General features: G+C 70.5%; 339 protein-coding genes, 3 tRNA genes and 4 pseudogenes (2 of these 346 only partly in view). 143 read left to right on the top strand and 203 right to left on the bottom strand.

The annotated features are described in order from the left end of the window. Nucleotides 1–782, top strand: partial view of a sulfatase-like hydrolase/transferase gene (locus LXT23_RS24675; protein WP_253982737.1) — the 3' portion only. Its footprint begins 850 nt before the window's first position; 782 of the gene's 1,632 nt are visible here — the last part of the coding sequence; its start codon lies beyond the left edge, outside the window; it ends in the stop codon at nt 780–782. A gap of 133 nt (nt 783–915) precedes the next feature. On the opposite strand, the gene LXT23_RS24670 is transcribed toward LXT23_RS24675, so the two are convergent. Then, nucleotides 916–1,704 carry an SMI1/KNR4 family protein gene (locus tag LXT23_RS24670; protein WP_253982736.1) on the bottom strand — a complete coding sequence of 263 codons (789 nt, stop codon included), beginning with the start codon at nt 1,702–1,704 and terminating at the stop codon, nt 916–918. Nucleotides 1,705–1,911: 207 nt separating this feature from the next. On the opposite strand from LXT23_RS24670, the gene LXT23_RS24665 reads away from it, so the two are divergent. Then, the gene (locus LXT23_RS24665) at nt 1,912–3,126 is read left to right on the top strand and encodes a methyltransferase (protein WP_253982735.1); all 1,215 of its coding nucleotides are present in this window, start codon (nt 1,912–1,914) and stop codon (nt 3,124–3,126) included. A 118-nt stretch (nt 3,127–3,244) separates the two neighbouring features. Here the strand turns inward: LXT23_RS24665 and LXT23_RS24660 are convergent, their stop codons facing one another. Further along, nucleotides 3,245–5,095: a bifunctional metallophosphatase/5'-nucleotidase gene (locus LXT23_RS24660; protein ID WP_253982734.1), complete on the bottom strand. Its 1,851-nt coding sequence runs from the start codon at nt 5,093–5,095 to the stop codon at nt 3,245–3,247. A gap of 218 nt (nt 5,096–5,313) precedes the next feature. Beyond that, nucleotides 5,314–6,144: a helix-turn-helix domain-containing protein gene (locus tag LXT23_RS24655; protein ID WP_253982733.1), complete on the bottom strand. Its 831-nt coding sequence runs from the start codon at nt 6,142–6,144 to the stop codon at nt 5,314–5,316. A gap of 175 nt (nt 6,145–6,319) precedes the next feature. Here LXT23_RS24655 and LXT23_RS24650 point away from each other — a divergent pair, with 175 nt between their 5' ends. Next, entirely contained in the window at nt 6,320–6,721 is a 402-nt protein-coding gene (locus LXT23_RS24650; protein WP_253982732.1) for a hypothetical protein, read from the top strand. A 68-nt stretch (nt 6,722–6,789) separates the two neighbouring features. Here LXT23_RS24650 and LXT23_RS24645 read toward each other — a convergent pair whose 3' ends face one another. The 11 genes and pseudogenes from LXT23_RS24645 to LXT23_RS24595 form a co-directional block, all read right to left on the bottom strand. Beyond that, nucleotides 6,790–7,251 carry a VOC family protein gene (locus LXT23_RS24645; protein WP_253982731.1) on the bottom strand — a complete coding sequence of 154 codons (462 nt, stop codon included), beginning with the start codon at nt 7,249–7,251 and terminating at the stop codon, nt 6,790–6,792. A 689-nt stretch (nt 7,252–7,940) separates the two neighbouring features. Then, nucleotides 7,941–8,453: pseudogene (locus tag LXT23_RS50700) on the bottom strand (metallophosphoesterase); the annotation flags it as partial. Between the two features lie 191 nt (nt 8,454–8,644). After that, nucleotides 8,645–10,531, bottom strand: coding sequence for a hypothetical protein (locus tag LXT23_RS24635; RefSeq protein ID WP_253982729.1), 1,887 nt, complete (start codon nt 10,529–10,531; stop codon nt 8,645–8,647). A gap of 582 nt (nt 10,532–11,113) precedes the next feature. Then, the gene (locus tag LXT23_RS24630) at nt 11,114–12,034 is read right to left on the bottom strand and encodes a hypothetical protein (RefSeq protein WP_253982728.1); all 921 of its coding nucleotides are present in this window, start codon (nt 12,032–12,034) and stop codon (nt 11,114–11,116) included. Between the two features lie 406 nt (nt 12,035–12,440). Next, a complete protein-coding gene (locus LXT23_RS24625) occupies nt 12,441–13,715 on the bottom strand; it encodes a right-handed parallel beta-helix repeat-containing protein (protein WP_253982727.1) in 1,275 nt (424 codons plus the stop codon). Continuing rightward, nucleotides 13,705–15,204, bottom strand: coding sequence for a caspase family protein (locus LXT23_RS24620; RefSeq protein WP_253982726.1), 1,500 nt, complete (start codon nt 15,202–15,204; stop codon nt 13,705–13,707). The genes LXT23_RS24625 and LXT23_RS24620 overlap by 11 nt, the downstream gene beginning before the upstream one ends. After that, complete coding sequence (locus LXT23_RS24615) at nt 15,201–15,944, bottom strand: DUF4384 domain-containing protein (RefSeq protein WP_253982725.1); 744 nt, start codon at nt 15,942–15,944, stop codon at nt 15,201–15,203. Before LXT23_RS24615 ends, LXT23_RS24620 begins: the two co-directional genes overlap by 4 nt. Next, the gene (locus LXT23_RS24610; protein WP_253982724.1) at nt 15,941–16,504 is read right to left on the bottom strand and encodes an RNA polymerase sigma factor; all 564 of its coding nucleotides are present in this window, start codon (nt 16,502–16,504) and stop codon (nt 15,941–15,943) included. The genes LXT23_RS24615 and LXT23_RS24610 overlap by 4 nt, the downstream gene beginning before the upstream one ends. A gap of 32 nt (nt 16,505–16,536) precedes the next feature. Continuing rightward, nucleotides 16,537–18,135 carry a discoidin domain-containing protein gene (locus LXT23_RS24605; protein ID WP_253982723.1) on the bottom strand — a complete coding sequence of 533 codons (1,599 nt, stop codon included), beginning with the start codon at nt 18,133–18,135 and terminating at the stop codon, nt 16,537–16,539. Nucleotides 18,136–18,334: 199 nt separating this feature from the next. Then, a complete protein-coding gene (locus LXT23_RS24600) occupies nt 18,335–19,168 on the bottom strand; it encodes a DNA alkylation repair protein (protein WP_253982722.1) in 834 nt (277 codons plus the stop codon). 72 nt (nt 19,169–19,240) lie between these two features. Further along, complete coding sequence (locus LXT23_RS24595) at nt 19,241–19,816, bottom strand: GAD-like domain-containing protein (protein WP_253982721.1); 576 nt, start codon at nt 19,814–19,816, stop codon at nt 19,241–19,243. 236 nt (nt 19,817–20,052) lie between these two features. Here LXT23_RS24595 and LXT23_RS24590 point away from each other — a divergent pair, with 236 nt between their 5' ends. Then, nucleotides 20,053–22,512, top strand: a complete 2,460-nt coding sequence (locus tag LXT23_RS24590; RefSeq protein WP_253982720.1) for an ABC transporter permease — start codon at nt 20,053–20,055, stop codon at nt 22,510–22,512. Nucleotides 22,513–22,653: 141 nt separating this feature from the next. On the opposite strand, the gene LXT23_RS24585 is transcribed toward LXT23_RS24590, so the two are convergent. Together LXT23_RS24585 and LXT23_RS24580 are read right to left on the bottom strand one after the other, a co-directional pair. After that, nucleotides 22,654–23,892, bottom strand: coding sequence for a hypothetical protein (locus LXT23_RS24585; protein ID WP_253982719.1), 1,239 nt, complete (start codon nt 23,890–23,892; stop codon nt 22,654–22,656). Nucleotides 23,893–23,926: 34 nt separating this feature from the next. After that, nucleotides 23,927–24,769: a hypothetical protein gene (locus tag LXT23_RS24580; protein ID WP_253982718.1), complete on the bottom strand. Its 843-nt coding sequence runs from the start codon at nt 24,767–24,769 to the stop codon at nt 23,927–23,929. A 778-nt stretch (nt 24,770–25,547) separates the two neighbouring features. Here LXT23_RS24580 and LXT23_RS24575 point away from each other — a divergent pair. Together LXT23_RS24575 and LXT23_RS24570 are read left to right on the top strand one after the other, a co-directional pair. Beyond that, nucleotides 25,548–26,537, top strand: coding sequence for a rhomboid family intramembrane serine protease (locus LXT23_RS24575; RefSeq protein ID WP_253982717.1), 990 nt, complete (start codon nt 25,548–25,550; stop codon nt 26,535–26,537). Between the two features lie 187 nt (nt 26,538–26,724). Next, nucleotides 26,725–27,900: an EB domain-containing protein gene (locus tag LXT23_RS24570; RefSeq protein WP_253982716.1), complete on the top strand. Its 1,176-nt coding sequence runs from the start codon at nt 26,725–26,727 to the stop codon at nt 27,898–27,900. A gap of 131 nt (nt 27,901–28,031) precedes the next feature. Here the strand turns inward: LXT23_RS24570 and LXT23_RS24565 are convergent, their stop codons facing one another. The 5 genes from LXT23_RS24565 to LXT23_RS24545 all read right to left on the bottom strand — a co-directional run bounded on the left by LXT23_RS24565 (nt 28,032) and on the right by LXT23_RS24545 (nt 30,988). Beyond that, nucleotides 28,032–28,661 (bottom strand): hypothetical protein, encoded by a 630-nt coding sequence (locus LXT23_RS24565; RefSeq protein ID WP_253982715.1) that lies wholly within the window; start codon nt 28,659–28,661, stop codon nt 28,032–28,034. A 133-nt stretch (nt 28,662–28,794) separates the two neighbouring features. Next, a complete protein-coding gene (locus LXT23_RS24560; RefSeq protein ID WP_253982714.1) occupies nt 28,795–29,499 on the bottom strand; it encodes a glutathione S-transferase N-terminal domain-containing protein in 705 nt (234 codons plus the stop codon). Nucleotides 29,500–29,587: 88 nt separating this feature from the next. Then, nucleotides 29,588–29,893, bottom strand: a complete 306-nt coding sequence (locus tag LXT23_RS24555) for a hypothetical protein (protein WP_253982713.1) — start codon at nt 29,891–29,893, stop codon at nt 29,588–29,590. Continuing rightward, nucleotides 29,880–30,125: a hypothetical protein gene (locus LXT23_RS24550; RefSeq protein WP_253982712.1), complete on the bottom strand. Its 246-nt coding sequence runs from the start codon at nt 30,123–30,125 to the stop codon at nt 29,880–29,882. Before LXT23_RS24550 ends, LXT23_RS24555 begins: the two co-directional genes overlap by 14 nt. 206 nt (nt 30,126–30,331) lie before the next feature. Next, nucleotides 30,332–30,988: a hypothetical protein gene (locus LXT23_RS24545; protein ID WP_253982711.1), complete on the bottom strand. Its 657-nt coding sequence runs from the start codon at nt 30,986–30,988 to the stop codon at nt 30,332–30,334. A gap of 457 nt (nt 30,989–31,445) precedes the next feature. Here LXT23_RS24545 and LXT23_RS24540 point away from each other — a divergent pair, with 457 nt between their 5' ends. Then, the gene (locus LXT23_RS24540; protein ID WP_253982710.1) at nt 31,446–34,277 is read left to right on the top strand and encodes a hypothetical protein; all 2,832 of its coding nucleotides are present in this window, start codon (nt 31,446–31,448) and stop codon (nt 34,275–34,277) included. A 44-nt stretch (nt 34,278–34,321) separates the two neighbouring features. Here the strand turns inward: LXT23_RS24540 and LXT23_RS24535 are convergent, their stop codons facing one another. From LXT23_RS24535 to LXT23_RS24525, 3 genes are all read right to left on the bottom strand, one after another. Next, nucleotides 34,322–37,087 (bottom strand): Ig-like domain-containing protein, encoded by a 2,766-nt coding sequence (locus LXT23_RS24535; RefSeq protein WP_253982709.1) that lies wholly within the window; start codon nt 37,085–37,087, stop codon nt 34,322–34,324. A 144-nt stretch (nt 37,088–37,231) separates the two neighbouring features. Continuing rightward, nucleotides 37,232–40,360 carry an efflux RND transporter permease subunit gene (locus LXT23_RS24530; protein WP_253982708.1) on the bottom strand — a complete coding sequence of 1,043 codons (3,129 nt, stop codon included), beginning with the start codon at nt 40,358–40,360 and terminating at the stop codon, nt 37,232–37,234. Between the two features lie 19 nt (nt 40,361–40,379). Then, on the bottom strand, nt 40,380–41,570 hold the full coding sequence (locus LXT23_RS24525; protein ID WP_253982707.1) for an efflux RND transporter periplasmic adaptor subunit: 1,191 nt from the start codon (nt 41,568–41,570) through the stop codon (nt 40,380–40,382). A gap of 494 nt (nt 41,571–42,064) precedes the next feature. Between LXT23_RS24525 and LXT23_RS24520 the strand changes: the two genes are divergently transcribed. The 3 genes from LXT23_RS24520 (at nt 42,065) to LXT23_RS24510 (ending at nt 45,804) form a co-directional block, all read left to right on the top strand. Continuing rightward, nucleotides 42,065–42,724, top strand: coding sequence for a VOC family protein (locus tag LXT23_RS24520; RefSeq protein ID WP_253982706.1), 660 nt, complete (start codon nt 42,065–42,067; stop codon nt 42,722–42,724). Between the two features lie 185 nt (nt 42,725–42,909). Continuing rightward, complete coding sequence (locus LXT23_RS24515) at nt 42,910–44,346, top strand: serine/threonine protein kinase (protein ID WP_253982705.1); 1,437 nt, start codon at nt 42,910–42,912, stop codon at nt 44,344–44,346. A gap of 333 nt (nt 44,347–44,679) precedes the next feature. Then, nucleotides 44,680–45,804: an alpha/beta hydrolase gene (locus tag LXT23_RS24510; RefSeq protein ID WP_253982704.1), complete on the top strand. Its 1,125-nt coding sequence runs from the start codon at nt 44,680–44,682 to the stop codon at nt 45,802–45,804. 32 nt (nt 45,805–45,836) lie between these two features. Here LXT23_RS24510 and LXT23_RS24505 read toward each other — a convergent pair whose 3' ends face one another. Further along, nucleotides 45,837–48,311, bottom strand: coding sequence for a WD40 repeat domain-containing protein (locus LXT23_RS24505; protein ID WP_253982703.1), 2,475 nt, complete (start codon nt 48,309–48,311; stop codon nt 45,837–45,839). Nucleotides 48,312–48,421: 110 nt separating this feature from the next. Here LXT23_RS24505 and LXT23_RS24500 point away from each other — a divergent pair, with 110 nt between their 5' ends. The 6 genes from LXT23_RS24500 to LXT23_RS24475 all read left to right on the top strand — a co-directional run bounded on the left by LXT23_RS24500 (nt 48,422) and on the right by LXT23_RS24475 (nt 54,257). Then, nucleotides 48,422–48,763: a hypothetical protein gene (locus LXT23_RS24500; RefSeq protein ID WP_253982702.1), complete on the top strand. Its 342-nt coding sequence runs from the start codon at nt 48,422–48,424 to the stop codon at nt 48,761–48,763. A 123-nt stretch (nt 48,764–48,886) separates the two neighbouring features. Further along, nucleotides 48,887–50,143, top strand: coding sequence for a PQQ-dependent sugar dehydrogenase (locus LXT23_RS24495; RefSeq protein ID WP_253982701.1), 1,257 nt, complete (start codon nt 48,887–48,889; stop codon nt 50,141–50,143). A gap of 92 nt (nt 50,144–50,235) precedes the next feature. Continuing rightward, entirely contained in the window at nt 50,236–50,511 is a 276-nt protein-coding gene (locus tag LXT23_RS24490; RefSeq protein ID WP_253982700.1) for a helix-turn-helix transcriptional regulator, read from the top strand. Between the two features lie 159 nt (nt 50,512–50,670). Then, nucleotides 50,671–50,856: a hypothetical protein gene (locus LXT23_RS24485; protein ID WP_253982699.1), complete on the top strand. Its 186-nt coding sequence runs from the start codon at nt 50,671–50,673 to the stop codon at nt 50,854–50,856. A 158-nt stretch (nt 50,857–51,014) separates the two neighbouring features. Beyond that, nucleotides 51,015–51,878, top strand: a complete 864-nt coding sequence (locus tag LXT23_RS24480; protein ID WP_253982698.1) for an alpha/beta fold hydrolase — start codon at nt 51,015–51,017, stop codon at nt 51,876–51,878. A 144-nt stretch (nt 51,879–52,022) separates the two neighbouring features. After that, complete coding sequence (locus tag LXT23_RS24475; RefSeq protein WP_253982697.1) at nt 52,023–54,257, top strand: RCC1 domain-containing protein; 2,235 nt, start codon at nt 52,023–52,025, stop codon at nt 54,255–54,257. 57 nt (nt 54,258–54,314) lie between these two features. Here LXT23_RS24475 and LXT23_RS24470 read toward each other — a convergent pair whose 3' ends face one another. The 5 genes from LXT23_RS24470 to LXT23_RS24450 all read right to left on the bottom strand — a co-directional run bounded on the left by LXT23_RS24470 (nt 54,315) and on the right by LXT23_RS24450 (nt 60,826). After that, nucleotides 54,315–54,962, bottom strand: a complete 648-nt coding sequence (locus LXT23_RS24470) for a glutathione S-transferase family protein (RefSeq protein WP_253982696.1) — start codon at nt 54,960–54,962, stop codon at nt 54,315–54,317. Nucleotides 54,963–55,058: 96 nt separating this feature from the next. Beyond that, the gene (locus LXT23_RS24465; RefSeq protein WP_253982695.1) at nt 55,059–55,280 is read right to left on the bottom strand and encodes a hypothetical protein; all 222 of its coding nucleotides are present in this window, start codon (nt 55,278–55,280) and stop codon (nt 55,059–55,061) included. Nucleotides 55,281–55,290: 10 nt separating this feature from the next. Continuing rightward, the gene (locus LXT23_RS24460; RefSeq protein WP_253982694.1) at nt 55,291–55,842 is read right to left on the bottom strand and encodes a hypothetical protein; all 552 of its coding nucleotides are present in this window, start codon (nt 55,840–55,842) and stop codon (nt 55,291–55,293) included. Between the two features lie 214 nt (nt 55,843–56,056). Beyond that, nucleotides 56,057–59,533, bottom strand: a complete 3,477-nt coding sequence (locus LXT23_RS24455; RefSeq protein WP_253982693.1) for a DUF924 family protein — start codon at nt 59,531–59,533, stop codon at nt 56,057–56,059. Between the two features lie 180 nt (nt 59,534–59,713). Next, nucleotides 59,714–60,826 (bottom strand): hypothetical protein, encoded by a 1,113-nt coding sequence (locus LXT23_RS24450; protein WP_253982692.1) that lies wholly within the window; start codon nt 60,824–60,826, stop codon nt 59,714–59,716. 194 nt (nt 60,827–61,020) lie between these two features. On the opposite strand from LXT23_RS24450, the gene LXT23_RS24445 reads away from it, so the two are divergent. Continuing rightward, the gene (locus tag LXT23_RS24445; RefSeq protein ID WP_323379075.1) at nt 61,021–63,201 is read left to right on the top strand and encodes a sensor histidine kinase; all 2,181 of its coding nucleotides are present in this window, start codon (nt 61,021–61,023) and stop codon (nt 63,199–63,201) included. 18 nt (nt 63,202–63,219) lie between these two features. Here the strand turns inward: LXT23_RS24445 and LXT23_RS24440 are convergent, their stop codons facing one another. Both LXT23_RS24440 and LXT23_RS24435 read right to left on the bottom strand, forming a co-directional pair. Then, complete coding sequence (locus LXT23_RS24440; protein WP_253982690.1) at nt 63,220–63,588, bottom strand: cupin domain-containing protein; 369 nt, start codon at nt 63,586–63,588, stop codon at nt 63,220–63,222. Between the two features lie 204 nt (nt 63,589–63,792). Beyond that, on the bottom strand, nt 63,793–63,999 hold the full coding sequence (locus LXT23_RS24435; RefSeq protein WP_253982689.1) for a cold-shock protein: 207 nt from the start codon (nt 63,997–63,999) through the stop codon (nt 63,793–63,795). A 344-nt stretch (nt 64,000–64,343) separates the two neighbouring features. On the opposite strand from LXT23_RS24435, the gene LXT23_RS24430 reads away from it, so the two are divergent. The 4 genes from LXT23_RS24430 to LXT23_RS24415 are packed head-to-tail and all read left to right on the top strand — an operon-like array spanning nt 64,344 to nt 67,321. Further along, a complete protein-coding gene (locus tag LXT23_RS24430; protein WP_253982688.1) occupies nt 64,344–64,841 on the top strand; it encodes a periplasmic heavy metal sensor in 498 nt (165 codons plus the stop codon). A gap of 51 nt (nt 64,842–64,892) precedes the next feature. Further along, the gene (locus LXT23_RS24425) at nt 64,893–65,159 is read left to right on the top strand and encodes a hypothetical protein (RefSeq protein WP_253982687.1); all 267 of its coding nucleotides are present in this window, start codon (nt 64,893–64,895) and stop codon (nt 65,157–65,159) included. A gap of 15 nt (nt 65,160–65,174) precedes the next feature. Further along, nucleotides 65,175–65,855, top strand: coding sequence for a response regulator transcription factor (locus LXT23_RS24420; protein WP_253982686.1), 681 nt, complete (start codon nt 65,175–65,177; stop codon nt 65,853–65,855). Continuing rightward, the gene (locus LXT23_RS24415; protein ID WP_253982685.1) at nt 65,852–67,321 is read left to right on the top strand and encodes a HAMP domain-containing sensor histidine kinase; all 1,470 of its coding nucleotides are present in this window, start codon (nt 65,852–65,854) and stop codon (nt 67,319–67,321) included. Before LXT23_RS24420 ends, LXT23_RS24415 begins: the two co-directional genes overlap by 4 nt. On the opposite strand, the gene LXT23_RS24410 is transcribed toward LXT23_RS24415, so the two are convergent. The 6 genes from LXT23_RS24410 to LXT23_RS24385 form a co-directional block, all read right to left on the bottom strand. Further along, nucleotides 67,269–67,856 carry a lipase maturation factor family protein gene (locus tag LXT23_RS24410; RefSeq protein ID WP_253982684.1) on the bottom strand — a complete coding sequence of 196 codons (588 nt, stop codon included), beginning with the start codon at nt 67,854–67,856 and terminating at the stop codon, nt 67,269–67,271. The two genes, LXT23_RS24415 and LXT23_RS24410, sit on opposite strands and share 53 nt — an antisense overlap. Nucleotides 67,857–67,890: 34 nt before the next feature. Further along, nucleotides 67,891–68,748, bottom strand: a complete 858-nt coding sequence (locus LXT23_RS24405; protein WP_253982683.1) for a carboxypeptidase regulatory-like domain-containing protein — start codon at nt 68,746–68,748, stop codon at nt 67,891–67,893. A 112-nt stretch (nt 68,749–68,860) separates the two neighbouring features. After that, nucleotides 68,861–69,742 carry an ABC transporter permease gene (locus tag LXT23_RS24400; protein WP_253982682.1) on the bottom strand — a complete coding sequence of 294 codons (882 nt, stop codon included), beginning with the start codon at nt 69,740–69,742 and terminating at the stop codon, nt 68,861–68,863. Continuing rightward, nucleotides 69,739–70,725, bottom strand: a complete 987-nt coding sequence (locus LXT23_RS24395; RefSeq protein WP_253982681.1) for an ABC transporter ATP-binding protein — start codon at nt 70,723–70,725, stop codon at nt 69,739–69,741. Before LXT23_RS24395 ends, LXT23_RS24400 begins: the two co-directional genes overlap by 4 nt. A 24-nt stretch (nt 70,726–70,749) precedes the next feature. Next, entirely contained in the window at nt 70,750–71,634 is an 885-nt protein-coding gene (gene cyoE, locus LXT23_RS24390) for a heme o synthase (RefSeq protein ID WP_253982680.1), read from the bottom strand. Nucleotides 71,635–71,968: 334 nt separating this feature from the next. Continuing rightward, a complete protein-coding gene (locus tag LXT23_RS24385; protein ID WP_253982679.1) occupies nt 71,969–74,362 on the bottom strand; it encodes a tetratricopeptide repeat protein in 2,394 nt (797 codons plus the stop codon). 198 nt (nt 74,363–74,560) lie between these two features. Between LXT23_RS24385 and LXT23_RS24380 the strand changes: the two genes are divergently transcribed. From LXT23_RS24380 to LXT23_RS24365, 4 genes are all read left to right on the top strand, one after another. Further along, nucleotides 74,561–74,636: transfer RNA gene (locus LXT23_RS24380), tRNA-Ala, on the top strand. 105 nt (nt 74,637–74,741) lie between these two features. Continuing rightward, nucleotides 74,742–75,362, top strand: a complete 621-nt coding sequence (locus LXT23_RS24375) for a DUF2760 domain-containing protein (RefSeq protein WP_253982678.1) — start codon at nt 74,742–74,744, stop codon at nt 75,360–75,362. A 61-nt stretch (nt 75,363–75,423) separates the two neighbouring features. Beyond that, nucleotides 75,424–77,286 carry an Hsp70 family protein gene (locus LXT23_RS24370; protein ID WP_253982677.1) on the top strand — a complete coding sequence of 621 codons (1,863 nt, stop codon included), beginning with the start codon at nt 75,424–75,426 and terminating at the stop codon, nt 77,284–77,286. A 25-nt stretch (nt 77,287–77,311) separates the two neighbouring features. Beyond that, complete coding sequence (locus LXT23_RS24365; RefSeq protein ID WP_253982676.1) at nt 77,312–80,089, top strand: Hsp70 family protein; 2,778 nt, start codon at nt 77,312–77,314, stop codon at nt 80,087–80,089. A gap of 122 nt (nt 80,090–80,211) precedes the next feature. Here the strand turns inward: LXT23_RS24365 and LXT23_RS24360 are convergent, their stop codons facing one another. The 3 genes from LXT23_RS24360 to LXT23_RS24350 all read right to left on the bottom strand — a co-directional run bounded on the left by LXT23_RS24360 (nt 80,212) and on the right by LXT23_RS24350 (nt 83,950). Beyond that, nucleotides 80,212–80,604, bottom strand: coding sequence for a hypothetical protein (locus LXT23_RS24360; protein ID WP_253982675.1), 393 nt, complete (start codon nt 80,602–80,604; stop codon nt 80,212–80,214). A 229-nt stretch (nt 80,605–80,833) separates the two neighbouring features. After that, nucleotides 80,834–82,630: a bifunctional metallophosphatase/5'-nucleotidase gene (locus LXT23_RS24355; RefSeq protein ID WP_253982674.1), complete on the bottom strand. Its 1,797-nt coding sequence runs from the start codon at nt 82,628–82,630 to the stop codon at nt 80,834–80,836. Between the two features lie 45 nt (nt 82,631–82,675). Then, nucleotides 82,676–83,950 (bottom strand): myxosortase-dependent phytase-like phosphatase, encoded by a 1,275-nt coding sequence (locus LXT23_RS24350; protein ID WP_253982673.1) that lies wholly within the window; start codon nt 83,948–83,950, stop codon nt 82,676–82,678. 147 nt (nt 83,951–84,097) lie between these two features. Between LXT23_RS24350 and gmd the strand changes: the two genes are divergently transcribed. The 3 genes from gmd (at nt 84,098) to LXT23_RS24335 (ending at nt 86,333) form a co-directional block, all read left to right on the top strand. Beyond that, nucleotides 84,098–85,072 carry a GDP-mannose 4,6-dehydratase gene (gene gmd, locus LXT23_RS24345; RefSeq protein WP_253982672.1) on the top strand — a complete coding sequence of 325 codons (975 nt, stop codon included), beginning with the start codon at nt 84,098–84,100 and terminating at the stop codon, nt 85,070–85,072. Further along, entirely contained in the window at nt 85,073–86,014 is a 942-nt protein-coding gene (locus LXT23_RS24340; protein WP_253982671.1) for a GDP-mannose 4,6-dehydratase, read from the top strand. It abuts the gene before it with no gap. A gap of 148 nt (nt 86,015–86,162) precedes the next feature. Next, nucleotides 86,163–86,333 carry a hypothetical protein gene (locus LXT23_RS24335; protein WP_253982670.1) on the top strand — a complete coding sequence of 57 codons (171 nt, stop codon included), beginning with the start codon at nt 86,163–86,165 and terminating at the stop codon, nt 86,331–86,333. A gap of 69 nt (nt 86,334–86,402) precedes the next feature. On the opposite strand, the gene LXT23_RS24330 is transcribed toward LXT23_RS24335, so the two are convergent. The 4 genes from LXT23_RS24330 to LXT23_RS24315 form a co-directional block, all read right to left on the bottom strand. Then, on the bottom strand, nt 86,403–87,182 hold the full coding sequence (locus LXT23_RS24330; protein WP_253982669.1) for an alpha/beta fold hydrolase: 780 nt from the start codon (nt 87,180–87,182) through the stop codon (nt 86,403–86,405). Nucleotides 87,183–87,301: 119 nt separating this feature from the next. After that, a complete protein-coding gene (locus tag LXT23_RS24325; protein ID WP_253982668.1) occupies nt 87,302–88,045 on the bottom strand; it encodes a hypothetical protein in 744 nt (247 codons plus the stop codon). Nucleotides 88,046–88,172: 127 nt separating this feature from the next. After that, on the bottom strand, nt 88,173–88,688 hold the full coding sequence (locus LXT23_RS24320; protein ID WP_253982667.1) for a hypothetical protein: 516 nt from the start codon (nt 88,686–88,688) through the stop codon (nt 88,173–88,175). 14 nt (nt 88,689–88,702) lie between these two features. After that, nucleotides 88,703–89,854: a zinc-dependent alcohol dehydrogenase gene (locus LXT23_RS24315; protein WP_253982666.1), complete on the bottom strand. Its 1,152-nt coding sequence runs from the start codon at nt 89,852–89,854 to the stop codon at nt 88,703–88,705. Between the two features lie 190 nt (nt 89,855–90,044). Between LXT23_RS24315 and LXT23_RS24310 the strand changes: the two genes are divergently transcribed. Beyond that, nucleotides 90,045–90,551 carry an NADAR family protein gene (locus tag LXT23_RS24310; RefSeq protein WP_253982665.1) on the top strand — a complete coding sequence of 169 codons (507 nt, stop codon included), beginning with the start codon at nt 90,045–90,047 and terminating at the stop codon, nt 90,549–90,551. On the opposite strand, the gene LXT23_RS24305 is transcribed toward LXT23_RS24310, so the two are convergent. After that, the gene (locus LXT23_RS24305) at nt 90,548–91,060 is read right to left on the bottom strand and encodes a hypothetical protein (protein WP_253982664.1); all 513 of its coding nucleotides are present in this window, start codon (nt 91,058–91,060) and stop codon (nt 90,548–90,550) included. The genes LXT23_RS24310 and LXT23_RS24305 overlap by 4 nt on opposite strands. A 15-nt stretch (nt 91,061–91,075) precedes the next feature. Then, nucleotides 91,076–92,167, bottom strand: a complete 1,092-nt coding sequence (locus tag LXT23_RS24300) for a glycosyltransferase family 4 protein (protein WP_253982663.1) — start codon at nt 92,165–92,167, stop codon at nt 91,076–91,078. Between the two features lie 41 nt (nt 92,168–92,208). On the opposite strand from LXT23_RS24300, the gene LXT23_RS24295 reads away from it, so the two are divergent. The 4 genes from LXT23_RS24295 (at nt 92,209) to LXT23_RS24280 (ending at nt 96,914) form a co-directional block, all read left to right on the top strand. Next, on the top strand, nt 92,209–94,446 hold the full coding sequence (locus LXT23_RS24295; RefSeq protein ID WP_253982662.1) for a glycosyltransferase family 4 protein: 2,238 nt from the start codon (nt 92,209–92,211) through the stop codon (nt 94,444–94,446). Further along, nucleotides 94,443–95,237: a hypothetical protein gene (locus LXT23_RS24290; protein ID WP_253982661.1), complete on the top strand. Its 795-nt coding sequence runs from the start codon at nt 94,443–94,445 to the stop codon at nt 95,235–95,237. Before LXT23_RS24295 ends, LXT23_RS24290 begins: the two co-directional genes overlap by 4 nt. Nucleotides 95,238–95,417: 180 nt before the next feature. After that, nucleotides 95,418–95,888: a hypothetical protein gene (locus LXT23_RS24285; protein WP_253982660.1), complete on the top strand. Its 471-nt coding sequence runs from the start codon at nt 95,418–95,420 to the stop codon at nt 95,886–95,888. 186 nt (nt 95,889–96,074) lie between these two features. Next, nucleotides 96,075–96,914: a glycosyltransferase gene (locus tag LXT23_RS24280; protein WP_253982659.1), complete on the top strand. Its 840-nt coding sequence runs from the start codon at nt 96,075–96,077 to the stop codon at nt 96,912–96,914. On the opposite strand, the gene LXT23_RS24275 is transcribed toward LXT23_RS24280, so the two are convergent. Continuing rightward, a complete protein-coding gene (locus LXT23_RS24275) occupies nt 96,892–98,787 on the bottom strand; it encodes a hypothetical protein (RefSeq protein WP_253982658.1) in 1,896 nt (631 codons plus the stop codon). The genes LXT23_RS24280 and LXT23_RS24275 overlap by 23 nt on opposite strands. Before the next feature lie 10 nt (nt 98,788–98,797). After that, nucleotides 98,798–99,733: a class I SAM-dependent methyltransferase gene (locus LXT23_RS24270; RefSeq protein WP_253982657.1), complete on the bottom strand. Its 936-nt coding sequence runs from the start codon at nt 99,731–99,733 to the stop codon at nt 98,798–98,800. A gap of 237 nt (nt 99,734–99,970) precedes the next feature. On the opposite strand from LXT23_RS24270, the gene LXT23_RS24265 reads away from it, so the two are divergent. Continuing rightward, nucleotides 99,971–103,750 carry an FAD-dependent oxidoreductase gene (locus LXT23_RS24265; RefSeq protein ID WP_253982656.1) on the top strand — a complete coding sequence of 1,260 codons (3,780 nt, stop codon included), beginning with the start codon at nt 99,971–99,973 and terminating at the stop codon, nt 103,748–103,750. Nucleotides 103,751–103,775: 25 nt separating this feature from the next. Here LXT23_RS24265 and LXT23_RS24260 read toward each other — a convergent pair whose 3' ends face one another. After that, nucleotides 103,776–104,444, bottom strand: a complete 669-nt coding sequence (locus LXT23_RS24260) for a hypothetical protein (RefSeq protein ID WP_253982655.1) — start codon at nt 104,442–104,444, stop codon at nt 103,776–103,778. A gap of 183 nt (nt 104,445–104,627) precedes the next feature. On the opposite strand from LXT23_RS24260, the gene LXT23_RS24255 reads away from it, so the two are divergent. Both LXT23_RS24255 and cyaY read left to right on the top strand, forming a co-directional pair. After that, complete coding sequence (locus tag LXT23_RS24255) at nt 104,628–105,122, top strand: SixA phosphatase family protein (RefSeq protein ID WP_253982654.1); 495 nt, start codon at nt 104,628–104,630, stop codon at nt 105,120–105,122. Nucleotides 105,123–105,135: 13 nt separating this feature from the next. Then, nucleotides 105,136–105,468, top strand: coding sequence for an iron donor protein CyaY (cyaY, locus tag LXT23_RS24250; protein WP_253982653.1), 333 nt, complete (start codon nt 105,136–105,138; stop codon nt 105,466–105,468). On the opposite strand, the gene LXT23_RS24245 is transcribed toward cyaY, so the two are convergent. The 6 genes from LXT23_RS24245 to secA all read right to left on the bottom strand — a co-directional run bounded on the left by LXT23_RS24245 (nt 105,456) and on the right by secA (nt 113,224). Then, nucleotides 105,456–106,637, bottom strand: coding sequence for a diguanylate cyclase (locus tag LXT23_RS24245; RefSeq protein WP_253982652.1), 1,182 nt, complete (start codon nt 106,635–106,637; stop codon nt 105,456–105,458). The genes cyaY and LXT23_RS24245 overlap by 13 nt on opposite strands. After that, entirely contained in the window at nt 106,637–107,194 is a 558-nt protein-coding gene (gene frr / locus LXT23_RS24240; RefSeq protein WP_253982651.1) for a ribosome recycling factor, read from the bottom strand. Before frr ends, LXT23_RS24245 begins: the two co-directional genes overlap by 1 nt. Before the next feature lie 43 nt (nt 107,195–107,237). Continuing rightward, entirely contained in the window at nt 107,238–107,990 is a 753-nt protein-coding gene (pyrH, locus tag LXT23_RS24235; protein WP_253982650.1) for a UMP kinase, read from the bottom strand. A 208-nt stretch (nt 107,991–108,198) separates the two neighbouring features. After that, on the bottom strand, nt 108,199–108,852 hold the full coding sequence (gene tsf, locus LXT23_RS24230) for a translation elongation factor Ts (protein WP_253982649.1): 654 nt from the start codon (nt 108,850–108,852) through the stop codon (nt 108,199–108,201). A 157-nt stretch (nt 108,853–109,009) separates the two neighbouring features. Further along, nucleotides 109,010–109,996, bottom strand: a complete 987-nt coding sequence (rpsB, locus tag LXT23_RS24225) for a 30S ribosomal protein S2 (protein WP_253982648.1) — start codon at nt 109,994–109,996, stop codon at nt 109,010–109,012. 393 nt (nt 109,997–110,389) lie between these two features. Then, complete coding sequence (gene secA / locus LXT23_RS24220; protein ID WP_253982647.1) at nt 110,390–113,224, bottom strand: preprotein translocase subunit SecA; 2,835 nt, start codon at nt 113,222–113,224, stop codon at nt 110,390–110,392. A 358-nt stretch (nt 113,225–113,582) separates the two neighbouring features. Between secA and rlmM the strand changes: the two genes are divergently transcribed. Both rlmM and LXT23_RS24210 read left to right on the top strand, forming a co-directional pair. Continuing rightward, on the top strand, nt 113,583–114,605 hold the full coding sequence (gene rlmM, locus LXT23_RS24215; protein ID WP_253982646.1) for a 23S rRNA (cytidine(2498)-2'-O)-methyltransferase RlmM: 1,023 nt from the start codon (nt 113,583–113,585) through the stop codon (nt 114,603–114,605). 43 nt (nt 114,606–114,648) lie between these two features. Further along, on the top strand, nt 114,649–115,353 hold the full coding sequence (locus LXT23_RS24210; RefSeq protein WP_253982645.1) for a nucleotidyl cyclase domain-containing protein: 705 nt from the start codon (nt 114,649–114,651) through the stop codon (nt 115,351–115,353). 45 nt (nt 115,354–115,398) lie between these two features. On the opposite strand, the gene LXT23_RS24205 is transcribed toward LXT23_RS24210, so the two are convergent. The 4 genes from LXT23_RS24205 to LXT23_RS24190 form a co-directional block, all read right to left on the bottom strand. Beyond that, on the bottom strand, nt 115,399–116,316 hold the full coding sequence (locus tag LXT23_RS24205; protein WP_253982644.1) for a M23 family metallopeptidase: 918 nt from the start codon (nt 116,314–116,316) through the stop codon (nt 115,399–115,401). 219 nt (nt 116,317–116,535) lie between these two features. Beyond that, nucleotides 116,536–117,333, bottom strand: coding sequence for a Stp1/IreP family PP2C-type Ser/Thr phosphatase (locus LXT23_RS24200; RefSeq protein ID WP_253982643.1), 798 nt, complete (start codon nt 117,331–117,333; stop codon nt 116,536–116,538). Nucleotides 117,334–117,400: 67 nt separating this feature from the next. After that, a complete protein-coding gene (gene recN / locus LXT23_RS24195; protein WP_253982642.1) occupies nt 117,401–119,152 on the bottom strand; it encodes a DNA repair protein RecN in 1,752 nt (583 codons plus the stop codon). A gap of 147 nt (nt 119,153–119,299) precedes the next feature. Beyond that, nucleotides 119,300–122,557, bottom strand: coding sequence for a DEAD/DEAH box helicase (locus LXT23_RS24190; protein ID WP_256561117.1), 3,258 nt, complete (start codon nt 122,555–122,557; stop codon nt 119,300–119,302). A gap of 140 nt (nt 122,558–122,697) precedes the next feature. Between LXT23_RS24190 and LXT23_RS24185 the strand changes: the two genes are divergently transcribed. The 3 genes from LXT23_RS24185 to LXT23_RS24175 all read left to right on the top strand — a co-directional run bounded on the left by LXT23_RS24185 (nt 122,698) and on the right by LXT23_RS24175 (nt 125,155). Continuing rightward, nucleotides 122,698–123,684: a 2-hydroxyacid dehydrogenase gene (locus LXT23_RS24185; protein ID WP_253982640.1), complete on the top strand. Its 987-nt coding sequence runs from the start codon at nt 122,698–122,700 to the stop codon at nt 123,682–123,684. Beyond that, nucleotides 123,681–124,235, top strand: a complete 555-nt coding sequence (locus LXT23_RS24180) for an adenine phosphoribosyltransferase (RefSeq protein ID WP_253982639.1) — start codon at nt 123,681–123,683, stop codon at nt 124,233–124,235. Before LXT23_RS24185 ends, LXT23_RS24180 begins: the two co-directional genes overlap by 4 nt. A gap of 98 nt (nt 124,236–124,333) precedes the next feature. Continuing rightward, nucleotides 124,334–125,155, top strand: coding sequence for an alpha/beta fold hydrolase (locus tag LXT23_RS24175; protein WP_253982638.1), 822 nt, complete (start codon nt 124,334–124,336; stop codon nt 125,153–125,155). Nucleotides 125,156–125,160: 5 nt separating this feature from the next. Here LXT23_RS24175 and LXT23_RS24170 read toward each other — a convergent pair whose 3' ends face one another. Further along, nucleotides 125,161–125,973, bottom strand: a complete 813-nt coding sequence (locus LXT23_RS24170; RefSeq protein ID WP_253982637.1) for a siderophore-interacting protein — start codon at nt 125,971–125,973, stop codon at nt 125,161–125,163. 197 nt (nt 125,974–126,170) lie between these two features. Between LXT23_RS24170 and LXT23_RS24165 the strand changes: the two genes are divergently transcribed. Genes LXT23_RS24165 through LXT23_RS24150 form a run of 4 tightly spaced genes read left to right on the top strand, consistent with a single transcriptional unit; the run spans nt 126,171 to nt 129,227 of the window. Further along, nucleotides 126,171–126,779: a TetR/AcrR family transcriptional regulator gene (locus LXT23_RS24165; RefSeq protein WP_253982636.1), complete on the top strand. Its 609-nt coding sequence runs from the start codon at nt 126,171–126,173 to the stop codon at nt 126,777–126,779. Beyond that, entirely contained in the window at nt 126,776–127,990 is a 1,215-nt protein-coding gene (locus tag LXT23_RS24160) for an MFS transporter (protein WP_253982635.1), read from the top strand. Before LXT23_RS24165 ends, LXT23_RS24160 begins: the two co-directional genes overlap by 4 nt. Continuing rightward, nucleotides 127,987–128,484, top strand: a complete 498-nt coding sequence (gene coaD / locus LXT23_RS24155; protein ID WP_253982634.1) for a pantetheine-phosphate adenylyltransferase — start codon at nt 127,987–127,989, stop codon at nt 128,482–128,484. The genes LXT23_RS24160 and coaD overlap by 4 nt, the downstream gene beginning before the upstream one ends. After that, the gene (locus LXT23_RS24150; RefSeq protein WP_253982633.1) at nt 128,481–129,227 is read left to right on the top strand and encodes an MBL fold metallo-hydrolase; all 747 of its coding nucleotides are present in this window, start codon (nt 128,481–128,483) and stop codon (nt 129,225–129,227) included. Before coaD ends, LXT23_RS24150 begins: the two co-directional genes overlap by 4 nt. A 50-nt stretch (nt 129,228–129,277) precedes the next feature. Here the strand turns inward: LXT23_RS24150 and LXT23_RS24145 are convergent, their stop codons facing one another. Next, the gene (locus LXT23_RS24145; RefSeq protein WP_253982632.1) at nt 129,278–131,185 is read right to left on the bottom strand and encodes an alpha-amylase family glycosyl hydrolase; all 1,908 of its coding nucleotides are present in this window, start codon (nt 131,183–131,185) and stop codon (nt 129,278–129,280) included. Nucleotides 131,186–131,429: 244 nt separating this feature from the next. Here LXT23_RS24145 and LXT23_RS24140 point away from each other — a divergent pair, with 244 nt between their 5' ends. Continuing rightward, nucleotides 131,430–133,049: a bifunctional metallophosphatase/5'-nucleotidase gene (locus LXT23_RS24140; RefSeq protein ID WP_253982631.1), complete on the top strand. Its 1,620-nt coding sequence runs from the start codon at nt 131,430–131,432 to the stop codon at nt 133,047–133,049. Between the two features lie 75 nt (nt 133,050–133,124). On the opposite strand, the gene LXT23_RS24135 is transcribed toward LXT23_RS24140, so the two are convergent. Continuing rightward, entirely contained in the window at nt 133,125–133,895 is a 771-nt protein-coding gene (locus LXT23_RS24135; RefSeq protein ID WP_253982630.1) for a YdcF family protein, read from the bottom strand. Nucleotides 133,896–133,902: 7 nt separating this feature from the next. Then, nucleotides 133,903–134,748: an NAD(+)/NADH kinase gene (locus LXT23_RS24130; protein WP_253982629.1), complete on the bottom strand. Its 846-nt coding sequence runs from the start codon at nt 134,746–134,748 to the stop codon at nt 133,903–133,905. A gap of 114 nt (nt 134,749–134,862) precedes the next feature. On the opposite strand from LXT23_RS24130, the gene LXT23_RS24125 reads away from it, so the two are divergent. Next, nucleotides 134,863–136,194, top strand: coding sequence for a replication-associated recombination protein A (locus tag LXT23_RS24125; RefSeq protein WP_253982628.1), 1,332 nt, complete (start codon nt 134,863–134,865; stop codon nt 136,192–136,194). A gap of 4 nt (nt 136,195–136,198) precedes the next feature. Here the strand turns inward: LXT23_RS24125 and LXT23_RS24120 are convergent, their stop codons facing one another. From LXT23_RS24120 to LXT23_RS24110, 3 genes are all read right to left on the bottom strand, one after another. Continuing rightward, nucleotides 136,199–137,656, bottom strand: coding sequence for a sigma-54-dependent transcriptional regulator (locus LXT23_RS24120; RefSeq protein WP_253982627.1), 1,458 nt, complete (start codon nt 137,654–137,656; stop codon nt 136,199–136,201). Continuing rightward, nucleotides 137,653–139,236 carry an ATP-binding protein gene (locus LXT23_RS24115; protein ID WP_253982626.1) on the bottom strand — a complete coding sequence of 528 codons (1,584 nt, stop codon included), beginning with the start codon at nt 139,234–139,236 and terminating at the stop codon, nt 137,653–137,655. The genes LXT23_RS24120 and LXT23_RS24115 overlap by 4 nt, the downstream gene beginning before the upstream one ends. Before the next feature lie 170 nt (nt 139,237–139,406). After that, nucleotides 139,407–140,354: a GGDEF domain-containing response regulator gene (locus tag LXT23_RS24110; RefSeq protein WP_253982625.1), complete on the bottom strand. Its 948-nt coding sequence runs from the start codon at nt 140,352–140,354 to the stop codon at nt 139,407–139,409. Between the two features lie 135 nt (nt 140,355–140,489). Between LXT23_RS24110 and LXT23_RS24105 the strand changes: the two genes are divergently transcribed. Both LXT23_RS24105 and LXT23_RS24100 read left to right on the top strand, forming a co-directional pair. Further along, nucleotides 140,490–141,284: a glycosyltransferase family 2 protein gene (locus LXT23_RS24105; RefSeq protein ID WP_253982624.1), complete on the top strand. Its 795-nt coding sequence runs from the start codon at nt 140,490–140,492 to the stop codon at nt 141,282–141,284. After that, nucleotides 141,281–142,120, top strand: a complete 840-nt coding sequence (locus LXT23_RS24100) for a ChbG/HpnK family deacetylase (protein ID WP_253982623.1) — start codon at nt 141,281–141,283, stop codon at nt 142,118–142,120. Before LXT23_RS24105 ends, LXT23_RS24100 begins: the two co-directional genes overlap by 4 nt. 109 nt (nt 142,121–142,229) lie before the next feature. Here the strand turns inward: LXT23_RS24100 and LXT23_RS24095 are convergent, their stop codons facing one another. The 7 genes from LXT23_RS24095 to LXT23_RS24065 form a co-directional block, all read right to left on the bottom strand. After that, nucleotides 142,230–142,904 carry a class I SAM-dependent methyltransferase gene (locus tag LXT23_RS24095; protein WP_253982622.1) on the bottom strand — a complete coding sequence of 225 codons (675 nt, stop codon included), beginning with the start codon at nt 142,902–142,904 and terminating at the stop codon, nt 142,230–142,232. Then, the gene (locus tag LXT23_RS24090) at nt 142,901–144,034 is read right to left on the bottom strand and encodes a mannosyltransferase family protein (protein WP_253982621.1); all 1,134 of its coding nucleotides are present in this window, start codon (nt 144,032–144,034) and stop codon (nt 142,901–142,903) included. Before LXT23_RS24090 ends, LXT23_RS24095 begins: the two co-directional genes overlap by 4 nt. Nucleotides 144,035–144,127: 93 nt before the next feature. Beyond that, nucleotides 144,128–146,368: a fatty acid oxidation complex subunit alpha FadJ gene (gene fadJ, locus LXT23_RS24085; protein WP_253982620.1), complete on the bottom strand. Its 2,241-nt coding sequence runs from the start codon at nt 146,366–146,368 to the stop codon at nt 144,128–144,130. Continuing rightward, nucleotides 146,368–147,669 carry an acetyl-CoA C-acyltransferase FadI gene (gene fadI, locus LXT23_RS24080; RefSeq protein ID WP_253982619.1) on the bottom strand — a complete coding sequence of 434 codons (1,302 nt, stop codon included), beginning with the start codon at nt 147,667–147,669 and terminating at the stop codon, nt 146,368–146,370. The genes fadJ and fadI overlap by 1 nt, the downstream gene beginning before the upstream one ends. Before the next feature lie 127 nt (nt 147,670–147,796). Next, nucleotides 147,797–148,270 (bottom strand): hypothetical protein, encoded by a 474-nt coding sequence (locus LXT23_RS24075; protein ID WP_253982618.1) that lies wholly within the window; start codon nt 148,268–148,270, stop codon nt 147,797–147,799. Nucleotides 148,271–148,362: 92 nt separating this feature from the next. After that, complete coding sequence (locus LXT23_RS24070; RefSeq protein WP_253982617.1) at nt 148,363–148,926, bottom strand: hypothetical protein; 564 nt, start codon at nt 148,924–148,926, stop codon at nt 148,363–148,365. A gap of 94 nt (nt 148,927–149,020) precedes the next feature. Further along, nucleotides 149,021–150,259 carry a radical SAM/SPASM domain-containing protein gene (locus LXT23_RS24065; protein WP_253982616.1) on the bottom strand — a complete coding sequence of 413 codons (1,239 nt, stop codon included), beginning with the start codon at nt 150,257–150,259 and terminating at the stop codon, nt 149,021–149,023. A 178-nt stretch (nt 150,260–150,437) separates the two neighbouring features. On the opposite strand from LXT23_RS24065, the gene LXT23_RS24060 reads away from it, so the two are divergent. Next, entirely contained in the window at nt 150,438–150,806 is a 369-nt protein-coding gene (locus LXT23_RS24060) for a hypothetical protein (protein WP_253982615.1), read from the top strand. A 4-nt stretch (nt 150,807–150,810) separates the two neighbouring features. Here the strand turns inward: LXT23_RS24060 and hemE are convergent, their stop codons facing one another. Genes hemE through LXT23_RS24040 form a run of 4 tightly spaced genes read right to left on the bottom strand, consistent with a single transcriptional unit; the run spans nt 150,811 to nt 158,190 of the window. Next, a complete protein-coding gene (hemE, locus tag LXT23_RS24055; RefSeq protein WP_253982614.1) occupies nt 150,811–151,857 on the bottom strand; it encodes a uroporphyrinogen decarboxylase in 1,047 nt (348 codons plus the stop codon). A 56-nt stretch (nt 151,858–151,913) separates the two neighbouring features. After that, nucleotides 151,914–154,235: an alpha-amylase family glycosyl hydrolase gene (locus LXT23_RS24050; RefSeq protein WP_253982613.1), complete on the bottom strand. Its 2,322-nt coding sequence runs from the start codon at nt 154,233–154,235 to the stop codon at nt 151,914–151,916. Then, a complete protein-coding gene (locus LXT23_RS24045; protein WP_253982612.1) occupies nt 154,226–155,725 on the bottom strand; it encodes a hypothetical protein in 1,500 nt (499 codons plus the stop codon). The genes LXT23_RS24050 and LXT23_RS24045 overlap by 10 nt, the downstream gene beginning before the upstream one ends. Before the next feature lie 38 nt (nt 155,726–155,763). Beyond that, nucleotides 155,764–158,190 carry a glycogen debranching protein gene (locus LXT23_RS24040; RefSeq protein WP_253982611.1) on the bottom strand — a complete coding sequence of 809 codons (2,427 nt, stop codon included), beginning with the start codon at nt 158,188–158,190 and terminating at the stop codon, nt 155,764–155,766. A gap of 265 nt (nt 158,191–158,455) precedes the next feature. Here LXT23_RS24040 and LXT23_RS24035 point away from each other — a divergent pair, with 265 nt between their 5' ends. From LXT23_RS24035 to LXT23_RS24020, 4 genes are read left to right on the top strand one after another with little or no spacing between them, the layout of a single operon-like run. Beyond that, nucleotides 158,456–159,544 (top strand): ABC transporter ATP-binding protein, encoded by a 1,089-nt coding sequence (locus tag LXT23_RS24035; RefSeq protein ID WP_253982610.1) that lies wholly within the window; start codon nt 158,456–158,458, stop codon nt 159,542–159,544. Further along, complete coding sequence (locus tag LXT23_RS24030; RefSeq protein WP_253982609.1) at nt 159,541–161,724, top strand: extracellular solute-binding protein; 2,184 nt, start codon at nt 159,541–159,543, stop codon at nt 161,722–161,724. The genes LXT23_RS24035 and LXT23_RS24030 overlap by 4 nt, the downstream gene beginning before the upstream one ends. Next, on the top strand, nt 161,721–162,569 hold the full coding sequence (locus tag LXT23_RS24025; RefSeq protein WP_253982608.1) for a sugar ABC transporter permease: 849 nt from the start codon (nt 161,721–161,723) through the stop codon (nt 162,567–162,569). The genes LXT23_RS24030 and LXT23_RS24025 overlap by 4 nt, the downstream gene beginning before the upstream one ends. Nucleotides 162,570–162,575: 6 nt before the next feature. Next, complete coding sequence (locus LXT23_RS24020; protein WP_253982607.1) at nt 162,576–165,452, top strand: IPT/TIG domain-containing protein; 2,877 nt, start codon at nt 162,576–162,578, stop codon at nt 165,450–165,452. Between the two features lie 59 nt (nt 165,453–165,511). Here LXT23_RS24020 and LXT23_RS24015 read toward each other — a convergent pair whose 3' ends face one another. From LXT23_RS24015 to LXT23_RS23990, 6 genes are all read right to left on the bottom strand, one after another. Beyond that, the gene (locus tag LXT23_RS24015) at nt 165,512–166,390 is read right to left on the bottom strand and encodes an NAD(P)-dependent oxidoreductase (RefSeq protein WP_253982606.1); all 879 of its coding nucleotides are present in this window, start codon (nt 166,388–166,390) and stop codon (nt 165,512–165,514) included. A 30-nt stretch (nt 166,391–166,420) separates the two neighbouring features. Continuing rightward, a complete protein-coding gene (locus LXT23_RS24010; protein WP_253982605.1) occupies nt 166,421–167,167 on the bottom strand; it encodes an SDR family oxidoreductase in 747 nt (248 codons plus the stop codon). A gap of 158 nt (nt 167,168–167,325) precedes the next feature. After that, nucleotides 167,326–167,730 (bottom strand): DoxX family protein, encoded by a 405-nt coding sequence (locus tag LXT23_RS24005; protein ID WP_253982604.1) that lies wholly within the window; start codon nt 167,728–167,730, stop codon nt 167,326–167,328. A gap of 106 nt (nt 167,731–167,836) precedes the next feature. Beyond that, entirely contained in the window at nt 167,837–168,214 is a 378-nt protein-coding gene (locus tag LXT23_RS24000; RefSeq protein ID WP_253982603.1) for a VOC family protein, read from the bottom strand. Nucleotides 168,215–168,345: 131 nt separating this feature from the next. Beyond that, a complete protein-coding gene (locus tag LXT23_RS23995; RefSeq protein ID WP_253982602.1) occupies nt 168,346–170,694 on the bottom strand; it encodes a PQQ-dependent sugar dehydrogenase in 2,349 nt (782 codons plus the stop codon). A 267-nt stretch (nt 170,695–170,961) separates the two neighbouring features. Further along, nucleotides 170,962–172,446, bottom strand: coding sequence for a TIGR02996 domain-containing protein (locus LXT23_RS23990; protein WP_253982601.1), 1,485 nt, complete (start codon nt 172,444–172,446; stop codon nt 170,962–170,964). A gap of 118 nt (nt 172,447–172,564) precedes the next feature. Between LXT23_RS23990 and LXT23_RS23985 the strand changes: the two genes are divergently transcribed. After that, the gene (locus LXT23_RS23985) at nt 172,565–173,023 is read left to right on the top strand and encodes an MmcQ/YjbR family DNA-binding protein (RefSeq protein WP_253982600.1); all 459 of its coding nucleotides are present in this window, start codon (nt 172,565–172,567) and stop codon (nt 173,021–173,023) included. Between the two features lie 3 nt (nt 173,024–173,026). Here LXT23_RS23985 and LXT23_RS23980 read toward each other — a convergent pair whose 3' ends face one another. The 11 genes from LXT23_RS23980 to LXT23_RS23930 form a co-directional block, all read right to left on the bottom strand. Further along, complete coding sequence (locus LXT23_RS23980; RefSeq protein ID WP_253982599.1) at nt 173,027–175,258, bottom strand: xanthine dehydrogenase family protein molybdopterin-binding subunit; 2,232 nt, start codon at nt 175,256–175,258, stop codon at nt 173,027–173,029. Next, on the bottom strand, nt 175,255–176,250 hold the full coding sequence (locus tag LXT23_RS23975; RefSeq protein ID WP_253982598.1) for an FAD binding domain-containing protein: 996 nt from the start codon (nt 176,248–176,250) through the stop codon (nt 175,255–175,257). Before LXT23_RS23975 ends, LXT23_RS23980 begins: the two co-directional genes overlap by 4 nt. Continuing rightward, nucleotides 176,247–176,777, bottom strand: a complete 531-nt coding sequence (locus LXT23_RS23970) for a (2Fe-2S)-binding protein (protein WP_253982597.1) — start codon at nt 176,775–176,777, stop codon at nt 176,247–176,249. Before LXT23_RS23970 ends, LXT23_RS23975 begins: the two co-directional genes overlap by 4 nt. A 146-nt stretch (nt 176,778–176,923) precedes the next feature. Beyond that, nucleotides 176,924–178,660, bottom strand: a complete 1,737-nt coding sequence (locus LXT23_RS23965; RefSeq protein WP_253982596.1) for a WD40/YVTN/BNR-like repeat-containing protein — start codon at nt 178,658–178,660, stop codon at nt 176,924–176,926. 306 nt (nt 178,661–178,966) lie between these two features. After that, nucleotides 178,967–180,727 carry a BamA/TamA family outer membrane protein gene (locus LXT23_RS23960; RefSeq protein ID WP_253982595.1) on the bottom strand — a complete coding sequence of 587 codons (1,761 nt, stop codon included), beginning with the start codon at nt 180,725–180,727 and terminating at the stop codon, nt 178,967–178,969. Nucleotides 180,728–180,797: 70 nt separating this feature from the next. Next, nucleotides 180,798–181,580 (bottom strand): hypothetical protein, encoded by a 783-nt coding sequence (locus tag LXT23_RS23955; RefSeq protein WP_253982594.1) that lies wholly within the window; start codon nt 181,578–181,580, stop codon nt 180,798–180,800. A gap of 69 nt (nt 181,581–181,649) precedes the next feature. Further along, nucleotides 181,650–193,256 carry an Ig-like domain-containing protein gene (locus LXT23_RS23950; RefSeq protein ID WP_253982593.1) on the bottom strand — a complete coding sequence of 3,869 codons (11,607 nt, stop codon included), beginning with the start codon at nt 193,254–193,256 and terminating at the stop codon, nt 181,650–181,652. Nucleotides 193,257–193,273: 17 nt separating this feature from the next. Beyond that, on the bottom strand, nt 193,274–196,813 hold the full coding sequence (locus LXT23_RS23945) for a hypothetical protein (RefSeq protein WP_253982592.1): 3,540 nt from the start codon (nt 196,811–196,813) through the stop codon (nt 193,274–193,276). A 70-nt stretch (nt 196,814–196,883) separates the two neighbouring features. Further along, nucleotides 196,884–197,576: a hypothetical protein gene (locus LXT23_RS23940; protein WP_253982591.1), complete on the bottom strand. Its 693-nt coding sequence runs from the start codon at nt 197,574–197,576 to the stop codon at nt 196,884–196,886. Nucleotides 197,577–197,812: 236 nt separating this feature from the next. Next, nucleotides 197,813–198,700, bottom strand: coding sequence for a CPBP family intramembrane glutamic endopeptidase (locus tag LXT23_RS23935; RefSeq protein WP_253982590.1), 888 nt, complete (start codon nt 198,698–198,700; stop codon nt 197,813–197,815). Nucleotides 198,701–198,809: 109 nt separating this feature from the next. Then, a complete protein-coding gene (locus LXT23_RS23930) occupies nt 198,810–199,442 on the bottom strand; it encodes a MarR family winged helix-turn-helix transcriptional regulator (RefSeq protein WP_253982589.1) in 633 nt (210 codons plus the stop codon). Nucleotides 199,443–199,609: 167 nt separating this feature from the next. Between LXT23_RS23930 and LXT23_RS23925 the strand changes: the two genes are divergently transcribed. Further along, nucleotides 199,610–200,398, top strand: a complete 789-nt coding sequence (locus LXT23_RS23925; protein ID WP_253982588.1) for a nucleotidyltransferase domain-containing protein — start codon at nt 199,610–199,612, stop codon at nt 200,396–200,398. Between the two features lie 64 nt (nt 200,399–200,462). After that, complete coding sequence (locus LXT23_RS23920; protein ID WP_253982587.1) at nt 200,463–201,047, top strand: DUF2911 domain-containing protein; 585 nt, start codon at nt 200,463–200,465, stop codon at nt 201,045–201,047. 384 nt (nt 201,048–201,431) lie between these two features. On the opposite strand, the gene LXT23_RS23915 is transcribed toward LXT23_RS23920, so the two are convergent. Further along, on the bottom strand, nt 201,432–201,635 hold the full coding sequence (locus tag LXT23_RS23915; protein ID WP_253982586.1) for a hypothetical protein: 204 nt from the start codon (nt 201,633–201,635) through the stop codon (nt 201,432–201,434). A gap of 139 nt (nt 201,636–201,774) precedes the next feature. Here LXT23_RS23915 and LXT23_RS23910 point away from each other — a divergent pair, with 139 nt between their 5' ends. After that, a complete protein-coding gene (locus LXT23_RS23910; protein ID WP_253982585.1) occupies nt 201,775–202,722 on the top strand; it encodes a LysR substrate-binding domain-containing protein in 948 nt (315 codons plus the stop codon). Nucleotides 202,723–202,732: 10 nt separating this feature from the next. On the opposite strand, the gene LXT23_RS23905 is transcribed toward LXT23_RS23910, so the two are convergent. Continuing rightward, nucleotides 202,733–203,308 (bottom strand): DUF4136 domain-containing protein, encoded by a 576-nt coding sequence (locus LXT23_RS23905; protein WP_253982584.1) that lies wholly within the window; start codon nt 203,306–203,308, stop codon nt 202,733–202,735. Nucleotides 203,309–203,529: 221 nt separating this feature from the next. On the opposite strand from LXT23_RS23905, the gene LXT23_RS23900 reads away from it, so the two are divergent. After that, nucleotides 203,530–204,987 carry a M16 family metallopeptidase gene (locus tag LXT23_RS23900; protein ID WP_253982583.1) on the top strand — a complete coding sequence of 486 codons (1,458 nt, stop codon included), beginning with the start codon at nt 203,530–203,532 and terminating at the stop codon, nt 204,985–204,987. Between the two features lie 13 nt (nt 204,988–205,000). Then, the gene (locus LXT23_RS23895) at nt 205,001–206,443 is read left to right on the top strand and encodes a M16 family metallopeptidase (protein ID WP_253982582.1); all 1,443 of its coding nucleotides are present in this window, start codon (nt 205,001–205,003) and stop codon (nt 206,441–206,443) included. A gap of 104 nt (nt 206,444–206,547) precedes the next feature. Here LXT23_RS23895 and LXT23_RS23890 read toward each other — a convergent pair whose 3' ends face one another. Further along, nucleotides 206,548–207,516 carry an acetyl-CoA carboxylase carboxyltransferase subunit alpha gene (locus LXT23_RS23890; RefSeq protein WP_253982581.1) on the bottom strand — a complete coding sequence of 323 codons (969 nt, stop codon included), beginning with the start codon at nt 207,514–207,516 and terminating at the stop codon, nt 206,548–206,550. 269 nt (nt 207,517–207,785) lie between these two features. Here LXT23_RS23890 and LXT23_RS23885 point away from each other — a divergent pair, with 269 nt between their 5' ends. After that, nucleotides 207,786–209,366: a sensor histidine kinase gene (locus tag LXT23_RS23885; RefSeq protein WP_253982580.1), complete on the top strand. Its 1,581-nt coding sequence runs from the start codon at nt 207,786–207,788 to the stop codon at nt 209,364–209,366. Further along, nucleotides 209,363–209,728: a response regulator gene (locus tag LXT23_RS23880; protein WP_253982579.1), complete on the top strand. Its 366-nt coding sequence runs from the start codon at nt 209,363–209,365 to the stop codon at nt 209,726–209,728. The genes LXT23_RS23885 and LXT23_RS23880 overlap by 4 nt, the downstream gene beginning before the upstream one ends. On the opposite strand, the gene LXT23_RS23875 is transcribed toward LXT23_RS23880, so the two are convergent. The 4 genes from LXT23_RS23875 to LXT23_RS23860 form a co-directional block, all read right to left on the bottom strand. Continuing rightward, complete coding sequence (locus LXT23_RS23875; protein WP_253982578.1) at nt 209,725–210,864, bottom strand: ATPase, T2SS/T4P/T4SS family; 1,140 nt, start codon at nt 210,862–210,864, stop codon at nt 209,725–209,727. The two genes, LXT23_RS23880 and LXT23_RS23875, sit on opposite strands and share 4 nt — an antisense overlap. Nucleotides 210,865–210,908: 44 nt before the next feature. Continuing rightward, the gene (locus LXT23_RS23870; RefSeq protein WP_253982577.1) at nt 210,909–214,046 is read right to left on the bottom strand and encodes an efflux RND transporter permease subunit; all 3,138 of its coding nucleotides are present in this window, start codon (nt 214,044–214,046) and stop codon (nt 210,909–210,911) included. Nucleotides 214,047–214,059: 13 nt separating this feature from the next. After that, nucleotides 214,060–215,235 carry an efflux RND transporter periplasmic adaptor subunit gene (locus LXT23_RS23865; protein WP_253983147.1) on the bottom strand — a complete coding sequence of 392 codons (1,176 nt, stop codon included), beginning with the start codon at nt 215,233–215,235 and terminating at the stop codon, nt 214,060–214,062. A gap of 188 nt (nt 215,236–215,423) precedes the next feature. Then, the gene (locus LXT23_RS23860) at nt 215,424–216,788 is read right to left on the bottom strand and encodes a TolC family protein (RefSeq protein WP_253982576.1); all 1,365 of its coding nucleotides are present in this window, start codon (nt 216,786–216,788) and stop codon (nt 215,424–215,426) included. A gap of 737 nt (nt 216,789–217,525) precedes the next feature. Here LXT23_RS23860 and LXT23_RS50695 point away from each other — a divergent pair. Further along, nucleotides 217,526–217,942 (top strand): annotated as a pseudogene (locus LXT23_RS50695) (helix-turn-helix domain-containing protein); the annotation flags it as partial. A gap of 1,143 nt (nt 217,943–219,085) precedes the next feature. Here LXT23_RS50695 and LXT23_RS23855 read toward each other — a convergent pair. Then, a complete protein-coding gene (locus LXT23_RS23855) occupies nt 219,086–219,898 on the bottom strand; it encodes a hypothetical protein (RefSeq protein ID WP_253982575.1) in 813 nt (270 codons plus the stop codon). A 153-nt stretch (nt 219,899–220,051) separates the two neighbouring features. Between LXT23_RS23855 and LXT23_RS23850 the strand changes: the two genes are divergently transcribed. Continuing rightward, nucleotides 220,052–220,414, top strand: coding sequence for a hypothetical protein (locus LXT23_RS23850; protein ID WP_253982574.1), 363 nt, complete (start codon nt 220,052–220,054; stop codon nt 220,412–220,414). A gap of 34 nt (nt 220,415–220,448) precedes the next feature. Here the strand turns inward: LXT23_RS23850 and LXT23_RS23845 are convergent, their stop codons facing one another. Together LXT23_RS23845 and LXT23_RS23840 are read right to left on the bottom strand one after the other, a co-directional pair. Beyond that, entirely contained in the window at nt 220,449–223,397 is a 2,949-nt protein-coding gene (locus LXT23_RS23845; RefSeq protein ID WP_256561113.1) for an exo-rhamnogalacturonan lyase family protein, read from the bottom strand. 184 nt (nt 223,398–223,581) lie between these two features. Then, entirely contained in the window at nt 223,582–226,749 is a 3,168-nt protein-coding gene (locus LXT23_RS23840; protein ID WP_253982572.1) for an amino acid adenylation domain-containing protein, read from the bottom strand. 247 nt (nt 226,750–226,996) lie between these two features. Here LXT23_RS23840 and LXT23_RS23835 point away from each other — a divergent pair, with 247 nt between their 5' ends. The 4 genes from LXT23_RS23835 to LXT23_RS23820 are packed head-to-tail and all read left to right on the top strand — an operon-like array spanning nt 226,997 to nt 230,316. Further along, a complete protein-coding gene (locus tag LXT23_RS23835) occupies nt 226,997–227,275 on the top strand; it encodes a hypothetical protein (protein WP_253982571.1) in 279 nt (92 codons plus the stop codon). Next, entirely contained in the window at nt 227,275–227,532 is a 258-nt protein-coding gene (locus LXT23_RS23830; protein ID WP_253982570.1) for a hypothetical protein, read from the top strand. Before LXT23_RS23835 ends, LXT23_RS23830 begins: the two co-directional genes overlap by 1 nt. Continuing rightward, on the top strand, nt 227,529–229,079 hold the full coding sequence (locus LXT23_RS23825; protein ID WP_253982569.1) for a PepSY-associated TM helix domain-containing protein: 1,551 nt from the start codon (nt 227,529–227,531) through the stop codon (nt 229,077–229,079). The genes LXT23_RS23830 and LXT23_RS23825 overlap by 4 nt, the downstream gene beginning before the upstream one ends. Nucleotides 229,080–229,116: 37 nt before the next feature. Continuing rightward, nucleotides 229,117–230,316, top strand: a complete 1,200-nt coding sequence (locus LXT23_RS23820) for an MxcI (RefSeq protein ID WP_253982568.1) — start codon at nt 229,117–229,119, stop codon at nt 230,314–230,316. A 30-nt stretch (nt 230,317–230,346) separates the two neighbouring features. Here the strand turns inward: LXT23_RS23820 and mxcH are convergent, their stop codons facing one another. After that, nucleotides 230,347–232,863, bottom strand: coding sequence for a TonB-dependent siderophore myxochelin receptor MxcH (mxcH, locus tag LXT23_RS23815; protein WP_253982567.1), 2,517 nt, complete (start codon nt 232,861–232,863; stop codon nt 230,347–230,349). Nucleotides 232,864–233,057: 194 nt separating this feature from the next. On the opposite strand from mxcH, the gene LXT23_RS23810 reads away from it, so the two are divergent. The 3 genes from LXT23_RS23810 (at nt 233,058) to LXT23_RS23800 (ending at nt 239,725) form a co-directional block, all read left to right on the top strand. Continuing rightward, nucleotides 233,058–234,875 carry a BTAD domain-containing putative transcriptional regulator gene (locus LXT23_RS23810; RefSeq protein ID WP_253982566.1) on the top strand — a complete coding sequence of 606 codons (1,818 nt, stop codon included), beginning with the start codon at nt 233,058–233,060 and terminating at the stop codon, nt 234,873–234,875. A gap of 131 nt (nt 234,876–235,006) precedes the next feature. Further along, on the top strand, nt 235,007–237,250 hold the full coding sequence (locus tag LXT23_RS23805) for a hypothetical protein (protein WP_253982565.1): 2,244 nt from the start codon (nt 235,007–235,009) through the stop codon (nt 237,248–237,250). Nucleotides 237,251–237,487: 237 nt separating this feature from the next. Next, nucleotides 237,488–239,725 (top strand): hypothetical protein, encoded by a 2,238-nt coding sequence (locus LXT23_RS23800; RefSeq protein ID WP_253982564.1) that lies wholly within the window; start codon nt 237,488–237,490, stop codon nt 239,723–239,725. A 119-nt stretch (nt 239,726–239,844) separates the two neighbouring features. Here LXT23_RS23800 and LXT23_RS23795 read toward each other — a convergent pair whose 3' ends face one another. The 3 genes from LXT23_RS23795 to LXT23_RS23785 form a co-directional block, all read right to left on the bottom strand. Further along, nucleotides 239,845–241,803 (bottom strand): DNRLRE domain-containing protein, encoded by a 1,959-nt coding sequence (locus tag LXT23_RS23795; protein ID WP_253982563.1) that lies wholly within the window; start codon nt 241,801–241,803, stop codon nt 239,845–239,847. A 136-nt stretch (nt 241,804–241,939) separates the two neighbouring features. Continuing rightward, nucleotides 241,940–242,317, bottom strand: coding sequence for a type II toxin-antitoxin system PemK/MazF family toxin (locus LXT23_RS23790; RefSeq protein WP_253982562.1), 378 nt, complete (start codon nt 242,315–242,317; stop codon nt 241,940–241,942). A gap of 59 nt (nt 242,318–242,376) precedes the next feature. After that, complete coding sequence (locus LXT23_RS23785; RefSeq protein WP_253982561.1) at nt 242,377–242,838, bottom strand: hypothetical protein; 462 nt, start codon at nt 242,836–242,838, stop codon at nt 242,377–242,379. Between the two features lie 360 nt (nt 242,839–243,198). On the opposite strand from LXT23_RS23785, the gene LXT23_RS23780 reads away from it, so the two are divergent. After that, complete coding sequence (locus LXT23_RS23780; protein ID WP_253982560.1) at nt 243,199–244,521, top strand: carboxypeptidase-like regulatory domain-containing protein; 1,323 nt, start codon at nt 243,199–243,201, stop codon at nt 244,519–244,521. A gap of 69 nt (nt 244,522–244,590) precedes the next feature. Here the strand turns inward: LXT23_RS23780 and LXT23_RS23775 are convergent, their stop codons facing one another. The 7 genes from LXT23_RS23775 to LXT23_RS23745 all read right to left on the bottom strand — a co-directional run bounded on the left by LXT23_RS23775 (nt 244,591) and on the right by LXT23_RS23745 (nt 255,876). Beyond that, nucleotides 244,591–246,957 (bottom strand): hypothetical protein, encoded by a 2,367-nt coding sequence (locus LXT23_RS23775; protein ID WP_253982559.1) that lies wholly within the window; start codon nt 246,955–246,957, stop codon nt 244,591–244,593. A gap of 337 nt (nt 246,958–247,294) precedes the next feature. Beyond that, on the bottom strand, nt 247,295–248,956 hold the full coding sequence (locus LXT23_RS23770; protein WP_256561110.1) for a bifunctional metallophosphatase/5'-nucleotidase: 1,662 nt from the start codon (nt 248,954–248,956) through the stop codon (nt 247,295–247,297). A gap of 135 nt (nt 248,957–249,091) precedes the next feature. Continuing rightward, nucleotides 249,092–249,403 carry a hypothetical protein gene (locus LXT23_RS23765; protein ID WP_253982558.1) on the bottom strand — a complete coding sequence of 104 codons (312 nt, stop codon included), beginning with the start codon at nt 249,401–249,403 and terminating at the stop codon, nt 249,092–249,094. 34 nt (nt 249,404–249,437) lie between these two features. Next, on the bottom strand, nt 249,438–250,247 hold the full coding sequence (locus LXT23_RS23760; RefSeq protein WP_253982557.1) for an ankyrin repeat domain-containing protein: 810 nt from the start codon (nt 250,245–250,247) through the stop codon (nt 249,438–249,440). Nucleotides 250,248–250,249: 2 nt separating this feature from the next. Continuing rightward, nucleotides 250,250–251,254, bottom strand: coding sequence for an SRPBCC domain-containing protein (locus tag LXT23_RS23755; RefSeq protein ID WP_253982556.1), 1,005 nt, complete (start codon nt 251,252–251,254; stop codon nt 250,250–250,252). A 132-nt stretch (nt 251,255–251,386) separates the two neighbouring features. Next, nucleotides 251,387–254,401: a serine/threonine-protein kinase gene (locus LXT23_RS23750; protein WP_253982555.1), complete on the bottom strand. Its 3,015-nt coding sequence runs from the start codon at nt 254,399–254,401 to the stop codon at nt 251,387–251,389. Next, a complete protein-coding gene (locus LXT23_RS23745; RefSeq protein WP_253982554.1) occupies nt 254,398–255,876 on the bottom strand; it encodes an aminotransferase-like domain-containing protein in 1,479 nt (492 codons plus the stop codon). Before LXT23_RS23745 ends, LXT23_RS23750 begins: the two co-directional genes overlap by 4 nt. 460 nt (nt 255,877–256,336) lie before the next feature. Between LXT23_RS23745 and LXT23_RS23740 the strand changes: the two genes are divergently transcribed. Next, complete coding sequence (locus LXT23_RS23740) at nt 256,337–258,127, top strand: fibronectin type III domain-containing protein (RefSeq protein WP_253982553.1); 1,791 nt, start codon at nt 256,337–256,339, stop codon at nt 258,125–258,127. A 36-nt stretch (nt 258,128–258,163) separates the two neighbouring features. Here LXT23_RS23740 and LXT23_RS23735 read toward each other — a convergent pair whose 3' ends face one another. The 6 genes from LXT23_RS23735 to LXT23_RS23710 form a co-directional block, all read right to left on the bottom strand. Next, nucleotides 258,164–258,568, bottom strand: coding sequence for a hypothetical protein (locus tag LXT23_RS23735; protein ID WP_253982552.1), 405 nt, complete (start codon nt 258,566–258,568; stop codon nt 258,164–258,166). A gap of 91 nt (nt 258,569–258,659) precedes the next feature. Continuing rightward, a complete protein-coding gene (sitI6, locus tag LXT23_RS23730; protein WP_253982551.1) occupies nt 258,660–259,382 on the bottom strand; it encodes a SitI6 family double-CXXCG motif immunity protein in 723 nt (240 codons plus the stop codon). Between the two features lie 201 nt (nt 259,383–259,583). After that, nucleotides 259,584–259,660 (bottom strand) — tRNA-Asp (locus LXT23_RS23725). A gap of 9 nt (nt 259,661–259,669) precedes the next feature. Continuing rightward, nucleotides 259,670–259,741 (bottom strand) — tRNA-Val (locus LXT23_RS23720). Nucleotides 259,742–260,206: 465 nt separating this feature from the next. Beyond that, on the bottom strand, nt 260,207–260,476 hold the full coding sequence (locus LXT23_RS23715) for a hypothetical protein (RefSeq protein ID WP_253982550.1): 270 nt from the start codon (nt 260,474–260,476) through the stop codon (nt 260,207–260,209). A 57-nt stretch (nt 260,477–260,533) separates the two neighbouring features. Beyond that, nucleotides 260,534–263,491 carry a CBM96 family carbohydrate-binding protein gene (locus tag LXT23_RS23710; protein WP_253982549.1) on the bottom strand — a complete coding sequence of 986 codons (2,958 nt, stop codon included), beginning with the start codon at nt 263,489–263,491 and terminating at the stop codon, nt 260,534–260,536. A gap of 115 nt (nt 263,492–263,606) precedes the next feature. Here LXT23_RS23710 and LXT23_RS23705 point away from each other — a divergent pair, with 115 nt between their 5' ends. Both LXT23_RS23705 and LXT23_RS23700 read left to right on the top strand, forming a co-directional pair. Next, nucleotides 263,607–263,888 (top strand): hypothetical protein, encoded by a 282-nt coding sequence (locus LXT23_RS23705; protein ID WP_253982548.1) that lies wholly within the window; start codon nt 263,607–263,609, stop codon nt 263,886–263,888. 124 nt (nt 263,889–264,012) lie between these two features. Next, nucleotides 264,013–265,353, top strand: a complete 1,341-nt coding sequence (locus LXT23_RS23700; RefSeq protein WP_253982547.1) for an MFS transporter — start codon at nt 264,013–264,015, stop codon at nt 265,351–265,353. A gap of 22 nt (nt 265,354–265,375) precedes the next feature. Here LXT23_RS23700 and LXT23_RS23695 read toward each other — a convergent pair whose 3' ends face one another. Further along, nucleotides 265,376–266,992 carry a hypothetical protein gene (locus tag LXT23_RS23695; RefSeq protein WP_253982546.1) on the bottom strand — a complete coding sequence of 539 codons (1,617 nt, stop codon included), beginning with the start codon at nt 266,990–266,992 and terminating at the stop codon, nt 265,376–265,378. Nucleotides 266,993–267,135: 143 nt separating this feature from the next. Then, nucleotides 267,136–267,324 carry a hypothetical protein gene (locus LXT23_RS23690; RefSeq protein ID WP_253982545.1) on the bottom strand — a complete coding sequence of 63 codons (189 nt, stop codon included), beginning with the start codon at nt 267,322–267,324 and terminating at the stop codon, nt 267,136–267,138. Nucleotides 267,325–267,356: 32 nt separating this feature from the next. Between LXT23_RS23690 and LXT23_RS23685 the strand changes: the two genes are divergently transcribed. The 7 genes from LXT23_RS23685 (at nt 267,357) to LXT23_RS23655 (ending at nt 282,070) form a co-directional block, all read left to right on the top strand. Beyond that, a complete protein-coding gene (locus LXT23_RS23685) occupies nt 267,357–267,749 on the top strand; it encodes a hypothetical protein (protein WP_253982544.1) in 393 nt (130 codons plus the stop codon). An 87-nt stretch (nt 267,750–267,836) separates the two neighbouring features. Continuing rightward, entirely contained in the window at nt 267,837–269,921 is a 2,085-nt protein-coding gene (locus LXT23_RS23680; protein WP_253982543.1) for a S9 family peptidase, read from the top strand. Nucleotides 269,922–270,182: 261 nt separating this feature from the next. Next, nucleotides 270,183–273,869, top strand: a complete 3,687-nt coding sequence (locus LXT23_RS23675) for a translocation/assembly module TamB domain-containing protein (protein WP_253982542.1) — start codon at nt 270,183–270,185, stop codon at nt 273,867–273,869. Continuing rightward, nucleotides 273,866–274,408, top strand: a complete 543-nt coding sequence (locus tag LXT23_RS23670; RefSeq protein ID WP_253982541.1) for a DUF1318 domain-containing protein — start codon at nt 273,866–273,868, stop codon at nt 274,406–274,408. The genes LXT23_RS23675 and LXT23_RS23670 overlap by 4 nt, the downstream gene beginning before the upstream one ends. Next, entirely contained in the window at nt 274,402–277,872 is a 3,471-nt protein-coding gene (locus LXT23_RS23665; RefSeq protein ID WP_253982540.1) for a hypothetical protein, read from the top strand. Before LXT23_RS23670 ends, LXT23_RS23665 begins: the two co-directional genes overlap by 7 nt. Nucleotides 277,873–279,196: 1,324 nt before the next feature. Then, nucleotides 279,197–279,970 carry a hypothetical protein gene (locus LXT23_RS23660; RefSeq protein WP_253982539.1) on the top strand — a complete coding sequence of 258 codons (774 nt, stop codon included), beginning with the start codon at nt 279,197–279,199 and terminating at the stop codon, nt 279,968–279,970. Between the two features lie 654 nt (nt 279,971–280,624). Then, nucleotides 280,625–282,070, top strand: a complete 1,446-nt coding sequence (locus LXT23_RS23655) for an ice-binding family protein (RefSeq protein ID WP_253982538.1) — start codon at nt 280,625–280,627, stop codon at nt 282,068–282,070. A gap of 57 nt (nt 282,071–282,127) precedes the next feature. Here LXT23_RS23655 and LXT23_RS23650 read toward each other — a convergent pair whose 3' ends face one another. From LXT23_RS23650 to LXT23_RS23640, 3 genes are all read right to left on the bottom strand, one after another. Next, nucleotides 282,128–283,201: a sensor histidine kinase gene (locus LXT23_RS23650; RefSeq protein ID WP_253982537.1), complete on the bottom strand. Its 1,074-nt coding sequence runs from the start codon at nt 283,199–283,201 to the stop codon at nt 282,128–282,130. A 186-nt stretch (nt 283,202–283,387) separates the two neighbouring features. Then, on the bottom strand, nt 283,388–285,673 hold the full coding sequence (recD2, locus tag LXT23_RS23645) for an SF1B family DNA helicase RecD2 (RefSeq protein ID WP_253982536.1): 2,286 nt from the start codon (nt 285,671–285,673) through the stop codon (nt 283,388–283,390). Nucleotides 285,674–285,805: 132 nt separating this feature from the next. Beyond that, nucleotides 285,806–286,750, bottom strand: coding sequence for an NAD(P)-dependent alcohol dehydrogenase (locus LXT23_RS23640; RefSeq protein ID WP_253982535.1), 945 nt, complete (start codon nt 286,748–286,750; stop codon nt 285,806–285,808). A gap of 67 nt (nt 286,751–286,817) precedes the next feature. Here LXT23_RS23640 and LXT23_RS23635 point away from each other — a divergent pair, with 67 nt between their 5' ends. Further along, on the top strand, nt 286,818–287,744 hold the full coding sequence (locus LXT23_RS23635) for a LysR family transcriptional regulator (RefSeq protein WP_253982534.1): 927 nt from the start codon (nt 286,818–286,820) through the stop codon (nt 287,742–287,744). Between the two features lie 75 nt (nt 287,745–287,819). Here the strand turns inward: LXT23_RS23635 and LXT23_RS23630 are convergent, their stop codons facing one another. After that, a complete protein-coding gene (locus LXT23_RS23630) occupies nt 287,820–289,964 on the bottom strand; it encodes a YncE family protein (protein ID WP_253982533.1) in 2,145 nt (714 codons plus the stop codon). A gap of 744 nt (nt 289,965–290,708) precedes the next feature. Here LXT23_RS23630 and LXT23_RS50690 point away from each other — a divergent pair. From LXT23_RS50690 to LXT23_RS23620, 3 genes are all read left to right on the top strand, one after another. Then, nucleotides 290,709–292,007, top strand: coding sequence for a TetR/AcrR family transcriptional regulator (locus tag LXT23_RS50690; protein ID WP_407692909.1), 1,299 nt, complete (start codon nt 290,709–290,711; stop codon nt 292,005–292,007). A 289-nt stretch (nt 292,008–292,296) separates the two neighbouring features. Further along, complete coding sequence (locus LXT23_RS23625) at nt 292,297–293,265, top strand: NAD(P)-dependent alcohol dehydrogenase (protein WP_253982532.1); 969 nt, start codon at nt 292,297–292,299, stop codon at nt 293,263–293,265. Between the two features lie 238 nt (nt 293,266–293,503). Further along, complete coding sequence (locus LXT23_RS23620; RefSeq protein WP_253982531.1) at nt 293,504–295,690, top strand: RCC1 domain-containing protein; 2,187 nt, start codon at nt 293,504–293,506, stop codon at nt 295,688–295,690. 75 nt (nt 295,691–295,765) lie between these two features. On the opposite strand, the gene LXT23_RS23615 is transcribed toward LXT23_RS23620, so the two are convergent. After that, nucleotides 295,766–297,070 (bottom strand): hypothetical protein, encoded by a 1,305-nt coding sequence (locus LXT23_RS23615; protein ID WP_253982530.1) that lies wholly within the window; start codon nt 297,068–297,070, stop codon nt 295,766–295,768. Nucleotides 297,071–297,375: 305 nt separating this feature from the next. On the opposite strand from LXT23_RS23615, the gene LXT23_RS23610 reads away from it, so the two are divergent. Beyond that, nucleotides 297,376–298,995 carry an alkaline phosphatase family protein gene (locus LXT23_RS23610; RefSeq protein WP_253982529.1) on the top strand — a complete coding sequence of 540 codons (1,620 nt, stop codon included), beginning with the start codon at nt 297,376–297,378 and terminating at the stop codon, nt 298,993–298,995. A gap of 14 nt (nt 298,996–299,009) precedes the next feature. Here the strand turns inward: LXT23_RS23610 and LXT23_RS23605 are convergent, their stop codons facing one another. The 4 genes from LXT23_RS23605 to LXT23_RS23590 all read right to left on the bottom strand — a co-directional run bounded on the left by LXT23_RS23605 (nt 299,010) and on the right by LXT23_RS23590 (nt 303,194). Beyond that, a complete protein-coding gene (locus LXT23_RS23605; RefSeq protein WP_253982528.1) occupies nt 299,010–300,245 on the bottom strand; it encodes a cytochrome-c peroxidase in 1,236 nt (411 codons plus the stop codon). A gap of 362 nt (nt 300,246–300,607) precedes the next feature. Next, nucleotides 300,608–300,889, bottom strand: coding sequence for a hypothetical protein (locus LXT23_RS23600; protein WP_253982527.1), 282 nt, complete (start codon nt 300,887–300,889; stop codon nt 300,608–300,610). 135 nt (nt 300,890–301,024) lie between these two features. Beyond that, nucleotides 301,025–302,311 (bottom strand): DnaA N-terminal domain-containing protein, encoded by a 1,287-nt coding sequence (locus tag LXT23_RS23595; protein WP_253982526.1) that lies wholly within the window; start codon nt 302,309–302,311, stop codon nt 301,025–301,027. Between the two features lie 463 nt (nt 302,312–302,774). Continuing rightward, on the bottom strand, nt 302,775–303,194 hold the full coding sequence (locus LXT23_RS23590) for a hypothetical protein (RefSeq protein ID WP_253982525.1): 420 nt from the start codon (nt 303,192–303,194) through the stop codon (nt 302,775–302,777). Between the two features lie 504 nt (nt 303,195–303,698). Between LXT23_RS23590 and LXT23_RS23585 the strand changes: the two genes are divergently transcribed. Then, nucleotides 303,699–305,237 (top strand): hypothetical protein, encoded by a 1,539-nt coding sequence (locus tag LXT23_RS23585; protein ID WP_253982524.1) that lies wholly within the window; start codon nt 303,699–303,701, stop codon nt 305,235–305,237. A 62-nt stretch (nt 305,238–305,299) separates the two neighbouring features. Beyond that, a complete protein-coding gene (locus LXT23_RS23580; RefSeq protein ID WP_253982523.1) occupies nt 305,300–305,839 on the top strand; it encodes a hypothetical protein in 540 nt (179 codons plus the stop codon). A gap of 24 nt (nt 305,840–305,863) precedes the next feature. On the opposite strand, the gene clpP is transcribed toward LXT23_RS23580, so the two are convergent. From clpP to LXT23_RS23540, 8 genes and pseudogenes are all read right to left on the bottom strand, one after another. Continuing rightward, a complete protein-coding gene (gene clpP, locus LXT23_RS23575) occupies nt 305,864–306,472 on the bottom strand; it encodes an ATP-dependent Clp endopeptidase proteolytic subunit ClpP (protein WP_253982522.1) in 609 nt (202 codons plus the stop codon). Between the two features lie 36 nt (nt 306,473–306,508). After that, nucleotides 306,509–306,955 (bottom strand): SRPBCC domain-containing protein, encoded by a 447-nt coding sequence (locus LXT23_RS23570; RefSeq protein ID WP_253982521.1) that lies wholly within the window; start codon nt 306,953–306,955, stop codon nt 306,509–306,511. Further along, nucleotides 306,952–307,278 carry a metalloregulator ArsR/SmtB family transcription factor gene (locus LXT23_RS23565; RefSeq protein WP_253982520.1) on the bottom strand — a complete coding sequence of 109 codons (327 nt, stop codon included), beginning with the start codon at nt 307,276–307,278 and terminating at the stop codon, nt 306,952–306,954. The genes LXT23_RS23570 and LXT23_RS23565 overlap by 4 nt, the downstream gene beginning before the upstream one ends. 63 nt (nt 307,279–307,341) lie before the next feature. Further along, complete coding sequence (locus LXT23_RS23560; protein ID WP_253982519.1) at nt 307,342–308,130, bottom strand: DUF4336 domain-containing protein; 789 nt, start codon at nt 308,128–308,130, stop codon at nt 307,342–307,344. 87 nt (nt 308,131–308,217) lie between these two features. Next, nucleotides 308,218–310,866 carry a CHAT domain-containing tetratricopeptide repeat protein gene (locus LXT23_RS23555; protein ID WP_253982518.1) on the bottom strand — a complete coding sequence of 883 codons (2,649 nt, stop codon included), beginning with the start codon at nt 310,864–310,866 and terminating at the stop codon, nt 308,218–308,220. A gap of 20 nt (nt 310,867–310,886) precedes the next feature. After that, nucleotides 310,887–311,567 (bottom strand): hypothetical protein, encoded by a 681-nt coding sequence (locus tag LXT23_RS23550; RefSeq protein ID WP_253982517.1) that lies wholly within the window; start codon nt 311,565–311,567, stop codon nt 310,887–310,889. 88 nt (nt 311,568–311,655) lie between these two features. Next, nucleotides 311,656–312,411 (bottom strand): DUF5953 family protein, encoded by a 756-nt coding sequence (locus tag LXT23_RS23545; protein WP_253982516.1) that lies wholly within the window; start codon nt 312,409–312,411, stop codon nt 311,656–311,658. A 56-nt stretch (nt 312,412–312,467) separates the two neighbouring features. Beyond that, nucleotides 312,468–312,856 (bottom strand): annotated as a pseudogene (locus tag LXT23_RS23540) (DUF6310 domain-containing protein); the annotation flags it as partial. Nucleotides 312,857–313,199: 343 nt separating this feature from the next. Here LXT23_RS23540 and LXT23_RS23535 point away from each other — a divergent pair. Continuing rightward, nucleotides 313,200–314,636 (top strand): serine/threonine protein kinase, encoded by a 1,437-nt coding sequence (locus LXT23_RS23535; protein ID WP_253982515.1) that lies wholly within the window; start codon nt 313,200–313,202, stop codon nt 314,634–314,636. A 225-nt stretch (nt 314,637–314,861) separates the two neighbouring features. Here LXT23_RS23535 and LXT23_RS23530 read toward each other — a convergent pair whose 3' ends face one another. Then, nucleotides 314,862–315,527 (bottom strand): hypothetical protein, encoded by a 666-nt coding sequence (locus LXT23_RS23530; protein WP_253982514.1) that lies wholly within the window; start codon nt 315,525–315,527, stop codon nt 314,862–314,864. A gap of 15 nt (nt 315,528–315,542) precedes the next feature. After that, a complete protein-coding gene (locus LXT23_RS23525; RefSeq protein WP_253982513.1) occupies nt 315,543–316,025 on the bottom strand; it encodes a hypothetical protein in 483 nt (160 codons plus the stop codon). A 130-nt stretch (nt 316,026–316,155) separates the two neighbouring features. On the opposite strand from LXT23_RS23525, the gene LXT23_RS23520 reads away from it, so the two are divergent. Next, complete coding sequence (locus LXT23_RS23520; protein WP_253983145.1) at nt 316,156–316,710, top strand: dihydrofolate reductase family protein; 555 nt, start codon at nt 316,156–316,158, stop codon at nt 316,708–316,710. A gap of 693 nt (nt 316,711–317,403) precedes the next feature. Next, on the top strand, nt 317,404–317,805 hold the full coding sequence (locus tag LXT23_RS23515) for a hypothetical protein (protein ID WP_253982512.1): 402 nt from the start codon (nt 317,404–317,406) through the stop codon (nt 317,803–317,805). A gap of 919 nt (nt 317,806–318,724) precedes the next feature. On the opposite strand, the pseudogene LXT23_RS23510 reads toward LXT23_RS23515, so the two are convergent. The 4 genes and pseudogenes from LXT23_RS23510 to LXT23_RS23495 form a co-directional block, all read right to left on the bottom strand. After that, nucleotides 318,725–318,997: pseudogene (locus LXT23_RS23510) on the bottom strand (head morphogenesis protein); the annotation flags it as partial. A 60-nt stretch (nt 318,998–319,057) separates the two neighbouring features. Beyond that, nucleotides 319,058–320,317 carry an RNA polymerase sigma factor gene (locus LXT23_RS23505; protein ID WP_253982510.1) on the bottom strand — a complete coding sequence of 420 codons (1,260 nt, stop codon included), beginning with the start codon at nt 320,315–320,317 and terminating at the stop codon, nt 319,058–319,060. Between the two features lie 4 nt (nt 320,318–320,321). After that, on the bottom strand, nt 320,322–320,711 hold the full coding sequence (locus tag LXT23_RS23500) for a YciI family protein (protein ID WP_253982509.1): 390 nt from the start codon (nt 320,709–320,711) through the stop codon (nt 320,322–320,324). A gap of 136 nt (nt 320,712–320,847) precedes the next feature. Continuing rightward, nucleotides 320,848–321,378: a DUF1801 domain-containing protein gene (locus tag LXT23_RS23495; protein WP_253982508.1), complete on the bottom strand. Its 531-nt coding sequence runs from the start codon at nt 321,376–321,378 to the stop codon at nt 320,848–320,850. 275 nt (nt 321,379–321,653) lie between these two features. On the opposite strand from LXT23_RS23495, the gene LXT23_RS23490 reads away from it, so the two are divergent. Continuing rightward, a complete protein-coding gene (locus tag LXT23_RS23490) occupies nt 321,654–322,832 on the top strand; it encodes a fatty acid desaturase family protein (RefSeq protein ID WP_253983144.1) in 1,179 nt (392 codons plus the stop codon). 7 nt (nt 322,833–322,839) lie between these two features. Here LXT23_RS23490 and LXT23_RS23485 read toward each other — a convergent pair whose 3' ends face one another. Continuing rightward, nucleotides 322,840–324,696, bottom strand: a complete 1,857-nt coding sequence (locus tag LXT23_RS23485) for a glycoside hydrolase family 15 protein (RefSeq protein ID WP_253982507.1) — start codon at nt 324,694–324,696, stop codon at nt 322,840–322,842. A gap of 100 nt (nt 324,697–324,796) precedes the next feature. Further along, nucleotides 324,797–326,011: a cysteine desulfurase family protein gene (locus tag LXT23_RS23480; protein WP_253982506.1), complete on the bottom strand. Its 1,215-nt coding sequence runs from the start codon at nt 326,009–326,011 to the stop codon at nt 324,797–324,799. Between the two features lie 299 nt (nt 326,012–326,310). Here LXT23_RS23480 and LXT23_RS23475 point away from each other — a divergent pair, with 299 nt between their 5' ends. Together LXT23_RS23475 and LXT23_RS23470 are read left to right on the top strand one after the other, a co-directional pair. Beyond that, on the top strand, nt 326,311–330,126 hold the full coding sequence (locus LXT23_RS23475) for a VIT domain-containing protein (protein WP_253982505.1): 3,816 nt from the start codon (nt 326,311–326,313) through the stop codon (nt 330,124–330,126). A gap of 374 nt (nt 330,127–330,500) precedes the next feature. Continuing rightward, a complete protein-coding gene (locus tag LXT23_RS23470; RefSeq protein ID WP_253982504.1) occupies nt 330,501–330,944 on the top strand; it encodes a hypothetical protein in 444 nt (147 codons plus the stop codon). A gap of 12 nt (nt 330,945–330,956) precedes the next feature. On the opposite strand, the gene LXT23_RS23465 is transcribed toward LXT23_RS23470, so the two are convergent. The 5 genes from LXT23_RS23465 to LXT23_RS50160 form a co-directional block, all read right to left on the bottom strand. After that, nucleotides 330,957–331,694, bottom strand: a complete 738-nt coding sequence (locus LXT23_RS23465; protein ID WP_253982503.1) for a helix-turn-helix domain-containing protein — start codon at nt 331,692–331,694, stop codon at nt 330,957–330,959. Further along, nucleotides 331,691–331,822 carry a hypothetical protein gene (locus tag LXT23_RS49735; protein WP_256561106.1) on the bottom strand — a complete coding sequence of 44 codons (132 nt, stop codon included), beginning with the start codon at nt 331,820–331,822 and terminating at the stop codon, nt 331,691–331,693. The genes LXT23_RS23465 and LXT23_RS49735 overlap by 4 nt, the downstream gene beginning before the upstream one ends. A 103-nt stretch (nt 331,823–331,925) precedes the next feature. Then, on the bottom strand, nt 331,926–332,594 hold the full coding sequence (locus LXT23_RS23460) for a hypothetical protein (protein WP_253982502.1): 669 nt from the start codon (nt 332,592–332,594) through the stop codon (nt 331,926–331,928). Between the two features lie 101 nt (nt 332,595–332,695). Beyond that, entirely contained in the window at nt 332,696–333,568 is an 873-nt protein-coding gene (gene ypfJ, locus LXT23_RS23455; protein WP_253982501.1) for a KPN_02809 family neutral zinc metallopeptidase, read from the bottom strand. Between the two features lie 121 nt (nt 333,569–333,689). Then, nucleotides 333,690–336,455 carry a M16 family metallopeptidase gene (locus tag LXT23_RS50160; RefSeq protein ID WP_267146709.1) on the bottom strand — a complete coding sequence of 922 codons (2,766 nt, stop codon included), beginning with the start codon at nt 336,453–336,455 and terminating at the stop codon, nt 333,690–333,692. Between the two features lie 361 nt (nt 336,456–336,816). Between LXT23_RS50160 and LXT23_RS23440 the strand changes: the two genes are divergently transcribed. Continuing rightward, nucleotides 336,817–339,021: a methyl-accepting chemotaxis protein gene (locus LXT23_RS23440; protein ID WP_253982500.1), complete on the top strand. Its 2,205-nt coding sequence runs from the start codon at nt 336,817–336,819 to the stop codon at nt 339,019–339,021. Here LXT23_RS23440 and LXT23_RS23435 read toward each other — a convergent pair. Together LXT23_RS23435 and LXT23_RS50155 are read right to left on the bottom strand one after the other, a co-directional pair. Beyond that, on the bottom strand, nt 338,984–339,331 hold the full coding sequence (locus tag LXT23_RS23435) for a DUF3703 domain-containing protein (protein WP_253982499.1): 348 nt from the start codon (nt 339,329–339,331) through the stop codon (nt 338,984–338,986). The genes LXT23_RS23440 and LXT23_RS23435 overlap by 38 nt on opposite strands. 74 nt (nt 339,332–339,405) lie before the next feature. Beyond that, a complete protein-coding gene (locus tag LXT23_RS50155) occupies nt 339,406–340,182 on the bottom strand; it encodes a helix-turn-helix domain-containing protein (protein WP_323379074.1) in 777 nt (258 codons plus the stop codon). A gap of 243 nt (nt 340,183–340,425) precedes the next feature. Here LXT23_RS50155 and LXT23_RS23420 point away from each other — a divergent pair, with 243 nt between their 5' ends. After that, nucleotides 340,426–343,803 (top strand): AAA family ATPase, encoded by a 3,378-nt coding sequence (locus tag LXT23_RS23420; protein ID WP_253982498.1) that lies wholly within the window; start codon nt 340,426–340,428, stop codon nt 343,801–343,803. A 6-nt stretch (nt 343,804–343,809) separates the two neighbouring features. On the opposite strand, the gene LXT23_RS23415 is transcribed toward LXT23_RS23420, so the two are convergent. Continuing rightward, nucleotides 343,810–344,718: a spermidine synthase gene (locus LXT23_RS23415; RefSeq protein WP_253982497.1), complete on the bottom strand. Its 909-nt coding sequence runs from the start codon at nt 344,716–344,718 to the stop codon at nt 343,810–343,812. A 92-nt stretch (nt 344,719–344,810) separates the two neighbouring features. Between LXT23_RS23415 and LXT23_RS23410 the strand changes: the two genes are divergently transcribed. Next, nucleotides 344,811–346,934, top strand: a complete 2,124-nt coding sequence (locus LXT23_RS23410; protein WP_253982496.1) for an ATP-binding domain-containing protein — start codon at nt 344,811–344,813, stop codon at nt 346,932–346,934. Here the strand turns inward: LXT23_RS23410 and LXT23_RS23405 are convergent. From LXT23_RS23405 to LXT23_RS23395, 3 genes are all read right to left on the bottom strand, one after another. Continuing rightward, nucleotides 346,900–348,618, bottom strand: coding sequence for an ATP-binding protein (locus tag LXT23_RS23405; RefSeq protein WP_253982495.1), 1,719 nt, complete (start codon nt 348,616–348,618; stop codon nt 346,900–346,902). The genes LXT23_RS23410 and LXT23_RS23405 overlap by 35 nt on opposite strands. A gap of 109 nt (nt 348,619–348,727) precedes the next feature. After that, nucleotides 348,728–350,041 carry an MEDS domain-containing protein gene (locus tag LXT23_RS23400; RefSeq protein WP_253982494.1) on the bottom strand — a complete coding sequence of 438 codons (1,314 nt, stop codon included), beginning with the start codon at nt 350,039–350,041 and terminating at the stop codon, nt 348,728–348,730. Between the two features lie 53 nt (nt 350,042–350,094). Further along, complete coding sequence (locus LXT23_RS23395) at nt 350,095–350,781, bottom strand: hypothetical protein (RefSeq protein WP_253982493.1); 687 nt, start codon at nt 350,779–350,781, stop codon at nt 350,095–350,097. Between the two features lie 204 nt (nt 350,782–350,985). Here LXT23_RS23395 and LXT23_RS23390 point away from each other — a divergent pair, with 204 nt between their 5' ends. Both LXT23_RS23390 and LXT23_RS23385 read left to right on the top strand, forming a co-directional pair. After that, the gene (locus LXT23_RS23390) at nt 350,986–352,296 is read left to right on the top strand and encodes a pectinacetylesterase family protein (protein WP_253982492.1); all 1,311 of its coding nucleotides are present in this window, start codon (nt 350,986–350,988) and stop codon (nt 352,294–352,296) included. A 157-nt stretch (nt 352,297–352,453) separates the two neighbouring features. Next, entirely contained in the window at nt 352,454–353,512 is a 1,059-nt protein-coding gene (locus tag LXT23_RS23385) for a metal-dependent hydrolase (RefSeq protein ID WP_253982491.1), read from the top strand. A 92-nt stretch (nt 353,513–353,604) separates the two neighbouring features. Here the strand turns inward: LXT23_RS23385 and LXT23_RS23380 are convergent, their stop codons facing one another. The 5 genes from LXT23_RS23380 to LXT23_RS23360 all read right to left on the bottom strand — a co-directional run bounded on the left by LXT23_RS23380 (nt 353,605) and on the right by LXT23_RS23360 (nt 359,866). Next, nucleotides 353,605–355,047 (bottom strand): DUF1552 domain-containing protein, encoded by a 1,443-nt coding sequence (locus LXT23_RS23380; RefSeq protein WP_253982490.1) that lies wholly within the window; start codon nt 355,045–355,047, stop codon nt 353,605–353,607. A 5-nt stretch (nt 355,048–355,052) separates the two neighbouring features. Further along, complete coding sequence (locus tag LXT23_RS23375; protein WP_253982489.1) at nt 355,053–356,651, bottom strand: DUF1588 domain-containing protein; 1,599 nt, start codon at nt 356,649–356,651, stop codon at nt 355,053–355,055. Nucleotides 356,652–357,056: 405 nt separating this feature from the next. After that, nucleotides 357,057–357,767 (bottom strand): ribose-5-phosphate isomerase RpiA, encoded by a 711-nt coding sequence (gene rpiA / locus LXT23_RS23370; RefSeq protein WP_253982488.1) that lies wholly within the window; start codon nt 357,765–357,767, stop codon nt 357,057–357,059. An 84-nt stretch (nt 357,768–357,851) separates the two neighbouring features. Continuing rightward, on the bottom strand, nt 357,852–358,757 hold the full coding sequence (locus LXT23_RS23365) for a phosphatase PAP2 family protein (RefSeq protein ID WP_253982487.1): 906 nt from the start codon (nt 358,755–358,757) through the stop codon (nt 357,852–357,854). A 380-nt stretch (nt 358,758–359,137) separates the two neighbouring features. Then, the gene (locus LXT23_RS23360; RefSeq protein WP_253982486.1) at nt 359,138–359,866 is read right to left on the bottom strand and encodes an outer membrane beta-barrel protein; all 729 of its coding nucleotides are present in this window, start codon (nt 359,864–359,866) and stop codon (nt 359,138–359,140) included. 212 nt (nt 359,867–360,078) lie between these two features. Here LXT23_RS23360 and LXT23_RS23355 point away from each other — a divergent pair, with 212 nt between their 5' ends. The 3 genes from LXT23_RS23355 (at nt 360,079) to LXT23_RS23345 (ending at nt 362,345) form a co-directional block, all read left to right on the top strand. Then, nucleotides 360,079–360,966, top strand: coding sequence for a LysR family transcriptional regulator (locus LXT23_RS23355; RefSeq protein ID WP_253982485.1), 888 nt, complete (start codon nt 360,079–360,081; stop codon nt 360,964–360,966). 43 nt (nt 360,967–361,009) lie between these two features. Continuing rightward, nucleotides 361,010–361,378 carry a Spx/MgsR family RNA polymerase-binding regulatory protein gene (locus LXT23_RS23350; RefSeq protein WP_253982484.1) on the top strand — a complete coding sequence of 123 codons (369 nt, stop codon included), beginning with the start codon at nt 361,010–361,012 and terminating at the stop codon, nt 361,376–361,378. Nucleotides 361,379–361,517: 139 nt separating this feature from the next. Next, nucleotides 361,518–362,345 carry a GspE/PulE/PilB domain-containing protein gene (locus tag LXT23_RS23345; RefSeq protein ID WP_456106103.1) on the top strand — a complete coding sequence of 276 codons (828 nt, stop codon included), beginning with the start codon at nt 361,518–361,520 and terminating at the stop codon, nt 362,343–362,345. A 36-nt stretch (nt 362,346–362,381) separates the two neighbouring features. Here LXT23_RS23345 and LXT23_RS23340 read toward each other — a convergent pair whose 3' ends face one another. The 5 genes from LXT23_RS23340 to LXT23_RS23320 all read right to left on the bottom strand — a co-directional run bounded on the left by LXT23_RS23340 (nt 362,382) and on the right by LXT23_RS23320 (nt 367,633). Continuing rightward, nucleotides 362,382–363,197, bottom strand: coding sequence for an SGNH/GDSL hydrolase family protein (locus LXT23_RS23340; protein ID WP_253982482.1), 816 nt, complete (start codon nt 363,195–363,197; stop codon nt 362,382–362,384). A gap of 117 nt (nt 363,198–363,314) precedes the next feature. Then, the gene (locus LXT23_RS23335) at nt 363,315–364,109 is read right to left on the bottom strand and encodes an alpha/beta fold hydrolase (protein ID WP_253982481.1); all 795 of its coding nucleotides are present in this window, start codon (nt 364,107–364,109) and stop codon (nt 363,315–363,317) included. Between the two features lie 104 nt (nt 364,110–364,213). Next, on the bottom strand, nt 364,214–364,978 hold the full coding sequence (locus tag LXT23_RS23330; RefSeq protein WP_253982480.1) for an amino acid ABC transporter ATP-binding protein: 765 nt from the start codon (nt 364,976–364,978) through the stop codon (nt 364,214–364,216). Continuing rightward, on the bottom strand, nt 364,975–366,474 hold the full coding sequence (locus LXT23_RS23325; protein ID WP_253982479.1) for an ABC transporter substrate-binding protein/permease: 1,500 nt from the start codon (nt 366,472–366,474) through the stop codon (nt 364,975–364,977). Before LXT23_RS23325 ends, LXT23_RS23330 begins: the two co-directional genes overlap by 4 nt. Nucleotides 366,475–366,640: 166 nt before the next feature. Then, nucleotides 366,641–367,633, bottom strand: a complete 993-nt coding sequence (locus LXT23_RS23320; protein ID WP_253982478.1) for a hypothetical protein — start codon at nt 367,631–367,633, stop codon at nt 366,641–366,643. A 616-nt stretch (nt 367,634–368,249) separates the two neighbouring features. Here LXT23_RS23320 and LXT23_RS23315 point away from each other — a divergent pair. Genes LXT23_RS23315 through LXT23_RS23305 form a run of 3 tightly spaced genes read left to right on the top strand, consistent with a single transcriptional unit; the run spans nt 368,250 to nt 371,540 of the window. Beyond that, nucleotides 368,250–368,945 (top strand): response regulator, encoded by a 696-nt coding sequence (locus tag LXT23_RS23315; protein ID WP_253982477.1) that lies wholly within the window; start codon nt 368,250–368,252, stop codon nt 368,943–368,945. Further along, on the top strand, nt 368,942–370,285 hold the full coding sequence (locus tag LXT23_RS23310) for a sensor histidine kinase (RefSeq protein WP_253982476.1): 1,344 nt from the start codon (nt 368,942–368,944) through the stop codon (nt 370,283–370,285). The genes LXT23_RS23315 and LXT23_RS23310 overlap by 4 nt, the downstream gene beginning before the upstream one ends. 22 nt (nt 370,286–370,307) lie before the next feature. Continuing rightward, entirely contained in the window at nt 370,308–371,540 is a 1,233-nt protein-coding gene (locus tag LXT23_RS23305; protein ID WP_253982475.1) for a cytochrome P450, read from the top strand. Between the two features lie 28 nt (nt 371,541–371,568). On the opposite strand, the gene LXT23_RS23300 is transcribed toward LXT23_RS23305, so the two are convergent. Continuing rightward, entirely contained in the window at nt 371,569–372,222 is a 654-nt protein-coding gene (locus LXT23_RS23300; RefSeq protein WP_253982474.1) for a DsbA family protein, read from the bottom strand. Nucleotides 372,223–372,370: 148 nt separating this feature from the next. Between LXT23_RS23300 and LXT23_RS23295 the strand changes: the two genes are divergently transcribed. The 4 genes from LXT23_RS23295 to LXT23_RS23280 all read left to right on the top strand — a co-directional run bounded on the left by LXT23_RS23295 (nt 372,371) and on the right by LXT23_RS23280 (nt 377,808). Next, a complete protein-coding gene (locus LXT23_RS23295; RefSeq protein ID WP_253982473.1) occupies nt 372,371–373,573 on the top strand; it encodes an alanyl-tRNA editing protein in 1,203 nt (400 codons plus the stop codon). Between the two features lie 177 nt (nt 373,574–373,750). Then, complete coding sequence (locus LXT23_RS23290; RefSeq protein ID WP_253982472.1) at nt 373,751–374,323, top strand: RNA polymerase sigma factor; 573 nt, start codon at nt 373,751–373,753, stop codon at nt 374,321–374,323. Continuing rightward, nucleotides 374,320–377,253, top strand: a complete 2,934-nt coding sequence (locus tag LXT23_RS23285; protein ID WP_253982471.1) for a CHAT domain-containing protein — start codon at nt 374,320–374,322, stop codon at nt 377,251–377,253. Before LXT23_RS23290 ends, LXT23_RS23285 begins: the two co-directional genes overlap by 4 nt. 30 nt (nt 377,254–377,283) lie before the next feature. Beyond that, nucleotides 377,284–377,808 (top strand): hypothetical protein, encoded by a 525-nt coding sequence (locus LXT23_RS23280; RefSeq protein ID WP_253982470.1) that lies wholly within the window; start codon nt 377,284–377,286, stop codon nt 377,806–377,808. A gap of 54 nt (nt 377,809–377,862) precedes the next feature. Here the strand turns inward: LXT23_RS23280 and LXT23_RS23275 are convergent, their stop codons facing one another. Next, a complete protein-coding gene (locus LXT23_RS23275) occupies nt 377,863–378,663 on the bottom strand; it encodes a hypothetical protein (RefSeq protein WP_253982469.1) in 801 nt (266 codons plus the stop codon). Nucleotides 378,664–378,728: 65 nt separating this feature from the next. After that, nucleotides 378,729–382,070, bottom strand: a complete 3,342-nt coding sequence (locus tag LXT23_RS23270) for an AAA domain-containing protein (protein WP_407692913.1) — start codon at nt 382,068–382,070, stop codon at nt 378,729–378,731. A 752-nt stretch (nt 382,071–382,822) separates the two neighbouring features. On the opposite strand from LXT23_RS23270, the gene LXT23_RS23265 reads away from it, so the two are divergent. The 6 genes from LXT23_RS23265 to LXT23_RS23240 all read left to right on the top strand — a co-directional run bounded on the left by LXT23_RS23265 (nt 382,823) and on the right by LXT23_RS23240 (nt 389,957). Continuing rightward, complete coding sequence (locus LXT23_RS23265) at nt 382,823–382,996, top strand: hypothetical protein (RefSeq protein WP_253982468.1); 174 nt, start codon at nt 382,823–382,825, stop codon at nt 382,994–382,996. Between the two features lie 115 nt (nt 382,997–383,111). After that, nucleotides 383,112–385,145 (top strand): YgiQ family radical SAM protein, encoded by a 2,034-nt coding sequence (locus tag LXT23_RS23260; RefSeq protein WP_253982467.1) that lies wholly within the window; start codon nt 383,112–383,114, stop codon nt 385,143–385,145. Between the two features lie 165 nt (nt 385,146–385,310). Next, the gene (locus LXT23_RS23255) at nt 385,311–385,928 is read left to right on the top strand and encodes a hypothetical protein (protein WP_253982466.1); all 618 of its coding nucleotides are present in this window, start codon (nt 385,311–385,313) and stop codon (nt 385,926–385,928) included. A 219-nt stretch (nt 385,929–386,147) separates the two neighbouring features. Beyond that, a complete protein-coding gene (locus LXT23_RS23250; protein WP_253982465.1) occupies nt 386,148–387,281 on the top strand; it encodes a DUF3142 domain-containing protein in 1,134 nt (377 codons plus the stop codon). Next, nucleotides 387,268–389,286 carry a hypothetical protein gene (locus LXT23_RS23245; RefSeq protein ID WP_253982464.1) on the top strand — a complete coding sequence of 673 codons (2,019 nt, stop codon included), beginning with the start codon at nt 387,268–387,270 and terminating at the stop codon, nt 389,284–389,286. The genes LXT23_RS23250 and LXT23_RS23245 overlap by 14 nt, the downstream gene beginning before the upstream one ends. A gap of 182 nt (nt 389,287–389,468) precedes the next feature. After that, nucleotides 389,469–389,957 (top strand): hypothetical protein, encoded by a 489-nt coding sequence (locus LXT23_RS23240; RefSeq protein ID WP_253982463.1) that lies wholly within the window; start codon nt 389,469–389,471, stop codon nt 389,955–389,957. Between the two features lie 91 nt (nt 389,958–390,048). Here the strand turns inward: LXT23_RS23240 and LXT23_RS23235 are convergent, their stop codons facing one another. From LXT23_RS23235 to LXT23_RS23225, 3 genes are all read right to left on the bottom strand, one after another. After that, nucleotides 390,049–392,589, bottom strand: coding sequence for a hypothetical protein (locus LXT23_RS23235; RefSeq protein ID WP_253982462.1), 2,541 nt, complete (start codon nt 392,587–392,589; stop codon nt 390,049–390,051). 126 nt (nt 392,590–392,715) lie between these two features. Further along, on the bottom strand, nt 392,716–396,540 hold the full coding sequence (locus tag LXT23_RS23230; RefSeq protein ID WP_253982461.1) for an ATP-binding protein: 3,825 nt from the start codon (nt 396,538–396,540) through the stop codon (nt 392,716–392,718). Nucleotides 396,541–396,737: 197 nt separating this feature from the next. Then, nucleotides 396,738–397,655 (bottom strand): RluA family pseudouridine synthase, encoded by a 918-nt coding sequence (locus LXT23_RS23225; protein ID WP_253982460.1) that lies wholly within the window; start codon nt 397,653–397,655, stop codon nt 396,738–396,740. Between the two features lie 79 nt (nt 397,656–397,734). On the opposite strand from LXT23_RS23225, the gene LXT23_RS23220 reads away from it, so the two are divergent. Then, on the top strand, nt 397,735–398,415 hold the full coding sequence (locus LXT23_RS23220; RefSeq protein WP_253982459.1) for a phosphatase domain-containing protein: 681 nt from the start codon (nt 397,735–397,737) through the stop codon (nt 398,413–398,415). 10 nt (nt 398,416–398,425) lie between these two features. Here the strand turns inward: LXT23_RS23220 and LXT23_RS23215 are convergent, their stop codons facing one another. After that, nucleotides 398,426–400,891, bottom strand: coding sequence for an ABC transporter permease (locus LXT23_RS23215; protein WP_253982458.1), 2,466 nt, complete (start codon nt 400,889–400,891; stop codon nt 398,426–398,428). Between the two features lie 196 nt (nt 400,892–401,087). On the opposite strand from LXT23_RS23215, the gene LXT23_RS23210 reads away from it, so the two are divergent. The 4 genes from LXT23_RS23210 (at nt 401,088) to LXT23_RS23195 (ending at nt 406,229) form a co-directional block, all read left to right on the top strand. Next, complete coding sequence (locus LXT23_RS23210) at nt 401,088–401,903, top strand: phosphodiester glycosidase family protein (RefSeq protein ID WP_253982457.1); 816 nt, start codon at nt 401,088–401,090, stop codon at nt 401,901–401,903. 125 nt (nt 401,904–402,028) lie between these two features. Beyond that, the gene (locus LXT23_RS23205; protein WP_253982456.1) at nt 402,029–403,024 is read left to right on the top strand and encodes an ARPP-1 family domain-containing protein; all 996 of its coding nucleotides are present in this window, start codon (nt 402,029–402,031) and stop codon (nt 403,022–403,024) included. 128 nt (nt 403,025–403,152) lie between these two features. Beyond that, nucleotides 403,153–405,006, top strand: a complete 1,854-nt coding sequence (locus LXT23_RS23200; protein ID WP_253982455.1) for a sigma 54-interacting transcriptional regulator — start codon at nt 403,153–403,155, stop codon at nt 405,004–405,006. After that, nucleotides 405,003–406,229: a serine/threonine-protein kinase gene (locus tag LXT23_RS23195; RefSeq protein ID WP_253982454.1), complete on the top strand. Its 1,227-nt coding sequence runs from the start codon at nt 405,003–405,005 to the stop codon at nt 406,227–406,229. Before LXT23_RS23200 ends, LXT23_RS23195 begins: the two co-directional genes overlap by 4 nt. A gap of 16 nt (nt 406,230–406,245) precedes the next feature. On the opposite strand, the gene LXT23_RS23190 is transcribed toward LXT23_RS23195, so the two are convergent. Then, nucleotides 406,246–406,578: a hypothetical protein gene (locus LXT23_RS23190; protein ID WP_253982453.1), complete on the bottom strand. Its 333-nt coding sequence runs from the start codon at nt 406,576–406,578 to the stop codon at nt 406,246–406,248. Between the two features lie 363 nt (nt 406,579–406,941). Between LXT23_RS23190 and LXT23_RS23185 the strand changes: the two genes are divergently transcribed. Both LXT23_RS23185 and LXT23_RS23180 read left to right on the top strand, forming a co-directional pair. Continuing rightward, nucleotides 406,942–407,997: a serine hydrolase domain-containing protein gene (locus tag LXT23_RS23185; RefSeq protein ID WP_253982452.1), complete on the top strand. Its 1,056-nt coding sequence runs from the start codon at nt 406,942–406,944 to the stop codon at nt 407,995–407,997. Nucleotides 407,998–408,968: 971 nt separating this feature from the next. Further along, nucleotides 408,969–409,469: a hypothetical protein gene (locus LXT23_RS23180; RefSeq protein ID WP_253982451.1), complete on the top strand. Its 501-nt coding sequence runs from the start codon at nt 408,969–408,971 to the stop codon at nt 409,467–409,469. Nucleotides 409,470–409,572: 103 nt separating this feature from the next. On the opposite strand, the gene LXT23_RS23175 is transcribed toward LXT23_RS23180, so the two are convergent. From LXT23_RS23175 to LXT23_RS23150, 6 genes are all read right to left on the bottom strand, one after another. Further along, nucleotides 409,573–410,097, bottom strand: coding sequence for a hypothetical protein (locus LXT23_RS23175; protein WP_253982450.1), 525 nt, complete (start codon nt 410,095–410,097; stop codon nt 409,573–409,575). 14 nt (nt 410,098–410,111) lie between these two features. After that, on the bottom strand, nt 410,112–411,800 hold the full coding sequence (locus LXT23_RS23170) for a hypothetical protein (RefSeq protein WP_253982449.1): 1,689 nt from the start codon (nt 411,798–411,800) through the stop codon (nt 410,112–410,114). A 332-nt stretch (nt 411,801–412,132) separates the two neighbouring features. Beyond that, complete coding sequence (locus LXT23_RS23165) at nt 412,133–413,545, bottom strand: hypothetical protein (protein WP_253982448.1); 1,413 nt, start codon at nt 413,543–413,545, stop codon at nt 412,133–412,135. Between the two features lie 61 nt (nt 413,546–413,606). After that, nucleotides 413,607–414,488: an NAD(P)-dependent oxidoreductase gene (locus tag LXT23_RS23160; protein ID WP_256561102.1), complete on the bottom strand. Its 882-nt coding sequence runs from the start codon at nt 414,486–414,488 to the stop codon at nt 413,607–413,609. Nucleotides 414,489–414,587: 99 nt separating this feature from the next. Beyond that, the gene (locus LXT23_RS23155) at nt 414,588–416,390 is read right to left on the bottom strand and encodes a CocE/NonD family hydrolase (RefSeq protein WP_253982446.1); all 1,803 of its coding nucleotides are present in this window, start codon (nt 416,388–416,390) and stop codon (nt 414,588–414,590) included. A 119-nt stretch (nt 416,391–416,509) separates the two neighbouring features. Then, nucleotides 416,510–417,232, bottom strand: coding sequence for a calcium-binding protein (locus LXT23_RS23150; RefSeq protein WP_253982445.1), 723 nt, complete (start codon nt 417,230–417,232; stop codon nt 416,510–416,512). Between the two features lie 278 nt (nt 417,233–417,510). Here LXT23_RS23150 and LXT23_RS23145 point away from each other — a divergent pair, with 278 nt between their 5' ends. After that, a complete protein-coding gene (locus LXT23_RS23145) occupies nt 417,511–418,509 on the top strand; it encodes a hypothetical protein (protein WP_253983140.1) in 999 nt (332 codons plus the stop codon). 121 nt (nt 418,510–418,630) lie between these two features. Here LXT23_RS23145 and LXT23_RS23140 read toward each other — a convergent pair whose 3' ends face one another. Beyond that, entirely contained in the window at nt 418,631–419,023 is a 393-nt protein-coding gene (locus tag LXT23_RS23140) for a hypothetical protein (RefSeq protein ID WP_253982444.1), read from the bottom strand. A 203-nt stretch (nt 419,024–419,226) separates the two neighbouring features. On the opposite strand from LXT23_RS23140, the gene LXT23_RS23135 reads away from it, so the two are divergent. The 3 genes from LXT23_RS23135 to LXT23_RS23125 all read left to right on the top strand — a co-directional run bounded on the left by LXT23_RS23135 (nt 419,227) and on the right by LXT23_RS23125 (nt 426,170). Continuing rightward, nucleotides 419,227–422,886, top strand: coding sequence for a kelch repeat-containing protein (locus LXT23_RS23135; protein WP_253982443.1), 3,660 nt, complete (start codon nt 419,227–419,229; stop codon nt 422,884–422,886). Then, nucleotides 422,883–424,787, top strand: a complete 1,905-nt coding sequence (locus LXT23_RS23130) for an OmpA family protein (RefSeq protein WP_253982442.1) — start codon at nt 422,883–422,885, stop codon at nt 424,785–424,787. The genes LXT23_RS23135 and LXT23_RS23130 overlap by 4 nt, the downstream gene beginning before the upstream one ends. Before the next feature lie 198 nt (nt 424,788–424,985). Beyond that, the gene (locus LXT23_RS23125) at nt 424,986–426,170 is read left to right on the top strand and encodes an esterase/lipase family protein (protein WP_253982441.1); all 1,185 of its coding nucleotides are present in this window, start codon (nt 424,986–424,988) and stop codon (nt 426,168–426,170) included. Nucleotides 426,171–426,194: 24 nt separating this feature from the next. On the opposite strand, the gene LXT23_RS23120 is transcribed toward LXT23_RS23125, so the two are convergent. Continuing rightward, a complete protein-coding gene (locus LXT23_RS23120; protein WP_253982440.1) occupies nt 426,195–427,922 on the bottom strand; it encodes a sensor histidine kinase in 1,728 nt (575 codons plus the stop codon). Between the two features lie 532 nt (nt 427,923–428,454). On the opposite strand from LXT23_RS23120, the gene LXT23_RS23115 reads away from it, so the two are divergent. Both LXT23_RS23115 and LXT23_RS23110 read left to right on the top strand, forming a co-directional pair. Then, complete coding sequence (locus LXT23_RS23115) at nt 428,455–429,933, top strand: M20/M25/M40 family metallo-hydrolase (protein ID WP_253982439.1); 1,479 nt, start codon at nt 428,455–428,457, stop codon at nt 429,931–429,933. A 24-nt stretch (nt 429,934–429,957) separates the two neighbouring features. Then, the gene (locus LXT23_RS23110) at nt 429,958–430,131 is read left to right on the top strand and encodes an SDR family oxidoreductase (RefSeq protein ID WP_407692912.1); all 174 of its coding nucleotides are present in this window, start codon (nt 429,958–429,960) and stop codon (nt 430,129–430,131) included. A 31-nt stretch (nt 430,132–430,162) separates the two neighbouring features. Here the strand turns inward: LXT23_RS23110 and LXT23_RS23105 are convergent, their stop codons facing one another. Next, entirely contained in the window at nt 430,163–430,633 is a 471-nt protein-coding gene (locus LXT23_RS23105) for an SRPBCC domain-containing protein (protein WP_253982437.1), read from the bottom strand. 3 nt (nt 430,634–430,636) lie between these two features. After that, nucleotides 430,637–431,092, bottom strand: coding sequence for an SRPBCC family protein (locus LXT23_RS23100; protein WP_323379080.1), 456 nt, complete (start codon nt 431,090–431,092; stop codon nt 430,637–430,639). A gap of 634 nt (nt 431,093–431,726) precedes the next feature. Between LXT23_RS23100 and LXT23_RS23095 the strand changes: the two genes are divergently transcribed. From LXT23_RS23095 to LXT23_RS23075, 5 genes are all read left to right on the top strand, one after another. Then, entirely contained in the window at nt 431,727–432,644 is a 918-nt protein-coding gene (locus LXT23_RS23095) for a DUF2381 family protein (RefSeq protein WP_253982436.1), read from the top strand. After that, on the top strand, nt 432,641–434,425 hold the full coding sequence (locus LXT23_RS23090) for a serine/threonine protein kinase (protein ID WP_253982435.1): 1,785 nt from the start codon (nt 432,641–432,643) through the stop codon (nt 434,423–434,425). The genes LXT23_RS23095 and LXT23_RS23090 overlap by 4 nt, the downstream gene beginning before the upstream one ends. 175 nt (nt 434,426–434,600) lie before the next feature. After that, nucleotides 434,601–435,755 carry a serine/threonine protein kinase gene (locus LXT23_RS23085; RefSeq protein ID WP_253982434.1) on the top strand — a complete coding sequence of 385 codons (1,155 nt, stop codon included), beginning with the start codon at nt 434,601–434,603 and terminating at the stop codon, nt 435,753–435,755. Between the two features lie 895 nt (nt 435,756–436,650). Next, nucleotides 436,651–437,997, top strand: a complete 1,347-nt coding sequence (locus LXT23_RS23080; RefSeq protein WP_253983138.1) for an AHH domain-containing protein — start codon at nt 436,651–436,653, stop codon at nt 437,995–437,997. 19 nt (nt 437,998–438,016) lie between these two features. After that, nucleotides 438,017–438,586, top strand: a complete 570-nt coding sequence (locus tag LXT23_RS23075) for an imm11 family protein (RefSeq protein ID WP_253982433.1) — start codon at nt 438,017–438,019, stop codon at nt 438,584–438,586. 414 nt (nt 438,587–439,000) lie between these two features. On the opposite strand, the gene LXT23_RS23070 is transcribed toward LXT23_RS23075, so the two are convergent. The 4 genes from LXT23_RS23070 to LXT23_RS23055 all read right to left on the bottom strand — a co-directional run bounded on the left by LXT23_RS23070 (nt 439,001) and on the right by LXT23_RS23055 (nt 442,784). After that, nucleotides 439,001–439,393, bottom strand: coding sequence for a hypothetical protein (locus tag LXT23_RS23070; protein ID WP_253982432.1), 393 nt, complete (start codon nt 439,391–439,393; stop codon nt 439,001–439,003). A gap of 505 nt (nt 439,394–439,898) precedes the next feature. Then, entirely contained in the window at nt 439,899–440,195 is a 297-nt protein-coding gene (locus tag LXT23_RS23065) for a hypothetical protein (RefSeq protein ID WP_253982431.1), read from the bottom strand. A 778-nt stretch (nt 440,196–440,973) separates the two neighbouring features. Next, on the bottom strand, nt 440,974–441,867 hold the full coding sequence (locus LXT23_RS23060) for a hypothetical protein (protein ID WP_253982430.1): 894 nt from the start codon (nt 441,865–441,867) through the stop codon (nt 440,974–440,976). A gap of 41 nt (nt 441,868–441,908) precedes the next feature. Further along, a complete protein-coding gene (locus LXT23_RS23055) occupies nt 441,909–442,784 on the bottom strand; it encodes a hypothetical protein (protein ID WP_253982429.1) in 876 nt (291 codons plus the stop codon). A 345-nt stretch (nt 442,785–443,129) separates the two neighbouring features. On the opposite strand from LXT23_RS23055, the gene LXT23_RS23050 reads away from it, so the two are divergent. From LXT23_RS23050 to LXT23_RS23040, 3 genes are all read left to right on the top strand, one after another. Then, entirely contained in the window at nt 443,130–444,536 is a 1,407-nt protein-coding gene (locus LXT23_RS23050; RefSeq protein ID WP_253982428.1) for a pectate lyase, read from the top strand. A gap of 159 nt (nt 444,537–444,695) precedes the next feature. Beyond that, entirely contained in the window at nt 444,696–445,187 is a 492-nt protein-coding gene (locus LXT23_RS23045) for a hypothetical protein (RefSeq protein ID WP_253982427.1), read from the top strand. A gap of 82 nt (nt 445,188–445,269) precedes the next feature. Next, nucleotides 445,270–445,587, top strand: a complete 318-nt coding sequence (locus LXT23_RS23040) for a DUF5953 family protein (protein WP_253982426.1) — start codon at nt 445,270–445,272, stop codon at nt 445,585–445,587. Here LXT23_RS23040 and LXT23_RS23035 read toward each other — a convergent pair. Then, on the bottom strand, nt 445,556–446,221 hold the full coding sequence (locus LXT23_RS23035; RefSeq protein WP_253982425.1) for a hypothetical protein: 666 nt from the start codon (nt 446,219–446,221) through the stop codon (nt 445,556–445,558). The two genes, LXT23_RS23040 and LXT23_RS23035, sit on opposite strands and share 32 nt — an antisense overlap. A 903-nt stretch (nt 446,222–447,124) precedes the next feature. Between LXT23_RS23035 and LXT23_RS23030 the strand changes: the two genes are divergently transcribed. Beyond that, nucleotides 447,125–447,958, top strand: coding sequence for a hypothetical protein (locus tag LXT23_RS23030; RefSeq protein ID WP_253982424.1), 834 nt, complete (start codon nt 447,125–447,127; stop codon nt 447,956–447,958). Nucleotides 447,959–448,031: 73 nt separating this feature from the next. Here LXT23_RS23030 and LXT23_RS23025 read toward each other — a convergent pair whose 3' ends face one another. The 3 genes from LXT23_RS23025 to LXT23_RS23015 form a co-directional block, all read right to left on the bottom strand. Then, the gene (locus LXT23_RS23025; protein ID WP_253982423.1) at nt 448,032–448,790 is read right to left on the bottom strand and encodes a DUF5953 family protein; all 759 of its coding nucleotides are present in this window, start codon (nt 448,788–448,790) and stop codon (nt 448,032–448,034) included. After that, nucleotides 448,787–449,170 carry a DUF6310 domain-containing protein gene (locus LXT23_RS50395; protein WP_323379073.1) on the bottom strand — a complete coding sequence of 128 codons (384 nt, stop codon included), beginning with the start codon at nt 449,168–449,170 and terminating at the stop codon, nt 448,787–448,789. Before LXT23_RS50395 ends, LXT23_RS23025 begins: the two co-directional genes overlap by 4 nt. A 668-nt stretch (nt 449,171–449,838) precedes the next feature. Further along, nucleotides 449,839–451,728: a DUF6055 domain-containing protein gene (locus LXT23_RS23015; RefSeq protein ID WP_253982421.1), complete on the bottom strand. Its 1,890-nt coding sequence runs from the start codon at nt 451,726–451,728 to the stop codon at nt 449,839–449,841. Between the two features lie 181 nt (nt 451,729–451,909). On the opposite strand from LXT23_RS23015, the gene LXT23_RS23010 reads away from it, so the two are divergent. Then, nucleotides 451,910–452,677, top strand: a complete 768-nt coding sequence (locus LXT23_RS23010; RefSeq protein ID WP_253982420.1) for a zinc-dependent metalloprotease — start codon at nt 451,910–451,912, stop codon at nt 452,675–452,677. 119 nt (nt 452,678–452,796) lie between these two features. On the opposite strand, the gene LXT23_RS23005 is transcribed toward LXT23_RS23010, so the two are convergent. Next, complete coding sequence (locus tag LXT23_RS23005) at nt 452,797–453,348, bottom strand: glutathione peroxidase (RefSeq protein ID WP_253982419.1); 552 nt, start codon at nt 453,346–453,348, stop codon at nt 452,797–452,799. A gap of 93 nt (nt 453,349–453,441) precedes the next feature. On the opposite strand from LXT23_RS23005, the gene LXT23_RS23000 reads away from it, so the two are divergent. From LXT23_RS23000 to LXT23_RS22985, 4 genes are all read left to right on the top strand, one after another. After that, complete coding sequence (locus tag LXT23_RS23000; RefSeq protein WP_253982418.1) at nt 453,442–453,900, top strand: YaiI/YqxD family protein; 459 nt, start codon at nt 453,442–453,444, stop codon at nt 453,898–453,900. Between the two features lie 176 nt (nt 453,901–454,076). Then, on the top strand, nt 454,077–454,685 hold the full coding sequence (locus LXT23_RS22995) for a 2,3-bisphosphoglycerate-dependent phosphoglycerate mutase (RefSeq protein WP_253982417.1): 609 nt from the start codon (nt 454,077–454,079) through the stop codon (nt 454,683–454,685). An 86-nt stretch (nt 454,686–454,771) separates the two neighbouring features. Next, nucleotides 454,772–455,773, top strand: coding sequence for a M28 family peptidase (locus LXT23_RS22990; RefSeq protein ID WP_323379072.1), 1,002 nt, complete (start codon nt 454,772–454,774; stop codon nt 455,771–455,773). Nucleotides 455,774–455,829: 56 nt separating this feature from the next. Further along, nucleotides 455,830–456,567, top strand: a complete 738-nt coding sequence (locus tag LXT23_RS22985; protein WP_253982415.1) for a DUF4476 domain-containing protein — start codon at nt 455,830–455,832, stop codon at nt 456,565–456,567. Between the two features lie 93 nt (nt 456,568–456,660). On the opposite strand, the gene LXT23_RS22980 is transcribed toward LXT23_RS22985, so the two are convergent. The 6 genes from LXT23_RS22980 to LXT23_RS22955 all read right to left on the bottom strand — a co-directional run. Further along, nucleotides 456,661–457,206 carry a hypothetical protein gene (locus LXT23_RS22980; RefSeq protein ID WP_253982414.1) on the bottom strand — a complete coding sequence of 182 codons (546 nt, stop codon included), beginning with the start codon at nt 457,204–457,206 and terminating at the stop codon, nt 456,661–456,663. Between the two features lie 97 nt (nt 457,207–457,303). Then, complete coding sequence (locus tag LXT23_RS22975) at nt 457,304–457,879, bottom strand: hemerythrin domain-containing protein (RefSeq protein WP_253982413.1); 576 nt, start codon at nt 457,877–457,879, stop codon at nt 457,304–457,306. A gap of 8 nt (nt 457,880–457,887) precedes the next feature. Beyond that, entirely contained in the window at nt 457,888–459,234 is a 1,347-nt protein-coding gene (gene hemN / locus LXT23_RS22970; protein ID WP_253982412.1) for an oxygen-independent coproporphyrinogen III oxidase, read from the bottom strand. Nucleotides 459,235–459,330: 96 nt separating this feature from the next. After that, the gene (ccoG, locus tag LXT23_RS22965) at nt 459,331–460,749 is read right to left on the bottom strand and encodes a cytochrome c oxidase accessory protein CcoG (protein ID WP_253982411.1); all 1,419 of its coding nucleotides are present in this window, start codon (nt 460,747–460,749) and stop codon (nt 459,331–459,333) included. A gap of 19 nt (nt 460,750–460,768) precedes the next feature. Next, complete coding sequence (locus tag LXT23_RS22960; protein WP_253982410.1) at nt 460,769–461,314, bottom strand: c-type cytochrome; 546 nt, start codon at nt 461,312–461,314, stop codon at nt 460,769–460,771. After that, a protein-coding gene (locus LXT23_RS22955) for a cbb3-type cytochrome oxidase subunit 3 (RefSeq protein WP_253982409.1) crosses the window boundary here: on the bottom strand, nt 461,307–461,373 show its 3' portion. The gene runs 113 nt beyond the window's last position; 67 of the gene's 180 nt are visible here — the last part of the coding sequence; the start codon falls outside the window, past its right edge; the stop codon is at nt 461,307–461,309. Before LXT23_RS22955 ends, LXT23_RS22960 begins: the two co-directional genes overlap by 8 nt.

Here is a 461,373-nt window from a genome sequence, read left to right as displayed (position 1 = left end):
TGAACGCGGGGCAGCCAATCATCGGCCAGGAGACGCTGACCGGCGGCGCGCCCCCGCTACCGGGGGACCCCCGCGGAGGCATCCAGCTGGACCCGGCCAACGACATCCATAACTACATCAAGTTCTACGCCTACATGACGCGGTACGCGAACGACCGGGTCAACGAGTTCCTGGATGCGGTCGATGAGCACGGCTTCACCGATGACGCGCTGATCATCCGCACCTCGGACCACGGCGAAATGGGGCTGTCCCACGGCTTGCGGGAGAAGGTCTACAACGTCTACGAGGAGACCATCCACATTCCGCTGGTCATCTCGAATCCGAGGCTGTTCGCGGAGCCGCAGAAGACCCAGGCGCTCTACGCCCACGTGGATTTCCTGCCCACCTTGCTGGACCTGGCGGGCGGCCCCGGCGTGTACCCGCTGATGAAGGGCAAGAGCCTGGCACCGGTCATTCTCCTCCCCAGCCCCGGGGTGCAGGACACGGTGCTGTTCTGCTACGACGACGAGTCGGCGATGATCAGCGATCTCCAGTTCCTCTGTCATATCCGCGCGATCCGTCACGGCCACTTCACCTACGCCGTGTACTTCTCGCCGAACCTGCCGGGCCAGTACCAGTACGAGCTGTACAATCTGGAAGCGGACAGCCTGCAGATGGCCAACCTGCTGTATCAGCCGAACCAGGTCACCGAGCCGGTGAAGTCGCTCTGGGCCGAGCTGCAGGACAAGCTGAACCTCAAGCTGATCGAGGCCGGCCAGCCGCCGTTCCCGCCGGTCCGCTGACAGCGCTGGTCTCTCCTGTCCCGCGTCTTCGCCGTGGCGGGTCTCTTGACGCGGGACAGGTGCTGCGTTGCCACCAGTACCGTTGGGCCGGACAATTCAGCTACTGGACTTGGCCCCCGCTCAGAGACAGTCCCTAGCGCCAGAGCGCCAGGTCGAGCTTGTCGCGCAGCACTTCCCCTAGCAATCCCAGCTCGCGCTCATCGGCGCTACTGACGTAGACGACGTTTGCGCCGGGCTGCGCGTAGAGCATGAGCGACGCATCGACCCTGTCGTAGAGGACCTGATTTCCATCTGCGTAGGGCACTGCCGTGAACCCGAACCGCGCGGCTGTCTCCTCGAGTCCGTTTCGGAGTCTGAGTTGAGCCGCGACCGACTCCTCGGCATGTCGGCGGTCCCTCAGTTGCAGGCTATGCGGCAGCAACGGGTTGCGCAGCTTGAGAAAGGCCTCCGTGTAGAGGAAGCGCAGCAACGAGCCGTCGAGCGGCATCAAGGTCGGCTCTTCCTCGAGCAAGGCGCCCGTGTCCTCGTCAACGGACCAGCCCGCCTGCAACAGGCCGCGGACGTCACGCTCGCCGCCCTGTGTCTCGAGGAAGATGTCGTAGGGTGCGTCAAACTCATAGGTCCAGAGAAACACGGCATGGCGGGGCGGGCGCAGGCCGGGTTGGCTGTAGAACTCCTCGAGCGCGTCCATGCCGAACTTCATGTGCTCCAAGAATGGGCCGAGCCCGCCTTGGCGTGTCTCTCCCAGGGTCTGCAAGAAGGCGCGGTACTCGGGCGGGAAGAGCGTGCCGGCCAGGCGTTGTGCGTGTTCAATGCGAGCCGCCGACGCACCGGCAATCGCCTGCGGCAGCCAAGGGGTATGCCGCTCGAAGTAGCGAACGAAGCCCTCCAGCTGGTCGCTCCAATACGCACTCGTGTTCATGGGGTCGGCCTTCGTGCTCTTTCGGGTCGTGGGTGCACAGGAGTGCGCGAAGGGCCGCGCACCGGGCCGGAGAAGCGGCGGCGCGGCCCCATACACCCACCTACTTCCGCCGCCCTGCGAAATACCTGGGACGCAGGCCGGAGCATAGAGGAGATGCAGCGGCCGGCCAGCCACGAGGCGGAGCGGCGGCGCATAGGATGCACCGACATGGACTTCCAGGCGCGACTCGAGGCGCTCACGCACCAGCTCCGGCCCTGGTCCCCGCTCTGGTCCCGCTCCATCCTCCAGGGCTGGCCCGAGTCCCGCGCCGCCTATCCCGAGGACTGGCTGGCCTATGCCCGGTCGCTCGATGAAGCGGGCGAGCGGCAGTTGGACCAGGGCGCACTCGTGGGCGTCCCGCCTCCGTCCCTGGGCGCGCTCCTGGGCGCGCTCCAGGAACTGACGTCGCTGCCCTGGCACGAGGGCCTTCACGCGCTGACAGTCGCGCAGACGCAGGGACTCAGCGCCAAGAAGACCCACGAGCTCGAGCGGGTGCTCGCCCTGCTCGCGCCCAGAACGCGCTTCATCCACCAGGCGGTCGATATCGGCGGCGGCATGGGACATCTCGCCCGCCTCTGTGCGCGGACGTTCGGGTGGACCTTCCACAGCATCGATCGGGACGCCGCGCTGCAGGACAAGGGCCGGCGGTGGCTGGCGAGAACCCAGCCTCCGGGCGGGGACACCCTGCATTTCATCCAGGCCTCCGTCGAGGATGGGCCCCAACCGCGGCTCGATCCGCTCTTCTCCGGCCGGGACCGGGCCTCCATCGGGCTGCACACCTGCGGGCCGCTCGCCCTCACGCAGCTCCGCAAGAGCCAGGGGGCGGGCTTCGTCCTGAACATCGGCTGCTGCTACGACAAGCTGCAGGCCCCGCGGGACTACCCCGTCTCCCGCTTCGGGGGCGTGCATCCCCTGCCCTTCACCCCACATGCCCTGGCGCTGACGACGCGGGGACGGCATCACAAGACCGAGGTGGAGTTCGCGCGGATGAAGCGGGTGTACGCGTGGCGCTTCGCGTTCGACCTCCTGTCGAGGCAGCGCTTTCCGGAGCGCGGCTTCGTGAGGGCTGGGGACGCGCCCCGGACGCTCTATGCTGGAAGCTTCGCCGGCTACGCGCGCGACCGCCTGGAGCGCCTGGGCCTCGAGCCCGGCATGACGGACGCCGAGCTGGAGTCCTTCGAGGAGTCCGTTCGCGCCGACACGCGGGATATTTTGCTCTGCCATCTGCTGAGGGACCGCTTCGCAAGGGCGTTGGAGGTCGTGCTCCTGCTGGATCGCGCGCTCCTCCTCGAGGAGCTGGGCTTCCAGGTCGAGCTCCTCCAGCTCTTCGAGCCGCGCCTGTCTCCGCGCAACCTCGCGCTCATCGCGTCGCGGGTGCGATGAGGGAGCGTCTCTTCCACGCGTGGGTCGGCCATCCGCGGGAAGCCAGGAACACGGGAGGCCTGGTGGGACGCGCCCTCCGGCGAGGAGGGCTGTCCACCGGGCCTCCCTGGTGGCTACGTCACCTCACGGTGAGGCACTTCGCGGGGCCGAGCGTGGCCTGGAAGTACGGCGTGTAGAGGTCGGGCGCGAGCGTGAAGTTGCAGGTGTTCACCGAGTCCGGCGACAGGCCCTGGTGCTCCTGCATGTAGCGCGCGACGTAATCCCGCACGCCGTCCGCGGAAGACCACAGCAGGCGGCCTTCCTTGAACATGCTGTACCCGCCGCCGCCACCGCCGCGGTAGTTGTTCACGGCGATGCGGAAGACCTGGTCGTCCCGGACGTCGAGGCCCTGGAAGCGCAGGTGCGTGAGCCGGGAGCCCGCAGGCTTCGTCAGGTCATAGCCGTACTCGATGCGCGAGTAGAGGTCCCAGTTGTAGTCCGCGACCACGGGCATGGTGGCCTTTGCGTCCTCGGGCCTCGCGGGCAGGTTGGCCGCGTCGAGCTGCTTGAAGTACAGCGTGTTCATCTCCAGCGCGCGCCGGAGGATGGAGCCGTTGATCTCCATCACGTATAGCGTGTTGTCGTAGATGTAGACGCTGTAGGCATCGCGCAGGGTGACGTCCCCCGCCGGCAGCGCGACGTTGTTGCTGAACAGGGCGGTCGCGGACAGGTCCACGGGGAAGCCGGCCTCTTCCGCGGCCTCCTCCTGCACGACGTTGAGCAGGTCCGCCAGCGGGCCGTCCACGTAGCGTCCCGCGAAGCCGCCCGTGAAGGCCGCGGTGGTGCTGCCGATCTTCTGGTTCACGTAGGCCACCGTGGTGTCGTGGTAGGCCTGGGTGAGCTGCTTGACGGTGGCATCCTCCGCCACCTTGTCGTCCACCGCGTGGAGCTGCGAGTCGTGCGTGTCCACGCCCCAGCGCTCGCCGTTCCAGGTGACGTTGAGCTGCACGTGGGCTAGGTGGCTGCCCCAGCGGTTGGGCTGCGTGAGGAGGACCTCGCTGCCGTCCTGGTTCTTCAGCAGCATCTTCGGGATGGGCTGGTGGGTGTGGCCGGTGAGGAGCACGTCCACGTCCGCCACCTGCTGGGCAATCTGCACGGCCTCGTTCTCACCGGGGAGGTTGCCCCGGTCGGTCCACTTCGTGGGGTCCGCGTAGTCCGCGAGCCACGACTCGGGGCTGGTCGCGCTGCCGACGGGCTGCTTGTCCGGACCGCCGTGGATGGCCACCACCACCACGTCCGCGCCGGCCTGCTTCATCGCCGGTACGTAGGCCTTCGCGGTCTCCAGCGGGTCATCGAAGCGCAGCCCGGTGATGTTGTCCTTGCGCTCCCACGTCGCCACGCCCGGCGTCACCAGGCCGAGGATGCCGACCTTCACGCCGCACACCGTGGTCATCACATACGGGGTGAAGGCCTCGGAGCCGTCCGCGAGCTTGCGCACGTTGGCGCCGAGGAGCGGGAAGTTCGCCTCGCTCTTGAACTTGTTGAGGACGTCCTGGCCGTAGTTGAACTCGTGGTTGCCCAGGGCCATGGCGGCGTAGCCCAGCTCGTTCATGGCGGTGGCCATGGGGTGCTTGGGCGCGTTGTCCACCACGGCGTAGTAGGTGCCGAGCGGCGAGCCCTGGATGGTGTCACCGGTGTCGACGAGCAGCGTGCAGTCCGGGTTCTTCTCCCGCTCCTGCCTGACGAGCGTGGCCACCCTGGCGAGGCCGCGCTTCGCGTCCGGTTTCCCGGTGAAGTAGTCCCACGGGAAGATGTTGGTGTGCAGGTCGCTCGTCTGGAGCAGCGTCAGCGTGCGCGGCGAGGTGTCCACCGGGGGCGGATTGAGAGGCGGGTCATCGTTGGAGTCACAGGCGGTCAGCAGCGAGCTGGCACCCACGAGACAGAACATGCCGGTGCGCAGCGCGCGCATCATGAAGGGAAAGCGGTTCAAGAGGCCTCGACCATGAGTCGTGCCGGAAGGGAATCCTCCGGAGGGGGACGCACCCTACCGGCTCGATTCCAGACTGCCTCCCTGAATCCACCCGGTCCGCGCCGTTCTCAGCGGGCGATGCAGCGCCCCTCGTGCTCCAAGGAAGTGATTGCTCAATCCCTGGCATCGGCAGGGTGCTCCAGAATCGCGCGCCCTCCCCGTAGCGTGCGAGCATGCACTCAACCTCTCCGCCGCACCGGCCGCTTTCGAGTACTCGGCGCACGCGCGAAGCGTTCGCATACCTTCCGCGTCTGGTCATCGAGCGGAAAGCAACTCTCGATGCGCAACTCGTCGAGCGTCACCTGTTGGGGCGCGGAGAATACCGTCACCGTCACGAGAAACCCGACACGCAGCGCGCCGCGCGCGAGTTGCACCCGAAGCGTGGGGTGCGTCTCCGTCGAGAAGTCAGGCTGCCTCCAGGCTCGCGGCACGCCAGGAAAGGAGAGCACCCGCTCGAGTACCGCAGCCAACTTCGAGTCCCCCCGCTGCAGTCGCTCACGATGCAGCCGTGTCACCATGCTTCGGGCCAGCAATTCCCATTCGATGACAAAGGGCTTCATCAGCCGCTCGTCGAGCAGCAGGGAGAACATGTCGAGTGGCTGCCGCAACGCCGCTGGCTCCGAGACGAACGCACCGAAGAGTGTCCGGGCGGCGCGGTTGCTGCGCACGACGGTGCCGTCCAATGAGAGCACCACGAGGGGGAACGGCTCGTGCTGCGCCATCATCTGCTCGAGGGCCTGTTCGACCTCTGGCGCCATCGCATCCAGGGCCGGGGCCGGGAAGCGAGGCGCGAAGCCCGCCGCAAGGAGAGCCTGGTTCTGCTCCCGCAGCGGAGCCGCGAGCACCGAGAAGAGGCGCAAGACCATCTCCTCTCCAGGCCGCGCGCGGCCCGACTCGAGGAAGCTGAGATGCCGGGCCGAGACGCCCGCCTCCAGCGCGAGATCGAGCTGGGAGAGCCCACGTCGGCCACGCCAGTAGCGCAACAGCGCGGGGAAGAGCTCATCGCCCATCGAGGCCTTCTTCCGAGCCGAGGAGGGCTCCGCTCGCGGCCCACGCGCCACAGGGTTCTTTCTACGCCGAAGCTGCGCTGCATCCATCGCACGGAGCGTACCCGCCATGCCCCTGCCGGCAATTACCTGGTGAGGTAATTGAGGCCCTGGCGCCGGAGCAGGCAGGGTGTGGCCCATGACTCGAAAGACCTTCCTCCTCATCACCAGTGGCATCGCCTTCGCCGTTGGCACCGTCGCCCTGCTCCTCCCAGGGACGCTGCTCGCCGGAAAGGGCGTCACCCCGGAGCCAGCACCCGCCATTTGGGTCCGCGAGGTGGGTGTGCTCCTCCTCGCGCTCTCGGCGATGGCCTTCATGGTGCGCAATCATCCCGACTCGCCGACGATGCGCACTCTTCTGTTCGGGAACGCACTCGTTCACATCGGGCTCTTTCCCATCGAGATTGCGGCCTGGCAGGCGGGCGTCATCACGCGACTTGGGGGGATCGCCCCCAACTCGGTGCTGCACGTGATTCTCGCGGCCGGCTTCCTCTTCTTCGCGCGACAAGTCCGCACCGCCGGGCTCGAGCACGCCGCCTGAGCCCGCGTGCGATAGCGCTCCACCCGGGGACCGGAAAGGCGGGCTCCGCGCCAGGGGCGCTCCCCGGGTCAGCTCTCGCGCGCCGCGGCTTCCAGCGCAGCGATGTCCATCTTGATCATGCCCATCATGGCCTGCATGGCCTTGGGATGGCTCACCAGGTCCTCGACATTGCGTGGCACCACCTGCCAGCACAGGCCGAAGCGGTCGGTCAGCCAGCCACAGGCCATGGGCTTGCCCCCTCCCGCCATCAGCTTCTCCCAGTACGTGTCGAGCTCTCTTTGCGAATCGCAACGCACGAAGAACGAGAACGCAGGCGTGAGCTGGTGCGCGGGCCCGCCGTTCATGAACGTCATCTCCTGGCCCTCGAGCTCGATGACGATGGTTGCGATCTTCCCTACCGGCCAGGGCCCGACGCCCTTCGAGCGCAGCTCCTTCACCTTGCGCGCATGCGGAAAGACGCCGAGGTAGAACTCAGCGGCTTCTTCCGCGTTGTCGTTGAACCAGAGAAACGGTGCGAGCTTGCTGGACATGATTGCTACTCCGTGCGCGTGAGGTTGAGGAGGCCGCCGTTCTCTTCCATACCGCGATGGATGGACTGGCTGGCGGTGGTTCTTCCCTCACCGTTCGATGGCACGCACACCCCGAGGCGAGGTCAACAATTGGATCGCCTCCAAGCCCTGGGAGATCGGCCCCGTCATCCCCCACCGACCGAGCGGCGGCGCATAGGATGCGCCGACATGGACTTCCAGGCGCGACTCGAGGCGCTCACGCACCAGCTCCGGCCCTGGTCCCCGCTCTGGTCCCGCTCCATCCTCCAGGGCGCTGGGTTTCGAACCAGAAAACCGTAGGGCGTCGCCCGCGCGAGCCCCGTATCGCTGGAGTCGATGAGCAGCGCGGTGGCCCCTCCCGGGAGCCGTAGTCGCTGCGCGATGAACGCCCCGACGTTGCCACTGTACCCGTCCTCCGCGTCGCCCACGCGCGCGCAGTGGCGGTGCACAGCCTGGAACTCCATGCGGCCGAGCGGGCTCGCGGCGTCCGCTGCTCGCCCCACCGACAGGGTGCAGTTCTCCGCGTCGTCCTTCAGCGTGTCCGGGGGCGCCGCAGTGAAGGTGATGCCCTGCGCCTCCAGCGCCTGTCGGTACGCCTGCACCAGCAACTCCTTGGTCAGCGCCTCCGACTTGCCATCCGGCGTCGAGCAGGCGCCTGACCACGAGAAGCTCTCGTTGCCGTACGCGTCGGAGAAGGCCTTCTCCGGGGGCTTCGAGATGTAGCTGTTGATGTTGCCGGCGAGCGCCGAGTCATGGTTGCCGGGCGCCATCAGCCACGGGATGGAGTTGCCAGTGGCGCGCTGCATTGAGCGCACGAAAACGTCGAACTCGCCGGAGCAGGCGATGTCGGTCGCATCCCCCAGATGGAGGACCAGCTTCAGCCCGTCCTTCTGCGCGTCCTCGACGAAGCGCTCGAGCACATGGTGGCTCCAGAGGTTCACCGCAGGTGACCGCACCGCCACGCTGGTGACGAAGCGCTCCGTCCACCAACTCATCGACCGCAGCTTCTCTCCGAGGACGTTGTGCTGCTGGTTGTCCGCGACCACCAGTACGTGGGGGGGAGCGGCGCCGGCACCGCGCCGAGCTGAATGCTGGTTCGGACCGAACCCGTGCTGACGATGCGGGTACTGGTACAACCACTCAGGACTCCTGCCACGCAGACCGCGACCACGTCGCAGAACCATTTCCGTGTCATCGATTCCCCCAGGCTCGACGGCCCCCAATCGCCAGTGTTTTTACCGGCGCGGCTTGCGACTCGACAACGGGTGAAGAGCTACCCGCCCAGGGCGCGGACGGGTCCTGCATGACTTGGACATGACGCCACTGGCGCAGAGGGGCGGGCAGGAGTCACGGCCCTACCCTTCCGCTGATTGCCTCAGCCGAGCTGGAAGCGATGGCGGAGCAGTCCATCAAGCTGTTCGAGCCTGTCCTCGGCTTCCGTTCCCTCGTCCATGGCGGTGTTGATGAGCATGGCCTCTTCGGGACGGAGCAACGCCTGGGCCAGGACTGAGACAGGGGGGCCCATGGCCAGCAGGAACATCGCTCCGCCCGCGGGACTGAAGTTCGCGAAGGCGTACCCATTCCCAAGCTTGTGGAGCCAAGCCGGCGTTTGTCTGGCGATGCGTGCGAGGTAGTCCAGGCGCAGGGACACCAGCCGCGTCACCTTCCGGTTCCGCGAGGCCGCAGTGTGTCCACGCCCGGCCCTGTAGCTGAGCAGGGACTGGCTCTGAAGGCCCTTGAGTTCCGCGAGCGTCCAGCGTGGTACGGCCCGCTGCGCCATGCAGGCGGCGACATGGTCCGCAGACAGGTCGAGGTGCATCAGCGTCAACTCGCTGCCTGTCTCCCGCTGCTGCTCCACCGTCAGCTTCTGCCCGATGCCCTGGTGCACGTGGAACCACTCGTGCAGGAAGTAGAGCGTGGCCGTGGCGAAGAACTCCTCTTCATCTTCGATGCTCCCGGCCATGTGCCGGAAGGGCTCTTCGTGGAGGGAGAGCCACCCTCCGCCGATGTGGACGAGCTCCTCATTCTGAAGCTCGGTGAATTGGACATCCCGCACCTGGTCTTCCATCAGGATGCGGCCCACATCGGCGCCGAAGACAGGCTCGCTCCAGGGCAGGTTGATGATGCGGCGGAACTCCTCGAGCAGCGTCAGGTGCCGCCCAGGCTTCTGCTGGGGGGTGAAGCGGGGCTCCGCCAGGGGCAGTGCAGTCACCGCGCGGAGCGTCTCCGGTGTGTTGGGGGACTCATCCAGGATGCGCAGTGCCAGCTCGGTGTCCGGGGTCGGGCGGAGGGCAGCGATGGCCTCCCGGATGGACGCCTTGAATGCACCGGCCAGGACGGGGGACTCCGCCCCCAGCGTGAGGTATCCGAGAAGCTCCGCGTTCAGGCCCACCATGCGGATCCATTCTCGGGAGAGAAAGCGGGCCCACTGCTCGAGGGCTGGGGACAGCTCCACCGGTGAGGGCTTCCCGGTGAACGGCCCGAGCAGTTCGGCCACCATGGGGGGCAGCTTGGGCGGCGAGGCCTTCGCGTACAGGTGCTCGAGCGCGTCTGCCAGCGTTTCGCCCTGGGCTACCCCGAGGCGCGTCAGTTCCTCGTCAGGGGGGCTCGAGAACGCGGTGTTCCATGCGACCTGGGCGAACCTGCCTGAAACCGGGTTGAAGCGGCCATCCAGGAGCCCCCGCAGCAGGGCCCGCCGCGCGTGGGGAAACTGCTCGGGATGGGAGAGGGGGTGGACGCAGTCCTCGGCCATCCAGTTGCCACGGAACATCGCCGCCACCAGCTCGCACACGAGCGTCCCCGGGGCTCCCCGGGTGAGCACCTGCTCGGCGACGTGCCAGAACAGGTCCCGATGCAGCCTCCAGAAACCCTGCTCGGGATTGGGGTTCAAGGAGATGTAGCGGAGCGCGTGCTGTTGCTCGATAGGATCGCCATCCACGAGGCACTCGAGCACGGTGGGAAGGAACGGGGCGCTCTTGGGCATGCGCAGCTCCGCAGCCCCCTTGACCAGCATCCAGCGGGCGACCGGGGCGAAGCAACGCAGCAGTCCGGCACGCCGCGGCAGCTCGGCCCGGAGCTGGAGCAGCTCGGCCTTCTGCTCCTCGGAAGGTGGGCGGCCCAGCGCCACATCGGCAAACCGGAGGACACGGAAGACCTCCACGAACTCCTTGGACATGTCCGTGGCCCCCAGCTTGTGTTGCTCCTCCAGCATGACGGACCCGAGGGACAGTTCCTGCCGCGCCACGTCGAGGAGCAAGGCCATGAGTCCTGCGTCCCCCGCCTTGGCGCTCTCCGTGAGCTGGCCCAACAGTTTTTGCAGCACGGGCCCTACTGACTCCCTCGTGGCGGGAGCGCGTACGAGGCTCCGGACCAGTTGGGGGAGGAAGTCATGATGGCTCTGAGCAATGGGGCCCGTGACGAGATGCGCCGAGAGCACCGTGAGCAGGGACTCGCCCGTTCCATGGCGTCCCAGCTGCTCGTCGACGCGAGTCGCGATGGTGACCCAGAGCAAAGGAGCGGCCTTCCAGGAATCAGCGGGCTCCTTCGCCGTGAGCTGTGCCCGGAGGACGGCGTCCGCCTCTTCGGGGGGCAGTCCGGAGGCGTAGTGGAGGTGGGCCTGGGCCCGGCCACGAAAAGACTCCGCTGGAATCACAGCTCCCCCCGTCTGGCGCGTACCTGCGGTGTGCTTCCGGAAGTAGAGGCGGGACAGGAATGCTTTTCAGCACGAGAACGATTCTCACATTGCGTCCCTGTCTCGTGCTTGACACCCCGGGCCCCGGCGGGAAAGCCGGGCCACTGGAAGGCAGCCCCGCCGTCTCACCCACGTCGGGGAGTCGCCCCTGAATCAGAACAGGTTGGCGATGTCCTTCACCGGCTGCGGAGCAGCGTCGGTGCTCCCCAGCGCGCCCATGGCGCCTCCAAGAATCATGGAGGCCGGGTTGGCGCGGCCCGTCGTGATGGAGCCGAGGACGCCCTCCGCGGCGCCCTTCAAGGTCTTGAAGTAACCGCTCGCGGCGCCCTCTACGACGCCCTTGAAGCCCCCTTCCGAGTTGCCAATCCCTGTCAGGACGTTGCTCACCCCCGGCACGAACCACAGGTGCTTGCCCGCCTCGCCCGCGAACCACTGGAAGTTGTCCTTGTTGCTCCCGTCCGCCTTCACGTGGGTGTCCTTCGTGGTCGGCAGCTGGTGCTCGCCCAGGAAGGAGTACCCCTGCTCGGCGAAGTCCTTGACCATGCCGGCCTCGGTTCCGTGCCGCGCATCGCCGGACTTGGTGATGCCCTCGATGTTGCCGTCCCCCTGGCCGTCCTGGACCTTGTTCGACCGGTCCCCGCCATTGGCGGCCTTGGCGCTGTCGATGAACTCCAGCACCTTGGCCAGCCGGTAGACGGCGTCGGGGTTCTGCTTCGCGTCCTTCAGGTCGAGCTTGGGGTCGATGCCCGTCTGCTTGCACAGCTGCTCGAACTTGATGTCCTTCTGGCGGCCCAGCTTCTTCAGCACGGGGGTGTCATCGACAATCTGCGCCGCCGACCGCTTGTCCCCGGCCGGCCGCTTGTCATTGGCGCTCGGCACGCCAGAACCGGAGGACTGCGGCTCCGGAGCAAGAGTCTCGAGCTGCTCGGGGAGCCCCCGGGGGGCGAAGGTGACCGGCTCGTGGATCGGCCCCAACTTCCCCTCCCGCAGGGACGGAATGGTGAGCTGCCGCCTGTCGATGACACCGGACTCGAACGCATCCACCGTGCCCACACGCAGTGCGGGCGCGCGCATCGGGGAGAACGAATCCACCGGGCCCAGGCTCCGGACAGGCGCGCTCCCAGGGCTCTGGGCGCATCGCGCCCCCAGGTCCTGAACGGGTCCCGCCGAGAGCAACTGCCTCGGGTTGTCGAGAGAGGACGGAGCTGCACCCGAACGCATCATCGAAGGGGAGAGGGTCGGAGCCTTGACGCCAATCATGGGTATCACCTGGTCTTGACAGCGAAGGAGGACTGCCGCGGCGAGTCTGTCCCGCCCGTGCGCTGTCCCACTGCAGCGCACATGCCACCAGGGAGGGCTCCCGCAACCCGTGGACTTCACAGGAAGGGGATGTCTCCGGGGCACTCGTCTCAGGCCTCCAGGTGGTGACAGCAGTCACCAGGAGGATGGCGCCAATCACCAGGGACGGGAGGCGTCCGGCTCAGCGGCCCTCGAAGGCCCCCAGGTCGCCGTGCGGCGGAGCCCCCGCGCCCGTATCCGGAACCGCCGGGTCGTCCCGTCGCGGACGTCCATCGGCATCCACCGAGGGGGCCCCGTCGGCGAGCGCGGCGTCGATGCCCGGGCTGCCCGGGGCCAGGTGGAAGTCGAGGCTCGCCGCATCCATGAACATGGGCGGACGGGCCACGTCGTGCGCTCCCGAGAAGTTGCCGCCGCCTACCAGGTTGTAGTCCTCGAACGCGAACGCGGCCGGCCCGTTGCGGAGGCCGTCGAGCGTCTGGAGGATGTTGTTCTGCAGCACCACGCCCACGGTGGCCGGCCCCGACACGTCGTTGAGGTCGATGCCGCCCTCACCGTTGCCCCAGACGGTGTTGTTCAGGATGCGCGCCCCCGGCACGTTGGCGAGGTCCACCGCCCAGTAGAGGAAGCCGGTGAACACGTTGTTCTCCAGCCGCAGGCCCTCGATGCCGTGCAGCCAGACCGGGCCGTCGGAGCCGTGGACGCGGTTGGCTCGCAGCGTCACGTCACGGGAATCCGTGATGAAGAAAGGCTGGGCGCTGTCCGGCAGCTGATTGCCCTCCACCGTGAGGTCCTGAGCGGTGGAGACGCGAACCCCGACTTCCCCCAGGCGGAGGAAGCGGTTCTCCAGGAGGCGGATCCGGACGCCCCCCTCATCGGCCAGGAAGCCACGCCCCGAGACGCCGTCTCCCGAATCGCGAAGGTCATGGACGATGCAGCGAACGAGCGAGAAGTCTTCGACCGGCGCCTCCACGTGCACCCCCGCCGCCGGCGTCTCCGAGGTGATGTCGCAATCGGAGAAGGAGACCTGGGAGACGCCCGCTTGGATTGAGATCGGGCCCGTGAAGTGGAGTCCCTGGAACCGGAGGTACTGCTGGCTCTTCAGCACGACCCCTGCAATCTCCGCTCGCTCCAGGGGATAGGGCTGAAGGACCAGCTCCGCGCTTCGGGCGCTCGGCGTCCGCGCCGTCAGGAGGGGGTAGGAGCCGCCACGGATACTGACCGACCAGCCGCGCGGCGCGGCCTCGAGCGCGCGGGTGATGCTGCACCAGGGCGTCCGAGGTGAGAGGGCCTGCTCCGCGGAGTAGGCGTCGTCGCACCGGCCACCGAGCGAGCTCCCGTCCACAATGAGCGCATGGTCCGGAAGCTGACTCGAGCGCAAGCCCTCCTCGTCGATGAAGGTCATCTGGCAGCCGGCGAGTGCCAGCGCCCACGTGGCGAGGAGCGCCCTAGAAGCCATAACCGAAGGCCAGGGCGGTGGTCAGCCCGGGGCGGAGCTTCCACTGATGGTTGATGGGTACGGCCATCGCAGCGCCAGCCACTTCCAGGGCGAGCCGCGCCTCGTCGCCAAGCCGGAGGGAGACGCCTGCCACGGCGCCGGCACTCCAGATGGGTGCCGACCAGCGCGCCTCCGAGGTCTTCTGCGAGGCCCAGGTGCCCCCCAGCTCCGGCCCCACCTCGAGGCGAATGCGCCCGACGTCCACGCCGTAGAGGCCCGCGGCCGCCCCGCTGAGCCCCCGGAGCCGGTACTGGAGCACGCCCTGCCTGCCCTCATGGTCGAAGGCGTCAATCTTCAAGCGGAGCCGGGCCCTGCCCACGAAGCGGCTCATCCCCACCCGAGCGGCAAAGCTGGCCCCGGAGCCGGGCAGGAGCCCGGTGATGACCGCGCCACCAGCCAGCACCTCCACGCCCTCCCCTCCCTTGGCGGCCGCCTCCTCGAGCCCGAGCGCCACCATGCCCTCCAGCTGTCGCGTCTCCCCGGCCACCAACACCACCTGGCCCCCCGTCCGGCGCTTCCCCTCCCGCCGCTGCACCTCGTAGCGCCCCGCGGGAAGTCCCAGCGTGAGCCCCTGGGGGCTTCCTGCAATCTCCGCCAGGACGCCGGGCCCCCCACGCACCAGGTACAGCCCGGAGCCATCCTTCGGCAGCACCAGCCGCGCCTCCGCCCGCCGCAGCTCGCTCAGCACCACCTCTCCCCTGCCCGACATCTTCACGTCGTACGTCGGGTGTTGCGCCCCGCGCACGGTGGCGGTGGTGCCGACGACCGTCTGGTGGGAGGTGTACCTGAAGGCCTCGGTGAGGGTGACCGTGCCGTCTCCATTGCTGTCTCCAGCGCCCCGGAGCGCCACCTCGAGGTGATGGCTGAAGAAGCTTCCTCCCAGGGCCGCGGACTCCTGCGCCGCCTCGCCCATGGCCGTGGAGGCGACAAAGGCCACGCCCCTGACCGCGTGCTCCGGAGCCAGCAGTGGAAAGTCGAGAGCAGGAAGGGCGCGGGTCCCCTTCACCTGCGTCAGCGCACCCGACTGGCACGCGTCCACCAGCACCACCTTCGCTGCCGCGGAGGAGCGGGTCGTCAGCTCCCGCAGCTCGTCGAAGCTCAGCCGATGGCGCCCCAGCTCGAGCGCCGCCGCGTCGGCGTGGCCGGAGTAGTAGAAGACGAACAGCGAGCGCTCCCGCGCGGGCGACCGGGCAATGCGCTGCTCGAGCTGGGCCAGCGCCTGCCGGACTCCCTGTGCCCCCTGGCCGTGCAGCACCACCACCTGCTCCGCGGGAAAGCCTCCCAGCTCCACGAGGGCGCGCGCGACCCGGTCCGCGTCGCGCTCCGCGAACCAGAGCTTGGACCGTTGGGGTGCCCCCTCGTTGTTCCCCACCACCAGGGCGTACCGCGGCGCGGGCCCCGCCGGGGCGGCGCTCATGAGCGCCGCCGAGAGGAGCGCCAGGAGCGTCATCCCCGCTTCTCCACGAGGATGCTCGCCTGTCCTACGCCGGTGGGAAGGCCTCGAACGTCACGCGTCTGCCGGACGCTGTCCGCGCCCGCTGGGGAGAACGTCCGCCGCAGGGCCTCTTCCACCACGGACCAGGAGAGCGGCTCCGGGCTGCAGATGGCAACGAAGCGCTCCGGCCCCGTCACACCGTCCAGCTGACCGCCACCGGGTACCGGGCCCGAGGTCTGGGTCGAAGCTCCGCCGTCTCCGCTCGCGGGAAAGATGCGGGAGACCTGACCGGTGGCATCGACGGAGACGACCCAGAGGTGGCACGGCCTGTCGGTGGCCACCGAGAACCGGATGCGGGCGTCACCCGGGAGCTCGGCGCCGTCGGCCGCCTGGCGGGAGCCTCCCTGGGGCTCGGTGAAGACCTCCAGCGAGAAGCCCGCGCCCTTGGAGCCTACGTAATCGGAAGGGGGTTCCACGGGCCGCAAAAGCACCGCGAGCAGTGCTACCGCCAACCCCATGGCCGGAAGTGCCATGACGGGCCACCTCGGCCACTGCCATCGGGAAGCGGAGGCGGCCTCCACCGCCGCGTCGATGGTGCCGGGCATGATGTGGCGGCGGAACGACGCATCCTCTTCCCGCATGCGCGCCACCTGGCTGCCGCACTGCGGGCAGGATTCGATGTGCGCACGCGCGGCGGCCGTGGCAGGCGCCAACACGTACTGCTCGAGGGCGACTCGCGAAGGACACGCCGTCATGTGTTCCCCCCATTCAACAACGCTCGTGCCTGGGCGACAAACTGCTCCAGCTTGCGGGCCACCGTCCGGCGAGAGAGGCCCAGCGTGCTGGCGAGCTCGGTCTGCTCGATGCCATCCACGAGGACGCCAACGGCCACCACGCACGTGGTCTCATCGAAGTGACTCAGGAGCTGTTGCGTCAGCTTTCGCGCCGAGAAGGTCTCGGGCGCTACGGTGGAGGCGACGTCGAGTGACAGCTGGCTCAGCTTGCCCTGGTGAAGATGGGCGTTGCGGACCCGGTTCAGACAATGGTGCGTCGCCACGCGGTAGATCCACGCCGCGGCGTGCTCGCGGTCCTGGAGCCGCCGGGCGGAGAACAGCTTGACGAAGACCTCCTGCGTGGCATCCCGCGCCTCCTCCGGGTCGCGGAGCACGGCCAGGCACTGGCGGTGGATCGCCGGAGCGAAGTCCCGGTAGAGCGAGGCAATCTCCTCGCGATTTCCTTTCCACGACGTACCGATGGGGGGGTCCTCACGAAAGAGTATAGGGGAGGCGCGGGGCTCGAGTCCCCACGCCTCCACTCAGCCAGCCAGCCGGCTGGCGTCCTTCACCGTCAGCGGATACCGATGTCCGTACCGTCCGAGGCCGCGCCCTTTCCGGGTGACCCGGTTGCAAGACGGAAGCCGGCACGGTCCGTCGGCTGGGCTCCCCCCACGAACACCGGGGCTCCGGTCAGCTCGCCGCTCTGGGCGCCCCGCCGGAGGAGGTTGTGATGGCGCTCCGCCACGGTGGAGCCGTTGGACACCGAGATTTCGGTCGCCACGTTGTCGACGATGACCGTGCCCTGCCCGGGCGCATCCGCCGTCTTGCGCGTGATATCGATGATTCCGCAGGGGAGGTTCCAGGCACACGTCCCATGCATCAGCGTGTTGTGGCGGATGATGGAACCGTTATCCGAGTAGAGCTCGATGGCCCAGGGGCGGCCGCGAAGGTCCAGCACGTTGTCTTCGATGAGCGCGCGCTCGACGCCGTCGTAGGCGACGATGCCCGTCACGCAGTTGAGGAAGTAGTTCCCTCGAACCACCGAGCCCGGAGCGCCGAGCAACTGGACCGAGTCGGTGTGGTTGGGGCCGCTCTCCTGGATGTCCTTGAACAGGTTGTTGAGGATGTTGACCCCCACCCCCGTCTGGATGCCGTCCGCGTCGCCCCCCTCGAAACGCGAGTTCTGGATGGTGACGCCGGAGTGTGTCGCGCTGCTGTAGGGCAGGTGGATGCGTGCCGGTGTGGAGCCAGGGGGGGCATAGAGGTTGAGGTGCGTGTTGCCGTCGAACAGGATGTTGGCGTTGACCACCCCGTCAATCGTCGCAGCGCCCGTGAAGCGGCTGCCGGTGATGGTCACGTTGCGAGTCGACCCCAGCAGCGCGGCCGAGGTGATGGTGAGCCCCTCGATGCGGACGTTGTTCGCGCCGTTGAAGCGGAGCGCCAGGGTGGCGGTGGCCCCGCTCTGGGGCTTGACGGTGACCACTCCTGACTTGGAGCCCGCAGCGAAGGTGCCGTAGCTCCCGGTGGCCAGGCAGATGGTCTGCCCGGCGGTGGCCGCGCTCCACTGGCTCGCCAGCGTCGCCGCGGTGGTGGCAGTCCGGTCGCAGGTGCCGGTAGGAGGAGGCGGCGGCGGAGTCGTGCTGGAGCCCTGGACGCCGAGCTCGCTCACCGAGGCCCACAGGTTGTCGGTGTTGCCGTTGACAGTCACCCGGACGTAGCGGGCGCTGCCATCCGGGATGTCATAGGTCTCGAGCGCGGCGGAGGTTCCGCTCGACTGGCCCGAGAAGACCTCGGTGAAGGTCGAGCCGTCCTCGGAGACGGAGAGGGTGAAGGTGTTGCGGCGCACGTCGCCGCGGTACCAGGCCACGGACACGGAGCAGACGGTCTTCACCGAGCCGAGGTCGGCGGTGATGAACTGCCCGGCACCCAGGGACGACCAGCGCGTGGACAGGAGCCCGTCGAGGACATTCTGGGGCACGTTTCCATCGTCGCCGCTGGCCGTCACGCCGGTGGGCGCCACCGTGGCACAGCTCTCGAGGCCCACGTGCTGTGTGCCCTCAGGGCCCTCGCGGACGGAGCCTTCGCCTCCACAGCCCCAGGCCAGCCACGAGAGGGCGAGCATGAGGGCCGCGCGGGTGCTGCGTCCTGTACAATTGAACTCGGGTTGCATGTGCGTACTCCCTTTCCGGTTGTAGGGAGAAACACACGCGAGCGCGGCCAGATGTGACATTCGACGTGAAAGCCGAGGAAAAACAGTGTGATGGCCGGCGCAGCGATTTTCAGCGGGCGCGGACGGCGGAGAGGAAGGGGGCGTAGCCGGCCCAGCCTGGGCAACCGGGAAGGATGGAGCTGCTCCGGCCCTGCCGACGTCAGCGCGCCCGCGTTCCGGCGGAGGGCTTCTTCGCGGCGCTCTTCTTCCTGGCCGGAGCGGCCTTCGCCTTCGAGGCTGCAGGCTTGCCTTCTCCGCGCGGTGCCTTCGCCTTTGCTCCCGCTTCCATCGCCTTTCGGGCTTCGGTCTTCTCGCCTTTGCGCAGCGCGAGCGCCGCGGCGATCCACTCCGGTGCGTAGCTCGACGTGCAGCCCTTCGGGATGGGGCGCGGGTCCCAGCGACCGAGGCGCTCGCCGATGGCGATGGCCTCTGCGGTGTGCTCGGGCCGGTGGAGGCCGATCCACACCAGGCAGAAGTTGATGCCCTCCTTCACCCGGTACGGTGCGTCCGGAAGCTCCCGCTCGACGCGCACGAGCGTCGCGCCCACGTCGAGCTCCTTCTCGAGTCCTCGCGCGATGCGCCCTGCAAGCAGCTTCCATCCAGCGCGGCGCGGGAGCTCCGTGCTGCCGTCCATCCACCTTTCCTGGAGCTTCGGGGCGACGGGCGCCTGCACGAGCACGCGACCGACGAGCTCGTCGACCAGGGTCGGGTTCGAGAGCGGCTCGAGGAGCCCGCGCGCCTCTTTCTCGGTGAGCGCCGCGGGCTCGAGCAGCATGCACGCGAGGATGCGCGCCTCGTGATTGCCGGTCTCCCACAGCTCCAGTCCGAGCCCGTGGTTCGTCCCCAGCGTCGCTGCCAGGCCACGGATCTTGCCGAGCATCACGCCGAAGACATTGTCGCCCGCACCGTCGCGCACGTAGCGCTGGCGCACCCGCTCGTCGCCCTGGCTCTCGAGCTGTTTCATCACCTGGGAAAGCGTCATTGTCTTCGGCATGGAGAACACCTCGGCGGGTGGTTGATGGAGGGCGACGATACCGCACCGCTGCCCAGCCAGGAGATGGACGGTTCAGTCTTTCGATTGAAGCTGAGACAGATAGTTCAGGTACACGCGCAGGTTCGCCTTTTCCAGATTCTCCGCTGCGATTTCGCCCCCCATTGCCCGGGCTGGCACCAACGCATACACCTCGTCTTCCGCCGGCGCCCCGAGCCGCTTCAGCGCCTTCTTGAACATGCTGAAGAAGAAGATCGCATCGAGAAATCTTTTCTGGCCAAAGTACAGATCCATGATCCTCCCCAGAGGGCCGGGCAGGTCGTCGCTACGCATTGTGACGGCGGAAAAATGATACAGCTTCCCCTTGTACGAGGTGACCAGGTCGCCGAATGCCGTGCGGAAGATCACGTCAGCCGACTCCGCCTGGGATTGAGGCACGAAGTCCTCGACGACATCGCGGAATTCGTCTGGATTGACGGTCCACAGGAAGCCGTTTGAAAACTCCTGGAAACCACTTGCAGCCCAGGTATCGAGCAGCACATCCGGCAGCCGTCCCCGGTACTTTTCTACAAGCTCAGGAGGACAGTCCTTGTACGTGCGCTGTCGCTTGTGCGCCTTGGCGAAATCCTGTGAATCTGCAATCGTTTTCATTTTCCGCCGGCAGCAAAGTTGCGTTCATGTTCTCAGAAGGGAGCGCGGTGGGCTCTACCACTGCCTCAGTCTTCACGCTGAGTCCTTTCGCACGCGTCCCCTGCCAACCGGCCCCACTTCACCTGGGGCCCCTGGGGCCGGGGGTCCCGAGTCGACCTGGCACCGGGCAATGCAATCATCCGACGGCGCGCTCGTAGCCCCCCGGACGCCAATTTCGGCGCCAGGAGGCTTCTTGCGTGGACATCCACCTGGGTGGATTGCGTCAGACGCTGCGCGCACTGCGGCGCAGCCCGGGTTTCACGCTGGGCTGCATCCTGTTGCTCGCCCTGGGCATCGGGGCGAGCACCGCGCTCTTCAGTGTGGTCGAGGGTGTGCTGCTGCGCCCCCTGCCCTATCCGCGGCCCGAGCGCCTCGTGCAGTTCTCCCAGGTGTCGGCTGACAGCCGACAGATGCGGTTCTCGGACCCCAACTTCGAGGATGTACAGGCCCGGAGCCGCACCGTCGCGGCGCTGGCCCAGGTCTCGGGCGCGGCGAGCGTCGCCGTCACGGGCGCGGACGAGCCTGCCCTCGCCACGCTGGCGCTCGCCTCTCGCGACTTCTTCCCCGCCTTCGCCGTGCAGCCGGTCCAGGGGCGCCTGTTCGCCGAGGATGAACAGCAGGCCGGCGGCGCCCCCGTGGTGGTGGTGAGCCAGGCCTTCTGGAAGCGGTACCTGGGCTCGCGGCCACTGCCCCTGGCCCAGACCCTCACCTTCGAGGGGCGCGCCTACACCGTGGTGGGCGTGATGCCCGAGTCCTTCGACTACCCGGTAGGCACCCAGCTGTGGATTCCACGCGAGCTGGAGGCGCGCCTTCCCAGCCGTACCGCGCACAACTGGCGGGTGGTCGGACGGCTGGCGGATGGCGTCAACCTGGAGGCCGCGCGCGCGGAGCTCACGGGCATCGCGCGGGAGCTCGCGGGACTCCATGGCCAGGACACCCGGATGCATGACATCGCCGTGGTGCCCCTCCGGGAGAGCCTGGTGGGACAGGTCCGGCCCATGCTCTACATGCTGATGGGCGCCGCGGCCTTCCTGCTGCTGGTGGCGGGCGCCAACGTCGCCAACCTGCTGCTCGCCCGCGCGGCCTCTCGCGGGCGCGAGCTCGCCGTCCACGTGGCGCTGGGCGCGGGGCCCGGTGCGTTGGTCCGGCGGTTCCTCGCGGAGTCGCTGCTGTTGTCCCTGGTGGGGGGCGCATTGGGAGCTGTGCTCGCCCACTGGAGTCTGCGCGCGGTGCTCGCGCTCGAGCCGGGCCACCTGCCGCGCGTGGGGGAGGTGGAGGTGAACGCCACGGCGCTCCTCTTCGCGCTGGGGCTCTCGCTGCTGCTCGCGGTGGGACTGGGGCTGGTGACGGCGCTGCGCTCGGCGCGCCAGAGCCCCTGGGCCACGTTGGTGCAGGCGGGGCGTACGCAGGCGGGGGGCGGGGGGGCGGAGCGCGTGCGCCGTGCCCTGGTCGTCGGGCAGCTCGCGCTCGCGCTGGTCCTGTTGGTGGGGGCGGCGCTGCTCGGACGCAGCATGCTGAGCCTGCTCTCACTGGACCCGGGCTATCGCACCGAGGACGTCGCGGTGCTCGGCCTCGTGCTTCCTCCGGCCGAGGACACGGCGCAGGGGCTGCGCAACGTCCAGTTGCAGGAGGAGCTGCTCTCGAGGCTGGGCGCGCTGCCCGGCGTGCGCGCGGTGGGAGCGGTGAGCGTCTTCCCGCTCGAGGGAAGCGCGGGGGGCGATGGCACCTTCCTCGTGCTCAACCGCCCCGACGAGGTGGGCAGCTTCGAGGACTTCGGGCGGCTCGCGCGGGAGCCCGAGCGCACGGGCTCCGCCGAGTACCGCGTGGCGAGCGAGGGCTACTTCCACGCGCTCGACATCCCGCTCGTGCGGGGGCGACTGTTCGACGAGCGCGACACCCTCGAGGCGCCGCACGTGGCGGTCATCAGCGAGTCGCTGGCGAAGGCCCGCTGGCCCCACGAGGATGCGCTGGGCAAGCTCATCCAGTTCGGCAACATGGACGGCAACCTGCGTCCCTTCACCATCGTGGGCGTGGTGGCGGACGTGCGCGAGCGGGGCCTGGATGAGGAGCCCAGGCCCATGTTCTATGGCAGCTCCCGGCAGCGGCCGCGGGCCGCCTCCCGCCTCCACTTCGCCGTGTACGGCCCGGTGGGCTCCTCGGCCCTGGTAGCAGCGGCGCGGCCAGTGCTGCGCGAGCTCGCCCCCGAGCTGCCGACGCGCCTGGCCACGGTGGAGAGCCTGCTCACGGGCTCGCTCGCCTCGAGACGCTTCAGCCTCCTGTTGTTGGGGGCCTTCGGCGCGGTGGCACTGCTGCTCTCGGTGGCGGGGCTCGCGGCCGTGGTGTCCTACGCGGTGGCGCAGCGCACGCGGGAGTTCGGCATCCGCTTCGCCCTGGGGGCGACGTCGGGGGATGTCCTGGGACTGGTGCTCCGCCAGGCGGCGCTGCTCGCGGGGCTTGGCGTGGGGCTCGGCATGGTGGGGGCGGTGGGGCTCGGCCGTGTGCTCGCGGGCTTCGTGTACGGCGTGAGCACCACGGACCCGCTCGTCCTCGCCGCGGTGGCGCTCCTCCTGCTCGGCGTGGCGCTGCTCGCCAGCTGGCTGCCGGCCCGGCGTGCCTCGCGTGTGGACCCGATGACGGTGCTGCGCTCGGAGGCCTGAACCCGGGTCTGCGGCACCTGCTCCGTGGGCGCGCCCTGCCCGTTGGCGATGGCTTGTCCTGCTGGAGCAGCCCCGCGAAAGTCCCCTCGCCGCGTCCTCTCCTTTGGCTCATCGGCCGACGGCGAGCGCGGGCCTCGGCGCTCACTCCGGTAGCTGAGGAAACCGCTCGAGGGCGAACACGCCCCCGCCCCGCCCCGTCTCGCAGTGCTCCCGGAGCGCATGCTCCCACCGCGCCTCCAGGGGCAGCCCGCGCAGCCATTCCTGCGTCCAGCCCTTCAGGGCATCGGCGCCCATGCAGAGGCGGGGCACCCCGGAGAGGACGCCTTTGAGGCGGCCCCAATGATTGCGAGCCGCAACCGCATCTGGAATGTGCACCTCCTCAGTTGAGGCCTCCTCCTCCAGCTCCTCGGTGGGGAGGTCGGCGACGCGATGGGCGGTGTTGACGTCAAGGCCCGTCAGCTTCCGGAACGAGCTGGCGGCGGCCGCCGCTACCGCCGGCCCGCCGGATTCCATGGCGCGAAGCACCTCCTCCATGAGGCCGGGATGGCCGAAGGTGCCAGCCAGGAGGAACCGCTCGGGGCCCAGCTCCCGCCGCCCCAAGGCCTCCTCGAAGAGGGGGAGGTCGGCCTGGGCCCCCAGCACCGCCAGCAGCTTCAAGCCCGGAACGTGGTCGGGAGACGCCGGGGCCTTCGCCAGCGTCCTCAAGCTGGAGAGCAGCCACGGTTGCCGTGTCCAGGCGGCGGCCCACCGGGCAGCGTCCCGGACCTCGGAGGACGCGTCCGCGAGTGCCGTCGGGAAGCACTGGGCAAGCCGCTGCCGGAAGAGTGCCTGGCCCGGGGCTTCGAGCCACCGGAGTGGCAGCAGCGAGACGGTCCCCCACGCGGCGCGGCGGACGTCGGGCTGGGCGGCACCCAGCAGTTCCAAGAGGCGGCCTCCCGGGTCGGGCTGCCCATGGAAGGCCAGCGCCTCCAGGGCTGCCGCGGAGTGACGCTCCGACGCGCCCGCCACGAGGCCCCTCAGGGCGTCCACATACCGCTCGGGGGGAGCGTAGCGAAGGGCGAGCCGGAAACCCTCCCAGGCGGCGCCTTCCAGACCGGCGGACAGCTCCAGCGTCTGGCGCGCCACGGCCGCGTCCTCCTGCAGGAGGAGGGCGTGCGCGGCGCCAAATGCGGCGTACGCGTCCTCGGCCTCCACCAGGCGCGTGCGAATGAGCGCCCAGGCCTCTTCACCGGCCAGGACCAGGGCGTCGACATGGGCGGCGATGCGCTCATCCAGCTGGACGAGCGCGCGGAAGTCGTACTCCTTGGAGCGCAGGGCGGCATGACGCTGCCGCCACAGCCACTCCAGCTCGTCGACATGCACCTCCAGCAGGTCGACCATCCACTCTCCACCGCGAGCGAGCATGGACCGAATCTCAGGGCTGGGGGTTCGGTGCGGACTGGCTCACCTCGAAGCGGCCCAGGTCCAGGGTGAGCTGGCCGTCCATCGTCTCCAGGCCCCGCTCGCCGCGCGTGGTGAAGTAGGTCAGCGCGGCCCGGTAGGCACCAGGGACGCTCAGCATCTTCTTGCGGACCACGAAGCGGAGCTCCGCGCCCGGCTGCAGCGTGAGGCGCCGGCCCTCGGGAGGCTTCTGGCCTTCTGGCGGATGCACGTTCTCCATCCCCAGCTCCATCCACAGGGAGTCCCCCTCCCGGAGCTGCCCGGGCGGCTTGTCCTTCGACACGAGCAGGCGGAGGTTGGTGCGGTCCGGGGCATGGGGGACGAAGGGGTTCTCCGTCTCGATGGACTGGGTTCCCACGTTGCGCAGCGTGACCTCGAAGGAGAAGGGCTTCTCCAGCGGGAAGCGCGGCGAGGTCGGCGAGCCTTCTCCTCGCAGCACCCGGAGCGGTCGCGTCAGCATGTGTTCGGCGGCCTTGCGCATCTCGTCCAGCAACGGCTCCAGGGCGTCCGGGACGGCGTGGAGGGGGAACGTCCGCGTGTCCATGTCCTCTCCGTCGGAGCTCTCCCCCACCGACACCGTCTTCGTGTCGGGCGGCAGCTCCGTAGTCACCGGCAGGGCGCTGAAGTCAATGTCGCCATGCAGTTGCTTCAGCCGCGCGTACGTCCCGGGGGGCAGCTCGGCTTCGTAGTAGCCAATCTCCTGCCGTCCCAGGAAGTTGTTCGACAGGTCCACGGAGCCCTTGCCCACCGGAGGAAAGGCGGCGCCCAGGGAGCCATTCGGCAAGTCCATGAACAGCACCAGGTAACCCTTGCTCATCACGTCTCCTTCGCGCTGGGAATGACTGCCAGCGTCAGGGCGCCCCTGGGACGACACGGGGCGCGCCTCCCTCCGCGTGGCAGTGGGCGCGGCGCCCAGGAGTCCCAGCCCCAGTGCCAACCAGCCCAGGCCGCGGACTCCCCATCGGTAGCCTGTCATGCCCATCCGCCTAGAACGATTCGCGTCCCGATCCATCCAGAAAGACGAACCGTCCTGCTGTGAAGGGCGTCAGATTGTAGAGGTCCATGAGACGAGCCCAGCGAGAAGGCCGGTCACCGTGAACTCTACCCAGCGGTATGACATCCATCATGTGCCCAGGCGTGGGTCTCTTTCGTCCTGAGGGCTTGCACAGAGTACCACAAAGGACCACACCTGGACGTCGAGCGTGCGAGCAGCATACGGACGGCGCTGACGCACCGGGCCCCGGGGCTACGTACCCACTGCCAGAGAGAGGCGAGTCCATAGACAGGCAAAGACAATCGCTCGCCCCTCTCCCGCTTCCTTCACGGACGACACCACTCACAAGCAGCTTCCACTCCTGACGCAGGCGAACACGTCCACCGCGATTATCCTGCTTGAGCAGCCCCGCGATGGTCCTCTCGCCGCGTCCTCTCCTTCCTCCGCTCCTGCCTCGCCGCAGGCTGGGGCGCCATGCTTTCCTCCTCCGCTCCCGCTTGGGGAGCGCTCGGGGGCGGGTATGCGTTGAATCCATGTCGCGCTCATGACCGAATCATGGGTCGAGGCAAAGCCCCGCTGTCGCTTGCACTAGGATGCGGCGATGTCCCCGAACGCCCCCCTCCCCGATGCCGCGCCCCCTGCCCCCGCGGGACCTGACGCCCTTCCCCCCGCGGAATGGGCACAGGCCGCAGCGCTGCGCACGCGGCCCTGGGTCACGCTGGCCTGCTGCTCGGTGGTGGTTGCGCTGTTCCTGCTGACCCTCGGCGGCACGGCCGACAGCATCGGTGGCCGCGCGGGGTGGGCGTGGGCATCCAACGACGCAATCTGGGCGGGACGCTGGTGGACGCTCCTGAGCAGCGCCTTCCTGCACCTGGAGCCGTGGCACGCGGCCTTCAACCTGTACTGGCTATGGACCTTCGGCGCGAAGCTCGAGCCCGTGCTCGGCCGGCCGAGGCTGGCGGGACTCGTGCTGGTGAGCGCCTGGGTGAGCTCGGCCGCGCAGCTCGCGGCGAGCGACCAGCTGGGCGTGGGGATGTCCGGGGTGGTCTATGCCCTCTTCGGCTTCCTGTGGCTCGCAGGGAAGCAGGACGCGCGCATGAGGGACCTCGTGTCTTCGCAGACGGTATCCCTGTTCCTGCTGTGGCTCGTGGGCTGCTTCGTCGCGACCTACAGCGGGATGGTCAACATCGGCAACGCGGCGCACGCGTCAGGATTGGCGATGGGAGCGTTGCTGGGCATCGCCTTCGGCTGGGAGTACGACCGCCACCGGGCCCTGGGGTTCGCCCTGCTGTCGCTGCTCCTCGCGACGGGGTCGCTCGCCTTTGCCCCCTGGTCTCCGGGATGGACCGCGTTCCGGGCGGTCAGCGCCGCGCAGCGCAAGGACCATGCGGCGGCGGTGAAGTGGCTGCGCCGCAGCCTCGCACGCGGACAACAGCCGGCGTGGGTCTGGCAGACCCTGGCGGCGGTCCACCACGCCCAGGGAGACACCTCCCGGATGCGCGACGCCGTCGAGCAGCTGCGCCGTCACGACGAGGGGGCGGCGAGTCGCTTCGAGCAGTGGGTGCAGCAAGGCGCCCCCGTAGGACCCTGAAAGCAGCCAGTTCCCGGCTCAGTTGCCGTCTCACAGAAGAACGCGAAGGTGCTCCGGTGGGGTGACACTCCGGAGCGTCACCCGCCTGGCTCCGTGGCACGCGAGCCAGGAATCGGGGCCCCGTCCGTATAATGTCTTCAGGGATGGCGGGACGGTCCGTCTCCCGGGAAGCCGGAGCGGACGAGCGATGCGCGGATGGCGACTGGCATTGGCGTTGATGTGGGTGGGACTGGTGGCGTGTGACGGAGGGGACAGCGAGAGCCCGCGAGTCGAGCGGGAGGACTTCAACGCGGAGGTCGCCCGGGCCATCTGCGAGCAGCTCGACCGCTGTGTGGGCATCGCCGACATGGAGCGCTGTCGGGAGAACCAGCTCACCTGGGGCTTCGCGAAGGAGCACGGCCTGGGGACTCGGTACGACACGGCACTCGAGGACGGCCGCGTGCGCTACGACGCGGAGGCGGCCGCACAGTGCGTGGAGTTCCTGAGGGACGGCGCCTGTGACGAGGCCCCCGCCTCTCCCCCTGTAGTGATGCGGGGCCTCGAGTACGACACCCGGTGCCGCTTCCTCTTGGGACAGGTCGAGGTGGGCGGGGCCTGCCAGTGGACCACCGAGTGCAAGGACGGCACGTACTGCGACGCGCTGCCGGCGAGCTGTGGGGGCGTGTGCCAGCGGGGCAGCGCGCCGGAGCCCGTCGTCGCGTCCGACGCGTGCGCGCCCGGCACCATCTTCCTCAGCGGCAGGTGCCTCAAGCCCGGGGGAGCGGGAACGAACTGCGGCGCGGAGGATGGGAAGCTGCAGGGGGTCTGCGACGCGGGCACCTACTGCGAGCAGTCCCAGGACTCGAAGCGCACGTGCCAGCGCGTCAAAGCCGAAGGGGCGGCCTGCGACGACTCCGCCGGTCCCCAGTGCGGCTGGCCCTTGTTCTGCGGGGACGGACGCTGCCAGAAGCCCCGGAACGAGGGAGAGGCGTGCAAGGCGCTCGGAACCGCCAGCTTCGGGCGCATGGAGTGCCGCAGCGGGCTCTTCTGCGATGCCGACAGCGGTCAGCCCGGCATCTGCCGTCCCCGCCGGGACGAGGCGGGCGTGGCCTGCCGCAACCCCTTCGAGTGCGGGCAAGACATGAACTGCGTCGGCGCGGGCACCCAGCAGGGCGTGTTGGGCACATGCCACCCCTCCCCGCGGAAGGGTGAGCCCTGCGGGGACTTGTCCTGCGCCATGGGCCTGGTCTGCGCCTCCGTGTCGAGAACGTGCGTACCCATCGCCCGCCTGGGGGAGTCGTGCGTGGACACCAACCAGTGCTCCCGCTTCGGCACCTGCCTGGACGGCGTGTGCCGCCCTCCCGGCGCGGAGTCCTGCGGCTGAGCCCGGGGGAAGCACGGCTCGCGTCAGGTGGCGCGGAACCGAACCGCAGCAGGCCATCCCGGTCGGCTGACAAGCGCGTCGTAGACCGTCTGCACGCAGGCCTTGTCAGCGCATCAGGCCGCCGGGCCGGCTCAAGGGTCCAGGCGGGCCGGGAAGTCGATGCGATTGCCCCAGATGGGGATTGAGTTGCAGCTCGCCGGAACAGCGACCCACGACAGGATGGCGCGCATGCGGATGGCATGCCCGCTACCCCAGGGGCAGACAGCGGGGGGCGCGTTCGAGACCGCGTTGGCGGAGTGGTACCAGGGCGGTGCCTGCATCCCGGGGAAGGCGTTGTCGGTGACGTGCACGGAGCCCACGACGGAGGCATCCCAGACGCCATTGCTGTCGCAGTCGAAGCAGAAGCGCACGTGCTCGAAGCTGCCCGCCGCGCCGCCGTAGCCGGAGTTCCGGCGAATCTCCACGTCACACGCGGCCCTCCGCTGCTGGGGGTGCAGGCCGCAACTGTTCATCCGCTCGTAGGAGACGTTGAAGTTGGTGATGACGGCCTCCAGCCCCGCCGTCTGCGCCGTGCGACAATGGCCGAACTGCGCCTCCAAGGCCGCCTCGGAAGCCCCGGCCTTCACCGCGCGCTGGTACGCCGCGCGGACGCTGTCATCACAAGGCTGCGGCTGCGCGTCGGCGGAAAGCGGGAATGCGGTGCACACCACTGACAGCAACCCCACCGAACGGACGACGGACGTGACAAGACGATGCCTCATGAGTGCCCCCTTTGGCTCGGACTCCAAGCCGCCTTGAACCGATAGGAAGAGCGGCTTGGAAATGTGAGCCTGGAGGACCGCGAGAGCCTCCGGTTGCAGAGCCTGCGTGACAGTCCATCGTTCGAAGCCGTTGTCAGCCCCGCCCTGGAATGTTCAACCCAGCCGCCACGGCCGGACGCGCAACGAACTTCGCGACCACGCGTTGCACGTTGGCGAAATCTCCGTAACCGACCAACTCGCCTGCTTTGTAGAACTCCACGAGGTTGCGCACCCATCCCCAGGTCGCGATGTCGGCGATGGTGTATTCATCGCCCATGAGCCAATCCCGGCCTTCCAGGCGACGGTCCAGCACCCCCAGCAGGCGCCTGGACTCGTTCACGTAGCGGTCACGCGGACGCTTGTCCTCGTAATCCTTGCCAGCGAACTTGTGGAAGAAGCCCACCTGCCCGAACATCGGCCCTATCCCGCCCATCTGGAACATGACCCACTGAATTGTTTCATACCGGCGGGCGGCATCTTTCGGCAGGAACTGACCGGACTTCTCCGCCAGGTAGAGCAGGATCGCGCCGGATTCGAACAGCGGCAGCGGTTTCCCGCCCGGACCGTTCGGGTCGATGATGGCGGGAATCTTGTTGTTCGGATTGAGCGACAGGAATTCAGGGCTCAGCTGGTCATTCGTCTCGAAGCTGACCAGGTGGGGTTCGTAGGGCAGCCCCGTCTCCTCCAGCATGATCGATACCTTGACGCCGTTTGGCGTCGGCAGCGAGTACAGCTGGATACGGTCGGGATGGTTGGCAGGCCACTTCTTGGTAATGGGAAAAGCGGAGAGGTCGGACATGGTCGGCATTATGCAGGTGGATGTCGAGCTGTGAAGCGTGGTGAGGCCCTTCCCGCTCCTGCCAGGTGGCCTGCGCCAGCGGCCTCGGTCAACGGACGTTGGGCACACGCACCATGGTGATGCTGTACGCGGGCAGGTCGACAGCGAAGCAAACGGGGCAACCCGTTGGATAGTACGTGACTGCCCCCGCCACCCCCGCGACGTCGGACTGGGTCCAGCTCCGGTAGGTGACTGTGTGACCGAAAGTCCTTCCCTTGATCTCCACCCACTTCCCGTTCCGCGCTGTTCCTGTGTCGTTGATGACGATCAAAGTCACGTCGTCGCCCTGCTTGAACGCGCGCGAGTTGAACGTGCCCTGTTCGATGGCGACGCCATCTTCGTCATCCGTGGGCAAGGTGTAGGCGTAGTTGGTGTGCTGAACGAAGCGCGTCTGGAGATGCGCCCTCGCGGTTCAGCCGGTCGAACTTCCCTTGATTGTAGAGGTCGTTCAGGACCGCGGTGCCACCGACGGTGGCGCCATTGGGACCGATGGCGCAGTTGCCGACCACATCGGGGAACGCCATGTTGTTGTTCTGGTAACGGGCCTTCAGGTTGTCGACGATGGAAGCAAACCTGATAGCCGCCACTCTGACAATTTCCCTGCTTCACCCAGCCTGGGAACGAGGGGGGCGATGAGCTCTACCCCTACCGCGCCCGGCTGCCGACGCGCTCGGGCTGCTGGTCGTCCACGGCGGCCGAGCCCGCGCGAAGGCAACCTTCCGCGCGGGCCCGGACCGCCCAACCCCTCTCATGGCCTGGGCCCAGCCATCACCGCGAGGGAATCAGCGTCGCATCACGAGAAGCAGATGAACCCGAGGCTCAGCACGGGGTAGGTGCCGGAGTTGGCGAAGGTCCACATCACGCCCGTCTCGTAGCCGTAGTACTGGCACACCTGGTTGCTGACGGAGCGCAGGGACCACCAGGGCGCATAGCGCGGGTTGTAGTTGGGAGAGAGGCCCGTGAAACGGGTGTCGTCGGTCCTGGCGCCGGCGTACTGCACCCCGTCCCTCGGGATGCAGTTCAGGCCCATGAAGTCGGCGCTGCCATTCTGGAAGCCCGTGAGGAAGCCCGTTCCATAGCCCCGGTTGCCGCACTCCGCACTCGCCGCGGCCTGCGCGTAGAAGGCTCCCTGCTGATCCAGGTTGGTGACGCCATCTTGCCACCAGGCCCACCTGCGAATGTCGCCGCCAGGGACGTCCATCCACACCACGGAGTCGTGGGTGAGGCAATGAACCCCCATCAGCTCACCCGCCTGCTCGCCCGTGTACATGCCGCGTGCATAGCCGTACATCGCGCACACGGCCTCGGCGCTCCGGTTGGCATAGGCCCACGTGACACTGGTTCGATTCGAGATCGGATACCCGGCGGCGCTGCGCATGGCCGCGGTCGTATCGAAGAACACCACACCCGCGAGCGCGGGGAGCGACGTCAGGGCGACAAGGGCAGTCATGAACGAAAACACGAAGCGAGAGATTCTCACTGCACCAGACATGAACACTCCTGGAGGTCGTAGTTTGGCTGCAACAGCCATCTGCGATACGTCTCCAGGAATTAACCTGGTCATTTCCCAGGTCTCGATACGCACCTGTTGTAACTTTCGAGGTCAGGCGCTTTCCTGCCCTCCCCGCCACTGACAGTGCTTCATACGAGAGCACCTGCCCTCCCTGCGCGACGTGCATGACGTCTGCGCCGTCTCTTGCGACGACGAGAGCGACCACCGGGGCCCTGCATCATGCTCTCGTCTGGCGAAGGGAGTGGCCAGTCGGCCCGCTCAGCACGTTGAGCAGGCATTCTTGGAAGACTTCAGGGGCACTGTCCGCCGCCCTGTTGAAAATCGCGTGTTGCCTGCGGCGCGTTGATGCTCATTGTCTTCACCTGGAGTGTTGGTGTGCCCACGGGGGAGGGGTATGCAAGCGACACGAGGGTGGGTGGCGGCGGTGTTGTTGGCGGCGGCGTGCGAGGGGAACGAAGCGAGCGAGGAGCCAGCCGGACTGAAGACACAGGAGCAGCGTTACACCTCGGGTCAGAACCTCCTCGCCGACCCGGGCTTCGAGAGTGGAACCTCCGGCTTCACCGGGAGCTCGACGGCGGTAACCCTCACCCGCAGCACCGCGTCACCCATCAGCGGAACGGCGAGCCTCGACATCGGACTGCCGAGCTGGGGCAACACGGCCTTTGCCCTGGTGGACCCCGCGTGGGGCAGCGGGACGTTTGCCCAGACGTTGACGATGTCCGCGAAGCTCCGGGTGCTGTCGGGGAGTGCGGGCGCCCCCCTCTCCTTCTGCGCGTACGCCTACTATCAGGACAGCTCGACGGCGGTGTTCAAGTGCCAGGATGTCGACGCGGGCACGCGCGACAACCGCGTTGCCTCCGTCTCCCTGGACCTCGACAAGACGCGGGAGCTGGACCGCGTCTACTTCTGGGTGCGCCTCAACGGGCAGGGGCCGGCGACCGTCAAGCTTGACGATGCGAACCTGACCCTCTGGGCCACGACTCCGTCCGGGCCCCCTCCGACCAGCGATGGGCAGGAGCTGCTGTCGGGCGGCAGCTTCGAGAGCACGACCGCCGGCTTCGAAGTCACGGGGACGTCGAGCACCGTCTCCCGGAGCACCACGTCCCCCATTGCGGGCGCCGCGAGCCTGCGGGCACGCATCGGCACCTGGGGGAACACGCTGTTCGCGCTCCGCGACTTCGCCTGGAACAGCGGCACCACCGGAACGGCCCTCCGGCTGCGGGGGAAGCTGCGGGTCGACGCCGGTCCAACCGGCGCGCCGCTCGTCATCTGCCCCCTGGTGTACTACCAGGACAGCTCCACCGCGGTGCGAACCTGCCAGAACGTCGACGCGGGCACCCGCACCCTCCAGTCGCTGGACCTCACCACCCCGCTTGACGGGACGCGGCAGCTGGACCGCGTCTACTTCTGGGTGAAGCTCGAAGGAAACGGCCCCGTCGACCTGACGCTGGATGACGCCTCGCTCGTCCTGGTGAATGGCAACGCTCCGGGAGGCAACCCGCCCCCGCCGCCTCCGCCGCCTCCTGACCCGAACCCCATCCCGAATCCGACCCCCGGCCCCGCGCCCACGGGAACGAAGCTCATCGAGGTCACCCTGCGCCCGCACGCCAGCGTCGCCGGCACGGGGAGCACACGCGTGTCCTTCGGCCTGCCGCTGCCGCCCGGGCTCCTGACGGATGCGACGAAGGTCGTCGTGCAGACCGCCACGGGCGTCGAGATTCCAGCCTTCACCCGCGCCCTGGCCGTCTGGCGGGCGCTGCCGCCGGCCTCGGTCCGCTGCACCGGGGTGAGCACCACCGCGGGGCCGGGCATTCGCAGCCTGCTGGTGCAGCTCGACCGGGCCTTCGCCGGCACGGCGGAGGAGCGCATCCGCATCATCGTCAACGCCACACCGGCGAGCCGGCTGTCCGCCGAAGTGCCGGTCCGCAACACGCTCCGGCTGGTGAACGAGGGGACCTTCAGCGCTTCGCACGGCGTCTACGAGCCGAAGGTCTACGCCGCCATCCCGAAGGAAATCCTGGCCTGTGCCGGCATCGGCACCGCGTCCGCCCCGGCCGGCCGGGACACGGTGCTGGCAAAGACGGACACGGCGCAGGGGGACTTCTTCTACACCGCCATCAACGAGTCCTTCGGCTGGCCGGTCGACCCGGCGAACCGGGTCCCCTACCAGACGGACTACGAGCCGTGGCTCTATGACCGGGCGCAGGTGTTCTTCAACGGGTATGTCCGCACGGGGAACTTCGACATGCTCCGCGAGGGCGTGCGCGCCAGTCACTTCTACTTCAACCAGCTCTACAGGCCGGGGGACTGCGGCAGCCTCGCCACCGAGCGGTGCGCCGGCTTCTTCAAGCTGAAGAACCCCGACGCGGCCGACTTCTACAAAGACGAGAAGTACTCCTACAACGAGTCCCTGTGGACCTGGTACCTGCTCACGGGTGACACGCTGCCCTCCGGGCTCATCGACGACGTCGCCGTGGCGACCCGCTATGGCGACAGCAGCTTCGACGTGGCGACGCTGACGGGCCAGTTCACCGAGCGCAACGCCGGCAACGGGCTGCTCGCGGACGTCATCCGCTACGAGGCGACCGGCGAGACGGCGGTGAGGGACAGGGTGCTCCAGGCGATTGGCAGCCTGCAGGCCATGCAGCAGACACCGGCGGGCGGCATCCCCGCGAACGGCTGCTTCAACCATAAGGGGCCCGACTGGGAGACCGAGTATGGCTTCTCCCCCTGGATGAGCGCGCTCATGGGACACGCCCTGGTGCGCGCCTACCAGGTGACGGGCGACAGCCGCATCCCGCCGATGTTGAGCGACCTCGCCAGTTGCGTGCTCTCACGCGGGACGTACTTCACCACGCGACTCGATGGCGTCTCCCGGCGGGTGCCGCTCTATGGCGGTGCGTCCACCGGACCGGTTCGCGAGCTCGACGCGCCCGCCGGCTCCACGCAGGCCCAGTGGGACCCCTGGGCCCAGATGGAGCACGCGAGCGACGTGGCCTACCTGCTCGCCACGGGCGCGCTCTTCTCCACGGACACCAGCCGCCGCGACACGCTGCTGGCCGGAACGCGGGAGCTGGTGACGACCCACGAGTATGTGATTGCCTACTGGACCCGCAGCACGTCCGGGCTCGCGAAGTACCGGCTGACGCCGCCGCGCAAGTACAACTGGTGGTACCACAACGCGGGCGGCATCGGCTGGACGCTCGGGGGGGCTCCGTCGTTCTGACTGCCCCTCCAGGATGCGAGGGGCAGTCGGCGTCCCAGGGTGACTCAGGGCTGGAAGCGGCCCGTGAACGTCGGCGCGGTGGTGCTCCACGGCGCGTCGAAGTCGGGGCTGCTCATGTCCCCCCCGACCTGCCGGTTGGCCTGCACCAGGAGGTGGTAGTTCCGCCCGGCGACGAGCAACCCTGGCGGGAGCCGGAGCTGGCTCTCGGTGGTGAAGAAGCTCCTCATCAGCGTGCGGGTGGTCCCGTTGGCGCTCGTCGCGGAGAGCCGGTACAGGCGCACGGTGTACGAGGTGGGCTCGCCCAGGAGCGGGGCCTCCCAGGTCACCAGGGGCATCTCCCCCACGCCCTGCAGCCCGTCCTCCGTGGCGGGCTGGCCGTTGAGTCGCACGTTGCGCGGCGGGCCCACCTGCGGGCTGAGCTGCAGGGCCGCGCCGGCGGCGAAGGGCGCATGGATGTAGACGGTGAACCGGAAGGACGCGGGCTGGGTGCTGCCGCCGCCCGCCAGCGGCACCGAGTAGGTCATGGAGCCCACCGCGAAGTTGGACGCGAACCGCTCCCACGACGCGGGGAAGGGGTCGGCGAACTCCAGCGTCTGGGTGACGAGCGGCTGGCCGGGATTGAAGTTGTTGCCGCGAGCCAGGTCATGCCAGCCGGCGTAGGTGCCGAAGCGCATGAAGCCCGGCAGCGCGCCAATACTCAGGTCCTGGATGTTGCGCAGCGTGGCGCGGGGATGGGCGGCGAGCACCAGGGCCTCGAGCTCGGCGGCCTGAATCTGCACCGTGCGCGAGGTGGTGGGCTGGGGCGCGAGCGTCGCTGTCAGGGTGACGGCGCCGCCCCCGGAGACCACACTGCCGCCCGCGCTTCCGCTGGAGACCTCGAAGCCCTGGCGTGCCTCCCGGACGACGTCCAGCCCGCCGACGCCCCCGGGGCGCGCCACCAGCTGGGTGACGTGTACCGTGTCCCCGCGGGCCAGGTCGATACGCCCGACGCGGTTGCCACAGTTGAGGAGGGACGCGTCGTACCCGGTGCTGCCCGTGAAGAGCGTCGAGCCCACCCCGAGGAACAGGGGCGGCGTGGCACACTCCCGCGCGAAGTAGGTGAGGCCTGCGCCGAAGGCGCTCACCTCCAGGTCATCGTCGGCGCTCCATGGGCTGAGGCCGCCCAGGTCGAAGTTGAAGAGCGTGCCGTCCGGCTCCGGCTCCAGGTCGGCGCGGCCCGGGAGCGCCGAGCTGAGGTCCGGAGTGCGGCTGTGCGTCCAGTAGTAGCTCGAGCCGACCTGCAGGAGGTAGGGCGTGCTCTCCACGTCGTGGATGACGAAGGTGCCATCCATCAGGCCACGGCCGCCATGCCCGCTATAGGCGCCGTCCTCCGTGGGCACCCAGGCCATGACGAACGTCGACCGCAGGTCGGTGGGGCGCGTGATGATGGAGCCGTCGGCCTGGACGTAGTGGGTGGAGCTGTGGCCCAGGACGGTCTGCGCGCCGCAGGTGGGGCCGGGCCACGGCCGGATGGTGAACGTCACATCCGTGGTGGCGCCGCTCGCGTCCGTGATGATGGCGGTCACCTCGGCGGGGCCGTCGAAGCAGACCGGGGCCAACCACTCCGCGGAGGCCGCGGCACCGGTGCCGCGAGTGGCCACGAAGGTGCCCTGCGAGGCCACCCAGGAGACGCTCAGCGCCGTTCCTTCCGGGTCATGCGCGGTGAACCCGAGCATCACGAGCTCACCCCCGTCCGCGTCCTGGGCGGACTGGGAGACGCTGTCCACGACGGGGACCCGCTGCATGTTCACCTGGGGACCGTCACCCACCTGGAGGGTGAGATGGCCCTCTTGATATCCGCCCGTCGAGTCCGAGGCATAGAGCGTGAAGATGCACCGGGCACCGGGTGGCACGGCGCTCAGGGTGAACGTCGGGGTGGCGGTGGTGACGGCGCCGAAGGTGCCCTCGCAGGTGGAGGTCCAGAAGAGGTACAGGGCGTCTCCGTCCGGGTCGGCGACCGAGGCGGCCAGCTGCGTCGTCCGGCCCACGGCGAGCACGGAGGGCGCACCCATCATCGCGCGCACCTCCGGCCAGGTGTTGAGGCGCACCGTCACCGCGGCGCGTCCCGACGGGCCCCCGTTCCGCACGGTGAGGTCGACGGTGACGGTGGCCGTTGCGTTCCGGGAGTCGCGCACCTCCAGCTGGATGCGCTGCACGCCCGCGGTGGCGGGCGCGGTCCACGTGGTGGACGCGGCGGCCGGGGCGCTGAACGTGCCGCCGGGCGCGCTCCAGGCGTAGGTCAGCGTGTCACCCGCGTTGTTGTCGTGCGCGGCCGCCGAGAGGGTGACGGAAGCGCCCGGCTCCGCCTCATTGGTGGACACCGTGAGCGAGTTGATGATGGGCGCTTCGTTCTCGAAGGGCGGGACGGGTTGGGCCTGCTGCATCAGCATGAAGACCGCGGCCACGCGGCCCGGCTGGATGGCCATCGGGCCCGCATAGCCCCGATAGATGACGGTGGACGCCGCGTCGTACGCAGCCGCCGTGAAGACGCGGTCGGCGCCCGCGGGGATGTCGCGGAGCGTGCCGTTCCACGTGTTCCCGTCGCGGACGAGGTCCACTCCCAGCGGGGTGGGGATGCCCGGGCCCTGGACCTCCACGTGGATGCGCGCCACGTCATCGGCCGACAGGGCCTGGCCGAGCATGACCTTGACGTCGGCGCTCGCCGGCGAACGCGAGTCGCCCTCGCCTCCACCACAGGCCGCGAACACTCCCAGGGCAAGCACCGCCGTCACCACCGACGCGGCGCGCCCGACAAAACGCAATACAGACATGAATCCCCCTCTGGATTGAGGGGGTGGCTATAGCCCGGACGGTGGATTCACCGCAAACACCCTGCGTGGGAGGATTTCCTACCCAGGAGCCCAGGATGAGGTGTGATTGCCAATGGGCGCCTGGGCCCCTACATGGCGGTCCGCTCAGTGCCCCTGCTGCGCCGCTGGCACCGGCACGAGCGGCGACGCCTCTTCACCCCGCCCCTCACCGGCGGGCACCGTGCGCGTCCGGGCGATGAGGAGGTAGATGGCCGGCACGAAGAAGAGCGTGAAGAACGTGCCGATGGCCATGCCCGTCACCAGCACGAGCCCGATGCTGTTGCGCGCCGCCGCGCCCGGCCCCTCCACGAGGACGAGCGGGAAGTGGCCGGCGACGGTCGCCACGGTGGTCATCAGGATCGGCCGGAGCCGCCCTGATGCAGCCTCCTTCACCGCCTCGAGCTTCGTGCGGCCCTCTTCCTGGAGCCGGTTGGCGAAGTCGACGATGAGAATCCCGTTCTTCGCAATCAGCCCCACCAGCGTCACCAGCCCCACCTGCGAGTAGATGTTGAGCGTGGTGGTGAAGGCGTCGGTGAAGTACGGCATGGTCGGGTTCGGCATCTTCAGGAAGGTGGTCAGCAGCGCGCCGAAGAGCGCCAGCGGCACCGACCCGGCGAGGATGATGAGCGGGTCCCTGAAGCTGTTGAACTGGGCCGCCAGCACCAGGAAGATGAGCACCACCGCGAGCAGGAACGCCGCGAGGAACTTGTTGCCCTCCACCCGCAGCTGCCGCGACTCGCCCGTGTAGTCGATGCTGTAGCCCTTGGGCAGTATCTTCGCCGCCTCCGCCTCCAGGTACCCGAGCGCCTCGTCCAGCGGCCGGATGGCGACGCCGCTCAGCTTCACCGCGTTGAGCTGCTGGAAGCGGTTGAGCGACCGGGGCGCCACCGTGTCCTTGATGGACGCGATGGACGAGAGCGCCACGAGCTGGCCGTTGGGGCCGGTGACGTAGACGTCCTTCAGCTGCTCGGGATTGAGCCGGGAGACGCGGAGCAGCTGGGGGATGACCTTGTAGCTGCGCCCGGCGATGTTGAAGCGGTTGACGAAGTTGCCGCCCACCGCCGCGCTCAGGTCCTGCCCCACCGTCCCCAGGTTCAGCCCCAGCTGCGCCACCTTCTCGCGGTCGATCTCCACCTCCGATTGGGGCTGGTCAATCTTCACGTCGATGAGCGGAGGGAAGGCGAACATCCCGCTCTGCGCCGCCTTCTCCTGGAGCTGCTGCGCGAACCCCAGCAGCTCACTCGCCTCCGCCGTGGAGGCGATGACGAACTCCACCGGGAAGTTGCCACCGCCCGGCAGCGCCGGAGGCAGGATGGGGAACGTCTGGACGCCAGGGATGACGCCCACCCGCATCTGCGTGTCGACCAGCACCTCCGCCGCGGAGCGCTGGCGCTGCTCCCACGGCTTCAAGCCCAGGCCCCAGAACCCGCCGCCCGGGTTCGTTATCTGGAAGGTGTAGGCCGACTCCGGCATCTCCATCAGCGTCCGGTTCACCTCGCGGACGGACGGGTCCAGCTGCTCCAGCGTGGAGTTGGACGGGGTGTTGACGATGCCGAAGACGATGCCCTGGTCCTCCGTCGGGGCGAGCTCCTGCGGCGACTGGGCGAACATCAGGAGCGCGAGCAGGCTCAGCACCGCCCAGGCGGCGTAGACCACGCCCCGTGCGCCCAGCGCGCGCTCCAGCGAGCGCGCATACGCGGCCCGCAGGCGCTCGAAGCCGCGGTTGATGGCCCCCGGCAGCCCCTGGTCTTCGTGGCCCGCCTTCAGGAGCGCGGCGGACATCATCGGCGAGAGTGTCAGCGCCACCACTCCCGAGAGCGTCACCGCCCCGGCGAGCGTGAGCGCGAACTCGCGGAACAGCGAGCCGGTGAGCCCGCCCTGGAAGGCGATGGGCGCATAGACGGCGGCGAGGGTAATCGTCATCGCGATGATGGGCCCGACGAGCTCCCGCGCCCCCTTGAGGGCGGCGTCCACGGGGCGCAGGCCCTCGCGCAGGTGGCGCTCCACGTTCTCCACCACGACGATGGCGTCGTCCACCACCAGCCCCACCGACAGCACCACCGCGAGCAGGGTGAGCAGGTTCACCGTGAAGCCGAAGAGCTGCATCAGGAACACCGTGCCGATGAGCGACACCGGGATGGCCACCACCGGTATCAGGATGGAGCGCACGGAGCCCAGGAAGAGGAAGATGACCACCACGACGATGAGGAGCGTCTCGCCCAGCGTCGTCACCACCTCGTCGATGGCGTTCTGGATGTACTCCGTGCCGTCGAAGGCGATGGTGGCGTTGATCTGCTCCGGGATGTCCTTGCGCAGCGACTCCATCTCCGCGCGGACGCGCTGGAGCACGTCCAGCGAGTTGGCATTGGGGAGCGCCCAGAGGCCGATGAACACCGCCGTCTGCCCGGCGAACCGGACATCGGTGTCGTAGTCCTCGGCCCCCAGCACCACGTCGGCGATGTCCGACAGCCGCACCACCGCTCCGCCGTCCCTCCGGACGATGAGCTGGCGGAACTCCTCCACCGAGCGGAGGTCCGTGTTCGCCGTGAGGTTCACCTGCACGAGCGAGCCCTTCGTCTGCCCCACGGCGGCGAGGTAGTTGTTGCTGGCGAGCGCCTGCCGGACCTGCGCCGGGCTGATGTTGAGCGCGGCCATCCGGTCCGGCTTCAGCCACACCCGCATCGCGAACGTCCTCGCCCCCAGCAGGTCCGCGCGCTGCACGCCCTCCAGGGCGGACAGCCGCGGCTGCACCACCCGCACCAGGTAGTCCGTAATCTCGTTCTGCTTCAGGAACTCGGAGGAGAAGCTGAGGTAGGCCGCGGCGAACTGGCTGTCCGCGGTCTCGATGGCGAGCACGGGGACCTGGGCCTCGGGCGGCAGGTCGCCGCGCACCTGGTCGACCTTGGCGCTGATTTCGCTGAGCGCGCGGTTGGAGTCGTAGTTGAGCTTGAGCCGGGCGCGGATGATGGAGACGCCCTGCAGGCTCTGGGACTCGACGTAGTCGATGCCGTCCGCCGAGGCGATGACCCGCTCCAGGGGCGTGGTGATGAACCCGCGGACCAGCTCCGCGTTGGCGCCGATATAGGCGGTGGTCACCGTGATGTCGGCGTTCTCGCTGCGCGGGTACTGCCGCACGTTGAGCGACTGGATGGCCTGCAGGCCGGCGATGATGATGAGGAGGTTGACCACCAGCGCCACCACGGGGCGCCGGATGAAAAGGGCGGTGAAGTTCATACGCGCGTCTCCCGGGGCTCTACCGGTCCACGGGCTGGGGCGCGGACTCGACCTGCGGCGCCAGCGAGTTGTTGACGATGACGGCCGCGCCGTTGCGCAGCTTGAAGGCGCCGTTGCTGACCACGCTCTCCCCTGGTTTCAGGCCCGAGGCCACCGCGACGAAGTCGCCCCGTCGCTCGCCCAGCCGGACGAAGCGCTGCTGGGTCACGAGGCCCGGCTTGCCGGCGGCGTCCTTGCCCTCCTCGATGACGTACACCGAGTCGCCGTACGGGGCGAAGAGCACGGCGGTGGCGGGGATGGCCACCACCTCGGTGGTGCCCTCGGCGAGCACGTCGACGTTGGCGAACATGCCCGGCATCAGGCGCCCGTCCGCGTTGGGCACGGTGGCGCGCATGCGCACGTTGCGCGAGGAGAGCTCCACCTCGGGGTTGATGGTCGTCAGCGCGCCCTCCCACGTGTCCTTTGGAAAGACGTCGACGCGGACGCGCACCTTCTGCCCCGGCTTCACTTCCGCCAGCGCCTGCTGTGGGAGGAGGAACTCCACGTAGACGGGGTCCATGGCCTGGAGTGAGGCGATGGGGCCGCCGGGGGAGACGACCTGGCCCAGCTCCACCTGCCGGATGCCGATGCGGCCGTCGAAGGGCGCGCGGATGACCTTCTTCGCGATGATGGCGCGCAGGTTGGCCACCGCGGCCTCGGCCTGGATGGCCCGCGCCTGGGCGGACTCGAGCTCCGACTGGGTATTGGCGCCCTGGGCGTGGAGCGACTGGGCACGGCCCCGGGTGAGCTTCGCGAGCTCCGCGTCCGCCAGGGCTCCCGTCAACTGGGCCTCCTCACTGGAGGTGTCGAGCCGGACGAGCACCTGCCCCTTCTTCACCCGCGCGCCGTCCTCGAAGCCGATTTCGCGGACGATGCCGGACAGCTCGGCGCCCAGCGTCACGCCGCGGACCGCGAGCACCGTGCCCACCGCGCCCCGGGTCGCCTGCCACTGCGCGACTTCCGCCTTGGCCGAGGTGACGGCCTCGGGGGGCGGGACGAAGGCGGCGCCTGCCTCGATCATCGCGCCAATCTGCGCTGCCTTGATGCCGCCCAGCAGCACGATGACGCCGAGCAACAACAGGACGCCGATGACCCAGCGCTTGCGTCTACCCGCGGGGCGCGTGGAAGGAGGTTGCGCTTCGTCGGGACGGGCTGTGACGGTTGCAGGCATCGGGGGCGCTCGTTAAGGGTAATTTCGGACCCCTCTATACGAACTGCCGGTTGCGCATGCCCGAGAAAGTGGCGCCTGCTTCATTCGCCACATGATGGGCGCCCAGTGCCAGGGCGTCATGGCGACCCTGTCCGGCCACGTGCTGCCCCCACCCCCGCGTTTCTCCAGCGCCGAGAGGCGCTCCTGCGCGATGGGGGGCGTACCTCGCCGCTTCCGTCTTCTCCACGCTCCGGACGAGCGTGGCGGCTGCCGCCCGACTCCTATGGCTGGCTGGCCGTGCTCGAAGCCTCGCTCGCCAACAACGCCGCGAGCGCCATCGCACGAAGTACGCCCAGGATTGCGACCGACGTGCCTCGCGCATGCTTTCGAGCGTTGAGCACTGGTCGTTTCCTCCTGCAGTCCTCACGTTGTGCCTGAAGGAGCCGAGCAGGTCTCGGCGGACAGCCCCTCCTCCCCGGTGGGCCTGCGCCCGCCGTCACCCCAAGGAGGCAGCAATGAGCGTCACCACCGTCGGTAGTCCCAGCGAGACGCGCACCACGAGCGTCGGGAGTATCGACCTGAAGCTCGAGGCGGTCGTCATCCCGGTCTCGAGTCTCGACCGCGCGAAGCAGTTCTATCTGGGGCTCGGATGGCGGCTCGACGCGGACTTCAGCAAGGGCAATGCCCGCGTGCTCCAGTTCACCCCTCCGGGCTCCCCGTGCTCGTTCCAGTTCGGCACGAACCTCACGCCGGCCGCGCCCGGCTCGGCCCACAACCTCCTGGTCGTCTCCGACATCGAGGCTGCGCGCAACGAGCTGGTGGGGCGCGGCGTCCAGGTGGGCGAGGTGTTCCACTTCTCCGAAGGCCCGGCCCCCTTCGGCGACAAGGTCCGTGGCCCCGCGCCCGACCACCAGAGCTACGGCTCGTACGCGTCGTTCAGCGACCCGGACGGCAACACCTGGCTCTTGCAGGAGGTCACGGCCCGGTTCCCCGGGCGGGTGGACCGCTCCCAGCTGTCGTTCAGCTCCGCGAGGGACCTGGCGAGCGCGCTCCGGCGTGCATCGGCCGCCCACGGCGAGCACGAGAGGCGCAGCGGCAAGGCCGACGAGAACTGGCCCGACTGGTACGCGCGGTACATGACGGCAGAGGAGTCCGGAGAGGGACTGCCGTCATGAGCGATGAGGGCCGCTGACGGGAGCAGCCCGAGCGGCTTCGAGACGCCCGGGCTGGAGTCCCTCCACGCCAACCCACGTCAGCGCGGTGAGGAGGGCGGTCGTCCACCTGCCAGATGGCGTTGGAGTCCGACTACCTCGCGAGTAGTCTCCCCGTGCGCGGTGCGGACCGCCTCACGAGGGACCTCATGGAGCCTGACCACCTCAATCCGGCCAACCTGCCCCCGGGGACGCGCATCGGCCCGTGGTGTCTGTTGGAGCAGTGCGGCCGGGGCGCCTACGGCGTCGTCTACCAGGCCGAGCGCGTGGACGGGACTCCAGGCGTCGTGGCCCTCAAGCTGGCGCTGCACCCGGGGGATGCGCGCTTCCTCCGTGAGGCCGAGCTGCTCCGCCGCCTGCGCCACCCCGCCGTCCCCCGCCTGCTGGACCATGGCGACTGGCAGCCCCGCGAGGGCGTCTCCTACGCCTGGCTCGTCATGGAGTGGGTGGAAGGCCCGTCGCTCCATGCGTGGGCCCAGGCCTGGCGCCCGTCTTCACGGCAGGTGCTTCGGCTTCTGGCTCAGCTGGCCCGAGCGCTGGAAGCCACCCACGCGGCCGGAGGCCTCCACCGCGACGTGAAGGGTGACAACGTCCGCGTCCGGAGCGCGGACGCGCAGCCCTTCCTGCTGGACTTCGGCTCCGGACACCACCTGGGGGCCGCCACGCTCACCTCGCACCCCTTTCCTCCCGGCACCCCGCCCTACCGCTCACCCGAGGCGTGGCGCTTCTTCCTCCACGTCCGCAAGCCCCCGGCGGTCGCGTATGCCCCGGGGCACGCGGATGACCTCTTCGCCCTGGGGGTCACCGCCTATCGCCTGGTCACCGAGAAGTACCCCCCATCGGCGCACCCGATGGATGACGATGCCTGGCTCTGGCGCCCCGAGGAGCTGGCGCACTGGACGGCGCGAGTCTGCAACCCCCGCTGCATTCTGGAATTGAGCGCGCTGGTGGCCCGGATGCTCTCGCCCCTCCCTGAAGCGCGAGGGAGCGCGCGAGAGGTGGCCGAAGCGCTGGAGCAGGCGGCGCGCAACGCCGGACACGAGGCGGACGTGCCGCTCCTCACGGGAGAAGAGCCGCGACCCGCGGGCCTCTTTCCCCTTCCCCAGCGCGTCACGGTGCGGCCCCCTCCTCGCGTGGCGAGGTGGCCCCGGCTCGCGGCCGCCGGCCTCGCAGGCGCACTGGCGCTGAGCGCCGGAGGGCTGCTGAGGGGGAGTCCCTCCGAGGCGCCCGCGGTGGCTCACCTCGCGGAGGAGGATGAGTCCAAGGATGGCGGCGCCGTGGCCCTCGGGGACTCCGCGCTGACGGCGCCGGTGGAGCCCGAGCGAGCCCCCTCCGTGTGGGCATCCATCGCGGTGGACCTTCCACCGAAGCCCCTCCCCGGGCAGCGTCGTCCGGACGCCAGGGGCCGCTGTCCCGGCAAGGTGCAGGTCGCCATCAACGGCGGTTGTTGGAGGAAGCTGTCCGTGGACCTGAAGGACTGTGATGTTGAGGACGGCTTTGAATACAGGGGCGCGTGCTACATCCCCGCCCTGACTCGGCAACGCCCTGCCACCTCGGGCCCCGCGGCTTGCGACGACAGTCCGTAGCCACCTCGAGGTACACGCCTGACCAGGCCGCGCTCACGGCAGGCGCGTGGCAGGGGCCTGGCCCCTTGCTTGTTCCGCGCCTCCCCTGCTGCGACATGACGTGGCCATCGCACAGAGGCGTGCCTGGAAGACAGGGGCTCCAGGTGAACCCGCCGCTGCCTGGCCGGCCTGTCACCGACATTGCTCAACGGCCACCAGGTATCGGCAGCCGCATCTTGCAAGCCAGCGCATGGCAATCCACCATGGCCGCGGTGGGCGGCGAGCAGCGGGCGACGGGTGCACGACGACGGCATGCGCTTCGCAGACGCTGCTTCCCCAGTTGAGGAGGCACAGATGTCGCGCCGCATCGCACTTGCGCTCACCGCCCTGGGAATGACACTCGCCATGCTGCCCTTCGCCCTGGTCCGTGTCTCGAACGCGCTGGCCGATGCGGAGCAGGGCTCGGGGCGGGGCGTGCCGCCCCTGGCCTTCATCCGGGGCGATGCAGCGCTGCCACGGCACCTGGAATACGTGCGGCTCGACAGCCGCGCCCTCGACGGAAATCTGTTGGGGGACTCACGGACACGGGAGCTGGGCGTGCTGCTTCCGCCCTCGTACTTCCATGCCCCCGAGCGCAGGTTTCCGGTGGTGTACCTGCTGCATGGCCTGGGGCCGCGGGAGCACGGGCACCTGGGCTACGTGGGCGTGCAGCGCGCCGCGTTCCACCAGATGGAAGCAGGCGAGCTTCCGGAGCACATCGTCGTCGCGGTGGACGGGACGACCTCGCTGGGTGGGAGCTACTACACACGCTCGCCAACAACAGGCGACTTCGAGACATACGTGGCCCGTGAAATCGTGGGCGCCGTGGACGCACGGTACCGGACGCGTGCCGAGGCAAAGTGGCGCGCGATTGCCGGCTTCTCCATGGGCGGGCACGGCGCCATCAAGCTGGCCATGAAATACCCGGGCCTGTTCTCGAGCGTCGGCACCTTGAGCGCGAGCCCGCTGTCGCTCGAGCAGCGCAGGAGGCTGTACCGTGACGCGCTGGCGAACAAGCCCGTGGCACGCGACGCCCGGGAGCTCATGGCGCTGTACCCGTTCGAGGAGGACTGGACGGTGGCGTCCATCTACGCCAAGGCCGCCGTGTTCTCGCCCGCACAGACCCGCTCCCCGCTCTTCCTCGAGCTGCCGTTCCAGAGTGGACTCGACGACGACCCGGTGTGGCGGCGGTGGCTGGAGGAGGACCCGCTCACGCTGCTGCCCCGGCACCATGCCGCGCTGCGCACGCTGGACCTGCTCTACATGGACCGGGGCAGCCAGGAGACCTTCCTCGGCGCGGAGGCGTTCGACCGCGCACTCGAGTCCTTCGGGATTCCCTTCCGGCACCAGGTCTTCGAGGGCGGGCACTCGGACGACTTCCACGAGCGGCACCTGCGCATGCTGCACAACCTGGCGATGCGCTGGACCCCCGGCGCGTAGTGCTCGGCAAGAGAGCGCCAGTCCTGTTGCGCTCACCGCTTGAATGCCCCACCCGGGGCGTCGTGAAGCCGCAACACGTACAGGAAGTCCCGCAGGGTACGGCCCCGGGCCACGACGAGCCCGTCGCGCAGGATGACGTCCTCCTCCAGCACGTCCGGGAAGTGCGCCATGGGCACGGGGTCCATCCGGCGATGGAAGGCGACGGGGCCCTCCCCCAGCACCTCCCAGTACTCGCGACGCGCCACCTCCTCGGGATCCGCGCTGCCCTGAATCACGGCGCCAGGCGCCCCCGTGGCGAGGTCGAAGAAGCGCGTGGTCTGGTCATTGGAGCGGGTGAGCAGCCAATCCCCCTCCATGGCCACCGAGAACGGCAGCGTCGGGTGCGGCACCTCGTACAGGAGCCGCCCCGTCCCCGCGTCGAAGAGGCGCACGCGCGCGTCCAGGCTGCACGCGGCCACCCGGCTGCCATCGTCGGACAGCCGCACCGCGATGACGGGCTTCTCGGAGACCTGGAGGACGCGCCGGGCGCCCGCGGGCAGGTCGAAGAGTTCCAGCTCCCCCGAGGCCCGGCCCACGGCGAGGCGGGGCGCGCGGGCCGCCGCCCCGTACGCCCGCGCGGGCTTCAGCAGCGCCTGGGTGTCGAGCACCAGCGCCCCCGTGCCCAGGTCGTGCAGCATGAGCCGGGAGTCCTCCGCGTAGCCCGAGACGACGTACGCCCCGTCGGGCGTGAACTCCACCAGCGAGACGGGCGTCGCCGGCCCTCGCAGGGTGTGCCGCAACGTCCCGTCCGCGACGCGCCACACCCGCACCACGCCGATTTCGATGACCGCGGCCAGCCACTGCCCGTCCGGTGAGAAGGCCATGGGCAGCTCCAGCGTCGGCTTCTTCGACGCATCGCGCCCCTCCAGCGGAGGCACGGACAGCTCCCGCACCGGCGCGAGGCGCTCCACGTCGACCACCTGGACACCCCGCCTGCGAGAATCCTCGTGGAAGTGCTGGACGGGGTATGCGGCCAGGGCGCCGTCCGGACTGAAGCGCCACGGCTGCAGGCCGGAGTCGTTGGTGTCGGCGGGCAGCTCCCGCACCTGGCCCCGGGCATCGATGGCGAAGGCCCCGTAGAACCGCCTGGCGATGGCGAGGCTCCCCTCCGCGCGCCCCGAGAGGCTGCGCACACGGTGATGCTCGGCCAGCAGGGAGGGCGGCACGGGCGCGTGGAGCTCGCCCAGGAGCACGCCGCCGTCGGCGGCCGTCAGGGCAAAGTGCTTCAGGTCCGGAGAGAAGGCCGCGCCGCGCTCATGGCCATCCGAGGCATAGGGACGCGTCCACAGCGTGACGCCGTCGCCTGGCACCAGCACCTCCAGCCGGTCATACCGGAGCAGGCCCAGGCGCGAGTTCCCCAGCCAGCTCACCTGGGAGTAGCGCCCCTCCCCCTTCAAGCCCTCCATCCGCTTCCAGCCTTGCGTCTGCGCCAGGGCGACGCCGTCCAGGTCCGCCCAGGCCAGCCACTCGCCATCCGGGCTGAAGGCCACCGTGCCGACGGACGTACCGGAGTCCAGCCGCGCCACCTGCGCCCCCGTCTCCACGTCCCAGATGCGCACCGTGCTGTCCGAGGCACCCGAGGCCAGCCAGCGTCCCGAGGGATGGAAGGCCACGCTCAGCACCGACTGCTCGTGCCCCTGGAGCGTGTGGACCTTCTTGCCCGAGGCCACGTCGTACAGGTGGACTTGCCAGCCGAGGTTGCCCACCGCGAGCAGCGTCCCCTCCGGGTTGAAGGCCACCGACGTCACCCGGCCCTCCTGGCCGGTGAACTCATGCAGCTGCGCCCCCGTCTCCGCGTCCCAGATGCGCGCGTCGTGGGACCTCGAGCCCGACGCCAGGCGCTTGCCGTCCGCGCTCCAGGCAATCCCTCGCACCTCGCCCTCGTGGCCCGCCATCACCACGAGGCTCCGGGCGGTGGCCACGTCCCAGACGCGCACGTTGTGGCCATCCGACCACGAGCCGGTGGCCAGCCGCGTCCCTGACGGGTCGAACGCCGCGCACAGCACCTGGGAGTCGTGCCAGAGGACCTCGTCCGCGCCTTCGAGGGCGCCGCGCAGCGGCAGCAGGGACTCCACCCAGGGCGCGCCACCCGCCGCTTCACGCTGCCGTCGCCACTGCGCCGCCAGCGCGTACAGGTGCGCCTCCGGGTCGCTCCAGGGCTTCGCGCCTTCCCCGGAGTAGTGCGCGGCGGCGTCGGGCGCGTCGTACCAGCGCAGCCGGTTGTAGAGACACTGGAAGAGGGCCTCGGGGTGCGCGCGCAGGAAGGCGGCGTCGAGCGCGACGGCCTTGCGCAGGACGCGCAGCGTCTTCGGACCCACCGTGGGCCCGTCCTCCCGCGGCACGCGGGCGTCGTCGGGCGTCTGGGCGAGCGCAGAGTCCAGGGCGGCGAGCAGCGCCTCCACGCCCTGGGTGCTCACGAGGTGTTCGAGGGTCGAGAGCTCGGTGAGGGATGCGAGGTCGTGGGACATGGTGGCTCCTTCGCCGCGAGGCGCGAGGGGGCGCATTCTCGCGGTGACCCTCTCCCGCGTTCAATGGGCGGGGCGCCCCCTGAACCCGATTCAGGCCTCCGTGGGGCCTGATGGCGGTCGCTTCCGCGCCGGAGGCCGCCGCGGTCGACTGTCCCTCCAACTACACGTCCCTCCAGGTGCGTGTGCAGCCCAATACGTCCATTGCCTGGACGAGGGGCCTCACCGTGTCGAACGGCACGAACGTGCACATCGGCGTCTTCTACAACGGCTGGGGCACCCCCGTTGCCAACGGGAGCGTGGACCTGTACGCCATCGAAGGCTCGCTCGCGATTCCCATCTCCACCGGCTGGGACACGTGGTGGAGGCCGAGCCGTGCATCGCGCTGGAGCTTCCAGGCCTTCTGCCACGGCCGCGTGGTGTCGACCGACACCGCGACCGTGACCTGGAACTGACGCACGAGCCCGTGGCCCCGGAGTGAGCTGCCTTCGGGGCTTCGGGGTCCGGGCACTCGTCGTTCACGCCTCGCTGGGAGTATGACCGCTTCCCAGCGGTCCATCCCCCGTGGAGAGAGCCTCATGCGCACCTCGTCGATGCCCCTCATCGTCGCCGCCCTCCTGTCGGCCTGCAGCCAGTCCTCTGGCCCCACGCAAACCCCCGAAGACGCGGGCGTCACGCCGGAAGAGCCCCTTCCCAGCGGCCCTCCGGTGCCGACGGGCCCTCCCAACGTGCCCGAGTTCCAGCCGGCCTTCCCCGGGCAGACGCGCGTCCCGGCCATCCAGACGAAGACGGCCTTCCAGGTCACCGAGCTTGCCTCGGGCTTCAGGAACCCCTGGGCCATCGCCTTCCTGCCGGACCAGCGCATGCTGGTGACGGAGAAGCCCACCGGCTCGCTCTACATCGTCACGCCCCAGGGCGCGAAGTCTCCCGCCGTCGCGGGCCTGCCTCGCGTGGATGGCCGGGGCCAGGGCGGCCTGCTCGACGTGGAGGTCGGTCCCGACTACGCCCAGAGCCAGCTCATCTACTGGACCTATTACGAGCCGCGCCAGGGCGGCAACGGCCTGGCCGTGGCGCGCGCGAAGCTCGTCGAGGGCGCACAGCCGCGCGTGGAGAACGTGCAGGTCATCTTCCGCATGATGCCCACCCTGGAGTCGACGCTGCACGCGGGAGGCCGGCTGGTGTTCGCCCCCGACGGCAAGCTGTTCGTCACGCTCGGCGAGCGGTCCGTTCTCGAGGGCCGGGTGCAGGCCCGGGACGTGAAGAGCCACTTCGGCAAGGTGGTCCGCATCCATCCCGACGGCTCGGTGCCCCAGGACAACCCGTTCGTGAACACCGCCGGAGCCAGGCCGGAGATCTGGTCGGTGGGCCACCGCAACATCCTGTCGGCGGCGCTCGACGGCCAGCAGCGCCTGTGGACGGTGGAGATGGGGCCACGCGGGGGTGACGAGCTCAACCGTCCCGAGGCGGGCAAGGACTATGGCTGGCCCACCATCGGGTATGGCGAGGAGTATTCGGGCGCGCCTCTGCACGACAGTCCCCAGGGCCCGGGCATGGAGCAGCCCGTGTACTACTGGGACCCTGTGATTTCCCCCTCGGGGATGACCATCTACACCGGGGAGCTGTTCCCCGAGTGGCGCAACGACATCTTCATCGGAGGGCTGTCCAGCCAGGCGCTGGTGCGGCTGATGATGAGGAATGACCGCGTGGTGGGCGAGGAACGGCTCCTGGCGGAGCTGGGCGCGCGCATCCGCGAGGTGGTGCAGGGACCCGACGGAGCGCTCTACCTGCTGACCGACGCCACCAACGGCAAGCTGCTCAAGCTCACGCCGCGCTGAGTCCCGGCGCACCAGGCGGGCCGCCCACAGCCAGCGGGAACCTCTCCGCTTCTATTTCCTCGCTCGTGCCCCGAGAGCCTCAAGGCCCCTCGGTGCTCCGCCCCATCCAGGAGTCGTTCTTCGAGCAACGCGCGCTGGAGCGGACCTACCGCGCGCACGACGTGAGCACGGTGCGCGTCGTGGAGCCGCACTACCTCCTGCTCAGCTGGCCCGCCTGGTTCCTGCTCGGCTGGGACCACCTGCGAGGGGCCGTGCGCATGCTCCGCGTCGACCGCATCGAGTCGGCGCGCCTCACCGAGTCGACGTTCCGCGTGCGGAGCTCGAAGTCGATGCGCGCCACGATTGACGACATCTTCGCCGCGCTCTGAGCAGACCGGGCCGCGGACGGCGCCAGGACAGCCTCTCGATGCGGGGACGCGTGAGTTCATGGGAATGGGAGCGGGACGCCCGGCGCGCTGCTGCACAGCTGCACCATCGCGACAGTCACCCCTGGTGCCTGGAATGTCTGCACCCTCACGTCACAGGCGGTGACGGCGGGCACGACGTACTGGCTGGCCGTGCTCAGCCCCACCGGCGGGGGTGACGTCTACTGGCGACACACCAGCGGCACCGGTTCCTACAAGGTGCAGCCGGGCCTCGTGACGCTGCCCTCCACCTGGTCCGGCACCGGCGGCTACCCGGGCAGCAATATGTCTGCCTACGCGGGCAACTGAGCCACCGCTCACGAAGGGCAGCACGGGTCGGCCCGGTCGAAGCGCGGACCACCGACTCCAGCCGAGTCACCGCGTCCAGGACGGTCTGGACGCGGTGGTGGCGAAGCGGGTGTGAAGGAAATGAGCCCCTCCGCGTGCGGGCCTGCGAAGCTGGGACCATGGAACGCTTCATCGAGGTCGCCGAGGGAGTCTCGCTCTGGGTCGAGTCACGGGGTCCGGAGGATGCTCCCGCCATTCTGCTCATCATGGGCTCCACCGCCTCGGGGCTGGTCTGGCCCGACGCGCTCGTGGACGCGCTGGCCCGGAAGCACCGGGTCATCCGCTATGACCACCGGGACACAGGCGCATCCACCTGGGCTTTCGACAGGGTCCCCTACTCCGCCACCCGGATGGCCGAGGACGCACTGGCCATCCTCGATGCGCTCGGCATCGAGCGTGCGCACGTCGTAGGCCTGTCGCTGGGAGGGTTTCTGGTGCAGTGGCTCCTGGTCGCCCATCCCGAGCGGCTGCTCAGCGCGACGGTCCTCGGGGCGCCCGCCCTCGAAGGCGCGCCCGCCCGCGCCAACGTGACGGCGCGCGCCCCCATCGCCCCTGAGCTGTACGCGTTCTGGGGCCAGATGTTCGAGCCGCGGGAGCGCGAGGCGCAGATTGAATGGCGGGTCGAGAACTGGCGCAGGCTCAACGGCAAGGTGATTCCCTTCGACGCCGAGGAGTTCCGCGCACTCGAGCGGCGCATCATCGCCCACGCCGGCCGTCACGACACGTCGACTGCCCATGCGCGGGCCGACCCCTCCGGGCTGGCGCGTGGGGCGGAGCTCGCGCACGTCACCGTGCCCACGCTCGTCATCGCCACCCCAGAGGACCCCACCAACCCCGAGTCCAACTCGCGGTTCCTCGCGGCGACCCTGCCGCGCTCGACCCTGGTGCGAATCGACGGGATGGGACACGCCATTCCACGTGCCGTCGTGCCCCCGCTCGCGGCGGCGCTCCTGGGCCACATCGAGACCGTGGGCATTCGTTGAGCACATTCCCTACCAAATGGAGATTCATCAGACACAGCGCGTTGCCCGAGTGAGTGTCCCCGGGCTGCTGCCTGAGCAGGCTCCCGCCATGCTATTACTGATGCCGTCTGGTTTCCCCTTCTCGTGGAAACCCGAAAGGACATCATGCGAGGGATGCTTGGGAGGCTGACCGGCCGCGCGCCGGTGGGCTTGCTGCTGTGTCTGTGGTTCCTGGCCGGCTGCTCGGGCCCTGTGCAGGAGGCGGAAGCGGCGAGCGCCCCGGAGGTGGCCCCCGCGGCCCTGGCCTCGCCGGTCTGGAAGATGGCGCGGGCCGGTCGCCTCCATTCGGTGGGCCTCCAGCTGGATGGAACGGTGTGGGCCTGGGGGTACAACGCCAACGGTCAGCTCGGGGACGGCACCACCTTCAACCGGCTCGCGCCCGTGAGGGTCTCCGGGCTCACCTCCATGGTGTCCGTGGCGGCGGGACGCTCCCACTCGCTGGCGGTCAAGTCGGACGGCACGGTGTGGGCCTGGGGGCTCAACTCCCAGGGGCAGCTCGGCGACGGCACCACCACCCAGCGGCTGAGGCCCGTGCAGGTATCGGGCCTCACGGGCGTCACGTCCGTGGTGGCGGGCGCCGAGCACTCCCTGGCGCTCAAGTCAGACGGGACGGTGTGGGCCTGGGGCTACAGCTACGACGGCATCGGCGATGGCACGCGGCTGCGGCGCCTGAGGCCCGTCCAGGTGGTGGGGCTCACGGGCGTGGTGGACCTGTCCGCGGCCAGCGGCTCCTCCATGGCGGTCAAGGCGGATGGCACGGCGTGGGGGTGGGGCTCCAACGGCACGGGCATGCTCTGTAACGGCACCACCTCCCAGCAGCTGGCGCCCGCGCAGGTCTCGGGCCTCACCTCCGTGGTTGCCGTGGCCTTGCGAGGCGCCAGCGGCTTCCTGCTCAAGGGCGATGGCACCGTCTGGGGCTGCGGCATGAACTTCTCCGGGGAGCTGGGCGATGGGACCACCACCCGGCGGCCGACGCCCGCGCAGGTGCTGGGGCTCTCGGATGTCGTGCGCCTGGGGGCGGGGGACGGTCACACGCTGGCGGCCACGAGCGATGGCCGCCACTGGGCATGGGGCTATAACAACTATGGGCAGCTCGGCGACGGGACGACGACCACCCGCACACTCCCGGTTCAAGTCCAGGGCCTCTCCGGCGCGAGCATCCTGTCGGGAGGGGAGTCCCATTCCCTGGCCGTCCAACCCGACGGGACCCTGTGGGTCTGGGGGAACAACTATGCGGGCCAGCTGGGCGATGGGGTCCCCACCAACTTCCTGAGCCCGGCCCCCTCGCTCTTCACGGGGGCGTCCATGGCGGGCGGGGGAAACCATTCCGTGGGCCTGAAGTCGGACGGGACCGTCTGGACGTGGGGCTTCAATACCTCTGGCCAGCTGGGCGATGGAACCCCCACCCCCAACCCGCGGACGGTGCCCGCACAGGTGGCGGGGCTCGCGAACGTCACCTTCATCGCGGCGGGGACGGAGCGGTCCATGGCGGTCCTCGCCGACGGCACCCTGTGGTCCTGGGGGAGCAACGCGAATGGCGAGCTGGGGACTGGAACCACCACGGCGCACGCCTCCCCCGTCCAGGCCGTGGGCCTCACGGACGTCATCGCGGTGGCGGGCAAGGGCAGTCACACGCTGGCGCTCCGGGCCGGTGGCACCGTGTGGGCGTGGGGCGCGAACGGCTACGGCCAGCTGGGTGACGGAACGACGACCTGGCGCTCGACTCCGGCGGAGGTCCCCGGGCTCACCGGCGTCATCGCCGTGGGGGCGGGCAGCCACTTCTCCGTGGCGCTCAAGGCCGATGGCACCGTCTGGACCTGGGGCGGCAACAACCTGGGCCAGCTCGGCGACGGCAACACCAGCTCGCGCTTCACGCCCGGCCAGGTGCCAGGCCTCACCTCCGTCGTCTCCGTGTCGGTGGGACGCGGCTACACGGTGGCGCTCAAGTCCAATGGCACGGTGTGGGGCTGGGGCGAGAACTATTATGGCCAGCTCGGTGACGGCTCCTTCGCCTGGTCGTCGTCACCCGTGCAGGCGCTGAACTTCACGGACTGCGTGGCGGTGGCTGCCGGGGGTTCCCACACCCTCGCGCTCCAGAATGACGGCACGGTGTGGTCGTGGGGATACAACGCCAGCGGGCAGCTCGGCGATGGCTTCACCTCCAGCCAGAGCGCTCCCGCGCAGGTCCCGAACATCATCGATGCGACGGGCCTGGCCGCGGGCGAATACCACTCGATGGCGCTTCGTGCGAACGACGTCCTGTGGGGCTGGGGCTCCAACTCCTCCGGACAGCTCGGGACGGGAACCGAGGACATCCGGATGGTCCCCTACCCCCTCTGATAATCGACGCCCGCCCCCCCCGACGTCCGGAGGGGGGGCGGAAGCTCGCGTGAGCGGTCACCGCTTGATCATGCCGCCCGGGTTGAGGGGCCCGCCTCGCTGAAGCGCGCGCTGATAGGCGGGGCGGGCGTGCAACCGCTCGAGATAGGCGCCGAGGTTGGGAAGGGATTGAAAGGACTCCAGGGCTCCCGTGGGCCGCGCCGCTTCCAGCACGAAGCTCATCTGGATGTCAGCGGCGCTGAAGCTGCTGCCTACCAGGTAGTCCCGCTCCCCGAGCGCGCCCGAGATGTAGCCGAGATGGTTCTTCACCTCGCTGGAGATGCGAGGCATGAGCGGCGCGCCCGCCTCGCCCAGACGCCCCACATACAGGCTGAGCATGAGGGGCAGCATGGCCGAGCCCTCGGCATAGTGCATCCAATGCACGTAGGTGTCGTACTCGGCCGAGTCCGGCGCGGGCGCGAGCCGCCCGCGACCATGGCGGCGCACGACGGAGTCGATGATGGCTCCGGACTCGGTGAGCACCCGTCCATCGTCCTCGAGGACCGGGGACTTGCCGAGCGGATGGATGGCCTTGAGCTCGGGAGGCGCGAGGTTCGTCTTAGGGTCGCGAGGGTAGATGACGAGCTCGTAGTCGAGCCCCAGCTCCTCCAGGAGCCAGAGGACGCGATGGGAGCGGGAGTTCACGAGGTGGTGCAGTTTGAGCACGGAGCCACGCTACTGCCTGGCGCGGAGACGTTCGAGCGCCTTCTCGAAGTGAGGGGTGCGTCTCGGAGCCTTGACGCTCCCTGCCGCAGGCCCCGGTCAAGTCCGTCTACGCCTGAAGGCGACGGTGAATCCCACAAAGGCAGAGACGGCCGCAAAGCCAATCAGCAACCCCTCGGCCGGACCCGAGTGACCGGCAAGCTCGAGACCCAGCGGGCCTTCGAGCCTCCAGAATATCGGTGTCAGCAGCGCGCAGACGACGAGTCCGGTGATGGCTCCGAAGAATGCAAACAGGGCGCTCAGGAAAGTTCGTTTCAGCATGTGACTGCCACTAGCGTCGGGCGCTCTTCGCCTTCGGTGCCTTCTTCTTCGCCGCGGGCTTGGCTCGCTTCGCGGCTGCCGGGGCCTTGCGCGACGGGCGCTTCGCGGCGCGGGCCGGGCCCGCCCACACCTCGAGCGCGGCGCGCGCCTCGGCCGCGCGCGTCTTGTTGTTCAGCGCCTCCTGGAGCAGCGCGAGCCCTTCCATGGCGTGGCGCACCTGCGCGTCCGTGAGCTCCTCGTGCTGGAAGAGGTTGCGGTAGGCCTTGGCCAGCCGGGCGAGCGCGACGACAGACTCGGTGACCACGCCGCTGCCGGTGGCCTGCGGAGAGCGGAAGTGCCCCAGGCGGTAGCTGATGCTTCCCCAGTCCCAGCGCTCGCTCGCGGGGCGGCCCTGCGCCAGCCGGTCACGCTCCAGCGTCGCCTGCCAGTCGGCGCCGAACTGGGCGCGCAGGGCCTTCTCGAGGAAGGACTGGAGCGCGTCACGCGCGCTGCTCAGGGCCGGGTCGAGCATGGCGCTGACGGTGGCGTTGCGGGTGCTGGAGGTCGTTCTACGGGTGGACACCGGGTGCGCTCCTTCGCGACAGAGGGGTGCGCAGGGTACCGGGCCTGTCCGGGGTCGGCCAGGAATGCGCCGGCCCGGAGCGCCGCACGGAAGTCCGACGCCAGGGCCGGCCGCGCGCGCTCACGCTCACCGTCCAGGTGCCTGATGCCCGCTGTCTCAGGGAAGGTGTCGTCCCGGCTGAAGCGCGGAGCGGATACCCCCTTGGGGGGGGCGCTCACCCGTGCGTGCGGTACACGCTGTAGATCTCCGTGATGTGGTCCGGCAGGTCGATCCTGGCGACGTGCTCCCGCCGGTCGAGCGGGATGCGCGCACGGTTGCGCTCGAGCGCGGCGCGAATCTCCTCCTTGCCCGGCTCGTTGTGCACGCGGCCGAACTGCGTCAACTGAAGCGTGACGAGCGTGTCGTTGACGGTGAGCGCATCGCGCAGATGGTTGACCCCCACCTGCGAGATGAAGTTGTGGAGCAGGTCGAGTGAGCGCAGCGCCGTGTTGTGCTTGAGCATCCGCGCGAGCGCCCGCGCCCCGTCATCGCCGATGAAGTTGCCCAGCTCGCCGACGGCCACCGTCGCCTTGGTGAACCCGAGGTCGAGCAGCGCAATCGACGGATGCCCGGTCAGCGCCTCCGCCAGCGCCGCGGCCCCCTGGGGGCCCACGCGGTTGGACGCCAGCGACACGCGGGTGAGGGACCGGTTGGCCGCGAGGCCCTCGGCGATTTGCGCGACGCCCTCGTCGCCGAGGCGGTTGCAGGACAGGTAGAGCGATTCGAGCGCGCAGTCCTCACGCAGGAACCGTGCAATCCGCGGCGCCGACGCCGCCGTGATTCCATTGGTCCCGAGGTACAGGTGCTTGAGCGTCTTGTTGGCGCCCTGCCCCATCAACGCGCCCAGCAGCACCTCGAGCCCCTCGTCGAGCAGGCCGCAGTTGACCAGGTCGAGCACGGCGAGGGTGCGGTTGTGGCGCAGCAACCCGGCCAGCGGCCGCATCCCGGCGGCCTTCAGCGGGTTGCGCTTGAGCCACAGCGAGGTGACCTTCGAGTCCTGCATGAGGGCGTCGCAGACGTGCGAAATCCCCTCGGGGCCAATCTGGTTTCCGGCGATGTACCAGCACTCCAGTGGCGAGTCCTTGCGCTCACGCAGGAACTCGGCGATGGCCGCCGCCCCGCCATCCCCTACGATGTTGTTGCCGAGCAGGAGGCGCTTGACGCGCTGGGTGGAGCGCATCGCGTCCAGCAGGGGCCGGATGCCGCCGGGACCGACGACCTGCTTGCACAGGTCGAGCCGCCCGTCAGTCGTCAGCGTTCCCTTGCTGAACGCGGTCTGCTGGCTGACGCCGAGGTTCTCCCGAAGGTGCGTCAGCAGGGGGCCGAGCTCGACGAGCGAGCAGGGCACGACGGGCTCGGGCTCGGGCTCGGTGACTGCCGGGGAGAGGGGCTGGGTGCTCCCGGCGATGATGTGCTGGGGCGTGTATTCGCGGCTCGACCGCAGCTGGTGCAGCTGCTCCCGGGTGCGGCCCGGGTCCATGGCGGCGAGCACCTCGGAAAGCAACGCTAGCACCTGCCGGTAGCGCTGATACGAGAGGCGCCGGGCGAACGTCTCCCGGTCATACGGCTGCAGCCGGCGCCGGCGCGCGGGGTTGTCCACCGCTGGCGCCGGGAGGTCGCCAGCGTCGCCCCGGGCGAGCCGCTCGCGCTCGACCTCGTCGATGAAGGCGACCATGGCCTCCTGCCGGAACAGCTCCACGGCGATGTCCTTGCCCAGCCGGCACTGCTTGTCGGCGTGGTTGTTGACCCGTGGCGCCTCGCGCGCACACAGCGACGGCCAGCGCTCGGCGTCCGTGGGGCCATTTGCCGGGAGCACCCCATGGCGCTCGAACAGCCGGAGGTACTCCGCCTCACGCTCCGACGGGCCTGCCCCGGGCCGCTTGCGGATGACGCTCGCCGCCGCCGCGAGGTCCTGGGTGAGCTGACGCGCGAACAGCTCGACAATCTCCTCGTGCACGACGACGAGGTCGGACGACTCCGGGTGGGCCTCATCCTCGTCACGCCGCAGCGAGTGCGCGTGCACCGCCAGCTGCCGCAGCTCGCGCCAGCGGCCCTGGGTCGCCATCTCGTGCAGGAGGTTCTGCACGAGCGGCACGTCGATGGGCGAGCGCGGAACACGTGACGCGACGGCCAGGGCTTCGCGCGCGAGCCCGAGCAGCGAGCCGCCGTCCTCCGGCTCCGGTTGGGCAGGCGCTGGCGGCTCGGCCACGGACGGCGCCTCGCCGCTGGGAGCGTCGGAGCGGACGAAGCGCTCCACGAACGCGCGCATGTCCGCAAAGGGCCACGCGCCCGGCACGAAGTGGCCCCCGGGGTGCTGCACCAGGGTGGCGGCCGACGGGTCGAAGGCCTCGAACAGCTGGAGGGAGCGGTCCGGGGTGACCAGGATGTCGCGGAGGCCGAGCACGTGCAGCGCGGGCACCTGGATGCTCCGCGGCTGCACGTACCGCTCGTGCGCCCGGGCTCGCGACGGAAACGCAGAGATGCAGATGGCGAACCGGAAGGAGAGCGTCGGATGCGGCTGCATGGCCGCGAGCACGGCGGCGAGCGTGCCGCCCTGGGCAAACCCCACGACACCGTCAAAGGGCCCCTGCTCGCGGAACACGTTCTCGAGGAAGGCCACCGAGGCGTCGAACCCCTCGTACTCGCTGTTGTCCTCGGAGGACATCCACCACACCCGCTGGGTGGGGTACTCGGGAACCGCTCCGAAGGCGGCGAGCGTGGCGGCGCGCGTCTCGCCCTGGGGCGAGTAGACGTGCGGTGAGGTGACGAAGGTGAAGTCGGCCAGGTCCTCCAGCGCGTGCCGCAGCTTCCGCACGCGGGCCCGGAAGACTTCGCCATTCTGACGAAACCCGTGGAGCGCGAGGAGCTTCAGCTTCGCCCGGGGCGGGCGGTGCGCCACGGGCGCCTGCTCGGAGCCAGGCCGCGAGGGGGCCACCCCCGTCGTGGGCCGTGGCTGCTGGGAGCGCATGAAGAGCGCGGTGAACTCGGGCCTGGCGAGGAAGGCCTCCTCTTCGGGCGTGCTGGCGCGACCGAGCGCCAGGTTGCGGTGAGGGTAGCGGCCGAAGCGCTCGAGCACGTCGAGGTGCTTCTGGGTTCCGACGCACCAGCCCCGGGCTGCCCGCTGGTGGGAGCGCGCGCAGCGGGTGCCGAGCTCGGTGATGCCCTCGAGCGCCGTGCGGACATCCGAGAGGCGCTCGGAGTGCGTCAGCGCGAGGAAGAAGAAGAGCGACTCCGCGGGCGAGAGGTGGCGATGGAACCCGCGCGCCAGCGCCTCATGCGCCAGCGCGAGCGCGCGCGCATCGTGAGCGAAGGCAGCGGCCGTCCCCCGGTACATGTTGCGGGGGAGCTGGTCGAGCAGCACCACCAGCGCCAGGCATTCGCGGGGCGTGTCCCGCCAGTCGTCGAGCTCACCCCGGGCAGCCCGCTCGACGAGCGGCTCGAACAGGGTCCGGAGCTCAGCGTCGAGCTCCGGGGGGGCATGGAACCAGAGCTGCGGGTCCAGCGCGTAGTCGTCCGCGAAGGGGTTGTGCACCGCGAGCGGGGACTGGGAAAGGTCGCGATGGGAAAACCAATAATTCCACACACGCGCCGCATCGCCATTGCGGAAGGGAAGCGACAAATCAGGGATATCGTTGGCAATGGTTGCGGTCATGGCACCTCGGCATCAGGCCCCGACGAAGCAGGGCCCGATGTTCTGACTCCGACCGCGTGAGGCTGACACGGCTGTGTCATCACGTGACAGCCCCGAGGCCTCCGGCGCCTGCCTGCCTCGCCCCCAAACAGCCGGAACTCCTGGGCGTCCGCTTCCCCCAGGCACACCTCTGCATCGCGCCTACGGCTCGCCGCCACGGTTCATGTAGAGAATGACCTCGTGGTGATGTGAGACCGCCACCGCGAGCGCGAGCGCGACGGCCTGCATCGACGGCCAGCGCCGCAGCGCATCGGCCACCATCAGCGTGAGGGGGAAGAGGACCGAGGTGTAGCGGCTGAAGGGGAATGGCCGGTAGAGGTAGACGGCGTGGGAGAGGAGGAAGAAGACGATGTAGAGGGCCTCCACCCGCAGCCGCCGCACCCAGCAGTAGCCGGCCGCAGCCACCGAGGCCCAGAAGAAGAGGGCCTCCTTCTTGCCGGGCAGCATGAGGTAGCGCAGCACCCACAGCTTCGGGTTCGCGCCCGGCGGCACGTGCACGGTCAGCAGCTCCTCCTGCCAGCCGGCCGTGGCCGCCACGGGGTCCGTGCCGGCCACGAACCGCAGCCACAGGTTCCACCCGATGAAGAAGGGCACCCAGGCGAGCGAGGCCAGGAGCCTTCGCGGCTCGAGCTTCCGCTGGGAGACGGCGCGCAGCACCTCTGCCGCGACGAGCCCCGCGCCGAGGTAGACGCCCATGTTGCGCGCGAGCAGGGCCAGGCCCACCAGCACCGCGGCGAGCAGCAGCCGCTCGCGCTGCCACGCGACGCACGCGCCAAGCGAGAGCGCGAGGAAGAGCGACTCCGTGTAGGCGGCGAAGAAGACGTTGTGGCCGGGGAAGAAGAGCATCAACGCCGCGAAGAGCCAGGGCGGCACCTCGCGAAGCCGGGGGCTGCCACGCACGAAGGCGTAGGCGAGCAGGACGATGGCCGCGTGCGACGCGAGGTTCACCAGCAGCGCCGCGCCCGGCAGCCCCCCGCGCGGCAGCAGCGCTTCCACGCCGCGCAGGGCGAACGGATAGAGCGGAGGCCAGGCGTAGGAGCTGAAGGTCCTGGCGAGATTCAGGTAGTGCTCCCCGTCCCAGCCCAGGAGGACGTAGCCGGGAAAGTTGCGGAAGGGGCGCGCCGCGGGCAGCTCCAGCCCTGCGTGGAGGCTCGTGCGCAGCAGCAGGTAGTGCACGAAGTAGATGCCGGCGAGCACGAGCAGGGGCTCGAGTCGGGAGCGGGCGGTGCTGGCGGTGGCGGTGGGAGTTTCCAAGGCGGCGCGCAGGCTATCCCAGCCGGGCGCTCGGCGGGGGTGCTGCCGACACCCTCCTTAAACAGCAGGGGCCTCCTTCCGCGGGGCTACCCGGGAGAGGCGGGGCTGACTGCCTGGACGGTCCCTGACGCGAAGGCCGAAGGCCCGAGTCTGCTGACTGCTCGTGGGCCCTGCACCCCATTTGTTGAACACCCATGGCGGCCGCTCCCAGGGTCTCGGCGCTGTTTCCAAAGAGAGGAGGCGAGCGTGTGCGGCGACCCGGGGCCGACCGCTCGGGCAAGATGGACGTGCCTGAACCGCTTGAGCCTGAGCCGCTCCGTGAAGCGGAGTGCCCTGATGACTGGAGCCGGCTGTTCCACCATGCAGGCCTGGGCATGGCGAGCATGGACCCCGAGACCTGGTGCATCAAGGCGGTCAACCCTGCCTTCGCTCGCATGCATGGGTATGACTCGCCGGAGGAACTCGTCGGGAGGCACGTCCGGGAGCTGCTCACCCCCGAGGGCTTCGTCATCCTCTACGCCGAGCTGAAGGTGAAGGTGAGCGCCGACGAGGGCCACCACACCTTCGAAACCGTCCACCTGCGCAAGGACGGGAGCTGCTTCCCGGTGCTCGTGGACGGGGTGACGCTGAAGGACGAGCGGGGCAAGGTCATCTACCGCGCCGCCAGCTTCCAGGACCTCACCGCGCGCAAGGAGGCGGAGGACCGCTTCAGCTTCATCGCGCGGGCGGGCGAGGTGCTCGCCTCCTCACTGGACGAAGACACCCTGCTCCAGCGGCTTGCCGAGCTCAGCGTGCCCCAGCTGGCGGATGCGTGCGCGGTGGACGTCCTCACCGAGGACGGCCACGTGGAGCGGCGGGCGGTGATGCACCACGACCCCAACACGAGCGCCCCTGGCGCCACGGACCAGGTGCTGCGAACGGGCGAGCCCGTCATCGTGACGGAGCTGACGGACATGGCGCACGGCGAGGAGCACCAGACCTGGCTCCGGCAGCTCGGCGTCAAGTCCTTCATCTGCGTCCCCCTCCAGGCGCGAGGCCAGATGCTCGGGGCGCTCACCCTGGGCCTCCAGTCCGGTCCCCGGTGCCATGGGCCACCGGATGTGGAGCTGGCGCAGGAGCTCGCCCGCCGCGCCAGCCTCAGCCTGGACAACGCCCTCCTCTTCCAGAAGGCGAAGGAGACCCAGGCCCGCACCGAGCGGCTCCAGGACCTCACCGCCGCGCTGTCGCGCGCGGCCTCCGTGGAGGAGGTGGCCGGGGTCGTCATCCACATGGGGCTGAAGGCCACGCGGGCCCAGCGGGGGGCGCTGCTCCAGCTGCGCGAGGGGAAGCTGCACCTCATGTGTCACTCCGGCTATCCCGAGGCGCTGATGCGCGCCTACCAGCCGCTGCCGCTCGAGGTGTTCAGCGGGTCGCAGCAGCTGCTGCACGAGCGCCGGCCGCTCATCTTCGGCTCCCGCGCCGAGTGCCTCGCCCAGGTGCCCGAGATGACCCCCGTCTCCTCCGTCGTCGGAGAGGGGGCGCGCGCGCTCCTGCCGCTGGTGACGGAGCAGCGGATGATTGGCTTCATCATCGTGGGCTGGGAAGAGGTGAAGTCCTTCAGCCAGCCGGAGAAGGACTTCCTCGACGCGCTCAGCCTCCAGTGCGCGCAGGCGTTGGAGCGCGCGGAGCTCTACCGGGATTCGCAGGCAGCGGTCCGCCTGCGCGACGAGTTCCTCTCGGTGGCGAGCCATGAGCTGAAGACACCCCTCACCTCGCTCGGGCTGCAGCACGTGCTCATCGAGCGCGCCGTGAGCGAGGGCGTGCTGGACAAGGCCCACGCCCGGCTGGCCGCGTCCGTGCGGCAGGTCAACCGGCTGGGGTCGTTGGTGGGCAGCCTCCTGGACGTGAGCCGCATCTCCCTGGGGAAGCTGGCGCTGGAGCCGTCCGAGGTGGACCTGGCCCAGGTGGTGAAGGACGGCCTCGAGCGGATGGAGGCCGTCTTCCTGCAGGCCGGCAGCATCCCGCGGCCGTCCCTGGAGCCCGGGGTGCGAGGCTGGTGGGATGGCTCCCGGCTGGAGCAGGTGGTGGTGAACCTGCTGTCCAACGCGGTGAAGTATGGCGCCGGCAAGCCTGTCGTCATCCAGGTGGACTCGGAGCCCGGATGGGGCCGGCTGTGCGTGCGCGACGAGGGCATCGGCATCTCCGCCGAAGCGCTCTCACGCCTCTTCGGCCGCTTCGAGCGCGGCGTCTCCGACCGCCACTACGGCGGCCTCGGCCTGGGCCTCTACATCTCCCGGCAGATTGTCGAGGCGATGGGAGGGACCATCACCGTGCAGAGCGAGCTGGGCCATGGGGCGCGCTTCACGGTGCGGCTGCCACTGCTCGCCCCTGGATAGCGCGCCTCCGCGCCGGGCTCAGGCCTTGGCGGGCTGCTTCGGCTCCTTGCCCTCGTCGCGGCCATGCGCGGACGCCGGCGGGCTGGTGGCCTCCACGGCGGAGAACGTCTCCAGGACCTTGTACGTGTGGCTGGAGCCGCGCGGCACGAGCCACGAGTCACCGGCGTTGAGCAGGATGACCTGCCCTTCGAGGTGCAGCTCGGCGCGGCCCTTCAGCACGAAGCCGACCGTCTCGTAGTCGCGGGCGGTGGCGGGCGCGGGCTCGCCGGGTGGCTCGTCCTCCCACAGCCGCATGGACAGGCGGACGCCGGACACGAGGTACTTCTGGCCCATCTCTCCCTTGGGAGAGTGCCGGCTCTCCACCTTCTTCACGCTGGTGTCGCCCATGCCTTCGTCTCCTTCGCCCATTGGCGGATGAATGGCGGCGGGGTGCGCCGCGCGCTCCTGCCGTGAAGGTAAGGAAGGAGGCCGGGCAGCGGCGGGTGGACAGGGGAAGGTCGCCTGCCCGCCGGGCCGGTGGCCGGAAAGACGAAGGCCCAGCCTCCGCGTGGGAGACCGGGCCTGATGACCACTCAAGGGTGGCCGTGCGTGTCAGCCGCCAGCCGCGCGGACGTTCTGTGCCTGCAGGCCCTTGGGGCCTTTGGTCACCTCGAACTCCACCTTCTGCCCCTCCTGGAGGGTGCGGAAGCCATCCATGTTGATGGCGGTGTGGTGGCAGAAAACGTCCTCACCGTTGTCCTGCGCGATGAAGCCGAACCCCTTGGCGTCGTTGAACCACTTCACAGTACCGATTGCCATGTGACCTTCTTCTTTCTGCTTTGCAGCGGCCCGGACTTCCCGGACCGCCCGTGCGAAGCGGACATCGCCCCAGCACCAGAACGACAATCCACCCGGCCGGTGGCTGTCCACCGCCCCCCACCCCGCCGGGCAGGCGGGCGTCGGACGGAAGACACTCCGGAGGTGGGAGCATCGCTCGCTTCGAAAACCAGCCTGGCGCTTTCTTCCATTCCGACATTCGAGCGTCGCGGCCCCCCTTCACACTTCTTCACGGGGCTCGGGCGCGCCCTTCACACCGGAAATCTACCTTCCTCCCCGTCAACAGCGCCGGCCCTCGACGGCACGGCCATTCCGGGAGCAGGACCATGTTCGGATTCATCTTCGGGACCGCGTGCCTCGCGGGCCTCATCTACACCGTGCGCGGCGGGCGCCACGGGCACCGCCACGGCCGCGGCGGCCGCTGGGGCTGGCGTCCCCGGCTGCGCTGGCTGTTCGAGCGCCTGGACACGTCGCCCGGCCAGGAGAAGGTCATCGTCAAGACGGCCGAGGAGCTGATGGAGGCCTTCGACAAGGTGCGTGACGAGGTGGGCCCGAGCCGCGCCGCGCTGGGCACCGCGCTGCGGGGTGAGCACTTCGACGGAGCGGCGCTGCGCGAGCTGTTCGCGCGCCATGACGTGGCCGTGGACAACCTGCGGCGCACGCTGCAGGGAGGGCTGTCCCAGGTGCACGAGGCGCTGGACCCTCGGCAGAGGCGCGAGCTGGCGGACCTGCTCGAGCACGGCTTCGGCTACGGCTGGCGCGGCGGCCACGGCCGTTGCGGCGGGCGCAGGGGCTGGCGCGGTGAAGACCAGCAGATGGTGTGAGCCCCGAACGCAAGACGTCCCGAATCCCGTCCACGTGAAGGAGAGAGCACCATGCGCCGCCGCCTGCTGATTGTCCTGCTCGCCCTGGGCACGTTCGGAGGCTATGCCTCCGGCTTCGCCAGCCTTGCCCGCCACCACCGCCACCGCTGCCACTCCTCCGGCGGCTGGGGGGAGCGCTGGGACTCCCACTCGCGCTGGGACTCGCGGGGACCCCGCGAGTCGTGGGAGCCTCGGGAGTCCCGGGGGTATATGACTCCGGCCGTCGAAGTCCCCGCTCCCCCCGCCGCGTCCCCCTCGCCCGCCGAGGGGCCGCGCTAGCTTCAAGGGCCGTTCATGTCCACGCGAGTGCTGCTCATCGACGACGACACCCGGATGTACGAGCTGCTCGCGCAGTACCTCGGACAGAACGGCCTCAGCGTCACTCATGCGCCCGACGGCGGGCGGGGCCTGGCGGCGCTGGAGGCCGGGGCCTACGACGCGGTGCTGCTGGACGTGATGATGCCGGGCATGGACGGCCTGGAGGTGTGCAAGCGCATCCGGGCGAAGAGCCGCATCCCGGTGCTGATGCTCACGGCGAAGGGCGACGAGACGGACCGGGTGGTGGGGCTGGAGCTGGGCGCGGACGACTATCTGCCCAAGCCCTTCAGCCCGCGGGAGCTGCTGGCGCGCCTGCGGGCGGTGCTGCGGCGGGCGCAGCCGTCGTCGGTGGCGGACCGGCTGGAGGTGGGCGGCGTGTCCATCGACGTGGCCGGCCGCGAGGTGCGCGTGGAGGACCGGCTGGTGGACCTGACGGGCCTGGAGTTCGACCTGCTGGTGGCGCTGATGCGCCGGGCGGGCCGCGTGATTCCCCGTGACGCGCTGCTGGGCGAGGCGGGCCGCAGCGACACCGTGGTGGGCGAGCGCACGGTGGACGTGCACATCTCCCATCTGCGCCAGAAGCTGGGCGACGTCGGCACGCGCGTCATCAAGACGGTGCGCGGCGTGGGCTACGTCTTCGCCAAAGAGGGGCCATGAAGCGCCAGCGGCACGTCCGGGGACGCGGGCCCTGGGGGCACGGCCCCTGGGGACATTGGCCCCACGTCGAGCCCTGCGGGAAGGAGCACGCGCACGGGCCCGAGTGCTACCCCTGGGAGCACGTGCGCGAGCATGTGCGCGAGCACGCGCGAAGACGCCGCCGGTACTGGCACATGGGCCGGCTGGGGCACTTCGTCCGCGCGCGGCTGCACCGGCGCCTGTTCCTGTGGTTCGGCCTGTCCATCCTCGCGACCGGCGTAGTCGTCGCCACGGTGATGAGCCTGGTGGGCGGCAACTCGTGGAAGCAGGAGAACGAGCGGCTCCGGACCTTCGTGGGCCACCGCTTCGAGGAGGTGTGGGACGCCCCCGCGCGGCGAGACGCGCTGGTGCGCTCCATCGCCACGGACCTCGAGGTGGGGGTGGAGCTGACCGACACCTCGGGGGCCATGCTCGTGCGGCGCGGCGAGCCCTGCGGGAGGGCGGAGTACATCGTCCCGGTGGTGCGTGACGGAGTCAGCCTGGGCACGGTGCGGGCGTGTTACTCCCCCTTCCGGGCGAAGCACCCCATGCGAATCGTGCTGCCGCTGGTGCTCGCGGGGATGGTGCTGTGGCTTGCGGCGGGCAAGCTGGCCCGGCGGCTGGCGCGACCGGTGGATGCGCTGGTGAAGGCCACGGAGGCGCTGGGCGCGGGGAAGCTGGACACGCGGGCGGAGGTGCTTCCGCACGTCACGGGCGAGTTCGCGGTGCTCGCGGAGTCCTTCAACGACATGGCGGTCCGCATCGAGAAGCAGGTGGCGGACCAGCGCGAGCTGCTCGCGGCGGTGTCCCACGAGCTGCGCACGCCGCTGGCGCGCCTGCGGGTGCTGACGGAGCTGCTGCGGGACGGGGGTGGCGCCCCGAAGACGCTGGACCAGGTGGACCGCGAGGTGGTGGAGCTGGACGCGCTGGTGGGCGAGCTGTTGGCCAGCTCGCGGCTGGACTTCGGGCAGCTCACGTCGCGGGTGCTGGACGGGCGCACGCTCGCGACGCAGGCGCTGGAGCGCGCGGGGCTGCCGCTGGACATGTTGGACGTGGAGCCCTCCGAGCCAGGACTGATGGGCGACGCGACGCTCCTGGGACGCGCCCTGGCCAACCTGCTGGAGAACGCGCGCCGCCATGGAGCCGGCACGGAGGCGCTGCGCGTGCAGGACCGGGGAGAGCACCTGGCCTTCTGCGTGGACGACCGGGGCCAGGGGCTGCAGCCGGGCGAGGAGGTGCGCATCTTCCAGCCCTTCTACCGGAAGGACCGGGGCGGCGAGGCGCGCGAGGCAGGCTCGCTGGGCCTGGGGCTGGCGCTGGTGCAGCGGATTGCGCGGGCCCACGGCGGCGAGGCGTTCGCGGAGAACCGCCCCGGCGGCGGCGCGCGGGTGGGCTTCACGGTGAGGAAGGCGGGTCCGCCCGCTGCAGTCGCCCATCCCGCAGCGTGAGGGGCGGGCAGTACGGCCCCACCTGCTGACGCGTCCACCACGCCCCCGTCGCGCGCAGGGTGGCGAGGTCCGTGAAGCGGTAGTCGAGGCGCCGCGTGCGCACGTAGCGAGGAGGCGTCCGCGGCAGCGAGACGAGCGCGGCCTCCAGGAGCAGCACGTCCCACTGGAAGCCGAGGAACACGCCGCCCACGGTGGTGAGCGACAGGGACAGCCCCCACGCGCCCACCAGCGCGTAGCGCGGCGCCACGTCCAGCAGCAGCAACACGCCACAGCCCAGGCCCAGCAGGGCCACGCCCCGCAGGGCCCCGGTGCTGGCGCCCGTGAGCCACAGCAGCGTGGGGAGCCGGAGCAAGCGCTCCGCCCCACCCAGCGACTCACGGCCCCAGTCCAGCAGCTCCGTGGCGGGGCTCAGCCCCTGCGGACCGACGAGCGCGGGCAGCTGTGGCAGCAGCGAGGCGAACGCGAGACAGAACACGAACCCGAGCCCGCGCAGGTACCACCACCGCACCCGCGCGAGCCCAGGCGTCACCGTCACGGCGTGGCCGGCGTCCCCGGTCACCCCACCCGCCTCACTTCGTCGCGGAGGCGTCCGCCATGGAGAACGCGAACGACGCCTCGGCCGGCGCGTCGTCCTTCACGATGACCTCGGCCGTCTTGGTGCCGAGCGTCTCGTGCCAGGCCTCCACCGTGTACGTCCCGGCGGGCAGTCCCTGGAGGGTGAAGGCGCCGTCCTCGCCCGTGGTGACGAAGAAGGGGTTCGGGTTGCTCACCACGTACGCCGTCATCCACGGGTGGATGTCGCACTTGAGCTTGAGCACGTCGGAGTCCGTGGGCAGGGGCTTCTGCACGGGCGTGCCCGCGGGCGGCTGGGCGATGTTGAACGCGGCCTTCTTCCCCGCCATGCCGCGCGTGTTGTGCAGCGTGCCGTCGCTGTTCTTGAAGAGCACCGGCTGGCCCACCAGCGCCCCCTGGACGCGCGGCACGTAGGTGCACTTCGACTGGTCCACCATCACCGGAGCGGTGGGCGTGGCCACCGAGCCCGGCACGGTGCCGCGCACGCGCACCAGCACGTTCGCCAGCTTCCCGCCCTTCGCCTGCACCGGCGCGTCCGGCGCCCGGCCCTCGCAGGCCGCGTCGCTGCTCGGCGGCAGCTCGGCCGGGGCGGGCACGGCGCCGGTGAACGTCACGGTGCCCCGCACCACGCCCCTGCCCGGGGGCGCGGCGACCGCCTCGGGCGCGGCGGCCGGGGCATTGGGGTCCTGGATGGGGGTGGCCGCGTGCTCCCGCGCCTCGGGCGCGCGCACGGAGGGCTGCTCCGCGGCGGTGGGAGCGGCGGGAGGCGGCGGCGCCGACTCCTTCTGGCAGGCGGGAAGGGCCAGCAGGCCCGCGGCCCCCAGCAGGGTCAGGCCGAGCGTGCGCAGCGTCATCGTGCAGTCTCCTCGGTGAGCAGAAACGTCAATCGCCCCGTCGTAACGAATGGGGCGCTCCATGTCCAACCCGCCAACGCACGCGCCAGCGCCCTCTTACAGGGCCGTCCGGCTACTCGCGGCGGCTGACGCTGACGGCGGCCAGCCCCAGGAACACGGCCGCGAAGGCGAGCAGGGCCGGCACCTCCAGCCCCGTCACGGACGCGGGAGAGCCCACCGCCACCGACGCCTCCGCGCCGTACAGCGCCCGCCGCACGCCCTCCACGGAGAAGCGCATGGGGTTGAGCCGCATCACCCACGCCAGCCAGGAGTCCGCGCCCTTGAGCGGGAACATCGCCCCGGACAGCACCCACATGGGCAGCAGCACGATGCTCATCACCGCGTGGTAGCCCGCGCTGGAGCGCACCCACCACGCCAGCGACATGCCCATGCCCGTGAGCGCCAGCGCCGACAGCACCATGACGGCCAGCAGCAGCGGCAGGTCGACGGTGGCCGCGCTCACCCCGGCCAGCGGGGCCAGCAAGAGGAAGAGCGAGGCCTGCATCAGCGCAATCACCGACGAGCCCGCCGCCTTGCCCAGCACCACCGCCAGCCGCGAGCCCGGCCCCGCGAGCACCGACTGGAGGAAGCCCTCGCGCCGGTCCTCGATGACGGTAATCGTGGCGAAGATGGCGCTGAACAGCAGCACCATGGTGACGACGCCGGGGAAGAAGAACTGCTGGTAGCCCAGCCCCTGCGCGCCCTCCACGCGGAACGAGCCCGCGAAGCCGGAGCCGATGACGAACCAGAAGAGGATGGGCTGCGCCAGCGCGCCGATGACCCGGCTGGGCTGACGGAAAAAGCGCACCACGTCGCGCACCAGCAGCACGCGCACCGTGGCCCACTGCAGCGCCAAAGTCCCCGGCGCGGTGGGCGACGGTGCCCCGACGGCCACGGGCGCGGAAGGCGGGGTCATCTCCACGGGCGGGGGCACGGCGGGCACGTTGGCGTTCATCGGCGTTTCCTCGGCGCGGGCTCGGCGGTGGGCTGGTCCGCCCCCAGCGTGCGCCCGGTGAGCTGGAGGAACACGTCCGCCAGCGTGGGCCGGCGCAGCGACACCGAGGTCAGCCGCCCGGCCGGGAAGGCCTCCACCAGCCGAGGCACCAGCGCATGGCCCTGCGCGGCCTCCACCTGCACCCGCCCCTCCACCACCTTCGCGTCCAGCCCCAGCCGCTCGCGCACCTCGCGCGCCAGCGCCTCGGGCTCCAGCGCCTCCACGGAGAGGATGTCGCCGCCCATGCGCGAGGCGAGCGCCGCCGGCGTGTCGCACGCCACCAGCCGGCCCGCGTCCAGCACCGCCAGCCGGTCGCAGCCCTCGGCCTCGTCCGCGCGGTGCGTGGTGAGCAGCACGGTGATGCCCTCGCTGTCGCGCAGCTTCTTCAAATGCGCCCAGAAGGTGCGGAAGGCCGCCTCGTCGAGGCCCTGCGTGGGCTCGTCCATCAGCACCACGCGCGGCTGGTGCACCAGCGCCCGCGCCAGCTCCAGCCGCCGGCGCATGCCGCCGGACCACGTGCCCACCTTCTCGTCGCCCCGGTCCGCCAGGCCGATGAGGGCCAGCATCGCCTCCACCCGCTCGCGCGCCCGCTGGCCGCCCAGGCCGTACAGCCGGGCCCCGAGCAGCAGGTTCTCCCGCGCGGTGAGCAGGTCGTCCAGGCTGCCGCGCTGGAAGATGATGCCCATCTGCCGCCGCAGGGCCGGGTCGCTCAAGGACAGCACCCGCCCGGCGAAGCGCACCTGCCCCGCGTCCGGCGCGAGCAGCCCGGCCAGCACCTGGAACGTGGTGGACTTGCCCGCGCCGTTGGGCCCGAGCAGCCCAAGGATTTCGCCCTGCCGCACGGACAGGGTGAGGCCGTCCACGGCGGTGCGGCCCTTGAAGCGCCGCGTGAGGCCCTCGAGCTGGAGCAGCGGAGGCGAGGTGGAGACCGAGGTGTCAGGCATGGGCGGCATCCCCGGCCTCCCGCGTCAGCCGCGCGGGACGCGGTCCAGCGTCATCGCGACGAACAGGCCGGTGAGGTAGATGAGCGAATAGAAGAACGTCTGGCGCGCCCAGGGCTTTCCCAGCCGCCGGAAGAAGCCCCACGCTCCCAGGCCCAGGAAGCTCAGCCCCAGCACCACCGCCGCGGCCAGATACCACGAGCCGGCGATGTGGAGCTGGAAGGGCAGCAGCGTCATGGGAATCAGCGCCACCAGGTAGAGGACAATCTGGGCGCGGCTGGACTCGTCCCCGCGCTCCAGCGGCACCGACTTGAGGCCCGCCGCCGCGTACTCCTCCTTGCGGAACAGGGCGATGGCGATGAAGTGCGGCATCTGCCAGAGGAACAGGATGGCGAAGAGGGCGAAGCCGCCCGCGTCCACCTGGTTCGTCACCGCCGTCCACCCCATCAGCGGCGGCAGCGCGCCGGGCACCGCACCCACAATCATGGCCGCCGAGGTCCGCGCCTTGAGCGGCGTGTAGGCGAGCACGTAGCTGAGCAGCGCCAGCAGGCCCAGGCCCGCGGTGAGGACGTTGGCGCCCAGCGCCAGCGCCGGCAGGGACACCAGCGCCAGGGAGATGCCGAACCACAGCGCCACCGACGGCTCCATGCGCCCGGACGGCAGCGGCCGGCCGCGGGTGCGCGCCATGAACTGGTCGCTGTGGCGCTCCCAGTAGCAGTTGAGCGCGTTGGCCGCGCCCACGGTGCCGGCGGTGGCCAGCAGCGTCACCAGGGCGCGCACCGTGTCCAAGGACCCCGGGGCCATCCACATGCCGCCCGCCGTGGTGATGAGCACCAGGCTGGACAGCCGCGGCTTGGTCAGGGAGATCAGGTCGGACGCGGTCGTCGACAGGGACTCGGCACGCGCGCTCACACAGACTCCAGGGCAAGGCGCGACAGGCTCGCTGCCGGCGCGGTAACGGCCCTCCCATACAGGCACCACCGGGGGGTGGGCAAGGACACGGCGCCTCGCGGTGCCGCCAGCGAACGGCCGCCCGCCTGGCGTCCCCGCCCGGACACCGGGGCTCCGGCCCCCGACTTCATGTCCTGGCGCGATGGGAAGGGCAAACACCCCGGGGCATACCGCCCGCGGGACGCACCTTCAAGAAAGCCCGCGGGGCTGACCGCGCGTCCTACTGCCCGCGCGCATCAGCCCCGCTTGTCCTGCCAGCCCCGGCGTCGGTGCGCCGGGGCGGCTGAAAAGAGGCTCAGCCCCCGGACAGCGCGCGGGCGGCGTTGACGTGCTCGCCGGCCGGCTCGCGCTTCAGGTACTCCTGGGCCAGCATCTTCGCCTTGGGGCCCTGCTTCGGGTCCTTCGACAGCAGGGTGGCGTAGAAGTAGTAGGCCGGGCCGTAGCCCTCGTCCGCGTTGAGGGCGCGCTGGTAGGTCTCGTCCGCCTTCGCCGCGTCACCCTTGCCCTGGTAGACGCGGGCCAGCTCGGTGAGGGCCATGGCCGCGCGGTCCGCCTGGCCGATGAACTCCACGCTCGCCTTCTCCAGCTGCTCCTGGGCCTTCGCCCAGTCGGAGCGCTCGCGGTAGATGGCGCCCATGGCGAGCCGGGCCTCCGGGTTCTTCGCCTTGGGGTCCTTCACCGCGCGCTGGTACTGCGTCAGCGCCTCGTCCAGCTTGCCCTGGCGGCGGTAGGCGTTGCCCAGCATGACCACCAGCTTCGGGCTGTCGCCCATGGTCTTCAGGGCCGTCACCAGCGCGTCGGCGGCTTCCTTCTCGCCGCCCTGCTTGCCCATGAGGGCCCGGGCCAGCTCGACGTGGAACTGGGCGCGCGAGGCATCCATGCGGATGGCCTTGCGAATCTCCTCGGCGGCCTGGTCGAAGTTGTTCTCCGCCAGCAGCCGGCGGCCCTTGATGAGGTGCAGCTCCGGGTTCTGCTTGTCGAGCGCGAAGCCGGTCTCCTCGCTCTTCTGCATCTCCTGGCGGGCCTTGTCCTTCTCCAGCGGCACCGCGGTGGCCTCGGCCAGCTTCTGCTGCACGTCGGGCTTGAGCGCCGGCATCTCCGCGGACACGCGGCTGATGAGCAGCGAGCGGGCCAGGTGCGCCGCCGCGAGCTGGCGCGGCGAGGGCGGCGGGTCGGACTCCAGCAGCTTCTTCAGCATGGAGTGGGCCAGCCCGTAGTTGGGCGAGTCCTGCTCCAGCATCAGCAGCGCGCGGCCCAGCAGCGACTCCGGGTGGTCCTTCTCGTACCGGAGGGCGAAGTCGTAGTTCTTCCAGGCGGTGTTGTCCTGGCCCAGCCGGCGGTACACCGCGCCCAGGCTCGCGTAGATGCGCGGGTCGTCCGGCGACAGCACCTGCGCGCGCTCCAGGCTGTCGCGGGCACGCTCCATGTCGCCCGCGTTCATCTGGATGAGGCCCAGCGTCAGGTAGAGCAGCGAGCTGGAGCGGCCCTGGGCGTCCAGCGCCTTCACCTTCTCCTCCAGCTGGCCGAGCGCATCCTTGCCCTTGCCACCGTAGGTCTGGATGAGCGCGTCCGCCGCGATGAGGTGCGAGCTGAGCTCCTGGCCCTGCTTGCCGGCGGCCAGGTGCTCCTCGGCCTTGCGGCGCGCGTCGTCACCCCCGCCGTGCTCACCCCAGCGGATGGCGTAGGCGTAGGCCAGGTAGCCGTGCGCGACGGTGGAGTCGGCGTCCACCTCCAGCACCTTGTCTGCCGCCTCGCTCGCCTTCTTGTAGCTGTCGAAGGAGTCGTGCTTGAGCAGCTCGCTGGCCGTGTCCAGGCCCTTCTTCAGCTCGCGGGCCTTCTGCTTCGCGTTGGCGGAGTACCAGCCGTAGCCGATGATGAACAGCGGGATGGCCACCAGCAGCGCCAGCGTCACCATCTTCCCGCCACGTCCCCCCGGGGGAGGGCGGCGGCGCGAGGAAGGCGCGTCGTCGTCATCGTCGTCCTCGACCTCTTCCACCACCACGCGCGGGCGGGGCTGGGGCGAGGGACGGGGCGACGGAGCCTCCGCCCGGGCGGCATTGCCACCACCGGACGTGGCGCGGTGCTCGCGCGGAGCCTGCGCGGTGGCCGCGGCGGACCTCGACGCCTGCTGCTGCGACGAGGCCCCCGTCGCCGCGACGCTCGCGAGGGCGGCGGCGGACTGCTGGGTGGCGGACCCGGACGCGGGCGGCGCCGCGGGCTGCAGCACCGGCGGCGCGGGCGTGGCCGGCGCGGCGGGCCGCGGCAGGTCGATCTTGTACTGCTGGAGCAGCGTGACGGTGTCCGGGTCACCCGGATCCGCGCCATACGCCTTCAGGAGGTTCGCCTTGCCGGGCTCGGCTTCGCCCGTCTTCAGCTGGAGGGCGCCGGCCATGCGCAGCGCGGCCTTGTCCTCGGGCTGGACCTGGAGGGCACCCAGGGCCTCTTCCAGCGCCTTCTTGTCCTTGCCCTGCTCGGCATAGACACGGGCAAGCAGCAGGCGGGGGTCAGCGGCATTCGGGTGGGCCTTCACCCCCTTCTTGCAGACGACCATCGCCTCCATGAAGCGCCCCATGGACAGGTACGCTTCGGCAAGAGGCTTGTAGGCGGCGGACGAGGGGTCGGAAGCGAATGCGTGCTCCAACTTCGCGAGCTCGGCCGGGCTCAACGTCTTCGAGGGGGAGATAGACATTACCGGGGGAGGTGAAGCGGGCGGGAAGGATACGCCTGAGACGAGGGGTTTTTATGGCACCCGGTGCGCGGCACGTCAATCGCAGGAATTCTTGTTGCCTCCTTGCGCTTGACAGCAAGAAAGGGCTCCGGTACTAGCCCCTTCCACTTCGGCGGACCCAACCCGCCGGGGCGAAGCAGGCAGGCAGCAGTCCGTTGTGGGGGTGTAGCTCAGTTGGGAGAGCGTCGCGTTCGCAATGCGAAGGTCGTCGGTTCGATCCCGTCCACCTCCACCATGCAGTGACGAAGGGCCTCACGGGAAACCGTGAGGCCCTTTGCATTTGGCGCACATCGCGTAACTGCTGAATTGCAAAGCAGGCGGGCTTTGTTATCCGGAGTCGATGACCGACCCGACCGCCTCCCTGTCGTTCTTCGCCCGGTTCTGGCTCGCGTGGCTGTGCTTCTGGCGCTGCCTCGTGTCCCGCGAGTTCGCCCAGGCGGTGCTCCCGGCCAGCAAGGCCTATGACGCCGGGCAGCTTGCCCAGCTTCCCGCCGGGGGCACGCCCGCCCCCCGGCAGGAGCCTGCCAGGCAGGTGGTGGTGAAGCCGCCCGAGCCTCCCCCTGCCCCGCCGCCCGAGCGCGAGCACGCCAGCGCCCTGTCCTGCCTGGCGATGCTGCAGCGCGAGGGCCGCTTCGTGGACTTCCTCCAGGAGAACGTGGCCGCCTTCTCGGACGCCGAGGTGGGAGCCGCCGCGCGCATCGTCCACGAGGGCTGCCGCAAGGTGGTGAACCAATACCTCGCCCTCCAGCCGGTGCTGCCGCAGGGCGAGGGCGAGCGCGTCACGGTGCCGGCGGGCTTCGACGCCCAGCGCATCCGGCTCACCGGCAACGTGGCCGGCCAGCCTCCTTATACCGGCACGCTGCGCCACCACGGGTGGGTGACGTCGGAGGTGAAGTTCCCCTCGGTGAGCCCGGCCCTGGACCCGCGCGTCGTCGCGCCGGCCGAGGTGGAGCTGGCCTGAGCCTCCCGCCGCCGACCCGCAGCGCGAACAAACAGGTCCCCTGAAGGAGTTCACGTCCGATATGGCCCGCTATTCCATCGGCATCGACCTCGGCACCACCCACTCCGCGGTGTCCTACTTCAACCTCGAAGAGGGCAAGCCCCGGGGCCGGGCGCAGTCCATGCTGCCCATCCCCCAGCTCACCGCGCCGGGCACGGTGGAGCCGCGCCCGCTGCTGCCCTCCTTCCTCTACCTGCCCTCCCCGCAGGAGTTCCCCGCCGGCAGCCTCGGGCTGCCGTGGAACCCGGACACCCACGCCATCATCGGCGAGCTGGCCCGCACGCACGGGGCCAAGGTGCCCACGCGGCTGGTGTCGTCCGCCAAGAGCTGGCTGTCCCACCCCGGCGTGGACCGGCGCTCGGCGCTGCTGCCCTGGCAGGCCCCAGAAGAGGTGCAGCGCGTGTCCCCGCTGGACGCCTCCGCGCGCTACCTGCGCCACCTGAAGGAGACGTGGGACCACACCTTCGCCCGGGCCCGGGAGGAAGCCGGCAACGCGCTGGCCGAGCAGGACGTCATCGTCACCGTCCCCGCCTCCTTCGACGCGGCGGCCCGTGACTTGACGCTCGAGGCCGCCAAGGCCGCGGGCCTTCAGCACATCACCCTGCTGGAGGAGCCCCAGGCCGCGCTCTACGCGTGGCTGGAGGCCATGGGGGAGAACTTCCGCAAGCAGGTGCAGCCCGGCGAGGTCATCCTCGTGGTGGACGTGGGCGGCGGCACCTCCGACTTCTCCGTCATCACCGTGAGGGACCGCGAGGGGGACCTGGAGCTGCTCCGGGTGGCGGTGGGCGACCACATCCTCCTGGGCGGCGACAACATGGACCTGGCGCTGGCGCACACGCTCAACCAGCGGATGACGGCGGAGGGCAAGAAGCTGGACGCCTGGCAGTTCAACGCCCTCACCTACGGCTGCCGGCAGGCGAAGGAGACGCTTTACGGCGACCCCTCCATGGAGCGGGTGCCCATCTCCATCCCCGGCCGGGGCTCGTCGCTCATCGGTGGCACGCTGCGCACGGAGCTGACGCGCGAGGAGCTGGACCGGGTCCTCACCAACGGCTTCTTCCCGGTGACGCCCGCCTCCGAGCTGCCGCGCACCGCGCGCCGCACGGGCCTGGCGCAGATGGCGCTCCCCTACGCGCAGGACCCGGGCGTGTCCCGGCACCTGGCCGCCTTCCTCACCCGGCAGGCGCAGGCGCTGGCGGCCAGCCCGGACGCGCCGGTGGACGTCAGCGGCAAGTCCTTCCTCCACCCCACGGCCGTCCTCTTCAACGGTGGCGTCTTCAAGGCGGGCCCGCTGAAGGCGCGCGTCATGGAGGTGCTCAACGCGTGGCTGGAGGCCGATGGCGGCAAGCCCGCGAAGGAGCTGGAGGGGGCGGACCTGGACCTGGCGGTGGCGCGCGGCGCCGCGTACTACGGCTGGGTGCGCCAGGGCCACGGCCTGCGCATCCGCGGCGGCACCGCCCGCGCCTACTACGTGGGCGTGGAGACGGCGATGCCCGCGGTGCCCGGCATGGAGCCGCCCGTGAAGGCGCTGTGCGTGGCCCCCTTCGGCATGGAGGAAGGGACGCAGGCGGACGTGCCGCCGCAGGAGTTCGGCCTCGTCACCGGCGAGCCCACCAGCTTCCGCTTCTTCTCCTCGTCCGTGCGCCGCGACGACAAGGTGGGCGTCATGCTGGAGGACGTGAATGACGAGCTGGGCAGCGGCGCGCTGGAGGAGCTGGCCCCCATCGAGACCACCATGTCCGGCCAGCCGACGGCGTTTGGCGACCTGACGCCCGTGAATCTGCAGGCGGCGGTGACGGAGGTGGGCACGCTGGAGCTGCGCTGCCTGGAGAAGGGCGGCGCGGGGAAGTGGAAGCTGGAGCTCAACGTCCGCATGAAGGAGTAGAAAGCCGTCCGTCAACCGGAGGCGTATGCGAATCGTCGGAATCGACCTGGGAACCACCCACTGCGCGGTGGCATCCGTGGACCCCTCGAAGGGCGCGGGTGCCCCCGTGGAGGACTTCCCGATTCCCCAGCTCGTCCGGCAGGGAGAGGTGGCGCCCCGCGCGCTGCTGCCCTCCACCGTGTACGTGCCCGCCGGCCACGAGCTGGCCTCCGAGTCCCTGAAGCTGCCCTGGGGCGATGACGGCGGCCCGTGGGTGGTGGGCGAGCTGGCCCGCTGGCAGGGCGCCCGCGTGCCGGGGCGGCTGGTGGCCAGCGCCAAGAGCTGGCTGTGCCACCCGGGCGTGGACCGCTCCGCGCCCATCCTCCCCTGGGGCTCCCCGCCGGACGTCCAGAAGCTGTCCCCGGTGGACGCCAGCGCCCTCTTGCTGACGCACATGGCGCGCGCCTGGGACTTCGCGCACCCGGACGCGCCGCTGTCCAGGCAGGAGGTGGTCATCACCGTCCCCGCCTCCTTCGACGAGGCCGCGCGCGCCCTCACCGTCAGCGCCGCGCGCAAGGCGGGCCTGGAGAAGTTCACCCTGCTGGAGGAGCCCCAGGCCGCCTTCTACGACTACACCGCGCGCCACCGGACGGGCCTGGAGCAGACGCTCGCCAACACCCGGCTGGTGCTGGTGGTGGACGTGGGCGGCGGCACCACGGACTTCACCCTGGTGCACGCGGGCGTGTCTCCCGAAGGCCCCATGCTGCGGCGCCTGGCGGTGGGAGACCACCTGCTTTTGGGCGGCGACAACATGGACGCGGCCCTGGCGCGCCGGGTGGAGGAGAAGCTCTTCACGGACGGCCGGCGCCTGTCCGCCACCCAGTGGACGCAGGCCATCCAGGCCGCGCGCACCGCCAAGGAGTCGCTGCTGGGCCAGGCGCCGCCGGAGAAGTACGGCGTGTCGCTGGTGGGCGAGGGCAGCCGGCTCTTGGGCGGCACGCTGTCCTCGGAGCTGCTGCGCGACGAGGCGCACGCGCTGGTGCTGGACGGCTTCTTCCCGCTCGGCGCCCCCACCGAGCGCCCGCGCCGCGCCGCGCGCATGGCGCTCCAGGAGCTGGGCCTGCCGTACGTGCAGGACCCGGCGGTGACGCGCCACCTGGCGGCCTTCCTCGCGCAGCACGCGGCGGCGGGCTTCGCGGCGCTGGGGGAGACGGCCCCCGCCGAGGGCGCCCTGCCCCGCCCCGACGCCATCCTCCTCAACGGCGGTGTCTTCAACTCCCCCCAGATTTCCGAGCGGCTGGTGGACGCGCTCTCCGCGTGGTGGCCCGGGGCGCCGCGGATTCCGCTGCTGCGTCACGAGTCGCTGGAGCTGGCCGTGGCGCGCGGCGCCGCGTACTACGGGCTGGTGCGGCGCGGGCATGGCCTGCGCATCGGCGGTGGCGCGGCGCGCGCGTACTACGTGGGCCTGCAGCGGCCGGCCGACAGCGCGGAGCAGCCCGCGCTCTGCCTCATCCCCCGCGGCTTCGAGGAGGGGCAGAAGGTGGACCTGGGCGAGCGCCCCTTCACGCTCACCCTGGGGCGGCCGGTGCAGTTCCAGGTGTTCTCCACGACGAGTGACCGCATCGACAAGCCGGGAGACCTGGTGCCCCTGGCGGAGGACCTCAAGCCCCTGCCGCCCATCCACACGCTGCTCAAGGGCGCCTCCGGCAAGGCGACGGAAGTGCCGGTGCACCTGCAGGCGGCGCTGACGGAGATTGGCACCCTGGAGCTGTACGCCGTCTCCAACGTGGCGGACGAGCGGTGGCGGCTGGAGTTCGAGCTGCGGGGCACGGGCGGCTCGCACGAGCTGACCGTCACCGAGTCCATGCCCGCGCGCTTCGTGGAGGCGAAGGACAACATCGAGCGCGTGTACGGCAACAAGCCGCTGCCCATCGGCCCCAAGGACGTGAAGCAGCTGGGCCGCACGCTGGAGAAGGCCCTGGGCCCGCGCGAGTCGTGGCGGGTGCCGGTGCTGCGCGAGATGTGGAGCACCCTCTTCGCGGGCGCCAGCAAGCGGCGGCGCACCGCCGACCACGAGCGCGTCTTCTACAGCCTCACCGGCTTCTGCCTGCGCCCGGGCTTCGGCTACCCGCTGGACGGCTGGCGCGCGGAGCAGACCTTCAGCCTCTTCGACGCGCTGGTGCAGCACCACACGGACAAGGCGACGTGGACGGAGTTCTGGGTGATGTGGCGCCGCATCGCCGGCGGCCTCTCGGAGGCCCAGCAGCAGAAGCTGTACGGCTACCTCCAGCCGCACCTGGCGCGGAAGGTGCCTCCGGACGCGCCCCCCGCGGGGAAGCTCAAGGGCATCCAGCCGGAGGGGCTGGAGGAGATGGTCCGCACCGCCGCCTCGCTGGAGCACCTGTCCCCCGGGGACAAGGCCGAGGTGGGCCGGTGGATTGCCGCGCGGCTGAAGGCCGAGGCGAAGTCCGGGGGCCCCTGGGCCTGGGCGCTGGGCCGGCTGGGCGCGCGCGTGCCGCTCTACGGCAGCAGCCACAAGGTGGTGGACGTGGAGACGGCCGAGGCGTGGCTGTCCCTGCTGCTGGAGCTGGACCTGCGCAGGATTGACGGCGCCCCCTTCGCGGCCGCGCAGCTCGCGCGGCTCACCGGGGACCGCACGAGAGATTTGGACCCGGCCCTGCGCGAGCGCGCGGCGCGGGAGCTCGTGGCGGCGAAGGCGGCCGACACCTGGGTGAGCATGGTGCGCGAAGTCGTCGCGCTGGAGGCAGCGGACGAAGCCCGGGCCCTGGGCGACACGCTGCCCGCGGGCCTGCGGCTGTCCTGAGTGGCTTTCGGGAAGCGGCCCCGGGGCACCTGAGCCCGGGGCATCGCGGCCAGAGCTCTCCCAGCGGGTCGGCGGTTGAAGGCTCGACCCGGCGGGAGCGCGATGCGGCGCGCGATCTGCTTTCAGCCCCGCGCGACGGCGGGAGCCGCGACGGCCTCGTCCGACTCGACGGGTTCCGCGGCCCTGGCAACCACCTGGAGGGCCGGCGGAGCCTCGGAGGGCGCCGCGGCGACCTCCTTGCCGGCCTTGGCCTTCTTGCTGCCCGCGCCCGAGCGGCACGTGCGGCACCACGGCTGGTTGCGGATGGCGCCGTCCGCCATCTTCCGCAGGCCGAACTGCGCCAGCGGCTTCAGGGTCCGGCATTTGATGCACATCAGGGAGATGAGCACCTCCTGGCCGTCCGCGTCGTAGACGGCGGACTTGCGCCGCTTGCGCGGCTGACCCTGCCCCGGTTCACGCTGCTTGGCCTTGTCGGGCGCAGGCGGCGCCATCATCGGGGTCACTTTGTAGAGCATGTCGGTCCCTCCCGCTCACGCACACCCGCGCTCGCAGGCCCTGGCAATGGGCCACCTCGGCTCAGGCGCTCGCGATCGACAGACTAAGGACTCTTCCTCCCGTTGAAAACTGATCGCAGGCCGAAAAATCGGGCCCCGGCGCGATTCCGTTGCGTTTTCGCCGGGTTGCCCCATTCCGTTCAGTCACAGCGGATCAGACCGGGGTCGAATTTTCAGCCCCGGCTCCCCGCTAGCGCGGCGCGGCGGGACACTCCGCTACACCGGTGTAGCGCACGCGGCCCGGCGGGGGCGCCGTCAGGGTGTTGCTCCGGGCCTTCCCATAGGCGACGAGCGCCAGGCGCAGGTCCATGCCCCGGGCGGGCGTCAGGTCCGCCCGCTCCGGAGGCAGCGCGCCCGTGACGGGGCCCAGGCCGTCGCCGCCGCGCGCGAGGAAGTCCGGCACGGCCACCCGGTACATCCTCCCCGGCTCCAGCGGCCGGCCCCCCTCCAGCGTCACGTCCTGGAGGCGCCGGGGCCCCGGGCAGCGGGCCAGCGTCACCTCCACCCCGGAGACGGCGAAGACGGTGCCCCGGTCCGAGTCATGGGCCAGCTCCAGCAGGCGCCGCAGCTCGGCGCCAGTGAGCTGGAGCACGGCCACGGTGTTGTCGAAGGGCAGCACCTCGTACACCTGGCCGAAGGAGAGCGGGCCGGCCGGCAGGTCCGCGCGCACGCCGCCGGGGTTCATCACCCCCACGTCCGCACCGGCCGCCTCGCGCAGCGCGTCCGCGACGAGGTTGCCCAGCGCGCCCTCCGCCGTGAAGCCGCGCGTCAGGGCCGTGGCCGCGGAGATGCCCAGCGGGCGGCCCTGCGCCTCCGCCGCCACTTGCAGCGCCGGGGACAGCAGCCGCGCCACCTCCGCGTCCGGCACCACCGGCGCGCCCAGGAAGGTGGCCGGCACCAGCTTCACGTCGGGCTGCTCGCGCAGGCGGCGCCCGTCGCACCCGCCGCGGGCCGCGTCCACCTTCTCGCAGAGGGGAATGGCGGCCTGGATGCGGGTGCGCTCGGGCACCACGCGGCGACTCGCCGGGTCCACGAACAGCTCCACCACGCCCAGGGAGCGGGACTGGCCCGACGTCTCGATGACGGGCACGCCGGCGATGAAGTGGCCCATGGGCTGGTGCGTGTGCCCCGCCACCACCGCGTCCACCGTGCCCGGCGGGAGCGCCTCCAGCATGGCGATGATTTCCGCGTCACCCCGCTCGCAGCTGGACGTGTCGCGCGGGTTCTTCAGGTCGGGGCACCTGCCCCCCGCGTGCGCGACCACGACGACCACCTCCGCGCCCCGCGCTCGCAGGGAGCGGGCGGACTCCACCGCGGTGGGCGCCAGCGGCAGGAAGCGCAGCGAGGCCACGTTGGCGGGGTTGGTGACGTTCGGCGTGTCCTCGGTGGTGAGCCCCAGCAGCCCCACCTTCACGCCCTTCACGGTGACCAGGTGCGTGCCGTCATTGCCCGTCCAGGCCGGGCGCTCACCGGTGGCCGCCTCCCGGAGGTTGGCGGACAGCAGGGGGAAGCGCGCCTGGCGGATGCGGGCCTTGAGCGCGCCCAGCGGGTCCTCGCCAGGCCGGCTGGCCATGGCGCCTGGGCCCACCGGGCCATAGTCGAACTCGTGGTTGCCGATGGCGGCCGCCGTGAAGCCCAGGTGGTTGTAGACGTCGATGACGACGGCGCCCTCGGTGAGGTTGGAGGGCAGCGTCCCCTGGAAGAGGTCGCCTCCGTCCAGCAGCAGCACCCCACCCGGGTTGTCCGCGCGCAGCAGCGCCACGTAGGCCGCGAGCGTGGCAGCTCCACCCTCCTCCACCACCTGCCCGTCACTCAGACGGGTCCGGTGGGGCTCCACCTGGCCGTGGAAGTCGTTGAGGCCCACCAGCGTGAGGCGCACCGGCTCCGCGGGGACGGAGGCGGCAGCGACGGTGGGTGGCTGGGAGGTGCTGGCGCAGGAGGCGGCGAGGGCCGCCAGCGCGAGGAGGACGGGGCGCGAAAGACGCATGGGGGCGCGCACTTCAGCGCGGCGCGCGCTCCCTGGCAACGCGCTTCAGCTCCGGCGGCGGCGCTTGCCCGCGAATGCCAGGGCGAGCAGCCCGAGCAGCGCCGTGGCGGGGACGGACGCGGAAGCGCACGAGCACCCGTCGCCGTCGTCAATCGGGGGGCCCGGGTTGGGCGGCAGCGGAGGCGGGAGGCCGCCAGGGCCACCGTCCCGGCCTCCATCCGTTCCTCCGTCCGTCCCGCCATCCGTCTCCGGCCGCGTGTCGATGCGCAGCGGCGGGTCGAAGGCCTCGGCCACCGTGCTCCAGGAGATGAGCTTGAGGTTCTCCGGACGCTCCTGGCCGTCATGTCCGACGAAGAGGCCATCCGGGAAGGTGGCCGACATCGGCCGCGCCGACACGGCGACGGCGACGGGGGCGCCCAGGTCCGCGTTGATGCCGGCGTCGTTGTTCTCCGTCACCTGGAACGTGCCGACGTGGGCGAGGGAGCGGCGGTCGAACACCTCGAATTCGTTCGCGGCCCGGTCCGCGACGAGCAGGTAGCCCTCGCGGTTGGTGGCGTCATAGAGCGCCACCCGCCCCTGCGTGGACGACAGCGGCCCGCCGTCCGCCGGCGACACCACCGCCAGCCGGGTGGTGCCTCCATCGACGTCGGCGGAGTAGCGCCCCAGCCCCACGCCCTCCTCCATGACGAACAGCTGGCCGGTGTCCTCGTCCACCACCATGCCGGTGATGAGGCCCCCTTCCGTGTCCAGGGTGCGCACCGAGCGCGCCGACACCCCGCCGTCGTTGCCCGACAGCTCGAACTGCTCGAGGTCCGCGCCCGGCCTGCCCGCGAAGAGGTAGAAGCGGTCCGAGCCCGGGACGCGGGAGAGCGCCACGGCGGAGATGGCGGAGCCGGTGAGGAAGCTGCCGTTGCCGACGCGGGCCACGCGCGGCGTCCCCGCGGGGTCCACCACGAAGGCCACCAGCCCGTTCAGGTTGGTGGAGGACACCACCGCCAGCGTGCGGCGGTTGCCGGCCAGCAGGAAGTCGTCGCGCAGGGCCAGGGCCCGCACGGGGCCAATCGTCTGGTCCACCTCCAGCTGCGTCCCGTCCACCCCGAAGGTGGCCAGCCCCGCCCCCGCGGTGGTGTCGAAGCCGGCGATGAGCAGGCTCGCCCCGCCGTCGGCCGGGTTCACCCAGAGCGCGACGTCCCGCAGGTTGTTTCCCGTGGCGGGCGCTGCGGGCCGCGTCTCCAGGGTAGGTGTGACGGCGACGGGCTGCGCCGACGCCGCCGCGCCCAGCAGCAGCGCCGCCAGGGCCAGGGGGGTGGGGGTGCGCATGACCTGCTCCTTCTCGGGATTTGTTCGGGGGACGTACCTTGTCACGGCAGGTATGTCTTACAAGTACGAAGCGGCCCGGAACGGTTGGCGATTGGCAACCACGTCGAGTAGAACCCGCGCGTCCTCCAGCAAGCATAGAAAAAGACCATGGCGACCAAGCGCGCACTGATTACGGGAATCACAGGGCAGGACGGCAGCTATCTGGCGGAGCTGCTGCTCTCGAAGGGGTACGAGGTGCACGGCATGGTGCGCCGCTCCTCGGAGGAGAAGTTCGAGCGCATCCAGCACCTGCACGGGAAGATTCAGCTCCACCAGGGCGACCTGCTGGACCAGTTCTCCCTGGCGGCGCTGCTGAACCTGGTCAAGCCAGACGAGGTCTACAACCTCGCGGCGCAGTCCTTCGTGCCGACGAGCTGGAACCAGCCCGTGCTCACGGGCGAGTTCACCGCCCTGGGCGTGACGAAGATGCTGGAGGCCATCCGCCACACCCGCCCGCAGGTGCGCTTCTACCAGGCGTCCTCCAGCGAGATGTTCGGCAAGGTGCTGGAGGTGCCGCAGACGGAGGAGACGCCCTTCTACCCGCGCAGCCCGTACGGCGTGGCCAAGGCGTACGGCCACCACATCACGGTGAACTACCGCGAGTCCTTCAACCTGTTCGCGGTGAGCGGCATCCTCTTCAACCACGAGTCCCCGCGCCGTGGCCTGGAGTTCGTCACGCGCAAGGTGACGTACAACGTGGCGCGCATCAAGCTGGGCCTCCAGGACAAGCTGCCCATGGGCAACCTGGACGCCAAGCGCGACTGGGGCTTCGCGGGCGACTACGTGGACGCCATGTGGCGGATGCTCCAGCAGCCGGAGCCGGACGACTACGTGGTGGCCACCAACGAGACGCACACCGTGCGCGAGCTGGTGGAGATTGCCTTCGGCCGCGTGGGCCTGGACTACCAGAAGTACGTGCACATCGACCCGGCCTTCGTGCGCCCCGCCGAGGTGGACCTGCTCATCGGTGACTACGCCAAGGCGAAGACGAAGCTGGGCTGGGAGCCCACCGTGCGCTTCAAGCAGCTGGTGGAGATGATGGTGGACGCGGACCTGGAGCGGCTCAAGGCGGGGCAGAAGTAGATGCGCATCCTCGTCACGGGAGCGGACGGCTTCGTCGGCCGGCACCTGTGCGCCCTGTTGCGCGCCGCGGGTGACGAGGTGGTGGAGGCGCACGGGCCGCGCGGAGAGGGCATCAGCAGCAGCGCCCTCCACTTCGACGTGGCCAACGAGGCGGCGATGAAGGCCGCCATCGCCGAGGCGAAGCCCGAGGGCGTCATCCACCTGGCCGGGTTCAGCTCGGTGGCCAAGAGCCACAACAACCCCTCGCGCGTGTTCGCGGTGAACACGATGGGGGTGGTGCACCTGCTCACGGCGCTGCGCGACACTGCGCCGAAGACGCGGGTGGTGCTGGTGGGCTCGGGCGAGGTGTACGGCCCGGTGCCCGAGGGCACGCGCGCCACCGAGGACACGCGGGCGGTGCCCCTGAGCCCCTACGCGGCCTCCAAGTCCGCGGCGGAGCTGGCGGGTGTGCAGTTCCACCGCAGCTACGGGCTGGAGGTGGTGATGGCCCGGCCCTTCAACCACCTGGGCGCGGGGCAGGACCCCACCTTCGTGGTGCCCTCCTTCGCCTCGCAGATTCGCGCGATTGGCCTGGGCACCGTCGACCCGGTGCTGCGCACGGGCAACCTGGAGGCGGTGCGCGACTTCTCCCACGTGCGCGACGTGGTGGAGGCGTACCGGCTGCTGCTGGTGAAGGGCGAGCCTGGGCAGGCGTACAACATCTGCAGCGGCGAGGGACGCACCATCCGCAGCCTGCTGGAGGAGATGCTGACGCTGGCGGGCGTGAATGCGCGCATCGAGCTGGACCCCGCGCGGCTGCGGCCCTCCGACATCCCGAGCCTCGTCGGCGCGCCAGACAAGCTGCGGGCGCTCGGCTGGACGCCGAAGCTGACGGTGACGGACGCGCTGCGCGACGTGCTCGGCCCCAAGGTGCCGGCGCTCGCGGGCAAGACGGTGGGCTGAGGTCTCTTCGCCAGCACGGCATCACTCCTGCCGTGCTGGCGTCCCGAGGAACATTTCCTGAGACGGGCGCGAGGACGCCCCCTCATTACTGCCGAGGTCCGTGGTCGGACCTCTCGCGCTGTAACAACTTGTCTCCAGGAGGACACACATGTCCAAGAAGACCCTTCGCCTCGTTGCCCTGCTCTCCGCTGTTGCCGGCCTTGGACTGGCGGGACTCACCCTGGTGCCGGGCACGGCCCAGGCCGCGGAGCTGCCCCCCGGCTGCTACCGGCACCCCATCACCGGCGCGCTGATCTGCCCGTACCCGCCGCCGTACTGACACACGCCCGCTTCGACATTGGAAGCCCCGCGCGGGAAGCCTGGCGCGGGCTTCTGCGTTTGGAGACGACTACACAGCCGGCGCGCCGGGCTCCGTCAGGAAGGCGAGCGCCGTGCGCTCGAAGGGCTCACGGTGCTCGCCGAAGACGGGGACATGCCCGCCGCCCGGCACCACCCACAGCGACGCGCGCGGGATGGCGCGGTACAGCTCGAGCGGGAGCTCCACCGGATAGAGCGGGTCCCGGTCTCCCGCGACGAGCAGCGTGCGTGCCGACACGCACGACAGCAGGGGCGGCGTGAAGTTCATGTCGCGGTAGCTGTCCTTGAGCCCGCGGACGCTGCGCCAGAGCGCGCGAATCTGCACGTCCCCCTGCGTGTGGCTGGCGCGCATCCGGGCCCACTCCTCGGGGGACTGGTTCTCCTCGGTGACCTGCGCCATGAGCGCACGGGCCTGCGCCGGGAAGTACGGCGTGGCGCTCACGAGCACCATCGCCTCCACACGCGCGGGCGAGTCCACGGCCATGTGCAGCAGCGTGTTGGCGCCCAGGCTCAGCCCCACGGCGCGGAAGCGCTCGATGCCCAGCGCGTCCAGCCACGCGTACGTGTCCAGCGCGCACTGCCGCATCGTCAGCTCGCCGCCGGGATTCGTCGACCCGCCGTGGCCGCGCAGGTCCGGCACGAGCACCCGGAAGCGCGTGGCGAGCGCACCCAGGTCGAACACATGCTTCCAGTCCGCGCCGCAGCCGGTGGTCCCATGCAGCAGCACCAGCGGCTCACCGCTTCCAGAGTCCGTGTAGTGCAGCTCGATGTCGTGGACCTTGCAGCGCCGTCCCTGTCCTGGGTGACCCATTCGTGCAGCCCCTTTCGGGTGCGCATCGCGCCCGAGTGCGCGTGCGGGTCTGCTTCAATAGGCGGGAGATTCTGGCTTTTGTAGCTCCGGTTTTTCGTTCTAACCTGCGGCGCTGGAGCTCAGGCCCCGGGCGGCGCTTCGCGAGTCACCGAAGCCCACGCCTCCAGCCGGCGGTCCAGCGCGGTGAGCGCCCACAGGTCCGCGGGGTTGTCTGGACGCACCAGGGCCAGGTCGCGCTGCAGCGGCCCCCTCGCTTCGACCACGCCCCACTCCGACAGCACCCGCAGCGCCATCAGCGACGGCTTGCGTGCCAGCAGCGCGAGCAGGGCCTCCACCACACGCGGGCTGTGCTCCACGGCGAGCCGCTGCACGGCCTCGTGACGCTCCTCGTTCGTGGAGTCCGGGTCATCCAGCGTGCCGGTGAGCGCCTGGAAGCGCGCCTCGTCCAGCAGCGGGCTGGGGCCGGGCGGCTCCCAGTGCTCCACGGTGACGCTCGTCCTGCCGAAGGAGACGCACTCGCGCCGCACGCCATCCCCGCCGAAGAGGTCCAGGATGCGCTCCTGGGACGGCGTCCCGCCTTCGAGCACCCGCTGCGCCCGCACGGCGAGCTCCGGCGACGCGCCGAGCAGGTGGAGGCGCAGCACCGTCACCTCCGCGTCGGCGCACTGCGCCCGGGGGACGCGGCCCCACTTGAGGAACACCTCCGCCAGCCCCCTCACGTGGACGTACCAGCGGTACTCCAGCCACACGGCGCTCGGGCGGAGCGCGAAGCGCGAGTCGTCGGGCTCGACGAGCCGGGGCGCGCCCTCGGACACACCGGTGAAGCATCGTTCCAGCAGGGCCTGTGCTTCGGAGAGCTTCATGGTGGCGGGAGCCCCGGGCCGTGCGTGGCCGGAAGCCCTGCCGCAGTGTAGCCCCGTCCCCGGAGCCCACCGCCAGGACGGACGAGCGGCGCGGCGCCAGGAAGAGGCCGCCGCGCCGCGCAGTGGGTCAGTGGGTCGAGTACGCGTACCCGCGGACAGACTCGGGGATGCGGCGCGTGCTCCTGCGCGGCTCGGACTCGGACGCGCGCGCGGCGACGATGTACGCGATGCCCGCGAGCGGCAGCGCGAAGGGCAGGTACTTCTTCGCGTGGTAGGTCCACGAGTCGACCCTGTCGCCCAGCATCTTCAGCAGCCAGTGGCTGGGGTAGTGGTCGGGATACCGGTAGGCGAACTTGCGCACCGCCCCCGACAGTCCCCGCAGGGGCGTGGAGGTGCCGAAGACCGCCGGCATCTCCTTGTTGGAGCGGCCATGCATCGGCGAGGCCGGCACGCCCCGCTGGCGCTCCGGCGGATAGCGCGTGTTCGGGAAGGGCTGCGGCTCGCGCTCCATGGGGACTCCCGGCCGGCGCGCGGGGTCCAGGTCGACGCCCCAGTACTCGGGCCGCCTCACGGGCTGGAGGGACTGGTACCCGGAGCGTTTCAGCACCTGCTCGGGAGTGGTCAGCTTCGGCGTGTCATTCATCACGCGGCTCCGTCCTAGTGAAGGTTTCCGTTGGGGAAGAGCGCCACCTTGATGCAGCCGTCATGCTTCTTCGCGAACATGTGGTACGCGTGCGGCGCCTCCTCCAGGGGCATGCGGTGGGTGAACACGGTGGACGGACGGATGCGGCCGGCCCGGACGTGCTCCAGCAGGTGCGGCATGTAGCGCTTCACGCTCGCCTGGCCGGTGCGCATCGTCTGCGCCTTGTTCATGAAGGTGCCGATGTCCACGCCGTTGAACGGAGGGCCATAGGCGCCGATGAGGGAGATGATGCCGCCCTTGCGCGTGGCGTGGATGGCGAAGTTGATGGCCTGCGGAGAGCCGGCCTCCAGCTTCGCGTAGACGCCGAGCGCGCGGTGCACCGGTGAGCCCGCCGCCTCGCAGCCCACCGCCTCGATGGTGGCGTCCGCGCCGCGGCCTTCCGTCATCCCCTTCACGGTGGTGACGAGGTCCAGGTCGGTGAAGTTGAGCGTCTCCACGCCCAGCCAGCTGCGCGCGAACTCCAGGCGGTAGTCCTCCTTGTCCACCGCGATGACGCGGCCGGCGCCCATGGCCCAGGCGGACCACATCGCGAACAGGCCCACCGGACCGCAGCCCAGGACGAGGACCGTCTCCCCACCCCGCAGGCCGCACATCTCGGCCGCCTGGTAGCCGGTGGTGAAGGCATCGGTGATGGGCAGCGCGTCGAGGTCGTCGACGTCCTCGGGAATCTTCTCGGCATCCACGCCGATGAAGGGCACGCGGACGTACTCGGCCTGGCCGCCGTCATAGCCGCCCATGGTGTGCGAATAGCCGTAGATGCCCGTGCCCGCATCCGTCGCCGGGTTCGTGTTGTCGCAACACGAGGTGAGGCCCCGGCTACAGAAGTAACAGCCACCACAGAAGATCTGGAATGGCAGCATCACGCGGTCGCCCCGCTTGACGCCCTGGGCATTGGGGCCGACCTCCTCGACGATGCCGGTGAACTCGTGGCCGAAGGTGAACCCGATTCGGGTATCCGGGACGAGGCCGTGCAGCAAGTGGAGGTCTGAACCGCAAATGGCGGCGCTCGTCACGCGGACGATGCCGTCCTGGGGGTGTTCAATCTTCGGCTCGGGCTTGTTGCGTACCGCGACGCGGTACGGTCCTTCGTAGGTCAGGGCTCGCATGCCGTTAGGCTGTGGACCCTTGTGTTGCTTGCCAATCCGATCAGGCCGTCACTGGATACGGCTGCCAGCACGCTCGCGTTCCGAAAGGGCACGGCAGGCGCATGCCTGGGAATGAAACCCCAGAAATCTCATGTCAGGCTCGCTCGCCCCAGCCGTTAGTGTATCCTCCACACCAAGCAGGAGGTCCGACATGGCTGGGTTTACGTTCTTCTGGCGTGAGGGGTCGCCGTTCTCGCAGTGGCACCGTTCCGAGTTCGTGGTGGACGGTGTGCGCTACATGTGCGCGGAGCAGTACATGATGGCGGGCAAGGCGCGGCTGTTCGGGGATGCGGAGGTGCTGGCGAGCATCCTGAAGAGTGCCTCGCCCAAGACGCACAAGGCGCTGGGCCGCAAGGTGCGCAACTTCGACGCCGCCGTGTGGGAGCGCGAGCGGGAGCGCATCGTCTACGAGGGCAACCGGGCGAAGTTCACCCAGCGCCCGGAGCTGCTGAAGGCGCTGCTCGCCACCGCTGGCACGGAGCTGGTGGAGGCCAGTCCGATGGACCGCATCTGGGGCGTGGGCCTGGGCGCGGAGGATCCGCGCATCCAGGACCCTTCGAAGTGGCGGGGGCTGAACCTGCTGGGCAAGGTCCTCACGCGGCTTCGCGAGGACCTGCTCTCCGAGGGCATCACCGAGACCCGCCCCGTCGCGAGCTAGAACTCGTAGCGCACGGTGGCCTGTCCCTCCAGGGCCAGGTCCACCGCGCCGGACGTCTTGCCGTACTTCTCGTTGAAGCGCTGGGCGATGGGGGCCAGGTCGAAGCGCGGCGTCGCGAACTTGATGGCCTTGCACCGGTCGCCATTCGCGTCGTGCACCAGCACCAGGTTCGCCACGGGGGTGCCGTCCTTGCCCTCCTGCAGCTCCCCGTCCCACGCGAGCGTGTACGTGTGCTCGGCGCAGCCGCCCCCGTGCGACACGCTCACGTCGAGCACGCCCCGGAACGCGCGGAAGCCCTCGATGTTGAGGGCATCCTTCGGCTGGGGGTTCGGCGTCACCGCGAGCTGCTGGACGGGCGCCTTGCCCTCCTGCGACGTCGTGTTCTTGGGGGACTCGCCGGGCTTGAACTCCGGCTGCGCCACCTCGGGCTCCGGGGCCTTCTCGGGCGTGCTCGCGCACCCCGAGACGAGTCCGAACAGCACCGCGCCACTCCAGATGAGCCTTCGCATTCGCATCCTCCTCCGTCAGCGCCGGAGCGCGGCTTCGTACACCGCCAGGGTGCCTTCCGCGGTCCGCTTCCAGGTGAACTCCGCGGCGCGGGCCTTCCCGCGTTCCGACAAGGCCCGCCGCTCGGCAGGCGAGCCCAGCAGCCGCTCGATGGTCCGTGCGAGCCCCTCCGCGTCGTCCGGCCCCACCGCGACGGCCGCGTCGCCACAGACCTCCGGGAGCGAGCCCGCGGTGGAGACGATGGTGGGCGTGCCCAGGCGCATCGCCTCCAGCGGTGGCAGGCCGAAGCCCTCGTAGCGCGAGGGGAAGGCGAACAGCGTCGCGCGCTTCATCAGCTCGTAGAACACCGCGTCGGACTGGTAGCCGAGCGAGCGCACGTCGTGCCCCTCGGAGCGCAGCCGGGACACGCGCCTCTCCACGCGGCCGGAGCCGAACCAGCTCTGCCCCGCCAGCACCAGCGACGTGGGCCGCCCGCGCGCCCGCAGTCGCTCCAGCGCGTCCAGCACCAGGTCCACGTTCTTCCGCACGTCCAGCGAGCCCGCGTAGAGCACGTACTCCTTCGGCAGCGACAGCGCGCGCAGGAAGTCCACGCTGATGCTGTCGAGCTCCGGCGCATGGACATGGTCCACGCCGTTGGGCACCACCACGGTGCGCGGCGCCGCCTCGGGGAAGCGGGCCAGCAGGTCCATCCGGGTGCGCTCGCTGACGCAGATGATGCGGTCCGCCAGGAGCACGCTGCGCGCCAGCCACAGGCGGAACTGCCAGCGGAACGCGGTGGACACCGTGTCCCGCATCAGCAGCGGAATCAGGTCATGCACCGTGAGGACGTAGGCCGTGCCGGGCACGCGGGTGAGCGGCAGGTTGAAGTTGCCGTGCGCGTGGTAGAGCGGCGCCCCCGACTGCTGGAGCACCCGGGACAGCCGGCCGAGCGTCCAGGTGGTGCGGCCCAGGTTGCCCCGGGGGTGCTCGCCGGAGCCCTGCGCGCCCAGCTTCTCCAGGCTGACGCCGAGGCCCTCCAGTCCGGAGGCGAGGCAACGGGTGTACAGGCCGATGCCGGTGGTCGGCTCGTCCCAGAGGGTCGCATCGAAGGCGATGGGGCCAGTGGACACGGTGCGCCTCATAGCACGGTCGTGTGATAGGCAGGGCCCGCATGGCGATCCACCAGCTGATACCGAGCTTTGTCCCCGGCGACGCCACCGGGCAGGCCGCGCTGCACCTCCAGCTCCTGCTGCGCCGCATGGGCCACGCGGGCGCGCTGTACGCGGACGAGGTGGGCGCGGGCCTGGAGGGACTGGCCAGCCCGGCCTCCGCGCTGCGGCCGGAGCCCGGGGACCTGGTCCTCTACCACCATGGCATCGCGTCGCCCCTGAGCAGCCGGCTGATGCACCTGCCCTGCCGTCGTGGGGTCGTCTTCCACAACATCAGCCCCGCGCGCTTCTACACGGGCCTGCCGCTGGCGGACGCGCTGGTGGCGGGCCGGGCGCAGCTGGCCGCCATGGCGCCCTTCGCGGACGTGGCCATCGGCGTGTCGGACTTCAACGCGGCGGAGCTGCGCGCCGCGGGCTACGGCAACGTCCACACGGTGCCCCTCTTCATCGAGCCGGAGCGCTTCAGCCACGCCAGCGCGGACGCGAAGCTGCTGGAGCGCCTGTCCGGCCCGGGCCCGGTGCTGCTGGGCGTCAGCCGGGTGATGCCGCACAAGCGCTTCGAGGACCTCCTCACCCTGCACCGTGAGGTGCTGAGGCTGCGGCCCCAGGCGCGCCTGCTGATGGTGGGCGGCTACGAGCCGGGGAGCCGCTACTTCCGCGCGCTGAAGCGCGAGGCGAAGGGCCTGCGCGGCGTGCACTTCCTGGGGCGGCTGAGCCACGCGGAGCTGGTGGCCGCGTACCGCTCCGCGTCCGTCTTCGTTTCCATGAGCGAGCACGAGGGCTTCGGCGTCCCGCTCATCGAGGCCATGGCCGCCGAGGTGCCGGTGCTGGCCTACGGCGCGGCGGCGGTGCCGGAGACGCTCGGGGGCGCGGGGGTGGCCTTCGACCAGAAGCGCTTCGCCTTCCTCGCCGAGCTGGCGGTGGACCTGAGCGAGGACCTGTCGCTGCGCGAGCCCGTCCTCGCGGGCCAGCGGCGCCGGCTGGAGCACTTCTCGGCGGCGTCCGCGCAGCTCGCCCTCTCCCGCGCGCTGGAGGGGCTGCTGCCCCGCCCTGCCCCGCGCCCGCGCAAGGCGCCGAAGCGCCCGCGCGTGGGGCTGGTGGTGCAGCGCTACGGCGAGGTGACGGGCGGCGCGGAGAAGCTGGCCGCGCAGGTGGCCGAGCACCTGACGCCGCACTGGGACATCACGGTGCTGACGACGTGCGCGAAGAACCACCTGTCGTGGGAGAACGTCTTCCCGCCGGGGCCGGACGAGGTGGACGGCGTCAAGGTGCTGCGCTTCCCGTCGACGCGGGTGCGCAACATCCGGGGCTTCAACCGGCTGTCGCGGCAGGTGTTCGACCGGAACAACGAGAGGCTGCGCGAGGAGCAGTGGGTGGCGGAGCAGGGCCCGATGAGCCCGGGGCTGCTGCACCACCTGGCCACCGCGCGCGACGCGTACGACGGCTACCTGTTCTTCACGTACCTGTACGCGCCCACGGTGTGGGGCCTGCCGCTGGTGGCGGACCGGGCCCTGCTGGTGCCCACCACGCACGACGAGGCGCCCATCAAGTTCGGCGTGTACACGGACGTCTTCGAGCGGCCGCGCGCGCTGCTCTGCCTCACGCCGGAGGAGCTGACCATCATCGAGAAGTACTTCCCGCGCCATGCGCGCACGCGGGTGGTGGGCGTGGGGGTGGACCGGCCGAAGGCGGAGGGCGCCCGCTTCCGGGAGAAGCACGGCATCCGCGGGCACTACCTGCTCTACGTGGGGCGGCAGGAGCCGGGCAAGGGCGTGGGCGAGCTGCTCGAGTACCACCAGGCGCTGAAGGCACGGTACGCGGATGCGCCGGACCTGGTGCTGGCGGGCGACACGAACATGGAGCTGTCCGGCGAGGGCGTGCGCTACCTGGGCCGCATCGACGAGCAGGACAAGCACGACGCCCTGGCCGGAGCGCTGGCGGTGGTGGTGCCCTCCCGCTACGAGAGCCTGTCGCTGCTGACGCTGGAGTCCTTCGCGCAGGGCACGCCGGTGCTGGTGAACGGGCGCTCGGACGTGCTGGTGGGCCAGGTGGAGCGCAGCGGGGCGGGCCGGACGTACACGGACCTGGACTCGTTCATCCAGGGCCTGCGCGAGGTGGGTGACGAGCGCGGGCCCCTGGGGAAGCGGGGCCTGGAGTACGTGAAGAAGCAGGGCTGGCCGCAGGTGGTGGCGGCCTATCGCGAAGAGATGGAACGCATCCTCCAGGAGAATCGCCAATGAAGCTGCTGGGACGGGACATCCCCGCGCGGGAGCTCATCTCGCGCATCGAGGAGCGCCTGCGGACGCGAGGCCTCCCCGCGTCGGAGGCAGTGGAGGTCCCCGCCGAGGGCGTGGAGCCCCGGGTGGAGCCGCTGACGTTCAACCTGCACGCGCTGGAGGAGAACGCGGACGCCACGCGCGCGCTGCCGCTGCACACGCACCGGGGCGGCATGGGCCAGCTGGTGCTGGTGGCCAAGTGGGCCTTCCGCAAGTCGTGCCAGGTGTTCATCAACGAGACGCTCGGGCGGCAGCGGGTGTTCAACGGGCACGTGCGGGACTCGTACGCGCAGCTGTCCGCCGAGGTGCTCCGGCTGCGCCGCGAGGTGGCGGAGCTGCGCGCGCGCGATGGTGGCGCGGCGCCCGCGGATGACCGCGAGCCCGTGCCCGCGGTGGCACCGCCCGCGGTGAAGGCTCCGACGCTGGAGCGGGCACCGGCCGCGAAGGAGCCCCCTGCCGCGAAGACCGCCCCCAGGCCCGCGCCCATCGAGCAGCCCTCGCAGCGCGCGGCGCCGGCCCCCACGGCAAAGCCCGCTCCGGCCGGTGGCGCGACTGCGAACGCCGAGCCCTCCACGCGGGCGAGCACCGCGTCCGTGCTGCCCAGCCCCCGCCCCTCGAAGAGGACAGGCGCCTCGAAGTCGCAACCCACGCCGGGGCCCCAGAAGCGTGGCAACACGGGCGCCGCACCGGCCCAGGCGGGCGCGCCCTCACGTGAGCGAGACTCGAAGCGCCCACGCCGTCCGAAGAAGCGGTAGCACGCCGCACGCCTGCTGCAGCGAGGGCGAGCAGGCCTCAGAATTTCGAGGTGCTCGACGCGGACGGCGCCCCATGCGCCCGAGTGCGCCGGCCCGGCCGGACACGGCCTCCAGAGGAGCGCCGACCCACCAGGCCCCGCGCGCTGCAGTGGCGCGCGGATTGCTACCGTGAAGCCCACCATGACCATTCGACGAAGTGTCCTGGTTGCACTCTGGGCCCTGGGCGGCCTCCTGGGCGGCGGGTGTGCCGATGAGACCGAGGCCCCATGCACCGACGGCACCCAGGCCGCATGTGCCGGGGAAGTCCCTGCCCCGGGTGACGCCCCCCTTGCCTCATGTACCGAGGAGCAGGAGGCGCTCGCGCGGCTCAGCGCGGAAGTGAACGCGCTCATCGTGGCGGAGGGGTGCCAGCGGGTGGAGGACTGTCAGGTGGCGGCGCTGGGTGCCAAGCCCTGCGGAGGCCCTTCCAGCTTCGCGCCGTACTGCGGCCCCGCGACCGACGTCACCGCCCTGAATGCCCGGCGCGCCGACCTCGAGCGACAGGCCCGGCGCGTCAACAAGGCCTGTAAGCTGCTCGGGACCTGCGACGTCGACGCCCCACCCACCGTGGTGCTGGACGGCAACCGCTGTGTCGTAGAGGAGGAGCCTTGAGGCGGCGGGGCGTCCGAGGGCCCGTCAGCCCCTGACTCCATCTTCGTGCGGACCCGTCGACAGAAGCCCCGCGCGAGCGCCGCTGGAGGCGCGCCCCTCCAGCGCCCGGGGCCACCTCCGCCAGGCGCCCGCGGCCCCGGTGTCGTTGCATTGACGACCCGGCGGCCCCGTGGTCAAACCGGCCGCGTGGAAGCCCCCTTCATCAGCGTGGCCATCCCCGCCTACAACGAGGGGCAGCGCCTGCCCCGCTTCGTCGCGGAGCTGACGCGCGTGTTCCTCGAGCGCCCGTCGCCCCCGGTGGAGTTCGTCGTGGTGGACGACGGCAGCGCCCCCGAGCACGCCGAGCTCCAGCGCGCGTGTGTCGACGAGGCCCAGGCCCGCCTCACCGCGGCCGGCGCATCCCACCGCTTCACCTACGTGGCCGCGCCGCGCAACCAGGGCAAGGGCTCCGCCATCCGGCTGGGCTGGCGCATCGCCTCCCCGGCGGCCACCTGGCTGGCCTTCCTGGACGCGGACGGCGCCATCAGCGCGGAGGAGCTCCACCGGCTCGTCGCGCTGACCACCAGCGACACCGGGAAGGACGTGGACGTGGTGGCCGGCTCGCGCATCCTCATGGCCGGCCGCCGCGTGGTGCGCAACCTCCACCGCCACCTGCAGGGCCGCGTCTTCGCCACGCTGACGGACTCGAACTTCCACCTGCACTTCTACGACACGCAGTGCGGCGTGAAGCTCATCCGCGCCTCCCTGCTGCGCCCGCTGCTGGACGTGCTGCAGGAGGAGCGCTGGCTGCTCGACATCGAGCTGCTGGTGCTGCTCAAGCGCCAGGGCGCCCGCGCGCTCGAGGTCCCTATCGACTGGGAGGACTTCGGCGGCTCCAAGGTCGTCCCCGGCCTGGATGGGCTGCGCATGTTCTGGGGCCTGGTGAAGCTGCGCAAGCGGCTGGAGCAGGTATCCCTCCCCGCCCCCGAGCCGCGCGCGGGCCTGGAGTCCGGCCCCACCGGCGTCACGGAAAGCGGTACACGGTGACGTAGCTGTCGCTGTGCGCCAGCACGCCGCCCAGCTCCTCCACCACGAAGCGGTGCCGCACGGGGTGGTGATAGTGCGTGACGAACCACTTGTAGTGGTTGTCCTTGAGGAAGCGCCGCATCTGCTCGCGCTCCCCGGGAGTCACCGGCCCCGCGGAGCCATGGAGCGCCTCCAGCGCGCGGAAGATGCGGGACTGCACCAGCTCCGCCTCGCGCACCGGCAGCCGGGACAGGCGCGCGAAGGAGATGGGCTTGCGGTGGTAGAGCTGCTCCCACTGCCCCAGCACGTGGTCGGTGAAGACGGCCGCGGGCATGGGCGCGTCGCGAATCTCGTCGAACACGGGTGGCAGCTCCGGCAGCGCCGGCATGGCCAGGGGCTTGCCCAGGTACTCCACGTTGGGCACCAGCGTCACCGCCAGCGCCGCGGCCAGGCCCGCCCACGCACCATGCCGCGACGACGCCAGCCGCCCCAGGTGCGCGGCCGCGAAGGCCACCAGGACGCCCAGCGCCAGCGTGGTGAGCAGCGCGAAGCGCACCGGCATGCCCCCGCGGGAGAAGAGCGGCACCACGTGCTTGAACACCACGTAGGGCATCGGCACCTGCACCAGCAGTGGCTCCTCGAAGGACGTCAGCGGGGAGAATGACGCCACCAGCGTGCACAGCCCCAGCAGCACCACCACGTCCCGGTGCCACGCGCGGGCGCGCAGCGCGGGGTGCCAGCCCACCACCAACGTCAGCACCAGCAGCAGCAGCGACGGGGAGAGCGCGTCCGAGAGGTGGATGTTGAGCACCGTGCCCATGGACAGCAGCGCGAAGCCCAGCCCCAGCCACGCCCACCGCCGGCCGTCCGGCACGCCGCGCCACAGCGCGAACACGGCCAGCAGCGGCGTCAGCCACCCCAGGAAGGAGCCCGCCTCCTCCGCGTTGGTCGACATCTTCCCGTTCACCACGCCCGTGGCGAACTGCTGGGCCCAGTCCGGCATGGACTCCACCCACCCGGACAGCACGTCCGGCAGGAAGAAGGCGTACAGGTCGGTGAAGTAGTCGGAGTCCCCGTGGTGGATGCCCAGCGGCGCGGGGAACAGGTGCAGCAGCAGCGGCAGCACCGCCGGCACGCAGGCCAGCCCCGCCGCCAGCGCGGCCAGCCCCGCCCGCCGCACGCCCGCGTCCTTCAGCGTCCCCACCGACAGCAGCGGCCCGTGGCGCCAGCGCTCCGCCACCACCCAGACGAAGGAGAAGAGCGCGATGTAGAGCAGGTAGTAGTAGTCACTCAGTATCGTGTAGAGCGCGGCCAGCCCCAGCGCCACCAGCCACCGGCGCCTGCCCTCGTCCAGCCAGCGGAAGAAGAAGTACAGGTAGAGGGGGATGCCCTCCAGCGCGGACAGGTTGAGGTGGGCCGTCGCGTGGCTCTGGTGGTAGCGCGAGAAGGCGAACACGCTCGCGCCCGCCAGCGCCGCCACCACGGCCAGCCCGGGCGCGAAGCCCGCGCGCTCCAGCAGGTAGCGCAAGAGCAGCCAGGCCGTGTACCCCGCCAGCACGAAGGTGCCGAAGAGCACGAGGTTGTAGGCCATCTCCACGGGCATCCACGGCAGCAGCACCACGCCCCACAGCGTCTTTGCCGGTGACAGCGTGTGCCAGTACAGCTCCGCCCCCAGCGGCCAGTGCAGCATCGGCGCGAAGAAGGGGTTCTGCGGCTCCACCCACACCGCCTGGCGCATCCACCAGAGGTGCCACAAGTTCATCAGCACGTCTTCGCGCCCGCCCGCGACGTGCCCCTCCAGCCGCTTCAGCAGCGGCCAGGTGTGGAACGCCGAGAGCAGCGAGAACACCAGCAGCACCAGGGGGTGGAGCAGCCGCCGCAGAAATGGAGACATAGGGAAGGGCTCAGGAGGGCCGCGCCGCGGCCATGAGCATGTTGTCGCCCAGGTTGAACGGGATGGCCCACGCGCTCGGGACTGCGCGCCGCACCCACTCCAGCACCGGCGCCGCCGGCGTGAAGCTCGCGCCCACCTTCCTCAGCAGGTAGTCCGCGGAGATGATGTGCGTGTACGTCCGCGCGTCCGTGACGCGAAAGCCGACGTCCTCCAGCAGCGTCGCCAGGGTGGCGCGGCCGAAGTAGAACAGGTGCATGTCCATCAGCCACGGCCACCGGCCGCCCAGCAGCCTCGCCACGAGACTGCTGGCATCGATGGTGGACAGGTAGACGTGGCCCCCGGGGCGCACCAGCCGGAACACCGCTTCCAGCTCGGCGCGGGGGTCCGCGAAGTGCTCCACCACGTCCCACAGCGTCACCACGTCGTACTGCGCGCCCCGCGCCGCCAGCTCCGCCAGCGGCACCCCGTGCACCGTGAAGCCCAGCGAGCGCGCGTGCCCCGCCGCCCAGCGCGACAGCTCCAGCCCCTCCGGCCGGAAGCCGGCCTCGCGCGCCACGTCCAGGAAGTAGCCGCAGTAGGCGCCCACATCCAGCAGCGTCCGCCCGCGCGCCGGCCCCAGCGCCTCCACCACCTTGCGGAAGGTGTGGTAGCGGTTCTCCTTCTCCGCCACGTAGAGGGGGTCCTCCACGTCCTGGTAGGCCGACAGCAGCTCCTGCGCCGAGCGCATGGGCCACTGGAAGAGCATCCCGCAGTCCCGGCACTCCCAGATGGGGGGGTGGCTGCGGTGCCCGAAAGAGGTGCAGTTGTAGGCGGCCGCGCCCTCCGGCGTCCCCTCCCCGCGCGCCGGGAACCGCAGCCGCAGCCTCCCTCCCCTGCAGAGGTAGCAGGCGGCGGGACTCGAGGCCAGGCGCGGCTCCGGGTGGCGGCGGGTGGCGCGTTCCGTCATGGCCGGGGCACCGTAGCCCCGTGGGGGGCGTACCCACAACACGCCAGGTGGGAGCGGGCCTGACTCCCGGCCCCCTGCCCCTGTCGGCCCGGCGCGTTAGAAGCGAAGCGGGGGCAATCGCTCCCATCGCCGTCCTTCACGGACGGTGACGAGCCCGCTTGCATTCCGGGCGGCTCACCGCGAAATAGGCCTCGCCTGGGAGCCGTTCCTCCAGGCTCCTCCTACACCTTCAGTGACATGCGCGCCTTGACCGACCTGCCCTCCGACTCCGCTTCCTCACTGAACCTGGGCCTGCCGGGCTTCACCTTCGAGGACCTCTACCGCCCGCGCGGCCTGCACCGGCTGACGGAGCGCTTCGACGCGCAGCTCGCTGAAGCCGAGCCCGAGCTCTTCCAGGCCTTCGACGCGTACCGCAAGTCCGGGGGCAAGAGCGTCACCGGCCCCGCCGAGTCGGACCTGCTCATCCGCGTGGCCCGCCACGTGTCGCGCTTCGTCGGCAGGCTCTTCCGCCTGGAGTCCGAGCTGGAGCGGCTCTCCGGCCAGCTGAAGGGCGAGCTGCCCCTCTTCGACTTCAAGCGCGAGTTCATCACCCGCCGCGTCTTCAAGAAGGGCGCCCCGGAGCGGCCGTCGCTCGCCGAGTTCCCCGCGCTGGACGCGCGCATGCGGCTGCTCATGCAGTTGGGCTTCCCGGAGGCGCTGGCCACCGGCGACCTGGAGCGCGGCCTCGCCGAGTCCGTCCTCACGCTGATGGACCTGGAGCGCCTGTTCTCCGGCAGCCTGCCCGCGCAGCTGCAGTCCCAGGCGGAGCCGCTGCGCGCCCGCTGGGCCGCGCTGCGCGCCGTGCTGGTGTCCACGCCCGAGGGCAAGGACGCCTTCGGCTCCAGCCTCGTCACCCACGGCGACGACGCCGCGGAGCTCCAGGCCGTGCGCGCGCTGCTGGCGCTGGCGGACCGCTGGACGTACGCGCGCGCCCTGCACCCGGAGACGAAGGACATCTTCCACGCCTGGCCCACGCACCGGATTCCCAAGCCGCTCGTGTTCGACCAGCTCGTCCAGCTCCACCGCCCGGACCCGGAGCTGCCCGAGGTCGCCGAGGGGCACGAGCACCACCTGCGCCACCGCGACGGCTTCAAGCTCACCGACCGCCGGGGCACCCCGCGCGACGTGATGAACGAGGTGGACTACTGCGTCCTCTGTCACGAGCGCTCGAAGGACTCGTGCTCCAAGGGCTTCCCCGCGAAGGACCCCGTCGCCGAAGGCCACAGCTTCAAGAAGAACCCGCTGGGCATCCCCCTCAACGGGTGCCCGCTCGACGAGCGCATCTCCGAGGCGCACCTGCTCAAGCGCGAGGGCAACTCCGTGGCCGCGCTGGCCATGGTGACGCTCGACAACCCGATGTGCCCGGGCACCGGCCACCGCATCTGCAACGACTGCATGAAGGCGTGCATCTTCCAGAAGCAGGAGCCGGTGAACATCCCCCTGGCGGAGACGGCCACCCTCACCGACGTGCTGGCGCTGCCCTGGGGCTTCGAAATCTACGGCCTGCTCACCCGGTGGAACCCGCTCAACATCCGCCGCCCGTGCGCGCTGCCGTACATCGGCCGCAACGTCATGGTGGTGGGCCTGGGCCCCGCCGGCTACACGCTGTCGCACTACCTGCTCAACGAGGGCTTCGGCGTCACCGGCGTGGACGGCCTCAAGATAGAGCCCTTCCCGGATGACCTGGTGGGCCGCAACGGCCGCGCCCTGCGCCCCATCCGCGACTGGTCCGCGCTCACCAACGAGCTGGACGAGCGCGTGCTGGAGGGCTTCGGCGGCGTGTCCGAGTACGGCATCACCGTGCGCTGGGACAAGAACTTCCTCACCCTCATCCACCTCACGCTGGCGCGCCGCGAGGGCTTCCGCATCTACGGCGGCGTGCGCTTCGGTGGCACGCTGACGATTGAAGACGCGTGGCAGCTGGGCTTCGACCACATCGCCATCGCCGCCGGCGCCGGGCGCCCCACCATCATCGGGATGAAGAACAACCTCATCCGGGGCATCCGCAAGGCGAGCGACTTCCTGATGGCGCTGCAGCTCAGCGGCGCCTTCAAGAAGGACTCGCTGGCCAACCTCCAGGTGCAGCTGCCCGCCATCGTCATCGGCGGCGGCCTCACCGGCATCGACACCGCCACCGAGCTGATGGCGTACTACCCGGTGCAGGTGGAGAAGACGCTGTCACGCCACGAGAAGCTGGTGGCGGACCTGGGCGAGGAGGCCGTGCTGGCCCGCCTGGACGCCGAGGAGCGCGCCACCTACCAGACGTTCCTCGAGCACGGCCGCGCTGTGCGCGCCGAGCGCGAGCAGGCCCACGCGGAAGGCCGCAACCCGGACTTCATCAAGCTGGTGCGCGGCTGGGGCGGCGTGAGCCTCGTCTACCGCCGCGGCCTCACCGAGTCCCCCGCCTACCGCCTCAACCACGAGGAGGTGACGAAGGCGCTGGAAGAGGGCATCCGCTTCATCGAGCGGATGAGCCCGGTGGAGGCCCTGCCGGATGCGACCGGCGCGGTGCGCGCCCTGCGCTTCGAGCGCATGGTGACGGTGGACGGCAAGCTGAAGGGCAGCGGCCAGTTCTTCGAGCTGCCCGCGCGCACGGTGTGCGTCGCCGCCGGCACGTCCCCCAACGTCACCTACGAGAAGGAGTACCCGGGCACGTTCAAGCTGGACGCGCGCGGCGAGTACTTCCAGGGCCACGAGCTGGTGGAGGACGGGGAAGGCTTCAAGCTGCGCTCCGTCGACGCGAAGGAGGACCCGGCCGCGCGCGTGGGCTTCTTCACCTCGTACGAGAAGGACGGCCACCTCATCTCCTTCTACGGCGACAACCACCCCACCTACGCGGGCAACGTGGTGAAGGCCATGGCCAGCGCGAAGGACGGCCACCCCGAGGTGGCGCGCCTGTACGCGAAGGAAGTGGCCTCGCTCGACTTCGGTGACGAGCTGGCCCAGGCCCGGCGCGAGGAGAAGCGGGCCGCGCACTTCGCGAAGCTGGATGACGCCTTCAACGCCACCGTGGTGGCCGTCAACCGCCTGACGCCCACGATTGTGGAGGTGGTGGTGCGGGCGCCGTTCGCGGCCAGCCACTTCGCCCCCGGCCAGTTCTACCGGCTGCAGAACTTCGAGCGGAACGCGCCCGTGGTGGACGGCATGCGCCTCACCATGGAGGGCCTGGCCCTCACCGGCGCGTGGGTGGACAAGGAGAAGGGGCTGATGGGCACCATCGTGCTGGAGATGGGCTCGTCCTCGCGCCTGTGCGCCGCGCTCACCCCCGGCGAGTCCGTCGTCCTGATGGGCCCCACCGGCGCGCCCACCGAAATCGGCCACAACGAGACGGTGGCCCTGGTGGGCGGCGGCCTGGGCAACGCGGTGCTCTTCTCCATCGCCCGCTCGCTCAAGGCGGCCGGCTGCCGCGTCGTCTACTTCGCCGGCTACCGGCAGAAGTCGGACTCGTTCAAGCAGGACGAAATCGAGGCCGGCACGGACCAGATTGTGTGGTCGGTGGACAGCGGGGACACGATTGAGCCGCGGCGTCCGCAGGACTCGGCGTTCCGGGGCAACGTGGTGCAGGCCATGCTGGCCTACGCGGAGAACCGGCTGGGCCCGGCGCCCGTCATCTCCCTGGCCGACGTGGACCGCATCATCGCCATCGGCTCGGACCGGATGATGCGCGCGGTGGCCGAGGCGCGGCACGGCGTGCTCCAGCCGCACCTCAAGCCCGGGCACGAGGCCATCGGCTCCATCAACTCGCCGATGCAGTGCATGATGAAGGAGATCTGCGCCCAGTGCCTCCAGCGGCACGTGGACCCGCTCACCGGCAAGGAGACGTGGGTGTTCTCCTGCTACAACCAGGACCAGCGGCTGGACCAGGTGGACTTCGTCAACCTCAACCAGCGCCTGCGCGGCAACACCGTCATGGAGAAGGTGGCGGACGTCTTCCTGGCGCAGCTGCTCAAGAAGGCGCCGCACCTCAAGCGCGTCTAGCGGCGCCCTGCCCGCTCCCGGGTCTTCAGCGGCGCGTGCCGGTGAAGACCCGGAGCATCTCCTGGTAGTTCTTCATCAGGTCGTCCTCGCGGGTGAGGACCACGTCCACGTTGGCGTCGCCGTACTCGCGGCGGGCGTCGGCCAGCTTCTCGAAGGCCTCCACCTGCCTGCGCATGGAGGCCACCTGGGCCGTCATGCCCTCCTGCTGCTCTGGAGGGAGCTTCGCCTGGAGCGCCTCCAGCTTCTTCAGCTCCTCCTCGTACTGGAGCGTGCGTCCGAGCTGCCGCTGGCTGATGACCGCCGTCACCACCTCGGCGATGCCGTTGACGTCCGCCTCGGTGAGGCCCGCCCGGGCGCGCGCCTCCGCCTCCGCCCTGGCCTTGGCCTCCACCACCTTGAGGCCGTCGCGCGCCGCCGCCAGCGCCTCCGGCGTGCCCGCGTCCACCAGCGCGCCCACGCCCTGCAGGCCCTTGAGCAGCGAGCCGTAGACGTCCAGCATGTGCCGCTGGTAGCCCACGTAGGCGTCCAGCTTGGGCTTCGTCACCGTGTAGGGGCCTTCCGCCACCTCCCCCGTCGCCGGGCCGCCGGTGGCCGCCTCGCCTGCCTCCCCAGCGACCGGGCCCGAGGCCGCCTCCTCCTTCTTACAAGCCGAGAAGGCCAGCGATACCAACAGTCCCCACAGCACCATGCGCATGCGTTCTCCTCCAGACGGGCCGGGGCCGCCGAGTGCTCCCGCCCCTTGCAAGGCTGGAGATGAAGCCCATCTGTCTGTCACGAGAGGCTTGTTCCGGCCACTGAACAATCGCCGCATTACCTTTGACCAACCGGGCCGCGCTCGTGTACGAACCGCGGTCCTGTCGAAAGCGGTGGAGGGACTTTGAGGATTTTCCTGGTTAGGCACGGCGATGCGGACGCGGAGGTCCCCGAGGGTCTCGGCGACGAGGCGCGCGCGCTCACCGCGAAGTCCCGCGCCAGTACCTTCCAACACTTCTCGTCGTTGGCCGAGCGCATGGGGCCGGTGGGGCTCATCCTCACCAGCCCGTTGGTGCGAACGGTCCAGACGGCGCAGTTGCTGTCGTTCGCGACCAGGCACGAGGGGCTGCTGAAGGCGCACCGCTGCCTGCTGCCGGACATGCCGGTGGGCGCGGTGGAGCCGGTCCTCACCGAGCACTCGGATGAGAATCTGGTGCTCGTGGGGCATCAGCCGTCCATGGGCGCGCTGGCGGCGCACCTGCTGGGCATGCAGTCCTTCCCCAAGCCGGTCAACCCGGGCACCGTCATCGCCCTGGAGCGCTCGGAAGGGGAGACGCCGCAGCTCAAGTTCGTGTTCTACGCGGCCCCCGGTCAGCAGGTGCTCGACGTCATCCAGTGAGGCCCGTGCGGCCATGATGGACGAAGCCCGCTACAACCAGCTCGCCTCCGCCGCCTTCAAGCGCATCCTCGCGGCGGCGGATGCCATCGACCCGGACCTCCTGGAAGCCGAGAGCACGGGCGACATGGTGACGCTCACCGCCCGCTCGCGGGAGAAGTGCATCGTCAACACCCAGCGCGCCGTGCGGCAGATCTGGGTGGCCGGGCGGGGCCAGGGCATCCACTTCACGTACGACCTGGCCACCAGCGCCTGGAAGGACGACAAGGGCCGGGGCCTGGAGCTGCTCGCCTTCGTCGCCGACGTGGTGCACGACATCAGCGGCGTGGACTTCGTCTACCCCGGCTGAGGCCGCCCGCCCGCCGCCGGCTCCACCCGGTTGCCGCCGGCCGCCTGCGCCCGGCGCAGGGCCTCGCCCGCCTCCTTGAGCAGGCCCCCGAAGCTGACCTGGGGCTGGGAGGCCGAGGGAGGCGCCTTGCCGCTCGGAGGCTCCGACACGGCCACCCCCACGGAGACGCTCACGTCCGGCAGCGTCCGCGCGGCCTTCATCCGCTCCCGCAGGCGCTCGGCCACCACCAGCGCGCCGGACTTCGGCGTGTGCGGCAGGAACACCACGAAGCGGCTCTCCGCGAAGGGCACCGCCACGTCGATGTCGCGCACGCCCGCCACCAGCACCCCCAGCGCCTCGGCCAGCAGCGCCGTGCGCCCGGCGGGAGACAGGGAGGCGCTGCGCTCCGCGAAGCCGTCCAGCTCCACCAGCAGCACGGCGATGGGGTAGCGGTAGCGCCGGCTGCGCTTCACCTCCATCAGCATCAATCGCTTGAGGAACTCGAAGTCCGGCGACGTCCCCACGGCCACGGCCGGCAGCTCCGGGCGCGTGACGCGGCGCCCCTCGGGCTCCAGCACGGACAGCGTGCCCGGCACCGGGGTGATGGCGAAGCCCATGGAGCGCGACGGGCCGACCGCGGCAGCGGGCCCGGGAGGCGGCGCGACGGGGGCAGGCGCGGGCATGGCGGCCGGCGTCGGGTTGAGGCCGAAGAAGTCCTCGGCGGGAGCGACCAGGCTTGTGGCGACGACCTCGGGCGCCGCCATGGCGCGAGGCATGCCCTCCGGGGGATGTCCGGTGTCGCCCACCCGCGAGCCCGCCTGTTGCCGGGCCGCCTCGCGTTGCACCAGCAGCGCCACGCACGTCAGCACGGTGCCGCGCTTGAGGGGCCCTACGAGGCAGCCGTCCGCGCCCGCCTCGGCGGCGCGCTCATCCGCGTGGTCCTCGTCGGGTGGGTACACCAGCAGGAGCGGGAGGGCGGAGCCACGCGCACGCAGGCCGCGGCACAGCGCCTCGCCGTCCAGCGCGCCCGTCCCAGAGGCCAGCAGCACGTCGGGCGGGCGCTCCCGGGTGAGGCGCAGCGCCTCATCGGCGCCGCCCACCCAGGACACCTCGTGGCCGGCGCCCTCCAGGTACCGGCGCAGCGTGCCGGCCACCGCGGCGGAGGGCTCGGCCAGGAGCACGGAGGACATCAGACCTCCATGACCTCCTTCTCCTTCTTCTTCACGATGTCGTCCACCTGGGAGATGCCGGCATCGGTCTGCTTCTGGACGACCTCGGTGATGCGCTTGTGGTCGTCCTCGGTGATCTTCTTGTCCTTCAGCTGGACCTTGAGCGCCTCGTTGGCATCGCGGCGGACGTTGCGGATGGCGACCTTGTGGTCCTCACCCTTCGTCTTCACCTGCTTGGCGATGTCCTTGCGGCGCTCCTCGGTGAGCGGCGGGAAGGGCAGGCGAATCATCTCCCCGTCGTTCATCGGGTTGATGCCGAGGTTGGCCTCGCGCAGCGCCTTCTCGATTTCCTTCAGGACGCTCTTCTCCCACGGCTTGATGGTGATGAGCCGGGGCTCGGGGGAGTTGACGCTGGCCACGCCCGACAGCGGGGTCGGCGTGCCGTAGTAGTCCACCCGGATGCCGTCCAGGATGGCGGTGCTGGCGCGCCCGGTGCGCACCTTCTGCAGCTCGCGGCGCAGGTCCTCGAGCGTCTTGTCGATGCGGCCCTTCAGTTCGGCGACGACGTCTCCACTCATTGCGGTCTCTCCTTGAGTGCTTGCCGGCGGCGTGCGTCCGGGCTCAGGCCCAGACAGTCTCGGTACCGCCCACCAGCGTACCAATCTCCCCGTTGCCCAGCACCGCGCGGCCGATGTTCCCACGCACGGTCATGTCGAAGACGATGAGGGGAAGCTTGTTGTCCATGCACAGCGAGATGGCCGTGGAGTCCATCACATTGAGGTTCTGCCGCAGCACATCCATGTACGTCAGCGCGCGGTAGCGGCGCGCGGTGGGGTCCTTCTTCGGGTCGGCGCTGTAGATGCCGTCCACCTTCGTCGCCTTGAGGATGACGTTGGCGTTGATTTCCATGGCGCGCAGCGAGGCGGCGGTGTCCGTCGTGAAGTACGGGTTGCCGGTGCCCGCGGCGAAGATGACGACGCGGCCCTTCTCCAGGTGGCGCACCGCGCGCCGGCGGATGTAGGGCTCGGCAATCTGCTCCATCTTGATGGCCGACAGCACCCGCGTGTGCATGCCCTTCTTCTCCAGGGCGTCCTGCATGGCCATGGAGTTGATGCAGGTGGCCAGCATCCCCATGTAGTCCGCGCTGGCGCGGTCCATGCCCTCGGTGGCGCCCGCGACGCCGCGGAAGATGTTGCCGCCGCCGATGACGAGGGCCACCTCCACGCCGGCCTGCACCACCTCGATGACCTCCTCCGCGATGGCGGTGAGCGTGGGCGGATGGATGCCGTACTTCCCTTCGCCCATCAGGGCCTCGCCCGAGAGCTTGAGGAGGATGCGCTTGTAACGGAGGGGGCTCTTGGTGTCGGAGGACATGCGCCACCGCTTGTATCCCCCGTCCCGCGCTCGATCAACGGCCGAGTCGGCTTCCCCACCCCGCATCGTCCGCTGTCGGTCGCACGGGCGGGGTCCGCCCGCAAAGGCGAGGGCCGCGTCGCCCGGCTCCCCCTGGGGGTACCCGTGCGCGCGGCCCTCACTCCTGCCGTCGTCCTGCCTCATGGCCCCCGAACAGGGGCCGCCGGCACTACGCCTGGCCCAGCGTCTTGGCGACCTCGGCGGCGAGGTCGTCCTTCTGCTTGGCGATGCCCTCGCCGACCTCGTACCGGACGAAGCGGCGCACGGTGACCTTCTCGCCAATCTTCGCGGCGCGCTCGGTGATCATCTCACCGACCTTCTTCTTGTCGTCCTTCACCCAGAGCTGGTCCACGAGGCAGACGCCCTCGTAGTACTTCTCCATCTTCCCGACGAGAATCTTGTCCAGCATCGCCTCGGGCTTGCCCTGCTGCTTGAGCAGCTCGCGCTGGATTTCCTTCTCCTTGTCCAGGTTGTCCGTCGGCACTTCCTCGCGGCGGACGTACTTGGGGCTGGCCGCGGCAACCTGCATGGCCACGTCCTTCACCAGGTCCTGGAAGTCCGGGTTGCGGGCGACGAAGTCCGTCTCGCAGTTGACCTCGACGATGACGCCGATGCGGCCACCGTGGAGGTAGGTGCCGATGAGGCCCTCCGAGGCCACGCGGCCTTCCTTGCCGGCCTGACGGGAGATGCCCTTCTTGCGCAGCCACTCCTCGGCCTTCGCGAAGTCACCGGCGCTCTCGGCGAGCGCCTTCTTGCAGTCCATCAAGCCCGCGCCGGTCCGCTCGCGGAGCTCCTTCACCATCTGGGCGCTGACCTCGGCCATTGTCGTCTCCAGGCTCCGCCGCTACGTGGGCGCCAGGCGCCGGGCGGAGCATTGGGGTTGAAAAAGGGGTACGTCGCTACACGGGAAACACAGACGGCCGGGTAGCAGGCGTTTCTGACGCCACCCGGCCGCCTCGAAGCAGGTGAGGAAGGGACGACTACTCGGCCGCGGGGGCCTCGCCGCCACCCTCGGCACCACCCTCGGCGGCCGGCTGCTCGGCGGCGACGGGGGCGCCCTTCATCTCCACGAGAGGACCGCGGCGCTCGCCGCCACGGTCACCACCGCGGTCACCGCCACGGCGGTCGTCGCGGCGGTCGCCACGGCGCGGGCCCCGGCGGTCATCGCGGCGGTCGCCACGGTCGTCACGGCCCTCGCGCTCCTCCTGCTCGTCGCGGTCGGCGGCGCCCGAGGCGCGGTAGCGGGCCGCACCCTCGAGGCAGGCCTCGGCGATCTTCGAGGTGAAGAGCTTGATGGAGCGGATGGCGTCGTCGTTGCCCGGAATCACGAAGTCGATGCCGTCCGGATCGCAGTTCGTGTCGACCAGGCCGATGACCGGGATGCCGAGGCGGCTCGCCTCGTGGATGGCGATGTGCTCCTTCTTCGGGTCGATGACGAAGACGCAGCGGGGCAGCTTCGACATCTCCTTCACGCCGCCCAGGTTCTTCTCCAGCTTCTCGCGCTCACGCTCGAGCTGGGCGACCTCCTTCTTGGGAAGGCGGTCGAACGTCCCGTCCTCGGACATCTTCTCCAGCGTCTTCAGCCGGTCGATGCCCTGCTTGATGGTCTTGAAGTTGGTCAGCGTGCCGCCCAGCCATCGGCTGGTGACGAAGAACTGACCGGCGCGCGCGGCCTCCTCGCGGATGACGTCCTGCGCCTGCTTCTTGGTGCCCACGAAGAGCACCGAGCCACCACGCGCGGTGATGTCCGCCACGAAGCGGAACGCCGAGCGGGCCATGTTGACCGTCTTCTGCAGGTCGATGATGTAGATGCCGTTGCGGGCACCGAAGATGTAGGGCTTCATCTTCGGGTTCCAGCGCTTGGTCTGGTGGCCGAAGTGAACACCGGCCTCCAGCAGCTGCCGCATCGTGATGCCGCTCGTGGCGGCCATCGCCTGTCCCTGCGTCTGCGTGTCCTGCGTTTCCATGTGAGTCTCTCTCCGGTTGTCGTCCGCCACGCTCGTCATGCTCCAGTCGTGACGACCGGGGGGAGTCCCTCTCCGAGGAGAGGCCCTCCACCCACGGAGGCACCGGCGACCGGCACGAGCGTGTGTGTAGTGGTTGCTACGAGGGTGAAATACTCCCTCACCCCATACCCAGGGGCCGGGGGTCCTTAACAGAACCCTTCCGCACGGCGCAAGCTTCACGGCACGGGGAGTGCCAGTGCGGACGGACAGCGCCTGCCTGCCCTCCGGGCCGCAGGGCACACCCCACTTGGCAGGGTGGACGCCAGAAACACCACCGGCGCGGTAGCCGCCCCCTGGCGAGGGGACGACGCCGCGCCGGCGTCCTGCCACCTGGGCGTCCAGGGGGGCCTTCGCCTAGGCGTTGGCCTCCGCGGCACCGTGGCACTTCTTGTACTTGCGACCGCTGCCGCAGGGGCACGGGTCGTTGCGGCCCACGCGGGGGCCGTCCGACTTGGCGGCCGCCGGCCGGGCCGCCGCGGCGACGGAGGCCTCGTCCAGCTTGCCATCCGCGGTGCCGCGCCCCTCCACCGCGCGCTTCTGCTGCTGCGCGAGCTGGCGCTGGATACGGGCGGCCTCCTCCGCGGCGTTGCTCGCGGAGCGGGGCTGGACCTGCATGAGCTGGGTGACGAACTGGGCCTTGATGGCGGAGAGCATCTGGATGAAGCCCTGGTAGCCCTCCTTCTTGTACTCCTGCTTCGGGTCCTTCTGGCCATAGCCGCGCAGGCCGATGCCCTGGCGCAGGTGGTCCATGGCCAGCAGGTGGTCCTTCCAGAGCCGGTCGATGGTCGCCAGGTAGTTGTACTGGAGGAAGCGCATGAAGTTCTCGCCGAACTCCTCCTCGCGCGCCTTGAAGACCTTCTCCGCCGCCTTGTAGATGTGCTCCTGGAGCTCCTCGCGGCTGCCCACGCCCTCGAAGCCCATCTCCAGGTTGAAGGTGTCCTTCACGCCCTGCTGCAGCGCGGACATGTCCCAGCCGTCCACGCCGCGGGTGGGCGCGTACGTGTCCGTGAGGGACACGATGGCGTCCTCCATGGAGTCCAGCACCAGCTCGCGGAAGTCGTCCCAGCTCACCGTCCGCTCGGAGCGGCTCTTCACGCGAGTCTTGGGGTCCTCCGTGTACTCCACCAGCGGCACGCCTGCGCCGGCGGCCAGCACCTGGCGGCGCAGCTTGTAGATGGTGCGCCGCTGCTGGTTCATCACATCGTCGTACTCGAGCAGATTCTTGCGGATGTCGAAGTTGTGGCCCTCGACGCGCTTCTGGGCGCCCTCAATCGCACGCGACAGCCACACGTGCTCGATGACCTCGCCCTCCTCCATGCCCAGCCGCTCCATCAGGCCCTGGATGCGCTCGGACCCGAAGATGCGCATCAGGTCGTCCTCGAGCGACAGGAAGAAGCGGCTGGCGCCCGGGTCGCCCTGGCGGCCGGCGCGGCCACGCAGTTGGTTGTCCACGCGGCGCGACTCGTGGCGCTCGGTGCCGATGATGAACAGGCCTCCGGCCGCCATCACCTCCTCGCGCTCCTTCTTCGTCTGCTCCTCGAGCTTCACCTTGGTGTCGGCGAGCTTCTTCTCCCAGTCCGCCACGGCCTGCTGGTACGCCGTCAGGTCCGGCTGCCCCTCCGGGGTCAGCGGGGGCTGCTCGGGCGGCTCCGGCGGCGGGCCCACCTGCGCCTTGGCCATCACCTCCGCGTTGCCGCCCAGGAGGATGTCCGTGCCGCGGCCGGCCATGTTGGTGGAGATGGTGACGGCGCCCTTGCTGCCCGCCTGCGCGACGATGTCTGCCTCGCGCTGGTGCTGCTTGGCGTTCAGCACGTTGTGGGGGATGCCGCGCTTCTTGAGGAAGTTGGCCACCACCTCGCTCTTGGCGATGGACACCGTGCCCACCAGCACCGGCTGCCCCGCCTTGTGCAGCTCCTCAATCTGCGCCGCCACCGCCTCGAACTTCTCGCGCTCCGTCTTGTAGACCACGTCCTGCAGGTCCTTGCGGATGTTGGCGCGGTTGGTGGGGATGACGCGCACGTCGAGGTTGTAGATCTTCGCGAACTCCTCCGCCTCCGTGTCCGCGGTGCCCGTCATGCCGGACAGCTTGGAGTACATGCGGAAGTAGTTCTGGAACGAGATGGTCGCCAGCGTCTGGTTCTCGTTCTCGATCTTCACGCCCTCCTTGGCCTCGATGGCCTGGTGGAGGCCGTCCGACCAGCGGCGTCCCGGCATCTGCCGGCCGGTGAACTCGTCGACGATGACGACCTCGCCGTCCTTCACGACGTAGTCCTTGTCGCGCTTGTAGAGCGTGTGCGCGCGCAGGGCCTGGTCCACGTGGTGGAGCGTCTCGATTTCGCCCGGCTCGTACAGGTTTCCCACGCCCAGCCGCTTCTGGAGCTTCTCGATGCCCTCGTCCGTGAGGGACACGGCGCGGTGCTTCTCGTCCAGGGTGTAATCCTGGTCCGGCACCAGCCCGGGGATGACCTGGTCCACCCGGTAGTACTTGTCCGTGCTGTCCTCGGTGGGGCCGGAGATGATGAGCGGCGTGCGGGCCTCGTCGATGAGGATGGAGTCCACCTCGTCGACGATGGCGTAGTTCAGCTCGCGCTGGACGTAGTCCTGCAGGCGGAACTTCATGTTGTCGCGCAGGTAGTCGAAGCCGAACTCGTTGTTCTGCCCGTAGGTGATGTCCGAGCGGTACGCCTCCTGCCGCTGCTTGTCCGTCAGCTCGTGCAGGACGCAGCCCGTCGTCATGCCCAGGAAGCGGTAGACGCGCCCCATCCACTCCGCGTCGCGGCGGGCGAGGTAGTCGTTCACCGTCACCACGTGCACGCCACGCCCGGACAGCGCGTTGAGGTAGCAGGGCAGCGTCGCCGTCAGCGTCTTGCCTTCACCGGTGCGCATCTCCGCGATGCAGCCCTCGTGGAGGAACATGCCGCCGATGAGCTGCACGTCGTAGTGGCGCTGGCCGATGACGCGGCGCGCCGCCTCGCGGGTGATGGCGAAGGCCTCGAACAGCATGTCGTCCAGCGACCTGCCGTTCTGCACCTCCTGCTTCAGGCGCGCGGTCTCCTTCGCGAAGTCCTCGTCCTTGAGGGCCCGCATCCGGGTCTCCAGCTCGTTGACACGAGCCACCTTCCCGTGGGCCTTCTTGAGCTCGCGCTCATTCTTGGTCCCAATGAGCTTCTTCAGCGTCCATTCGATCATTCGGTCGGCTCTCTCGCGCCGGAGAATCCTCGAAGGACGGCGGCGAGTGAAGGGAAATCCCAGGAGATGTAAGGGAGAAACGGTTGGAAACCACGCGCGGCCTCCGAAACTTCCACTCGGACGGTCGCTCACCACGCAGCGGCTCAGAGTAAAGCGGAACCGAGCACACGCAATGTCCCCTACGCGAAATCAACGCCGCAGGCCGGGCGCCCCTTCTCCCCGAAACGCGCCCCGCCGCCCTGCCCGCCCCCAGGCCCCCGGCGGTCGCCCGGGCCCTGCCCCGGCGGGCAAGCAGCCTTCCCGGGCCGCGCCTCCCGCCCCCAGTCCCCGGGCTCCCGCCCGGGCGAAGGTGCCGCCCATGCCCTCGCAGACGCTGGCCGCGCGTCCAGGGCACTGGCTGTGGACCTGCCGTGCGGGCTTCGAGTCGCACCTCTACGAGGAGCTGGAGTGGGCGGGCGCGCACCCCCGCCTGCTCGGCGAGGCCCTGGTGGAGAGCGAGGCCGTCACCGGCCTCACCCCCGCCTTCGCGCGCGCCGGCTACCGCGTGGCCGTGACGCTGGCGGGACGCACGCCGGACGAGGTGGCGGAGGCCGCGGCGAAGGCCGTGCTCGCCCTGCCCGGCCGCTCGCCCTGGGTGGTGCAGGCCTTCACGCCGGACACGCCGCGCGGCAACGCGCTGACGGCGCCCGCGGAGGCGCTGGAGGCGGCGGTGCACGCCCGGCTCCCCTCGGAGCGGCTGGTGGAGGACGCGCAGCGGGCGCGCGAGTCGGGCGCCCTGGTGGTGGGCCTGTGCGTGGCGCCGGACGGGGTGACGGTGGTGGGCGCGGTGCACGCGCGCGAGGCGCTGTCCCTGGCGGCGGGCGGACGGCGGCGCATGAAGCGCGCCGGAGAGTCCCCCTCGCGCGCGGCCATGAAGCTGGAGGAGGCGCTCGACGGGCTGGCCTTCGAGCCCGGGCGCGGGGACGTCTGCGTGGACCTGGGCGCGGCGCCCGGCGGGTGGACGCAGCGACTGGTGGCGCGCGGCGCGCGGGTGGTGGCGGTGGACCCGGCGAAGCTGATGCCGGAGCTGGCCGCCAACCGGCGCGTCCAGCACGTGCAGCAGAGCGCCTTCGCCTACGCGCCCGACGAGCCGGTGGACTGGCTCTTCTGCGACATGGCCTGGCGGCCCCTGGAGGTGGCGCAGCTGCTGGCGAAGTGGGGCCGCAAGAACTGGGCGCGCCACCTGGTGGCCAACATCAAGCTGCCGATGAAGGACAAGAACCCCGTCCTGCTGCGCGTGCGCCACACCCTGACGGCGGAGGGAGGCTGGGAGGGCCTCACCGTCCGCCAGCTCTACCATGACCGGGACGAGGTGACGGTGACGGCCCACCGCATGAAGTGAAGCGCCTGCGCGGGGGCCCGGGACGCGCTACACAAGGGGCGCGATGCCCTACCCCCTCGACGACGCCACCGCCACCGCCCTCATCGCCCTGAACCCGTGGGTGCTCCAGCGCCACCGGGACGCGCCCGTGCAGGCCGCGGTGGAGCTGCTCCTCCAGGCGGAGCAGGCCCGCCGGGGCCACCCGGACGCGAAGACGGGCGCCCTCCAGGTGCCCGCCCTCACCCAGGGCAGCCTCCTGAAGGAGGAGTACGACTTGTCCACGCACGCGCACCACGACGGGTGGCGCGTGGGGGCCGTCATCGCCGACGTGCAGGGCATGATTCACGTCAACGCGCGCTTCGGCTTCGCCACCGGGGACGCGGTGCTGCGCGCGACCGCGGAGTCCCTCGCCGCGCAGTACCCCGGCGCGAAGGTGCTGCGCGTGCACCCGGACGCCTTCGCCGCGCTGCTGGTGCCCACCTCGCAGCTCACCGTGCGCGAGGACCTGGACGTCCCCACGCAGGAGCGCCTGGCCCGCGACGTGCGCCGCGTGCTGCCCGAGGGCACGCCCGACGCGGACGTGCCGGCGTGGACGGTGAGCCTGCTGGAGCTGACGGTGGATGCGCCCTCGCACTGGCAGGTGCTGGGGCCGCTGGTGTGGGCGGAGCTGGAGCGCACCCACGTCATGGTGCGAACCGGGCGCTCCAGCGGGCTGCAGCGCCGCCGCCTGCGCCTGGATGGCTTCGTCCCCGCGCCCGCCACGCCCTGAAGAGGACTCCGGGGGCAGGCGCGGAAAGAAGGCCGCGAGAGGAGGCTACTCCTCGAGGATGAACTTGCGCGGGTTCTGGGGAATCCCGTTGACGCGGACCTCATAGTGGAGGTGCGGGCCGGTGGAGCGGCCGGTGTTGCCGACGGCGGCGATGAGCGCGCCGCGCTTCACCTTGTCGCCGGCCTTCACCAGCATCTTCGCCAGGTGGCCGTAGCGCGTCTTGATGCCGTAGCCGTGGTCGATGACGAGCACGTTGCCGTAGCCGCCCTCGAGCCCCGCGAACACCACCGTGCCGTCCGACGGGGAGTAGATTTCCTTCCCGTGCGGCGCCGCGATGTCGATGCCGGCGTGCATGACGCGGTCGGCGGTGTACGGATCCAACCGCGAGCCGAAGTCGCTCGTCACCCAGCCGCGCGCGGGCCAGACGGACGGCGTGGAGGCCAAGAGCGACTTCTGGTCCTGGAAGTACGCCTGCAGCTCCTGGAGGCTCTGCTCCTGACGGGTGGCCTCCGCGCTCAGCCTGTCCAGCCGGCCCAGCAGCGCCTTGGGCGTCTCCGTGGTGGTGAGCTGGGTGAACTGGGTGGCCGTCGTCGGCGCCGTGGTGCCCGCCTCGGGCTCCGTGGGGCCCATGGCCAGGTTGCGCTGCGGGTCCGACAGCAGCGTCACCGCGCGCAGCTTCTGGTCGAACCGCTCCACCCTGTCCAGCGTGGAGCCGATGTGCTCGATGCGCTCGCGCACCGACTTGAGCTGCGAGCGCAGCGTGAGGTTCTCCTCACGGAGGATGCGGTTCTCCGAGGCGTCCGCCGCCACCTGGAAGTAGTGGATGCTCGCACCCGCCGACAGTCCCACCACCAACATCAGCCCCATCCCCACCTGCATGAGGAAGGACCGCTGGATGGTGTACCGCTTCACCGGAGCGTCATGATCCGGGATCACCATCAGTGTGAAGGACTTTTTCGCCACGGGACCGCTCCCCTGCTTTGCGTGGGACTTCTGGCGCGACAAGCTAAGTCGCTTGCTCTCGCGCAACACCTCCCCCCGCCACTCCACCCCCCCACTCCGTCTCCCAGAGGCGTTTCGCCGTTACTGGAAACGTTGGGGCAGCTACCATTCGCATTCCAAGAGTGTCAAGGTCAACAGACCCGATGGGCGAGTCTGTGGCCACTTGGAGTCAGCCCGGACTCAGGCTTCGACGCCCACCACGATGACGGTGATGTTGTCGTCCCCTCCCCGCTCGTTGGCGAAGTCGACGAGGCGCTTGGGCACCTCGTCCAGACTGCGCGCCTTGGACACCACGTCGTGGATTTCCCGGTCCTCGAGCATGTTGGCGAGGCCGTCCGAGCAGAGGAGGAAGACGTCACCGGGCTCGGACACCAGCCCCATCACGTCCACCTGCACCTCCTCCTCGAAGCCGACGGAGCGGGTGATGATGTTCTTGTAGCGGGAGTGCTTGGCCTCCTCGGGGGTAATCATCCCGGCCTTGATCTGCTCGTTGACCAGGGAGTGGTCCTCGGAGATCTGCTGGATGAGGTCGCCGCGGATGAGGTACGCCCGGCTGTCGCCCACGTGGGCGAAGAAGGCGTGCTCGTCGCGGACCACCAGGGAGATGACGGTGGTCCCCATGCCCGACAGCCGCGCGTCCTCCTGCGCGGCGGTGAAGATGGCCAGACAGGCCTTCTCCACGGCGGTGCGCAGGGACTCGGGGAGGGGCGAATCCTGGAGGTTGGGCACGGAGAGGAAGGGGTTGTCCTTCCCCTCCCGCGCTCTGCGCATCTCCTTGTCGATGGTCTCCACGGCGATGCGCGACGCGGTGCCACCGCCCGCGTGGCCGCCCATTCCGTCCGCGACGACATAGAGCTGCAGCTCGTCATCAATGAGGAAGCTGTCCTCATTGTGATTGCGCTTGCGCCCGACGTCCGTCAGGCCGGCGGAGACAATTTTGAGGCGGGAGGCCGCGGTCTGCCCTGCGGTGCTGGACACAGAGGGGATGCTATGTGAGGCCCAGGGATGGGGCAAGGACGCGAATGCGCTTGCCCCACATCAGTCCCTACGCAGTGCGTCGGAGACGCCCCCGGGAGCCCCCCTCCGGGCCGGTTTCCCGGCGGGCCCTCGGCGGCGGCGGGGGCGTGGTCAGCGAGCGGTTTGCCGAGCGCACCAGGGCTTCGGCAGCGCCCAGGGCCTCCCGGGTGACTTCGACGCCCGACATCATCCGCGCCAGCTCGCGGGTGCGCTCCGTCCCGGCCTCCAGCACCACCACCTCGGACACGGTGCGCTCGGCCTTGAGGCCCTTGCGGATGAGCAGGTGGGCGTCCGCGTAGGCCGCCACCTGGGGCAGGTGGGTGATGCAGAGCACCTGACGGTGGCTGCTCACCTCCTTGATCATCCGCCCCACCACGTCGGCGATGGCGCCGCTGACGCCCGCGTCGGCCTCGTCCAGGATGTACGAGCCGCAGCCGTCACTGTCCGCCAGGGCACGCTTGAGGGCCAGCAGCAGCCGGCTCGCCTCGCCACCGGAGGCCACCTTGGCCAGCGGACGCGCCGGCTCGCCGGGGTTGGCGCTGAAGAAGAACTCCACCTCGTCCGCGCCGTCCGGCCGCAGCGTCTCGCCCGGAGTCACCCGCACGTCGAAGGCCGCCTTGCCCATGGCCAGGTGCGCCAGGCCGTCGCGCACCTGGGCGGAGAACTCCACCGCGCTCGCCGTGCGCTTGCGCGACAGCGCCGCGGCCGCCTTGCGCGCCCGCTCCTCCACCCGGCGCCGCTCCTGGGCCAGCTCCTCCAGAATCTCCTGGCGGTTCTCCAGCGTGCCCAGCTCGGTCTCGAGCTCGCCGCGCTTCTTCAGCACCCCGTCCAGGGTGACGCCGTGCTTGCGGCACAGGCGCTTGAGCGCGTCCAGCCGCTCCTCCACGTCCGCCAGCCGCGACGGGTCGGACTCCAGCCCCTCCACGTAGCGGTTGAGCCGGCGCTGCGCCTCCTCCAGCTCGGACAGGGCGGTGCTCAGCGACTGGGCCACCGGCGCCAGCGACGCGTCGAACTTCACCGCGTCATGCACCAGCCCCAGCGCGCGGCCCACCGTCTCCACGGCGGACTGCTCCTCACCGGCCACCAGCAGCTCGGCCTCGGACGCGCCGCGCTTGAGCTTCTCCGCGCTGCCCAGCCGCTTGCGCTCCGCGTCCAGCCGCACGTCCTCGCCGGCCTCGGGCTCCAGCCGCGTGATTTCGTCCAACTGGAAGCGCAGGAACTCGGCGCGCTCGCGCACCTTCGCCTCGTCGCCCCCGAGCGCGTGCATGCGCGCGTCCACCTCGCGCAGCGCCGTGTACTCACCGAAGTACGCGGCCAGCGCCTCGTCCAGGGCGCCGTACCTGTCGAGCAGGACGCGGTGCAGCCCCGAGTCGAACAGGCTGACGTGCTCGTGCTGCCCGGCGATGTCCACCGCGCCGCGCGTGAGCTTCGACAGCACGCCCACCGTCACCAGGGCGCCGTTGACGTACACCTTTCCCCGGCCCGTCCTGCCGAGCACCCGGCGCACCAGCACCTCCTCTCCGAGGTCCGGCAGCCCCAGCTCCTCCAGGCGGCCGCCCAGGGCAGGGGTGCGTGCGAAGACGCCCTCGACGGACGCCTCCTCACAGCCGGCGCGGATGACGTCCGCGTCGGCCCGCCCGCCGAGCAAAAGGCCCAGTGCATCCACGAGGATGGACTTGCCCGCACCTGTCTCACCCGTGAGGACGGTGAGGCCGGCTCCGAACGCCACCTCCACCTCCTCGATCACCGCCACGTTCGAAATCCGCAGACCCAGCAGCACGCGCGCCCTCCGTAGTCCGTACGACGGCACTGGTACCTGAACACCCTAACAGGTCTCTCTGACACTGCACAGGCGTTCCGGTCGTGCGCACGGATGGCGGGCGGGTGGGAGAGGGGCTCTGTCGGAGCCCCAACCACTCGCCTCTTCTCAGACCTCGGTGAAGAGCTCCTGGATGTCCTGCTCCGTGAGGTTGCGGCCGATGTCGTCACCGTCCGTACCCAGCACGCCGGCGGCGAGGTCTCTCTTGCGGCGCTGGAGGGCGAGGATCTTCTCCTCCACGGTGCCGCGGGTGATCAGCTTGTAGCTGATGACGGCGCGCGTCTGGCCGATGCGGTGCGTACGGTCCGTGGCCTGGTCCTCCACGGCGGGGTTCCACCACGGGTCGAAGTGGATGACGTAGTCGGCCGCGGTGAGGTTGAGGCCGGTGCCGCCCGCCTTGAGAGAGATGAAGAACAGCGGTGGCCCTTCCGGGTTGTTGTACTCGTCCACCTTGCCCATGCGGTCCTTGGTGCGGCCGTCCAGGTAGAGGTAGCGCAGGCCCTTCTTGTCCGCCTCCTGCTTCAGCAGCTCCAGCATCTCCGTGAACTGGCTGAAGACGAGGGCGCGGTGGCCCTCCGCCACCAGGTCGTCCACCAGCTGCATGAAGCGCTCGAGCTTGGCGCTCGAGGGCAGCAGCGTGCCGGGCGGCATCTTGAGCAGGCGCGGGTCGCAGCACACCTGACGCAGGCGCATCAGCGCGGCGAGGATGGACACGCGGCTGCGCTTGAAGCCGACCTTCTCGATGGACTCGGACACCTTGCGGCGGCTCTCGTCCAGCACCTCGCGGTAGAGGGCGGCCTGGCCGGGCTCCATCTCGCACCAGGCGACGCTCTCCGTCTTGGGCGGCAGGTCCTTGGCCACCTCCGTCTTGAGGCGGCGGAGGATGAAGGGCTGGATACGGCGGCGCAGCCGGTCCTTCGCGGTGGCGTCGTTGGCCACCTGGATGGGCTGCTCGTACCTGTCGCTGAAGCCGTCCGCGCTGCCGAGGAAGCCCGGCATCAGGAAGTCGAAGATGCTCCACAGCTCCGACAGGCGGTTCTCCAGCGGCGTACCGGTGAGCGCCAGGCGCGTCTCGCTGGGCAGCGACTTGCACGCCTGCGCGGTGGCGCTGTCCGCGTTCTTGATGTTCTGCGCCTCGTCGAGGATGACGTAGCGGAAGCCCACCTCGGAGAGCTGGTCCAAGTCCCGGCGGACGAGCGCATAGGAGGTGAGGACCAGGTCCATGCCCTTGAGGTCCTCGGCGCGCTCCTTGCGGTCCTGGCCGTGCCACACCATGACCTTGAGGCCCGGGGTGAAGCGCTCGGCCTCGCGCTCCCAGTTGGCGAGCACGCTGGTGGGGGCCACCACGAGCGACGGCTTGCGCCCCTCGTCGTTGGCCACCTTCTGCATGAGGCTGAGCGACTGGATGGTCTTTCCCAGACCCATGTCGTCCGCGAGGATGCCGGACAGCCCGTGGCGGCGCAGGAACCAGAGCCAGGACAGGCCCGCTTCCTGGTAGTGGCGCAGCGTGGCCTGCAGCCCCTCGGGCACGGCGACCTTCGGCACGCCGGCCGTCTCGCGCAGCTCCAGCATGGCCTGGCGCGCCTTGGCCTCCACCTCGGTGAACTCGCCCAGGTCCGCCAGCAGGTCCAACGCGACGGCCTGGTGCAGCGGCAGCCGCGTGCGGGAGCGGCCCGGCATGGCGCCCGCTTCCTCCAGCAGGTCCGCCACGCGCTTGATTTCGGCGGGGTCGGCCTCCGCGAAGCTGCCGTCCTTCAGGGGGACGAACTTGCGGCCGGAGTCCAGCCACATGCGCACCGCGCCCAGGTCCACCGCCTGGTCGTCGGTGACGAACTCGGCGTCCAGGTCGAACCACTGCACGCCGCTCATGCCCACGCGGATGCGCGGCTTGAGCTTGGGACGCAGGCGCACCTTGGGGGCCTGCACGCCGAAGCGGTCCCACTCGGCCGGCAGCGAGGCCAGGCCGCGGGCCCAGAACTCCAGCGCGACGTCGCTCGCCGCGTCGAAGACGGCGCTCTGCGGCTCGAAGCGCAGCCCCAGGTCCAGCAGCAGCTTGCCGGCGGCGCGCTCCAGGTCCTCGCGGCGGCGGTACAGCTTGCGGCTGTCCGCGCCCACGCCGCTGGCGTAGCCCAGGTGCGTGGCCGTGGGGGACACCGGCACGGTGGTCTGCCCGTAGCGCGCGGCGAGCTGCACCTTCACCTTCTCCGGGTTGCCCTCCAGCGTCAGCATGAAGCGCGGCTCCACCGACTCGTCCACGTCGATGTCGTCCGCCTTCAGCGCCATGCGGAAGCGCGGCAGGTGCGCGGCGAAGAAGGTCAGCACCCGGTCCAGTTGCCCGGACGGGAAGGACATGCTCGGCTCCAGCAGCCACTTGCGCAGCAGCCGGGGCGGGAAGTCCGGCTCCACTGCGTGGAGGTTCTGCGCCTGGATGACCCAGGTCTTCTTCCCCGACAGGATGATGACGTCCTTGAGGGAGTAGCTCACGCCGTCCGGGAAGAGCAGCTCGATGCGCGCGGTGGCGCCATCCGGCCGCGACTCCAGGCGGATCTGCGGGCGCACGGGGGCTTCGGTGTTGATGAGCGCCGTGCCCCGGTAGATGACGCGGCGGAAGCGCATCTGCTCCAGCGCCTCGCTCAGGTCCTCGTCGGACAGGACGATGCGCGAGTCGTAGCGGTGCTCATGACGCGACAGCATCATGAAGACGCGCTCGTCCGCGGGGGCGATGCGGCCCCCCGTCTGCAAGAGGCGCTTGACGTGGATGGGCCCCTTCGTCTGGGCGTCCTGCCGGCGCACGTCCACCACCCAGTGCCGGCCTCCATTGCCGGTGCTGGAGGGCGTCAGGCGGTAGAAGAATTCGTAGTCGGGCTGAGAAGAAAGACCGAGCCAGCTCTCCACCTTGGCGAGGGCCGGCAGGTTCACCGGGTCGACGCCGGGGGGGCCCATGGGCTCCACCGGCACCTCGTCGTCGGTCGCCTCCATGGGGGGCTCGGCGGCGGCGGGCACCGGCTCCGGGCGTGGCGGGGGTGGGGCGGGTGGGCGGAAGCGCGCGGCGTAGATGAGCGCTGCGGCCACCACGTGCTTGCAGTGGGGGCCGTAGACGTTCCACGACTGGCAGGTGCAGGTGGACGTGGCCTTCCCGTCCCCCAGCTCCAGGGCCACCTGGTAACGCTCGCCGGTAGAGCCGGCGACCTGGGCGCTGATGCGGTTGCCTTCGCGTTGGAGGCCGAAGACGCGGCGCGACTCGGCCACCTCCCGCCCCTTCTTGAAGGTCGTGGGTTGGACTTCAGCCTTCAGGGCCCGGAGCCACACGGTGTCCTGAGGAGGGAGAGCGTCTCGGATGTCGGCGGTAGATTGCACGGCTGGCAAAGGCCCCAGGCTCCTGAGCAGCGCCGCGGGGAACGCGCTGGATTACCACAGCCACGGCGCTCCCGCTCGCGGGAAAAAACGATGAGTCCGCCAGCGACCGCAGCCGCCGGCTCCAGGCTATGAGAGCATCAACCCGCGCCATGGCCCGGACCGTCCGCCCCCGCGTCTTCGTCACCCGCCAGCTCCCTGGAGAGGCCCTCGGCCGACTGGGCAGGCACGTGGACCTGCGCGTGTGGGGGGAGGAACTCCCTCCCTCCAGGGACGCCCTGTTGACGGAGGCGGCGGCCGCCGAGGGCCTTGTCACCCTGCTGACAGACCGGGTGGATGCCGGGCTGCTCGCCTGCTCGCCGGACCTGCGGGCGGTCAGCAACGTGGCCGTCGGGTACGACAACATCGACGTGCCGGCCTGTACCACCCGCCGGATTCCGGTGGGGAACACCCCGGGCGTGCTGACGGAGACCACCGCGGACTTCGCCTTCGCCCTGCTGATGGGGCTGGCCCGGCGGGTGGCGGAGGCGGACGCCTTCGTCCGGGCGGGGAAGTGGCGGACGTGGAGCCCCACCCTGCTGCTGGGCACGGACCTCCATGGGGCCACGCTGGGCATCGTCGGCCTGGGCGCCATCGGCGCGGCGGTGGCGCGGCGGGCGCGCGGCTTCGGCATGCGCGTGCTGTACGTGAGCCGCCACCCGAAGCCGGAGCTGGAGGCCCGGCTGGGCATCGTGCGCGTGGACAAGGCGGCGCTGCTGGCGGAGTCGGACCTGGTGAGCCTCCACGTCCCGCTGTCCCCCGCGACGCGGCACTGGCTGGGGCGCGCGGAGCTGGCGGCGATGAAGCCGGGCGCGCTGCTCGTCAATACCGCGCGCGGCGGCGTGGTGGACCAGGACGCGCTGATGGAAGCCCTGCGCGACGGGCGGCTGGGCGGGGCCGCGCTGGACGTCATGGAGCCGGAGCCGCTGCCGGCGGACAGCCCGCTGATGACGCTGCCCAACGTGCTGCTGGCGCCCCACATCGCCAGCGCCACGCACGCGACGCGGGGCCGCATGGCCTCCATGGCGGTGGACAACCTGCTGGCCGCGCTGGACGGGCGGCGGCCTCCTCACTGTGTCAATCCGGAGCTCTTCCCATGAACGCGCCCGTGGTGACCCCGACCGACTTCACGCTCGTCGCCGACCTCAACGCCCGGCTGCGCGACGTGCCGGACTTCCCCAAGCCGGGCATCGTCTTCAAGGACATCACCCCCGTGCTGGCCGACCCGCGCCTGTTCGGCCGGGTCATCAACGCCATGTCCGCGCCCTTCCGGGGGCAGCACATCACCAAGGTGGTGGGCGTGGAGGCGCGAGGCTTCCTGCTGGGCGCCCCCATCGCCCTGGCGCTCCAGGCGGGCTTCGTCCCCGCGCGCAAGCCGGGGAAGCTGCCGCACCGCTCGGTGGTGGAGCGCTACTCGCTGGAGTACGGCGCGGACGGGGTGGAGATGCACGAGGACGCCATCCTGAAGGGCGAGCGCGTGCTCGTCGTGGACGACGTGCTGGCCACGGGCGGCACGGCGGAGGCCACCGCGAAGCTCGTGAAGCGGCTGGGTGGTGAGCTGGTGGGCTTCAGCTTCCTCATCAGCCTGGACTTCCTCGAGGGCCCCAACCGGCTGGGCCGCGACAAGGTGACGGCGCTGCTGACGTACTGACGTCTCCAGGCAGCCACCCCCTCCCCTGCCTGCCTGCTGCCGCGAGGACCGGGCCTGCGCACCTCTCGTGGAGCAACCGTTCCACGAAGGGGAAGAACATGCCCGAGGTGCGCTCCAGCGGCGGTGCTCGCATCCGCTATGACGACGTGGGTCGCGGCGGGCCCGCGCTGCTCTTCATCCCCGGCTGGTGCACCACCCGGGCCGGCTTCCGGGACGTCGTGGCCCGCTGCGCCTCGCGCCACCGGGTGCTGTCGGTGGACCTGCGGGGCCATGGCACGTCCGAGGGTGGCGACACGGACTTCGACAGCGGCACCGTGCTCGAGGACCTGCTCGCCGTGGTGGAGGCCAGCGGCGCCGAGCAGGTGGTGCCCGTGGCGCTGTCCCACGCGGGCTGGTGGGCGGTGGAGCTGCGACGGCAGCTGGGCGCGGCGCGCGTCCCCCACCTGGTGCTGATGGACTGGCTCGTCTCCGAGCCCCCTGCCCCCTTCCAGGACGCCCTGCGCGGACTGCAGTCAGCCCGGTGGCAGGAGACACGCGACGCGCTGCTCGGCATGTGGCTGGCGGACGTGGACGATGAGAATGTCATCCGCTTCGCCCGCGAGGTCATGGGCGGGTTCGGCGAGGCGATGTGGGCCCGGGCCGCGCGGGAGATCTCCGCCGCCTACGCGCGGGAAGGCTCGCCGCTGCGCGCGCTCGCCACGCTGGAGCCGGCCTCCCCCACCCTGCACCTGTACTCGCAGCCGGAGTCACACGACTACCTGGCGGCGCAGGTGGCCTTCGGCATGGAGCATCCGTGGTTCCACGTCTTGAAGCTGCCCGCCATCAGCCACTTCCCCATGCTGGAGGTCCCCGACCTCGTGGGCGTGGGAATCGAGGCGCTCGTCTCCGGACGGGAGACGGCCGTGAATGCGAGCGTGTGAGCCCCTCAGTCGTGGGGCTCCTCGTGGTCGACGGCGCCCCGCTTCCAGTAGCCGAACACGCGGACCCAGTTCTTGTTGGCCTGGCGCTCCTCGAGGAGGTAGTCGCGGATGCGCCGCATCGACGTGGACTCGCCGGCGGCCCAGGCGAAGTAGTCGCCCGGGGGAAACGTCAGCCCTCGAATGGCCAGCTCCAGCAGGTCGGTGGTCCCCGGCTCCGCGCCGTTGCGGTGCAGCCAGGTCAGCTCCACGTTCGCGCGCGTGTCGAAGCGCTGCTCCTCACTGGCGTCGGCCACCTCGATGAAGACGATGGCACGGGCCCCCTCGGGCAGCTCCTCCAGCCGGCGGCCGATGGCCGGCAGCCCGCTTCCGTCACCCGCCAGCAGGTACCAGTCGAAGTCGTTGGAGACGACGAACGTGCCCCGGGGCCCCGCCACGCCGATGAAGTCCCCGACCTTCGCGTTGGCGGCCCAGGACGACCCCACCCCCGTGCCATGCAGCACGAAGTCCAGGTCCAGCTCGCCGGCCACGGGGTCGAAGCGCCGGGGCGTGTAGTCGCGCGTCGCCGGCTTCTTCACGCCCTCCGGGAAGACGACACCCTGCGGGCCCACCGTTGGCAGCACGGGCTTGAGCTGCCCCGGCGCCGGGAAGAGCAGCTTCACGTGGTCGTCCGCGCCTTCGCTCTGGAACCCCACGAGGTCCTCCCCGCCGAGCGTGATGCGCATCATGTGGGGCGACAGCCGGCTGACCCGACGCACTTCGAGGAGCCGGACCTTTATCGGGAAGGGACCTCGACGGAACACCCTGGCTGCCACGTTCATCACCCGCACTCCCGAGAGCTCGCGCGGCCTCCAGGCTCCCCCACCGAGCATCCTGGAATCGCGCCATTGTGAATTTGCGTCTCATTATCACTGCCAGACCATGGGGGCAATCGCCAGTGAGGGCTGCTCCCAGGCCGCCTTGACGCGGACCCGGACCCTGTTTATAAGTTGGTCGCACAACCAATAAACGAGGCCACATGCCCCGCCCGTCCAACACCGAGGAGCGCCGCCAGCAGATCGTCGACGGTCTGCTGAAGGTCATGGCCGAGCGCGGCTACGAGCGCGCCTCCGTGGGCGAAATCGCGAAGGCGGCGGGGCTGGGCCCCGGCCTCGTGCACTACCACTTCAGCGACAAGCAGGAGATCCTCCTGTCCCTCGTGGACCGGCTCGCGGCCCGCGTCCGCGCGCGGGTGGCGACGCGGCTGGCGAAGGTGAAGGCCGACGACGCCCGGGCGAAGGTGGATGCCTTCATCGACGCCTTCCTGGCCACGGGCGCGGACGCGGACCCGGCGTCCGTCGCGAGCTGGGTCACCATCAGCGCGGAGGCCATCCGCCAGCCGGAGGTGCGCGCCGCCTACGAGAAGGTGGTGCGCGCGGACCTGGAGCAACTGGAGTCGCTGGTCTCCGCGGTGACGGGCCGGCGCAAGGCGCGGGCCCTGGCGGCGGGGCTCTTCGCCGCGGTGCAGGGCTACTTCGTGCTCTCCGCGAGCAGCCCGGACCTGGTGCCCGCCGGCTCCGCCGCGGGCACGGTGAAGCGCATGGCCGCGGGCCTCCTCGACACGGCGGAAGCCCGGGAGGACGCATGAAGACGCCGGCGAAGCTCGCGCTGCTCTCCAGCCTCTACCTGTCGCAGGGCCTGCCGTTCGGCTTCTTCACCCAGGCGCTGCCCGTGCTCCTGCGCAAGCAGGGCCTGTCCCTGCCCGCCATCGGCCTCGCCCACCTGCTGGCCCTGCCCTGGGCGCTCAAGTTCCTCTGGGCCCCGCCCATGGACCGGTACGGCTCGGCGCGGTGGGGACGGCGGCGCGGCTACATCCTCCCCCTGCAGTGCCTGTCCGCGGGGCTGCTGCTGTCGCTCGCGCTGCCGGCGCAGGGCCTGGACACCACCGTGCTGCTGGCCGCGGTGCTGGGCATCAACCTGCTGGCCGCCACGCAGGACGTGGCCACGGACGGGCTCGCGGTGGACCTGCTCGCGCCCGCCGAGCGCGGCTGGGGCAACGGCGTGCAGGTGGCCGCCTACCGCGTGGGCATGATTCTGGGCGGGGGGCTGATGCTCGCCGTCTTCGACGCCGTGGGCTGGCGCCCCACCTTCCTCGCGCTGGGGGGCATGCTGCTCGCCGCCACGGTGCCCATCGCCCTCTACCGCGAGCCTCCTTCCGCGCCGCCGCCCGCGCAGAGCCTGGGCCTGGGCTGGTGGGCGAAGCGCCCGGGCGCCGCCGCGTGGCTCATACTGCTCGTCGTCTACAAGTTCGGCGAGGCCCTGGCCACGGGCATGCTGCGCACCTTCCTGGTGGACTCGGGCCTGACGCTCACGGACATCGGCTGGATGCTCGGGGGCGTGGGCTTCACCGCGGGCCTGGTGGGCGCGCTGCTCGGCGGCGGCCTCGTGGTGCGGCTCGGCAGGCGGAGGGCGCTGCTCGTCTTCGGCGCCATCCAGGCCGGCGCGGTGCTGCTGTACGCGGTGGTGGCGCGGGGCTCCGCGTCCCTGCCCCTGCTGACGCTCGTCTGCGCCGTGGAGCACGTGGCCAGCGGCATGGCCACCGCCGCCGTCTTCACCGCGATGATGGACGCGTGCCGCGCCGAGCACGCCGCCACGGACTACACCGTGCAGGCCTCGCTGGTGGTGCTGGCCACCGGCGTCGCGGCGGCCGTCAGCGGCTTCAGCGCGCAGGCGCTCGGCTACTCCACGCACTTCGCCCTGTCCGCCGCCCTGTGCGTCGCCGGCACGCTGTACGTCGCCCTCACCTTCCATCCACCCCGGACGCTCGCGTCCGGCGCCGCCTCCGAGGTGTCGCCATGACCATCGCCGTCTACGCCGGCAGCTTCGACCCCGTCACGGCCGGGCATCTGTCCGTCGTCCGCCAGGCCGCGCGCCTCTTCGGCCACGTCGTCGTCGTCGTGGCCGTCAACCCCAGCAAGCGCTCCCTGCTGTCCGCCGACGAGCGCATGGCCCTGGTCCGCGAGGCCGTGCAGCTGCTCCCCAACGTCACCGTGGCCCAGACCCAGGGGCTCATCGTCGACTTCGCGCGGGAGATTGGGGCCAGCGTGCTGCTACGCGGGGTGCGCGGCGCCACCGACGCCCAGTTCGAGACGGAGCTGGCGCAGAACAACCGCGCCCTGGCCCCGGAGCTGTCCACCCTCTTCCTTCCCGCCGAGGCCCACCTGGCCGAGGTGAGCAGCAGCGGACTCAAGGAGCGCGTCTCGCGCGGCGAGGACGTTTCTGCCTTCTGCCCGCCCGCCGTCGCGGCGAAGCTGCGGGAACGACTCGCACCCTCCGCTCGGAGCCAGCCATGAGCATGTCCTTCGTCACCCTCGGCGTCGGTGACGCCTTCTCCGCCCTGCGCTACTCCTCGAGCATCGCCGTGGAGGCGGAAGGCCAGGTGCTCCTGGTGGACTGCCCCCACCCCATCCGGAAGATGATGCGCGAGGCCTCCGAGTCCTCCGGCGTCACCCTGGACGCGGACCGCGTCAGCGCCGTGGCCCTCACCCACCTGCACGCGGACCACGCGTCGGGCCTGGAGGGCCTGGGCTACTTCTCCTTCTTCGTCCTCAAGCGGAAGCTGGAGGTGCTCGCCCACCCCGCCGTCGCCGAGCGGCTCTGGGACGGGCACCTGGCCGCGGGCATGGAGTGCCTCATCGAGCGCCACGGCGCGGACCCCAGCCCCAAGCACTTCGACGACTACTTCGACCACACGCCGCTCTCCACCCAGTCCACCGTGCGGCACGGGCCCTTCCTGATTGAGAGCCGCCTCACCTATCACCACCTGCCCACCACCGCGCTGCGCATCCACGCGGGGGGCCGGTGCCTGGGCTACAGCGCGGACACCGCCTTCGACGAGGGCCTCATCGACTGGCTCTCGGAGGCGGACCTGATGATTCACGAGACGAACTACGGCGTGCACACGCCCTACGAGAAGCTCGCGGCGCTGCCCGCGGAGCTGCGCGCCCGGATGCGGCTCATCCACTACCCGGACGACTTCGACACCCGCGCGAGCGTCATCGAGCCGCTCGTGCAGGGCCGGCGCTACTCGGTGTGAGCCACGGGCGCCCCGCTCCAACCTGGGCAGGGCGCCCGGCCCGTCACGCGCTACTGCGAGAAGATGACGATGGAGTACGGACCGAGGGCGATGTTGGCGTTGTAGCCCATGCCGTCCTTGGCGCCGCCGTTGGCCGTCTTGTCCACGGTCGCCGTGTTCCCGAAGTCGCCGGAGTAACCGTTCCAGTCGCTGTTGAAGCGCGCGTACCAGAGGCCCCCGCGCGGGAAGCCCACGTTGTAGTTGGGGAAGTACGTGCCGCTGAAGTTCGCGACGACGATGACGTCATCGCCCGGGCCACCATTCTCCCAGCGGTGGTAGGCAATCACCTTGTTGGTGTTGTTGATGTGGTGGACGTTCACGTTGCCGCCGCGCAGGCCGCGCGTGTTGTTGAACCAGTTGCGGCGCAGGCGGATGAGGTCGCGGTACAGCGTCCGGATGCCGGCGTACTTGTTGGGCTCGTTCTTGCTCCAGTCGAGCGGGTCCGTGTCCTGGAAGTAGCCGTCCTCGAGGAACTCCTGGCCCTGGAAGATCATCGGGATGCCGGGAGACGTCATGACGATGCCCGCCGCCAGCGTGGAGCGCTTCTTGGCCGCCCAGGAGCCGGCGTTGCCCGGCCAGATCTCCTCCGGGACGCGGGCGTGGCCGTTGGCCACCTCGTCGTGGCTCTCCGAGTAGATGATGCGCGCGGTGTGGCGCCCGCTGAAGCGCTGGTAGATGGCGTTGGCCACCGCGGTCATGTTCCGGTTGCCGTCGTTCTGCTCGATGACCGCCTGGCGGATGGGGTGCACGAACTCCCCCGCCCACTGGGCATCGAAGCCGCCGCCGCCCGCGGAAACGTCGTTGGTGATGGAGTTCCCCGCGCCGAAGTCCTCGGCGATGGAGATCTTCCACGGCTGCGTGTTGTTGATCTCCTGGTTGATGGAGCGGAACACCTGCCACGCATCGCCGATGGAGTTGGCCTCGTTGCCATCGGACGTGCGCATGTACTTGGTGGCGTCCCAGCGCAGGCCGTCGCCGCGGAACGCATGGTTCAGGCTCATCATCGAGTCGCGGATGTACGCGCGGACCTCGGCGCGGCCGTAGTCCGGACGCGTGGCGCCCCACGGCGTGTTCTTCCGCCAGTCGTTGTAGAAGTACTCGCCGCCGGAGCCCAGGCAGTCGCCGCTGAAGCACCACATGGGCAAGTCACTGGGGCCGTAGTGGTTGTGCACCACGTCGAAGACGACGCCGATGCCGCGCATGTGCGCCTCGTCCACGAAGCGCTTCATGTCGTTGGGGTGGCCGTAGGCGCTCTCGGGAGCGAACGGGAAGGCCGCGTTGTAGCCCCACGAGAAGTCCCCGGCGAACTCGTACGCCGGCATGACCTGCACGACGTTGATGCCCAGGTCGCGGATGTGGTTGAGCTTCGCAATCGCGCTGGTCCAGTTGCCAGGGCCGCCGCCGGGCGAGTCGTAGAGCGTGCCCACGTGCATCTCGTAGATGACCATCTCGTTCATGCCGGGGCTGCCGTACTGCTGGGAGTTCCACCAGTACTCGCCATGGTCATAGATGATGCTGGCGCCGGACGAGTTCTCCTGCCACGCCGCGCGCGGGTCCGCGTGCCACGTGTCGCCGTCCCACTGGTTGCGCGTGACGAACTTGTACTTCTGCCCCTTCACCGCGCCGGCCACGTCACCGGAGAAGTTGCCGTTGAACTCGTTGCCGAGCTCAATCCAGGTGCCCCAGCCATTGAAGTCACCGGAGACGAACACCCGCTTCGCGTACGGCGCCCACGTGCGGAACGTGGTGCCTCCCGCATAGACGGTCGCTCCCATGCCCGGCCGCGTTGACGCGCTGAGTTGCTGAATCACCGTCCCCGTCGCTTCACCGTCGGGGCCCTGCTGTGAGTCGAGCGCGGACTCGCCACAGCCCAGCAAGCTGGCCAGTAGCAGTGCACTCCACCTGATGCCGTGCCGCATGATGACAACCTCCCTTGGTTAGAGAGGGTCCTAGCAACCGGCGTGAAGTCCGCGCAAACGGCGCAGCGCGTTCTTCTGTAACTTTCCATCATGTCACATTGCGTCAGGCGCTCAATGTCCTGGGTCCGCCGTGACTGACGCGCACCGGGAGTGGATGTGCGGGTGCTCGCGTTCGCCCCCTGAGTGCGCTACTCCCGACGGAAGTTCGCGGCGCCACGAGGCGCCCTCCGGAGAGCGAATCGAGATGATGAAGACGACAGCGCCGGCCCGTCGTGGGGCCCTGCTCCTGCCGCTCGTGTTGGCCGTGGTCCTGGCCTCGGGCCGGGCGTCCGGAGCACCGCCCTCGCGCGCCGCCGCCCCGCCCCCGGTCCGGGTGACGCTGCTGCACCTGGCGGACGTGTATCAGGTGCAGCCGGTGGAGGAAGGGCGCCGGGGTGGGCTCGCGCGGGTGGCCACGCTGCGGAAGCAGGCGCTGAAGGAGTCGCCGCACGTGCTGACGGTGCTGGGCGGCGACACGCTGTCCCCGTCGGTGGAGTCGCTCATCGACGTGGACGGCAAGGGGCTCAAGGGCCGGCACATGGTGGATGCGTGGAACGCGCTCGGCCTGGACTACGCGGTGCTGGGCAACCACGAGTTCGACTTCGGTGACGAGGCGCTGCGCGAGCGCATCCGCGAGTCGCGCTTCCCCTGGCTGGGCGCCAACGTGGAGGACACCCAGGCGGGCGGCCTGTTCGCGGGCGTGAAGGCCTACGAGGTGCGCGAGCTGGGCGGCGTGAAGCTGGGCCTCTTCGGCGTGGTGCTGCCGGAGACGCAGGGCTCGTCCAAGGCCGGTCCGGACACGCACTTCGGCGACTTCTGCGAGGCGTCTCGCAACGCCGTGGCGAAGCTGCGCGAGGCGGGGGCGACGGTGGTGGTGGGGCTCACGCACCTGACGCTGGAGCAGGACCGGGCGCTGGCGAAGTGCGTGAAGGTGGAGGCGATTCTCGGCGGGCATGACCACGTGGGCGTGGCGGACCGCTCCACGGGGACGCCCATCTACAAGGTGGCCGCGGACGCGGTGGAGCTGGGCCGGCTCACGCTGGACGTGGACCCGGCGACGGGCGCGCTGAAGAAGGCGACGTGGAAGCTGATTCCCGTCACCCGCAAGGTGGCGGAGGACGCGGAGTTCAACGCGACGATGAAGCCCTACGAGGCGCTGTTCGCCCGGCTGTCCGAGCGGGTGGGCCGCACGCCGGTGGCGCTGGACGCGCGCTCTTCCGAGGTCCGCACGCGGGAGACGAACCTGGGCTCCTTCGTCGCGGACGCCTTCCGCACGGCGGCCAGGGCGGACGTGGCCCTGGTGAATGGGGGCGCCCTGCGCGCGGACGCGGTGCTGCCGGCGGGGATGATGACCCGCAGGGACTTGCACTCCATCCTCCCCTACGCGGACCAGCTGGTGGTGGTGGAGGTGAAGGGGGCCGTGCTGAAGGCGGCGCTGGAGAATGGCGTCAGCCTCAGCCGCGAGGACTCGAAGCCGGGCCGCTTCCCGCAGGTGTCCGGGCTGCGCTTCACCTTCAACCCCACGCGGCCCGCGGGGGACCGCGTCGTCGACGTGAAGGTGGCCGGCAAGGCGCTGGACGCGGAGGCCACGTACAAGCTGGCCACGCTGAGCTTCCTCGCCAGCGGCAAGGACGGCTACGAGATGCTGAAGGGCCTGCCCTCGGTGCCCGCGCTCGCGGACGGGAAGACGCCGCTGGACGTGCTGGCGGAGGCCTTCCACTCGGGCAAGCCCGTGCCACGCGCGAAGCCCGAGGGCCGGATTGTCCGCCTGGGCACGAGCACCCTGGCCAAGGACGCGCGGCGCCCGACGGCGCCGCTGAAGTAGGCACCAGGGCACCCAGCCGCGCCGCCGGTGGACGGAAGCGCCCCGCCGGCTTGTGCGGGGCGTCCGTGCCGTGACTCAGGGCACCCAGCCGCGCCGCCGGTAGACGGCCCTGCCCGCCAGCTCGCGCAGGGCGTCCGTGCCCTGGCTCAGGTGCCCCGCGCGCGGCAGCCAGCTCATCCGCTTGAAGGACGTGGCGGAGGCGCGCACGTCCACCGGCAGGGTGTCCGGCCGCAGGCCCACCGCCGTGAAGCAGCCCTCGGCCCGTGGCATGTGCGCCGCGCTCGTCACCAGCAGCAGCGTCTTCCAGCCCTGCTCGCGGATGATGCGCTCGGACTCCACCGCGTTCTCCCGCGTGTTGCGGCTCTTCCCCTCGGTGACGATGCGCTCGGCGGGAATCCCCCACGCCTGGAGCTGCCGGGACAGCACGTCTGCCTCCACCACCGCCTGGGGCCTCGGGTCCAGTGAGCCGCCGGAGATGAGCATCCGCTGCGCCCGGCCCTCCCGCAGCAGCTCGAAGCCGCGCAGCAGCCGCTCGGGCGCGGCGTTGTACTCGGGCTGGCCGGAGCGCTCCGTGGCGGCCGGGTCCAGCCCTCCGCCCAGCACGATGACGGCGTCGTACGTCACGTCCGGCCGGTACGTCGTCACCGCCCCCGCCTCCGCCGCGCGCATCAGCGCCGAGGACACCGCCTCCGTGGAGAAGGCGTAGAGCACGACGAGCCCCAGGACGGTCAGCAGCCGCGACAGCCCCACCCGGCGGCGCAGCAGCGCCCCGGCCACCAGGAGCAGCAGCGCCCACGACAGCGGCGCCAGGAAGACGTCGAGCACCTTCGAGAGGAAGAGGAACACGTCGCCGTCAGCGCTCGCCCCAGTGGAGCTTCTGCCGGAGGATGGAGAAGTAGGCCACCTTCGGGTTGCGCACCAGGTTGACGCGGTTGGGTGAGCGCACCACCTCGATGCAGTCCCCGCCCTGCAGCCCGTGGCCCGTCTGGCCGTCCAGCGTCAGGTACGTGTCCGCCGTCTCGCTGCGCAGCGTAATCCGGATGACCCGGTCCGCCGGCACGACGATGGAGCGCTGGGTGAGCGCGTGCGAGCAGATGGGCGACAGCACCGTGCAGTCCACCGACGGGTGGACGATGGGCCCGCCCGCGGACAGCGAGTACGCCGTGGAGCCCGTGGGCGTGGCGAGGATGACGCCGTCGGCCTTGTAGGTCGTAATCGGCACCCCGTCGATGGACGTCTCGTGGTCGGCGATGCGCGCGAGCGCGCCCTTGTTGATGACCACGTCGTTGAGGATTTCGTCCTCGATGAGCACGCTGCCCGCGCGTATCAGCCGGACGTTGAGCTTCATCCGCGAGTCCACCTGGAAGCGCCCCCCCAGCACCCCGTCCAGGGTGGTGAAGAGCTCCTCCACGGGAATCTCGGTCATGAAGCCCAGGCTGCCCAGGTTGGCGCCGAGGATGGGCACCCCGCGCCCTCCCAGCATCCGCGCCGCGTAGATGAGGGTGCCGTCACCGCCCAGCACCACCACCAGGTCCGCGCGGTCCGCCAGCTCCCGGTCCTCCACCCGCTCCCAGCCGAGCGTATGCGCCAGCGAGCGGTCTCCCAGCACCGTCAGGTGCGGGTAGCGCTCACGAAGCTGTGCCGCCAGTGCCGCGGCCTCGGGCTTGTCCTTCTTCGCGACGATTGCCAGGGTCTGCACGCGGCAACGTTCTAGTCCAGGCGGCCATCCGGGCGCTCCCCCGAAATGCCGGGGTGCCGTCCCGCCGACACAGGACCCGGCACGTAGGCACCCCGGTCGCTATCCTTGGCGGGCATGGACCTCTTCGAACATGCCGGCCAGAAGGAGCAGGCCAGCCAGGCGCCCATGGCCGAGCGCATGCGCCCCCGCTCGCTCTCCGAGTTCGTCGGCCAGGAGCACGTCACCGGCGAGGGCCGCTTCCTGCGCCGCGCGATTGAGAGCGACCAGGTGCCCAGCCTCATCCTCTGGGGCCCGCCCGGCACCGGCAAGACGACGCTGGCGCAAATCATCGCCCGCTCCACCGGGGCCTCCTTCGAGTCCGTGTCCGCCGTCCTCTCCGGCGTGAAGGACATCCGCGAGACGGTGGCCCGCGCCCAGGACCGCTGGAAGTTGCACCGCAAGCGCACCTTCCTCTTCGTCGACGAAATCCACCGCTTCAACAAGGCCCAGCAGGACGCGCTGCTTCCCCACGTGGAGAAGGGCACGGTGACGCTCATCGGCGCCACCACGGAGAACCCCTCCTTCGAGGTCAACGCCGCGCTCCTGTCCCGCTGCCGCGTCGTCACCCTGCGCGGGCTGGAGGAGGACGAGCTGGTGCCCCTGCTGCGCCGCGCGGTGGCGGACGAGCGCGGCCTGGGCGGGCGCGTGGAGGTGGACGACGACGCGCTGACGTTCCTCGCCGGCACGGCCGGAGGCGACGCGCGCAAGGCCCTCACCGCGCTGGAGGTGGCCGCGGCCCACGGCGGCACCCGGGTGGACCGCAAGTCCGCCGAGGAAGCGCTCCAGCAGAAGATGCTCCTGTACGACAAGGGCGGCGAGGAGCACTACAACGTCATCAGCGCCTTCATCAAATCCATGCGCGGCAGCGACGTGGACGGGGCGCTCTACTGGATGGTGCGCATGCTGGAGGCGGGCGAGGACCCGCTCTTCATCATCCGGCGCATGGTCATCTTCGCCTCGGAGGACATCGGCAACGCGGACCCGCGCGCGCTGGGCGTGGCGGTGGACGCGCTGCAGGCCTTCCAGCTGATGGGCCTGCCCGAGGGCACCCTGCCCCTCACCCAGGCCGTCACCTACCTGGCCCTGGCGCCCAAGTCGAACGCGGTGATTACCGCGTACATGGCCGCGCGGGAGGCCGTGACGAACGAAGGCGCGCTGCCGGTGCCCCTGCACCTGCGCAACGCGCCCACGAAGCTGATGAAGTCACTGGGGTACGGGGGCGGCTACAAGTACCCCCACAATTTCGAGGGGAACTACGTCCCCGAGGACTACCTGCCGGAAGCCCTGCAGGCCCGGCACTTCTACACCCCCTCCCGGAACGGGGAGGAGGCGGAGCTGGCGGACCGCTACGAAGCCATCCAGCGCCAGCTCGCGGAGCGCTCCCGCGAGCCGGGCGAGGAGGGCTGAGGCACTAGGACGCGGCTTCCAGCGCCCCACCCTCGTCGGCCTTGGGCTGACGGGGCTTCATGGAGCGGCCGGCCACCTCGTACTGCTTCAGCAGGCGGCGGAAGTTGGAGCGGTCCACGCCCGCGGCGCGCGCCGCGCTGGAGACGTTCTGGTTGTTCTTCTCCAGCAGCGCGGACAGGTAGCGGCGCTCGAAGGCACGCATGGCCAGGCGCTTGGCCTGGGCGTACGGCAGGTGCGCCAGGCTGAACACCTCCACCGTCGAGTCGGCCTGCGGCGCGGCCTGGAAGCCGGGCGGCAGGTCCTCCACGTCGATGATGTCGTTGCTCGTCAGCACCACCGCGCGCTCGATGACGTTCTCCAGCTCGCGCACGTTGCCCGTCCAGCGGTTGCAGGTCAGGGCCTCCATGGCGCGCGGGGAGATGCCCGACACCTTCTTGTCCGCCTTGGTCGCGTACAGCTTCAGGAAGTGGTGCGCCAGCAGGGGCACGTCTTCCGGACGGTCGCGCAGGGGCGGCAGGTCGATGGTGATGACGTTGAGGCGGTAGAAGAGGTCCTCGCGGAACTTGCCCTGCTCCTTCGCGCGGGACAGGTCCACGTGGGTGGCGGCGATGACGCGCACGTCGACCTTCACGGGCTCGTTGGCGCCCACGCGCTTGACCTCACCCTCCTGCAGCACGCGCAGCAGGCGCACCTGGGTGGCGGGAGGCACGTCGCCAATCTCGTCCAGGAAGATGGTGCCGCCGTCGGCCGCCTCGAACAGGCCCTTCTTGTTGCCGGTGGCGCCGGTGAAGCTGCCCTTCACGTGGCCGAACAGCTCGCTCTCCAGCAGCGTCTCCGTGAGCGCCGAGCAGTTGACGGCGACGAAGGGCTTGTCCTTGCGCGAGCTGCGGTAGTGGATGGCGCGCGCGACGAGCTCCTTGCCCGTGCCGCTCTCACCCTGGATGAGCACCGTGGCCGTGGAGTGGCTCACCGTCTCCACCAGCTTGAACACCGAGCGCATCTGGTTCGACTGACCGATGAGGTCCTCGAACTGGCTGCGCGCGGTGAGCGCCTCCTCCAGCGCGCGGGTGCGGTCCTTGAGCGCCTTGCGCTCGGCCGCCTTGGCCACCGTGAGGCTCACCTCGTCGATGTTCTCGAAGGGCTTGGTGAGGTAGTCGTACGCGCCCGCCTTCACCGCCTCCACCGCCGTCTCCACGGTGGCGAAGGCCGTCATCATGATGACCTCCACGTCCGGGCGGTCCGCCTTGATGCCGCGCAGCAGGTCCATGCCGGAGAGGTTGGGCATCTTGATGTCCAGCACCACGACGTCGATGCTGGGGTCCTTCGCCGCCGTCAGACCCTCCACCGCGTCGTCAATGGCCACGACGGGGTGGCCCTCGCGCTGGAGAATCTGCGTCACGGCCTTGAGGACGACGGAGTCATCATCCACGACGAGGACTTTGGCGCGCTTGACTTGGTTCACGGCAACCTCTCGAGCTGCAGGGGAATGGGCAGGAAGACGGTGAAGCGGGAGCCAGAACCCACCTGGGTATCCACGTGGAAGCTGCCCCCGTGGTCCTGGACGATGCGATAAGCGATGGACAGCCCCAGGCCCGTGCCTTCGCCGGGGGCCTTGGTGGTGAACGACGGCTCGAAGATGCGCGGCAGGTGCTTCTCTTCGATGCCGCTGCCGGTGTCGGTGACGGCGAAGTAGCAGCGGTCACCCTCGCGGCCCGTCACCAGCGCCAGCCGGCCCTGCTTGCCAGGCAGCGCCTGGAGGCCGTTCTGCAGCAGGTTGAGCACCACCTGCGCGAGCTGGCCCGGGTCCCCGTACACCTGGGGCAGGCCGTCCGTCAGTCCCAGCGACAGCTCCACGCGGGGCGTCGCCTTGAGCTGCGCGCGGAAGAGCACCGCCGCGTCCTCCACGCACTTGGACACGTCGAACAGCCGCCGGTCCTCCACGCGGCTGTGGCGGCTGAACTTCAGCAGGCTCTCGACGATGCGCTTGCAGCGCAGCGCGCTCTCTTCAATCAGCCCCAGCGACTCGAGGTCCGAGCCGGTGCGGCCCGCGTCGCGCGACATCAACTGCGCGAAGGCGAGGATGCCGCCCAGCGGGTTGTTGATTTCGTGCGCCACGCCGCCGGCGAGCTGGCCCACCGCCGCCATCTTCTCCGTCTCGATGAGGCGGCGCGTAATCGACTGCTCCTCGGTGACGTCCCGGTAGGTGCACACCACGCGGTCGTCGCCCGCCATGGGATAGGCGGACACCACGTAGGTGCGGCCGGCCTGCTGCACCTCGCCGCGAGCGCCCTTGCCGCTCTCCACGGCGGCCGGCAGCGGGCAGCCCGTGCACGGCTCGTTGCGGCCGAAGAGGTAGCGGTAGCAGGCCGTCTCCGACGGAATCTCCTCAATCGTCCGGCCCGCCACCCGCGCATACGCGAGGTTGGCCCGGCGCACCGCGAAGTCGCGCGCGCGCACCACGCACAGCGGCGTCTCCATGCAGTCGAAGGACAGCTCCCACTCGCGCTTGGCCTGGCTGAGCATCCGCGTGCGCTGGGCGACGCGCTCCTCCAGGTCCGCGTTGAGCAGCTTGAGCTCCGCGTTCTGCGCCTGCGTCACCCGGTACAGCCGCTCGTTCTCCGTCTGGAGCGCGTACTGCTCGAAGGCGCTCTTCACCGTCAGGACGAGGTGGCTGTCGTTCCAGGGCTTGGAGATGAAGCGGAAGATTTCGGAGCGGTTGATGGCCTCCTCAATCGCCTGCTGGTCCGCCTGGCCCGTCAGCATGATGCGCTGGGCCCGCGGCTCCTGCTGCTTCACCTGCGTGAGGAACTCCACCCCGTTCATCCCCGGCATCCGGAAGTCGGAGATGACGACCTCGGGGTGGAACTGCTCCAGCGTCCGCAGCCCCTGCTCGGCGTCCGTCGCCGTTTCGATGTCCCAGTCCCCGCGCCGCAGCACCCGGCGGATGGACTTGAGGATGTTCTCCTCGTCATCCACCAACAGCAGCCGCCCCCGCGGGGCGGCTTCCTGCTGCGAGTGGACATGTGCGGCTTGGGGACCCATGGATTCTTTCCGCCTCACGACAATTGCAATGACCCTGCCAGGGGCCACTGAATTTGAAGTCCTTGAAATCACGAGGTTTAACTCTCTCGTGACACAAGAATGCATGAGTCGGAGTAGACCCTCCCCCACCAAACGGGTCAATACCTACCCAGGGTCTTTGACCCGGCGGGTCAGCTGCCCTGCGAGGAAGGGGGCGGGAAGGGGGGCATCTGGGGGTGCAGGCAGATGCGGTCTCTCCCCTCGTGCTTGGCCTGGTAGAGGGCCTCGTCCGCGGTGAGCAGCAGCTGCTCGGGGCTGAGGACGGTGCGGTGGGGGAAGCTGGAGACGCCCAGGGAGGCCGTCACGTGCAGGGTGCCGTCCCCACCCAAGCGCAGGGCGCGCAGCTCCCGGCGCACGCGCTCCGCCACGGTGAGGGCGCCGGTGAGGTGGGTGCGCGGCAGCAGCACCGCGAACTCCTCTCCGCCATAGCGGGCGACGAGGTCCGTCTCCCGCACGCCCCTCTGGAGGGCGCCGGCCACCTCTCGCAGCACGCCGTCCCCGGCCGCGTGGCCGTACCTGTCGTTCACGTCCTTGAAGTGGTCCAAGTCCAGGAGGATGAGCGACAGCGCATCGTCATAGCGCTGGGCGCGGCGGAACTCCTCCCGCAGCCGCTCCTGGAAGTGCCGGTGGTTGTGGACGCCCGTGAGGCCGTCCGTCGCGGACAGCCGCTGCAGCTCCCCCACCTGGGTCGAAAGTGACTGCAATCGGTGATGCTGGGCGAGGCTCCGGCGCACCCTGCCGACCAGCTCGTCCCCCTCCCATGGGTCGATTATGACCTCGGCGCCAAGGCGGAGGGCCTCCAGCCAGGTGTTCCGGGGCTCGGCGGGGGCGAGCACCACCACGGGCGGGCCCACCGTGCCGTCGTTCGGCATCAGCCGCTCCAGCAGCGCCAGCATCCCGGCGGGGTCCTGCCCCGGGCAGAGCACCACCAGGGCCACCTCCCGGGCCAGGCGGGGTACCTCCGGGCCATAGCCGGTGAGTCGGAGGGCGAAGTCCTCCGGACCCAGGGCGCGGGCCAGCCGAGGGAGCGTTGACTGCGAGTCGTCCACGAGCAGCAGGGTGTAAGGCCTGGTTGTCACAGTGTCCCCGCAAAATGGCGCTTTCACGGTATCATACCAGTACGATGGAGTGCGACCCCCCATTCGTTGATTTGAGGGCAGAAGCTCTGGTAGCGAGCCCGTTCACTCCCGTCTGCAACACCGCCGAGGTCGCCCGTGGGTAAGTACCCCAGCATCAGCCTCTTCTTTCCCGCTTGGAACGAGGAGGACTACGTCGAGCGCGCGGTGGGCCGCGCCCTGGAGGTCCTGCCGAAGCTGACGGACGACTTCGAAATCATCGTCGTCAATGACGCCTCCACGGACCGCACGCGCGAAATCTGCGAGGCGCTGGTGCAGAAGGTGCCGCAGCTCCGGGTCATCCATCACCCGGTGAATCTGAAGCTGGGCGGGGCCATGCGCACGGGCCTGGCGGCATCGACGAAGGACATCGTCGTGTATTCGGATGTGGACCTGCCCTGGGACATGCGGGAGCTGGAGCGGGCGCTGCACCTGATGGAGTACCTGGAGGCGGACATGATTTGCGCCTTCCGGTTCGACCGCACGAGCGAGGGGCCCAAGCGCATCGTCTACTCCTTCGTCTACAACCTGCTCATCCGGGCGCTGTTCGACATCCAGATAAAGGACGTCAACTTCAGCTTCAAGGTGATGCACCGCCGGGTGCTGGAGTCGATGGAGCTGCACAGCCAGGGCTCGTTCATCGACGCGGAGCTGGTGGTGAAGGCCATCCGCAAGGGCTTCCGGGTGTTCCAGATGGGGGTGGACTACTTCCCGCGCACGCGCGGCATCTCCACGCTGGCCTCGCCGTCGGTCATCCTGAAGATGGTGAAGGAGCTGGTGCGGCTGTACCCGCAGACGCGCACGCCGGCGCCGCCGGTGCAGCCGGTGCGGCTGCCGCCGTCGGTGCAGCAGCTCCACGCGGTGCCGCCGTCGGGGCGCGCGGCGCGGGGATGAGCACGCGCCTGGTGGTGAACGCGGACGACCTGGGACTGCACCCCTCCCTGGACGCGGGCATCCTCCGGGCGCACCGCGAGGGCATCGTCACCAGCGCCACCCTGCTGGCCATGGGGCCCACGGCCGCGGAAGCCGCGGCGCGCGCCCGGGCGCAGGGGCTGGCGGTGGGCCTGCACCTGGCGCTGTCCACGCGGCTGGCTCCGGCGGCGCCCGCGGACCGCGTCCCCACGGTGGCGCCGGGCGGGCGGCTGCGGGGCAGCTGGGCGGACTTCGCGAAGGCGTGGCTCACGGGCGCGGTGCGCCGGGATGAGGTGGAGCGGGAGCTGACCGCCCAGTTGGGACGGGCGCGCGAGCTGGGCGTGGAGGTGGACCACCTGGACGGGCACCAGCACCTGCACCTGCTGCCGGGCGTGCGTCCCGTGGTGGAGGCGCTGGCGGCGCGTGAGGGGCTGCCCTTGCGGTGGCCGGACGCCCTGCCCCGGATGAGCTGGTTGAGGACGCCGGGGCCCGCGCTGAAGGCCACGGTGCTGGCGGCGCTGGCGCGGCTGCCTCCGTGGACGTCCCGGGGCGTACGGCGCGTCAGTGCGGGCGGCGTGTTCGAGGCGGGCCGGTTGGATGAGGCCGCGCTGCTGGCCGCGGTGGATGCGCTGCCGGCGGGGGACTTCGAGCTGGGCTGTCACCCGGGAGAGGGCACTCCCCACGTGCCGGAGGACCCGGCGTGGACCTACGGCTGGCAGGCGGAGCTGGACGCGCTCACCAGCCCCCGGGTGAAGGCACGGCTGAAGGAGCGCGGCATCGAGCTGCACACCTACGGCAGCCTCGCCTCCGCCACGTAGACCCCGCGTCAGCGTGGCCTCGCGGCAGTGAGCCGCACACCTACGGCAGCAGCGACTCCGCCTCGTAGGAGCAGGCGCAAGCGTGGCCTCGCGGCAGTGAGCCGCACACCTACGGCAGCAGCGCCTCCGCCACATAGAGCACGTGGGGCGTCGTGTAGCCCTTCCCCAGGTCCACCACCTCGCGCACGGCGAAGCCGGCGTCCTTCAGCAGCCGCGTCATCTCCCCGCGCGGCTTGAGCGCCAGCCCTCCGCTCGCCTTCGTGCGCCCGAGCAGCGACACCATCACCCACTCCTGGGCCAGCGCCTTGCGGTGCTTCCAGGAGTCGTCCCCCTGCACCTCCTTCAGCAGCAGGCGCCCGCCCGGCCGGAGCAGGCCCTGCACCGTGCGCAGGAAGCCGGGCCACCTGTCCTCGGGAAGGAGGTACAGCACGTCACACACCACGGCGCCGTCGAAGGGCTCCACGTCCGCCGAGTCCGAGGCGAGCGTCTCCTCCACGGTGCCCTCCGTCAGCGTCACGTTGGGCAGCCCCGCGAGGGCCCGCCGCGCCCACTCCACCTTGCGCGGGTCCGGGTCCACGCCGTGCACGGTGCGACGCGGGTCGGCCACGGCGAGCAGCGCGGACAGCAGCCCATGTCCACAGCCGATGTCCACCACCCGGCCCCCTGGCACGCGGGAGGCCACGGCGAGCAGCGGCGCGGAGAAGGCGCGCGCGTGGACGTGGAAGCGCTCCGCGGCGGGCAGCGCCGAGTACAGCGACAGGGCCTGCTGCAGGAGCGCGCTCATGAGATGTAGTAGTCCGCGCCGAAGGCCCAGGAGAGGACGATGACGGAGATGGCCCCCACGGCCACCGCCCCCTGGAGCACCCGGGGCCGCTCTCGCAGGAGCAGCGCGGCGGTGAGGAAGACGGGGAAGGACGACAGGAGGTAGCGCCCCATGCCCATGAAGTCCTTCGTCGACCACGCGGGCAGGCCGACAATCGCCAGGACGTAGACGGCGTACCCCCAGCCCAGCAGCTTCCGGGTGGGCCACACCAGGGCCAGCGCCAGCAGCGTGAAGAAGGCATGCGCGGCCAGGCGGATGGCCTCGCGCTTGTCCGTGGGCGAGAAGATGACGCGCTCGAACCAGCTCACCTTCAGCCACGTGCTCCAGCCCGGGTTCTGCTCCCACCCCGCGGCCCCCTGCACCTTCACGAAGGCGAACGGGTCACCGAACTGGTGCCACAGAAAGAGCATGTAGCAGCCGAAGCCCAACCCCGACAGCACGGGCAGGAAGTCCACGGCGGTCCACTTCTCCCCCCGCTGCCGCTTCCACTCCAGCCGGCGCACCAGCAGGCCCAGCACCACCGCGGGCGCCACCGGCCGCGCCGCCGTGGCCACCGCCGCCACCAGCACCGCGGGCAGCAGGAGGCCGCGCTCCAGCAGCAGGAAGGCGGACACCACCAGCAGGACGAACAGCGCGTCCGAGTACATGGCGCCGTAGAAGTAGAACGTGAACGGATAGCAGGCCATCAGCAGCCCGGCCTTGAAGGCGGTGTCCTCGTCCACGAACAGCCGCGCCCACTTCGTGAACAGCACCAGCGCCAGCGGCCCGCACAGGAAGGTGATGAGCACGCCGGACTGGTAGACGTCGGGCCCGAGCGACTCCACCGCGCGGATGAGCAGCGGGTAGAGCGGGAAGAACGCCACCGAGCTCTGCTGCCCGGGGATGAAGCTGTACCCCTCCTGGGCAATCCGCATGTACCAGCTCGAGTCCCAGGCCACCCAGCCCATGGTGACGTACTCGTCGACCCGGACGACGGGGTTCTGCGGGTTCTTGTGGAAGTAGCGCCAGGCCCCGGCCGCGGCGGCGGCACTGCACGCCACGACGGCGGCCAGGGTGACGAGGGCGATGCTGCGGGACGCGGAGCGGGCCATGCGGCCGGCAGGCTTTGTCCAGAACGCCGCCCCGGTCAAGCCCGGGAGCCCCGCGTCTGGCGCGGACTCCCGGGCGGGTGCTCATGACGCGGCTCAGCGCGGGTAGAACGTCTTGCCCGCCTTCACCAGCTCCACCAGGTGTGGCGCCGGGACGAACCGCTCGCCCAGCTTGTCGTGGAAGTGCTCCAGCTTGCGCAGCACCTCGGCGGGGCCCCGGCTGTCCACGTAGCGGAACGGGCCGCCGGTGAAGGGGGGGAAGCCCAGGCCGAAGATGGCGCCCACATCGCCGTCACGCGGGCTGCGGAGGATGCCCTCGCCCAGGCAGCGCACGGCCTCGTTCACCATCTGCAGCACCAGCCGCTCCGCCATCTCCGCGTGGTCGAAGCTCTTGCGGTCCTTGCCGTGCGGCAGCAGGGCGTAGACGGTCGGGTCCACGTCCTTCTTCTTCCCGTCCTCGTACAGGTAGAAGCCCTTCTGCGTCTTGCGGCCCAGCCGGCCGTCCGTGATGACGTTGTCCAGCGCCTTGGGCGCCGCCATGCGCTTGCCGAACGCGGCCTCCATGATGGGGCCCACCTTCTGCGCCACGTCGATGCCCACCTCGTCCAGGAGGGTCATCGGCCCCACCGGGAAGCCGAACTCGACCAGCGCCTTGTCCAGCTCCGCGATGTCCGCGCCCTCGGCCAGCAGGTACGCCGCCTCGTTCATGTACGGCGCGAGGATGCGCGAGGTGTAGAAGCCCGGCCCGTCGTTGACGACGATGACCGTCTTGCCCTGCTTCTTGCCCACCTCCACGCAGGTGGCCGTCACCCACTCGGACGTGCCCGGGTGGGTGATGATCTCCAAGAGCGGCATCTTGTTCACCGGGCTGAAGTAGTGCATCCCGATGACCTGCGACGGCCGCCTGCTGCCCTTGGCCAGCTCCGTAATCGGGATGCTGGAGGTGTTGGACGCGAAGATGCAGTGCTCGCCGGTGACGGCCTCCACCTCCGCGATGATGCGGTGCTTGAGCTTCAGGTCCTCGAACACCGCCTCGATGACCAGGTCCGCCGACTTGAAGCCGCTGTAGTCGGTGCCCGCCGTGATGAGCGCCATCTTCGCCGCCGCCTCGCGCGACGTCAGCGAGCGCTTCTTCGTGCGCTCATCCAGGATGGACTGCACCTGCTTGAGCGCGCGGCCCACGCCCGCGTCGTCCTTGTCCTTCACGCGCACCGGCACGCCCTGCAGCGTGCTGGCCACGTAGGCGATGCCGCCGCCCATCAGCCCGCCGCCCAGCACCGCCACCTTCTTCACCTCGCGCGGCTTCACGCTGGGGTTGGAGGTGCCGTTCTCCTTCTTCAGCGCCGTGGTGGCGAAGAAGATCTCCACCAGTCGCTTTGACACGTCCGACACCACCAGCTCGCCAAACGCCTTCGCCTCGGCCTCCTGGCCCGCCTTGTGCCCGGACTCCAGGCCCACGCGAATCACCTGGAGCGCCTTCTCCTGGGCCGGATACTTGCCGCGCGTCTTCTTCAGCAGCTGCTTGCGCGCCTCGTCGAAGACGAGCTTGCGGCCCAGCGGGTTGTCCTCCAGCGCCACCTCGGCCCACAGCTCCTTGTTGGCCAGCCCCTGGAAGAAGCCCGACAGCCCCTTCGCCTTGCCGCTGGAGACCACGCCCTTGAAGCCCTGGCCGCGCGTGCGCTCGACCTTGAGCGTGCCCGCCGCCAGCTCCCGCGCGCGCCGCAGCGCCAGCGTGCGCAGCAGCGGCACCGGCACCACCTCGTCCACCACGCCCAGCTTCTTCGCCTTGGACGGCTTGAGCGACTTGCCCGTGAGGATGAGGTCCAGCGCCGCCTGCACGCCGATGAGCGCGGGCAGCCGCTGGGTGCCGCCAGCGCCGGGAATCAGGCCCAGCTGCGTCTCCGGCAGGCCCAGCGACGTCTTGGGGCTGTCGGTGGCGATGCGGTAGTCACACGCCAGCGCCCACTCCAGGCCCCCGCCCAGACACGAGCCGTGGATGGCCGCGATGACGGGCTTGGGGAACGCGTCCAGCCGGTCGAACGACTCCTGGCCGTTGCGGCTGATGGCGGTGGCCTCCTCCGCCGTCTTGAGGGTCTGCAGGAAGTCGATTTTCGCCCCGGCGACGAAGTTGTCCTTCTTGCCGGAGATGAAGACCACGGCCTTCACCTCGGGCTCCCGCTCCGCGCGCGACATGATGCGGGTGAAGGCCTCGCCCGTCTCCGGCGACAGCGTGTTCACCGGCGAGTCCGGCAGGTCATAGGTGATGACGGCGACGCCGTCCTCCACCGCGTAGGACAAGCCCTGCTTCACCTCGAGCTCTTCAAGCTTGCTGGCCATCACTCACGCTCCAGGATGACGGCGGCGCCCAGGCCGCCGGCGGCGCAGACGGTGCACATCGCCGTGTTCTTGTTCCGACGCTTCAGCTCGTTGAGGGCCTGGGTGACGATGCGCGCCCCCGTGGCCCCGAAGGGATGACCGATGGCAATGGAGCCGCCCGTCACGTTCAGCCGCTCGCGGTCCACCTCGCCCACCGGCGCGCTCCAGCCGGCCTTCTTCGCGAACTCCTTGGACGCCAGCCCCTGGAGGTTGCTCGCCACCTGCGCGGCGAAGGCCTCGTGCATCTCCACCAGGTCGATGTCCGCCAGCTTCAGCCCCGCCCGCTTGAGCGCGGTGGGCACCGCGTACACCGGGCCCTGGAGGAGCTGGTCCGCCGGGTCCGTGGCCGCGTAGGCGTGCGCGCGCAGGTAGCCCAGCGGCTCATAGCCCAGGGCCTTGGCGCGCTCCTCGCTCATCAGGAGCAGCGCCGCGGCGCCGTCGGTGAGGGGGGACGCGTTGCCGGCGGTAATCGTCCCGTACTTGCGGTCGAACACCGGCTTGAGCTGGCCCAGGGCCTCCACGCTGGTGTCGTCGCGGACGATGTTGTCCTTCGCGGCAATCTGCTCGTACTTCGGCGGCACCACGACGTGCATGACCTCGTTCTCGAACAGGCCGTCCTTCCACGCGCGCGCGGCGTTGCGGTGCGAGTTGTAGGCGATGAGGTCCTGCTCCTCGCGGGTGATGCCGTTCTCCTTGGCCATCTTCTCCGCGCTCTCGCCCATCGTCATGCCGGTGGAGTACTCGGCGATGGCGGGCGGCACCGGCAGCAGGTCCTTGCCCTTGAGCTTCTGGAAGGGCTTGAGCTTCTCCGGCAGCGAGCGCCCCTTGGAGGCCGCCACCAGCGCCTGCGCCAGCGGCCGGCTGGTGAAGATGGGCGCGTCCGACATGCACTCGGTGCCGCCGGCGATGATGATCTCCGCCTCGCCCACGGCGATGGCGTTGGCCGCCGTCGTCATGGCCTGGATGGACGTGGCACAGGCCCGCGCCACCGTGAAGGCCTCTATCTTGCGCGGCAGCCCCGCGGCGATGACCACCTCGCGGGCGATGGACGGCGCCGTCAGCGTGGGGATGACCTGGCCGAACACCACCTGGTCGATGAGGTTCGGGTCCAGCTCCGCCCGCTGCACCAGCTCCTGGACCACCATGCGGCCCAGGTCCAGCGCCGTCAGCCCCGAGAAGACGGAGCCCGCCTTCACGAACGGGGTCCGCAAGCCGCGGACGATGGCCACCCTGGGACGGCCGTTACGCTTCTCGCTTGCCATATGTGCCTGTGCCTCCTGTGCGTCGAGCGGGAGGCATCTAACGAGCGACAATGCGGCGCGTCAATGTCGGATTGACTCAAAAGTCAACCGCAAGGCGGAAGGGCACGCTCGCCTGCTCGCCCCGGGCTCAAGGCGCGGACGGGCTGGGCGGGGACTGCCCGCGGCAGACCTCCAAGAGGAAGGCCTCCAGGGGCTTGAGCAGCTCCAGCTTCCAGAGTGCCGACAGGTCCGCTTGAGCGAGGCGCTGAATCAGGACGTCTGGGAGGGGCCCTTCTCCCACCCGCGCGAAGAGCTCTTCCAGCACCTTGAGCGCCTCGTAGCGTCCTCGGACTCGGTCCTCGAGGGACACCGGTCCCGGCAGCACGGCGTTCACGATGCCCTCGTCCAGGAACAGCAGCGACTCGACCTCCGGGGGCACCATGAAGACCAGGTACTTCGCCCAGGGGACGTGCTCTTTCAGATACAGCTCGCGCAGGGCCACCTGGTCCGCGACGCGGTAGGGATTCACGGACTCGGCGCTCGCAACCAGGGCAACCGGATTGAACGAGCGGCGGAAATGGGCCATGGCCCTGCCGGTGATATTGCCACCGTAGCTTCGCACGCGGATGTCCTGGTCTCTCAGAGAGGGATGCCCTTTCATGAGCCGTGCAAGGATGGCTGCGTGCAGAGGCTCCTCCGTCAGGATGAAGGCCGTCATGCCAGGTCATCCTCCACAGGAGCATCCCGGTTCACGAAGCCATTCTCGATGGCGTAGCGGAGCTTGCGCTTCATGCCCTCTCGCAGCGCGCCCTGCTCGAGCGCCTGGGAGATGACCGGGTCTTCCCACAGCAACACATCCGGCGGCGGGAGGAACTCGGCCATTCGCTGGGCGGCTTCGGTGAATCGCCCATTGTTGAAGACAGCGCCCAGCGTCATCCTCGGGCGGCGGAGAAGCCGCATCTTCATCTGCGCGATGCTCATGAAGTCGAGCGGCACGCGCCAGTCTCGGGCTTCAATCAGACACGCGAGTCCGTCGAAGTAGACCGCGCCGTCTATCTGCTCCAGCAGGGTTCCGTTCTTGCGGACCTCATAGGGCCATGTCACCTCGGCACCCTCCAACTGGAAGGCTCTCAGGATGAGGTACTCCAGGGCCTTGCCTGGCGGCCACCCTACCAGATTCCCTCTCCCACGGACAACCTGCCACATCCTCAATACGTCGGCCCTGTCGAGTGAGAGCACCCGCTCCAGATACACCGCCTGCCGCCCCGCCTCATCCATCCCGCCCCTCCGTGGCGGGCAGCTCACCCGCGCACGTCCTACCTACCCGGCGGGTCTGACATGGATTGAACACGAGGTGACGCGGCCCACGCCGTCAGGCGGGCTTCGGCCAGCGCCGCGTCTTCACGTACTCGCGCTGCATCTCGGGCCGGGGGTCCGGCGCGTCGACGGGCTCCTCGACGATTTCATACAGGCCGTGGTCGAACGGCCGCCCCGGGGCCGGAGCCTTGGGCACCAGCCGCTCCCGCACCCCTTCCTCGGCGCGCGTCCTCGCCCGGAAGTGACAGTAGGGGTTGTTCCCCGGCCGGCCGAACAGCGCATGCGCGGTGAAGCTGCATCCGCCCAGGCACGTCTCCGCGAACGGGCACGTGCGGCAGAAGCCCCACAGGTCCTCCACCGTCCGCGTCCGCGTGAAGGCCAGCTGGGGCGAGTCCTTCCAGATGCGCTCCAGCGACTGCTCCCGCAGGTTGCCCCCCACGTAGTGCGCCGTCTGGAGGGAGGGGCACCCCTTCACCGCGCCATTCGACTCGATGCCCATCACGTACCGCCCGGCCTGGCAGCCCCGCCAGTGGTCCCTCCCGCCCGCGTGCACCGAGCGCAGCAGCGCCTCCTCCGGCCCGAAGTAGCCCAGGTTGTTCCCCGGCATCACGCTGATGCGGTCCTGCCGCGCCTGCTCCTTCAGCCGGGCGATGCGCGGCATCAGGTCCACCAGGTCCCACGGCTGCAACAGCAGGTCCGGGCGGTCCGCCGCGCGCCCGAGCGGCGCCGTTATCTGCACCTGCCACGCGCCGATGCCCTGCCCCTTCAGGTGCGCGTACAGCCCCTCCAGGTCACCCATGTTGAGCCGGTTGAGGTTGGTGTTCGCGGCGGTGCGCATACCGGCGGCCTTCAGGTGCCCCAGGGCCGCGGTGGCGGAGGCGAAGCTGCCCCGGGCCGCGCGCATGAGGTCGTGGGTGGGCTCCAGCCCGTCGATGCTCACCGAGGCCGCGTACAACCCCGCGCGCGCCATCTCCCCCGCCAGCTCCGCGGTGATGCCACGCCCGCCCGTCGTCAGGCCCGGCCGGATTCCCGCGGCCTTCAGCGCCTGGATGATGGAGAGGAACCCCGGGTGCAGGTACGCCTCCCCGCCGATGAGCACCACCTCCCGCGCGCGCATCGCCGCGAGCTGCGCCACCACCCCGAGCGCCTCCTCCGTCCCCAGCTCCCCCGGGCGCGCCGTGCCCGCCCGCGAGCCGCAGTGCGTGCAGGGCTGGTCACACGCGAGCGTCAGCTCCCACACCACGTAGGCGGGGTGGTAGTCCGTGGGGCTCACGTCGACGCGCCGGTTCACCATGGACCCGGAGCCTAGCGGACGTGCCCCGGCACCAGCACCCGCGACACCCGTGTCAGTCCCGTCGGGGAAGCGCGCTGCGCTACCTTGGCCCGCGCTCGGAACTTCCAGCGATTGAGGCAGGCATGCGCCCTGCACTCCCGCGGCCCGAGTCGCGCCCACTCCGACAAGGATGCCCACCGTGCCCGAGCTGTCTGGCTGTCCGTCCTGCCAGGGATTCAACCCGCCATCCGCCACCGCGTGCCTGCACTGCCGGCAGCCGCTCGACGGCGGGCCGACACGGGCCGCGCTGTCCTGGGTGGCCTCGCTGTGGACGCTCGCGGGGGCCAGCGCGGTCGGCCTCACGTTGATGGCCTGCTACGGCATGCCCCCGTGCGAGGACGGCACGTGGGACTGCTACGAGCCCCTGCCGGACTGCGAGCTGACGGATGGCGGAATGGATGCGGGGAGCTCGGACGGGGGCATGAGCTGCATCCCCGTGGATGCGGGGCAACCGGGTGATGCCGGCACCATGGGTGATGCCGGCCCCCTGGGTGATGCGGGAGGCTGAAACCCTACTTCCCCAGCGTCCCCTGGCGGAGCGCGGCGCCGTGCCGGTGCACGGCGTCCACGAGGAACTTCGCCGAGTCCGGGTCCGTGGGCGGGAGGATGCCGTGGCCCAGGTTGAAGATGTGCCCCACGGGCCCGGCGCGCTGGAGGATGTCCTGCACGCGCCCGTCCAGCTCCTCGCGCGGGAGGAACAGGTGCAGCGGGTCCAGGTTGCCCTGCACCGCCACGTCCGGGCCCAGCACGCGCCGGCCCTCGTCCATGGGCATCGTCCAGTCCAGCCCCACCACGTCCGCGCCCGTGCGCTTCAAGAGCGGCAGGTGCGTGGACATGCCCACGCCGAACACGATGACCGGGACGCCCGTGGCCTTCAGCTCGGACACCATCCGCGTCAGGTACGGCATGCAGAAGCGCTCGTAGTCCCACGGCGACAGCTCGCCACCCCACGAGTCGAAAATCTGGACGATGCTCGCGCCGGCCTCCACCTGCATCTTGAGGTACGGAATCAGCGTGTCCGTCAGCTTGCCGAAGAGGCGGTGCGCCAGCTCCGGCTGCTCGAACATCAGCCGCTTGATGAGGATGTAGCTCTTCGAGCCCCCACCCTCCACCATGTACGCGGCCAGCGTGAAGGGCGCGCCCGCGAAGCCGATGACGGGCACCGAGTCGTTCAGCGCCTTGCGCGTGCGGCGGATGGCCTCCGCCACGAAGCCCGTGCCCTCCACCGGGTCCGGCACGCCCAGCTTGTCGATGTCCGCCGCGGTGCGCACCGGGTTGGGGAAGTGCGGCCCCTTGTCACCCAGCTCCAGCGTAATCCCCATCGCCTCCACCGGGATGAGGATGTCCGAGAAGATGATGGCCGCGTCCACGCCCAGCCGTGTCACCGGCTGCACCGTCACCTCGGCCGCCAGGTCCGGGTGCTTGCACAGGTCCAGGAAGGCGATGTTGCCGCGGATGGCGCGGTACTCGGGCAGGTAGCGGCCGGCCTGGCGCATCAGCCACACGGGCGTCGTATCGGTGGGCTGGCGGCGCGCCGCGCGGAGGAGTCGGTCGTTCACTTCAGGCCCTCAGGGTCTTCCCCGCTCGCACGCGGGGGGCAGGTGGAGGATGTGCGTCAGCGCTTTCCCCATGCCAGCTTCAGGCGCAGGGGCTCGCGGCCTTCCGGCACGAACAACAGGCGGTTGTCGCCGCCCTCCCAGTCGAACTTCCCCGGGGTGCCATCGCGCACGAGCTTGTACTCGAAGACGGCGCCCACGGGCAGCGACAGCTTGAATCCGCCCATTTCCGGACGCAGCGAGCGCTCGGGCTTCCAGCCCCCCAGCTCCGGCCCGCTGCCCACCAGCCGCACCGAGGCGTCGTCCACCGAGAGCTCCACCGTGCGCCGCTCGCCCTGCCCCCGCCAGCGTGCCCCGGCCTGACGCGCCAGCGCGCCGAAGCCACCGGGCGCGCTCGGCGCGAGGCGCAGCAGCGAGACCGGACCGGGCTTCACGGTGAGCGAGGAGAGGACACCGGGCCCCTGGGGGAACTCGGAGCCCGTGAGCAGCTCGGAGAGCCGCGCTCCCAGGAGCCCTTCCGGAAGTGCCACGTCCACCGGAGCCTTCCCGGGGTTGACGGCGATGACCACGGCCTCGTCGGGCGTCACGCGCGCGTAGGCAAAGAGGTCCTCCCGGGCGGCGAGCACGAGCGTCTCGCCACCCTGGAGGGCCCCACTGCCCCGCCGCAGCTCCAGCAGCCGGGAAATCCACGCGCGCAGCGGGTGGTCCGGCGTGAAGCGCATGTCGCCCCGGTTCTCCGGCTCCTTCTTGCCGGTGAGCCCCTCCTCCGTCCCGTACGTCAGCGCCGGCACCCCGCGCGCGGTGAGCTGCACCGCCAGCGCGCGCTTCACCTTCTCCACGTCCTCGCCGCACTCGCTCATCACCCGGGGCAGGTCGTGGTTGTCCACCAGCGTCACCAGCGAGCCCGGCGCCGGGTAGAGCCGGTCGTTGAAGAGCACCGCGCCCAGGTGCGCGGGCGAGCGATTCCGGCAGAAGACATCCACCAGCGCGAAGGCCAGCGGGAAGTCGAACATCGTCCCGAAGCGCCCCTCCGCCATGGTGCGCGCCAGCAGCACCGGGTCCCCGTCCAGCATCTCCCCCAGCAGCAGGAAGTCGTTGCCGGCGTGGGCCCGCAGGTCGTCGTTGTAGCGGGCCCAGAACTTCAGCGGCATGTGCTTCACCGCGTCCAGCCGGTAGCCCGCCGGCTTCACCGCGTCCACCCACCGGCGCGAGTGCTCGAGCAGGTGCTGGTAGACCTCGTCCTTCTCCACCGCCAGGTCCGGCAGCCCGTGCACGTCCCGCATCACCAGCTCGCGGGGGTTGTCCCAGTTGTCGATGGGCCCCAGGCCGTGGAACCAGTCCGGCTTCTCGCGCACCAGCCGCGTGTCCGGCCCCACGTGGTTGAGCACCACGTCCAGCACCAGCCGCATGTCCCGGCGGCGCAGCTCCTCCGCCAGCCGCACCAGCAGCGCCTCGTCACCGAAGCGCGGCTCCACCTTGCCGAAGTCCTCTACCCAGTAGCCGTGAAAGGCCCCGTACCCGTAGAACTTCTCCGTCCGCATCTGGAAGACGGGTGAAAGCCACACCGTGCGGACACCGAGCTGCTTCAGCCCGTCCAACCGCGAGATGACGCCCTGCAGGTCTCCCCCATGGAAGGCCTGCGCATCCTTCAGGTCCACCGTCCCGTCGTTGCGCGGGTCGCCGTTGGCGAAGCGGTCCACCATCACGAAGTAGATGGCATCCCCCGCGGGCGGCACCCAGGACGAGGGGCCGGTGTCCGGCGCCGCGGAGCTCTCCACCGGGGTGCCCGTCCCACCGTCCGCCGCCGGCACCGCCATGGGCGACGCGAGGAACGAGTCGAACAGCCCTCCGGCCTGACTCGAAATCTGCGGTGCCACCTCGCCCTGCGCGTCGTCCGCGCCCTGGTGGCTGAACTGGAGCGCGATGCCGTAGTCCTGGTCGACGCTGCTGGGCTCCAGCGTGGACTTCGCGCGGCCCGCCGTCGTCCGGACGTAGACCTCCCAGGAGAAGCGGCCGCCCACCTCACCGAAGGGGGAGACCCGCGTCTCCACCAACAGATACAGCGGCGCCTCCGGCGCCTGGGCCATCAGCATCGCGAAGCGGCGCTGCGAGTCCGTCACCTTCGCGAACTCGGCCGCGTACTGCTGATAGGGCACCTCCTGCACCTGGAGGTTGCGCTTCGCCAGCGCCTCCACCACGCGCTGCTTCACCGCCTCCGGCACGTCCGCCACCGTGCCGCGCCGCTGCACGTCGTCGCGCACGTAGGCCACCGCCACCACCGTGCCGTTGGGCGCCTGCACGGGCGGCGCCGAGCGCTGCAGGCACGCCGCCGCGCTCACCGCGAGGAAGAGGACCACGCCCCACCGCTGTGTCAGAACCATCCTTCGGCCTCGATGGCGACCACCGAGTGCCAGTGGCGCTCGGGGCCGGTGTACACGTTGTACTGGTCCAGGCTCTCCACGAACGAGTTGCCGAACGCCGCGTGCTGCGACGAGTACTGGATGCCGTAGAGCAGGCGCAGGCTGGGCCGCGTGTAGATGCCCCGGCCCGTCGGGTTGAGCACCACGCCCACCTTGCCCTGCCACGTGTCGCGCGTGTCGCTGTCACCGAACTCCAGCCCGCGCGCGTCCGGAATGCCGTTCGTGTTGGTGAACACCGAGTCCACGTGGTTGCGGTACACGTTGCCGTTGTGGCTCTTCTCCCGGGCGATGCTCGTCTCCGCCAGCAGGTGGACCCGCTCCGTGAGGAAGTACTGCAGGCGCAGCACCGTGGAGGCGATGAGCCGGTCGTCGTCCCCCGGCTTGATGGCGTTGTCGTCGTTGAAGGCGTAGCCCACCCAGACGCCCCAGAGCGCCTCCAGCTTGTCCGGGATGATCTTCACGTACGCCTCGTTGCCCAGGCTCGCCTCGTGGCGCTCGTCCGTCTGGTCCGTGATGTAGACAGTCCAGTCGCGGCCCCGGAAGTTCTCCGTGTACGCCTGCTCCGGGTGCTTGCGCTCGAAGGTGGCGTAGAAGTTGTTCCACACCAGCGGGCCCACGTTGCCGAAGCCCAGGTAGCCCACGGCGCGGTAGGACAGCGCGCTGCGCGGGGTGAGGTTGGGCACCAGGTCCTCCAGGCCGGGGTTGGCCTCGAAGTAGCGCCGCACCACCTCGCGCCGCACGTAGTCCTCGTAGTTGATGCCGGGAGACTCGTAGAGCGCGTTGCGGTTGCCGCGCACCGCGGGCTCGTAGCCCACCTGCGCGCGCACGCCCACCTCCAGGTGCCCCGGGATGAGGTGGTAGCGGAACGACGCCGCGCCGGTGAGCACCGTGTTGTACTTCTGGGGACGCAGCGTGTAGCCGCTGTCACCGAAGGCCAGCAGCGCGTCGAAGCGGTCCGCCTTGTACGTGCCGGACAGGCCCACCGTCTCGTAGAGGATGGTGCCGGGCCGCTGGTCGTAGATGTGCAGGTCGTTCCAGCGGTCCTCGAGCGTGCCCAACTGCCACGTCACGCGGTCCAGCAGGATGTTGCCGGCCCGCACGAAGAGGTAGTCGGCGCGGAAGTTGGCGAACGAGCCGTTGCCCGGGTCCGCCCCCCGGAAGGACGTCCCGGAGAAGCGCGTGTGCACCTCCGCCCAGACCTCGTTGGTGCCGGGCGTGGACTGGAGCACGTCCAGCCGGAGGTTCAGCTCTCCGTAGGGGCTCTCGTTGAGGAGCCGGCCATAGAGCCAGTAGTAGCCCAGCTGGCCGGAGCCGCCCGAGAAGTCCGGGCGGGTCATGATGCGGAAGTAACCCGCGGCCCCGAAGCGATCTCGGGGAGCGTCGGCCAGGGCCAGGAGCGGGCTGAGGAGCAGCAGCAGGGAGGCGCCGAGGCGCGCGGGCGTGACTCGCATGGGCGGGCCCCGCTTATAGCGCACCTCGGCTGGCTGCCCTACTCCGCACGCAGGACGGTCATCGTCCGGTCTGGCACGGCGTATTCAGCGCCGTTGTGGGGCTTGGGCGTGTCCAGCCAGGCATTGCCCGTGACGCGGCTGCCCAGGCCCTCGGCGGCGAGGTGCTCCGGGGTGTCGTAGACCGCGTTGGTGTCGATGAGCACCTTCCACTGGCGGCCCGTGGGCAGGGTGAACGTCTGGGGCGTGTTGCCCATGTTGATGAGCACCACCAGCTCCGGCCCGTAGGACTTGTCGTGGTAGTGGATCATCAGCTGCTTGCTGTCCCACGCCACCTCGTCGGTGTTCTGGGGGCTCTTCCAGGCCAGCGGCGCGCCCTTGGCGTAGTCCGGCGGGGAGAAGGCGTACCCGTGCTCCTTGCGCAGCCGGATGGCGGCCTTCACGAATGCGTACATGCGGTGGCGCTCGTCCCGCGAGAGGTACGCGCCCCACTGGTACCAGTTGAACGGGTTGTCCGCGCGCGTGGAGTACGCGTTGTTGTTGCCCAGCTGCGTGCGCATCCACTCGTCGCCGCCAAGAATCATGGGCGTGCCGTGGCTGATCATCATCGCCATGAAGGCGTTGCGCATCATCTGCCGGCGCGTGTTCTCCGCGCGCACGTCACCAATCGGGCCCCAGTTGCGCGAGCGGTTGTGGTCCTCGCCGCTCACCTTGTCGCAGAAGGGGCTGTTCGGCGTGTCGCAGCACACCGGGTTGAGCGGGCCGCACCGGTTCTGCTTCTCGTCGTACGCGAACAGGTCGTACATCGTGAAGCCGTCGTGCACGGTGATGAAGTTCATCGAGTGGTAGGGACGGCGGCCGTTGCGCTCGTACCACTCCTTGCTGCCGTACATCAGGAAGGCGCCGTCGGCCGAGCCGGGGCGGCCGCACAGCGAGCCGTCGTTGGAGTTGAGCTTCCAGTCGTCCCGGTTGATGAAGTTGCGCCACCAGTCGCGGAAGCGGCCGTTCCACTCGTACCAGCCGGTGCCCGGCTGGGTGACGGAGTTGGGGAACTCGCCCATGGGCATGCAGTACCAGCCGCCCGCGCTCCAGGGCTCGGCGATGATGCGCGTGTTGTACTTCTGGAGGACGGGGTCGTCGACAATCTCCTGGAGCACCGTGTTGCGCGGGTCGTCCCAGCGGTTGTAGTCGCCGTCGCGCTCTCCCAGGATGGGCGCCAGGTCGAAGCGGAAGCCGTCCACGTGCAGCTCCTCCACGTAGAAGCGGAGGCTGTCCATGGTCAGCCGGCGCATGGGCCGGTGGTTGGGCCGCGTCTGGTTGCCCACGCCCGTGTTGTTCCAGTACGTGCGGCGGTCCGGGTTGAGCGCGTAGTACGCCTGGTTGTCGATGCCGCGGAACGAGTACAGGCCCGCCGTCTCCGTGGGGTCCAGCGACTCCAGCGGCTCCCCGGGGAGCACGTCGTCCGTCTCCAGCTTCTCGCGCCACAGGCCGCCCTCGCCGGTGTGGTTGTAGACCACGTCGACGATGACCTCGATGTCGCGCTTGTGCAGCTCCTCCACCATCCACTTGAACTCGTCGATGACCTGGTGCGGCAGCTTGTGCGCCGCGTAGGACAGCTCGGGGGCGAAGAAGTTGATGGTCTGGTAGCCCCAGTAGCCACCGTCCAGCGGCTTCTCGTGGATGGGCAGCAGCTCCACGGCGGTGATGCCCAGGTCCTTGAAGTAGTCCGCCTTCTCGCCCAGGCCCCGGTACGTCCCCGGGAAGCGCACGCCGCTGGCGGGGTCCGCGGTGAAGCCCTTGGCGTGGACCTCGTAGACGATGAGGTCGTTCCAGCCGTGGCCCTCCCACTTCTCGTTCTGCCGGTTGGCCCGCCACTGCGACTCCGCCTCGGACCACTGGTAGTCGCTCTGGACGAGCACGCTCTTGGCGGAGGCCGCGTACGTCACCTCCGTGCGGGCCGGTCCACTGGCAGTGCTGCCCTTGCCCCAGTCATGGTCCCTGTGGAGCGCCCTCGAGTACGGGTCCGTCAGCAGCTTGTTCGGATTGAAACGGTTGCCATAGACGTCCACGTCCGTCTTGAAGCCGAGGATGGAGCCGGGGAACCAGCTGGGGTCGTACTCCCAGTTGGGGCCCCAGGCGCGGAAGCCGTAGTGCTGGCCCAGCCCCACGCCCTCCACGTAGACGTTCCACACGTCCCCGTATCGCGTCATCTCGTAGGTGCGCGTGGGCCGGGTGATTTCCGGGTCGTCGAAGAGCAGCAGCTCCAGCCGGGTGGCGTTCTCCGAGTAGAGGGCGAAGTTCACCCCGCGGTCCACGAAGGTGGGGCCCATGTGCCGCAGGGACTCCACGTCATCCACCGTGTAGCTCGGGGCCCGGGCTTCACTGTGGTACAGCCGGACATAATCGCTCTCACTGCACCCAAGGGCGAAGAGGGCGCTGGCCAGGGCCGCGCCCAGCAGGCGGGTCATACGGAGAGTGCTCATAACGATTGGGCTGACCTCTGGGGTCCGGACGCACTGCGGCCCGGGACGAACCACGCTTCCATAACAAGCGGCTTCCGGGGCTGACAAGGCAGGCCCCCACCACCGCTCTCTACGGCCCGCATCCTCGCCTGGATGGGTGGCTCGCGCATGACGCACCGCGCCCAAAGTGCCCAACCAGGGAGGTTTGGGGAATCCATGCGGCAGAGGGTAAGGTTCGCCGCCGTTCCCCCTATAAATTTCCGAGCGCGTCTTGTCCGAAGTCATCCTGAGCGGGATCAAGAAGTCGTTTGGCCAGAACCTCATCGTGAAGGGCGTGGACCTTCAGGTGCGGGAAGGCGAATTCCTCGTCATGGTGGGTCCTTCCGGCTGCGGGAAGACCACCCTGCTGCGCCTCATCGCGGGGCTGGAGCAGGTGGACTCGGGTGAAGTGCGCATCGGCGGGACGCGGGTGAACGAGGTCGCGCCGCGTGATCGCGACGTGGCCATGGTGTTCCAGTCGTACGCGCTCTACCCGCACATGACGGTGCGGGAGAACCTGGCCTTCGGCCTGACGCTGCGGAAGTTCCCTCCGGCGGAGATTGCCGCCCGGGTGCAGGAAGTCGCGGGGATGCTGGAGCTGGCGCACCTGCTGGACCGCAAGCCCAAGGCCCTGTCGGGCGGCCAGCGCCAGCGCGTGGCCATGGGGCGCGCCATCGTCCGGCGGCCCAAGGTGTTCCTCTTCGACGAGCCCCTGTCCAACCTGGACACCGCCCTGCGCGTGCAGATGCGCGGCGAGCTGGCCCGGCTGCACCGCCGGCTGGGCGCGACGATGATCTACGTCACCCACGACCAGGTGGAGGCGATGACGCTGGCCACCCGCGTGGCCGTCTTCAACGCCGGCATCCTCCAGCAGGTGGGGCCGCCCCTGGAGCTCTACAACCGCCCGGCGAACCGCTTCGTGGCGGGGTTCCTCGGCTCCCCGGCGATGAACTTCCTGGAGGCCCGGCGCCAGGGCGGAAGCTTCGCCGGCCGGGGCTTCACCCTGCCCTGCCCCGGGGACGTGCCAGCGGACGCCTCCAACGTGCTGGTGGGCCTGCGGCCCCAGGACCTGCGGGTGACGTCGCAGGGGCCGCTGGCGGGCACGGTGGACGCGGTGGAGCGGCTGGGCTTCGACGGGTACGCCTTCCTCACGACGGAGGCGGGCCCGGTGGCGGCGCGCTTCGAGAAGGGCGTCAACGTGGCCGTGGGGGACAAGGTGTCCCTGGCGCCGGTGTCGGACTCGCTGCACGTCTTCTCCGAGGACGGCGCGCGCGCGCTGCGTCACCCGGTGGACCGCGAGTCGCTGGAGGTGGCGTCTTGAAGTGGCTGCTGGCACTGGCGCTCCTCGTCACGGCGGGGAGCGCGCGGGCGGCCGGCGACGAGGCCGCGCCGCTGAAGCTGTGGCACGCGTACCGCGGAGGCGAGGAGGCGGCGCTGGTCCAGGCCACCGCGCTCTTCACTTCGAAGACGGGCGTGAAGGTGGACCTGCTGGCCCTGCCCTATGACGCCTACGCGTCCAAGCTGACCAATGCGATTCCGCATGGCGCCGGGCCGGACGTCTTCATCTTCAACCACGAGCGGCTGCGCAACTTCCACGCGCTGCACCTGCTGGCGCCCACCACGGGCTCGCTGGTGCGCGGCGACTACTTCGCCAACGCGGTGGAGGCGCTGGAGCTGGAGGGCCAGGTCTACGGCTATCCCCTGTCGCTCAAGTCGCTGGCGCTCTACGTCAACCGGAAGCTGGTGCCCCGGCCGCCCACGACGACGGCGGAGCTGCTGGCCCTGCTGCCGGCCCTGTCGGACGCGGACGCGGGCCGCTTCGGCCTGGTGTACGAGAGCGGCGACTTCTACTTCCACGCGCCCTTCCTCTTCGGCTTCGGCGGAGCGCTGTTCGACGCCTCCGGCCGCGCCAGCTTCGAGACGCAGGGCATGGCGCGCTCGCTGGCCTTCGTGAAGGGGCTGCAGGACGCGCGGTACATGCCCACGGAGGTGTCCGGCGCGCTGGTGAAGAGCCTCTTCAACGACGGCCGGGCGGCGATGACCATCAGCGGCCCCTGGTTCGCCGGGGAGATTGCGCCCTCGGTGGACTACCAGGTGGTGGGCCTGCCGGTGGTGACCGAGACGGGCATCCCCATGCGGCCCTTCCTGGGCGTGGAGGCGGCCTTCGTCTCCGCGCGCTCCGCCCGGGCCGAGCAGGCGCAGGCGCTGGCGCGCTTCCTGTCGCTGGGCGAGGCGTCGCGGGTGCGCACCACGGTGGGCCGGCAGATTCCGGCGGACGTGGCGGCGTACGAAATCCAGGCGGTGAAGGACGACACGCTCATCTCCTCCTTCCAGGCGGCGGCGAAGCACGCCACGCCCATGCCCAACACGCTGGAGATGGCGCGCGTGTGGGAGCCCATGAAGCTGACGCTGCGCGCGGTGCTGCAGGGTGGCACGGAGCCGGCGGACGCGGGCGCGCTGGCGGACCGGCGCTACCGCGCGCTGCACCGCGAGCGCCCGCCCGACGCCAGCCCCCTGCCCTGGCTGGGCCTCGTGGGGGCCATGGCGCTGGGCGGCACGGTGTGGGTGCTGCGCCGGCCCGCGCCGACGCAGACCTTCCGGCAGCGCTACCCGGACGTGCTCAGCGCGGTGGCGTACCTCGCCCCCGCGGCGGCCGGCATCGCGGTGCTGGTGTTCATCCCCTTCGGGGTGGGCCTCAGCCTGTCGCTGTTCCACCACGACGCGGGCCAGTACTCGTTCGTGGGCCTGGCCAACTTCGTGGACATCCTGGCCAGCCGCGGCTACCGCATCAGCGAGCCGCTGTCGTTCTACTTCACGCTGGCCGTCACGCTGCTGTGGACGCTGGTCAACGTGGTGCTCCACGTGGGCATCGGCCTGTTCCTGGCGCTGCTCTTGAAGGACCCGCTCCTGAAGCTGCGGGGCGTGTACCGGGTGCTGCTCATCATCCCCTGGGCGGTGCCCAACTACATCACCGCGCTGATGTGGAAGGGCATGTTCCACCGGCAGTTCGGCGCCATCAACGGCCTGCTGACGGCGCTGGGGCTGGAGCCGGTGAGCTGGTTCACCCGCTTCTCCACCGCCTTCGCGGCCAACGTGGCCACCAACACGTGGCTGGGCTTCCCCTTCATGATGGTGGTGGCGCTGGGCGCGCTCCAGTCCATCCCCCAGGACCTCTACGAGGCCGCGGAGGTGGATGGGGCGAGCAAGTGGACGCAGTTCCGCCACATCACCCTGCCGCTGCTGAGGCCCGCCATGCTGCCGGCCGTCATCCTGGGCAGCGTGTGGACGTTCAACATGTTCAACGTCATCTACCTGGTGTCCGGCGGTGAGCCGGGCGGCGGCACGGACATCCTGGTGTCCGAGGCCTTCCGCTGGGCCTTCCAGCGCAACGAGCAGTACGGCTTCGCCGCGGCGTACTCGGTCCTCATCTTCGTGGTGCTGCTGGGCTGGTCCACCTTCACCAAGCGGCTGACGCGCGCGTCGTCGGAGGCGATGGGATGAACCGCCCCTCTCGCCTGAAGATGGCGGTCATCCACGCCGGGCTGACGCTCCTGTGCATGGCCACGCTCTACCCGGTGCTGTGGGTGGTGAAGATGGCCCTGTCCCCCACGGACGGGCTGGCGCTCACCATCAACCCGTTCCCGGAAGAGGTGACGCTGGAGCACTTCCGCGCGGTGCTGATGAGCACGGACACGGCCGGGCGGTGGGTGTTCGGCCGGCAGCTGCTGGCCAGCATCGTGGTCTCCGGCGCCACCACCCTGGTGGGCCTGGCGCTGGCGGTGTCCGCCGCGTACGCGCTGTCCCGCTTCCGCTTCCCCGGCAAGGAAGGCGGAATGCAGGCGCTGCTCATCACCCAGATGTTCCCGGCCACGCTGATGCTGGTGCCCATCTACAGCATCCTCCAGAAGCTGCGGCTGCTGGACAGCCTCACCGGGCTCGTCCTCGTCTATGCCACCACCGCCCTGCCCTTCTGCATCTGGATGCTGAAGGGCTACTTCGACACGCTCCCCCGCGAGCTGGAGGAGGCGGCGGTGATGGACGGGGCCTCCACCCTGCAGATCTTCCTGCGGGTGGTGCTGCCGCTGGCCCGTCCCGCCCTGGCGGTGACGGCGCTGTTTTCCTTCATGACGGCTTGGAATGAGTTCATCCTCGCCGCCACGCTGCTCAATGACCCGACCCGCTTCACCCTGCCCGTCGCCCTCCAGCGGTACGTGGGCGAATACAAGGTGGAGTGGGGCAAGTTCGCCGCCGGTGCGCTCGTGGTTTCCGCGCCGGTCATGGCGTTGTTCTTCGCTCTCCAGAAGCACATCGTCGGCGGATTGACCGCTGGCGGTGTCAAGGGGTGATGGCCGATGTCGTCCCGTTGTTCGCGGTTGCTGCTGCTCGTCCTGCCGTTGCTCGCCGTCGCCTGTAGCGACGACCCTGATGGGGGCACTCCGCCCTCGGGCACCCCGCCCACCGTGAGGGAGGTCCAGCCCACGGGCGGACCCATCGCGGGCAACACCCTCATCAACGTCTATGGCTCCGGCTTCCAGGACGGCGCGAAGGTCTTCCTGGGGGAGCACGAGGTCCAGCGGACGGTGGTGGTCAACGCCTTCCGCCTCTACGGCTACACCCCCACCGCCACGTCCGGCAGGGTGGACGTGCGGGTGGTGAACCCGGGCGGCGAGTACGGCGTGCTGGTGCGGGGCTTCGCCTTCGATGGCCCGCCCGCGCCCCGCATCGACCAGGCCGGGGTGAGCGGCGGCAACCGCGAGCTGATCAGCGGCGGGCAGCCGGTGGACGCGCTCGTCACGGGTGAGGTCAACGTGGCCGGAGTCACCCGCGGCGTGGGTCAGGGCGGCGGCGTGCTCGCGCAGGTCGGCTTCGCGCCGGGCGAGGCGAACCTGCTCGACATGGCCAGCTACACCTGGGAGGCGGCCACGTACCTCGAGGACTCCAACACCCGCGAGGCGGACGTCTACCAGGGCAACGTGCAGCTCCAGGCGCCCATCGAGCAGGAGCGGCGCGAGTGGGCGGTCACCCTGCGCTTCTCCATCGACGGTGGCCAGACGTGGGTGCTCACGGACGGCGACGGCATGGCCAACGGCCTGTCGGCCCAGATGATGCGGCGGGTGTTCATCGCCCGGCCGAAGGTGGACTACTGCAAGCTGGGACCGGACTCGAACCGCTCCTCGCTGGACCTCTTCTACAAGCCGGCGGAGACGGTGCTCCTCAAGGTGGTGGGCCAGGTGTACGCGGCGGGCCTCACACCGGGCTCCGGCGCGGGCTCGGGCGTGCAGGCGCAGCTGGGCTTCGGGCCGCCGGACTCCGACCCGAACGACGCCGCCGTCACCGGGTGGACGTGGGTGAGCGCGACGTACAAGACGGACATCGGCAACAACGACGAGTTCGAGGCCGAGCTTCCCAACCCGGCCACCCTGGGCCAGTACCGCGTCGCCATGCGCTTCAGCATCAGCAAGGACGTGTGGCGCATGTGTGACGTGGACGGCGTCAACGACAGCCTCACGGGCGAGCTGACCTACAGCCCCAACAAGCTGGGCATCCTCACCGTGGCCAATGAGCCGCCGAAGCCCGCGGTGACGTGGTGCAAGATTGGCGAGGACCAGAAGAACGACCCCGAGGTCGTCAACTACCTGACCACGCAGACCACCGGGTTCAAGACGGTGTACGCCAACGTCAACCTGCCGGGCGTGACGGACAAGCCCGGCGCGGGCCCGGGGCTGACGGGCCAGCTCGGCTGGGGGCCCAAGAACGAGGACCCTCGCACCTCGACGGTGTGGAACTGGTCCACGCAGCTGACGTGGAACAAGGACAACTTCTCGGTCAACGACGAGTTCAAGGCCGTGCTGCCCAACCCGGCCGTCAATGGCGAGTACCGCTACGCGGTGCGCTTCAGCGCCAACGGTGGCCCCGTCCGGGTGTGTGACCACAACGGGACCGACAGCGGCAACCAGGCCTTCGAGCTGGACAAGCTGGGCGTGCTCAACGTCACGGGCGAGGTCGTCCTCCCCCGCGTCGTCGGCTACTGCAAGCTGGGGCCCGACCAGAACAACACGCCGGAGTCGGTGACGTACTTCACCACCACGGTGCCCAGCCGGAAGATTGTCGGCCAGGTCTACGTGCTGGGCGCCACTCCGGGCGCGGGCGCTGGCCCGGGCGTCGTGGGCCAGCTCGGCTGGGGGCTGGCGGGAACGGACCCCGCCACCTGGAACTGGCAGACGGCCGGGACGTACAAGGGCGAGATTGGCAGCAACGACGAGTTCGAGGCCACGCTGCCCAACCCCGGCACGGTGGGCAGCTTCCGCTTCGCCTACCGCTTCCAGGCCAATGGCGGCGCGTTCCTGTACTGCGACGCGGACGGCAACAGCGGCGGGGAGACCGGCTTCGAGGCGTCGAAGACGGGCACGCTGACCGTCGAGGAGCCCGCGCCCGTCGTCGGCGTCTGCCGGCTGCAGAGCGTGAGTGGGACGACGGTGGGCAGTGGTGACGCCGTCACGGCCGTGGGCCGCGTGCGCATCCCCGGTGTCACGAATGGCAACGGCGCGGGTGCCAACCTCCAGGTGCAGATGGGCGTGGGCGCCGCCGACGTGGACGCCTCCACCAGCGCGACGAGCTTCACCTGGGCTCCCGCGACGTACTCGCGTGAAGCGGAGGGCGAGGCGGACACGGACGAGTTCACCCTGGACCTCCGCCCGGGGTACACGGGCAGCCGCGCGGTCAGCATGCGCTACAGCACCAACGGCACCACGTGGTTCTACTGCGACAAGGACGGCAGCGACGTGGGTGGCTACACGCTCGGCCAGCAGCACGCCCTCACCGTCGGCAACCACGCGGGCATCGACTACTGCCGGCTGCAGTGGCCGCTGAAGATCAGCGACCTCACGGGCAACCGCACCGTCTACGGCTTCATCTTCGAGGACGGCGTCACCAACGCCCCGCCGCCGGCCACGACCCTCACCGCCGAGCTGGGCTATGGGCCCAAGGAGCAGGACCCGGGCGTGAGCACCGCCTGGACGTGGCTTGCCGGCACCGTGCAGAGCGACACCGGCAACGATGACGAGTACCGGGCCGACATGCCCGTCACCGCCCCCGTGGGCAGCTCCTACGTGTGGCGCTACCGCGTCGGCACCGGGCCCTACTGCTTCGGCGACTGGCAGCCGGAAGGACAGCCGGGTGGCTCGGCCAACGGCCTGTCTCCCGACACGCTGGGCACCGTCGACCAGTAGGCGCGGCTCAGGCAGTCCTCGAAGGGCCCGGGACCTCGCGGTTCCGGGCCCTTCTCATTTCAGGCGCGCCGCATGAACGTGCTGAGGACGGCGAAGTCCTCCCGGCCCTGCCCCGCCCGGATGGCCGCCTGGAAGAGCTGCTCGAAGGCGTCCGGCACCGCGCTGTGGATGCCGTGCTCCCGGGTCAGTTCCAGCAGGTGCTCGAACGCGACATGGTGCGCCTCCAGCGTCGCCAGCGAGGTCTCCCCGCTGAACTGCCGCTGCTGGATGCGCGTCACCGTGTCGTCCACGGCCCCGTCCACGACGGGCATCACCGGCTTCAGGTACTCCCTGAAGGCCCCGAGCGGGATGCCCTCCGCCTCGCAGATGGCGGTGGCCTGGAGCGCGCCGAACATCGCGCCCCACATGACCACGAGGAGCGAGCTGTCGAGCGCCGAGGCATGCCCCACGTCACGCCCCACGTACTGCGCATTCCCCCCGAGCGCGAGGAACACGGGCTTGTACTTCTCGAAGGGCTCGCTCGGCCCCGCGTACAGGATGGTGGCCCCGGGCTGGCCGATGAAGTCCGGCGTCCCCATGATGGCGCCGTCCAGGTAGTGGATGTCATGCGCCCGCGCCCACTCGGCCGCCTCGCGCGCCTGCTTCGGTGAGCCCGACGTCAGCTGGACGAGCACCTTGCCCCGCAGCGCCTGTGTCACCTCCTCCGTGCGCAGCAGCGCGTCGCTGGCGGCGTAGTCAATCACGTTGACCACGACGACCTCCGCGTCCGCGACGGCATCCTTCACCGACGGCGCGATGCAGGCCCCCAGCGCGGCGAGCGGCTCGCTCCGCGCACGGGTGCGATTCCAGATGGCCGTCCTGTACCCCTGCTTCAGAAACGCCTTGATGAGCGCGGAGCCCATACGTCCCGCGCCCAGGACCGCGATGCCTGGCTTCATGATGAATCTCCTGTGGGATGTGCTTGGTGGCTACAGCTGGCCGAGGCCGCCATCGACGGGCAGCTCGGCGCCGGTGGTGAACGTGGCTTCGAACGCGAGGAACAGCGCCGCCCGAGCGACCTCGTCGGGCGCGCCGATGCGCTTCATCGGCGTGAGGTGCTCCCCTTCCTTCTCGAAGGCCGCCACCTCCTCCTTCGACGCGCCGTCCACGCCCAGCGTCGGCGTGCGGATGAAGCCGGGGCTCACCGCGTTCACCCGGATGCGCCGGGGCACCAGCTCGGCCGCCAGCACGCGAACGAACGAGCGGACCGCGGCCTTGGACCCGGAGTAGAGGCTCATGCCGGGGGCGCCCGTCTCGTCGGCGACGGACGTGGTGAAGACGATGGAGCCGCCCTCCCGGACGAGGGGCGCCAGCCGGTGCGCCGTGAAGAAGGCGCCCTTGGTGTTGACCCCGAAGGTCTGGTCGTAGAGCGCCTCGGTCGACTGCTCGAACGGCACCAGCTTCGCGTAGCCGGCGTTGATGAACACGAAGTCCACCTGCCCCAGCTTCTCCACGATGAGCGTGCCCAGCGCGTTGATGTCGGCCAGGCTCGCCATGTCCGAGCGCACCACGTGCGCCCGGGGGCCCAGCTCACGCCGCGCCGCCTCCAGGTGCTGCTCGGTGCGGCCCGTGAGCAGCACCTCGGCGCCCTCGGCGAGGAGCGCCTTGACGGTGGCGAGCCCGATGCCCGCCGTCCCTCCCGTCACCACTGCCTTCTTCCCTGCGTACCTGCCCATGAAGTCCTCCTGACTTGCAGGGCATGAAGTACGGGACGCGAGGACGGCGGGCGCGCACGAACGGCTCCGCGGTGAGCACGTTCGGACGGGAAAGTGCAGGTCGGCCGCCGGCTACCCGGCTGGGGCGGCGGCTCGACCTGGGCCTCCTGCGCCGGGCGTCAGGCGCGCCGGGTGCCTCCCCGCGCGGCGTCGACGCTCCAGATGCCCGAGCCGCGCGCGGCGATGTAGAGGAACACGAAGCAGTAGAGCGCCGCGAGCTCACCCTTGTTCACGATGGGCAGGATGTTCCACCCGGCGGGAGCCACGTGCCCGATGAAGTACGCCACCGCCATGGTGCCGCTCGCGAGGAACGCCGCGGGGCCGGCGAACAGCCCGATGAGCACGAGGACGCCGCAGACGAGCTCGATGCCTCCCGCGACATAGACGACGAAGGCGGGCGCTCCCGGGGGCGTGCCGCCGAACATGCCGAAGAGCTTCTGCAGTCCGTGAAACAGGAACATGAATCCGGTCATGATCCGGAGCAGCGCGTAGATGCGGTCGGCGTGAGGCCTCAGGAATCCCATGTCGTCCTCCGGGAAAGAGCTGCGGCCAATGTATGCCCGACCGGGCCTCCACACGGTTCCCTCCGGGAGGCCCCTTCCGTCAGCACGTGAACAGATGCAGGCGCCGCTAGCCCTCCTGGATGACGGACAGCACGTTGCCGGCCGGATCCTTGAACCAGGCAATCAGCGGTCCGCCGCCCCGGAAGATGCCCCTGGCGTCGGTGTCCGCCTCGAAGCGCGGGTAGCGCTCGAAGCGCACGCCGCGCGCGGCCAGCTGATCCACGGCCTTCTCCACGTCCGGCACCGGGAAGTTGAGGATGGTGAACGTCGCGGGGACGTGGTCGTCCTTGGGATAGGCCAGGACGTCCCGTCCTCCGGCGAGGTGCAGGAACAAAATGCCGTCCTCCACCGACACCTCCAGGCCCAGCGTCTCCGCGTAGAACTTCCGGGCGGCCTCCACATCGTTGACCGAGAAGCCGCTGAACGCCTTCGTGTTCCTGAACATGACGGCTCCCATCCTCTGGTGGCGCTCTTCGAGGCCATGGTGAGGGCCCCCGGAGTGCACCGCAGCGAGGGGCGCGCGGTCCGGTCGTCGCGCCGCCCGGTCAGCAGGCCCTCGGCCAGGCCTGGCGCCAGCTACCGCCACCACTGAAGCCGGGCCACGGCGCCCCCCTGGTTCTCGTAGTACTCCATGACGACGCGGTGCATGCCGGAGCGCAGGTAGCGCCAGGTGACATACGAGGTTGGCGGCTGGTCCTTCCACGCATTGATGATGCGGGCACCGTCCACGTACACCCGGACTCCGTCATCCGCCTCGGCGACGAAGAAGTAGCCGCCCGAGGGCATGTAGAACCGGCCGGACCAGCGCACGGAGAACCCGTCCGGCCCCAGCCACCTCGGTGACGGGCTGCCCAGGCCCCAGTCGTGGGAGAGCGGCGCGGACTCGCAGCGAACCACCGCCGGTACCCCTAGCAGCGCGGGATTGCCGAAGTACTCCGCCCGGTACATCCCGTCGGGACACTCCCACTGCGCCTCGGGGACGAAGAAGGCGGTGTACGTGGCATCGGTCGTCCCGGCGACGACCTCGCGCTCCTGCGCCCCTCCGTCTGCCCAGGCGTGGAAGGAGGCATCACCCTGCGGGGAGGGGGCATGGAGGGTGTGCGTGGAGCCGACGATGACCGTCCGCACGCGCGGAGCCGGGCCCGACGTCCCGTCGAACACCAGGTCCAGCCCGGGCGGAGAGGTCTCCAGCGTCAGCCGCACCGTGCGGGGGTGGACCCTCACGGTGCTCGAGCCCGTCAGGCCCGATGAGTCCGTCGCGGTGAGCGTCAGCTCGAAGAAGACCTCGTCCCCATGGTCCGCGACGGTGAACGTCCCGCTCGGCCCGGTGGTGGTGGCATAGGGATGGGCGTGGCAGCTGCCGCCCGAGCAGTGCTGGAGGGTGATGCTCCAGGACAGCCGCCCATCGGGAATGGGGCCATCCTCCGCGTCGCTCGCGGAGCCCGCGTAGGCCACGACGTCCCCCACACTGAACAGATACGCCGGCGACGGCGCGGTGATGGAGACGACCGGGGCATGGTGGCCCACGGCGATTCGCACGGTGGCCGAGTGGCTGCCGCCGCGCCCGTCATCCACGCGCAGGGTGGCCGTATAGAGGCCTCGGACGGCGTAGGTGTGCTCCGGGTGGGCGAGGTTCGAGGTAGGGGTGCCATCCCCGAAGTCCCACGTGTACTGGAGCGCGTCTCCATCCGGGTCGCTGGAGCCCGCGCTGGAGAACCGCACGTGCAGCGGCACCGCCCCCTCGCGCGGAGTGGCCGAGGCCCGCGCGACGGGGGGCGTGTTGCCCGCCGTGTAGCGGAAGCGGCGCAGCTCTCCCGCGAGGATGTCGACGTAGAACAGGTGGGTGTCCGGCCCGACGTCGAGGGCGACCATCGCGCCCACGTCGGTCGCGAACGTCGTCACGCTGTCGGGGATGAGGTTGTCATCCGCGTCGACGCGCAGGGCTCGAATCCAGCCCTTGCTGTAGTCGCCGAAGAAGTAGGCGCCGCGCCACTCCGCCGGATAGGCCGTCCCCCCGTAGAAGGCCCCACCCGTGGAGGTCCGACCGTCGTCTCGGCCCCAGGCATACAGCGGTCCCTTCACGGGGGGCGGGACCCGGCCGTAGAGCGCCTGGCAGACCGCCCTGGGCTCATAACCTGGCTGGGGGTAGTGCCCCTCGTAGCAGGGCCAGCCCAGGTTGGCGCCGGCGCTCGCGACGTTGATCTCCTCGTAGGTGGACCAGCCCACGTCGCCCAGGTACGGGACGCCCGTGCCGGGACGCAGGTTGAACCGATAGGGATTGCGCAGCCCGTAGGCCCAGACCTTCGAGCGATTGGCCCCGGCGTCGCCAGTCCAGAACGGGTTCGAGGGCAGGCCCTCGCCCAGCCGGGTGATGCGCACCAGCTTGCCCGCGAGCGAGTCGAGGTCCTGGGCTCGCAAGGCATCGTCATCGACCGCGTCGAAGCGGGCCCCGTCGCCCAGGCTCACGAAGAGCGTGCCATCCGGTGCGAAGCGGAGGTTGCCCACGGAGTGGGAAGCACTGTCGGAGGGAATGCAGTCCGTTCCGGGAGGGAAGTCGTTGCAGGAGCGGCCCACCACGCGGCCCAGCAGGACGTACTCGCTGGAGGGCGACGCCGTGTCCCCCACGGCCGTGTACCGCGCGATGCGCGCGGTCTTCGGCTCCAGGTCCTCGATGGCGTCGTCGTCGTAGGTGTAGGCCAGATAGACAAAGCCGTTCGTCGCGAAGGCGGGGTCCACCGTGAGCCCGAGGAGGCCGCGGTCATGGATGTCATTCACCCTGTCCCGGAGGTCGATGAACGGCGTGGGCTGGAGCACCCCGTCCTTGAAGAGCCGGACCACGCCGGACTTCTCCGCGATGAGGATGCGCCCGTCAGGGAGTGTCGCGAACGCGGTCGGAAGCTGGAGCCCCGAGACCACCACCTCCACCACGAATCCGGGTGGAAGCAGGGCACGCTGAGGTCCTGGCCCTTCTCTCCCAGGCGCCTGGGGCCCTGGCGAAGCCCGGGCCCCCGCGAGCAGGCCGCCTGCGAGACAGAGGAACAGACAGGTAGCGATTCCGCGCGACCGGCGACCCGGGACTCTCATGAGGACTCCGCGAAGGGAGTCGCCAAGGTGGCGTGTCCCCGGCACCAGACCACCGGTACGCCAGCCCCGGGTCACTGTCACCACAGGCTCGACGGAGGGGCGTACGCCTCATCCCCAGGAGAAGCTGGGGAAGTCCGCCCCCGCGCGTTCGATTCGGCGCATCTCCGACGTCTGTAGCCGGCACCGGGCATGAAAGCGCAGCAGCCGGGCTTCAAAGCCTGCCGAGGCGCGAACAGCCTCCAGGAGCACGTCGAGGCGCTCCGTGTCCACCAGCGTCGCCTCGACAGTCACCCCCACCGGGCCCGTCACCACGAGCGACCAGGCCCCGGCCACCGACGACTCGAAGCGCTCCAGGCGGCGGGCCAGGGCGGACACCGCGCACAAGCCCACGTCGCGCGGCTCCCCGTCGTGAAGCTCCACCCACGTCAGGTGCGGCAGGCCGGACAGCGCGGTGAACACGTCCGGCGCCTGGAGGGCGAGGCCGCCCCGCAGCTCCAGCCGCCACAGGCGCAGTGCGTGCGCCCCCAGCCGCCGGGCGATGACCGCCCGGGTCCTGCGCAGCCGTGTCACGCTGCGCAGGTGCGGGTGCGCGAGCCAGTCACCGCCCTCCGGAGGGCCCGACCAGCCCCAGTCGAGGTCCTGGACGGTGCTCCAGGCCGGTCCCGGAGGTGGCAGGGAGCGACGGTTGCGGAGCGACAGCCGGACCTCCACGGGAAAGCCTCGCTCGAAGCGGGTGTGCGCGGGGTCCACGAGGGGCCCCAGCGGGGCCTGCCACGGCACCCTGTGCGCGCGCAGCAACGCGGCGAGGCGGAGCTCATCGGGCTGCGGCGAGTATTGCAGCATGATGAACTCGCCCAGCGGGTCGCCCTGCTCCAGCAGGTGGTCGGCCAGCACGAGCCGCGCGCTGTCATCTTCCGGCGAGGCGTAGACGCGCGCCAGCAGCTCGCCACGGACCGCCGAGCTGCGCGACCTGGCGGCATCCCGCGCGTCGAGGTCGGCCTCCAGAACGTCACAGAGGGCCCTTTCCTTCGCGTCCAGCAGGACCTCCAGCGAGGGAGCCTCGGGCGACTCGGCCCACACGACGATGGCGCCGAGCCGCTCGGCCCGGTCGCGCATCCGCGGAGGAAGCCCGGCGAGCAGCTCACGGAGCACGGGAAGGGCGCGTGGGTCCCGCAGGGAGAGGAACAGGTCGCACAGCGCATCCAGGACCTGGAGGTCGTGGGCGATGCGACTGCGCGCGAGGGCCCGCAGCGGGGTGAAGAGCCGTGGGTCCGCGGGCCACTTGCGGAGGGCTCCGAGCTGCTCGCCCAGCTCCCGCGCGAGCCCGCGGTCCGCCGTCTCCTGGAGCGCGCCGAACATCCGGGGCAAATCGAGCGGCCGCTGCAGCTCCATGGCCACGGAGGACGGCTCACACGGGAGAGGCACGAGCCCGTCGGTGAGCCGGGTCGACAGCTTCTCCACGAGCACGGCGACGCGCTCGGAGCGGGACTCACGCCAGGCGTCCAGCAGGTGCAGCAGGGCTTCCTGCTCCCTGTCCTCCTCGAAGGCCGCGAGCGCGAGCGCGAGGAGGTCCGTCACGATGCCACCCGCCATCTCGCGCCTCCCGCGCAGCCTCGACGCGCACCATCATTCCGCCCGCCCGCCCCCGCGGCAACCCGGCCGTCCTGTCCGTCGTGTTCTCCTTTGCCCCGGGTGTTGCTAGACAGCGGCCATGACGTGGGAACAACTCTGCAAGCTGGGGCTGGAGCTGCCGGAAGTCGTCGAGGACGTGTGGTTCCGCACCCCCGCGCTGAAGGTGCGTGGCAAGGCCTTCGTCCGTCTCAAGGAGGACGGCGCCTCCGTCGTGTTCATGCTGGAGAGCGTCGACGAGCAGGAGTTCCTCATCACCGCCCGGTCCGACGTCTACTTCATCACCGACCACTACCGCGGCTACCCCGCGGTGCTGGCGCGGCTGAGCGCGCTGCGGCTCCCCGAGTGCCGCGCGCGGCTGAAGTCGTCCTGGCGGCTCAAGGCGCCCCGGAAGCTGGTGGCACAGCTCGAAGGCGGGGACTCCGCGCCGGAGCCCCGCGGCAAGCCACAGAAGACTCCGCGCGCGAAGCAGGTCTCGTCACGCGCGAAGTCATCCCCGCGCCCCGCCCCGGCGAAGCGGGCTCGCCGGGCAAAGCCGTAGGACCTAGAGCAGCTTGTCCAGCGTGATGGGCAGGCCGCGGACGCGCCGGCCCGTCGCGTGGAACACCGCGTTGGCGATGGCCGCCGCCACGCCGACGATGCCAATCTCTCCCAGCCCCTTGGCGCCGAGCGGGTTGACGACGGTGTCGTCCTCGTCAACGAAGAGGACGTCGATGTCGTGCACATCCGCGTTCACCGGGACGTGGTACTCGGCGAGGTTGTGGTTGATGAAGCGGCCGAGCGTGTGGTCGATGGCCGTCTCCTCCTCCAGCGCCATGCCGATGCCCCAGACGACTCCGCCCAGCACCTGACTCCGCGCCGTCTTCGGATTGAGGATGCGCCCGGCCGCGACGGCGCTGACGACGCGGGTCACCCGCACCGTGCCCAGCGCCTCGTCCACCTTCACCTCGACGAACACCGCGGAGTGCGTGCTCCGTGTGTACGCCTGCTGCTTGGGGCTCGGAACGGCCAGCGACTTCTCCTCGAGGCTGGTGACGCCGCCGAGCCGCATCGCCTCGACAATCGAGATGGCCCTGGACGCATCCGAGGCGTGCCGGAGCTGCCCCTCCGCGAAGGTCACCTCTTCCGCGCCCGCTCCGGCCAGTGGAGAGCCCTTCGCCTTCCGGGCGAACGTGGCCAGCTGCTCGCGGAGCTTCTCGCAGACCTCCTTCACCGCCGAGCCCACGGACGCCGCCGTCCACGAGCCGCCCTGCAGGGGCGCCATGGGCAGCGAGGAGTCTCCGAGCTTGAACGTCACGTCCTCCACGCGCAGGCCGAGCGTCTCCGCCGCAATCTGCGTCATCACCGTGTACGTGCCCGTGCCGATGTCCGCCGTGGCGCTGCTCACGGTGAGCCGGCCGTCCAGCCCCAGCACCGCCTTCGCGCTCGCGGGCTGCTGCATGGCGTCCCAGATGCCGGTGGCCATGCCCCAGCCGACGAGCTCGCGCCCCTCCCGCATCGAGCGCGGGGCCGGGTTGCGCCGGGCCCAGCCGAACCGCTCCGAGCCCTGCTGGTAGCAGGCGCGCAGCTCCTTGCTCGAATAGGGCTTGTCCTTGTTCTGGTCGCGCTCGGCGTAGTTCTTGAGGCGCAGCGCGATGGGGTCCATGCGCAGCGCATGGGCCAGCTCGTCCATCGCGCACTCCAGCGCGTAGACGCCGAGGGCCGCGCCGGGCGCGCGCATGTCCAGGGGCGTGTAGCAGTCCAGCGGGACAATCTTGTAGTCCTGCCGGACGTTGTCGCAGCGGTAGAGCATGCTGCCCCAGTTCACGACGACCTCGATGTAGTCCTCGAAGGACGACGTCTCCCCCACGGCCTCGTGGATGAGGGCTTCCAGCGTGCCGTCGGCCGAGGCCCCCAGGGCGACCCGCTGCAGCGTCGCGGGACGGTGGCCGAAGGTGAACATCTGCTCGCGTGACAGCGTCACCCGGACCGAGCGCTTCAGCTCCCGCGCCGCGAGGACGGCCATGAACAGCTGGTACTGCGGCCGCAGCCCCGAGCCGAACGCCCCACCCACGAAGCGCGAGAGGACGCGCACCTGCTCCTTCGGCAGGTCGAACACGTTGCAGACGTACGTCTGGCTGTTCAGCACGCCCTGCGTCTTGTCGTGGATGGTGAGCGAGCCATCGTCCTCGTAGATGACGGTGGAGGCATGGGGCTCCATCGGGTTGTGGTGCTCGACGGGAGACTCGTACTCCGCGTCGACCCGCACCGCGGCTTTGTCGAGCGCCTTGTCCGCATGGCCCCAGGGCTTCGGCGGCGGCTCGAAGCCGTCCTTGCCCTTGCCGGGCGAACGCGCCTTCTTCCGCCGGGCGCGCAGGTCCGTCTCGTGCGCTTCGGGCGCGTAGTCGATGCGCACGAGCGAGGCCGCGTGGCGGGCGAGCTCGAACGTCTCCGCCACCACCAGCGCGACGGGCTGCCCGCTGTAGAGGACCTTGTCGTCGTAGAGCGGCCGGAACGGTGAGCCCGAGGGAGCATCGTCGTCCCGGTACTTGCGGTCGAACCACGGCAGGCTGGGGCGGTTCTCGTGGGTGAACACGCGCAGCACGCCCGGGAGCCGGAGGGCCTCGCCCGCGTCGATGCGCTTGATGCGCCCCCGGGCGATGGTGCTCGACACCACCTGCCCGTAGACGAGCCCGGGCACGTTGAACTCCCCGGCATACCGTGCCTCGCCCGTCACCTTTGCGCGACCATCGACGCGGCTGATGGGCCGGCCGAGCTGCGTGGAGGGCGGGGTCATCGCTGTCCCTCCTGCCCGGCGGCCTGCTCCAGGGCCCGCACCACGCTGCGCTTCGCCAGCTCTATCTTGAAGGTGTTGTGGCCGAAGCCCTTCGCGTCCCGGACCAGGGCCTCGGCGGCGGCCTGGAAGTGCTCCCGCGTGGCGGGCCTGCCCGCCAGCAGCGCCTCGGCTTCCGGGTCCCTCCAGGGCTTGTGCGCCACTCCGCCGAGCGCGAGCCGCGCGGCCTGGATGCGGTCACCGTCCAGCGTGAGCGCCGCCGCCACCGACACGAGCGCGAAGGCATAGGAGGCCCGGTCCCGGACCTTGAGGTAGGTGGAGTGCGCGGCGAAGCCCTCTGGGGGAAGCTCCACGGCGGTGATGAGCTCGTCGGGTCGCAGGTTCGTGTCCAGGTGCGGCGTGTCCCCCGGAAGCCGATGGAAGTCGGCGAAGGGAATGGTGCGCTCGCCGTCGCGGCCCGTCACCCGGACGACGGCGTCCAGCGCCGCCAGCGCCACGCACATGTCCGACGGGTGGGTGGCGATGCACTGCTCACTCGTCCCGAGGATGGCGTGGATGCGGTTGAAGCCGGCCTTCGCCCCGCAGCCTGAGCCCGGCTCGCGTTTGTTGCAGGGCGTGCCCACGTCATAGAAGTAGTAGCAGCGCGTGCGCTGGAGCAGGTTCCCGCCCGTCGTCGCCATGTTGCGAAGCTGCGGCGAGGCACCGGCCAGGATGGCCTTCGACAGCAGCGGGTAGCGCCGCTCCACCTGCGCGTTCCACGCCACCTCGGAGTTGGTGACGAGCGCGCCGATGCGCAGGCCGCCGTCCGGCGTGTCCTCGATTCCATTCAAGGGCAGCCGGGTGATGTCCACCAGGTGGCTGGGGCTGGTGACGTGCTCCTTCATCAGGTCCAGGAGGTTGGTGCCGCCCCCGATGAACCGGGCTGAGGGATTCGCCGAGACGACCTCCACGGCGCCCTGGACGTCCCGGGCACGCACGTAGGAGAAGCGGTTCATTGCCCATCCCCCCTTCCCCGCACCTGCTGGATGGCCGCCAGGATGTTGGGGTAGGCGCCACAGCGGCAGAGGTTGCCACTCATCAGCTCGCGGACGTCGTCCTCCGTCCGGGCCCGGCCCTCGGCCAGCAGCCCCACCGCGGAGCAGATCTGCCCGGGAGTGCAGTAGCCACACTGGAAGGCGTCCTGCTCGATGAATGCCTCCTGCAGCGGGTGCAGGGCGTCCCCCCGGGCGAGCCCCTCAATCGTCGTCACCTCGCAGCCATCCTTCATGACGGCCAGGGTGAGGCACGAGTTGATGCGCTTGCCTTCGACCAGGACGGTGCAGGCGCCACACTGCCCGTGGTCACACCCCTTCTTCGTACCGGTCAGGTCGAGCGACTCGCGCAGCAGGTCGAGCAGCGTGGTCCACGGCGCCACGTCCAGCTGCTTCTCCACGCCGTTGACACGCAGGGAGAGCCGCTGCCTGGCGGGCTCTCCCGAAGGTGCCGCCCCTCCTCCCACCGGACTCTCCGCTGACGTCTTCATGTGTGCACCGTCCCGGACCACTCCAGCATCGATCCTGGTGGATAAGCCGTGGGGCCGTGCGGGAGTACCCGGGAAGCAGCGCACCGTTCCCTGACGGACCGAAACGGCAACCGAGTGACGGGAAGCCAACGAGGCGCGGGCAGGCGCTACTCGCGGCAGTACCTGAGGAGCGCGTCGCCGTACGCCATGTACCCACGCTTCGCCTTTCCCGCGAATGCGCCAGGCCTGCCGTGGAATGGGAGCGCCGTCCATCCGCGCCCGTCCCAGCGGTAGAAGCCCTTCTCGCACGTCGCGAACGTCGCGGCGGGCCCCGCGCTCCAGAGCTCCCAGCACCGCTCATTGCCTCGAGGGGGCGCCACGTCCCGCCAGGCCTTGCCGTCCCAGCGGTGGAGCCGTGTCCCCAGCGCCCAGGCCTCACCGGGGCCCGAGCCACTGAGCTGGGTGATGCGCAGGTCCTCCGTCGCGTCAATGCCCGGCGCCGGCGACCAGGCTTCACCATTCCAATGGATGAGCGTGGCCCCCCCGGCCCACACGTCCTTCGGTCCGCTGGCCCAGAGTGCCTGGAGGTCGCCCGTCGTCCCGGTGGGGGCCTCGGTCCAGGCGTCGCCCTGCAGGTGGACCGCGCGGCCTCCGTCCCCCACCGCCCAGACCTCGTCCCGCGTCACCGAATAGACATCCCTCAGCACGCCGACGTCGTCGTACCCGTGCCAGGTGCTCCCGTCCCAGCGGCTGAGTCGCCCGATGAGCACCCAGATATCCTCTGGGCCCGTGCCGGTGAGACGGCCCGAGGTGAAGCCTCCCACCTGCTCGAGCGGCCGCCAGGCCGACGTCCCATCCCACTGCAGTCCGGAGATCCAGGGCCCCCGGGTCCAGTGCAGCGCCCAGTAGCCACCGGTATCGAAGGGGAGCAGCACGTCGATGTCGCCTGGGGCCCGGGGAGGCTCGAACCAGGAGGAGCCATCCCAGCGGAGCGTCCGTCCCCGCTCGCCCATGAGGAACGCCCCCCCACCGTCCAGGAGGGCCAGGGCCCTGGGCATGCCGCTGCTCCACTGGGAGGAGGCAGGGAAGGACTCACTCCAGACCTCGTGCGCGGTCGTCCCATCCCACCGCACGACCAGGCGCCCATCGTCCCATCCGCTGCCGCCGCCGCCGCGATTGGCGAAGACCCAGAGGTCACCGTCATGCTGCGCCAGGGCTTCGACGGTGAAGGTGGAGTTGGGGATGGCGAAGCGCTGCTCGAAGGCTTCGCCGGTCCACTGATAGACCTCGTGCTCGGAGGCCACGAAGGGCCTGCCGCGCTCCGTGCCGCCGAACCTGCCGCGGAAGAAGGGCGTCTCCATCTCATGGAGGCCGGAGCCATCCCAGCGGTAGGCCTTCCGCTCACCGAGAATCCACACGTCGTCGGGGCCCGAGGACCAGAGGTCGTAGTCGCCCGCGGCGCGCAGCACCCACGACCAGGCACCCTGGTGGTAGCGGGCCACGCCTCCGGCGACGGCAATCCACGCATCCCCTGGAGCGGCGACCTCGACCCGATGCACGTCGACGGGGCTCGGGCTCGACTCCGCGTGCCACTGGCCCCTCGTGCGGCGGAGAATCGTCCCCTCGGCGCCCACCGCCCAGACCTCGTCCCCCGAATGGTCCACGTCGACCAGCGTCACGGAGGTGCCGGACGGCTCTCGCGACCAGCGCTTCCCGTCCCAGCGCAGGAGGGTTCCCGCCGCCCCGACCGCCCAGACCTCCTTGCCCGTGGAGGTCGCGGCGAGCAGGTCGTTGCCCTGCTGGCCCTGCAGCTCCCAGCACCAGCTGTCATGGCAGAGCAGGCCCTGTTCGGAGAGCTCGGCGCAGCGCGGCGCCTGGGCTTCGACCTGAGGAGGAGGCTGCACCGGGCCCGGCTCTTCGCCAGGTCCCTGACCCTCACCGGGGTCCACCGGCTCCCCGGGACCGGGCGAGTCACCGGGGCCAGGAGGAGGATTCTCGTCCACCACAGACGTTGGCGGGGCGACATCTCCTGCCCCGACGCCGCCACACCCCGCCACCGCTACCGCCGCCACCCAAGCAATCGCCCGCCGCACGCGCGCAAGATGTGCAGTCCCCCTTGCGCTGACCAGTGGCGTGCCAATGGCTCGCGTGGGCGCTCGGGGGGCAAGAGGCACGGGACGTCAGCGCCCACTGCGCCATGCCGGGCGGAGCTACCTCAGCGGGGTGTCGAGGAAGGTGGGCCGGTTGTCTGTAATCTGTCCACCGCCCGCCAGGAAGCGGCTTCCCACCGGGGGCCTGTCCCCGTCGAGGACGTACCCGAAGTCGAACCGGAACGGGATGATGTTGAACTGTGGCAGCAGCAGCCGCAGGCCCACTCCCACCGACTGCACCAGCTCCGGACTCCGGTCGAACGCGCTCCCGGCGTCATAGAACAGCACGCCGCCCACGTGCAGCGTGCGGATGATGAGCGGCGGGGTGCGGTACTCCACGTTGAACAGCAGCACCCGGCGGCCCGCGTACGCGTCCACGCCGGCACCGCGCAGCCCGTTGCCGCCGCCGAGCAGCGCCACGCGCTCGTTCACGGCGTCGACGTTCACGTCCAGCAGCCCGCGCGCGACGAAGCGCCCGCCCAGCACACGTGGGGACACCTGGTGGACCTCCATGGCCCAGCGGCGGTTCGTCCACCCCGCGCCGCCCCCGAGCTGCCGGCGCAGCGTGCCGGCGGCGGACACGGTGGTGAGCGCATCTCCCAGACGCACACGGTAGCGCGCGGCGAGACCGGACTCCGCGAAGTGCGAGGCGGAGGCGAAGAGGGGTGGCGCATAGCGCAGGGTGGCCGTCAGCGAGGGCCCCACCTGGAAGTCCTCGGACAGCGAGTAGGTGTCCACGTCGCGCAGCACCTCGAAGCGGGGCTGGTAGAGGCGCAGGGAGCCGGTGGCGTAGAGCGCATCCTCGGTGCGGGGAAGGTAGCGGGCCTGGAACCACTCGCTCTGCCCCGTGTCCAGGCGGGACTCCACGGGGGGCGAGTACGCCTTGTGGTAGGCCCCCGCCCCGCCGCCCGCCTCCCACTTGAGGTCGCCGCTCCAGGAGCGCAGGTAGAGCACGCTGCCCGTCAGCTCGCGCACGTTGTAGACGTAGGGCACGGGGGCGCCGTCCGGGTATGGGAGCTGCCAGACGTCCGCACCCCGGAAGGTGCGCGAGGTCTCCATGTTCCACGCGAGCTGAGTGCTGAGGCTCCAGCGCGTGGCCAGCGAGTACAGGGGCCGGGCGAGGACGAGGTTGCCGCGACTGCCTTCGGCCCGGCCGCTCTCCCGGCCGAGGATGACGGCCACGGACTCGTCGAGCGTCCAGCGGCTGCCGAGCAGCTGCTTGTCGATGTAGCTCTGCCCCAGCGAGTACGTGTCGAGCAGCAGGACGAAGTCGAGCGCCACCTTCTTGCCGCGTCCGAGGAAGTTGTCCTCGGTGGCCTGCAGGCGCAGGTACTGCAACAGCGAGCCCACGGCGGAGAAGTCGTTGTTGAGCCGCAGCGACCAGACATCCTTGGCGACGATGAGCAGCGCCACCGAGCCGGGTGTCTCGCCGCGCACCGCCACGGCGCGCACCACGGCGAAGATGCCCAGCTCGCGCAGGTTGCGCGCCGTCTCCTCGGCGAGCGCCGCCGAGTAGGCCTGCCCCTCCGTGAGCAGCACCTCCCGGCGCACGACCTCCTCGCGCGTGCGAGCGTGGACGAGGTTGAGGAAGCCGGGGTACGGGTCGCTCTCGGCGACCACGTCCTCCAGCGCCACCAGCACCGCCTCCAGCGGCTTGCCCTCTGGCTCCGGGTCCACCTCGCGGCAATGTTGAGCCAAGCCCCACTGGACGAGGACATCCTCGTAGTTCACCTGGGCACTCGGGGTGTCCGGCGCCTCGGAGGGGGTCGCCGCGAGCGGGGAGAGGAGCAGTGCAAGCAGCGGAAGTGACACGCGCGGCATCCTGGCACGGGGCCCGGGGCGCGGCCGCTACGGCACTGTCACAAGACAGACAACACCGCGGAGCCCGCGGTCACCGAGCGACTGGCGTGAACTGGAGCACCACCGCCGCGGACTTCAGGTCCTTGTCCATGAAGTAGATGAGCGTGTGCGGAAAGTCCGGCTCCAACTTGACGCCGTTGATGTCCACGTCCCCGTCCGTGACGTCCTGCGGGATGGGCACCCGGGCCAGCGCCTCCGCCGGCGCATGGTAGGGGCTCACCCTCCCCCGCCACAGGCCCAGCCAGTTCCCGGCCGTCGCGGGCAGGTAGCCGTCGAGCGTGTGGTAGCGGACCGTCAGGGAGTCGGCGCCCAGGGAGACAATCTTCGCCGTCACCGCGTCCACCGGCCCCGCCGACCCATCCGCTTCCAGCAGGGCCGAGGCGCAGATGTCATCGACCTCCGGCCCCACCGCATAGGCCGTGGTGTACTCGGCCCGGGTAATCGAGACGTCCATCAGCACCAGCGAGCCCGTCTCCCCATCCGTCGGCACCGTCAGCCTCGCCTCGGGCACCACGCCCCACGGCACCACGCTGGCCCGCCAGAGCGCCACGAAGTTCTGGAAGGTGTGCGGCTGGTTCCCCGGAGGCCCCACGTAGCTCACGTCCACCGTCGTGCCCGACGAGCCTGTGATGGTGAGGGCGCACGTCCATACCTGGGCATCAGCGCCCACCTCCAGCGATGGCGAGGCCACCTCCACGTGCAGCTGTACGTCGCGAGCGCCCTTGCCACCCAGGACGCCGCACGCCAGCGCGCTGGCCGTGGCCATCAACCCCACGAGCCCCACCCCGAAGGTGGGAAGCTTCAGGCGTGGCATGGGTGGAGGGCCTCCGGGTCATCACGGGTTCCCTTCCACCATGCCACGCCTGGCTGCCTCCTCGTGCGCCTACCGCGTCGCCAGCGGCGGCTGCACCGCGGACACGGGCAGGCAGAGCCGGCGCAGGCGCAGCAGCGGCATCGGCTGCTCCGTCAGGTCGGACATCACCGTCAGGTCGAGCCAGAGCGTGCCACCGCCCTTCGGCACGTACGTGCTGAACCACAGCTCGATGGCCGCGCTCCAGTCGGACACCATCGTCTCCAGCAAGCCCGGCCCGCTCCCCTTCAGCTCCACCGTGAGGGGCGCCTGCATCAGCACCGGCAGCGTGACGTCCGACAGCCCCGGGTTCAGCGGGTACGCGTACGTCACCTCCACCTGGAAGGTCAGCCGCGCCTGCGTGTTGTTCGCCAGCAGCGCGTCGAACAGCGTCTGGAGCTGCTCCGGCAGCGTGCGGGTGATGGGCTTCGGCGGATTCCCGGAGCCCAGCTCCGCCACGTTCACCACCGCCAGCGCATCGTTGGTGGGGTACAGCGGGCTGGAGAAGCGGACCTCGGGCGTGGTGTAGACGAAGGGCTCCGCCGACGGCCGGCCCTCCACCAGCTCGCGGTTGCGGTCCAGGTACACCGTCGCCCACGCGTCCTGCCGCTCCAGCAGGTCCAGCTCCGGCAGCACCACCTGACGGTCCGCAATCGTCTGCCCCTCCTTCGCGGTGAGGTACGAGCCGTCCGGCCCCGCGCCCTGCTTGCGGCGGTACACGAAGCAGAGGCGGTCCGTCCCCGCGCAGGGCCCTTCCGAGGGCTGGTAGCGGACGCACTCGTAGTCGTCCGGCGCCACGAGCACCTCGGGTATCCCCATGCCCCCCGGACGCTCGCCCACCAGTGACACCACCAGCGCGCCCACGGTGTCCTCGTAGTCGACGCTCCCCTCCTGCACGTAGAAGGAGTACGTGAGCTGCGCCGAGCCCTGGAGCGAGCGGGGCCGCTTGTCGACGACGAGCCCGGGGCCCACCGGCCCGTCCCCGCTCAGCAGCTGCCGCGGGTCTCCTCCCGCGGCGCGCACCAGGTCCTCGACGAGCCGCAGGAAGGACACCACCGCCACCGCCGCCCGGTCGACCTTCTCCTTGTCCACCACCGGGTCCGTCGTGGCGTCGATGCTGCCCAGCAGCGTCACCAGGTCCTCGTTCACCGCCGGGAAGACGGCCACGAACTCGGCGAGCTGCGCGAAGGCATCCTCCAGGGCGGCCAGCAGCGCGGGCGTCTGGCGCAGGTTGAACTCCACCGTCCCGTACACGCGGTCCTGAGGGTAGTGGAACGGCAGCGCGTAGGTGAAGGCGTAGTCCCAGCGCGTCAGCCGGGCCAGCTCCGCCGTGTCCAGCGGGTACGTCGCCTGGCCCGACTGCGTGGCCATGCTCGGGCTGGCGGGGAAGGCCCGCAGCACCATGGGCACCTCGAAGCGGCCCAGCCCGGCCTTCAGCGGTCCGTCCTCCTCCGGCAGCACGAAGCCCAGCCAGGTGGAGGCCTGGTAGCCCTCGATGCCCGCGACGGAGCCAATCTGGTGCTCGATGCGCGCCCCGTCGTACTGGAGGGACAGCTCCACCGCGGGCACCACCTCGCCGCCCGCGCCCCGCACCGTGTCCGGCGCGCTCAGCAGGAACGTGAGCGGCTGGGCCGCCGCCGTCTGGAGCTGGAGCTTGGGCGAGCTGAACGTCAGCGTGCTGGACGAGTCCCCGGGCCCGCCTGGAGCAGGGGGCGTGAGGTCCGGGACGCGTGTCACGTCGCCGAACAGCCTCGGCGGGGCGTCGCCCTGCGGCGTGCCGGTGCCGGCATTCACGCTCGCGTGGAACTCCACCGCCGCGCGCGTGGTGTAGGCCGCGCCGAGCCGCACCAGCAGCTGCTGGAAGAAGGCCTCCCGCGCCTGGGCCGGGTCCGCGCTCTCACCCTCGAAGACGGGCACCATCCACAGGCTGGCGAGCCGGGCCAGCGCCTTCTTCCCGTCCAGCACGCGCTGCAGGTAGTCCGTGGCCTTGAAGCGGCCCACCAGCTGGAGGGGCGCCGTGAACCGGGGCGTGAGGACGCCGTCGATGGCCTCGAACGTCTGCTGGCACCACCCGTCCAGGTCCACGTCCGTGTAGTCGGCGAAGCGCGACGGCGTGGGGCTGATGCCCGTCCCCGTCACGTAGTCGTACAGGGGGACGTGCTGGCGGCTCTGCAGCGTGTTGGACACGGGCCTCGGCGCGAAGAGGGCCGGCGCTCCCGCGTCCTGGATGCGATACGAGAGGGCCTCCTGGGGCGTGAGTCCCACGCGCACCGCCCACACCGCGCCCGCGGCAGCCGACGCGGAAGGCGTGAAGCGGTCCACGCCCGTGGCCACCTTGCGCTTGAAGGCGCCGGGCACGGAGAGCGCGGCCTCGAAGTTCCGGGCGAAGCCCACCAGCCCCAGCGTGCCGCTGCCCGAGCCTGGCGTGTCCTGACGAAGGGCGACGCGCGTGGCCGCGCTCCGGATGCCGGGCGTCGTCTCCAGCTCGCCGAGCACCGCGCCGCCCGTGCGCGTCAGGGTGAACGACAGCCACAGCTCGAAGATGCGCTCCTGCGTCACCCGCGCCGGGTCCAGCTCCAGCTTGAGTGACAGCGCTCCGGCCGGCGGCGCCACCGACGTGCCGAAGCCGGCCCGGTCCTGGACGAAGGCGAAGATGGACGTCCCGCCCCCGATTCCGAACAGCCAGCCCTTCAGCGCGTCCACCTGGGCCTGGCCGAGCGGGAGGCCGCCGGTGCCCGGCAGCAGGCTGGACTCCACGGAGAGGCCGAGCCCGTTCGGGTCGGTGAGCTGGTAGTACAGCTGCGTGTACGTCCGCAGGTCCTGCTGCGCGTTGCGCTGCACGCTGGACGAGCGCGCCGCCGGGTTGCCGGGGACGAAGCCCGCCTGGCCGCTGAAGCGCAGGTCGCCGTCGCGGACCTTCACGTCGCTGACCCCCAGCGTGTACGCCTCACCCTGGGTGAGCGGAGAGACGGTCAGCGTCACCGTGCGCCCGTCCGCGCTCGGCACCGCGCGGCTCACCTGGATGCCGGGCTCCACGCTGTAGCGGGACACGTCCGCCGCCGAGGCGGCATCCACCGGCTGGGTGAAGGTGGCCACCAGGGTGGTGGCATCCGTTGGGGCCGCCGAGAGCAGGCCCTGGTAGCGGCTGGGGTCGAAGCCCAGCTCCAGCTCCAGCGACGGCTTCTGGCCCCCCGTCCCCGGCAGCACCTGCCACGAGGACGCCACCGACGGCCACTGGCCGAGCGCCACCAGCGGGTCCGTGTAGCCCGTCAGCACCGGCGGCTGGTTGAGCGGCCCGGTGTCGCCCGGCGCCGGGTCCGACAGCGTCGTCACCAGCCGGTTGCCGTAGTAGTCCTGCCAGCCGAAGGAGACCTGGAGCAGCTTGCCCACGCCCAGGTACGGGCTCTGGCTCGCGGGAGGCAGGCCCGCGGCCGACGCCAGGGCCGTCTTCGCGAAGCGCGAGTACGGCACGGCCTGGTCGAACGCCCAGGTGGAGACGTCCATCAGCGCACGGGGCCTGCGCAGCTTGTCCGTCCCCGCGTCGGCGTCCGGGTCCGTGGGCCCGGCGGGCAGGCCCGGCTTGCTCTCCTTGAAGTCGACGTTGTCCGCCACCTGCTGGCTGAGCAGGCTGAAGGCGTTGAGCAGGAACGTCCGGGCGAAGTCCGGCGCGTTGGGGTCGTCCGGCACCGGCACTGGCGCCGGCCGCAGCGTGTTGAGGGACTGCACGCCCGGGGGGACCAGCGACGCGCGCACCCTTGGGCCACCGGGGATGCTCAGCGCCTGGCCCGTCGCGAAGAGGCCCTGCACGAGGCGGTTGTGCGCCGCCAGCGCCGTGAGCGACTGGCCGTAGAACCCGCTGACGTCCGCCAGCGTGGCGGTGTGGGCGCTGGTGCCCACCTTCAGGGACAGCAGCGGGAGCCGGATGGCCGCGGGGAAGCTCAGCGGGTCGGGCAGCCCGCCCGGCCACTTCGGGTTGGCCTGATTCAGCGCCGCCACCGTGGTGCCGAAGCGCGCCGCCACGGCCGCCAGGGTGATGCCGCCCGGAGGCGCCTGGTAGACGCCCTCGTCGACCTCCAGCGTCGCCCCGGCACGCAGCGGGACGCTCGCGTTCGCCTCCGCCACGTCGGCCGGGTCCGAGTAGAAAGCGTAGGCCAGCGCGTCGAGGGTGTCCTGCGCGCCCGCCGTCACCGTGGTCACCGGGGGGTTGGCCTGGGCGAAGACCACCGCGTTCGAGGTGTCGAGCGGGTCTCCCGTGACGACCGCGTTCATGAAGCCCGTGAGGCGGTCCCGCGCGGCCTCCCCCGCCGGCCTCGAGTAGACGGCGATGAGGGTGAGCGTGGCCTCGCCCCGGTCGTTGAAGATGGCGTCTGGCAGGCCGCGCTTCTCCGCCCCGTCGAAGTAGTACAGGAAGAAGCCGCCCGAGCGGGTGATGCTCGCCTCCCACAGCAGGCGCACGAAGCCCGAAGGCGTGTTGAGCAGCCGGGGCTTCGCCGCCGCCTCGACCTGCGTGGCGAAGAGGGCGCGCGCGGAGTCCGGCGGCCGCGTCTCGGTGGAGAGGTTCACCTGCGCCAGCCCGAAGGTGACGCCGTCCACCGCGTCCGTCCGCACCCCCGAGCCCGGCGCCGCCCCCGCGGGGTAGCCCAGCACCAGCAGGTCGTAGAAGGCGTCGTCGTCCCGCACCTGGTCCAGCAGCCGCTCCAGCAGGACGATGTCGTTGCCGCCCGCGCCCACCACCTCGTACGTAGTGGCCGAGGCCGGGCTGCCGTCCACGGCGGGGATGCGCTTGACGGTGAAGCCGATGGAAGAGGCCCAGCCGTACGAGCCCACCGCACCCTTCACCGTGTCGCCGGTGGCCTCGTCGAAGCGCGCCAGTTGGACGGAGAAGCGTGGGTCCACCGCCCGCGTCGTCAGGTCCGGCAGTGAGGTCATCGCGTCGGGCAGGCGCCACAGCTTCAGCGCCTGCACGCCGGCCGGCGGCGCTCCGTACGGGAGCGTCAGCGCCGGCCCCGTGGCCTGCCACGCCGTCGCCGAGGTGAAGGGGTAGTTCGAGGGCTCGCCGTGGACCAGGTCACCCACGCCGAGTCCGCCCAGCAGCGGGACGTCGAGCCGGAGGCTGCGCGCATAGGCCGTCACCTTGTCCAGGCGAGTCGCGTCCCGGGTGCCCGGCTTCAGCGACAGCACCAGGGTGGAGGTGGGCTTGCCCGCTCCGTCCACGAAGTCCAGCCACGCCGGGCCGCTCGTGTCGTCGAACGTCGCGTTGAAGGGCTTGTCGGCCTCCAGCACCGGCAGGGGGAACTGCTGGCCCGTGAGCGCGTAGAGGCCCGCCTGGGGCGGCAGCTCCGGCCCGTTCTTCCCCTGCCGCACCCACATGCCCATCGCCTTGGGCTGGATGCCCGCGGTGGGCAGGCGCAGGCCGTGCAGGTTGTAGCGCGAGGCCATGCCAGAGAGGTTCTGGAGCGCGCCCACGCGCTGCGCCTCGGCCAGCAGCGCTCCCACGGGGAAGCGCTCCAGGTGCGGCACGTCCAGGTACGGCGCCGCGGTGCCATCCGGCGCCTGCGCGGCGAAGAGGTCCTTCACCTGCCCGTTGGCGGACTGCTCGGCCAGCACCTCCAGCGCCACGCCGAAGCGCGACGCCACCGACTGGAGCGTGTCGCCGCTGGCCGTCGGGTACGTCGTGTCTCCGCCCACCGCCAGCGTCTTGCCGGCCGTCAGGGGATGCGAGGCATTGGCCGCGAAGAGGTCGCCAAGCGTGAAGGCGCCGCCGAGCTGGCCCTGGGTGTCCACCCACGACACCACCTGGTCCGGCGTCTGGCCGGCCTGGAGGGGGTACTTGAAGTCGCGCAGCGAGTCCCGCAGGGCCCGCACCATCTGCCGGGCCAGCAACAGGAAGTAGTCGGAGAACATCCACCCCGCCATGGACAGCGACTGCTCGGCGAGCGCGGCGGACAGCGGCGGCGCGGCGCCCTGCTCGCGCTGCACCTGCACGGCCAGGTCGTCGAACCAGGCCCGCAGCTGGCGCAGGGTGGCGGTGTCCAGCGCGTTGTAGCCACCGAAGGTGTAGCTGGCACCCGGGTAGCTCTGGCCGTAGGCCGGCAGCACGAGCTTCAGGTCCGGCGGCGCGGGGAAGCAGGTGACATCCGCGGAGAGGGCCGCGTCGGGCGGCAGCCGCAGCGTCAGCTTGAACTGGCGGGTGAGGAACTGCTGGATGGCGTCCAGCGGGATGGGCGTCGGGGTGTCGGACGTGCTGACCAGCACCTCGTTCGTCAGCCGCTCCAGGTCCGCCTCGTGGAGGAGCAGCGCGTCCACCTGGGCGGCGGTGAGGGGCGCGGGCTGGAGCGCGGCCACCACCCAGCGCAGCACCATCTTGCTCAGCGTCTCGAAGGACGTGTCCGGCGCGTCACCCGCCGCCTTGCGCGCGCTCGCGTCGCCGTCCCTGCCCGCCGCCGGGACGGAGTCGATGAGCAGCAGCGCCACGTAGCAGGGGACCTGGTCCGCGGGCGTCGCCGCCGTCTTCCACTCGTCCCGAGCCACCGTGAGCCCGGGGGCCACGTACCCCGTCAGGGGCGCGGGCGCCGGGGCCGCCACCAGGTTCGTCCAGGCGGGCGGTGCGGACTGGGCCAGGGCGAGCAGCCCCGGCGCGTCGGCGCGCAGGTCGCGCAGCCGGCGCTCCACGGGGGCCCGCAGCCGCCCCCGGGCCTGGGCGCCGGACGCCACCTGCCACGGCGCGGTGCCGCTGTTGTCGATGGCGAAGGTCTCCTTCAGCCGCATGGAGAAGCTGAAGTCGATGGACACCTTGAACAGGCCCAGGTTGATCTTCACGCTCACCGACACGTCGACCGAGGCGATGACGGTGATGGCCAGCGACACGAACGACTCGTACGTCAGCTGCATGAGCAGCTTCACCACCACGTTGACGTCGGCCTTCACGATGGAGAAGTCGACGCTGCCGTACACCTTGCCGATGAGCCCCACGGTGCCGCGCATCCAGAAGTAGTAGTCGCCCTGGAGCTGCGAGCCCGGCTGGCTGCCCGAGTCGGCGAGCGCATACGGGTTCCACTTCGCGATGACGCCCTCGAGGATGCCCACCGCCGTCACGCTGAAGCCGGCCTTGAGGATGCCGTACTCGATGGACTTGCCGAAGCCCACCTGCAGCCCGAGGCCGAAGACGATGACCGGGTTGAAGGTGCCGTTGGTGGCCTGGGGCACCTTGTTGGTGGTGGCGCTGGACAGCTTGCCGAAGTAGAGGCCCGCCGAGCCCAGCACGGGGATGCCGGGGTAGATGATGGCCTCGATGGTGAACGAGCGGGAGAAGTCCTCGTTCCACGGGAAGCCGATGTCCACCAGGAAGTCGCCGTTGGTGTACACGGCGATGCCGAACACCGGCAGCGTGAGCGAGTACGCCCCCACGCTCAGGTGGCGCATGACGTCCGGCAGCGTGATTTCGGACTGGTACACGCCCACCGTGTCGCTGACCTGCCGGTACATCACCTGGAAGTCGAGCCCCTTGAAGACCTTGGCCGCGGGGCCGTCGAGCGCCAGCCGCAGCGCGTACAGGTGCGGGTCGTTGAACACCGTCTGCACGGTGAGCAGGTACTTCGGCGGGGCCTCCGCCTCCTCCGGGCCCGTCTCCACCTTGAGGACGCCGAAGTCGGCGCCGATGAGCCAGCCGCTCTGCGGGTCGAAGCGCACGGGAGGAATCTCTCCCGGCGTGGGCTCCGGCAGGTTCGCCATGCAGGCGATGGCCTTCTGCACCGAGTCCGCGTCGCGGAAGCAGTCCAGGGTGACGTGCTGCCCCATGGCCAGCAGTCGCAGGTCGAAGTACTTGTTGCCGTTGCCCGGGGGCGCCGGGGTCGTCTCCGGCTTCGTGGCGTCCCACTCCAGCGGCGCGCTCGGGTCGGACTGCCAGAAGAAGGAGCCCTTCAGCGAGACGATGACGCCGTTGTCCGCCGGGTCCGGCGCGTCGGAGCGGTACGTCACCGTGATGGCGGTGATGCGCGCGAAGCCCAGCTCGATGGGGCCGATGTCCAGCTCGAAGCCCACCTTCCCCGCGGTGAAGTCGTACGTCAGCGCCAGGTTGTTCAGCGTGATGTCATTGAGGAGGTTCCAGGGCGCGCCCAGGCCGAACTGGGTACCGGTGGCCCAGGAGACCATCGTCTCCACCATGCTCCCCAGCGTGGTGCCCTCGGTGAACCGGAGCGTGGCGACCTTGTGCACCTTCCCGTCGACGAGCTTGTCTTCAATCTTCCCGGTCAGCACGCCCCAGGTGACGCCGTAGCTGCTGACCTCCGGGTCGAAGTTGTAGAAGACGGTGAGGTCGATGCCCCGCCACTTGATGTTGGCGTTCAGCTCCCCGAACCAGCCGGGCTTGCGCGCTTCCACTCCGGCGAGCGCCAGCAGTCGCTGGCCGTTGGGCGCGCGCATGGGCACCGTCGCCACACCGGTGCGCACCAGGTCCGGCCCCAGCGTCGGCGTCCCGCCGTTGTAGCCGACCTTCATGTCGCCGAATATCTGGATGCCGGTGTCGATGGGGATGACCCACGGCGCGGCCGTCTTCGCGGTGAACTCGAAGGACGAGGTGGCGGTCTCCACGGAGAGCCCCAGCCCGTCGACGGAGATGTCCAGCGTCGTGTTCCAGCCGAGGTACTCCTTCAGCAGGTCGGAGATGGACAGCACCCCCGACGTCTGCCGGGCCTCGAAGCGCCAGCCGGCGTTGCCGCCCAGCCACGCCGCGCCCAGGTACAGCCCCAGCTTCGCGGAGTCGGGGAGCACCACCACCGAGCCGCCCAGGCTGCCCTGCCCTGCCCCGGGTGAGCCGTCCAGCGTCAGGCTCAGGTCGCTCACGGTGAGCACGGTGGTGCCGGCGATGGTGATGGGCCAGTCGAGCACCAGCCGCGCACCCACGTTGTAGGCCCGCGTGTCCGTCTGGTAGCTCAGCGACAGCTGGGTGAACGTGGGCACGTTGCCGCCGGGCCACGCGGGCGTGACACCCGGCCAGAAGACCTGGAGCACGTCATCCAGCGGCAGCGAGGGGTCCGCGAGCTGTCCCCGGAGGACGAGCCCCGGCACCTCGGCGCCCACCTCGATGCGCGGGGACTCCGGCTTCGTGCCGATGCGCACCATGCCCCGGAACGACGCCTTCGTCTGGCGGCCCTGGAGGTTCGCCGGCTGGAGGACCGTCACCGTGGCGGAGAGGTCCTCCAACTGGAGCCGGTCGAAGAGGTTCCACGGCGAGGCCGTCTCCAGGCGGACCGCCACGTAGTCGAGCGCCGACGCGGAGGTGTCGTAGGCCAGCTCCGTGTACCGCACGCCGATGCCCCCCAGCGCCATCAGCGGCGCGGGCAGCGCGGCGGCCAGGTCCACGCCCCCCGCGAGCGCGAAGAAGTCGGAGACCGTCTTCAGCGTGTCGAACTCACCCCGGACGACGACGCGGCCGTCCTGCACGGGCAGCGCCATGCCCAGCTCGAAGTCCGAGCCCTTCACCCGCCCGCCGACGAAGGTGGAGGGCGACGTCCCCGACTCCGAGGCGAGCACCTGGAGGAAGGGCCGGTCGAAGACAATCCACGGCACCCCGTCCAGGTTCCACGGCAGGCTCGCGGTGAAGCGGGCCGCGCTGTCTATCTGGCCAAACAGCTCCGTGAAGGTGAAGGTGACGCCGGTCTTCACCCCGAAGGCCTGCGTCTGCCCCGTCAGCGTGACGCTCGACACGGGCGTCCCGTCCGCCGTCGCCTTCGCGCCGGTGATGAGCAGCTGGCCGCCCGTCTGCTCGAGCAGCGCCGCGTACGTGTCATGGATGGCGCCGCTGTCGAAGACGTCCGCCAGCAGGTCCACCTGGCCGCCCTGGTCAATCAGGTCCTGCAGCGTCTGGTACAGCTCCTGGAGCGTGGAGGGCACGGCCTCCGCCAGCTCCATCAGCACGCTGTCGCCCTGGACACGCCCGCCGCCCACCGCCTCGGCTCCGGCCTCCTCCAGGAGCACGCCCTGGGTGACCACCTGGCTGGCCAGCTCCGCCGCCAGGCCGAGCGCGATGTTCAGCTTCTCATTCTGCGGCTGCTGGTAGTACGCCTGCAGCGACTGGAAGTACTGGTTGTATTTGTTCTCCGGGAACTGCACCTGCGCCATGAACGCGGCCATGACGAGCGTGGGCGCCTGCTCCCTCCGCGCCGGCCACGTGTCGAGCTGCGCTTGAATCTGGTTGGCGATGCCCTGGAGGCTCCGCACCGGCTCGCTGGCGTTCTCCTGGCCCAGGTAGCCCGTGGGGTAGCGGATGTTGGCCTCACCGGGACGGGCGGTGTTGAGGTACGGCTTGCCCGTGTTGAGGGCCACCACGGTGGTGTTGGCGCCCTCGAACATGGGGGGCAGCCCTGCCTTGAGCATGACGTGGTTGAAGATGGGCGGCGGGACGAAGCCGAGCTGGACGAACAGGACCCGCTTCGGTGCGCTGGTCACCCACTTCACCAGCTCCTGCACCGGGACGTTGTCGGTGAGGAAGTCGACCAGCAGGTACTGAGTGTCCGAGCCCGGGAGCTGGAAGCTGGCCTGCCGGCGGGCCCGAGCCTGAACGGCCGCGAGCCACAGCTGCCTGGACAGCGGCGTGCCCAGGGGCGTGCTGGCCAGCAGCCCCAGGTTGGTCTCATAGGTGGTGGGCCCTCCGGCGAGCAGGCCCTGGAGGTACTTGAAGGTGGCGTCCTGTCTCGCGCCTGGCTGGTAGTTGCCGAAGTTGAGGATGATGGGCGGCTTGATGACCTTCTCGGAGACCTCCAGCAGCGTGCGCACCGCCACCATCTCCAGGACGATGCGCTCCGGCACCGGGTCCTCGTACACGCTGGTGGAGGGGAAGTTGACCCCGGCCAGCGGCTTGAGGGAGACCTGATTCAGCGTGTCGGCCCGGGTCAGATACTGGAGCGCCGCGGCGATTCGCTGGACGCCCGCCGGGAAGCCGGCGCCCTGGTAGTAGTTCCAGTCCGCGTTCGTCAGCTCCTGGACCTGGAGCATGTAGGCGCGCTCGGCGACCTGGAAGCCGCGCCAGTCCGGCCCGTTGGGGAACTGCTTGTCGTAGTTGACGAAGGCCTTCGCGGGCCGGACGCCGCTCGACGGGGGCAGGTCCCACATGAGCAGGTTGCCGGGCTTGTAGGGGTCCGGAGGAAGCTTCACCGCCCACCGATACGGCTGGGTGAGGACGAAGAACCGGGCCTTGATTGAGGTGCCGGGGGTGGTGTTCGGCGTGTCGTAGCCGCCGCTGAAGCCCCAGCGGACCCACGCCGCGGGGGCCGCAGTGTCCAGGTCCTTGAGGCGAACCGTCGCATTGCCGATGATGCCGTTGGCCGCGCCCTGAAGCTCGGGCAGGAGCGCGTGGAGCTTGGGCAGGACCGGGTCCTGGGGGTCCATCTCCTGGTAGTAGACCTCCACCGTCCCGGCGTAACCGAAGCCCCGCCACGGCCCGTTGACGGCCCCCACGAGCCGGCGCAGGACGAACATGCTGGAGGCCTGGTGGCCGTACCCGGGGGTGCTGTCCACGATGATGCGGACCACGGGCTGCGTGTTCACGTCCTGGCGGAACCGCTCCAGCGACTCCGCGGAGTGCTGGTCGCGCAGGGCCTGCGTGGTGTCATTCAGGAACTTGAAGGGAGGAAACGTGGGCATGGGCAGGTTCTCCGCGCTCAAGGAGTGGTGGAGCTGGCTGGAGGGGTGCGCCGGTACATCGCGTACCAGCCCAGCCCGGACGGCCTGCCCGCGGCTTGCGGGTTGCCGAACAGGTAGAACAGCGTGGAGCCGCTCGGGGGCAGCTTGAGCAGCCCCAGGAGCTTCAGGGCCATCTCGGTGAGCATCAGCAGGAAGGAGCGCTGGTCGGCGTCGTAGGTGAGGCGGATGGGGCCCACCGACAGCTTGAGCACGTTCTGCAGGCTGATGAGGTTGGCGCCGCCGCCCGTCCCCGGCAGCTGCAGTCCCAGCCACGCCTGGTAGCGCGGCGGCCCGTCACCGCCGGAGGCCGTGGCCGCTTCCGGAGACCAGGCCGTGAGCAGGTACGAGGCGAGGCCCACGCTCCCCGCCAGCGCGCCCGGCGTCCCCAGGTCCAGCCGGTAGCGCAGGCCGTACCAGGGCCCTCCCGCGACGCCGGTGAGGGCGGCGTCGGTGAGCACGTCGGTGTAGCCCGTGGGCGGCGAGTCCTCCGTGCCCAGCTGGAGCCCCTCCAGGCTGAGCGCGAAGTTGGTGAAGAGGCTGCCCGGGCGCGGCGTGCTGGTGGCCGGGTCGAAGCGCAGCGCGTCGGTGACGAAGGTCATCGTGCGCTGGGACGGGTCTCCCAGCGGGAAGGCCATCCGCAGGCCCAGGTCCGAGAAGCTCAGCCCCCGGCGCAGCTGGTCCTGTCCCGCGTCGCTGCCGAACGAGAAGACGTCGAACTCGCCGAACCGGCCGGTGACGACCTTGAAGTCCAGGAAGCCGGAGAGGCCGAACCAGGAGACGACGTCCTCCGCGCCGCGCGCGCTGCGCGTCGTCAGCTGCGCGCTGTCCACCTCCACCTTGGAGAGGACGTCGTTGTCGAAGAGGAAGGTGCTCTCCGCGGTGGTGCGCAGGCTGTAGACGGGGCGGCCGCCGTTGTCCTGGTACGCGCCGCGCAGGACGAGCGAGTTGAAGCCGTTGCCCCCCTCCCCCATCCCCACCACCGGCATCCCGAGGAGCCGGTTGAGGGTGAGCTGCGCATAGCTCTGGAAGGCGCGGACGGAGGTGTTCTCGAAGAGCGCCTTGAGCGACAGCAGCCGGAAGTCGTAGTCGAGGCCCGGCGTGGGCGGCACCGGCTGGGCCTGCGCCCCGGCCGCGGGCGAGGTGAACTCCGGGTCCACGTAGTAGACGAGGCCGAACAGGGAGCTGGAGTCCTTCACCTGGATGTCCGGCGCGCTCGGGTCGTTGGCCACCTGGCTGATTTCGATGCCCAGGTGGTGCGCGTTGAAGCGCTCCGGCGCGGCCACGCCCGCGAGCACGCCAATCAGGTCCTGGGGCGGCGTCACCTTCGTGCGCAGCAACAGGATGCCCGTCCAGTTGGGGTCCTTCGCGATGGCGTTGAACTTCGCGAAGTACTCCGTCTCCGGCTGGTCGGCCGCGTCCTGGAAGTACTGCTGGAGCCAGAACGACAGCGACGTCAGCTCCGCCGGGTTGGGGGCGCCGGGGACCTCGGCGGGTGGCGGGCTGGGGTTGTCGCGCAGGTCGCTCGGCGCGGCGAACACGTCCTTCGCGGTCCACTTGTCGGGGCTGGCGACCAGCGAGGTGCTCGGGCTGGAGGGGTCGAAGAGCGCGCCCCGGCGGCCCTTCACAATCATCACGCTGGCGTAGTCGCCGTACCGGTTGCGCTGGCCCACGTCCGCGTCGAAGAGCCAGTCGCCCACGTTCATCCGGTTGCAGAACGTGGGCGACGTGCCTCCGCCCGGGCAGCCGTCCGCGCCGGAGAGCGTGCCCAGGTGCTGGGCGTTGGCGACGACCAGGAGCAGGTCACTGGTCTGGAACGCCTGCTGGAGCACCTCGTCCGGCGCGTTGAAGCAGAGCTGGCGCGGCGTGGGTGACAGGTTCTGCGCCAGCAGCAGCCGGCTCCAGCGGCCATCCGGCCCCACCGTGGCCAGCAGCCCCGACGGCGTCGTCGTGTTGAAGGGCGCCGCCTGCGCGGCCACGAGCCCCAGCAGCGCGGCCTTGGACGGCGCCGTGGCGGGAGCCGCCTTCGAAATTTCCCGGCTGCGCGTGGGGCCCACCACCAGGCGCTCGAACTCCTCGAGCTGCGCCGGGGTGAAGCTGTTGAGGCCGTCACCGGGGGACACGCCCGCGTAGGGCACCATGGGGAAGGGCGTCCCCTCGGGGAGCGTCAGGCTGGGGTCCAGGGGGCCGAAGAGCGTCTTCTGTCCCTGGGGGAAGATGAGTCCGTCCCGGCCGTACAGGGACGCGCCCTTGGGCTGCGCCACGTACGCGATGCCGCCTTGCGCCGAGGGCGCGCGCGCCACGGTGGCCCAGGCGGTGGTGAAGGTGCCGTCCAGCAGCGGCGCCTGGAGGTCCACCGGCGGCCCCACGGGGGACGCCTCCGTGAAGGGATAGCGGGGCGCGTACGCGGGCTGGCGCGAGGTGAAGCGCAGCCTGTCGCCCGCGTAGCCTCCGGCGATGCGGGGCTGGAAGGCCAGGTACTCGGTGCCCTGGAGCCCGCAGAGCAGGTCGTAGACGCGGCCCGGCTCCGCGCCGTCGAGCGCCAGCACGAAGTCGCCCTCGGGCGCGAGCTGGAAGTCGTGGTTGCCCTCACCATCCAGCGGGCCGGAGTTGAAGAGCAGCCGCGCCGCGCGGGGCTCGGCGTCCAGCGGCCCGGCGACGGGGACGAGCGTGACGGGTGCGCCGAAGGCCGTGGCGTAGAACGAGGAGAGCACCGTGGGGGAGCCGTCCTGGTTCTGCCCGGTGAAGGTGAGCACGCTGCGGTTGGCGACGGGCACGCGGCGGTTGAAGACGTCGCTGGGGTCGAAGGACACCGTGAAGCCCAGCAGGTCATTGGCCGCCGGCAGGTACCCCGCCGCCAGCGGCAGCCAGGCACCCACGGCCGTGCGCACCGGGTCCGTGGTGGGGATGAGGAGCTGGAAGCCCCAGTCGAAGCCGTCGTGCAGGAACTGCCGCTGCAGCCAGAAGGCGAACTGGAGCGCCCCCCGCCCCGGCCCTGAGAGCGGCAGCAACGCCGAGGACACCTGGGTGACCTGCCCTCCTCCCGGACTGGAGGCGCCGTCGAAGAAGATGCCGCCCTGGCCGGAGAGCAGCAGCGCCTCCCCCTGCAGGGTCAGCGTCATGCCTCCCTGCACGTTGAGCGAGAGCGTCTCCTCGATGGGTGCCACCAGCGCGGTCGTCACCCGCGAGCCCCAGGAGTCCAGCCCCATCAGCGGCGTGGTGGCGGGGGTGATGCCGGACAGGTCCGCCAGCCACATGAAGCCGCGCGAGGCCGGTGAGGCCGCGAGCACCGCATCGACGGCCTGCAGGAACGTCGTCAGCGCGCCCGGCGGCAGCAGGTCCGGCGCGGTGGCGGAGAAGAGGAAGGAGCCCGACTGCTCGGAGAGCGCCGCCTCCAGCTCCAGTCCGTCCTTCTGCGGCGGAGCCCCGATGGGAAGGACATAGGCGAGCCACCCCGCATCGCTCGCGCTGGTGGATGCCACGTAGAGTCTCGAGTCCTGGAACCGCTCGAAGAAGCTCATCGTCATGACTCCTCGACGCCGGCGGAGGTCCGCCAGCGCGCGCGAAGGGAAAGAGGCTGCGTGGGAGGTTTCAGCCGGTGAAGCTGGCGGAGCAGGCGAGCGTCGACAGCTTGGGGTTGGGCGAGGCGTACCCGCCCTTGAAGTAGCCGAGCGTGTAGAGGGTGCCGCGCTGGATGACGCCCTTGCTCAGGTTGAGGCCCCAGTTGCCGCTGTTGGCGTTGGTGCCCAGCTGCGTGAACCAGGTGGGCTGCACGCTGTAGAGCGCCGACTCACCCTGGCCCTGCCACAGGCCCACCCAGTCACCGTTGGACAGGGGCTGCATTCCCAGCGGCATGGCGTAGGAGAAGGACACCGAGGTGGAGCCCACGTTCGTCACCTGGAGCGAGGGCTGCGACGAGTTCGGGTCCGCGGGCCCACCGCCCGTGGCGGGGATGAAGACAGAGGCGACGATGTTGGAGACGTCCGGGCCCGTGGCGTAGGCCACCAGGTAGGACTCGGAGCTGACGTCGAGCCCCATGAAGACGCTGGAACCGTTGGGCTGGTTCTGCGGAATCGTCAGGGAGTTGTACGGCTTGGTGTTGATAGGGATTGCCTGCTGGGACGTCTGCCAGATGAACGCCGAGTTGCCGTAGGCATTCGGCTGATTCCCGGGCATGGAATCGTAGTGAAAGGTGATCTGCGTCCCCGTCACGTCCTCGGGCTTGATGATGAAGCTGGTAGCCAGGGTGGTCTGGGGAATGATTGCGAGTCTCGCGGGGGCCATGTGCGCTCCTGTTGGGGAATTCCCTGTAAGGGAAATCCCTCGGGTTCACGGACCGGGCTCTGAGGTCCGTGTGGAGGGCCAACGCAAGTGATGTGCCACGGCGCCCGTCCAGGCGCGCTTGAGAGGGAAAGGCAGGGTCCGAAACCCTGACGCCTCCCGGATAAAGACATGCAGTGCGTTCCACCGGAACGGCGCCGCGTCCTGGCCAGACGCCGCCGGTGGAGGGCGCGACCTTCTTACAACCCCGTGGCAATAATCGGCGGCGTGAGGGGGACGGGCGCGATGACAGTCTTGTGTCCCTTCCAGCGTGTCAGCCCAACCAGGATGAGCACGAGGACCCCGGCGGTGACGACGGAGGCCTCGAGGCCATAGTCGCCGCCGGTCAGCCACGTGGGCTTGCCGTGGAAGACGGGAGTCCACCAGCCCTTCGAGTCGTTGCCGCTCACCCCGAAGCCCAGGCTCCCCAGCACCCAGTTCCATCCCCAGTGCGCACCCACGGGGAGCGCCAGGTGGCCCGTGCGCAGGTAGCAGAGGCCGAACACCCAGCCGGCCATGAAGGTATTGAGCATCGCCAGCGCCATGACGCTTCCCTCCATCTCCGGCGGGAAGGGGTGAGCCAGGGTGAAGAGGACGGCGAACAGGACCTGCGCCCAGCGCGCGCCCATTCCCTGCACGGCCCGCTGGAAGGCGTAGCCACGAAACACCGTCTCCTCGAAGAGCGAGGCGACCAGCATCGTCCACGCGCCCCTCAGCAGGCCGGAGACCGTCCCCTCCGGTGCCCGCACCAGGTGGAGCCCGTCGAGCAGCCACACGCCCACGGCCACCAGGAGCACGGCGGCGGCGCCGCCCAGCAGACCCAGGCCCAGGTCGCGCCAGATGGGCCCGGTGGGCGAGAAGCCTGCCGCCGCGAGCGACGTGCGCTCCAGCCGGGTGCAGACCCTGGTCGCGAGCAGCGCGCCCAGGAAGGCCAGCAGCGGCTCCGAGACGAACGGCCGCACCCCGTCCGGCAGCATCCGGCGCAGGAAGATGCTCCCCCCGACGAAGAGGGCGGTCAGGAGGAAGTAGCCGAGGAGCTTCCAGCCACTGCGCACGCTGTTTCCGACATTGAAGAAGACGGCTCTCATGGTGACTCCGGTGCGTGTTCCTGGGTGCAAGGCAAAGGGGTGGCGACCGCGACGGCGCGCTGGCCGTGCGGCTCACCGGCGCGAAGGCCCGCGCGCGGGCCGGGGCGCGTCAGGCGCGACGCGTCTTGGGACGGCCTCCCCGCGCGGGGGTGGAGGGCACTGCCTCCGGCGTCTTCAGACGGGCGCGCGCCTCGGCGATGCGCGTTGAGAAGGGCCTTGCCTCGAGCGCGCGGATGGCCTGCTCCAGCGTCTGAGACAGAGGCGTGGGCAGCTCGGCGTCCAGGTCGGCCGCCGCGCCCGCCGTGGCCTTCCAGCACGCCTGCAGGCGCGGGAGCAGCTCGCGCCCGGCCGGCGAGAGTCGAACCAGCCGCTGGCGCCGGTCTCCCGGCTCCGACTCCGCGGAGACCAGCCCCTCCTTGAGCATGAGCGCCACCGTCTGGGTGACGGCGGGCTGGGTGATGCCCGCGAGCTCGGCCAGCTGGCCAATCGTCGCGGGCTCATGTGCCATCAATGCGCGCATGACCGGCGTGTAGCGGGGCCGGTACGACAGCCCCTCGGCCTCATAGGCGTCCGCCACCGCCCCATCGAGCAGCTCAATCAGGTGCCTCAGCTGCGTTCCGAGCCCCGCTTTCATGAGGCAGATATATAAGCGCTTATACATGATGGCAAGGCCTTCGGACGTGCCGCCCACCGTGGAGCGGTCCGGGAACGGGACCTCCGTGCCGGTGAGCTCGGCAAGCATGCCTCCGGGCCGGGACCTCGAACGCGCTGTCCGCCGGGAATGGCACCACATGGTTGCGTCACCTGCGCGGCGTCGGTCATCCGACGCCCGGGTGAAACCACGCGTTGAGCCAGCACACCGCGCGTGCGATGTGTCAGTCCGCCGACCCGACCGGAGTCATCCTCCCGATGCTTCCCGAGCCCCACCGCCGCTTCCTCGACGTCTCCCAGGCCGCATGGACCTCGGACTCCCGCCTGCTGGGTGTGGCCGCCGGGGGGAGCCTCATGACGGGCCGGATGGATGCCTTCTCTGACCTGGACCTCGTCCTCGTCTGCCGGGACGACGCGCGTGCCGCCGTCATGCAGGACCGGCTCGCGATTGCACGCAGGGCCGGAGCGCTCCTGCAGGGCTTCACCGGCGAGCACGTGGGCGAGCCCCGCCTGCTCATCTGTCTCTACGGCCCTCCCCTGCTCCACGTGGACCTGAAGTTCGTGTCGCTCGCGGAGCTGGGCTCGCGCATCGAGGACCCGGTCGTGCTCTGGGAGCGCGCGGGAGCGCTGACGGAGCGACTGGCCCAGGACGCCGCCACGCCCCTGCCGCCGCCCGACCCCCAGTGGCTCGAGGACCGCTTCTGGGTGTGGATTCACTACGGTGCGGACAAGGTCCGTCGCGGAGAGCTGTTCGAGTGCCTGGACATGCTGGGCTACCTGCGGGCCCAGGTGCTGGCGCCGCTGGCCGGCCTGGCGGCGGGCCGGGACACGCGCGGCGTGCGCCGGGTGGAGCGGGACCTGGCCCACGTGTTGCCCGCGCTCGCGCAAACAGTGGCACGGCCGGAGGCAGGAGACTGCGGGCGCGCCCTCCACGCCGCCGTGGCGCTCTATGCCCAGGTGCGCGACACGACGGGGGCCGTCCGTCGCTCGCCAGCGGAGCCCGCCGTCCGTGCCTATCTGGACACCTGCTTCCAAAGGACGGGATGAAAAGACGGGGATGATAGGTTCCGTCGCCGCTTCGCCCACTCCTCCAGACAGAGGGATTCAACCCATGACGAACTTTCGACTGACGTCGCGCCTGAGCCTGCCCACCCTGGCCGCGCTCGCGTTCCTCGCGGCCACGCCGGCCCTGGCGCAGAAGTCCATTCCGCCCGAGAAGGCCCCCGCCAGCCCGCTCCAGATGGCGGCCAAGAAGCTGGATGACGCCACGTACGTGAAGGTGACCTACGGCTCGCCCCGCCTCCAGGACCCGAAGACCGGCCAGAAGCGCGTCATCTTCGGCAAGCTGGTGCCGCAGGGCGAGGTGTGGCGCCTGGGTGCGAACGCCGCCACGGAGCTCACCGCGACCGCGGACATCGAGTTCGCTGGCAAGAAGCTCCCGGCCGGCACCTACTCGCTCTTCGCCATTCCCCAGGCCGACAAGTGGACGCTCATCGTCAACAAGGACGTGGGCCAGTGGGGCGCCTACAAGTACAACAAGGACAACGACGTCCTGCGCGTGGACGTGCCGGCGAAGAAGTCCGCGGACACCTACGAGGCGCTCACCATCGCCTTCGATGACAAGGGCACCGCGCTGAACATCTCCTGGGAGAACACCCAGGTCTCCGTGCCCGTGCGCCCGGCGAAGAAGGGCTAGGCGCCCGCCGCCACCGCCCGAGCGGCTCCGCCGCGTTCCTGCTGGACCCGGATGGCAACAACGTCGAAGCCGTCTGCCTCCGGTGACGCCGTGCGCCAACGTGTCGTGCCGTTGTCCATCTGACGCAGAAAACACACGAGCCCGTTGACGGCCTCGCGTGTTCTTCCTCTACTGGTGGCCCTCCACGCGTGAAGGGAGCTGCTCCCGACACGCGCTGGAGTCAACGAAGCAACCCACCAGGAGAAGATCATGAAGATCCAGACCAAGGTCCGTGGCGGTCCCCGTGCGTGCGGCGGCGTCCTCGCCCTGTAGTTCTGCTAGCTGGGCTGTCGACGGGCGGTCTTCCGCCCGTCGACGGCGTCCAGGTGCTGCATTCCCTCAGCTTCATCCGCAAGCCAGGCCGCCAGCCTCCCCGCTGAGCACGGCCGGCGCGGAGCGGGAGCCACCCCGAAGGGCCGCCCGGCCACCACCGCCAGGAGGCGGGCAGGAATCCGGTGCCGCGGTGAGCTGCCCCCGCCCTTCGTCATCCGTGGCGTCCACGCGGGTCAGGTAGCCCCCCGCCATCAACAGTCCCTTGTAGATGTTCATATGCTGCTCCTCGCGGTCGTCGCGACGGGCGGGATGTGCTCGTCTTGTTGAACGCAGCTCAAGGTAGGGACATCCTCTCCGGCGAAAAAGCGATGATTTTGCAAGCCTGAGTTGAACTTCCCTCAAGGGTCCCACCGGTATGTCCCGCCCTTCGCTGTATGCCCTGCAGGGCTTCGTGGCCGCCGCGCGCCACGGCAACCTTTCACACGCGGCGCAGTCGCTTCACCTGACAGTCAGCGCGTTGAGCCACCAGATTCGCGGCCTGGAGGAGCAGCTCGGCCAGCGGCTCTTCGTGCGCAAGGCGCGCGGCGTCGAGCTGACCGCCGACGGACAGCGACTGTTCGAGCGCGTCGCCGAGCACCTGGAGGCGATAGAGCAGGCGATGCGGCCGTACCGCGCCCGCCGCGATGACGTGCTGACAATCACGGTGCTGCCCTCGTTCGCGACGAGCTGGCTGGTGCCGCGCCTGCCAGGCTTCGTCGACCTGCATCCGCGGCTGGAGATCAACCTGCAGTCGACCGCGGACCTGGTGGACTTCGAGAGAGACCTCGGCATCGACGCGGGCCTGCGCTTCGGACACGGGGAGTGGCCGGGGCTGCGGACGGTGCACCTGTTCGACGACTGGGTGATGCCCTCGGCGAGCCCGGCGCTCCTCGAGCGGCTCGGGCGCCCCACCCTGCGGACGCTGGAGCGCTTCCCCCTGCTGAGCGCGGCGGGCAACTGGAGCCGCTGGTTCGAGACCTACGGCGGCACGCCGCCCCGGCGCTTCGTCGCCACTTTCGACGACTCGGAGACGATGCTCCGTGCCGCGGTGGAGGGGCTCGGCGTGGCCCTGGGCCGCTCGACGCTGATGCGCCCGCTGGTGAAGGCGGGCCTGCTCGTGCCGCTCTTCAGCGAGCGCCTCAAGTCCGACAAGGCGTACCACCTCGTGTACCCACCGCGCTCGGACGACCACGCGGGGCTCGTCGCGTTCCGGGAGTGGCTGCTCGCGGAGGCGCGCAGCTATGCGGCGCTGGACTCGACGCCGCCCCCCGTCGAGGTCCGCGCCCCGGCGGGACAGCGTGGCACCGCACGCAAGGCCCGGTGATTCGGCGGCGTCACCGCTTCCCGGCCCTGGCCCGGAAGTCTCCGAGGAGCTTGGAGACTGCCTCATTCAACCAGTCCTGGACCTCCTCGGCACGCGGCTCCGGGGGCAGGTCTCCCCTGGCGGTGCCGCGCCACACGAGCTTCTGCGTCCTCGCCTCCATGATGTCGAGGTCCAGCACGCCCTTCGAATACTCGCGACCGGACGGAGGGGGCGTCGCGTTGGGATAGGGGTTCATCCCCTGCCGTGGAGTCATCTCGGGGCCCCGGCCGATGCTCGGCACCAACCGCGTCCTCGAGGAGACGGCGCCTCCCCAGTCGATGAGGAAGCTCGGAGAGGCACTGGCCTCCACCTGCTGGTAGCCCCGGGCCTGGAGATACGCGTCCACCGACTTCTCGACGCTGATGTCCATGTCGCCGCTGAACACGCGCGGGGCCTGGCCCGGTGGAGGAGGCACCCAGGCGTAGGTGCGGAAGCCGCCCGACTCACGCGCCGCGCTGGAGTCGTACTGGGTGCTCACGTCGATGCCCGCGCAGGCGGCGAGCAGCAGGGTCAGCAACGGACAGGCAAGTCGGGGCAGCATTCGCATCGGCACCCTCCATCAACGGGAGCAGCCGCAGCCGGGAGGGGCCTTCTCCAGCAGCACCTCGACGTCACGCAGCACGGGGCTCCTCCAGTCGGATTCCCAGACACGCTACGCTAGTCCGGAGAGAGAAGTTGCCGGGGTCCCCGCACTCTGGCAATCGAGTGACTTCAACCGCCGTACTGGCTCCGTCCATCGACGGGCAGCCATGCCCCAGGGGAGGTCCGATGAGAAGCTTGTTGGGAGCGGTAGCACTGGCCGCGTTCACCGGGTGCGCGACCACACAGGAAGCCCCGAAGCCCGAGACGACGGAGCCGCCCGCGACGACGGCGGCCCAGGCCCCGGCCGACAAGCCCGCCGAGCCGGCTCCGGCGCAGAAGCTCCAGGTCCCGGTGGACTACTTCAAGCTCGACAACGGCTTGAAGGTGGTGCTCTCGCGGGACACCACGGCGCCCACGGCGGTCATCGCCGTCTATTACAACATCGGGTTCCGCATCGAACCCAAGGACCGCACGGGCTTCGCGCACCTGTTCGAGCACATGATGTTCCAGGGCTCACAGAACCTGGGGAAGATGGAGTTCATCCGCCTCATCCAGAAGAACGGCGGCGTGCTCAACGGCTCCACCCGGTTCGACTTCACCAACTACTTCGAAATCGTCCCGGCCAACGCGCTGGAGCCGATGCTCTGGGCGGAAGCCGACCGCATGCGCGGCCTCGCGGTGACGCAGGAGAACCTGAAGAACCAGCAGGGCGTGGTGATGAACGAGGTGAAGGTCAACGTCCTCAACCGGCCCTATGGCGGCTTCCCGTGGCTGGACATGCCGCAGGTGGCGAACACCAACTGGTACAACGCGCACAACTTCTACGGCGACCTGAAGGACCTGGAGGCGGCCACGCTCGAGGACGTGAGCGCGTTCTTCAAGACGTACTACGCCCCCAACAACGCCGTGCTGGTGTTGGTGGGTGACTTCGAGCCCGAGCAGGCCAAGGGCTGGGTGCAGAAGTACTTCTCCTCGATTCCCTCGGTACCGCAGCCGCCGCAGCCGGACATCTCCGAGCCGCGTCAGGAGAAGGAGAAGCGCCACGACAAGCACGACTCGCTCGCCCAGCGGCCGGCGCTCGCCATCGGCTACCACATGCCTCCGGTGGGCACGCCCGAGCACTACGCGATGGCGCTGGTCGACGAGGTGCTGCTGCAGGGCAACGACAGCATGCTCTACCAGCAGCTGGTGCAGCAGAAGGGGCTGACGGGTGGGGTGGAGGGCGGCGTCAACCTGCTCGGCAACCACTGGAACTACAACGGCCCGATGCAGTGGACGGCGTACCTCTACCACGATGCGGACACCTCCCTGGAGACCCTCCTGAAGGAGTTCGACGCAGCGGTGGAGCAGCTGCGCAGCCGGCCCATCGACGCGGAGACGCTGGCGCGCGCGCGGGTGAAGGCGCGCTCCCGCCTGTATGGGCAGATGGAGGGGTTCCTCGGCTTCGGCCGCGCGGACCTGCTCGCCTCGTTCGCCCTCTTCTTCGACGACCCGGCGCGCATCAACCGGCTGGAGGACGAGCTGATGAAGGTGACGCCGGAGCTCATCCAGAAGACGGCGCGCGAGTACCTGCGCCGCGACAACCGCACGATTCTCACGGTGACGCCCGCCGCGAAGAGTGCCGCCACGTCCAAGACGCCCTGAGGAGCCGCCCACCATGAACACGCACGCATTCCGCACCCGCCTCGCCGCGCCCGCGCTGATGGTGCTCGGGCTGCTCACCACGCCCGTCCTCGCGGCCGCTCCCGCCAAGGCCGCTCCCGCCAAGGCCGCCCCTGCCAGGGAGGCTCCGCCCGCGGCGGCGGCGCCGAAGCCGTTCAAGCTGCCGGAGCGCACCGAGTTCAAGCTCGACAACGGGCTCGAGGTCTCCCTGGTGCCCTACGGCGACGTGCCGAAGGTCGCCCTCCAGCTGGTGCTCGACACCGGCAACATCCACGAGAAGCAGAACGAGGTCTGGCTGGCGGACCTCACCTCGAAGCTGCTGCTGGAGGGCACCACCACCCGCTCCGCGCAGCAGCTGGCCCAGGAGGCCGCGAAGCTGGGAGGCCCCCTCTCCGAGACGACGAGCACGGACCAGACGTTCCTCGCCATCGAGGTCCTCTCCGAGTCGGGACCGAAGGCGGTGTCGCTGCTCGCGGACGTCATCCAGAACCCGCGCTTCCCCAAGGAGGACCTGGAGCGCGTGAAGGGAGACCTGCTGCGCGACCTGGCCATCTTCAAGAGCCAGCCGCAGGTGCTCGCGGACGAGCAGCTGTTCCGCGCCATCTATGGCGACCAGCATCCCTATGGCCGCTACTTCCCGACCGAGGAGATGCTGAAGGGGTACACGCAGGAGACGGTGCGCGCGCACTTCGACGCGAACTACGGCGCGGCGCGGGCGCGGCTGTACGTGGTCGGCCGGTACGACGCGGCCCAGCTGGAGAAGGCCGTGCGAGACGCCTTCTCCGGCTGGAAGGCCGGCCCGGCGCGAGTGGAGAACGTGCCCACGCAGCAGGTGGCCAAGTCGGTGCAGCTCATCGACCGGCCCGGCGCGGTGCAGTCCACCCTGCGGGTCGCCGTGAAGGCGCTGCCTCCGTCGCACCCGGACTACGTCAAGCAGGAGGTCCTGAACACGATGCTGGGCGGCTACTTCAGCTCGCGCATCACCGCGAACATCCGCGAGAAGAGGGGCTATTCCTACTCGCCCAACAGCGCCATCACCACGCACGTGAAGGACGCGTACTGGGTGCAGCGGGCGGACGTGACGACCGCCGTCACGGGCGAGTCCCTGAAGGAGATCCTCAAGGAGGTGGACTCGCTGCGCAAGACGGCGCCTTCGGCGCAGGAGCTGAAGGACGTCCAGAACTACCTGGCGGGCTTCTTCCTGCTCCAGAACTCCTCGCGCAGCGGCATCATCAACCAGCTGCGCTTCGTGGACCTGCACGGCCTGCCGGACACCTACCTGCGGGACTATGTGCAGAACGTGATGGCCGTGACGCCGGAGCAGGTGCGGCAGCTGGCCAGCACCGCGCTGAAGCAGGACGCCATGACGGTGGTCATCGCCGGTGACCAGAAGGTCGTGAAGCCGCAGCTGAAGGTGCTGCCGCCTCCGCTGCGCTGAGCGTCGTGAAGTGACGGCGCCGCGGCCATTCCGGGCCGCGGCGCCGTGCTCCAGCTGGACGCCGGGCAGGGGCAATGCGTGGCGTGCCGCGCCCGCGGTGCCGCTCAGCGCCCGGAGAAGACGCCGAACGCGCGGAACTTCTCGTAGCGGTCCTTCACCAGCGCCTCGGGAGACAGGTCGGCCAGCTGGGTCAGGTGCTTGCGCAGCGCCTTGCCCAGTGCCTCGGCCGTCTTCGCCGGGTCGCGGTGCGCGCCTCCGAGCGGCTCCGGCACCACCTCGTCCAGCACCTTCAGCGCCGACAGGTCCTTCGCGGTGAGCTTCAGGGCATCCGCCGCCCGGGGTGCCTGGGCCGCGTCGCGGAAGAGGATGGAGGCACACCCTTCGGGGGTGATGACCGAGTAGATGCTGTTCTCCAGCATCAGCACGCGGTTGCCCACGCCGATGGCCAGCGCGCCCCCCGAGCCACCCTCCCCTATCACGGTGGAGATGATGGGCACGCGCAGCCGGCTCATCACCTCCAGGTTGACGGCGATGGCCTCCGCCTGCCCGCGCTCCTCGGCATCCATTCCGGGGTAGGCGCCCATGGTGTCCACGAAGGTGAGGATGGGCTTGCCGAAGCGCTCGGCCAGCTCCATGAGCCGGCGGGCCTTGCGGTAGCCCTCCGGGCGCGGCATGCCGAAGTTGCGCTCCATGCTCTCCTTCGTGTTGCGCCCCTTCTGGTGCCCCAGCACCAGCACGGGCCTGCCGTCGAAGCGCGCGAAGCCCCCGACGATGGAGCGGTCATCCGCGAAGTGCCGGTCGCCGCACAGCTCGACGAAGTCGGTGAAGAGGTGCTGGACGTAGTCCAGGAAGAACGGGCGCGACGGATGGCGGGACAGCTGCACCACCTGCCAGCGGGTGAGCGAACCGAAAATCTCCACCGCCAGCTTCTTCGCCTTCTTCTCGAGGCTCGCCAGCTCCGAGGACACCTCCACCGCGCCGCTCGCCGACAGGGCCCTGAGCGCCGCGAGCTTCTTCTCGAGCTCGACGAGGGGGCGCTCGAAGTCGAGGACGTAGCCGGAAGCATTCGCCATGGTGCGCGAGGTAGCACCCGCCTTCCGGCCATTCAACGGACAAGCCATTACGCACCGTGCACAGCGCGCTACGCACCCGCTGGCCGGGGCACAGGGAGCAAGCCTGCTCAGTGGGCCGTGGCCCGTGCCACCGCCCGCTTCACCCGCTGAACGGTTGGCGGTGCACGACTGAACAGTCGTCCGGTCGACTCCCGCTCCAAGAAAGTTGGCACTCAACCTTTTCGTACGATAGGTGCCTGTCCTTTGGTTCAAATTCGCTGGAGCCCATCTTGAGCCGCACCGTTCAGCCCATCCAGCCCGCTGAGGAACCAGGTCCTACCCAAGAGACGCCGCGCCAGAGCGACGAGCGCATCCGGCTCATGGTGGGCAGCGTGAAGGACTACGCCATCTTCATGCTGGATGACCAGGGGCGCGTCGAGACGTGGAACGCGGGTGCGCAGGCCATCAAGGGCTACCAGGGCACGGAGATCATCGGGAAGTTCATCTCCGTCTTCTACGCGCCGGAAGACGTCGCCGCGGGCAGGCCCCAGCACCTGCTCCAGCTCGCGCGCCAGCAGGGGCGCATCGAGGACGAGGGCTGGCGCGTCCGGAAGGACGGGAGCCGGTTCTGGGCGGACGTGGTGATTACCGCGCTCTACGACACGGCGGGCGTGCTGCAGGGGTACACGAAGGTCACCCGCGACCTGACGGAGCGGCGCATGGCGGAGGACGCGCTCCGCCAGAGCGAGGAGCGCTTCCGGCTCCTCGTCAACAGCGTGAAGGACCATGCCATCTTCATGCTCGACCCCCAGGGCCGCGTGGCCACGTGGAATACGGGGGCCGCGCGCATCAAGGGCTACGCGCCCCAGGAAATCATCGGCCAGCACTTCTCGCGCTTCTACCCGCCCGATGAGGCCACCAGCGGCAAGTGCGAGCGGGAGCTCGAGGTCGCCATCGCCGAGGGCAAGTTCGAGGAGGAGGGCTGGCGGCTGCGCAAGGACGGCTCACGGTTCTGGGCCAATGTCGTCATCGAGCCCGTGAGGAACCGCGACGGCCAGCTCGTCGGGTTCGCGAAGGTCACCCGCGACCTGACGGAGCGGCGCCGTGCGGAAGAAGAGCGGCTCCGGCTTGCCCAGGCGCAGGAAGCCATCCGCCTGCGAGACGAGTTCCTCTCCATTGCCTCCCACGAGCTGAGGACGCCGCTGAGCGCCCTCCACCTCCAGCTCCAGAGCCTGCTCCAGGGGGTCCAGTCCCTGGACACGAAGGTCCGCACCAAGGCCGAGCGTGCCTACAAGGGCGCGGAGCGGCTGCTGGACCTGGTGGAGACGCTGCTGGACGTGTCCCGCATCGCCACGGGCCGCTTCAGCCTGTCGCGCAGCGGGTTCGACCTGGCCCGGTGCGTGGAGGAGGTCACCGAGCGCTTCCGTGAGCAGGCCGCCCGGGCCGGCTGCGAGCTGCTCCTCCGCCTGGAGGAGCCCGTCTCCGGCGAATGGGACCGGCTCCGCCTGGAGCAGGTGGTCACCAACCTGCTGGCCAACGCCCTCAAGTATGCCGCCGGGACTCCGGTGGAGCTCTCGGTGAGGGCGGAGGGCGCCAACGCGGTGCTCACGGTCTCCGACCAGGGACCGGGCATCCCCGAGTCCGAGTGGGCGCGCATCTTCGGCCGGTTCGAGCGCGCGGCCTCCCTGCGCCACTACGGAGGCATGGGCCTGGGGCTGTATGTCGCGCGGGAAATCGTGGAGGGCCACGGCGGCACCATCTCCGTGGAGGCCGTGAAGCCTCACGGTGCGCGCTTCGTCGTCATCCTGCCCCGCGGCGCAGGGGCGGCGACGGGCACGCCCCCAGCGACGGGGACGGGGGTGGCGCCATGAGGCGGCACAAGGTGATGGTCGTCGAGGATGACGACGAGATTCGCGAGGTCCTCATCGAAATCCTGGAGGAGCACGGCTGTGAAGTCGTCGGCGCGGCCAATGGCGCGCTGGCCCTGGCCTACCTCAAGAGCGCGACCGTGCTGCCCTGCCTCATCCTGCTGGACCTGATGATGCCCGTCATGGACGGGCAGACCTTCCGGGAGGCCCAGGTCCAGGACCCGGTGCTCGCCAACATCCCCATCATCGTCGTGTCCGCGTACCGGGACGTGCAGGCCAACGCGGAGAAGCTCCGGGCGGCGTCGTACATCAAGAAGCCGCCCAGGATCGAGGAGCTGGTCTCGGCCGTCGAGCAGCACTGCTAGGTACGCACGGGGGGGGCTGGCGTCCATGGCACGACGCGCAGCGCGCCGCCGTCTTCCGTGGGCTGCGTCTCGTGGAGCGACATCGTGAGGGCGCCCGTCGTGGCGTCGCGCGTGTGGTGCACGAGGAGGGATTGCATGGGCATGCCCGGCATCGCCTCGGTCATCCAGGCGTAGCCGTCCTCGGGCGTAGCGGCCTCCAGGACGCAGACCATGGCATGCCCCGTGAGCGCGCCATTGCAGAGCAGCTGCAGCTCCTCCAGCGTACGCACCTCGTCCGCGAAGATGAAGTCGGGGTCCTGCCGCAAGAACGAACGCACCACCTGCACCAGGGCCATCCCCTGCCCGACCCTCACCCTGCCGATGGCGCCGCCCGTGACGCCCTTCGGCTCCTCCACCGCCGCCAGCGCGCGCACGCTGTCGGGCAGCGCATCCATGAGGGCGCGCAGGGTCGTGCTGCGCCCCGTCCTGGAGGCGCCCGTGAGCAGCACCGGCTGGCCCTGGAAGAGCGCCCCGCTCGGCCCGCGGAAGTACGCCTCGAGGAATGCCCCCGCGTCCGCCGGGAGCGGCAGCGACGTGACCCTGGGAAAGGCCAGGCGCGTCTCCCGGTCCCTCGCCAGCGCCGAGGTCCACGTGCCCAGCGCGTGGTCCCGGAACGACACCCGGAACTCCAGGTCCGGGTCCACCGCGCCCGCCGGGAAGGACACGACGCCGCGCTGGGGCAGCTTCGGGTCCTCGCCACGCCTCGCGTGCGCCGCCAGCGCCTGCCCGAGCGGCCGATACAGCGTGGAGGCCATGGACTGCCTCACCGCGACCTGCTCCGCGGAGGCCTCGGTGTCGAAGAAGAGTGAGATGCCAGCGTCGACGCGTGGCTCGGGCACCGCGCCCCCACCCTCGTCGCCGTCGACGTCACCGTCGGCCCCGGCCGCGGCGTAGGCCTCCTCCGCCCAGACGGAGAACAGCGCCACGCCCGCCCGCGCCGCCACCTCGAAGAGGGCCACCGCCAGGGCCTCGGGCGTCGACGGAGACGCGGGCGCCTCCGAGGGTGCTCGCCCCGCCTCCGCCAGCTGGGTCAGCAGGCCGGCGAACACGGCAGCAGGCGTGGACGGGGGCTCGGGCGTCAGGCTCACGGTCGTCATGGGCCGCGAACGATGGCACGGTCCGTTCCACCCCTGCCATTCCTTCAGTGGGAGGGCGCCGGAGGTGCCACCAGGCCGACGGTCCGCTTCGCCTCCCCGCGCAGCTTCTGCATCAGCACGTAGAGGCCGGGGATGAAGACGAAGTTGACCACCGTGGACACCAGCATGCCGCCGAACACCGCCGTGCCCAGCGAGTTGCGCGACGCCGCGCCCGCGCCCGAGGCCGTCATCAGCGGCACCACGCCGAGGAGGAAGGCAATCGACGTCATCAGGATGGGCCGCAGCCGCACCTCGGCCGCCTCCACCACCGCGTCGACGGCATTCCTGCCCGTCGCCCGCAGCTGCTCGGCGAACTCGACGATGAGGATGGCGTTCTTGCTGGCCAGGCCCACCAGCATGACGAGCCCCACCTGGCAGAACACGTCGTTGGCGAAGCCGCGCGCCAGCTGCAGTCCCAGCGCGCCCATGACGGCCAGCGGCACCGAGAGGATGACGACCAGCGGCAGGAGGAAGCTCTCGTACTGCGCCGCGAGCACCAGGAAGACGAACAGCAGCCCGAGCCCGAAGATGATGAGCGTCTGCCGTCCACTCTGCCGCTGCTCCAGGCTGATGCCCGTCCACTCCGCGCTCATGCCCTGCGGCAGATGCTCGCGGGCCAGGGCCTCCATCGCCGCCATGGCCTCTCCGGAGGAGACGCCCGGCGCGGCCTGGCCATTGATTTCGGCGGAACGGAACAGGTTGTAGTGCCGGATGACCTGGGCGGACACCGTCGGCTCCACCTTCACCAGCGACTCCAGCGGAATCATGTCTCCGGTGTCGCTGCGCACGTAGAAGGCGCCGATGTCCCGCGGGCTGTCGCGGAACTGCTGCTCGGCCTGCACATAGACGCGGTAGGTGCGGTTGGCGTAGTTGAAGTCGTTGACGTACTGGCTGCCCATGTAGACCTGCAGCGTGCCGAAGATCTGCTCAATCGGCACCCCGAGCGCCTTGGCCTTCTGCCGGTCCACCTCCACGTCCAACAGGGGGGTATCCGCGTTGAAGCCGGTGGAGACGCCACGCAGCAGGCCCTGCTCGTTGCCCCGGGCCACCAGCGCCTGCGTGGCCGCCGCCAGCTCGTCCAGCGAGGCGGTGCCGGCGACGTCTTCGACGACGAACTGGAAGCCGCCCAGGCTGCCCACGCCCCGGATACCGGGCGGCTGGAAGGGCACCACGCGTGCCTCGCCGATGCGGCCCAGCGGCCCCCGCAGCCGCTCCACCACCGCGGCCACCGACTGGTCCTTCCCCGTCCGCTCCTCCCACGGTGCCAGTGCCACGAAGATGCCGGAGACGTTGGAGCCCGCACCCACCGGCGAGGCGCCGCCATTGGCGAAGATGGCGCGCACCTCCGGCTGGGCCTTCAGCACCGCCTCCACCTCCGCCATCACCTGCTCCGTCTGGCTGAGGGACATGCCCTCCGGCCCCTGCACGGTGACGATGAGATAGCCCTGGTCCTCGTCGGGGATGAAGCCCGTGGGCGTCACCCGGAGGAGCACCCCGGTGACACCGATGCACAGGAGGAACGCCGCCAGGACGAGGAGCGGGCGCTTCAGCAGCCGGCGGAGGTTGCGCCCGTACACGCTCCGCGTGGCGTCGAGCGCCCGGTCCACCCAGCGGAAGAAGATCCACTTCTCCCCGTGGTGGTGCTGGAGCATCCGTGCGGACAGCGCGGGCGTGAGGGTGAAGGCACAGAAGGTGGACAGGGCCACCGACGCGGCGATGGTGAGCGCGAACTGGCGGTAGATGGCGCCGGTGGTGCCGGGCACGAGCGCCACCGGGACGAACACCGCCACCAGCACGATGGAGATGGCGACGACGGCGCCGGCCACCTCCTTCATGCCCTCGCGCGCGGCCTCCACGGCCGACAGCTTCCGCTCCACCATCAGCCGCTCGATGTTCTCGATGACGACGATGGCGTCATCCACCACCAGGCCCGTGGCCAGGGTGAGGCCGAAGAGCGTGAGGGTGTTGATGGAGAAGCCCATCAGCTGGACGAAGGCGAAGGTGCCCACCAGCGAGACGGGCAACGTGAAGGCGGTGATGAGCACGCTGCGCCAGCCGTGCAGGAACACGAAGATGACGAGGATGACGAGGGCGATGGCCTCCACCAGCGTCTGCACGACGCCCTCGAGCGTGGCGCGCACCGCGAGCGTGGTGTCAGTGCCCGCCTTGAACTCCATGTTCGGCGGGAACTGCTGGGACAGCCGCTCCAGCTCCGCGTACACGGCGTCGCGAACCTCGAGGGCGTTGGCGGTGGGCAGCTGGAAGATGGCGATGCCGACAGCCTGCTGGCCCCGGAAGCGCAGCAGCGTGTTGTAGCTCTCCGCGCCCAGCTCCACGCGGGCCACGTCCTTCACGCGCACGCTCTTGCCGTCATTCTCGCGCATGAGGACGATGTCCCCGAACTCGCCCGGCTCCACGAGCCGCCCCCGGGCCCGCACCGCGAGCTGGTAGGGCTGGTCCACGGCGGAGGGCGGCTGGCCCACCTGGCCCGCGGCCACCTGGAGGTTCTGCTCCTGCAGCGCGCGCGTCACGTCCTGGGGCGTCAGCTTGCGGCGTGCCAGCTCCGTGGGGTCCAGCCACACGCGCATGGAGAACTTGCGCTCGCCGAAAATCTGCACGTCGCCCACGCCGCGCACGCGCTTGATGGCGTCCTTCAGATTCACGTCGGCGTAGTTGCTGAGGAACTTCGTGTCGTACCGGTCGTCCGAGCTGAACAGCGCCACCGACAGCAGAATCTGACTGGAGGCCTTGTTGACGGTGATGCCCGCCTGGTTCACCTGGGCGGGCAGGCGTGAGGCGGCGCGGCTGACGCGGTTCTGCACGTCGACGGCGGCCACCTCGATGTCGCGAGTGGGCTCGAAGGTGACAGTGACGCTGCTGGTGCCGTTGTTGCTGCTGGAGGAGGTGATGTAGCGCATGCCCTCCACGCCGTTGAGCTCCTGCTCCAGGGGGATGGTGACGGCGCTCTCCACCACCTCGGCGCTGGCACCCACGTAGCTGGCGGAGACCGTCACCTGGGGTGAAGCCAGGTCCGGGTACTGGGCAATGGGCAGCGAGGGAATGGCAATGGCCCCCGCCAGCGTCAGCAGGATGGAGCAGACGATGGCGAAGACGGGCCGGCGGATGAAGAAGTCGATGAACATGGTGCCTGGGCCCTCAGCGGCTGCTTCCGACAGCGGGAGCAGCCACCGTCGACAGTTTCACGCCCGAGCCCGAGTCCACCGTGGCTCGGGGCGTGCCATGCACCTTCACCTTCACGGGCATGCCATCGCGCAGCGCCTGCATGGAGGAGACGGCGACGAGGTCTCCCGCCGACAGGCCCTTCTCCACCACGTAGGCCATGTCGCCCAGCGCGCCCAGGGTGATGGGGCGGCGCTCCACCACCGTCTTGCCGTCCTTCTCCTTCACCACCAGCGCGAAGGGCTGGCCGCTCTGGCGCACCACCGCGAGCGCCGGAATCTGCAGGGCGTCCCGCACGGAGTAGACGATGCGCGCACGCACCAGCTCGCTGGGGCGCAGGCCCCCCGTGTTGCGGAAGGCGGCCTTTACCTCCACCAGTTGGGTGCGCGGGTCGGCCTGCGGTGCCACGAAGAAGATGGAGCTGGTGAGCAGCACCTTGCCCTGGGCGTCGAGGACTTCCAGCGCCGTGTCCGGCTTCAGCGAGCGGGCGCGCGTTGAGGGCACCGCCACGCTCACCTCGAGGACGTCCGACTGGGCCACGCTGGTCAGCGGCGTGGTGGCGCTGACGAAGTCACCCTGGCGGATGACGACGTCGCCCACGGTGCCGGCGAAGGGGGCGCGCACCACGTGGTACTGCAGCTGCACCTGGCGCTGCGCCACCTGTGCGGCGGAGGAGCGGGATGCGGCCTCGGCGGCCTGAACCTGCGCGCGGCCGGCCTCCAGCTCCTGGGCGCTGGCGAGGCCCTCCTTGTGGAGCGCCTCCGTGCGGGCGAGTGTGCGGCGCGACAGCTCCAGGTTCACCTGCGAGGAGCTGAGCTGCGCCTGGGCGCTGTCGAGCGCGGCCGTCTCCTCGCGCGCGTCGACTTCCACCAGCGCCGCGCCGGCCTCCACCTGCTGGCCGGGGCGCACGTGAATATTCCGGATGTAGCCGGCCACCTGCGGCAGCACGGTGAGGCTCTGCCGCGACAGCAGCGAGCCGAGGTACTCGCCGGTGTCCCGCACCTCATGGGGCGCGAGCGTGACGACTTCCACCTCGCGAGGCGGGGGCGCGGCCGGAGCGGCCTTCTGTCCCGAGCAGCCCGCCACTGCGGCCAGCACCACCCCACTCCACACCGTCTTCTTCAGCGCCTCCAGGGGGCGCACCCATCTCACCAGTCGCACCGGGCCTCCGTCAGGAATGCATCCAGGCGTGCCTGGATGAGCTTGAATCTCTGCTTCAGCGCCTTGGGCGCCCGTCCCCGCCTCACCAGTCGCACCGGGCCTCCGTCGGGAAGGCATCCAGGTGCGCATGGCCGAATTCGAATCTCCTTGCTTCAGCGCCTTCGGCGCCCGTCCCCGCCTCACCAGTCGCACCGGGCCTCCGTCAGGAATGCGTCCAGGCGTGCCTGGACCAGCTCGAATTCGCGCAGCACCAGCGTCAGCTGTGCCTGGCGCAGGGCCGCCGCGCTCTGCACCAGCTCCAGGCTGCTGCCGCGGCCCACTTCAAAAGCCCGGCGCGTCAGCCGGTCGGTGCGCTCCGCGAGGTCTCTCGACTCGGTCGCCGTCTTCACCAGCGCCTCGGCCACCTGCACCCCGCGCCGCGCCTGGGCCACCTCCAGCTCCACGTCCCGGCGCGCGCTCTCCAGCGCCGCGGACGCCTGCTCCTCCACGCCCGCGCGCTCGCGCACCAGCCCCGAGCGGCTGCCACCTTCCCAAATCGGCACCGAGAGCACGGCGGAGACATTCCACGTGGCGAAGCGGCCGAAGCCCGGGTCGGTGGTGAGGCCGTAGAGGGTGCTGGAGACGCCCAGCGTGGGCAGGTAGCCGGCGGAGGCCTGACGCCGGCTGTCCTTGGCGGACTCCACCTGGGCGCGCGACGCCACCAGGTCGGGCCGTGCGTCCAGGCTCTCCAGCGGGGCGCAGTCATTGCGCGTCTGGTCCACCAGGCCCTGCAGGTTGAAGGACGGGTCGACGCCCACCGGCTGGCCGAAGCCCAGCGTGAAGCCCAGCGCCTCGCGCGTCTGGCGAAGCTGCTCGTCACCGGCGATGAGGGCGCCGCGCGCCACCGCCACGTCCTGCTCCACGCGCACCACGTCCAGCTGGTTTCCCGCGCCCAGCTCGAAGCTGCGCTGGGTGAGGGCGGCGCGCTCCAGTGCCTGGCGCAGCCCCACCCGGTTGATTTCCGCGGCGCGCTCGGCGGCCACCGTGGCCACCAGCACCTGCGCCACGCCCAGCGTGAGGCGGCGGCGCACGTCCTGGAGGCTGGCCACCGCGCCGGCCTCGGCGGCCCGGGCCGAGGACAGCCCGCGCCAGGCGCTCACGTCCACCACCGACTGCGTCAGCGTCGCGGTGACGGTGCCCGCGGGCGTGGTGGGCGTGCGCCCGTCGCCAGCGGCACCGGGGGACACCCCCGCGGGCACGTCCGGGTTGAGGAGGTCATGGGCCACGCCGGCCTGGACGCGCGCGTTGGGCAGCAGCGCGCCGAGGGCCTGACGCCAGCGGCCCGAGGCGCGCTGGACGCCGGCCTCGGCGCTGCGCAGGTCCGTGGAGCGCTCGCGCACCAGGCCCAGCGCCTCGTTCCAGTCCTTCACCAGCCGGGGGGCGGGAGGGACGGGGGTGAGCATCGCGTCCTCCACCTTCGGCTGGAAGAGGACGGGGGACGGGGTGGGCTCAGTCTGGGAGGAGACCGCGAGGAGCGCCAGGAGGAGGACGGGAGGGGTGGCCATGCGCCAGACGTGGAGGAAGGAAGGGAGCGACCTGTGAGCAGCCCCGGGTCCATCCGTGGCAACCGGGTTGCGAGGGACACAGTGCCCGCCAGCCCCCTCCACTGCCGGAGTGTTCAGCCGGTGGGCCTTGCCGTGCGGCGAACGGGCACGCAGGTGCGGCGAACGGGCCTGTTCCGTTCCCTGCATGGGAGGACAAGAGCCTGGCGGTGGCGGGAGACACCGGGGCCTGGCCCCAGCGGGCGCCCTGTAGAGGCTCGGCGTCCTGAGTGCCTGCGGCAGGGCGTCACCTGCCCGCCCTCATGGTGAAGGGGTAGCGCCAGCAGTGTGGCGCTTGGATTCGTCTGCTCGCCGGGGCGCCCGAGTGCACGGGGCATCAGTGGCTACGGCCGCTCTTACCTGTCCCGGAGGACGGCAGTGGGCACGCGGCGGGCATCTACGGGAGACACCACGCTGCTCGCGCGCTCGGTCGCCCGAGCGTTGCAACCTTAGGACCGTTATAGGGCGTGTAGGACCCGTGCGGCCGGACACCCCGGCGAGCAGACGAATCAACCACCGCGCATTCAGACGAGCATGCGTCCCTTGACGCGCGCACGGCACACCGCCTGACAACCCGGGCTCGCCGCGCCTCATTCAAGACACGGATGACTCCTGCCTGACAGGGCGGAGGGAGCGAGCCCTCGTGGAGTGAGCGTTCCTCCGAAGCCCCAAGGAGGGACGATCAGCCCTCCGTGCGGACCATGCCGTGCCAGAGCCCCACGCCCCAGGGAAGTCCGGGCTACGCCCCGGGCAGGCCCTCGGGGAGGCTGGCCCGAAGCCTGGAGGGAGCCCCGCACCGCATGAACCCGCAAGGACCTTCCGGCCTCTGCGGGCCGTGGTCTCGAGCGAACCTGCCCGGTCGTCCGCCGTCTGCATGTCAGCCCCACCCGGTAGGAAGGCTCTGGCGGAAGGAACGTTCCTTCCACGGGCGGGTCGGTCCGGCAGGGGGTGGGCAGATGATGGAGCTGTACCAGCAGTTCGTGGCCACGCGGATGGAGGAGGCGGCGGCGGTGATGGCGCAGCGGGGCTACGACAACACCCCGGCCGCGGAGCTGGCGCGGGTGATGCGCATGTCGGTGGGCTCGCTGTACCGGCGCTACGGCAGCAAGCGGGGCTGTGCGCTGGCCATTCGGGACTTCTCCGACGACGAGCTGTACCGCTATGCGCGCTACGAGTTCCAGATGGCCAGCACGGACGAGGGGGCGGGCTTTCGCGCAGGCTTCTTCGCCCTCTGGAGGCTGCTGGCCCACTACGTATTGCGGATGCCCGGCGTCTTCAGCTTCGTCTTCCTGCACGCCCGTCCGGAGCAGGGGTTGGACGACGAGCGAGGCTGGCGGGTGCGAGACCTGGTCCGGGAGGTCGTCAGCCAGGGCGAGCGTGACGGAGCGCTGGAGCCAGGTTCCACGATGGCGAGGACGTGCCTGGTGTGGGGCGCGCTGGCAGAGCTGGGGCGGGTGACGATGAGGAGGGAAGGCGCAGTCACGGAAGAGGACGTGCTCGCGTCAGCCGAGGCGCTCTGGCGAGCGCTGGCGCCCAGGGAGAAGTCGGCTCCCCGGGGGCCTGGCGGCATGTCGCCTCCGGACGGAGGTGAGGCCCCGGTAGAAACACGTGACAGCGAACCGACGGCGGCAATGGATGCTGGCGCGGCGGCGCATCCGCCTCCAGACAGCGAGAAGGCCTCGGATGAGGCGCCCGACCTGGACGCGGCGGCGGCAATGGCTGCTGGCGCGGCGCATCCGCCTCCAGCGGGCGCGAAGGCCTCGGACCAAGCGCTCGACTGTGACGCGGCGGCGGCAATGGATGAGGACGCGGCGGCGCCTCGGCCGGGCGCTGCGCCCGTGGATACGAAGCGTCCCCACGCCATGGTGGAGCGCGGTACTCCGGCAACTGCCGCGCGTGGTCCTCGCGCCATGGTGGAGCGCGGTACTCCGGCAACTGCCGCACGCGAAGCCCCAGGGCGGTGCGCGTTGAGTGATTCGCCCGCGGGCGCGGGCGTGGCGCGGTCCGAAGCCATGACGGTCGCAGAGGCCCTGGCAGCAGCTCAGGATGCTTCTGCGTTCGGGCGCTCGGTGCACTCCAGGCCCTGTCGCGTTCTTCGATGCGGCCCCGCGGAGATGAGGACACCGCACTCGGGAGGCCCCTGCCGGGCTCCGTGGCAAGCAACGCACTGGAGGCCATGGCGCTCGCCACGTTCCTGCATGCCATGGCTCCGGGAGCGCTCGGAGCCTCCCGGATGCCGCAGGACTCTTCCGCGTCATGAATCAGTCCTCCTTCATCACGGCGCGAGCAGCCTCGGGGAAGAGCGTGTCCGGCACCGAGGCGAGCACCTCGTCGCGATTGCCGTGCACCCAGGCCCACCGCCGGCCGAGCTTCGTCACCAGCCCGTAGGTTCCATCGGACAGGCGCGCGATGAAGTGGAGGACGCGGCCCTTGCCCCCGTCGCCCCGCCATAGCACTTCGGCGATGTCGGGGACGGCACCGCCGGGCACCAACGGGGCGATGGCCGCCGAGCACTCCAGCCGGAGGATGCGGGCGTCGAGCTCCGCGAGGAAGTCGCGCAGCGGCATCAGTGCCCCGCCCGCGGCCCCCTCCAGCAACCGCACCACGCGCCCCACCGAGGCATTGAGGTGGACGAAGACGACGTCGTCCTTTCCACGGCACAGCGAGGCCGCGGCTCCCGCGGCACGGCGCGCCACCGCGAGGGCCTCCGACTCGCCGCGGACCGATTCCGAGCAGGCCTGAAGCCGCTGGTACATGAGCCCCATGCGGCTCTGCATCGTCCCGCCGTGAGCGTACCGGTTCCACTCCTCGGAGGGGACACGCCCACGTTCCGCCAGGAAGCCCCGCACCTGCTCCAGCACCTGCCTCGCCTCGGCCTGCTCGACCTTGTCGCGAAGCAGCGGGGCCACGAGTGACGCGAACCACAGCCCCAGCTCCACCTGCCCCACGGCAGGACATACCGGCCGGGGGCCGCCCAGGGCGAACGGCCCGAGGGGCCAGGTCTCCGGAGCGGAGGCCTGCAAGGCCGTCTTCAGGATGGTGTGACAAGAGTCGAGGCTGACCGGTGTGTCCATGCGGCGCTTCTCCCCACGAGCCCGGACGCCATGCTGCCGCGCTCCGCCGATGCGAGGAAGTCCCCTGAGAAAGCGCCCATGCGTTCAGCGGAGGTTGCCGGAAAACCGGCCGCGGCCCTGCGGCACGAGGGGGCCGCGTTGGAGAAAGACGGGTTGCCGGTCGAACTCGAGATCGTGACCGGCGACGAGCAGGCCCAGGCACTTCACTGGTTCGACTCGACGCCGGTGGTCAGCAAGGTGCTCTTCGAGGTCCTGCGACAGGCGGGGGTCTCCAACCTCGACGCGTACGAGGCGGTGCTCCTCTCCGAGGATGGCCAGACGCGCCTGGACGGCGACAAGGCCATCAACGTCATCGGGATGGTGCCCAGGGACACGCCGCTGGACCCCTCGCACACTGGAGGGGCCCTGATGTTCCGCCTGGACCGGTTCAACGGCGAGGTCCTCGTCCACCGGCGCGTCAAGGAGGCCACCGAAGCCGCGCGGCTGCGGTGGCTCTCCTTCCAACCCCATCGCTGAAAGCGCCGCGCGGTGGCCGTGAGCCGGCTCCCGCCTACCGGCCGAGCGTGTCCTTCATCACGCTGAAGAAGTCGGCCGGATAGACAATCTCGTAGCCATAGAAGCCATACGACTGGGTGTTCGCCCCCACCACCATGGCTTGCAGCTCATCGTAACGACGGGCGGCAATGGTGCCCCACGTGCTCCGGGTGTCAAACCACTCCGGGTGGGCCACGCGGCCCGCCGCGAGCTCCTGCTTGTACAGGCGGTCCAGGTAGCCCAGCGCATAGATGATGTGATTGTCACCACCGTTGGTGCCGCGAATCACCTCCGAGTACACGAAGTACTTCTTGCTGCTGTCGTAGCCATACTTGACCACGTAGTTCATGCCCTGCAGCAACATGTCGATGAGCGCGGACTGGCTCACCCCCGACGCCTTGCCCGCGGCGGCGAACTGGAGGTCCGCTTCGCGGAACTTGATGAGATTCCCCAGGAGCGCGCCCGCCATCCAGGGGTTGGTACCGGTGGCGTTGTACCCGCCATTGTTGTCCATCTTCGTCATGGTCCAGTAACCCGTCCCCTGGGCCGCATCGTTCACCCCGAGCACCGTGTTGGAGACGCTCCCCGTCGCCGGGTTGAAGCCCACATGGTTGAGCGGGGTCCTGAACCACTGGAGGAGGTAGCTGACCAGACCGCCCGCGACGTCCTTGTGGTACGTCGCATCACCGGTCGCCCGCACGTATTCATTCATCACGTAGAGGGGCCAGGCGAAGTCACGCTCGGCCTCGCGGTGGAGGTCCGCCGCCTTGAACGGGCGCTTGAAGAAGTATGGCGACATGAACTTCCACCAGTTGGCGATCTCCGTGAGCACGTCGAGCGAGCGCTTGTCGCCGGTGAGCAGGTAGCTGTTGCTCAGGCCGCTCACGTGCGCGTGGCCCCAGTGCAGGTTGCGGACCTGGTGGTCCACGTTCTCATGGTTGATGGCGTGCACCTCACCCGCCGGCTGCGGCAGACCTCCCGTGTTCCAGTATCCGGCGCGAGGCCCATGGGACACGTCGAAGTCCATGAAGTGACGGGTGCTGATGTCAGCCAGCTCGAACCAGCGCTGATCCCCGCTGCGCAGGAACTGCGTGAAGAAGTTGTTCGAACCGACATGGGTGTCATTGTAGAAGCTGGGCACTTCCACGCCGTTGACCACCAGCGCCCAGCCCGGTCGCAGCCGGTCGCCGAAGTCGCGCCAGCCAAACATGGTGGCGTTGCCATCGGTCTGCTCGACGCTCCTCACGTAGATGTTTTCCATCAAGGCAGCGTCGTAGCCCCTGGTGGCCCCGGTCGGAGTGCCGACATTCAGCTCGCCGAAGACACCTGAGGAGACGTACCAGGCCGGAGTGGCCGTCAGCTCCAGGCGGTGGCGCTGATAGCTGTCGTTCAGTGCATGGAGGGCGTTGGTGGTCGGAGTGCCGCTGCCGAAGGCAAAGCGCAACTGGTAGGTCTTCGCGCCTCCTGGACGCGCGAAGTACATGCTCTCCGCGCGGCGATAGCTGCTGCCCGACAGCGCCGGCTGCGTGGTCTCCGCACTGCCGCCACGCGCCGGAAACAAGGATGCCGTGAGGGTGTTGCCATTGACGCTCAGCTCACCCGGGAACTGCTTCCAGAAGTCCCTGACCATCAGGGCCAGGTGACGGCTGCCGGAGTCCAGCGCCACCCAGCCGGGGGCCCGGGCTCCCGTGCCCACGCCGCTGTAGCTGAAGGTATGGCCCAGGTCGACGCCGTCCTCGAAACGGAATTGGCCCTTCTGCAGCAGGAAGTGCTCGCCGGAGACCTTGGCGCCATACGCCACGCCGCCTTCGCCCCCGAAACGGTAGTCGGCCGCGCCGTCGGACAGGTAGCGCCAGCGCATGCCCATGGCCTTGGCGGCGATGGCAAACGACGCAGGCGTGCTCTGGACGTTGGCCTCGAGACGGTCGTCGATGATGGAGACTTCCAGGTCGACCTTGTCGGAGCCCTGGTGCGCGTAGTAGCGGACCAGGTACTTGATCAACTTCGCGCCGCTGCCGCTGGTGAGCGAGCCCTGCGCCTTGATGACCGCTCGCATCGGTCCGCTCTCCTCCACGGTGACGACCGCGTCGGTGGCCGCGGAGGCGGTGTACTCGAGGTTGTCGTAGACGTTGACCATGAAGAGGTCACCGGCGTCGATGAGCTGCTCACCCGCTTCGAACGTGCCGTTGCCGTTGGCGTCCCGCCACAGCTGGGTGATGACGCCCTTGTTGCTGACGGTGAACTTCACCAGGCCGGTATCGACGGTGAGCCCGGTCGACGGGCTGCCTCCGATGGCCACGTTGCGCGGCAGCGCGGCGCGAACCACGCCGTCGCCATAGGCAACCCGGTAGGACCGGGCGGCGCCAAGGTCCGTCACCAGGTGGGCCAGGGCCACCTTGATGGAGCCATCCGGCCAGCGCGAGATGGCGTCGAACTGGGCCGGCACTTCCTGGCTGCCATCGCCGGTTTCCAGCCGCAGCGCGGAGATGTTGGACAGCGCCCCCCTGGGAAGGGGCACACCCGTACGCACTGGGACCTTGTTGGCGGCGGGACCCGCGGCAAGGCTCAGCGGGATGTACTGGGCACCCGCGACGGCTGCCGGGGTGAAGCTGGCCTCCACGGCGGTGTCGGCGGTGAGGGTGGTGGTGCAGGCGGCCTTGCCGGTACAGCCGGCTCCGCTCCAGCCGCCGAAGCTGTAGCCCGCCGCGGGCTCAGCGGTCAGCGTGACGGCGGTACCGCTGGCGAACGAGGCCGCGCAGGTCGCACCGCACGACACGCCCAAGGGGCTGGAAGAGACCGTGCCGGCGCCGGTCTGGGTGAGCGTGAGCTGGAATGACGTGGCCGCAAGCGGGGGATCTTCAGGCGTTTGGGAGGAAGGAGACGGAGCGTCGCCCGTGCAGGCGAGCAGGAATACAGCGGTGAGTGATGAAATCAGCCAGGTTTCTTTGTTTATGAGAAGTCTCATGACGACTAGCAAAGCAATTGCAGGACCAACCCCGTTGCGTCCGCTCCGGCACTGTGAAGACGCGCACTTCGCGCCAGGAGCGACAGGGCCCGTGAGGTGGACAGTCCCCCCTGTTCTGTGGGGCCATGCCCACGAACGGTGACGGCCGTCGTGGCCCCAGAAGCGATTCTGGGGCCACACGCGGCTACCTCGAGCCCACGGCCCGGAGGTAGGGGAAGGCCGGCGTCGTGAGCTGCACACGGGCGCGCTGGACGGTGCCGAAGTCGCGCTGCAGCCCGAGCTCGGCGAAGACCTCACCCATCACCCTGCGCTGCTCGAAGCGCTCGTAGAGGGCCTTCACGGAGTGCTCCGGCGCCGAGGCCGGGTGGGCGATGGACTTCGGAGAGAGCCGGAAGCGCCCATCCTGTCCCCGGATGTAGCTCTGCTGCATCGTCGTCGCCCGCTCGAAGGTCGTCTGGAGGAACGCTTCGTTCAGCTGCTGCTCCGACTTGCGCGGCAGCCGCGAGTCCTGGCGGCGCAGGTAGAACCAGAGCATCGGCGACTTCTCGTGCATCAACAGGTTCGACACGCGCCACCGGTCCAGGTCCGGCATCGCGTCGTAGACGCGCTGGATGTCCGCGTCCGCGAACGACATCTCCCAGAAGATGCTCTCGGCGCGGTACTTCGCATAGAGGCTGATGCAGGGCCGCACGAGGTCCAGGTTGCACCCTCCCGCCAGGTCGGCCAGCGAGTCCACCGTGTAGCTGTGCTCCACCGGGTTGATGAGCAGGTCCGCGAAGTCCGACTCCTCCCAGTCGCGATGGCGGCTGATGAACCTCGCCATGGTGTTGTCGACGGCGAAGCCCGCCGCCAGCCGCTTCGCGATGGCGTAGTCGTTGGACGACAGCCCCTGCGTCATCAGCCGGATGGCCTTCTGGAAGGCGCTGGTAATCGTCCGGTGGAAGCGGTTGTAGACGAGCAGCTCCATCAGGCCATCGCGCTTGAGGGCCCGGGACAGCCGCCCGAGCGCGTGGGCCGGCTCGTAGGTGTGGTGAATCACGCCCGTGCACACGATGAAGTCGAACTGCTCCACGTACGGTGCGTCGTTGATGCTCTCCAGCTTCAGCTCGAGGTTCTTCACGCCCAGGTCCCTGGCGTTGGACGCGCAGATCTCGATGGACTTCGTCGAGAGGTCCGTGCCGAGCACCTTCGCGTTCGGGAAGAGCAGCGCCGTGAGCAGGGCCTGGTTCGTTCCACAGCCCGCCACCCAGATGTTCGCCTCGCGGGGCACCGCCGTGTGGGTGAAGTCTCCGACCTCCTGGCTCACCAGCGTCCGCTCGAAGTCCGGGTCCTGGAGCGTGTCGAACTTGGAGGAGTTCCAGGGCCAGGGGAAGCGGCTGTAGAACTCACCGACCTTCTCGTCCACGGAGGTGATGGACTCCGCCTGGACGAGGTTCTCCTCGTCGCTCTTCTTGGAGACGGCGCCGGGCGTGGGCTTCGCCTCGCGGGCCGTGTCGGGGCCGGGAATGAACCGGGGAAGCGGCTCGCCCCCGGTCCCCGCATCCGTCGCCACGCGAATCTCGGAGCGGGCCCGGGTCTCCTCGATGCTCCGGGCCAGCGCCGCGACGGTCCGGTTCTCGAAGATGCTGCGCATGTTCAGGTCCACCCCGAGGGCCTCCCGAATCCTCAGGATGATCTGGTTCGCCAGCAGCGAGTGGCCGCCAATCTCGAAGAAGTCGTCGTCGACGCCCACCTCCGCGAGCCCCAGCGACTTGCGCCAGATGGCCGCCAGCTCCGTCTCCGTCGGCGTGCGCGGTGGCGCCGACAGGCTCCGCATCCGCCCCTTCACCTCGTCGAGCCGGGGCAGCGCCTTCGTGTCGACCTTGCCGTTGGGTGTGAGCGGGAGCCGGGGAAGGTGGACGAAGTACTGGGGAAGCAGCTCCTGGCTCAGCATCGTCCCCAGGAAGCTCCACAAGGCCGGCGCGTCGAGGGCCTGCTCCGAGGCGTAGTAGGCAATCAGCGCGCTGGCTCCGGCATCCGTGCCGAGCAGGACGACGCTGTCACGCACCGAGGGGTGCCGATTCAAGAGGCTCCGCAGTCCCTCGAGCTCGACGCGGTGGCCGTTGAACTTGACCTGCGTGTCATTGCGGCCCTCGAAGGCCAGGAGGTCTCCGGACAGCCAGCGAGCGAGGTCCCCCGTGCGGTACACCCGCTCGCCCTCGAGGAAGGGGCTGGGGAGGAAGCGCTCCCGGGTCGCCTCCGGATTGCCGAGGTAGCCCTGCGCGAGGCAGTCGCCGCCCAGGTACAGCTCGCCCGTCACGCCCTCCCCCACCGGGGCCAGGCGCTCGTCCAGCACATAGGCCCGGGCGTTCGGCGCGGGCCGGCCGATGGGGACGAAGGCCTGGACATCCGAGTGCGGGTCGAACCTGTGCACGATGCACCCCACCGTCGCCTCCGTGGGGCCGTACTCGTTGAAGACCTCCACCTGGGGCCCGAGGCTCTCCAGCGCCTGCAGCGCCAGCCGGGTCTCCAGGCTCTCACCGCCGACAATCAGCCGCCGCACCTTGCTGCCCGCATGCTTGCGCGTGACGAGGAGCGAAAGGTGGGCGGGCGTGAGCTTCACGCTGTCGACGCGGTTGTCCTCGAGGGCCTCCATCAGTCCCGCGCCCGCCGAGCTCCCCGGGTACGCGATGAGCTTCCCGCCCGAGAGCAGCGGCACGAAGAGCGACGTCACCGTCAGGTCGAACGCCAGGGACGAGTAGAGCGGGAAGGTGGCGGGCTCCGCGCCCACGTAGAGCGTCCGCGCCCAGTCGACATAGCTCGCGAGCGCGCGGTGGGACACGAGGACCCCCTTCGGCTGCCCCGTCGTACCTGACGTGTAGATGACGTAGGCGGCAGCTTCCGGAGAGACGTCGGCGGCTTGCGCCTCCGGGGGCGCGCGGTCGAGCCCCGTGGGGGAGATGCAGCGCACCGGGAGCCCCTGCAGGCGCTCGCTCACCGAGGGCTGCGTGAGGACGAGGGACACACCGGCGTTCTCGATGACGAACTTCGTGTAGCCGGACGGCCGCAGCGGCTCCAGCGGGACGTAGGCCGCGCCCGCCTCGAGGCAGCCGAGCACCGCGATGACCAGGTCGATGGAGGGGTGGAGGAGGATGCCGACCCGGCTCCCCTGCCCTGCGCCCTGCTGCCGGAGCATGAAGGCCAGGTCACGCACCCGGCCCGACAGCTCCTCGTAGGTGAGGCGCTCGCTCCCGGACTCCACGGCGACCGCCCCGGGCGTCCGTGCGGCCTGCCTTTGAAAGAGCCGGTGAACGGGCTCGGCGGCGGTGGAGTTCACATCCTCGGGGAAGCGCTGGGGCTGGCTCGTCGTCATGCGGGTCTCGGCTTCGAAGTACGGGCGGGTGGTCTCCTGCGCCTCAACGACACCTCACCGAAATCTTCCTGCTTCGGGCACGCCCACACCGCGCGCGTGAGAGTGAATCAGGAACTCCACGCATTGATGGCGAGTCCCAGGCCGTCCCTCGTGGCGTGTCTTGACTTGCACGCGAGGGTGCGGTTGAAGTGCCCCCGCTTTCGGTATTGAGAATCATTCTCAGTATCGTCACCATCGCGAGGAGGCCATGGCGAGCTCGACCCTGCTGGTGCTGCTGGGCATCGCCGTGCTGCAAGGCACCCACCGGCGTTGGGCCCAGGCTGTTGGTGGCCTCGCGCTGGTGGCGGGCGTGGTCGTGGCGGTGAGGGCCCAGGGGCTCGCCGTGGGCCTGACGTGCTCCGCCGTGCTGGCCATGCTGGCCACCGCCGCACTGGCACTGAGCGCGCCCCTGTGGCCTCGCGCCACCCGGCTCGTGCTGCCCCTCGGCGCAGTGGGGCTCGCGCTGCTGTGGCTGGGGGCTTCCTGATGGCGCACGTGCATGGAGCCGGACGGATTTCCGCGGCCGTCGCCGGTGCGCCCGGGGCCGCGGTGCTCGCGAGCCTCGCCCTCGCCGCGGCCCTGCCCGTGACGGGCGACGTCCGCCTGCTGGTCGCCATCCTCGCCGTCCTGCCCGCGGCCGCCACCGCCGTGTGCCTCGCCCTCCTCGCCCGGAGCGGCGTCCGGGCCTGGGTGGGCTCGGCCCTGGTCGCCGCCGTGTCCGCCGCCGTCCTGGTGCTCACATGAAGCTCTCACCGCGCGCGTACGCCATCCTGTGGGATGCCCATGCCTGGGCCGGCGTGCTGTCGTCGCTCGTCCTCTTCGTGACGTTCTTCCTCGGCGCCTTCGCCCTGTTCGCCGAGGAGCTGTCCCCGTGGCAGGAGCCCACGTTCCGCGCCCCCATCGCCGTCTCCGAGGCCGAGGCCGTCCGCCTCGCGCAGCGAATCGCCGACGCCGAGGCCCCTTCCCGACCGGCCTGGTTCGGCATCTCGCTGCCCACGGACGAGGAGCCGTGGCTGCGTTTGTGGCGCATGTCGCCCGACGGCTCCATCAAGCCGCTGTGGGTCGACCCCGTCTCCGGCCGTGAGCTCGGCGAGCGCAGCGACCTGGGTGAGTTCCTCAACGCGATGCACTTCCTCGAGCCCCTCCCCGGCGGCAAGCACGTGACGGGCATCGCCTCGGCGGTGCTCGTCCTGCTCGTGGGAACGGGCCTGCTCCTCCAGCTCGGCAGGATGGTGCGCGAGCTCGTCCAGTTCCGGCCCGGCGCCGCCCTGCGCGTGTTCTGGTCCGACGCACACAAGGTGATTGGCGTCGTCAGCGCGCCGTTCCTGCTCGTCTTCGGGCTCACCGGCGGCATCCTCTGGCTGGATGACGGGTTCGAGCCCGCGGTGGTGGCCACCTCGCTGGACGGAGACTCCAAGGCGAAGGAGCGCGCCGTCGACTGGCCCTCACCGCCCGCCCCGTCGGGCAGGGCCGCCGGCGCACCCGACCTCGCCAGGGCGCTGGAGCTCGCGAAGCAGCGCTTCCCCCGCTCGGAGCACCACTGGTTCTTCTTCGACAACCTCGGCGACGAGAAGGGCCTCGTACACCTGCCCGGAGAGAGCGAGGGCACGCTCCACGCCTTCACGCACGTGCGGGTGTCGCGTGAAGGCGCGGTGGTCTGGGAGCGGGAGACGGGCGGCGCGTCGGCGTACACGCGCGTCATGGACCCGCTCTTCGGCCTCCACTTCGCCACCTGGGCCGGCTTCCCCGCGAAGGTCCTCTACGCCGTGCTCGCCCTGCTCTGCGCCTTCGGCATCCTCGCGGGCAACCTGCTCTGGCTGGAGCGCCGCCGCGCGAAGCAGCCGGGCCGCTTCGACCGCGTGCTCGCGCGGCTGACGTCCGGCGCCTGTGCCGGCCTCGCCCTGGCCGTCGCCGCCGTGTTCGCGGCCAACCAGCTGCTGCCCGCCACGCTCGCGGACCGGCCCCGCTGGGAGCACGCCGCCTTCCACGCGGCCTGGGCCCTGGCCGTGGGCAGCGCCTTCCTGGACCGCTCCGCCGCGCTGCACGCGCGCCGCCTGCTGCTCCTCTCCAGCGGCGTGCTCCTCGCCGTGCCGCTCATCGACGCGGTGAGGACGGGCCGGCTCCCCTTCGCCTCGGGCTCCTCCTTCGTGCTGGCGACGGAAGTGGGCCTCGTGGCGCTGGCGCTCATGCTGGCCGGCGCGGCCCGCGCCATCCGCCGCCTCCAGCGGCCCGCCCCCTCGACTTCACCTGCCGCGGTGGACCGGGAAGCGCCCGCCCCCGTGCCCACCTGAGCCATCACGTCGTCACATCCCCTGAACGGAGAACCCCATGCGCAGGCCGAGCCCCGCCCCCCTTCTTCTCGCCGCCCTCCTCACCGGGTGCAGCGAGGACGAGACTCCCATCGACCAGGGTCCCCAGGAAAAGCCCGTCTACAGCCTGGCCACCTCCATCTTCTCCCAGGGCAGCAGCGCCACGTACGTGAGCGTCTTCGACTCCCTCGACGTCACCGGGCTGGACCTGGAGAAGGCCTACGAGCACGGCGGCTTCGCGACGATTGGCGCGGTGGACGGGCGGCTCTACGTGGGAGGCGGTGAGACGCCCGAGGTGATTCGCTACAGCGTCCTCGACAATGGCAGCCTGGAGGAGACGGGGAAGTTCAGCTTCGCCAACTACGGCCTCACCTCTGCCCCGCTGTACCTCAACCACTTCGTTGACGGCTCCAGCGCGTACATGTCGCTCGAGGAGTCGCGCCGCATCATCTGGGACCCCTCGTCGATGCAGATTACCGGCACCGCCGAGGCACCGGGCCTGGCACGCGAGCGCGAGGGGCTGGTGGTGAAGTCGAGCTATGACCGCGCCCGGGTGGTGCGGGACGGCTACTCCTTCCAGGCCTTCTACTGGACGGACGGCACCTACTACGACTTCCTCCCCAGCTCGCAGATTGCCGTCTACTCCAACGCGGACGACAGCCTGGTGAAGCTCATCGACGCGCCGTGCCCGGGGCTCGACGTGGCGACGCAGGACGAGGCGGGCAACCTCTACTTCAGCAACTGGGTCTTCAGCGCCGCCGCGCCCGTGCTGGAGGACGACGCGCCCGACACCTGCGTGGTGCGCATCAAGGCGGGGCAGCAGGAGCTCGACACGTCATGGACGCGCTCGCTGTCCGCCATGGTGGGCGGCCGGCAGACGGCGGCGTTCCGGTACCTCGCCAACGGCGTCGGCGTGGTGGCCGTCTTCCACTCGGAGAACGTCGTCATCAACGACCAGACGGAGCCGAACGTCATCACTGGCGGCAGCCACTGGAAGCTCTGGCGGGTGAATCTGGAGACCGGGGCGGCGGCGCCCGTCGAGGGCCTCGACTTCATCGCGGGCGGCTACTACGCCTTCCGCATCGAGGGCCGCACCTTCCTCCTGCTGCCCACCAGCGACTACGCGAAGACGGCCATCTGGGAGCTGGGCGTGGACGGCGCCGCGGTGAAGCGCTTCGAGACGCTCGGCTGGGCGTACCAGTTCGTGAAGGTGCGCTGAAGGTGCGCTGGAGGGCGCGCCTCGCGGGCCTCAGTACTCCAGCGTGCCCTTGAGCCAGCCCGCGCGGCCGGGGCGCTCGACGCCGAAGAAGTCGAACACCTTGGCGTCGGTGAGGTTCTCCAGCTCGGCGGTGAGGCCCAGCGTCACCCCACCCCGCCGCACCCGGTAGCCCACGCCCGCGGCCTGGACGAGCTGGGCGTCGATGGTGTCCTTCGAGGACACGACGCCCAGCCCCTCCCAGTAGCGGAAGAACCCGTGAACGTAGCGGGTGCTCCAGAAGGGAGACAGCTCATCCTCCCCGAAGGCGAGCTGGCGCAGCGACACCCGGGCCGTGGCGTTGGCGAGGAGCCAGGGCCGGTTGGGAAGCCGCCGGCCCTCGAAGGCGCCGAAGGTGCCCTCGGCCGAGGTGTTGCGCGCGTCCTGGACGGTGGCGTTGGCGTCGAGGCTCACCAGCCCACCCGGCGAGCTCCACCCCGCCGCGCCCTCGACGCCGAGCACCCGGGCCCCGTGCACGTTCTGGTAGCTCCAGTTCCTGTCCCGCCCCGTGAGCAGGATGAGGTTGTCCGCGAGCCGGGCGAAGCCGTTGAGCTCTCCGCGGAAGGAGCCGAGCCCGGTGCGCAGCGGCACCGTGGCGACGCCGACGTTCAGGTTGTGGCTGTGCTCCGGCGCCAGGTCGAGGTTCTCCAGGATGAGCACCCCGTTGCCGAAGACCTCGTCCGCGCGGGGCAGGCGCGTGGCCCGCTCGTAGCTGGCCTTGAGGTAGACGGGCTCGCCCAGCCGGAGCCGCAGCGCCGCGCCGCCTCCGAAGCGGTGCAGGTCGCGGTCCTTGCTGCGCCAGCCCCCCGTCTCCGTGACTTCCTGGGCGCGGCCCGCGTAGACGTAGTCCTTGGCGAAGGCGATGACCTCCAGCGCCTCGTCGAACAGGTCCACCTCGTATTCGAGGCCGGTGACGAGCGAGAGGATGGAGCGCTCCGCCGCGAGGCGGTCCGGGTCGCTCGGGGTGGCCGGGCGCCGCTCCTCGCCGGTGCGCAGCGTCAGCGTGGGCGCGACGGACAGGCGGAGCGTCTGCGCCTTCGCGAGGCTCCAGCCCACGTTGGCGCGGCCGTAGACGGACTGCTGCCAGAGCGTCTGGTCCGTGGCGCCGTCCCCAAGCTCGCCCGGCTCCTCCCGCACATTCACCCGGTTGCCGTACCAGTCGTAGACCCACTCGGAGACGTCGACGAGCTCGGTGGTCTGCCAGCCGTAGCCCGCCAGCACGTCCAGGCGCACCGCCCCCGGGAGCGCCTTCTCGTAGAGCAGCTGGGCGCCCAGCGCCGTGGCGCCGTAGCGCGCCTCGCCGAACGGGGGGCCCTCCATCACCAGGTTGTGCTGCAGCTCCTTGTCGTGGGTGGAGCCGAAGGCCCGCAGGGTGAAGCAGTCCGCCCACGCGAGCCCCGTGGCGCCGGCCTCGACGCCGCCGCCGAGCGCCTGGTACCCGTCATGGAAGCGCCTGACGGTGACCGGGATGATGGTGCCCCGGTCGTCGGCAACCTCGGTGTCCACCGGGTAGTCGTTGTCCGTGGTGTCGGCGAAGAAGTGGGCGCGGGCGAAGAAGCCGTCCGCGGCGGGCTTGTAGCTGCCGCCGAGCGTCAGCCGGAAGGTCCCGAAGGCGCCGCCCTGGAGAGACGCGGCGCCGTGGAGCCCGGCCTCCAGCGGCGCGGACGTGAGGTTGACCGCCCCTCCGAGCGCGTCCGCGCCGTAGCGCACCGGCACCACGCCCCGGTAGAGCTGCACCGAGTCCACGAGGTTCACCGGCACGTTGGCGACGCCGAACGGGTAGCCCGCGAGGTCCAGGGGCACGCCGTCGAGGAAGAAGCGGACCTGGTCGTCGGTGAGCCCGTTGAGGGAGAAGAGCGCGGTGCTGCCGAGGCCGCCAGCGCGGCGCACCTCCACGCCCTCCTGCGAGGCCAGCACCTGCCCGAGGTCCGCGGAGCGGGCCTTCGCGCGCCGCGTGCTGATGACCTTCACCGCCTCCGCGGACTGCCGCAGCCGCTCCGCTTCCGAGCGGCCCGACACCGTCGTCTCCCGGCCCTTGCCGTCGGCAGGTGCCGGAGCTTCGGGCGTGGGGGCCGGTGCCTTCGCCGTGGCCTCCGGAGGTGACGGCTCCTGGGGAGGAGGGGCGGCCGCGTCGAGCCGGAAGCTGTGGACGAGCTCAATCTGGCAGGCCACCGCCTCACCGTCGACGCGCGCGGGCTCGAAGCGGAAGGAGCGGCTGGCCGTGCGGATGGCCTCGTCGAACGCCTCGCCCGCGGAGCGGACGACCTCCGACTCCGTCACCACGCCGTGCTCGTCGAGGGTGAGCCGCAGCACCACCTCACCCTCGCGGCCCGCGGCCCGCTCCGCCTCCGGATAGGGCACAGCGACAGTGTCGATGCGCCGGGGCGGGACGAGCCCCGAGGCGGGCGCGGCTTCCTGCGTGGCCGCCGGCTCCGGAGTGGCGGGGGGCTCCCCCGGAGGCGTGGAGGCCACGGAGAGGAACAGGGCGAGGGACGTGAGAGGCGGGAACATCCACAATCCGGGGCTTTTTGGTTTTGCGAAGCAAAATCAACTGTTCGCGGGGGGTATATGGGGGATTGCGCCGGGCCGGTCAAGGCAAGGGGTTCAGGGTGATGGACGGAGTGGGTCATCAGTGACATCCTCGAATTGCTGGATTCGTTCCCCCGTGCCCCCGCGCGAGAAGGGACCGCTGCTTGTTGGATGGGATGCGCGTTGAGCTGCTGGGCGGAGCCCGGGTGTGCGGCGTGGGCGTGGAGCCCCGGCGCCTGGAGCGGAAGACGGCGGCGCTGCTGGCCTGGCTGGTGCTGGAGGGTGAGACGTCGCGTGCGCACCTGGCGGGCCTGCTGTGGCCGGAGTCACCGGAGGCCACGGCCCGCAACAACCTGAGCCAGGCCCTGCGGCGGCTGCGAGAGGTGCTGGGCGCGTCCGCCGTGGAGGGCCGCGAGGCGCTGTCGGCCCGCGCGGACCTGTGGGTGGACGCGCGCGTGCTGAAGGAGTCGCTCGCCCGCGGCGCGCCCACCGCCCTGCCCTCTCAAGGCGAGCTGCTGGCGGGGCTCTACTACGACGACTGCGAGACGCTGGAGGACTGGCTGCGGGGCTGGCGCGCGCGGCTGCACGGCCTGCAGCAGCAGGCGCTGGAGGCGCGCATCCGCGAGGAGGAGCACGAGGGCCGCCTGCACCCGGCGATGGAAGCGGCGCAGCGGCTGCTGGCGATGGAGCCCACGTCGGAGGAGGGCTTCCGCCACCTCATGCGGCTGCACTACCGCTTGGGAGACCGGGCCGCGGCGCTGCGCGTGTGGCGCCAGTGCGAGGAGGTGCTCGCGCGGGAGCTGGGCGTGACGCCCTCGGCGGCCACCCGGCGGCTGGCGAACGAGCTGGGGCGCGCGGAGGCCCCACCTCCTTCGGCCCGGCAGCCCGCGCTGCCGCTGACGGTGGTGCACCCGCCCATGCTGGTGGGCCGCGAGCCGGAGTGGGCCCGCATGGAGGAGGCCTGGGCGGCGCGCCGGCCCATGCTGGTGGTGGGCCCCGCCGGCGTGGGCAAGTCCCGGCTGCTGGTGGACTTCGCGCGCTCGCGCGGGGACTGGCTGCTGCTGACGGCACGCCCCGGGGACTTCGACGTGCCCTTCTCCACCCATGCGCGCTCGCTGCGCACGGTGCTGAAGCGGCGGCCGGACGTGGTGATGGAGGACTGGGTGCGGCGCGAGCTGTCGCGCCTGCTGCCGGAGCTGGCCGGTGACTCCCCGTTGCCCTTGCCCCCGCCGCCCGAGGAGAAGGCGCGCTTCTTCGCGGCCATCGTCCAGGTGCTGCGCGAGGCCCTGCGCGGCATGGCGGTGGTGGCGTACGACGACGCGCACTACAGCGACCGGGGCAGCAGCGAGCTGAGCCTGTACCTGCTGTCGGAGCTGCAGGAGGAGATGGCCGCGGGGCGCTTCCCGCTGTTCCTCGCCAGCCAGCGGCTGGACGAGCAGTCGTGGGGAGAGGACCTCATCCGGAAGTCCGCGGAGGTGGGGCTCGCGGCGTGGGTGGAGCTGGGGCCGCTGGGGCCGGAGGCCGTGCGCGCCCTGCTCGAGGCCATGGAGGTGCCCGCGCTGGAGGCCATGGCGGACGACATCGCCCGCTACACCGACGGCAACCCGCTGTTCATCGTGGACACGGTGAAGCACCTGCTGGAGTCCGGCCATGCGGGCCGCTTCCCCGCCGCGCTGGCACCGCCCAGCCGGGCCCGCGCCGTCATCGAGCAGCGCCTGGGCCGCCTCTCCACGGAGGCCCTGCGGCTGGCACGAGCGCTCGCGGTGGCACGAGACGAAGACGTCGGCCTCGACGCCTCCGCCGCCCTGCTGGAGGCGCCGGTGGACCGCATCGCGGAAGCCTGGCGCGAGCTGGAGGCCGCCGCGCTCGTCCGCGGCGGCCGGCTCAGCCACCCGCTGGTGGCCGAGGTGCTGCTGGCGCCCCTGCCCATCGCCGTCCGCGAGGAGCTGGCCGCCCGCCACCGCACGCCGCTCCACGGCAGCGCGCCGCACTGAGCCCCGGTCATCCTCCAGTCACGCTCGCGTGTTACCGCCAGCCTCCACGACGCAGGGAGGCCCGTGCGGGCCGGAAAGCCGTCCTCCCAGCGTCCCGAACATGACGGCGAGAGCCGCTTGGAGGATGAGACATGAAGAGGACGATGATGTTGCTGTCGCTCGTGAGCGCCCTGTGTGCTTGCGGAGGCGCGGCGGGCCCGGGGGTCGACACGCCCGAGGACTCCCGCCCCCTGCACGACACCGAAGCGCCGCTCGACACCGAGGTCTTCCACAAGGCCATCAACCTGGCGGGTGGCGCCGTCACGGTGGAGGGCCAGGCCTTCACGGCCTTCGAAACGGCCCGGACGCAGGGCCTGAGCGTGCCCTCCGGCTTCCAGGTGGCGCAGACGAACCACACGCCGAGCCCCCAGGTGGACGCGGCGACGAGCGCCATGCTCAACAGCGGCATCTGGCAGCCCGGCGCGCTGCGGGTGGCGCAGACGGTGCCGTCCGCTCGCTACAACGTCTATCTCTACATCCTGGAGAACTACACGGACAACTACCGCTCGCTCGACCTGAGCCTGGAGGGCCAGGTCGCGGCCACCGGGCTGGGCACGCTCCCCCGCGGCGCGTGGCGGAAGTACGGCCCCTACACCGTCAACGTGACGGACGGCGAGCTCACCCTGGACCTGCGCTCGGCGCGCGGCGACCCGCACCTCATGGGGCTGGCCCTCTTCAAGCTGGAGGGCAGCACCCCGCCGCCGACCGGGAGCGGCCGCGTCTACCACGTCTCGAAGAGCGGCAATGACGCGACGGGCGACGGCACGGAGGCGAAGCCGTTCCTCACCCTCGCCCGGGCAGCGGACCAGGTGCCCGCGGACCAGGGCCACACCATCAAGGTGGGGCCGGGCACTTTCCACGAGTCCCGGCAGGTGAACCTGAAGCAGAAGGTGAACCTCGTCGGCTCGGGCGTGGGCGTCACCATCATCCGGGGCGGCTCGTTCGACTGGAGCTCCCCGGGCCTCATCGAGCTGAAGACTCACGTGCCCCATCCCAGCGGCGAGCCGATTCCGTCCTTCGTGTACACCGACGGGAAGACCTATGGCCCGTTCACCCGCTACGTGTCCGTGGACTCGCCGCAGGAGCTGGCCCACTTCTCCATGGAGGGGCAGCGCACGGGCTCGGTGGGCATCAAGGTCGTCAACCGCAACGGGGTGAACATCCACCACGTGGACATCAAGGAGTTCATCTGGGCCGGCATCTACAGCCTGGCCGAGGGCTACGCGGAGACGAAGGGGCTGCGCATCACCGACTTCCGCATCACCGAGTCCGCCAAGGAGGACACCGGCAGCTCGTGGGGCAACATCACCTTGCGCGGCACGCACGAGGGCCTGCTCATCCAGAACGGCCGCATCGAGCACTTCAGCAACGTGCAGCTCACCGAGCACTTCCGCAGCTCCGGCTATGCCATCAAGGCGATGCGCTCCTGGGAGGACACCGCCCGCCAGCGGGATGAAATCCGCGGCTCCAAGCTGCTCAACATCCACACGCGCGGCAAGCACCCGGCCCCGTGGCAGAACTACACGGCGCCCAACATCGGCTTCGAGTTCTGGAGCATCGGCGCGGATGGAGTGGAGATTGCCAACTGCGACCTGAACACGTCGATGTCGCTCGAGTACAACGGCGCCATCGACCAGTACCCCTACAGCTTCTGGGTGCACCACAACCGCATGCAGCCGCAGAAGGCGGGCTTCGTGGAGCTGGCCAACAGCAACATCATCCTCGAGCACAACTACTTCGACATGACGGGCAACATCAACCCGTGGAACGTCATGGGGGAGTTCAACAACGGCCTCCCGTCCAACCAGGGCCCGGTGCTGAAGAACATCCGCATCAACCACAACGTGTTCAACCTGGCGGGCTTCCAGCCGTCCTTCTTCGTCCTCACCACGCGGGTGGATGGCTTCAAGTTCTTCAACAACACGCTGGTCACCACCGGCGCGCCGACGCTGTTCGAGCTCCGCCGGGCGAGCTCGCAGGGCGCTGGCACCATCGAGGTGCGCAACAACGTCTTCGACACGGGCTCGGCCATGAAGCTGTTCAGCTACACCGACGGCCACAACGGCACGGCGCCCGCCAGCGTGGTGTACGCGAACAACCTGCACCGGTACGCGCCGACGAATCGCCCCACGAACTTCACCGAGGCGAACAGCGTGGTGGGGCCCGCGGGGCTGACGCGCTCCGGGGCCATGCCCTTCCCCTACTTCGCGCCGGCCAGCGCCACCGCGAACGTGGTGGACCGGGGTGCGAACGTGGGCCTGCCCTTCGTGGGCGCGGCGCCGGACCTGGGCGCCCTGGAGTACGGCCAGACGCCGTGGCACGTCGGCCTGCCCTGAGCAGGCCGTAGGGGGGTAGCGAAGGGCTCCAGCGGCGCTCCCGACGGCCCTCGGGAGCGCCGCCGTGTCTGCCTGCCGCGGGCACGTCAGTCCGCGCCACCAACATCCGTCGGACCCTTCCCTGGGACCACCGCCGGTCTGGCGCCCGGCTCGCGGGGCTTCTGGAAGAGCCCCCGTGGCTCGAAGGAAGGCCGGTGATGGCGCTACGCTGAGCGTGGAGTCCAGGGGAGGCAGCACATGTCGAAGCGGACGGATGGCGACACGGGGCCGGTGGCGGTGGGGACGCAGTACCCGCTCGGGCAGCTCGCGAGGGCCATCGCGACGAGCGAGCAGCACCCGGACGCGGAGGTCCGCGCCCGCGCCCAGGACAAGGTGCGCGCCTGGGCCGAGGTCTTCTCCGGCATGCTCCGGGGCACGCTGGGCATCGGCTCCCGCGCGCCCGTGGCGGACGTCCCCACCTGGGCGACGCTCGAGGTGGCCCGGGGCGGCTTCGCCACCGGCCAGCTGCTGGCCGAAGGAGCACTGCAACCCCATGAGCACGCGCTGCTCGACACCCTCGGGCTCGCCCCGTCCAAGGGCGCCCGCGCGGAGCTGAACGCGTGGTACCTCGGTGACGAGGGCCTCGAGGCGCTGCGGCGGATGCTCCACACGGGCTGCTACCGCGTCCAGGTGCCCGAGGAGGGCGCGCTGCTCGTGGTGGCCTGGCTGCTGGAGCACGACGAGGGTGACCGCGCCCGGGCGCTGCTCGACGTGCTCGCCCCCTTCCTCCCGCGCCTGCGCTTCTACCCGGTCCCCCACGCCAGGCCCCGGCCGGTGAGCGCGCTCGTCCGCGTGCAGCACGTGGGGGCGCTCCGCAAGGAGCTCGCGAACGTCCGTCCGCCCGAGGCGCTGGAGCGGCAGCGCGAGTCGACCCAGGTGTGGACGCCGCTCTATGACCGCCTCGTCGCCCTGTGGGTGGAGACGGTGCGCGAGGGCGTTCCGGGCCGTCACCTCACGGCGGACTTCGAGGCACGGGCCCGCGTCCTGCTCGACGACATCGACCGGGCGCTCGGCGCGCACCCGCTCTGCGTCTGGCCGCGCAAGCCGCAGCTCAACTTCGGCCGCCTGCACGCGGTGCTGAAGCAGGTGGCGCGGGAGCGCCAGCCGCTGCTCCCCGGGCAGCAGCGCCTCGTGCGCAACGTGCTCGACCGCATCGACCAGGCGCGCGGACTGCCGGCCTCGGAGCGCGCCCAGCTGCTCCGCGCCTCGCAGCAGCGGGAGCTGGAGCGGCCCCGGCACATCGACATTGCCCGGGAGCTCCAGCGCAGGCTGGCGGACGTCCCCGCCGACGAGGGGCTCGACTCACTCGAAGGGCTGACCGAGCCGGTGGACGGCGCCCCCGTGCCGGCCAGCCTCGAGCGAAAGCTCCTGCGCGCGCTGAACGCCCCGGTGGAGACGCTGGTCGAGCGCCGCGTCATCCGCTCCAGCGAGGCGCTCGCCCGCGTCATCCCCCAGCTGTCCGCGCACGTCCGGGCGCTCGGCATCACCGAGCCGTCCCTGCGCACGCTGTACGCCTCCGTGTACGAGGCGTTCCGCCGGCGGCGCTCGCTCCTGCTGTTGAACCTGGCCTCGCAGGTGAAGCTGGAGGAGCTGCCGTGGGTGCGCGCGCTCGAGGCGCACCGGACGACGGGCCTGGAGCAGACGGCGCAGGCGCGGCAGACGCTGGAGCAGTTGGTGCTGCTCTCGCTCACCTCGTTCCCGGAGGTCATCTTCCCGAACAAGCTCCTGCAGGAGGTCTCCGCCCTCCTGAAGGGGGCGGGCCTCGCCGTGCCGGTGGTGGAGGAGCTGGCGGCGGACATCTTCATGGGCACCTTCTCCCCGAAGTTCGTGACGGCGGCGCAGTCGGCCGCGTCGCTCCTCACGGGGACACTGTACGAGCGCTACTACGACGTCCCCTTCGCGCGGTTCGATGCCCTGGGCGACCTGGGCTTCGCGGACCTCTGCGTGTCCCGCGCGGAGAGCGGAGGGAAGAGCGAGTCCGGCAGGTCCTTCGTCGCGGTCAACGGGCGCGTCATCGAGCAGGCGCAGATTCTCACCACGCACAACCTGGCGACGCTGGTCCAGGTGCTGGAGCTGCGCCCCCAGCTGGAGCCACACCTGGAGCCGCTGGCGCAGCGCTGCTTCGTGCGGCTGTGCGAGCTGCTCGAGCTCCAGGTCCCCCACTTCCACGGGAGGCTCCGCAACGTGAAGAACGCCGCGTACGCCTGGCGGCAGATGGTGTTCTTCCTGTCCCTGCTTCCCGAAGAGGCCCAGCGCACGTTCGTCGGGTGGGCGGAGGACGCGCTCTCGAAGCGCCGGGCCCGTCTTCCCCAGCGGCTGGGGGGCGCCCTGGCCGGGCTGCGCCACGCCGTGGAGGGAGGGCGCTGGACGGACGCTCCCGCGGGCGCGCGGTGCTTCCTGGGCTGGACGGTGGAGCGGCACTGGGTGCTGGGCTGAGGCGGTGTCGGCCCTGGCCCCGCGCGGGTCCACGGTCAGCGCCCCGGCAGCGCGTAGATGAGCAGGCGCTGCCAGGGCCCGGGCACTCGCGGGGACACCGGCCCCGACTTCGCCTGCCGCTACAGTCCCACGGAGCCCACGCCGGCGTGGGTGAGCGTCTCCCACGACATCTGCAGGTCCGTGGCCGGGTCGCCCGCACGCGCGCGAGGAATGAGCGCCGCCGTCGAGGGCATGGAGCGGCCCTTGCGCGTCACGTAGTGGTTGAAGAGGATTTCCCAGGTCGGGAGGATCTGCACCTCCAAGGTGTTGTTGGGCACGGGCACACCGTTCTTCTTCACATATTCACTCCGGCGCGCGCACAGCCAGGACTCGACGGGGATGGTGAGCTGGCCGTTGTTGTCCGGGGCATGGGGCACCAGGAACTTCGCCATGAACTCGGCGCTCGCGATGAGCCGCTCCTCCTGCCCGGAGTAGAGGTCCACGCCCTGGATGAGCGCCGTCTCCGCCGCCTGGGAGATGGAGGCAATCGAATTCGACGCGTGGCCGAAGTCCCGGCACACCTCCTGACTGAGGCCATTCACCCGCGCCGTGCCAAACTCAGTCTGCCCCCGCCAGCTCCGCAGGAGCTCCCCCGCCCTCCAGGTCCCATTCGGGTTGCGCTGGTCCGGGCCAGGAATGGGTGCCGCGCCGTCACTCGTCAGGTAGTAGGTCTCCCGCACCCGCTGGGGCCACATGCCGAGCGCCTTCTCGAAGAGCGCCCGGTCATCCGTGTAGATGGCGATGTTCATCAACCCGTTCGTCATGGAGTTGTTCCAGTTGGAGCCGCCTCCGGCCCAGCCGTTGACGATGAGGGGCAGCATCGCCCGCTTCAGCATGTCGCCGAACGCGATGGCCCTCGCCTCGGGCCAGCCCGAGCCGCTGTAGCGGAGGATTTCCGCCGAGCGCGGGAACAGCTCGGCGAGCCAGGCCGCCTGGAGCGGGCCGTTGTGCGTGTTGTTGTCGTCACCGACATAGACGATGGTCTGCAGCGTGTCGGAGTACGCATCGAGGATGCGGATGGCGGCGTCCGCGTAGCGCTGCTCCCGCGTGTGGTACCAGAGGAGCGCGAGCGTGTAGGCCCGCAGGGCGTCCTGCCGGGAGTTGAAGCAGCCGATGTCCACCGTGCTGCCGGCGTTGCCACACTGCATCGTCGGGACGGGCCTGGGCGTCCAGGCGGTGTTCGCATACCGGCTGGTGACAGCCCTGTTGAGATGGCCGAGCCACGGCTGCTGGCCCGCCGCAATCTTCGCCTTCACGAAGTCGAGCTGGGCCTTGGAGACGTGAAGCCCCGGATGGACGAAGCCCTGGGTGTAGGTGACGGACAGCTGGGGCCGCTGCGCGGGCGTCGTGGCCTCGGAGGAGGCGAGGTCCAGCCCGTCCATGTTGGTGGGGGCATCCAGCACGAAGCCCCGGTTGCTCGCCGGGTTGCTCACCCACCCCTGGAGCGCGGCCAGCCCCGCCGCGTCGAGCGTCACGGTGTGGGCCCCCGTGACGGACGGGACGAACGTCCCCAGCACCGTCGAGCCCCGGTCCCCCGCACCGCGCGCGCCAGGCGCGCTCCACGCGGTGCTCGAGGTCGCCTGGGTCCACGTGGCCTGGGACTCGCTCCAGTCGCGGCCCGCGGCGTAGAGGAAATAGCCCTCGCCGCTCGTCCGGTTCGTCACGTGGAAGGTCAGCCGGGCCGAGCGCACCGTCGCGCCCGGAGGGATGGCGCTCAGGTCGAAGCGCAGCAACGCATTGGCGCTCTGACCACTGCCCGCCGGGACGTCCCGGTCCATCCGTAGCACGGTGTCCCCGCCCGCATTCGTGGACGGCGTGCTCTCCTGCAGCCAGGTATCGGAGACCCCCGCGTAGCTCGGAGACGGTGACACCCCACGCTGGAAGGACACCGTCACCTCCGTCGCCAGCGCGCCAGCGCCCTCGGCCACAGCGCCGGGGCCAGCGCCATCCGGCAGCTCGGGGCCGCCGCACGCGACGAGGGTTCCAGAAACGAGAAGAAGCGCCAGGCGGCGCGGCCACATCGAGATGCCTGCTCTCACGTCAGCTCCCTGCCTTGAAAAATGGAAAACCAGCATTCCAGGCGGAGTTATCGCGCGATACGCCGCGAGGTTGCGGACGTGAAACATTCACCGGAGACACTGCAACTTTCCGGAGGCAGGGGCTCACGGCGAGCTTCTACCTGTCAAAGAAAGACACCTGCTGGAATCGCATTCCGGCGAGGATTTGCTGCACACGCTGCTCGGAGAGTGCCCCGATGTAAGCCCCGAGCTGCGTCTTGTCTACAGCAGACACCTGCGACACGACCACGACACTTCGCCGGGACAGATTGCCTTCACCCTCATCGAGCAACACGTTACCAGGCTCGTTGGCCCGCTTCAGGTTCGAGGTCAATGCACACACGACGACGGAGTGGATGCGAGAGCGATTGAAGACATCTTCCTGGACCACGACATGGGGGTGGGCGATGGCCGGAACGGACCCTCGCGCTTCATCTGGCGCAATCCAGTAGATGTCGCCCTGATGGATGTCCGCCGGGCCCCTCTCCGCTTGCATTGGTGGCCTCGTATCCATGGAGTCCCTCGCGGAGCGATTCGGCTCCCGCGCCGGAGCAGTCAGTCCCAGGTGTACCAGCGGCGCCGTTCCCTGTCGTAGCTGTGCTTCAGGAACATGAGGGTCACACAGGTGATGCCGTAGTCCTTCCGCCGGGTGTCGGGAGCCCGGTAGTAGCAGGAGACATCGCCAGCGCCCTGCCAGCGCCCGTAGGCCGGGTTGGCGGCCGGAAGCTGTGCCCACACGGAAGGCGGAAGCTCCGAGAGCTGCTCCGGGTAGCGCCCCCGGGTCTGCTGGAAGTCCTCGAGGGCGGCAATCACGGGCGTCGCTTCGAGCTCCACCACCCGGTGCCGGTAGGCGAAGCCCTGTCGCAGGCCCACGACGCACAGCACGCACGCCGCGAAGTTCAGCGCGGCCGACATCGTCCGCCGGGACACCGTGGCGATGAGCCACCCCACCATGACCGGCCAGACGAGGCCGTGCAGCGTATAGGCCCAGAGGCTCAGGTGTGCCAGGAGCGTCACCCCGGCGATGGAGCCGAGCCGGAGGGCCCAGGCCGTCCTGCCTGACCATCGATTGACGCGAGACCGCGGCGCTCCATCCCCTGGAGCCAGTGGGAGTGGCTCGTTCCCCGTGGTCATCCGGCAATGCTACCAGGAGCCCGAGCAGGAGGGGCGCATCGCGGCAGGCTCCGGCGGCGCCATCGGGTTCCCATGAAGCGCGAGTGACCCAGGGTGAAACGTCCGATACAATACATTTTCGGACCTGACCGGATATGCGTGTATTGCTGGTTTTACGGCTGTTGAATAGCGTGGCTTCGCCGTGCTGGACGGCGCCCGTCCTGGGCCCCCCGCACGGAGCAAACGCAGCCGAGGAGAACCTGCATGACGACGATGAGAAAGTGGTGTCTCGCGGTCCTGGTTCCCGCAGTGCTCTCGTTCGGGTGCCTGGACGGCCCCGAGGCAGGTCCCTCGGAAAAGACTGCCGGGGAGGTCCAGGAAGGGACGGTACAGCAGGGCCTGGCGACCTTCACCGGCACCGTGGTGTCCTCCAGTGGCAGTCCGATTGCTGGCGCCACGGTGAACATCAACGGCATCAACCGGACCACCGATACGGCCGGCAAGTACGCCGTGGTCCTCAACGACGCGACCGGCTACATCCTCAGCGTGAGCCGCTCGGGCTTCGCGCCGACGACGGAGTACCTGCAGGGGGGCCAGCTCAACAACAGACACACCCTGATTCCGGCCCCCATCCGGCAGTTCAGCGCGACGCAGACCATCGTGCTGGAAGCCGGTGACCTGTCGGTGACCATCCCCGCGGGCTCGCTGGTCAACGCCGCCGGGCAGGTGGTGACGGGCACGGTGCTCATCTCGGCCGCCACCTACGGCCCGCGCACCATGCCAGGTGACTTCACGGCGGTGAACCTGAGCGGCAGGGAGGTCGCGCTCGAGTCGGTGGGTGCCTTCTTCATCGGCGCGACCACCCCCGACGGCCAGCCGGTGAACCTCGGGAGGGACCGCGTCGCCCAGGTCACCCTGCGCGTTCCGCAGGCGGCCGGCGGCCGCATGCCGCCTTGCGTGGCCGCGGGCACCTGCCGTGTCGCCGCGTGGCGGTTCAACGCCAGCAACAACCGCTGGGTGGAGCAGCGAGCCAACCTCCGCCCTGCCAGCGCCACCACCACCGCCAGCACCTTCACCCTCATCGGCGGGCCGGCCGCCACGCCCGGCTCTCCCCTCACGACCAACGGCGGGCTCGGCACCTGGAACATCGACCTGGAGATGGACACCCCTGCCTGCACCATCGTCCAGTTCGTGGGCTTCCCCGCGTACTGCTACGACTTCACGATGAACCTGGCGATGCAGAACGCCAACAACACCTATGTCCCCTCCTCGGACACGGTGCCGCAGAGCGTCCCGTACGTCGTGCTCTACAACAACCGCCCGGGCGTGGACCAGGAAGTGGGCATCCAGTTCCCGTCCGGTGCGCCTGCCGACTGCGGCGACAACATGACCATCTTCAGCAGCCCCAACCCGACGAACCCTCCCACCACCACCTCGTCGGGTGGCTTCGTCACCTTCAACGCGGGACCGCCCTGGGGCGGCACGGGCTTCCCCAACTCGACGGTCAGCCCCTACGGGGACATCGTCCTGGCGGACGTGGTGAACGGCGACCACAACTGCTCGGTGGTGACGTTCATCTACAACTGATGGGCTGAGCTGGAAGCACCGGCGCGGCCGCCACGTTGCGTGCGGCCGCGCCGGGACCTGCCGGATGTATCAGGTAGGCGTGGCGCAGGCGCAGGTGCTGGCGCGCGCGTAGCAGGCGTTGCTGCTGGCCGGGACGATGGAGTAGCAGTGTGAGCGTCCGGCCATCACCTCCGTGTCCGTATAGGTCGTGCCGATGACGGTGGCGACCTTCGCCTTGCCGTAGCTGCACGCGGCGAAGCCGTCCGACTTCATCACCCAGTACTCGGTGGCTCCGGCCACGGCGCTCCAGGTCAGCGACACCTGGCCGACGCCCGTCGACACGGTGAGGGTGGGCGCCGCGGTGGGTCCGCCAGCACAGCCAGCGTTGACGCGGGCCGGCGCGGCACAGGCGATGTTGTGACGGGCGAAGGCGTTGTAGATGGCCGTCATGTGCGGCGTGCCGTCGGTGATGTTGCCGTTGTCGTCGTCCGCCGCCAGCCACTGCATGTAGCCGTTGGTGGCGCCGCAGCCGCTCGAGGTGCCGAGCGCGCAGTCACAGGCGTGCCAGGTGCCGATGTTGCCGCTGCCCTGGTAGAACAGCTTGTTGCCCATGATCTTGGCCGTGTTGGCGTCGTAGCTGAAGGGGGCGGCCGTCAAGTCCCGAGCGACGAGGTCCCAGGCCGCCTGGCGCACGGGCGAGGCCGCGCAGTGGACCTGCCGGCCGCAGGGGCCGCCGCCGCCGCCGCACCGGCCGCACACGAAGTTCTGCGGCGTGGCGGGCGTGTTGGGCACCTGGGCGCCCCAGTCCGCGTCACGCACGCCCGAGCAACGGCTGGCGCACCAGGGCGCCCCCGTCTGGGCCTCGTTGACGTTGTAGCCGGTGCCGTCCGGCGTCATGCCGCAGCCCTGGTCGACAGTCTGGAAGAAGCCGTGGCCCACGCATGAGGTGGGCAGCCGGTAGATGGCCGCGATGTCCGCGTACGCCTCGCTGGAGTTGCTCAGCGTTCCGGCCACGTCGTTGTCGTCCATGCCATGGCCCCACTCGTGGTCGAACACGGCGGCAATCTCACCCGTGTTCCGGCACCCGCCGCCACTGCGGAAGAAGTTGACCGTGGACCCGGTCCAGTAGGCGTTGCAGGTGCTGACGATGTTCATGTTGGAGGTCAGCTGCCCCTGCACCCACGCGTTGGTGGGCAGCCAGCCACGGGCAATCTGGGCAATGCGGTTCAGCTCGTAGAAGGAGCTGCGCGACGCGGAGGTGTTGCCGGCGGAGAAGCCCGGCGTGGTGCAGTCGTGCTGCCCGGTGGTGCCGCCCAGGTTGATGTCGCCCGCGGCAGAGGCGGTGACGGCGCCGCAGTTGTCGACGATGCGGATGTACTTGCCGTTGAGGGTGGTGGTGGTGGTGCCCGCCGTGTAGTTGAAGACGCCGGCGCTGTCCGTGTAGTCGTCCGGCGAAGCGAAGCCGGTGTCCGCCCAGGGCATGGGCGTGTTGGCGAACATCGTCCCGCACGTCGCCGTCCCCGTGCAGACGTCGGTGTTGGTCAGCGGGTAGACGCCGCCCTTGAGGGTGGCATCGAGGTAGTGGTTGTCGTCCTCGAGCGACAGCACCTCGCCGCGGGTGGCGTCCACCGTCACCTTCCAGCGCTCGTGCTCGCCCGGCAGCTTGAAGCCGTAGCTCCAGACGAGCTGGTGGCCGTAGCTCTCGCCGAAGCCGGCGCCCTGCCGGGCCACCGGGACGAACTCCAGCGTGGGGGCCTTCCAGAGCTCGGAGGGGCTCTCATAGAGGCCGAAGCGCTCGTTGCCCACCGTCATCGCCTGCTCCTCGGACATCAGGGGCAGGGGCGAGATGGCCACGTTGCGCCAGGACTCGGTGCCCAGCAGCACGAGGTTGCCGTGGCTGATGGTGGCCGCCAGGCGCCCGTAGCGGACGGGGATGCCCTTGAGCTGCTGGGGGATGGAGACCTGCCACAGGTGCTCGGCGACCTGCTCGACGCGGGGCTCCCCCAGCTGGAGCACGTCCACGCCGATGGCGGCCTGGTTGGCCTCGACGAACTGGAGGACCAGGTCCGCCACCACGGCCGCGTCCACCCGCCCCACGGCACGGCCCAGCTGCGTGCGCACACCCTCCAGCGTGATTTTGTTGCCCACGCCGGGGCCCGGGATGAGGGGGACCGAGCCCATGATGTTGGCGGCCGTGCCCGTCTGGGCATCCACGTACACTTGGAAGCCGCGGCCGTTGCGGGCGAAGAAGTCATCCCACGCGCTGGTGCCGGAGCGGCTCAGCTTCGACAGCGCCTCCTCGAGCGGAACCTGCCCGCTGGGAATCGTCAGCTCGGGCTTGAAGAAAGCCTGACTCGCCAGCGAGCCGGGCGCGGGGGACGGCTCCGGCTTGAATGCCCATGCGGGCGCCGCCAGCAGGGCGGTAAGACATACGGCGGACTTCAAGACAGGGTGCATGGATGGCTCCTCGGCAGTGAAAGGACTGTCCGGAACGGGGATGCCGGAGGCCGGAGTCGGCACCCGAAATACCCGAGTTCCTTATATTTCCAATTTCACCCGAAGTACGGCCCAGGAGGCGCGAGGAGTGTCAATCAGCAGACAGTTGACCGTGCGAGCATGGATGGCATTGGTACCTCAGGTGCATCTCCGAAGCTGCGGGTCGTAGAGGAAGCTGGCAGGGAAAAGAGAAAGCCCCGTGGCACCTTGCAGGTGTCACGGGGCCCTTGGCTCACGGCAGGTCTGGCATCGGCAGGGAGGGACCTCCTACCGTGAGGAGGTCCCCCTTCGCCTCACACTACGGAAGCAGGGTGACGCGGCCCAGCGCTGGCGTCGGCATCGGGTTGTTGGCGCGCGTGTAGGCCTCGAGCACGTCGGTGTCGATGGGGCCGGTGCGAGGGTCCTTCCCCTCGGTGAGCACCGCGAGTCCGTCACCGCCGCCGGCCATGAAGTTGTTCACGGTGACGCGGTAGTTCGCCGCCGGGTCCACCGTCACGCCATTCAGGGTGATGGACGCCGGGTCCACCTTGCTTCCCCTCGGGGCCGACGCGCTCCAGCTGAAGGCGAAGCCCTGCGACACCTGGAGGATGGAGGTGCCTCCCGGCTGGAACTGCTGCTCCAGCAGCGTGTCAAGCTGCGCGCCGGTGAGCGTCAGCGTCACCATGTTGTTGGCGAAGGGCTGGACGGCGAAGACCTCGCCGAAGGTGATGTCCCCCGCGTTGATGTCCGCGCGCACGCCGCCCGGGTTCTGCATGGCGATGACGGCCCCGCCGGTCTGCTCGCTGCGCGTGGCCGCCAGCATCCCGTCCGCCACGACGTTGCCAAGCGTGGACTCCCCCGAGCTACCCGCCGGGAGGGGCCGCACGGGGGCCGCCAGCACGCTCGCCGTCTGGCCGATGACCCTGTCCCTGAGGGGCGCGACCTTGACGATGACTTCCTTCACGTAGGCGTCCACCGGGGCATGCACGGTCTCCCGCGTGACGATGACGTTGCGAGCGGCCGTCTCCACCACGTCACGCGTGGTGGGGTCCAGCACCAGGTCGATGTCGGTGAGCAGGCGCCCGTTGCTGGCCGCGCTGGTGACGCGCTTGCCGTCGATGATGCAGTTGTATGCCTGGTGGGTGTGGCCCGAGGCGACCACGTCCACCGCGTCGTCGAACCGCTCGACGAGGTCCTTGATGGGCCCGGAGATGCCGGGGCACTCATCGAAGGAGCCCGTCGGCAGGCCGCCCTCGTGGATGACCACCACGATGGCCTCCACGCCCTGCTGCTTCAGCTCGGGGACGAGGGCGTTGACCGTGTCCGCCTCGTCCTGGAAGGTGAGTCCCGCCACGCCCGTGGGGTTGACGATGAGCGCGGTGCCCTCCAGCGTCATCCCGATGAAGGCGACCTTCACCCCCTGGAACTCGCGGATGTCGTAGGCCGGGAACAGCGTCTTCCGGGTGGCCACGTGGGTGAACACGTTGGCCGAGAGGAACTTGAAGCTCGCGCCGGGGAACGTCGCTCCCGCCTGGCACCCGTCCACCGGGTGGCAGCCGCCGCTCTGCATGCGCAGCAGCTCGGTGAAGCCTTCGTCGAACTCGTGGTTGCCCACCGAGTTGATGTCCAGCCCCATCAGGTTCATCACTTCGATGGTGGGCTCGTCGTGGAAGATGCCGGAGGCCAGCGGCGAGGCGCCGATGAGGTCTCCCGCCGAGACGACCACGGTGTTCTGGGGGTTCTCCTGCCGCAGCGCCTGGATGTGGTGGGCCAGGTAGGCCGCGCCACCGGCATTCACATCCACGGGGGTGCCGCCATCACTGGCAGGCACGCGGATGCGGCCGGTGCTGCCCGACGGGGCCTCCAGGTTGCCGTGAAAGTCATTGAAGGCCAGGACCTGGACGCGAACCGGCGCCGGGAGCTCAGGTTCGGGCTCGGGCTCGGGCTCCTCGTCGTCGCAGCCGGGCTGGGTCATGAGCATGGAGCAGGTGAAGAGAGCTCCGAGAAAACTGAAGGCGCGGCGGTGACTGCGCCGGCCTATGGGGGCGGTGGTGGGGTTTGTCATGGGCAAGGGAGATGAACCGGTGTGGTGGCAGATGATGCAGAAAATCCAGAGTCAGTGCCACGTGCCGAGCGAAGCACGGGACATGGAGGAGATGAGGCGGCTCAAGAGCCACGCCACACCCCACCACACGGCGGCCCAGAGGACGGCCACGAGGGCCCACCCGAGCCACGAGGGATGCGACCATCCCCCCGACTCCGCCCTCCCGAAGACGGGCAGCCCCACGGCTTGAAAGAGCATGAGCGGCGCGTAGATGGCGCCGCCCACGGCGGGGGCAAGGACTTCAGGAGGCCGGAGCGTCGCGAGCAGGTGCAGCGTCACCAGCGCGCCCCAGAGGCCCCAGCGAAACGGTGAAGCAGGACTCATGATGGCGCGACCTTACCGCACCTGGGTCCAGGCCTCATCGTGGCGAGGCCGGTTTCATCGCGCCTTCCAAGAGCGCCGCGAGCCTGGCATGGCCCTGCTCGCGCGCCAGCGCGCATGCCGTGCGGCTCCGCGCATCCTTCCGGGTCGCGTCGGCTCCGGCATCCAACATGGCCCTGGCGGCCCCGAGGGCGCCCCACCACGCGGCCTCCATGAGGGGCGTATGCCCATCCGGGCCCGCGGCGTTGGGGTCGGCCCCATGCCGGAGAAGCAGGCGGACACACTGCGCCTGGCGGTCCTCCGTCGGGTCGCTGCTCTCGGAGGGGGTGTCGCGGCTCCGTAGCGCGAAGCCCAGGACGCGCTCTCCGGACGCGGTCCGGGCATTCGGGTCGGCACCGGCGCCGAGGAGGTACTCCACCAGGTCGACGCGTTCCTTCAACACGGCGGCCATGAGCAGGGTGTAGCCGTCCTCACGCGCGACATCTGCCTCGAACCCAGCCTGTTGCAGCGCCCGCACGTCGGCCACCCGTCCCGTCAGGACGGCATGGATGACTCGGCCCGGGTCATTGGGTGGGAGGGGCTGGAAGGGGCGGCGCCCCTTGGACTCGAGCGCGGCCCACCAGCGCTCCATGATTCCTCGAAGCGGTTCCACCGTGTCATCGACGTATTCGTCGACGGCCCTGCGTTCGGCGTCATCCAGTTGGAGGACGTCGAAGATGCAGTCGCAGGACGCAAGCTGCCCGCCGCAGTAGGGGCACCTTTCCTGGGGGCAGAATGGCTCGTGGAGCTTGCCGCCCGCCACTGCACAGTCGCGGCAGCGCTCCGTGACCTTCTTGGGTCTGCTCATGGTCAATCCTGCGCGAGGCTCGTGAGGACCTTCGACCAGTGCTCACGCATCGCCTCCCGGGCCTTCGCGTCCGGAAGCTTCTCCATGTGCACGCCCAGGGACACGCCCCGCGCCTTTGGCATCAGCGTGAGCTGCAACGTTGCCGGCTTCGTCCAGCCGTCTGGCTGCCACGTCATGCGCAGGCGTTGCTCGGGCTTCACCACCCGGACCTCTCCGCGCACGCCTGGCGCTCCGCGACGCTTGGGGACCTCATAGGGCTTGCCCGGCTCGAGCTTCAGCGTCGCGCCCTTGCCAAGCCAGCGCTCCGCCTGCTTCGTGACCAGTTCCCACAGCTTGGGGGCGGTCATCGGCAGCGTGCGCACCACGCCCACCTGGAAGCCCGTCGTCGCGGTCTCACCAACCACCCGCTTGCCGCGGGCCTGTTCATACGCCACCGCGATGGATTGCCGCCACCAGCCTGACTCGACCTCCCGGGCCAGGTGAGCAACGAGCTGCTTGTGGTTCAGCTCGGCCGCCCCCGCCGCATCCAGGGCGCGCATCCAGGCCTTCCAGTCACGTCCGGTGGCCTCCTTCACGGCGCTGTCGGTCACGCGTTCGGTGACGAGCGTCTTCTTGCTCGCGGCCGCGGGCTTCTTCTCTCGCGTGGCAAGCTCCGCGAGCCGCGTCTGCACCAGCTTCTTCACCAACTTCGCCGGGAGCGGCTCGTCCGGCGGGAAGGTGATGCCGCTCTTCGACGTGGAGTACCCGTCCAGCTCCGACTCCAGCACCGGCACCACGCTGCCGCTGAAGGGATAGTAGCCGCAGTGGGTCTTGAAGAACGCGAAGCCGGCCACGGCGTTCCCGTCGACCTTGAAGGTGGGCATCCGGTAGCTGATGGTCTCGATGGCGCCGGGGAGCAGCTTCCGGAGCTGCATGCGCAGCGCCCCCAGCGTCTTCTTCGCCGCCGGGTCCCTCACGCTCGCCAGATATACGTCGATGGGCTGCAGCTCTCGAGTCTTCGTCGCCATGGTCTTCGGCCCCCTGAAGCGTTCCGTCCCGACTTAGCAAAACCGACGGGTACTCCTCCAATACGCCGCGGGCATCGAACGTCACCACTGGCATTTCGCCATCGGCCCTGCGCTGAGGCCCCCCGAGGCGCGCTAATGCAGCCTGGCCTGCAGCGACTTGACCCACGCCAGCCGGCCGTTCCGCGTCCGGGCCTGCTCGAGTGCGGCGCGTGCGCCTGCGAGGTCCCCCGACGCGGCGAGCACGTGGCCGCGGAGGGCGAGGAGGCGCGGGTCCTCCGGCCTGAAGGTCAGGGACTTGTCGATGGCGGCACGCGCCCGGGCGAGGTCGGCCGCCAGCGGCGAGGGCCGCGCGAGCACGACCTCCGTCTCGAGGCGCCAGCCGTCGGGGCTGCTCGCATCCTCCGCCTTCATGAGCTGCGCGTACCGGTCGGCGGCGGTGAGGGCCGGGAGGGGGTCGAGGCCGCGGCCGGCCAGCCACGCCGCGCGGTGCAGCTCGGCCTCCGCCATCCGGCCCCGCATCGCCGGGTAGACCCCGGCCTTCACCACCTTCTCGAGCAGCGGCCAGGCCCGGGCGAGCGCAGGCCCGGGGTCCCGTCCCGCCAGCACCGCGGCCTGGACGTCGAGCACCTCGAGCTCGGCGAGCTGGGCGGCGGCGATGATGTCGGTGTCGACGCGCGTCCGCAGCGCCGCGGCCCAGGGAGCCACCGCGGCCAGCGCGGCGTCTGGCCCCCGTCCCTCGAGGAGCACGGACTCGGCCCAGAGGACCGCAATCTGCACGCCGAAGCCGGCGGTCGCCGACTGGCCCTCGCCCCTCGAGAAGGCCTCGCCGATGATGCGGGCCGCCTCCGCGAAGCGCGCGTCGGCCGCCTCGCCGGCCGACCAGCGCCGGGTGGCGTCCTCGCGTATGGCCTGGGAGAGCATGATGCGCGACACGATGGGGCGGTCTCCAATCTCCGCCACCCGGCGCGCCGCGACGAGCGCCGCCTCGATGTCCTCGGTCGAGTCGCCGCCGCGGATGCCGGTGGTCTCGGCGCGGTCCGCGTACATCTGCGAGAGCAGCGAGGGCGGGATGCTCGACTCGGGAGAGAGCTCGCCCGCGCGCGTCGCCGCCGCGATGCCCTTCTCCCAGGCCCAGCCCACCTCGTAACGGGCATCGCGCAGCTCTCGAGCGTAATTGAGGCAAGCCCAGGCGAGCCGCTCCCAGGCGGAGCGGTTCGCCGGCGCGGCCCGCGTCGCGGCGTCGGCGGAGGTGACCGCGGCGAGCAGGCCCGGGCCCGGGTCGGTGCCGAGCATGCGTGCGAGGCGCCCCTTCTCCGCGAAAATCTCGGAGCGCGCGACCAGCAGGTCCGGGTCCTTCGGGTCCAGGGCGAGCCCCTCGGCGAGGACCGCGAGCGCCGGTTCGAAGCGGTCGGCGCGGACCGGCTCGCGCTGCTGGCGGACCACGCCCTCGTGCAAGAGCGCCTGGGCGAGCAGGAGGCGGGGCCGGGGGGCGCTGCGTCCTATCTCGGCCGCGCGCCGGAGCGCCGGGAGGGCCTCGGCGAGGGGCGCGAGCGTCCCGTCAAGGTCTCGCGTCTCGTAGACCTCGAGGGAGCGGCGCAGCCAGGCCTCGCCCTCGAGGGTGCTCGCCTCGAGCGGGTCGGCCCCGGCCTCGCGCGCCCTCCGGGCGAGCGCGGCGGCGTCGGCATGGCGCTCCTCCACGAGCGCGATGCGGGCCTCGAGGAGGTCGCGGTCGGCGTCGGTCGCGGCGGGGACGAGCCGCAGGCGCGCCACGGCGGGCTCGCGGAAGCGCGCGCGGAGCGCGGCGATGCGGCCTTCCTTCCGCTTCGGGTCGTCGATGCGCGGGAGCTGCGCGCGCTCGCGCGCGTAGCGCTCGCCGTCCAGCAGGCCGAGCGCGAGCGCCGCCTCGGGGTGATGGAACCCGAGCGTCCACGCCCGCTCGAGCGCCTCGCGGGCCGGGTCGGCGTCATGGAGGAGCTGGAGGCCGCGCCCGATGGCGAAGGCCCGCGCGGCCGCTCCGGCGCTGCCGTCCGCGCGCCGCAGCTCGTCCACGGTGGAGCGGATGGCCGCGTACACCGGCGAGAGGTCGTGCGCGGGCGACAGGTGCGCGATGCGCATCGCACTCTCCATGCGCTGCGCCTCGGCGCCCAGCCGCGCGGCCTCGAGCGCGTCCAGGCCCGCCCGCCGCTCGGCGAACGCGGCCCACGCCACGCCGAGCACCACCGCCGCCGCCGCCACGGCGGCCGCGCGCGCCGCCACCGGGTTGCGCCGCGCCCACTTCGTGGCGCGGTAGGCGAGCGTCGGCGGCCGCGCCAGCACCGGCTCGCTGCGCTGGAAGCGGCCGAGGTCCTCGGCGAACGCGAGCGCCGAGGGGTAGCGCGCGGCCGGTTCCCTCGCCATCGCGCACGCGGCCACGAGCGCCAGCTCGCGGGGGACCGCGGCGCCGAGGGCCGGCGGCTCATCGGCGAGGATGCGGCGCAGCAGGCCCGCTGGCTCGGAGCGCCCCGTCGCCTCGGCGAGCCCGTGGAACGGCGGGTGCCCGGCGAGCACCGCGTAGAGGGTGGCGCCGAGCGCATAGACGTCGGCGCGGAAGTCCACCGGGCCCGCGCTGGCGAGCTGCTCGGGGGCCATGTACTCGAGCGTGCCCGCCGGGAAGCCGGAGTGGGAGAGCCCGCCCTCCTCGCCGCGGGCGAGGCCGAAGTCACCGAGCCTCGCCAGCGGCACGCCCGGCCCCTCCTCCACCAGCACGTTGTCGGGCTTCACGTCGCGGTGCACGAGCCCCTGGCGGTGGGCGGCGTCGAGCCCGAGGGCCGCCTGGCGCACCAGCTCGACCCGGGTGGCGAGCGTGAGGCCCGCGGCGAGGTCCGCGAGCGTCTTCCCCTCGACGAGCTGGAGCACGAGGCACGCGCGGCCCTCCAGCGAGCCGACCGCGTGCACGCGGACCACGTTCTCATGCTCCACTCGCGCCTGCAGCCGCGCCTCGAGGACGAGCCGCTCGGTCTCGCGCGGGTCGTCGCCGCGCAGGAACTTCACCGCCACCGCGCGCTCGAGCGTGGAGTCAAAGGCGCGGTGGACGTGGCCCATCCCGCCCTCCCCGAGCAGTCCCTTGAGCACGACGCGCCCGTCCAGCGGCTGCAACTCCACCGTCATCGCTCCTCCGGGAGGGCTTCGCCCATGCGCCGCGCGACCTCGACCAGCTCTGCGTCGCCGTAGTTGGAGAACCCGATGCGCAGCCCCGGGACGGCGCCGCCGTCGAAGGCGAACTGCCGGCCGGCCTGGAAGGCGACCCCGCGCTCGAGGCCGCGCCGCGCCCAGGCGTCCACGTCGAGCCCCTCTCGCGTGCGGGCCCACAGGGCGAGGCCGCCCGTGGGCGGGGCGAAGGTGAGCGCGGCGCCGAGGTGCTCCGAGAGCGCGTTCGCGAGCACGTCGCGGCGGTGGCGGTAGATGGGGTGCATGCGGTTGAGGTGGCGCTCAATCTCGCCGTCCTCGAGCAGCTCCGCCATCGCCCGCTCGAGCGCGGGGTCACCGTGGCGGTCGAGGGCGTCGCGGGCGGAGCGCAGCTGTGCCACGAGGGGCGCGGGCGCGTGGACGAAGCCGAGGCGGAGCCCGGGGCTGAAGATTTTCGAGAGGGAGCCCACCAGCACCACCACGCCCGCGCGGTCCTCCGCGGCGAGCGGCAGGGGCAGCGCGCCTTCGAACTGGAACTCGGCGTCGTGCTCGGACTCCAGCACGGCGAACCGGTGGCGCTCCGCGAGGGCGAGCAGCCGCGACCTGCGCTCCGGCGAGAGCGCGACCACCGAGGGGTACTGGCGCACCGGGGTGATGAGCACCGCGCGCAGCCGCTCCGTCGAGAGGAGCCGCTCGAGGGTGTCCACGTCGAGCCCCTGAGCGTCCACCGGCACCGGCAGGCAGCGCGCTCCGGCGCGGGCGCACGCCTCCCACGCGTCCCGAGCCCCGAGCGCCTCGACCGCCACCGCGTCGCCTGGCCCGAGCAGGGCGTGGGCAACGAGGGCCAGCGGCAGCTGCCCGCCGCGGGTGACCACCAGGCGCTCAGGCGCGGCTGCGACGCCGCGGGCCGCGCGCAGCGTGCGCGCGAGCGCCTCGCGCAGGGTGGGGTGGCCCTGCGGGTCGTCCACCGCGAGCGTGCCGCGCGGGTTCACGGTGAGCGCGCGGCGGTAGGCCCGCGCGAGCGCGGCGCCAGGCAGGAGGCGCGGGTCGGGGTTGCCGGTGGCGACGCGCAGCAGATTGCGGGCGGCGTCGGGCACTGAGAGGTCGTCGGGGGGCCGTCGGAGGTCGAAGCCCATGCCGGCGCCCGTGGGCTCCGCCGCGGGCCCGGGCGGAGTCTCGGAGGCGCCCGGAAGGCGCCGCGGCGGCGTGGGTGCAACGGTGCTCCCCTCGCCCGGCGCCGCCACCAGCCATCCCTCGTCGGCGAGCTCGCGGTACGCGGCCATCACCGTGTTGCGGGACACGCCCAGCTCCTGCGCGAGCGTGCGGTAGCCCGGGAGCGCGTCGCCGGGCCGGAACCGGCCGCGGTGAATCTCGGACATGAGCGCATGCGCAATCTGCAGGTAGACCGGACGGTTGGAGCGCGAGTCAAGGGTGATGGTGGGGATGCCGGGGGGCACGGCTGCTCCGGTCGCTGGCGGCGTGGCCACAGGATACGTCGCGGGCGGCCGCTTCGCTCGAAGTGAAGGTGAGCCAGCCTCCTACCCCCCACTCAGGGGTGGCCCAACCGACTTGTCGCCAGTGCACCTCCCCCCGTGCCGCGGGCCAGGGGAATAGTCGGCCTCGATGTTCCTCTCAACCGGAGTCTCCATGCCCCGCGCCTCGCCCCGCACCTCCCGTGCACTCCTCCTGTTCGCGCTCGTGGCGCTTGCCGCGTGCGGCGGCGGGTCCACCGACGGGGCCGGCGATGGAGAAGCAGACGGCGGACAAGGAGCCGCCGGGGACGCAGGAGACGGTGGTGGAGCAGTCGTTGGCAACGATGGGGGTGGCGGAGGATCCGACGGTGGCGGAGAAGCCGACGGCGGCGGAGGAACCGACGGCGGCGGAGGAGCCGACGGTGGCGGAGAAGCCGACGGCGGCGTGGCAGCGCCATCCGCGCCCACGAACCTCGTCGCGCGGGCCACGAGCTCCCAGGGCGTGGAGCTCACCTGGATGCCGCCGTCCGGAACCTTCACCGGCTTCGAGGTCGAGCGTTCCGTTGCGAGCGACGGGCCCTTCGCGCTCGTCGCGAGCCCCCCTGCCTCGGCCTTGGGCTACGGCGATATGGGCCTCGCCACCGGGAGCACCTACTTCTACCGGGTGCGCGCGGTGAATGGCGCCGGCGCGTCGGCGTTCACCTCCGTCGTGAGTGTGAGCACGGCCGCGGCGGCGCCACCCAACGCGCCGACCGGCCTCACCGGCGTGCAGGAGGCGGTTGGCTCCGCCAGCGTGGCGCGGCTCGCCTGGACCGACGCCGCGACCGACGAGACCGCCTACGAGGTGCAGCACTCCGGCGAGGTCATCTCCTGGGGCGCGACCGTCACGCTCCCCGCGGGCTCGACCGGCTGGGTGCACGAGAGCCCGGTCTTCGCCTGGAACAACTACCGCGTGCGGGCCGTGAGTGCCGCGGGCGCCTCCGCCTGGGTGCAGGTCGCCGTCTACAACGGCCCCATCGTCGTCGCCACGTTGTGCCCGGCCACGGAGGGCACGTCGGCTTCCGTGCTGTCGCAGACCTCGATCCGGCTCGGCTGGACCTGGAACATCTGCGGCGGCGTCGCAATCGAGCGCGCGCCGTCCACCACCGGCCCCTGGGCCGAGGTGGCCCGCTTCGGCAACTTCATCTTCGGCGGGCCGCCCAACGGTACGTGGGATGACACGGGCCTCGCGCCGGGCACCCCCTACCACTACCGGTTCCGCACGCTCCCCCTCTTCGCCCCCGCGCCCTCCGGGCCGCCGTGGTCGCCCTCGGGCTACACGGCGACAGTCTCGGCGACGACGTCGTCGCCTGTCATCGTCGCCGCGCCCACCGGGCTCACCGCGACGGTCACCTCCGCTACGAGCGTGAGCCTCGCCTGGACGGACGTGGCCCAGGACGAGACGGGGTACTCCGTGGAGTACGCCACCGCGGCGGCGGGGCCCTTCACCGAGGCCTTCCGCCTCGGCGCCAACATGACCGCGACGAGCGTGAGCGGCCTCACGCCCGCGACGGCCTATTGGATGCGAGTGCGCGCGGTGAAGGGGGCGACGAGCTCCGCGCCCTCCAACGGGGTCTCGTTCACCACCGCGAGCCGCGCCGTGCTGCGCACGACCGGTGACGCCACCGTGATGGAGAGCACCGCGCTGCTCGCCAACCAGAACGTGACCCTCCCCTCCGGACCGAATGATGTGGGCTGCTACTTCACCTGGACCATCGGCCCGGGCGGGCAGGCCCTCTTCCACAACTGTGGTGGCTCGGCGCTCCGGTTCGACACGGCGGCGCTCTCGGGGAGGAACGTGCTCGTGGCGGCGCTCGTGATGTACCCCTGCGGCCTCGCCCCACACCCTGTATCCGACGCGCGCTATCTGGTCCGGGCGCTCGCCGGGCCCTGGAGCCCATCCACGGTGACCTTCAACACGCTGCCGCAGGTCTACACGGCGGGCTCGTGGTGGCTGCCGGCGCCGACGGCCGGCGGCGCGCAGGCCTGGGACGTGACGACCGTCGTGAAGAACTGGGCGAGCGGGACCTGGCCCTCGAACGGCCTCTACGTGGGGCAGTCCCCCATCACGGATCGCGTGCCGAGCTGGGGCGGGCAGACCTGGGACAACCAGAACCAGGTCACGAGCTACTGCAGCCTCGAGCAGACGGGCGGCTCCATCAACTACGCCCCGGCCCTGCACGTGGACTACCGGTAAGGGAATGGCCCCGGCGCCGGCTCGCGCGCGACTTCCTCACGGCGTGGAGTAGTCGACCGTCCCCGTCAATCCCTCCACGGGCCCGCCGAGGGGCTCGAAATACAGCGTGAACGAGCGGCGCTCGCGGTGGAGGCGCGTCTGCATCTCGAGCGATACCGGCGACGCCGGAGTCACGGTGAGCTGCTTGTCGCCGTCTAGGTCGCGGTAACCGACCCGCAGCGTCCCCTGGGTGACTTTCATGGTGAACTTCACCTGGGCGACGTGGTTCTTCGACTCCGTATCGAACTCGAGCGACGACGCGCGTCCGATGCGCTCACCGCGGAGCGTGCACTCCCACGGCTCGTGCGTGGCCATCATCACGCTCTGACAGGACGTCCGCGCGATGTCGTTCGGAGCGCAGGCGGCCAAGAGCGTCAGTCCCAACCAGGCGTGACGAGTCATGAGACGGGATTAGCTCCGCGGTGGTGTCGACACCAGTGTTTTGGGCTTCGGCTGCGGTGACGGCCGTGCAGGCCAGTGGCCTTTGACCCGCTCATCGCGTAGGCAACTCGCGGTAGGTGATGCCATCCAGGTCCAGCCGGTGGACGGCTTCCATGAAGCGCTCGGTGCAGATGACCATCGTTGCGTAGTTGCCCACCCGGAACAGGTCCAGGTCCGCGGGTAGGGATGCTGCGTCCAAGATGGGCTCGTCGGGCCGTCGGAAGGCGTGCCGGCCACAGGTCGGGCACGGTGGAGGCACCTCCGGGGGGATGCAGTCCGGGTGCAACCGGCCGCGGGGCTCGACCTGGAGCTCCAGCAACTCCGGCGGGTCCTTCCGCCGGAAGCGCAGGGCTGTCGGGCAGGCCAGCAGCCCTCTCACGCCCTCTGCCTGAAGCCGCTCCAGCGCCTCCCGGCGCACGAGGAGTTTCAGCTCTCCTACCCACGCCAGGGGGCCAAACCTCCCAGAGGCCGAGCCTGTCACTGGCCCGAAGCCCGTACCAGGTGGCAGTTCGGCCTGGGGAGGCGCCAAGGGGCGTAACAGCTCGCGCAGGCGCGCGAACTCGGCGAAGGGCTCGGGCCTGGCCTTCTCGAAGTACTTCCGCTCCGCCAGGTGCGACAAGTCGATGCTCGGATAGTAGTGCCCCACGTCGCTCCACGTAGCGCCGCACGTCGGACAGCGCACACCGGGCAGCCTCCATGGGTGCCACGCGTCAAAAGACCCACCGTGGAGGGCCGCAGCAGCCTTGTCCTCGCGCATCCAGAAAAAACGGCTCATCCGTCCTCACGTGCCCGGGCGGGAGCAGCAGGGCTGAATGGGGCCGCCCTGGAGCTGGAAGCGATAGATGAGCTTTGCTGCGTGCTTCTAGCTCTCCTCCGGGGTGGCCCGCTGAGGACCTCGCCGCAACTCCCATTTGACTCCCAAGTGGAGCCAGAAAAGACGAAGGGCCCGGAACCTTGCGATTCCGGGCCCTTCTATTGGCGAGGAGTACGGGACTTGAACCCGTGGCCTCCGGCGTGACAGGCCGGCGTTCTAACCAACTGAACTAACTCCCCACAACCATTTGGGCGGAACAGGGATTGAACCTGTGACCCTCGCCTTGTAAGGGCGACGCTCTACCGCTGAGCTATCCGCCCTGAAGGCGTCCGCCGCGCTGCAACGAGGCGGGCTTGTATAAGCCGCCTCGGGCACTGTCAAGGATACGTTTTTCGCCCCCTGATCATTCCGTCGAAAACGCCCGCGCAGTGAAGACGGCCGGGCTGCCCGTGCCCTGACGGCTCGCTCGGCGGGGAACACGCCCGGCCGCCCGTTCCACTACCGGGCCCTCACCCTCCCCTTCCCCCTGGCGTCGGTCCCCTGCGCGTAGCGACTCTTCGAATGGACGAGGCTGGGACTCACGGCGTGATGCGCACGCACATTCCGTGAGACGTCCGAACCGGGCCGCTCTGATGCACTGGAGCGGGCCGGCTGCCTCAGCTCCGGGCTACTGCCGCTTGCCCGACCGGTCCCACTTCGCCTTGCCGTCGTAGAGCGCGAAGGCCATGCCGTCCACCGTCACGCCTCCCAACCCCACGGCGCTGGCGGGCACCTCCCAGCCGCACTCACTGCCCCAGCGTCGGCCGAGGGCCCATGTACCGGCGTGGCGCCGTGCCCGGCGTGCCCCAGGCGATGAGGTCCTCGCCCCAGTACGCCCGGTGCTCCCACCCCGAGCCGTCGCGCCACTGGAGCATCAGTTGACGCGGCAGCGCCGCCGGGTCCAGGTACACGTAGGCGAACAGCTCCTTGCCCGCGCCCACCGCCATCGTCGCGCTCGCGTACTGGAAGGAAGGGAACGGGCGCTCGCGGCTTCTGTTGCATCCCCGCTGTTTCAATCCATCTCGGACCGCACGGCCCTGTCACCTCGCCGTGCGGTCCGCAATGACTCCGCGCTACGGCCGCAGCTTGAAGCGCAGCACATCCGAGCGGCGGGAGATGGGCATGTACCAGGTGCCCTCCAGCTCGAAGGGCTGGGAGGAGTGGCCGGACACCACGAGCCCATCCCCTACGGGCGCGAGCTGGAGCGTGGAGTCCAGCGGGTCGAAGACGCGCACCCAGCGGGTCGACAGGTCCGTGCCGAACGCCGCCAGCGTGGGCCGGCCCCATTCGCCGTGCTCCCAGCCGACCTCGCCCAGGCCGAAGCCACCGCCCTCCCCCCACTGGGACGTCACCAGGTTTCCGGCCGCGTCGACGACCAGGTCGTGGAAGGAGTGGAAGGCGAACTGGCGCAGCGCGAGGTCCGCGCCGTCCGCGCCGAGCAACCCCACCATCCCGTCATACGGGCCGCCCTCGTACTCGTCCGGCTCGCTGCTGGCGTAGGTCTGGCCCGCGAAGGTGAAGCGGCCGCCGAAGCTGCCCGCGAAGGCGACGCGCCCGTCCGGGAGGACGTCCAGACCCGCCAGGCTGCTCCAGAGCACCGGGAGGAGCCGGTGCCACGCGTACGCGCCGCCCACGGAGTACTTCGCCACGAACGGGCCCCAGTCCGCGACGGTGCCGCCGCCGAAGTCCGTGTTCCGCCCCGCCCACCCGCCGACGATGACGTTCTCCGCCGCGTCCACCGCCACGCTGGACGCCCGCGTCCCACGCAGGGTGTCCGCCACCAGCACGCGGGACCAGAGGTGCGCGCCGTCCCACTGGAGCTTCAGGACGAACGAGTTCGGGTACGTGTCGTCGTAGGGGAAGGCCTTGCCCGAGTACACCGGGCCATTGCCGAAGTCCGTGTAGCCCCAGAACGTGCCCACCAGCAGCGCGCTGCCGTGCGCGTCCGTCGTCAGGTCGAGCACGGTCATCGGGTTGTCCAGGTACTCGTCCGGCAGCTGGTACCAGGCGGTGAAGCCGCGCGTCCAGTCCACGCTCCCCGACGGCGTGAGCTTCATCACCACGATGCCACGGCCCCGGGGCAGCGCGCCCTTGCCCAGGTCCGGCGTCCCCTCATACGAGCCGGCCACCAGGACGTTGCCCACCGCCGTCACCACCACCTTCGACAGCGACACGCCCGGCTGGGTGAAAGAGCGCGTCCAGGCGACGCTCCCGTCCGCCCGGTGCAGCGTGACGACGTCCGTCGGGTCGCTCCGGGGCGACGCGTCCGGCGCCGGCTCCACCGTGGACAGCGCGGCGAAGCCTCCGTTCGGCGCCGGGGCGACGTGAACCGAGTGCTCCGCCAGCGGCCCTCCGGCCTGGTGCGCCCACACCGTGGTGCCCGAGGGCTTCGTGCCCCGGTACGAGCAGAAGGCGTCGCTCTCGTAGACCACCACCAGCCGGGGCGCCCCCGAGAGGATGCCGCGCGCCTCCGATTCGGTGGAGACGAAGCGCGCGCCGTCCGTGCTGTCCGGGTGCAGCGCGAAGGTGTACCGGCCCGAGGCCGTCACCACGCCCGTCACGTCGTACTCCACCCACGTGTCCCGGCCCACCGCGCCCAGGTCGCCAATGGCGGCGCCTGTCACCGCGGGGCGGTGGTTCCAGTCCGTCGACGCCGCCTCGAACGGCGCCGCCCGGAAAAGCCGGGGCCCGTTGCCCGTCGCGTCCACCGCGTACATCCGCAGCAGCACCCGGCGGACGCGGCCCGCGTCCAGGTTCACGTCGAAGTCCAGGAAGCTCTCCGCCCGGGGCTCCGAGTCCACCCGCAGCGCCGCCTGGTGCTGGAACTTCATGTCCGGCGAGTCCTCCCCCACGTACGTGTCCTGCGTCGGCGGCGTCTCGCGCGAGAAGACCTCCGTGCGCGTCAGGCAGGCGTCCGTGGGCGCGGCCCGGGGCGCTCCCGTCCAGACGAGGAGCTGGGGACGGCGCGTGGCATCCGCCGCCTCGCGCGAGTGGAACGTCACCCCGTCCGTCGACGTGGCGGACACGCCGAAGCCGTAGTCTCCGTTGCCCCGCACCACGTCCGTCACGTCGTAGTCCATATACGCACCCGCGGCGATGGCCTGCGAGTCCGCCAGCGCGGCGCCCACCTTCGTGGGCCGCGAGCTCCAGGTGGCACCCGACTCGCTCCAGCTGCCCTGCGTCGCGTACACCGCCGGCCCGTCATCCGTGCCCGCGGTGGCGTGCAGCCGCAGCACCGCGCGCTGCACCGTCTCACCCAGGCCCTGCACGGTGAAGCGCAGGTGTGCCTCCTGCTGCGGCGAGCCATCCACCAGCAGCGTCGTGGAGGAGCCCCCGCTGGCCGAGCCCGGGCTGGCCTCGGAGACGTACGTGTCGGCGCTCGGGGCGAAGGCCACGGGCGCGCTGGCTGGCGCGAACGGAGGGGGGCGCGGCATCGGGTGGTCCGCCGCGGACTCGAAGGTGAGGATGAGCTGAGGGCGGAGCGACACGTCGGGGTGCTCGCTGGACGCGAGCGTCACGCCGTCCGTGCTGTCCGCGCCCAGGAAGACCCGGAAGCTGCTGCCCTCGTGGAAGTACGCGTTCGAGACGTCGAACTCCATCCACGTGCCGCTGGCGACGGCGCCCACGCTCGCGATGCTCCACGAGCTGCAGCAGTCCTGCGGCCGGGTGTTCCACGTCACCTGCTCGTTGAAGTCCCGGACGCCGGGCGGGTCATACACGGTGGGGCCATTGGCGGAGCCGTCCACCGCGTACAGCCGCAGCCGCGCTGACGTCACCGTCCCTTCGAGGTCCGGCACGGAGAACTTGAGGTACGCCTCCGACTCGGGCGCGAGGTCCACCTCCAGCGTGGGCGAGGAGCCGTAGCTCGTCGTCGGCGCCGTCGCCACCACGTGCGCGTCCGCCGACGCCGACAGCGTCACCGTCTGTGTCGTCAGCGCCGCACGCTGAGTGGCACGCCCGTCGTTCCCACCCGTGGAACTCTCTTCCTCACCCTGGGGAGCGCCGCACCCCACCAGCGTCACGAGTGCCACACCCAGTCCCCACCACGCCCCTGCCCCTGTCCACCTTCTCACGCCATCCCTCCCTCGAGCCCAACGCGAGCAGCGGATGAGCAACAGCTGAACCAGCGGCGGTAGAGTGTTGGCGATGCGTCACTCCCTCATTGCCCTCCCTGCCCTGCTGCTGCTCGCCGTGGGGTGCCAGCACACCTCCCGCCTGCCCACGCTGCCCGCGAGCCACGGGCAGCTCTCCAAGGTGATGGACCAGTACCTGAACCCGGAGATGTCGACGGAGGAGCACCACGCGGCCGTGTACCAGCCCCTGCCCGACGACATGCCCACGGTGGTGGTGGAAGTGCCAGGCCGAGGCGGCGGCCCCCGTCAGCGCTCCGCCGGGTTGAATCCACGTCCCGCTTCGCCCGTCCCGTAGCGCGAGCCCGACATGCCGCGGGCCCGGCCGCCCGCCCTCCTGGCGGCCCCCGGCACGGCCCGCGTCCAGGGCCCACGTTTCCCCCAAGCGCACCGGCGCGGACCCACCGAGGAGCAGGCACGGAATGGAGAAGCGGCAGCCTGGAGAGCAGAGCCCACGCGGCGGGTGGCGGTTCCTGCTGCGGGCCCTGGGCCACCGCAACTACCGGCTCTTCTTCGCGGGGCAGAGCGTGTCGCTCGTCGGCACCTGGCTCACCCGCGTGGCGACTGCCTGGCTGGTGTACCGGCTCACGGGCTCGGCGCTGCTGCTGGGGCTGGTGGGCTTCTGCGGGCAGCTGCCGTCCTTCCTGCTGGGCCCCTTCGCCGGCGTCCTGGTGGACCGCTGGAACCGGCACCGGCTGCTGGTCGTCACCCAGGTGCTGGCCATGCTCCAGTCGCTGGCGCTGGCGGCGCTCGCGCTCTCCGGCGTCATCGCCGTGTGGCACGTGGCCGCGCTCAGCGTGGTCCAGGGGCTCATCAACGCCTTCGACGTGCCCGCGCGGCAGTCCTTCGTGGTGGAGATGGTGGAGGACCGCGCGGACCTGCCCAACGCCATCGCCCTCAACTCGTCCATGTTCAACGCGGCCCGCCTGCTGGGCCCGTCCGTGGCCGGCGGCCTCATCGCCATGGTGGGCGAGGGCGGCTGCTTCCTCATCGACGGCGTCAGCTATCTGGCGGTGATTGCCTCGCTGCTGGCCATGCGAATCACGCCGCGTGTGCGCGAGCACCGGCACGCGCACGTCCTCACGGAGCTGAAGGAGGGCTTCCAGCACGCCTTCCACTTCCCGCCCATCCGCGCCCTGCTGGGGCTGGTGGCCCTGGTCAGTCTGATGGGGATGCCCCTGACGACGCTGATGCCCGTCATGGCCTCCGAGGTGCTGCACGGCGGACCCAACACGCTCGGCTTCCTGATGGCCGCCGCGGGCATGGGCGCGCTGGGGGGCGCGGGGTTCCTGGCGTCCCGCCGCTCCGTGCGGGGCCTGGGCGGCATCATCGTCATCACCACCCTGCTCTTCGGCGCGGGGCTGCTGTCCTTCTCCGCGTCCCGGCACCTGGCGCTGTCACTGGTGACGATGGTCCTCTGCGGCTTCGGGATGATGGTGACGACGGCTGCCTGCAACACCGTGCTGCAGACCATCGTCGAGGAGCGGATGCGCGGCCGGCTGATGAGCTTCTACGCCATGGCCTTCATGGGCACCGCCCCCTTCGGCAGCCTGCTGGCCGGCGCGCTGGCCACGCGGATTGGCGCGCCGGGGACGCTCGCCATCTGCGGCGGCCTGTGCCTGCTGGGCGCCGCGTGGTTCCGCCGGAAGCTGCCCGCGCTGCGCGAGCGCGTGCGCCCCATCTACGTCCGGCTGGGCATCATCCCCGAGGTCGCCCAGGGGCTGGAGATTGCCACCGAGCGGACGGGGCCTCGCGAGAGCTGAAGGCCCCGCCGCCGGCGGCACGTCAGGGGACGCAGCCCGCGCGGGGCTTGCCCATGCCGTTCAAGCCCGTCACGAGGAACGCGCGGGCACCGCTCTGCCAGAAGCGACGGGCCACGTGCTCCGCGTGGGGCATCATGGCTCCCCCCATGCCGGCGGTGTCCGAGCGCGCCGCGGGCCAGTCACACGTCAGGTCCAGGATGCGGTCTCCGCTGCCCACGAAGTCGGCCCGGTTCTCGAAGGTGAGGGGCGCGTAGTCGGAGCTGATGTGGCACGTGCGGCAGTAGTTCTTCACCACGCCGTCATACATGGCGCGGTAGTCCGCGGCGTTGCTGCCCGTCGTCGTCCAGCCCGCCGGCAGCGCCTTGCCATCGAACGGCGCGTTCACGTTGTTGACCCCCGCCGGGTACCACTGGTCCACCAGCCGGGAGATGGCGGTGGTGGACGGCACCGTGCTCTTCACGAGGGCATTCAGCTTGCGGAGGCTCTCCACCTGGTCGACCCGGCGGAAGGGCACGTTGGCGCTGTACCGGAAGCTGTCCAGGTCGAACGGCAGGAAGCGGGCGTTGTTGACGTTGACGGTGGTGCCCGACGTGCTGACGTAGGAGCCGAGGCCGTGGCACGTGAGGCAGTTGCGCGGTACGGAGGTATTGGCCTGCCGCACGTCGAGCGGCGCCACGTTGCTGCGGTTGCCGGCCGCGTCGTAGACCATGAAGGTGACGGGGTTGCTGGCGCGGGAGGGCTCGTAGACCATGGCCACCGTGGCGAAGGCGCCGGTGCGCGAGGTGGCCTGGTTGAGCGCCGCGGTGATGTCCGCGTCCGCGGTGTGCCCGAACGTCCCGTAGTTGCTCACGTGGCAGGCGACGCCCGCGCCATGGCTGGCATTCGCCGCGAACCGGCGGCAGTGCATCTCCCGGCCGATGCCCAGGTCACCGTCGTTGTAGTACGTGGCCGTCACCTCGGGCTCCACGTCGCCCGCGGAGGGAAGCATGTAGCGGGTGCGGAAGGCCGTCAGCGTCAGCGGCGCACCGATGGTGTTGTAGTAGTTGAGGGTCTCCGTGGGATTGCCCACGCCCTTCTTCGACAGGAAGCGCACGCCCGTGGCCGACCGGCCCAGGTCCAGCGGCGTGGGCGTCGTCGACACCACCGCCAGCCGCGAGCCGCCGAGCCCTCCGCAGTTGGTGGTGATGTCCGTCCAGGTCCAGCCCTCCCGGCCCGTCACCTCCGCCCAGCAGTCGTTGAAGGTCACCGTGTCGAACGTCGTGTGCGTATAGCCGTCGGCCGTCATCGCCCGGAGGAAGCCCAGGCCACCGGCAGGCCAGCGCGCCGCGTAGGCCGCCGAGGGCACCGGCGTCACGGTGGTGCTCCAGTTGTAGACGGTGGTGCCCTGCGTGTCGGTGAAGCCCGACGTGGCGGAGACGGCCGTGCCCAGCGTCGTCCAGTTGGCGGCGACGGAGGGGTCCAACGTCGGGCTGTTCAGCACCTGCACGTTGTTGGTGGCGCCCGCGGAGGGAGTAAAGGCGGAGAAGTAGACCCCCGTTCCCGTGGGGGTGCTGAAGGTCTGCCCGTTCTGGGGATCCATGACACAGGCGGCCTGCAGCAGGCATATCGAGACAGCGGTGAACCGGATGGTGTTCTTCATGAAGCCCCCTCGGAGTAGGGGCTCGCATGAAGCAACTCCAGGGCCAGGGCGCGGCTCACTGTGAGCCAATTGCAATGCTGTTGCCTGCCAGGCCACGGCCGCCTTCCTGGTGTGGACCTGGAGGCAACAGGCGCCTTTCCCTCTCAGCCCTCCGCGCTGCCGGGCGTGTGGTCCGGGTCCGGGTAGGGATGCTCCCGGCATGGAGCATCGTCATCGTCTCCCTCGGCCACCGCGGGCGTGTGGCCGGGCTCCTCTTCCATGTAGACAGCCTGGCGCTCCGGCGGCTCCTCCGATGGCTCGCCCAGACGTCGGGGCTCCTCGATTTCCGGCATGGGGTTCCTCCCTTCGGAGAAGATAGACAGCCATGGAGACGTCCACGAAGCAGGGAGCCCTCCGCCGGCTCCTCGCCACCACCCGCCGGCTCGCCGCGGACGCCGCAGGCGCGGCGATGACGTTGTTCATCGTGCTGCGGCCCGACCGCGCCGGGAGCGAGCGGGCCCGCGCGAATGCCGAGGTCCTCATCGCCGCCTGCCGGGCCTTCCAGGCGAAGCACGGCCGGCTGCCCGAGACGCTGGAGGCGCTCGTCCCGGACTTCCTTCCCTCGCTGCCCCCCGCGAAGTTCGGCGGGCCCCACTTCGGCTTCACCTACGACGTGTCCGCGGAGTCGGCCCGGCACGTGCTGGGCTGGACGGACCGGGTGCCCTTCGGCCGCCCGTATTACGTCTTCGAAGAGGACCGCTGGGGCTACCTGGATTGAGGCTTGCGTCAGGGCGTTGACGGTCGGCCGCTGCACCACCGAGTCCGCGATGGAGGGCCGCCACGCCGCGCTGTAGCTTGCCGCGCCATGCGCCCCTTCCTGTTCGCTCTCGTCACACTGCTCGCCGCCTGCGCGAGCTCGCCGCAGCCCCAGCCGGAGCCAGCCCCCACCGCCACCGCTCCCGACGCCACCTCCACGGCCGGTGCTCCGGCCATGCCCTCGTCGCCGGAGCCCGCCGCCGCTTCCGGACCGGCAGCGCCCGCCGCCCCAGAGCCCACCGCACCCGCCGCGAAGGTGGCCCCCGACGTGCTCGCCGGAGAGGAGGCGGCCCGTGTCTCCGAGCTCGCCGCCAGGGTCACCCCCCTGGTGGACGCGTTCATCAACGCCGAGCCGCAGTTCACCCGCGATGGCCAGCGCACCCTCTTCATCTCCAACCGCGACGGCCTGCCGCAGCTCTACGTCGCCGACGCGAAGCGCCCGGACTCGCCCGCGAAGCGGCTCTTCGCGTGGAGCGAGCGCGTCTCCCAGGCGATGACCACTCCGGACGGCAAGTCGCTCCTGTTCATGTCCGACAAGGGCGCCGATGAGAACTGGTCCATCTGGAAGGTCGGGCTCGATGGCTCCGCGCCGGTGGAGCTCACCTCGGGCGAGAAGCTCAACCGCGACAACGTCTTCGTGCCCGACCTGGCCCCGGACACCCTCTACTTCAGCGCCCGCCCGATGAGCGCGGCGCAGACCTCCGTGTATGCCGTGCCCGCCTCCGGCGGCGAGGCCCGCGCCATCCACCGTGACGAGACGCCCGGCTTCCTCACCGACGTCAGCCGCGACGGCAAGAGCGGCCTCTACGTGCGCTACCCGTCCCGCTCCGAGAACTTCCTCGTGCGCATCGACCTCGCGAACGGTGCCGTGAAGCAGCTCTACCCCCGCGAGGGCAAGGTCTCCATCTTCGAGGCCCGCTTCTCCCCCGACGGGAAGACGGCCTACGTCGCCACCGATGGCGGCGGCGAGCAGGCGTGGCTGCTCGCGCTCGACGCGGAGACCGGCGACGAGAAGGCCCGCTACGTGGAGAAGGCCCCCGCCACCGCGCTCATCCAGGGCGTCGAGGTCGCCAAGCGGGGTGGCGCCGTCGGCCTGTCGCTCGACGCCGGCAACCGCAGCGAGGTCCGCCTGCTCGATGGCGTCACGCTGAGGCCCCGCGCCCGCGTCTCCATGCCGCTGGGCCAGGGCGGCCTGGACCGCTTCTCCGAGGATGGCCGGCGGCTCACCGCCACCTGGTCCACCCCCACCTCTCCCACCGACGTGTGGGTCATCGACACGAAGACGGGCAAGGTGTCTCCGCTGCGCCGCGAGCCCCGCCCGTCCCTGCGCGAGGTGCCCGCCATCGAAGCGAGCATCACCTCCGTGCCCGCCCATGACGGGCTGCAGCTGCCCGTCAACGTCTTCCTCCCCAAGAAGCGCGCCGGGAAGCTGCCCGTCATCGTCAGCTACCATGGCGGGCCTTCCGGCAACTCGAAGATCAAGTGGTCGCCGTCCATCGCCTTCTTCCTGTCCCAGGGCTACGCGTGGGTGGAGCCCAACGTGCGCGGCTCCAGCGGCTTTGGCCGCGCCTTCGAGGAGGGCGACAACGGGCCTGCGCGCCTGGCGGCCTTCAAGGACATCGAGGCCACCGGCCGCTGGGCCGCGTCCCAGCCGTGGGCCGACCCGGACCGCGTCATCATCTACGGCGGCAGCTATGGCGGCTACACCGTGCTCATCGGCCTCACCCGCATGCCCGACCTGTGGCGCGCGGGCGTCAACCTGTTCGGCGTCGCCGACCTGAAGACCTTCATGGCCACCACCAGCGGCTTCATCCGGGAGATCTTCCTCGTCGAGTTCGGTGACCCCGACAAGGACGCCGCCTTCCTCGCGTCCATCTCCCCCTTGAAGGACGCCGACCGCATCGTCGACCCGCTGTTCGTCTATGCCGGCGCGAATGACCCGCGCGTGCCTCGCAGCGAGTCCGACCTCATCGTCGACGCGCTGCGCGCCCGCAAGGTCCCCGTCGAGTACATGGTCGCGGAGAACGAGGGCCACTCGCTCGCCCGCAAGGAGAACCTCATCGAGTTCCTCGCGCGCGCCGCCCGGTTCCTCGACGTCCACGCGGCGCCGGCCCAGACGTCGACGCGGAAGTAGCTCGAGAAGGGCTGCCGAGCCGGGCCTGCCCAAGCCGGCTCGCGGCCTCCGCGTGGCTCGCGGGTGACACGCTCCATGATGGGGTGTCGGCCTCCTGCCTGGTGGGCTTGCGAGAATGCAGCGCCCACCGGGGAGGACCCGAGCCAGCACGTATCCCAGGAACGGGGGGTTTTCCGGGTGCCGGCCCGACGGCTCCTGCAATTGAAACCCGCTTCCGCCGCGTGATACGACGATGGGACCGCTCGCTCGCGACCGACCCTCATGGAATCCCCCGGAGCTGGACGACCTCGCCGGCGGTCGGCTCGAATCATCGCAGGCGTGCTCCTCGTTCTCGTGGCGCCCCTCGCGCTGGTGCTGCTCACGGCGCTGGTCGCGCTGCACAACCTCGACCGTCCCTGGCTGAAGCAGCGCGTCGTCTCCCAGGTGGAAGAGGCTACGGGCCTGCAGCTGGACTACCAGACCGCCCGGGTCGCCCTGCTCTCGGGGCTGCGACTGGAAGGGCTGGTGGTGCGCACCCCGCCGCCGTTCCAGCGCATCGCACCCGAGCTGCTGCGCATCGGCACGCTGGAGGTGCAGTGGTCGCTCGGCGCGTTGCTGGGCAGTCCCGCCCGTGTCGGACAGGTCGCAGCGCGGGACGTGGTCATCCACCTGGTGGCCGACGATGCAGGGCCCACGTCGCTCACGGAGCTGACAGGGCCGGAAGCCCCCGAGCCGGCACCCGTCGAAGCCCCCCTCGGAGCCTCCCAGCAGCTCGCGGCGTTCCTCGCGTCCGCGCCTCCCTTCGAGAAGGTCGCGCTGTCGGGTGTGTCGCTGAGCTACCTCCGCGTCCGGAACGGCGAGGTGCTGGAGCGCTGGTCCCTGCGGGGGCTCGCGGCCACGGTCGAAGCAAAGCATCAAGACGATGGCTGGAAGCTCTTCGCGGAGCTGGGCCAGAGCGGCGGGGCCCTTCCACTGGAGCTGAGCCGTGAAGGCCCTGCCCTTCCTCCGGCGCAGGCCCAGTTGGAGCTGGCACTCTCGGCGGAGGCCGGCGCGTCGGACGCGCGCGTGCGGGTGGACCTCGAGGTCGCGCGGCAGACCTTCGATACGCGGTTCACGGTCCGCCCCCTGCTCCACGGCTCGGCCTCGGCGAAGTTCGATGGCGAGAAGCGGCACATCGTCATCGAGCTGGACCGCACCCGGCTGACCGATAGCGCCGAAGTACAAGGCCGGGTGGTGCTTCCGGATGCGTCCGAGGTTCCGCCCGTCGTGACGCAGGCCCGGGCGGAGGTCGACCTCGGACGGCTGCTGCAGTGGGTTCCCGCCGACTTGCGGCCCTTCTCCCTCGAGCGCGGCAAGGTGCAGCTGGACGCCCGGGAGGTCACCCTCAGCGCCGTGCCACAGCTGGGAGCCCAGGGCAGCATCGGGCTGGACGTCGACGTCGCGGCGCTCCAGCTCGCCCAGGACGGGACTCGGGTGACGCTCGGCGGTGGACGCGTCTCCCTGACGGCGACTCCGGACGCCCCGCAGGGGCTGGCTGCTCGGCTCACCTTCGCGCTCCAGGGGCTCGATGTCCGGAGCCCCACCACGCTGCGTGTTCCGAAGGCCTCCGGTGAGCTGACGGCGCGGCAGCTGCGGCCCGACCTCTCATCGCCCCTCCAGGTCGCGGGGGATGCCGCCCTGTCCGGAAAAATGGAGGCCCTGGACGTCCGTACCGCCGGCCTTCGTGCGACGGCGGAGCGGCTGGGCTTCCAGCTCCAGGCGCCCCTGGGAGGCCAGCCCCCCTTCACGCTGAAGGCGGACGTGCCCGTGGGGGGGCTCCAGGTCTTCACCGCGGATGGACGCGAGGTGCTGAAGGGCCCCGTGCACGTGAAGCTCGACGCGTCGGAGGTGTTCCCCCGCCCGGACGAGCCGCGCCGCAGCCGCGCCCGCGCCCGGCTGAAGCTCGACGTCGGCACCCTGCACGCGTCGCTGGATGCCACCAAGGGGGCCGACACGCTGGCGTACACCCTGGACGTCCAGACCCCGGACCTCGTGGCCGCGCGGCCCTTCATCCCCGAGTCGGTCGCCGCACGCCTTCCCTGGAAGCAGCTGGCCGTGAGCCTGGCCTCCACGGGCAAGCTGGCGGCGCTCTTCTCCCCCTCGCCACGGCTGGAGCACCGGACGGAGCTGCGCCTGCAGCGACCGGGCTGGGACGACATGTCGGCCAGCAACGTCGCCCTCGTGATGCGCTCGCAAGGAGACACCTGGCGGCAGCAGGGCGACGTGGACCTTCGCGTCGAGGGGCTGCGCATCGGTGAGAGCGACGCGGGTCCCCAGCACCAGACGCTGACGCTGGACGTGGATCGCCGGAAGCCGTCGCTCCGGCTGGGGCTCACCGGCCATGCCGGGCTGAAGCTCGCGGTGGATGCCGCCCTGGCGTTCGACCGCAAGGCCCGCGCGCTTCGCGTGGATGCGAAGGGCGACCTTCCGCCCCTCGGTGCCCTGTCACCGCTCCTGGCCAAGGCCCGGGTGCCCGCGGAGCTGGAGACCTCGCGGCTCGGCCTGAACGTCGAGGTGCATGGCACGCTGGTCGGCGTCATCACGGACATCACCTCCGACGGGCTCCTGAAGCTGACTCCCGACCCGCTGCAGACCGCCGGCTTCGAGGGAACGGCGGTGGTCGACGCGCGCGGCATCCGCTGGCGACAGCCGGCCTGGTCGCTCAACGTCCCCACGGTGCATTGGCAGGCCGAGTCACACATCGATGGACCACGGCGAAGCGTCCACAGCACCCTGACAGCGGAGCGAATCTCCGTGGGCCTGAGCGACCGCCGGCTGGCCTTCTCCGACGTGTCCACCGACACCACCGCCACGTTCAGCGAGCAGTGGGCAGCGCACGACTTCGAGCTGAAGCACCGCGTGAAGGTCCGCACGCTCGAGCAGAAGCCGGCGCTGCCCTACCCGCTCCAGGACCTGGAAGCGTCCTTCTCCGCGCTCCACACGCCCAATGGCATCGTCCACGTCCCCGACCTGCAGCTGTCCAGTGCGGGAACAGGAACTCAGCTGAAGGTGAAGGGCCGGCTCGACCTCAGCGACAACCGGCGCCGCCTGGCGCTCCAGGGAGAGCTGGAGCAGGACCTGTCCAGGCTGGCGCAGCCCGGCCGCCTCGAGAGCAGCGGAAAGGCCCGGGTCGACTTCCGGGTGGCTTCGCCCGACCTGGTGGTCTTCCGGACCCTCTCCAACCTGTTCTTCCACGACGTGAATGTGCGCCTGCCCGAGTCGGGAATCGCCATCCAGGCGCTGGATGGCAACGTGCCGGTGACCGAGAACGTGGAGTTCTCCCAGGGCCAGCTCCAGCTGATGAGCGACGTCGACGTGAACCCCTACTCGATGCTCCGCTTCGCCGATCAGCACCCGTTGATTACGCGCAGCGGCTTCATGTCGGTCGGCAGCATCACCACGCCGCTCATCTCCATTGCGCCCCTGGCCGGAAACCTGTCCATCAGCCAGAGCGTGGTCTCCATGAGTCAGCTGGAGCTGGGCGTCCGAGGGGGGCACGTCACCGGACGCGGCGTGCTGGACTGGAAGGGTGCACACTCCACCCTGGAGGCGCATGTGCGAGCCACCGGGGTGAAGTCGTCCCGGGGCGAGCCCTTCGACGGGAATGCCGCCGTGGTCATCTCCGGCAAGGACCGCAGCGTCAACGGACGCGCGGAAATCCTGCGCATCGGCAACCGCCACCTGCTCGACCTGCTCGACCTCGAGGACCCGCACCATGCGGACCCCGCCACCAACCGCGTCCGCTACGCGCTGAGCCTGGGCTACCCGGAGCACGTGCGGGTGAGCTTCAACCACGGCTTCGGCCGCCTGAGCATCGCCATGGGTGGCCCCGCCAGGCTGCTCAGCATCGACGAGATTCGAGGCATCCCCATGGGTCCCATCCTCGACCGGGTCATCAGCTCCCTGTCCCTTTCGGAGGCCATGCCATGAACCACCGCGGGTTGCTGCTGCTGCTGGCCGCCCTGGCCGCTCCCGGGTGCATCCGCGCCCCTGAAATCGTCATGGTCGACCGGGCGACGGCGCTCGAAGACCAGGCCTCGGGCTCGTTCAAGGACGTGGAGCGGCGGCTTGCTCGCGCGGGCATGAGCCCGACGCCGGTGCCGCTCACCCCCAACCAGCTGGAGGACCTGGGCATGCAGCCCACGCAGCTGGTCGAGAACATCAACAAGACGCAGGCGGACCGCGTCGACGAGCTGCTGCGGCGCCACTGCGTGGGCGAGACGCGGGATGGGCTGCTGGTGGACACCCGGCGCCAGTGCCAGGCCGGACGCCTGTCGGCCGATGACGTCGCCCTGGTGGAGCGGGTGAACCGTGCCCGGCTGCAGCTGTGGCAGTGGATGCGGACGGTCCGCCCCGGCGTGCCGGAAGAGGCGCTGCGCCGGAGCTGGCACCAGGTGCACGCGCAAGGGGTCGTCTGCGGCGGCTGGGTGGAAGCCGCGGACGGCACCTGGGGAGAGAAGAAGTGCTGACGCCCCGTGGCCGGTGCTTGCTGGCCCTGGCCCTGTTCCTCGCGGGCGGCGCCCGGGCGCAGGACGACGAGAACGAGGGAGGCCTGCGCACGCCCACACGGCTCACCGTGGGCGGGGGAGACCACTTCCTCGGTCAGCTGGGGCCCGATGGAAACACGCTCATCTTCGTTTCCAACCGGAACATCGCGACTGAAATCTACGTCCAGGACATGGAAGGCGGCCGCGAGCGCCGCCTCTTCGACGAAGGCGCCGACGTGACCTGGCCGCGCGTCAGTCCCGACGGCAAACACCTGCTCTACATCTCGTTCCGGGAGCAGGCCAGCGGCCAGCTCTGTGTGCGGGAGCTGCCGGATGCGGAAGACCGGCGCTGCCTCGAAGCAGAGACCAGCGCGCTGCAGGCGGAGTGGATTGACGCCTCGCATATCGCGCTGGTGAGCCGGGCCACCATCCAGGGCGACCTGCACCTGTCGCGAGTCACCGTGGAGCGCGAGTTGAGCGCGAAGCCCCTGCTCGAGCGCAACCTGACCAGCCCCACCGTCTCTCCCGATGGGCGCTGGCTGGTGTACGTGCCCATCGAGCGCTCCGTGCAGCAGGTGGGCCCCGGCTTCGCGGCGCGCGCCTCGCGCCACCTGGAGGCGCTGCGGTTGGACCGCCCCGGCGCCACTCCCATCCCGATGGCGCTCAACCTTCCCGGACGGACCGGACAGCCGGTGTTCGCGCTCGATGGGCGCTCGCTGTACGTGGTGCAGTTCTTCACCGACACCAATGCAGACGGGGTGATTGACGCCAGCGACAGCGGGGTGCTGTTCCGGGTGCCTTTCGAGGCCGAGCGCGAGGACGCGCCCGAGCGGGCCGCCGCCTCCAGTCCGGACCAACTCACCAGCGTGGCCTGGAACTGCGAGTACCCGGCGCCCGCCGCCGCGGCCCTCATCGCTACCTGCTCGCGCGAGCAGTCGCTGGATGTGTATCAGCTGCCGCTGGATGGGCAGGTCCCCAGCACGTGGGACGTTCCCCGGCTCAACGAGGAGCTGGGACTGGTCGGCAGACGCGCGGACCAGCTCCTGCTCTATCGCCAGCGCCTGTTGCGCGAAGAGCGGCCCAAGCCCCGCCGGCTGCTGATGATGCGCCTGAGCAGGCTCCACCTGAACTTCGAGGACTTCGATGCGGCGGAGTTCTACGCCCGCCACATGCGCTCGGTGAGCGACCCCGCCACCGCGGGGCTGGCCGAGCCGCTCCAGCTCCTCATCGACCACCGGCGCGCCATGAAGGAGCGCGAGCGCGGCCGCATGGTGGACGAGCCGAGCGACGCCGAGCGGCAGCGCATGGCCGCGCTGAATCCCGCCACTGCGCTCAGCCCGCCCTCCGCCGTCTTCCAGCACGTGGTGCGCAGTGAGCTGGCGGAGGCCGCCGGTGACTTCACCCTGGCCCGTCAGGAGCTGGAGGCGGCCCAGGTGACGGACACCACGACGCGCGCGGTGCTGGAGGCCTGGTTCGAGCGGGCGGACGCGCTGTACCGCAAGCTCGATGACCGGGAGCCCCTGGTCGAAGCGGGCCGCCGGCTCTCCCTCAACAAAGCCTTCAAGGACGACGACCAGCTCGACTTTGCTCGCGCCGCCGTCCGCACCCTGTACCGGGGACGCCCCTACGCCGAGGCGGATGCCACCATGGCCCAGGCCCTCGCCGCGGCACCCGCCGGCTCGGCCTATGCGTTCGCCCTGGAACTGGGCCGGCACGTCAACGCGCTGCACGACGAGCGTCCCCCCCGCCCCGTCCGGGATGCGCTGATTGCCTTCTACAAGCAGCAGAAGGACCCCATCCGCCGGCGCGCCCTGGTGCAGGAGGCCGTCGAGCGCGCGGCGGGCCTCGGCGCCGACGGCGTGCTGGAGGCGCTGGCGACGGTGTACGTCGACGACGCCCCGCCCGGCACCGAGGAATTCCGCCGGGCCGAGCGGTTGTTCCGCCGCGCGTTGATGGGCCGCGCCTACCGCCGGCTGGCGAGGCAGCGCCTGGACGAGGCCCGTGCCGACTTCGACCTCGTGACCCGACGGACGGGCTCCCTGGAGAGCGCTGTCGAGTCGATGAGCCTGCGGTTGAAAGCCGGCGTCAGCCCCGAGGTGGTGGAGAAGGAGGTCACCACCACCTCCGCGAAGATGGCGGAGCCGCTCGCGCACTTCGTGAAGGCGTACGTCATGGCGCACCGGCTGCCCGACCTGGAGGACGGTGCCCACGCCCAGACGGTGGAGGCGGCGGTGAAGGAGCTGCGCTCCTCGTGGAAGGACCTCAAGAGCCAGCGCGCGATGCACGCCCTCTATGGCGCCATCCAGCACGAGGCCTTCCTTCGTGGCCGTGAGCCCGCCTCCGCCGAGCGCGCCAACCGGCACTACCTGATTGCCCTGGACCTGGTGCGCAACAACGTCCGCTACCGGGCCATGCTGCTCGGCGCGCTGGGGCTGTTGCACACCCAGGTGGGCAACTTCCACATCGCCCTGGGCTACCTCGACCAGCGGGACAAGCTGCCCTATGTGGACAACGCAGCGGGGCTGGCGGTGTCCCTGGCTCGCGCCCGGGCGCTCCTGCACGTGGGCCGCGAGCAGGAGTCAGCGAAGGCGGCGGACCAGGCGCTGGCCATGGTGGATGCGACACCGGGGCTGGCCGGGTTCGCCCCCCTGGCCGTGGACCGCGCGGCGCTCTACAACCTCGCCGCGGGCCGGTTCGAGCGGGCGCTGGCGCTGTACGACCGTGAGCTGCCATTGCTGGAAGCAGGCCCGCGCGACGAGGAGGGGCTGCGCAACCGGCTGGTGGTGCGGCTGGCACGCTGCGCCGCGGAGCTGGGCGCGGGCAAGCCCCAAAGGGTGCTGGAGGACCTGGACATCGTGGAGCGCGAGCTGGCGACTCCGGCTGTGCAGGCCACGCTGAAGTGGCCACGCGCCACGCCCCGGCACGTGCAGCGCTCCTATCGAATCATCGCCGCTGGACTGCGCGCCAATGCGGAGACCCAGCTCGGACACCTGGACGCCGCCGCCCGCGCACTGGAGCAGCGGCGGGCGCTGTTCCTGGAGCGGTTCGACGAGTCGGACCGCGATGAGGACATCGGTGCGGTGACGCTGGCGGAGCTGCGGCTGGCGGAGAATGCCGTGGATCGCCGAGAGCCGGCGCAGGCGGCCCGCTGGCTGGGCATGGCGATGGCGCACGCCGATACCTTGCGAGAGCGCACGCACGCACCGGTCCATGCCGGTCAGCTGGACGTGCTCTGGTTCGCGGCGCAGCTGCAGTCGGAGGGGGCCGCGCAGCTGCCTTTCGACGTGCAGCAGCGGCTGGGGCAGGCGCACCGGGCGCTCATCGACCAGCGTGCGCCTTCCTGGCGTGCGTATCTGGCGTGGTTCGAGGTCTACCTGGCGCTCGGCGCAACCGCGCCGGCTCCGGCGGAGGGCCGGGACGCGCTGGTGCGGCCGGCACAGCCATAGTCGAGCGGCGCCCCGCCGACCTCGGGTGCTCTCTGCTCAGTGGAGGCGGCGGGAATCGAAGCCGTGGGCAGGGCGATAGAAGACCCCAAGCAGGACGCGCGGGTGGGTGCTGCTGAAGAATACGGGACGGCACTCCGACGTCCTCACCCTCTTCCTGCGGGCGGTGTTCGCCCTGCAGCGCCGAAGGGCACGGCGGCAGGGAAGGCGGGGTGGGCAGGTCGGGGCCGTGTCGTTCATCCAGTTCTTCGGCCCGGCCTTCAGGTCACGCCGCACTTCCACTCGCTGGTGCCGGACGGCGTCTTCGTGTCACGGGAGGGCGGCGTGCGCTTCGAGGTGTTGCCCCGGCCCACGCAAGGTGAGGTGGGGCAGTTGCCGAGGGTGGTGCGTCATCGGGCGCTGCGCCTGCTGGAGAATAGAGGGGCCCTGCCCGCACAAGGACCCGAGGACGCGCTGCAGGCGTACCAGACGCACTCCCTGCAGCAACGGCTGCGCTGGACGAAGGTGGACGTCCGGCCCCCTCCCCGAAAGCAGCTCCAGTGCGCCTGCCGGCCCCGAGCGTCACAGGGGCTGCTTTCCGGTCGCCTTCCCGAACCTTCACGTCACATTCGAGAAGGCGCGCGCCTACCTCCTTGAACGCGGAGATGAGCCTGACAAAAGAAAGGTTCACATGAAACGCACGACGCGTGACTCCTGCTCGGCGACGACGCGCACTGCTTGGGCACTGATGGTGCTGGCAGTGACGGGACTCGGTGCACCTGCGGCGCACGCGTCAGGTCCGGGTTGACCATCCTCACCACCGGCAAGGTCTGCATCTCGGGCTCACTCAAGGCGGTCACGAATGTGTCGTGAGCCGGATTGAGGAGCCACGAGAAAGGGAAGAAAGGAGGAACTGAGGGTCCATGGTCACCTCAGGGGCAGGGATAGGCAGTCGTACGGTTGCGGGTCTATTCGTACTCCCAGCCGCATCTGCCTGCCTCGTGGCCTCTCGCCTCGTGACGGACATGACCTTCTTGCTTGCTACGTGCGGCGCCGTCACGGCGCTTGTCGGTCCACCACTGATGAACCAGATGAATCACTTCAATCGGGCAACAGGATTCTTCACATGATACGTCATACAATCAGCCTGAGAGCGATTGCAGCAACCACCGCCATTGCAGTAAGTATGGGTACTGGATTCTCCGAAACGGCTGCAGCGGAGCAGCCCAGCGCGCGAGCCGTTGACTCCGCTGAGCTCGTCCTTCGAGCTGAAGCGCAAACGAAGGGCAGGTCTGGACTGGCAGCGGAAGAGCCAGGCAGGAGGGAGGCGGTTCGTCCCGAGTCAGGCGTGCTTCCTTCTTCCATTGGGGAGGACATCGTCTTCCCGGGCGACAATGGCTCACCGACGATGACGATCCACATCGACTCTGCCGGCAAGGAAAAGCCGAAGGCCCGCTTGGCTCAAGGCATGGCGGTCTACGAAAACACCGCCGATGTCACAGATACGGTCGTCCGGGCTGAGAAACGAGATGACAGCGCAGGTGTGGAAGCGTTCTATGTCCTCAAGAATCGGAACGCACCCGAGCAGTTCACTTCAAAGTTCCGCATTGAAGGCGCAACGCTGGAACAGAAAGATCCGCAAACGATCCTGGCCTTGAACCCTCACGGGGTCGTCATCGGCGCGGTGTCTGCGTCGTGGGCAAGAGACACGGCCGGGAAACAAGTTCCCATCTCTCTCTCCGTTCGAGACGGGAAGATCATCACGCATGTCAAGCACCGCTCGCAGAAGTACCAATACCCTATCGTCGCTGACCCCTCATATGTCAGAAACTGCGGCAGAATCACCTGCTCCTTCTATTTCACTCGTAGAGCCACAAAGAATCTGAAGGATACGGCCGCTGCCGCTGGCGGAGGGGCTGCAGCCATTCTCGCTGGTGCCGCGATGTGTGGCGCCATCCCCGTCCCCGGATCGGCGCTATGTGCTGCGGCCGTTCTCGCCAACTATCTCCCCGCCATGTACAATCTCACTGCGGCGGTCAACCGCAAAGGGTGCTTTGTCGTCCGAACCCCTCCCACGCGCTTCGATAACGTCGCCAGCACCAACAGGTACTGCCGCTATTAACAGCCGCGTCTCTGTCGTTGACGAAATCCGCGAGGTGCTCACTGAGTCTGCCCAGTTCCATGGGGCAGGCTCAGTCGCGTGCTGCTCACCGTCGGAGCCTACGATCCACACAAGGTGCGGGAGGACCACGGAAATGGGGCACACTCAGTCAGGACGTCGGCCGCCGTCGCTCCGCGCGGCGTGTCCCCGGTGCGCACGGCAATCCCCAGCACCTTCTTGCTTCCCACCCCTGTCCCGTGGGTTTGTCGCTGGTCGCGACTCGGCGTTGCGAGCCTCCTCGTTCAGCGGATCCCTCGTGCACCCCAAGCTCCGTCTCCTCCGCCGCGCTCACGCAGGTATTTGCCGTGGGACTACGGCACGTTCAAGTGAGACCGTCGCGCGCTTTTCCCTCACGAGAGACCGCATTCCCGTATCCGTCGCACCGGCTTTCGGCACCACGTCGCATAAAAGCTCCGCGGGCGTCGTCATCGTCGCTTCTGACCTCATGGATTGACCACCCAGCTGCCTTGACGTGGGCCATTCCTGTCTTAGGTTGGTAGCAGAACCTTCCCTGGCGAGACTCGCTCGGGGCAAAGGATTCATCCCCCACGAACCACCCTGGACTGGAAGCGCATCGCCGCGCTTCGTCCAGGTGGGTCCCCCCTCGGAGCCTTCTTGACTCTCCTTCCCTTCGCTTCACGCCACCCGTCCATCCAAAGCAGCCTCGCGACCCGGCTCGGCATCGTCCTGCTGACGCTCGCCATCGCCGCCTGCGGCGGGACGGAGGACCCCAAGCCGACGCCAGCGCCGACACTCACCGCGACCTCCCCCGTGGACAGTGCCACCAGCGTGCCGCTCAACGCGACCCTCTCCGCCTCCTTCGACCTGGCCATGGAGGCCCTCACCGGGACGACCTTCACGCTGAAGCAGGGAGCGACTGCCGTCACGGGAACCGTGGCAACCAGCGCCGATGGGAGGACCGCGACCTTCTCACCCTCCAGCAGCCTGACCGCGAGCAGCGTCTACACCGCCACCATCACCACCGGGGCGAAGTCCGCGGAAGGCGCAAGCCTCGCGGCGGCCCGCTCCTGGAGCTTCACGACGGGCGCGGCGGCGGACACCACCCCGCCCCAGGTCAGCTCGACGACCCCCGCCGCCGAGAGCGCCGGTGTGGCCATCAACCGGAAGGTCACGGTGAGCTTCAACAAGGCGATGGACCCGCTCTCCCTCACCTCCGCCACCTTCACCGTCCGGCAGGGTGCCATGCAGGTGCCTGGCACCGTGGCCTACGGCCCCGGTACCACCGCGACGTTCACCCCCGAGAGCGCGCTGGCCTCCAGCGCCATCCTCACGGCCTCGGTGAGCACGGACGTCAAGGACCTGAACGGCAACCGACTGGCGAGCGCCTTCACGTGGAGCTTCACGACGGGCACCTCGGCCGCGATGGGCCCCATGCCGGTGTCGCTGGGGACAGCTGCCAACTACGCCATCCTGGCCAAGTCCGGCGTCTCCACAGTCCCGGCCTCCTCGGTGACGGGCGACATCGGGCTCGGTCCGGCCGCAGCGAGCTACCTCACCGGCTTCTCGCTGGTCGCGGACGCCACCAACATCTTCGCGTCCTCCCCCCAGGTTGTCGGCAGGGCCTACGCCGCCAACTACGCGGTGCCGACGCCCTCCAACCTGACCACGGCGGTGGGCAACATGGAGAGCGCCTACACCGACGCCGCCAGCCGGCCGACACCCGACTTCCTCGAGCTGGGCACCGGCAACCTCGGCGGGAGGACCCTGGCGCCGGGGCTCTACAAGTGGACGAGCACGGTGACCCTCCCGACCCACGTGACGATTTCGGGCGGCGCGAATGACGTGTGGATCTTCCAGACCACGGGAGACCTGACGGTCAGCGCGGCCCAGCGCATCACCCTGAGCGGCGGCGCGCAGGCGAAGAACATCTTCTGGCAGGTCGCCGGCCGGACGACGCTGGGCGCCGGCTCGCACTTCGAGGGCGTCCTGCTCTGCAAGACGGACGTCACGCTGGAGACGGGCGCGACGATGAACGGCCGCATCCTGTCCCAGACGCAGGTGGCCCTGCAGAAGGCCACTGTTACTCAGCCTCCCCGCTAACGCCGGGTCGCTGAGCTTCGGGGGACAGGTCCACGTGGCCCGTCCCCCGCTTGCGTTTCAGCCCCGCTCCGCGAGGGGCAGCGTGAAGTGGAACGTGCTGCCAGTGCCCAGGCTGCTCTCCGCCCAGATTCGCCCGTCATGCGCCTCGACGATGCACTTGGAGATGTGCAACCCGAGCCCGTGCCCGCGGCGGTCGAACTTGTTCACCTGGCGGAACCGCACGAAGACCGCGTCCAGCTGGTCAGGCGGAATTCCCGAGCCGGTATCGGTGACGGAGACCCTGCACCATGGGCCCTGTGGCTCCGCGCGAAGCTCGATGCGGCCGCCTTCCCTCGTGAACTTCAGGGCATTGCTCAGCAGGTTCGCGAGGACCTGGAGGATGCGCTCGCGATCGAAGTTCGCGAGGAGCGGACCGGGAGGTCCGGCCAGCGAGAGCGCGATGCCTTGAGCCGTGGCGGCGGGCTGGAAGACGTCGACCGATTCCTGCAGCACCCGGGTGACGTCGTCGGGCTCGGCACGCACATGGAGCTGGCCCGCCTCGATGCTGACGACGTCCAGCAGGTCGCCGATGAGGCGGTTCATGCGCGCCGTGAAGCGCTGGATGCTCTCGGCCCGCTTCACGACCTTCTTGCCGCTGTCGTCGGGGGGCGCCTCCTTCACCAGGAAGGCCGTACTCACCGCGATGCCGCCCAGCAGCGAGCGGAGGTCATGGCTGACCATCCCGAGAAAGTCATCGCGGGTGACCAGTGCGGCGTCGGCCCCCGTGCGCTCGATCAACAGGTCCTTGTCGGTCTCTTCACGCTCGAAGCGGAGCAGCTCCGCGAGGGCTCGCCGCCGCTCGTCACGCTCGCTGGTCAGTTGAGCGGCCTGCGTGGTGCGCTCCTCGGCCAGGGCGCGGTCCTCCTCGGTCCGCTCGACCTCGAGCGCGGCGCTGGCGCCGATGCCTGTCGTGTCGGCCTTCGCGCGGGCGGTCTTGAGCACCTCATCCGCGCGGTCGTGAGCGCGGGCCAGGACCGCGTCCGAGTCCTCCTCTATCGAGGCCCGCTTCTTCTCCAGCTCTCGATCCGTCCTCGCGCGCTCGCTGCGAAGACTGTCATCTGTCTGGGTGCGCTCAGGTTGCTTTTGACTCATTTCCGCCCCTCATAGGCCACTCCCCCAAGGATGCACACCACGGGGTCAGGAATGGGGGGGAGGAAGTATCCTTGTTAGCGATTCACGCCCCGGGGGGCCCCCAGGGGTCCCAGCACCTTCTGAGGAGCGCAGCCAGGCCGGCAATGGCTCGCGAATGACGGGCTCCGGATGGCGCGTTGAAGCAGGTCAGTCCCTCAGCCGGGCGGCGAGCCGGGTGTAGCGCTTCTGGGTGTCCCCGTTGCGCACGGCAATCCCCAGCGCCTTCTTGCTTCCCACCAGCACCACCAGCTTCTTGCCCCGCGTCACGCCGGTGTAGAGGAGGTTGCGCTGCAGCAGCGTGTAGTGCTGCGTGTGCAGCGGCAGCACCACGCACGGGTACTCGCTGCCCTGGGACTTGTGCACGCTCGTCGCGTAGGCCAGCACCAGCTCGTCGAGGTCCGACCAGGAGTAGGCCACCGGCCGTCCTTCGTACTGGACCACGAGCGACTGCTCCTCCTTGTCGATGGCCTCCACCCGCCCGATGTCCCCGTTGAAGACGCCGAGCTCGTAGTTGTTGCGCACCTGCATCACCTTGTCGCCCACCCGGAACGTCCGGTGGCCCCGGGCGAGCTCCTCCCCGGTAGGGTTCAGGTGCGCCTGGAGCGTGGCGTTGAGGTTCGCCGTCCCGATGAGGCCCCGGTTCATCGGGACGAGCACCTGCACCTCGTCCACCGGGTGGAACCCGAAGCGGCGCGGAATCCGCTCCTTCACCAGCGTCTTCAGCGCCGCGAGGATGGCCTCGGGCTCCTCCTTCTCCACGAAGTAGAAGTCCGCCATCGCGTCCGCCGCGGGCACCTGGGGCAGCTCCCCCTGGTTGATGCGGTGGGCGTTGGTGATGATGAGGCTCGACTGCGCCTGCCGGAAGATGTGCTTCAACCGCACCACCGGCACCTGCCCGGAGGCGATGATGTCCTGGAGCACGCTGCCCGGCCCCACGCTCGGCAGCTGGTCCACGTCTCCCACCAGCAACAGCTGGCAGTGCGGCGGCAGCGCCTTGAGCACGCTGAGCATCAGCACGGTGTCCACCATCGACACCTCGTCGAGCACCAGCACGTCGGCGTCGAGCGGGTTGTTCCTGTCCCGCTGGAAGCCGTGAGTACGTGGGTTGTACTCGAGCAGCCGGTGGATGGTCTCCGCCTCGCGCCCCGTCGCCTCCCCCATCCGCTTCGCCGCACGGCCCGTCGGCGCCGACAGGAGCAGCCTGCGGCCCTTCTTCTCCAGGATGGAGAGGATGGCATTCACCAGCGTCGTCTTCCCGGTGCCCGGGCCGCCGGTGATGACCAGCACCTTGGCCACCATCGCCTGGCGCACGGCCTCCTTCTGCTCGGGGGCGAGGGTGATTCCCTGGCGGCCCTCGAACCAGGCAATGGCGCGCTCCACGTCCACTTCCAGCGGCCGCCCCGGCCAGGCCGCGAGCGCCTTGAGGAGGTTGGCGACCCCGACCTCCGACACGTGCAGGGCCTTCAGGTACACCGCCTCGCAGGCATCCTCGGGACGCGGCTGCGCGAGCGCGCTGGCCCCCTCCACCGCGAGGTACTCGGCGGCGGCGAGCCGGGTGATGGCCGTCTCCACGAGCTCGGGGGTCACCTCCAGCATCTCCACCGTGCGCGCGGTGAGCTTGTCGCGCGGCGCGTAGAGGTGACCCTCGTCGGAGAACTCGCGGAGCACGTGCAGCACCCCGGCCTCGGCGCGCTTGGGCGAGTGGGAGGGCACTCCGAGCGAGTGGGCGATGCGGTCCGCGGTGCGAAAGCCGATGCCGTACACGTCGATGGCGAGCCGGTACGGGTTCTCCTGCACCACCGAAATCGCCTGGGCGCCGTACTGCTTGTAGACCTTCACCGCGAAGCTGGCCGGCACCTCGTGGCTCTGCAGGAAGACCATCACCTGACGGATGTCGCGCTGCTCGGCCCACGTCTCTCGCAGCAGCTTGCGCCGCTTCTCTCCGAAGCCCTTCACCTCCGCCAGCCGCTCGGGCTTCGAGTCGATGATGTCCAGCGTCTCCAGGCCGAACTTCTCCACCAGGCGCTTCGCCATGGCCGGGCCCACGCCCTTCACCAGCCCGCTGCCGAGGTACTTCTCGATGCCCACCAGCGTCGCCGGCTTCACCGTCGCGAAGGACTGGACCCGGAACTGCTCGCCGTACTTCCGGTCCTGCACCCACCAGCCGGTGAGGCGCAGGGACTCCCCCGGCTGGGCACCCAGGAGGTTGCCTACCGCAGTGATGGGCTCCTTGCGGCCGTGGACCACCACCCGCACCACGCTCCAGGCAGCCTCGTCGTTGGTGTAGGTGATGCGCTCGAGGCTTCCCTCCACCGTGGTGGTGGGACGCGAGGGGGCGTTGGCCTCGAGGGACGCCGAGGCCCCGTCCCGCGCGGCGGGAACGGCGCCCCCCACGTCGGCGGCGTAGACCGGGCGGGGAGGAGAAGCGGACATGGCGCCAGAAGGTAACAGGGAGGGCCGCCATTGCCTCGGGGGACATGCCTGCCCCCTCCCCTCACGGCTGCCTGCCTGCCCTCCAGTGGACGCTCTCCCGGCCCGAGCAGGCAGGGGACCGCGAGTGCTGGCTCATCCCTCGAGCCGGATGACGACCTTGCCGACCTGGCCGCCCTGCTCCGCGACCTCGAAGGCACGCCGGTACTCGGAGAGCTCGAACACCCGGGTGGGGCCGGGGCGCAGCTGCCCCGCGTCGAGGTGCCGGCCCAGCGCCTCGAGCGCGGCGGTGGTGGCCCGGGTGATGACGAAGCGGTGCTGATGGGAGCGGAACGGGTTCTGGAGGCCGGCGCCGATGAGCTTCGTGGGGCCCGGCTCGAAGTCGACGTAGACGCCCCGGGGCTTCAGGAGCCCGCGCGCCTGGCTGAAGGGAAGCCGCCCCGACAGCTCGAGCACCGCGTCGAACGTCCTGCCAGACGCGGTGATGGATTCGCGCCGGTAGTCCACGACGGTGTCCGCGCCGAGCTCACGCGCGAGCGCGACGCCGTCGGTGCCGCTGACGGCCGTGACGTGGGCCCCCGCCCCTTTCGCGAGCTGGAGGGCGTACGGCCCCAGCCCGCCGCTGGCGCCGTTGATGAGCACGTGGTCGCCCGCCTTGATGCGTGCGACCTGCACGGCCGTCTGGGCCGCGAGTCCGACAACGGCGATGGCCGCGGCGCCCACGTAGTCGAGCGACTTCGGCAGCTTCGCGACGACTCGCGCGGGGACGGAGATGCGCTCGGAGAGGTACCCCTCCTTGAAGGAGCCGAGGCCGCCGAAGACGTCATCGCCGACCTGGAAGCCCGACACTCCCGGGCCCACCTGCTCCACCACGCCCGCGAAGTCGAGGCCCGGCGTCTTCGGGAACTTCGTGCCGCTGAGCAGGCGGGCGTCGCCGCGCCGAAGCTTGCCGTCGAGCGGGTTGATGGACACGGCGCGCACACGCACGACGAGGTGTCCACCGCGAGGGGACGGCGGGGCGACGTCCGAGAGCGTCAGGACGTCGGGACTTCCGAAGCGGGAGTACGTGACTGTTTGCATGGGTCAATGAGTACGACCGCCCACCAATTCATGGAACTTGATGTTGGACAGCCCTAGGCTTCACTCCATGAATGTCTCGGCGTTCGACCTGAACCACGCGCGCGCACTCCACTTCCTGCTGGAGGAGGCCCACGTTGCCCGGGCCGCGCGGAGGCTGGGAATCACGCCCGCGGCGGCGAGCAATGCGCTGCGACGGCTGCGGAGCGACTTCGATGATGCGCTGCTGGTCCGGGCGGGGCGGACGCTGGTGAGGACCCCGCTCGGGGAGCAGCTGAGGGGCCCCGCGCGCGAGGTCCTGGCCGCGGCGGAGCGCCTCTTCGAGGTGAGCGCCCCGTTCGAGCCTGGCAGCTACGACGGCGAGCTCGTCCTTGCCACGTCAGACCGGGTTGCGGAAGCGCTCCTGCCGGCACTCGATGGCCTGCTGACCACGAGGGCTCCGCGAGCGAGCCTGACGGTCCGGACGGTGATGACCGACGTCGCGGCCTTCCTGCGAGACCAGGGTGGCGTCGGCATCGCGCCCGACACCGCCCGGGAGCGGGGCCTGTCGACGGAGCAGTTGTTCCTGGAGGACTTCGTCTGCGTGCTCCGCAAGGGACATCCGCTGCTGAAGGGCCCGTGGACCCTGGGGCGCTTCGCTGCCGCCGAGCACATCCTCGTGGCCCCGAGGGCCCAGTCGGGCCGCGGCGCCGTCGACGACGTGCTCGAAGCACAGGGGCTCTCCCGGCGGATATCGCGGGTGGTGACTTCGTTCGCGCTGGCGATGCCCCTGCTCGTCTCCTCGGACCGCATCACGGTGCTGCCGCGCAGCTTCGCGCTGGCGCGAACCCGGGACCAGGGAGTCGTCGTGCGAGCCCTCCCCTTCGAGCTGCCCTCCATCGTGATGGAGCTGGCGTGGCACCCGGGGCACGAGCGAGACCCGAAGCACCTGTGGCTTCGAGGGCTCCTGCGAGATGCCGTGCGAGCCGCGGGGCTCCAGGCTCCGAAGGGGGCGTGAAGCGGCCCTGAATCAGGCGCCCTGGCCGAGAACCGCCAGGGCGCCATGAATGGCTTCAGGGCTACAGGCCAGCCATCAAGGCCAGGGCGTGCTCATCGTCACGGAATCCGGCACGAAGGTGAAGTGCGCCGCCTGGGAGGCGCCGTAGCCGAGCCACCGGTAGCCGTCGATGATGTGCGCTGGCACCCACAACTGGATGCTCACGTTGGCCACGTTGCAGTTACCGATGATGTGGCCCACACGCATGGGAGGGTTGCCAGCGGCCGAGGTGGTCTCCCGGGTGTGCAGCACCTGGACGCTGTCCAAAGATCCCTCCTCGTAGAGCGCCGGCAGGTACGCGCCGCCCCGGGCGAAGGACAGGTAGTAGCGTCCAGAGCGCTTCGGATGCCAGGCCGAGAAGTCCACTGCCACCAGGTCATTCTTGCTGACGTAGGTGATGCACCCGCAGTCCATCAGCGGGTAGACACCCGGCTCGGGCGCCTGCGTGGCGCTGCCCAGCCGGGGCAGGGTCACCATGGCATTCGTGTAGGTGTTGTCGATGCGGAGCTGCTTGCTCACGCTGTGCGCGGGCAGCAGCGCCCCATGGGTGTCGAAGAAGTCGACTCGAAGCGTGCACAGCCCGTTGTCGCCGATGTTCGTGTGGATGATGGCGCCAAGGTTGGGGTTGTACCAGTGTTCCTCCGAGCCACGGACGGCGAAGGCATTGGCCGGCGTGCCACCCGTGCCCGTGGCGTTGGAGGTCGTGGGCACCCACTTGGGCTCACCGCCCGTCGCATGCCACTTCAGGTCCGTGAACGGGTAGGTGATGAGGCGGGAGACGCCGTCCTCGTTGGTGAGGGTGAGCCGGTAGAACTTGATGCCCTCTGTGTTCGCCCTGCGGTGGTTGATCATCAGTCCCAGCGAGCCGCCGAAGGGCACGTTGTGGACCTGGAAGAAGTAGCCCGCGGCACGCGTGGTGTCCGCCTTGCCCATGTCCTCCGGTGCCGGGAGCGGGGTCATGGACGGGTTGTTGATGAACTGGAAGGGCACCAGGCCAATGCCCATGACCAGCTCGCCGTTGGCGAAGGACAGCTCGAGGTCACCCAGCTCTCGGTCGCTGGCCACGAAGAGCCGGCTTTCAGAGAGCACCTCGACGCTCCACGGGTCCACCGGGCCGTCCGCGGAGCTGAGCACCACGGAGCGTGTCAGGCTGTTGAGGTCCACCCGGAGGACCTCGTTCACCGGGTTGGGCACCGTGACGTAGAAGGCGCTGCGAGTGTCATCCGTCCACGTCATGAAGCCGCTGGAGCCCGGCAGCGGAGAGACACCCAGCACCGGGCGCAGCGAGGGCGTCGGGTGGGCCAGGTCCACCGAGTACAGCTCGCCGCCCTGGTTGGAGACGTAGGCCGTCCTCCGGGCCTCGTCGATCAGCAGGCCCACGCCCAGGTTCAGCCCCGAGACCACGGCGGTCGTCACCCCGCTCCGCGGGTCGACCTTGAGGAGCCTGTTGGCGTCCACCACGTACAGGTCCTGGCCGAAGAGCGCCATCTGCTGCGGCTGGTCCACCTCCGCGGAGAGGATGTGGGACCGCAGGTCCGCCGTGAAGTTGGGGGCCTGCGCCGTGCTCTGGTTGTCCACGCTGTAGATGCACGTGCCATCGGAGATGTAGGCCGTCTGCTCGTCCGGGGACATGACGATGTCACGTGGATCGAGGCAGTTGAAGAGCGCCCACATCGCAGGGTTGAAGTTCAGCTTGTAGGTGAACCACTCGATGCGAGTCTTCGCGGGTGAGGTCGTGGTGTCCAGGTAGAAGCGGACGACGGCGTAGTTGCTCGAGCCCAGTCTCACCGCGTAGTAGTTGTTGCCCTGCCCGTTTTCGGTGAACCGCAGGGCGTTGTAGGTGAGGCCCGGCAGGGTGGTGGGTTCGATGGCGGCCAGCCCACCGGCGGGCGCATCGGAGTACTTGTACAGCCGGGTCGCCCCGATGCCCTGCAGTTCTCGCGTGGCCCCGAAGACCTCCATCCACCGCAGGTCCGTGACGCCGTCATCCAGGTTGAACTGCGTGTTCACCGTGGCCTCGGTGTTGCCACTCGAGACCCGTTCCAACGGCGTGGTGCGGATGCGTCCGAGGATGCCGTTGTTGTTGCCTTGCTGTACGTAATAGACGTAGTTCGAGCCACGCGTGTAGTGCGTCCCCCGGATGCCCGTGGTTGCGAGAGTACCGAATAGCTTGTTGTACATTCAACCAACTCCTTGCAAGTGCCGCGTAACATGGGCGTGAATGCGCCCATGACCAGACACCCTAGAAGCAAGGCCTGACATTCAATCTTCCATGCAATCAGTTGCATCCGACCTGTCACATCCGGGCTCGATGCAGGTCCGAAGTGCCAGGCCCGGGAGACCTGCCCCAGAGGGAGGTATCCAGGTCTTGCTCGCGGGCTGCGGGGCAGGCCACTCCTGGCAGGTATGGTTGCCAGTGGCGCTGGTGCACAGGCATGAGCTGGGAGGCTGTAGCCCGAGAGCGCGGGCCGTGGCGACCCACCTCTCCTGCCCGGAAGGGCAATTCCAATTGTTCGCACCTCGGTCGATACTCTTCCTTGCGAGGAAGCCATGCTCATCAGGCAAGACGTGGATGATTTCTGCCTGACAGGGCGAAAGGGGCGCGCCCCCGTGGAATGAGTGTTCCTTCCAAGCACCAGGGCGGGAAGGGCAGCTTCCCCGTGCGGACCTTCCGTGCCAGTGCCGCACGCCCCGGGGCAGTCCGGGACATGCCCTGGGCAGGCTCTCGGGAGGATTTGCCTCCAGACTTGGAGAGAGCCCGCATCGCCTGAACCTTCGAAAGGCCTTCCGGACTCGCGCGCACCGTGGGCCGCAGCGGACCTGCCCGGTCGTCCGTCGTCGGCATGTCAGCCCCACCCGGTAGGAAGGTGCTGGCGGAAGGAACGTTCCTTCCACGGGCGGGTCGGTCCGGCAGGGGGTGGGCAGATGATGGAGCTGTACCAGCAGTTCATGGCCACGCGGATGGAGGAGGCGGCGGCGGTGATGGCGCAGCGGGGCTACGACAAGACTCCGGCCGCGGAGCTGGCGCGGGTGATGCGCATGTCGGTGGGCTCGCTGTATCGGCGCTACGGCAGCAAGCGGGGCTGTGCGCTGGCCATTCGGGACTTCTCCGACGACGAGCTGTACCGCTATGCGCGCTACGAGTTCCAGATGGCCAGCACGGACGAGGGGGCGGGCTTTCGCGAAGGCTTCTTCGCCCTCTGGAGGCTGCTGGCCCACTACGTATTGCGGATGCCCGGCGTCTTCAGCTTCGTCCTCCTGCACGCCCGTCCGGAGCAGGGGCCGGACGACGAGCGAGGCTGGCGGGTGCGAGACCTGGTCCGGGAGGTCGTCAGCCAGGGCGAGCGCGAAGGAGTGCTGGAGCCGGGTTCCACGATGGCGAGGACGTGCCTGGTGTGGGGCGCACTGGCAGAGCTGGGGCGGGTGGCGGCAAGGCGGGAAGGCGCAGTCACGGAGGAGGACGTGCTCGCGTCAGCGGAGGCGCTCTGGCGGGCGCTCGGGCCCAGGAACGAGTCGGCGCCCCGGGGGCCCGGCGGGATGCCACCTCCAGATGGTGGAGAGGCTTCGGATGAGGCGCCCGACAGTGGCGCGGCGGTGGCCATGACGCTTCCGCCTCCAAACTGCGAGGAGCCCTCGGAGGAGGCACACGACAGCGGCGCGGCGGCAATGAATGATGACGCGGCGGTGCGTACGCCAGGCGCTCCGTCTGTAGCCGTGACGGCTGGAGAGGCCCTGGCAGCAACTCACGATGACGCGGCGTTCGGGCGCTCGATGCACGCCAACCCCTGTCGCGTTCTTCGCTACGACCCTGCCGGGATGAGGACACCGCACGCGGGAGGCCCCTGCCGGGCGACGTGGCAAGCAACGCGCTGGAGGCCATGTCGCTCGCCACGGTCTCGCATGTCTTGGCGCCGGGAGCGCTCGGAGCCTCCCGGATGCCGAAGGACTCTTCCGCGTCATGAATCAGGCGGCATTGGCGTTCGGGGTGCGGCAAACGCATCGCCGATGTGTGCCGCGAGCGCTTCTGGCAGAGGCCGGCGACGTCCGGCTCCAGCGTGGGGCTGGAGAGCCGGATGCCGGTGGCGCCGCGGGTGCGCTCGAAGAGCGTCCCGACGGTGTAGGCATAGCGATAGCGGCATTGACGCGCCGACTCCCAGGCACCGCGCTCGCAGTCCCATTGCTTCCGCTCGCCGTCCTCGCCGCACCCCACCGCCCCGAAGATGAGCGCCCCGGTGGGGGACCGGATGACCGCCCACCTGCCCCAGCTCGACCGCGTCATGCTGCCTTCGTCGCAACACATCCCCAGCGGCCGGTCCCGCACACGAAATGCAAGGGTGTGCCAGAGTGAAGATGCGCGGTCAGATGGAGCGCCAGGCCGGGATGGGCGCCAAGGTGTTCTACAACCGGAAGCGTCGCCACTTCTCTCCGGGCGACATCCGCCCGTTCGACTTCGAGCGAGTGGCCACAACACCACGCCCGGAAATGAAACCGGCCGTCACTCGTAGGGAACGCAATGAAAGCCATCGTCTGTCCCCGATATGGGTCCCCCGACGTCCTCCGGCCCGAAGAGGTCGAGACGCCGGTCCCCCGTGACGACGAGGTCCTGCTCGCGGTCCGCGCGGCGTCCGTGAACGCGGCCGACGCTCATCTCATGCGAGGTGAGCCCTTCGTCATGCGTCTCGCGCTCGGACTCCGCAGACCCAGATTCCCCATCCTCGGGTCGGATGTCGCGGGCCGGGTCGTCGCCGTCGGAAAGAGCATCACGCAACTTCAACCCGGCGACGAGGTCTTCGGAGATATCTCCGACTGCGGCTTCGGCGCCTTTGCCGAGTACGTGTGCGCTCGCGAAAAGGGGCTGTTGCCGAAGCCGGCGAACCTGACCTTCGAGCAGGCGGCCGCCGTGCCCATGGCCGCCGTTACCGCGCTCCATGGCCTCCGCGACATCGGCCGGATTCAGGCGGGCCAACGCGTCCTGGTTCACGGCGCGTCGGGCGGCGTGGGCTCGTTCGCCGTGCAGCTCGCCAGGTCCTTCGGAGCGGAGGTCACCGGGGTCTGCGGCACCGGGAAGCAGGACATGGTGCGCGCCCTCGGAGCCGACCACGTGATTGACTCCACCCGGGAGGATGTCACCCGAAACGGGAAGCAGTACGACCTCATCTTCGACGCCGCGGCCTATCGCTCCCTCTTCGACTTCAAGCGTGCCCTGAGTCCCACGGGCGTCTACGTCCTGGCCGGGGGCTCCACCGGGTCGCTCTTCCAGACCCTGCTGCTAGGCCCGCTGTTTTCGAGCTCCAGAGGCAGGAAGTTCCGCGGCTTCCTGTCGACGCCGAACCGGGAGAGCCTGACCTTCATCAAGGAGCTCATCGAAGCTGGCAAGGTCGTCCCGTTCGTCGACCGGCAGTTCCCGCTGAGCGAGGTTCCCGACGCAATCCGGCATCTCGAAGCAAGACGCACCCGAGGGAAGGTGGTCATCACGATGTGATGCGCCCGTGACCCGAGCGACACGATGGGCGGGGCTGTCCACCGTGCTGTAAGTCGTTGCAGCATGGGTCGCACGCACCCCCGTCAAAGCAACCACATGCAAGGTTCTGAATAGCTGCCTGCGCCCCAGGGCATGGTTCTGCCGGACGTGGCGATTGCCCAACGGTTCCAGAGTTGCTCTAGTTCACTCACGGCAATGCCGGCCAAAGCCGCCAAATCCGTAAGCCGGGGAGTGACAAATGCAAAGCAGCGCAGGGCAGTGGATGAGAAGGTTGCTGGGAGCCTGTCTCGGAATCTGGCTCGCGGTCGGCTGTGGCCAACCGATGGAGCCTTCAGGAGAGGAACCGGCGTCGATTGGTTCGCCAATCGTGCGCGCGCGGCCACGCGCCCGTCTGGCTGCTGGAGGGTACCATTCCCTGGCGATACGCCCCGACAGCACCGTGTGGGCGGCAGGATACAACAGCCTGGGCCAGCTCGGGAATGGCACCACGACCGACAGCTCCACGCCTGTGCCGGTCCAGGGGCTGAGCGGAGCCGTGGCCGTGGCCGCGGGCCACTATCACTCGTTGGCGATCCGCTCCGGCGGCACCGTGTGGGCCTGGGGCTACAACAGCGATGGCCAGCTGGGGAGTGGCTCCACGAGCAGCTACAGTTCCACGCCCGTGCAGGTGCAGGGATTGGCGGGTGCCGTGTCCGTGGCTGGAGGCAGCTATCACTCGCTGGCGGTGAAGCCAGATGGCACTGTGTGGGCCTGGGGCGACAATTACTACGGTCAGTTGGGAAATGGCACGACGACCGACAGCACGACCCCCGTGCAAGTGCAGGGACTGACCGGAGTCGTGGCAGTGGTTGCTGGAGACTATTTCTCCATCGCCGTGCGGTTTGACGGCACCGTGTGGACCTGGGGCGACAATGACGATGGTCAGCTGGGGAATGGCACGACGACTGACAGCCTGACGCCCGTGCAGGTGCAAGGGCTGAGTGGAATCGTGGCTGTGTCCGCGGCAGATGGACACTCCGTCGTGGTGAAGCCAGACGGCACCGTGTGGACGTGGGGTACCGACTATTACATCACGTATCAACAGACGACACCGAGGCAAGTCTCAGGACTGAGCGGGGTCGTGGATGTGGCTACAGGCGGCGACTTCTCGATGGCGGTGCGTTCCAATGGCACCGTGTGGGGCTGGGGCGAAAACTACTACGGCCAGTTGGGAGATGACTCCAAGAATGGTCGTTACACACCCGTGCAAGTGAAGGACCTGACCGGGGCGACTGCCGTCGCGGTGGGCGAGGCTCACTCGCTGGCGCTGCGCTCCGATGGCAGCGTATGGGCCTGGGGCAGGAACGATTATGGCCAGCGTGGGGACGGAGTCCCGATTCGCCACCCTGTGCCGATGGCGGTGGAGGAGCTCGGCGGTACAGTCGCCGTGGCTGCGGGATATGAGCACTCGCTGGCGGTACTCTATGATGGCACCGTCTGGGCCTGGGGTAGCAACCGGAGCGGTCAGCTCGGGGATGGGACAACAACGCGCCGGTCCATACCCGTAAAGGTGCAGGGGTTGAGCGAAGTCATGGCTATCGCCGCGGCCGGCAGCCGCTCGGTGGCGCTGCGCTACGATGGCACCGTGTGGGAGTGGGGCTCTGGCAGCGCTGTGCCTGTTCAGGTGCCATCTCTGAGCGGGATTACGAGCATCGCCGCAAGTGGCACACACACACTGGCGCTGCGTTACGACGGCACCGTTCGGGCCTGGGGCAGCAACTGGTACGGCCAGTTGGGCGACGGGACCATGAACGACAGATCCGCGCCAGTGACGGTACAAGGGTTGAGCGGTGTCGCGGATGTCGCTACTGGCAATAGCCACTCGCTGGCAGTGCTGTACGACGGCACTGTGAGGGCCTGGGGGAGCAACTGGGACGGCCAACTTGGGGATGGCACGACGACCAACAGCGCAATACCGGTGCAGGTGCAAGGACTGACCGGAGCAGTGGCCGTGTCCGGAGGAAACTACCACTCTGTCGCGGTGCGCGCGGATGGCACGGGATGGGCGTGGGGCTGGGGTACCCGGGGCACATTGATGGGCGGCAGTTCGAGTTCCAGAGTGCCGGCGCAGATGTCGGTGACCGGGTTGGTGGATGTGGCGGCAGGCGGCAGTTCCTCACTGGCCGTGAGTTCCGCAGGGCCCTTGTGGGCGGGGGGCTCCAACAATTGGGGCCAGTTAGGGAACGGCACCACGAGCTCCGTGTCTGCGCCGACACAGGTACAAGGGCTGAGCAACGGGGTGTCTTCCGTCGCCGCCGGCGGATACCACATGCTGGCGGTGAGCTCCGACGGCACCTTGTGGACCTGGGGCAACAACTCCGACGGCCAGCTGGGGATTGGCACCTTCTTCGACGCCATCACGCCCGTTCGCTCCCTGCTGTATTGAGCACGGGGTTGACCCGCTGACCGTCAACCGACCCACGCCGCGACGCAGCACCACGGCTGCGTGGGTCGGGCTGAATCAGGGCGCGACGTACTCGACGGCCCGGTAGCCCAGGCGCATGGCTTCCGTCTTCCCGAACTTCAGCGGGTCCTGGTAGCTGCACCGGCCCCCGGGAAGCGCGTCGCAGCCGGACGGCACCATCTCCGAGATGATGGTCCGCACGAGCGCGTCCGACAGCTCCTCCGCGCCGTGCTTGCCATCGCGCAGGAAGATGAAGTTCGAGAGCGCGACGGGCGTCACCCAGGACGTCGTCGGGAAGCTCCCGAAGGGGGCCACGTCGACACCGAAGTTGTCGACCACCAGGAACGGCGTCCGGTTGTAGTCGAAGGGTCTGCTCGGGCGGATGCCGGTGTTCACATAGAGGTCCGCGGCGTGCGCGGCGGGCCAGCCCTGGAGGTGCCCGTGCGGTCCGCGCCCCTCCGTGTCCAGGCCCGACTCCAGCTCGCTGAGGTAGCCGACGCGCAGGCGGTTGCGGTAACGCTCGGAGGGGAAGTCGAACGGGGACTCCTCCGGGCCGGCGACGTCGGCGGCCGCATGGGCCGCGAAGACGCCCGGAGAGCCGAACAGCACCTCCATGACGGGCTCCTCCGTCAGCAGTTTCGCGCGGAGCACCTCGTCGGAGGGCGCCTCGGCGCCACAGCGCCGTACCCACGTCTCGCGAAGCGTCGTGACCGTCTCCCCCCGGCTGTAGTTGATGAACCGCACGTTCAGCTCGCGCATGACGGCCCGAAGGGACTCGGCCCTCCGCCGGGCATGCTCCCGCAGCGGAGCGAGCGTCTCGGGCGTCGTGGAAGTCGCGCAGAACGCCTCGCGCGGAGCCACCCGGAAGGAATCGTCCTTCCACAGGACGAGGGGCTGCCGCGGGTTGGCCTCCACCACGGCGGACATCACGATGTTGCCGTGGCCGAGGCCCGCGCCGGTGTGGAAGCCGTAGGTGTCGTGCAGCGGGCCCCACAGGGACCGGAGCCACTCGGCGGGAATGATGCCCGGGCCCGCGAACGCCGCCAGCGCCTCGTGCAGGCCCGCGGGGGTGTGCCAGGTGAAGGGAATGGCGGCGAGGGTGCCGTCCTCCGCCGTGCGGAAGTAGCCCCGCAGGCGGTTCCGGTAGCGCAGCATCATCGGGGAGAGGGACTGGAAGTCGTCCACGATGAGGATGGCCTCACCGGTGCTCTCCGTCATCGAGAACTCCGACGGGTTGAATGGATGGTCGACCCAGGCGCACCCGGCGCTGTCCGGCTGCTCGCGGAAGCAGGTGTCCGACAGGACGCGCGCTCGCGTCTCCTCGATGCGCTGGAGGAGCGCCGCGTCCGGAGCGCGGAGCACGGGCCCGTCTCCCGGTCCTTCGCCGTTCCGAGGTACCGACGCCTCACCACAGCCCACCATCGCCCCGACGAGCGCGCCTGCCAGGACCGAACACACCACCTGATTCCGCACACGACCTCCCTGCCACAGTCCAGGACAGCCTACCGGCCGTCGATGCCGAGTGTCCCGGATACGGAGTGGGCATCGCGGACGGGTCGTCCGTGGCCTGCTCGGGACCTGGCCTGGAACAATCGGACCAGGCTCGTTGACGCGGTGGGGACGCATCCTGGTTGCTTCTGCCCCTCTGGGCGGAGAGTCTGTCCGGCATGTCTCGCCTGCTCGCCGCCCTCCTCGTCCTGTCCGCCCTGCCCGCCGCGGCGAAGGCCCCGAAGCTGACGCTGTTCATCAGCGTGGACGGGCTGGGCAGCGACGTGCTCCTGCGCAACCGCTCGCGCCTCACCGGCGGTCTGGGGCGGCTGCTCGACACGGGCGCGTACTACCCCTACGCGCGCTATGCCTACGCGGAGGCCCGTACCTCACCGGGTCACGCCACGCTGGCCACCGGCGCGAACCCCTGGCGCCACGGCATCGTGGACAACGACGTCCATGACCGTGCCACGAACCAGAGCGTGCAGCCCTACATGGACCCGACGCATCCCATCCTGGACGGAGTCACCGCCCCCTCGTCGGACACCAGCCCCGAGAACCTGATGGCGGAGACGCTGGCGGACCGGCTGCGCGTGTCCACCCAGGGCCGGGGCAAGGTGGTGGCGCTGTCGTTCAAGGCGCGCGCGGCGATTCCACTGGCCGGGCGCCAGGGACAGGCGTGGTGGTTCGACGAGGCGACGGGGAAGATGGTGACGAGCACCTGGTACGCGAAGGCCGTGCCCGCGTGGATGCAGGCGTTCAACGCACGAAAGCTGGCGGACGCGGACTTTGGCAAGCCATGGCAGCTGCTGCGTCCACGCGCTGAGTACCTGGGCGGGGACGACAGCGCCGCGGAACCGCCGGACCCCTACGGCATGGGCCGCACCTTCCCCCACGCAATCAGCGGCGGGCTCGAGGAGCCGGGGCCCGCGTCGTACCGGGTCTTTGCCGTGTCGCCCCGCTCACATGAGCTGCTGGTGCAGGCGGCGAAGGCCGCGCTGGAGGGCGAGGGCCTGGGCCGAGACGACGTGCCAGACATTCTCGCGGTGAGCTTCAGCGGCACGGACGCGGTGTTCCACGCGTTCGGCCCCTCGTCGTGGGAGATGCAGGACACGCTGCTGCGGTTGGACCAGGCGCTGGGCGAGCTCATCACCGCCGCCGAGCGCGCGGCGGGAGGCAAGGCGAACCTGGTCATCGCGCTGTCGGCGGACCATGGGGGCGCGGAGCTTCCGGAGGCCTGGGCCCAGGCGGGCCTGCCGGCAAGGCGCATCCACCCGGTGGAAACAGCCAAGGAGCTGGCGCAGGAGCTGCGCTCGAAGTTCGGCGTCGACGTGACGGTGAAGCTGCTGACGTTGGATGTGTACCTGGGTGGCAAGGCCCTGGAGTCGGGGCAGGTGGACGGCGTGGCGGTGCGGCGCGCGGCGGCGGCGTGGCTGGCGAAGCAGCCCTTCACGTTGACGGCGCTGGCGAAGGACGACCTGGACACGGCCCCGGACCTCGGAGGGCTGGTGGCGCCGCTGCGGCGTGGCTACTACCCGGTGCGCAGCGGGGACGTGCTCTTCGTGCCGAAGCCGTTCCACGTGGTGAGCGACTACCCACGCGGGACGAACCACGGCACCCCGTACTCCTACGACGCGCAGGTGCCTGTGGTGTTCGCGGGCCGAGGCGTGAAGGCGGGCCTGTACCTCCAGGAAATCGACCCGGTGGACGTGGCGCCCACGCTGTCCGTGCTTCTGGAGATGGGCATGCCCGCGTCGGCCGAAGGCAAGCCACGCGCGGAGTCCCTCTCGGGGCGGTAGAGGCCGCCTGGCACTCAGGGAAACCATGTCCAGGGACGCCCCGCGCGCTCGCCCTCCAATGAGCGGAGGAAGGCGAGCAGGGCTGCCCGCTCCGCCGACGCCAGCGTCACCGGACGCAGCAGCGGGGACACCTCGCCCAGGTAGCGCCCTGGAGCCCGCGAGGCGACGAGGTGGAAGTCCACCACCTCCTCCAGCGAGGCGAAGCGGCCGTTGTGCCCATACGGCGCGGAGGCCAGGAGGTTGCGCAGCGGCGGCGTGCGGAACGCACCATGGAGCCCCGGCGAGGCCTCCCAGCCGGGCAAGGGGCGCCAGCCGTCGAAGTACGGCCCCTGCGAGTTGAAGGGATTGGCGACGAGGATGCGCAACCCCTGCTCGCGCCCGGGGTCCAGCGCCTTGTCCTCCGCCGCCGGCACCCCGAGGTTGTGGAAGCGCTCGTCGCTGAGCATCGGTCCGGAGTGACACGTGTCACAGCCGGCGAGGAAGAAGACATACAGCCCCTCGCGCGCCTCGGCGGACAGCGCCGCCTGCTCGCCGCCGAGGAACCGGTCGAACGCGGACCGGCCCGCCGCTAGCCGGCGCAGGTAGGCCTCGATGGCCTTGCCCACGTTGGCGGCGATGCGGTTGACGGTGGCCTGGTCCTCGGGCCTCATGCCATCGAACCCGGAGTCCCCGGGCCTGCCCGCGGGAGGAAAGCGGCGGACGGGCAGCGAGGGGCTCTCCCCGAAGACAGCGGCGTAGTCCCTGCGGAACCTCGTCGTCACGGTGTGCGCGAGCTCCAGGCGGGAGGTGGCCAGCTCCGCCGAGTTCTCGATGGCGAACAGGGGCTGGGACCAGAGCGTGTCCGCGCGCCCATCCCACAGTTGCGTGCGCATCCACGCGGCATTGAGCAGGGACGGGGAGTTGCGGCCGAGCGCATCCAGGCCCGAGCCGGGCGGACGGTCCGGGTGCGCGTGCCCGTCATCGAAATCTTCTCCCGGCTGATGGCAGCCAAAGCAGGCCACCTCGCGGGTGCTGGAGATGTCTTTGGAGAAGAACAGCTCCTGTCCCAGCCGGGCGGCCGCCTCCGAGTCCGCTACGGCGTTGCCCCGCGCCGGAGGCAGCGAAGCCGGCAGGAGCATGGCCATGGCCCGCTGGCACTGCTCCGGCGACAGGCGCGAGTCCAGGGCACACGGGCCCGGGGCGGGCTCCTCCGGCACGCGTGCTTCACCACAGGCACAGACGAACAACAGCAGTCCCAAAGGCAGACGCACGGCATGCTCCTTCCACAAGGCCCGGCCGCTCGCGCAAGCCGAGTTTCCCACAAACGGAGGCCGCGGCAAGCGCGCCCCGTGGATTCGTCGGCTCATCGCGCCCCGCGAGCCACTCTTCGTAGCGTGAGCGGCCCGTCAAGGGAGCGAAGTCGCTGGGCGCGAGGCTCAGTTCGCCGGGCAGACCCTTGAAGAAGGTCTGCGGCGGCGAAGGCTCGAGCTCCGCATCGAAGAAGCTGTAGAGCCGCGACGTGGCCTCCCTCAGCTGCGCCGGAAGCTCGCCGAAGTTCGTCTCCGTGCAGTGTCTTCCGCACCGGACCCTGACCAGATGGCCCGCCTTGTCGAAGACCAGCGGGTCCGAGAAGTCAAAGCCCCAGCCGGGCCCTCACGAAATGCACGGCGATGAGGCGCGAGTCGGGGGCACTTCTGTTCTCCGGCACGAAGACGAGGCCGCGTTCGACCGGGACGGTTCTCCCCTCCTCGTCCGTGATGACGTCCGGTGTCAGGAGATACGAGCCGGCGGAGACCCCTGCGCTGGTTCGCGCCCGGGCAGGCTTCTGCCCGGACGGGAGGGTCGCGACTGCCGCGCAGCTGATGAAACACGTCGCGAGCAAGCTCCAGCCACACGCGCTACGGACAAGCGACATGGTTCTCCGCTTCCAGTGAAGAGCAGGCTTTGACGTTGCGGACACAGGTCGCTTCGGACCGCGCCGGAGACGCCAACCCGCCGCCCGAGAGCGTCACGACAGCCACGCCGTGACAGGACGCCTGGAGGAAGTGCGTCACCCGGCTGATGCGGTGGCACTCCCCTCCACGCGCCAGGCCACGCCCAGCAGGCCGCAGTCGCGCACCAGCAGGTCCACCATTGCGCCGTAGTTCTCCTCCACCCACTGCCGGAAGTAGACGTCGGGCACGCCCAGGATCAGCCTCCCCTCCTCCACGTCCACCGGACGCGCCTTCTGGAGCCATAGCAGGGCGTAGCGCTTGCCCTGGTCGTGCAGCCGCATGAGACACCGCTGCCACGCACGGCCCGCCTGCGTGGACACGTCCACGGCGGGGAGCACGGACTCCTCGGCGGCGGAGTCGGAGGGCTCGTGCGGGACGTAGCGCACCCACACCTTCGGCGAGCAGAAGGCCAGGGCCGTGCCCACCGGCTGGCGGGAGCGGCCCCAGTCGGACTGGAGGTAGCCACGGCAGGCCGCCATCAACCGGCCCTCTTCGCCGCTCACCTTCGCCAGGGCGTGCCGGTACCAGTCGGGCCAGCCCGCCGGCATCTCCTCGCGCGGCACGCCCCGGAAGGCCCGGGTGCGCTCGGTCTGGAAGCTCTCGAAGAAGAGCTCCGCCTGGGCCGGAGAGACCTTGGGCGGAGACTCCGGCTCGATGTCCTCGGATTGGCTCCGGCCCTCGGGAGGCAGGGACACCGGCACCAGGTGCGTGCCGTGAAGCGCGAGCTGGATGGGGTCGCCGTCCACGGACAGCACTTCGTCCGGAGGAGGTGGCGGTGGAACGGGCGCGAGATGTCCGGAGGACAGGTCGACCTCCATTGCTGCTGCTGAAGAAAGACTCTTCTTCTCGTTCTCCCTCTCCTTCTTCCTTCTAGCGCTGGATGTCCCTGGCGCGTCCAGCGGACGTCCGCCGGACGCGGCGGCCTTGTTGGCGCGCTCTCTTCGTTTCCGCTCGGCTTCCTTCCTCCTCTTTTCGAGGACTTGCACGTAGCGGTCGCAGAGCGTCAGCCGGATGCCGCCCTCTTCGCGCACGAGGATGCCGGTGCGCAGCAGCGTCTCCCAGAACGCGCCGGGTGCTCCCGTCCACCGTACGGCGCCTTCGACCGCCTCACACCAGATCGCCTCGTCCGCGGAGGTGTCCGCGGACGCGTCCCGCGGACGTCCCGCGGACGCGGCGAAGGGCTCGAAGCGTCCGGAGGGTAAGGCCTGCACGGCCCAGATCTGCAGCTCCACGATGGCGCCCAGGAAGGCCCGCCGCTCCATGCCCAGCAGGCGCGCGGCGCCCACCACGGCGAGGCTCAGGGGAAAGCCCACGTCGACCTGCACCCAGTCCAACCCGCCCAAGGTTGCTGCCTCCCAATGGACCCGTGCGTGAAGCGCCGGGCCCGTTGCGTGCTTCAGGTGCTCGTGGGTGTCCGCGTCCCATGCTGCCCGGTGCGTGGGACACCCCGACACACACCGCCCATGCCTGTTGCACCCTGTAGTCCTTCCGGGGACGGAAGGGCTCCGGGCGCGTGAGCTGATCGCGGACCTCTCCTACGACAGAGATGTGTCGGTGATCCAGGCCGCCGATCTGTGTCGCGATCACGCACGCGTCCAGTCCCCCTCGGTTTCCGCTGCCCGTGCGATCGCGCCCCTGGGCGTGCGCGATCAGCCCGGTACAAGCCGCATCAGGACACTACAACGCGCAACAAGGATGCAGCGGGCGGGCTGCCTCCGCGCGAGGAACGACGCATGGCGGGGAGAGGTGTCGGGACGAGTCCGACGACACCTGCCCCGCTGTCCGTCCCGCGCGGCGCTTGCTTCGCTACTTCGCGCTGCTGTTGCGGCCGAGGGTCACCTTGAGATGCCCGGGCTGCGCGGACGGCGCTCCCACGAAGACGTAGCCGTCCACGAAGTTGAAGGTGTCCGCCCAGGGAACGGGATTCCGGAAGCCCGTCTCATCATGCTGGTGCGCCACGAAGGACGCGACGGAGGCGCTCTGGGAGTAGTTGGGGTCGAAGACGCCGATGTTGACGGTGTTGTTACCGTAGTACTGCGACATCACGGTGACCGAGTCCTGACCGGAGCCCGCGGGCCCGAGCGTGTTGCTGGAGAGCGAGATGAGCTGGGTGGAGTCGGGCGTGCCGATGACGACGTTCAGCGTGTTGGGCGTGGTGTTGACGAGGGTGGTGTACAGCGAGTTGGGGTTGGACATCGGCAGCGTGGGGTTGCTCGGAAGGGACATGACCTGACTCCTGGGCGGATGAGGGTGTGCTCGCGGAGCGGGACGCAATCCCCGTCGCCGCGTTGCTTCCGGACCTTGAGCAATGGCCGTGCCGGGCGTCTCGCCCCTGTCTCCCGAGGGAGCGTGGCCGGCGAGGGGCCCCCACGGAGGCTTCCGACACGTCGGCGTGTGTCGGCCGACATGTCGCCGCGCCGGAACATGAAACAAACATGCGATGCAACTCCCGGACACCCAGCGCCACCTCGCCGCTTCCGTAGCGAGAGGGGCCTCCCGCCGGGCTGTGGTGGACAGTCCACACCACAAACAGGCCGCTGGGTGATGACAATCCTCCTCACTCATGTCTCAAAAGCCGCGAAGCCTCATTAATCAAGAATTGCAGTTAATCATTGAAAGTCATTTGGATTGAAAATACCCTGACATGGTCTTGCTGTAGGAAACCTGCGAGGAGTGCTCGATATGCATCCTGTCTTGAAGCGCGATGTGACCCTGTGGAGAGCCGCACTGGTGTGTCTCACCTTGGTGGGCTGTGGCGATGGAACGGCCGACAGCAGCACCCCTGCTCCGCTGCCGGCAGCGGAAGCCGCGCCCGACTCCGAGATGGGCGACGCTTCACTCGTCGAGGAGGGCTGGGAGAGGGTTGCGAACCAGTATCAGTACTTCACGCTGGCCACGCCGTCGACTGTCCGATTCGGTGAGGGGACGACCTGGGCCACCCGGGAGCTGCCCGCGGGCCGCGTGTATTGCTTCTTCAATCCGGACCCCGCGCCCGGTCGCTTCAAGACGTGCGAGCGCAAGACGACACCTCCTCCCGCGAGTGACCCTGCGCTCAGCCCTGCGTGTGCCGCGTTCTATTCCCCTGACTTCGCCCTGACGAGCACCCGCCAGGCCACCCCCATTCCCACGTGGGCGAAGCCCGCAAAGGGCGTGGCGGTCTCGGAGCCCACCTACAAGACGTGTTTCGTGCGCGTCACCAACTACACCGCTGACGGAGTATCGGGCTTTGCCCGAAACGACTATTCGCGCCGGCAGGCCTTCAACGCGAACAGCACGAAGCAGCTGATATCCGGCTATAATGGTGGAACCTGGCATGTGTATGACGCCAACACCCGCGCGCGCCTGAAGCAGCTGTCGGGGCTGTCCGGGGACGTGGAGCCGCAATGGCACCCGACGAATCCCAACCTGCTCTACCACCTGCCCACGGTGGGCATCGGCATGAAGCTCCACGAGCTGAACGTGTCGACGGGAGCGACTCGCGTCGTGGGTGACTTTGCCGCACGGCTGAAGGCCCGGTGGCCGACCGCGATGGCGGCATGGACGCGGTCGGAGGGCTCACCCTCGGCGGACGGGCGCTACTGGTGCTTCATGGTCGACGGGGACAACTGGAACAGCGTGGGCGTCTTCACGTGGGACCGCGACACCAACACCATCCTGGGCATGTACGACACGAATGGAGACCGGCCCGACCATGTGAGCATGTCCCCCAGTGGCAACTCCTGTGTCGTGTCGTGGGTCAGTGCGCAGGGCACGGCGGCATTCTCCCGGGACTTCACCAGGAAGACCCAGCTGCTCCATGCGTCCCAGCACTCGGACATCGCGCTGGATGCCAACGGAGACGACGTCTACGTGGCCATCGACTACAGCACCAATGAGGGCGAGGTGTTCATGGTGAACCTGCGCACGGGCGTGCGCACGATGTTGTTCCCGACGTACCTGAGCGGCACCGCGACGGCGTTGCACGTCTCGGGCAAGGCCTTCAACAAGCCCGGCTGGGTGGTCATCAGCACCTATGCCGACGGCGGCGGCGCGCTGCAGTGGATGCACCGCAAGGTGATGGCCGTGCAGTTGAAAGCCAATCCGACCGTCTACACGCTGGCGCACCACCGCACCAAGGCGAACACCCAGCAGGATGGGTACTGGACCTCGCCGGTCGCCAGCGTCAACCGCGACTTCACGCGGGTGACCTTCAACTCCAACTGGGGCTCGAGCAGCGACTTCGACGTGGATACGTACGTGGTCGAGATTCCGGCGAGCGCGTTGAAGTAGGCTGCGGCAGGTGGCCAACGCCCGAGGGCCCTTCGGGGCCCTCGGGTTCCAGCGGAGATTGAATGAGCCTGTGGAAGAAAGCGCCTCCCGATGCCGCGGCCATCACGGCGAAGGTCACCGCCGTGGCCGAGCAGAAGTGGAAGGAGTCGCTGGGGCTGAAGATGGGGAATCCGGCCGATGCCGACTTCATCGGCTGGCAGACCGCCCTCAGCGCCCCGTTCCCGATGGCGTGGCCGTCCGGAGACCCGACGCTGGCGTTCTACGCCTTCGCGTGGGGCATGAATCCCTTCGTGCTGAAGGACGGGCAGTACGTGGGCCCCACCTGGGCCCGGATTACCCATTCGCCCCACGACGCGAAGACCGAGCTCACGCTGCTGGACATGCGACTCGAGTCTCGCGGAGTCAGGGGCATACGCCCGCTGAGGCAGGAGGAGCTCGGGATTCTCGAGGTGAAGCCGCTCGAGGTCCTCCTGGGGCCGCGGACGAAGGCTGGCGATGAGAAGCTGAAGGCCTATTACTGCCTCCAGCGCTCGCTCGGGAACCTCCCGTCCGAAGCAGTCGCCGCGCATGCGGCGTTCTTCGAATGGCTCGACTGCCGATGAGCCCGGCTTCGAGCGCCGTGCGGGCTACCGGCCCTCGGGCGACTTGGACGCTGATGGCGGGCGCGCGACGACCTCGTCGATGAGGCCATACTGACGGGCCTCCTCGGCGCTCAGGTAGTAGTCGCGGTCGGTGTCCTTCTCGATGCGCTCGATGGAGTGCCCGGTGTGCCGCTGGATGATTTCGTTGAGGCGGCTCTTGAGGCGCAGCATCTCCCGCACCTGGATTTCGAGGTCCGTGGCCTGCCCCTTCGCCCCTCCATGGGGCTGGTGCATCATGATGCGCGCGTTCGGCAGGGCGTAGCGCCGGCCCTTCGCTCCCGCGAGCAGCAGCACCGCGCCGAAGCTGGCGGCCTGTCCCACGCAGATGGTGGACACCGGCGCGTTCACGTACTGCATGGTGTCGTAGATGGCCAGCCCCGCCGTGACGCTGCCTCCCGGCGAGTTGATGTAGAGGTTGATGGGCTTCTCGGGGTCCTCGCTGTCGAGGAAGAGCAGCTGGGCGACGAGGATGTTGGCCACGTCGTCCGTCACCTCCGTGCCCAGCATGATGATGCGGTCCTTGAGCAGCCGGCTGTACAAGTCGTACGTCCGCTCTCCGCGGTGCGTCTGCTCGACGACGTAGGGGATGTTCATCGCAGGGCCTCTGTGTGGAAGAAATGGAAGGCGGCTTCACGCGGCGCGGCGAACAGGCCCCCGCGCACCGAGGCGCAAGGCGAGCGAGTCCAGCACCGAGCCCGCCAGCGCCACGGCGTGGAGCGGAGCGCGCCAGTGCGTGAGGACCAGCCGGACCTTCTCGCCCTGGGGCACGAGCTCGAAGGTGACCTCCGAGTGCGGTGTCTCCTCGTCGCTCCAGGTGAAGGACAGCACGCGCGGAGGCTCACACCGCGTCACCACGCCCCGGACGGTGCGCTCCGTGGGCCGCTGCTCCGTGCCCTCCGTGCGCAGCGGCTGGAGCTCCACGCGGCCTCCCTCGCGCAGCTCGATTCGGGAGACGGACAGCCACTCGGCCAGCAGCTCCGGCTCGGTCAGGTAGCGCCAGACGAGCTCCAGCGAGCCCGGGAGGAGGCGCTCCAGGCGCGTGCTGCGCGACTCGGGAGGAGGGGCGGACGGATTCAAGGGCGTCTCCGTTTCTTCGTTTCGGGGTGTGCGGCCAGTCGCTGCTCGAGCACGTCGAGGCGCTCGTTCCAGAAGCCCCGGATGCGGACGACCCACCCTTCGAGCTCGTCGAGGCCCGCGGGGTCCAGCGCGTAGATGCGCCGCTGGGCCTCGGCGCGGACCTGGACCAGGCGCGCCTCCTTCAGGACCTTCAGGTGCTGGGAGATGGCGGGGGCGCTGATGTCGAAGCTCTCGCCCAGCTCTCCCGCCGAGCGCTCACCGCTGGCGAGCAGCTCCACGATGCGCCGACGCGTGGGGTCGGAGAGGGCGATGAAGGCGAGCACCCCTCGTATTTAAGTCATGACCTAATTAAGCGCAAGCTTCAATGCGCTGGGGGTGGGTGCGGCTCAGCGCAGCCAGTCGAGGGCCTTCTCGAGCTGGGGCGTCGCGTCCTCGAGGAAGGAGCGGCCGTGCGCGACGAGGACGCGACGCGGCTGCCAGCCCATGAGCTGCCGGTAGCAGGCCCGCGCCTGGGACTTCCGGCCCCAGGCCGTCAGCTGGACCTCGCGCGGCGTCTGCCCCGGCCACAGGGTGCCGCCGAGCGCGAGCAGCCAGCGCAGGCGGGGCCGGATGCGCTCCCGTTCGAGGGCCATGACCAGGTCCGCCAGAATCAGGGTGGAGGACGCACGGTGGAAGAACACCACCTCTTCCACGAAGCGGCTGCCCCGGAAGATGAGCTGCTCGACGTCGCCCGCCCAGGCTCCGGGCGCGTCGTCGGTGAGGTCGGCATCGAACGCGACGTCGATTTGCTGTGAGCGTGCACGCTCGCGAACCCCTGGAGAGGCCCAGGCCATTGCACGCGGGTAGCGCGCCTTCCAGGCGGGGATGCCCGCGTAGTGGAACCTGTTCGGCGAGACGAGGTGCTCGACGGGGCCGAGCGCATCGACCTCCGCGAGCAGGCCCGGCGCCGGGGCCGTTGGAGACCAGAGCCACAGCCCGCCCGAGCGCAGGCGGAGCACCACCATGCGCGTGGGGAACGGCAGGGAGACCGGGCCATAGCGCATCTTCATGACGGGCCCGTCCACCCACCAGATTCCGTCGGCGAGCGGCTTGAGAGTCGAGAGCGGAGCGTAGGGAAGGACTCCGTCGCCCCAGTCGGGAAGGCGGTCAGAAAGGGCCGGGTCTGGCGAAGTCATGGCCTCGGCATCCTACTCCGGGGTCCGGGGCGGTCCCCTTCGCGTGTTCCGGCTGTCCTGCTCAGGCAGTGGATTGAAGTCGACGCGCTAGTCCTCCGGCGATGTCGCCACGCGCAGAGGGCCATTCTGTCCCGCGACGATGAAGGGTGCCCAGTAGTGGGGGTGAGGGTGCGTCCGCCGCAATGCGAGCATCGCCTGGTGCAGCGCCGTGGCGCGGCCCTGCCCCGCCAGCAGGTTGCGGTAATAGCTCTCCATGAGCACCCGGGTGACCGCGTCGTCCACCTTCCACAGGCTCATCACCACCGTCTCCGCTCCCGCCGCGACGAAGGCCCGGCGCAGCCCGTAGACACCCTGGCCGAGCTTGACGTCGCCTCGCCCCGTGTCGCAGGCGGACAGGACGACCAGCTGGGTGCCCCACAAGTTGAGGCCGACCAGCTCCAGGGCCGTCACCATCGTGCTTTCGGGGGGTGGCCCCGTGGCGCCGGAGGCGTCGGGCCCTGGAGCGCTCGCGCCCGCCAGGAGAAGGCCGGAGCGTAGCAGCGGGTCGGCGGAGGACGCGGCGTGGAGGTCAGGGCTCAGCGCACCGGAGTAGCCCACGGCGCGGGTGGCCTCCTGCGTGGCGGCGTCCTTGAGGAAGAAGCCGTGGGTGGCCAGGTGCAGTACGCCGGGGGCTGACACGCTCAAGAGCCGCGCCTTGGTGGCCTCGCGGCCCAGGAAGATCCGAGCGCGAGGAACCATGCGCCGGATGGCCTCGGCCTCCCCGCGGGTGCCAGGGAGGGAGGGCCAGGCAGTTCCGGACAGGCCGTCGCGCAGCGTGGAGTAGAAACGCTCGACGGCGACCGAGCGCTCCGCCAGCTCGAGCGGCTTGTCAGCGGAGGGTTGGACCGCGAAGTCGAAGTCCGGGTCTGCCAGGACGACCACCGCCTGGGAAGGAGCGGCCTGCCGGGAGCGCGTCAGCAGGTCCCTCCCGGAGGTGAGGTACGTGAAGTCGTGGGCTTCCACGCGGAACCGGTAGCCATCGTGGAGGGCGGCGAAAGGGACAAGCCCCAGCTGCCCGTCCGGCGAGATGAAGACCTGCTGGGTGCCGTCCAGGAACCGCCACAAGGGACGGAGGACACGCTGGTAGAGCACCTGGGCCGAGTGCAGGAAGTTCACGTCGCGGGTGGCCAGGGCATCTCGCATTGCCGCGGCGGCGCTGTCGATGGGCGCGGCGGGTCCGAGGTCGGCGGCGCGGATACGCCCGCCCGGGAGGAGCACCAGCGCCAGGTACCGGAGCTGCGGGGCGTGCCGCGGCTCCAGCGTGCCGGGCTTGCGCAGGAGCGAGCGGTCCGTGTACGCGACGAACTCGACAAGGACGCTGTCCTCGGGGAGGGCCGCCACGACACGGTCGACCATGTCCTCGGAAGCTGGCAGCGAACGCAGCGCGCGCAGGGGCGCGGAGCGCCTGGCCAGCTCGGCTTCGAAGGCATCGACCTGGACGACGAGCTCCTTGACTCGCCGCTGGTAGTCGGCAGGCGGCATGGGGCCGGGGCCCTGAAGCGACAGGCTTGCCAGCTCGCCGCGCAAGACTCGCAGGCGGTCGAAGACCTCTCGGTCCTGAGCGCTCGCGCGCTGGTAGGCGGTACGCGAGGTCTCCGCCATCTGCTCGACGGAGCGGCCCTTGCGCAGGAGCGCCGCGGTGAGCCCCATGTGCCGCACGTCGTCGTCGTGTGGCGCGGCTCGCACCAGCTCGTAGAACAGCTCCTCCTGGGCGCGCAGCTGCGCGATGAAGCTGGCCAGCCGGCCCTCCGAGAAGTGGAGTGCTTCCGAGCGCAGGCGCAGCTCGGAGATGGCGAACGCGCGCTTCAAGGCCGGCAGGGCCTGGCCGAGGCGGTTGTCAGCCACGCGCAGCCGGGCGAGGTGGGTGAGCAGCTCGGCGACGTAGGGGTGCTTCCTGCCCTGGGTCTGTTCAACGAGCTCGAGCGCGCGCAGGTAGGCCTGTTCGGCCTTGGCGAAAGAGCCCTGTCTGGCGAAGACGCGGGCGAGGTTGTCGAGCGAAGAGGCGATGTCGGGATGGTTCTTGCCGAAGGCCGCTTGCTGAAGGGTGAGCGCGCGCGTGGCGAGCAGCTCCGCCTGCGCGTACGAGCCGAGGTGGATGTAGAGGCTGGCGAGGTTGTTGAGCGAGGAGGCGAGGTCGGGATGGTTCTTGCCGAGCGCCGTTTCCTGGATGGCCACCGCGCGTTGGTAGAGCGGCTCGGCACGGCCGTACAGCCCCTGCTCCGAGTAGAGCCGGGCGAGGTTGTTGAGCACCCGGGCAACCTGGGGATGCTCCTTGCCGAGCGCCTCTTCCTGGATGGCGAGAGCACGCTCGAAGAGCGGCGCGGCCCGGTCATATGCCCCCTGCGCCTTGTAGAGAGAGGCGAGGTGGTCGAGCGAGGAGGCGACGTCGGGGTGGCTCTTGCCCAGCGCCGCCTCCCGGACCGCGAGGCCGCGCTGGAGCAGCGACTCGGCTCCGGCCGCGTTTCCCTGGAGCTGGTAAAGGACTCCCAGCAGGTCCAGACACCGGGCGACTTCTGGATGCGCACTCCCCAGCACGGACTCCAGCAGCACGAGGGCGCGCTCACCCTGGGCGAGGGCCTCGGAGTACCTGCCCTTCGCATGGAGCGCTCCTGCCCCCGCATGGGCCGCCAGCGCCTCCTCCAGCCGCGCCTCCACGTCCGGGGCTCCCGCCGCGCAGCAGAGGACCGCGACCGCCATCCATGCGAGCGCCTGCCGCATCACAGCCTTCCGACAATGCCGACCGTGCCCCCTACCCCGTATCTCGCCGGGGCCAGCACCGGAACGAAACGAGGCGCCGGGGTGGACGTGCCCGAGGCATGGCCCCTGGACAGCCAGGGCTTGGGCGCCGAGAGCTCGTAACCCAGGGCCGCTCCAGCGGAGGGAAGCAGGAGCATGAAGATGGCCACTGGTACGATGTTGGCTTCGCATTGATTGACTCGACTGAGTGTCAGGGGGTCGTTGCAGCCCAGAGAAGTGACCACACCCAAGAGCAGTGGCCCCACGGCGCCCAGGAGGCTTCCGAGCAGCGCGGCGTTGACGCTGCCGCGTCCGTCCAGCGCCCTGCCCGTGAGCGGCACTACCACGGCGGGTCCCAGCACCAGGCTCGCTATCATGACCGACAGAAGAACGCCCCCCGGGAGGTCGATGAGAAGCTGGCTGTTCAGCAGCGTGAGCACAAAGCTGGTGCCGACTCCTGCCAGGTATTCGGCGGCGACACGGCCGACGATGCTCGGCGTATCTTCACCCTCATCGGAGTCCGTATCCAGCAGGCGGAGCGCCCCTCGCTGGGAGCCGGGCAGCGTCAGGGCAGAGCGCACCTCGAGGCGAGCGGTGACGGGGGCATCCAAGGCCGGGGGCATGGAGGAAAGGACGGCGGTCAGGAGCAGGAGTGTGTGCATGGAATCTTCCCGAGGAAGTCACGACAGGCAGGGGCTCCCTCTTATGAGCCGGTGACGTGGAAAATCATGCATGGAGGATTGGAGAGCCTCAGGGAGAGTCGCGCCCGCCGATCTCCGGGAAGCGCTCGTAGGCCCGTTTGAGCGCGTCCAGGTGCGCGGGGTTGTCGAGATCGAGCGGCGCATCGGTGAGCTGCACGACCCACCCGCCCGATGCCGTGCGCCTCGCCCGTGAAAGCAGGTCCGTGTCGCGGGCAGGGTCAGGGAACCCGATGGCCTGTGCGGCAGCGGCAGACCAATAGTTCAGCCACCCGAGGTAATAGGGAATCTCGGGCGAGCGGATGTGCTCGAAGAGCTTGAGGGCGGGCAGCCCCCGGCGTGGGGACGGCGGCCCTTCCAGCGTGGGTGCTGTCTGATACGCGATGTCCACCGCAGCGGCGTATGGCGTCGCACGCCCCCAGAACGCGCGTGCGCCCTCCGCTACGCCCTCAAGCACAGCCGCCGCTGACGCGATCACGGGCTCGTCCAGTGGCAGTTCTGCATGCACTTCAAAATGGTCCTGACCGCCTGGGCTGAATAGTCCGGATCTTCCCCTTCCCACAACCGTCACGGGGTAACTCTCGTCCCCGTTGCACACCAGAGGGAAGCCTCCGTCCTTGACCTTTTCTACGAGCCACGCGTCGCGCTGCGGCAATGCGATGGGGCGCCCGCCTTCGGAGAGCCTCCACGCCAAGCGCAACCCGGGAAGTGCCTGTTCCATCCCACGGATGACATCGAGCGTGCGGCCATCTTTGCCCACGAGCGCAGGCGCGTAGACGGTCAGGACGAGGCAATTCTGGGTGGTCATCGTTTGCATCCGGTGACGACGATCTCGGGTCTGGCTCGCTCACGAGATGCCCTCCGATATGCATCCAACTCCTCTTTGATGGCGACTGCCACCACGACTGCGCCAGCGACAATCACGGCTCCAACGACTATCTCGGGTGCTATCAGAATGCAGACTCCCATCCCAAAGCCGCAGCACCCGCAGAGGCGACAGAGCAGCTTCCCGTGACATCGCGAAACTGGAGCCGGTCATGGTCGAGCGCGTGATAGCACCTCTCCACAACCACGGCCCATTCGTTGGATGCCTCCCGCACCACGCATCGCCCGCCATCAACCCATGGCAGCGTCGCCGCTCTCTGGAGGTTGGCGACCCTCGGGTTCCGGGCCGCTGGGCCTTTCGGGCTCGGCTCCGTCGTTGCACAGGCGGAGAGAAGCAGTAGGAGTGCGACGCATGTTCGGGAACGCATGGCCACGTCCTTACGAAAGGGGTTCTGCCCGCCACGCCCGACAGCGAGAGTGCTCGGAGCGCGCCCGAGTCTGGCAGCGCGGCCCCCTGGAGAGCCAGGACCGAACGCAGCCGGTCCGAGCTGCCGCAGCTGCGTATTCCGGCCATGCCGATCAGCGATTCCGGAGCAAGGTGAGCGGCTGTTCCGGGGATGCCGAGCAGGCCTTCCGGTGAAGCCGAGCGATGGCGTGGCCGATTCCATGGAGGGTGCTGCCTGGGGTCTTGACCTGTCGCATTGCTTTGGGCGTCGAGGACCGTGCGAGTAGCCTGCCCGTACGCGGAATGGGCCGCCTGCGAGGCACTTCATGGAGTCCGAATCCTTCAATCCGGCAAGCCTGCCCCCGGGGACGCGCATCGGCCGGTGGCGTCTGCTGGAGCCGTGCGGCCGAGGCACCTACGGCGTTGTCTACCGGGCCGAAAGCGTGGAGGAAGCCGGGGGCGTCGTGGCCCTCAAGCTTGCCCTGCATCCCGGCGATGCGCGCTTCGTCCGTGAGGACGAGCTGCTCTCCCGCATCCACCATCCCGCTGTGCCGCGCCTCTTCGACCACGGCCAGTGGCAGCCCCGAGAGGGTGCGTCCTACGCCTGGCTCGTCATGGAGTGGATAGAGGGCGCAGCCCTCTACGACTGGGCCTTGGCGCAGCGCCCGTCGTCACGGCAGGTGCTGCACCTCCTCGCCCGGCTGGCGCGGGCGTTGGAGGCCACGCATGCCGCAGGCGGCATCCACCGGGACGTGAAGGGCGAGAACATCCGCGTGCGAAGTGCGGACGGCCAGCCCTTCCTCATGGACTTCGGCTCCGGACACTTCCTGGGCGCGTCCACCCTGACGTGGGACTCGTGGCCTCCTGGGACTTCCGCCTACCGCGCTCCCGAGGCCTGGGGCTTCGTGCTGGGCCCCGGTAAGCCTCCCCCCGTCCCGTATGCGCCCAGCCCCGCCGATGACGTCTTCGCCCTGGGTATCACCGCCTACCGGCTCGTCACCGGCAAGTACCCGCCCTCGCCGCATCCGTGGGGCGAGGACGCCTGGCTGTGGCACCCGGAGAAGCGGGCGCTGTGGACCGCCAGCACGAGCAACGCCCGCTGCGCTCCGCAACTGAGCGCCCTGGTGTCCCGGATGCTCTCGCTCCGGCCGGAGGCGCGTGGCAGTGCGAGCGAAGTCGCCGAAGCGCTGGAGCACGCCGCACGGAAGGCGGGGCCTGAAGCGGATGTGCCGCTCTTCACCGGGGAGGAGGCGAGGCCCGCGGGCCTCTTTCCTCCGCTCCAGCGCGTCACGGTGCGGCCACCTCCCCCTGTGGCGAGGTGGCCCCGGTTCCTGGCGGCCAGCCTCGGTGCCGCCCTGGCCCTGGGCGCGGGAGTGCTGTCGAGCACGGAGGCCGTCGAGCCGCACGAGAAGACACACCTCGCGGAGCGGGAAGAGGAGAAGGATGGAGGAACGATCGCCGTCGGAGACGCCGCGCTGACCGCCCCAGTCGAGCCCGAGCGAGCCCCCTCCATGTGGTCGGCCATCCGGGCGGAGTTGCCGCCGAAGCCCCTCCCAAAGCAGCGGAGGCCCGATGGCGACGGGCGCTGTTCCGGCAAGGGACTGGTCGCAATCAACGGCGGCTGCTGGGTGAAGCAGCCTGTGGACCTGAAGGACTGCGACGCCGTGGGCGGCTTTGCGTACAAGGGCGCGTGCTACGTCCCCGTCTGGGCACGGCAACGTCCTCCCACCTCGGGGCCCACGAGTCGCGACGACGCTCCATAGCAGGTAGGGCTCCGGCATGATGCGTCCATTTCTTCACCAAGGCTGCCGCCAGGAAGAGGCTTGAGCCTGGCAGTGCAGCGCGCGTCGGACGCGTCGACGCGCGCCTCGTGGTGAGAGCCGTGGGCTTGCCACGGAAGGAGTTGCTGGAAGGCTGCTGGAGCGGCTGTGCCGCCATGGGGCGCGTGGCGCGCTGGCCCTGGAGCGCTCCGGCAGTCCGTCTTCTGCTCACCCCTCCGAGGGCGCGGGGACATTGAACCTGTGCCCCTTGCGCAGCACGTAGAGCGTCGTCCGGGGTGTCCGCGCCTGCTCGTCCGGCTGGAAGAACACCCCGGCATGGAAGGGCTCCAGCGGCTCGATGTCGAGCGAGAACTTCTGCTGGTCCTCGGTGCTCTCGTGGCCGACGACCACGCGGCACAGCGTGGAGCCACACGTGGCCTGTAGCAGCTGCGTCCGCCCCAGCCCGCGGATGGCGTCTTCCATCCGCCGCAGCTGCTCGCTGCTCCAATCCCTGTCGAGCGGCTCGGTCTCAAGCCGCTCCTCCAGGTGGCTGGCCAGCTCCGTGACCAGCTCCTGACTGCGCTGCGCGAGCTCCTCGGGGGTGCGGGGCAGCGAGGGCTTCACTGCCTCGGCTTCGTGGCCTGGCCCACCGGGCGCGGCCGGTGGCCGGGTGGGCTCCAGTGGAGGGGGAGTCGCGAGCGCCTGCCGCTGGAGCAACTGCTGCTCCAGCTTCGAGACGTCGCGCCGCAGGGCCTCGAGTTGCCGCCGTAGCTCCTCGCCCTGGGAGGCCGCGGGCACCGCCGCCGGAGCCGCGCTGCCCTGCAACAGGACGAGCGCCACCGCTCCCGAGACCGCCACGGCGGAGAAGGCCGAGACTGCCAATGCCGCTCTCATGGTGACTCTCCAGGCTCAGGGCGTGTGGATGGCCCGATAGGTGAGCACGTGCGAGAAGCCGGCATTCCAGACGTACGGAATCGTGCACGTCATGGTCATGGTGTGGGTGCGGGCATAGGGATAGAAGCCAAGGAACTGGACCCCGGGCCCGGAGTAGCTGCTGGTGTCGGTCTGAGACCAGATGATAACGCCCGCGAGGTCGATACCTCGCAGCGTGCAAGTGATGTCCACGAAGGGATTGCGGTCGTACACCTGCACGTAGACTTCGCTGACCGTCGCGAAGAACGGCGGATTGAACGGACACTGGACCGTCGTGTTGTGGCTGATTGAGGCGGTGTAGACGCCGTACTGGGGGCTGTGGTTCACACGGTCCACGTCCGCGAGGACGGGCGCGCAGAAGTTGCCGTCATACAGGATGTCCGCCGCGCGCGCGTCCGTGCCCACGACGCTCAGCCCCAACACCGCTGCCGTACCCGCTACCGCGAGAATGTTCCGCATGTCGTCCCCCTCGGCCAGGGCTCGAAGTGCCCGGCGCTGCTGGATGGACGCGCGAGGGCGCGGAAGTTACCTGAGGTCCGTCACGGCCCCGCTCCACCTCCCCATGCTCCCGCCGTGGTACATCAGCGCCATGGGCCTATTGACCTTCGGACTCAACGTGACGCTGGACGGGTGCTGCGACCATCGCGAGGGGATCGCGGACGACGAGCTGCACGACTACTTCACGCAGCTGATGGACGCAGCCGGGGCGATGCTGTGGGGGCGCGTCACGTACGAGCTCATGGAGAGCGCCTGGCCGGCGGTGGCGCGCGACGAGAACGCGCCACGCGCGATGCGGGAGTGGGCGCGCAAGCTGGAGGCCAAGCCGAAGTATGTGGTCTCGGCCTCGCGCCGCGACTTCCCGTGGAACAACACCTTCCGCCTCGAGGGGGATTTGCGTGAGGCCGTGACGCAGCTGAAGGAGAAGACCCCGCAAGGCGTGCTGGTGGGCAGTCCCACGCTCTCGACGGCGCTCGAGCGGCTGGGGCTGATCGATGAGTACCGTCTCGTTGTCCACCCTGTCTTCGCCGGCCACGGGCCGACGTTGTTCCAGGGCCTGGAGACCTCGCGGCGCCTCGAGCTCGTCTCGACGAAACTGCTGAAGTCCGGGCAGGTGGCGATGCATTACCGCCGCAAGGAGGGATGACCCGATCAGGCCGAGCGGTCCTCTCAAGATTGCTGGGCTTCTCGGGGTGGAGGCGGCGGGAATCGAACCTGCCGCTCGGAGCTTCTGGCGAGAGCGATCCAACTCGGTCGCGCCATTCAAGCAAGACTGCCCAGCACTGCACCCCCTGAGCAGGCTTGGCGGAACTCCGTGAGAGACCACCGGTAGTGCGTGCCCTCGCGAGGTAAGGTATTGGCTGCCGAGAGGACTACCCATATGCTGGTGGGACCTTATGCCTCGGCGCCATGCACTCTCCGTCTGCACGCTCTTATTGGCGTGCGCAACAGCTCCTGCCTCAGGGGCTTCTTGGGGATCGCCGCTAGCTGAATCGGGGCCATCCTCCCAGTGGCGGAGCACAGCTTCTCAGAATCTCTTCCGGAGCGAGGCTGCAACTCCAGAGAGGACTTTGGCATCAGACTCGGCTCCCGCAACTCCAAGCGAGGAATATGAGCCGAATACTAAAGACCCTTGGAAGTCACTTGCGTGCACGCAGGCGTGCGAGGCCGGTGGTGAGGCCATGGAGTCATTCTGTAGGGCGCTTCCTGACAGGACTGCAAGACAGGTTGCAATCAGGCGAGCATGCTGGGCGACCAGCAGGGCCTCCAAAGGAGCATGTATCGTGTTTTGCAATGCGTATTTCGGTCCTCCCGCTAAATCTAACCGCTGAGGTGGCATGTGCCCGAAGATGATTGGCGCCCGAAGTTGACCGTGATCGAAGTTCCTATCGCGGATGACTACTGGAGATACACTACTCCCGAGGGCAAGCGGCGCACTTCAAGACTCACAGTAGGGCAGCCTGTCCATTTCCCACAGGAGCGCTGCTGGTACACGCCAGTGATGATAGAGGGACATTTGGCCAAGGTGACGCCTATCTTCGGTCAGGGTCCTGTGGACGCGCTCATGAATGCGATGATGTTCATCAAGCGATTCAACGACGAGATGCGTGAAGTCGTATCTGGAGCCAAGCCGCGCAAGGATGTGAAAAAAGCGACCAGACAGAAGATGCAACGTGGGAAGGTGCCCTCGGACAGGACACGGAAAAAACCCTCACGCTCTTCTTCTCGTGCGAACCGGTGAAGCCCATAAGAGCCGAGCCCGTTCTTGCCGTCGTGCGCTCGACTGTGGAATTCAGCACAGATCCAGCCAAAACAGCAGGAGCCTTCCGTGCTCGCTGGTGACCTGCAATCCACTGTCAGCGAACCATCCTTGCCAATCAGAGTACCGCTCGCTGACAAGGCAGACTGACTGTGGCGTGGTCTCGGTGGGATGCGTGGCACCTGTGCCCCGCCAAATCGCCAGAATTTACCGAGCGAGCGCGGCTTTCTGGCGCAGCCGTCGAGTCAACGGGATTCTGGTGGCGTAGTGTCGTCGACCGCAGCCCGGCGAACCCCAAGAGAACGCCGCGTGTGCGGCGTGCTCCAATGGGGTTCCGCGCCGAATTTATGTAGGTACACTTGCTCTCTGAGCAAATCAAACGCCCACGACTCGCCCTCAAGAGCATTGCGCAGCGAGTTCTCGAACCGCTCCTGAAGTTCATCGTCTCGGACGCCGCCGTAGTCGACGATGCCCGTCGGCTCGCCTCGGTGGAGGCGCTCCCGAACGTACAGAATCTCTTGCTTGTGTCGCCGCGGGAGGAGGTGCCACGAATTCTTGACGGTGGTGATTTCGACCTGCCGGAGCCACCTCTTACGCCACCAAACGAGAGGCATGAGGCCGACCGCGCCAGCGACAATCCACGATGGAACGTACATGGTTAGCCAGCCTCCCGTACCCCGCGCGCGGGCGTCAATATGACAGGGGTGCAGTGGGGGCGCCTTATCGCTTCTTCTCCCGCGCCGTGAGGGGCTCGCGCGACCCGCCGCTGCGCGGCGCCCTCTACTTCTTCCCCTTCTTCGCCCCGCCCTCGGCCATCTCGTACTCGTCGCACCCGCGCTCCCGGAAGAGCGTCACCACGTTCCCCAAAGCAGGTGAGGAGGAGGCGAGAGCCGCACACGCCTCAAACGACCGCGAATGTCGTGGTGCGGCAGAGGCCGTGGTACGGCGGGAATCCGACGCCCACCTCCGCCAGCTGCCTATCCGAAGCGAGCGAGCGGAACTCGCCGACGTCGTCGCGGGTGTCGGCAGCGGAGCGGAGCACCTCGGCCAAGCGCGTCTCCTGGCCTCCTCGGCTGACGTAGAGGATGGCGCGCCCGGTGTCCGCGTCGAGGCGGTCCCTCACTCAGGGCAGTTCCTGCTTCACATCCTCCGGCCTCTTGAGGGACTCTAGGCGGCGGGAATCGAACCCGCCGACTGGGCTCGTACGCGAGCAGCCAGGGCTCTCAACGGCTCGCTACTTCCGGGCGTCGCTCAGCCTCGCCGCCTGCGTCAGCAGGTAGTTGCGCTCTGGGATGCTCGTCGTGCGGCCGGCGGCCTTCGTGTAGTGCTGGATGGCGCCTTCGGGGTCTCCCGCCCGCTCCAGCAGGTGGGCCCGGACCGCGTCGAGGCGGTGGTGCCCCGCCAGGCGCGCGTCGCCGTCGAGCGCCTTCAACAGCTCCAGCCCCGCCTCCGGGCCGTGCACCATCGCCGTCGCCACCGCGTGGTTGAGCGTCACCATCGGGTTGTCGGACAGCTGCATCAGCACGCCGTACAGCGCGAGAATCTGCGGCCAGTCCGTGTCCTCGGCCCTCGGCGCTTCGTCGTGCACCGCCGCGATGGCGGCCTGCACCGGGTACACCCCTATCGAGCCCTTCGACAGCGTCTCCGTCACGAGCGCGACGCCCTCGGCAATCGCTTGCGCGTCCCAGCGGCTGCGGTCCTGCTCGTCGAGCGGAATCAGCTCGCCCACAGGCCCCGTCCTGGCCTCGCGCCTCGCGTCCGTCAGCAGCATCAGCGCCAGCAACCCCGCCACCTCGCCGTCCTCCGGCAGCAGCGCTCGCAGCATTCGCGTCAGGCGCAGCGCCTCTCCCGACAGGTCCGTGCGGTGCAGCTCCGGGCCGCTGCTCGTCGTGTAGCCCTCGCTGAAGATGAGGTAGAGCACATGCAACACATTGCCGAGCCGCTGCGCGCGCTCCTCCACCGTGGGCAGCTGGAACGGCACCCCCGAGGCCTTGATGGTCTGCTTGGCCCGGCTGATTCGCTGCGCCATCGTCGCTTCCGGCACCAGGAACGCCTTGGCTATCTCCGCCGTCGTCAGACCTCCGACGGCTCGCAGCGTCAGCGCTATCGCCGAGGCCGAGGTGAGCGCGGGGTGACAGCACAGGAAGAGCAGGACGAGCGTGTCGTCCCTCCCCGCCGACTCATCGCTGTCCGGGGCCAGCGCCAGCTGCTCCTCCGGTGGCACCAGGCTGACCACCAGGGCTTCCCGGCGACGACGGGCCGCCTCGGCCCTCACCTGGTCCGTCAGGCGCCTCGCCGCCACCTGGATGAGCCAAGCGCGCGGCTCCTCGGGCACACCGTCGCGCGGCCATTGCGCGGTCGCCGCAATCAACGCCTCCTGGACCGCGTCCTCCGAGGCGGCGAAGTCGTGGAACCGCCGGACGACCAGGCCCAGCACCCGCGGCGCGAGCTCTCGCAGCAGGTGCTCGATATGCGGGGCCAGTGACGTCGGCATCACGTCAGACTTCGGGCGGCCCGCTCATCACCTGCCGCACCTCGATGGCCAGGTTCAGCGGCTTGCCACCGGGCCCGGGCGCCGCCGAGGCCTCCGCCGCAAGCTGATACGCGCGCTCGGGGCTCTCCACGTCCACAATCCAGTAGCCCGCCAGGAACTCCTTCGACTCCGGGAACACGCCGTCCGTGACGGGCCTGCCGTCACTCCCAGCCCGAATCAGCTTCGCCTGGTCCGGTCCCGCCAGCCCCTCGGCCGCCACCAGCTCACCCGCCGCGCTGAGCTTCTTCGCGAAGTCCTTCATGAACTGGATGTGCGCCTCGAGGTCCTTCCGCGGCCAGCTCGCCACCTGGTACGGCCCCCTGCTCGGCGTGTTCATCATCATCATGTACTTCATGGTCGGCGTCCTCTCCGTGCCTGCGCCCCTGGATTGAGTGCGCGGTCACCCATGGGTCGGAGCCAGGGGCGGGTTCTCGACATGCCCTTTTATTTTTCCCGCCGTCCCCCTGGCACGAAGAATCCGGCGGGCCAGCTCAGCGCTTCAGGGGGTCACCGTGCCGCTCGTTCAGCGCCACCGCCTCGCGCACCAGCGCCGCGAGCGACGCCGGGAGCGCGCCACCCTGCGGGATTCTCACGTACCTCATCCCCGCGCCCTCCCCTTCCAGGATGCCGTCGGCATCACTGAGCTGGCCGCCACGCCAGAACCCCAGCGTCACGTGCCCCTTCGCGGGCTTCACCAGGGCGAACGGGCCTCCGACGTCCCACACCGGATGCCCCCACTTCACGTACGCCGCCGCTTCCGGAGCCTCCTTCGCGATGAGCGCGGCCAGCGGACGCACGATGGCCTGCTGCCACCCCTCCAGCGCCGCGATGAAGCCCTCGATGGAGGCGCCTTTCGCTGCCAGGGCCTTCGGCACGACGGCCGAGGGCGAGAGCTTCGGGACAGCCTGCGCCGCCTTCGTCGCGACGGCCTTCTTCGCTGCGGCCTTCTTCGCTGCGGCCTTCTTCGGTGCTGCCTGCTTCGTCGCCGACTTCCTGGATGCGGCGCTCTTCGGGGTAGCCATCGAGGGGTTGCTCTCTTCCTGGGACTGGCGGTTCATCCTCACGACGAAGGACGCTCCGCAGGATCGACACGCCCGTGGGTCTTTTTTCAGCGCCGCCAAGTGCCTGAAATTCCTGACTCAGCGTGCCTGGGGCACCACGGGGCACCCTTCCCCCTGGCTGCCGGGCCGCCCTCAAGAGTTTTCCTGGGTGCTCCAGCCGCTCCGGTACGATGTCGGCGCGGGCCCTTCCCGGGCGCGCCTGCACGCACAGCCCGCACGGACCTCCTGGAGCTTCCCTGAGCACCGCCGTCCCGTTCCGCGACCCCTCGCCTCGCCCCGACTTTCCCTCCATCGACGTAGACGCCTTCGACCGCGACCTCTCCGCGCTCCGCGCCGAGCTGGGCACGTCGTTCGACCCCGAGGACCTGGCCCACTTCCGCAAGCTGGAGCGCTGGGGCCGCGCCTGCACCCTGCTCGGCTATGCCACCGCCTGGCTCGTGCCCAATCCCGTGTCCGCCCTGCTCCTGGCCCAGGGCAGCACCACGCGCTGGACGATGATGGCCCATCACGTCACCCACCGCGGCTATGACCGCGTGCGGGACGTCCCCGCGCGCTACACCGGGCGCGGCTTCGCCGCCGGCTGGCGCCGCGGCGTGGACTGGCTGGACTGGATTGCCCCGGACGCGTGGCGCCACGAGCACAACGTCCTCCACCACGGCCGCACCGGGGAGCGCATCGCCGACCCCGACCTCGTCGAGGACAACACCCGCTGGCTCCGCGACTCGCGCATGCCCATGTGGTTGAAGTACGTCCTCGTCACCCTCATCGCCTGCACGTGGAAGCTCACGTACTACGCCCCCAACACCTTCCAGGAGTGGCGCCGCGCCGAGCGCCGACGCGCCGGCGGCCCCGAGGAGGGCGAGAGCCACCTCATCGAGGCCTTCAACCCCCTCACCGCCGAGGGACGCGCCTTCTGGTGGACCTCCGTGCTGCCCTACGCCGCCGTGCGCTTCGGGCTGCTGCCCCTGCTCTTCCTCCCGCTCGGCACCTGGGCCGCCACCTGCGTGCTCATCAACAGCGTGCTGGCCGAGGTGCTCACCAACCTGCAGACCTTCCTCCTCATCGCCCCCAACCACGCGGGCGAGGACCTCTACCGCTTCGAGGACCGCGGCTCCGGCCGCGCCGAGTACTACGTCCGGCAGGTGGTGGGCGCCGCCAACTACCGCACCGGCGGAGACGTGGTCGACTTCCTCCACGGCGGGCTCAACTACCAAATCGAGCACCACCTCTGGCCCGACCTGACGCTGCGGCAGTACCAGCAGCTCCAGCCCCGGGTGAAGGCCCTGTGCGAGCAGCACGGCGTGCCCTACGTGCAGGAGGGCGTCTTCCGCCGCCTGAGCAAGCTCGTCCACATCATGGTGGGCAAGACGTCGATGCGCAGCGTGGCGTCGCGGCAGGTGTCGTCGCGGGAGTAGCGGGGCTTCAGCCCACGGGCGGCGCGGCCTGGGCGGACTCCAGGGGACGGCCCGGGTGCGCTCGCGCCTGGCAGATGGCCCACGCCGCGTTCACCAGCCCCACGTGGCTGAAGGCCTGCGGGAAGTTGCCCCGCACCTCGCGGCGCTCCGGGTCCACCTCCTCCGCGAGCAGCCCCACGTCGTTCGCGAAGGACGCCGCGCGGGTGAAGGTGACGGTGGCCGCCTCCAGCTCGCCCGCCAGCGCCTGCACCTGCGCCAGCCAGAAGGTACACAGCAGGAAGGCGCCTTCGTCCCCCTCCACGCCGTCATCCATCCGGTAGCGGTAGAGCAGCCCGTTGGGGTCCATGAGCCCCCCGGTGATGGCGCGGACCGTGGAGCGCACCCGCGCGTCCGTGGCCGGCAGGAAGCCGACGATGGGAATCATCAGCGCCGCCGCGTCCAGCACGTCCGAGCCGAAGGACTGCGTGAAGGCGCCCACCTGCTCGTTCCAGCCGTCCTTCAGGATGACCCGGCGCACCTCGTCGCGCTCCCGGCGCCAGCGCTCCACCCGGTCTCCCGCCTCCAGCCGCTCCGCCAGTTGCAGCGCCCGGTCCAACGCCACCCAGCACATCAGCTTCGAGTGCAGGAAGTGGCGCGGCTCGCCGCGCACCTCCCAGATGCCCTGGTCCCGCTCCCGCCACCGCTTCGCCGCCAGGTCCGCCGAGTCCACCAGGAAGCGGCGGAACGTGCCGTCCAGCTTCTCCAGCATGTCCCCCAGCCGGTGCACCGAGCACAGCAGCTCGCCGTACACGTCCAGCTGCCGCTGCGACCAGGCGTTGTTGCCCACGCGCACCGGCGAGGTGCCCCGCCAGCCGTCGAGGTGGCCCAGCTCCCGCTCCGTCAGGTCATGCTCGCCGCCGACGCCAAAGACGGCCTGCAGCTCCTCACCGTGGGCGAGCTGCGTCTGCGCGGCCTCCGCGAGGAACTGGAAGTAGCGCTCCGCCTCGTCCGGGCACGCGGCCACCCACAGCGCGTCCAGCGTGAAGCTGGCGTCGCGCATCCAGGTGTAGCGGTAGTCCCAGTTGCGCGAGCCCCCGAGCTCCTCGGGCAGGGACGTGGTGGGCGCGGCGATGATGGCCCCCGTCGGCTGGAAGGTGAGCCCCTGCAGCACGCAGCCGCTGTGCTTCACCAGCGCCTGCCACGGGCCCTCGTAGTTCTGGTGCTCGTCGGACCAGGAGCGCCACGTCTCGGTGGTGTCCTCCACGCGGTGGGCAATCTTCTCCTGCGTCCACGGCGCCACGGGCTCCGCCCACGCCACGTGGTGCTGCGCCGCGAAGCCCGCGGACTGGCCCTCGCGGAGCGTGAAGGTGGCTCGCACGTCCGCGCCCTCCAGGCGCAGCGGCACCGGCGAGGAGAGCAGCAGCGCCTCCGCGCCGCCGCGACACACCACCCCGCCGTCCACGGGCCGGAGCGTCGGGGAGATGAGCCCGTACTCCGGCCTGGCGCTCAGCTCCAGCGCGAGCGTCACCTCGCCCTTCGTACACGTCACGTGGCGCAGCAGCACACCGGGCGAGGCCCGGCCCAGGTCGTGCCCGCGCTCGTGGCTGCCCATGGCCAGCGCGTCCACCAGCACCACCGTGCCCGTGGGCGTGTCGAAGGTCGTCTCCAGCACCAGCGTCTGCTCGCGGTAGCGGCGGGTGGCGTCGAAGGGCCCCTCGGGGCACAGGGAGAAGTGGCCGGCGCGCGCGTCCAGGAGCCGGCCGAAGAGGGCCGGCCCGTCGAAGCGGGGGAAGCACAGCCAGTCCACCGAGCCCCTCCGGCTCACCAGCGCCGCAGAGCGGCAGTCCGACAGCAGGGCATAGTCACTGATGGGGAGCGAGCTCATCCCCGCTCAGGGTTGGGCCGGGCGACTCCAGTCACAAGGAGCGGCGGGCGCCCAGGTGGGCACTGGGGCGCCTGGGCGGGGGGCAGGCGTCCGTGCCTGCTCACGGCCGGGCGGCTTCGCGGGTGACTGCGTTACCTCGGGCGGAAGGCAGGCGGGCCTCGATGACGGCGCGGACGATGTGGTCGGCGGCCGCGTCCACCTCCTCCTGCGTGGTGAAGCGGCCCAGGCCCAGGCGCAGGCTGGCGTGGGCGAGGTCCTCCGACACGCCCATCGCGAGCAGCACGTGGCTGGGGCGCAGGTTGCCGGACATGCACGCCGAGCACGTGGAGAAGGCCACGTGGTGCTGGAGCCGCTCGATGAGCAGCTCCCCGTCCACGTCCTCGAAGCTGACGTTGAGGTTGCCCGGCAGCCGGTGGTCCAGGTCGCCGTTGACGTGGAGCCCGGGCAGCCGCTCCGTCAGCGCGGCGAGCAGGCGCGTGCGCAGCCGCAAGAGGCGCGTCCCCTCCTCCAGCAGCTCCGCCGCGGCCAGCTCGCAGGCCTCGCCGAGCGCGACGAGCTGGTGCACGGGGAGCGTCCCCGCCCGCAGGCCCGACTCCTGGCCTCCGCCGAGAAGCAGCGGCGAGAGCCGTCCGTGCGAGGCCCGGGGGCCCACGTACAGGGCGCCAATCCCCTTGGGCGCATAGAGCTTGTGGCCCGACAGCGACAGCAGGTCCACGTGGAGGGCGCGCACGTCCAGCGGGCACTTCCCGCACGTCTGCGCGGCGTCCGTGTGGAACAGGGCGCCGTGCTCCTGGCACAGCCGGCCAATGGCCGCCACGTCGTTGAGGACGCCCGTCTCGTTGTTGGCGTGCATCACGCTGACCAGGACGGTGTACGGCCGGAGCACGGCCCGCACATGCTCCTCACGCACGCGCCCGTCCGGCGGCACCTTCAGCACCGTCACCTCGCAGCCCTGGCGCTCCAGCCAGCGCACCGGCTCCAGCACCGACTTGTGCTCGATGGCGGTGGTCACCACGTGCCGGCGCGGCTGACGGCACGCCTGCAGCACGCCCAGCAGCGCCAGGTTGTTGCTCTCCGTGGCGCCGCTGGTGAAGACCACCTCGTCGTGCTGCGCCTTCAGCAGGCTCGCGACCCGGGCGCGCGCCGTGTCCACCGCGCCCGCCGCCTCCCAGCCGTAGGCGTGCAGCCGGCTGCCCGCGCTGCCGAAGCGCTCCACCAGGTAGGGCAACATCGCCTCGACCACGCGCGGGTCGCACGGCGTCGTCGCGTGGTGGTCCAGGTAGATGGGGCCCCGGACGCGCGCCGGCGCGCGCATGTCCGTACCCGGCAGCGGGGCTGCAGTCCTGCGTGGCTCCATGGATTTCCCCCCGAGGCGCAAGTCGCGATGCGACTGACAGGCCAAGGACCGACTTCGATGGGCATACTGCAAAGCCTCCAGGTTTGACAAATCAAGACCTGGCTGCGCGTTTCAGACTCCGAGACGCGACGCGGCAGAGATGAAAATCCCTCTCGAACGCACCCTGGAATTTTTGACATTCATTGCGTGGCACGAGGTGGAGGCTCACCCCGGGGGGTGTAAGCACGGGCCCGGACGTTGGGCTAACGTCCGCCGCCATGCACCTCACGCGCCTCTCCACCGCAGTGCTGCTGACGTGGCTCGCCGTCACGGGCTGCAACCGGGACCCGGGCTCGAAGCCCGCTTCGCCCACGCCTCCGGCGGCTCCCGCGCGGGCTCCGCTGTCCCCCGGCTTCGAGAAGGCGGGGCTCGTCGCGCCCATGACGGCGCCGGGCGAGGTGGACCCGGGCGAGGTGGACCTCGCCGAGCTGCGCGACTCCGTCGCCGACCCCCAGGTGCTCAGCGAGGCGCAGCTCGCCGAGCTGAGCCGCGCCGGGTTCGAGCGGGGAGAGCCGTCCCGCGCCGGGCCCACCGGGAGCCCCCAGGGCTCCGTGGACCGGAACTCCGTGGACCGGGATTCCATGGACCGGGACGAGGGCGCGGTGGAAGAGGAGGCCCGTGAGGCGGCCCGCGAGGAGGCCTACGCAGAGGCGGAAGCGGCGGCCAGTGAGCGGCAGGTCCGCGCATTGGTTGCGCCTTCGCCTCCGCCGGCGGCCGCCCCGAGCAGGGACATGGTGCGGAGGGAGGCCCCCGTCACCGCGCGGCCCAGGCCGTCAAGGGCGGGCCCGGCGGCCCCGAGGGAGTCGGAGGACGAGGGGGGCGTCCAGGGCGGCGTCGTAGGCGGCGTCGTGGGCGGCGTCATCGGGGGCGTGGTCGGCGGGCAGATGGCCGCGCCGTCCTCCTCCGGGTACATGGGGGCGCCCTCGCCGGAGCCCGCCAGGGGAGACCCGAGGCTCCAGCAGAAGCGCCGGGAAATCATCCAGATCATCAAGGGCGGCTCGGACCCCGCCGCGTCTCCCAGCAAGCCCTCGCCGAAGCCCGCCGGGGACCTGCCCACCCCCGTGCTGCCCAAGGTGGAGGCCACCGCCCGCGCCGCCAAGGTGCTGGTGCTGGACGAGTCCGGCCGCTACCAGCCCCTCAAGACGCGCGCCATCCGCGTGGTGACGTACATCCAGGGCTCGCGCGCCCGCACCGTGGTGGACCACCTCTTCGAGAACGACACGCCCCGCAACCTCGAAGGCACCTTCTACTACCCGCTGCCGGGCGGCGCCGCCGTCGCCGGCTTCGCGATGTACTCCGGCGCCGTCGCCGTCAACACCCCGTCCCTCTTCCAGTCCACCGAGTTGCTGCCGCCGCTGGGCGACGCCTCCGCCCGGATGGAGGACCTGGGCGCCTCCGCGCCGCCGAGCGAGAAGGGCGCAAAGCGCTCCTGGGGCGAGCGGCAGGAGGCCCGCGTCGTGGAGCAGAAGCGTGCGCGCGAGGTGTACGAGCAGATTGTCCGCAACGACGTGGACCCCGCCCTGCTGGAGTGGGCCGGCGCGTCCACCTTCAGCGCCCGCGTCTTCCCGCTGCCGCCCCGGTCGCTCAAGCGCGTGGTCATCGCCTACGAGCAGACGCTCCTCTTCGACGGCCAGCGCCTGCGCTACACGTGGCCGCTGCCCGCCGGCACCGGCAAGGACCTGCAGGTCTCCGCGCGCATCCACGTGGACCCGGACCAGGCGAAGGACATCACCGTGCAGCCCGAGGCCGGCACCGCGCCGCGCACCCTGGGCCCGTGGCGCGCGTATGACTTCACGAAGCTGAAGGGAGACGGCGCGCTCGACGTGGCCCTCACCCCGAAGCACCCGGACGCGGACGTGCTGGTGGGCGAGGACCCGGCGGGCCTGTCCGGCCACGCCTTCCACGCACGCATCCGCCTGCCCGCGCGGCTCACGTCGGAGGCGGAGGGCCCGGCCACCGGACGCGCGGTGCTGGTGGTGGACACCTCCCTGTCCGCCGAGGACGGCAACGCGTGGGCGCTCCAGGCCGCCACGCTGCGCGCCCTGCTGGAGAAGGACGCCACGCTGAAGGAGTACGCCGTGCTCCTCTTCGACGTGCGCCCGCGCTGGCTCCACGGGCCCGGCTGGCGCGCCAATGACGCCAGCGCGCGCAAGGAGACCTTCTCCGAGCTGGAGCGCGTCTTCCTGGAGGGCGCGTCCCACGTGGACGGCATGCTGACGGAGCTGGACCGGGCCGGCGGCGAGTGGCTCAAGCCCGCCAAGCCCGACGAGCGCGTCACCGCCTTCCTGCTGTCCGACGGCAACGCCACCTGGGGCCAGAGCCGCGTGGAGTCGCTCGTCTCCCGCCATCCCAGCGCCGAGGCGCTGCGCTGGGTGACGTACCGCTTCGGCGAGGCCGCGGTGAATACGGACTTGTTCGACGCCCTGGCGCGCTCCAGCAACGGCCGGGTGGTGAATGTGCTCTCCGGCTCGGAGGTGGACGCCGCCGCGCGCGCGCACCGCGCCGCATCCGTGGTGCTGGAGCGGGTGGCGGTGAAGGGCACCGCCGCGAAGGACCTCATCGTCGCGGGCCGGCCCCACCTCGTCTTCCCCGGCCAGGAGCTGCTGGTGGCCGGGCGCCTGCCGGACAAGGGCGACGCGCAGCTCGAGGTGGTGACGCGGGCTGGTGGCGAGGCGCGCACCCTGGTGGTGCCGCTGCCCCGGGACGAGGACAGCACCTTCGCCCCGCGCGCGTGGGCGGAGCTGTTCGTGGCCCGGCTGGTGGCCCTGGACGACACACGGCTGGACCGCATGGTGGTGGCGCTCAGCCAGCACTACCGGCTGGCCAACGCGCGTGCGTCCATGCTCGTGCTGGAGTCCGAGGGCGACTACACCCGCTTCGCCATCCGCGACGAGCGCGTGGAGCTGGACGATTTGGAGTCGCTGCGCCGCCAGGAGGAGGACCAGCGCCGCGACAAGCTGCAGGGCATTGCCCTGGACGACGTGCCCAAGTCCGGCCAGGACGTGGTGCGCGGGCTCAAGGAGCGCCAGGGGAGCCTGTCCGCCCTGCTCCGCCGCCAGCCGCTGCGGGACGACCCGTACGCGGGCGGCGAGGAGCGGCTCCAGGCGGAGCTGAAGTACCAGCAGGAGCGCCGCGCCAACCGGGACGACCTCATGGTGTACGAGGCCGTGGCCCGCAAGCGCGCCTTCGCGGGGGACACCTGGGGCGCCGTGCGCGCCCTGTCCTCGCCCGTGGAGCTGCGCCCCAAGGACGCGGAGGCCCTGCGGCTGGTGGGCTACGGCCTGCTCGCCCTGGGCCAGTACCCCGCCGCCGTCGAGCTGTTCGAGCACGTGCGCCTCAACCGCCCCTTCGAGGGCCAGGCCTTCCTGGAGGAGGCGCTCGCGCTGGATGCGGCGGGCCGCTACGCGGAGGCGGCGCGCAACTACGAAATCGTGCTCGCGCGGAGCTGGAACCGGCACAAGGACCCGATGCGCGTCGCGGCCGCGCACCACTACGGGCGGATGCTCTGGTCCCTGGCGCGACACCCGGGCGCGGAGCCCGTCGCCGCCATGCTGCGCGCCCGGCTGGGCGAGCTGGAGCAACTACAGCCCAATGACGCGGGCCACCAGCTGAGCGCATCCGCCATCGACTACCAGCTCACCACGCACTGGAACTCGGACAGCACGGACATCGACCTGTGGGTCATCGAGCCCAGCGGCGAGCGCTGCTTCTACCAGCGCAAGCAGACGCGGCTGGGCGGGCGCCTGTTCTGGGACATCACCGATGGCCTGGGGCCGGAGCTGTACCACGCGCGCAAGGCGGCCCCGGGGCCGTACCACGTGGTGGTGCACTACTTCGGCAGCCGCTCCGCCCGGGACGTGGTGCCCACCGCCCTGCTGCTGGTCAGCGACCGGGGCGTGTTCGACGAGACGGCGACCCACCCGCGGCGCTTCCAGCTGCGCATCCTTCCGAAGACGAACGCCCGGCTCCTGCTGCGCCGCGAGGAGCTGGTTCCGCTGGCGAAGGCGCAGGTGGCCACGCAGCCCGCGCCGTGAGCGGGGGCGCCGCCGAGGACCTCAAGCGCCTGGACTGGCGGCTGCGCGAGGTGGTGCTGGTGCCGGTGGACCGGCTCCACTGACGCGGGGCCTGGAACCTGGAACCTGGCCCGGCAGTCCCGGGCCGTGTCGGAAATCCGGCGGAGCGGTGCACCGGCCCCGACGTGACACGGTGGACATCTCCGTCTGTGCCAGCGGACGCGCCTCCGCTCCAGACGGCGGTGCCTCCGCCACCTCGCGCAGGGCCTCCGCTGGCCCGGAGGAAAACACCGGGGGTGCCCTGGCGGTCCATCCCCGCGCCCCCGCGGAGCGCCTATCCCACGGGCACTGCCGTACGAGCCCACCCCGCTTCCACCCCGCTTCCGGAGATACCGATGATGGCCGCCACCAACCCGATGCCGATGACCCCGCCCTCCAGCATGCCGATGATGGGCATGGGAATGCCCCCCATGATGGGCATGCCGATGATGGGCATGGGGATGCCTCCCATGATGGGCATGAACCCGATGATGGGAATGAACCCGATGATGGGCATGGGCATGGGCATGAACCCGATGATGGGCATGGGGATGAACCCCATGGGCATGGGCATGCCGATGATGATGCCGATGATGATGCGTCAGATGGCGCCGATGATGGCGCGGATGACGTGTGAGATGGGCAAGGACGGCATGCTGTGCAAGCTGATGCCGATGGAAGGTCAGGACATGGCGATGATGAAGGAGTGCTGTGACGCCATGAACGCCATGATGACCATGGGCGCGCCGGTGATGATGATGTGCAACGGCATGCCGATGTTGATGTGCACGGCCCGCTGACGGGCCCGCCTCTCAGCCGACTTCCTCGGCGTACGTCATCACCAGGTACATCTGGAGGTCCTCGGGCCCCACGCTGCGGTAGACGTGGGGCTTGTCGGCCTCGAAGAGGATGGCGTCGCCCGCCGTCAGCACATGGCGCTCGGCGCCGACCTCCAGCTCCAGCGTGCCGCGCGTGACGATGAGGTTCTCCAGCGTGCCGGGCGGGTGCGGCTCGGCGCGCTCCTCGCTGTCGCCCTTGAGCTGCAGCTCGTAGAACTCCACGCGGCGGGGCGCGTCGAACGGGAAGAGCGCCCGGGACACGAAGCGCCCGTCATGCGAGGTGAGGCGCTTGGCCTCGCGCGCCCGCATCACCCGCGTCCCCGCGCCGCCCGTCATGCTGATGAGCGCGGAGAAGGGCAAGTCCAACGCGCGGGCAATCTTCCACAGCACGTTGATGGTGGGCGCGCTCTGCCCCAGCTCAATCTGCCCCAGCATCGCCCGGCTCACGCCGGAGGCCTTCGCCAGCCGCTCCAGCGACAGCCCGCGCTGGCTGCGCAGCCGGCGCAGGTTCTTCCCCACGACGGGGGCCAGGTCCTGATCCGAGTCCGGAGGGGCCGCCTCGTACGCCCAGGCCGGGTCCCCCTCCGGGGGTGCTTCCGGGGAGGCGGGCGCCGGCCCGGTGGGAGCCTCGGGTGTCTCACTCGCGGGCGGGCGTCCACGCTCCGACGCGCCCGCCTTCCGCCGACCCGTGTTCTCCCGAACCGACTTCATGCCGGCCAGACTACTACCCACACCCAGACGGGCATCCAGGCCCGCACCGGCGCAGGGCGCATCAGCTGACACTGCTCGGCTTCACGCTTCTTGCGGAAGTCCTGCAGGTCGATGACGGCTGCGCTCATGGGGGGCCTCTGGGTTACCGGACGGAATTCCGCCAAAACGGATGGGAGCAATATCCGTTATGGCGGATGAATCGTCAAGGCAACGGAAAGTGCGAGTGGAGCCTCAGCGGTGCTCGGTGGCGTAGGCCCAGAGTTCAATCGGCGTCGCGAAGTAGACCCAGCCGAAGAAGCCGCCGACGGCCGAGCGGTCCGGCGGCCGGAAGTACGGCGTGTCCCGGACGCCGAGCAGCTTCAGCAGCCCGCCGAGCGTCACCGTCCACAGCACCTGCAGGGTGAAAGTGAGGATGTACGAGAAGGCCACGAAGGGCAGGTAGAGCGGCCCGAGGATTCGCGCCTGGAGCACGTGGACCTTCTCGTGCAGGCCGGCGCCGCCCAGGTTCACCGTGCCCAGCGTCTGGAGCACGTCGTGGCCGAAGCCCGTCCCCGGGCCCGAGGGCAGGTAGACGACCCAGCCCCGGCCCTCGGACTCACGCTTCGAGAGGTCTCCGAACCAGAGATAGATGAGGTTGCCGAAGACGAAGCCGAAGAGGGTGTTGGGCAGGCTCCACGTGGTGTCCACGAGCAGCTCCAGCCACCCCTTCCCGGTGTCCAGGTCGTAGCTGGCCAGCGCGCCGGCCTCCAGGCCGTAGCCTCCGCCCAGCCCCAGGCCGAGCAGCACCGCCACCGAGGTGGGTAGCGCGCCCCCCGTGAGCAGGCTGACGAGCAGCAGCGTCAGCGTGGAGAGGACGGCCGAGACGAGAAACGTGAGGAAACCTTTCAGGACTCCGGGCATGAATGCCTCCGTGAAAAGGCCCCGGCCGGGTGTCCGGCGGGGGCCCTGGATTCACGGGGGGCGGAGTCGGCGCCCGGGGGTTGTGACGGCCCGCGGCGGCCTCAGGGGCCCTTGGGCGCGTTGGCGCTGAAGGTGTCACACGCCTGCACGGTGCCCTGCTCCAGCCCGCGGCGGAACCAGAACACGCGCTGCGCCGAGGAGCCGTGGGTGAAGGACTCCGGGACGACGCGGCCGCGCGCGCGGCGCTGGAGCGTGTCGTCACCGATGGCCGTCGCCGCGCCCAGCCCCTCCTCCACGTCGCCCTGCTCCAGCACCTGCCGCTGGCGCTGCGCGTGGTGGGCCCAGATGCCGGCGAAGCAGTCCGCCTGGAGCTCCTGGAGCACGGACAGCGCGTTGGCCTCGCGCTCGGACAGGCGGGAGCGCCGCGCGTGGACCTCGTCGGAGATGCCCAGGAGGTTCTGCACGTGGTGCCCCACCTCGTGCGCCACCACGTACGCCTGCGCGAAGTCACCCGGCGCGCCGAAGCGGCGGTCCAGCTCGTTGAAGAACTCCAGGTCCAGGTACACGCGCTGATCCGGCGGGCAGTAGAACGGCCCCACCGCGCTGTCCTGCGTGCCACACGCGGACTGCACCGCGTCCGAGAAGAGCACCAGGCGCGGCTGCGCGTACTGCACGCCGAGCGGCCGCAGCAGGCCGGGCCAGGTGTCCTCCGTGTCCGCCAGGACGACGGACACGAAGTCCTTGAGCTCCTCCTGCCGCGGGTCCACCGGCTGGCCCGAGCCGCCCGTGCCCGTGCCCGTGTAGGGGTCCTGCCCGCCCCCGGAAATCACGTCCGAGGGGTCCCCTCCGAGCAGCATCACCAGCAGCGCCACCACGATGGACGCGGCCCCTCCGCCCACCGCCAGCGGCCGGCCCACGCCACTGCCCCGGCGGTCCTCGACATTCGAGCTGCGACGTCCTCCCTGCCACTTCATGCGGCCTCCCCTGCTGTCCGTACCCCGCTCGCCCGAAGGTAGGCAGCCCGGCCCGTGGTAGCGGACGCCCTGCCTGGCCCTCGACGGGACGAACGGGGAGCGGGCGAGGGAGCAGGGAGCGTCAGGGCTGGGACAGGGCCTGGAGCGCGGGCCGGGCCTGGCCCTCGTCGGCGGTGATGCCCACCACCAGGCGCTCGAGGCAGCCGGCGAACTCCCGGCGCAGCGCGTCCGCCGTCACCGCCTGGACGTGCGCGGGCCGCCGCGCCACGGCGTCCGGCTGGAAGCCCTGGACGCGCGCCTCCAGCAGCGCATCGACCCAGTGCGCCGAGGTGAGGAACGAGACGCTCTGCCGCGCGAGCAGCCGCGCGCGGGCGTCCTCCAGCTGCTCCGGCGTGACTTCCTTCGCGAACGCGGCCAGCGCCTGCTTGACGGAGCCGAGGCCCTCCGCCACGCGCGGCGCGTCCACCACGCCCTCCACCAGCAGGTGGGCCGCACCGCCCCGGGCCAGCCAGGTGCTGGCATGGAAGCCGTAGGTGGCCCCCCGCTGCGAGCGCAGCTCGTGCATGGACTGGCCGCCCAGCAGCTCCTCCATCAGCGCATAGCGCGCCTCCGACTCGGGCGTGGCGGCCGGCAGCCGGCACGCGAGCTGGACCTGGCCTTGCGTGGCCTTGGGGCGCGGGGTGAGGAGGGTGCGAGGCCGTGCGGAGGCCGCGGGCAGCGCCGGCTCACCGGGCAGGGCCACCGGGCGGGGCTCGCCGCGGCTCCAGCCGCCCAGGTACCTGCGCGCCAGCGCCTCCACTTCCTTCACGTCGAACTCGCCAGCGATGACAACCACCGTGTTGCCCGGGCGGTAGACGTCCTCCAGCCAGTCGCCGGCCTCGGACCAGGACACCCGCGCCATCTCCGCGCCGGTGGCCTCGCGCGCGTAGGCGTGCGTGCCGTAGAGCGCGCCCAGCAGCGCCCGCTGGGCCTGGACCTCCGGACGCGAGTCCACCGCCTCGCGCCACGGCAGCACCTGCTCGCGCAGGAAGCGCACGAAGGCCTCCGAGGTGCGCGTGGAGGACAGCTGCTCGGTCAGCATCGCCAGCATGTTGCCCACGTTGCCGGAGGTCCCCGCCAGGTCGATGCGCACGTGGTCCCGCTCGAGCTTCCGGGAGCCGTGCAGGCCCCAGTCACTCTCGTGTCCCTCGAAGTTGGACTCGCGGAAGGCGCCCCACCAGGCCAGCTCCGCCACGCCGGGAACCGTGCCGTGGGAAGAGCCGCCCCCCAGCGCCGCGCCCACGCGTACCACCGGGAGGCCCGGGCGCGGGGCGAGCAGCACCTCCAGGCCATTGTCGAGCTTCACCGTGTGCACGGGCCCGGAGGCGGCCGTGAGCATGGACGGCGTGACACGCGCGTGGCTGGAGTCGGCCAGGGGCTCGTCCGGGAGCCGGGCGGCCGGGGCCACCACCGCCCCGCCGCTCTCACCGGGCCGCACCAGGATGACGCGCGCGCGCTCCCGCTGCAGCCACTGGTAGGCGAAGTCCGTCACCTTGCTACCGCCGAGCGCCATCAGCGCCAGCTGCGAGCGCGTGTAGGAACGCGCGTCGAGGGTGAAGTGCGTGAGCAGCGCGCGGCGCACGGTGCGGGACAGGAGGTGCTCCGACTCCAGCACCATGCCGGTGACGACGGTGCGGCGCAGGGCCTGGAAGTCGACCTCGCGGCCGAGGACGCCTGCCGCCTCCCCCATGTCCTGGGACGGAGACCAGGCCCGGTGGACCTGGTCCAGCACCTTCACCACCGAGCGGTCCGGGTGGTCGCCCCTGCTGAGCTGCACGCGCACCACCAGCAGCGACGCGCGCGTGCCGGGCACCAGGTTGGTGGAGATGCCGGCGATGTCACCGTCGTTCTGGAGCGAGCGCCACAGGTTGCGCTCGAGGCTGTCGTTGACGAAGTCGTGGATGGCGCTGGCCTCCTCGAAGCCACGCGGCAGCACCCAGGACAGGTACAGCTCCGGCGTGGGCACCGCCGCCTCGTACACCCGCATGGCCTTCGGGGCGGGGGCCAGCGGAGGTTGGGCGGGGCTGGCGGGCAGGCGCGGGTCCACGGCCAGCGGCGCGCCGGTGCCCATCCACGCGGGCGGCAGGTGCTGCTGGAGCAGCGAGTCCATGGAGGTCAGGTCCACGTCCCCCGCGATGACCAGCGTCACGTTGTCCGGCCGGTAGTGCGTGCGCGTGAAGCGCTGCGCGTCCGCCAGCGTGAGGGCGGACAGGGTGTCGTGCGTGCCGATGACGGGGCGGGCGTAGGGGTGCTCCGCCGGGAAGGAGGCCGCATGCACCCAGCTGAAGACCTGGCCCACGTAGCCCGTCTCGTTGCGCTCGCGCAGCTCGTTGCGCACCACCTCGCGCTCCACCCCGAACACCTCCGGGGTGAGGCCCGCCAGCGGCGCGGACAGCTGCTGCCCCGCCAGCGTCAGGAGGGCTGGCAGCGACTCCTTCGGGGCGAGCGTCATGTAGGCCGTGTAGTCCAGCCCGGTGGCGGCGTTGACATGGCCCGCGCCCGCCGTCTCCAACCGCGTCCACACGGAAGGGCTGCCCGCGTGGCGCGCGCGGAAGGCCAGGTGCTCCACCACGTGCGCCAGGCCCTCCTTGCCGGAGGGGTCGCCGGAGCCGCCGACCCCCACCACCGCCACCACCGCCACCACCGGAGCGCGCGGGTCCTGCTCCACCACCACCCGCAGCCCCGAGGGCAGGCGGAAGTCGCGCAGCGGGAAGGACACGTCACGCATGACGACCTGCCCGCGCGGCGGCAGCGTGGCGCACGCCCCCAGCAACACGGAGAGGAGCACACCGCCCCACGCGGCACGGGGCCCGCGCGACGGACGACGGAAGCGGTTTCGGAAGGACATGCGGGCTCCAGGTCTGCGTCCGGGAGCGACAAACCGGGGTCAATCCACCCCACGCCTCCCGGGCGGAATTGCTTCGCGGCCGTGTGGACGCCGGATGGGACAATGCCTGACAGGTGTCAGGAAGGGGCACCAAGGACAGACACCGGCGCCGAGGCGCATAACATCGCCCCAGGGCGCGGCCAAGTGCTCCGAGGTCCAGACAGGGTTCGCCGCGACTCAGTGCGACGTGTCGGGCCCATGTCGCTTCGCGGCATGCCCACCCCCGCGCCCCCGCGAGCGGCGTCAAGCCTGGAAAGCGAGTCAGACTTGGGGGACCCCTATTTACAGACGGCCCCCTGGCACTGGAGCATGGGAGCCCTCCATGGCCGCCTTCCGCTGTTGCCCTGCTCGCTCGCCTTCTGTCGCCGACTCCGTCCGACTTCAGCACGAGCCCTCTTTCCGGCCCTCGCGCCTCCTCCACCCGCTCGGCTTCCTGGTCGTGCTGCTCGTGCTGCTCTCCCCGCACGCTCCGGCCGACGCCGCGTCTCCCGGAGCCGGCACGCCCGCGCTCGAGGGGTGGCGCTACCGCTGGGGAGATTCACCCGTGGGCTCGGACGGCGTGCCCGCCTGGGCGAAGGAGACGGGCGAGACGGGGGCCTGGCGCCCCGTGGAGGCGCTCCAGTCGCCTCCGGGCCGCGACGGCAAGAACATGGTGTGGCTCAGCGTCCCCCTACCCGCGGGCGACTGGGCGGAGCCGGCCCTCTTCCTGGGCGAGGTCGCCAGCGCCATCGAGGTCTACTCGAATGGCCAGCGCCTCTACGCGAGCGGCAAGCTGGACCCGGACGGCCACGAAGTCTCGGAGAACCTGGCGTGGCACCTGCTGCCGCTGCCCCGCTCGGCGCTCGGCGGACGCGTGCTGCTGCGCATCCAGTCCTCGAAGCCCGCCATCGGCGTGAGCCAGGACGTGCGCGTGGGCTCGCGGCATGAGCTGCTCGCGGAGGCGTCGCGCCAGGGCCAGGCGCCGTTCGTCATGGGCATCCTGCTGCTCACCGTGGGCGCCGCCGCGGCCGGCTCCTTCCTGCTGCACTCGCGGCGGCGGATGCTCGCGGGGCTGGCGGTGTTCGCGTGCAGCGGCGGCATGGTGCTCATCAGCCTGAGCGGGCTGGCCGCGGAGCTGTGGAGCGCGGGAGCCGGCAGCACGCTGGGCATGACGCTGGGCATCTTCTGCCTCCAGGCCGGCCTGATGGAGTTCATCTCCGACGCCATCCTGGACAAGCGGCTTGGCTGGTACCAGCGGGCGACGATGGGGCTGTCCATCGTCTCCGCGCTCTGCGCCTTCATCACCCTGGTGGACATGGGCACCGGCCAGCAGCTGCTGGGCGTGTTCCTGCCCGTGTCGCTGCTGCTCATGCTGGGCAACGTCTTCGTCACCAGCCGGGAGGCGGTGAAGGGCAACCCCGACGCCCGCCTCTTCGTCTTCGGCCTGGCCGGCCTGGTCCTGTCGCTCGTCATCACCCTGCTGCCCGTCATCGGCGCGGTGACGTGGTCGCTCGGCAACGTCACCCACTGGGGGTACCTCGCGCTCACGCTGTCGCTGGTCGCCATCGTCGCGCGCCGCTCCATGGAGGTGATCCGCTCGCTGGAGACGCACACCCGCCAGCTGGAGGCGCGGCAGCAGGAGGTCCGCCAGCTGGCCGAGCGCATGCAGAACGGCGCCGGAGAGCTGGCCACCGTGGTGCAGCAGCTGCGCTCGTCCAGCGACGAGCAGGCCGCGGGCGTCAGCCGGCAGGCGGTGGCGCTCAACCAGGCCAACCAGACGGTGCAGGAGATCCGCCGCACGTCGCAGCTGACCGCCGAGAAGGCCAGCATGCTCGCGGCGTCCGCGGAGAGCGCGGAGCAGGTGGGGCGCGAGGGCGCCGCGGCCGTGGAGAGCACGGTGGCGGACCTGGCCGACATCCGCACCGAGGTGTCCGAGATGGCCCGGCGCATCCTCGCGCTGGACGCGCGCACCCGCGAGGTGGGCGGCATCGTCGACGACGTGAAGGACCTGGCCGACCAGTCCAACATGCTGGCCATCAACGCGGCGATTGAGGCGGCGCGCAGCGGCGACAGCGGCAAGGGCTTTGGCGTGGTGGCGCGGGAGATGCGCAGCCTGGCCGACCAGTCCATCCAGGCCACCCACCGCATCCGCGCGGTGCTCGACAGCGTGAGCAAGAGCATGCGCGAGGCGGCCCGCTCCAGCGAGCAGGGCGACGAGCGCGTCCAGCAGAGCCTCGACGCGGTGCGGACGTCCGGCGCCCAGCTGCAGAAGCTGGCCGAAATCATCGCCGACACCAGCGCCAGCATGCGGCAGATCACCGCCGCGGTCAGCGCCCAGGACGAGGGCACCCGGCAGATGGCCGAGGCCATCAAGGAGCTGTCCGGGCAGATGCACCGCACGCTCAAGACGGTCCAGGAGACGCAGGACGTCACCAAGTCCGTGCAGTCGCTGGCCGCGAGCATGTCCGGCATGGCCGCCCAGACGCTCAAGGTGGAGCACGGCGACGGCGTCAACCGTCCAGCAGCGCCCGCAGGTCCTCGGGCATAGGCATGGGCGTGAGGATGCCCACGTTGGCGCCGCCGGTGTTGCCGAGCGGCGCCCGGCCCAGCCAGGAGCCCGGCCCGGCCACGACGATGCGGACCGCCTGACCCACGAGCTCCCGCACGTCCCGCCGCCGCCAGCCGAAGGCGAACATGCGGCAGTGGGAGCGGACATGGGGCCCCGCATGGGCCTGACTCAGGATGTGGGCCCGCTCCAGGTGGCGCCAGGCGAGCGTGAGGTCCGCTCGAGCCTCGGCCCGGGTGGCTTCCTGGAGCTCCGCCTCGAAGGCGGCGCGCAGCTTCGGCTTCATGGACATCGGTTCCTCCTTCCTGCTTCTTGAAGAGGAGCCCAGGGTGTCGCGAGCGGAAGCCGGCGGCTTGTAAGAACGCGCTACTCCGGTGGCGGGAGGACCCACTCCACCACGCCGGCAATCTCCGTGGGGGTGAGGCCGAAGGTGCGGCGGAAGGCGTGGCTCAGGTGCGCGCTGTCCGTGAAGCCCGCGGCATGCGCCGCCTGCGTCACCGGGGCGCCGTGCTTCAGGTGCTCCGCCGCGCGCCGCAGGCGAAGCCACAGGATGTACGGGCGCAGCGGAAGGCCCACCTCCTCTCCGAACAGATGGGACAGCCGCCCCGGCGACAGCCCCACCCGGGGCGCGAGCGCGGACACGCGGACGTCCTCCTCCAGCACGTCCGGCAGGAGGCGCAGGAGCTTCTTCACCGCCGGGTGGGAGGGCACCGGAGGACCCGCCTCGGCCTGGAGCGCCCGCGCCATGGCCTGTGCGAGGGACTCGGCGTCGGACCAGGTCCGCGGCATCCCGCCTGCTCCACACCCGAGCAGGGGGGCCCCTGCCTGCTGCCACGCCTCTACAGTGTCGCCGATGCCCAGCGTCCGCAGCTGGCGGCCCACGATGTCATCCGGCGCGAGGTGCAGAATCACCGCGAGCCCCACCGGCCCCACCACCGCGTGCTCGGTGTCTGGAGGCACCACCGCCGCGTGACATGCGGCCTCACGCTGATGCCGGTCCCTGAGGACCACCGGCGCTCCGAAGGCCAGGAGGAGCTGGAAGGTGTGGTGTGCATGCGGGTGCGTCTGCCCCGCCGGCCCGGCGTACATCAGCTGCCGGGGGCCGAAGAACAGCCGCCCCTTCCACTCCTGGGGCCTGCTCACGCTCGGACCTCCTTCGTGGGACGGGCCATGCCCGCCGCAGCATCGCGGCCGGCGGCGGCCCACGCAATCCTGGAGCGCGGGGGGCGGGGGCCGTGGCCGGAGTCGAGCGCCACCCATTGAATGCAAAGACAGACAGGACTCCGGACCTTCGCCTCCAGCGAGCTTCGCACCGGCACCTGAGCCGGGCGCCGGCCCGAGGCCCCCTCTGGACCCGACGCGGGTGGGGGCCGACAATGGGTCTTCATGGGGAAACAGGAGTCTGTTCCGGCGGAGCTGCGCGACGTGGCCCAGGCGCTCGCCGAGGGCGTGCCCAGCCAGGACATGCTCCGGGCCCTGGCCGAGCGGCTCATCCGAATCGCGGGGCACCTGGAGCAGCCCGAGCCCACGGGCTCGCTCCGGGTGGGGCCGGAGGTCTCCGGACGTGACGCGAGCGGCTCGCAGGCACTCGCCGGGGACACGCTGGCGCCTCCGCCTCCGCCACTCCCCCAGGACCTGCTCCAGGCCATCGACGCGGAGAGCGCGCTCTACCGGGGCAAGGTGCTCCACGGCGTCCGCAACGTGGAGGTGGAGCCGCCCGGCCTCGTCAGCCTCGAGCCCGAGCGGCCCGCGGACCCGTCCTGGGCGGGCGGCCTCCTGCTGGGCTTCGGTGCCGACGAGACAACCGTCTTCCGCGGCGAGGTGCTGCACGTCGACGCCGCCACGGGGCGCCTCTTCGCGCAGTCCCTGGGCGCCGGGCTGGACGAGGCGGCGCTGGCGGGCGTGGAGCGCTGGGTCTTCACCCCGTTCAACTTCTCGCAGGCCATCCTCGCCGCCGCCCGGGCCTGCGCGCCTCGCGTGGCGCGGGTGGAAGAGGCCCTGCGCCTGGCGGAAGGCAACGTGCTCCCGGCGCGGGAGGCCAGCGAGGCGGAGTCCAAGGGGCCGGAGACGGTGTGGCGCCAGCCGTGGGCCCTGCTCTGGGGCCCTCCGGGGACGGGCAAGACGGAGACGACGGCGCGGCTCATCGCCGAGTCACTCGTCACCGCCCCCGAGCAGCGCATCCTCGCCGTCGCCCCCACCAACCGCGCCGCGGACACGCTCGCGATGCGCGTGGCGCGGCTGCTGGAGGAGCAGGGGCAGCTCGTCGCTGGCGGCTCGTGCCGCGTGTACCGGGGCGGACTGGGCGCCGGCCCCGACCTGCTGCGCCAGTACCCCCGGCTGGTGCAGGACCCCGAGTTCGCCGACCTGGCCGTGTCCCGCGACGCGGCCGAGCACCGGGCCCGGCTCGCCGAGGCACGCGGCCTGTCCGCCCGCGAGGTGGCCCACGCCCGGGCCGACGCCGTGTTCCAGCGCCACCAGCTCGTCGACACCACCGCCGAGGTGGTGAGACTGGGCCGGCCCGGGCTGGTGGTGCTCACGGTGCACCGCGCGCTGAAGCTCGTGTCCGAGCTGGACGGCCAGGAGCACTTCTGGCGCCTCATCATCGACGAGGCGGGCATGGTGCCCCGCGCCGCCGCCGCGCTGCTGGCGCCCCTGGCGAAGACTGTCTTCCTGGCGGGGGACCCGAAGCAGCTCGGGCCCATCTCCGCCGCCGAGGGCGAGCAGGCCTCCGTGCGCCGCTGGCTGCGCGCCTCGCCCATGTCCCACCTGAAGGACGCCGGGCGCGACTCGCAGGCCTCGCACGTGCTGCTGCTGCGCACGCAGCACCGCATGCACCCGGACATCTCCGCCGTCGTCAGCCACTTCGCCTACGAGGGCATGCTGGAGGACGGCGAGGGGCCGCGCACGCGCGCGCCGCGCACCGTGCCCCCGCCCTTCCCCACCGTGCGCGCCGGCTGGGTGGTGCTGGACAGCGCGGGCATCGCGGACAAGGACCTGCACGCCGAGCGCGGGCCTCGCGGCCGGGGCTACCTGCGCAAGGCGTCGGGGGAGCTGGCCCTGAAGCTGGCCGGGCCCGCCGTGCGCGCGAAGCTCAAGGTGCTGGTGGTGACGCCCTACCGCGCGCAGGCCGAGTGGCTGCGCAAGGAGGCGGCGAACCGGCGGCTCGACATCACCGTCTTCGCCGCGTCCACCGTCCACCGGCAGCAGGGCACCGAGTACGACGTGGTGATGGTGGACACCGTCAACGCGGGCCGGCCCTTCGCCTCCAACGAGCTGACCGCGATGCTGAACGTCGCGGCCAGCCGGGCCCGCGAGTACCTCTTCGTCCTGGCGTCCAGGGCCGAGGCCCATGCCCACGTGCCCTGGCGCCTGCTGTCGAAGCTGCAGCCCCTCATGGTGCGCGCCACCCAGGAGCCGCTGCGGTGGGCGACGCTGCCCGAGCTGAAGCCCCGGCGCATGGCCCCCTCGCGGCCGGCGCCTCGCGGCGTGGCGGATGAAATCCAGGCCTGGCGCGAAGGGGGCAACCTGGCCACCCACGAGCAGCGCGCCCTGTCCGAGCGGCGCGTCACCGAGGGGCACCACGTGGTGCGCGGGGTGGCGGGGAGCGGAAAGACGTACGTGCTGGTGCGGTGGGCGGCGCGCTTCCTGCGCGAGCACCCGGCGGCGCGCGTGCTGATTACCTTCTTCAACCGCTCGCTGGCCTCGCTCATCCGCCGGCTGCTGCGCGAGGCGCTGCTGGAGCAGGGCACGCCGGAGGCCGTGGACGCCGTGCTGGCGAGGGCCGCCATCCTGAACGCGGACAAGGAGGGCCTGAAGCGCGCGGCGGACTACGACGCCATCTTCGTGGACGAGGCGCAGGACCTGGAGGCGGAGCAGCTCGTCGCGCTCCATGGCGCGGTGAAGCCCATTGCCTCACGCAATGGGGGCCCTCCGGCCCGGCCGCTGTTCCTGTTCCTGGATGACTCGCAGAACATCTACGGGCGCAGCACCCTGGAGGAGATGCGCGCCAGCCTCCCGAGAGACTTGAGCTTCGCCGGCCGCGTCCGCGTGCTGCGCGAGTCGTACCGGAGCACGCGACAGGTGCTGGAGCTGGCCTTCAACGTCGTGCTGGACCCGCTGGGGCGCCACTCCGAGGCGAACCCGGGGATGCGCGAGTTCATGCGGACCCGGGAGCTGGTGGAGCACCGCCTGGTGGAGGAGCCCCGGGGGCCGGGCGAAGTCTTCCACGTGGGGTTCACCGAGCGCGAGGGCACCGTGCCCGTGGTGAAGGGCCTGGCGTCCCCCGAGGCGGAGCATGCGTGGCTCGTCGGGGAGCTGCGGCGCATCCTCTCCGAGGGCGTGAAGCCCGCCGACGTGCTGGTGGTGGCGCTCCAGGGGACGCACCGCTACGCGGAGGCGCTGAAGAGCGCGGGCCTGCACGCGGTGGCGTACGGCGGCAAGAGCGGCGCCCGGCCGGAGAGCTTCCCGCCCGAGGGCGCCGACCACGTGCGCGTCACCACCATCATGTCCTCCAAGGGCCACGAGAGCCCCTTCGTGTTCTTCGTGGGCGTGGAGGACCTGGATGACATTGCCTGGCTGATGAAGGACCGGCCCCGGAAGGATGCCCGGGAGATGGAGCGGACCCGGCGCTCGCTGTTCTACGTCGCGGCGACCCGGGCGACGCTGCGGCAGTATGTCTCGGGCCTCGCGCATGCCCGGTTCGTCCGGGTGGCACAGGCGTATGCGCAGTTGCTGGAGGGCGTGCGGGTGACGGACGGGGCTTGAGCGGACTCAGGGCGCGGGCGTCGGCGCGGGCGCCGGAGCGGGCTTCGGCAGGTTCGCGTCCTTCAGCAGCTGCCCGCGCATCTTGCGCGCCGTGGCGTCCTCGTAGCCGTCCACCACCAGGCTGCTCAGGTCGAACGGCACGCCCTTCGCGCGCTCCAGCTTCTCCGCCCGCGCCTCCAGCGCCGCGCGCGCCTGCTGCTCCGGGTGCGCCAGCCCCACGAGGATGCGATTGGAGCTGCCCCTCACGTCGAACGTGTAGAGCTGACGGAAGCCCTGCTGCCACGTGCGCAGCATGGAGTCGAAGCGCGTGTTGGGAGGGAATTCCCAGACGTTGCCCACCACCGCGCCCTGCTCCGCCAGCCGCTTGCGCACCGACGCGAGGAACTCCAGCGTCGCCAGGTGCTCGGGGATGCTGTCCGGCCCGTACGCATCCAGGAAGATGAGGTCATACGGCGCGCCCGCCGCCTCCACGAAGCCACGGCCGTCCGCCACGTGCGCGCGCAGGCGCTCGTCCTCCCGGAAGCCGAAGAAGTCCTTCGCCACCTTCACCACGTCCGGGTCGATGTCCACCACGTCGATGTGAGCCCCGGGCACCGTCGCGCGCAGGAACATGGGCATCGCCCCGCCGCCCAGCCCTATCACCAGGATGCGCCTGGGCTCCGGCACGAAGGCCAGTCCCACCATCGACACCTGGGTGTAGGGCAGCTCCAGCTTCAGCGGCTGTCCCGGCCACACCACGCTCTGCAGCGCGCCCGACTTGTCGAACTGCAGATAGCGCCGCCCCTCCCCGTCCTGCGTCACGGAGATGTACGTATAGGGTGACTGCTTCTCGTAGAGGACCGAGCGCTGACTGGAGGCCGAGCACGCCAGCAGCGCCACCCCCACCAGCGCCAGTCGATGGGCCGCACGCCACATGTCCGCTCTCCTTCCGACCCTGGATAAAGTAGCAATTCCCCGAGGAAAAACAACGGGTTGACCTGTACCGCGTCAGCGTTCACCTTGCGCCCATGAGCCACGCCCCCGGCAGCCTGTCCGAGCACGCCCGCGCCGTCATCGCCGAGGAGGAGGCGCTGCTCAAGCGCGTCCAGGGGACGCTGGAGGCCGCGCGGCTCAAGGCCAGCCGTGGGCCGGACACCCAGGGACTCGTCGCCCAGCTCCAGGTCTTGCGCGACGACGTGGCCAATGCCTCCGTGGCCGACCTGCCCCACCTGTTCGCGCAGATGAACCAGGCGCGCTCCCTCATGGAGCGCCAGGAGAGCGCGCACCTGCCGGACGCCCAGGCCCCCTACTTCGCCCACCTGCGCCTGGATGGACAGGGCGGCCCGCGCGACTACCTCCTGGGCCGCACCACGTTCGCGGACGTGGGCGCCGGGGTGCGCATCATCGACTGGCGCTTCGCCCCCGTGGCCCGCGTCTTCTACTGCTACGAGGAGGGCGACGCGTACGAGGAGTACTTCGGAGAGCGGCTCGCCGAGGGCACCGTGGAGACGCGCAGGCTCGTCGTCATCGAGCGCGGCGTCCTGACGCGCATCATCTCCGGCGCCATGGTGCTGGAGCGCTCCGCCGGGGGCGAGTGGCACAGCGTCGGCCTCGACGTCACCACCCTGCAGTCCGGTGGCGCGGGCACCGCCGCCCGGCCGGAGTTCCTCGGCACCGGCAAGGGCGCCCGGCGCACCGAGGATGCCTTCGGCGTCACCGCGCTGCTGGACGCCGAGCAGTACGAGGCCGTCAGCACCGGCCCCGAGCGCCCGCTGCTGGTGCTGGGCAGCGCGGGCAGCGGGAAGACGACGGTGGCCCTGCACCGGCTGGCGAAGATTGCCTTCGACAATCCGCAGACCTTCCCGCAGGCCCGGATGAAGCTCATCGTCCCCGAGGAGGGCCTGGCGCGGCTGTCCCGCCGGCTGCTGGCGCCCCTGGGCCTGGGCGGCGTGGCCGTGCAGACGCGCGACACCTGGCTGCTGGCCACGGCGCGCCAGGCCTTCAACCTGCCGGGCATCAAGCTGTGGAACGACACGCCGCCCCTGGTGTCGCGCCTCAAGCGGCACCCCACCCTGCGGCGCGCGCTGGCCGCCCGCGTCGGCGTGCCGAAGACGGAGGCGGGCACCTCGCTGGAGCGGCTGCGCAAGCGGCTGGCCGACGCGTACATGGACCGGCACTTCCTGGACACCGTGGTCAACGCCGCGCGCGGGGAGCTGCCCCGCACCGCCATCGACGAGACGATGGAGCACACGCGGCTGCAGCTCGCCACGCCCCTGTCCAAGGAGCTCAAGGACATCACCGACCCGGACCGGCTCATCACCGTGGACGGGAGGGCCATCGAGGAGGACACGCCGTACGCCATGGCGGGCACGGTGGACCTGGACGACCTGCCCATCCTCATGTTCCTCAAGGCGCAGCACACGTCGCTGGGCCTGGAGCGACTTGCACACGTCGTCCTGGACGAGGCCGAGGACTTCTCCCTCTTCGAGCTGTTCGCGGTGGGGCGACTGCTGGGCAAGGGCAAGAGCTGCACGCTCGCGGGCGATGAGATGCAGCAGACGGACGCGGGCTTCGCCGGGTGGTCCTCCGTCCTCAACGAGCTCAACATCCGCGATGCCGCCACCTGCCGGCTCCAGGTGTCCTACCGCTGCCCGCAGCCCGTGGTGGAGCTGGCGCGGCGGGTGTTGGGCACCCAGCTACCGGAAGCCCCCACCCACGCCGGCCGCCCGGGCGCGCCCGTGGGCTTCCACCACTTCCCCGACGAGGCCCAGGCCCAGCTCTTCATCGGCGAGGCGCTGAGAGATTTGGTCTCCCGCGAGCCCCACGCGTCGGTGGGTGTCATCACCAGCAGCCCCGAGTCCGCCGAGGCCGTCTACCGCGTCGTCTCGGACCTGCCGTGGGCGCGCCGGGTGACGGACGGCGAGTTCACCTTCGAGCCCGGTGTGGACGTCACCGACGTGGGCAGCGTGAAGGGCCTGGAGTTCGACTACGTCATCCTCCCGGACGTGACGGCGCGGGCCTACCCCATGGACGACGAGTCGCGCCGCCGCCTGCACGTGGCGATAACGCGCACCTCACACCAGCTCTGGGTGGTGTCCTCCGGCGTGCGCTCGCACCTCATCCCGCCTTCGGACGAGGCAGCTCCACGGTGAAGGTGGAGCCCTGGCCGGCCGCGCTCTCCACGCGGATGCGGCCCTCCAGCGCGTCCACAATCTGCTTCACAATCCACAGGCCCAACCCCAGCCCGCCGTAGTGCCGCTCGCTGGACAGCCGCTCGAAGCGCTGGAAGAGCCGCGCCTGCCCTTCCGGGGCGATGCCGACGCCCTCGTCCCGCACCGTCAGCCAGGCCCGCTCGGCGTCCGCGCCCACCCGCACGTCGATGGGGTGGCCGCGGCCGTACTTGATGGCGTTGGACAGGAGGTTCTGCAGCACCTGCTCCACGCGCAGCCGGTCCCAGTGCCCCGTCGCGGGGCCGGGCGCCTCCAGGCGCAGCGTGCACCCCGCGCGTGCCGCGTCCTCGGAGAAGCGCGGCACCATCTCCCGGGCAATGGCCGCCAGGTCCAGGTCCTCGCGCTCCAGCCGCAGCTTGCCGGCGGTGATGCGGGACACGTCCAGCAGCTCGCGCACCAGGCTGGACAGCCGGGAGAGCTGCCGCTGCACGGCCACCACCTTGGGCGTGAGCGCTTCCTGCGCGGCGCCGCCGCCACTGGCGGCGCGGGGCTCCAGGTCCCTGCGCAGAGCCTGGACGTTGAGGGTGAGGGACGTCAGCGGCGTGTTCAGCTCGTGCGAGGCGACGGAGAGGAAGGTGTCCCGGGCGCGGATGGCGTCCTGCGCCTCCATGTACAGCCGGCCGTTGTCCAGCGACGTGGCCGCGCGCCGGGCCAGGTCCTCCGCGAGCCGCACGTCTGCCTGCGTGTACCGCCGCCCGGACTCCGTGTTGACGAGCGTGAGCGCCCCGAGCACCGTGCCGCGGCTTATCAACGGGACGCAGATGTACGTGCGGATGCCCAGCGCCGCCGTGGCCTGGCGGTACTCCCCGTCAGGCAGCGTCTGCGCCAGCAGCGCCCCCGACAGCTCCGGGGTGAACTCCGTGACGCCCGTGCGCAGCACCTTGCCGACGCCTCCCGCATCATCCATCCGGATGGGGTAGCGCGCGTGGTAGGCCCGGGTGAGCTCCAGCATGTCCGGGCGCACGTGGGCCACCGCGACGCGGCGCACCTGCCCGTCCGGCCCTGGCACATCCACCGCGCACCCATCCGCCAGGGTGGGGACGGCCAGGTGGGCCATGCGCTCGAGAATCCGGTCATGGTCCAGCGACGAGGCCAGCACCTCGCTGGCCTGGGCCAGGAAGGCCGCGTGGCGCTGCGCGCGGCGCATCTCGTCGTACAGCCCGCGGAGCGTCGCCTCCTGCTTCTTCTCGGCGGTGATTTCGCGGGAGAAGACGTAGACGCGGCCATGGCCCGGCAGCAGCCGCTTCACGAACCAGCGCTCGCGCGCCGCGTGGTGACACTCGAACTCCTCCGCCTCGCTCGTCGCCACCACCCGGTGGAAGCGCTCCTGGAAGGAGGCGTCCAGCACCTCCGGGTACAGCTCCCACAGCACGCGGCCCTGCGCGTCCAGCCGGGGCCTGCCGAAGGTGCGCTCCATGGCAGGATTGACGTACAGGCACACCCCATCTGCCGCGCACACGGCGACACCCTCCGGGAGCTGGTCCAGGAGGACGGTGTCGATACCCGCCATGGCCGGCCCCTGGGAGGCGGCGGTGGCAAGGCCCTGTCCGTTCAATGGATGTTCCACGCTGTCGGTGAAGGAGCGGGCCACGGAGTTCGTTTTCATCGCTTAACACTTCCCCCTCTTCTGCCCCACTCCCGCCCGCCCTACATGTGCTCGGCACCCAACAGTCCGGCGCCCGGGTGGGCGCAGGTGCGGCCAGGCGGCCAGGCCGTCAGGCGTCCGGAGGCGCCGGGAGCGGCAGACGTACGGTGAAGGTGGAGCCCTGGCCCGGCGCGCTCTCCACGCGGATGGAGCCGCCATGCAGCTCGACGAGCTGGCGGGAGACCCACAGCCCCAGGCCGAAGCCCCCGCGCGGGTGCGCGGGCTCCTCCAGCGGCGAGAAGCGCTGGAAGAGGCGCCGCTGGTCCTCCCAGGAGATGCCCGGCCCCCTGTCCCTCACCGCCAGCACCGCCGTGCCGTCCTCGACGGAGACGGTGATGTCGACGGGCGCCCCCGGCGCGTGCCGCAGGGCGTTGGTGAGCACGTGGGTGAACACCTGCTCGATGCGAAGCCGGTCCCAGCAGCCGATGACGCCGCGGCGCGTGCGGATGCACAAGTCGCTGCCCGCGTGCTGGAGTTCCTCCTCCAGGCGCTCGGCGCAGGTGCGCACCAGGGCGCCCAGGTCCACCTGCTCCAGGTCGAGCACGGGGCGGTGGGTGGACAGCCGCGAGACGTCCTGCAGCGTGGCGATGTGGCCGTCCAGCCGCCGGCGGTGCTCCTGGACGCGCGCCAGGCGCCGGGGAAGCGCCTGCACGGTGAGCGCCTCGGTGCGCTCCGCCACACGGTGCTCCAGCTCGCCCGTGAGGTTGCGCAGCGCGTCCCGGGCCTCGCGCGGGGCGGAGCCCTCCAGGTGCGCCCACGCCTCATGGGTGCCGCGCATGAGCGCGAGCCCATGGTGGCGGACGACCTCCAGCATCCCCTCCTGGGTGCAGTGCTCCAGGCAGTAGCCGCACAGGGCGATGATGCGGCGCGAGCGCAGCACCCCGTCCACCCGGCGCTCGTACTCGCGGAAGTCGTCCCAGTCCTCGCGCGCCAGCCAGGACGCGTCGGCGCTCACCCGCAGGCCCGTGTAGCCGAGCGACAGGGCCTGCTCCTCCCGCGCGAGCCAGCCGCGCAGCGCCGCGTCCACGTCCAGCCGGCCCTCGCGCGGGTAGGCCTCGTCGGGCCGCAGCAGGCGCAGCTGGCCCCGGGCGAGGCGCGCCTCGAGGTCCGGCACCGCAGTGCGCAGCGCGGCCCGCGCGTCCTCCTCCGGGAAGGCTTCCGACGTCACCCACACACAGGCCTCGTTCTGCTCGAGGCCCGCCTGGAGGAAGGGAACCAGCGAGTCCCCCAGCCCGTCTCCGGCCCGATAGAAGTGGCAGAGGTGCGAGCCCCACGGGAGCTCACCCACGCCGCTCAGGCCACTCCACCGCGTCTCCCCCACCATGTCCCCGGTGTAGCGGAGCGCCCGGGAGGGTTGAAAACCCACCTCCACGCCACCGGCCACGCACCTTCAAGTACCCGACACACCGCCCCCGCCACCCGGAGGTGCCCTGGGACTCAGGGCGTCTGCTGGCCCTGGCGCCAGGCCTGCCGGCGCTGCTCCTGCGCCTGCCGGTGCGCGAGCGAGTCGCGCTCCTGGCCGGGAAGCTCCTTCAGGCGCGTGCGGTGCATGTTGATGCTCAGCTCGTACAGGCCCCGCTCCTGCTCGGGCAGCCGGTCTCCGTACTCGGCGAGCACCGTGCTCGCGAACGCAATCATGTCCTCCGATACCGCGCGGCGGTGCGCGTAGTACTGGCGGACCTCCTCCTCGGTGGCCTCACCCGACAGCACCTTGCCGTAGGCGTCGTTCCAGCGCCGCTCGTCCTCCACGCGACGCCGCAGCACGTCCGGGTCCGTCGTGGGCGCGGCCAGCTCCCAGTAGCGGTTGTCCGGCAGCTTCGCGCGGAGCACCGACAGGTCCACCGGGTGCACCTGGGGCACGTCCTCCCCGGGCTCGGGCTCCGGCTCGCGCAGCAGCTCGGGCGCCGCGCCGGGCTGGGGCGCCGAGGCCGTGATGGCGGGCGGACCCGGGGACGCCTGGGGAGCGGGGGCCGCGGCCGTGGCGGCGGGGGGAGCCGGCGGCGGGGCGGAGGCCTCGGGAGTGCCGGAGTCCCGCGTCCAGAGGACGAACAGGAGGACGAGTCCCACCACGGCGCCCGCCGCGAGCTTCCACGGCAGGCCCTTCCACCCAGCGTTCGCGGCCATGGCGAACCGAATACCGCGCGCCGCGTTGCACTGGCAACCCGGACCTCCGCTCATGACGCGGCGCGGCCGAGCCCCTGGCTGTCTTTGCCGCAACGAGTCACGCCTGGCTGTCACGCATGAAACATGAATCAGGCACAAAGGCGCTGACTCTCTTGCAATTGTATTGTATAGTCAGGGATTCCCACCAAACCCGGAGGTTCCTGAATGAAGCGCCTTCTCCTGGCCTGCCTGATGGCCACAGCGCTGGTACCCGGTGCCGCTCGCGCCGAGGTCATCGTCTCCACCATCGTCGAAGTACTCGTGGACGGCGGCAACAACTACAACTGGCAGAAGGTGGAGCTCCCGGGGACGAAGTGTGGCAACGGCTCCCAGTTCAAGTTCTGGGTGCACCGCACGGGCTCGCCGAACCTGATGTTCCTGTTCGAGGGCGGCGGCGCGTGCTGGGACTACGACACGTGTAGCGGGCGCGCGGGCCTGCTGGGCGCGGCCAACCCCAACGGCATCGGCGACGACTACATCACCCAGTTCACGGCGAAGTACGTGTCGCCGCTCGTCAACGGCGCGGACCCGGGCCTGCCGGGCCGCAGCAAGAAGGACCTGGTGACGAAGGGCTGGAACATCGTCTACGTGCCGTACTGCACGGGTGACGTGCACGTCGGCAACAACGTGAAGACGTACGTGGACCAGACGGGGGCGAACCCGCCGCTGACGTGGCACCACAGCGGCTACACCAACACCATCGCGGTTGCGAACTACGCGAAGACGCAGTTCCCCAACGTCCAGAAGATGCTGATGACGGGCTACAGCGCGGGCGGCACGGCCACGGCGGCCGGCTACTACTTCCTGCGGAAGACCATGAACCCGGCGCGGGGCTACCTGCTCAACGACTCCGGCCCCATCTTCCTGGCGCCGAACGCCACGTACCGCTCGCGCGCGCTGCACGACAAGATTCGCCAGTCGTGGAACCTGGACTCGGTGTTCAGCCTGCTGCCGGCGTCCTTCAACATGAACGACTTCGGCTCCATCAACCGCATGGTGGCGACGGAGTTCCCGAACGACCAGCTGGCGTACACGGGCTACACGCGCGACTACAACTACTCGCGCTTCTCCTATGAGCGCTTCCACACGCCCAACGACCAGGAGTCCGTCCATGGCTACTGGAAGCAGGACCAGGACCGGCTCGTGCAGGAGCTGAACCTCTACAACAACTTCAGCTACTTCATCCCGCACCACCGCGCCATCAACGCCAGCCACTGCAGCACCATCATCACCTTCATCGGTGCGCACGCCTGCCAGAAGATGGAGAAGAAGCGGTACTGGTACGAGTACCTCGAGTTCCCCTTCACCCAGACGTACAAGTGCTACAGCGAGATGGTGGGCATGGACGTGTTCCTGTCGCGCTTCATCAACGACAACCAGCGCGTGCGCATCTACGAGCCGACGAACTGGTACAACAACGAGGACCCCGGCATGCAGATTGTCGCGCCCCTCATCAACGGCGCGCTGGGCGGGTAGTCCCCACCCCGACGTCTGAAGCCGCAGGAAGGAGCGGGGCGCCCGGGGCTTGCCAGGCGTCCCGCTTCGTCGTTTCGGAGTGGCTCCGGCAGCCCGGGGACAGCCCCGAGCGCCCTGGCATCCCACGCGGCGTGGCGCTAGACACACGGGCCACGCCATGGACAACCTCACCCACGGGCTGCTCGGGCTGGCCCTCGGCGCACTGCGCCGGCCGGACGCGCGCCCCGGCCTCGCCGAGCGCGCCTCCCCCACGGACCGCGCGGTGCTGGTGGCCGCCGTGCTCGCCTCGGAGCTGCCGGACCTGGACACGCTGCTGGCGCGCGGCGACGCGGTGACGGTGGCGCTCCAGGCGCACCGGGGGCTGTCCCACTCGCTCCTCTTCGCCCCGGTGGTGGCGCTCGGCGCGACGCTGGGCGCGTGCGCCCTCTTCCGCGGCGCGCGGCCCCGCCCCGTCTTCCTGGCCAGCCTGGCCTCCACCGTCTTCGCCCACCTCCTGCCCGACTTGTGGACGGGCTGGGGGACGCGGCTGCTCCTGCCCTTCTCCGACACCCGGCTCAGCCTGGACTGGACGGGCGTGGTGGACCCGTGGGTGACGCTGCCGCTCGTGGCCGGGGCCCTGGTGGCGTGGCGCCGGCGCGCCTGGTGGCGGCGGGCGCTGTGCGTGGGCCTGGCGTGCTCGGCCGCGTACGTGGGAGCGCGCGTCGCCACCTGGGGCGTGCTGACGGAGCGCGTGGAGGCGGCCCATCCGCAGGCCACCACCGTGCGCGTCTTCCCCGCGCCCTTCTCCGTGGGCACCTGGCGCTACGTGGCCATGCTGCCCGGAGGGGCGCTGGCCGTGGGTGACGTGGGCCTGACGGGCGCACCGCGCGAGGCCCGCCGCGTGGAGGGCGCCGCCCCCGCCGACGTGCTCCCCGAGGACGTGCGCGCGGTGCCCACCGTGCGCGAGGCGCTCGCGTGGGCCCGCTTCCCGCTCATCACCCTCACGCCCTTCGAGGGAGGCCGCGAGGTGCGCGTCGCCGACCTGCGCTACCACCTGCGCGGCGAGCCCACGCTGGGCTTCGTCATCCGCCTGGACGCGGCCAACCGGGTGACGGACGCGCGCATGGAGCGGGGCGGCAGCGCGAGCGAGCTGCTGCGGCGCTGGCGCGGGGAAGCCCCGGCGCGCTCCCCGGCACAGGACGGTGGGGCCGCGGGCCCGCGGGGAACAGCGCCCTGAAGACGACGAGGCCCCGGTGAAAGGCAGCGCGCCTTCCCTCCAGGGCCTCGGGTGAAGCAGGCGCGGCGGTGCGGTCGCCGCGCGAGCCCGACTCAAATCAGTCCGTCGAGCGGGCCGACATAGTCCGGGTGGCCGAAGGTATTCACATTCACCCCGAAGGCCCGGGCGATGGACACCAGCAGCTTGTTGTGGGCGACGGCGCCCGGCAGCGGCGTGCCGGGGCCGTCCCAACCGGAGAGCGGGTTGGAGCCCGGCGCGCGCAGGCGGAGGAAGCGGCCCATGCGGAACTTCCCGCCCGCGCCGCCCGCCAGCACGGTGGGGACGCGCACATTCATGTGCCCCGCCGCGTCACCCAATTCGTTGCCCCAGAGGATGAGCGTGTTGTCCAGCACGGTGCCGCTGCCCTCCTGGATGGAGGCCAGCCGCGTCATGAGGTGCGCCACCTGCGAGGCGTACCAGCGCTGCACGCGCACCATCTTCTCGCGAATCTGCGTGCGCCGCGGCTCGTCCGTGACGTCCAGCAGGTGCGCCAGGTCGTTGTGCACGTCGTCGGTGACGTTGACGCCGTCCCACGGCATGGAGGGGCCCGGAATGGTGAGCGTCACCACCCGCGTCAAGTCGCACGCGAAGGCGCTGGCGATGAGGTCCAGGTGCAGCTGCGTCAGCTCGGGCATCCGCGCGAGGTTGCCGAGCTGGTCCAGGCCGTAGGCCGGGGGCACGGTGCCGCTGGTGCACGCCTCGCTCGCGGGCACGGGGGCGGGCGCCGGCCCCTGCGAGCCGCCCAGCGAGCCCAGGCGGCGCTCGATGTCGCGCAGCGACTCCAGGTGCGACTCCAGCTTCTGGCGCTCCTCGGCGGCGAGCTTGTCACGCAGGCGGCTGGCGTCCTTGACGAGGAAGTCCAGCAGGCTCTTGCGGCGGGCAACGAGCTGCGCCGACTCCCCCGGGTCCGCCGCCGGCGGGGGCGCGTTGCCGTACAGGCGCTGGTACACGGCGGCGGGGTCTCGCTCGAAGGGCACGCGCGAGCCGTTCGCCGTGAAGCTGATGCTGTTGTAGACGTGCTGGCCGCCGAATTGCTCCCACGCGTTGAGCTGGAGGGAGCGGAAGCGGGTGGAGCCGCCGATGGCGTTGCCCAGCACCTGGTCCAGCGAGGCGCTCTGCGGCAGGTCGTCACCGCTGGCGGTGCTGACCTTGCTGCCGGTGAGGAAGGTGACGGGCGCGCCCTCGTGGCCCGTCAGGCCATGCTCGTACAGCACCCGGTAGTCCAGGCCGTCCAGGACGAGCAGCCGGTTGCGGTGCTCCTGGAGCGGCGCCAGCAGGGAGTTGGGGAAGTCGAGCGTGAAGTCCGTCTCGCCGCCCTGGGGATTCCAGAACTCCGGGAGGCACCCGTGGGGCGTGAAGATGGCGATGAAGCGCAGCGGCGGCGCGGTGGCCTGGGCGTAGGCGTCGGTGGTGCCGAGCAGGTTGGCGAGCGGAAGCGCCGCGGTGGAGCCGGCCAGCGCCTGGAGCAGGGAGCGTCGGGAGAGGTGGCGGAGCATGGTGGCTACTCGGAGGCAGGGGTGCGCCGGTGGACGAAGTAGGGAGAGCGCACGAGGCTCACGAGCGCATCCCCCAGATAGAGCCGCGGGTTCGCCTTGAAGGCGTCGCGCATGTCGGTCAGCAGCTGGGCGTCAGCGGCCTCCTCGTCACGGCCCATGGCGTAGCGGAAGAGCTGGAGGGGCACACAGTCGGCCACGTCCGGGCTGGTGGAGAGGAAGCGCGCCAGGTCTCCGCCGCCGGTGAAGTCGAACTTGCCGGTGGAGTGCTCCACCGAGCCGCTGGCGTCGATGGGGATGCCGTTCTCCTGCGTGCGCAGCTTGCCCAGGCCGTCGAAGTTCTCGAAGCCGAAGCCGATGGGGTCCAGGGTCCGGTGGCAGCCCGCGCAGGCGGGGTTGTTGGTGTGCGCGGCGAAGCGGGCCCGGGTGGTGGAGTCCTGGGCGGGTGCGGGGGGGATGATGATGATGGAGGGGGGCGGCGGCGGCACCTCGCGGCACAGCAGCCGGGTGAGGACGAACTTGCCGCGGCGGATGGGCGAGCTGGAGTCGAAGAGGGCGTACGTCGCCAGCACGCTGGCCTGGGTGAGGATGCCCGCGCGCGCGGCCTTCAGCGGCACGCGGCCGAGGGTGCCGTCGGGCGTGGTGGGGATGCCGTAGAACTCCGACATGCGGCCGTCCGCGAAGGTGTAGTCCGCGCCCAGCAGCTCCCGGACGGAGCCGCCCTCGTTGGCCAGCACGTGGTTGATGAAGGCCCGCGTCTCCTTCTGGCTGGAGTCCTTGAAGGGCGCGCCGAAGTCGGGGAACACCTGGTTGTTCTTGTTGAGGTTGGCCAGGCCCGTGAGGCCCAGCCACTCGCGAACGAAGCCGTAGAGGTGCACCTGCGCGGCCGGGGTGGCCAGCAGGCGGCGCGCGTGCTTCTCGCGCTCGTCCGGGGACTTGAGCAGGCCGGCGTCCGCCGCGGCGACGAGCTCCGCGTCGGCGGGGCCGCCGGTGATGGCAAACGCGAGCGCCGCGGCCGCCTCGTGCTGCGTCAGCCGGACGACCTCGTTGTTCCCCGCGCCGGGCCCGCCCAGCTCCGTGCGGTACAGGAACGAGGCCGAGGAGAAGATGCCCTGGAGGAAGATGCGGTGCGCCGTCTGGGGGTCCGCGGCGGCGCGCGCCGCCTTCCAGAAGGCGAGCAATTCCGCCCGGTCCTCCACCGAGAGGGGCCGGCGGAAGGCGCTCGCGGCGAAGGGGTAGAGGATGTCCATGGTGCAGGACTCCTCGTTCGCGTCGGCGGGGCACCTGTCGTGAATCTTCAGCTTGAACTTGGCGAGCTCCGCCACGTTGGCCGAGGCGTTGTCCAACTGGTCCGCCAGCAGCGGCGTCACCTGGAGCCGGTCATGGGTGCTGAAGCCGAGGATGGTGTCCTCCGGCGCGAGGCCGTGGGCCACCTGGACCTTCTCACCGACGACGGCGGAGACGCTGTTGTCATACTCCGCTCGCGTCAGGCGCCGGACGCGCGCCGGACCCGCCTCCGAGACTTCCGGCGGCTCCTTTCCGGCGATGTCGCCAGTGCAGGCGGCGAGCAGCAGGGCCGCGGGAACGCAGAAACGAATGATTCGCATACGGAAGGCACCCTCTGAACCCATGGCTCCCAGAGATCCCCCTCTTGAGCGCGGGCCGTCGGCAAGATTAACCGGTACACCTGTCGCCGCCGGTGAGGATTTCACCAGCGTGCGCAAAAGGCCTGTGTCATTGCAGCTCCGGCGACGGATTTCGCCTGTGCCGGTGGCCTTTCACGAATACTGTTCCAAGAGTCCCAGGATTGCGGATTTACCAAGCCACACACGCACCCACTTCCACCTGAATACACAGACGCGTGCGGAGTCCGGGAGACGGCGGCCGGACGCGGACGCGAAGCTACCACCCGCTTCCCTGCTTCCGGATTCACGAGGGGTGTCCGGCGCCCGCACGTGACGTGCTGGCGGGGGCCGCTGGCCCGTGGAGGAGGAGAGCAGGCGCGAGGCGCGTCAGCTGGAGCGGGCGCGGTGCTCCACGCCCTGGGGACCGGCGATGACCAGGTCCGTCGCCAGGCCGAGGAACAGGCCGTGGCCCACGATGCCCGCGCGAGCGCCCAGGCGCAGGGCCAGCGCCTCCGGGTGCGGGAGCGGGCCGAAGGCGCAGTCGAGCACGAGGTTGCCCTGGTCGGTGTGGAAGGGCGCGCCCTCCGCGCCATGACGGACCGAGACCCGCGCGCCGAGCGACTCCAGGAAGAGGGCCTGGGAGCGCCAGCCGAAGGGCAGCACCTCCACCGGCAGCGCCCAGCGGGTGCCGAGCCGGGGGGACAGCTTTCCCGCGTCCACCACGATGACGACGCGCCGGCTGGCCTGCGCGACGACCTTCTCGCGCAGCAGCGCCCCTCCCCCGCCCTTGATGAGGGAGAAGTCCGGGGCCACCTCGTCAGCGCCGTCCACGGTGACGTCCAGCTCCGGGTGTTCCTCCAGCGTGGTGAGCGGCACGCCCAGCCCGTGCGCCAGCGCCTCCGTCTCGCGCGAGGTGGGCACGCCCCGCACGTCCAGCAGCCGCCCCTGCGCGCGCAGCGCCGCCAGCCGGTGCACCGCGAACGCGGAGGTGCTCCCCGTGCCCAGCCCCACCACCATGCCGGGAAGGAAGAACGCGTCCACCGCCCACGCGGCGGCCTCGCGCTTGTACTGGACGGTGTCTGCCTCCGGAGGGCCCATGCCGCCCAAGGCTACACCCTGCGCCCGTCCGCGCGGGGGCCCGGTGCGCCGCCAGCCGCGCGCCCCGGGCCCTGCCGCGGGCCGCTAGTCCTGCACGGTGAAGCGGATGGTGAGCGGCACGCCCGTCACGCCGAAGGCGTTGCCGCCGGAGAAGGGAATCACCCGCGGCGCGTGGGTGCCGGCCGCGAGGACGACGGGGTTGCCGTTGTTCACGTCCACCGTGTCACCAACCTCGTAGCTGGCGGTGTTGTCCGGCTCCCAGGGCTGACCGTCGCAATAGAAGCGGACGCTCTGCACCGCGGTGGCCGGCGTCACGTTGGCGCGGATGTCGAGCTGGGTGTGGCCCTGCGCCGCCAGGTCGCCGAGGTCCACCAGGGAGCCGTTGACGAGCGTCCGGATGACGGCGCCCGAGGTGGCGCTCACCAGGAAGAAGGTCAGCACCTTGCTGACGGCGTTGGGCAGCGTCGTCGTGGGGTTGATGATGAGCTGCGTCTCCCCGTTGAAGGGGCGGGCCCGGAAGCCGATGAAGGACTCCGGGTCCAGGCGCGTCCAGTCCTGCAGCGTGCGGTACGCGGCCAGCTCGCCCAGGCGCACCGCGTGGTCATGGTCACTGCGGTAGTGCACCCCGGCGAACAGCCGCGCAACGCCGATGTTGGAGGCCAGCTTGTCCAGCTCGTCGAACATCATCAGCGTGCCGCCCGAACAGGACACGAGCGCCGTGCCATTCGCGTCCGGCACCTGCGGGTTGAGGCTGGGCCCGTCCTCGGAGAAGGCCTTGAGCATGGCCACGCCCGCGCCGATGTACGTGGAGTGTCCCGACGCGTAGGCCGGGTGCGTGGGGCTGCCCTCGGGGAAGGCCTGGGGGAGCAGGTACGTGCCGGTGCCGCCGTTGAGCGTGGCGGTGCGCGCCAGCACCAGCCGCAGCACGGGGGAGCTGAGCAGCTCCGCGGGCACCGGGTAGACGCGCGCGTTGGTGAGGGTGTTGTGCACGCGGCCGCCGTACTCCTCCGGGCGCAGGCGGCGGTGCAGAGTCGCCGTTGTTCTGGTGGACGGGTGGGTCGCTCCTCGGTGTCGGGGGTACCCGGGCCGTCGGGGACGACGAGCAGGGTGCGGCCCGGGCACAGCGGACACGGAGCGACGCGCGGTGAACCGCACGCGGACCGCGGGACACGCGGGCTCGACGTCCGTCAGTCAACGGACATGATGGGGCCGGGACGCCACGCGGAAAATAATGCAAGTGGGTTGCGTGAACGGGGCGCAGCCGGAACCGGAAAGCCGCGAGGCGACATGGCCGCCCGGGCACCGTCATTTCCGAGGCCCAGGGGTGTGACACGGAGCCAGCAGCTCCGTGTCACACCCGAGAAGACAGACTACAGGTTGAAGGTGCCGCGAACGCCCAGGATGATGTAGCCGTACGGGCCGTCATCCACGGCGGGCAGGTCCGTCGTCCGGGTGCCGCCGCCGAGCTCGGGAGGGATGTTCACCGTCGTCGTGGTGGTGCCGGTGCGCACCGTGTTCCGGGCGTAGGTGCCGGTGAGGTACGGGCCGAACGACAGCGAGTTGCTCAGCCGCCACTTGCCACCGACGGTGAGGTTGACGAACTCAGGGCCGCGAATCTGGCTGTCGATGTCCACGCTCCCCGTGACGCCGGGGGCCGGCGCGATGTCGCCCTCCACGGTGGTGTTCAGGATGACGATGCCGAAGCCCAGGCCGACGAACGGGTCGAACGAGGCTTCGGGCGAGAAGTGGTACTGCACCTGGGGCCCGAGGCGGATGGTGGTCGTCGCGCACTCGAAAGTGCCCGGGCAGGAGTACGGGTTGTTCTTCGTCAGCACCTTCGTGAGCTGACCCTGCGCTCCGATGAACCAGTTCGGGCTGGCGCGGTAGCCGATCTCCAGCAACCCCGCGATGCCGCCGTTGGCCACATCGCTGAGCTTCACGTCGCCAATCGTTCCGTCCGCGCGCGGACCGTTCTTGTAGACGTAGCCCGCGCCGGCCTGGAAGCCGAGCCCCAAGGTGAACTCGAGCCCGCTCTTGACGCTGGAGCTCGCCGCCTCGGTCTCCTGCGCCATCGCCGCCGAGGAAACGAGCGTCGTCACTACCGCAAGGGCCCTATACAGCCTTCCCGTCATAAACCCCTCCCTACAAGTGAGCCGTCACTCTATGACGGCCCGCACCACACAGTTAAGGCGCGCTGCGTCGAGAACTCACGCGGTCAATCCGGACCTCGGCCACGCTGATGCAACGGCATGGCATATATGTGGAGCACAAAGGGATGTTCCCCACAGTCAGGGGATTAGACAATGTTCCCATGAACGTCACCCTGGAGCAGGCCCGCGCCCTGGATGCCCTCGCGCGCCACGGCACCTTCGCCGCGGCGGCCGGGGCCCTGCACAAGGGCCACACCGCGGTGCTGTACGCGCTGCGCACGCTGGAGGAGCAGACGGAGCTGACGCTGCTGGACCGGCGCGGCTACCGCACCCGGCTGACGCCCGCCGGCGAGCGGGTGCTGGAGCACTGCCGGAAGCTGCTGGCGGCGGAGCGGGAGCTGGAGGCGGCGTGCGCGGAGATTCGCGCGGGCTGGGAGCCGTCGGTGCGCATCGTCTTCGACGGCATCTTCCCCGCCGAGCCGCTGCTGCGGGTGGTGAAGGAGCTGCGCACGGAGGGTGCCAGCACGCGCTTCCACGTGTCCGCGGAGTTCCTCGCCGGCGTGGAGGCGGCCTTCGTGCGCGAGGAGGCGGACCTGATGGTGTCCGTGCTGCCGCCCTCGCTGCCGGGGCTGCGCTCGTACCGGCTGCCGGAGCTCAAGGCGGTGCTGGTGGCCCACCGCGGGCACCCGCTGGCACGGCGGCGCGGCATCCTGAAGGAGGACGAGCTGGCGGAGCACCTGCTCCTCACCGTGCGCGGCTCGGACCCGCGGCTGCAGCTCACCACCAGCACCCTGGAGACGCGCTCCACCGTGCACCTCAACGACTTCGCGGCGAAGAAGGCCGCCATCCTCGAGGGGCTGGGCTTCGGGTGGCTGCCGGAGCACCTGGTGGAGCGAGAGCTGAAGCGGGGCGCGCTCAAGGCGCTCAAGCTGCCCCGGGGCGCGACGCATGCCTTCCAGCCCCAGCTCCACCACCGGGCCAGCGTGAAGCCGGGCCGCGCCGCACGCCGCGTGGTGAGCTTCCTCACCGGGGTGGAGCCGGAGTCGTGAAGCGCCTGGGCCGCGCCCCCGCGCCTTGTTAGAAGCGCGGGCCATGCCGAACGAAGTCCTCGTGCTCGCCTACGCGGGCTGTGACACCTGCAGGAAGGCGCAGAAGTGGCTGAAGGAGCAGGGCGTGGCCCACCGGGTGCGCCCCATCGTCGAGGAGCCGCCCACCGTGGCCGAGCTGCGGCAGTGGCTTCCCCTCAGCGGGCTGCCCCTGCGCAAGTGGCTCAACCTCAGCGGGCAGAGCTACCGGGCCCTGGGCAAGGCGAAGGTGGACGCCGCGTCCGACGCGGAGCTGATGTCCTGGCTGGCCGCCGATGGGAAGCTCGTCAAGCGTCCGGTGCTCGTCAGCGGGAGCACCGTCCTGGTCGGCTTCCAGCCGGAGGCCTGGGCGCGCGCCCTCACTCCCGCGCGCTGACGCACGCCATCAGGGCAGGCGAAGGAGCAGGCCCTCGCCCCGCCGTCCCTCGCAGGTAGGGATTGGGAGTGAAGACTCCTTTCCTACCATGGAGACCGGGGCGCGACGTCCGCTAGGCGAGATACTCCTCGAGCTGGGAGTGCTCAACCGCGCCCAGCTGCGCGTGGGACTGGTCCATCACCATGAGACGCACGTCCCGCTGGGGCGGGCGCTGGTGCGCGAGGGCCTGTGCTCCGAGGCCGACATCCTCCGGGGGCTGTCCGCCCAGCTGGGCGTCGAGGCCGTGGACCTGGAGCGGGCCCTGCCCGAGCGCTCCGTGGCCTCGCTCATTCCCGCCCGCGTGGCCCGGCAGTACCGCGCCGTCCCCCTGCGGGTGGAGCTCGTCCAGTTGGACCAGGGTGAGCGGGAGGTGCTCCACATCGCCCTGCCCGCCCCCGTGTCGCTGGAGGCCGTGGATGCCGTGCGCGCCGTGTCCGGCAAGCCCCGCGTGGAGGCGCACGTCGCCTCGGACACCGCGCTGGCCCGCGCCCTGGCCGCGCTGTACGGCATCGAAGAGCCCGCCGAGCCACCCGCCGTTCCCACCCCGGCCCCGGGCGGCCCCCTGCTCCTCTACGGCTGGCCTCCCGTCACCGCCGTCCTCATCTCCCGCCAGCTCGCGCGGCACGGCATCCCCGCCAGGGTCGCCACGCCGCTGGAGGTGCTGCACACCCGGAGTGACGACATCGTCCTCGCGCCGATTCAAGCCATGGAGGGGCTGCTCGCCGGAGAGGTCCACATCGCCGGCTCGCTCATCGTCCATGGCACGTCGGACGACGAGGGCTTCGAGCGGGCCCGCCAGCTCGGCGCCCGGGGCTTCCTCGCCAACCCGCGCGACGAGCAGCTCCTGCTGCGCGCCGTCCGCCGGCTCCGCCCGGACGGCACTCCCACCCTGCCCGGTGGGCCGGATTCCGCCCCGCATTCGCACTGACGCACGGCGGCGGCAGCCTCGCCGGCGGCCGCGTCGCTAGCCCTGGAGCAGGCCCAGCGCGTTCAGCACCTCGGGGTACACCTTGCTGGCGAAGTAGCGCCCGCCCGCGACGGTGAAGTGGACGCCGTCTTCCATGCGCAGCCGCATGGGCTTGCGGAAGCCCTCGACGCGGGCCAGGAGCAGCGCGCGGCCCTTGTCGTCCGTGAAGAACGGGCGCGTGTCCACGTGCAGGGCGTCCTCGCGGGCGCTGATGACCTCGCGCTGGAGGCCGCGGATGAGGCTCAGCTTCTGCTCGAAGCGCTTGCGCCCCGTGGCCGGCAGCTCCAGCCAGACAATCTTCCGGCCCGGCGCGGAGAGGGCCGTCACGAAGTCCTCCAGCCGCTGGCGGTAGGCCTGCTCCCACTCGGGCTTGCCCCAGTGGATGGACTTGCCGCCCTTGCCGTCCTGGAGCGACTGCCCGTCGTTGCCCCCGAGGATGACCACCACCACGTCCGGCTGGTGACGCTGCACCTCCTGCTTGCCCACCTCCATCCAGTCGAAGAAGTCGGGGCGGGCCAGGCCCGTGGAGGACTTCGCGCGCCGGGCCGCGCGGATGTGGGGATGCGCATCCAGCCGCGCCTGCAGGTAGTCGCCGAAGCCGGTGGCGATGAGGCTGTCGCCCAGCAGCAGCACCGTGCGCGAGCGCTCCGCGGCGGGCGGAGACGGACTGGCGGCCGGCGGTGCCGCGGGCAGCACCGGCGCGGCGCGCACGGCATCGGGCACGGGGCCGGCATCCGTTTCGGACGCGGCGAACACGGGCGCGGAGGAGAGCAGGGAGACGAAGGTCAGCGCGCGAGCGAGGCGGTTCTGCATTGGCGGCCGAACGCTAGCGGCCGGGCGGGCCCAGGTACATCCCCCTCCCGTACGGGGACGGGGTGCTACACGGTGGGTAGGGCCGTCTTCACGGCCCGCGGTGCCTGGCAGCCAGGCTCAGGCGGCGCTGCCGACGGCCAGGGGCCTCGCTGGCTGGACGGTGGGCTCGGCGGCGGTGCTGGGAAGCAGGGCCTCCAGCCAGGGGCGCAGCAGCCGGGCACACTCCTCCGGGTGGGTGAAGTACGGCACATGGCCCGCGCCGCGCAGCAGGTGCCCGGGTGTCCCCTCCGGGAGTGACGCGCACAGCCGCTCCAGGGTGGACGGCGGCACCAGCACGTCTCGGTCCCCCTGGATGCACACACAGGAGACGGGGAGTCTTCGCAGCGACGGCGGCGGTGGCTCGTCGCCAATGGCCAGGGCGCGGTGCCAGGTGGTGCTGCGCTCCAGCTTCGTGGTGGGCACCACCTCGGAGACCTGTCCGAAGGGCACGGGCTTCCACGCCGCCAGCCCCGCCGCGACGACACCGGGACGGCCCAGCACGGCGATGGGGCCCATCATCGCGATGGCGCGCCCACGGAGTCCCAGCTGCGACGGACGGGTGAAGGCGCCGAGGAAGGCCACGCCCCGGGCCGCGCCAGCCGCCGCGAGGTGCGTCGCCACCATGCCGCCGAAGGAGCTGGCCACCACCGCGTCCATGCGCCCGGCGGCGATGAGCACCTGCCGCGCCAGCGCCCCCGCGCCGCACGCCGCATGGGCCCCTTCCGGGTACTCCACCAGGACGGGGCGGGCCACGGGAGCGAGCTGCTCGGCGAGCGCGCGGAAGCCGGAGCCCCGGGCACCCAGACCTGGCAGCAGGAGCACCCTCGGCCCCCTGCCCCGTCCCAACTCGGTGAGCTGCACCTCTCGACGCATGTCATTCCCTCGCGAACGCGGCGAGGAACACCGCGCTCGCTCGACTTCTGCCCGGCTCACCCGTCAGCATGGCCTGGCGGCGGGCAGGCACGAAATGTCCGGACTCAGGACTCCAGGGGGCCGGAGCCGGCCACGCGGTCCAGGCCGAGGAAGGCGCGGGTGCGCTCGTTGTGTGGACTGGCGAGCACCCGGGCTGGAGGCCCCTCCTCGATGATTCGTCCGCCATGCAGCACCAGCATCCGCGAGGCCAGCTCGCGCGCGAAGCGCATCTCGTGCGTCACCGTCACCAGGGTGAGGCCATCCGTGCGCAGCCGCGCCAGCAGGTCCACCAGCTCCCCCACCCGCTCCGGGTCCAACGCGCTGGTGGGCTCGTCCAGCAGCAGCACCTCCGGCTCCATCGCCAGTGCGCGGGCAATGGCCACCCGCTGCTGCTCGCCCCCGGACAGCTCCGCGGGGTAGGCGTTCTCCCGGTGGGAGAGCCCCACCTTCGCCAGCAGCGCCCGGGCCTGCTCGGTGGCTTCCTTCCGGCCCAGCCCCTTCACGTACACCGGGGCCTCCGTCACGTTGCCCAGCGCCGTACGGTGCGCGAACAGGTGCCACTGCTGGAAGACGAAGCCCACCCGGCGGCGGATGCGCCACAGGCCCTCGCCCTGCGCCCGCGCCCCACCCGGCCCCAGCACGTCCCCGCCCACTCGCACGGAGCCCCCCTCGAAGGGCTCCAGCCCGTTGAGACACCGCAGCAGCGTGCTCTTGCCGCCGCCGGAGGGGCCCACCAGCGCCACCACCTCGCCCGGGCCAAAGGCCACGCTGATGCCGTCCAGCACCGTGCGCCCCTCGTAGCGCTTGCACAGGTCCTTCACTTCAATCATCCGCGCTCCAGCCTCGCCTCCAGCCGCCGGGCCAGGCGGGACAGGGGATAGCTCATCGCCAGGTACAGCAGCGCGCACAGCGCTCCGGGCAACAGCCAGCTTCGAACATCCACCGCCGTAATCGTCATCCGCTTGGTGAGCTCCACCACGGAGATGACCGACACCAGGGAGCTGTCCTTGAGCAGCGCGATGAAGTCGTTGGTGACGCCCGGCAGGGCCACCCGGAACGCCTGCGGCATGATGACCCGCCGCAGCGCCAGGCGCGTGGGCATGCCCAGCGACAGGGCCGCCTCGAACTGCCCGCGGGGCACGGCCAGCACGCCCGCCCGGTACACCTCCGCCTCGTAGGCCGCGTAGTTGAGCCCCAGCCCCAGGACCGCCGCGGAGAACGCGTCCAGCCGCAGCACTCCCGCAAGCCCGTAGTAGAGGACATAGAGCTGCAACAGCACCGGCGTTCCGCGAAACAGCTCCACGTAGACGGTGGCGGGCCGGCCCGCCCACGCGGGCCCGTACAGCCGCACCAGGGCCAGTCCCACGCCCAGCGGAATGGCAATGGCCATGGCGCCCACGGACACCACCAGCGTCGCCAGCGCGGCCTGGAGGAACAGCGCCAGCTGGCCCCAGCCCAGGCGCGTGGTGCGCGTGTCCGAGAGCACCTCGCGCGTCTGTGCGTCCGTCCACTCCACCATGCGCTGCTGCGCCGCGCTGTCGATGCCCCAGCGCCGGAAGATGGCGCGCAGCTCCCCGGAGCGGGCAATGCGGACCAGCGCCCCGTCCAGCGCCGCGCGCAGGTCCTCCTCTCCGGGCCGCACCGCAATCGCGTAGTAGCCCTCGCCCACGTCCCCCACCACCCGCAGGCCCGGACGTGGCTGGCCGTAGCGCTGGGCGATGATGTCGTCCATCAGCACGCCCTCCACCCGCCCCTGCTCCAGGTCGATGTAGGGCTCCTCCACGCCCTCGTACGGCACCGCCTGCGCGCCGGTGCGCAGCAGCAGCTCCCAGGCCTGCGAGTTGGCCAGCGTGCCCACGCGCCGGCCCTCGAGCGACTCCAGGCTCGGAACACTGGCGTCGTCCCGCCGCGCCAGCAGCCGCAGGTTGAAGACGTAGTAGGGCCGGGTGAAGAGGACGCGGCCGGCACGCGCGGGGGTGATTTCAATCCCGTTCAGCGCCACGTCGAACGAGCCGCGCTCCAGTGAGGGAATGAGACTGGACCAGTCGTTCTGGACGAAGCGCGCGCGCACGCCCAGCTCGCGGGCCAGCGCATCCGCCAGCTCCACCTCGAAGCCCCTCATGCGGCCCGGCTCGTCCGGGTCCTCCATGGCGTAGGGCTCGCCCCCCTGCGCGTCCGCGCCCCACGTCAGTACCCCCGCACGCCGCACCCGCTCCAGCCCCGAGGACTCCTCCTGCCGGCACGACAGCAGTGCGAGCGCCAGCAGCGCCACCGCACAGGTCAGCAGGGGAACGGGCCTTCGCGCCCGGGACGGAAGCTCGCGCATGGGACGGATGGGTTTCCCACATAGGCGAAGTGCCGCCCACCTGCCAGCGCCACCGGCTCGGACGCTCTTCCGCCCCAGGCTCCGAGCTGGAAGCAACTCCCCACGGGGGAAGGTGCGCAGGTGGCATGTCTCGCGCCTGCCCCCCATGAGACGTGGGCCCCGGACGTCAGCCCCCCGTCATGCGTCGGAGGAAGCCGCTCAGCCCTGGCGCCTTGTTACGCGGTCCCCCCTGGGCGGGGGTGCCCGCCGAGGGCCCCGGACCGGCTCCCATGGGCACGGCCGAGAGGCCGGGCGGCGCGGTGGGAGTGTCATTGTGCGCGGCGTCTCGCACGGGCTCCATCGGAGGAGCCGACGCGAAGGCAGGGGTGTCGTTCGCCGCGGTCCGCGCCACCGGGGTGGCGGGAGCCGAAGGCGCCTCCGCGCGCGCCGCTTCCGGCGTGGGCGCCATTGGCGACGGGGCGGGGCTGTTGCTGGAGACCGGGGCCTGCACCTCCTCCTCGTGCTGGACGGGCTCGTCCACCAATGCCGCGGCCAGCCGCCGCATCTCCTTCTCGGGGATGTCGCGGAGGGTGATGAGCAACTCCCCCATGTGGCTGCGGGCGTCCACGCGAATGCCGAGCTTGTCCGTGAAGTGGCGCTGCAGATTGTCCCGATAGTGCTGCACGCGGGCCGCGTCCTTTTCGGGCAGGGGAACCGGGGGCGTCCGCCGGTGATTCACCGCCCCCTGCAGCTCTTCCACGGAGCAGTCCGCGAATGACTTGTTCAACAACGTGCCGTCCTGCTGGGGCACCGCCACCGCGGTGGCGCCCGGGTCGCTCGGCTCCAGCGTGAGGCCGGCCAGCTTCGCGTACGTCATCAGCGTGTAGAGGTTGCTGATGCCGTACTTCAGGGCGACCGTTTCGGAGAAGGCGCGGGCAACCGCGCCGTTCCTCGTCAGCACCGACTGCCCAAGTCCCTTCACACTCTGCCGGAAGAAGTCCTGGGCATTCTTGAAGCCGCCCTTCTGGGCCAGTTCGCTGTCCACGACGTAGTTGTAGAGCCGGCCAATCTGGTACGCGTTGCGATGCCCCTGCTCCACCAACTTCATGATGCGCTTGTGAACCTGCTCCAGGGACAGGTCGAGCGTGGGGGCAACAGCGCTGCTGGTTTCGATTTCCATGGTGGCTTTCTCAGGTGTGCCGCGTGATTGCGACGGCCTTCGGGAAAGCAGGCACAGGGCCAGGGCCCGAGACGTGTGGTTACGCCTGCTTACAGGCGAGCGTTGCAAGGAGACGGTCTTGAAGAGGGCCGTACCGTCCCATTCGCGAGACGGTCGGCAACCGTGTTGCTCCCACTCAAGTGGGAGCTGCCCTCCCGCACACCTTGGTGTCCAAACGGGTTGCTCCCACTCAAGTGGGAGCAAGCGGCCCCGACTCCAGCTCCCACTCAAGTGGGAGCTGCGGCCCTCATCCCAGGCCCACGGTCTGCTCCCACTCAAGTGGGAGCTGCGCCTGTGCATCAATCTCGCCCGTGTCCCCCGCCCCTACGGCATCTCTGAGCACCCCTCCGCGAAGCCGCGCCTTCCCCGATGAACGAGAAGACACCGCGCGAACGCTCCTTCAGAAGAACCGACACACCGCCCGCTCCCCTGCTTCCCGACCACTGGAGCCTCGTGGGGCCGCGCCGTGCATCCACGTCACAGGCGGGGCGAGTATGACCCGTCGCCTCTGTTACAGACCCAGGGCAAATCGAACGGGCCTCCGTTACAGTGGCCGCCCATAGGAGCCGACGCTGTCATGGAAGCTTTCAAGCTGCTGGTGGTGGACGACGAGCCGCAGGTGGCACACGCCCTGCGACGCTTGTTCCGGAGAGAAGGCTTCGAGGTCCAGGTGGCCTTCAGTGGCAACGAGGCCCTGGAGCGGCTCAAGGAGTTCAGCCCGGACATCGTCCTGACGGACTTCCGGATGCCGGGGATGACCGGCAGCGAGCTGCTCCAGCGCGTCAAGCGCAGCCACCCGCTGGCGCTGCGGCTCATCATCTCCGGCTACGCGGACTTCAAGTCGGTGGTGGCGTCCGTCAACGAAGGGGAGATCTGCCGCTTCATCAGCAAGCCGTGGGATGACGCGGAGCTGGTGACGTACCTCACCGGCCTGCTGCGTCAGCGAGAGACGCTGGCGCAGTTATATGCCCCCTTCCGCGCGGCGCCGCAGGGCGTGAGCGCGGAGGTGGGGATGTCCGACGCCTCCATGGTGCTGAAGGTCCAGATGGCGGACCCCGCCTTTCCGGCCGAGCAGGCCCTCTCCATCATCGAGCGCTTCGCGGGCGTGCTGGCCGCGGACAGCCTGAAGATGGTGGGCGGCCTGCTGGAGCGCTACGGCGGGCGGCTGTCCTTCGTGGCGGAAGTCGGAGGTCCCCAGCGGCTTCGGCTGGAGCTGCCCGTGCGCACGGAAGTGGCGGCGACGTCGGAACGGCCGGGTGTAGGCAACGCATGAAGCAGCGGCAGGCCGTGACGCCCGTTGACCCGGAAGCCGACACGACGTGGGTGAACATCCGGCTCAAGCGCGTCACGCTGGTGGCCTGCATCTTAATCCACCTGCTGCTCGTCTCCAGCATCTGGGGCCAGTGGACGCGCATCGCCATGATGACCGCGGTGTTCATCGCGGTCACCGCCTTCAACCAGGTGCTCGCGCAGCGCTTCTTCTCCCAGCACACCCGCACCGCCGAGTCCTTGCGGTTCACGGTGAACATGCTGGCCAATGTCTTCTATGGCCTGGCCAGTGACTGGGCGCTGCCCATGTGGCTGTACCTGCCCCTCAACGCGCTCTGGGTGGACCGCTTCGTGGACCCGCGCGCGCGCCTTCGCCTGGGGTTGATGCTCGCGCTGGTGGCGGGCGTGGCCCTGGTGGATGGCTGCCCGCCGCTGATACCCGCCTGCTTCGTCCTGGTCTCGCTGCTCACCTACCTCATCTCCGAGGGGCGCGTCTTCCTCACCCACCAGGCGCTGCGCAGCCTGGCGCAGCAGCACGAGGAGCTGGCGCGGGCGCACGAGCAGCTCGACCTGGCCCACCAGCGGGCCCGCGAGCAGGAGCGGCTCACCAGCCTGGGCATGCTGGCGGCCGGCGTGGCGCACGAAATCAACAACCCGATGAGCTACGTGAAGAGCAACGTCAACTCCCTCCTCCTGGACCTCCGGGGGTGCCGGGAGCTGCCGCCGGTGCTTCACGAGTACGTGGAGGACGTGCTGCCGGCCACGCTGGACGGCATCCGCCGGGTGACGGCCATCGTCGCGGACCTGCGCCGCTTCGCGCGCGGGGACCCGGAGGCGATGGTGGAGTACGACCTCAACCAGGAGGTGGCCGTCGCGCTGCGCATCGCCCGCGGCCAGCTGGGCCCCCAGTGTGACGCCGTCCTGGAGCTGAAGGAGATACCCCACCTGCTCGGCCACCCCGGGCAGATTGCCCAGGTGGTCGTCAATCTCCTGATGAATGCGGCGCAGGCCATGCCCGAAGGCGGGCGCATCGCCGTGTCCACGTGGATGGAGGGCGAAGAGGCGCTGCTGTCGGTGCGCGACTCCGGCGTGGGCATGTCCCCCGAGGTGCGTGCGAAGGTGTTCGAGCCCTTCTTCACCACCAAGCCCGAGGGCGAGGGCACAGGCATGGGCCTGGCCGTGGTGCACGGCATCGTCACCGCGCACCGGGGCGTCATCACCGTGGACACCGCCCCGGGCCAGGGGACCACCTTCACCATCCGCCTGCCGCGGATTCCTCCGCTGGAGCTGGGGCTGTCCGACACCGCCAGCCTTCTCAAGAAGCCCCCGCGGGACGTGTTGTGAGCGCCCGGGTAGGCTGTCGGCCATGTCGACGCCTCCCCCCGCCTTCTCCAGCCGCTTCGAGCCCCGGTACGTAGAAGACCCGTATCCGCTCTACGCGCGCCTTCGCCAGGAGGCCCCCGTCCAGTTCAGCGAGCAGCTGCACCTGTGGGTGGTCTCCCGCTACGAGGACGTGAAGACGGTGCTGCTCAACCCGGGCGACTTCCTGTCCGCAAACGCCTTCCGCAACCCCGTCCCCCCTGCGCCCGAGGTGCTGGCGGTGCTGGCGCAGGGCTACCCCCAGGTGCCGGCGCTCGTGGACGACGACCCGCCCAACCACACGCGGATGCGCGTCATCGTCACCAAGGCCCTGGCGCCCCACCGCGTCTCCGCCATGGAGCCCCGCGTGCGAGCCATCGCCGCGGAGCTGGTGGACGCCTTCGCGCGCACCGGCCGGGCGGACCTCGTGGAGAAGCTGGCCTTCCCCCTGCCCGCGCGAGTCATCGGCGCCATCCTCGGGCTGCCGGACTCGGACCTGGAGCGGCTCAAGGCCTGGACGGAGGACCTGTCCACCCTGTCCGCGGGAAATGCTCCGGTGCCCCGGCAGGTGGAGTGCGCCCGCGGCCTGGTGGCCGTCCAGAAGTACCTCGCGGGCCACATCGCCGAGCGGCGGCGCGCGCCGAAGGACGACCTCATCAGCGCGCTCATCGAGGCGCGCCACGAGGACACGCCCCCGCTGAGCGACGTGGAGCTCATCAGCCTGCTGTCCATGCTGCACTTCGCCGGGCACGAGACGACAGCCAACCTGCTGGGCAACACGCTGGTGATGCTGTTGAAGGAGCCGGAGCGCCTGCGCGGCCTGCGGGAGGACCCGAGCCTCATCCCCGCCGCCATCGAAGAGGCGCTGCGGCTGGACTCGCCCGTGCAGGGGATGATGCGCACCACGCGCCGCGCGCTGACTCTTGGCGGCGAGGAGGTGCCCGAGGGCGCGCGGCTGCTCATCCTGTACGCCTCCGCCAACCGCGACGCCGCCGCCTTCCACGCGCCGGACCGCGCCGACCCACGTCGCCCGGACGTGGGCCGGCACCTGGGCTTCGGGCTGGGCATCCACTACTGCATCGGCGCCCCGCTGGCCCGCATGGAGGTCCGTATCGCGCTGGAGCTGCTCCTGGAGCGGCTGCCCGGCCTGCGCCTGGCACCGGGCAACGCCGTCGTCTACCTGCCCAACTTCCTGCACCGGGGCCCGCGGCAGCTCCACGCCGAGTGGGAGCCGGCCTGAGAGGCCGGGCCGCGGGGCTCGGGCGCGCTCAGTGCTTCAGCTCGGCGTCGATGACCTGGGCGAAGTCCGCCAGCGGCCGCGCGCCCATCACCGCCTTGCCGTTGATGAAGAAGGTGGGCGTGCCGGCGATGCCGCGCCGCTGCGCCTCCACCACCTCCGTGTCCACGTAGTTCGCCAGCGCGCTGCTCTCCAGCGCCTTGCGGAAGCGGGCCAGGTCCAGGCCCAGCTGCCGCGCGTACTTCTCCAGCGACTCGCGCTCCAGGGAGCGCTGGTTGTCGAAGAGCACGTCGTGCATCTCCCAGAACTTCCCCTGCTCGTGCGCGGCCATGGTGGCGATGGCGGCCAGCCGCGCGTTGTCGTGGGTGGGCAGCGGCTGGTGACGGAAGACGATGCGCACCTTGTCGCCATACTTCTCGCGCAGCTCGTCGACGAGCGAGGCGCCCCTCGCGCAGAACGGGCACTGGAAGTCCGACCACACCTCCACCGTCACCGGCGCGTCGCGGGGCCCGAGTGAAGGCGCCTCCGCGCGCGGCGTGGCGGCGAGCAGCTTGCTCTCGGTGGCGGCCTGCGTCTTCGCGCAGGGCTTGCCTTCACAGGACTTGTGCTTGTCGCCGGCGAGCACCGGCGCGGAGAGCAGCAGCAGGGCACCTGCGGACATGGCAATGGAGACCACGAGCTTCATGGGAGGACCTTCCTTGGCTGGATGGGAGCTGGAGCGCCAGGCCTCCCGCTCGGGGGGCCGGCGGCGCGGGGCCTTCTCTCCCGCGCAAGGAGGAGTGACACGAGCCGCGCGCGGGTTTCAGCGAGCCCGTGTTATCCCTTCCCACGTCATGCACTCCACAGAGCGCCTCTACCACGCCGACCCCTTCCTGCTGCGCTTCACCGCCCGCGTCGTCGCCCACGGCGCCTGGAGCGGTGCGCCCTCCGTCGTCCTCGAGCGCACCGCCTTCTATCCGGAGGCCGGTGGGCAGATGGGAGATAGGGGCGTGCTCGGCGGCCTGCCCGTGCGCGACGTGCAGGTGGATGACGCCGGCACCGTCCATCACCTGCTGGACGTCCCCGAGGGCGGTGCGCTCCCGGCTCCCGGCACCGAGCTGACGGGCGAGGTGGAGAAGCTGCGCCGCCGGGCCAACATGGCGCTGCACACCGGCCAGCACATGCTGTCTCGCGCGCTGGTGGACGTGGCCGGGGCGGCCACCGTGTCCTCGCGCCTGGGCGAGACGCTGTGCACCATCGACACGGACCAGGACACCCTGGACGAGTGCCAGGTGGCCGAGGCGGAGACGCTCGTCAACGCCATCATCGACGAGGACATCCCCATCCGGGCCTTCTTCCCCACGCCCGAGGAGCTGGCCGCGCTGCCCCTGCGCCGCGCCCCCAAGGTGACCGACAACATCCGCGTCATCCAGATTGGCGACTTCGACGTGTCCCCCTGCGGTGGCACGCACTGCACGCGCTCGGCGCAGGTGGGCCTGGTGCGGGTGCTCGGCGTGGAGCGCTACAAGGGCAAGGGCCGCGTCCTCTTCTCCGCGGGCCCGCGCGCCCGGCGCGAGCTGTGGGACGAGGCCGGCACGCTGCGCGCCATGGGCCGCGCCTTCACCTGTGGCGCCATGGAGGTGCCGGCCGCCGTGGACAAGCTGCGCCGCGAGCTGACCGAGGCCCGCGAGGCGCTGGGCGCCGCCCGCGCGCGCCTGGCCGAGCACACCGCGGGAGCGCTGGCCGCCGCACTGGAGGCGTCCCCGGACAAGCGCGTGGTGGCGGTGCTCGACGGCGCCGGGCCCGAGCAGCTGCGCGCCGTGGCCGCGCGCCTCACCTCCCGGCCGGAGGCCGTGGTGCTGCTCGCCGGCCGTGTCCCGGAAGGCATGCCCGTCCTCATTGCCCGTGGCGCCAGCGCCACCTTCGGCTGCGGCGCCTTCCTCAAGCGGGCCGCCGAGGCCGCGGGAGGCCGGGGCGGGGGCCGCCCCGAGCACGCCGAGGGCCGCCTCCCCCCCGGCACCGACTGGCCGGCCCTGGTGGCCTCGCTGAGCCCCTGAGCCCCCCCGGCGGCGCCATCCGCCTACCTCCCGCCCCGGGTGCGCCCCTCACCCCGCGTGAAATCCTCTGGCCGTCGCCCCTGACGCAGCGCAAAATACGATTTCCCCGAAGGGATTGCCCGAAGCGCGTTTTCTCCGTGCGCAGGGGGCGCTCCACGCGTGGAAACACATGAGAAGATGGCAGCAAGGGGCGGCGCGACGATGGATGAAGGGCAGCACCGCCAGTTCGACGAGTTCACCCGTGCGAGACGGCCCGTCCTTCTGAAGGTCGCCCGGCGGCTGTGCGCCGGGGGAACCATCGACCCGGAGGACCTGGTCCAGGAGACGCTGGAGCGCGCGTACCGCCACTTCGACAAGCTGGCGGGGGAGAACGCGGGGGCGGTGAGCGTGTGGCTGAGCACCACGCTGAGCAACCGCTTCCTGGACCACTGCCGGCGGCGGCGCACCGAGGTGCTCGGCGCGCCCGCGCTGCGCGTCGTGCAGGGTGACATGACGGGAGAGCCGGTGCCGTTGGAGCAGTGGGAGCAGGTGTCACGGGACGACTTCCAGAAGGCCATCGACCAGCTGCGGCCGCCGCACCTGCGCGAGGCCTACAAGCTGCACGCCTCCGGGCTGCGCTACCGGGCCATTGCCCAGCAACTGAGCGCGCCCGAGGGGACGGTGGGGCGGTGGCTCTCCGAGGCGCGGCAGGCCCTGCGTGAGCTGCTGGCGCCGGACCGGTCCTCGCGGGAAGGCACGGTCGAATCATGAGCGAGCTCTGCGGCAGGCTGGAGCTCTTCGTCGACGGGGAGCTGGCACCGGTGGAGGCGGAGAACTTCCGCCACCACCTCACCCGCTGCGACGCGTGCGAGGCGCGGATGAAGGAGCTGCTCGCCATGGAGTTGCTCGCCGACGACGCGCTGGGGGCCCCCCAGCGCGAGCCGGCCCCCCTCCCCGCGCGGTCCGCCTGGCGTCACAAGACCTGGCTCATGGCGGTGCCCCTCGCGCTGGCGGCGGGCCTCGCCACGCTCGTGGTGGTGTCACGCACGGCCCCGGCGCCCGGCGCGCCCGAGCTGTGGCTCGCCCACGCGCCCACGCGTCCGCTGGAGGCGCGGGTGACGTACCCGGTGGCCGACCAGCACCGGCCCCATGAGGTGATGCGCAGCGGCGGCGCGAAGCCACCGCCACTGGCCCTGCGAGAGATGGCGCGGCTGGAGGAGGCCGGGGACCACCGTGGCATCGCCATGGCCTTCCTGCTGCGCGGAGACCTGGCGCAGGCCTCCGCCTTCCTCGACAAGCTGCCCTCCTCGCCGGACGTGGACACGGACCGGGCCGTGCTGGCCATGCAGCGCCAGGACTGGGAGGCCGCGCTGGCGCTGCTGGAGCGCGTGACGAAGGAGCACCCCCGGCACCCGCAGGCGCTCTGGAACCGGGGGCTCGCGCTGCAGGCGCTCGGCCTGTCGCTCCAGGCGGCGGAGTCCTTCGACCAGGTGGCGGCGCTCAAGGAGCCGGGCTGGGGCGACGAGGCGGCCCAGCGCGCCAGGCAGCTGCGGGAGGCGGCGGAGGCGGAGCGCAAGGACTGGAAGGGCATGCGCAAGGACTGCCAGCGCATGGTGGAGGGAGGCGAGCCCCTCTCCCCGGCGCAGGTGGACGCCCTGCCCGGCATGGCGCAGGTGTGCCTCTACAACGCCCTGCGCACGGGGGCCTCGCCCGAGCGCGTGGAGGCCCTGCGCCCCCTGGTGGCGCGGCTCGACCGGAAGCTGGGGACGCATCACCTCGAGGACGCACTGGGCCGCGCCGCCCGGCAGGACTTCCGCGTGCGCGCGCCGCTGGCCCGGGACTACGTGCGGCTCACCCGGAGCGAGCTGAAGGGCGCGGAGCTGGAGCAGTTCCTCGCACGACTGCGCGAGGCCCGGCAGGACGACATCCTCCTGGGGGCGCTGGCGTACCTGGACGCGCGCAAGCACCTGGAGGAGTACCGCACCCTGGCGCTGGCCACGAAGGACCCGTGGTTCGCGCTGCTCGCCGAGGAGCGCCAGGCCAAGGCGGAGGCCCTGCGCGACGAGCCCTACCAGGCGCTGGAGCGGCTCCAGGCGGCGGAGTCACTGTGCGGGGAGGGCTCGAAGCAGGCCTACCGCTGCATGCTGCTGCGGCGTGAGCTGGGGTTGGTGAACGTGCGCCTGCACCGCCCCGTCGAGGCCCAGGCGCACTTCGTGCGCGTCCTCGAGCAGGCCCGGAGCAGCCAGGAGTGGGGCACGCGGCGCAACGTCCTCCAGGACCTGGGACAATTGGCCCGCGCCCGGAACGACCTGGTCATGGCGCGCGCCTACATGGAGGAGCTCCTCTCCCAGACTCCCGAGAGCTGCGCCGACGCCGAGCTGGCCCTCACCAACCTCGCCATCGCCCATCACCGGGCCCTGGACTTCGAGGGCGCCCGCCAGCAGTTGGACCGCGCCGCGCAGTGCGGCCAGCAGCCGTCCATGGCCCGCATCTCCCTGCTCGCGGAGCTGGCCCGCACGCCCCAGCACCGCCCCGACGACACCCAGCAACTGGTGGAGGCGTTGAAGTCGCTGCGCGCCGCCGGTACGAAGGAGCCCGGCGACGAGGCCCTGTATCGCCACTTCGAGGGGCGCTTCTTCATCGAGCAGGACCGCCAGAAGGGCCAGGCCCTGCTGCGCCAGACGCTGGCCGAGGTCGCGAAGCTGCCGGAGTCCGACGTGAGCGCGCGCAAGGCCCGCGTCTACAGCTACACCTCGCTCATCCTCGACGCGGGCCGGCACGGCGAGCACGAGCAGGGGCTGGCCCTCTTCGCCGAGGAGCGCGCCCTGCCCGTCCCGTCCCGGTGTGTGCTGGGCGTCACCGTGGACGACGAGCGCACCCTCATCGTCGCCCGCGACGCCGGGGGCCGCCTCACCGGCCACTACGACGCCGCCCGGAAGACGCCGCTCGAGGGAGTCGAGGGACTGGTGCCCTCAGCGGTGGTGGAGGCCCTGCGCGCCTGTCCGAGCGTGGATGTCCTGGCGCGTCCGCCCGTCCAGGGCCAGGCCGGGCTGCTGCCGGCGGAGCTGGCCTGGTCCTACCGTGTCGGCCCTCCGTCGACGTCCCGGGTGGCTCCCGAGGCGGCGGAGCGCCGCCTGGTCGTCACCGACGTGCTGGCCCCCGCGTCGCTGCGCCTGCCCGCGCTGCGAGGCTGGACGGCCACGCCCCCGCTGGCCGAGGGGCTCACCGTGCTGCGTGGCACGGCGGCCACGCCCCCGCGGGTGCTGGAGGCCATGCGAGACGCCACCGAGGTGCAGATACATGCCCATGGCATCATCGACCCGGGCGTGGCGGATGCCTCGGTGCTGGTGCTCTCCCCCACGGCGGACACGGGGCGCTTCGCGCTCACCCTGGGGGACCTGCGCGGGCAGCGCCTCCAGGGACATCCGGTGGTGCTGCTCGCCGCCTGCTACGCCGCCCACACCACGGCCTATATCCACGAGAACCTGGGGTTGCCCCTGGCCTTCATCGAGTCAGGCGCGCGCGCCGTTCTGGCGGCCACCCAGGAGATTCCTGATGCCGAGGCGGCAGCCTTCTTCGAGCCGGTGCTTGCCCGCATCCGGCGCGGAGAGCCCGCCGCCCTGGCCCTTCGCAACGAACGGCAGGACTGGCTGCAGCGCCGCGGAAGCACGTGGGTGCAGCAGGTGCTGCTCTTCGAGTAGTCCCACCCACATCCCGGAGCCCCACACCCCATGAAGAGAATCCTCCTGCCCCTGTCCTGTCTGCTCGCGCTGTCGGCCTGCTGGCGCAACACCCGTGAGCCGGACTGGAACCCTTCACAAGACATCCCGAAGGGGACGCTGGTCCGCATCACCCTCCAGGACGCGAACAACCCCGGCATCATCTCCACCTTCCTGGTGGACCCCATCGCCAACCGCATCCTGGACCGCAGGGACGGGAAGCAGGCCATGCAGGCGGCCCAGGAGGCGGACTCCGAGAAGTCGGTACAGGCGGCGGCCGCCGTCGCCCCGCGGACGGTGAGCTCGACCACCATCATCGACTGCCCTCCGGCGGAGTTGACCGAAGAGCATTGTCTGGTGCGCGCGTCCGACCCCAAGCATGAGACGACGGGCGACCCCAACCCCATCAGGGACCTGAAGCTGCGCCTCGAGCGGACCGAGCAGTTCGTCAAGCTGTACGCCCTGAAGCTCCTCGAGGCGGCGCACCTCAGCAAGGTCGACATCGCCGTGCAGGTGGGCCAGCAGCGGCCCCGGTAGCGCCCTGGAGCGCCCCCGGCACCGAGAGGACGCCGGGGGTGCTCACTCGCAGCGTCACCGGCTCCGCTGTGCGAGCAGGCCCTGGAACGGTGGCGCGACGCACAGTTCCAGATAGGTGCAGTTCCGGCGGTTCTCCCGGTCCCGCTCACGGCCACGCGTGCGCGGCTCGTCCAGCACCCGCTCGCTGCCCTGCCACACCTGGAAGAAGACGTCCGGCCCGCCGACCAGCTCATTCGGGAGGATGGCGTCGAAGGGCGGCGGCAGCACGGGGACGCGGCGGAAGGCGGAGCCGGGGAAGAAGACCTCGAAGCTGCCCGTCGCATCCGTGAGCGCGGCGCCCAGGGCCTCCTCCGGCGCCGCGTCGCCCCCCCACGCCGTGACGTGTCCGCCCACCAGGGGCCGGGGCTCGCGCGCGCAGTCGGTGACCCGGCCCGCGACGAGCCACAGGTCCAGCGCGCCCAGCAGGGCGCAGTACGCCGGGTGCGGCAGCTCCACGTCCAGCATCCATGCCTCCGCGGCCTTCCGGGGCCAGGCCACACCCAGCAGGCCCCGCGCCCCTGTCCCCGGCTCCGGCGCGGCCTCGAGCTTCTTCACGTCGAGCGCCACGAGCAGCGGGCCGCCCTCGTAGTGCTCCAGCACCAGGGAGTAGCGGCCCTCCGGTCCGACGGTGGCGCGGCCCAGCGCTCCGGCGGGCAGCACGTCGAGCGCGCGCCACCCCAGCCGGGTGCTACCCGAGGAGGGCGCGGGGGGATGCGAGGCGCCAGTGCCATAGAAGACGAGGGTGGCGCCCGCGAGCGTCTGGTGACGGTGCGGGTTGTCGTAGTGCGCCGCGGTCCTTCCGTGGATGGAGGGCAAGGCAGTCCTCCGCGTCAGAGCCCGATGGGAGAACGGCCCCCACCCGCTTCCTTCGCCCGGCCGGCCTATGCCTTCTCGGCGCCCGGCGGGGCCGCGGAGGGAAGCAGCCCGGCGAGCGTCTCCACGTAGGTGGTGGCCACGCGGAGGAAGCGGGCGCCGCGGACGCCCGTGAGGTACTGCCGCTTCATGGCGCGGGTGGAGCCCACGTAGAACATGGCGCGGCGGATGCGCTCGATTTCCCGGGCGGAGCGCTCCCGGGCGCCGGCCATCCAGTGCTCCACGGTGTCCAGCGCGTCCAGGCCCGCGAAGAAGACGATGGGGCACTCGTGGCCCTTGCACGAGAAGACGGTGGTGGCGCGCACGTGGTCCACGCCGCTGACGCGGAAGTCCGCCACGTCCCTTCCGCCCTTGCCCCCATAGGCCTGGGCGGGCACCCCGGCCCGGGTGAGCGCTTCGGTGTACTGCGAGGGCATGACGGGGGCCACCACCAGGATGTCGCCGGGGTGCACACCCTCCTCGCGGATGAGCCGGGCAATCTCCTTCGCCACCTGCCGCGCCTCGCTGGCGCTGGAGGCGAAGCCGCGCACCTGCGGCAGCACGCCGCCGCGCTCGGTGGACTGGACGCGGAAGAGGCCCTCCAGCGTCTCCTCCGGCAGCCAGAGGAGCCCCTCCCGGGCCAGCTCCCCCACCTTCATGTACTCGCGCATGCCCGGCTCGCTGACCTGGTGCTGGCGCAGCGGGTCCAGCACCACGTTGAAGGCCACGTCGAGGATGTCGCGGGTGGCGCGGAACGTCTCCTTCAACACGCGGGTGCGGCCGCGGAAGGACAGCCCCTCCGGGAGCTGCTCCTTGAGCATGTCGATGGGAATCTGTCCGTAGACGTTCTGCGAGTCGTCCATGAACAGCTGGAAGCAGCGCACCTCCCGGCCGTCCGGCAGCACCTGGGGCCGCACCAGCCCGTGGAGCATGGCCAGCGCCTTCGCGTCCATGTCCTGCGCCTCGTCCACGAACACGGCGTCGAAGCTGCCGGGCTCCGGGCGGCGCAGCACGCCCACGTGCTTCACCGTCACCCGCGAGCGCAACTCGCGCACGTGCTCGCGGCCCGCGCGCTGCACCAGCGCGTCGGTGAGCAGCGTGTCCACCAGCGGCGACAGCGCCCGGTTGTAGAAGGAGATGAGCACCCGCGTGTCGTCGTGCTCCAGCAGGTAGCGCGCCACCCAGTGCGCCAGCACGTACGTCTTGCCACTGCCCGCCACGCCGCGCACCAGGTGGTGCCCGTCGTCGAAGCGCCGCTCGAAGAGGGACACCTGCTCGTGCGTGAAGAGGGGCCGGGCCGGGCGCGCGCCTTCGATTTCGCCGCCCAGGCTGGACGGCGCCGCGGGGGCCGGCGGAGGAGGAGGCGGCGGCTTCTGTGGAAGGGGCAGCGGCTCCAGCTTCAGGGGCTCGCTGGAGAGGACACGCAGGCGCGGCAGCAGCGTGAGGAAGCGCTGGGGGATGGTGGCGGCCCGGGCCTCGTCGCGCGAGGCCAGCACCAGCAGGTAGTCCCGCGCGCGGCTGGCCGCCACGTTGAGCATGGGCACCAGCGTGTGCGGCGGGAAGGGCCGGCCTCCCGCCACCGTGTCCACCAGCACCACGTCATACTGCGTGCCCTGCTGGCGGTGGATGGTGGACGCGCTGAAGACGTCCCCACGCAGGCCGGCGGAGCTCCCCAGCCTGCGTATCAGGGCGGCCTGGGCACGGTACGGCGTGACGCACAGGACGCTGAGCCCCGAGCGCACCGCCTCGCGCGCCAGGGACACCGCGAGATTCGCGGACAGCTCCCGCTGGTAGCCGGAGCCCGTCTCTCCGCGGCCATGCGTGAGGCGGCGAGGATCTCGCGTGAGGCTGTCCAGCACCACCCAGCCGGCGCGCGTGGCGGGAAAGGAGGCCACGGGGGCGGGCTTCTGGGCGCGGGCGAGGACGATGTCGCCGTCCTCCAGCGCACCGCCGTAGCAGAAGTGGCTCACCACCCGGGCGATGTCCGGGTGCATGCGGTGCTGGGTGCGCAGCAGCAACACGTCCGGGCGCGAGGCGTCCTTCACCGCATCTTCCAGATGCGACAGGCCGCTGGCGCGCAGCCACTTCTGCGTGTCCTTGCCGGCCCCCTCGGCGGCGCGGCTCACCGGGCCAATCTGCTTCGGGTCTCCGGCGAGTGTCACCCGCTCCGCGAGCGGCGCCAGCACCGCGGTGGCGGCGCGCGTCACCATGCCGGCCTCGTCCACCACCAGCCGCGAGAAGGTCTGCTTCCCCTCCAGCTCCGAGACGAGGCGCAGCGCACGGTGCACGGTGAGCACCATCAGCGGGCAGTCGCCCTTCTCCGCCTCCTTCAGCGTGGGGTCCTTCATCTTGCCGCGCAGGCCGCGCAGCTCCGCCTGGAGCTTCGCCAGCTCATGCGCCGGGCCACCGCGCACCCGCTGGAGCATCAGCTCGCGCTCGCGGTCCTCGATGCTCGCCCGGAGCTTGCCGCCCTTCTGGCTGTCCTCCGTGACGACGGTGGGCAGCTTCGCCAGGGCGTCGCTGGCGCCGGTGCCGCCCCGGAAGATGCAGCGCAGGGAGCGCAGGGGAATCGGCTCGCGCTCCAGCAGCGCGCTGATGCGGAGCACCAGCTCGTCCGCGGCACGGTTGGTGGGCGCCACCGCGAGGATGCGCTCGTTGGGGAACGCGCGCAGGGAGCGGGCGATGAGGTCCGCGACGGCCGTCGTCTTGCCCGTACCCGGAGGGCCCCAGATGCAGCCCCAGGGCTGGCTCCACAGCCGGTCCGCCGGCAGTCGCTCCGCGTCCCGGGGGGAGGGTGGAGGCGGGGTCTCCTCTCCCGACGCGCGGCGCAGGGCCTGGTTGAGCGCGGGCTGCCGCTCCTCGTATGCCGAGGCGGCCGCGCACAGCGCCTCCGCGAAGTCATAGGGCCGATAGCACCAGCGCTCGGCGGAGAGGGCGCGGCGGTCCACGTCGTCGCCGTGTCCGGGCGAGGCGAAGACCCGGCCCGACTCGAAGTCCAGGTGGACGACGTCTCCGCCGAAGACGCACTCCTCTCCCTGGAAGGCGAGGAGCGACCCGCCGGACCAGTCAGGGTCTGCCGCGGGCCGGGGGACGAGGGAGAGGACACCGGGCGCCTGGAGGCTGACCTCGCGCACGTCCTGCAGCAGCTGCGCGCGGAACTGGCTGCGCTCGGCCATGAGGGCCTCGCGCAGGTCTTCGGGAAGGTAGGCGGGCGGAGTCCAGGCCTCGCGGCGCCGGGTCACCGCCACCGCGGCCTGCATGGCCTCGCGCTCGGCCTGACTGGCCGTCACGGGCGCGGACAGGTCCACGACGGGCGCGCCGTCCGTGTCCACGCCTCCCTTCCGGGACACCTCGGGCCGCCCCCTCGCCATTCGCGAGACGACCCGCATCGGGTTCGGCGAGCGGGTGACCACCTCCGGCTCGAAACGCTCCGCCCTGGTAGCGCCTGCTGCCTGGGAAAGGCCCTTGCGTCCCGCGTCCTCCGCGGGGGACGGGCTCACGGCTTGGGGAGCCGCCCCACGCGCCGGGGGCACCCCCGCGAACGGAGTCGGGCTCCGGAAGTCCTCCTCGCGTGCGAGACGCTCGTGCGCGGATGGGGTCGCCCCCTGGGAAACGTCCTCGCTCCCGGGGCGCTCTTCCGCAAGCGGCGCCCGGTGAGCGAACCCGGCGAGCGAGTTGCGCGGGCGAGGCGAAGGGCCGCGAGGCTCCACCGGTGCATCGTCGTACTCGATGCGGAGCTCGCGCGACGCCGCGCCCTCCTCAGGAGAAACGCCTCCCTGCCCCGCGCCCTCGCGCTCCCACACCCCATCCGTCCCGCGCATCATGGGCCGCGCAGCCTCCCTCCGGCGCGAACGCCGGGAGCGCGCGTGCCCGAGTCACCCGGGGCCGCCACATCCGCACTGCTCGGAAGATGCGCCGTGGCTGCCATGAGCGGGTGTCCGCGAAGCACACACACAGCGACCTGTCCGCACGAGCAGGTGGAGGCATGTGAGAGGGCGGCCAAGGTAGGGGACGCGCGAGAGGCCGTCAATGCACCGAAGCCCTCCGTCCGCCCTACCTGCACCGTGGGTGACGCCCTGTCCTCCCCTGCCTACCTTTCCCTTCCCACCTCAGGAGGCACATCATGCCGGAGCAGAAGAACCAGGGCTCCCCGCCCGCCAGCCAGCCAGACAAGGACAACCGCTCCCAGCAGCTGAACGAGCAGGACCCCACCTACCACCGCAGCCGCGGCGAGTCCGAGCCGGACAGCGCCAGCGCGGCCCGGCAGGCCACGCAGCAGAACCAGCAGAAGAAGTGAAGTCGGCCCGGCGGAGGGGCATGGCATTGCCACCCCGGGACTTCGGACCACGCCGGGTTTGCTTCCGCGACGCCGGGGTGTTTAGGGGAGAAGCACTCGCAGCCGACTGAACGCCATGCCCCCTCCGACCCGCTACGCGCATCCCTTCCTGCCCATCACCCGAGCCGACATGCAGGCGCGGGGCTGGGAGCAGTGCGACATCATCATCGTGACGGGAGACGCGTACGTGGACCACCCGGCCTTCGGCCCGGTGCTCATCGCCCGCTTCCTGGAGGGCCGGGGGTTCAAGGTCGGGCTCATCCCCCAGCCTGACTGGCACTCGGCCGAGCCCTTCAAGGCCCTGGGCCCGCCGCGCCTCTTCTTCGGGGTGGCCGCCGGCAACCTGGACTCGATGCTCAACCGGCTGACGGCCCAGAAGAAGAACCGCTCGGAGGACCAGTACAGCCCCGGCGGCCGCACCAACTGCCGGCCGGACCGCGCCACCATCGTCTATGCGCAGCGCTGCCGCGAGGCGTACCCGGACGTGCCCATCGTCCTGGGCGGAATCGAGGCCAGCCTCCGCCGCATCGCCCACTTCGACTACTGGAGCGAGAAGGTGCGCCGCTCCATCCTCTTCGACTCCAAGGCGGACCTGCTCGTCTTCGGCATGGGCGAGCGCCCCATCATGGAGGTGGCGGACCGGATGCGCCGTGGCGAGCGCATCCAGGACATCCGCGACGTGCGCGGCACCGCGTACACCATCAGCGACGAGCAGATGCGCGCCCTGGAGGCGGACCCGGCGAAGCGCGCCGCGGACCGCAAGCCGGTGGTGCTGCCCTCCTACGAGGCGGTGGTGGCGGACAAGCGCGCCTTCGCGGTGATGAGCCGCGACTTCCAGATGGAGACCAACCCGGGCAACGCGCGGCCGCTCGCGCAGCGCCACGGCAACCGCGCCATCTACATGAACCCGCCCGCGCTCCCGCTGGAGGACGGCGTGGGTGACACCGGCACCGAGGGGCGCTCGGTGGCCATGGACGAGCTGTACGACTTGCCCTTCAACCGCGTCCCCCACCCCCTCTACAAGGACGAGGGCATCCCCGCGTACGAGACGGTGAAGCACTCCATCGTCCTGATGCGCGGGTGCTTCGGCGGCTGCACCTTCTGCTCGATTACGGAGCACGAGGGCCGCGTCATCCAGAGCCGCTCCGCGGAGAGCGTGCTGCGCGAGGTGCGCGCGCTGCGGCGGATGGGGGACTTCCGGGGGACGATTACGGACCTCGGCGGCCCCACGGCCAACATGTACAAGCTCAAGTGCAAGAGCGAGGACATCGAGAAGCGGTGCCGCAAGCTGTCCTGCGTCCACCCGGGCGTCTGCGAAAACCTCCAGACGGACCACGGGCCGCTCATCAGCCTGATGCAGGACGTGCGCAAGGAGGACGGCGTCAAGCACGTCTTCATCGCCAGCGGCGTGCGGTACGACCTGGCGGAGCGCTCGCCGGAGTACGTGAAGGAGCTGGCCGCGCACCACGTGGGCGGACAGCTGTCCGTGGCGCCCGAGCACGTGTCCCCGCGCGTGCTGGAGAAGATGAAGAAGCCGGGCATCGAGAGCTTCGAGCGCTTCCAGCAGATGTTCGCCTGCGCCAGCGAGGAGGCCGGCAAGGAGCAGTACGACATCCCCTACTTCATCAGCGGCCACCCGGGCTCCACGCTGGAGGACATGGTGGACCTGGCGCTGTGGCTGAAGAAGAACGGGAAGCGGCCCCGGCAGGTGCAGGACTTCATCCCCACGCCCATGGCCATGGCCACCGCCATGTACTACTCGGGCCTGGACCCGCTGAAGATGGAGCCCGTCTACACGGCGCAGGGCCTTCGGGAGAAGCGGCTCCAGAAGGCGCTGCTGCTCTACTGGAACCCGGAGCACTGGCCGCTGGCCCGCGAGGCGCTGATTCAGGCCGGCCGCGAGGACCTCATCGGCCGTGGCCCGCACGCGCTGGTGCCGCCGGAGACGCCCGCCGAGGCCGCCCGCCGCCAGCGCGCCGAGCGGAATGACGAGGACGGCCCGCGCGAGCCGCAGTCCCAGGCCTCCCGGCAGCCCTCCGGCCCTCGCCCGGGTGGGCCGGGACGTCCTGGCGCCCGCCGTCCTGGTGGTTCGGGCCCCCGGCCCCGCTGAGGGCCGTGACATGCTCGCGCGCGCCACTTTCGACGTCCAGCAGCGCTATGTCACCCGGTTGCGTCTGGGTGGGGACGGGCGCTTCATCGTGCCGCCCGCGAAGTGACGGCGGCGCCCGGGAAAACGGTTTGAATAAACCGGAGGCCCATTCGTCGGGCCTCTACCATGCTCTCCCTGCTCGCGACGCTGTGGCTGGCCGCCGCCCCCACGAAGGATGCCGAGCCGCCCGTGCCCCGCCCTCCCCCGCCGGAGTGTCTTTCCTCACAGGGGCGCACGGTGTGCGGGTACCAGTGCAGGTCCACCGGGACACATGCGGACTGTGCCCGGACTCCGTATGGCGTGTGCCAGGTGCTGACGGGCCGCGTCCATTGTTGGGACCCGCCGCGCGTCGTCATCCACCACCCGCCGCGCTCGAGCGCCAGGCCCGAGTGCAAGGAGAGCCGGGGCAACGTGGCCTGCGGCTACAACTGCCGGCTGTCCCAGGGCGAGGTGGCCTGCAACAGCACTCCGTATGGCGTGTGCTCCACGCACTTCGGCCGGCTCGTCTGCTGGGACCCGCCGGAGAGCGTCATCCACCAGTACGGCGCCCGGACGCCCCAGCCCCGCTGCCTCAATGCCTCCGAGGCGGTGGCCTGCGGCTATGACTGCAAGGCGCAGCGCGCGGAGGTGCAGTGCGCCAGCACGCCCGACGGGGTGTGCCGGCTCGACAACCAGCGGTTCACCTGCTTCGACCCGCCGTCGCTGCTGCACTGCGACCACAGCGCGCCGCCGCCCGCGGACTGACGCGCTCCACGGACGGCACCACCCCTGGTGCCCACGAGCCCACCCGTGTCGGTGACGTCCGCCGCCATGAAGCGGTGACGTGCCGGGTGGGGCCATTCGAAGAGAGCAGCCAGCCGGACCGCGTCCCCTGGGAACGGAAGTCGTCGATGTGGCACCATGGCGGTGTACTTCCCGCTCCCATGGCTCGCTCCCCGCGCCGTGCCGGGCGGCCTTCTGGCCATGACCTCTTCCGGCACTTCCAGGCAGCACCGCCCCCAGGCGTGGGCCTGCGTGCTGCTGCTCGCGCTCGGCCTGGCCTGCTCGCGCGAGCGCCCGCCGCCCCTCACGCACGAGGCCTATGTCTGGCAGCGGGACTGGAGCCCCGAGCTGAGCAGTGCGCTCGAGAAGGAGCTCCCCCCGGAGCTGGGCGCCCTGCGCGTGCTGGCGCGCGAGCGGTCCGGCCCCACGCGGACGCCGGTGGACGTGGCGGTGGACGTGGACGCCCTGGCCCGCTCCGGCCGCGAGGTGGTGGCGGTGATGCGGGTGGACGGCACCGCGCCGCTCGACGGCATCTCCCTGGAAGAAGTCGCCGTCCATGCCCGGGCCTGGAAGGCGCGCGGCGTGCGCGTCCGCGGCGTCGAGGTGGACCATGACTGCGCCACCCCCGCCCTGACCGCCTACGCGGACTGGCTGGAGCGCGAGCGGACGCACCTGCGAGACGGGGCCCTTCGGCTCTCCATCACCGCGCTGCCCACGTGGGCCTCCTCGCCGGACGTGAAGCGGCTCGCGGCCATTCCGGATGACGTCGTCGTCCAGGTCCACGCGGTGCGCGCGCCCTCGCTCTTCCACCCCGAAGAGGCCCGCCGCTTCGTGGAGTCCTGGTCCAGCGCCACCGGTCGTCCCTTCCGCGTCGCGCTGCCCACCTACCGCGCGCGGCTGCGCGACGGGACGCGCCTGTCCGCGGAGCCCCGGGACGTCTCCGGCTTCCTCGCCACGCTGCGCGAGCGCCCGGTGCCCGGCGTGACGGGTGTCCTCTGGTTCCGGCTCGGCCACCGGGGGGACGTGGACGCGTGGAGCCTCCCCACGCTGGCGGCCGTGGTGCGCGGTGAGCCGCTGGCTCCGCGCCTCACGCCCCGGCTGGTGGACGCGGGCGGAGGCACGCGGGACATCGTCATCGAGAACACCGGCCGCGTGGACGCGGATGCGCCCGCGCGCCTCACCCTCTCTGGAAACCTCGAGGTCCTGGATGGCGTGGGCGGCTATGCCCCGCACGGGGCCTCGCTCGTGGCGCGCACGCCTCCCCGCCTGCGCGCGGGCGAGCGCCGGGTCGTGGGCTTCGTGCGGGGAACGGAGGTGACTCTTGCGGTGCCGTAGCCTGTTCGTGTCCCTGGTCGTCCTGATGCTCCATGCCCCCGTGCGCCAGGCGCACGCTTGCGGCCCCGACTTCCCACCCGAGCTGCTGAGTGACAGGGCCGGCACCCTGGCGGACCTGCCGGACGGTGCTTTCAGTCTGGAGGTGACACGGCTGCTGCCGAAGCCCGCCGACACCTTCCAGTCGGTGCCTTATTACGAGGAGCCGGAGGATGCCCGCACGGGCGGCGGCGCCAGGGAGACGGCGCTCTACTCCGCCGGTGCGAAGGCCTTCCACGCCGGAGACTGGGAGACGGCCCGCGCCCGCTTCCTCGCGGTGCTGGAGCTGCCCGGGGAGGAGCGCCGCCGCTTCTCCACCTTCGCCGCGTTCATGCTGGCGCGCACCTCGGGCGCGGGCCTGGAGCACGAGGCGCGGCCCCGCTTCGCGGAGGTCCGGGAGCTGGCCCGCCAGGGCTTCGACGACCCGCTGGGGCTGGCGGTGGCGAGCCTCGGCGAGGAGGCGCGCCTGCTGCTCCAGCAGGGGGATGACGCGGGCGCCCTGCGGCTCTACGCGGAGCAGGCGGCGCACGGCAGCGGCGGTGCCATCACCTCCCTCCTTCTGGTGGCACGGGCCGTCAGCCGGGACGAGGCTCGCCTGCGCGAGGCCCTGAAGGACCCGTTCGCCTGGCGCCTGATGGCGACCTTCGCCTGGACGCGCGGTCAGGAGTGGATGTGGGAGGAGGCGCCGGGAGGACTGAAGCGCCTGCTGGACGCGCTCGCGGCCACGCCGCACCAGGAGGGCGCGGACCGGCTGGCGGCGGCCGCCTGGCGCGTGGGCCGGTTCGACGTGGCCGAGCGCTTCGCCGGCCAGGAGCAGACTCCGCTCGCCGCGTGGGTGAAGGCGAAGCTGGCCATGCGCCGGGGAGACCTCACGTCGGCGGAGCAGCACCTCGCCGAGGCCGCCGCGGGCCATCCCCTGACGGAGGACTGGACGGGCGACTCCTACTGGTCACCGCGCCGTCCGCGGACGCGGCTGGAGGGGGAGCGGGCCCTGCTCTCGCTGCTGCGGGGGGACTTCGTCCAGTCCGCGCAGCGGATGCTGGAAAGCTGCTCCTGGCCGGACGTCGCCTACGTGGCCGAGCGCGTGCTCACGGAGGACGAGCTCCAGCGGCTCGTCGCCGCGCTCCCTCCCGAGCTGGAGGCGCGGTGTGGCCCCGAGCTGGAGGACCTCTGGGACGACGACACCCGGGGCGAGCGGAACCGCCTGGGATGGCGCCTGCGCCAGCTGCTCGCCAGGCGGCTGCTGCGCATGGGCGAGCACGCGCGGGCGCTGGAGTACTTCCGGGGCACGCCGTACGAGGAGCCCGCGCGGCGCTACGTGGAGGTCCTGGAGCGGGCCCGCACGACGCGCGACGCGGTGGACCGGGCCCACGCGCTGTACGACGCGGCGCTGCTCACCCGGAGGATGGGCATGGAGCTGCTGGGCACCGAGGCCGCTCCGGACTGGGCCCAGGTGGACGGCAACTACGACCTGGGCAGCTACGCAGGGCCCCACGAGCTGCCGCCCGACCGGGCCGCCGTCCGCGACGACATGGCGCGGCGGACGCTCGTCACCGAGGCCGAGCAGCAGCGGCGGACGGCCCACGCGCCGCCGAACCCGCTGCGCTTCCACTACCGCGCCACCGCGGCGGACCTCGCGGAGGAGGCGGCCGGGCTGCTGCCGCCGCGCAGCCAGGCCTACGCGGTGCTCCTGTGCCACGCGGCGCGCTTCAACGCGCACACCGAGCCGGAGCGCGTCCAGCGCCTCTTTCGCACCTACGTGAAGAATGGGGCCGCCGCCGTCTCCATGCACTTCGGCCAGGAGTGCCCGGAGCCGGACTTCGAGCGGGCCCGGGCCATGCAACAGCAGCTGTCCTCGCCCTGGAATGGAATGCGCCGTCGCACGCTGGCGACCCTGGGGGGCGGACTGCTGCTGCCGGTGGCACTGGGCGCCGTGCTCTTCCTGCGCCGCAAGCGCAAGCCGGCCTGAGCCACACGCCTCTCGCAACCGAGCCCCTACACCCCTAAAAAACGAGGATACCGGGCTGGCTTGCCGGAGCTCGGGGCAGCCCCCGTCAGGTGGGCGACACGTGCCCACCTTTTGTCCCTCGGGGTGCTCGGCTAGGGTGCGCCGCCTTTCCGTTTCGCAACACTTCGAGGAGCTTGAAGACGATGCCGAGGACTTCCCAGGAGCAGACCCAGGAGCGCCACGCCTACCTGCTCAACCTCTTCCGACAGCAGCCGGACATCAGCAGCAAGGAAGCGCTGGAGTCCTTCAAGTCGAAGTTCGGGTCCGCCATCAACCTGAAGACCTTCCACCAACTGCGCGAGCAGGTCGAGGAGGAGGCCGCCGCGTCCGCCTCGGCCCCCGAGGCGGAAGAGGCGGAGGCGGAGGGCGCGCCCGAGGCCGCCACCGAGGACCCGGCGTCCCGGCTGAAGGCCGCCGCGGCCCCGGAGGCGCTCAACGGCGCGGCCGGTGCGCCCGCCAAGAAGCCCAAGGCGAAGGGCACGGGCTCGAAGAACATCTTCGTGGACGCGCCCAAGGAGAACCTCACCTTCCTGGAGGGCATCGTCCAGCAGCTCCAGGAGGCCGGTGCCACCAACGTGCGCATCGACCACTCCACGGACCGCTGGATGGTCCTCGTGGTGGACGCGAAGTAGCCGCACCCCGCACGGCTGAGGCCCGCGCTCCACCGCACGCAATGGCGGCAAGGCGCGGGCCCCGTGCCCCGGCCTCACGAGGCCGGGCGCTTCAGCGCGCCGCGGCCGGAGCCGGCGGCCCTCCCTCCGTGGCGGACGCGCCCAGGCCGGTGAGCACCCGCCCCTGGATGCGCAGGTTCATCGCGTCCTCGTCGGTGACGAACTCCGTGTAGAAGACCGCCACCCGCCCGCTCAGGGCGGAGACGATGACGGGGTCGAACTCGGGCTCGGGCTGGTGCGCGGCGATGGGCCTGCCGCCGGGGTCCCTCACGGTGCCGCTGGTGCGCACCCGGGCGCCGTACACGTCCGTGCGGAACGTCGGGTCGTCGAAGTCCGTGGGCAGCCGGTTCTGCTCCCACGCCAGCCAGAAGTCCGTCCCGTCGAAGGTGGCGGTGACGTTCAGCCGCTCGTGCGTGACTCCGGAGGCCACCAGCCGGGGCACGGCGTCCAGCACGTCCCCATCCTCATCCACGCGGGTGGCCAGCACGTCGTTGCCCGGCGGGCCGAACGAGCCGATGGGGCCGCTCGTCCATGCCACCAGCGTGTTCGTCCCGTCGAAGGCGAGCGCGGGCGGCGCCCCCACGTAGGCCGGCCCCGCGGCGAAGATGCGCTCCGGCACGTCCAGCACGGTGCCGTCCGCGTCCACCCGGGCGCCCCGGACGCTGACCTCCGTCTCCAGCGGGCTGGTGAGGAAGTCCACGTGCAGCCAGGCAACGAGGTAGCGCAGGTCTCCGGTGGCCACCACGGCGGCCTCCTCCTGGGTGAAGGGGACGCTGGAGATGGGGAAGCCGCCGGGGTCCAGCACCGTGCCACCCAGGCTCACCCGCGTGCCGACGATGTCGGAGACATTGCCGAAGAAGGAGCCGCGCCCGTCCGTCCAGACGACGAGGAAGGTGTCGAAGTTGGAGGCCACCGCCGGATTGAACTGGTCATCCGGCAGCGCGGCGATGGCGAGGCTCGCCGCGTCCAGCAGCAGTCCCGAGCCGCTGAGCCGGGCGCCCCGGATGTCGGTGTCGCCGAACGGCCCCTCCTCCCAGACCACCAGCCACCCGTCGCCGCCCCAGGCCACCGCGGGCTCGCGCGCGTCCGTGCCGGCCGGCAGCAGGACGGGCACGTCCAGCACCCGCCCATCCGGGCGCACACGGGTGGCCAGCAAGCGCGGCGTCCCCTCCCGCACCTCGCGCCAGACGACCAGGTACACGTCCGCCCCGAGCGCGGCGGCGGACTGGCCTTGTGGGTACGCGGAGCGGGTGAGGCGCAGCGCGGGCGAGTCCTTCACGGAGTCGTCGTGCCGCACGCGTGTGCCCAGGATGTGATGGGGCCCGAAGGGCGGCGTCCCCGTCTCCCCGCCGGCGAAGGCCACGAAGAACTGGTGGTCCCCCGCCGCCACGGCGGGCTGCAGCTCTTCTTCAGCGTCTCCGGAGGAGATGGTGAAGCCGGAGGGCGAGCCCAGGATGCTGCCGTCATCCCCCACCCGGACGCCCCGGGCGCGGTGGGGCCCCAGGCGCGTGTCGTCCCAGACGACGAGCGACTTGCTGCCGCTGGGGGCCACCCGGGGATTCGTCTGGTCCCCGGGGCCGGTGGCGATGCCGAACGCGGGAGGCCCATCCAGCGTCAGGCTGCTCCGGAAGCGGGCCCCGGCGATGTTCGCCGCCCCGACGTCTCCGGCCTGCCAGACGATGAAGAAGCGGCTGCCCGTCCACGCCACATCGGGAACCAGCTGGGCGCCGGGCAGCGCGACGAGCGGCACGCCGCCGTCCTCCAGCACGTCGCCATCCTTCTCCACGCGCGTCCCGTAGATGTCGGGGGTGCCATCGCCGCCGCGCTCGTCGCTCCAGACGATGAGGAACCGCTTGCCATCCCACGCCACGGCGGGGTCATTGGCGATGTTCTCCGCGGGGGAGACGACCTCTCCGTCCAGTACGTCGCCGTCCGCCTCCACGCGGTCGAAGGCGACGACGTTCTCATCGTCACCGGACACCGTGTAGGCCACCAGGCACAGCTTCCTCGCGCAGGCGATGCCAGGAGGCCCGCTCACCTCCCCGCTGAAATTGAAGATGAAGTGGCGGCGCACGTCGCCGTCGCTGTCCACATGGGCGCCGAAGACGCCGTCGGTGCCGCTCACCCAGACGACCACGAACTGCGTGCCGTCCCAGGCCACGCGGGGCTCGCCCCCATCCAACCGGGTGCCCAGGTTGAGGGGGATGCCCGCCGGGTCCAGCACCTTCCCGTCCGGCCTCACCCGCGCGCCGAAGACGCTGCCGGTGCGCTCGTCCTCCCAGACGACCAGGTACTGCTTGCCATCGAAGGCCACGCCCACCCCGGGCCGGCCCGTGGGCCGCTTGAGCAGCGACGGCCGGCTCACGTCGAACGGGTGGGAGATGCCGGAGCTCTTCCCCAGTGCCTCTCGCACATCCTCCGGCTGCTCGAAGGGCGCCAGCGGGAGGGAGGCTTCTCCCTCGGACTCCGGGACTGTCACCGCGTCCCCCGGTGGCTCGTCCGCGGGTGCGGGCCCGCAGGCCCCCAGCACCACTCCGAGCAACACGACACTCCACCGCGCCCACCGCGCGGGCTCCCAGCCTGTTCGCTGCATGGCTACCCCCTCCGATACGACAGGCGGCAACGTCCGTCGCATCCAGGGGCGCAACAATCCACCCTCCAGGGAGGGAGTGCCTTCCTCCTCCTGCCTGCCCCTCCCCTCCGGACGCTCGGCAGCTCCCTACGCCGCGGGAGCGGAGGCAGGCCCGCTGTCCATCAGCCCCTTGAGCAGCGCTTCCAACTGCGCGAGTTGCACGGGCTTGACCAGGTGCGCGTCGAACCCCGCCTCGCGCGAGCGGATGCGGTCTGCCTCCTGCCCATAGCCCGTCACGGCGATGAGCTGGACCTGGGACAGCCGGGGCATGGCGCGCAGGCGGCGCGCCAGCTCGTACCCGTCCATCACCGGCAGCCCGATGTCGAGCAGGGCCAGGTCCGGCTGGAACGCCTCCGCGAGGCTCAGCCCCGACGGCCCGTCGTAGGCGATGCGCGTCACGTGGCCCAGCGACTCCAGGAACTCGCTCAGCAGGTCCACCGCGTCTTCGTTGTCGTCCACCAGGAGGATGCGCCGTCCTGACGCCAGCGCCGCCCTCACGTGGCTCGGGCCGCTGACGTGGGAGGCGGGAGCGGCCTCCGCCTGCCGCGCCAGGGCGGGCATCTGGATGGTGAACTCGGTGCCCCGGCCCTTGCCCTCGCTGTGCGCCGTCACCCTGCCGCCGTGCATGGCCACCAGGCTGCGGACGATGGTCAACCCCAGCCCCAGTCCACCCAGGGAGCGGTCCAGAGACTGGCGCTCCTGGACGAAGAGGTCGAAGACGCGGGGCAGCACCTCGGGGGCGATGCCGATGCCCGTGTCGCGGACCTTCAGGATGACCTCCGCGTCCTCGCGCACGGCGCTCACCTCGATGCGGCCCCCGGGCTCCGTGTACTTCGCGGCATTGGTGAGCAGGTTGGAGACGACCTGCGCCAGCCGGGTCGGGTCCGCGTCCACGGCCAGCCCCCGGGCGGGCACGGAGAGGAAGAGGTGGTGCTGGCGCTGCTCCAGCAGCGGGCTGGCCATCTCGATGGCCTTCGCCACCACCTCCGCCAGCTCCACCGGCTGCCGCTTGAGCTCCACCTTCCCCCGGGTGATGCGGGACACGTCGAGCAGGTCATCCACCAGCCGCATCAGGTGGTCCACCTGACGCTCGATGACCTTGCGCTCCTTCTGCGCGGCGTCTCCCAGGCGCAGCCCCATCAGGTGCAGCGCGGTGGTGATGGGCGCGAGCGGATTGCGCAGCTCATGGCCGAGCATCGCCAGGAACTCGTCCTTGGCGCGGTTGGCGGACTCGGCCTCGCGGCGCGCCTCCTGCTCGCTGAACAGGAGCAGCTCCCGCTCCCGCGCCGCCTCCTCCCGGCCCTGCCGCGCGCGCACCTGCTCGGTGATGTTGACGCAGACCACCATGATGCCGTCGACCGCGCCTCCGGTATCCCGGACGGGGAACGCATTGAAGGTGAAGAAGCTCTCCTCCACCCCCCGGCCCAGGTCCAGCTCCGCCCGGAACTCGTCCGCGACGAAGGGCTGGCCCGTCCGGAAGACGCGGTCGTACATCGCCTGGATGGGCGAGCCCCTCACCTCGGGGAAGACCTCCATGATGGACTTCCCGATGACGCCCTCCCGGCGCACCATCTCCAGGTAGCGGGGGTTGGCCAGCGCGAAGACATGCTCCGCCCCCTGGAGCACGGCGATGGGCACGGGGGCCTGCTCGAAGAGCGCGTACATCTTCTCTCGCTCGCGCAGCGCCGCGCGCCGCAGCTCCGACAGCTGGAGGTGCGTGGCCACGCGCGCCAGCAGCTCGCGCGCGGAGAACGGCTTGACCAGGTAGTCGTCCGCACCCGCCTCCAGCCCCTCGATGCGCGACTCCTCCCCCGCCCGGGCGGACAGCATGATGACGGGGACGGCCCGCAGCCGCGCGTCCGCGCGCAGCGCCTGGAGCAGCCCGAAGCCGTCGAGGCCCGGCATCATCACGTCCGTGAGCACCAGGTCTGGCGGCGCGCGGCGTGCGGCCTCCAGGGCAGCGGCCCCGTCGGACACGGCCTCGACGCGCCACCGCTCCCCCAGCAGCCGGCGGACGTAGTCGCGCATGTCGGCGTTGTCGTCCGCCAGGAGGATGCGCGCGTTGGGATTCGTGGCGAGGGTGCCCGGCCCCAGCATCGACAGCGCCCCTGTCTCGAGCGCTCCCGCGTCCTGGACGGAGTCGTCCCCGGGCAGCCAGCGCAGCGCCTCCTGGACGTAGGGCGCCACACCCGTCGCGGTGGTGAGCTGCGGAGGCTTCGCCCGCACGCGCTCCTGCGGGAGATGGGCGAAGCCGCGGGGCAGCGAGACGCGGAAGCAGGTGCCCTCCCCTTCCTGGCTGGCCACGTCGATGGTGCCGCCATGCAGCCGCACCAGCTCGTGCACCAGCGCCAGGCCGATGCCGGAGCCCTCGTGCGTGCGGGACTTCGCGCCCTGCACCCGGTGGAAGCGCTTGAAGACGTTCGGCAGCTCCGGCGCGGGGATGCCGATGCCGGTGTCGCGCACCACCAGCTCCATGCCCTCCCCCACCCAGCGCAGGCAGATGCCAATCTCTCCGGCGAAGGTGAACTTGAGCGCGTTGGAGAGCAGGTTGAGGACGATCTTCTCCCACATGTCCTGGTCGACGTAGACGGCCTCGGGCAGCGGCGCGCAGTCGACGATGAAGCGCAGGCCGGCGCGCTCGATGGCGGACTGGAAGGCGCTGGCCAGGTCCGTCGTCACCGACGCCAGGTCCGTGGGCTCGTAGGAGGCCGTCGCGCGCCCCGCTTCGATGCGCGAGAAGTCGAGCAGCGAGTTGACCAGCTTCAGGAGCCGCAGTGCGTTGCGGTACACGACGAGGAGGTTTTCCCCGGCGAGCGTGCGCTGGGGCTGCGCGAGCGCGTCCTCGGTGGGCCCGAGCATCAGCGTCAGCGGCGTGCGGAACTCGTGGCTGACGTTGCTGAAGAAGGCCGTCTTCGCGCGGTCCAGCTCCGCGAGCACCTCGGCGCGGCGGCGCTCCTCCTCGTAGGTGCGGGCATTGGTAATCGCCGTCGCCACCTGGTCGGCGGTGAGCTGGAACAGCCCCAGGTACTGCTCGTCGAACTTGCGGCGCGGGCTCAGCCCGCTGACCAGGAACCCGTACGGCCGCGGGTGGCCGGGCCGCGCCAGCGGAACGAGGATGGCGCGCTCCGGCGGACTGCCCCAGCGGCCCCCGGGCAGCGCCCCGAAGCGGGACGCCAGGTCGGAGACCCCCACGTGCCCGGCGGCCACCGCCTCGGCGAACGGCCAGCCCGTCCCTTCCGGAGCCGCGCCGAGCGTCACGTGCCCGGCCTTCGCGGGCCCGTCGTAGCCCTCCAGGCCGCTGGAGCCCCGGAGCCGGACCTCCCGTCCGTCCGCGTCCAGCAGGTAGACGAGGGAGAAGGGCAGGTCCGCGTCGTTGGTGGCGAAGGTGGCGGCCGCCAGCTCACAGGCTTCGTCGGCGGACTTCGCGTCGGACAGCCGCGCGGCCAGGTCGCGGAGCATGCGCAGCTGCCGCTCGCCCTGGACCTTCTGCGTCGTCTCCTGGACGGTGTTGAGCACGCCACCCACGCGCCCGTCGTCGTCGGGGACGGGGCTGTACGAGAAGGTGTGGAACGTCTCCTCGACGAAGCCCCGGCTGTTGATGAACAGCTGGAAGTCCTCGCGCCACGGCGGCGGGCCCCCGGCGAGGACGCCCTCCGCCATGGGGCCGATGACGTCCCAGATTTCCGGCCAGATGAGGCGTCCGGGCGCGCCCATGGAGGCGGGGTGCTTCCTGCCCAGCACCGGCCGGTAGGCATCGTTGTAGAGCTGGAGCATCTCCGGGCCCCACCACACGAGCATGGGGAAGGGGCTCCCGAGGATGACGCCCACCATGGTCTTCAGGCTGCGCGGCCACTGCGCCACGGGCCCCAGCTTCGTGCGCGACCAGTCGATGGAGCGCATCAGCTCACCCATGGCGCCACCGCCACGGAGGCAGTCTTCGTCGGAGGTGTGCCCGTCAGGAAGCCTCAAGGGATGGAGCGCCGCATCCGCCATTCACGAAGTCCTTCAGCAGGGCCCACGCAGACCAGGCGGGCGAGTTGGCTTCGAGCGCTCTAACAGCAGGCGGACGCCATCCATGCCGGGTGTTGCCTGGACGACACACCGCGACTTCACGCGCGCAGGAGCACCAGTGCGCGGAGGAAGTCCTCGGGCAGGGGAGCTTCCACCCGGACGAGCGAGCCCGAGGCGGGGCTCGGAATTTCCAGGCGGAAGGCATGCAGTGCCTGCCGGCCCAGGGCCTGCGCCGCGGGGTGGGCGCGGGCCGCGTCGGTGCCGTAGACGGCGTCACCCAGCACGGGGAAGCCGGCCTCGGAAAGCTGCACGCGAATCTGGTGGGTGCGGCCGGTATCCAGGTCGACCTCGAGCAGCGCGGCGCCGGGGAAGCGCTCGCGGACCTCGAAGGACAGCGCGGCCCGGCGGGCGGACGGCACGCGGGTGGTGAAGCGGCGCGGGTCCTTCGGGTCTCTCGCGTAGGGCCCCTCCAGCCGGCCCTGCTCGGGCGGGTTTCCCAGCACGAGCGTCTGGTAGCGCTTGTCGACCTGCTTCTCCTGGAAGGCGCGCAGCATCGCCGCGGCGGCCTCGTCGGTGCGGGCGAAGGCCAGACACCCGCTCGTCTCGCGGTCCAGGCGGTGCACCACGCCGGGCTGGGCCAGGCCCTCCACGTCGAACGGAGGCCGCTGCGCGGCGAGCAGGCCCACCACGGACGCGGCGCGGCCCTCGGGCTCCACCACGAGCCCCGGGGGCTTGTTCACGATGACGAGGGCCGCGTCGTCATGGAGCACGGGCAGCACGGGCCCCTCGACGGAAGCGGGGGGCGGAGCGCGGGGCTCGGGCCGTTCAACTTCGATTTCCTCCCCGCCCCACAGCTTGCGCGTGGGCTGGCACTTCTTGCCGCGGATGCGCACCCCGCCCGAGTCGATGAGGGCGCGGGCCCGCTCCGGTGTCAGGCCGGGCACATGCTTGGAGAGGAAGCGGTCCAACCGCTCACCGGCGGACTCAGGGGGGACGAGGACCTTCCGCGACGCCATGCCCCACGCGTCCCTCAACCCCGGAGGCGAGTCAACGTCCGCGCGCACGGGGATGTCCGCGGGGTACGGTGGTCATCGCATGAAGTACACCTGGGTCTTCACCACCTTCGCGGCGCTCCTCGGCTTCCTGGCCACGCGGCTGGGTGGGCCCTGGCTGCTGCTGCTCTGGCCCGCCGTGAGCTTCGGCCTCGTGGCGCTCGCGTACGCGGGGGCCGGCCCGCGACTCTTCGGAAAGCAGCCGGATGGACGGCTGCGCCCGTGGGCGCTCGCCGCGCTCCTGCCCTACCTGCTGCTGACGTGGGCCACGTGGCACCTGGCGCGCAGGCTCTCCCGCGAGCCGACCCATGCGCAGGTGGTGCCGGGCCTCTTCGTGGGGCGCCGGCTGCTGCCAGGGGAGCTTCCGCCAGGGACGCACACCGTGCTGGACCTGACGTCCGAGTTCCCCGAGCCCGAGGGCATCCGGCGGGCCTGCCACTACGTGTCGCTGCCCATCCTGGACGCGTCCACGCTGCCGGTGGGCCACGTGGCCCCGGTGCTCCGCGAGCTGGCCACCCTGCCCGGGCCGCTGTACGTCCACTGCGCGCAGGGCCACGGCCGCACCGGCATGATTGCCGCGGCGCTCCTCGTCGCCCGGGGTGACGCGAAGGACGCGGCGGACGCACTGGCCCACGTCCGCCGGGTGCGGCCCGGCGTCCGCCTCTCGCCGGCCCAGTGGCGCGCGCTGGAGGAGCTGGCCTCCGCGCTCCGGGCCGGCGCGTGAGCCCCAGGCCCTACTCGCTGCGCATCGCCACCAGCGGGTCCACCCGCGTGGCCCGCCGCGCGGGCAGCCAGGTGGCCACCAGTGTCACGGCCACCACCGCCAGCGACAGGCTGCCGAAGGTGAGCGGGTCCGTGGCGCTCACGCCGTAGAGCTGGCTCGCCATGCCGCGTGTGGCCGCCCATGCGCCTACCAGCCCCAGCGCCACGCCGGCCAGCGCCAGCCGCATGCCGCTGCCCAGCACCAGCCGCAGCACGTCCGCGGGCCGCGCGCCCAGGGCCATGCGGATGCCAATCTCCTGCGTCCGCTGCCGGGCCATGTACGCGATGACACCGGACAGGCCCACGCCGGCCAGCAGCAGCGCCAGCGCCGCGAACAGCGCCACCAGCGTGGACAGGAAGCGCGGGCGCGCCATGGCGGACGCCACGACCTCGTCCATCGTCCGCACCTGGGAGATGGGCAGGTTCGAGTCCAGCGCGGACACCGCCTCGCGCACCCCGGCCACCAGCCGCGCCGGGTCCCCTTCCGTGCGGGCGGCGTACTGGATGAAGTGGAACGTGCCCTGGAGCGCCGGCACGTAGACCTCCGGACGGGTCTCCTCCAGGGCGCCTCCCTGCCGCACGTCGCCCACCACGCCGACGATGGTGAGCCACGGCGCGTCCGGCTCGGAGCCCATGCGGATGCGCTGGCCCAGCGGCTCCTGGCCCGGCCAGTACTGGCGCGCGGTGGCCTCGTTGACCAGGACCACCGGCTCGGTGCCTCCCCGGTCCGACGGGGTGAGGTCCCGGCCGCGCTTCAGCGCGATGCCCAGGGTGCGGAAGTAGCCGGGGGTGATGACCTGGTAGCCCACCGAGCGCCCCTCGCCGGGCGCGGGACGCGGCTGCCCGTCGATGTCCATGAGCCGCCAGATGTTGTTGCCCCCGAAGGGCAGGTCGGAAATCGCGCCCACGCTCTTCACGCCGGGCAGCGTCTCCACGCGCTCCTGCAGCCGCTGGAAGAGGGCCCCCTGCCGGGCCTCGTCCGGGTACTCCGCCGCCGGCAGCGCCACGCGCCAGGTGAGCACGCCCTCCGGGCGGAAGCCGAGCTCCACCGCCTGCATGCGCCAGAGGCTGCGCAGCAGCAGTCCGGCGCTGATGAGCAGCACCACGGCCAGGGCCACCTCCCCCACCACCAGCGCCCCACGCGAGCGGTGTCCCCCGCCGGAGAACCGGCCGCCGCCGCTGTGGCGGAGCACGCCGTTCAGGTCCGGCTTCGAGGCCTGCAGGGCCGGGACGAGCCCGAAGAGGACGCCGGTGCCCAGCGCCGTGAGCAGCGTGAAGGCCAGCACCCGGCCATCCATGGCGACGGCGCCCAGCCGGGGCAGCTCGGGCGGGACGAGCGCGAGCAGCGCGTCCATGCCCCACAGCGCCAGCAGCAGTCCCAGCGCTTCCGCCACCAGCGCCAGCAGCACGCTCTCCGTGAGCAGCTGCCGCATCAGCTGCCACCGGCGGGCTCCCAGCGCCAGGCGCACCGTCAGCTCCTGCCGCCGCGCGGACGCCCGTGCCAGGAAGAGGTTGGCGACGTTGGCGCAGGCAATGGCCAGCACCAGCCCCACCGCCGACAGCAGCACCCACAGCGCCGACCGCACGTTGCCGACCAGCTGCTCCCGCAGAGGCACCAGGCGGATGCCCATCTTCGTGTTCGTCTCCGGGTACTCGCGCGCGAGCCGCTCGGCGACGGTGTCCATGGCGCGCGCAGCGCCCTCCAGCGTCACGCCCGGCTTCAGCCGCCCCACGACGCGCAGGTAGTTGCCGTCCCGCCATGCGCTCGTGTCCTGTGTCGTGTCCGGTCCCAGCTGGGGGACGTCGCGGTGAATCGCGGGCACGAAGAGCTGCGGGGGCTCGGACGCGGAGGCGTGGGTGGGGACGATGGTCGGCCACTCGAAGTGCTCCGGCATCACGCCGACCACTTCGTAGCTCACGTCGTTGAGGCGCAGCATGCGGCCGAGCACGCGCGGGTCTCCCCCGAAGCGCCGCTGCCACAGGCCGTGGCCGAGCACCACCGTCTGCCAGGGCGCCGCGCCCCCCGTCGAGGGCTGGAAGGTGGCGCCGAGCGCCGCGGGCGTGCCCAGCACCTGGAAGAAGTTGGAGGACACGCTGGCGCCGCGGACGACCTCCGGGGTGCCGTCACCCGCGAGGTTGAAGGACGCATGGGAGAAGGCGGCCAGCCCCTCGAAGGACTCGGCCTGCTCGCGCCAGTCGAGGAAGTTCGCCGGCGCCACCGTCTGCGGGGCCTGGTTCGGGCTCAGCCCCCACACCATCGCCAGCCGGTCCGGCTCCTTGTAGGGCAGCGGCGAGAAGAGCACCGCGTCCGCGACGCTGAAGATGGCGGTGTTGGCGGCGATGCCCAGCGCCAGCGTGAACACGGCCACGGCGGTGAAGCCGGGGTGCTTGGCGAGCATCCGCAGTGCGTGGCGAAGCTCCTGGAGGAAATCTCGCATGCGTGCTCCGGGGGGTTGAGGGCGCCCCACGATTAGCAACGACCGAGCCACCCCTGTCCACCCACCAACCCCCCGGGAACTCACGGAAGGGCCCGGCCCGCGTGTTCACCCCTGGGAAGCGGCTTCCCATTCCCGGACACGCCGGGCGCACCCCTTGCAATCCGGCGGGAGAACCCCCGCTCGGGAGTCGCCCGCCATGTGCCGCCTGCTTGCCCTTCTCGTCTGCCTCTCCCTGCCTGCCCTCGCCGCCTCACCCTGGGAGCCGCTCGCGCCCGGGCTGGAGCTGGCGGAGTTCGACGCCCACCTGAAGTCGCCCGTGGGCGACTCACGCGTCACCGTGGTGCGGGTGGACGTGAGCTTGCGTCCGGTGCGCCTGCTCAGCGCCGCGGTGGAGGGACACGCTCCGGCACCGACGGCGGAGCAGTGGGCCGCGCTCCACGGCCTGCTCGCCGTCACCAACGCGGGCATGTTCCACCCCGGCGGCGGGCCCGTGGGCCAGGCGCGCAGCGAGGGCCGGGAGCTCAACCCCACCCGCCGCAAGGACTACCGGACCTTCCTCGTGCTCCATCCCCGGGACAAGGACAAGGGCCTGCCGCCCGTGGCGCTCCTCGACGGGGACTGCGACGACGTGGCCGCCCTGCTGCCCCGCTACGCCACGGTGCTCCAGTCCATCCGCATGGTGGACTGCAAGGGGCGCAACACGTGGAAGCCCCAGCCGCGCCAGTGGAGCACCGCCGCGCTCGGCATCGACGGCGAGGGGCGCCTGCTGCTCGTCCACGCCCGCTCGCCGTACCGCACCCACGACTTCATCCAGGTGGTGCGGCGGCTGCCGCTGGGCGTGTCGCGGATGATGTACCTGGAGGGCGGCCCGGAGGCCTCGCTCCACGTCGCCGCCCCGGGCCGCACGGTGCGCCGGGTGGGCAGCTACGAGACGGGCTTCAACGAGAACGACTTCAACACCGACTACTGGGCCCTGCCCAACGTGCTCGGCGTGCTGGGCCCCACGCCCTGAGCCCGGGTGTCACACGGCGTGACGAACCGTAACGCCGTGTGACACCCGGCCCCGCGGCCTCCGGGGAGCGGCCCTGGCACGCGGCCTTGCAATGGGACTCCGCAACCTCTGAAGGAGTCCCACCCATGAAGCTCCGCCGCTCCCTGCTGCTCGCGCTGCTGGCCGTGCAGCCCGCCCTGGCCCAGGGCAACCCCACCGCCGCCCCGGACCTGGACCTGGGTGACTACGAGGCCGGCGCGCCGGTGCTCGCCTACAACCTGGCGGTGGTGCCGCTGCACACGCGCAAGGGCCCGCCGTACGACGACTACACGGTGCTCGAGGAGGCGCAGGCGGCGAAGAAGGTGTCCATCCGCGAGCTGGACGGCTCCGGCACGGTGCGCGAGCTGCGGGTGCACAACAGCGACGCGCGGCCCCTCTACCTCGTGGGCGGCGAGCTGCTGCTGGGTGGCAAGCAGGACCGCATGGTGCAGAACGACGTGGTGCTGGACCCGGGCGAGCGCCAGAAGGTGCCCGTCTTCTGCGTGGAGCAGGGGCGGTGGAACGGCAGGGACCTCGCCTTCCAGCCCGGGCTGGCCGTCGCGCACCCGGACCTGCGCCGCGCGGCCCTCTTCTCCGAGCAGGGCGCCGTCTGGGGCGAGGTGGCCCGCAAGTCGGAGGTGTCCGGCGTCTCCAGCCCCACGGGCACCTACCGCCGCGTGTTCCAGGACGCGGGGCTGCGTGAGCGCATCGGCCGGTACCTGGACGAAATCCAGAAGCAGCTCCCGCGCGATGAGCGGCTCGCGGGGCTGGCCGTGGCCATCAACGGCGAGCTGGAGGTGGTGGACGTCTTCGACAGCCCGCGCCTGTACTCGAAGCTGGAGCGCAAGCTGCTCGCCTCCTACGTCCTCGCCGCGCTGGAGAAGCAGCCCGGCCGCAAGGCCGACGAGGAGCAGGGCCGCGCGAAGGCCCGCGCGCTGAAGAAGGACCACATCGAGCAGTTCGTGGGTGGCAGCGGCGGCGGCGGCAAGGAAGGCGTGGACAAGAAGATGTTCCGCTCCAAGGGCAAGGCCGTGCACGGCACGTTCTTCGGCACCCGGAAGAAGAACGCCGAGCCTGAACCCACGCCCCAGCAGCGCCGCTGACCACCCCGTCCCGGGCCCTCGCGATGCCCCGGCCCCGAAGCGCCCGCCGGAGGCGCCTCCCCCCGGAGTGCCCTGCCGGGGCGGACGCCTTCCTGTCCGCCTCCGAACCGGGCCGCGCCCGGGTGGGCATGGAAGCCCCGACCTCCGCTACACTGCCCGCCGTGGCGAGACTCGTGGCGATGTTCGGGCCGTGCAGGGGGGTGGCGCGCGAGCTGGACGCGCCGCTGGTGGTGGGCCGCGCGGCGGAAGGGGGCCTGCAGCTCCTCGACGACAAGGTCAGCCGGGAGCACTGCGTCCTGGCACCGGAGGGCGCCGGGCACACGCTGAAGGATCTGGGCTCGCGCAACGGCACCTGGCTCAACGCAGAGCGCCTTGCGCCCCAGGTCCCCACGCGCCTGCGGCCCGGAGACCACGTCTCCGTGGGCGAGAGCGTGCTGGTGTACGAGCCATCCTTCGACGCCCTGCGCTCCCGCGACGGCGAGTCCACCCTGGTGCTCACCCGCACCCGGCCGGAGGGCGCCCGGGCGGGAGGGACGCCGGGGCCGGACGCGCTCGCCCGGGCCGGGGAGCTGGCGCTGCGCGCGGCCACCTCCACCTCGCCGGACGCCGCCACCGCGCTCGTCTTCGAGGCGCTGGAGTCCGCGCTGCAGCCCTCCGCGCTCACGCTGCTGCGGCTGGGGCCCCAGGGCCCGCGCCCCGGCCACACCCGGCCCCAGGGCGCGCACCTCACGGTGAGCCGCGACTTGCTGGACGCCGCGCTGCGCACGGGCCGGGTGCAGGCCATGCCCGAGGCGCAGGCCCGGCCGGAGCACGACGCCAGGACGACCCGGGTGCGCCGCGCGGATGCGCACGTGCTCTGCGCCCCGCTGTACGCGGGAGGCCAGCCGGCCGGAGCGCTGTGCCTGCTGCGCGAGCAGCCCTTCCAGGACGAGGAGCTGGCGCTGGCGGGAGCGCTGGCCCTGGCGGTGGGGCCCACGCTCTGCCCTCCAGAACCGCGCGCCGCGCCGGCCGGCTTCGAGCCTCCGGTGGCGGAGAGCGCCAGCATGCGCGAGGCGATGCGCGTGGCCGCCGCGGCGGCGCCGGTGCAGTCCACCGTGCTCATCACCGGCGAGAGCGGCACGGGCAAGGAGGAGGTGGCGCGGGCGCTCCATGCGCTGGGCCCCCGGGCGGTGGGGCCCTTCATCGCGGTGAACTGTGGCGCCATCCCCGCGGAGCTGGCGGAGAGCGAGCTGTTCGGCCACGAGAAGGGCGCCTTCACCGGCGCCCAGGCCGCGCGCGAGGGCGTCTTCGAGCAGGCGGACGGCGGCACCCTCTTCCTGGACGAGGTGGGGGACCTGCCCGCGCCGCTCCAGGTGAAGCTGCTGCGCGTGCTGCAGGACCGCATCGTCCACCGCGTGGGCGGACGCGCGGGCGTGCCGGTGGACGTGCGGGTGGTGGCGGCCACGCACCGGGACTTGAAGGAGGCCGTCCAGGCGAAGGCCTTCCGCGAGGACCTCTTCTGGCGGCTGAACGTGGTGCGCATCCACCTGCCGCCGCTGCGCGAGCGCCCGGAGGACGTGCTGCCCCTGGCGGAGCGCTTCCTCGCCAGGCTGGGCCTGCGGCTCGGCCGCCGCGCGTCGGGCTTCACGGACGAGGCGCGCGAGGCGCTGCGGGCCTGCCCCTGGCCGGGCAACGTGCGGCAGCTCGCCAACGCAATTGAGCGGGCGCTGGTGCTCAAGGGGCCGGGAGACCGGGTGGGCGCGCGGGACTTGCCTCCAGAGGTGCTGGAGCCCGAGCGCCACGGGAGCCCGGGAACCGGCGGAGGCCCCGGCGGTGTCCAAGGCACGCTGGCGGAGGCGCTGAAGGCGGTGGAGCGGGAGCAGGTCACCCTCGCGCTCAGGAAGGCGCGGGGGGTGAAGAGCGCGGCGGCGGAGGCGCTCGGCATCTCCCGGCCGACGCTGGACCGGAAGCTCGAAGAGTACGGAATCGACCTCTACGCATGAACTTCCTCTGTCCCGCCTGCCGTACTCCCCTGCCCGGCGCCCGTACGGCGCTGGTGGTGCCGTGCTCCGTGTGTGGCGTGCAGGTGGACCTGGCGCGAATGGAGACGGCGCCCGGCACCGCGCGCCTGTCACCGGAGGTGGACCTGACGGGAGACGCGCTCGGAGGCTTCCGGCTGGTGGGGCGGCTGGGCGCGGGGGGCATGGGGACGGTGTACGCGGCGGAGGGGCCTGACGGCGCGTGCGCGGTGAAGGTGCTGTCGGCGCTGGTGGCGGCGGACCCGGCGGTGCGGGCGCGCTTCCGGCGCGAGGCGGACGCCCTGCGGCGGGTGCGGCACCCCGCCGTCATCCGCGTGCTGGCGGAGGGCGAGGAGCGCGGCTTCTGCTGGTACGCGATGGAGCGGGTGGACGGGCCGGACCTGCGCGCGAAGCTGACGAAGGAAGGGCCCCTGCCCTGGCCGGAGGTGGAGGGGCTGGCGCGGAGGATGTTCGCCGCGCTGGGGGCGGCGCACGAGCAGGGCTTCATCCACCGGGACGTGAAGCCGGGAAACATCCTGCTGGCCCCGGACGGCGCGAAGCTGTGCGACTTCGGCATTGCCCGGCTGGACGGCGCGACGACGCTGACGGAGTCCGCCGCGCTCATCGGCTCGCTGCGGTACATGGCGCCCGAGCAGCAGCGGCTGGGCCGGGCGGTGGCGCAGTCGGACCTCTTCGCCCTCGGGCTGGTGCTGTACGAGTCGCTCGCGGGCGGCTTCCCCGGCGAGAAGCCCCTGCCAGCCGGAGTACCCCGGCGCCTGCGCCGGCTGCTGTCCCGGCTGCTCGCGGAGCGCATCGAGGACCGGCCCGACAGCGCGGAGTTCGCGCTGAGGCTGCTGGAGCGGCGCGTGCCGGTGGGCGCGCTGGCCGTGGGCACCGCGGCGGTGCTGGCCCTCGCGGTGCTGGTGTTCGCGCCAGCGGCCCCCCCGGTGCCGGAGGCGCCGAAGCTCGCGCCCCGGGCCGAGGCTCCGGCGAAGGCAGCCCCCGTCCCTCCGGAGCCGAGCCCCACGCAGGTCCAGCAGGTCCAGCAGGCCGCCCCTCCGGCCCTCCCCGAGCCCCAGCAGCGCCCGCTGCCCGCACGGGAGAAGTCGGCCCTGGGCCTGGAGGAGCCCCTGAAGCGGGGCACCGCGGGAACGAAGGAGCGCGCCCGGCGCCCGTCGAAGAAGGCACTGGCGCCGGAAAAGGAGTAGCCCCCGCCACGGCCGCTCAGGCCCGGAGCAGCTGCGCCTCGGACATCCGGCGCTTCGGCTTGCGACGGAGGAAGTGGCTCGCGTCGCCGCGCCGGTAGCAGGTGACGAGGCGCTCCCCGTCGTCCAGCAGGACAATCCACCCACGGGCCTGCCGGGCCAGCGCGGACTCCCGCCAGGCCAGCGGCAGCTCCCGCTCCAGCACCGTGACATGGGTCATTCCGCTGGCGCGGACGCGGACGCCGGACTCGAGGATGAAGTCGAGCACGGCGTCTCGAAGCTGGCGGCGGGCACGGCGCTCGGGGAAGCGGCGCGTCAGCGGGAAGGCACGGGGCTCGGCGGGGCAGGACATGGCGAAGAGACCTCCTGGCAGTCCTGCCAATACACGCGCCGTTCCAACCCCTGCCGTTCGGGATTCCGGGGACTTGGGGGCCCCCCTCCAGCGGTGGTGCGCGACAATCCGTCAATTTCCCGCCGGCCGCGTGACAGCGCGACGCAGGGCCAATGCCAGACACGCCGCGCCCGGCGCTTCAACAGCAATCCTGAAACAACAACATGCCTCCACGGGTATCACCGCGTCTGGCATTCCCGGGTGTCCCACTCAGCCCCTCAGGGCTCTCCACGAGCCCCTGATACACCGGGACACCGGGCCGCGACGGCCTGCCCTCACGAGAGTCAGCGCGCCCCTGACGCTCCTGGCTAGGCTGCGCCCGCCATGAGCCGCGCGCCCCCTGCCCCCGAGCCCCCTGCCGACGACCTCCTCCTCGCGGAGACGCGCCGCTACGTGCGCGGCTACCGCTCCGCGTCCCTGTGCGCGGGCCTCACGCTGCGCGGCGTCCACCACCTGAAGGCGCTGCGCGGGAAGGGGGCTCCCCCCGCGCCGGACGCCATCTTCGCGCTGGGAGAGCTCACCCAGGTCTTCACCGGGGCGCTCCTCGCGCTGATGGTGGACCGGGGCGAGCTGCGGCTGGACACGCCGCTCTCGGAGCTGCTTCCCCGGCCCCTGCTCCCGGACGCGACGGCGGGCCGCATCACCCTGGAGCAGCTCGCCACGCACACCTCCGGCCTGCCGCACCTGCCGCCCAACCTGGAGGAAGGCGCCCGGAACCCGGAGGACCCCTTCGGCCACTACTCTGCGGGCATGTTCGGGGACTTCCTCCGCGGCTACCAGCCCGCCCTGCCTCCGCCGCGGCCCTACGCCGGGTCCCTCCTCGGCATGGGCGTGCTCGGCCATGCCCTCTCGCGGCGCGCGGGGCTCAACTACGGGCACGCCCTGAGGGACGGCCTGTGCAAGCCGCTGGGCCTGGGGGACACCACGCTCCGGCTCTCGGAGGAGCAGCAGCCGCGCCTCGTGTCCGGCCACACCGCGCGCGGCAAGCCGGTGCCCGCGTGGAACTTCCCGGCCCTCCCCGGCGCGGGCGCGCTCCACTCCACCGCCGGGGACCTGCTCCGCTTCCTCGACGCCCACCTCGGCCGCGCGGACGCGGCGCTGGTGCGCGCGCTGCGGCTGACGCAGGTGCCCCGCGTGGACGCCGGCCCCGCGCGCCAGGCCCTCGGCTGGACTGTCTCCCAGGTGCGCGGGCACGCCGTGCTGTGGCGCTCCTCGGTGATGGGCGGCTACACGGGCTTCCTGGGCCTCGCGCCGGCGGCGGACGCGGGAGTCGTCCTCCTCGCGGACCACGGGTGGTCCCTGCTCGCCGCGCTGCGGGGGCGCGTCCCGCTGGAAGCGCCGGGCTTCTCGCTGCTCACCCGCCTCCTACCTTTGCCGTGAGTCTGACATCTCCGACCTACGGGGTTACGCGATTTTTCCGGGGCTAGCGGATTGACTCCTGTGATTCGTCCGCATTACAGTTTTTCAAGCCACCCCGGAATGTGTCTCTTCATTTCGAGGTGGGGTTCGACGCAGCACACACCAGGAGAAGTCCATGAAGATCAAGTCCAAGGTTCGTGGCGGTCCCCGCGGTTGCGGCCCCGGCGGCATCAGCATCTACTACGAGCTCGAGCGCGCTGTTTAGTCGACGACTTCTGTCGTTGCTGGGCCACGTCGCCAGCAGGCGGTTCATCCCGCCAGCTGGCGACGTTGGTTCGTAGTGGTCCCCGTAGCTGCGGCTTGGACCTGTTGGCGACCATGTCTTTAATCGCCGCGAAATACTTCGTGGAAATGAATCCGCGATTCGTTCGTTGACTCTCCGTGCAGATGAAATGTCTCATCCGCACCGGCTGCTTCTCGAGGCAGCTCACACCAGGAGCGACACATGAAGATCAAGACCAAGGTCCGTGGCGGTCCCCGTGGTTGCGGCCCCGGCGGCATCAGCATCTACTACGAGCTGTAGTCAGCCTGTCGTGAGACGGTGTTTCATGTCTCGCGCAAGAAGCTCACGCAGCACCCACCAGGAGCAGACATCATGAAGATCAAGTCCAAGGTTCGTGGCGGTCCCCGTGGTTGCGGTCCCGGCGGCATCAGCTACGAGCTCGCCGAGTAACTCCCGCGACAACCGTTGAAACACAGTCGCCAGTGGGCAGAGGACCGCCCGCTGGCGACTGTCATTTTCAGGACAACAGCAGCTCCGCCTGCAGGCCTGCGACAGGAGCCGCGCCTGCCTCCGCGGGGTGCGCCTCCACGAGCAACCCGGTGGCGCGAGGCGCCTTCCTGGAGCAAGGGCAGGTGACGTGGCTATGCTGCGGCGCATGCGACGCCCCACGACGAGGAGACCTGCACTGTTCCGGATGGCGGTAGGCACCGTGCTGGTTGCCGCTGCCTTCCTCTTGAGTCCGGCATGTGACGAGCCGCCGGAGGAGGTGCTGGGAGAGTACGACACCACCCCGGCACAGCGGAGCTGGCTGGTGAAGCAGCTCCGTGGCACCCACTCGCTCCGCATGGAGCGGGGGGACCACCGTGCCACCCTGCAGCTCGACGCCGGCGTCTGGATGAACTTCGGGTGTGGAGCGTCCCGTGAGCGCGTGCGGTGGCTCTCCACGGCGCACGCCTGCGGCAACGAAAATGTGCCCGCCAGCTTGAAGCTCCTGGGCACCGCCACCTCGGAGGCGAAGCACCTGACGGGAGCCATCGAGGGCTGGGGCTTCCCGGTGACGAAGCCCCGGCGTCCCTACTCCGTCTCTGTGCGATTTTCCGTGGGGACCACGAAGTTCCTGGGCGTGATGGATGCGTCGGGGATGCGCGGCACCGCCACGGGCGCGGGGGGCGAGGACCTGGGTGGGTTCACGGCCGTCAAGGTGCCCTGAGCTCCGTCCCGCCACGCCCTGCCTGCTGACGCCCTCCCCGGCACGGGGACGCACCGCGACTCGCGGCACGTCCCCGGCCCGGCGTCCTTCAGGGAGCCTGCTGCTACGGCTTCTGCCCGGAGGGCATCACCTTGATGCGCTCCCCGTCACTGCCCGTCACCGACGTGCCGGAGGACTTCTGCTGCTCGGCGGACGGCGTGCCCACCGCGAAGCTCGCCACCTTGGAGCGGTGGGCGCCCTGGAAGTCGCCCGTGACGGCGACCACCAGGTGCGAGCGGCCGGCCCCCGGCGTGAAGTCCACGTCGAAGGTCGTCACGCCCGCCGCCACGAAGCTGGCGCCGTCCACGGGCGTGGGGGCGCTCTTCACGGTGAGGCCATCCACGCCGGAGACATTCACCTGGACGCCGGTGGCCGGCGAGTCGAAGCGGAGGGTGACCCGTGCCCGCGCTTCGCCCAACTGCGCGTCCACCGCGACGGGCGCGCTGCTCTTGGCCGTATCGCCCTTGCCCGCCTTCGAGGTGTCCGTCTTCTCGCCCGAGTCGGGCAGGGGCTGCGCCGTGGAGGAACAGGCCAGGGGCGCCGACAGCGCCAGGAGGCCCGTGAAAACTGCGAGTGCCTTGCGATTCATGTGTGCTCCTGAAGTCAGAGACTCGTGATGGAGAGGGCCACGTTGTAGTCGGCGACCGTCTCCGAGAAACCCACCACCACCAGCACGTACCGCGCGTCGGCCTGGCTTTCGAAGGTGAAGGACTCCTCGCCGCTCGCCCCCCTGTCGGCCGAGCCCACCAGCGCTCCCCGCAGGTATGCCTCGATGCCCACGTCTTGCGTCGCATTCGACGCGGTGATGCGCATGGTGCGGCCCGTGCCCGTGAAGACGTAGTACCGGTTCTGCTGCTGCTTGTTGTAGTCCTGGCCACCGCGCAGTGTGACGGTGGTGGTGAACGGGTACGTCGGCGGCACGGTGGCGTACATGGCGCGCAGGCTCGCGTCGCCATCGCCGAAGGCCGACGTCACCGAGCCCACGCTGTAGTGCGCCACCAGCGTGTCCACCGCCGCGGCATCCACGCCCGGCTGCACCTTGAGCGCGCTCAGGAACGAGCCGAGCGTCGTCAGCGCCTCCGTGGACTTCTGCGGGCCCACCAGGACGTCGTGAATCGTCCCCAGGCTGTAGGACACGTTGTCGTACGCGGACTCGCTGGAGCCGGAGTCGAACAGGTCATAGAGGATGCGCATGACGCTGGTCTCCGAGAACACGCCCGGCCTCGGGTCGTCCGTGGGGACGGGCGCCGTCTCCGCGTCGAAGCCGAAGGCCGTCAGCCCACGCGAGCTGCTCCAGAAGGTGTCGGCGTAGACGGACTCCGGCAGGATGATGGCCGCCAGGGCATTGCCATAGCCCTCGCCGAAGGCCAGGCGCGGGTCCAGCACGTCGCCGGAGCCATGGGGGCCGCCCGGGCTGTCCGAGCGGGACAGGTTGCCCTCGAAGTAGTGCCCCCACTCGTGGACGATGACGTGGCTGTCGAACTCGTCGGTGTCCACCCCGTCCTTCCCGAGGATGTAGATTTCGTTCTCCTGGGACGTGAAGTGGGACGTGCTGATGAACCCGAGCGCCTTGTCCCCGCGCTGCGGGACGTTCTTCGGGCTCCAGTTCACCTTGAGCACGGGGAAGTTGACGGTGCGCGCCGCCATGAAGGACCGCGCCGCGGTGTACATGCTGTCGAGGATGGCGAAGGGGGCCGCCGTGCGCCGGTTGGGGTCGAAGCTGGTGCCCGTCCAGCCGTGGCTGGCATGCAGGTCCTTGCTCGTGGCATTGGCGGCGAGGCTGGCACCGACCGACCAGACCGCGTTCCCGTCGGTGTTGTCCTCCACCTGGATTTCCGGCTGCGAGGACTTCGCGAGCGCCACGAGCATCAGCGCGCCGCTGGGGCCGGCGGTATAGGTGAGCGTGTAGCGGCCCTGCGCGTCGGTGGTGCCGGTGGCCAGGATGGCCGCACCCTGCCGGACCTGGACGACGGCGCTGCGCACGGGCTTCGCGACAGTCTGCGCGAAGGCCAGCGTGCCTGACCGGGAGGCCGGCGAGTACGTCGCCGGGACGAAGTCGTACGTCACCGTGCCGCTCAGCGTCACCGGCTGCCCGCTGCCAGTGCCGCCATCGGTCCCGGCATCGGTGCCAGCATCCACGCCCGCGTCGACGTTGACGCCAGCGTCCCGGCCGCTGCCACCATCCTCGTCGTCGTCATCCCCACCCCCGGGGCACGCCGTCAACGAGAGTGTGAGTGCGAGCCCGAGCACCTTGCCGGTGCGGCTCCATCCTGACCTGCGAGACACGAACATTCCGCTCTCCCCCTGCCGCTCGCTTGTCGAGGGCAGGGTCGCATTCTGGACAGGTCCCCCACGAACTCCAAATCGCCCCGGAGGCTGCCTCCCTGCCCCCACCAGGGGTGCGGCCCGGGCCGGGGGCTGGCCCAGGTCTGGGACGGCCAGCCCTGAGCGCCCGGGCCCGCCCTGCGACCTTTCACCGCACCCGCCGTGTGGCTCCGGGCAGGGGGTGACGCGTACACGACGCGGCGGCCCGGGCAGGCCATGCCCCCAGCCATTCGCCTGCCATCAGCCCGTCGCGGAAGGTCCTGGGACGAACCATTCGCCCGCGAGCCCCTCGGCTCTATCTATCCGTCCAGCCCGGTCAGCTTCCGCTGTGCGATACGCTCGTAACGCTCGAGCTCGCGGGTGACGCCGGAGTCCGGATGGCGCTCCCGGGCCCTGACGGCCTCCTCGAGTGCGGCAGCGTAGAGCCCCCGCGCATCCTGCACGTCACCCGCGACGGCACGGCAGGTCGCTGCCCCGACACGGGCGGCAACGCCAAGGAAGAATGGAGCGTCGAAGAGGGCGCGGTAGATGAGCTCGGCGGGCCCCGAGCGACTCTGTGAGAGGAGGCGGTCCGCATCCAGCTTCAACTCATGGGGAGCCTCGTCGCGGAGTGCCTCGATATGGAGACGGTACGCAGCCACTGCTCCCCTCTGGCGGCCGAGCCCTTCGAGCGCGAGGGCCCGGAGCAGCTGCGAACCTTCGTACCAGTCCGGCTCGACGGCGGCTGCGCGCTCGACGACCCTGAGCGCCTGAAGATACGCCCCCCGCGCCAGGAGCGCTCCAGCATGCGCCGCCAGCGCGTCGTAGCGTCCGAGGGCGTCCGCTGTCACCGGAGGCAGCGCACCTGCCGCGAGCTCCGCGAGCCGCCTCTGCAGGGGCTCCGTGTCGGCGCCCAGGGTGCGCGCCCGTTCGATGGCGTGCTGGGCCTCGAGCAGCTTGCGCGCGCGGGCGCGAGGAGTGTCGAGGTCGTGGAGCTGGCTCGCGCGCTCACCGAAACGCTTCGTCAAGGTCGCTCGCAGGCCTTGATTTCTTTCGCAATGCTCGAGACAGACGCTCGCCCGCCCCCACCATTCATGGATGACGTATGAGCGCAGCGCGTCGTCTTCAGGCACCTCCGCGAGGAGCGCTTGGAAATAGGCGGCTGCGTCGGCGGAGTCCGTCGGGTGGCGCATCCAGTAGAAGGAGCCCTCGACGACCCAGAGCTCGTCCGTCCAGGCGCGCTGGGTGCTCATGAGCCGGAGGTCTTCGATGTGGGGGGCGAGCTCGGCAAACAACCTGAGCACCGAGTCGTAGGGCATGTAGACCGGACTCCCGTCGGTGAGGGCGGGACCGCGGTCGAAGTGCCCGCTCTCGAGGAGCGCCTCCAGGCTCATCTCCTCCGCGGGAAATGGGCTCTTGAATCTCCCCAGCTCCTGGGCCAGGTCACTCTCGAGAAGCTCTCGCAGGCTGATGGGTGCCAGGCTGCTGGGCCACGCCGACAAGGGAAGCGACGCACACCATCGCTCGTACGCGAGTCTGACCTCTTCGTCCCGGTCCGCGGCCCAGCGAAGGCCGCGGTGGGTGTCAGGGGCGAGGGCCTCGAAACAGAGCGAATCGCTCGCCGAGGCACGCGGCTCTTCCTCCGGGCGGTCCAGCACGCCAGCTGCGAGCGCCGGCGAACGCAGCCTCCATCGATGAAGCTCGAACGCGTCCCGAATCGATTGTTGGCGCATGGGCTCCACTCACATACCACTCGTGCTGGCCTGGGAAGGCCCGGGAGCGCCAGCGGGGCCGCTACTCCCGCGTCAGCGTCTGGAACACCGCCGGCAGCTCCTTGTCACCGAGGCCCACGCTGATTGCTCGCTTGTAGTTGTCGAGCAGCTCCGTCGGGAAGCGCGCGCTGATACGGGCGTCCTTGCTCAGCCGGACGATGTGCTCGATGGCCGCGACGTGGGTATTGAGGCTGCACTGGTCGCCAGAAAAATCGTTGGTTCCAATCATGCCCTGCGCGGCGTCCGCGGTGACGGAGATCAACCCGAGGAAGGAGCTCTTCTGGGCGAAGAAGGCCTTCGGGTCCAGCCCTTCCGCCTTGCACATGGCCGCTGCGTGGAGGAAGGCCAGGGAGCTTCCGTAGTAGGCCTCGAGAATCGCGCAGTCGAGCGTCGCGGCGGAGCCGATCTTCTCGTCGACGTAGACGGAGTTCTTGGCAAGGGCCTGGAGGGTCTCCAGGTGCCGGTCGAAGACCGCGCGCGACCCGGCGTAGAAGACTGTCGCGTAGTCGGTGGCGACGAACCCCGGGAAGGCGAGGATGGCGGCGTCCAGGTAGTCCACGCCGTGCGCCCGCGCCCACTCCAGTCCCGAGCGGGCATCCGCCGGTGAGCCGCTGGTGAGCTGTACGAGCGTCGTCCCGGCCAGCGCCGAGGCGACGCCCTTCGCGGCGAGCACCTCGAAGCAGGCGGTGTAGGTAGACAGGGAGAGGACGACCAGCTCTCGTCCCGACACGGCTTCGACCAGGTTCTCGAAATCGACCGTGCCACCTCCCACGGCCCGTGCCTTGCCCGGAGTCCTGTTCCAGACCGCGACGTCGTGTCCCGCCACGGCGAAGGCTCGCGCCAGTGCGCTTCCCATGAGGCCACAACCCACCACCGCGATTTTCACAGACCTGCCGGGGGCCATCTTCCGTCTCCTGTTGCTTGAATCCAGCCAGGCTGAGGCCCGGCTGATGGGGCATCCTGCCACCGGATATACGGCGCCCTGTCGCTTTCTTCCCCTGACTCAGCCCCGCCGCTTCACGGGCAGGTCGATGCAGGACGGATGCGCGGCGCCGCGCATGACCCGCCAGGAGGAACGGCCCTCGGCGGGGATGCGCGCGAAGCTGTCGGCATCGGCGCCCGCGAGCGCGACCCGCAGGCGGTGCCCCCGGCGGATGAGGACCGAGCTGGGCAGCAACCCGAAGGTCAGCGTCGCCACCTCGCCCGGCACGAGCGGCCAGGCGTCCTCGCGGCGGAACGAGTGATACGGGACGGGCGTGAGGTAGGGCGGCGCCGAGCCGGACAGCCTCCGGTGCAGCGCCCGGAGCTGCCCCTCCGTCAGGTAGGTCACCCTGCCCCGCGGGTCCACCTCCTCCAGGTAGACGAAGAAGGCGCCGTCCTCGACGGAGGAGGCCACGTGCAGGGTGAGGATGGCGTGTCCGGTGAGCTCCACGTCCACGTCCAGCGGGGCGCTCGTGTACGTGAGCAGCCGCCGGTCCTCGCGGGCGCGGTCCGCGTAGACCACCGGCGTCATCCCATCGGGCGTGTGCCAGCGGTTGTGGGTTCCCGTCGTCGCGGTGAAGTCGACCTCGTAGCTGTCGGCGCCCTCCCCTGCCGGCGCCTCGCGAACGAGGCCGTGGTCCGCCGCGAAGTACCAGCGCTCCGTGGAGAAGCCCTCGGGGGGCCACACGGGTGTCGACTTCCAGGCCTCCTCGCCCACCGTGAAGTAGTGCAGCAGCTTCTGCGTGACGGGCGCGCCGGGCTCGAGCGTCCGGTCGAAGAAGGCGCCACACTCCTCCCACTGACCGGCCATGGAGGGATTCGGGCGGCTCCTGGGCCGGGCGAAGGGACTGGCATGGGTCTTCATGTTGTGACTCCACGCCCCGATGACGCCCACCTGGGGGTTGGCGAAGTTGAGGAACCGGTGGATGACCGCGTCGGCGGTGCGGCCGTCGAACCAGCTCCCCCACCCGTACACCGCCGCTCCCGAGGCCTCGATGGCCTCCTTGCGGCGGAACTGGCTGAAGTCGTCGGTGGTGACGGGCTGCGCGCCGAACGCGTCATCGCGAAAGGTCATGGCCCGCACCGCGGCCCAGACGTCGACGTTGTCACGGTGCGCCTCCAGGGCCGCGCGGACCCGCGAGCGGTCCGCGTCTCCGTCCACGGGGCGGACCCCGCGCACCATCAGCCTCGCCCCCAGGCCCCAGGCGGACGGGACGCGGCCGGCGTCCAGCATGCGGTTGGTGGCATCCCACCGCCGCATGAACTCCGCGTTGAGGAGGCCTCCCGGCATGACCACGTCCGTGTACACGTCGAACTCGATCTGCTGGGGAATCACCGCCCGGACGCACTCCGGCGCCGCCGCCGCGAGCAGCTCCGCGGTGGTCCCCTCGTAGGAGATACCCACCGCGCCCAGGTGGCCGTTGCACCAGGGCTGGTCCGCCACCCAGCGGGCCACCTCACCCAGGTCCGCGACTTCCACGTCCGACCAGGGATGGGCCCAGGTGCCGGACGAGGCGCCGGAGCCGCGCACGTCGACGACCACCACCGCGTACCCCCGAGCGACCAGCGCGTCACCGAGGGGCTCGCGCGGCCCCATGGGCACCCGGTCCGGGGGAGACAGGCGCAGGTCGAAGCTCCGCCAGTAGCGGCTCATGACCAGCACCGCGGGGAGCCGCTCGCCGTCCGGCAGGTTCCTGGGAAGGTTGACGTCGAGCGCGAGCTGGACACCGTCACGCAGCGTCAGCGGCAGCGAGCGGGTGACCACGCCCTTGAAGCGCGGCGGAGCTGACACGGGAGTGCCGGGGAAGCGGCCCTGGTCGACCATGGGGCAGGCATTCTCGGCACTCCCGGGGCGGATGTCACACCCGTCAGCGTGAAACAGCAGCCGCCTGAACCTGCCGGTGAAGCTCCGGCGGTTCGTTGATGCCCTGGGCCGTGCTCGTCCTAGCAGCTGGTGACTGTCTCGGCCGTGCACGTGTCGACGCCGGCGCCGCCGTCCGCGGAGTCGTTGCCCGCGCCGCCGGTGAGGGTGTCCGCCCCGGCGCCGCCGGCCAGGATGTCGTCTCCGTCGTTGCCGTTGAGGATGTCGTTGCCCACACCGCCTCCAATGAGGTCGTTGCCGAGGCCCCCGCTCAGCAGGTCCACGCCGTCACCGCCGAAGAGGGTGTCGACTCCATCGAGTCCCTCGATGCGGTTCGGGCCGATAGTCCCGAACAGGGTGTCGTCGAACGCGGACCCGTAGACATTCTCGATGTTGTCGAAGAACTCCATGGACCCGGCGCCGTCGAAGCTCTGGATGCCGTTGTCGAGGTACACCACCACGCCGCCCGGGTCGTTCACGTAGTAGACGGTGTCGCTCCCCGTACCTTGATCCGCATACGTGTCGGACCCGGCCCCGCCCGCGTAGATGTCGTTCCCGTCCTCACCGTCAAGGAAGTCATCGCCGCCGTTCCCACAGATGATGTCATTCCCCCCGCCTCCGTAGATTTCATCGTTGCCTCCCAGCCCGACGATGACGTCGTTGCCGGCCCCTCCTACGAGCACGTCGTCACCCGCGCCACCGACGATGGTCGCAACCGCGCCGAGGCAGGTGGGCTGGGCCAGCGCCTGGCTCGAGACGGTGACGCAGAGGACCAGCATCGCGGCGAAGAAACTCGTGAGCTTCATGGTGTTCTCCCGGTGGCCCGGCCCGCATCCGACGCTCGGAGCTTCGTGGCCACCAGGGTCTATGAGCCGGCCCGCGAACTTCTGACATGGGCCCTCCACGAAACCCGACACAGCTAATACCTCCCCCAAAGAATGCTGGGCCCTCCGCGCCTCGGAAAAGGGCGGGTCGCGTTCCGGAGTCAGACCGTTCTGATGTATTGAGCCGCGTCACATCGCTGTCCCCCCCCACCAGGAGTCCCCTGATGCGCCGTCTTGGCTCAGCTGTCCTTGCCGTGAGCATGTTCGTCGGTTGCGGCGGTCTCGAAACCGCACCGTCCTCCGAGCCGCTCGCGTCGCCCTCCCTCGAGTCGCAGCAGTCGCCCATCCTCACCACCACGGATGTGGACGTCGCTCCGGAGTGTGAGGGCATCCTCGTGTTCGCGAACACGGCGCCGTACCACACGCTGGACGCGTACCTGCCCAGCAACGTCGTCACCAACCTCGTCAACCGGCGCGCGACGGCGCCCTTCACGTCGCTGGCGGACCTGTCCTCGGTGCCGCTGGTCGGTGCGACCCGCCTCAAGGAGCTCGAGCGCGGCGCCCGCACGCTGGACTACATCGACGCGGACTGCACCGGCATCTTCGACGGGCTGGCCCTCTCCCATGACGACGCGGCCGCCATCGTGTCGCTGGTGAACACCATCGACGACTCGGAGCTGCACGACGTCCTGCCGGACGCGTGGAACGGCGCCGTGAACCTCCTCGGCCTGCGCCCGTTCACGTCGGCCCAGGCCATCTCCAACGTGGCGGGCATCGGCGAGGTGAGCTTCCGGAACATCCGGAACGCGGCCACGCTGAGCCGGCCCTTCGAGGCGCTCGCCGCCGCGGTGAACGCGCTCCCCAGCAACGGCTCCTCTGGCGCGCAGCTGCGGCGCCACTTCGACTGGTGGAACGAGGTCACCACCCAGCACGGCTACTCCCGGGCCGGCCCGACGTGCTTCGGGCTCGAGCCCAGCAGCGTCCCGTCTGGCGCGACCATCCGGCCGTACCTGGCCAACGCCGCCGAGGTGCGCGCCGAGGTCGTGTCCACGCTCGCCTACGTCAACGCGAGCAGCAGGATCTCCAGCAGCATCATCAGCGCGGGCCTGGCGAACCTCGACGCGCGCATCGCGGGGCGCACGTTCAAGGGCTGCATCTACACCTACGCGGATGACCCGTGGAGCAGCCACACCGTCTCCATCTTCGTCGACACGGTGAACGGCTTCAGCGTGATGTCCGAGACCTGGTGGGCGGAGTAGTCCGAAGCTGACGCTCCGGAGACAAGAAGCCCCAGGTTCCGCGCAAGGAGCCTGGGGCTTCGTCCTGCCTGGAGTCGGCGGGGCCGCCAGCCCCTCGCCTTCAAGGCGGCGCTGGCATGGCCTACTCGTACCACGTGGGCACGACGGCGCGGACCTCGGGCAGCGCGGCGATGCGGCAGACCGCGTCCCATGCGGCGGGAGTGAGCGCGCCGTGGTGTGAGACGCACTCCGTGGCTTCCGTGGGGAAGAAGTAGAGCGTCTCCCGGGACGTGTCGCAGCCCGCGCGGCCCCGTGAAGTCCCGGCGCGGACCGTGGGGGCAAGGGCCTTCACGCGGGCAACGAGCGCGTCGTCGCCCGTCGGAAGGCAGAACTCCACCGAGCCGTCGTTCTGGCACCCCGTCTCCCGGGTGAAGGCCAGCTCGTGCAGCGGGCACTCCGGAGCCGGGCGCTCGGGTGGGGCGGCGCACGCGGACAGGCCGACGAGCAACAGGCGGGACACGGCGAAGCGTCTCATGGAGCGTCCTCGAGGCCCGCGCGCAAAGGTCGCGAGCGGACCAATCCTGACACGTCTCCCCACCCCTGCTTCATGGGCGCGTCAGTTCGGACCCGGAGGCCGTCGAAGCATGATAGAGGCAAGGCCACGCGCGGAGACCTTCCGCGTGTGGCGCGCCCCCGCGCGTCAGCCCATGGAGCATGTATGGGCGTGGAGGGTGACAGATGCAGCCTGGTCGCGTCTCGGGACGCCTTGTCTTCGTGTTGCTCTGCGGTGTCTTCGTCCTCGGCTGCGAGCAGAAGAGCGCCCTGCCCTCCTCGGAGGAGGCCGTCTCCCTGGCGCGGGCCTACTTCCCCGAGCTCGCCGCCGACGTGACGGCGTCCCCCGGCGCCGCCCTCGCGCCCGCCTCCACCGCGCAGGCCCGTGCGCTCACCGCCCAGGTCACCGGGAGCGGCTCGCTCACGCTGACGACGCGCGGGCTGACCTTCCAGGTCGAGCAGACGCCTGGCCCCGGAGACGCCCCGGCGCTGCGCCATGAGCGCGCGGTGGCCTTCGCCGGAGAGCGTCACTTCTGGTTCCCGGTGGGAGCGTCCACGGAAGTCGGCCAGGGGTGGCGGACCTCGCGCCTCGAGGAGGCCTGGGTGGTGGACGGCGTTGAGGGCCTCCACCGCGCGCAGTACCACGTCGCGCTCCCGCCCTCGGTGCGCCGCCTCCATGACGCCGGGGAGTACGTGGAGTTCCTCGACGCGCAGGGGCGCCCCGTCCTCCGCTTCCATCCCTCCGAGGTTCGCGACGCGCGCGGCCAGTCGCGCCGTGGCGGCGTGCGGCTGTCGGGCGTGCGTGAGACGCCGCGCGCCAACGTGTTCGAGGCCGAGGGCGCCCGGGTGGGCCTCGTCACCGAGGTCTCCCTCGAGGGGCTCACCGCGCCGCTGGTGGTGGACCCGGGCTGGTCGTCGACGGCCGGCATGGCGACCCCGAGGGCCCAGCACGCCTCGCTGCTCCTCCCCGACGGCGACCTCCTGGTGGCGGGCGGCGTCAACCGGACCGGGTTCGTGACCACCGCCGAGCGCTTCGACCCGGAGACCGGCACCTGGGCCTCCGCCGCGAGCCCCGGCATCCAGGGCAACATCACGGTGGGCGTCCTGCTTCCCACCGGCCGGGCCTTCATCCTGACGGACGGCAGCCAGACGGCACGCGTCTACGACGCCGCGACGAACACCTGGTCCCCCACGCTGGCGATGTCCGCGTCCCGCACCCTGCCCACCGCCACGCTCCTGCCCTCGGGGCAGGTGCTCGTCGCGGGAGGCTCCAACCTGAACACCGCGGAGCTCTACGACGCCGCGACGAACACCTTCACCGCCACCGGCGCCATGTCCGTCGTCCACCGGGCCCACACCGCCACGCTGCTGAGGGACGGCCGGGTGCTGGTGGCCAGCGGCTTCAACGGCGCGGGCGAGGTGCCCGACGCGGAGCTCTACGACCCCGCTGCCGGGACCTGGTCGCTGGCGGCGCCGCCCCTGGTCCCCCGGCACTATGCGACCGCGACGCTGCTGCCCGACGGCCGCGTCCTCCTCGCCGGAGGCTTCACGAGCACGGGGGTTACCACCCACGCGGAGCTCTATGACCCGGCGGCCAACACCTGGACCGCCACCGGCGCCCTCCTCCATCCGCGAAACGGCCACTCGGCCACGCTGCTGCCGGACGGCAGGGTCCTGGTCCAGGGCGGCTCGGATGGGGCGCGCAACGCGCAGCCCGTGTCGGAGCTGTATGACCCGGCGACGGGAACCTGGGCCGCCGCCGGCTCCCTGGCGGTGGCGCGCGAGAATGCGGGCGCCACCCTGCTGACGACCGGACAGGTGCTGGTCAACGGCGGCTACGCCTCGAACCCGACCCTGACCTTCTTCGCGAACGTGGAGCTCTACGAGGCCTCCAGCGACCGGGTGTCTCCGGCCGGCAACCTCGCGTCGGGCCGGGGCTCGGCCGCCGTGCTGCTGCCGTCGGGCCAGGTGCTGGTCGCGGGGGGCCGGGGTGCGGGGGGCGTGCTCGGGACGGCGGAGCGCTACACGCGCGCGAGCAACACCTGGGCTCCCGCCGCCGCCCTGGCCACCGCGCGCGAGCGCGCCACGCTGAGCCTGTTGCCGTCCGGCCGGGTGCTCGCCGTCGGCGGTGGGAATGGCGTGGGACCGCTGGCCTCGGCGGAGCAGTACGACGCGGTGGCCGATGCCTGGACGTCCGCGGGCACGATGACGACCGCACGCGACGGCCACACCGCGACGGTGCTCGGCTCGGGCCGGGTGCTCGTGGTGGGTGGCGCGGGCACGGGGGCGGCGGAGCTGTATGACCCGGCCGCCAATGCCTGGAGCTCGGCCGCGTCGGCCGCCACGCCCCGCTCGCGTCACGCGGCCGTGCTGCTGCCCGACGGAAGGGTCCTGGTGGCGGGGGGTGAGAATGGGGGCGCGCTGCTGGCGTCGGCGGAGCTGTATGACCCGGCGACCAACACCTGGGCCCCCGCGGCAGGCCTCGCGCAGGGACGGGCCTCGCTCACCCTGACGCTGCTGCCTTCGGGCCGGGTGCTGGCGGCGGCGGGCACCTCGCTCGCGGCGGAGCTGACGTCGGCGGAGGTGTATGACCCGGTCTCCAACACCTGGGCCCCGGCGGGAGCGCTGGCCGGCCCGCGCGCCCTGCACTCCGCCGCGTTGCTGCCCTCGGGCCGGGTGCTCGTCGCGGGAGGCCAGGGGCCGGGGGGGACGGCGCTCGCCACCGCGGAGCTGTACGACAGCGCGACGAACACCTGGAGGCCCGCATCGGGCCTCGCGGCCGGGCGGCAGGGCTTCGCCACCGTCGTGCTGCCCTCGAACGAGGTGCTCGCGGTGGGTGGGCAGGGCGCCGGGGGCGCGTGGCTGGCGAGCGCCGAGCTGTACGAGGACACCGCGGCGCAGCCTGCCCGGCGTCCGGTGGTGACGGGCCTCGACACGGTGCTGCGCGCCTGCTCCGCTCGCCTCACCGGCACGCTGTTCTGGGGCGTCTCCGGAGCCAGCTCAGGTGACTACAAGGACTCCGCGACGAACTTCCCGCTGGTACGGCTGCAGGCGGCCGAGGGGCGCCGGCTCTGGACGCTGCCGGGCACCGAGATGTCCGCCACCAGCGTGACGGTGACCATTCCCGCCAGCGCGACGCCGGGTGCCTACGTGCTCTCCGTCTTCGCCAATGCGATAGGCAGCGGGCGGATGGTGACTGTGGTGGAGAACACCGCGCCAGTGGCGCGGGACCTGACGGTCTCCACGCCGGAAGGCGTGCCCGTGAACCTGTCGCTGGTGGCGACGGATGCAGATGCGGGACAGCCGCTGAGCTTCGTCATCGTCACCCCTCCGGCCCATGGGACGCTGAGCGGTACGCCGCCCTCCGTCACGTACACGCCCAATCCCGGCTACCTGGGGCCGGACAGCTTCACCTTCCGGGCACGCGACTGCGGCCTGGACAGCAACGTCGCCACCGTGACGCTTGGCGTGAGCGGCGACGAGACGCCTCCGGACCTCACGTGTCCGGAGGACGTGCGGGTGAGCTCGAACACGCCGGATGGCGCCATCGTGACGTATGAGCTGCCGGAGCCGACGGACCCGGTGTCTCCCCCCACTGTCACCGCGTCGCCCGAGTCCGGCTCCCGCTTCCCGTATGGGGTGACCCGCGTCACCGTCACCGCGACGGATGCGTCCGGCAACGCCGCGCAGTGCACGTTCGACGTCACCGTCCAGGCGCAGGTGGTGAAGATTGCCGGCGGCAGCTGTCAGGCCGCCGGAGGCGGCGCGAACGCGGCGCTGGTCGTGCTGTCGCTCCTCGCCATGTGGGCGGGGCATCGGCGCCGCCGGGAGCGAGGCGCCCCGTGAGCTTCCTGACTCTCCTCGTTCGACTCTTCAGCTCGAAGGACCTTCCCTTGCGTGAATCGGCACGGACCTGTGTGCTCATCGCGGCGCTGACCGCGGCCAGTGCCTCGGGGCAGACGCTCTCCAGCCCCCTGGTTGCGTTCGACGCGGAGCGCCTGCGCCTCAGCGCCGCCGCGACGGACTCGCTGCTGGTGGACTCGGGGCGGCTGCTCTCGGAGGGCGGCTATCGCCTGAGCCTGCTGGCCAACTATGAGCGCGGCATCCTGGTGCTGGAGGGCACCGATGGGGTCAGCCGCTCCATCCTGCACTACCGGACGTCGGCCTGGCTGATGGGGGCATGGTCTCCGGTGGACCGCCTGGAGCTGTCCGCCCGGCTGCCGGTCATCATCTCCCAGGGTGGCCACGGCGCGCGGATGCTGGCCGGTGTCGCCGAGCCTGCGTCCTCGGGGCTCGGGACGCCCGAGGTGGGAGCGCGCTACTCGGTGCTGCGGCGTGAGGAAGGAGCGCCGGTGTCGCTCGCGGTGGGGCTCGACGTGGGGCTTCCGGGCGGACGGGCGAGTGCGTTCGGCCGGCAGGAGCACTGGGCCGGGTTCCAGTTCCTGCCCCGCGTCTCGTTCGGGCGCGAGGTGGGGATGTTCGCGCTGGGCGCCAGCGTGGGCGCGCGGGTGAGGTCGAAGGAAGTCGAGCCGGGCCGCGAGGTGGGCACCGAGCTCGAGCAGGGGCTGATGGTGGCCACCCGAGGTGACGGTCTTCGCGGCGAGCTGGCCCTGCAGGTGGCGGAGTCACTGGTGGAGCCGGACGTGGCGGTGGAGCTGCTCGGCGGTGTGCGGCTGCCCATCGGCCATGGCTTCGAGCTGAACGCGCTCGCCGGCCATGGCTTCACCGACATCCCGGGGACGCCCTCGTGGCGGGCGGGGCTGGGAATCGCCTGGGCCCACAACCCTCCGTCCGAGGACGTCTGCCAGGGCGGACGGAAGCACACGCCCGAGCAGTGCCCCGACTCCGATGATGACGGGGACACCGTGTCCAACAAGGAGGACCGCTGTCCGCTGGAGGCGGGGTCGCCGGACAACGAGGGCTGCCCGGACAAGGACTCGGATGGAGATGGCGTCGTCGACCGTCAGGACCGCTGCCCGAACGAGGCGGGGACGCCGGAGCACGACGGTTGCCCGGCGCCGGACTCGGACGGCGACGGTGTGCCGGACGCCTCGGACCGCTGCCCCGACGAGAAGGGCACCGCGGAGAACCAGGGCTGCCCGGCCGTGAAGGACACGGATGGCGACGGCGTGCCGGATGCCTCGGACCGATGCCCTGACGAGAAGGGCACCGCGGAGAACCAGGGCTGCCCGGCCGTGAAGGACACGGATGGTGATGGCGTACCGGATGCCTCGGACCGCTGCCCTGACGAGAAGGGCACCGCGGAGAACCAGGGCTGCCCGGCCGTGAAGGACACGGACGGCGACGGCGAGCCGGATGCCTCGGACCGCTGCCCGGACGAGCCGGGAGTGGCGGCCCGGCAGGGCTGCCCCGAACCTGTCTCGCCTCCTCCCGCGGCGGAGGAGCCGCTCTCCCTGTCGGACCGCAAGCTCATCTTCCCGGTGGGCCGCTCCGAGATTCAGGAAGACGGCGCGCGCATGCTGGATGAGCTGGTCGGGCTCCTGAAAGCGCGGCCCGGTGTCTCGATTCGCATCGAGGGCCACACGGACAACACGGGACCGGAAGAGCTCAATCGCACGCTGAGCCAGGAGCGCGCGGAGGCGGTGCGGGCCTACCTCATCCAGCGAGGCATCGCCGGCTCTCGCCTCGAGGCCCGGGGCTACGGCCCGTCGCGCCCCTTCGCCTCGAACGACACGCCAGAGGGCCGAAGCGAGAACCGCCGCGTGGAGTTCATCGTCAAGGACTGACCCGGGAGCGCCCCAGGGAGCGAATGCGTCCATGAAGCACATGGACTTCGCCCCTGGGGGCAGGGTGCCGGCGCCTCCTGTGTCCTTTCCTGCCAATCGCTGTCAGACGTAAAACCTGACAGGAACCAACGGTTCGCCAGCCCACGGCGAAGCCGCCGCCTGTCTTTGCCGCGCGTGCCCTGAAGCTAGACTGGCTTCATGGCGATGAATCACCGCATCTACCTTGTTCCCGGCTTCTTCGGCTTCACCCACCTGGGCGACAAGGAAACAGAGCGACTCTCCTACTTCCAGCACGTCAAGGAGTGGCTCGAGCAGCGGTTCGTGGCTCGCAACATCGCGGGCGTGCAGGTGGAGCTCCTGGCCTCCGCCCCCACCTCCTCGCTCGAGGCGCGTGCGTTCAGCGTGCTCCAGGAGATGGCCGGGACCGCGAATGAGGACGACGCGGAGCTCCACCTCGTCGGGCACTCCACCGGGGGGCTGGACGCGCGGAGCGTGGCCTCGCTGCGCGGGAGCTCGAAGGCCCCGGCCTTCGTGCGGCGCGTGCGCTCGGTCGTGACGCTTGCCACCCCTCACTACGGCACCCCGCTGGCGAGCTTCTTCCACCAGGGCGACGTGGGGCAGACCCTGCTGCGCTACCTGTGGCTCGTCACCTTCTTCACCCTGAACCACAAGGACATGCCCCTCAGGACCGCGGTGCTCCAGGCGCTCCACTGGAGCAGCCGGCACAGCAGGCGGTTGAACTTCCCCCCCAACGTCTTCGACGAGATTGCCAGGGTGGTGGGCCAGCTCTCCGAGCACGAGCGCGAGGAGCTCAATCGGTTCTTTGGCCAGATTGGGAAGGACCAGGCGCTGATTCGAGACCTCACGCCGCGCGTGGTCCGGAAGTTCAACCAGGACACGCCAGACGCGGAGGGCGTGCGCTACGGCTCCATCATCACCGGCGCACCGCCTCCGCCTGGAGCGTTGCGGCGGCTGTTCTTCAGCAGGCTGCTGCCTCCAGACTCCATCATCTACGGCATCTTCGCCCTGCTGTATGAGCGGAGCGCGCCCCTCGCCCCCGAGCTGGAGCTCCCCGAGCGCACGCCCGAGCAGACCCAGGCCCTCCGGGCCGCCTTCGGGGAGAAGTTCGAGGCCTGGAGCGACGGCATCGTCCCGAGCCGCTCACAGGTCTGGGGAAGGGTCCTCCACGTTGCGACCGCCGACCACCTCGACGTCACGGGCCACTTCGACCAGCCCGACAAGTACATCAGCTGGCTCAAGTCTGGCTCCCGCTTCAATGAGCAGCACTTCCACGAGGTGTGGGAGCACGTCGCCGACTTCACGGCGGGTGGGCAGCGAGCACCGTCGCCCGGGCCACACGCGCGGCCGCTGAGCCTCTCCTGATGAGCCCCGGCGCCGCTCGACGGGCTACGTCGCCTCCCGGCTTACCGAGGACTCCGGCTCCTCCAGCGGGCCCTCGGGCCGGTACTCCACCCGGGCCGGGTGGGCGACCTCCCGCGCGCCCCGGGCGAAGACGGGGAGCAGCACGCGGAACGTGGTGCCCTTGCCCACCTCGCTCTCCACTGAGATCTCCCCGCCGTGCGACGCGACGATGCCATGGCATACCGCCAGCCCCAGCCCCGTCCCCATGCCCACGGGCCGGGTGGTGAAGAACGGGTCGAAGACGCGGGCGAGATTCGCGGGAGCAATCCCGCAGCCAGTGTCCTCCACCTCCACCAGCACCTTGTCCGTCCCCGCCGCCCGGGCCCTGACGTGGATGAAGTGCTGCTGTCCCCGCCCCGGCTCAATCGCATGCGCCGCGTTGAGCAGCAGGTTGAGCAGCACCTGGCACAGCCGCGCCCCATTGCCGAACACGGCGGGTGCCCCGTCCACGTCCCGCACCAGCCGTGCCCTCGGGCGGATGAGGTGCATGGCCATCTTCTCCGCGCTGCGCACCACCGCGCCCAGGTCCACCGGCCCGGTCTCCATGCTGTCCGGCCGCGCGAGGTTCCCCAGCTCCCGGACGATGAGGCGCACCCGCTCCGCGCCCTCCCGTGCCTCCGCCAGCGCCGCGGGCAGCTCCGGACTGTCCGGCCGCCGGCGCAGCTCCTCCTGGACGAACTCCAGGTTGCTGATGATGAAGGCCAGCGGGTTGTTGATTTCGTGCCCGATGCCCGCCGCGAGCTGCCCCACCGACGCCAGCCGGTCCGCGAACAGGAGCTGCGCCTGCGTGGCCCGGAGCTGTCCCAGGCTCTCCGTGAGGCGCGTGTTCGCCTGCTCCAGCTCCGCCGTCCGCCCGCGGACCAGCTCCTCCAGCACCGCGTTCTGGCGGCGCGTCTCCCGCTCGGCCGCCTCGGCCTCCTCTCGCGCCCGCCGCTGCTTCTCCGCGATGAGCTCCTGGAGCTGCCGCGCCATGCGGTTGAAGGTTCGCGCCAGCCGACCGTACTCGTCCGCCCGGTGCTCGGGCAGCAGCTGCTCGAAGTCCCCCTGCCCCACCCGCTCCGCGCCGGCCTGGAACTCCCGCAGGGTGCGCCGCAGGGGCACGAGCATCGTCAGGGCCAGCCCGCCCACGAGCAGCACCGACACCACCGGGAAGCCCATGCCCAGGACCTGGGCGAACTGGAGGCTCTTGTTGCTCCCGCTGAAGAGGGCGGCCTTCTCCTCCTGCTCCCTCTGCAGGGCCAGCAGCAGCAGCGGCTTCACGTCTCGGGCGTAGGCATGGCGCGCCTCGTTGAGGAACCGGACCTCCGCCTCTGGCGCTGACGCTCGCGCGACGGTCGCCACCTCCACCAGCCACGCGTGATGCGCCTCCCGCAGGCGCTCCAGCAACACGGCTTCGGTTTCGGAGGGCTCGCCGCCTGCCTCCTCCTCCTCTTCGGCCAGCAGGTGGATGCGCTTGAACACGGCATCCGACTGCGCCACCGCGGCTTCCCGGACGTCATCGATGGACCCCCGGGTCTCGATGGCGTCCAGCAGCGCCTGCAGATAGAGGGCGGAGTCCAGGCGCAGCTCCTGGAGGAGCCGCTCCTGCGCCTCGGCGGCGATGCCACGGTCCCGCGTGCGCCGGCCCTGGACGGAGCCCATGATGAGCGCGCCGCCCATGGCCACCACGAGCCCCACGGCGGCCAAGGCAAACAGCAGGACTCTTGCTCGCATCGTCATGCGCTGCCTCCGCCAGCTCCTTCAGGCAGGAGTCCCAGCGCCGCGCCGAGGGCCGTCTCGCGCAAGCACAGCAGACCACTTCTGGTGCCTTGTTAACAATACGGGGCCGCTGATAACAGGTTGAGCCCCCTCCGAGCGTCGGCGGAACCGCGACCGCGGCTGGGACACGCCGCTTCATCGACTGCGGCGACGCGAGCCTGCGCGCGTCCTGGCGGCCGGCTCCGGCGCTCCCTCGCACGACGCGCCAGGGGGGCTTGCCACGGCGGCTCCGGCGCGTGGCGCCGCGGCACGAAGCCCGGAGGCCCCTGACGCCTGCCGCGGCCCGGGCGCGGACGTCCTGGGCGGAGAATCATTGGACCTTGGTACAGGGGCGTCCGGGTGTCGGTCCGCAGGCGGTGCGCGTCCACGGGGGAGTAGCCTTTCACCGTTATGTCTAGGAATTCCTGGAAGTGATACGGTCCGGCGCGCTACCTGGGGCCGTCCGCCGTGTCGGGGCGGACGCTCCCGCACTCCGAAGGAGTAGACCGTGACTCGTCTTGGTGTGGAAGCACGCCCGGCCTCGGGCGTCTCGCGAGCCGTCCGGCGTGTCTCCCGTGCGCTGGGCGCCCCGTCGCTGCTGCTCATCCCGTTCCTCGCGTACGGCGGTGGAGCCGGGGCCTCGCGGGAGGAGGCCGCCACGTCACAGGTCGCCCAGGCGCGGGGGGATGAGGCCGCGGCGCGTCCGGTGCCGCACGACGTGCGGGAGATGCTGCGGGAGATGGACGAGCAGAACATCGAGAACACCATCCGCACCCTGGTGTCGTTCGGGACGCGCAACACGCTGTCCGTCCAGGACGACCCGGCGCGCGGCATCGGGGCCGCGAGGGACTGGCTGCGCAGCCAGTTCGAGGCCATCGCGGCGAAGTCGGGCGGGCGGATGACGGTGGAGCTGCAGAGCTACCTGCAGCCCCCCGCCTCGCGGATTCCAGTGCCCACCGTCATCACCAACGTCGTCGCCACGCTGAAGGGCTCGCAGCGCGAGTCGGAGGGGCGCGTCTATGTCGTCAGCGGCCACTACGACTCGATGTGCACCGACCCGGTCGACGCGACCTGTGACGCGCCGGGCGCCAATGACGACGCGTCGGGAGTGGCCGCGGTCCTGGAGCTGGCGCGGGTGATGGCCACGCGCTCCTTCGATGCCACCATCGTCTTCATGGCCGTCGCGGGCGAGGAGCAGGGGCTGTACGGCTCCACCTACTCCGCCACGCAGGCGAAGGCGGCGGGGCGCAACATCGCCGCCATGTTCACCAACGACATCATCGGCAGCTCGCGCGCGGATGACGGCTCGAGGGAGCCGTTCACCGTGCGCGTGTTCGCCGAAGGGGTGCCCACGAGCGAGACGCCCGCGGAGGCGAACATCCGCCGCTCGGTGGGCGGAGAGAACGACTCGCCCTCGCGCCAGCTCGCGCGCTTCGTGAAGGACGTCGGCGAGAACAGCGCCACGCGCATGCGGGTGAACATCATCTACCGCCGGGACCGCTACCGCCGGGGCGGGGACCACATCCCCTTCCTCCAGCAGGGCTACCCGGCGCTGCGCTTCACGGAGCCGCACGAGAACTACGCCCACCAGCACCAGAACGTGCGCACCGAGAACGGCACCGTGTTCGGCGACCTGCCCGAGTTCGTCGACTTCGCGTACACCACGCGCGTGGCCAGGGTGAACGGCGCCGCGCTCGCGGCGCTGGCCCGCGCCCCGGCGGTGCCCGCGAACGTCCGCGTCATCACCACCCGGCTCACGAACGACACGGAGCTCGCCTGGGATGCCAACCCCGAGCCCGACGTCGCGGGCTACGAAATCGTCTACCGGGAGACCTCCGAGGCGCTCTGGACGCACACCCTGCGGGTCGGCAACGTGACGACCTTCACGGTGCCAGGGCTGTCGAAGGACAACTACTTCTTCGGGGTGCGCGCGGTGGACCGCGAGGGCCACCGCAGCCCCGTGGCCTTCCCGCGTCCGGCGCAGTAGCAGCGGCCGGCGGCACCTCCGGCGCTGGCCGGGTTGGAAGAGGGCATGCCCCAGCTCACTCTGGTCGACCTGGCGACACCGCTGGGCCGCCATGCCAGGCCCGAGGAGATTGCCCGGCAGCTTGGCTTCCTGCTGTCGGACGACTGCGCCTTGATGACGGGCGCAACCCTGCTGAGCGACGGCGGCTACACGCTGTGAGCGCGGCAGGGGATGGGCGCCTGCAGTCGGCCTACGGCGCCTTTCGTCCGTTCACCTCAGCTTCACTCGCGAGCAGCGACTGGAGCCGGTCGAGGTTCTGCTCGTTGGCGGTGTCGGTGATGCGGCGCATCTTCGCGGCGACCTCGGGGCTCTCGAACTCCTGGACCCAGGCCAGGTGTGTCTTGTCACCGCGAGCGGTCAGGGTCACCGTCAGCCTGTACCATGGCTTGACGACGTGCTCGATGACGAGCCTGGTGTCTGGCTGGAGCTCCCGGAAGACACTCTCGTTGGCGTAGTTGGCGCCATTCGGGCCGTGCATCACGAAGACCCACCGCCCGCCGGGCTTGAACTCGAACTGCTCGAACGTGTTCGTGAAGCCGCTCGGTCCCCACCATCGGGCGAGGCGCTCCGGTTGCTCGAACGCTGCGAAGACCTCTCGCGGGCTGGCTGACAACAGCCGCTCGGTGCTGACGGCGGCGTCCGGGGGGTTCGCTTGCGACATCCGCTACTCCTTCGTGGCCTGGCGCTCGCGAAGCGAAGCCACCAGCGCGTCCAACTGGTCGTAGGTCTCCCGCATCCCCTGCTCCATGCCCGAAGCCATGGCGCCGTCGCGGGCCTCCTTGGACGGGTAGCGCTCGCGTGAGACGAGCTGTGTCTTCCCGCCGCGGTCCTCGAAGGTGACGCGGATGACGGCCTCGCCGGCGTCGGCCATGGGCTCGAACACCTGCGTGTACACGAGGCGCGAGTGCGGGGAGACCTCGGTGTACCGGCCCGAGAAGGCGAACGCGTCCCCTCCTTCAGGCTTGAGGACATACCGGTACGTCCCGCCGACCCGGACCTCCGCCTCGCACCCGATGATGGCAACCCCCATCGTCTTCGGTGCCCACCAGCGCTTCACCAGCTCGGGCTGCGTCCACGCCTCGAACACGATTCTCGCGGGCGCGTTGAAGGTCCGCGTGATGACGACCTCGCGCTCGCCCTCGAGCTCCAGGGTGGTCAGGTTGCGGGCGACGGGCTCACTGCTTCACCCTGCTACAGGTGTTCGCCTGGCTCCGGAATCGGTGTTCGGCTTGTCCCGGAGCGGGTGATCGGCTTGCTCCGGAATCGGTGATCGCGATCGCCCGGAGCACGCACCGAGCCCCGCTCGGCGCTGTTGCAGCCGCCCCCCGACGTACTCCCGCGCGGCCCTGGGGTTCTCCCGTGATTCACCCCCGGGGACCGTGCGCCCGTCCAGGTTGGGCAAGGCGTTTCGCGCTGCGCACCACCTCGAAGCCGTGACGCCCACCCGGTGCGCGGTGGCAGCCAGGGCTCATGCTGAGCGCCACCCTGGGGCCGTGGTGCCTACCGGGTGCGTGGTGGCCGCCAGCGTCCGCGCCGAGCACGACCTCGGCGCCGTGGCACCTGCCCGGTACGCGGTGGCCGCCAGAGCCCGCGCCGAGCGCCACCTCGAAGCGCCCAGCAGGTGTGCCCGCAGGCGCGCACGCGCTGGGGCTCCAGACCTGGCCCTCGCAAACGCGGCGTTACCCCTCGCCGAGCCGGGAGCGCGCTCGGCAAGGGCAGGCGTCTGTTAGGGTCTACCTATGAGGTTACGCCCCTTGCTCCATGTTCCTGGGCTCCTGCTGGTGCTGCTGTCCCTGGGTGCGTCGGCAGCGGAAGCGCAGCCAGCCCCCAGCCCCTCCCTTCAATTCCGCCGCGTGCCCCTCATTGGAAGGCGCGAGGTGGTGCGGCTTGCTCCGGGCATCCCCGCAACGCTCAACTTCGACGCGGAGATCAACCCGGAGAAAGTGCGGCTGGATGCCCCGGCCCCCGTCAAGCTCCTGAGCATTTCAGAGAACGCCGTCACGCTGGTGGCCGAGGGGGACCTGGGCGCGGGGGTGACGCTGCGCGTGCCGTTCCTGAATGCGCCCACCCTCGCGGAACCCGCCTTCCAGCTCGTCACGGCTTCGGACGTGGCGGACGCGCAGGTGCTGGTCTACCGCAGCGCCAACGCGCCGGAGTTGATGCAAGCGCGGCTGACGGAGTTGGAGGCCCGCAGCGCCGCGTGCGAGGCGCAACTGTCCACCGAGCGCGAGCGGAGCAAAGCCACGGGTCCCGCCGCGTCGGTCCTCTCGGGGCAAGTGAATGCGGCGGGCGTGCGCGTTGCCGAACTCAAGCGGGTGACCAACGTGGGCACGGCCGGCCTCAAGGCAACGTCCGTCCGCCGCTTCCTGGCGGACAAGTGGGCGGTGCTTGAAGTGGAGGTGACGAACACGTCCGGGCAGCCCTGGCGGCCGGGACGGGCATGGTTGGAGAGTGCGTCCACCGGCCGCCGCGTGAACGCGCGCACGGTGAGCATGGCGCCGGAAGTGCTGGCAACCGGCGAGCCGGGCCGCGTGGTGGTGGAGTTTGAAAGGCCGCCCGGGAGCGTGGGGGAAGTCTTCCGGTTGGTGGTAGAGGACGCGGACGGCGCCCGGCCCCTGACTGTCGCGGGCGTGGTGATGAAGGACCCAGCGCAGGAGAAGAGCGGCCCATGATGAACGTGGACTCTCCCAGCTTCCTCAAGCCCGGCGCCTGCGTCGGAGCCCCCTTCCGGATTCGCGGTTGGAAGGGCGGCGGCGCCTATGGCGAGGTGTACGAGTGCGAAAGCGAGGGCAGGCCCTACGCCCTCAAGCTGTCCAAGCACCGCCAGTCCAGCGATGACCCGGGCAAGACGTACCAGCGCCAACTGCGGGAGTTGGTGTGCCTTGTCCAGTTGGACCACCCGAATATCGCCAAGGTGCTTGGCTGGGCGCGCACCCGGCAGGGTTACGGCTACCTCGTGCTGGAGTACGTGGACGGCTGGACACTGGCCCAATGGCTCCAGGAAGCCCGCCCCACCTTCGCGCAAGTCCTCCGTGTTTTCGCCAAGCTGGCGGATGCGCTGGCGTACATGCACGCGCGGGGCGTGAGGCACCGGGATATCTCGCTACTCAACGTCATGGTGCGCAGGGCGGACGGTGAGCCCGTCCTCATTGACCTGGGGGCGGGCGAATACTTCGGCGCCCCCGAGTTGACGGATGCGCCCCTGCCCCCGGGCACCACCCGCTATCGCTCGCCGGAGGCGGCCCGCTTCCTCAAGGAACACCAGAACGACCCGAGCGCCCGGTACGACTTCCCGCCCGAAGATGACTTCTACTCGCTGGCGGTGTGCCTCTATGACGCGCTGACGGACGATGAGCCCGCCCTCAAGGCGAACGCACGCAAGGCCCCGCGCCTCAACGTCAACAGCCCCACCATGGCCCCGCTTCCGGCACGCAAGGTCAACCCGCGAGTGCCCGAGGCACTGAGTGCATGGGTGGCGCGGTGGCTGGTGCGCGACGTGGAGACGCGGCGGCCAGCGCTGGCGGCCATGCCCGGCGCCCTGGAAGAGTTGGCGAAGCAAGGCGGCGCGGAGTGGCTGTCCTCCGTCCTGCCCCCATCGGAAGAGGACGCCCCGGCCCCCGAGCACGCCCAAACCCGGCAGCGGCGGCGCGTGCTGGCGTGGGCCGTGGTCGCGGGCGTGCTCGCGGCTGTCGCGGCACTCGCGTGGCTGCGCGCGGGCCCCTCACCGGACACGCCGCCGTCCGAGGCTGCGCCGCAGGCGCCAAGCACCCCGCCGGTGCCAGCCCCGGACAAGCTACCTTCCCCGCCCGCGCCGCCTGCGGGTGCAGTACCGTCCCCGTCCCAGGTGTCCCCTGTCGAGAAGGAAAGCCCCTCTGTGAGTGCCCCCACCAATCCGCCCCCGAGTCCGTCCGCCGCGAAGAAGCCGAAGAAGGCCGCGCCCGTCTTCAGCCCCGCATTCCTCAAGCAATGCGCCGTGGCGGGCGCGAGTGCCGCCGCGTTGATGGGCTGCCCCGGCTCCCAGGTGACGCCCACGCGGGAGACGTGCCCCAAGGAAGCCGTGCGGGCCGCGCAGGAAAGAGAACTGGAGCAGGATGCCTTTTTCACCGTCCACGTTGACGCGAGGCAGCCGTGCCCGGAACGGAAGGCTTGCGACGTCACCGTGCGCGACGGGCCGATTGAAACCGTCGTGACGCGTGGCCGGTGGGGTATGCCCGATGGCACGCGGCTCTACGGCCAAGCCTTCACGGCGGGTGACGAGGTGGTCATCCGCTACACCCGCGCCGTGATTCCTTCCGGAGTCACCGAGATGTACGCCGGGGGCGAACGAGACTTCCCCATTTGCGCGGTGCTCGGTAACAACGGCGGCGCCAAGAAGGAAGAGGGCTCCAAGCCCGGCGCCGCGCGAGTGTACTTCCAACAGTCCGCACGCATCATTCTCGGTCGGTGGCCGTAAGGCCGGGCGTAAAGGGCCTTTGCAGAAACTCGGCCCATGCCGCTATAGCAACATTGTTGCGATAAGTCGGGCCTCGAACCTTGGGAGTCGTTCCCTTCCGGGGCTACTCACCGGTACCTTCCTCCCTTCGTTCGCGCGGCGTCCGTCGCCGCGCTTCCAGGAAGGAGACACCCTCATGCCGTACGCTGGTGACCCGTGGTTTCCCCCGGGGACGGTCCTCTTCTCGCGTGGAAAGTCCTTCTACGAAATGGTGGAGGACTTGGGGCCCGGCCACCACGGCGAGCGGGTGCTGGTGGCGCGCCGACGCGTCAAAGGCGAAGCGCACGGAAAGGTCATCCTCAAGGCGGTGCTCATGCCCGCCGTCACGGCCGAGTTGAAGCTGGCGCGCAAGCGGCTGGAGGAAGAGGTCAAGCTCGCCAGCTACCTGCGCCACCCCAACATTGCTCGCGTCTACGACATGCACAAAGCCCAGGGCGCCCTGTACGTGATTACCGAGTGCGTCACCGGGTGCTCGCTCAATACCCTGGCCGAAGTGGCGCTGACGCATGAGCGCCGCTTCCCCGAATCCTTCATGCTCTACGTCGGCGCCCAGGTGGCCGGGGCCCTGGCCCACGCGCATACCTGCCGGAGCGACAGCGGCAAGCCGCTCAACATCGTCCACCGGGCGATGGACCCGGTACGCATTCGCATGTCGCTGGCTGGCGAAGTGAAGCTGACGGACTTCGGCCTTGCCTCCGCGCGGCTTCCAGGCCAGGGGAGCACCCGCCGCCCCGGCCCACGGGGCGAAGTCTACTGGGCCTCCCCCGAGGCGTTGCTGGGCCAGCCGGAGGACGCGCGCTCGGACCTCTTCACGCTGGGCATGGTGCTGGTGGACTTCGCCACCGGGCGGCACCTGCTCAGCGCGCCCACCCTGCTGACGCGGGACTTGTGGGAATTGGTGCCCGAAGGGGAGCGGGAGTGGCTGGGCTTCGCCATCGCGCGAGTGCAGGACGAATGGGGAGGGGTAGACCCCGAGGACACCATTTTACGGGCGGCCACCTTCACCCCGGCGGACGTGGACGCGGCAACGCAAGGGCTGTCGGAGCCCGCGCGGGCCATCTTCCGCAAGCTGCTGCGCCGAGAACCGGCGGAGCGCTACGCCTCCGCCCTGGAGTTGCAAGAGGACTTGTCCAACGTGCTCCGGGAGCGTGGGGGGTACAGCGCCAAGAATGCAGCCGACGCCATCCACGCGGCGCTGCGGCGGGCAGGTGAGGCCATGGCCGACGACGTGGACGGGGCACAGAGTGCCTTCTGCCAAGACCACATCACCACGGAGCCGACTCCGCCGTGAGGCCGCCCGCCCGGCCTCCAACTTCCTTCTCGCGCTGCCATGAAGGACGTAGCAGCCAGCATGGGCATTGCCATGGAAGTCTACGGGCGCCTGGAGTGTCGCGCACTCGGCATGTCCGCTGATGCGGCGTTCGGCTTGGAGCCCTCCGAGGCGCCTGCTGCCGCGCTGGCGCCTGCGCATCCTTGCCGAGCGCGCTCCCGGCCCGGCGAGGAGTAACGCGACGGTGCGAGGGCGAGGTCTGGAGCCCCAGCGCGTGCGCACCCGTGGGCACCCTCTCGGGGCGCTCCGGGGTGGCGCTCGGCGCGGGCTCTGGCGGCCACCGCGTACCGGGCAGGTGCCACGGCGCCGAGGTCGTGCTCGGCGCGGACGTTGGCGGCCACCACGCACCCGGTAGGCACCACGGCCCCAGGGTGGCGCTCAGCATGAGCCCTGGCTGCCACTGCGCACCGAGCAGGCGCCACGGCTTCGCGGTGGTGCGCAGCGCGAAACGCCTTGCCCAACCTGGACGGGCTCACGGTCCCCAGGGGACGCGGTACGGGCGAAACCCAGGGCCGCGCGGGAGTGCGTCGGGGGGCGGCTGCAACAGCGCCGAGGGGATGCTTGGCGCGGGCAAGCTCTCCGGCTCCGGGGCAGTGCTCGGCGCGGGCGCTGGCCGCCACCACGCACCGGCAGGCACCACGGTCCCGAGGGGTGCTCGACATCGGCGCTGGCCGCCACCACGCACCGGAAGGGCAGCACGGCGCCGAGGTGGTGTTCGGCACGGGGGCTGGCCGCCGCTGCGCATGGTGGAGACGCCACGCCCCGAGGTGGCGCATGGGAAAGCCCCATCCGATGGGTCCTGGCCGTGGCCCGGCCGCGCCCTGGAGGATGAAACCCTTTCCCATTGGAGGGCTTCATGAGGGTGCATCGCGCTGCCGCGCTGCTGCTGGCTGTGATGACAGGTTGTGCCTCGGGGCGCGTGGTGCGCTTGGAGACGGGGCGGGGGCCGCCAGTCGTCTTCACGCCCGACAGCGGCGAAACTGCGCCATTGGAGATGGAGCGGCGCGAGTTCAAAGAGGCCGTGGCCCGGCTGGCGCGGCAGATGCGGCCCTCGGCCAATCCCCAGCAGGCCGCGCGGAACCTCTTGGGCGTGGAGACCCGCAGCGGCGCGTACCTCTTCAACCCACGCACCCGGCAGATGACGCCGCTGGACGGGGCGGCACTGGCCTCCGATATGCCGCCAGCGGAGGCGGAGCTGACGAGGGCATATCTGCGTTGGTGCGAGCGCACCGGGCGCAAGGGCGACTGCCTGCGCCTGCTGGTGGACAGCCCCAGCGTCACCGGAGACGGACGCTATGCCCTGGCCATGGCTCTGGCCCAAGGCGTCGTCCTGGATGAGATGTTGGACGCCTTCAAGGGCATGGCCGACCCGCACGCGGCGCTCTCGGCGGCGCTGTGGACCCTGACCCTCTACCTGGTCCTTTGGTCGGTGCCCGAGCCAGTGAGCAAGGGCCTGGCTGCTGTGATGACGGCGACAGCCATTGTCTACCTCGGGGTGGACACCTTCTGGACGCTGATAGCGGGCTTCAAGCGGTTGGTGGAAGAGGCGGACCGGGCGACCACGTTTGACGAACTGCGCGACGCGGGCGAGCGCTACGGAAAGGTCATGGGCCAGAACGCGGCGCGCGCCTTCGCGCTGCTGGCGACGGTGGCCGTGGGGAACACTGCTGCGGGCTTCGCCAACAAGGTGCCCACGCTGCCCGGTTCAGCTCAGGCGGCGACGCTGGCCGGGGGCCGCGCGGGCATCCGCCTTGCCGCTGTGGGAGAAGTGGGAGAAGTGGCCGTGTCGGGTGAGGCTGTCACCGTGGTCCTCGCCCCTACTGCTGTGGCCATGACGGCGCGGGCCATGGGGGGCGTGGCTGCCGCCCCGGTGGACTCGGAGGGCCACAACCACCATATCGCCACGGACAAGTGGTGGAAGTCTACGAACAATGCGGGACCGTGGTCGCCTCAGTTCCAGAAGATTTTCGACAGGGCGGGCATGTCGCTGAACGATCCGGCCAACATCGTCCGTGTCAAGGGCCACAAGGGGCCCCACCCGCAGGAGTACCACGAAGCAATTTTCCAACGCCTGTCTGACGCAACGGAGGGGTGCCGCACCATGCAGAAATGTCGCGAGGCACTCACTGCGGAACTGCGCGACCTCGCCGGGGAAATCGTCACTCCAGGGAGTGACCTCAACAGACTGGTGACGGGCACCTAGGACCACCACAATGGGTCACATGCCAAAGCGGTACTACGACCTGAAGGACGACATGCGCATTCGGGGGCGATGGTTGCTCGGCACCCCTACTGATGCGCAAGGGCGAGAGGTGGACGACCCATGGATGTTCTATCGGGGCGAGCGACTCCCGGACCTCGGCCCCTTGAAGCTCCCCATCACTGTCCCCGGCAGGGCGCTCGACTTCTCGCGGGCGGCGTTCGCTGCCCCGGTGGTCCACGCCCGAGTGGCTTCCGTCCTCTCGGAACTTGCTCCCGAAGAAGTGCAGGCTCTGCCCGTGGAGATTGAGGGCCGGCCAGAGCCGTTCTTCATTCTCGTGGCGACCCAGCTCATTCAGTGCATTGACGAGCGAGCATCCAGGCATGTCAGGAAATGGACCCCGGAGGATGGGCGGCCCGAGAAACTGGGAAAGTACCGGGACGTACGGGGCATGCGTATCGACCCGTCGAATGTCGGTGACGCCAAGATTTTTCGCCCCCAGGGCTGGGCTATCGTGCTGATTGTCCGTGAAGACATTAAAGACGCCTTGGAAGGCATGGGGGCCACCGGGACGACGTTTGAAGAAGTCTAGGGGCCTGCCCCATGACTCCGTAGTGGTGCTCGGCGCGGGCACCGGCGGCCAGCACTCAGCGGGCGGGCACAATGGCCCCGAGGGAGCACGCGGCGCGGGTGCGCACGATGGCCCGAGGTGGTGCTCGGCATGGGCTCTCTCTTCGCGCGCATCGCGGTCCAGTTGCGCACCGTCCCCGCCCCTTCCTGACGCCCGCTGCTCATTGACAACCTCGCGCGGGCCCTGACTCCGGCGGGAGAGGGTCGCGCTTTGCCTGTTGCAGAAGCCAGAACCGACGCGAGGCAAAGTGCGAGGCCGCCAGCAGGCTCTGCTGCGACACTGGCCCTATCTCCGTGCCCGGTGTGACCTATCCGGGCTATCACCATAAAACTCAACCGCCGCCGAAGGCAATTGATGGGGCTACAGGTAGGTTACTCAATAGTCAGGATCCGTGTACTCACGCTCATCCAGCATCCCATCCAACGAGAAAGCCACACTGAATCGTTTGAAGATTCCAAAGAAGTCAACAAATGACATGTCCAATTTCACTGACCGAACCACAACAGGTCCAGACGCAGCCTCAATCATTGCCTTTACAGTATCGTGGTCGCCACGCTGTACGAGAAGAAACTCGGCCTGCACTGGATCCTTGTGCGCCACATGGTTTCCGCCTGCAAAGAACCTGACGCCCAATAGAAACTCGCCATCCTTCATATGGCCCTGCTTCTTAAGCCAGTCATGAGGGCCAATCATGCCGGAGCCATCTGCAGCCGAAGTACCTTTCCAGTCACCGTACTGAACTGAAGCTCTAAACTGATGTGTTCCCATATGATGGCGTCTCCTTGATGCTTAGACTCGAAACGAATATGAGTCTATAGGGCCAGAGGCCTTGATGATATCCCCAAAAGGGTACAAGGCAACAGCTTTGCCCTCTCGCTGACTGCTCTTGGTCTAAAGCAACCCATGTCTCGCCGATCACCTACGAGACCTTCGAGGCGCGCCCCGGGCCGAGCGGGAGCTGACCGACGCGCGCCACCGGGGCCGAGCTGGGAGCGGCGATCATGGCTGCCACCCCGGCGCGCGTCAGCGGGGCCGAGCGGGAGCTGACCGACGCGCGCTCCACCGGGGCCGAGCGGGAGCTGTCCGACGTGGGCGCCTCCGGCCCGAACTGGACGCGGCAGCAAGGCAGGGAGGGCGCGAGAAACGCCGCGCGGAACGGCGCGCGAGTGAGCTTGCCCCGATTCAGTGGGGTAAGCCCACTCCTCAGACGCGCCGAACCGCTAGGCCGAGCCATCTGTCGGACCGAAAGCCATCAGCACAGCATGGCGGCGCGTTAGAAGACATCAATGTAGGAGGATTTCGGCACAGGATAGTTCTTATTGAGGACGTTATAGATGCGCTGCACGAAGTCATCGTTTGCGGCGGCGTTTGGTCCGACGTAGCCGTTGCCGGCATCCCAGGTCTCAAGGCGGAACAAGATCCCGTCCAGCTTGTTTGCGCCAACATCGGCGGACAGGAAAGCAGAGCCGTCCTTCCTGACTCGAAGCTGCCAATTCTGGGAGTCGTCCACCGACGCAAGCAGCGCACGCACATCGTCCTTCGTGAAGGGGCGGGTCAGGTCGATTTCCATCTAGATTCTCCTAGGCGGCGGAAGGTGTCAGGCGACTCGCAGATAGCATGGTGGCGCTGGAGAAACTCCAGAGCGTTCGATAGATCAGCAGTGGGATGGCGAGCAGGCGAGCCAGCCGAGCGGCCACCACGCACCGGGTAGGTGCCACGGCATCGAGGTGATGCTCGGTATGGGTGCTGGCGGCCGCCACGCACAGGGTGGGCTCAACGGCCCCATGGTGGTGCTCCGCACGGGCCCTGGCCGCCAGCGCACCGGGCGGGCGCCACGGCTCCGAGGTGGTGCTCAACGCGAACGCCTTGCCCGACCTGGACGGCCTCACGGTCCCCTCGGGGCGCAGTACGAACGCACCCCAGGAACGCGCGGAAGTGCGGAGGGGCGGTTGCAACGGCTTCGGGGGCTCGGCACGGACGCTGGCGTCCACCGCGCACCCGGCAGGCACTACGGCCCCGAGGTCGTGCTCGGCGCGGGTGGGCACCATGGCCCGAGGTGGCAGGATGCTCGTGCTCCTATCCGGTGCTGCGTTCAGGCCGGTTTGGTTCCCCGCAGGGACCAAAAAAGAACCAAATCCAATGGACGGTCCTGGACTCACCCGGACGGATGGCCACCCCTCTTTTCAGAGGGGAAACCGGGCGGGCGGCCTCTGGCCAGAGTAGGGACCAAATCCGCCTGTGCGGCTTCGATTCCCGCCGCCTCCACTAGCAGCAACCCGCCGCTGTAGGCCGCCCCCTGCATCCGAGCGGGGGCGCGGGAGGCGCCTGGTGCCTCCTGATTGAACGGGCTAGGGCACGGCGCTCACGTCCACGTCGATGACGCGCGGCTCCTCGGTGCTCGTCGCGCCGGTGAACGAGGGCATCGCGGCGGCCACCTGGAGCGTCAGCGCCCATTCACCCGTGCTGAGCTGGGTGGGCACGTACTTCCAGGTGAGCTGCACGGGCCCCGCGGTCTCACCCTCGGCCAACAGTGCCTCGCGGGCGCGCTGCTCGATTTCCGCCGTGGTCAGCCGCGTCCGGAGCAGGTGGCCGGCGCGGGCCAGGGGCGGCCAGCTGATGAGCGCGCGCTGGAAGCTGCCATCCACCCCGTGGGACACCACCGCGCGGTGGCCCTCCACGCGAATGCCGTTGATGGCGCGCATCACGAAGGTCTTGTGGCGGTGGAGCTCGCGAGCGCCGAGGACCCCGTTCTCCTCGCTCTGCATGAAGGACTTCACCTGTCGCACCTCCCCCAGTTCCGACGTGGGGATGCCCCAGCGCTGCAGGCGGGCCAGGGCGGTGCGCTGCAGCACCGCGGGCTCCTGCGGCGTCGCGGGGCCACTGCCGAGCTTGTTCAGCACCAGCACCTGGCCTTCGGACGGGTCGCGCTCGAGCCTCCAGGTCCGGGACTCCAGGTCCCGGCGGGCGCCCAGCTCCTCCGTCATGATGAAGGCCTCGGTCGTTCCGACCAGGGCACGCTGCAGCATCGCGTCATCGAACGCGGTGCGGGGCAGCAGGTCGGTGGGGATTCCGCCGGTGGGAGGCGTGGCAATCCCGGTGGAGTCGAAGCTGAATGCGGAGGTCGCGCTCGCGGCCTGGGTGGTGGGGGTGGTGTCGGCGGGCTCGACGGGCGCCCCGCTGTCGCAGCCGAGCGCGGCGGTGAGCGGGAGGGCGGTCAGGAATCGGATGAGCTGGGTCTTCATGGCGTGTCGTTCTCTCTGAGCAAGGGCGATGGAGGCGGAGGTCAATCGTTGGGCAGCACCCGCCCGTTGTCGGGGTCGCAGCCCTCCACGGAGAAGAAGGTGGAGGCACCCTTGCTGCCGGTGTTCTTGCGGTCCTTCCAGCCGCCGGCCTCGAACATCGCCAGGCGCTTCGCCTTGGTGTCACCGAAGACGATGGACACCGGGCAGTCATCCCTGTTCTTGAGGGCGGCCCAGTCGTAGGCCTCGTCAATCCAGTTCTCGCCCACGCCGTCGCTGCGCGAGTTCGCCACGTAGCGCTTCACGTAGCGCTTCACGAAGTTGCCGCACGACGAGTCGCCGTGGAAGCCGTTCCACATGCTGAAGCCGCTGGTGCTCGTCACCAGCGTCCTGTACCCGCCCTGCTCCCACACCTCGTAGTCGGCGGACTGGCAGGCCTTCACGACGGCGATGTTCAGCTTCCCGTTCCCCAGGCTCATGTGGACGTTCGTGATGGCACTACACGAGTCCGCGTTGCTTCCCATCACCAGCCAGCTCTGGTTGTTCGTCTTGCTGTGGCCGCCATGCGTGTGCACGAAGAGGACGTTCGCGTCGTCTACGCCCGCGTTGGCCTGGGTGTCCTTCGCGTTCGTCGCCGACCCCTTGGAGGCGTCCGTCCAGAGGTCCGTGCGCGCACTCGAGTTGTTGAGCGTGCGGACGTCCGTCCACTGTCCGGAGTTCATGAGAGAGCTGAAGTAGCCCGAGAACTCGGCCGCCGTCTTCGTATGCACCGAGTGCGAGTCTGCCTCGCACTGCCCCGCCCCTCCGAAGTTGGCGATGCCGTAGACGTGGGTCTCGTTCGCCAGCGCCGCAGCGGGCAGCAGCAGGGCCCCCGCGAGCGCCGCGCTCGTCCACTGCTGCGTTTGCTTCCGGAGTCTCATGGTGTCCGTGTCTCTCCCCGTACGGGGTGTGCGTGGATGGCCTGTTGCCGCCGGAGGAGCGGGCGGGGTTCACCGCGCGCTTCCCGGTCCTGGCCCATCAACGAAACTCGGGGCGAAATCCCCTCACCCCCTTCGCCAGGGAACCGGGCTCCGCTCACGCGGGGTGTGATAAACGTGTAATTCATGAAACTACCCCTCGCGCTTGTTCTCCTCCCTGCCCTCTCGACGTTCGCCTGCGTCTCGGCGGAAACCGGGTGGGAGGGGGATGGCTCGCCACCCGCCATCGAGCCTGGCGAGGCCGCGCGGGAAGCCACGACTCCGCTCCGTGCGAAGGCGCTTGGACGCATGCGGAACGCGGCGAAGTACTTCCATGACGTGGTCGCGCGCCACGGCGGGTATGCGTGGCACCACAACGCCACCAACCTGGGTGAGCGCTGGGGCGACATCCAGCTCGACGGGGATCAGATCATGATTCAGTCGCCCGGCACGTCGGACGTGACGATTGCCTTCGTCGAAGCCGCGCTTGCCGACCCGGCAACCCCTGCGCTGAAGACCTACGCGACGGACGCGGCGATGGCGCTACGCCACGGGCAGGTGAAGTCGGGAGGCTGGCGCCTCTACGCGGACTTCAAACCGACGCCAACGCTGAGGGCGTGCTACCGCAACACCACGGCCAGCTGCGGCTGCGGCGGCTGCACGACGACGAGCTACGACGACCAGGTCACCCAGAATGCGCTCATCGCGATGATGCGCACCGACCAGCTCCTCGGGTTCGCGAATCCGGCCATCTCCGAAGCCTCCTCGTACGCCCGTGGAAAGGTGGAGACCTCGCAGTTCCCGACGAATGGCGGCTTCCCCCAGGGGTTCACCGGTCCCGTCGCCGCGCGGGCGGCGCTCCCGGCGAGCTATCCGCCCCCCTCGCTGGACACCTCGTGTGGTCTCGCCCATTGCTACGACAACGTCTACACCCACGAGTACTGGGACGACCCGACGCTGAATGACAACCTCGCGTCGGCCTTCGTGGAGATGCTGTACTGGGCAAGGGAGGTCTACCCGGCGCAGGCCGCGACGTATCAGGACATGCTCACCGCGTTTGGTGGCTTCCTTCGCCGTGCGCAGCTGCCCCAGCCCCAGCCCGCCTGGGCGCAGCAGTACGACCTCCAGATGCAGCCGCGCTGGGCGCGCAGCTGGGAGGCTCCGGCGATTGCAGGCCAGGAAAGCCAGGACGTCATGTGGGCGCTCCTCCGTCTCTACCAGCTCGACGCGGGCGTGCCGGCGAACCGCGCCGCCGTCGGGACTGCGCTGGCGTACCTCGAGAACGTCGACCATGCGGGCAACATGCTCATCCATCGTTACATCGAGCTCGACGACACCTCGCCGTCGAACATCGGCTTCTACACGGTGAAGCTCGGCGGGTACCCGGTCCGGTTCTCTCCGGCGCCGCCCACGTACCAGAACTATGCGTGGGAGGTGCCTTCGCAGCTTGCGGCCCTCCGTGCGGAGTACGACCGGCTGGCGAGCGACACGACGGTGATGAAGCGCTCTTGCCAGCAGCTCCGCGCCGACACGGCGCAGGCCGTCGACACGGCGGTGAACAACGAGAAGTGGCTGACGACATATAGCCCGGGCGGCCCGCGAAGCGGTGCAACCCCGGGCGACTACCTCGACACGAGCACGTTCGTCAGGAACCTGCGCACCCTGGCCGAGTTCGTCACGCGCACGACGACCGACTGCGTCGCTTGGAATTACTGATAGTCCAAGGTTCGTAGCGGTCCACGCGGTTGCGGTCCGGGTGGCGCGCCTATCTGCCAGGCTGGCCCAGGCCCACGTCCAGAATCCGCAGGCCCCCCGATGCAGCAGAGGCACCGGGCGCTATCGTGCGTGACGCAACGTTGTGTACAAGCTCGGCCCATGACCACGACCTCGGACCTGATGCGCGCTGTGGAGGAGGCCTGGGCGGAGGTTCCGGCCCCGCCCCTTCTCGAGCTGCGGCTCACCGGGTGGGGTCTGAGCCAAGAGGAGGCCGACGCCTTCGTGGACTTGGCGCCCATGGAGGTGGACATCGACTCCGTGGGCTTCCTGATGGCCGAGTTCCTCTTCGACCTGCCCCCGGAGGCAGCGGCGGCCTACCTCGGCACCTTTCTGCGCGCCGTGATGCAGAGCCTCCGCGACCAGGAGCGGGTTGGGGTCTTCGGGGACGCGCTGACGCGGGCCCACCTCATCACCTGCCTCAAGGACCGCGGGTTCTGGGAGGAGGTCATCGCGGCCCACCTGACGGGACGGCGCCTGGAGGTCCTCCTGGACGTGGTCGAGCACCTGGTGCGGGAGCGGAAGGCCCTGGGGCTCGACGACGGGGACATCGGGACGCTTCGGGCGCGCGTCTCCGGTTCTCTGCGGGGATAGCGAGGCGCGCAGGACCGACAAAGAGCCGACGGCCTCCTCCTCGGACGCCGGGCCGCTGGCGCCGCGGTCCAATTGAACGCCCATGCGCGTGGCCCCTACCGTCCTGCGCCAGCACGCCGGGCTCGCGGCCATCCTGTGGTCTTCCGCTGCTGCGAAGGCCATCGGGTTCCCGGACCCGGCTCGGGACGCGGACCTGCTCTCACGGGCGCGGCGCACTGCGACGGGCGGGTGGGTCGTGCAGCTCACCGATGCGCCGCTCGATCTCGACGACCCCGCCCACTTCGCCCGCTCATTGCCACAGAAAGCAAAGGCCGAGTCCCTGAAGGAACCCGGCCCGCGCAGGTGGTCAACGATACGTTCGCCTGCTCTTACTTGCGGATGCAGCCAGATTTATCAGTGAGTGCCTTTGGACAGGCGACCTGCTTGAAGCTCATGGTAGGATTATCCGCGTTCATGAACCATTCGAATCGCCACTGACAGCCCGCCCTCAATTGAGACGGCAGCTGGCTGCATTCAGCTCGACTGGCGATGCCGCCGTATCTGGCACCCCAACCATCGGCTGGAGCATTCCACTGAGGTGTACAGGCGTTGAACAGGCCAACACCCCCGCCAGGGACTAGCAAGTCGAAATGGTTCTGCCCCAAATCCCCTCCCGTATTGACAACCTGAACCACCATCTTCTTGCCATTCACGGGCCCGCTGGTGAATGTCAATTCGTAACAGGCGCAGCTCCAAGTGGCTTCTGACCCGCCGCTCACAAAAGCCGCAGCAAATCCATATGACAATTTTGCATCCACGGCCCACGGCTGATTGTTGTTGCACGTGAAGGCAGCACCACCATTCGCACCGCTTTTCGCATCCGGACTGACTGGGGTGACGCCATCCTTGGCGCAAGCTTTGACCGGGCTGGTGACTGAGGCTTTCCCAGGCCACGCAGCGCTTGGTTTGCCACAATCCCAATATCGGGTCGTTTTGCCCGTTTGTTGAGCCTCCGCTTCATTGCCGATGCCGAGCAGGAGCGCGAACGCAGTCACTACAGTCAGCGCTTGTCGAAGGGCGCCTCTGTGACGAGTATTTGTCATCGTTGCAGCGTGGCCGTAACAACACGCGAGTGTCAAGGAGCGGCGCGGCCCCACGCTTCACACCTCGTGCGTACCCGGCAATGCGCTACAAGGAGAGAGAAACGCCTGCGGGCCGGAAGAGCACGCAGGCGGACACCGCGTCAGAGTTCACACGCCCCGTCCCCGGTTCTACTTGCCTGGATGCCACCGCGAGCCCCTGCTCGCACCACGCGCTTTATCGAGCCAGTTCAGGGAACGCGCGGTTCCGAAGCTCGGGTTCGGGGGTGTCCCTGTACCGCTCGAAGACCTGCACGGATTGCCGTGCAATGTTTCCCAGTCCGCCCGTTCCCGAGTACGCCTTGAAGTTGCTGATCCGCATTTTCATGCTCCCCAGCTTGATCCCCCCGCCGCTTCGCGATGGCGGGCATGTCGAACGGGAGCTGCTCCGTACCAAATCTGTACAGGTAGAATGCAACGAGGTCGTCAGCCTCGCTCCAGTCGTGTCGGTCCATTACTGTGCTCCAGTGGGTGTTCGGGTTACAGCCACGACTACGAGGCCGAATAGCTATCCTCGCTCGCGGGAGTTGGGACGGAGACGTCCAGCCCGACGTCGAAGGTGCATCCAAGCATGTCGGCCCGATTCCCATGGCACTTCTTTTGTTGGTTCACGAGTGAAACCAATGAAATGGTCTTCGTTCGTCCTGCCTTCTTGCTTGGCTCTTGAGCGAGCGCGACCGGACCTACCAGCATCAGGACGACAGCAGCACGGGCTTCAGCTTCATGGCACCTCCCAGAAGAGTGGGACTCGACCCAATCTAACACCGCCGAGACATTCGGGCGACCTCAGGAGTAGATTCCTGCCTCATGGGAACTTGGATGAACGCGGCCTTTATCCAGTGTGGCGATGTGGACCGGGTTGAGAGAGAACTTGCCCGCCTTGTGGTGGAAAAAGGGCGGCGACTCGTGACCCCGAGACAGCGCAAGACTGACCATCGCGATCCCATGCAAATCGGAAAGGGTGACGAGGTTTGCCGTTGGGGGATAGCCGGTTTCCGTGGCGCCCCGGGATGGACTGCCATCCGCACCGCCCCCTTTGAATTGTTGATGCAGGAAAGCTCGCCGCTTCTTGCACGCCTCGCCGAACGGGTGGGCGCCCCTGCTTTCCAGTACAACATCCACGACAGCAGTTCAGGATTATTGATGGAGTCGGACGCGAGTGGGCGCGTGGAGCTTTCAGGGTACGTGTCGCACGAGCCGAGAGAATACTGGAACGGAGACCCGCCGATGGATCGCGTAGAGCCGCGCTTTCGCATCATCGCCCCCTCGGACGTGGCTGCATGGGCCGAGGCATCCAGGCCAAAGGCAAGGGTGAAAGTGATGGATTCCTCCAAGGAGAACCTTCAGACAGAGGACCCCGAGCTGGCGCGGTGGCTCCGCGATATTGGCGCCGAGGTTGACCCCACGGAAGGTCGACTCGGCCACTATGCCGTGTGGACATTTCATCCCGCACATGTCATCCGCAAGTTCGCGGAAGCAGGCGACACCGGCCTGTTCCTTGACCCGGATTGGTGTGTGGAACCAGCCTTCAAGACTGTTTTCGGCGGTCCGAACGCCGAGCACTGCGACAACCTCTTCATGGTGCAGACGCTAATCCCCCACGCACCACTGCCCGTTGACGGGTTCGTACTTTACGCAGAGTCGAAGGAGTAGGAACGCGAACGGGGCACCGGTGGCGCGCCCAGCCCGCCCCCCTGACGCGACAGGGGGCGCCCCGCAGCCACACTCAGCGCGGAGTCACGCGCCCGCCAACCTCCGGGAAGCGCTCATACGCGCGCAAGAGCGCCTCCAGGTGCGCGGGATTGTCGAGATCCAGCGGCGCATCGGTGAGCCGCACGACCCACCCGCCCGTCGCAGTGCGCCGCGCCCGAGAGAGCAGGTCCGCGTCCCGAGCCGGGTCCGGGAACCCGATGGCCTGTGCGGCTGCGGCAGACCAGTAGTTCAGCCACCCCAAGCAATGCGGAATCGCGGGCGAGCGGATCTTATCTGGGAACTTGAGCGCTGGGAGTCCGCGTGGCGGCCCCCCCGGCTTACGCGCTGGATCCCTCGTCTGCCCCGCAATCTCTACTGCCGCGCCTTGAGGCGTCGCACAGCCCCAGAACGACCGCGCGCTCTCCGCCACTCCACACAGCACCTCCACTGCCGCCACGATGCCTGCTGCGTCTAGAGGCAGATCTGCATGGACTTCGAGCAACGGCTGGCCACCCGATGCAGAGCGAGGGCTCATTGGAAGCCCGTAGATGGTGACGGGGTAGCGCTCGTCACCGTTGCACACGAGGGGAAACTCCCCCCGTGACGCCGCCTCGGCCAGCCAGGCGTCGCGCTGGGGCAACGCGATAGGGTGCCCGGCTTTGGAAATCTCCCACTCCAGGTGTGCACCGGGGAGAGCCTGTTCCACCGCATGGACGACAGCGAGCGGGCGGCTGTCATCGCCCATGAGCGCTGGCGCGTAGACGATGAGGACGAGGAAATCTTGAGTGGTCATCGTTTGCATCCCGTGACGACGACATTGAGGAGACGGTCCTGTGCCTCCAGCGCGGCTTTGTGCGCGGCGCTGCCAACCCCGACGGCGAAGCCATACCCACAGGCCTCCGCGATGTCGCGCTCTTCCTTCAGGTCGAGCACCTGATCTCTGATCACCTGGTTCTGGAGAAAGCGCGAGTACGTGTCAAATTGATGAGTCTTGATCTCCCACAGCATGCGCACGCCGACTTGCAGCGCATCAAAGCGCTTGCCGCCAACGAGCACGTCCATTCCGGGGTAGCGGTTCGGCGGAAACTTGTCAGCGCACTCGTTATGCGGGGCATCCTCGCCCGCGTGAGGCACCGGGATGGGCTCGCACTCAGAACGGCGGCGCTCCGCCATCACCGGGGCAGGCGGGTCCCTCCTGTTCGCGCTGGACCTCTCCGGTGTGGGGTTCGCCTCCGGTTCCTGCGAGGCCCGTGGAGCGTCTCCGGCCCAAAGGCCCGGCTCCCGGGTGGGCGGCAGCTCGCGCTTGTGCGGGCTCCGCGGCAGGGGCTGGGGGCGAACCTGACCTGGCTGCCCGCGGGTGGGGAGGCCCGTGCCGGGCACAGCGGGTGGGCGCACAGGCGCCCAAGCGTAGGTCTCAGGCGCCTCTTGAGGGGTGGCACACCCAGCTACGACTACGGCAACGGCTTGGCAGAGTGCGCTGCAAGTTCGGAAATTCATTCCACGTCTTTCCATCGAAGAGGGGCGGTGCGTGTCAAGGCTGGGCCGGTTTCCCTCGGGGGTCTGCCAGGCATGCTCCGACAGCTTGAGCCGGGGGCGCACGTCGGACAGCTCGAGCTCGGGCCGGGGTGCGCGCCAGGGACGGCAAGACCGAGGGGAAGGCCGTCTTTCAGAGCGGGCCTTTTTGCCCCCTACACGGCTTCGATTCCCTCCGACTCCTCAGTCAGAAGCCCAGCACCCCTACCGGGTTGCTGGGCTCTTTCTGTTGAAGCTCGGAGTCATCATCGAGGCGGTCGGAAGGAGGCGCCCATGGAGCAGTCGCGAGAGCCCCCTCCCTTGCCGTGCTACGGCCGCCAGGCGTACGGCGGCGCGAGCGTGACGTCCGTCATGTTCGAGGCGGCCCGGGTGCTCGCGTCGACGAACCCGAAGTAGGTCCCGCTCGACTTGTTCAGCCCGACGCCCCGGTACTCGAGGTCGCCGATGAGCTGCGCCGTGCCCGACACCGACTGCTGGCCCTCGTAGAAGCCCAGCGGGTAGAACGTCGCGGCGACCCTGGCCGAGCCGCTCACGCTGAAGCCGTTCGTCAGCACGGAGAGGCCGGTGACGGTGCCGCCGGAGACGTTGCCCGACAGGACCACGGCATGGTCGTCGATGCGCGCCGAGCCGCTCACCGTTCCGCCGAGCACCTGGGCGTAGGGACCGACGTACACGCTCGACGGAACGCCGCTGATGACGCAGCCGCCGCCGTTCGGATGACGCTGCGTTCCCGTGGGGCAGGCGTCCTGCGTGCCGGTCCTGAATCCCTCCGGCCAGGCATTCGTGAGCTGCACCATCCACGGATAGCGGTGGAGGGTGTTGTACGCCTGGTCCCAGACAATCTGCTTCTGCACCGACGGGGTGCCCACGACGACCAGGAACAGTGACTCGCCGGGGGTGATGCAGAAGTCGAGCGCGCCATCCGCGCCACGCTGCAGCGGGCTATAGCGCGGCGTAGTGATGGCGCTGTCGGTGGCCACCAGGCCCCAGCGCCAGTCCGAGTCCGCGCCGGCCTGCGTGACGCCGCGGAAGGTCACCGTCACGCTGGTGGCGCCCGCTTCCGGGTAGAGCCGCACGATGTTGTAGCCCCAGCGCTGCGGCGCCCAGCCAGCCGGCGTCACGAACCGCCGGTTCGTCGCGTAGGCCGCGTCCAGTGGCTCGAGCTGCGTCAGCCGGAGGCGCCGCTCGGGGCGCGTCTTGCTCGTGATGGAGCCGTACCTCGCGCGATAGGTCGGCCCCTGGTTGCCGCCACTGGTGGGGGGCGGGTCCTTGTAGTCCCACGTCACGTTGTGCATGGCCCACTCGCCGAAGAAGTCGTTCAGCTGGCTGATGTTCCAGCCCCGCGTCTTCATGATTTGCGAGAACGGGTCGTTGCTCGGGCTGCTCGTCCAGATTTCATTGACGGCGCTGTAGCAGTGCTTGTCCTTCAGGAACTCCATGAACTGCCAGTTGCAGTAGCGGTCCCTCGTCGAGCCCAGGTACACGTGCGGGGCATTCACCGCCATCTCCGAGCAGTGCACGTCGCCGCGGTACTCGGGGAGCTGGTGCGGCATGAAGTTGGCGTGACTCTCGTAGATCCACCCGCAGGTGTTGGACTGGTTGCACGTCATGCCGCCGCTCACGCTCTGCACGGCGTGCATGAACTCGTGCGCCAGCCCCCAGCGGTCATTGAGCGCGCCGGGGCCAATCCACATCCCCATCCGCGTCGGGCTCCAGGCGCCACCGGACAGCCCCCAGTTGGAGTGGACGTGGACGCTGACCTTGGTCTTGCTGGTCAGGTTGCAGAGCGGCTCCTTGAAGAAGATGGGCGACCCGAAGTAGGTCTTCCAGATGGTGTTCTCGAGCGTGTCGAGCGCGGCCTGGGCGGTGGTGCTGGAGATGACCTCGTCCGAGTAGATGGCGAAGTGCGCGGACTCCCTGACGAGCCTGAAGTTCTGGTGGTCTGGATCCGGCCCGCCCGCCGTCCACGTGCCCGGAGTGCAGGCCGGCGGCGAGGTCGGGCAGCTCGTGGCCCAGGCCGTCGTCGTGGTCCCGGGCTCGCATGCGAGCGCGGCCACCGCGGAAGTACATGCGTCGCCGACACATTCCCCGGCGCGACCCTCCGCCTCCGTCGGCACTTCCTCGGGGTGACACGCGGCTCCAAGGACGCCCGTCACCAGCAGCAAGGCCGGCAGGCTCACTGTATTTCTGTATGTCATGGCTTCGCATTCCCTCGCATGGAGTGGAATCCAAGTACCGCGAGCCAATACGGAATTCAATTGGGGAGCAGACAATACATGTGTGTCTATATTTCGAATGGTGCTGGAATCGCCCCCTTGTGCAGTGTTCGTGGTCTACTGGAGTCGGTTGCCCCAGACGCTGACAAGAAGGGAAGCGAACATGCTCAAGAGAGCGGCAGTGCTCGTGGTGAGCTGTGGCGCGTGGCTGGCCGGCTGCGGTACGGCCCCGGAGCTCGAGAACGACGAGCTCATCTCCAACCTGGTCGAGGCCGGGTTCCCGGCCGACGACATCATGGTCGTCGACGGTGTCGTCTACGTGGGGCGTGACGCGCACGTGACGCTCCAGGCGTCCCGGGAGCTGCTCCAGCGCGGCGAGGGAAGCACGGAGCAATACCGCACGACCAATCTCGTCGGTACCGCCGTGACGAAGATCTGCGTCAATCCCACCTCGGGGTTCAACGGCTACGCCCGGCTCAGCCAGGGGCTCGACCTGGCCATCGCCAACTACAATGCCCTGGGGCTCAGGATTACCTTCGCGCGCGGACCGACCACCGGCTGCACCGCGAACATCACCGCGCAGACCATGTCCGGCACCGGTGGCTCCTCGGGCTACCCCTCGGGCGGACGGCCCTACGGAACCATCAACATCGGCACCGGACTGAACACCTCCAGCGTCGACCTGAACGAGCACGTCATCACCCACGAGCTGGGCCACGCCATCGGCTTCCGCCACTCGGACTTCTACAATCAGGGCATCAGCTGCAGCCCGCCCGGCTCCGAGGGAAGTGCTGGCGTGGGGGCCATCCTCATCCCCGGGACACCGGCCACTGCCACGGTGGGCGGCTCGCTCATGAACTCCTGCTTCAGGTCGACCGACACGGGCGAGTTCACCAGCTCCGACATCACGGCGCTGAACTACCTCTACTGAGGCGGAGTGATTCGAGGAGACAAGAGTACGACCGGCTCCACGCCGCGGCGCACCCGCAGTGCACGCCCTGACGCGGCTTCCCCCCTTCCGCCCGTTGCCGGAAGGGGGCTGCCCAGGCATCAGGCCTGCTTCGCCAGCTCGGCGTCGATGGCCTGGAGCAGGCGCGGGTCGTCCGCCGTCACGTCCGGGGCGAAGCGGCCCGCGACGCGGCCATCCCGGCCGATGAGGAACTTCTCGAAGTTCCACTGCACCTCCGGAACCGGATTGGGCGTGAGGCCGTAGCCCTGGAGCTTCGCGCGCATCGGCCCGTCGCCAGTGGCCGCCGGGAAGGCGTGGGTCAGCTCGCGGTAGAGCGGATGCTTGTTGTCGCCGACCACCGGGATTTTGGAAAACAACGGGAACTTCACGTCATACGTCAGGCGGCAGAACTCCATGATTTCCGCCTCGCTGCCCGGCTCCTGGCCGAGGAAGTCATTCGACGGGAAGCCCAGCACCTCCAGGCCCTGGGCCTGCTTGCGCTCGTAGAGCTTCTCCAGCCCTTCGTACTGGGGCGTCAGTCCGCACTTGGAGGCCACGTTCACCACCAGCAGGACCTTGCCCTTGAAGCGGCCGAGGGTCTGCGAGGCGCCGTCGATGGAAGTAAGGGGGATGTCGTAGAGGTTCAAGTTCATGCTCCAGTGCGCGGGGGTCTCCCTCCAGTACAACAGCGCCTCTCTTCAGGCGAGCCTTCCCGGGCCGCTCCCCTCCTGCCCCCTGAGCACCGAATGAAAATCTGGGTCGATGCCGATGCCTGTCCCGGACCCGTCCGCGACATCCTGCTGCGCGCCGTGCAGCGCCTGAAGGTGCCTGCCGTCTTCGTGGCCAACAAGGGCCTCTCGCTGCCCCGCTCGGAGCTCGTCTCCACGGTGCAGGTGGGGGCCGGGCTGGACGTGGCGGACCGCCACATCGCCGAGCAGGCGCAGAAGGGAGACCTCGCGGTGACGCAGGACATCCCCCTCGCCGCGCAGCTGGTGCCCCGGGGCGTGGTGGTGCTGGACCCGCGCGGCGAGCTCTTCACGCCGGAGAACATCGACGAGCGCCTCTCCGTGCGGAACTTCATGCAGGAGCTGCGCGAGAGCGGCGTGACGACGGGAGGCCCCGCGGGCTTCTCCCCCAAGGACAGCCAGCGCTTCGCCAACGCGCTGGACCGCGAGCTGACGCGGCTGCTCGCGGCGCGCAGGTAGGCTCCTGCTTCGCCATCAGCCACGGTCTACGCCGGATGCCGAGCCCCCCTACCAGGGGCGCGGCGTATGGGAGCCCGGGGCGGAACGGCCCCAGTGTGGACCCCGGAACGCCCGGGCCCAGGGAGCGCGTGCCCGCCCCTGGCCGCCCTGCCCGGCTTGCGCTAGCGAGGAGCCCCATGCCCACGCTCACGCTCGTCCGTCACGGTCAGTCGCTCTGGAACCATGAGAACCGCTTCACCGGCTTCGTGGACGTCCCCCTCACGGAGAAGGGACGCGAGGAGGCCCGCCAGGCAGCCCGGGCGCTCCAGGGGATGACGTTCGACGTCGCCTACACCTCCGCGCTCACCCGCGCGCAGGAGACGCTGGCCATCATCCTGGAGACGCTGGGCCAGCGCGTCCCCACCATCCGCGACGCCGCGCTCAACGAGCGCCACTACGGAGACCTGCAGGGGCTCAACAAGGCGGACTCCGCGAAGCGCTTCGGCGAGCAGCAGGTGAAGCTGTGGCGCCGCTCGTACGACGTGCCCCCGCCCAACGGCGAGTCGCTGGAGATGACCGCGAAGCGCGTGCTGCCCTTCTACGAGCGCGCCATCGCCGGTGACCTGCGCCTGGGCAAGCACGTGCTGGTGGTGGCGCACGGCAACTCCAACCGCTCCCTGGTGATGAAGCTGGACGGGCTGACGGGGGAGCAGGTGGTCGGCCTGGAGCTGGCCACGGGCGTGCCCCTCGTCTACGAGATGTCGCCAGAGGGCGAGGTACTGACCAGGCGCACCCTCACTCCCTGAACCCTTGTAGGGAACTCCGCTCCCTCCTCGGAAGTCCAAGGAAGACACGGCCCGGGCCCGGGGGGCGCCGGGCAGGGAGGGCGAGCGTGCGGCGAGCAAGGGCATGGCTGGGGATGGGCGCCACGGTGCTGGCGGCGGGCCTGGGCCTGACGTGGAAGTGGAGCCAGCGGGAGGCGTCCGCGGCCGGCCTCACGCCCGCCCCACCCGGCCTGGAGGCCGAAGCGGAGCGCCTGAAGGCCCACGTGAGGATGCTGTCGGAGACCTTCCACCCGAGGGACTGGCGGCACCCGGAGAACCTGGAGCGCGCGGCGGACTACGTCGCCGACCACCTGTCGCGGGCGGGCGGGCACGTGGAGTCGCAGCGCTTCCAGGTGGACGGCCGCGACTACCGCAACGTCATCGCCCGCTTCGGGCCGGAGGGCGGAGAGCGGCTCGTCGTCGGCGCGCACTACGACGCGGCGACGGGCACGCCCGGCGCGGACGACAACGCCAGCGGCGTGGCGGGGCTGCTGGAGCTGGCGGCGAGGCTCGGCCGCGAGCCACCGCCGGCTCGCGTCGACCTGGTGGCCTATACGCTGGAGGAGCCGCCCCACTTCCACACCTCGCAGATGGGCAGCGCGGTGCATGCGCGCTCGCTGCGGGAGGCCGGGGTGCGGCTGCGCGGCATGCTGGCGCTGGAGATGCTCGGGCACTACACGGACGCGCCGGACAGCCAGGACTACCCGCTGCCCGTCCTGAAGCTGAAGTACCCGGACACGGGCAACTTCATCGGCGTGGTGGGAACCCCGGGTGACGGCGGACTCACGGACACGGTGGCGGAGGCCATGCGGGGCGCGAGCCCGCTGCCGGTGGAGTCGCTGAGCGCGCCGCGCTCGCTGACGGGGGTGGACTTCTCGGACCACGCCAGCTTCTGGGCGCAGGGCTACCGGGCGGTGATGGTGACGGACACGGCCTTCTTCCGGAACCCGCGCTACCACGAGGCCGGGGACACGTGGGACACGCTTGACTATGCGCGTATGGCTCGCGCCGTCCAGGGGGTGTATGCCGCTGTGAGGACGTTGGCGGGCAGCCCCTCCCCCGGGGAATGAATGCAGGGGGGCCTGGCGCGTCAGAGTCATCGAGCACACGAAAGGACGCTTCCCCCATGAAGGCCCTCACCCTCGCAGTCGCCCTCCTCACCGCCTCCTCCGCTCTCGCCCAGGACGAAGCCGAGAAGCAGGGCGCCGAGCTGCGCCGCAACCCGCCCCCGGGCCGCCCCATGCCGCAGCCGCAGCAGCCGCCCCGCTCGGGCAACCTGGCCGTGGTGGACCGCGACGAGCTGAACGCGCGCCTGGCCCGCCTGGAGAAGCTGCTGGAGGACGCGGAGAAGCGCCTCGAGGAGGAGTCGCGCTACTCGGACCGTGACAGGGACCGCCGTGGCCGTGACCAGGACCGGGACAGGGACAGGGACAGGGACTCGGCGCGCAACAAGGTGCGCAAGGCGCAGGAGACGCTGGACTCGGTGCAGCAGTTCGTGACGGAGGCGCCGCACCTGGGCACCGTCTACCCGGCGCCGGCTCCGCGGCCGCCGCCCCCGCCGCCGATGCCGGTGGTCCAGCCGATGCCGGAGGGGCCCTTCAAGCGGCTCAACGAGGCGGTGAAGCATGAGAGCTTCACCGACGACAAGATGCGCATCATCACCATGGCGGCGGGCAACAACCACTTCCTCATCTCGCAGGTGGGGCAGCTGCTGAGCCACTTCGCCTTCTCGCAGGACAAGCTGGCCGCGGTGCGCACGCTGAAGCCGCGCATCCTCGACCCGGAGAACGGCTACCAGCTCTACAGCGTCTTCTCCTTCTCCAGCGACAAGAAGCAGCTTCAGGAAATCCTCGCACAGCGCTGACGGGCCGGACACGCTGGCAGGCATGAAGCACCACGGGCGCCCCGGGACACTCCCCGGGGCGCCCGTTGTCTTTTCCCGCGCGCGCCTGCCGCTTCACGGTCCGGACAGCGCCTTCCACAGCGCCTCGGCCTCCGGCGCCTGGGCGTCGCCATGCACGGCGGCCACCACGCGGCCCCGGGCATCGAGCGCGAAGGCATACGGCGTGCGGCTGGTGGCCAGCCCCAGGGCCTTCGCCATGTCGCCGTTCTTGTCCAGCCACGTAGCGGCCCAGAAGTCGCGCGGCACCTTCTCGCGAACCTTGCCGCGCACGGTGCCGTTGCTGACGAAGAAGGGCAGCTTGAGCGACAGGATGGAGGCGCGGTGGACGGCCTTCGGCACGCGCGTGCCCGCGGTGTCGAACCACCGCTGCATCGCCTCGCCGCCGTCCTTGTCGGTGATGACCACCAGCAGCGTGGGCCGCCCCGTCAGCTCACGGCTCTGGCGTGGCTGGTCCAGCAAGTCCCGGGTGGAGAACTCCGGCAGCGCCTCCCCCGGCTGGGGCATGGCGCCAACCACGGACGCGGCGAGCAGCACCCCGGCCACGCCCAGGGCCCTTGCCCCGCTCCGCGCCCTTCCCAGCCAGCCGTGTCGCCGCGCCATGCGCCCGCTCCTTTCGGTCCACGGGTAGAGGTGCGCACGGCCGGGGCGTGACTCCAGGGCCGGGCAGCCCGGCGGCGCTCGCCCGCCTGCCCCCTCGTCAGAAGGAGCGCACGCTGCTCACCGCCAGGGCCCGGCTGGGACGGGTGGGCGCGAAGGCCCGCAGCATGACCTCGGCGGCATCGACGAGCGGTCCGTGCGAGGCCTCGATGCGCGCGAAGCGCGTGCGCATGCGCTCCAGCACGGGCGCGGGCAGCAGGCGCCGTGCCAGGGGGAAGACCTGCGTCTCCTCCACGTCGGTGTGGCCCCGGTGCAGCTGCAGGTAGGCCTCCGCGGCGGCGAGCATCGACCCGGGGTCCATGCCCTCGCGCAGCGTCGCCTCCGCCGCGCGCTGGAGCGCCTTCGCCTGCTCGCCCCCGGTGCCATGCTCTCCGGACACCTGGGCCAGCAGCCCCGGGTTCAGCGGGAGCTGGTGCGCCAGCATCGTCTGGAAGAGCACCATCTCCTTCGCGTGGTGGCTGCCGTCCACGTAGGTGAGCAGGAAGTTCGCCGTGCGCAGGAAGAGCGAGGCGGAGACGAACTCCCCCGCGCGGCCGCGCTCCACGGCCCGCTCCAGCACGTCCAGCACCCGCTGGATGTGGCGATGTTCCAGGCTCAATACGTCCAATGCGTCCATCGCGGTCCTCATACGGTCCTCGAGAAGCGGGGCCGCTCGGCCCGGGAAAGGTAGGCGTCGAACACCATCGCCACGTTGCGCACGAAGAGGCGGCCCACGGGCGTCAGCTCCACCTGGGTACCGGAGCGCGTCACCAGCCCGTCCTCCTCGAAGGCCCGCAGCCGCTCCAGCTCCGGCGCGAAGTAGCGCGCGCCGTCCTCGCCCAGGTCCACCCAGGCGTTGCACATCAGCTGGGTGATGACGGCCCGCCGCCGCCGGTCATCCCCGGTGAGGACGATGCCGCGCTCGGTGGCCAGCCGCCCCCCCGCCACGCGCGCGTAGTACGCGGGCAGCGCGCGCACGTTCTGGGCATACGCCCCGCCCACGTCGCTGATGCCGGTGCTGCCCAGGGCCACCACGTCCGACGCGGCCTTCACTGTATAGCCCTGGAAGTTGCGGCCCAGCCGGCGCTCCGAGAGGGCGCGGGCCAGCTCGTCCTCCGGCACGGCGAAGTGGTCCATGCCGATGGGCTGGTACCCCGCGGTGACGAAGGCCTCGTAGGCCGCCAGGAACAGCCCCAGCTTCGTGCGGGCGGCGGGGAGGGCGTCCGCGGGCATGCGCCGCTGGTGCTTCAGCTTCTCCGGCATGTACGCGAAGGAGTAGACGGCCAGCCGGTCCGGCCGCATCGCCAGCACCTTCTCCAGCGTGCGCGCCCAGCGCTCCGCGTCCTGGTGTGGCAGGCCGTAGATGAGGTCGAAATTCACGCCGGTGAAGCCCAGCGCGCGCGCATGCTCCAGCAGCGCCCGCGTCTGCTCCGGCGTCTGCAGGCGGTTGGTCACCTGCTGCACCTGCGGGTCGAAGTCCTGCAGCCCCATGGACACGCGGTTGAAGCCGAGCCTGCGCAGCAGCGACAGCTGCCCGGGTGTCGTCAGCGCGGGGTGGACCTCGATGGCCACCTCCGCGTCCGGCAGCGGGGTGAAGCGGCGGGTCAGCTCCGTCCACAGCCGCTCCAGCTGCGCCTCGGACAGGAACGTCGGCGTGCCGCCGCCCCAGTGCACCTGCGACAGGCTGCGCCGGGGGCCCAGCCGCTCCGCCACCAGGTCCAGCTCCATCACCAGGTGGTCGATGTAGCGCTCCGCGGCGGCCGCGTCCTTGCTGATGACGACGTTGCACCCGCAGTACCAGCACAGGCTGCGGCAGAACGGCAGGTGGACATACAGGGACAGGGGCTCCGAGCCGTCCCGGGTGCCGGCGAGCGTCAGCCGCTCGGCGAGCGCGTCGGGGCCGAAGTCCGGCCGCCACTCGGGCGCGGTGGGATAGCTGGTGTACCGGGGGCCGGACACGTCGTACCGGCTCAGGAGCGCGTCGGAGGGCATGAGCACGCCCTCTTCCATTCCAATCCCCGTGCCAGCGGCTGGCCCGGGGGCGGCGGCGGGGACGCGCAACTCCTGCGCCCCACCCCGCCCCCAGCGTCATCTCTGCGCGGGGCCCGGCCCCAGGAAGCGGGCCTCCATGCGCTTCACCTCCCCGGAGGCCGAGTCGGCCACCTCCACGGTGAAGGAGAACGGCGCCGTCAGGTGCTCGCGCGCCACGGTGATGAACAGCGGAACCCGGAAGCTCTCCAGGGAGGCGAGCGTCACCTGGGCCTGGGGCACCACCACCTGCGCGGGCACGGGGCTGTCCACGCGGAGGGTGAAGGTCGTCTCCTCCGGGTTCTTGTTCACCAGGTGCAGCTCGAACTGGTTGCGCACCGTGCCCGCCTCCACGAGGTACGGCATGCCCTGGAAGCGCAGCAGGTTGGCCTCGAAGGGCACGCGCCGCACGAGGCTCAAGGTGAGCCCCGCGAAGGCCGCCACGAACAGCGCGCCATACAGCACCAGCCGGGGCCGCAGGACGCGCCGGGGCTCACCGGCCAGCCCCTTGAGCGAGTCATACCGGATGAGCCCGCGCGGCCGGCCCAGCGTGTCCATGACGCCGTCGCACGCGTCCACGCACTGCGCGCACGCCAGGCAGTCCATCTGCAGGCCGTTGCGGATGTCGATGCCGGTGGGGCACACGGCGACGCACCGGAAGCAGTCCACGCAGTCGCCGCGCGGCGGGGGCACCTCGCCGGGCTTCGGCTTCACCACCCGGCCCCGGGGCTCGCCGCGCTTCGTGTCGTAGCCGATGATGACCGAGTCCCGGTCCTGCATGGCGGACTGGAGCCTGCCGTAGGGGCACACCACCACGCAGAGCTGCTCCCGGAACCACGCGTAGTTGAAGTACAGCGCGCCGGTGACGGCCATTGCCCAGCCGAAGGCCACCGGGGACACGGCCGGGCCCGCGGCCACCATGGACACCAGGCCTCCGGCGGACACGAAGAGGCTCAGCGCCGCGTGGGAGATGAGCAGCGACACGCCCGCGTACGCGCCATGCTTGAGCACCGCCCGGCCCACCCGGGCCGGCGTCCACGGCGTGCCGGCCACCTTCAGCCGGCGCTCGCGGGGCCCGTCGATGAAGCGCTCGATGGGCCGGTACACGCCCTCCAGGAACACCGTCTGCGGGCAGGCCCAACCGCACCAGACGCGGCCCAGCCACGCGGTGAAGAACAGCAGGCCGAAGCCCACGGTGGTGAGCAGGAACAGCACGCGCCAGAAGTCCTGCGCGTTGTACGTGCCTCCGAAGAGGTAGAAGCGACGCGCCACCACGTCCAGGTGGACAGCCGGGTGCCCACCCACGTCCACCAGCGGCAGCGCCACGTAGATGGCCATCAGCACGGCGAACACCCACCGCCGCCGGGTGATGAAGCGCCCCTTCACGTCCGCCGGGTGGATGGCCAGCCGCGAGCCATCCGCCCGGATGGAGCTGAGCTGGTCGATTCGCGGCCCATCCTGTCGCGGTGCCACCGCCATGTTCCACGCCCTCTCCGAGCTACGGCTGCTCGGGCTCGCCCTGCGGTTCCTTGCCTTTGACGTTCGTCCCCTTGAGCGTCAGCACGTACGCGGTGACGGCCTTGACGCGCTCGGCGCCCAGCGTGCGTCCCCACGCGGGCATGCCCTTGGACACCACGCCGTCGGCCACCACCTTGTGGATGGCCACGGGCTTGCCGCCGTGCATCCAGTAGGGGTCCGTCAGGTTGGGGCCGATGAGCCCCTGGCCCTGGGCGCCGTGGCAGGACGCGCAGTTGGACTGGAAGACGGCCTTGCCGCCGCCCAGCGCCGTCGGGTCCGCCGCCAGCGCGAGCAGCGACTCGTCGGACGCGGGCGTGTTGCCGCTGGTGCGCCTGGCCACCTCGGCGACCTCGGCGGCGTACTCGCCGGCCTGTCCGGGGGACACCTCCGCCACGTGGTACCAGAACCAGTAGCCCGCGGCGAAGATGATGGTCGTCCACAGGAGGAACAGCCACCAGCGCGGCAGGTGGTTGTCGTGCTCCTCGATGCCGTCATAGATGTAGTGCAGCGGGGCCTTCTCACTCATGACCGCCCTCCCCCCGCTCGGCCAGGGGCAGGCGCGCGAGCGCGTCGAAGTCCTGGCTG

The organism is Pyxidicoccus xibeiensis, assembly GCF_024198175.1.
Classification (GTDB): domain Bacteria; phylum Myxococcota; class Myxococcia; order Myxococcales; family Myxococcaceae; genus Myxococcus; species Myxococcus xibeiensis.
Note: the sequence above shows the minus strand (reverse complement) of the source record. Positions and strands in the feature narration are given on the sequence as shown.

Excerpts from the sequence above, each read along its gene's own strand:
- LXT23_RS24670 (WP_253982736.1), bottom strand. The coding sequence starts at position 1,704 with ATGAACACGAGTGCGTATTGGAGCGACCAGCTGGAGGGCTTCGTTCGC.
- LXT23_RS24665 (WP_253982735.1), top strand. The coding sequence starts at position 1,912 with ATGGACTTCCAGGCGCGACTCGAGGCGCTCACGCACCAGCTCCGGCCC.
- LXT23_RS24655 (WP_253982733.1), bottom strand. The coding sequence starts at position 6,144 with ATGGGCGATGAGCTCTTCCCCGCGCTGTTGCGCTACTGGCGTGGCCGA.
- LXT23_RS24650 (WP_253982732.1), top strand. The coding sequence starts at position 6,320 with ATGACTCGAAAGACCTTCCTCCTCATCACCAGTGGCATCGCCTTCGCC.
- LXT23_RS24645 (WP_253982731.1), bottom strand. The coding sequence starts at position 7,251 with ATGTCCAGCAAGCTCGCACCGTTTCTCTGGTTCAACGACAACGCGGAA.
- LXT23_RS24635 (WP_253982729.1), bottom strand. The coding sequence starts at position 10,531 with ATGGCCTTGCTCCTCGACGTGGCGCGGCAGGAACTGTCCCTCGGGTCC.
- LXT23_RS24630 (WP_253982728.1), bottom strand. The coding sequence starts at position 12,034 with ATGCGCGCGCCCGCACTGCGTGTGGGCACGGTGGATGCGTTCGAGTCC.
- LXT23_RS24625 (WP_253982727.1), bottom strand. The coding sequence starts at position 13,715 with ATGGCTTCTAGGGCGCTCCTCGCCACGTGGGCGCTGGCACTCGCCGGC.
- LXT23_RS24620 (WP_253982726.1), bottom strand. The coding sequence starts at position 15,204 with ATGACGCTCCTGGCGCTCCTCTCGGCGGCGCTCATGAGCGCCGCCCCG.
- LXT23_RS24615 (WP_253982725.1), bottom strand. The coding sequence starts at position 15,944 with ATGACGGCGTGTCCTTCGCGAGTCGCCCTCGAGCAGTACGTGTTGGCG.
- LXT23_RS24605 (WP_253982723.1), bottom strand. The coding sequence starts at position 18,135 with ATGCAACCCGAGTTCAATTGTACAGGACGCAGCACCCGCGCGGCCCTC.
- LXT23_RS24600 (WP_253982722.1), bottom strand. The coding sequence starts at position 19,168 with ATGCCGAAGACAATGACGCTTTCCCAGGTGATGAAACAGCTCGAGAGC.
- LXT23_RS24595 (WP_253982721.1), bottom strand. The coding sequence starts at position 19,816 with ATGAAAACGATTGCAGATTCACAGGATTTCGCCAAGGCGCACAAGCGA.
- LXT23_RS24585 (WP_253982719.1), bottom strand. The coding sequence starts at position 23,892 with ATGGTCGACCTGCTGGAGGTGCATGTCGACGAGCTGGAGTGGCTGTGG.
- LXT23_RS24580 (WP_253982718.1), bottom strand. The coding sequence starts at position 24,769 with ATGAGCAAGGGTTACCTGGTGCTGTTCATGGACTTGCCGAATGGCTCC.
- LXT23_RS24575 (WP_253982717.1), top strand. The coding sequence starts at position 25,548 with ATGTCCCCGAACGCCCCCCTCCCCGATGCCGCGCCCCCTGCCCCCGCG.
- LXT23_RS24570 (WP_253982716.1), top strand. The coding sequence starts at position 26,725 with ATGCGCGGATGGCGACTGGCATTGGCGTTGATGTGGGTGGGACTGGTG.
- LXT23_RS24565 (WP_253982715.1), bottom strand. The coding sequence starts at position 28,661 with ATGAGGCATCGTCTTGTCACGTCCGTCGTCCGTTCGGTGGGGTTGCTG.
- LXT23_RS24560 (WP_253982714.1), bottom strand. The coding sequence starts at position 29,499 with ATGTCCGACCTCTCCGCTTTTCCCATTACCAAGAAGTGGCCTGCCAAC.
- LXT23_RS24545 (WP_253982711.1), bottom strand. The coding sequence starts at position 30,988 with ATGACTGCCCTTGTCGCCCTGACGTCGCTCCCCGCGCTCGCGGGTGTG.
- LXT23_RS24540 (WP_253982710.1), top strand. The coding sequence starts at position 31,446 with ATGCAAGCGACACGAGGGTGGGTGGCGGCGGTGTTGTTGGCGGCGGCG.
- LXT23_RS24535 (WP_253982709.1), bottom strand. The coding sequence starts at position 37,087 with ATGTCTGTATTGCGTTTTGTCGGGCGCGCCGCGTCGGTGGTGACGGCG.
- LXT23_RS24530 (WP_253982708.1), bottom strand. The coding sequence starts at position 40,360 with ATGAACTTCACCGCCCTTTTCATCCGGCGCCCCGTGGTGGCGCTGGTG.
- LXT23_RS24525 (WP_253982707.1), bottom strand. The coding sequence starts at position 41,570 with ATGCCTGCAACCGTCACAGCCCGTCCCGACGAAGCGCAACCTCCTTCC.
- LXT23_RS24520 (WP_253982706.1), top strand. The coding sequence starts at position 42,065 with ATGAGCGTCACCACCGTCGGTAGTCCCAGCGAGACGCGCACCACGAGC.
- LXT23_RS24515 (WP_253982705.1), top strand. The coding sequence starts at position 42,910 with ATGGAGCCTGACCACCTCAATCCGGCCAACCTGCCCCCGGGGACGCGC.
- LXT23_RS24510 (WP_253982704.1), top strand. The coding sequence starts at position 44,680 with ATGTCGCGCCGCATCGCACTTGCGCTCACCGCCCTGGGAATGACACTC.
- LXT23_RS24505 (WP_253982703.1), bottom strand. The coding sequence starts at position 48,311 with ATGTCCCACGACCTCGCATCCCTCACCGAGCTCTCGACCCTCGAACAC.
- LXT23_RS24500 (WP_253982702.1), top strand. The coding sequence starts at position 48,422 with ATGGCGGTCGCTTCCGCGCCGGAGGCCGCCGCGGTCGACTGTCCCTCC.
- LXT23_RS24495 (WP_253982701.1), top strand. The coding sequence starts at position 48,887 with ATGCGCACCTCGTCGATGCCCCTCATCGTCGCCGCCCTCCTGTCGGCC.
- LXT23_RS24480 (WP_253982698.1), top strand. The coding sequence starts at position 51,015 with ATGGAACGCTTCATCGAGGTCGCCGAGGGAGTCTCGCTCTGGGTCGAG.
- LXT23_RS24475 (WP_253982697.1), top strand. The coding sequence starts at position 52,023 with ATGCGAGGGATGCTTGGGAGGCTGACCGGCCGCGCGCCGGTGGGCTTG.
- LXT23_RS24465 (WP_253982695.1), bottom strand. The coding sequence starts at position 55,280 with ATGCTGAAACGAACTTTCCTGAGCGCCCTGTTTGCATTCTTCGGAGCC.
- LXT23_RS24455 (WP_253982693.1), bottom strand. The coding sequence starts at position 59,533 with ATGACCGCAACCATTGCCAACGATATCCCTGATTTGTCGCTTCCCTTC.
- LXT23_RS24445 (WP_323379075.1), top strand. The coding sequence starts at position 61,021 with ATGGCGGCCGCTCCCAGGGTCTCGGCGCTGTTTCCAAAGAGAGGAGGC.
- LXT23_RS24440 (WP_253982690.1), bottom strand. The coding sequence starts at position 63,588 with ATGGGCGACACCAGCGTGAAGAAGGTGGAGAGCCGGCACTCTCCCAAG.
- LXT23_RS24435 (WP_253982689.1), bottom strand. The coding sequence starts at position 63,999 with ATGGCAATCGGTACTGTGAAGTGGTTCAACGACGCCAAGGGGTTCGGC.
- LXT23_RS24430 (WP_253982688.1), top strand. The coding sequence starts at position 64,344 with ATGTTCGGATTCATCTTCGGGACCGCGTGCCTCGCGGGCCTCATCTAC.
- LXT23_RS24425 (WP_253982687.1), top strand. The coding sequence starts at position 64,893 with ATGCGCCGCCGCCTGCTGATTGTCCTGCTCGCCCTGGGCACGTTCGGA.
- LXT23_RS24420 (WP_253982686.1), top strand. The coding sequence starts at position 65,175 with ATGTCCACGCGAGTGCTGCTCATCGACGACGACACCCGGATGTACGAG.
- LXT23_RS24415 (WP_253982685.1), top strand. The coding sequence starts at position 65,852 with ATGAAGCGCCAGCGGCACGTCCGGGGACGCGGGCCCTGGGGGCACGGC.
- LXT23_RS24405 (WP_253982683.1), bottom strand. The coding sequence starts at position 68,748 with ATGACGCTGCGCACGCTCGGCCTGACCCTGCTGGGGGCCGCGGGCCTG.
- LXT23_RS24400 (WP_253982682.1), bottom strand. The coding sequence starts at position 69,742 with ATGAACGCCAACGTGCCCGCCGTGCCCCCGCCCGTGGAGATGACCCCG.
- LXT23_RS24395 (WP_253982681.1), bottom strand. The coding sequence starts at position 70,725 with ATGCCTGACACCTCGGTCTCCACCTCGCCTCCGCTGCTCCAGCTCGAG.
- LXT23_RS24385 (WP_253982679.1), bottom strand. The coding sequence starts at position 74,362 with ATGTCTATCTCCCCCTCGAAGACGTTGAGCCCGGCCGAGCTCGCGAAG.
- LXT23_RS24375 (WP_253982678.1), top strand. The coding sequence starts at position 74,742 with ATGACCGACCCGACCGCCTCCCTGTCGTTCTTCGCCCGGTTCTGGCTC.
- LXT23_RS24370 (WP_253982677.1), top strand. The coding sequence starts at position 75,424 with ATGGCCCGCTATTCCATCGGCATCGACCTCGGCACCACCCACTCCGCG.
- LXT23_RS24365 (WP_253982676.1), top strand. The coding sequence starts at position 77,312 with ATGCGAATCGTCGGAATCGACCTGGGAACCACCCACTGCGCGGTGGCA.
- LXT23_RS24360 (WP_253982675.1), bottom strand. The coding sequence starts at position 80,604 with ATGCTCTACAAAGTGACCCCGATGATGGCGCCGCCTGCGCCCGACAAG.
- LXT23_RS24355 (WP_253982674.1), bottom strand. The coding sequence starts at position 82,630 with ATGCGTCTTTCGCGCCCCGTCCTCCTCGCGCTGGCGGCCCTCGCCGCC.
- LXT23_RS24350 (WP_253982673.1), bottom strand. The coding sequence starts at position 83,950 with ATGCGCACCCCCACCCCCCTGGCCCTGGCGGCGCTGCTGCTGGGCGCG.
- gmd (WP_253982672.1), top strand. The coding sequence starts at position 84,098 with ATGGCGACCAAGCGCGCACTGATTACGGGAATCACAGGGCAGGACGGC.
- LXT23_RS24340 (WP_253982671.1), top strand. The coding sequence starts at position 85,073 with ATGCGCATCCTCGTCACGGGAGCGGACGGCTTCGTCGGCCGGCACCTG.
- LXT23_RS24335 (WP_253982670.1), top strand. The coding sequence starts at position 86,163 with ATGTCCAAGAAGACCCTTCGCCTCGTTGCCCTGCTCTCCGCTGTTGCC.
- LXT23_RS24330 (WP_253982669.1), bottom strand. The coding sequence starts at position 87,182 with ATGGGTCACCCAGGACAGGGACGGCGCTGCAAGGTCCACGACATCGAG.
- LXT23_RS24325 (WP_253982668.1), bottom strand. The coding sequence starts at position 88,045 with ATGAAGCTCTCCGAAGCACAGGCCCTGCTGGAACGATGCTTCACCGGT.
- LXT23_RS24320 (WP_253982667.1), bottom strand. The coding sequence starts at position 88,688 with ATGAATGACACGCCGAAGCTGACCACTCCCGAGCAGGTGCTGAAACGC.
- LXT23_RS24315 (WP_253982666.1), bottom strand. The coding sequence starts at position 89,854 with ATGCGAGCCCTGACCTACGAAGGACCGTACCGCGTCGCGGTACGCAAC.
- LXT23_RS24310 (WP_253982665.1), top strand. The coding sequence starts at position 90,045 with ATGGCTGGGTTTACGTTCTTCTGGCGTGAGGGGTCGCCGTTCTCGCAG.
- LXT23_RS24305 (WP_253982664.1), bottom strand. The coding sequence starts at position 91,060 with ATGCGAAGGCTCATCTGGAGTGGCGCGGTGCTGTTCGGACTCGTCTCG.
- LXT23_RS24295 (WP_253982662.1), top strand. The coding sequence starts at position 92,209 with ATGGCGATCCACCAGCTGATACCGAGCTTTGTCCCCGGCGACGCCACC.
- LXT23_RS24290 (WP_253982661.1), top strand. The coding sequence starts at position 94,443 with ATGAAGCTGCTGGGACGGGACATCCCCGCGCGGGAGCTCATCTCGCGC.
- LXT23_RS24285 (WP_253982660.1), top strand. The coding sequence starts at position 95,418 with ATGACCATTCGACGAAGTGTCCTGGTTGCACTCTGGGCCCTGGGCGGC.
- LXT23_RS24275 (WP_253982658.1), bottom strand. The coding sequence starts at position 98,787 with ATGTCTCCATTTCTGCGGCGGCTGCTCCACCCCCTGGTGCTGCTGGTG.
- LXT23_RS24270 (WP_253982657.1), bottom strand. The coding sequence starts at position 99,733 with ATGACGGAACGCGCCACCCGCCGCCACCCGGAGCCGCGCCTGGCCTCG.
- LXT23_RS24265 (WP_253982656.1), top strand. The coding sequence starts at position 99,971 with ATGCGCGCCTTGACCGACCTGCCCTCCGACTCCGCTTCCTCACTGAAC.
- LXT23_RS24260 (WP_253982655.1), bottom strand. The coding sequence starts at position 104,444 with ATGCGCATGGTGCTGTGGGGACTGTTGGTATCGCTGGCCTTCTCGGCT.
- cyaY (WP_253982653.1), top strand. The coding sequence starts at position 105,136 with ATGATGGACGAAGCCCGCTACAACCAGCTCGCCTCCGCCGCCTTCAAG.
- LXT23_RS24245 (WP_253982652.1), bottom strand. The coding sequence starts at position 106,637 with ATGTCCTCCGTGCTCCTGGCCGAGCCCTCCGCCGCGGTGGCCGGCACG.
- frr (WP_253982651.1), bottom strand. The coding sequence starts at position 107,194 with ATGAGTGGAGACGTCGTCGCCGAACTGAAGGGCCGCATCGACAAGACG.
- pyrH (WP_253982650.1), bottom strand. The coding sequence starts at position 107,990 with ATGTCCTCCGACACCAAGAGCCCCCTCCGTTACAAGCGCATCCTCCTC.
- tsf (WP_253982649.1), bottom strand. The coding sequence starts at position 108,852 with ATGGCCGAGGTCAGCGCCCAGATGGTGAAGGAGCTCCGCGAGCGGACC.
- rpsB (WP_253982648.1), bottom strand. The coding sequence starts at position 109,996 with ATGGAAACGCAGGACACGCAGACGCAGGGACAGGCGATGGCCGCCACG.
- secA (WP_253982647.1), bottom strand. The coding sequence starts at position 113,224 with ATGATCGAATGGACGCTGAAGAAGCTCATTGGGACCAAGAATGAGCGC.
- rlmM (WP_253982646.1), top strand. The coding sequence starts at position 113,583 with ATGCCCTCGCAGACGCTGGCCGCGCGTCCAGGGCACTGGCTGTGGACC.
- LXT23_RS24210 (WP_253982645.1), top strand. The coding sequence starts at position 114,649 with ATGCCCTACCCCCTCGACGACGCCACCGCCACCGCCCTCATCGCCCTG.
- LXT23_RS24185 (WP_253982640.1), top strand. The coding sequence starts at position 122,698 with ATGGCCCGGACCGTCCGCCCCCGCGTCTTCGTCACCCGCCAGCTCCCT.
- LXT23_RS24180 (WP_253982639.1), top strand. The coding sequence starts at position 123,681 with ATGAACGCGCCCGTGGTGACCCCGACCGACTTCACGCTCGTCGCCGAC.
- LXT23_RS24175 (WP_253982638.1), top strand. The coding sequence starts at position 124,334 with ATGCCCGAGGTGCGCTCCAGCGGCGGTGCTCGCATCCGCTATGACGAC.
- LXT23_RS24170 (WP_253982637.1), bottom strand. The coding sequence starts at position 125,973 with ATGAACGTGGCAGCCAGGGTGTTCCGTCGAGGTCCCTTCCCGATAAAG.
- LXT23_RS24165 (WP_253982636.1), top strand. The coding sequence starts at position 126,171 with ATGCCCCGCCCGTCCAACACCGAGGAGCGCCGCCAGCAGATCGTCGAC.
- LXT23_RS24160 (WP_253982635.1), top strand. The coding sequence starts at position 126,776 with ATGAAGACGCCGGCGAAGCTCGCGCTGCTCTCCAGCCTCTACCTGTCG.
- coaD (WP_253982634.1), top strand. The coding sequence starts at position 127,987 with ATGACCATCGCCGTCTACGCCGGCAGCTTCGACCCCGTCACGGCCGGG.
- LXT23_RS24150 (WP_253982633.1), top strand. The coding sequence starts at position 128,481 with ATGAGCATGTCCTTCGTCACCCTCGGCGTCGGTGACGCCTTCTCCGCC.
- LXT23_RS24145 (WP_253982632.1), bottom strand. The coding sequence starts at position 131,185 with ATGCGGCACGGCATCAGGTGGAGTGCACTGCTACTGGCCAGCTTGCTG.
- LXT23_RS24140 (WP_253982631.1), top strand. The coding sequence starts at position 131,430 with ATGATGAAGACGACAGCGCCGGCCCGTCGTGGGGCCCTGCTCCTGCCG.
- LXT23_RS24125 (WP_253982628.1), top strand. The coding sequence starts at position 134,863 with ATGGACCTCTTCGAACATGCCGGCCAGAAGGAGCAGGCCAGCCAGGCG.
- LXT23_RS24115 (WP_253982626.1), bottom strand. The coding sequence starts at position 139,236 with ATGGGTCCCCAAGCCGCACATGTCCACTCGCAGCAGGAAGCCGCCCCG.
- LXT23_RS24100 (WP_253982623.1), top strand. The coding sequence starts at position 141,281 with ATGAGCACGCGCCTGGTGGTGAACGCGGACGACCTGGGACTGCACCCC.
- LXT23_RS24095 (WP_253982622.1), bottom strand. The coding sequence starts at position 142,904 with ATGAGCGCGCTCCTGCAGCAGGCCCTGTCGCTGTACTCGGCGCTGCCC.
- LXT23_RS24090 (WP_253982621.1), bottom strand. The coding sequence starts at position 144,034 with ATGGCCCGCTCCGCGTCCCGCAGCATCGCCCTCGTCACCCTGGCCGCC.
- fadJ (WP_253982620.1), bottom strand. The coding sequence starts at position 146,368 with ATGGCCAGCAAGCTTGAAGAGCTCGAGGTGAAGCAGGGCTTGTCCTAC.
- fadI (WP_253982619.1), bottom strand. The coding sequence starts at position 147,669 with ATGGCAAGCGAGAAGCGTAACGGCCGTCCCAGGGTGGCCATCGTCCGC.
- LXT23_RS24070 (WP_253982617.1), bottom strand. The coding sequence starts at position 148,926 with ATGGATGAGGCGGGGCGGCAGGCGGTGTATCTGGAGCGGGTGCTCTCA.
- LXT23_RS24065 (WP_253982616.1), bottom strand. The coding sequence starts at position 150,259 with ATGGTGAACCGGCGCGTCGACGTGAGCCCCACGGACTACCACCCCGCC.
- LXT23_RS24050 (WP_253982613.1), bottom strand. The coding sequence starts at position 154,235 with ATGGTTCTGACACAGCGGTGGGGCGTGGTCCTCTTCCTCGCGGTGAGC.
- LXT23_RS24045 (WP_253982612.1), bottom strand. The coding sequence starts at position 155,725 with ATGCGAGTCACGCCCGCGCGCCTCGGCGCCTCCCTGCTGCTGCTCCTC.
- LXT23_RS24040 (WP_253982611.1), bottom strand. The coding sequence starts at position 158,190 with ATGACCCGCCTGCTGGGCGCGGCCCTGGCCAGCGCCCTCTTCGCCCTT.
- LXT23_RS24025 (WP_253982608.1), top strand. The coding sequence starts at position 161,721 with ATGAACCGCCCCTCTCGCCTGAAGATGGCGGTCATCCACGCCGGGCTG.
- LXT23_RS24020 (WP_253982607.1), top strand. The coding sequence starts at position 162,576 with ATGTCGTCCCGTTGTTCGCGGTTGCTGCTGCTCGTCCTGCCGTTGCTC.
- LXT23_RS24015 (WP_253982606.1), bottom strand. The coding sequence starts at position 166,390 with ATGAAGCCAGGCATCGCGGTCCTGGGCGCGGGACGTATGGGCTCCGCG.
- LXT23_RS24010 (WP_253982605.1), bottom strand. The coding sequence starts at position 167,167 with ATGGGCAGGTACGCAGGGAAGAAGGCAGTGGTGACGGGAGGGACGGCG.
- LXT23_RS24005 (WP_253982604.1), bottom strand. The coding sequence starts at position 167,730 with ATGGGATTCCTGAGGCCTCACGCCGACCGCATCTACGCGCTGCTCCGG.
- LXT23_RS24000 (WP_253982603.1), bottom strand. The coding sequence starts at position 168,214 with ATGTTCAGGAACACGAAGGCGTTCAGCGGCTTCTCGGTCAACGATGTG.
- LXT23_RS23990 (WP_253982601.1), bottom strand. The coding sequence starts at position 172,446 with ATGGCGGGTGGCATCGTGACGGACCTCCTCGCGCTCGCGCTCGCGGCC.
- LXT23_RS23985 (WP_253982600.1), top strand. The coding sequence starts at position 172,565 with ATGACGTGGGAACAACTCTGCAAGCTGGGGCTGGAGCTGCCGGAAGTC.
- LXT23_RS23980 (WP_253982599.1), bottom strand. The coding sequence starts at position 175,258 with ATGACCCCGCCCTCCACGCAGCTCGGCCGGCCCATCAGCCGCGTCGAT.
- LXT23_RS23975 (WP_253982598.1), bottom strand. The coding sequence starts at position 176,250 with ATGAACCGCTTCTCCTACGTGCGTGCCCGGGACGTCCAGGGCGCCGTG.
- LXT23_RS23970 (WP_253982597.1), bottom strand. The coding sequence starts at position 176,777 with ATGAAGACGTCAGCGGAGAGTCCGGTGGGAGGAGGGGCGGCACCTTCG.
- LXT23_RS23960 (WP_253982595.1), bottom strand. The coding sequence starts at position 180,727 with ATGCCGCGCGTGTCACTTCCGCTGCTTGCACTGCTCCTCTCCCCGCTC.
- LXT23_RS23955 (WP_253982594.1), bottom strand. The coding sequence starts at position 181,580 with ATGCCACGCCTGAAGCTTCCCACCTTCGGGGTGGGGCTCGTGGGGTTG.
- LXT23_RS23950 (WP_253982593.1), bottom strand. The coding sequence starts at position 193,256 with ATGCCCACGTTTCCTCCCTTCAAGTTCCTGAATGACACCACGCAGGCC.
- LXT23_RS23945 (WP_253982592.1), bottom strand. The coding sequence starts at position 196,813 with ATGAGCTTCTTCGAGCGGTTCCAGGACTCGAGACTCTACGTGGCATCC.
- LXT23_RS23940 (WP_253982591.1), bottom strand. The coding sequence starts at position 197,576 with ATGGCCCCCGCGAGACTCGCAATCATTCCCCAGACCACCCTGGCTACC.
- LXT23_RS23935 (WP_253982590.1), bottom strand. The coding sequence starts at position 198,700 with ATGAGAGCCGTCTTCTTCAATGTCGGAAACAGCGTGCGCAGTGGCTGG.
- LXT23_RS23930 (WP_253982589.1), bottom strand. The coding sequence starts at position 199,442 with ATGCTTGCCGAGCTCACCGGCACGGAGGTCCCGTTCCCGGACCGCTCC.
- LXT23_RS23925 (WP_253982588.1), top strand. The coding sequence starts at position 199,610 with ATGCTTCCCGAGCCCCACCGCCGCTTCCTCGACGTCTCCCAGGCCGCA.
- LXT23_RS23920 (WP_253982587.1), top strand. The coding sequence starts at position 200,463 with ATGACGAACTTTCGACTGACGTCGCGCCTGAGCCTGCCCACCCTGGCC.
- LXT23_RS23915 (WP_253982586.1), bottom strand. The coding sequence starts at position 201,635 with ATGAACATCTACAAGGGACTGTTGATGGCGGGGGGCTACCTGACCCGC.
- LXT23_RS23910 (WP_253982585.1), top strand. The coding sequence starts at position 201,775 with ATGTCCCGCCCTTCGCTGTATGCCCTGCAGGGCTTCGTGGCCGCCGCG.
- LXT23_RS23905 (WP_253982584.1), bottom strand. The coding sequence starts at position 203,308 with ATGCGAATGCTGCCCCGACTTGCCTGTCCGTTGCTGACCCTGCTGCTC.
- LXT23_RS23900 (WP_253982583.1), top strand. The coding sequence starts at position 203,530 with ATGAGAAGCTTGTTGGGAGCGGTAGCACTGGCCGCGTTCACCGGGTGC.
- LXT23_RS23895 (WP_253982582.1), top strand. The coding sequence starts at position 205,001 with ATGAACACGCACGCATTCCGCACCCGCCTCGCCGCGCCCGCGCTGATG.
- LXT23_RS23890 (WP_253982581.1), bottom strand. The coding sequence starts at position 207,516 with ATGGCGAATGCTTCCGGCTACGTCCTCGACTTCGAGCGCCCCCTCGTC.
- LXT23_RS23880 (WP_253982579.1), top strand. The coding sequence starts at position 209,363 with ATGAGGCGGCACAAGGTGATGGTCGTCGAGGATGACGACGAGATTCGC.
- LXT23_RS23875 (WP_253982578.1), bottom strand. The coding sequence starts at position 210,864 with ATGACGACCGTGAGCCTGACGCCCGAGCCCCCGTCCACGCCTGCTGCC.
- LXT23_RS23870 (WP_253982577.1), bottom strand. The coding sequence starts at position 214,046 with ATGTTCATCGACTTCTTCATCCGCCGGCCCGTCTTCGCCATCGTCTGC.
- LXT23_RS23860 (WP_253982576.1), bottom strand. The coding sequence starts at position 216,788 with ATGGCCACCCCTCCCGTCCTCCTCCTGGCGCTCCTCGCGGTCTCCTCC.
- LXT23_RS23855 (WP_253982575.1), bottom strand. The coding sequence starts at position 219,898 with ATGGACACACCGGTCAGCCTCGACTCTTGTCACACCATCCTGAAGACG.
- LXT23_RS23845 (WP_256561113.1), bottom strand. The coding sequence starts at position 223,397 with ATGAGACTTCTCATAAACAAAGAAACCTGGCTGATTTCATCACTCACC.
- LXT23_RS23840 (WP_253982572.1), bottom strand. The coding sequence starts at position 226,749 with ATGACGACGAGCCAGCCCCAGCGCTTCCCCGAGGATGTGAACTCCACC.
- LXT23_RS23835 (WP_253982571.1), top strand. The coding sequence starts at position 226,997 with ATGGCGAGCTCGACCCTGCTGGTGCTGCTGGGCATCGCCGTGCTGCAA.
- LXT23_RS23830 (WP_253982570.1), top strand. The coding sequence starts at position 227,275 with ATGGCGCACGTGCATGGAGCCGGACGGATTTCCGCGGCCGTCGCCGGT.
- LXT23_RS23825 (WP_253982569.1), top strand. The coding sequence starts at position 227,529 with ATGAAGCTCTCACCGCGCGCGTACGCCATCCTGTGGGATGCCCATGCC.
- LXT23_RS23820 (WP_253982568.1), top strand. The coding sequence starts at position 229,117 with ATGCGCAGGCCGAGCCCCGCCCCCCTTCTTCTCGCCGCCCTCCTCACC.
- mxcH (WP_253982567.1), bottom strand. The coding sequence starts at position 232,863 with ATGTTCCCGCCTCTCACGTCCCTCGCCCTGTTCCTCTCCGTGGCCTCC.
- LXT23_RS23810 (WP_253982566.1), top strand. The coding sequence starts at position 233,058 with ATGCGCGTTGAGCTGCTGGGCGGAGCCCGGGTGTGCGGCGTGGGCGTG.
- LXT23_RS23805 (WP_253982565.1), top strand. The coding sequence starts at position 235,007 with ATGAAGAGGACGATGATGTTGCTGTCGCTCGTGAGCGCCCTGTGTGCT.
- LXT23_RS23800 (WP_253982564.1), top strand. The coding sequence starts at position 237,488 with ATGTCGAAGCGGACGGATGGCGACACGGGGCCGGTGGCGGTGGGGACG.
- LXT23_RS23790 (WP_253982562.1), bottom strand. The coding sequence starts at position 242,317 with ATGCAAGCGGAGAGGGGCCCGGCGGACATCCATCAGGGCGACATCTAC.
- LXT23_RS23780 (WP_253982560.1), top strand. The coding sequence starts at position 243,199 with ATGACGACGATGAGAAAGTGGTGTCTCGCGGTCCTGGTTCCCGCAGTG.
- LXT23_RS23775 (WP_253982559.1), bottom strand. The coding sequence starts at position 246,957 with ATGCACCCTGTCTTGAAGTCCGCCGTATGTCTTACCGCCCTGCTGGCG.
- LXT23_RS23770 (WP_256561110.1), bottom strand. The coding sequence starts at position 248,956 with ATGCTCATGACCCAGCCCGGCTGCGACGACGAGGAGCCCGAGCCCGAG.
- LXT23_RS23765 (WP_253982558.1), bottom strand. The coding sequence starts at position 249,403 with ATGAGTCCTGCTTCACCGTTTCGCTGGGGCCTCTGGGGCGCGCTGGTG.
- LXT23_RS23760 (WP_253982557.1), bottom strand. The coding sequence starts at position 250,247 with ATGAGCAGACCCAAGAAGGTCACGGAGCGCTGCCGCGACTGTGCAGTG.
- LXT23_RS23755 (WP_253982556.1), bottom strand. The coding sequence starts at position 251,254 with ATGGCGACGAAGACTCGAGAGCTGCAGCCCATCGACGTATATCTGGCG.
- LXT23_RS23750 (WP_253982555.1), bottom strand. The coding sequence starts at position 254,401 with ATGACGGTGGAGTTGCAGCCGCTGGACGGGCGCGTCGTGCTCAAGGGA.
- LXT23_RS23735 (WP_253982552.1), bottom strand. The coding sequence starts at position 258,568 with ATGACTCGTCACGCCTGGTTGGGACTGACGCTCTTGGCCGCCTGCGCT.
- sitI6 (WP_253982551.1), bottom strand. The coding sequence starts at position 259,382 with ATGAGCCGTTTTTTCTGGATGCGCGAGGACAAGGCTGCTGCGGCCCTC.
- LXT23_RS23705 (WP_253982548.1), top strand. The coding sequence starts at position 263,607 with ATGCGTCACTCCCTCATTGCCCTCCCTGCCCTGCTGCTGCTCGCCGTG.
- LXT23_RS23700 (WP_253982547.1), top strand. The coding sequence starts at position 264,013 with ATGGAGAAGCGGCAGCCTGGAGAGCAGAGCCCACGCGGCGGGTGGCGG.
- LXT23_RS23695 (WP_253982546.1), bottom strand. The coding sequence starts at position 266,992 with ATGAAGAACACCATCCGGTTCACCGCTGTCTCGATATGCCTGCTGCAG.
- LXT23_RS23690 (WP_253982545.1), bottom strand. The coding sequence starts at position 267,324 with ATGCCGGAAATCGAGGAGCCCCGACGTCTGGGCGAGCCATCGGAGGAG.
- LXT23_RS23685 (WP_253982544.1), top strand. The coding sequence starts at position 267,357 with ATGGAGACGTCCACGAAGCAGGGAGCCCTCCGCCGGCTCCTCGCCACC.
- LXT23_RS23680 (WP_253982543.1), top strand. The coding sequence starts at position 267,837 with ATGCGCCCCTTCCTGTTCGCTCTCGTCACACTGCTCGCCGCCTGCGCG.
- LXT23_RS23675 (WP_253982542.1), top strand. The coding sequence starts at position 270,183 with ATGGAATCCCCCGGAGCTGGACGACCTCGCCGGCGGTCGGCTCGAATC.
- LXT23_RS23670 (WP_253982541.1), top strand. The coding sequence starts at position 273,866 with ATGAACCACCGCGGGTTGCTGCTGCTGCTGGCCGCCCTGGCCGCTCCC.
- LXT23_RS23650 (WP_253982537.1), bottom strand. The coding sequence starts at position 283,201 with ATGAGTCAAAAGCAACCTGAGCGCACCCAGACAGATGACAGTCTTCGC.
- recD2 (WP_253982536.1), bottom strand. The coding sequence starts at position 285,673 with ATGTCCGCTTCTCCTCCCCGCCCGGTCTACGCCGCCGACGTGGGGGGC.
- LXT23_RS23640 (WP_253982535.1), bottom strand. The coding sequence starts at position 286,750 with ATGCAAACAGTCACGTACTCCCGCTTCGGAAGTCCCGACGTCCTGACG.
- LXT23_RS23635 (WP_253982534.1), top strand. The coding sequence starts at position 286,818 with ATGAATGTCTCGGCGTTCGACCTGAACCACGCGCGCGCACTCCACTTC.
- LXT23_RS23630 (WP_253982533.1), bottom strand. The coding sequence starts at position 289,964 with ATGTACAACAAGCTATTCGGTACTCTCGCAACCACGGGCATCCGGGGG.
- LXT23_RS50690 (WP_407692909.1), top strand. The coding sequence starts at position 290,709 with ATGATGGAGCTGTACCAGCAGTTCATGGCCACGCGGATGGAGGAGGCG.
- LXT23_RS23625 (WP_253982532.1), top strand. The coding sequence starts at position 292,297 with ATGAAAGCCATCGTCTGTCCCCGATATGGGTCCCCCGACGTCCTCCGG.
- LXT23_RS23620 (WP_253982531.1), top strand. The coding sequence starts at position 293,504 with ATGCAAAGCAGCGCAGGGCAGTGGATGAGAAGGTTGCTGGGAGCCTGT.
- LXT23_RS23610 (WP_253982529.1), top strand. The coding sequence starts at position 297,376 with ATGTCTCGCCTGCTCGCCGCCCTCCTCGTCCTGTCCGCCCTGCCCGCC.
- LXT23_RS23600 (WP_253982527.1), bottom strand. The coding sequence starts at position 300,889 with ATGTCGCTTGTCCGTAGCGCGTGTGGCTGGAGCTTGCTCGCGACGTGT.
- LXT23_RS23590 (WP_253982525.1), bottom strand. The coding sequence starts at position 303,194 with ATGTCCCTTCCGAGCAACCCCACGCTGCCGATGTCCAACCCCAACTCG.
- LXT23_RS23580 (WP_253982523.1), top strand. The coding sequence starts at position 305,300 with ATGAGCCTGTGGAAGAAAGCGCCTCCCGATGCCGCGGCCATCACGGCG.
- clpP (WP_253982522.1), bottom strand. The coding sequence starts at position 306,472 with ATGAACATCCCCTACGTCGTCGAGCAGACGCACCGCGGAGAGCGGACG.
- LXT23_RS23560 (WP_253982519.1), bottom strand. The coding sequence starts at position 308,130 with ATGACTTCGCCAGACCCGGCCCTTTCTGACCGCCTTCCCGACTGGGGC.
- LXT23_RS23555 (WP_253982518.1), bottom strand. The coding sequence starts at position 310,866 with ATGGCGGTCGCGGTCCTCTGCTGCGCGGCGGGAGCCCCGGACGTGGAG.
- LXT23_RS23550 (WP_253982517.1), bottom strand. The coding sequence starts at position 311,567 with ATGCACACACTCCTGCTCCTGACCGCCGTCCTTTCCTCCATGCCCCCG.
- LXT23_RS23545 (WP_253982516.1), bottom strand. The coding sequence starts at position 312,411 with ATGACCACCCAGAATTGCCTCGTCCTGACCGTCTACGCGCCTGCGCTC.
- LXT23_RS23535 (WP_253982515.1), top strand. The coding sequence starts at position 313,200 with ATGGAGTCCGAATCCTTCAATCCGGCAAGCCTGCCCCCGGGGACGCGC.
- LXT23_RS23530 (WP_253982514.1), bottom strand. The coding sequence starts at position 315,527 with ATGAGAGCGGCATTGGCAGTCTCGGCCTTCTCCGCCGTGGCGGTCTCG.
- LXT23_RS23525 (WP_253982513.1), bottom strand. The coding sequence starts at position 316,025 with ATGCGGAACATTCTCGCGGTAGCGGGTACGGCAGCGGTGTTGGGGCTG.
- LXT23_RS23520 (WP_253983145.1), top strand. The coding sequence starts at position 316,156 with ATGGGCCTATTGACCTTCGGACTCAACGTGACGCTGGACGGGTGCTGC.
- LXT23_RS23505 (WP_253982510.1), bottom strand. The coding sequence starts at position 320,317 with ATGCCGACGTCACTGGCCCCGCATATCGAGCACCTGCTGCGAGAGCTC.
- LXT23_RS23500 (WP_253982509.1), bottom strand. The coding sequence starts at position 320,711 with ATGAAGTACATGATGATGATGAACACGCCGAGCAGGGGGCCGTACCAG.
- LXT23_RS23495 (WP_253982508.1), bottom strand. The coding sequence starts at position 321,378 with ATGGCTACCCCGAAGAGCGCCGCATCCAGGAAGTCGGCGACGAAGCAG.
- LXT23_RS23485 (WP_253982507.1), bottom strand. The coding sequence starts at position 324,696 with ATGAGCTCGCTCCCCATCAGTGACTATGCCCTGCTGTCGGACTGCCGC.
- LXT23_RS23480 (WP_253982506.1), bottom strand. The coding sequence starts at position 326,011 with ATGCGCGCGCCGGCGCGCGTCCGGGGCCCCATCTACCTGGACCACCAC.
- LXT23_RS23475 (WP_253982505.1), top strand. The coding sequence starts at position 326,311 with ATGCACCTCACGCGCCTCTCCACCGCAGTGCTGCTGACGTGGCTCGCC.
- LXT23_RS23470 (WP_253982504.1), top strand. The coding sequence starts at position 330,501 with ATGATGGCCGCCACCAACCCGATGCCGATGACCCCGCCCTCCAGCATG.
- LXT23_RS23465 (WP_253982503.1), bottom strand. The coding sequence starts at position 331,694 with ATGAAGTCGGTTCGGGAGAACACGGGTCGGCGGAAGGCGGGCGCGTCG.
- LXT23_RS49735 (WP_256561106.1), bottom strand. The coding sequence starts at position 331,822 with ATGAGCGCAGCCGTCATCGACCTGCAGGACTTCCGCAAGAAGCGTGAA.
- LXT23_RS23460 (WP_253982502.1), bottom strand. The coding sequence starts at position 332,594 with ATGCCCGGAGTCCTGAAAGGTTTCCTCACGTTTCTCGTCTCGGCCGTC.
- ypfJ (WP_253982501.1), bottom strand. The coding sequence starts at position 333,568 with ATGAAGTGGCAGGGAGGACGTCGCAGCTCGAATGTCGAGGACCGCCGG.
- LXT23_RS50160 (WP_267146709.1), bottom strand. The coding sequence starts at position 336,455 with ATGTCCTTCCGAAACCGCTTCCGTCGTCCGTCGCGCGGGCCCCGTGCC.
- LXT23_RS23440 (WP_253982500.1), top strand. The coding sequence starts at position 336,817 with ATGGCCGCCTTCCGCTGTTGCCCTGCTCGCTCGCCTTCTGTCGCCGAC.
- LXT23_RS23435 (WP_253982499.1), bottom strand. The coding sequence starts at position 339,331 with ATGTCCATGAAGCCGAAGCTGCGCGCCGCCTTCGAGGCGGAGCTCCAG.
- LXT23_RS23420 (WP_253982498.1), top strand. The coding sequence starts at position 340,426 with ATGGGGAAACAGGAGTCTGTTCCGGCGGAGCTGCGCGACGTGGCCCAG.
- LXT23_RS23415 (WP_253982497.1), bottom strand. The coding sequence starts at position 344,718 with ATGTGGCGTGCGGCCCATCGACTGGCGCTGGTGGGGGTGGCGCTGCTG.
- LXT23_RS23410 (WP_253982496.1), top strand. The coding sequence starts at position 344,811 with ATGAGCCACGCCCCCGGCAGCCTGTCCGAGCACGCCCGCGCCGTCATC.
- LXT23_RS23405 (WP_253982495.1), bottom strand. The coding sequence starts at position 348,618 with ATGAAAACGAACTCCGTGGCCCGCTCCTTCACCGACAGCGTGGAACAT.
- LXT23_RS23395 (WP_253982493.1), bottom strand. The coding sequence starts at position 350,781 with ATGGCCGCGAACGCTGGGTGGAAGGGCCTGCCGTGGAAGCTCGCGGCG.
- LXT23_RS23390 (WP_253982492.1), top strand. The coding sequence starts at position 350,986 with ATGAAGCGCCTTCTCCTGGCCTGCCTGATGGCCACAGCGCTGGTACCC.
- LXT23_RS23385 (WP_253982491.1), top strand. The coding sequence starts at position 352,454 with ATGGACAACCTCACCCACGGGCTGCTCGGGCTGGCCCTCGGCGCACTG.
- LXT23_RS23380 (WP_253982490.1), bottom strand. The coding sequence starts at position 355,047 with ATGCTCCGCCACCTCTCCCGACGCTCCCTGCTCCAGGCGCTGGCCGGC.
- LXT23_RS23375 (WP_253982489.1), bottom strand. The coding sequence starts at position 356,651 with ATGCGAATCATTCGTTTCTGCGTTCCCGCGGCCCTGCTGCTCGCCGCC.
- rpiA (WP_253982488.1), bottom strand. The coding sequence starts at position 357,767 with ATGGGCCCTCCGGAGGCAGACACCGTCCAGTACAAGCGCGAGGCCGCC.
- LXT23_RS23355 (WP_253982485.1), top strand. The coding sequence starts at position 360,079 with ATGAACGTCACCCTGGAGCAGGCCCGCGCCCTGGATGCCCTCGCGCGC.
- LXT23_RS23350 (WP_253982484.1), top strand. The coding sequence starts at position 361,010 with ATGCCGAACGAAGTCCTCGTGCTCGCCTACGCGGGCTGTGACACCTGC.
- LXT23_RS23340 (WP_253982482.1), bottom strand. The coding sequence starts at position 363,197 with ATGCAGAACCGCCTCGCTCGCGCGCTGACCTTCGTCTCCCTGCTCTCC.
- LXT23_RS23335 (WP_253982481.1), bottom strand. The coding sequence starts at position 364,109 with ATGCGTCGAGAGGTGCAGCTCACCGAGTTGGGACGGGGCAGGGGGCCG.
- LXT23_RS23330 (WP_253982480.1), bottom strand. The coding sequence starts at position 364,978 with ATGATTGAAGTGAAGGACCTGTGCAAGCGCTACGAGGGGCGCACGGTG.
- LXT23_RS23325 (WP_253982479.1), bottom strand. The coding sequence starts at position 366,474 with ATGCGCGAGCTTCCGTCCCGGGCGCGAAGGCCCGTTCCCCTGCTGACC.
- LXT23_RS23320 (WP_253982478.1), bottom strand. The coding sequence starts at position 367,633 with ATGGAAATCGAAACCAGCAGCGCTGTTGCCCCCACGCTCGACCTGTCC.
- LXT23_RS23315 (WP_253982477.1), top strand. The coding sequence starts at position 368,250 with ATGGAAGCTTTCAAGCTGCTGGTGGTGGACGACGAGCCGCAGGTGGCA.
- LXT23_RS23310 (WP_253982476.1), top strand. The coding sequence starts at position 368,942 with ATGAAGCAGCGGCAGGCCGTGACGCCCGTTGACCCGGAAGCCGACACG.
- LXT23_RS23305 (WP_253982475.1), top strand. The coding sequence starts at position 370,308 with ATGTCGACGCCTCCCCCCGCCTTCTCCAGCCGCTTCGAGCCCCGGTAC.
- LXT23_RS23300 (WP_253982474.1), bottom strand. The coding sequence starts at position 372,222 with ATGAAGCTCGTGGTCTCCATTGCCATGTCCGCAGGTGCCCTGCTGCTG.
- LXT23_RS23295 (WP_253982473.1), top strand. The coding sequence starts at position 372,371 with ATGCACTCCACAGAGCGCCTCTACCACGCCGACCCCTTCCTGCTGCGC.
- LXT23_RS23290 (WP_253982472.1), top strand. The coding sequence starts at position 373,751 with ATGGCAGCAAGGGGCGGCGCGACGATGGATGAAGGGCAGCACCGCCAG.
- LXT23_RS23285 (WP_253982471.1), top strand. The coding sequence starts at position 374,320 with ATGAGCGAGCTCTGCGGCAGGCTGGAGCTCTTCGTCGACGGGGAGCTG.
- LXT23_RS23280 (WP_253982470.1), top strand. The coding sequence starts at position 377,284 with ATGAAGAGAATCCTCCTGCCCCTGTCCTGTCTGCTCGCGCTGTCGGCC.
- LXT23_RS23270 (WP_407692913.1), bottom strand. The coding sequence starts at position 382,070 with ATGGCGAGGGGGCGGCCCGAGGTGTCCCGGAAGGGAGGCGTGGACACG.
- LXT23_RS23265 (WP_253982468.1), top strand. The coding sequence starts at position 382,823 with ATGCCGGAGCAGAAGAACCAGGGCTCCCCGCCCGCCAGCCAGCCAGAC.
- LXT23_RS23260 (WP_253982467.1), top strand. The coding sequence starts at position 383,112 with ATGCCCCCTCCGACCCGCTACGCGCATCCCTTCCTGCCCATCACCCGA.
- LXT23_RS23255 (WP_253982466.1), top strand. The coding sequence starts at position 385,311 with ATGCTCTCCCTGCTCGCGACGCTGTGGCTGGCCGCCGCCCCCACGAAG.
- LXT23_RS23250 (WP_253982465.1), top strand. The coding sequence starts at position 386,148 with ATGACCTCTTCCGGCACTTCCAGGCAGCACCGCCCCCAGGCGTGGGCC.
- LXT23_RS23240 (WP_253982463.1), top strand. The coding sequence starts at position 389,469 with ATGCCGAGGACTTCCCAGGAGCAGACCCAGGAGCGCCACGCCTACCTG.
- LXT23_RS23235 (WP_253982462.1), bottom strand. The coding sequence starts at position 392,589 with ATGCAGCGAACAGGCTGGGAGCCCGCGCGGTGGGCGCGGTGGAGTGTC.
- LXT23_RS23230 (WP_253982461.1), bottom strand. The coding sequence starts at position 396,540 with ATGGGTGAGCTGATGCGCTCCATCGACTGGTCGCGCACGAAGCTGGGG.
- LXT23_RS23225 (WP_253982460.1), bottom strand. The coding sequence starts at position 397,655 with ATGGCGTCGCGGAAGGTCCTCGTCCCCCCTGAGTCCGCCGGTGAGCGG.
- LXT23_RS23220 (WP_253982459.1), top strand. The coding sequence starts at position 397,735 with ATGAAGTACACCTGGGTCTTCACCACCTTCGCGGCGCTCCTCGGCTTC.
- LXT23_RS23215 (WP_253982458.1), bottom strand. The coding sequence starts at position 400,891 with ATGCGAGATTTCCTCCAGGAGCTTCGCCACGCACTGCGGATGCTCGCC.
- LXT23_RS23210 (WP_253982457.1), top strand. The coding sequence starts at position 401,088 with ATGTGCCGCCTGCTTGCCCTTCTCGTCTGCCTCTCCCTGCCTGCCCTC.
- LXT23_RS23205 (WP_253982456.1), top strand. The coding sequence starts at position 402,029 with ATGAAGCTCCGCCGCTCCCTGCTGCTCGCGCTGCTGGCCGTGCAGCCC.
- LXT23_RS23200 (WP_253982455.1), top strand. The coding sequence starts at position 403,153 with ATGGAAGCCCCGACCTCCGCTACACTGCCCGCCGTGGCGAGACTCGTG.
- LXT23_RS23195 (WP_253982454.1), top strand. The coding sequence starts at position 405,003 with ATGAACTTCCTCTGTCCCGCCTGCCGTACTCCCCTGCCCGGCGCCCGT.
- LXT23_RS23190 (WP_253982453.1), bottom strand. The coding sequence starts at position 406,578 with ATGTCCTGCCCCGCCGAGCCCCGTGCCTTCCCGCTGACGCGCCGCTTC.
- LXT23_RS23185 (WP_253982452.1), top strand. The coding sequence starts at position 406,942 with ATGAGCCGCGCGCCCCCTGCCCCCGAGCCCCCTGCCGACGACCTCCTC.
- LXT23_RS23175 (WP_253982450.1), bottom strand. The coding sequence starts at position 410,097 with ATGAATCGCAAGGCACTCGCAGTTTTCACGGGCCTCCTGGCGCTGTCG.
- LXT23_RS23170 (WP_253982449.1), bottom strand. The coding sequence starts at position 411,800 with ATGTTCGTGTCTCGCAGGTCAGGATGGAGCCGCACCGGCAAGGTGCTC.
- LXT23_RS23165 (WP_253982448.1), bottom strand. The coding sequence starts at position 413,545 with ATGCGCCAACAATCGATTCGGGACGCGTTCGAGCTTCATCGATGGAGG.
- LXT23_RS23160 (WP_256561102.1), bottom strand. The coding sequence starts at position 414,488 with ATGGCCCCCGGCAGGTCTGTGAAAATCGCGGTGGTGGGTTGTGGCCTC.
- LXT23_RS23155 (WP_253982446.1), bottom strand. The coding sequence starts at position 416,390 with ATGGTCGACCAGGGCCGCTTCCCCGGCACTCCCGTGTCAGCTCCGCCG.
- LXT23_RS23150 (WP_253982445.1), bottom strand. The coding sequence starts at position 417,232 with ATGAAGCTCACGAGTTTCTTCGCCGCGATGCTGGTCCTCTGCGTCACC.
- LXT23_RS23145 (WP_253983140.1), top strand. The coding sequence starts at position 417,511 with ATGTTCGTCGGTTGCGGCGGTCTCGAAACCGCACCGTCCTCCGAGCCG.
- LXT23_RS23140 (WP_253982444.1), bottom strand. The coding sequence starts at position 419,023 with ATGAGACGCTTCGCCGTGTCCCGCCTGTTGCTCGTCGGCCTGTCCGCG.
- LXT23_RS23135 (WP_253982443.1), top strand. The coding sequence starts at position 419,227 with ATGCAGCCTGGTCGCGTCTCGGGACGCCTTGTCTTCGTGTTGCTCTGC.
- LXT23_RS23125 (WP_253982441.1), top strand. The coding sequence starts at position 424,986 with ATGGCGATGAATCACCGCATCTACCTTGTTCCCGGCTTCTTCGGCTTC.
- LXT23_RS23120 (WP_253982440.1), bottom strand. The coding sequence starts at position 427,922 with ATGCGAGCAAGAGTCCTGCTGTTTGCCTTGGCCGCCGTGGGGCTCGTG.
- LXT23_RS23105 (WP_253982437.1), bottom strand. The coding sequence starts at position 430,633 with ATGTCGCAAGCGAACCCCCCGGACGCCGCCGTCAGCACCGAGCGGCTG.
- LXT23_RS23090 (WP_253982435.1), top strand. The coding sequence starts at position 432,641 with ATGATGAACGTGGACTCTCCCAGCTTCCTCAAGCCCGGCGCCTGCGTC.
- LXT23_RS23085 (WP_253982434.1), top strand. The coding sequence starts at position 434,601 with ATGCCGTACGCTGGTGACCCGTGGTTTCCCCCGGGGACGGTCCTCTTC.
- LXT23_RS23080 (WP_253983138.1), top strand. The coding sequence starts at position 436,651 with ATGAGGGTGCATCGCGCTGCCGCGCTGCTGCTGGCTGTGATGACAGGT.
- LXT23_RS23075 (WP_253982433.1), top strand. The coding sequence starts at position 438,017 with ATGCCAAAGCGGTACTACGACCTGAAGGACGACATGCGCATTCGGGGG.
- LXT23_RS23070 (WP_253982432.1), bottom strand. The coding sequence starts at position 439,393 with ATGGGAACACATCAGTTTAGAGCTTCAGTTCAGTACGGTGACTGGAAA.
- LXT23_RS23065 (WP_253982431.1), bottom strand. The coding sequence starts at position 440,195 with ATGGAAATCGACCTGACCCGCCCCTTCACGAAGGACGATGTGCGTGCG.
- LXT23_RS23060 (WP_253982430.1), bottom strand. The coding sequence starts at position 441,867 with ATGAAGACCCAGCTCATCCGATTCCTGACCGCCCTCCCGCTCACCGCC.
- LXT23_RS23055 (WP_253982429.1), bottom strand. The coding sequence starts at position 442,784 with ATGAGACTCCGGAAGCAAACGCAGCAGTGGACGAGCGCGGCGCTCGCG.
- LXT23_RS23050 (WP_253982428.1), top strand. The coding sequence starts at position 443,130 with ATGCGGAACGCGGCGAAGTACTTCCATGACGTGGTCGCGCGCCACGGC.
- LXT23_RS23045 (WP_253982427.1), top strand. The coding sequence starts at position 444,696 with ATGACCACGACCTCGGACCTGATGCGCGCTGTGGAGGAGGCCTGGGCG.
- LXT23_RS23040 (WP_253982426.1), top strand. The coding sequence starts at position 445,270 with ATGCGCGTGGCCCCTACCGTCCTGCGCCAGCACGCCGGGCTCGCGGCC.
- LXT23_RS23030 (WP_253982424.1), top strand. The coding sequence starts at position 447,125 with ATGAACGCGGCCTTTATCCAGTGTGGCGATGTGGACCGGGTTGAGAGA.
- LXT23_RS23025 (WP_253982423.1), bottom strand. The coding sequence starts at position 448,790 with ATGACCACTCAAGATTTCCTCGTCCTCATCGTCTACGCGCCAGCGCTC.
- LXT23_RS50395 (WP_323379073.1), bottom strand. The coding sequence starts at position 449,170 with ATGGCGGAGCGCCGCCGTTCTGAGTGCGAGCCCATCCCGGTGCCTCAC.
- LXT23_RS23015 (WP_253982421.1), bottom strand. The coding sequence starts at position 451,728 with ATGACATACAGAAATACAGTGAGCCTGCCGGCCTTGCTGCTGGTGACG.
- LXT23_RS23010 (WP_253982420.1), top strand. The coding sequence starts at position 451,910 with ATGCTCAAGAGAGCGGCAGTGCTCGTGGTGAGCTGTGGCGCGTGGCTG.
- LXT23_RS23005 (WP_253982419.1), bottom strand. The coding sequence starts at position 453,348 with ATGAACTTGAACCTCTACGACATCCCCCTTACTTCCATCGACGGCGCC.
- LXT23_RS23000 (WP_253982418.1), top strand. The coding sequence starts at position 453,442 with ATGAAAATCTGGGTCGATGCCGATGCCTGTCCCGGACCCGTCCGCGAC.
- LXT23_RS22995 (WP_253982417.1), top strand. The coding sequence starts at position 454,077 with ATGCCCACGCTCACGCTCGTCCGTCACGGTCAGTCGCTCTGGAACCAT.
- LXT23_RS22985 (WP_253982415.1), top strand. The coding sequence starts at position 455,830 with ATGAAGGCCCTCACCCTCGCAGTCGCCCTCCTCACCGCCTCCTCCGCT.
- LXT23_RS22980 (WP_253982414.1), bottom strand. The coding sequence starts at position 457,206 with ATGGCGCGGCGACACGGCTGGCTGGGAAGGGCGCGGAGCGGGGCAAGG.
- LXT23_RS22975 (WP_253982413.1), bottom strand. The coding sequence starts at position 457,879 with ATGGACGCATTGGACGTATTGAGCCTGGAACATCGCCACATCCAGCGG.
- hemN (WP_253982412.1), bottom strand. The coding sequence starts at position 459,234 with ATGCCCTCCGACGCGCTCCTGAGCCGGTACGACGTGTCCGGCCCCCGG.
- ccoG (WP_253982411.1), bottom strand. The coding sequence starts at position 460,749 with ATGGCGGTGGCACCGCGACAGGATGGGCCGCGAATCGACCAGCTCAGC.
- LXT23_RS22960 (WP_253982410.1), bottom strand. The coding sequence starts at position 461,314 with ATGAGTGAGAAGGCCCCGCTGCACTACATCTATGACGGCATCGAGGAG.